The sequence below is a fragment of the Weissella sp. ESL1139 genome (assembly GCF_058506735.1).
Genome location: NZ_CP196375.1, coordinates 1,441,786 through 1,872,505 on the forward strand (window position 1 = coordinate 1,441,786; position 430,720 = coordinate 1,872,505).

Sequence of the window (430,720 nt, forward strand, 5' to 3'; positions counted from 1 at the left end):
ATTAATTTTTATATATTATATGCTAATTTTTATAATTTTTCATCTTTAAAGTGTCATTTTAAGGTTTCTGGATATTAAAAAAGTTGGTAAAACCCTTATAATTAAAAGGTTTTACCAACTTAAAATTTTTTATAAAAAATAGCTTTTTTAAGGTTTAAGCTTCAACAACGTGACGCTCATATGGATCATCTGAGAAACCTTGATCCAAAATAATACGTGCCCATTCCTTAGCTGAATGTAAGCTGTGGTCCTTGTAATTTCCACACTCACGCATAGTTGTTGCTGGTACATCATCCCATTGAATGTCATCGCGAATCTTTTGCAATGCATGGGTAAATGCAACAGCTACTTCAGTTGTTGAGTAGTCTTGCCAACTAATAACGTGGAAACCAGTACGGCAACCGAATGGTGAGATATCAATGATACCATCCAACTCGTCACGTACTAAACTAGCAAACAAGTGCTCCAATGTGTGCACACCGGCTGTTTCAATCGCTGTCTCGTTTGGTTGTGTCAAACGCAAATCATAGTTAACGATTTGACCACCAGCTGGGCCTTTTTGAACCTCAATCTTACGAACGTAAGGTGCCTTGACCTTTGTGTGATCCAATGAAAAACTTTCAACTTCTGCCATGTTAAAACCCTCCTAAATAATTAATTAAATAACTTCCCCGTGACTATTATACTTGACATAAACAAAAACGTCTCGTAATCACAATCGATTACGGGACGTTTGCACGTGGTACCACCCGAGTTTAATAAGTCAAACTTATCCTCTTAGCCGCTATAACGGGCGCTCCCGAATGGCATCCACAATTACTTGTTCATGTCATTTTGACTCCAAGACCATCTTCCAATAACCGTTTTATTAGTTTGCACCAACCACTAACTCTCTAGAAAAATTATTATTGTACTCATCTCTTCAACGTCGATATGGCTATGCTAAATCTAATCTGGCATTGTGTCAACTGTTTAATTAAAAAAATCTCATTAATCTGTTTAATTACCGGTGCCAACGTGTTCCTTGTGGTGTATCTTCCAAGATAATTGATTGATCAGCAAGCACGTCACGAATTTCATCTGAACGGGCGAAATTCTTAACTTTACGAGCTTCATCACGTTCTTTAATTAAGGCATCAATATCAGCATCTAGCAATTCTTCTTGGGCCAAACCATCAACACCAAAGACACCCATTAAATCAGTTAGACTGTCTAAGATAAACTTAGCGGCATCTTGATAAACGTCTTGCGCATTCGCATATTGATTAGCTAAGTCAACTAATCCGTAAATGGCCGTCAATGCATTGGGTGCATTAAAATCATCGTCCATCGCTTCATCAAAGGCTTTAACTTGGGCACGTGCTTGATTGATAATCTCGTTGTCACTACCAGTCAATGCGCCATCTAAACGGAATTGGAGATTACGATAACCGGTACGAATATGGTCAAGATTTTGCTCAGCTTGCTGCATGTTGCTTTCTGAATACGCAATTGAACGACGATATTGTGTTGTTGCCATAAAGAAACGTAAGACCATGGGATCATCAATTTGTTGTAACAAGTCATGCACCGTTACAAAGTTACCCAATGACTTAGACATTTTTTCGTTTTCATCACCAACTGTGACAAAGCCATTATGCAACCACATATTAACGAATTGTTCACCAGTATGAACTTCGCTCTGGGCAATCTCATTTGTGTGATGTGGGAAAGCTAAATCAATCCCACCACCGTGAATATCAAAGTGATTACCTAGGTACTTAGTTGACATCACCGAGCACTCGATATGCCAACCTGGGCGACCCTTACCCCAAGGTGAATCCCAGGCGATGGCACCATCCCCATTTTCACCTTTCCAAACTGCAAAATCCATTGGATCTTCTTTACGGGTCATTTCCTCATCGTTCAAACGGCCGGCCGCATTTGACGTCATCTCTTCTAAATCTTGGTGAGCCAAGGCACCATAGTTTTTAAATTTTTTGGCACGGTAATAAACATCGCCAGCTGATTCATAGGCGTAGCCCTTTTCGATTAAATCAGCGACAAAATCAATAATCTCATCAATATGTTGGGTTGCTCGTGGCCGGACAGTGGCCGGTTTAATATTTAACGCCGCTGTATCTTCATTAAAAGCAGCAATATATTTATCAGCCAGTTCTGGTACGGTAATGCCCTGTTCAGCCGCCGCTTTAATCATCTTGTCATCAACATCGGTGAAGTTTGAAACATAATTAACTTCATAACCACGATATTCAAAATAACGACGAATCGTATCAAAAGCAATCGCAGAACGCGCATTCCCAATATGAATATAGTTATAGACAGTTGGCCCACAGACATACATATTAATTTTACCTTCATGCATCGGATGGAATTCTTCCTTGGCCAGTGTCATCGTATTAAACATTTTCATCATATTTAACGTCCCTTTCTTCGCAAAAGCGGTCATGCTTTAATTTAACTGACAAATTGTCAGCATGTCTGACCTTATTCTATCATATTTTAGGCATTCACTAATGGTGACTATTAGTTTGGACATGCCATTGGAAAGCGTTTACAATTAGATTAACTATAACGCACTCAAATTAGGAGGGTTATCATGTATCAAGCAAACGACAAACGATATGACAACATGATTTATAATCGTGTTGGTAATAGTGGCTTAAAACTATCTGCCTTAGGGCTTGGCCTTTGGCACAACTTTGGTAGTGTTGATTCATTCGCTAACCAACAAGCTATTATTCACCAAGCCTTTGATCTCGGAATTACCTATTTTGATTTAGCCAACAATTACGGCCCTGTCCCCGGTAGTGCCGAAGAAAACTTTGGTCGTATTCTAGCTCACGATATGCATCGTTATCGTGATGAAATGATTATTTCAAGTAAAGCTGGATATGAAATGTGGGATGGCCCTTATGGTAATTGGGGTTCAAAAAAGAGCATCATTGCAAGTGCTGATCAAAGTTTACGTCGTCTCCAATTAGACTACGTCGATATCTTTTATTCACATCGTCCTGACCCCGAAACCCCGATTGAAGAAACTGCTCTAGCATTGGATCAATTAGTTAAAACTGGTAAGGCACTTTATATTGGTATTTCTAATTATTCAGGTACGCAAACACATGCCATGATTAATGTGTTTAACGACTTAAAAACACCATTTATCATTCATCAACCACGTTATAATATGTTCAATCGTCAAATTGAAACGGATTTACTCCCTGTTCTACGTGAAACGGGCAAAGCAGCAGCCGTTTTCAGTCCCTTATCACAGGGTTTGTTAACGGATAAATACTTAAATGGTATTCCAGAAGACTCGCGAGCCGCTAAGAGTAGCAGTCCTTTCTTGCATTCTCAGCAAGTTGAAGCCACGATTAAAACAGTTCAACAGTTAAATGAAGTTGCCAAAAGTCGTCAGCAGACCTTAGCTGAAATGGCACTTGCTTGGGATTTACGGCATCCTGAAATTGCTAGTGTTATTATTGGAGCTAGTCGTCCTGAACAATTAATTGATAACGTGCATGCGCTTGAAAACCTAACTTTTAGTGATGCTGAATTAACCCAGATTGATGAGATATTGCAGCAACAGTCTGTTATTGATTGGCAAGCAAAGTAAAAAAATAGACAGTAAAAGGCGGCTGGAACATAATCGTTCCAGCCGCCTTTTGTTGATTATTGACGTTTTTGTTTGCGCTTATAAACGCGTTCTCAAAAGTTGAACCTTCAATATAACGCTATTGTCGTCAACCATGTCCTTGGCCATAATTGCCACCAACAACGTTACACACCGAATCCAAAGCGTCTTTGATTACGCTCTGATTTTTAACGCCACCACTCATCAAATACAGTAACTGGTTGTTGACGTTTGTGTTCTGACTGAGTGTACAATCTCTCGATTTGTTCAGCATCCTTTTCAGAAACTTCTTTACCTTCCAAATAATCATCAATGGCATCATAAGTGACACCTAGTGCAACTTCATCCGGTAAAGCAGGACGGTCTTCTTCCAAGTCAGCCGTTGGCACCTTTTCATAGAATTCCTTTGGTGCATCTAAGTAAGCCAACAATTGACGACCTTGCCGCTTGTTTAGACGATACAATGGTGTCACGTCGGCAGCACCATCCCCAAACTTGGTGTAAAAGCCAGCCAATGCTTCGGCAGCGTGATCAGTTCCAATCACGACCCCGTGGTTAGCAGCGGCAACCCCGTATTGGGCAATCATACGTTCACGTGCTTTGATATTACCTTTATTAAAGTCTGACACACTAATGCCATTAGCCTTCAATTGGTTCACGATACCGATAACTGAATCTTCGATATGCACAGTAACAGTTTTGTCAGCACCTTGCCACTTAATCGCTGCTAATGCATCTGATTCATCAGCTTGTTCATTATATGGCAACCGCATTGCGATAAATTTGTACTCTTGGTCACCAGTTTCCTCACGTAATTGTTCAACGGCAAACTGAGCCAATTTACCAGCTAGAGCTGAATCTTGACCACCTGAAATTCCTAATACTAACGTTTTTAAGCCAGTTTTCTTTAGATAGTCTTTCAATAATGTAATTGAACGTCGAATTTCAGTTGCTGAATCAACGCTTGGCTGAACACCTAATGTTTGAATAATTTTTTCTTGCAATGGTCGCATAAATGAGCCTCCCTTTTACAAATAGAATACTACTTATCGGCATTAATTTCATCAACATATGCCTGGGTCTTTTTAATAAGATTCATCTTATGATTCCAAGCGTCTTGTGACAAATCAACTGGATATTCTTGTGGATTCATATCACGACGATATTCTGAATATAGTGAATTAATGTGTTGCTTAGCAAAGGCACGAATATCATCCAATGCTGGCAAATCATAGACAAGCTCACCGTTAACAAAAATATCTTGCAATACTGGTCGTGCCGTATAATCAAAGATCCGCTTATTTAGATATGGATAGCTAGGATGGAACATGTATAGTCCTTCTGGTAAGTTGGTTGGATCTTCATCCCATAATGCAATGTAATCACCTTGTGACTTACCATCCGAATTACGTGTAATGCGCCAAACTTGCTTTTGACCTGGCGTTGAAATCTTTTCGGCAGTTCCAGAAATCTTGATAGTATCAGTCATATCACCGTTTTCATCTTCAATCGAAACAACCTTATAAACACCACCTAATGCAGCTTGATCATATGCGGTAATTAATTTTGTACCAATTCCCCAAGTATCTATCTTAGCGCCTTGGAACTTCAAACTCTTAATCGTTGATTCATCCAAATCATTTGAAGCAACAATTGATGCATTAGGGAAGCCTGCTTCATCAAGCATTTTACGAACACCCTTTGAAACATAGGCTAAATCACCTGAATCAATCCGGACACCGATAAAATTAATCTTATCGCCCATTTCTTTAGCAACCCGAATGGCTGCTGGGACACCTGAACGCAATGTATCATAAGTATCCACTAAGAAAACCACATCATGATGCGTTTCAGCATATGCTTTAAAAGCTTCATAATCATTCCGATAAACTTGAACTAAACTATGTGCATGGGTTCCTGAAATTGGAATACCAAATAATTTACCAGCACGCACATTTGAAGTTGCATCAAAGCCCCCGATATAAGCAGCACGCGTTCCCCAAATAGCGGCGTCTAATTCTTGTGCACGACGTGTTCCAAACTCCATTAATGATTGATCACCAACAACCGAACGAATTCTTGATGCTTTTGTTGCAATCAAAGTTTGATAGTTAACAATGTTTAATAATGGGGTTTCAATCAGTTGTGCATCAAAGACGGTTGCTTCAACTTGAATAATTGGTTCATTGTTAAAAACAATATCCCCTTCATGAGGTGCACGAACGGTCCCCTTAAAACGCCAATTTTTTAGATAATCTAAAAATTCTCCATTAAACTCCCCAGTTGAACGTAGATAATCAAGATCACTCTGAGAAAAATGCAAATCACTTAAAAAGTTAACCAATCGTTCCAATCCCGCAAAAACAGCGTAACCATTTTTGAATGGCATCTTACGGAAATACATTTCGTAAACCGCTTTGCGTTCATGAATCCCCTTCATAAAATAAGTTTGCATCATTGATAATTGGTATGCATCTGTGTGTAATGCCAAGCTATCATCTGGATATGCTAAAGCCATAACATTATTCTCCTAATTCTCTTTATTAGTACTATTTTACCACAAAATGTAGGGTGTAAAGTCATCTCTATTAGACCGACTAGTGATATACTGATGAAATGTTCAATAAACAATTTGTAGATAAGGAATGATTATTATGGTAGATCACAATTATCCAATTAAAGAGTCAGTCCGCACGGGGATGTTATTGGCTGCAACAGCCGGATTCATTGATGCGTATACGTTCACCACACATAATTTACGTTTTGCAAGTTTCCAAAGTGGTAATTTACTACAGATTGGTTTAAATTTTGCTGCTGGTAAATGGTCGCATGCTTTCATTTATTTCTGGCCAGTTTTTGCCTTTTTGATTGGCACTAGTTTCAATCAATTATTAAAACATATTGCCCAAAAACGCCAATATTCGCATGCATTTTTATCAGTATTCGTTGAATTATTTGGCTTGATTAGCATTGCAATATTAGAGTTCTGTCAGCTACCAGGAAATCTTATTTTACCGTTGCTTGCTTTTGTCATGGCACTGCAAGCTGATACCTTCAATTTAATTCACGGTATGCCTTATATGACGATTTTAAGTACTGGTAATTTGCGTACTTTTAGTAGTGGGATTACGAATGGCTTAATTTTTCATGACCAGTCGGCATTACATCGTGCTGGACGAGTCGCACCGGTTATTTTAGCCTTCTTTTTATCAGCGATTCTCGCTTATTTTGCAATGCAAATTTTGAACCATGCTGCCCTATTTATTGCACCTGTCATTTTATTAGGTGTCATCATTCTTATGTATCGAGAAAAAAATATGTAATAGTTGTTGACACATTAAGAAAAATACCTTAAAATACGTGATAGTATTTAAGAGAGAAAAACAATTTGATCAGGGAAGTAAATTGATGGCGATTTGTTTAGAGAGACAACATTTGGTGTAAGTTGTTCAAATCACATAAATTGAAAATGGCCTGTGATTGGCATTGGTGAGTAGCAAGTCTATGAACTAATGACGGAATGGTCTACGTTAACAGACACACGAATCGGCATAGCATCATATCGCTCACTGCCCGCTCGTTGCTAAGGTTTTAACTAGTAATAGTTGAAATAAAGTAGAATGGTAACACGAGACTCGTTTCTATCGGATTATTTATATAATCATGATAGGGATGAGTCTTTTTTTATTCTCAACTTAAATACATTAACACTATTAATCAAACATCCTAAAGGAGAAAACTATTATGCATAAGGGATTAAAAATTGGTGCTGTCTTAGCAGTCAGTGCTTTCGCCGCTAGTACAATTGCCCCAGTTACAGCAAACGCTGCTTCAAAGAAGACTGTTACAGTTGGAATTGTTGGTACAAGTGATAAAGAATTGTGGGATAAGATCAACAAGACAACTCAAAAGAAGTATAACTTAACTGTTAAAACTAAGGTATTTACCGACTACAACCAACCTAATAAGGCCGTTGCTGATGGCTCTCTTGACTTGAACGCTTTCCAACACAAGTATTTCTTAGATAATTGGAATGAGTCAAATGGTCATAAAGTTAAGTCAATCGGTAAGACTTTCATCACCCCTATTCGTCTTTATTCAGAAAAGTATAAAGATGTAAAGGACTTCAAGAAAGGTGATAGCATTGCCGTACCAAACGACAGTACTAACGAAGGTCGTGCGCTAACCTTACTACAATCAGCTGGCTTGATTAAATTAGATAAGGGTGTTAAGCTACCTACTCTTAAGGACATTAAATCAAACAAATTGAACCTAAAGCTTAAGGAAGTTGCTGCTGATCAAGGCCCTTCTTCATTGAAGTCAATGGACGGTGCCGTTATTAACACTAATTATGCACAAGAAGCTAAGCTTAAGTTGAGTTCAGCTATTTATGTTGAGCCAATCAACAAGAAGTCAAAGCAATGGATTAACGTTATTGCTGCTCGCAAGAGTGATGCTGACAAGAAGGCTTACAAGCAAGTTGTTAATACTTACCAAAGCAAGCAAATTAAGCAATACCTAAAGGACAAGTGGGGCAAGGCTGAAATTCCAGCATGGAATATTACGTTGAAGTAAGCCAATTAACATGCGTGAGTGGTCATAACCACTCACATACATATCAATAGTAGGAGAAGAGTATGGCTGTTATTTCATTAAAAAATATAAATGTAACTTTCAAACAGAAAAACCGCGAAATTGTCGCGGTTAAAGATGAGTCTATTGAAGTTGAAAAAGGTGATATTTACGGTATCGTGGGCTATTCTGGTGCTGGTAAATCAACTATTGTTCGTACCATTAACCTTTTACAACGCCCAACTAGTGGTTCTGTAACTGTCAATGGTACCGACATGTTGCAATTATCACCAAAAGAATTACGTGAGCAACGTAAAAAGATTGGTATGATTTTCCAACATTTCAATTTGATGAACGAATTAACAATCTTTGGAAACGTTGCACAACCTTTAAAGCATTCAAAATTATCAAAAGCTGAAAAAGCTGACAAGATTAACAAACTACTAGACTTAGTTGGTTTAGCTGATCGTGCTGAGAACTTTCCCAGTCAACTTTCAGGTGGTCAAAAGCAACGTGTTGCGATTGCCCGTGCTTTGGCAAATGATCCTGAAATTTTGATTTCTGACGAGGCAACTTCAGCTCTTGATCCACGTACAACTAACCAAATTTTGTCACTATTAAAGAAGCTTAATCGTGAATTAGGATTAACAATTGTTTTGATCACTCACGAAATGCAAGCAATTAAGGAAACTGCCAATAAGGTTGCCGTTATGGAAGATGGTGCCATCATCGAACGCGGTTCATTGTTAGAAATCTTTACCAACCCACAACAACAGTTAACCAAAGATTTCATCAATACTGCTACCAACTTAGATGAAGCCCTTGTAAAGGTCAATGAGCTTTTGCAAGTACAACCATTAGCAGATGACGAAGAGTTAATTAAAATTAGTTACGTTGGCGCTGACACAGCCCAACCACTACTATCAACCATCTTTGCTGATTTTGGTGTCACAACAAATATTCTATATTCAAATATGGAAATTTTGACGCAAACACCAGTTGGTATTGCTGTTGCTATTTTCAAAGGTAAATCAAGTGCACGTGTGGCTGCTAAAGACAGCTTTACTGATCATGGGGTTACCGTTACAACATTACAAGGAGGTCACAAATAATGATGGGATGGATTCAAGAACATATGCCTAATGCCTATGCCTTGGGCTGGTCAGGTGACTATGGTTGGGGTGTTGCAATCTGGCAAACCTTCTACATGACTTTGGGTGCTGCTATTATTGGTGGTATCATCGGTCTGCTATTCGGAATCGGCTTAGTTTTAACAGCTGATGACGGGATAGCACCTAACCGAACAGTCTTTCAAATTTTAGATAAAATCGTTTCTGTGGGGCGTGCAATTCCCTTCATTATCATGGTGGTTGCCTTCTCACCACTAACGCAATTAATTGTTGGTACAACAATTGGAACAACTGCTGCGCTAGTGCCACTATCATTAGGAGTTTTCCCCTTCTACGCTCGTCAAGTACAGGTTGCCTTACTTGGTGTTGAAAGTGGTAAAGTCGAAGCTGCTCGTTCATTTGGGGCAACAAACTGGGATATCATTTCAGATGTTTACCTACGTGAAGGACGTGCCGAATTGATTCGTGTTTCAACGGTAACCTTAATTAGCTTGGTCGGTTTAACTGCAATGGCCGGAGCTATCGGTGCTGGTGGCCTTGGTACCACTGCTATTGTCACTGGTTACCAACGTTTCCAAAATGACGTTATGTGGACAGCAACAGTTATTATTTTGCTATTCATTGTTATCATTCAATTCATTGGTGATTTGCTTGCTAAGCATGCTCGCCACAATTAAAATAAATCAGGAAATAGAGATTGAGACAAACCATCTCAATCTTTTTTTATGCAACCAAAAAGACCTGACTATTAAGTCAGATCTTACTAATTATTATTCTGCTAAGCCCAAAGCATAGTAGTTTTTACCACGCTTATACGTCTTTTCAACAACTAAGAAATCTCCTACTTGTTGCCTTATACGGACTGTATCTCCCCAATCTAAATCAATTCCGCGATATTGAAATGGCCGACCATTAATGATTATACAATTTGCCTTAAAGTTACTTGGCGTTAAGTGAACTGTCATACCAGTTGCATTAGTATTACGCTTTGTTCCCATTATTACTGCCCCCTATAAAATACTACTTTCAGTATATACTAGGTTTTCTAGTGAGTAAATTACTTTTTTCACATACATTCAACTTATTAGATATTAACAAGCTCAGCAAATTGATTGCATTATCAACTCGCTGAGCTTGTTAAACTAACTATAAAAGTATACAAAAAAACCTCACACGTTACAGGCTCGACATAAATGCCTTTCAACCTAGACTTGGCTATTAGCCATCATCTTAGCGGTTTATACCTTATAACATGAGAGATCTCATTGTGTTTATTAATTAACCAATGAAATTAGTCAACCAATTGCAAGATAACCATTGGAGCAGCGTCACCACGACGTTGAGTAGTCTTTAAGATGCGAGTGTAACCACCGGCACGACCCTCAAAACGAGGTGCAACATCACTAAATAAGTGTTGCAATGCTGTTTCAATTTGAACTTTGTTATCATCAGTTGTTTTTACGTCTGCAATGACGTTACGCAAAAAGGCAGCTGCCTTACGGCGTGATGCTAAATCACCATGCTTACCCAACGTAATCATCTTGTCAGCAGTACGACGAACTTCTTTTGCACGAGCTTCAGTCGTAGTGATTTGACCGTTGATCAATAGATCAGTAGTTAAATCACGCAACATAGCTTTACGTTGCTCACTGTTACGTCCCAACTTACGGTATCCCATGAGTGTATCCTCCTTTTCTTGGTATTCTATCGTTTAATCTAATCTTCCTTGCGGAATCCCAAACCTAATAGCTTAAGCTTGTCTTGGATTTCGTCAAGTGATTTCCGACCGAGGTTACGGACAGACATCATTTGTGTCTCCGTACGCTCAGTTAACTCTTGGACAGAGTTAATCCCGGCCCTTTTGAGACAATTATAAGAGCGAACAGACAAATCCAATTCTTCAATTGGTGTATCTGCGTGCTTAGCAGTTGGCTCTTCTTCCTTGTCTGCCATCACTTGTGCAGTAATTGCGCGTTCAGACATATCAACAAAGGCATTCAAATGATCAGACATAATACGAGCAGCCAAAGAAACAGCTTCTGTAGCTGTCAATGAACCATCAGTCCAAACGTCCAAAGTCAATTTGTCAAAGTCATCACGTTGACCAACACGAGTGTTTTCAACTTGATAGTTGACGCGTTCGATTGGGGTAAAGATTGAATCAATTGCTAGAACGCCAATAGGCATTTCATCATGCAATTCCTTATTCTGGTCCCCTGAAACATAACCACGACCACGAGAAGCAGTCAAAGTCATGTGCAAGGTAGCCCCAGCCGCAACAGTAGCAATGTGAAGATCATTGTTTAAGATTTCCACATCACTGTCACCAGTTATGTCACCGGCCGTCACATCTGCGGGACCGGTTACGTTAACTTCGAGTGTTTTTTCATCATCACTGTCGATGCGCATTGAAACCTTTTTTAGGTTTAAAATGATTTGCGTCACATCTTCAACGACACCTTCGACCGTTGAAAATTCATGCAAAACGCCATCAATCTGTACTGAATTGATTGCCGCACCAGGCAATGAAGACAACAATACACGGCGTAGTGAGTTACCCAAAGTAGTTCCGTAACCACGTTCAAGCGGCTCAACCACAAACTTACCGTAATTGCTATCCTCTTCAACCAGCATAATCTTAGGATTTTCGAATTCAAGCATACTGTTTGTTACCCCTTTCAAAGCATGTTGTGCACTATTTGCAACCGGCAATTAGACACGACGACGCTTTGGTGGACGAGAACCGTTGTGAGGTACTGGCGTAACATCCTTAATAGATGAAACTTCCAAACCTGCAGCGGCTAACGAACGGATAGCTGACTCACGACCTGAACCAGGACCCTTAACAGTTACCTCAACAGTCTTCATGCCATTTTCCATTGCGCCCTTGGCAGCAGCCTCAGCAGCCATTTGCGCAGCAAACGGCGTTGACTTACGACTACCTTTGAAACCAAGTGCACCAGCTGATGACCAAGCAACAGCATTTCCTTGAACGTCGGTGATCATTACGATCGTGTTGTTAAATGTTGCGTGGATGTGTGCTACACCAGACTCAACACTTTTACGTGCACGACGCTTACGATTAGTACGACCTGCCATAATCAAGTTATCTCCTTTCTAGTTAGTTTAAATTACTTCTTCTTACCTGCAATTGCAACAGCTGGGCCCTTACGAGTACGAGCGTTGTTCTTCGTGTGTTGTCCACGAACTGGCAAGCCCTTACGGTGACGGATACCACGGTATGAATTAATTTCTTGTAGTCCCTTAATGCTCATTGAAACTTCACGACGCAAGTCACCTTCTACCTTAATACCATCTACGACGGCACGGATAGCGTCTTCTTGGTCTGGAGTTAAGTCTCGAACACGGACATCCTCAGAAACCTTTGCTTCTGCTAACACTTTTTGTGCAGTAGAGTTACCGATTCCATATACATATGTTAATGCGATCACGATACGCTTATCGCGAGGCAAATCAACACCAGCAATACGAGCCATTACGATTACCTCCTTCTTCTATATAATAAATTATTTGTTAACGCCAGTAAGAATTACTTACCTTGACGTTGCTTGTGCTTTGGGTTTGCAGAGCAAATCACCATTACACGACCATTACGCTTGACAACCTTGCAGCTGTCGCACATACGCTTAACTGATGGACGAACCTTCATGATATTTACCTCCTTGAATATTTTTATGATTAACTTACTTGAACCGGTATGTAATCCGGCCTTTCGTCAAATCATATGGCGACATCTCAACTGTTACACGATCTCCAGGCAAGATACGAATAAAATTCTTACGAATCTTACCAGAAACGTGTGCTAAGATGTCTGCGCCGTTTTCCAGTTCAACGGTAAACATGGCATTGGGCAAAGTTTCCTTTACCACACCAGAAATTTCAATAACATCACTGGCCACGTTGCTGCCTCCTTAGTTGTGACATTGGAGAACGTAACAAGTTATTATAACACGATAAAATTCCCTTGCAAAGGGAAATACATGTTAAACTTAGGCGTTCTTCAAACTATCAAGTAACTTCTTTACATCTGCGAACACGACATCAAGCTCACGTGCGCCATCGATTTTGTTTAAGATACCCTTTTGAGCATAAAACTCAGCGATTGGTTCAGTAAGCTCACCGTTAACATCCAAGCGATTCTTAATCACTTCAGGTGTGTCATCGGCGCGTCCACGGGCCATCATACGATCAACCAAAACTTGTGTATCAGCAGTAAAGTAAAGAACAGCGTCTAATGAGCGTCCTTCTTTACTTAACATGTCTTCTAATGCCTTAGCTTGTTCTAAGTTACGAGGGAAACCATCTAAAATGAATCCTGGCTTCGTATCTTCTTCAGACAAACGCTCAGCAACGATGCCGTTAGTAACTTCGTCTGGGACTAAGTCACCGGCATCCATATAAGACTTTGCTTTCATACCAAGCTCAGTTTCGTTGGCCATTGCCGCACGGAACATATCACCCGTACTGATGTGTGGCAAGTTGTACATCTCAACGATCTTTGCAGCCTGGGTTCCTTTACCAACCCCTGGTAAACCCAACAACATGATATTTAAACTCATTTTGCTTCGACTCCTTCTCGAATAAATCCAACATACTGCCGCTTCATCATCAATCCTTCAAGTTGGCGAATCAGGTCAATTGCCACACCAATGACAATCAAGATTGACGTTCCTGACATTGCAAGGTTACTATCCAACCCAAAGAAGTGTGTTGCTAGAATTGGTGCTAAAGCGACGAATCCTAGGAACAAAGCGCCAACTACTGACAAACGCATCAATAGTCCTGACATCCACTTTTCAGTAGATGGACCAGGCCAGACGCCCACAATATAACTACCTTGCTTTTGTAAGTTCTCTTGAACCTTTTCAGGGTTAACCTGAACAAAGGCGTAGAAGAACGTAAACAAGACAATTAATAATGTATAAACAATACCACCTTGCAACGTTTCAATTGAAAGGTATTGCATAACTGTATTATACCAACTTGCATCAGCAAACTTGCTTGCAAAGGCTTGCAAAATAGTTTGTGGTGTTACCAATAGCGATGACGCAAAAATAACTGGGATAACTCCCGCAATATTAATACGTAGTGGTAGGTAAGAAGAACTTCCTGATCCTACTGAACGACGTGTATATTGCATAGGTACTTTACGGATAGCTTGGTTAAACCAAGTAACAAAACCTATAACGATTACGAAAATCATCATAAGTCCTATGAAGAAAGCCCATCCACGCGCTGGATCGCCACCTTCTAGGACATGTTCCTTGAATAGTCGATACAAACCTGCTGGCAAACGCGCAATTATACCAGCAAAAATCAACATTGAAACACCTTGACCAAGACCACGCTCAGTAATCATTTCACCTAACCAGACTGACAACATTGTTCCAGCCGTTAGAATAAATCCGATTAATAAGTAAGTTTCAACATTCGGTGTTTTAACCAAGTTAACTTGGCTAAGTTGATTAAATCCAGCCGTTATTCCAATAGATTGGACAAAGGCTAGAACAATGGTCAACCAACGAGTGACTTGGTTCAACTTACGCCGACCCACTTCACCTTGTTTTGACCATTCAACAAATCGTGGCACAATATCCATTTGTAGGAGCTGTACCACGATTTGTGCAGTAACGTATGGTGAAACTCCCATTGCAAACAATGAGTAATTTGTTAATCCACCACCGCTAAACATATTCAAAATGCTGCCGAGCCCAGAATTTGCTACCTCTGTTAATGCGGCCGTATTGATTCCCGGCACAGTAATATAGGCACCTAGCCGATAAACGATTAGGATTCCTAAAGTAAAGAATAATTTCTTCCGAATATCTTTTTCTTTAAGCGAATTGAGCACGGTTTTCAGCATTAGATCACCTCAGCTTTACCACCAGCAGCTTCGATTGCTGCGGCTGCTGCTGCTGAGAACTTGTTAGCTTTAATAGTCAATGACTTTTCTAATTGACCATTTCCCAAGATCTTAACGCCGTTCATTTCGTTCTTTACGATACCAGCTTCAACCAACAATGCTGGTGAAACTTCAGTACCGTTGTCAAAACGATTCAACATGTCAAGGTTGACAACAGCATACTCCTTGCGGTTAATGTTCGTGAAACCACGCTTTGGCATACGACGGAACAATGGCATTTGTCCACCTTCGAAACCTTGACGAGTCTTACCACGAGCCTTTTGACCTTTTTGACCACGACCTGCAGTCTTACCATTACCTGATGATTCACCACGTCCAACACGGTTGCGGACGTTACGTGCACCTTCGGCTATTTGGAGTTCATTTAGCTTCATTAGGGTTTTACCTCCTTCAATGCAATCTAATTATTTAGCTCTTACTTAACTACTTCAACAGTAACCAAGTGAGCAATCTTGAACACTGCACCACGCGTTGCTTCATTGTCAGGCAATACGACTGATGATTGCACCTTGTTCAAACCAAGGGCCTTTACAATCGCACGTTGCTTTGGCAAACGGTGGGCAGCACTCTTTACAAGAGTAATTTTAACTTGTTCAGCCATTTTCTGCCTCCTTATTCTGCCAAGTGCTCTAATGAGACCTGACGCAATTCAGCAACTTCTTCAGCGTTCTTCAATGAGTTGATTGCATCAAAAGTTGCACGTACAACGTTGATTGGAGTAGCTGAACCAATTGACTTTGCAGTCACATCAGCAACACCAGCTAGTTCCAAAACGGCACGAGCAGCACCACCAGCTGCCACTCCAGATCCTTCAACGGCGGGCTTCAATAAGATGCGACCACCTGCGTGAACACCCAATGTAGAATGAGGAAGGGTTGTACCAACCATAGGTACACTAATAATATTACGCTTTGCATCTTCAGCAGCCTTACGGATTGCTTCAGGAACTTCTTGCGCTTTACCAGTACCGAAACCAACATGTCCGTCACGGTCACCAACTACTACCAAAGCAGCGAAACGCAAACGGCGTCCACCCTTAACAACCTTGGTAACACGGTTGATGGCTACAACATTTTCTTCAAGCTCACCGAGCTTATTTGCATCGATAAATGCCATGTTTTTCTTTCCTCCTTCCCTTAGAACTTCAAACCAGCTTCGCGAGCTGCTTCGGCCAAAGCTTGTACACGACCATGGTACAAGTATCCACCACGATCAAATACAACAACTTCAACGTTAGCTGCTTTCGCGCGCTCTGCGATTAAAGCACCAACTTTAGCTGCTTGTTCTGTCTTTGGAGCAGTCTCAATTGACTTATCCAATGTTGAGGCACTAGCAAGCGTCACACCCGCTACGTCATCAATTAATTGCGCGTAGATGTTCTTATTAGAACGGTAAACGTTCAAGCGTGGGCGCTCAGCAGTACCAGAAATCTTTCCACGAACGCGAGTGTGTCGGTGTTGACGCACTTTGTTCTTGTCTGACTTCGTAATCATGTTCGTAACCTCTTTTTTTTAATTCGAAAGATATACTCATAAGTAAGATCGTAACGTTGCTTACGATTTTTAAGCACAAAGCTTAAGTTTACTTACCAGTCTTACCTTCCTTACGTGCAACGTATTCATCTTCGTAACGAATACCCTTACCTTTGTATGGTTCAGGTGCGCGTACGGAACGGATTTCAGCAGCGAAATCACCAACATATTGTTTGCTGATTCCGGCAACCTTAACCGTATTTGCGTCAGGAACTTCAACAGTTAATCCTTCACGAGCTTCAAATTCTACTGGGTGAGAATAACCAACGTTCAAAACAAGCTTGTCGCCTTGCTTTGCTGCACGGTATCCAACACCGACTAACTTCAAAGTCTTATCGAAGCCATTTGAAACACCCTCGACCATGTTGTTAACAATGGCGCGAGTAGTTCCGTGAAGTGCCTTCATACGTCCATCATCTGATGGGCGAGTGAATGAAACCTCAGTTCCATCAACAGTCAAATTGATTTCATGAGCAATCTTACGTGATAGCTCACCCTTAGGTCCTTTAACAGTAACAACGTCACCTTCGCGTGATAATTCAACGCCTGCTGGCAATGTTACGGCCTTATTACCAATACGACTCATTGGTTGACACCTCCTTATTTAAATTTTCTTTTTACCAGACGTAAGCCAATACCTCGCCACCAATTTTCTTGGCGCGAGCTTCTTTATCGGTGATAACACCTTCAGAAGTTGAGATGATTGCGATACCCAAACCGTTCAATACCTTAGGTACTTCATCTGACTTAACATATGTACGCAAACCAGGCTTTGAAATACGCTTCAAACCTGTAATTACGCGAGTCTTGTCAGCAGAATACTTAAGGAAAACACGGATGACACCTTGCTTGTCATCTTCAATGTATTCAACGTCACGAACAAAGCCTTCACTCTTTAAGATCTCGGCGATGTCCTTCTTGATCTTTGATGCAGGTACTTCAACTGAGTCGTGGCGAACCATGTTCGCATTACGAATGCGAGTCAAGAAATCTGCAATTGGGTCAGTCATTGACATTGATATTTGCCTCCTATTATTAATTACTGTAAATCAGTGTTGATTACTTTGAGAAAGGCATACCCATTTGAGTAAGCAATTCACGGCCTTCTTCGTCAGAGTTGGCTGTCGTTACAAGAACGATATCCAAACCACGAACGCGGTTAACCTTATCATAATCAATTTCTGGGAAAATAAGTTGCTCACGAACTCCCAATGTGTAGTTTCCACGGCCATCAAAAGCCTTTGGTGAAACTCCACGGAAGTCACGAACACGTGGCAATGAAACGTTGATCAACTTGTCTAAGAAGTCATACATACGTTCACCACGCAAAGTAACCTTTGTACCGATTGCCATACCCTCACGCAAACGGAAGCCAGCGATTGACTTCTTTGCACGAGTGATAACTGGCTTTTGACCAGCAATCAATTCCAATTCAGCAACAGCTTCATCCAAGTTCTTTGAGTTTGAAACAGCGTCACCAACACCCATGTTAAGCACGATCTTTTCGATCTTAGGTGCTTGCATGATTGATGAGTAATCAAACTTCTCAATCAATGAAGGTGTAACTTCATTGACGTACTTTTCCTTCAAGCGATTTGCCATGATAATGATTTCCTCCTTTCACCTAGAAATTTATGCTAAAGTCTTTCCAGACTTCTTTGCAAAACGTACCTTCTTACCATCTTCAACTTTGTAACCAACTTTTGTTGGTTCGTTAGTAGAAGGGTCAAGCAATTGTACGTTTGAAACATGGATTGGAGCTTCAAGCTCAACAATTCCACCTTGTGGGTATTGGTTATTAGGCTTTTGGTGCTTCTTAACCTTATTGACACCTTCAACAACAACACGGTTTTGAGATGCGACAGTCTTTACGATGACGCCTTCCTTACCCTTGTCCTTGCCGGCGATAACCTTAACCTTGTCACCAGTCTTCACAAACATGCGAGGCTTCCTCCTTGATTTAATGATGGTAATTACAATACTTCAGATGCCAATGACACAATACGCATGTAATCATTGTCACGCAATTCACGCGCAACAGGTCCGAAGATACGAGTACCTACAGGACTCTTGTCATCCTTAACGATAACAGCAGCGTTTTCATCGAAGCTGATGTATGAACCATCAGCGCGATGTGTACTAGCGGCAGTACGAACGATAACGGCTTTAACAACGTCACCCTTCTTAACATTTCCACCAGGAATAGCTTGCTTAACAGTTGCGACAATCATGTCACCGATTCCGGCGAACTTACGACCAGATCCACCCAATACCTTGATAGTCAAGATTTCGCGTGCACCTGAGTTATCAGCAACCTTTAAACGACTCTCTTGTTGAATCACGATTTTGTCCTCCTTCCGTTATTGGTATTATTCGAGATTAAACGATTAGATAATAACGGCCTTCTCTACGATTTCTACCAAACGGAAGCGCTTTGTAGCTGATGTTGGACGTGTCTCCATGATACGTACCAAATCACCTGTCTTAGCTTCGTTGTTCTCATCGTGAGCCTTAAACTTTTTCGTGTACTTAACACGTTTACCATAAACTGGGTGGTTCTTGTAAGTGTTAATGGCAACAGTAATTGTTTTATCCATCTTATCTGAAACCACGCGGCCTTGGTAAACCTTACGTGTGTTACGAGCTTCAGTCATAACGAACGGTCTCCTCTCTTAGTCTACTTGTTCAATTCTTGTTGACGAATGACCGTCTTGATACGGGCAATTTGCTTGCGTACTTCTGACAATCGAGCCGTGTTCTCAAGTTGACCAGTAGCTAATTGGAAACGCAAGTTGAATAACTCTTCCTTGTAGCTCTTTTCCTTGGCAACTAGCTCAGCTTGGCTGAGACCCTTGATTTCGTTTTGTTGATCCTTGATCTTCATTATTCACCCTCCACTTGACGAGCCAAGATCTTAGTCTTGACTGGCAACTTGTTAGATGCAAGACGCAAGGCTTCGCGAGCAACGTCTTCAGGAACACCGGCAACTTCGAATAGTACCTTGCCGCGCTTGACAGGTGCTACCCAGCCTTCTGGGGTACCTTTTCCGTTACCCATACGAACACCAACACCCTTTGACGTGTATGACAAGTGTGGGAAAATCTTAATCCATACTTTACCACCACGCTTCATGTAACGCGTCATAGCAATACGAGCAGCCTCGATTTGACGGTTTGTAATCCAGTGTGATTCAGTAGCTTGTAAACCGAAATCTCCAAAAGCTACTGTCTTACCACCTTTAGCCTCACCACGCATCTTACCGCGGTGTGGGCGACGGTACTTTACACGCTTTGGAACTAGCATGTTACTCGCCTCCTTGCTTCTTTACTGACTTTTTCTCTGGCAAAATATCACCACGGTAAATCCAAGTCTTAACTCCGATTTGACCGAATTGTGTAGTTGCCTCATCCCATGAGTAGTCAATGTCTGCACGCAATGTGTGCAATGGCACTGTACCCTCAGTATATTGCTCTACACGAGCCATATCTGCACCATTTAAACGTCCAGAAACTTGCGTCTTGACACCTTTGGCACCAGCACGCATTGCACGTTGGATGGCACTACGCATTGCACGACGGAAAGCCACACGGCGAACCAAGTCTGCTGCAATTTGTGAACCTACCAAGTGGGCGTCCAAATCAGGCTTCTTAATCTCAATGATGTTGATGTGAACACGTTCACCCTTGGCAACGATCTTAGCAAGCTCGTTACGCAATGCATCAACTTCAGAACCACCCTTACCAATAACCATACCTGGCTTAGCAGTGTGGATTGAGATGTTTACGCGGTTAGCAGTACGTTCAATTTCAACACGTGAAATTGAAGCATCAGCCAACTTAGCTTCGATGTACTCACGCAACTTTAAATCTTCATGCAAAGTTGTTGCGAAGTCCTTCTTGTTTGCATACCATTTTGCATCCCAGTCGCGGATGATGCCGATACGCATACCATTTGGGTTAATTTTATGACCCATGACTCAATCCTCCTTACTTTTCTTTTACCACAATTGTAATGTGGCTTGTACGCTTGTTGATTGGTGAAGCTGAACCTTTGGCACGTGGACGGAAACGCTTTAGCGTTGGTCCTTCGTTAGCAAAGGCTTCAGCGACTACCAAATCTTCACGATCTAATGAGAAGTTGTTCTCAGCATTAGCTACTGCTGAGTTCAACACTTTGTATACATCTTCTGAGCTGTGGTTTGGCATGAATTGCAAAATTGCAAATGCCTCTGCCACAGACTTACCACGAACTTGGTCAAGCACTAGGCGGACCTTACGTGGTGCGACACGAACGATCTTGGCCGTGGCGCGTGCTGACGTGATTTGTTCAGCCATTGTATTGTCCTCCTAATTACTTACGCTTAGTTGCTTTGTCATCTGTTGCGTGTCCGCGGAACGTACGCGTAGGAACGAACTCTCCAAGCTTATGACCAACCATGTCTTCTTGTACCAAAACTGGCATGTGCTTACGACCATCGTAAACTGCAAATGTCAATCCGATAAAGCTAGGGAAAATCGTTGAGCGACGTGACCATGTTTTGATGACAGTATGTTTGTCAGAAGCATTAGCTTCTTCGACCTTCTTCAATAATGAAGCGTCAGCAAATGGTCCCTTTTTTAGGCTACGACCCATTTTGAGGTCCTCCTCTCGTTTTTTAAAAACTTATATAGTAGCTGGTACTATTTTACTTGTTCTTGCGGCTACGAACGATAAACTTCGTTGAACGAGCCTTAGCGTTACGAGTCTTCTTACCAGCTGTCTTCTTACCCCATGGTGACAAAGGTGATGGCATTCCAACAGGAGCCTTTCCTTCACCACCTCCATGAGGGTGATCGTTAGGATTCATTACAGATCCACGAACGTGTGGACGTTGACCCTTCCAACGACGGCGACCAGCCTTACCCCAGCTAATCAATGAGTGTTGTTCATTTCCAACAACTCCAACTGTGGCACGGTTAGTAGCCAAGATCATACGAACTTCACCTGATTGTAGGCGAACTAGAACGTACTTTCCTTCTTTACCTAACACTTGAGCTGAAGCTCCGGCTGAACGAACAAGTTGTCCACCATGACCAGGCTTTAATTCAATGTTGTGAATTTGAGTTCCATCAGGAATCTTTGCTAATGGTAGGGCGTTACCCAACTTAATATCAGCATCATCTCCAGATTGAACTGTCATACCAACTTCTAGACCCTTAGGTGCCAAGATATATGACTTAGTACCATCAGTATATTGTAGCAAAGCGATGTTTGCAGTACGGTTTGGATCATATTCGATCGCAACAACCTTAGCTGGTACATCGTCCTTAGTACGCTTGAAGTCGATAATACGATATTGGCGCTTGTGTCCACCACCACGGTGGCGTACAGTCATGTGACCGTATGAGTTACGAGCACCAGTGTTTGACTTTGATTCCAACAAGCTCTTTTCGGGCGTCGTCTTTGTGATTTCAGAAAAATCTGAAGAAGTCATGTTACGACGACCGTTAGAGGTTGGCTTGTACTTTTTGATAGCCACGCTAATTTCCTCCTAATTAGTTTTCGTTGAACAATTGAATGTCCTGTGAAGCGGCAGACAACGTAACAGTTGCCTTCTTACGCTTCTTAGTGTAACCAGAGAAACGTCCTTGACGCTTCAATTTACCACTTACGTTAGCTGTGTTGATCTTTTCAACTTTAACGTCAAAAATTTCTTCAACAGCGCGCTTAATTTGTGGCTTTGTGGCGCGAACATCAACTTCAAACGTGTAACGCTTTTCATCTAAAACGTTCATCGTTTGTTCAGTGATGACCGGGCGCAAAATGATATCGCGTGCGTCCATTATGCCAAAACCTCCTCAACTTGTGCCAAAGCTGATTGAACTACAACCAACTTATCGTTGTTGATTACGTCAAGCACGTTAACACCCTTTGCAGTCATAACAGTCACGTTTTCTAAGTTACGTGCTGCTAGTGCTGCATTAGCATTATCATCGTCCAAGACAACCAACGTCTTTTCATTTACGTTTAAGTTGTTCAAAACTGCCTTGAATTCCTTAGTCTTTGGTGCGTCGAATGACAAACCATCAACAACTACCAATGATGAATCCAAAACCTTTTGTGACAACACTGACTTCAATGCCAAACGGTAAGCCTTCTTAGGCATCTTGTAGGCATATGAACGTGGAGTAGGTCCGAAGACAATTCCACCTCCACGCCATTGTGGTGAACGGATTGAACCTTGACGGGCACGACCCGTACCCTTTTGACGCCAAGGCTTCTTTCCACCACCAGAAACCGCTGAACGGTTCTTAACGGCATGAGTTCCTTGACGCATTGAAGCACGTTGCATCAATACGGCATCCGTAATGACACTGTTGTTTGGTTCTACACCGAATACTGAAGCGTTTAGCTCAATATCTCCGGCATTTGAACCGTCTTGCTTAAACAAAGCAACCTTAGTCATGTTAATTTCCTCCCTTCGTCCTTATTACTTAGCTTTTTTTGAGTACTTAACAGTAACAAGTGACTTGTTGGCACCAGGAACATTACCCTTAACCAAGATCACGTTGTTTTCTACATCAACGCGAACAACTTGCAAGTTTTGTACAGTACGCTTACGGTTACCCATACGTCCAGGCAACTTCTTACCCTTGAAGACGCGGTTAATAATGGCACCCAATGAACCAGGACGACGGTGATAGCGAGAACCGTGAGCCATAGGTCCACGAGCTTGGCCATCCTTCTTAATGTTACCTTGGTAACCATGACCCTTCGTAATTCCAGTAACGTCAACAGCTTCCCCTGCGGCAAAGATATCAACCTTTACTTCATCCCCAACATTGAATTCTCCCTCAGCATCGCGGATTTCACGAATGTAGCGCTTAGGGGTCGTGTTTGCTTTGGCAACGTGACCTTGCTCAGGTTTGTTGCTCAAAACTTGGCGCTTATCTTGGTAACCCAATTGCAAAGCGTTGTAACCATCGTTCTCCAAAGTCTTAACTTGTAGAACGACGTTTGGCGTAGCTTCAACAACCGTTACAGGGATAAGTTCACCAGTCTCAGTGAATACCTGAGTCATGCCGACTTTGCGGCCTAAGATACCCTTAGTAGTCATGACTATCTCCTTTTCAAATAGTAATTATAAATTTTAGTTAGTTAAATGCATAACCAGGCAAGTTTATCGATCTTTAATTAAAGTTATAAGGATTACAACTTAATTTCGATATCAACACCACTTGGCAACTCCAACTTTGACAATGCGTCGACGGTCTTTGCAGTTGGGTTCATGATGTCAATTAAACGCTTGTGAGTACGCAATTCGAATTGCTCACGTGCATCCTTGTGCTTGTGAGGTGAACTCAAAACTGTGTAAACTGTACGTTCTGTTGGCAATGGAATAGGACCTGAAATTTCAGCACCTGTACGCTTTGCTGTTTCAACAATCTTTTCAGCTGATGAATCCAAAATCTTGTGTTCGTATGCCTTTAAGCGGATACGGATCTTTTTGTTTGCCATGATAATTCTCCCTTCGTCCATATTGGAATATGAAACTAACTCCGTGGAAACTACCGACACGCCCCACAAGGCTCCATGGCAATGGGCCTCGTGGCAATGCTGCCGGGTGTGTCGCAACCTCCCACATCATTGCTCGTTAATGCACACTAATACTTGGGATGTCAGAAACACCCTCCGATTAGCGTACTTGAATATAATACAGCAGTTATACTGCATTAGCAAGTGTTTTGTTCACTTTTTTTAAACTAATTTTTGTAAGTTCAATTCATGTGACGCAACGTTTTTCATAATACACAATTTCTTAAAAAAATGCTATTAAAAACTCTTGAAATTTCAAAAATGTTTTTTTGATGAAATTTTGTCTGCTAATTCTATTTTTTTCATATATAATAGAAACTAGTTTAAAAGACGTTATGTCAAAATTGAGTTTTACTATATAGCAGATTTAAGGAATACCAAATTAATGAAACAAACACTTACGCAAATCCACCCAATGTGGGAGAACTTTCCATCAGTTCAAAAGGAACTCCAAGATGTGTTATTGATTATTCAAAATTCATTACAAGCGAATGACAAAGAAGTTGAACAAGCGCTATTGGATATGTTCCGTGCCGGCGGTAAAATGTTACGCCCTGCCTTTGCACTGATTATAGGTGAATTCTACCCACGCAATAATTCAGATTTAAAATACATCGCAGCTGCAGTCGAAATGTTACATACAGCTACGCTAGTACACGATGACATTATCGACGATTCACCTGAACGTCGTCATGCACCAAGCATCCAATCTCGTTTTGGTAAAGACATTGCCGCTTACGCTGGTGATTATTTATTCGCCGCAACGTTTAAGACACTTGCCTTCCATACTAATGATATGAAATTAGTACGCCAAGCCACTTCTTTGTTAGAAGATATTTTAGCCGGAGAATTAACACAACGTACCAACCACTACGATCGTCATATGACTTTAGCTGATTATAAGGAACAAATTGGTGGTAAAACAGCTGCTCTATTCGTCTTATCAGCTCAACTAGGTGCTGCTAACGGTAGCGCACCTGAGTCATTCATGACTTTAGTATCAGAATTCGCCTACAATGTCGGCATGGCTTTCCAGATATTAGATGATATTTTAGATTACCAGTCAAATAATGTCGACTTAGGTAAGCCAACACTTCAAGACGTTCGTGAAGGTGTTTATTCAGCACCATTAATCATCGCTATGCAAGATAATCAAGATATTCAGGCATTGTTAGTTAAAAAGGAACAGATTACTAATGAAGAATCAATTGCATTACGTGACATGGTCGTTGCGAGTGGTGCTGTTGACGAAGCTATCGCATTAGCTAGTGAATATACTGATAATGCTTTAGCAAAACTAAATGAGTTACCTGACGGCGACGCTAAAGATACCCTAATTGCCATCAGTGAATCATTGCTTGAAAGAGCTAACTAAAATTTCTACATTATTATAGTAGGAAAATGATTTTTGAACATAAAAAGAGACACGCATTTTTGAAGTGCGCGTCTCTTTTTTATTACTTTACATATCTAGATAATCAAACTCCAAAGCCGGATCAGCATTCAAAGCCCAATCACCACGTTTACCATGACGATAAGCAATATCAACAGCTGCACCAATCATTGCCGCATTATCACCAGCCAGCTTAATCGGTACTGGTAAGAAGTTAATTGCTGAGCGCTTAGCCATCATATCAGTTAATGCATCACGTAACCCACGGTTGGCAGCAACACCACCAGCCACAATAAATGACTTAACTGGGTAGTTATCCAACGCCCGAGCAGTCTTCGTCACTAATACTTCAATCACTGCTTCTTGGAATGAAGCTGCTAAATCATCGTGATCAACAGTTTCGCCACGTTGATCCGCATTATGCATTAAATTAATGACCGCACTTTTGAGTCCCGAGAATGAGAAATCATAAGCTTCATCATTCAACAAAGCACGTGGTAAATTATATGCTGGCTTACCACGATGCGCCATTTCATCTAGAGTTTTACCAGCTGGATATTTCAATCCCATGGTACGGCCAACTTTATCATAACTTTCGCCGGCAGCATCATCACGCGTATCACCAATAACAACATATTCATATTCCTTGGGCATCAAAACTAATTCTGTATGACCACCTGAAACCATTAAGGCTAGTGCTGGATATTCAATTGGTGCCACAAAGTTAGCGGCACTAATATGACCAGCCAAATGAATCACCGGTACGAGTGGTAAATGATGTGCCCAAGCAATTGTCTTCGCAGCTGTCACCCCAATTAGTAACGCCCCAACAAGTCCTGGTCCTTGGGTAACCCCAACTGCGGTTAAATCAGAATAAGTTAACCCCGCATCCGTCAAAGCAGCATCAGCTAAAATAGTAACTTGCTCAATGTGATGCCGACTCGCAACTTCTGGCACAATACCACCAAAACGTTGGTGGCTTTTAATTTGTGTTGCGGTTTCCAAACTAATAATTTCAACACCATTTTTTACGATGGCGACACTTGTTTCATCAGCGCTTGATTCAAATGCCATGATATAACGTATTTCTGTCATGCTCTACTCCTTTAATTTTATTGGTAATGTCAGCATCATTAGAACAGCATCTTCAACTGGATGATTATAATAAGCTTTCCTGCGTCGATAACTATCAAAACCAAGTCGTTGATATAAATATTGGGCTGCACGATTACTTTCACGTACTTCTAATAACACATTTGTTCCATCAGAAAATTCTGCAAACCATTGCCGCAACAATACTTCACCCAGATGCTGACCTTGATAGGCTTTAACAATCGCCACATTACTAATGTCTAATACATTGTCCAAATACGTACCACCTGCAAAGCCGATTAATTCACCTTGTGCATTAACCATCCCCATATAATGGGTGTATTCATTTGCTAAATCTTGTTCAAACGTCTGTAATTGCCAAGGCGACCCTGCCGGATAGGCATTATCTGCCAATGTTAATAATTGTTGCGCATTAAGTGCGGTTTTATACAAGAAGTTCATGATCAATTTGATTCCCTAAAATTTGTGCCATATCAAAGGCGTCCTCATCATCTTTGCCATAATAGTGCGTCTTACGTCGAATAACCTGAAAACCAATCCGTTCATACAACGCTTTTGCGTGTTCATTTGAAACTCGCACTTCTAACGAAATACGATGAAAATCTAAGTGTTGCGCAATAATCATGATATATAGTAACAAGAAAGTACCAATGCCCTGGTCTTGCCAATCTGGTGCAACAACAATATTGGTAATATGAACTTCATGAATACCTGGTCGAAAAGCCGCCCCAACTAAAGCGACTACCTCACCAGTTACTGGATGCTGCACAACCAAATACAAGCGATCTTGTGTTCGCGCTAATTCTTTAGCAAAAGATTCCTTTGGCCAAATTGGTTTATCAGCGTATACTGTCTCTTCTAAAGCATAGATATCATCCAAATCTGAAACTTGTGCAGGTCGAAACTCGAGCTCTAAATCACCCAAAACCATAATTTGATATGACTGCTGTTTACTTTCAACAGTTGACTGCATTACTCGTTGTAACCATTCATTAAACTTTTTCCACATAGGTGTGTTCACCGTAATCATCAGGATGTGCCTTAGCCCAATCTGATTCTGCTTGTGATAAACGATGATATTGTGGTACGAATTGATGAATATCATCCATATCGGTTAATTGCGTTGCTTCTTTAGCTAGTAATAGGCTATTGGCAGCGTGTGGCAAATTATCACTGGCAAATTTAGCTTGTGGGAATGCCGTCCGTAATTGTTCTTCAAAGCGTTGCCATTCACCAACAAAAATAATGGTTTGATTTTGATCAGTTAATGATGCTTTCAGACCATCAATATTCATATGGTCATCTGCTTTAACTGCAACTAACTTGCCATTTTGCCACTGATATTGTGCAGCATACATATTGTCGTTACGTGCATCCATAATAGGTACGATTAATGCATCAGTATCAGCCACATTGCTAGCTAGCAAAGCTAGACTTGAAATACCCGTTAAGGTAATACCCAAAGTAAATGCTAACGTTTTAGCTGTTGTCACTGCAATTCGTAGGCCTGTATATGAACCAGGTCCTTGGCTAACAATGACATTATCTAAATCTTGGGGTGTCCAATTAGCTTGTTGGACGAGTTCATCAATAAATGGCAATAATTGGGTTGAATGATTACGGCGTACATTAGTTTCACGCTGATCAATTAAATGATCATCTTCAAATAATGCAACACTTAAAGGTTGATTGCTTGTATCAAAAGCAATGGTTTTCATATTACCTGACTCCTTTATTTGTAGAATACTATTACTCATTTTACCGCAAATTTAAAATCACGACATCTTTATTACTTAAAAAAGAAAATTCTGTCAATAAAAAAATCAATATCGTCAGACATGACCAAACAAGTCTAACAATATTGATTTATCTTTATTCTTAATTACCGATCTTCGTAGCCATTTGGATGCTTTTGTAGCCAGTTCCAAGCTGTACCGATAATTTCCTTGACATCATCATACTTTGGTTCCCAACCAAGGACTTCACGCGCCTTAGCTGATGAAGCAACCAATGAATCAGGATCACCGGCACGACGAGGTCCAACTTCAGCTGGAATCTCTTTACCAGTAGCTTCGCGAGCAGCCTCAACCATTTGCTTAACTGAGAAACCGTTCGCTGAACCCAAGTTAAATTGATTTGAGTCATTACCCTTAGCCAAGTAATCCAATGCCAAAACATGGGCATTAGCCAAATCCATAACATGCACATAATCACGCACGTTAAAGCCATCTGGTGTATTGTAATCATCACCAAACATCATAATCTTTTCACGTTGTCCCAATGCAGTTTGTAAAATAATTGGCACCAAATGTGTTTCAGTTGGGTGATCTTCACCAATTGAACCATCAGCCTTAGCACCGGCAACATTAAAGTAACGCAAAGCAACCCACTTCAAACCATAAGCTTGGTCAGCCCACTTCATGATGTGTTCCATTTGAAGCTTTGATTCACCATATGGGTTAATTGGATTTTGTGGTGTCGTTTCCTTAATGGGATTTTCTTTAGCAACACCATAAGTTGCGGCCGTTGATGAGAAGACAATTTGCTTAACATCAAAGTCTAACATAACTTCAAGTAAATTAATCATACCGTAAACGTTATTATCAAAATACTTTAGTGGCTTTTCAACTGATTCTGGCACAATTGAAGATGCCGCAAAGTGCACGACTTGTTCAATATTTTCTTTTTCAAATACTTCGCTCAATGCTGCCTTATCACGAATATCAACCTCGTAGAAAGGCACCCCTTCAGGCACTGATGCGCGATGACCTGTTAATAGGTTATCAACAACTACAACATCACGGTTAGCGGCTAACAAAGTCGCTACCATGTGAGAACCAATATAGCCAGCTCCCCCTAATACTAATACGGACATTTATACTCTCCTTATGTTCTTAATACTTTTAGTTTAGCCTAATTATCAGTTAACGTCCAATCGATTGTTGCTTCTGCTGATAGAACATCCCCCGACATAATACGATGTTTCGTTGTATTACTATCAATTTGTACTTCTGATTTAACGGTATCACCAAACAACACTTCATGTTCATATTTAATATTCATAGCCGTTGGTTCATGGGTTGTCAAAAATTCTAATGGCAACACATCTTCAATCCAATCTGCATACTTTGAATTATTAACGTGGTGATTTGAATCAATATCTAAATAACGAACTTCATATTCTTTTGCATAGTCGACTGGTTGTTCGTCATCAAAACCAGCTACTTCTGGTAACCGCGCAATTTTACGAACATGTTCTGGTTGGTATGCCTCGGCCATATCTTTAGGAATACGAGCTAACTTACGCTTATTCATATCAATCATTGAGAATAAGCCATCCATCACAACCAGATCATTGCCTTGTTCATCAATTAAACGATACTCGCGACGAGCAAAAAATGGGTTGAATTGTTTAGCTGTTGTTGACAAGGTAATTTTTTCACCATCATCAGGACGTCGGTTAATCGTGACAAGTTGCTGTAAAACAATCCAACCAACACCTTTGGCATGCGTATACTCTGGTCCAATTCCCAATTCAATCGCTTGTTGCGTTGAACTAAGAATTGCCAAATTATAAATCATTGGCAAACTTAACTTACCAGTAACATCTGCTTCATAGTAGACCACTTCATGTGGCATATAAAATTCTACAGCCATTATTTATTCTCTCCTTGATATTGTAAATATAATGCTTGGCGATCCAATGACCGTTGCTTAGCAATTTGTTTAATTGCAGCTGTTGGTTTAAGACCATTGTCAACCAAAGCTTGGACAGCTTCAATCGGTGTTAAATCAGCCAATGGATCATCATCAAGTTCCGTTTCTGCTTGATCATTTCCTGCAACTAGGACCACAAATTCCCCACGCACTTCATTTTCCTTTGTCCAAGCAACTAGTTCTGCAACAGTACCACGCAAAAATTCCTCATAACGCTTTGTTAACTCACGCGCCAAAACAACTTGTCGATCGGGTCCAAAGGCCGTTTCAATTGATTTTAACGTTTTGCCCAAACGATGTGGTGCTTCATAAAAAATCATCGTTTCTTGATGATTCTTCAATGTCTCAAGCTCACTAACCTGTTCTTTAGGTTTGCGGGACAAAAAGCCATAAAACATAAATGGTTGTGGCGCTAATCCCGAAGCAATCAATGCCGTAATACCAGCACTGGCACCTGGAATTGGTACAACTGGAATATCTGCTAAAATTGCGGCTTTAACAAGTTCATGACCTGGATCCGAAATTGATGGCATTCCCGCATCAGAAACTTGGGCAATACTCATACCTTCTTGTAAGCGCGTCACTAATTCAGGAATGCGATTTTCCTTATTATGTTCATGAAAAGAAATTTGCTTTGTTTCGATATTAAACTGATTTAACAGCTGTTGCGTATGGCGTGTATCTTCTGCTGCAATTAAATCAACTGCTTGCATGACTTCAATTGAACGGTTTGTCATATCACCAAGATTACCAATTGGCGTTGGTACTAAATATAAGGTTCCCGTTGACTGGGTACCAAAACTTTTCTGTTGTTTCATGATAAACCTGCTAACTTAAATTGACTTGATAATATAGTTGTTTCTAATGTTGTTTGAAAATTAATATTCATTTGTAATTTTTGTGGTGCTGCTAAGACAATCTTAACAACTGCCAATAATGTGTCCACGTCATAGCGTTGGATCAATGGTGACCAATCTTTACCAAAATGGCTTGCCACCACACCGGTTTTAGTAAGCAAAATATCTCGCCATACTTGGGCAAACATCATTAAAATAACTTGGCGACTACTTTGATCACTCGCTAACGGTATAAAAGTAGTTTGCACTTGGGTAAAAGCTTGGTTAGAATTTTCCAGCATCATGGTTGCTAATGTCACAACAGCTTGCGTTGCATCATTAAACCAATTGTCTTCTAACCATGTTTGCGCCACTTCGGTACTATCAGTTAGCGATTGTACTAAGGCAACTTGCTTTGATTGATATCCCATATTCAGCAATGACTGTGCGAATTGTTCTTGACTAATCGTCGAAAAATTGATGACTTGTGTTCGCGAAACAATTGTTGGTAATAATTGCGCCTTATTTTCAGCAATTAAAATGGCCGTCTGACCAGGTGCTGGCTCCTCAATAAACTTGAGCAAACTATTAGCCGCACTGGTCGTCATTGTGTCAGCTCCATCAATAATAAATATTTTTTGCCAGCCTTCAACTGCTGTTTTAGTGAATTCTTCTTTTAAAAAGCGAACTTGATCAACCTTGATACTTTTACCATTTGGCTGAACTTCAATCACATCTGGATGTTCATGATTCGCGATACGTTGACATTGATTACAAGTACCATCAGGTTGGCCATCTGCTGTGACATTTGGACACATTAATCGCATTGCTAACCATTCAGCAACTAAAGTTTGACCACGTCCAACTGGACCTGTAAACAAAAAGGCGTGAGCAAGTTGTTGGCTTGCTGACGCCTTTTCCAGTTGCGCAATCAACTGAGGTTGCAAATCGTTAACACGCGCAATTAATTCTTTGGCGTTCATGAGCACCTCTTAGAAGCGATGAAATTGTTCAACATCTTGAACAAAGACCGTTGCACCACCAACTTGTACTTCCATTGGAGTTGCAGCTGTTGATTCCATAGCGACATCAAGACTAACTGCAGGTGTCATGAATTGCTTACGAGTATGTGATGTATCTTCAATCAAATCCAAAACTTCTTGCACACGATCGTCTTCAATACCAATCATAAAGGTCGTGTTTCCAGAACGAAGAAAGCCACCAGATGTTGCTAAACGGGTTGCCCGAACGTTTGCCTTCACAAATTTACCACCTAACTTATTCGCATCTTTATCTTGTACAATTGCAATAATCATTTTCATAATGTGAAAACCTCCTAGTCCTGGATACCAAGTATTGGTATCAGTGCTGTCCATGTATCTGTAATAACCTTTGCTAAGTCCTGCTCAGCATTAATAATTAAAAAACGTTCTGGATATTGTGCTGCCAATTTATGATAAGCATCAGAAACGCGACGATGAAATGACAAAGTTTCAACGTCCAAGCGATTAACTTCATCTTGACGATGTTCTTGAATGCGTTTTAAGCCCACTTCGGGACGAATATCTAAATAAACTGTCGCTGCTGGCATCACGCCATTAGTTGCAAATTGATTAATTGTCGTGATAGCATCAACACCTAAATCTCGACCGCCACCCTGATAGGCAATAGAACTATCTAAATAGCGATCACTAATGACAACTTTATCAGCCGCTAAAGCTGGTAAAACCGTATCAACTAAATGCTGGCGTCGAGATGCTGCATACAAGAAAGCTTCAGTCCAAGCATCCATACTAGGCAAATTAGGATCTAAAACTAAATCACGAATTGCCTCGGCAACTGGACTGCCAGTCCCCCCTGGTTCCCTGGTTAACACTAGGTCATCTTTGAGTATGGGAGTTAGGCGTTCAACAATTGCTCGTAACACTGATGTTTTTCCTGCGCCTTCAGGACCTTCAAACGTAATAAATGTCCCTGACATGTATTTCACCGCTTCCTAATCATTGTTTATTTTTTATTATACCAACAAAATTAATAACTTCACAACATAATTGAACATAAAATCGCTACGATAAACCATACTTGTGGCAAATAACAGCATTTTTATTTGATTGAAAAAGTGGTCATAAAGAGCTTAGTATCGCACTAAAATCTTTTTGACCACTTTCAAAAATAACTAATATTAAATTCTTATTTAGAATGTGCGACGCGAATAAAAGCAAAGTATTCATATGCAGCTAGCAATAAGAATAGTACCAAGCCAATGTATACTGATGCGTATACTGAAATAACTGATACAATCGTCAAACCAATTGCTGATGTTGTTAAGATCAATGAATACTTTTGTGCCTTAGTCAACTTATCAGTATCTCCTTGGAATGATACTGCCGTTGCCACAGCACCGACCACAATCATAATACCGAAGAAAATGTGTAATCCAATCATTTAACATACCTCCTTTTCTCGCTATTATACATGAAAATTCAGTTTAAAGTTAGTAAAAACACATAATCGTTACCTTATTTTTCAGGATGTACAAAAGCTGTTGACCAGTGGCCTTTCATCCCCCGTTGGCGAGCAGCCCGTAAAACAAAAAAATACTTTTGCTTAGCAAGTGCTGTTTCAGCCTTAATCATTTGTGGCGCAATATCACTGTCGAACATCGCCTCTTCAGATAAACGCGCTTTTTCATAATTATACTTTGTGTGTTCAATTGCTTGATTCAAACGATCATCATATTGTTGTGCATCAAACTTTGGACGTTTACGGTGTAATTTAAACATTATAATTGCGTCCTCCCTTCAACGGCTTTAATTAACGTAATCTGATCAACGTAATCAATATCACTACCGACTGACAAACCAGTTGCTAGACGAGAAACTTTCAACCCAGCTGGCTTTAACAAGCGTGACAGATACATAGCAGTTGCTTCACCTTCAGCATTAGCATTGGTTGCCACAATCACTTCTTGAATCGTGTCATCTTTTTGTAGTCGATTAACCAACCCTTCGATATTAATATCATCTGGTCCCTTACCTTCAAGTGGTGATAAAACACCATGAAGAACGTGGTACAACGCTTTATACTCACCTGTATTTTCAATGGCCATCAAATCTTTTACTTCAGCCACCACTAGTACGGTACTTTGGTCACGACTAGTATCGGAACAAATCGCACATGGATCTGTTTCCGTTAAATTACCACATATCGAACAGAAATGAAGGTCACGTTTAGCCGAAATTAAAGACTGCGCAAAACTCGTCACATCGTCTTCCGGCATATCAATTGTATGAAAAGCTAAACGCGTCGCAGTCTTAATGCCAATACCTGGTAATTTGGTATAACTATCAATTAATTTTGCAATTGGCTCTGGATATTGCATACAACTGCCTTCTTTCTACTGATATCTTAGAACATACCCTTTGGTGCAAATTGTCCCAAACGCTTTTGTTGGTCTTGTTCAATTTGCTTCAAACCATCATTAACTGCTACCAAAACCATATCAGCTAAACCTTCAGCGTCTTCAGGATCAATAATCTCTTCATTAATTTGAAGATCCTTTAATTCACGATCACCATTAAAAGTTGCCAAAACAACATCTGAAGGTGCATGACCAACATAATCCGTCTTTGAAATTGCTGATTGCTCATCTTCCATTTGCTTTTGCATCTTCTTAGCTTGCTTCATCATTTGTTGCATATTTTGTCCACCGAACATAGTATCAATTCCTCATTTCTTTTATTTTAATCATCTTTTTCTTCAATTAAATCTGCATCAAAAATATTTTTGGCTTCGTCAACCAAACTATCATTGGCTTCCTCTGGTTGTTCCGGCATTGGTGCCACTTCTTCAATTGGCGACTGCGCTTCATTGCTGGCTACAGGAGCTTGCCCTTGATGTTGCGTCAATTGGGCAACATACTTAGCGCGTAACTGTTGCCAGCCATCAGTTGTAATAAAGACTAGTTGACGCTCATTGGCGGCTTGTGTTAATTCACGGATTTGTGTCACCATCGTTTGCAACAAATCTTCCTTTTGCATCGCGTTGTGCCGAATAATATCAAAATTAAAAGCAACAACTAGCCCTTTAGCTGACGCTGCGACAGGACGTGATACATTTAACATTGCTTGTTCTGAAACTGGCAACATATTAACCATATCTGCCCAAACAGCATTCACCCGATTCAAATCACCACGAGTTGCTTCAGACAAAACTGTAAATACTGAAGCTTGGTCATCACTCACACGAATATTTACAGTAGTCTGGCGACGTGGTGCTTCCTGTTGTTGGACACCTGGTTCAATAGGCGCCGGTTGTGGTGCCGCTTCATGTGACTCTGCCATCCGTACCTTATGCTCACGGGCTGCTTGTGCTGGCTTATCTTGTATTTGCGACTTTACCGTTGTTGGTGCAACATTCGTTGGCTGCGTTACGACCGGTTGACTTAACTTAACTGTTAGCACCTCTAAATAAATTGCGGGGCGATTAGTATAACGCAATTGCTGCTGCGTATCATTCAAGTGATCAATCATATTATACCAAACTGAAGCTTCTTGCCCTTTAGCTAGTTCGGTAAAAATCTCATCTGGCACAATTGTCACTAATTCCGGTGCTTCCGTATACAACAATAAATCACGCGCATAACTAATCAAATCTTCAACAAATCGATTAGCATCCTTACCTTCATCTAATACTTCAGATAATTTAGCAAGGGCACCCTTCGTATCTCGTTGCACAACTTTTTGAACGTATTCTCCAAGTAATGTTTGTGTAACTGAACCTGTCACTAATAAGGCATTTTCTAGCGTAACATGCCCGTTACCAAAGGATAGCGCTTGATCCAAAATACTCAAAGCATCACGCATCCCACCATCAGCTGCATTTGCGATAACTCGCAAAGCATCTTCATCATAGGTATTGCCACGCTCATTTAAGATATAAACCATCCGATCATAAGCAGCACTGGCATTAATACGTTTAAAGTCAAAACGTTGCGTACGAGAAATAATGGTTGCCGGAATTTTTTGTGGTTCCGTGGTTGCTAAAATAAAAATAACATTAGCAGGTGGTTCCTCAAGTGTCTTTAATAAGGCATTAAAAGCTCCCGTTGACAACATGTGGACCTCGTCAATGATGTAAACCTTATACTTAGCTTGTGTGGGTGCATAAGTGACATCTTCTCTAATCTTTCGGATTTCATCAACCCCATTGTTAGAAGCCGCATCTAATTCAATGACATCCCCCAATGTGCCAGCATCGGCTGCCTGACAAATTTCGCACGTGCCATCAGGTTCACCATCAACAGGATGCAAACAATTAATTGCCTTAGCAAAAATTTTAGCTGCTGAGGTTTTCCCTGTTCCACGTGGACCATTAAATAAATAAGCATGTGTCGTTTGTCCCGTAATAATGGCATTTTTTAATGTTCTGGTCACGACTTCTTGACCAATCATATCGCTAAACTTTTGTGGACGCCATGTCCGGTATAAAGCTTGATATGCCATGTGTGACCCCTTTTCTATCAGTCTTTTACAATTACTGATTCATGTGTAACTTATCATTACCAATAATATCAGAAAAAGCATTCTGATAACAGCTACCATTTAAACAAATAAATAACAGTTTAGATAACAAAAAGAGGCTAGAACACTGTTCTAACCTCTACTCATTTACTTAGGAAGTGAAGCACAATATACGGTCTCCTTAGTGCTGCTGCCTTCCGACCCTGACACAATTCGAAGTGCACACTTGCCTCACCGACATATATTATAGCAAGAACTAGTCGTTTTGGCTAGTATTTTTATTAGCCAATCGGCGAGCTTTTTTCGCTGCTTTCTTTCGTTTACGAACAGCTTTAAAAAATTGTTTTAACAAATCACTGGCTTCATCCGCCCGAATACCAGCATGAACCGTTACTTGATGATTTAATCGGTCATCTGTCAGTAATTCATACATTGACGTCACACCTCCAGCTTTAGAATCATCTGCGCCGTAATAAACATCCGTAATGCGTGTTTGTTGAATCAAACCCGCACACATAATGCACGGCTCTAACGTCACAAACAATTGCGCTCTAGGTAAACGCCATGAGTGTTGTAAACGATTAGCCGCTAAAATTGCTTGATATTCTGCATGTTGACTACCATCTTGCATATGCTCACGCAAATTAAATGCCCGACTAATAATTTGACCATCTTGCACAACAACAGCGCCAATGGGTACTTCACCAATCAAAGCGGCTTTACGTGCTTCACGCAAGGCTTCGCCCATGAAATAGTTAATTTGATTAGTCGTTAGCGTTGCCGACATACGTACTCTCCAAGATGTAATATCCTTTATCCTTAGCGATTGTTTGGACGTTACCAAATAATTTAGCCATCAACTTTTTAGCCGAAGGGGCACCTTGCTTTTTTTGTAAGACAACAGTTAGTGTTCCTTCAGGGACCAAATGATCAACCGCACCCGCAATCATATCTGACACAATTTGTTTACCCGCACGTACTGGCGGATTTGTCAGAATAGCCGCAAATTTACCGGTCACATTCTGATAACGATCTGATTGGACAATAGTAATTTGTTCGTCAACATGATTACGTTGCGCATTACGTTGTACTAGTTCAGCCGCACGACTATTGATTTCAGCCGCAACAAACTCACGATTTGGTAAGACTTTTGCTAAACTAATGGCAACTGGTCCATAACCTGCACCTAAATCAAGAATTTTTCCAACCGGCAATTCCTGATTAAATGCCGTCAACATGGTCCGTGTCCCATAGTCGACCGTTTCGCGTGAAAAGACACCCGCATCCGTCGTAAACGTTAATTTGTGGTCAAATAATTCAAACTGCCACGTTTTTTCATCATGTTCAGTTGTTGGGTTGGCTGTGTAATAATGTTCCGCCATAATTATCCCTTTCTAATTAAAATGCTTATCTAAGAATGCACCAACCTTGGCTTCGTATTTGGCCGGATCGGTCTTATATGAATCCACATGAGCCGCACCAGGTACTAGATACTTTTCTTAATGTTCCGCCATAATTATCCCTTTCTAATTAAAATGCTTATCTAAGAATGCACCAACCTTGGCTTCGTATTTGGCCGGATCGGTCTTATATGAATCCACATGAGCCGCACCAGGTACTAGATACTTTTCTTTTGGTCCATTAGTTGCCTCATAGACTGGTTGCATAAATCTTGTTGGTACGAAGTGATCATCCCCACCATGAATAAACATCATTGGTCGCTTATTATTAGCCAATAACTTTTCGGCATCAGCTTGACCATAACTGTAACCGGCAAAGACCTTTGAATAACCTGAAACAACAGGAATTAACATATTAGACAACCATTTAGGCAAGCCGTACATATTAGCTGCTTCATAATCTAACTCGTCAGCTACTGATGTATAACCTGAATCCTCAATATAAGCTTTAACTTGATGTGGTGGATTCATTCCTGACAACATCATCGTTGTTGCCGCACCCATTGAAGCACCCATCACAGCAATTTGGCTATCTTGGCCATTTTTATGAAGTACCTGCTTAATCCAGCCTTGATAATCCTTAGCATCCAAATAACCAAAGCCGATAAATTTACCTTCTGATTTACCAGCTGCCCGATCATCAGGCATTAAAACATTGTAGCCCATTCGATGGAACATTTCCCCGTACGGTGCCATTGCCTTATGATCGACACCAAAACCGTGAATCACAATCACTGTTTGCTTAGTCTTTTTTTCAGCTGGTAAATAATTACCAACTAATTTTGTACCATCATCTGCTTTTAAATGCCATGTTTGTGTATCAGCAGCTAACCACTTTTCTTGTTGTGGGTACAATGGATTTTTTTTATCAACCAACCCGTTGCCAACAAAGTCCTTCTCTGCTCGTACTTCGGCAACATGAAAGAAATAGCCACCAGCACCTAATATCGCAGCACCAATAACCACGACTAGTGTAATAACGCTTGTCCATACCTTTCGTTTTGTCGTCCATTTTTTACGCTTTTTTAACATAATAATCTCTAAACCTGATTCCTACTAATTTAACTCAAATTATTATAGCATAGCCACTTAATCATTGACTGATTAATAACGCTATTATGGTGCATTTCTAATCTATCTTAATTATGCTAGAATAATTAAAAAACTATGAGATTACGGAGAACATTCATGACCTATTCATTAAACTGGGATTTAGACCCCATTTACACTGGTGGTATTCATTCACCACAATTTGCTGAAAAGCTAACTTTATTGCAGAAACAAATTACTGATTTAAGTGAGCGCGTTGCGCAGTATGACCGTCAAAATGATAGCGACTATTCAGAATTTGCTAAGTTGGTTGCTGACATCCAAGTAATTGATTCTGGACTACAAACAGCTGGTTTGTTTGTGAACGCACTATCAGCTGCCGATTATACCAACCCTGAATACCGTCCTTATCAAAATAAAGTGGCCCAATTAGATGTTGCTTATCAGACACCATTGAATGCCTTTTCTAAATTATTAACGACATTCTCAGATAAGGAATTTGCCGTAGCATTAGCTGAAAAGTCAGTCGCACCAGTTGCCTTTTATTTAACTGAATTACGTCAACAAGCTGACCGTTTGTTAGATGACCAAACAGAATCATTATTGAATAACTTACGTTTAGATGGTTTAAATGCTTGGTCAGAACACTATGACACAATCAGTGCTGGTTTAACCATGACCTATACTGATGAAAACGGGGACCAGCAAACCTTATCAGCTGGTCAAGCTTTAAATCGAATTGATGATTACCCTGACAATGACACACGTGCTGAAATCATGTACCAATATGAAAAAATGTGGGGTAGCGCTGAAAACTTGGCCGCTGATACAATAAACCACTTGGCTGGTGCCCGCTTAACCGAACAAAAAGCCCATGGTTATTCAGATTTTCTTGAGGAACCTTTAGAGTTAAATCGTATGTCACGAGCAACACTTGATACGATGTGGCAAGTTGTTGATGACAATAAAGGCATGTTCAAGGCTTATTTTGATCGCAAGGCAAAATTACTTGGCTTATCAAAAATTGGTTGGCAAGATCAATCAGCACCTATCACAAACTTAGGTGACTACACGCCAAGTACCTTAACTTATGATGAAGCAGCCGCTTTTATCATTAAGAACTTTGGTAAATATTCACCTAAGATGGCTGCTTTTGCTAAAAATGCTTTTGAAAATCAATGGATTGAAGCAGAAAATCGTCAAGGTAAAACGCCTGGTGCTTGGATGGAAAGTGTGCCCGATATTCATGAATCACGTATTATCACAACCTTTACGGGTTCCGTTAATGATTCAGCGACCATTGCTCATGAAGTCGGTCACGGTTTTCACACTTCAACCCTAACTGATTTGCCCGTTTGGCGTGACTCATATGCCATGAACGTTGCTGAAACAGCTTCAACATTTGCTGAAATGTTAATTGCTGATGCCAACGTTCAATCTGCTAAAAGTGATGCCGAAAAGGTTGTGCTTTTAGATGCTAAGATGGATAATCCCGTTGCCATGTTCTTAAACATTCGCGCTCGTTTCTTGTTTGAAAAGAGCTTCTATGAAGAACGTCAAAACGGCTTTGTACCAGCAGCACGTCTTAATGAGTTAATGACTGCTGCGCAAGAAGAAGCCTTTGGCGGTATTTTAGACGAAACTCATCCCCACTTCTGGGCATCAAAATTGCACTTCTATATTGATGATGTGCCATTCTATAACTTCCCTTACACATTTGGTTATTTGTTCAGCCAAGGCATCTATGCATGGGCGCAAACGCAAGATAACTTCGAAGAAGCTTACATTGCCTTGTTACGTGATACAGCTAATATGACCACCGAAGAATTAGCACAAAAACACTTAGGTGTCGATTTAACCAAGCCTGATTTCTGGCAAGCTGGTGCTGATCTAATTAAAAAAGATATTGATGAATTCATTCAACTTTCTAATCAATTCATCTAATTTACAAAATAATAAAAGTCGAATGACAATCGTCAATACTGGTTGTCATTCGACTTTTTTACTATCAACATCGCTCTTGAGCCCCTGCTATATTCGTGTTTTAATATTCATTTAAGTTAATATGTTGTACACTAATCTTCGTAGGGGAATTATATTTTAATAGACTTGCTTGGAAACAAGTCAATAATTATTTAGTACGATAATTTAGTTTTTTAAATCTGAAAGGAAGTGCTCTTAATTTCAAGTCAAGAAAATTCTAGTCCCAAAAAAAATAATCCGTTTTTAAATTACACATCGTATATCATTGCGTTAGGTGGTTTTCTATTCGGATATGATACAGGTGTTATCAACGGAGCGCTAACTTTTATTAGTAAACCAGACCAAATTGGTGCTGAGCCGTCGATCCAAGGATTGATTTCCAGTTCACTAGTTTTAGGCTGTATGTTTGGTGCTCTAGCCGTTACAACTTTAGCGGATAACCTAGGTCGAAAGAAATTACTACAATGGGTGGCAGCAATTTTTACCATCGCTACCATTGCTTGTTCATTATCCATTAACGCTTGGATGTTAATTATTGCTCGATTTATTTTAGGATTATCGGTTGGTTGCGCATCGAGTCTGTCACCTTTATATTTAGACGAAATTTCACCTGATAAACTCGCAACCCAAAACGTTAATAAGAATGCCATTGGTATTGTGCTTGGTCAATTATCAGCCTTTACAGTAAATGCCATTCTTGGATCACTTTGGCCCGATTGGCATCCAATTTGGCGTATTATGATGCTAGCCGCTGCTGTGCCAGCAATTTTCTTATGGATTGCATCTGCTAGAATCCCTAATAGTCCGTTTTGGTACCTTTTGGATCGTCAACGTGACCGCGCCAAAAGACTCTTTAAAAAGTTAGGCTTTCCGAAGCTAGATATCCGTGAAAATATCAGTGATGCTAAAGAGTCACTACGTCAAGGTGATAAAACCGACTGGCATTTGATTTTCTCGTCAAAGTCAGCGTTATACTTACTTGGTGCTGGTTTGACCGTTGGTTTTATACAACAGGCTTCAGGTATTAATACTGTTATGTATTATGGATCAACCATTCTTGAAAAAGTTGGTCTTGGTTCAGGTGCATCACTATACGGTAACGTTTTGATTGGTATTGTTTCATCAATTGCCATCTTTGCCGGTCGTCGCGTGGTTGAGAAAATTTCATCTTACAAACTACTAACTATCGGTTTGATATCAAACGTCTTTAGTCTTGGATTACTAAGTTGGGTGATGGACGCAACACCGTTAGCACCATCTATGAATAACATTTTAGTGTTAGTGATCTTAGCTTACTTCTTGGCTACCCAACAAGGTTTGCTTAGTCCAGTAACTTGGATGTTGTTATCAGAGATGTTCCCACAACAATTAAAGACAACGTTCAATTCAATTAGTACGGCGATGATTTGGTTGACCAACTTTGGTGTCAGCTTGATTTTCCCAGAATTGATTGCTAAATTTGGGACAGCGGGTGTCTTCTTGATCTTTACATTTGCTAACTTAGGCTGCATCTTCTTGGCAGTTCTATTTGCAAATTCACGTTTGGTCAAGCGCGCCGCAGCAAAATTTGAATAAACCAAAAAAAGCTAATCGTGTCTCAACACGCTTAGCTTTTTTTTATTGTATAATAAAGATAAGAATACAAGGGAGGGAATCTATTATGAAACTATATCGATCAAAAAAGCATCGTGTTATTTCAGGTGTTTTAGGTGGTATTGCGGAACGCTTTAACTGGAATGTTAATTTGTTACGCCTTTTGTGGGTATTACTAACCTTTGTGCCATTCCCAAGTGTTATTTTATATGTATTCTTGTGGATGGTATTACCTGAAAGCGAAGACTAAATTTAATGTTGTAATAAAAACAATAAAACGAAAACGAGGTTGGAATACAAATTTCCCAACCTCGTTTTTTAACTAATCAATAATCATTATTTATTTTAAAACCATCTTAGAAGATACACTGGCTAAAATGACAGTTAATCCTAGTGGTAACAATGCAGAATAATCTAGATGACAAACTTCAAATATCATAAACAAAGCCATCAAAGGTGCTTGCTGTGAAGCAGCTAGAAAACCAACTGCTCCAATCACACCAGCTTGCACAAGTGAAGCACCAGGTACCAACATAACATAGGCAAATCCCACTAGTACACCTAGCGCGCCACCAATGGCAATTGACGGCGTTAGCGTACCACCTGCTGCCCCGGCTTTAATGGTAAAGATCGTAACAATAGCTTTTAGTAACGCACCAACTAATAAGAACCCTGCCAGATGCATATCTTCATGCACAAACGCAAATTCTGCTAGTCCACGACCATTTCCCATAATTTGTGGTATAAACATGGCAATAATACCGGTTACCAAGGCAATTAATGGTAATTGCCATAATAATTGTTTAGGCGTTGCACCCTGTTTACCAGCCCATTGAAAACCACGTCGGAAACTGGCACCTAAAATACCCATTAAAATACCAACAACAATAACAAAGGGCAACATCGTCAACGTAAAGTTTTTATCACCAATAAAATAATATGGTACAAACCCCTTGGTAATCGAACCAACTAACATGGCAATGATTGACATCCCCAAACTAACGGCAACGGTCTTCTTATCAATTTTTTTAAGTAAAATTTCAACCGCAAACAACATCCCTGTAATTGGTGCGATGTAAATGCCCGCGAATCCTGCCCCAGCTGCCGCTGCAATCAATAATCGTTTATCGTCACTTGATAAATGAGCTAACCCCAAACGTTGGGCAATTTTCTGCCATTGTTGTGCTAGCATCGCTCCTGCTTCACGGGGTGCCAATTCACGACCAATTGAGCCACCAGTTGCGACATAAAAAATTTGAACCATAACGTGGACCACCGTTGACCAAAACGGCATGTGTTGTCCCTGCAAAGCTTGATTAATACTAATGGTTGCTTTACCGTAACGGCGTAATGCGTACCAAATTAATGCTGCAATAATACCACCCATTGTTACCGACAATAAGCGATTGAAAGGGGTCGCATTCGTTGCAACTGGTACTAAAACGTTTTCTTCAAAGTGTAAAAATAAATGCTCAACAATATCCAGCAATTGTCCTAATAGCAATGAACTAAAACCCACTACTAAACCTAAAACAATCGTTGCAATAAATAATGCTAAATGCTGTCGTTTTGTTTCCGTAACCATCTCTAACTTCCCTATTCTACTTCATAAACTTGTTCATCAATTAAATCAAATGATTGATGATGGGCGGCCAAAATAGGTGTTACTTTTGCGTGTAACCAAAATGCTTTAGAATTCGTCGCTCCTTGGTATTCACCAATCACAATTAACTTTTTATCGGCGTATTTTTCCCGGATAACTTGTAATAAATTCCAATCCAACTGCGAAGTATCTGGCGCCCAACTAATAATAATCACAGCAACTTGGTCAGCGTATTTAGCTAATGCTGCTAAACCATCAAGGTTTTCAACCTCGGTTACTGGTTGCATCAAGGTAATATCAGGTTGATTACGCCATGATTGATTATCAGTTGCAATCACTGTTTGTTGTGGGTTTAGCGCCCGCAATCCAGCTGACAAATACCCATGACCGGCCAGCAATTCTAAGACTGGTTGTCCTGCAATATATTGCGATAAATCTTTAACAAAAGGCGTCGACACATAACCGTACATACTAAAATATTCAATTAAAGCATCACGCAAATGGCGCACAAGAAAATCAATATTTTCTAATGCTTCACTTAATTGTGACCATAAAGCATTTCCCTTTGCAGGTTGCTTTGGAAATTTGGTCACAACATATTTTTGGACATCAGCAATCATGCTATCCGTCACCTCAAGTACCGGTAATTGATCAGCTAAAAAGCCCTGATTAATATCGTTAACGGCTTGCTTAACTTGCATAATTAACTGATTTACTGATGGTATCATTTTAAACGAAGCTTGATACGACAACAGCTCACCAAGATAATCAATCTCAGTGAGCTGTCGACCAGTACCAAAGCGAATTAATTCTGTTTGGTTCATACGGATTCCTTTAGAATAAGTTTTCTTGGTGGTTACCACGGACATCGTCTTCAGCAGTATACGATACAGGATTCAAATAAGAATTAACATATTGGAAAATATCAAAACGTTGCTGATCGGTTAGTGGTTTACCATTAAAATCAATTTCTTTACCTGATAAAAATAGTAATGATAAATCAGTCTTTTCGGACATTGCCCGGCCAACCAAAAAATCCATTGACACATTGAAAAAGTCAGCTAATTTGCGAACTTCAATGTACGATGGTGAACGATCACCACGTTCCCAGTTTCCAATTTGAGCAGCTGTATTTGGCTTTTGACCCGGCTCAAGATGTTTATTCATTTCTTCAGCAAGATTGTCCAATGTGATATTACGACCTTTTCGTAATTCACGTAAGCGTTCAGGAAACATACTCGTGGCTCCATTCCTTAAAAATAGTTTGTTGGGCTTTCACCCTATTCTATATATTTTAACGAACTTTCATCACTTTTTCCACAATTTTTTGTGGAAAAGACTACACTTTATCCACATTATGCACAATTAGTTCTGATAATTCATAACCACAACGTTAACTGTGACCTTTTTTAAAGGCATATTTTCTGCCATTGCTTGGGTTTCTGGTCGGGCACCCCAATGTAGTGGTGTCATGTGTAACAAATCAACATATAATTCATTAGGAATTTCCCACTCATAGGAAATCTCATGTTGCGTTGCCGTTGGATAATTTTCCATAAATCGTTGCACCACTTTATCATTTTGATAAGTATGCTTTGGTGAGTCAACTGGATATAACATTTCACGTAATTCATGCAAGTAGCCAGCAGCTGGTACCACTTTCACTAAAGTACCACCAGGTTTCAAAACCCGCTTGAATTCCTCATAAGCACTTGGCGAAAAGAATTCAACGATGCTATCAAAACTTGCATCCGTAAATGGTAGATTGGCTAAATCAGCAACAGCAAAAAAAGCATCTGTTTCTAATTGCGTCGCTAAATTAACACCCGCTTTCGAAATATCAAAACCAATTGCCGTATCATCTTGCTGACGTAAGTCTAATAATCTTTTTAATGGTGTCCCTTCACCAGTACCAACGTCTAAAATACGTTGTGGTTGATTAGGTAATTCTTCAGCGACAGCTTTGACGATACCATCAAATAAGCCGGCTGACAAAACCTTACGTCGAGAAGCTAACATACTATCATCATATTCGGTATTAACAGCTTTATTTAAAAAATAAAGTGAACCCTTTTTATTCAAATCTAAACGATGTCCGTGGGGACAAACTAAGGTATGATTTTCTAGCTGTGTATAAGGTTCATCGTCCACCAAACAGCGAAACATGCTGATGTTTTGGCCAGCAAACTGGATCCCTTTATCAATTTTTTTCATATTTTCCATCATTTCTACATTGAAAAAGAATCAAAGCTCGCTTTGATAAGCTCGAAATACTTTGATTCTTTCAATTATTATTTATTCAAATCCATCAGTGGTCATTGATGCTTGATACAAGGCAACCACATCATCTACTGAAAGATTGACATAACCACCATTGTTATCCAAATTACCAATGCGCACAGCTTCTTGCGCCATCTCAACAAATTTTTCATCATTGTTGATATCAACACCTGGCAAAGTCATTGGAATACCTAATGATTTAATCCAATCATAGGTTGCTTGGATAGCTTTTTCAGCAACTTCATGATCATCATCACCACTTAAATGCCAAACTTCGCGACCAAAACGTGCAAAGCGTGCTTCGGTTTCAGCTGACAAAGCGCGCTTCATCCACCGTGGTGTTAGAATACCTAACCCAACACCGTGCGTAATATCATAATAAGCTGATAATTCGTGCTCAATTGGATGCACGGTCCAACCGTTAGCCGTTCCTGAACGAGCAATACCGTTCAGAGCCATGGTGGCACCCCACATTAAGTTGGCACGCGCATCATAGTTATCAGGTTCAGCTACAGCAACTGGTGCCCACTTAATAACTGAGCGCATCATCCCTTCAATCAAACCTGAAGTCACATCATTAGCTGTTGCACGATCAAAATATTGTTCAGTCAAATGTGAGAAAACATCAAATGAACCGGCTGCTGTTTGCCATTTTGAAACAGAGTACGTTAATTGTGGATCTAAGAATGAAACTGCTGGTGTATTAGGACCATATGTACCAATTTTAATATTCAAATCAGGATTTGAGATAACTGAACCAGCATTCATCTCTGAACCGGTTGCTGACAAAGTCAAAATATCAACAACTGGTAATTGATTAATCTTTGAACGGCTCTCTGAACCACGATCAACTACCAAATCCCATGCATCACCATCATAAAACTTAGCTGAAGCAATAACTTTAGAAGCATCTAATACTGAACCACCACCAACTGATAAAATCACATCAATATCATTTTCTTTGGCCAACTTTTGACCTTCACGAACTGAAGCAATTTTTGGATTAGGTGCAATTCCTGATAATTCAGTGATTTGCAAATCAGCTAAAGCCTTCATAACACGGTCATAGAGACCCGACTTCTTAATTGAACCACCACCATATGTTAACAACACTTTGTCGCCAAATTGGGCAACAGCGTCATGTAATTCTTCGTCGATGTGATGCTTACCAAAACGAATATCGGTCTTATTTTGAAAACGAAAATCTTCCATACAATCCTCCTACCGTTTTAATCATAATTTCAATGTTTTATATCAATACTTATCTACTTACATCTTAACAAAAAAACATCCTATTGATAACAAATAAATGTCATCAATAGGATGTTAATCATTGTATTACTTTGATAAGTTCATAGCATTTTCAATATCGGCAATTGAAGTTGGAATGTTGTTATCTTCTTCAGAAGAAGTGACGATTGGGTCAGCAACAACCTTGTCTTCAATTTCTTGATATTGCTTCATTCCAGTACCAGCTGGAATTAGCTTACCAATAATAACATTTTCCTTCAAACCAACAAGTGGATCATTCTTACCGCGAATAGCAGCGTCAGTCAAGACACGAGTTGTCTCTTGGAATGATGCAGCTGACAAGAATGAGTTGGTCTCCAATGAGGCCTTAGTAATACCAAGCAAAACAGGACGGCCTGTAGCTGGCAAACCACCATTAACTAGGGTACTCTCGTTAGCATCACGGAATTGTGCGATATCCATTAACGTACCTGGCAATAGGTCAGTTTCACCTGGATCCATGATACGAATCTTACGCAACATTTGACGAGCCATAACTTCGATGTGCTTGTCAGAAATCTCAACACCTTGCATACGGTAAACCTTTTGAACTTCGTCCACAATGTAAGTTTCCGTTGCCAAAGTATCACGAACTTGGATAATTTCCTTAGGATCAGCAGAACCTTCGTTCAACGTCTCACCACGGTGAATGTGATCACCTTCACCCACACGCATACGTGCAGTCATTGGCAATGTGTAAGTACGAGTATCTGTCTCACCTTGGATAGTAACTTCCTTAGTACGATCAGCTGGGTTTTCTTCGATAGATGTTACTTCACCAGTAACTTCAGTGATAATCGCACGACCCTTAGGGTTACGTGCTTCAAAGATTTCTTGCACACGAGGAAGTCCTTGAGTAATATCGTTTCCAGCAACACCACCAGTGTGGAATGTACGCATAGTCAATTGTGTACCTGGCTCACCGATTGATTGTGCGGCAACAGTACCAACAGCTTCACCAACTTCGACAACATCACCAGTAGCCATGTTACGGCCGTAGCAACGAACACAAACTCCGTGTTCAGTGTTGCAAGTAAATGCTGAACGAATTGTAACTGTCGTAATACCAGCTTCATCAATGCGCTTTGCAATATCTTCAGTAATAATTTCATTACGACCGACAATCTTATCACCAGTTTCTGGATCAATGACTGACTTTTGTGCGTAACGACCTAGGATACGTTCGTATAATGTTTCGATAACTTCGTTACCATTCATAATAGCAGTAACGTCCAAACCACGATCACTACCACAGTCTTCTTCACGGATAATGACATCTTGTGCCACATCAACTAGACGACGGGTCATGTAACCTGAATCGGCTGTCTTCAAGGCCGTATCGGTCATTCCTTTACGAGCACCGTGAGTTGAGAAGAACATCTCCAAAACAGATAGTCCCTCACGGAAGTTAGCGATGATAGGTAGCTCCATGATACGTCCGTTAGGGGCGGCCATCAAACCACGCATACCAGCTAGTTGCGTAAAGTTAGAAATGTTACCACGAGCTCCTGAATCAGACATCATGAAGATGTTGTTATCAGGTTCGAAGTGTTCGATTAGCTTATCAGTAATGTCATCTTTAGCCTTATTCCAAATGGCAATAACACGTTCATAACGTTCTGAATCAGTAATCAATCCACGACGGAATTGCTTTGTAACTGTGGCAACTTGCTTGTGGGCATCCTCGATAATTTCTGGTTTTTCCTTCAAGTCAGTAACGTCGGAAACTCCAACCGTCAAACCAGACTTTGTTGATTCATCGTAACCCAAGTCCTTCATACGATCCAACAACAATGATGTTTCTGTAACCTTATAAATCTTGTAAACTTCGGCGATAATATCTGACAAGTAACCCTTCTTGAAAGGTGGCAAGATATTAGTTTCAGCAAAGCGAGCCTTGATATCTTCACCTGGTTCTAAGAAGAAACGGTTGTCGATTTCATGCAAGTTAGCTTCAGTTGGCTCATTCAAGTATGGGAAATCCTTTGGCAAGATATCGTTGAAGAATAGCTTACCAACAGATGTCATCATAATACGTGAACGTTGCTCAGCAGTGAATGGCTTCTCAGCAGGCAATGAAGAAGTTTGGATACCAATACGTGTATGCAAATGTACATACTTGTTTTGGTAAGCCGTACGAACCTCATTAAGATCCTTAAAGATCATACCTTCACCTTCACGACCAGCTTCTTCGGTCGTTAGGTAGTAATTACCGATAACCATGTCCTGTGAAGGTGCAACGATAGGTTGTCCATCCTTAGGTGCCAAAATGTGACCAGCAGCTAACATAAGCAAACGTGCTTCAGCTTGTGCTTCATCTGACAATGGCACGTGGATAGCCATTTGATCCCCATCGAAATCGGCGTTGTAAGCCTCAGTTACCAATGGGTGTAGACGCATAGCTTTACCAGAAACTAGCACTGGCTCAAAGGCTTGAATACCCAAACGGTGCAACGTTGGTGCACGGTTCAATAGAACTGGGTGTTCCTTAATAACATCTTCCAAAACATCCATAACGTCTTCATCACGGCGATCAATCTTACGCTTAGCAGCACGGATGTTGCCAGCCAAATCACGCTTAACCAATTCCTTCATGATGAATGGGCGGAATAACTCCATAGCCATTGGACGTGGCAATCCCATTTGGTTCATCTTCAAGAAAGGACCAACGTCGATAACTGAACGTCCAGAATAATCAACACGCTTACCAAGCAAATTTTGACGGAAACGTCCTTGCTTACCCTTAAGCATGTGTGACAATGACTTCAATGGACGGTTACCTGGACCAGTAACTGGACGGCCACGACGACCATTATCAACCAAAGCATCAGCTGCTTCTTGCAACATACGCTTCTCGTTTTGCACGATAATACCAGGTGCGTTTAGCTCTAGAAGACGCTTCAAACGGTTGTTACGGTTAATAACACGACGATACAAATCGTTCAAATCTGAGGTAGCAAAACGGCCACCTTCAAGTTGAACCATTGGTCGCAAGTCAGGTGGGATAATTGGAATAACATCCATAACCATCCACTCTGGCTTATTTCCAGACTTTACAAAGGCCTCAATGATGTCCAAACGGCGAACCGCACGAACACGCTTTTGACCAGTTGCTTCACGCAATTCAGCCTTTAATTCCGTAACTTCCTCGTCCAAGTCAACTTGTGACAACAAAGTTTGGATAGCTTCAGCACCCATACCAGCTTCAAAGGTATTACCATATTCAGCCTTTAATTCACGGTATTCGCGTTCTGAAAGCAATTGCTTGTAAGTCAATGCAGTATCACCTGGGTTAGTTACCACGTATGAAGCAAAGTAAATAACTTCTTCAAGTGAACGTGGTGACATATCCAAAACCAATCCCATACGTGATGGAATTCCCTTGAAATACCAAATGTGTGATACCGGCGCAGCCAACTCAATGTGACCCATGCGCTCACGACGAACCTTAGCTGAGGTTACCTCAACACCACAACGGTCACAAACAATTCCCTTATAACGGATACGCTTGTACTTACCACAGGCACATTCATAATCTTTTGTAGGTCCAAAGATACGCTCATCAAATAGACCATCTTTTTCAGGTTTAAGTGTACGGTAGTTGATTGTCTCAGGCTTTTTTACTTCACCATAAGACCAGCTGCGAATCTTATCTGGACTGGCCAGACCGATTTGCATACTTTCAAACTTATTGACATCGATCAATTGTTCGACCCCTTTCATAGGTTCTTTATACAATTCCGACCCGTAGTTCTACTAGGTTTGTGCTTAGTATAACGATCATCATAATGCCCTTTACACTAAGCACAAACCTAGCAAAAGCTAGGCCGGCTACACTTTATTTAAATTTTATTTAGCACTGTCGTTTGTGTTAGTGACACTATCTGATGCCTTAGCATTTCCTTCAGCGTTAAATTCTTCAGCTAACTTGTCTGTCTTTTGACCAGCGGTCTCAACGTTCAAGACTGAATCATCTTCATCCATGTCGCGCAATTCAATTTCACGATCATCAGCGTCAAGCACCTTCATATCCAAACCAAGTGCTTGCAATTCTTTAACTAGCACACGGAATGATTCAGGAACACCTGGCTTAGGAATTTGTTCACCCTTAACAATGGCTTCATATGTCTTAACACGACCAACAACGTCGTCAGACTTGTATGTCAAGATTTCTTGCAACGTATGTGCAGCACCATAAGCTTCAAGGGCCCAAACTTCCATTTCTCCGAAACGCTGACCACCGAATTGTGCTTTACCACCAAGTGGTTGTTGCGTAACTAATGAGTAAGGTCCAATTGAACGAGCGTGAATCTTATCATCAACCATGTGAGCTAGCTTCATGTAGTGCATGATACCAACAGACACACGCTTGTCAAAGGCTTCACCAGTACGACCATCATAAAGGATAGTCTTTCCATCGGCTGGCAAACCAGCTTCTTGGATAGCATCCCAAATATCCGTGTCACGAGCACCGTCAAAGACAGGTGATGCAACGTGGATACCTAATTCACGAGCAGCCATACCTAAGTGCAATTCAAGCACTTGACCAATGTTCATACGTGAAGGCACACCCATTGGTGACAACATAATGTCAATTGGGGTTCCATCTGGCATGAATGGCATATCTTCAGAAGGTACGATAACTGAAACAGTACCCTTGTTACCGTGACGTCCGGCCATCTTGTCACCAACTTGAATCTTACGACGTTGGGCAATGTAGACACGAACCATCATGTTAACACCAGGTGACAACTCATCACCGTTTTCACGTGTGAAGATACGTACATCTTGTACGACTCCACCACCACCGTGAGGCACCTTCAATGAAGTATCACGTACTTCACGAGCCTTCTCACCAAAGATGGCATGTAGCAAACGCTCTTCAGCTGATAATTCAGTAACTCCCTTAGGTGTTACCTTACCAACCAAAATATCACCATCTTCTACTTCGGCACCAATACGGATAATACCACGCTCATCCAAGTTCTTTAACTGGTCTTCACCAGTGTTTGGAATTTCGCGAGTAAACTCTTCAGGGCCAAGCTTTGTATCACGAGCCTCTGATTCGTATTCTTCGATGTGAATTGATGTATAAACATCATCACGGATCAAACGCTCATTAATAATGATGGCATCCTCGAAGTTATATCCTTGCCAAGTCATAAAGGCAATCAATGGGTTTTGACCCAAGGCTAATTCACCTTGTTCCATTGAAGGACCATCAGCTAATACTTCATCAGCATCAACCTTGTCACCAACCTTAACAATTGGACGTTGGTTGTAATTCTTACCCGCGTTTGAACGACGGAACTTCATCAAAGTGTACTTATCCAATGAACCATCTTCACGACGAATACGGATTTCACGACCGTCAACATACTCAACGACCCCAGGGTATTGTGAAATAATCGCAACACCGGCATCGTGGGCAGCCTTATACTCAATACCCGTACCAATTAATGGTGCGTGTGGATTAATCAAAGGAACTGCTTGACGCTGCATGTTGGCACCCATCAAAGCACGGTTAGAATCATCGTTTTCCAAGAAAGGAATAGCAGCCGTTGCAACGGCAACAATTTGCTTAGGTGAAACGTCCATGTAATCGACTTGATCAATTGGCACCTCAGTGTTGACATCACTCTTACGAGCCAAAACTGTATCAGTCGCAAATGATCCATCATCATTCAAAACAGAATTTCCTTGTGCAACCACGAAGTTATCCTCTTCGTCAGCTGTCAAGTAGTCGATACGATCAGTAACTTTGTGGGTAGTCCAATCAACACGACGGTATGGTGTTTCAATGAAACCAAACTTGTTAATGTGTCCATAAGTGGCCAATGAATTAATCAAACCAATGTTAGGACCTTCAGGTGTTTCGATTGGGTCCATACGACCATAGTGAGTATAGTGAACGTCTCGAACTTCATATCCGGCACGGTCACGAGTCAAACCACCAGGTCCTAAGGCTGACAAACGACGCTTGTTAGTTAACTCACCCAATGGGTTAGTTTGATCCATGAATTGTGACAATTGTGATGAACCAAAGAATTCCTTAACAGCAGCAACAACTGGACGAATGTTAATCAATTGTTGTGGTGTTACGGTTTCAGGATCTTGAATTGACATACGCTCACGAACAACACGCTCCATACGGCTCAAACCAATACGGAATGTGTTTTGTAGCAATTCACCAACACGACGAATACGACGGTTACCCAAGTGGTCAATGTCGTCAGTCGTACCGATACCTAATGGCAAGTTCAAGAAGTAGTTCATACCAGCGATAATATCAGCTGGCTTAACTGTACGAACCTTTGGATCAAATTGACCATTACCAATAACTGGCAATGTCTTTTCAGGGTCCTCTGGGTTTTCAACTAAGATAGTTTGCAAAACCATTGGTTCAGTCACAACAGCATCATCAGATGGTGTGTATATTGTACGCTTGAAGTCTTCACGATCTAAGTAAGGTGACAAAGCAGACATAACTTGCTTGTCAACAACTGTACCCTTTTCAGCAATAACTTCACCAGTATCTGGATCAGCAAGCGTCTCACCCAATGTCAAGCCCATCAAACGTGCCTTTAATGATAGCTTCTTGTTAATCTTGTAACGACCAACAGGTGCTAGATCATAACGCTTTGGGTCGAAGAAACGAGCTGTCAATAGGGCACGAGCTGAGTCAGCCGTCTTAGGCTCACCAGGACGAAGACGCTCATAGATATCCTTCAATGACTCTTCAACACGTGAATCTTCGATGTCTTTATGAACATCCTTATCCAAAGTTAATGAAATTGAATCATATTGATCCCCTAACATTTCTAGAATTTCTGAATCTGAACCGTAACCCAATGCACGTACCAATTCAGTGATTGGCAACTTACGAGTACGGTCAATACGAACATAGCTAAGACCTTTAGCATCAGTTTCAAATTCTAGCCAAGCACCACGGCTTGGAATGAAAGTCGTACCGTAATTTGGACGACCGTTCTTATCTAATTCTTCGTTATAGTACACACCAGGAGAGCGCACTAATTGTGAAACGATAACACGTTCAGCACCATTAATAATGAATGTTCCTGAAGGTGTCATCAATGGAAAATCACCAAAGAAAACATCTTGTGATTTAATTTCACCAGTTTCTTGATTTGTTAAGCGCAACGTAACGTGCAATGGTGCTGAATAATTAGCATCATGATTACGTGCTTCTTCTACTGTGTACTTAGGCTCCATAAGCTTATAGTCCACAAATTCTAGAGACAACTTTCCTTGGAAGTCTTCAATTGGCAAAATGTCCATAAACATTTCACGCAATCCTTCATCCAAGAACCAGTTGTATGAGTCCGTTTGAACTTCGATCAAGTTAGGCAAATCAAGAACTTCCTTGATTCGAGCATAACTACGACGAACACGGTGTTTACCATACTTTACAAGCGTTCCTACCAAGTTTTCCACCTCGCTTTAAATTGGCCAACTGTGCAACCAGTATATTACAATTTGTTTACAATTTATGCATTTTACCGGTTTTTGAGTGCAAAAAAGACAACAGCATCCCCATCCCTGAAAACGCTCTTGTCGTTGATATGCAGGCTTTCAGGGACAATATTTCCTGTCGGCCGTTGTTTTATACACAATTAAACTATTCTTTAGTATACAAGAAAAAGTAAGCATTAGCAAGAAAAAGACTTCTTGTCAACGCTTACTTTTTTAATCTATTTTGAAACAGCTTCTACATCTTTTTTCAACGGTTTAACGTTAATTGAAATTTCGCCATTTTTAGCACCAATTGTCACTTGATCATTGACACTAATCTTACCTAGCAACAATTGTTCTGAAAGTGCATCTTCAACCTTTGTTTGCAAAGCACGGCGAATTGGACGTGCACCAAATTCAGGATCAAAACCAGCCTTCGCAACAACATCAACGGCAGCTGGTGTCATCTTAACTGTAAAGCCTTGCTCACTGATACGTTGCAAAACTGACTTAGACATTAACTTAACAATTTGATGTAATTCTTCCTTATTCAATGAACGGAAAACAACAATTTCATCAAGACGGTTAATGAATTCTGGACGGAATGTTTCTTTAACCGTCTGCATAATCGTGTCACGCATAGCTTCATAGTTTGATGACTTATCAACAGCACCGAATCCAACTGACTTCTCATCACGTAAACGAGTTGCACCCAAGTTAGAAGTCATAATAATGATAGTGTTTCTAAAGTCGACCTTGCGTCCTTTGGCATCTGTCATGTAACCATCGTCGAAGACTTGTAGCATCAAATTATAAATATCTGGGTGCGCCTTTTCAGCCTCATCCAATAGCACAACTGAATAAGGATTACGGCGAACCTTTTCTGTTAGTTGGCCACCTTCTTCATAACCAACATATCCTGGTGCTGACCCAACTAATCGACTAGCTGAATATGCTTCACGATACTCTGACATATCAACACGAATCATATTATCTTCTGACCCGAACACTGCCTCAGCCAAGGCTTTCGCTAACTCAGTCTTACCAGTTCCAGTAGGACCTAGGAACAAGAATGTTCCAATTGGCCGTTCTGGATCTTTCATTCCTGAACGGGCACGGCGAATTGAACGGGCGATTGCTGATACGGCTTCGTCTTGACCAATCACGCGCTTATGCAAAACCTTTTCTAGGTTAACCAAACGTTCTTGCTCAGTCTTTTCCATCTGCGTCAAAGGCACACCAGTTTGTTCAGAGACAACTTCGGCAATATCATGAACTGACAAAGTCAAATCATAATTTTGATCACCTGATTGTTCAAGTTGCTCATCCAAAATTTTATCAATGTGACGCTTTTGCTTCATTTCCTTTTTACGGAAATCAGCAGCTAATTCAAAGTCAAGTCGTTCAATCGCATCATCTTTTTCTTGACGCAATGTCATTAACTTTTCTTGTTGTTTAGCCATTGGAGTTTCATGACCAATGCGATCAATTCGTACTTTAGCAGCTGCCTCATCCATTAAATCAATTGCTTTATCAGGCAAAAAACGGTCAGTGATATAACGAACTGATAATTTAACCGCCTCAACAATCGCTTCATCAGGAATTGCCACTTGATGATGTTGCTCATAACGTGACTTAAGACCCTTCAAAATAGCAATTGCATCAGCTTGTGTGGGCTCGTCAACGCTAACTTGAGCAAAACGACGTTCTAGAGCCGCGTCAGCTTCGATATACTTTTGATACTCATCTAACGTAGTAGCACCAATTGTTTGTAGTTCACCACGTGCCAAAGCGGGCTTCAAAATATTTGAAGCATCAATGGCACCTTCAGCACCACCAGCTCCAATCAACGTATGCAACTCATCAATAAATAGAATGACTTGCCCATCACGCTGAATTTCATCAATCACTTTCTTCAAACGATCTTCGAATTCACCACGATACTTGGTACCAGCTACCAATGATCCCATATCAAGCATCATCAAACGTTTATGACTCATGTCTGATGACACATCACCAGCAACAATGCGTTGAGCTAATCCTTCAGCAATTGCTGTTTTACCAACACCTGGTTCCCCAATTAGTACTGGATTATTCTTCGTACGACGTGACAAAATTTGAATGACACGCTTAACCTCAGCATCACGGCCAACGACTGGATCCATCTGATTATCACGAGCTAATTGCGTCAAATCACGTGCTAACATATCCAATGTTGGCGTACCTTCTTGGTCTTGTGATTGTTGTGCGCGTTTATTACGACGAGGATCACGTTTCTTAGGTGATTCTTTCACACCAAGTTTACGCAATACCGCACGACGCATTTCACTAGGATTAACATTTAAATTAGCTAAAATACGTGATGAAAAGATTGTCGTATCTGACAATAGTGCTAGTAATAGATGCTCGGTACCTGTTTGCTCTTGATGTAATTGCTTAGCATTTTCATTAGCCAAACGAATAATATCAGATGCTTTAGGTGAATATGGTAGATAAGTACTTTTCGCATTACGTGATAAGGTACCATAACCCGTAAACTGTTCAATCTGGCTTCTAATTTCGTCATCATTCACATCAGATTCTTGCATGACTTTGCTGGCAATGCCTTCTTTTTCAATCGACAAAGCTAGCAACAAATGCTCGGTACCTACTGCTTGATGTTTAAAATTTTTTGCTTGTTCTTGTGCAACGACTAAAACGTTTTTTGCACTTGGTGTATATTGATTATCCATATTAATTACGCTCACTTTCAAACCGTAAACGGTTCAATAATTGTTGCAGCAGTCTTGCTCGTAACCGTCCTTGAATTGTGACATCCCCAACATTAAGTGTCTCTTTTGATAATAATGTCAAAATCAATTCACTTTCATGGAGCGTTAAAATATCTTCACGGCACAAACAGGACATGACTGATGTTGCTGTTCTAAAGCTAACAATCTCCGGGAGTTGCTGTCGTATCTCTTCAATCAAAGCTGGCTCAGATCGCAACGCCATTTTAACAATGCGAATATAACCGCCACCACCTCGTTTTGATTCCACCAAATAACCATTTTCAGTATTAAAGCGTGTCTTAATGACATAGTTAATTTGTGACGGGACGACATTAAAGCGCTGAGCAAGTTCAACACGGCGAATCTCAATTTCATTCGCTTGTTGTAAAATTTGCTTCAAGTATGCCTCGATATTATCAGACATATTTGAATCGGACATAACGCTCACCCCCCTTTGACCAATATTGACATAATTATAAAACGCATTGCAATTCAATGCCACTAAAAGCAAATATTTTTTTATAATTAATGTTTATTGTACGATTTACGCTTTTGTTGACACAAAAACCACCAAGATTTCTCTTGATGGTCTTTAATTAATGCACCTAGAAGGATTCGAACCTTCAACCTTCTGATTCGTAGTCAGACACTCTATCCAGTTGCGCTATAGGTGCATATTCATTTAAATACTTCCAATTGGAAGAAAGCGAACAACGGGATTCGGACCCGCGACCTCCACCATGGCAAGGTGGCGTTCTACCAGCTGAACTATATTCGCATAAGATGCCGACTACTGGATTCGAACCAGCGACCTCTTCATTACTAGTGAAGCGCTCTGCCAGCTGAGCTAAGTCGGCTTCTGTATCGTTAAACGATATGCGGATGACAGGAATCGAACCTGCACGCCCTAGGGGCACTGGAACCTAAATCCAGCGCGTCTGCCAGTTCCGCCACATCCGCAACAGACGTCAGTCGAACATGACATCCGACAACTTTTATAGTATATCTAATTTCCAAACAAGTGTCAACACATTTTTTGAAAAATAAATACTGTCGTAAGTTGCAAATGTACTAGCAGCTCCTTACCACTCGATATATATTACTATCTTTTGTATATTTTTGCAATTGTTTTTTTATTTTTTCAGAGCGTGAGCAAAAGCGGGTTGAACCTGGTGTATAACGTCGTTGGGAGCAATTACGGCCGAAGCAACGCACAGGGACGTGATTGGGACCAATAGCGTTATATCGAAGGTTCAGCTTTTGCGAGCGCGTTTACTCAGAGCGTGAGCAAAGACGTTTTGGATTCGATGTGTAACGGTGTTTGGATGCTTTGCAATCTAACCATACAAAAAAGCCAAGCCGATTAACTGCGACTTAGCTTTATTATCTTTATAGTGTATCTTCTGGCACAATCTTATCTGCACCAAAGTATGGGCGCAAAACTTCAGGAATTGTTACTGTACCGTCTTCATTTTGATAGTTTTCTAGAATAGCAGCTACTGTACGACCAACAGCTAGTCCAGATCCATTCAAAGTGTGGACGAATTGCAACTTACCATTTTCATCACGGTATTGAATACGTGCGCGACGAGCTTGGAAAGCTTCGGTATTTGAAACAGATGAAATTTCACGATAGATGTTTTGTTGTGGCATCCATACTTCCACATCATACGTTTTAGCTGCCGAGAAGCCCATGTCACCAGTTGATAATGTAATAACGTGGTAAGGCAAACCTAGCTTTTGTAGCAAAGTTTCGGCATTAACTGTCATGTCTTCTAATGCTTGGTATGAATCCTCAGGCTTTGTGAATTTAACCATTTCAACCTTATTGAATTGGTGCATACGAATCAAGCCACGCGTATCACGACCAGCTGAACCAGCTTCTTGGCGGAAGGCTGGTGACAAAGCGGTCACACTGTATGGTAGTTTTTCAGCATCAATTACTTCTTCACGGAAGTAGTTTGTCAAAGGTACTTCGGCTGTTGGGATTAATGTCATATCATCATTAGTTCCCACACGGTAAGCATCTTCCATAAACTTTGGATACTGACCAGTTCCATACATTGCCTTATCTTTAACAAGGTATGGTGTAATCATTTCTTTATAGCCTTCTTTTTGGTGCTCATCCAACATAAAGTTGTAAACGGCACGTTCTAGGCGGGCACCTTGACCAACATAGTAAACGAAACGAGCACCTGATACTTTAGCACCACGTTCAAAATCTAAAATGCCCAAGTCTTCACCAATTTCATAGTGGGCTTTAGGTTCGTAATTGAACGTTGGAATTTCACCCCACTTACGTTCTTCACGGTTTGCATCTTCATCAGGTCCAACCGGAATTGTATCATTAGGCAAGTTAGGAAGATGCAAAGAACGATCTTGAATTTGCTCATCTAGTTTAGCAACTTGTTCATCTAATTCTTTGATAGTTGCTGAAACCTTTTGCATTTCAGCAATAACATCACTTGCATCTTCCTTTTGGCGCTTCTTTAGACCAATTTGATCTGATACTGTATTACGACGTGCTTTTAGGTCTTCAGTTTGAACTAATAGTTCACGACGTTTAGCATCATCAGCAACTAAGGCATCAACTTCTTGTGGGTCAACCTCACGTGTAGCCAAGCGCTCCTTCACTTGTTCCGTATCTTGACGGATTACTTTCATATCTAGCATAACAATTCTCCTAATTATTCTTTAAACCCAACTCAGCAATTTTGTCATCAATCAATGTCAAAACTTGTTCAGCAGCTGCTTCATCTGTCACAAAATCATATTTATCACCATCAATGCTCAATTTAGGTGAACGATCATAGGATTCAAACCAAGCAACGTAACGTTCATTTAAACTTTTGTAATAGTTATATAGTGATGGATCATTTTCAATTTGTTCATAATCGCGACCACGTTTCTTAATACGTGCCAACATTGTGTCAAAACTGACATGAATATAAATTAGTAAATCAGGTGTCTTAACAATCGCATCATCAGAAAAATCAACTTGTTCCATAATGTTGTTTAGCAAATCACCGTAAATTTGTACTTCTGTCTGTGTGGCACGATCTAAATCTGCATTCAACTTGAATAGCAACAAATCTTCAAAAATGGAACGGTCAATCACATTTAGCTGACTACCTTGGGCATCTTTAATATTATCCAAACGCTTATTCAAAAAATAATTTTGTAGTAAGAACCCATAACGTTTTGGATCCTCATAAAACAATGGCAAAATCGGATTATCATCAACGGACTCGTATAATGCTTTGCTCCCTAAATGTTGTGCAAGCATGGTTGTTAAACTGGTCTTTCCGGCACCAATAGTTCCCGATAATACGATCATCCTGTTATCCCACTTTCTTTAATCAATATTAAATCTATTTTATCAAATTTTAGGGAGTCTAGCACGTCAAGTTTTGCTTATCAGCGGATAAACGCGAAAAGGAGAATGAAACGCTCTCGTTTCACTCTCCTTTTATGTCTATCTAATTTTTGCCAGTTACGGCGTGAATACGATTGACTGCTCGCATTAAGGCTAATTGGGCACGTGCAACATCATCTGTTTCATTTGCATCCAAATGCTTTTTTGCTCGTTCCTCAGCGGCCTTAGCACGATTAACATCAATATCTTCGGCACGTTCAGCACTATCAGAGACAATGGTTAATTGATTGTCAGAAAACTCAGCAAAACCACCACTAATAGCAATGATTTCTTCAAAGCTTGCTGGCTCATCAACAACTTTCACCTCACTGATATGCATTGCGGCAATAATAGGTGCGTGGTCAGCCATGATTCCTTCTTCACCACCAATTGTATCTAAAACAACCAATGATGCAGTTTCATGATCGAACACGTTACCATCTGGCGTTACCACCTTAACATGTAGGGTGTGTTCACTCATAGCACTACTCCCTCTGTCTACTCAGCCATCTTGGCAGCTTTTTCTGCCACTTGTTCAATGACACCTACGTTACGGAAGGCATCTTCAGGATATTGGTCATAATTACCGGCCAAAATTTCCTTGAAACTACGAACTGTTTCAGAAAGAGAAACATATTCACCAGGAAGACCTGTAAACGTTTCGGCAACTGAGAATGGTTGTGACAAAAAGAATTGAATACGACGAGCACGATTAACAATCGTCTTCTCTTCATCAGACAATTCATCCATTCCCAAAATAGAAATGATATCTTGCAATTCACGATAACGTTGCAAAGTACGTTGTACTTCAGTAGCAACATCATAGTGCTCTTGACCAACAATTTCAGGTGCCAAAGCAGTTGAAGTTGAAGCTAATGGATCAACGGCTGGATAGATACCTTGTTGCGTCAAAGAACGCTCCAAGTTAGTCGTTGCATCCAAGTGCGCGAATGTCGTTGCAGGCGCAGGATCAGTATAGTCATCGGCAGGCACGTAAACGGCTTGAATTGATGTAACTGATCCCTTCTTAGTTGAAGTGATTCGCTCTTGTAGTTGACCCATTTCAGTAGCCAACGTTGGTTGATAACCAACGGCTGATGGAATACGTCCTAGCAAGGCAGAAACCTCTGACCCAGCTTGCGTGAAACGGAAAATGTTATCGATAAACAATAGCACATCCTGTCCATTGACATCACGGAAATGCTCGGCAATTGTCAAACCAGTCAAGGCAACACGCATACGTGCACCAGGAGGCTCGTTCATTTGACCGTAGACCATGGCGGTTTGCTTCAAAACACCTGATCCTTGCATTTCATAGTACATATCATTACCTTCACGGGTACGCTCACCCACACCAGTAAAGACAGAAATACCATTGTGACCTTGTGCGATGTTGTGAATCAATTCTTGAATCAACACCGTCTTACCAACACCGGCACCACCGAATAGACCAATCTTACCACCACGAACATATGGTGCTAATAAGTCAATAACTTTGATACCAGTTTCCAAAATTTCTGTTGACGTTGATAGTTCGTCGTATGCTGGTGCATCACGATGAATTGGATCACGTGGCACATCATCCCCTAGTTCTTTACCACCATCAACTGGTTCTCCTAGGACGTTAAACACACGACCCAACGTATCTTCACCAACAGGTACACTGATTGATTCTTCAGTGTCAGTTGCCGTCATTCCACGTTGCAATCCATCTGTTGAATCCATGGCAATCGTTCGTACGACACCATCACCCAAAGACAAAGAAACCTCAACAGTTAATGTCTTTTGATCACCTTTATCGATAGTCAAAGCATTGTTAACTTCTGGAATCTTTGTTCCCGATGGAAAGGCAACGTCGACAACGGGACCAATGACTTGAACAACTTGTCCGGTATTCATTGTCGTTTCCTTCCTTCGTTTATATTAATTTGATGTAGTACACGCTTAATCCAAAGCTGCCATTCCACCAGTAATTTCTGTAATTTCTGTCGTAATCTGACTCTGACGTGCTCGATTATACTGCAATCCCAAAGAATCAATAATTTCTCCGGCATTATCAGTCGCTGATGACATGGCATTTGAAGATGCGGCATGCTCAGCGGTCTTTGCATCAAGAATGGCACCGTAGACTAAGCTCTCAGCATATTGTGGCAAAATAACTTCTAAAATTTTGTCTGCTGATGGTTCCATTTCATAGTCAGCCGTATAAGTGCTTTCACCCTTCTCCTGAACTTCTTCAGCAGAAATTGGTAGCATTTTTTGTAAACGAACCTCGTTTGAAATACGACTAACGTAATGTTGATAAGCAACAGTTAATTCATCAAACACTTCATTGTCATACATCGTTGTAACGGTCTTTACGATGTCACGAACCTCAGTAAAGGTTGGCACATCGGAAACACCACGATATTCATACGCAACATCAAAGCCGCGTTTCTTAAAGAAATCGGCACCATTACCACCAACGGCTAAAATCGTCACCTGATCAGGTGTTAGTTGACGTTCACTAATCGTTGTCATAACTTCTTTTAACAACGTTGAATTATAACCACCAACTAAACCACGATCAGACGAAATAACCAAAAATCCCACTTTTGAAACACGTCGTTGTTCCAACAATGTTCCGGCTACATGACTAATATGAGCACTTGATAAGTGAGCAACAACATCATGAAGGGCATTTGCATATACATCATATGAACCACCATGGCGTTGAATTTTGCTTAATTTAGCTGTTGAGACCATTTGCATGGCACTTGTAATTTGGCGCGTACTTTTCGTTGAGGCAATGCGGCGTTTAATATCTTGTAAAGAAGCTGCCATTTATGCCCCTCCTTTGCTAATCCTTTGAACCAGCGAATGTTGCTTTGAAGCTCTTAATTGCTTCATCCAATGCATCCGTATCAGGCAAATTGCTTGTATCAACAATTGTCTGAAGCAAATCATTATGTGAAGCACGAACAGAAGCAATCATTTCTGATTCAAAACGTAGAATATCTTCAACTTCAACATCATCCAAGAAGCCATGTGCCAAAGCATAAAGTGATAACACTTGTTCTTCAACTGGCATTGGTTGATGAAGAGGTTGCTTCAATAGTTCAACCGTACGACGACCACGAGCAAGCTTGGCTTGCGTTGCTTCATCCAAATCTGAACCGAATTGGGCGAATGACTCTAGCTCACGATATGAAGCCAAGTCCAAACGTAATGTACCAGCAACCTTCTTCATAGCCTTGATTTGTGCGTCACCACCAACACGAGAAACAGAAGTTCCGGCATCAATGGCAGGACGAACACCAGCGTAGAATTGATCAGAATCCAAGAAGATTTGACCGTCAGTGATTGAAATAACGTTTGTTGGGATATAAGCTGAAACATCACCAGCTTGTGTTTCAATGATTGGCAAAGCAGTCATTGAACCACCACCCAGTTCGTCTGACAACTTAGCAGCACGTTCTAGCAAACGTGAGTGCAAGTAGAAGACGTCACCAGGGTAGGCCTCACGACCAGGTGGACGACGAAGAATTAATGACAGCTCACGGTATGCCGTTGCTTGCTTTGACAAATCGTCATAAACAATCAACACGTGCTTACCGTTGTACATGAATTCCTCACCCATTGCAGCACCGGCATAAGGAGCCAAGTACAACAATGGTGCTGGTTCAGAAGGTCCAGCTGTTACAACAATCGTATAATCCATTGCCCCTAAGCGACGTAACGTTTCAACTTGTGTACGAACAGTTGAAGCTTTTTGTCCAATCGCAACATAGACAACAATCATATTTTGATCTTTTTGATTTAAGATAGTGTCAATCGCAACTGATGTTTTACCAGTTTTACGATCACCAATGATTAACTCACGTTGACCACGACCAATTGGGACCAAAGAATCAATGGCCTTTAGACCCGTTTGTAGTGGTTCAAACACAGACTTACGCTCCATAACACCTGGAGCTTTATATTCGACAGGACGTGTCTTTTCCGTTTCAATTGGGCCCATACCATCAACAGGTTGTCCCAAAGCGTTTACAACACGACCAATCAGCTGCTCACCAACTGGCACTTCCATGATACGTCCAGTACGCTTTACGGTATCACCTTCACTGATACCGTCATACTTACCTAGAACAACAATACCAACATCGTTTGATTCCAAGTTTTGCGCCATACCATAAACACCGTTCTCAAATTCAACCAGTTCACCAGCAAGGGCATTTTCTAACCCTGTTGCACGGGCAACACCGTCACCAATGTAGGTAACGGTTCCCGTTTCTTGAACTGTTAAGTCGTCTTGATAATTGGCTAATTGCTTTTTGATGAGTGAACTGATTTCTTCAGCTTTGATGCTCATTTCAGCAGTTCCTCTTTCTTTATAGTGTGTTTAATCATTAAACACAACATCAATTTCTACTAGAATTCCGATTACTAGCGGATGATACTTCGACGAATAGCAGCTAACTTAGTTGCTAATGATCCATCCAAAATTTGATTACTAGTTTTCACGATAACACCACCAAGAATTGTTTCATCGACAACAGGTGTCAAATTCACTTGATTGGCGTGATAACGCTCAGCTAACTTTGCTTCCAATTTTGATGATTGCTCATCACTCAATGGAATCGCTGTTTTGACTTCGGCATCAATAATACCTGAAGCTTCATTTACCAATTTATTATATTGATTAATAATATCTGGTAAATTTTCAAAACGACGATAATCGAAGGTCATTTGAACCAAATTTTTAACGACTTGGCTCACACCTTCAGTCAACGTGTCTAACATCTCACGCTTAACTTTTTCATCAATCCGCAAAGATAACATCGCTTTCGTCAATTCTGGATTTTGTACCAAAACACTTTTAAGGGCTGTTAATTCTTCAGCCGTTGCGGTGTCTGTACCTTGATCATGGGTTAATTCGAACAAAGCAACGGCATATCGTTTAGCAATCGTTGCTTTATCTAATGCCATTATTTGTCTCCTAACCCTTCGATGTAAGCATCAATAAGTGCTTTTTGATCATCTAACTTTAGTTCTTTTTGGATAATCTTTTGTGCGATCGTTACAGAAAGATCAGCAACTTCGCCCTTAACACCGGCCATCGCTTCAGAACGCTCTTGCGCAATTTGTGCGCTTGCTTGTTCTTTAGTAGCTTTAGCATCAGCTTGAGCGTCAGCAACGATTTGATCACGTTGCTTACCAGCTTCTGTCTTAGCATCTGCAACGATGCCATTAGCTTCAGTACGTGCTGATTGTAGCTGAGTTGAGCGCTTAGCTGCCATTTCTTCGGCTTCTTGACGCGCTTCTTCAGCAGTGTTCAAATCATGAGCGACTTTGTCAGCACGCTTTTCCATCATGTTGACTACTGGACCCCAAGCGAACTTCTTCAGTAGAAGCATCAAAACTAGGAATGCCACTAGCACAAACAACATATTACCCAAAGCCAACCCTTTGCTAGCACCTGCTAGAACAATTTGATTTAACATAATTTAGTTGGCCTCCAAATCTTAATTAGCGTGCAAGCAACATGAATGCAAGCGCAATCGCAATAATTGGGACGGCCTCAACTAGTCCAACACCAATGAACATATTGGTACGTAGCTTACCTTCTAATTCAGGTTGGCGAGCCATACCTGATAGCATACTTGAAATAACAATACTGTTACCAATACCAGCACCGATAGCGGCACCAGCAGCAGTAATTCCAACACCTATGGTTGCAACATCCATTTTTAAAATCCTCCATTAAATATAAACAGTTACTGTAGTTACTCTGTCTTTTCAGAAACATAGACAGTTGTCAAAGTTACGAAGACAAACGCTTGAATGGCCCCGATAAACAGTGAAAAACCTTGCCAAATCATTGTTAGGAAAAAGGCTGGTACAAATGAAATGATACCAGCTGATTGTGCCAATTGCCACAATAGCGATAGCACCATCTCACCAGCAAAGATATTACCGAACAAACGCAATCCTAGAGTCAAAAAACTTGTGAATTGCTCGATTAAATTGATTGGTAGTAATGCACTGAATGGTGATAAATAAACTGTCTTAAAGTATCCTTTGAACCCTAATTTCTCTACACCCAAGAAATGGGCAATTCCAATTGCAATCAATGCCAATGTCATTGTAACCAACGGATTAGCTGTTGGTGAGTTAAGGAATGTATCACTACCAACTTTAACGCTGAAAGCAACTCCTAACTGATTAGACATAAAAATAAACATGAACAATGAAAACGCGAAAAACTTTAAGTTATTCCCAGTTTTATTCGGTAATGATCCGTCAACAATATTGTTTGTAAAATCAATGACCCACTCAAACATATTTTGTTTACTCTTACCAGATGGTTTCAAAACCAACTTACGAGACATCCAAAATGCTAAAAGAAAGACAACGACAACAGATATTGTTGTTGAAATAATTACACTCCAATCAAACGTCAACCCTGCAATAGTAAAGGTTGCGCTCTCCTCCACTGAAATTCACCTCTTTTCTCCTTTATGAAATATAATCAAGCGGTATACAAAATCATACAGAACCGTTTAACTTTTACCACACTATTATTACCCCTTTTCAAAGTCATTTCAATAACTAAGACTTACCTAAAACACCTTACCTTGTCCCATTTTTGCAACTGCTTTTATTAAAGCTTGTTATATCACCTTTCCTACTATTCCAAAATAGAATACATTAGTAAAACCTATCACAAAAAGGAAAGTATTTTAAAAATATTTATTAATAAAAAAAGAGATTGCACCCTTTTGGCGCAATCTCAATTGCATATCATTATTTTTCTGAAGCAGCCTTATCTGGCAAAATTAAATTCAAAACAATCCCTAGAATCGTTGCAATCGCAACACCTGAGAATTGCACGATACCGTTACCATGACCAAGCTGTAGATAAGCATTACCAATTCCAATAACCAAAACTGATGAAGAAATCATCAAATTACGCTTCAAATTAAAATCAATTTTGTTTTCAACAATAATTCGCAAACCAGATGCGGCAATCACCCCAAATAACAAGAATGATACTCCACCAGTAACAGCACCTGGAATGGTTTGAATCAAAGCTGATAGTTTACCAACAAATGAGAATAGCACCGCAAAGATTGCAGCACCAATCAAAACGTAAACTGAATGAACCTTGGTAATTGCCATAACACCAATGTTTTCGCCATATGAAGTTACTGAAGGTCCACCGACAAGACCAGCAAATAATGTGGCAACACCATCACCGGCCAACGTACGGTGCAAACCAGGATCCTGAATGTAATCACGACCCGTCAAATCATCCAAAACCATCAAGTGTCCCAAGTGTTCAGTGATTGTTACCAAAGCAATTGGTGCCATAACCAGAACGGCATCCCAATGGATAATTGGCTTATAGTCAATAAATGGCATATCAAAGTCTGGCAAAGCAAACCAGGCAGCCTTTTCAACAGGTCCTAAGTCAACCAAACCTGCCATAATAGCAACGACATAGCCGACAACAATTCCCAATAAAATCGGAATTAATCCTAGGAAACCTTTCAGATACATATTAAAGAAAATCGTAACAGCTAACGTTAGCATGGCAACTAGGAAAACACGCAAATCATACTTACCATTTAACAAAGTTGCTGACTCAGCAGCTGAACCTGATAGTGATAAACCAATGACCATGATAATTGGACCAACAACAATTGGTGGCAATATTTTTTCAATCCAATTGGTACCAATCATCCCCACCAAAACAGCAACAATCAAGTACACAATTCCAACTGAAATCACACCAGTTGCGACACCTGGATAGCCGGTTGTTTTCATTAAAGCAACCATTGGAATAACGAAAGCAAAACTTGATCCCATGTAAGCTGGAATCTTACGTTTCGTAATTAAAATATGTAGTAACGTTCCAACACCAGAACTAAATAGCGCAATTCCTGGGTTCAGGCCAACGAGCAATGGCACTAAGACCGTTGACCCAAACATTGAGAACATATGCTGTAATGACAGCCCCACCCATTGCCAAAATTTTGGCTTTTCATCTACGTCTAATACAACATCACGTTTTGTTTCCATCATATTATTCCTTTCATCTTTTCATCTTTCAAATTAATTGGCATTAAAAAAGCCGAGGTATGAAAGCACCTCAGCTTGATTTATTTTCTAATATGATAGCTTTATCCATAACGATATTTAATCGAAATGCTACAAGTCAATCTTATTAGCCTCACGGGACCAAGTTAAAGTCAAATTAAACTTTTTTTATTATATATCAGTTAACAAAGTTAGTAAACAGCAATAAATCCGGTTAAACGTTTTAACAAAACGAATTTTTTACAAAATAAAGAGGCCAAGACGAAATTGCCTTGACCTTTATCGATTAGTGCGTACCGAATAAACGGTCACCGGCATCCCCAAGTCCAGGAATGATGTAACCATGTTCATTTAGCTTCTCATCTAAACCAGCTGTGTAAATATCAACATCTGGATGAGCTTTTTGAACAGCCTCAACCCCAACTGGCGCTGAAACCAACGTAATTAACTTAATTTTTGTTGCCCCACGCTTCTTAAGTGCATCAATGGCCATGTTTGCTGAACCACCAGTTGCCAACATTGGATCAACAACCAAAACTTCACGTTGATCAATATCTTCTGGCAACTTCACAAAGTATTCAACCGGTTCCAATGATTCTTCATCACGATACATACCAATATGACCGATACGAGCGGCTGGGATTAACTTCATAATACCGTCAACCATTCCCAAACCTGCACGCAAAATTGGCACGATAGCTAGTTTCTTACCAGCCAATGTCTTTTGTGTGGTTGTTGCAACGGGCGTTTCAACTTCGATATCTTCAACCGGCAAATCACGGGTTACTTCATAAGCCATTAATGAAGCAATCTCATCGACAATTTCACGAAATTCTTTCGTACCAACATTCTTATCACGGATAATTGTTAGTTTGTGTTGAATTAGTGGGTGATCAAAAACCGTTAACTTACTCATTTCAAAGCTCCATTTCTTTTTCTTAATTATATAATTTTTTTAGTTTGCGTGCTCGATTTCTGACAATGGAAAACGACTAGTTAAGTCTACTACTGCTTGTTTAACTTCGGCAAGGTTCGCTTCGTCTTCAGGATTAGCCAAAACTTGCAAAATCAGTTCAGCAACCTGAGTGGCTTCAGTTTCCTTGAACCCACGAGTTGTAATAGCCGGCGTACCAATTCTGATACCTGACGTAATAAATGGACTCCGCGTATCATTTGGAATCGCTTCTTTATTAGTTGTAATATACACCTTATCTAATACATTTTGGGCTTTTTTACCTGAAATACCAGTTGCTGTTAAGTCGAGGTTAAATAAATGATTATCAGTACCATCTGAAATAACGCGTACCAATTCTGATTTTTTGAAAACCTCAACCATGGCTTGGGCATTGGCAACGACTTGACGACCGTATTCCTTAAAGCTTGGTTGCATTGCTTCATAGAAAGCAGCGGCTTTACCAGCAATGACATGTTCTAATGGGCCACCTTGTGTACCAGGGAAAATAGCTGAATTCAAGGCTTTACCTAATTCTGCTTTAGCTAGAATCAAGCCACCACGAGGGCCACGCAAAGTTTTGTGTGTCGTTGACGTCACAACATCTGCGATACCAACTGGTGATGGGTGAACACCAGCAGCAATTAAACCAGCAATGTGCGCCATATCAACCATTAAGTAAGCACCAACTGAGTCTGCAATTTCTCGGAAACGGTCAAAATCAATGAATCGTGAATAAGCCGAAGCACCTGTCACAATCAACTTTGGTTTATATTCTTTTGCCAGTTTAGCAACTTGATCATAATCAATGCGTTCATTTTCGTTTAAACCATACGCATGAAAATGATAAGTCTTACCTGAAAAATTAACCGGTGAGCCATGGGTCAAATGACCACCAGCATCCAAATCAAGTCCTAAGACATGATCTCCGGGTTCTAATAAAGCTGCATAAACAGCCGCATTGGCTTGTGAACCAGAATGTGGTTGCACATTCGCATATTCAGCACCAAACAATTCTTTAGCGCGATCAATTGCCAATTGTTCAACTTAATCAATATACTCAGTCCCACCATAGTATCGTTTACCAGGATAACCCTCAGCATACTTGTTCGTTAAAATACTACCTTGTGCAGCTCGTACACCGGCAGATGCAATGTTCTCTGAAGCAATCAATTCAATATTATGTTCTTGGCGATCAGATTCACGGTCGATAGCAGCCCATAAATCGGGATCAAATTCACGATAATTTGTCATAGGATTGACCTCCTTGTCAGTCAAATCAGATTAATCATTTAATAGTTCACTAATCCAGTGCCCACCAGATGCTTTACCCAAACGATTATTGTAAGCACCATTAGCATCAACTTGTGGCATTGCAGCAACCAAAATGGTTTGCACATCTTTTTTATCATCAAAATAACGTAGACCTGCAAACAACTTGGCAGCAGCCGTCTCATTATTATCACCTAGTGACCAAACAAAATCCATACCAGCTAGTTGATGTTGCACGATTAAATCGTTCGTCATCATTAAACCAACTGGCTCTAGTTGTGCTTGCATCCAAATAATTGCCTGAGTCCAGTCTTCTGGGGCCACCATGTAAACATCTTTATCAGGTGCATAGTGGCGATACTTCATACCAGGTGCTTTAGGCGTTTCATTATCAGCCACATGGTGAACTTCAGAATCAACGGGTGTCTTAATCACCGCTTCAATTTGAGCTGGTGTAATTTTACCAGGACGCAAAACAGCTGGTGTATCAGTTGATAAATCAAGGACCGTTGATTCAACACCAATCTTAGTTGGACCATCATCCAAAATACCCGCAATTTTGCCATGCAAATCATGGTACACATGCGTAGCCAAAGTTGGTGATGGCTTACCTGACGTGTTTGCTGAAGGGCCAACAAGTGGTTTACCACTAGTACGAATCAATTGGCGTGTTGCATCATTATCTGGTAGACGAACAGCCACTGTATCCAAACCACCTGTAACAGTCATTGATAATGCCCCTGGTTTAACTGGCAAAATCATGGTCAATGGACCTGGCCAATAAGCTGACATCAATGCCTTCGCACGTTCATTCACCACGGCAAATTCATCAACTTGTTCTGGATCAGCAACGTGCACAATTAAAGGATTATCTGAAGGACGTCCTTTCGCTGCATACACTTTGCCAACAGCTGTTTCATTAAAAGCATCAGCCCCTAATCCATAAACTGTTTCTGTTGGAAAAGCCACCAATGAACCACGCTTAATGGCTCGCGCCGCCGCGTCCATTTCATCCACCGTCCATATTTTTGTTTCTGTCATTTTTTCTACATCTCCCGCAATACTTTAATCATTCGATCATGACCACTTAAATCTTGGCGCAAAGTTACCTGCACATTTGGCAATGATGAAAACAAATCCACCAAAGCTTCACCTTGTTGATAACCAATCTCAAAATAAGCTGCACCACCAGGCTTCAGGTAATCAAGTAGGTCGATTGCCATTTTTTTATATAATGCTAACCCATCATCATCTGCATATAACGCCAAATCTGGTTCGAACACAACAACTGATTCGTCCATTAATTGTTCTTCGTCACGACTAATATAAGGTGGATTCGCAACAATAATATCAAATGTACCTGTTACATCTGTAAACAAATCACTTGTCAAAAATTGAACATTAGGTGCATATAATGTTGCATTTTCTTTTGCCACTGCCAAAGCGTCTTCAGAAATATCGGAACCTATAATTTGCCAATTAGGATGCTCTGCACCCAGTGTTACCGCAATGGCACCGGAACCAGTACCAATATCCAACACTTGTTGGTTTTCTTGATGACGATGGTCTTTTAAAATCCATTCAACTAATTCTTCAGTTTCTTGACGTGGAATTAGCACACGTCGATCAACATTAAACTCACGACCATAAAAAGCAGCATGTCCTAAAGCATATTGAACTGGTTGACCACCTTTGATTGCGCGGACAGCCACCATAAACCGTAATCGTTTTTCATCCTCTAATACCGTATTAAGATTGTTGGCTAATTGGGCATAATTCCAATCCATCATACCAGTTAGCAAGTAGTCAATTTGTGACATACGCTCTGTTTCATCATGGATATAAGGTTCTAGTTGCCAATCACCCCATTCACGAACTGCTTGAATGGTCCATTGTTCATCAAACATATTTTTATCCTTGCTTTAATGCTTCTAATTTAGCTGTTTGGTCAGCAATTAATAAGGCATCAATCACATCAGATAATTCGCCGTTCATAATCCGGTCTAGTTTATTTAATGACAAACCAATCCGGTGATCAGTCACACGATTTTGCGGATAATTATACGTACGAATACGTTCTGAACGATCACCAGTTCCAACCGCCGTCTTACGTTGTTCAGCATATTCAGCCTCGTTTTGTGAAGCATAATAATCGTAAACACGCGCCTTCAAAATTTCCATTGCCTTGGCACGGTTTTGTTGCTGTGAACGTTGATCTTGCATCGCAACAACAATACCGGTAGGCAAGTGAGTCATACGTACAGCTGATGACGTCTTGTTAATGTGCTGGCCACCGGCACCAGATGAACGATAAACATCAACACGCAAATCTTTATCTTCGATTTCGATATCAACATCTTCATATTCTGGCATAACCCCAACAGTAGCTGTTGACGTGTGCACACGTCCAGCTGATTCTGTCTCGGGCACACGTTGCACACGGTGGGCACCATTTTCAAACTTTAATTTTGAATACACATTATCACCCGTGATCATCAAAACAATTTCTTTATAACCACCGATTTCAGTTTTGTTTTCATCGATGATTTCAACTTGCCAATTTTCTTTTTCAGCATAACGTGAATACATGTCATACAAATCAGCCGCGAACAAAGCACCTTCATCACCACCAGCAGCCCCGTGGATTTCCATGATAATATTCTTATCATCATTAGGATCCTTAGGTAGCAACAAAATCTTTAGTTCTTCTTCAAGTGACTCCTTTTGCGCATGTAATTCTTTTAGCTCTTCTTTTGCTAGCTCTGCTAGCTCTGAATCATTGGCCTCTTCACGCAAAATTTGATCATTTTCATCGATATCATTAACAATCTTCTTATATTGTTTATACTTTTCAACAGTTTCACGTAGGCTACCTTCTTCTTTAGATAACGCTAAGAAACGTTTTGTATCTGCAATCACTTCTGGATCAGAAATCATTTCGCTGACTTCTTCATAACGATCCACAACAGATTGCAATTTTTCAAAAATTTCATCCATAATGTTCTATCCCTTTATTTACCTTATTGATTATTCATTGCTGTACGACGAGCTAACGCCTCTAAATCCGGATGGTTATAATGTTTCCGGCATACGGGCATATATGCTTCGTCACCACCAATTTGAACTTGTTCACCTTCATAAACAGGTTGACCATTTGAAAACCGTAAATTCATGACTGCCTTACGTCCACAAAACGAACAAAGTGTCTTCATTTCTTCAATCTTGTCGGCATAGATAAGTAAGGCTTCTGAGCCAGGAAATAGTTGATTAAACGCATCATTTTTCAAGCCAAAGGTTAACACTGGTATGTCTAATTCATCTACGACCCGCGTTAACTCTAGCACCTGTTCTTTCGTCATAAATTGGGCTTCATCTATTAGCACCGCTGCAATACTATCTTGATTACTAATCAACGCAAACAAATCATCATTTGCTTTAATTGCACGTGCTGAACGTTGCATCCCAATTCTTGAAGCAATCTCACCTGCTCCGGAACGATTGTCCAAGGCACTGGTTAGCAATAGCACATGCCGTTGTTGTACTTCATAATTATGAGCAACTTTTAAAATCTCGATGCTCTTACCACTTGCCATTGCGCCATAGCGAAAAAATAATTGCGCCATTCTTCTCCTGCCTTCCTCATGTAAAGATTACAGTTTACACTCCATTCTAGTATAACAAAATTGTAAATAAAAAAAAGACGGGTGTCCTACTAAACTCCCCGTCTTAATTTATAATGTTGTTCAATAATCTTAGAAAAATTCTGGTGTAATTGTTGCAATTTTAGCTTGCCAATCAACTTCTGGGTACTTGCGGTTCAAAATGATTTGTAACATATGCAAAGCTAAATTACCATTACGGGTTAAAATTGGACCATGGAAATACGTACCATACGCATTTTTGTATACTAATCCTTCACCGCCATCTTCACCGTTGTTACCTTTTCCTTGGATAACTTTTCCCAAAGGACGTTCATCATCCCCCAAGAAAGTACGTCCTTGGTGATTTTCAAAACCATGGTACTCTAAGTTATTAACTTCATCTTTAATCGTCACATTACCTATGAAGCGCCCATCAGGTTGATTCAATGTGTAATGACTCAAGGCACCAATCCCATTAACCTTCGTACCATCAGCCAAAACAAAATATTGACCAATCAATTGAAAGCCACCACATACGCCTAAGAAAGGACCACCGTCTTCAATATAGGCTTTCAAAGCATCAGCCTTCGAAGGTAAATCATCCGCAACAACCATTTGTTCGTAGTCTTGACCGCCACCAAACAACACAAAGTCATAATCATCAGCATTAAAATCATCTGATAACGACACGATATGTTGGTACACATCAACACCGATTTGTTGGGCATAGTAACGCAAGGCAACGATGTTACCAAAGTCACCATAGGTATTCATTAAATCACCATATAAATGTGCGGCATTAATTTCATATTCAGCCATTGATTTAATCCCCCATTCCCGTATTGATGTAGCCTTGTTGCTTTAACGTATCTCGTAACTGTAGCATTGCCGTATAAGTAGCTAAAATATAAACGCGCTTCGTTGGCATACTTTCAATCGCCGTCACAATTTGTTGCAAATCTTTATAAACAGGATGATCACCAAAACCAGCCATTTTCAAACGAACATACAAATCTTTATAACGTTCACCACCGGTAGCCACAGCTTGAATACCAGTATCATGTAACGACTCAAAATTGGCATCCCAAATCCAACTTGTATCAATACCATCGGCATAATTAGCATTTAACAACGCAATCATTGAGAATGGTTGATCATCAGTCTTCATCATATCAATAACCTGATTAGCCCCCACTGGATTCTTAATTAATACAATGGTAACTTCTTTATCTTTTACCTTAACGGCTTCTTGGCGGCCAAAGATTTGGGCATTTGATGAAAAGGCATGTTGAATTTGCTCAGCTGAAACCCCCATAAAGCGACCAACTGCATACGCAGCTAACGCATTATAAATGTTATACATACCACCAATTTCAATTTGATAGGTTTTGCCATCAATATCAAAATTTGATGATATTGGCGTCAATTTATTTAATTTGGTAACGGCATAGTCAAGCACTGGTCGTTTAAAATCATCAGTCGTTGAAAAGTAATCACCTTGATTACCAAACGTCATAAAATGATAACGTAAAATTGAGTTATCAGTTGGTGAAAGCACCCCATCTGTATTATGTGGTGCGCGCATACTACCAGTCGCTGGCAAATGATTGAAACCAAAGTAAACCTTTGGATTTGGTAAATCACCACGCATAAAAATTGGTGAATCAGCATTTGCAATGACTGTCGCTTCAGGGAACAAACGAATTCCCTTCAAAATTTTGTCATACGTTGTATAAATTTCACCATACCGGTCTAATTGATCACGGAAAATATTGGTCAACACAAATGCTTTAGGCTTCAACTGACGTGCCACTGATTCCACATTAGCTTCATCAACTTCAAGCAATGCGATTGGTCGTTGCTGCTTATCTTTGATTTTTGCAGTTAACATGGTTCCCGTAATCCCCTGCATCATATTTGATCCAGAAGGATTAGTAATCACATCACGATATTTTTCACGTAAAACACGTGTCGTTAACGTTGTTGTCAAAGTTTTTCCATTAGTTCCGGTAATTAAAATCACATCATATTTTTCAGCATAATGCGTCATGACGTTGGGATCGATTTTTGTTGCCAATTTACCTGGTAAAGATGTACCACCACGATGTAAAACGCTGTGCAACAATGTGTGGGTACTTTTACCAACAAAAGTTGCTAATCCACTTTTAAGGCTCATGCCATCCTCCTAATCGTGTCAGTTAGTCACGCTTATTTTTTATCTCGTATTTTTATTGCTTATTTAAGTACGTAACAAATTTTACCATTTTCATCAAATAAAAACACCACCGTTAAAAAACGTTGGCGTTTCACGATTACTTTTCAAGTTATAATGACTTAGGTCCCGGCGTACTTGTAATCAAAGTTGCGTGTCCCTTCAAAGTCCATGATTTAACATCGTTTGGCAAAATAAAGCTACCTGCTTTAGCCAGATGATACGTAACACCATCAATAATTAAATCTAATTCACCTTCAACGACGGTTGCTAATGTATAAGGTGCCACAGCCTGCATCGTCGACTTACCTGCAATTTCCCATTTTACAACATTAAAATATGGGGCTGACACTAAATTAGTCATCGTCAAGTCACCAACATTTGACACAATTTGTGTTGGCTTTTCTGGCACAAATGGTACGGTCGTCACATTTTTGGCATCCTCTAAATGTAAATCACGCTTCTCACCTGTTTTGGCATTTACGCGATCAAAATCATAGACACGATATGTTACATCAGAAGATTGTTGTGATTCTAACGTCACAACACCCGCACCTAGCGCATGTAGCGTTCCTGATGGCACATAGAAGAAATCACCCGCTTTAACTGGTACCTTCTGCAACAAATTATCCCAATCACCTGTATCAACTGCATGGTCAAACGCCGCCTTATCTTGTGCAGTATGACCATAATAGATGGTTGCGCCTGGTTTTGCATCTAAGATATACCATGACTCTGTTTTACCCAACTCACCAGCATGTGCTTTAGCATAATTATCATCAGGATGTACTTGTACTGATAAATCTTGATGCGCATCTAAAATTTTCACCAATAGTGGGAAAGGTCGATCAACATCTCGATTAGCAAATAATTCTGGTTCATCATGCCATAATTTAGCAACAGACTTGCCAGCGTATTGACCATTGGTCACTGTGACAACGCCATTGGGATGACCAGAAATCACCCAAGCTTCGCCAGTTGTTTCTGAAGGAATATCTAAATGATACTCATCACGTAGCGCTGTGCCACCCCAAATTTTTTCATGTAACGTTGGTTTTAAAATTAACGGTTCTGTCATTGTATCTCCCTAATATTATTACGCACCTAGTTTCACGTAGATACTAGAAATCCAGCCTTGTTGTGCAACGTGATACCAAGTAACCCGTGCTGTATCGATAACTTTTTCAATCACCTCTACAGCCGTACCGTGCGCAATCTTACCAATTTCACGTCCATATGGTTGTGAATAAACAGTAACACTTGCACCTGGAATATAATCGATTACCCCATTAACTGCGTACGGAATTGGCTGCCACTCCGTTGCTGGTTGCCATTCCATGGCTGGTTGCTGGCTGCGTCCATCATCATTAGTTAACTTCATGGCCTTCATGTCATACTTCACCCATCTTGAATCAGCTAATTGATACCAAAACTCACCAGTTTTAGATGCCATGCGTTCAGATGCTTTAACGACTGTTCCTGGCCATAATTTTTGACCAGTTGCTGTTTGGTCTTGTACGGAAATAACCGGTTGCACTTCAGTAAAAATATGCAAATACTTATTAGTCAACGACTCTGTTTCAGCAACATTTTCACGCTGATAAAAGAAAGTTACTGTAAACATATCTTTTTCTGAAAAAACACCTGTTAGTGTGCCTTCTGATGAAACAAATCGATAACCATCTATATCTTGTGGATCAATCGAAAAACTTTCACCAACATGTCCTTGAATCAATTGAGCACGGACAATCGTGCCTTTTGTATCAATATCTTTAGAATAAACCCACACGGGCATCCCCATTATTTGAAAGTCAGCCATTTGTACCGCCTCCTAATTGTTATTTATTACCTCTATCATACCAATTAAATCACATTTTTTCTTGTTTAATTCGCTTTTTTTAGTGTTTATTTACTAATCATATCACCCGTTATCATGAACAACATTAAATTATTTTCATTTATGTAGTTGACTTTTAATTTTACGACATGTATATTAAATGCATGCGCTAATTAGCGCACCAACTAGCAAGGTTAACACAACAAATTAAAATTAAAAAACTTTCATTTTAATGGTTGCTTTTTAATTAAAGACGTTGTATAGTTAAATCTGTTGAGTCAATAATTATTGCTCTGTAGTTCAGTGGTAGAATAACTCACTGTTAATGAGGAGGTCGCTGGTTCGAACCCAGCCAGAGCAGTTACATAATTAAATCAATTATGTTTATTATCTATTTTAATACAATCATTTTTGCTCTGTAGTTCAGTGGTAGAATAACTCACTGTTAATGAGGAGGTCGCTGGTTCGAACCCAGCCAGAGCAGTAATTATCGAAACGGCTGTTAGTTTACTAATAGCCGTTTTTTATTTGTCTTTAAACAAAAACAGACTGGAACATAAACGTTCCAATCTGTTTAATTATCAGTATGCTGTTTTGTCGCATGCTAGTTTATCGAAGCGCAAGAATTGGATCAAAGTACTTCAAATTAGGATAATCCACATTACCCCCATCCGTTAATGCCAAATCAGGAATTGATGTAATTGGCAAAAATGATAGGTAGAATAATGGATCTGGCAACTGACTACCTAATTCACGAGCGGCTTCCTTTAAAGCAACCTCTTTTGTTGCTAATTCTTCTGGCGTCAAATCAGTGTTAATACCAGCAATTGGCAATTCAAGTAGTGATACAATTTCACCATCTACGACCACAACTTGACCACCACCACACTTAATGAGCGTATTAGCAGCTAGTGCCATATCATCATTATTAACACCAGCAACAACCAAATTATTATCGTCTGGTGCCATTGTTGTTGCAATTGCCCCACGTTTAATTGACCAACCTGAAATGAAACCACGCGCATGATTACCATTAATACCGTAACGTTCAATAACTGAAGCTAGTGCAACATCGTCTTCAACACTAGGCTGAACATCACCAGCAACAACTGGCAAAGTTACATCTAAACGTTTACGAACAAACGGTCCAATACTGTTAATGGTTTGGACCTCTACCTGCGTAACATCCGTATCAACATGATAAGCAAAATCATCCGCAGTCATTGCAGCATGGCGAATAGTATTTTGAATAGCTTCACTACGCTTGGGTGGCAAAAATGCCATTTCAGTTTGACCAGCAAGTGTCACTAATTGCCCCTTACTAATAACTGTTTCAACATTAAAGCTAGTTGGATTATCAACCAATAAGATATCTGCTTGCTTACCCGGTGCGACTGACCCAATTTGATCATCAACATGGTAAGCTTCAGCGCCATTAATTGTTGCCATTTGGATGGCTGTCATTGGACTAACACCTGCTTGAATTGCTAACTGTACCATGTGATCTAAATGACCATTTTCTAAAATATCATTAGCATTCACATCATCAGTACAAAAACTAGTGTGACGCGCAACATTTGCCGTGTTTTCAGTAATTGCCTTAATATTTTCAGCTAAAAACTTAGTTACAGACGATTCACGAATCACCACATGCAATCCCTTGCGAGCCTTTTCTAAGAACTCTTCGTGGCTGTAGCTTTCATGATCAACATGTACGCCACCCATCAAAAATTGATTCAAATCTTTACCAGTAGCCATTGGTGAACAACCAAAAATTGGTTTATGGTACTTTTGCGCAGCTAAAATAGCCTTTAGTGTATCTTCATCTTTTGTCTGAATTGATTCACGAACCGTTTCCCAGACACCATATGTTTGTGGTAATGCTTGATACTTATCATGATCAGCGCCATTAACATTGTAGGCAACTGTTGATTCCGGAATCGTGTAAGGCGTCTTGTATGGCAATCCCCAGAATACTTTCAATGGCAATGATGCCAATTCATCAAATATTTCTGTTAAACCATCTAAGCCCACCACTGAAATGTATTCATCAAGTCCTGACACGATACTTGTCGTGCCGTGTGGTACAACCGCCTGTGAAAAGCGCGTCAAACTCAACTTGCTACACTCAACGTGAATGTGGCCATCAATCAAACCAGGCACGATATACTTGCCAGTTGCATCAATATGCTTTGTTTCACCACCAACATAGTCAGAAACATCTGCATCTACGGCTACAATTTTGCCACGAAAAATAGCAACATCTGCTTGATAATATTCAGCGGTATCAACATTAACCAAAGTACCATTTTCAATTACGGTATCCGCAGGAATCGTTGCCGCGCCAGCATCAATATAATCCTTCAATTCTGATAATTCTGTCATTTTACTCCCTCTAAAACTCCCCTTTAATTATTGTTTTGGCAACACATTCAAAACATATAACAATATTACAAAGACAATTAACATCGACCACATAATACCGTTGACTTCTTTACGACGACCAGCTGCCGTCATCAAAATTGGATAAGTCAAAAATCCAAAAGCAATTCCGTATGAAATATTATAAGTTAAAGGCATCCCAACAACTGTTAAGAATGCTGGCAATGCTAATTCAAACTCATCCCAGTGAATTTCACGCAATGCTGATGCCATCATGACACCAACCACAATCAAAGCTGGTGCGGTCACTTGATCAGTCACAACCGTTAACAATGGTGAGAAAAACAAACTGAACAAGAACAAAATACCTGTTGTCACAGCTGTTAATCCAGTCTTACCACCAATTGAGATTCCCGCAGACGATTCAACATATGCTGAAGTTGGTGTTGTTCCCATGACAGCACCACCCAACATTGAAACAGAATCGGCAACCAGTGCACGACCAATTCGAGGCATTTTGCCATCTTTCATAATACCAGCTTGTTGCGCCAAACCAATCAACGTACCAGCTGTATCAAAAAAGGCAACTAGTAAGAATACTAAGACAACGGCCCACATTTGCGGATCAAGCATCGATGGTAGATGTGTAATACCAACCCCAAAAGTAGGCTTTAAACTAGGCACAGATGAAATAATCTGATCAGGCATGGGAATCAAACCAGTGACCAATCCTAAAATTGCGGTTGCTAAGATTCCAATGAAGATAGCGCCTGGCACACGCTTAGCAATTAAAATTGCAATCACGAATACACCAAAAATGGTCAACCAAGTTGTTGGTACCGTTAATGAACCAATGGCAACTAATGAAGACTTATCATCAACAATTAATCCCCCACCTTGTAAACCAACAAAGGCAATAAAAATACCAATTCCAGCGGCCATTGCATACTTCAAATCTTGTGGAATCGCATCAATTACCTTTTCACGAACTTTCAAGAACGACAAAATCGTAAATAATACTGCCGCCACGAAAACACCAGCCATTGCTTTTTGCCAAGGAATTCCCATCCCCAAAACAACTGAAAACGCAAAAAAGGCATTATCACCTAATCCAGGTGCAATCGCAATCGGATAATTTGCCAAAACGCCCATTAGCACACAACCTAAGATTGCTGATAGTGCGGTTGCTGTAAACACAGCCCCTTTGTTCATACCAGCAGCACCTAAAATGCTTGGATTAACAAATAAAATATAGGCCATCGAAACAAATGTCGTTAATCCAGCTAACACTTCTCGCTTAACTGTCGAGTTTTGTGCTGAAATGTGGAAGGTCTTATCTAAAAAGCCAGTTGGTTGGCTTTTAGATTCCTCAAAATCATTCATGATTACTCTTCTCCTCCTAATGTCATGAAAGTATTCTTAATCAACAAATGAATTATTACATACATTATTAAGCAATTCAATATTAAATGTTCGTTTTTAAAAAAGTTTGCTAATCTAAAACAATATGGTAGAATCACAATATATCGTTACTAAAGAAGCAAAGAGAGGGAATACAGATCATCATGACGGTCACACGTGAATTTACGCAAAATATGCCAAAAGCCGAACTTCATTTACATATTGAAGGAACGTTAGAGCCTGAATTAAAACTAAAATTAGCTGAACGTAATCATATTGACATTGGTCAAAAGACCATCGAAGAAGTCCAAAAAACATATGAATATGATGATTTAGCTTCATTTCTTGGTGTCTATTATCCAGCCATGAATGTTTTACAACATGAACAAGATTTTTATGATCTTGCGTTTAGTTATTTAGAACGCGCTGTTACCAATAATATTCGCCATGTCGAAATCTTCTTTGATCCACAAGCTCACACCAGTCGTGGTGTTGCCTTTGAAGACGTTATCAATGGTTTGCACCGCGCAATCGTTGATGCACGTGCTTTAAACATCGATGCTGATTTAATCATGTGCTTCCTGCGTGACTTTTCTAAAGAGTCAGCTCGTCAAACCCTTGAACAAGCACTACCCTATAAAGACATGTTTATCGGTATCGGCTTAGACTCAGATGAGCATAATAATCCACCGCTAAAATTTGCCCGTCAATTCGAAGATGCAAAAGCGGCTGGTTTACACCTCACAACGCATTGTGATATTGATCAAAAAGATTCAATTGAGCATATCCGCCAAGCCCTTGAAGAAATGGATGTTGAGCGCCTTGATCATGGAACAAACATTGTTGAAGATGATGATTTAGTTGACTTTGTTGTTAATCACCAAATTGGTTTGACATCTTGTCCATTATCAAATACTTACGTTTCACCAAAGATGAAGGGTGAAGAAATCCTATCGCTATTAGACCGTCAAGCAAAGGTATCTATTCATTCAGACGACCCTGCTTACTTTGGTGGTTATATTTCAGATAATTATTACGCACTAGCAGAAACCTATGATTTAACTAAGGAACAAATCGTTACCTTGGCACGCAATGCTTTTGAAACATCTTGGATTAGCGACGAAAAGAAAGCTATTTATATTAAAGAACTAACTGATTATGCAGCTGCTAATTAATTAGCATACAAAAAACGAGGTTTAGAAATTCTAAACCTCGTTTTGTTTTGTCTTTTGAACATAAACGCGTTCTCAAAAGCTGAACCTTCAATATAACGCTATTGACCCCAATCATGACCTACGCGTTGCTCCGGACATAATTGGTCCCAACAACGTTATACACCAGGTTCAAACCGCTTTTGCTCTCGCTCTTCCTTAAACGCGTTCCAAAAGACTGAATCCTCAATGTAACATCATTGGCACTAATCATGTCCGTCGCTGCGCTTTGGCCATAATCAGCACCAATAACGTTACACACCGGATTCAAAACGTCTTTTGTCACGCTCTTTCTTAAACTGCAGTATAACCACCATCAACTAGCAATGTCGTACCGTTAACGAATGATGCATCATCACTTGCTAAGAATGAAACGACCTTACCAATTTCTTCTGGCTTACCTAGACGTCCAGCTGGGTGCAAGGCAACTAGTGCTTCTTTATCAGCACCTTCAATCAATGGTGTATCAATATAACCTGGGGCAACTGCATTAACACGAATGCCTTCAGATGCATAAGTTGCACCCAACGTTTGTGTCAACAACTTCACACCACCCTTGGCAGAAGCATATGCAGTAACACCAACCTTACCTACAAAGCTGTGGATTGATCCCATATTGACAATCGCACCACCGTGTCCTTGCTTACGCATTTGCTCAATTGCATACTTGTCTGACAAGAACACACCGCTCAAATTGATACCAATCGTATCTGACCATTGCTTGTATGACATATCCGTAATGTTACCATCACGTGCAATACCAGCATTGGCTACCATAATATCTAATGAGCCAAAATGACTAACTGCTGTGTCGATAACATTTTTAACCTGATCTTCAACTGTTACATCGGTTTTAACAAACAAAACTTTGCTGTCATCACCCAATGATGCAGCAACTTCAGTACCTTGATCAGAATAATCAGCAATCACAACTTTTGCCCCCTCAGACAAAAGTTCTTTAACAGATGCTAAACCAATTCCTGAAGCACCACCTGTAACAATAGCAACTTTATCGGTAAACTTTCCCATGATATCCCCCTTTTAGTAAGCAACATCTTAATTAACTTTACAAGTACATTATACATCAACATACCTATTCAATGAAATAAAAGCACTTTTTAATAGAAAAAAGACTCAGATATCACTGTTTTAGCCTCTAGATTGTGCACTATATCACTAATCAAAAACCATTTGATTCTTATATAGGTCAGCATAAAAACCATTTTCAGCTAACAAAGTCTCATGATTTCCTTGTTCGATAATATTACCATCCTTTAAGACAACAATCTTGTCTGCATTTAAGATGGTCTTTAAACGGTGGGCAATGACAAAGCTCGTACGACCAGCAATAACATTATCCATCGCTCGTTGAATACGTTCTTCAGTAACCGTATCAACATTAGATGTAGCCTCATCCAAAATCAACAAATCTGGTTGGGTTAAGATTGTTCGAGCAATTGACAATAATTGCTTTTGACCAGTTGAAAAGACTGAATTTTCATCAGAAATTACCGTATCATAACCATTTTCTAATGTCATGATGAAATCATGAATATTAGCTTGCTTTGCGGCATCAATAACTTCTTCATTAGTGGCATCAGTTTTACCGAAAGTGATGTTGTCACGAACCGTACCATCAAACAATACTGATTCTTGTAGCACAATACCGACATGAGCACGCAAAGACTTCAAATCCATATCGCGAACATCAACGCCATCGAACTTAACAGCACCACCAGTAACATCATAGAAACGATTCAACAAATTCATCACGGTTGTTTTACCAGATCCAGTCGGTCCAACTAGTGCGACCATCTCACCTTTTTCAACATCAATATCAATACCATGAATAATCTCACGATCCTCATTGTAACCAAAATGAACATCTTCTAACGCAATATTATTTTGAATACCATTAAACTTAACCCCATTCTCTGGATTAACTTCTTCATCTTGTTTGAAGATGTTATTCAAACGATGCACACCAGTCATTGCTTGTTGCATCATATTATATAGTGACGTAATTTGTGAGATTGGTTGGAAGTATTGTTGTGAAAACGAAACGAATGTCACAATCAATCCCAAACCTGCTGCACGTGAAGAAACATCACCTGATAAGGTTAATGTTGCGCCGAAGAAAATAACAATAGCTAAATTAAATAGTCCAAGTCCTTGCATAACCGGATTCAAAACACTCGACCAAGCTTGCGCATGAATCATAGCATGGCGGACCTTTTCATTATGTTCAACAAACCCAGCAATGGATTCCTCGTGCAAATCATTTGTGATAATAACTTTTTCACCATTGATTTGCTCATTAATATAACCATTTAAATGACCAACTTCAGCTTGTTGCAAATCAACATATTTTTTAGCTTGAATCATAATAACAAAGCCGACAATAATTACAATTGGCGTCGTTGCCATTGTAACCATAGCCATCTTAGGGCTTTCACGGAACATCATCCAGATAACCCCGATGAACATCACAACTTGTTGCAAAATTTGGAACAAAGCATTGTTCATAGCGTTAAAGATGTTATCCAAATCCGACGTAAAGCGTGACAAAATTTCACCGTCTTGGTGATTATCAAAATAGCGTACCGTCATTCGTTGTAGTTTAGCAAACAAACCTGTTCGCATATCATTGACTGATCTTGGTGCCACAATCGCTTGCAATAAAGCATTTAAGAATAGTGCAATCAAAATCATCAAAGTGAATAAACCAAACATCCCTAATGCCTGATGAAAATCACTTAAACTCGCATTATTTTTAGTAGCTGGGTTTAAATAAGTCATCAAATATTTTGATAATTCAGTAATGGAATTTCCCATATAAACAGGTGCTTTAACTTGTGCCCAAGTTGCAAACACTGTCAAAACAAAGATAAAGATCAGCGAAAGTTTAAAACGCTTTAAATAATGAGCAAAGAACACAATTGATTCTTTTAAATTATTCGTCATCGTCTTTTGCCTCCTTTGCCTTTTGTGTTGCGTAAATTTCTTGGTAAACTGGCGAAGTTTGCATCAACTCATCATGTGGACCATATGCAACTAATTCACCTTCATCTAATACCAAAATATTATCAGCATTAATCACTGAAGAAATCTTTTCAGCAATAATAAATTTAGTCGTATCAGGCAAATCTTCATCTAAGGCTTCTTTAACCAACTTTTCTGAACGAGCATCCAAAGCTGAAGTCGAATCGTCCAAAATCAAAATCTTAGGATTACCAATAACTCCACGAGCAATGGATAGACGTTGCTTTTGACCACCAGAATAGTTAGCCGAACGTTCCTCAACCACATGATCAAATTTATCATCATATTGGTTAATAAATTCGGAAGCCTGGGCAATGTCAGCAGCGCGTTGCATTTCAGGTTCCTGGGCATTGCTTAATCCTTGACGGAAATTATCGGCAATTGTTCCTGAGAACAACGTTGCTTTTTGCAAAACAAACGATACAGCCTTACGCAATGAATGTTCATTAACATGCTTTAAGTCAACGCCCCCAACTTTCACTGTTCCTTCACTCGCATCATAGATACGGGCAATCAGCTGTGCTAAGGTCGACTTTCCAGAACCAGTCGCACCAACAATACCAATCATTTCACCTGTATCTGCCTTAAATGAAACATTCTTTAACGTTGGCTTATCATCATCTTGATACGTAAATGATACGTCATCAAATTCAACCGTACCATCTAATGTTTGTTCATCAACATTATCAAATGTAAACTCTGGTTCGGTATCCATAATTGCTTGAATACGACCCATTGAAACAAAGGCACGGGTTGCAAATGAAAGCATCATACCTCCAACAACGATAGCATTCATAATAATCATAATATAATTAGTAAAACCAGTAACTTGTGCTAACAATTCAGGTTGCGCACTAACCATATTACCAACAACATAAATGGCCACAACCATTAGGCCTTGACCAACAAACAAGAATGCTGGATTCACGACCGCGAAAATATAACCAATTTGAACGTTAACATCACGCAATTCATCAGAAACTTTATTAAAACGTGATTCTTCGTTACGTTCTTGATTGAAAGATTTAACAACGCGGACACCTTGTAGGTTTTCCTTAGTTTTGGCATTCACACGATCTAGCAAGCCTTGAATCTTACCAAACCGCTTACCCAAATTGGTAATAACAAAATAAGCAATCAAGCTAACCAAAACAACCATCACAATAATAATCCACCATAATTGTGGAATTGAATTTACGGCTAAAATAAAACCACCGATGAAGAGAATCGGCATACGCAATAATGGTTGCAAAACTAACATCAACACGTTTTGAATTTGGTTAACATCATTTGTTAGACGCACAACTAAGTTTCCAACTGAAAACTTTTCAATATTCGCAAATGAAAAGGTTTGTATCTTACGATAAGCACCTTCACGAACATTAGCAGCAATACTTTGTGAAATTTTGGCCGCATAAACTGTATTAAAAATTCCAGCTATAATCCCAACAGCGGCTAATATCAACAACTGTATTCCAATTTTATTAACTTTACTCATATTGTCATCAGTAATTGCTTGTACAATATTACTCAACAATGTTGGTTGTAGTAACATCGCAAATGACGCCACAGCAACCAACAGCACATTGATGATCAAATCAAGCTTATACTTACCAATATATGGCTTTAACAACTTCATTTGTCCCCTCCATAAACTACATTATTGTTTTACGCTAGTACGCTATTCTATCACTTGTTTTCAGTTTTTAACACATTTTTGTTAATTGTCTTAACAAAAAAATAGTTTAGGCTTTAAAACAAAAAGCAACTGTCTACTTTTTTCATTGCTAGTAGACTAGTTGCTAATAACATAAGCGCTTATTTAGTATCAAAATACCTATGCTTCCACTAATTTAAACTTTGTCCATGGTTTAATAAAATCTAACAAAAACAACTCGTTTTGATTAATATGACCAATCTTATTCTTTCTTGCTTCTTGGTGTGGTTCTAATACAATTTGTAATTCGTTTTTATAGACACCAAAATCATCATTACCTACAATGATGTCACCACGCTCGAAGGTTGTTTCGTTATCATGCTGACTATTTTCAACATCACGATAGGTTACCCGTGGCATTGTTGACCGCACAACCTGACTATTAATATCACCACGACGGAAATGCTGTGGCTCCAAGGCAATCGTCTTTTCAATCGGATTCACGTCAGCCACAAAATTAACATGCAAATTCAATTGGTAACGACTAACAGCACTTAATGCCGCTAATTCAGCTTCACTTGCATAAGCATTACCAATAATGACATCATCAATTAATCCTGAACTAAATAAATGCTGTGCTTGCACATCAATTGGCAAGGTACGATCAGTCTCTAATGTTGGTAAACCATCATTAACATTCCAAGGCCCCATGTTACCAACCTGACTAGCAACAAAAGCAGCTAAATGAATATTATATTTTTTAAACCGTTCACTACAAGCAACAAAATAATCATAAGGCAACCCTGTACCAACTTGTGGGTAGAAATTATGGCAACCGTAAATAAATGGTTCATTAGCTTGATGACTAATAATGTTATTTAAATAATCAACATTATTGCTGGCATTCAATTCAATAATTAGATTGTATGGATTGTATGACAACATTGCCTCAGTTTCCCCATCAAATGATTGATCCAAACGAATACCTGCAACATGTAATTCATTAAAGAATGATAAATCATCATACGAAATATGCAATTGATCAAAAATTCGTGGCGCAACATCAATAATGGTTTCGTAGCCTAATTCATTGCCATAGTCCACAATCCGTTGATATTTTTTCTTCGTTTCTTCGGCGGATCCCGTTACTTCCAGCATACTCATAAAAATACGTGTGAACCCATATTGATGACCCAATTTCAAATAAGCTTTATCTTGTTCAAAATCACTATGATCAGGATAAATTGATAGCCCTAATTGTCTCTTTGTCATACTGCCTCCTTTACAAAAAGGGGGATGAGACATTTATGCCTCATCCCCCTCACGCTGTCTAAACGTGTGGCAAAACCCTGAATCCGCAATAACATTCTTTTACTAGATTCAAAATAGCTTTGTCGCACTCGTGTTTACATCAAAGCTTCCGCAGCTGCCAAAACCTTGTCACCCTTCATCATACCGTAATCCATCATGTTAATGACATCTACTGGTACACCGGCTGCATCAGCCTTGCTTGATACTTCTTTCTTCATATAACTTACTTGAGGTCCAAGTAAAAGAACATCTGGCTTTACTGATGATGACAATTCATTATCAATATCGGCTGTTGACTTAGCAAAAATCTCATAGTCTTTACCAGCCGCTTTTGCAGCTTCTTGCATTTTTGAAACTAACAATGATGTTGACATTCCTGCCGCACAAGCTAACATAATTTTCTTATCTGCCATGATATAATTCCTCTTTTTATTACTGACTAAACTCTTTATAGTTCATATTATAGCAATGAAAGCATTGCATTGTAAACGCTTCCATATGTCTGATTTACTATTTTAAGCAGCTGCCTGCTCAGCTTCTTCTTTTTCAGCCTTCAAACGATCACGGTCAATTGCTCGGAAGAATACGTAGTAAATAGCACCATCAAGAACGATGTTAATAATTTGCATTACCGCACCAGATATATGACCTGTTGCTAGATAACCTGAAATAATTGGTGGCGTCGTCCAAGGCACCATGACTCCCATCGTCTTAGCAACCAAGCCTGTAGACATTGCGAAGTAAGTCGTAATAACGTTAGCCATTGGTGCTAAGATAAATGGCAAAATCATACGATAATTCATAACAATTGGCATTCCGAAGATAATTGGTTCGTTAACGTTGAACAAAGCAGGTCCAACAACCAACTTACCTAAGGTCTTAAGTTCCTTACTCTTAGCTATAAAGGCAATCATAAAGGCCAAACCTAATGTGGCACCAGAACCACCCATGTGAATGAAGTTATCATAGAATTGTTGCGTAACAATGTTTGGAATCTCTTTACCTGCTTGAACAGCAGCAGCGTTTTGTGACATTGCGCCTAACCAGATAGGCATCATCACACCACTAACCGTATTTGAACCATGGATTCCGAAGAACCATAGCAAGCAGATAATCAATTCAACAACAATCGCACCTGGCAATGAGTTATTCAAATGACTCAATGGCTCTTGCAGTAAGAAATTAATAATATTTGGAATACTCTCCAAAGGTGTTGCTTCAACAATCATACGGATAACCCATACAACGATCAAAGCCAAAGCACCTGGGAACAATGAAGCAAATGAATTACTTACAGCAGGTGGCACACTTGATGGCATCTTAATAGTTAGATTCTTATGAACTAACCAAACATACAAATCAGTAACAAATAGTCCAACCAAAATAGCAATGAACAATCCTGATGAATCTAATTGTTGCAATGGTACCCACATGTTACCGGCTTTATCAGTTTTTAGTGGGATTGTTAAAAGAAAGGCACCAATTGAAACAATCATTGAAGAAAAAGCTTCAACTTGATAACTTTTCGCTAAATTATACGATATACCCGCAACGGCAACTAGTCCCATGATATGGAACGAGGCATTAGTTGGATATTGCACAACATTGGCCCAATTAGAACCAAATGTGTGACTCATGAAATCTTGATAGCCTTGAACTGGGAACTGCGCGATAATCATAAAGACAGATCCAATGATAATCATTGGTACCGCAGCAGTCATTCCATCACGCAAAGCTACTAAATGACGCGATCCAGAAAGTTTCTGGAAGAATGGGATAATCTTCTCATTCAATACGCTACTTGAACTTGCCATAACATTTTCCTTCTTATATTATTATTATATTTTTCAATCAACGACTAACCTAAATCGGCTCCGTTAGATTCAATAACACGTTGATACCACTTAAATGAATCCTTGTAATAACGTTTTCCAGTTCCTTGACCCATGTCATCCAAATCGACATAAATGAAACCATAACGCTTCAACATTTCACCAGTTGAAGCAGAAACAACATCAATACCTGACCATGGTAGGTAACCATATAGTGGAATACCATCTAACACGACCGCTTGCTCCATCGCTTTAATATGATTTTGGAAATATGAAATACGATAATCGTCGTGAACCTCATGTTCATCAGTCAATTCATCATAAGCACCAAAACCATTCTCAACGATAAACATTGGCTTGTCCCAACGATCCCACATCCAGTTCATAGCCCAACGAATACCAACTGGATCAATTTGCCATCCCCAATCAGACTTCTGCAAATATGGGTTATCCCCATGATTCTCAGCTTCGTTGTATTCTAACCATTCATCGCCGGTATAAGATACTGTCCATGACATGTAATAAGAAAAGGCAACGTAATCAACTGTATTTTCAGCAAGAATTTGTTCATCTTCAGCTGTTATATCAATGTTAAAATGCTTATGATCCCAGAAGTTACGTAACCAGTTAGGATAATAACCATTTGCATGAACATCACCCCAGTAATAACGGGTTTGCATTGCGCGTTGGGCCATCAAAATATCTTCAGGCTTTGAAGTTGCTGGATAAACTGGGTTCATTGACAACATGCAACCAACTTGGATATCAGCATTTAATTCTTTAGCAATCTCATGGGCATGCTTCGTTACCAATGCTGATGCAACTAATTCATAATGTGAAGCTTGATACATCAACTCTTGAGCTTTATCTTCAGGGTAATCCTTCAAACCTGAATTTTGTAGCATTGGATGCGGATCCATCCAAGCAGTTTGGTTCGTAATTTCGTTAAATGTCATCCAATACTTAACACGATCACCATAACGACGAATCACTGTATCAGCAAACTTTACGAAGAAATCAATCACCTTACGATTACTAAAGCCCCCATATTCGATTACCAAATGATAAGGAATCTCAAAATGGCTTAAAGTGATGACTGGTTCAATATCGTTTGCTAGCATTTCATCAATCATGCGATCATAGAAAGCTAAACCTGCTTCATTTGGTTCGTCCTCATCACCATTTGGGAAAATACGTGTCCAAGCAATTGATGTTCGGAAAGCTTTTAGACCAAGCTCTTTCATCATCTTAAAATCTTGCGGATACGTGTGATAAAAATCAATTCCACGGTGATTTGGATAATTACCATCTTTTTCAACTGTATCGGTTACTTTACGTGGTGTATCTTTATTACCGGCCAACATCACGTCAGCAATTGAAACACCTTTACCATCAACATCCCAGGCACCTTCTAATTGGTGTGCTGCAACTGCTGATCCCCATAAGAAACCATCTGGCATCTTATAACCATTACTCATACTATTTAGTCCCCCTCTAATTCAACAACGCGTTTCATCAAAGCAATTAATTCTGTAGCTAAATCCTTAAAAGTAATCGCATTCATCAAATGATCTTGACCATGTACCATGTACAAATCAATTTTAGTATGTTCACCCTGTGCTTCTTTGGTTAACATATCGGTTTGAACATCATGCGCTTCCTTCAATTCTTGACTTGCCGCCTTTAACGCTTCATCGGCTTCATCAAACTTACCCTCTTTTGCTAATTGAATGGCTTGAAATGCTTGACCCTTGGCGTTTCCACCATGCATAATCAATCCCATTACAACTTCCATATGTGCATCATCCATTTTTAACACCCCAACTTTTTTATAAATCAACTCCGTGTGACGCAATAACTTGCTTGTACCAAGCGAATGAATCTTTGCGAATTCGCTTACCAGATCCTTCACCCATATCATCTAGATCAACATAGATGTAACCATAACGCTTACTCATCTCACCGGTTCCAGCTGATACGATATCAATTGGTCCCCATGATAAGTAACCAATTACTGGGATACCATCTTTAACAACTGCCTTTTCAACCTCAGCAATGTGAGCTTTCAAATAATCAATACGATATTGATCGTGAATTTTACCATCAACAACATCGTCATAAGCACCAAAACCATTTTCAACAATCATAATTGGCAATCCTGGATATTGATCGTTTAATTCATTCAATGTATAACGCAAACCTTGTGGATCAATTGCCCATCCCCAATCAGAAAGTTCAACCTCCGGATTGGCAACGACTCGATAACCTTGTACATCTTCAAAATCAGTGTCGTCTTCCGACTTAGCTTCGACAACATTTGAGTTATAGTAAGAAACTGCTAAGTAATCAACGGTTCCTTTACACAAATTTTCACGATCAGCTTCAGTAATATCAGGTCGGAAACCTGTACGCTTTGTAAATGCCTCAAACTCAGCTGGATATTCACCACGAATATGGACATCTGAGAAAAAGTCATGCAATTGTCGCGCTTTTTGTGTCGCTAACATATCAGCTGGCTTAGGTGACGCTGGATATAGCGGTGCGACATTCAACATACCACCAATAACATAATCTGGATTAATCGCATGACCGATTTGAACAGCCTTTGCACTAGCAACCAATTCATAATGGGCTGCTTGAACCATTGCGGCCAACTTTTCAGTTGCTGTCGTTCCCTGTTCAAACTTTAATCCTGAATTTGTCCAAATCATGAATTCGCTCATCATGTCAGCATCTAGATTAGCTTGATTAGAAATTTCATTATGTGTCATCCAGTACTTAACTTTACCGTTATAACGAGTGAACACAGTGGTTGCATACTTAACAAAACAATCGATTACTTTACGGTTTGACCAACCACCATATTCTTTAACTAAGTGGTAAGGCATTTCAAAATGATTCAAGGTTACAACTGGTTCAATACCCAATCGATTCATTTCATCGAACAAGTCATCATAAAACTTCAAGCCAGCTTCATTTGGTTCTTCATCATCACCATTTGGGAAAATACGTGTCCAAGCGATTGAAGTTCGGAAAGCTTTAAATCCCATTTCAGCCATCAAAGCTAAGTCTTCTTTATAAGTATCGTAAAAATAAATACCATGATGATTTGGATAATTCTTGCCTGCAATGACACCATCAGTAATTTGACGTGGCTTATTGTTTGCCCCTGCGGTCAAGATGTCCGCAATTGAAACACCTTTACCATCTCGATCCCAAGCACCTTCAGCCTGGTGAGCGGCAATCGCACCACCCCACAAAAAGTTATCATTTAGTTGTAATCCCATGTTAGCCTCCACTATCAAAGATTGACATTTTTGAATTCCTTTAACTGTACATGTACAATATAACAGTACACGTACAGTTTTGCAAGCGTTTTCATCTTTTTGTTTATAACATTACTTATTTAATGTTAAATGTTATCATGTATCATATAATGGGTGGAGTGGGGTAAAAGGAGTCTAGACATTATGCTCAAATATCAACAAATTGCAGCACAATTATTTAAATATATTAAAAGTGAACAATTAGGCCAAGGCGCAGCATTACCTAGCCTTAATGATTTAACTGGCATGTATGGTGCTAGTAAAACAACTGTATTAAAGGCCTTAGATGAATTAGAACGTGAAGGTTTGATCTATCAAGTTCAAGGTAGTGGTACTTTCGTGCGCAACATTCCTGGTGACGATTTGATAAATTTCAATATTAGTCATGGTTGGACTAATGATTTTACAAACAATAAGTTGGAAAATTCCGATGTGTCGGTACAGAAAATAATGCCTTCTAAAGATATTGCCCATCAACTACATTGTTCTGTTGACACACCTGTCTTTAAGGTACAACGATTAAAACACCATCAAAGCAAAATCTTATGTTTTGAAACTTCATATTATAACTCTGAAATGGTACCTTTCTTGGATAAGGAAATTGCTCAAAAATCAATTTTCCATCACATATCAGATACATATCAAATTAACGTTGGTTTTTCAGATAAGTACTTTAGTGTACGACCATTAACAGCTTTGGAAAGTGAAAAATTGGCTTTACCAGAAAGTAGTTTCGGCCTATCTGTACATGAAACTTTCTACACTGTTGCTGGACAAGTATTTGATTATTCGGAGATTATCTATCACTACCAAAACGCAAGGTTTTATATTTAAGTAATAGCACAAAACACCCCGTCACTAACGCTCTACAAGAGGCTAATGACGGGGTGTTTATTTTTAAACATGACTTATTTCGTATTTTTCAAAGCGAGCTGCTTGAATTGGTGTTAACGTAACAGTCATGATTGTACCCGTTTCGTCATAATCTAATTCATGCACACTTGCTTGTTCATTTAGTTCATTAACAAGTTGTCCTTCACTAAATGGAATGTGGAGCTTAGTTGTGACATAGTCTGCAAAAATATGTTCTTTAACCACATCTACTAACAAATCTTGTGACTTTTCATCCATTGCTGATAGTATCAACGTATCACCAGTTCGATCTGGATAAGTCTGACCATCAATTTGATCTGCTTTATTATAAACAGTAATCATTGGAATATCGCCAACACCAATTTCTTTTAGTGTTTGCGCTGTTGTTGTCATCATTTCTTGATAATGCGGATCGGCATAATCAACCACTTGAATCAACAAATCAGCATCGGCTGCTTCAGCTAAGGTTGCTCTAAAGGCAGCTACCAAGCCGTGTGGTAGCTTCGAAACAAATCCAACTGTATCTGATAGTAAGAAATTAGACTTATCAGGTAATTGAATTTTACGAATTGATGTTTCTAGAGTTGCAAACAACATATCAGCTTGGAAAACCGTTTTTTCTTTATTATCACCAAAGCGCTTCACTAACCCATTCATAAAGGTTGATTTACCAGCATTTGTGTACCCTACCAAAGCAACATTGCGAATGCTCTGCTTAGCACGATAAGCGCGTCGCGTTTCATCATCAGCTTCAATATTGGCTAACTCAGTTTCCATCAAAGAAATTTGATGTTGAATATGACGACGATTCATTTCTAACTTTGTTTCACCAGCACCACGACTTGTAAAACTACCACCGCCACCACCAGTTTGTTGGTCAAGACGAATATTCATTGATGTTCGCAATCGTGGTAACTGATACTTTAATTGCGCAATTGCCACCTGTAACTTGGCAACTTTAGTTTGGGCTCGTGACGCAAAAATATCTAAAATTAGTGCTGTACGATCCATAATATCCGCATCGGTACCAGTTTCTAAATTACGAATTTGTGATGGTGATAGCTCATCATTAGTGACTACCATATCAGCTTCATAATAGGCCAATGCTTCTTTCAATTCAGTTACTTTACCCTTACCAAAGTAAGTTGCTGGATTTGGTTTTTCTAATTTTTGAACAATTTGACCGACAACAACCATATTATTCGCTGCTGCCAAGTTGGCTAACTCAGTCATTTCATAGTCAAAATTGTCATTTTGTTGATCCAAACCAGCTAAAATAACTTGACGTTGTGCCTGTTGTTCATTTTCTATCATATTATTTACCACTTTGTTGTTGTATCATTGTAAGTTTTCAACTTCATACCATCATCAGATACTTCCCAAATTGTAATTGAACCATTTTCTGGTTTTTCTTCAGCTTGCTCATGAGAAGCATACTTAGCAACTAAGTTACGAATTAACGTACCGTGTGAGACGACCAAAATATTTTGACCATCACGGGTGTTGCGACGTAATAATTCCATTCCTTTATCAACGCGAGCCCAAAATGTTTGCGCATCTTCTGCATCCCCAGTTGGATCTGCAGCATGCATCGCATCCATCACTTCATCTTGACTCAAATTAGCCATCAAATCATTATATGTGCTCAAATCAGTCAGATTATTTTTTTCGGCAACTAATTCGGAACTTTTTTGACTTGGTAATCCTTCAAAGAAGCCAAAGAATTGCTCACGAAATTGTTGTAGTTGTTCAGGTTCTTTTAAATCACCACTTTGCTTATTACGTGACAAAACAAATTCTGCCGTTTGAATAGCACGTTGCAAATCAGATGAGTAAGCGGCATCAAAGCGAATGTTTTGCAAACGATCACCTGCTGCATAACCATCTGAAATTCCTTTATCGGTTAATGGTGCATTACTCCATCCTTGCATACGTCCATAATGATTAAAAATTGTTTGACCATGTCGTACAAAATATAAATTAAATGACATTCTTTGCTCCTCTTTGTTGTTAGTCTGTTATATACAATTGTACCATTAAGTGCCTTATTACTCATTAAGTCTACTACTCGGATTTGTGACATGGTAAAACTTATTATTAATCAAATATTCATATTGACAACAATAGCCTTTCCATGTATAGTTAATTATTGTTGTTAATATACACATGATGATATTGGCCCAATGGTCAAGTGGTTAAGACGTCGCGTTCTCAGCGCGGAATCCAGGGTTCGACTCCCTGTTGGGCTATTTATTACAATAGCTTTTGCTAATTATCATCATGGCCCAATGGTCAAGTGGTCAAGACGTCGCGTTCTCAGCGCGGAATCCAGGGTTCGACTCCCTGTTGGGCTATACTTAGAGATCAGTAATGATTACACGTGAACGCATCACCTGCTAAAGGTGGTGCGTTTTTGTATCGCATAATTTGCTTTTTTATCATAACTCCTTTACTATGAAAGCGTTACCAAAACAAATTAAGGAGCCAACACTATGCCGATAAAACTGATTGCCTTAGATATTGACGACACGCTATTAAACTCACAAAAAAAGATATTGCCTAGTACAAAAACTGCCATACAAAAAGCTTTAGCTGCTGGCATCAAGGTTGTTTTATGTTCTGGACGACCTTTACCAGGCGTACAACCATTTTTAGATGAGCTTGATATTAAAGGGGATGACCAGTATGTAATTACTTATAATGGTAGCGTAATTATCTCCGTCACTGGTCAAGTTATGTCTAGTCTCAATTTAACAAAAGACACTTATCAACAAATTGATCAATTCGCAAATGATAATCACCTGCAGTATAACGTACTGGATGCTGATGGCCACATTTATACCAGCAATACCGATGTCAGTCGCATTACGGTCATTCAAGCGATGGAAAATGATACTGGCTTATTTATCCGTAAACCAGATGAATTGGATGACACAACAACCATTGTAAAAGGTATTTTTGTTGGTGAAGTTGCGGACTTGGATCACTTTGAGCCAGCCGTTGAAGCTGAATTCGGTCAAACCCAATACGTCGTACGTGCTGCCGATAATTTCCTTGAAATTATGAACGCTGCTGCTAACAAAGGGGCTGCCTTAAAACAATTAACCCAAAGTCTAGCAATCAAACTAGAAGAAGTTATGGTCTTTGGTGACGAAAAAAACGATATTCCAATGTTTGACTTCGCTGGAATTGCCGTAGCAATGGGCAATGGTAGTAATATTGCTAAAAGCCATGCAAATTATATTACCGATTCAAATGATAATGACGGTATCGCCAATGCTTTAACTAAATTTTTATAATAAAGATTAAAAAGGCTGGGACCAATGTCCCAGCCTTCCGCTTTTGTTCTCGCTCTGTTCTAAACGCGTTCTCAAAGACTGGATTCTCAATGTAGCGATATTTGCCGCTTCACGGTCTAACGACCACAAACCGTCAAAGCATCGTTACACACCGAATCCAACCCGTCTTTGCTCTCGCTCTGTTTTAAAAACTAATACTAAACAATGATCTAATACCTGCATAGGCCATGAATGCGACAACAACCCAGCCGGTATACAACAACCAACGTGGATGGCGATATGTCTCACCCATAATCTTTTTACGTGTCGAAGCAAGTAATAGAATTGCTAAAGCAATTGGTAAAATAAGTCCGTTTAATGCACCAGCAACGACCAAAACATTTGCTGGATTACCAACAAAATAGAATACGGCTGCTGATACAGCGATAAACAACACAATCAACCATGAACGCCACTTGCTGTGACCTTCAGTCTTTTGGTTGTAGTCCAAGAAAGAAACTGACGTAAATGTTGAACCCAAGGTTGACGTCATACCGGCTGCTAGTAGTAGCAAACCGAAGAACTTATAACCAAAATTACCGGCAGCTGTTTTAAAAATTGTTGCGGCTGGGTTAGCAGGATCCAACTTAACACCAGTTACAACAACCGCCAAACCGGCCAAGAATAGCATGACACGAATGACCGAAGCAACACCAATTCCAGTTAATGCGCCAGCGTTAACATACTTGATATTTTTACTACCAGTTACCCCACCTTCAAGTAATCGATGACCACCTGAAAATGAAATATAACCACCAACCGTTCCTCCAACAATTGTTACAATCGAATAAAAATCAATTGAAGTTGGCGCAAACGTATGGGTAACTGCACTTTGAACAGGAACAGTTGTCACTGCCAAAATGTAAACCAAAATCGCAATCTTAACAACTGCTAAAAGTTGCACGGTACGATCAACTACCGCCATGGCATTGCGAACCAAGAATAAGATAATTGCACAGGCCGCAGCAATCAAAGCACCATTTTCAGGAGAAATACCAAATAACACATTGAGTCCTAATCCTGCACCACCAATATTACCGATATTAAATACAAAACCACCAAAAACAATTAATCCTGTTAACACGTACCCTAATCCAGGTACCACTTCATTAACTAATACTTGAGCGTGCTTGCCAGAAACGATAATTATGCGCCAAATATTTAATTGCACAATCACGTCAACCAGAATACAAGCCAAAATGGCAAAACCAAAATCGGCTCCCATTTTACCAGTAAAGTTTGCTGTCTGTGTTAAAAAACCAGGTCCGACAGCAGCCATAGCCATCATGAAGGCGGCTCCCATTGCAACACTTAATGGAGATCTTTGCTTAATTTCCGAATTCTTTTCTTTCATAATAGCTATCTTCCTTTAACTATAAGATTTTATTTTAAATAGCACGCACTTCAATGCCTTCATCATCAAGTGCTTGATGAATTTTCTTAACAAAAGCAACTGCTTTAACACCATCCCCATGCACACAAACTGTGTCAGGTATAATGTCAATTATTGAACCGTCATGGGCTTCAATTGTATGTTCTTTAATCATTTGAATCACCCGGGCAACGGCCACATCTTCGTCAGTGATGACTGCATCCGGCTTACTACGTGCCATGAGTGAGCCATCCGGTTCATAATTTCGATCGGCAAAAACTTCTTGCGCATAAGGCAAGCCGATATCCTTAGCGGCGTGAATTAATTCACTGTTTGCTAATCCAATTAAAATTAACTCCGGATCAACTGCGTAAATACCTTTACAAATTGCAAGCGCCAAATCGTAATCTTTAGCAGCCATATTATATAAAGCACCGTGTGGTTTAACATGATGCAATTTATGCTTGGGGCTAAACGCTTGTAATGCCCCAACTTGATAACGCACTTCTGCTTCAGCAGTTTGTGGACTAATTTTCATCTGTCGACGTCCAAATCCTGCTAAATCACGCAATCCAGGATGAGCACCTAATGCCACATAATTTTCACTAGCCAACCCAACTGTCTTTTCCATCACTTCAGGGTCACCAGCGTGAAAACCACAGGCAATATTGGCTGAACTGATATAAGGTAAAACTTCTTCATCTAATCCTAACTTGTATCGGCCGAAACTCTCACCTAAATCGCAATTTAAATCAATTTGTACCATACAATAACCCCTTCCTATAAGATATCTGCCAATTGATTATCTTTTATATCCGTTACTAACATATGACCAGGTGCGTGCGTTATAACAAATTCTGGTTTACTCTCCATCACGACCTGTTGCGGTGTCACACCACAAGCCCAAAATACAGGTACTTCACCCGGATGAATATCAACTGCTTCACCAAAATCAGGATGTGCTAAGTCAGTAATACCAATCGTTTCCGGATGTCCAATTTGCAACGGCGTGCCATGAACTTGTGGCAAACGTTCAGTAATTGTAACTGCTTTAACTACCTGTGCTTCTGGAATTGGTCGCATGCTGACAACATAGTCACCATGGAATTGACCTGCTGATTTTGCTTCAATATTCGTTCGATACATTGGTACATTACGATGCATGGTAATATGACGCATTTCAATACCCGCTTCGATTAATGCGGCTTCAAATGAAAAACTGCAACCAATTAAAAATGATACTAAGTCATCACGCCATAAATCAGTCACATCGTTTGGTGAACTAACTAATTCACCATTTTTATAGACACGATATTCAGAAAAGTCCTTTGCTAAGTCAACATCATGAGCAAAAGTTTGTAGTTGCCGTGACCCCGCATCAGAAACTTCTAAAATAGGACATGGCTTTGGATTCCGTTGCGCAAACAACAAGAAATCATAGGCTTGCGCTTTAGGTAAAATCACTAAATTAGCTTGCGTATAACCGGGACAAAGACCACTTGTCTGATCAGTAAATTCCCCTGAGCGTGTTAAATGTCGTAGTTCTACGGGTGTTATTTTCTTATCCATCATGCTTGCCTCCCTTCAACCAAACGTTCAATAAATTCAATATCAAAATTATTAGTCAAATAAGCCTGACTATTTAACAACTGATACAAGAAATCAAGATTTGTTCCAACACCATCAATAACGGTTTCGGCAATAGCAACTTGCATCTTTTGTACAGCAATCTCACGTGTTGGCCCATACGTAATCACTTTTGCCAACAAAGCATCATAATTAGCTGGTACTTGGTAGCTGTTATACAAAGCAGTGTCTACTCTCACACCATTACCACCAGGCAAATGAAGATGGGCTACTTTACCAGGTGTTGTTGCGGTAATACGACATTCTAAAGCCACACCATTTATATCAATATCGGCTTGAGAAAATGACAATGTTTCACCAGCAGCAATCTTCAACTGTTCAACCACTAAATCAGTTCCCGTAATTAATTCCGTAATCGGATGTTCAACCTGAATACGGGTATTCATTTCCATGAAGTAAAACTGACCGGGACCAGCATACAAAAACTCAATTGTACCGGCACCCAAATAATTTAATGACTGGGCTGCTCGCCGTGCTGTTTCTAACATATCCTGACGTGTCTGATCATCAATCGCACTCGGCGCTTCTTCCATTACTTTCTGATGATACTGCTGCAATGAACAATCACGTTCACCAAGGGAAACAGTATTCCCATACGAATCTGCTAAAATCTGAACTTCAATATGCCGTGGCCGTACAATCAATTTTTCAAGATACATCTCCGGATTACCAAAGGCTTTTTCCGCTTCACTTTTGGCAAGTGGAAATTCATGATGCAACTGGTCTTCATCATGAACCATACGCATCCCTTTACCACCACCCCCGGCTGCTGCTTTCAACATAATGGGATAACCAACTTTATCAGCTTCTATTAATGCGGTGTCTAAATCAGTAAAACCTTCATGACTTCCTGGAATGACTGGCACATCGGCCGCCTGCATGGCTTCACGTGCCCGAGCTTTGTCACCTAATAATGCAATTGTTTCAGAGTGCGGACCAATAAAGGTAATGTCATGGTCTTCACATAACTTAGCAAAATCTGCATTTTCAGATAAAAAACCATATCCAGGGTGAATGGCATCAGCTTCCGTCATCAAAGCTGCCTGAATAATACTTTCTTGGTTTAAATAACTATCTTGCGGATTAGCAGCACCAATACAAATAGATTGATCTGCCATGGCCACGTGCATTGCATTTGCATCAACTGTTGAATAAATCGCCACCGTCTGCAATCCTTGTTCACGACAAGCTCTGATAATGCGAACTGCAATTTCACCACGATTTGCAATTAGTACTTTTTGCATTTGATCACTTTCCTTATCTATTCGATTTCAAACAATGGTTGATTATACTCAACATTTTCCTCATTAGCTGCTAAGACTTTGGTAATCTTACCTGACTGATCTGCCTTAACATCATGCATCATCTTCATTGCTTCAATGACACCAATTGTTTGGCCCTTCTGCACTTCATCACCAACTTTGACAAATGGATCCTCATCAGGACTTGATGCGGTATAAAAAATACCAACCATCTGTGCATTAATGGTTTTAGCTGTGTCACCTGCTTGATTGGCATCAGCAACTGGCGCTACAGATTCTTCTTGTGCAACCGGTGATTTCAACACGTTTAGCTTACGTTTCAAACGATAGTGTGTATCATCATTTTCGTAATCAAACTCAGTTATCTGATTTTTCTTCATCAATTTCATGATTGTTTCAATTTCTTTTAAATCCATCGGTTATATCCCCCTAATCTTGGAAAAGATTGCTTAAACGTTGTGCTGTTTGCCGTGCTGGCTGATCATTCATCGCCAAAAATTGTGCCTTGGCTTTGTTTAACTGCTCATTTTTCTCATGCAACAATTGTTGACTACGTGATAAATCAATTAATACAAACTTTAATTGCTGACCTGGCATTAATTGCACCATTTTACTTAAATCAATACTTGAAATCACCGCCATTACCGGATAACCCCCGGTTGTTTGTCGGTCCGCCAACAAAACAATTGGCTGACCACTTCTTGGCACTTGCACGCCTCCCAAAACAGTTGCTTCAGACAACATTTCCGGTAAATTATCAACATTAATCGCGTCACCAGCTAGGCGAATTCCCATCCGATCAGAATCTTTACTGACCGCATACACTTGATTAAAAAATTGCTCCTTAGCTGTTTCATCAAATTGATCGAATTCAGGTCCTTTGGTAACTCTAATCGTGACAACCGATTCATCTATATCATTTGAGAAATCCGCCTGACGTTGCGTTAAATTGGCAACTAACGGCACTGGATTTTCGATTTGAACATAGTCACCACCTTGCAACGCCCGACCTTTAAAACCGCCTAAGTCGTATTTCAAACTTGTAGCATAACTGGCCATCACGGCGGGTACTTTAATACCACCAGCTACTGCCAAATAACCGTAGCGACCTTTCGTAATTGGCCCAATCGTCAACGTGTCACCCTTATTTACACTGAGCGCTTGATTGATAGCGACTGGTTGCTTATTTATTACTGCATTAACATTAGCCCCAGCCATTGCAATAACTGTGGGACTAGTAAACGTTATTGTTGGTCCCAAAACGCTATACTCAATAACCGGAGTTTGTGCGTCATTATCAATCAAAATATTTGCTAAAGTAGCGGCTGCGGAATCCATCACGCCTGATGGTGAGAAACCGTTCGCTAACCCACTTGTGCGACCAAAATCTTGCACAGTTGTTAGCAAACCACCTTCGATAATTCGCATTCCCATTACTTCGTCTCCTCTTCTACCGTAATTTGATAACGTCCCTCATCCACAAGCCGTTGAATTTGTTGAAATTCAGCAACAGGAATTGGATCAAAGTGAATATAATCTCCTGCTTGGTAATAGAATGGATTTTCATTTTCAGGTTGAAATAGTTTAAGCGGTGTTTGACCAATAATCTGCCAACCACCTGGTGATGCAATCGGATAAATACCAGTTTGCTGGCCAGCAATTCCAACTGCACCAGGATTAATGGCTAAACGTGGCGTGGCCAATCTAGGGGTAGCTATTTTTTCATCCAAGCCACCCAAATAAACAAAACCAGGTAAGAAACCGAGCATATAAATTAAATAATCTGGTTTGGTATGCCGATCAACAATTTCTTGCGCTGATAAGCCACTATTGACTTCAATATTTGCCATATCAGGACCAAACAAAGCATCATAACAAACTGGAATATGAATTATTTTCTTGGTTTGTTCACCCACTTCATTCACTTGACTGGCATCATCTTTTACCAACTTAACAAGTTCCTCAAATGTTAGTTGTTCTGGATCATAAAAAATCGTTAACGTTCGAAATGCAGGCACCAACGCTGTAATACCAGCAATATCTTGGGAAGCCAATTTCTTTTGTAACAACCGAATAAATTGATTGATTTGAGGATCAACACGATTAGCAAATGTCACATTAATTGCTGTGTCACCTGCTGAAAAAATTGAAAAATCATTCATGATTTTGCCTTCCTTAAATTAAAAATTAATTGCAATATTTTTCACTATTCCGTCATATTTTTATTTAATAAAAAAACAAACGAACCCGTTTGTTTTCCACTTCAGTATTTAAAATTGTCTTTCACGAACACTAATTTCCCCGTTTGATTAATTATCAACCGTATTCTTAATATTGTAAAGCTATTTACTGTTGTCGTTTTGAAACACAAAACCTGACATCTATTACTTTTATACGACAAAAATAATAGAAAATTAATAATTATGAGAGATTCTTCACTATTGATACTATTTTTTATTGAAATAAAAAAACTTGAGACAATCAAATCCCAAGTTTTCCCTATTAATTCATCACTATTTTAAAGTTTAAAATCATCCGTCATCGTTAACATGATTGGTGCATGATCTTGACGTGCACCGGTATCAACAACTGACATATCTGCTAATTGATTGACCAAACGATTTGATGCCAAATAATAATCGATGCGCCATCCTGAGTTATTGACTTTAGATGTCTTTGAAATTTGAGCCCACCATGTATACACATCCGCTTGATCAGGATACAAGTAACGGAATGTATCAGTAAACCCAGCATTTAACAAGGCACTAAAGTGTTCACGTTCTTCATCAGTAAACCCAGCATTTTTGTGATTAGACTTCGGATTTTTCAAATCAATTTCTTGATGGGCAACATTAAAGTCACCAGAGAAAATGACTGGCTTCTGACTATCTAATTGCTGAATGTATTTACGGTATGCATCGTCCCAACTTTGACGATCAGCCAAACGGGCTAAACCACTACCCGAATTAGGTGTATAAACCGTTGAAACATAGGCATTTTCAAATTCAAGCGTAATAATACGGCCTTCAATATCCATATCACCGGGCGCACCAATTTCAGGCATGTCAACATTAATCGGTTCATGACGGGTTAACATCATTGTCCCTGAATAGCCTGAGCGGCCAGTACTCATTCTTAGATAGCGATAATATTCCGGGAATAATTCATCAAGCGCGGTTGCTTGCTTTTTAGTTAAACCCGTTGGCTTTAATTTAGTTTCTTGAATTGCTAAAACATCTGGTTGCATGGCCGCAATATTCTGTAATACTTGCCAGGTCATTTCACCACGTGCTGATTTATGTTCAACAGCTGCATTAATACTATCAATATTCCATGATACAAACTTCATTTTGCCACCGTTCCTCTTTAAATTATCATTGCGTTTATTATAACAAAAAACAGCATCAGACTACGTGTAACTTTCGTCCGATGCCGTTCAAATATTTATTTAAAATTGGTCTTCTAGTAATTGTTTAATTTCACTTAAGCGTGGTTGTCGTGGATTACCAGGCGTTGTTTGATCATTATAAACCAAATCCATCAAACCTGATAACTCGCGATCAAAGTCTTCCTTCTTAACGCCATTACCAGATAACGTCAAATCCACATCCAACTTAGCAGCGAGGTCTTTAATTTTGTTAATTAAAGCGGTTACCAATTCAGCATCATCACGACCCGTTAAGCCAATATGACGTGCAATATCAGCATAATCCTTTTGGGCTGTATACGTCTCATAACGTGGAAACGGCGTGCGTTTAACATTACCAGTGACACCATTAAATTTAATCACATGAGTCATGGCAATTGAGATTGCTAACCCGTGTGGTAGACCGAAAGCTCCACCGGTTTTATGCGCAATCGCGTGATTCAATCCTAAGAAAGCATTTCCGAATGACATACCAGCCAATGTTGAGGCATAGTGCATCTTGCTACGAGCTAACTTACCTTCTTTTGTTGGCTTTTTGGCATCATAATGATATGAATCTTCTAAGTAATCAAAAATCAACTTAATTGCTTGCAATGCCCATGGACGTGTAAATTCTGATGACATAACAGAAACATATGATTCTAACGCATGTGATAAGGCGTCCATCCCAGAATAAGCAACTGTACGGGCTGGTACAGTGTAAACAAATTCAGGGTCCACAATTGCCACTTGTGGTGTCAATTCATAGTCAGCTAGTGGATACTTAACGTGCGTTTCATCATCAGTAATAACCGCAAATGGTGTGACTTCTGATCCAGTTCCTGAAGTTGTTGGAATTGCCACCATTTGAGTTAAGCGTTGGTGTTCAAATTTAACAATACGTTTACGAATATCCATAAACTTTTGCGCTAATTCTTGGAATAAGTTCTTAAGACCAGCATCGTCATATAAAATACCAGGCTTAGTGGCTGAATACTCATACAAGAAACGGGCAATTTTACCAGCATCTAAGGCTGATCCGCCACCTAGCAAGACCACTGTATCTGGCTTAAAGTCTGCCATTTGACGCGCAATATCAATTGCCTGTGAAATGGTTGGATCTGGACTAACGGAACCGTAGAATGATGTCTTAACTTGTTCTTCACGTAGTGCAAATTGATCCAATACTTTATCAACGAAACCAAGTTTAACCATTCCGGGATCGGCAACAATAAAGGCACGATCAACATCTGGTAATTCCTGCAAGTAGGTAATTGCATTAGCCTCGTAGTAAATATCCTTTGGCAAGCGAACCCATTGTGGACGATTACGACGACGAGCGACTGTTTTAACGTTTAACAAATCATACGTAGATAGATTATGCGACAATGAATTCTTCCCCCAAGTACCAGTTCCTAACGTTAGCGATGGTCGTAAAGCATCGGTATAAATATCACCAACACCACCAATTGAATCAGGTTGATTAACCAAAATTCGTGATGCTTCTACGCGATCTGCATATTCTTTTACAAATGGATCGTCTTGTGCCCCAATTTGAATAGCTGCATTATGACCAGCCCCCTGGTAGTTCAATAATGCCCGCACAATATCAATTGCTTCGTCACGGTCCTTAGCTTTATAAATTGATAGCAATGGACTTAACTTTTCTGATGACAATGGTTCGCCAATATGCTTTTTATCCAGCTCAAATAACAAGACATCTTTGTCTGCCGGTAACTTCAAACCTGCTTGTTCAGCAATCCAGCGACCTGAACGACCTGCAACTGGGCCCGTAACACCGTAGCCATCAGCAGTTGGCTTAAATACAAAATCAGAAATCTTTTGATAATCTTGCTTTGGTGTTAAGTAAGCGCCTTGTTCTTGTAATTTTTGTACCATTTCATCATAGATTGATGCATCAATAACAACAGAATTTTCAGATGCACAAATCATACCGTTATCAAAACGCTTTGATAATAATAAGTCAGATACAGCTCGATCGACATTAGCTGTCTTATCAACATAAACTGCACCGTTTCCAGCACCAACCCCCATTGATGGATTACCAGAACGTAAAGCGGCATTGACCATTGATGGCCCACCGGTTGCTAATATTGATGCAATCTTAGGATTCTTAATTAAAGTATCAGTGGCGTCGATTGATGGTGTTTCAATCCATTGAATGAAATTCTTAGGTGCACCAGCTGCAACTGCGGCATCATAAACGATTTTTGCAGCGTGAACTGATGATTTTTGTGCTTGGGGATGGAATGCAAATACAATCGTATTACGCGTTTTTGCTGTTAGCATTGCCTTAAAAATTGTCGTTGACGTTGGATTAGTCGTTGGCACAATTCCTGCTAGAATACCAAGTGGTGCAACCAATTCGACTTTCCCATTTACCTTATCTTCAGAAATAACGCCAACTGTTTTATCATTTTTTATTGCATTATAAACTGATTCTGAAGCAAAACGGTTTTTAGTATCTTTATCTTCAATTACGCCACGTCCAGTTTCATCATATGCTTCATGAGCTAATAATAACGCATTCTCTGAACCGGCTAAAGCCATGGCTGCAACAATCTTATCAACTTGTTCTTGTGTATAGGTTTCAAATTTTTGCAAAGCAATTGCTGCTTGATCGACTAATTTGTTAGTCATTTCTTCTGCTGCTGCATAATGGGCTGCTTTTTCATCTGATGTTAACGCTTTTTTTTGCTTAATCATAGTAGTCATTATATCCGCCTCTCAAATTGTGCTAATTTAATTAGTTTGCTCATTACTGAACAATCTAATTATAGCAAATAAGCGAATGCCGTCAAGCACTTAAACGCCGTTTTATTGGCGTTTATAGCTGTTATATTATGTTTTCACAAACATTTTCATAATAACAAAAATAAATATTGTTAATTAATTAACAATATAAGCGCTTACAATTTTTAGTCATGATGACCTTGTGAAGAAACAAAAAAAGCTAAATTTCCTAAAAAGTTTTCAGAAAATTCAGCTTTTTATCTAAATAATTTATTTTATGCTAATCAGCTGGTGTTAACTTTGCTTTTCCTAACAAAACTGAACTAATCACAACTGATAACGAACTGAACGCCATTGCCAACCCAGCAATTTCTGGACTTAAAATAAAGCCAAGACCATAAAATACACCGGCAGCAACTGGAATACCTAAGACATTATAGACAAACGCCCAGAATAAATTCAACTTAATCCGGTTAAATGTCTTTTGACTTAAGGCAATTGCCAGATCAACATCACGGAGATCATTTTTAACTAACACAATACCTCCAGCATCAATGGCAATATCGGTACCAGCTCCCATGGCAATACCAACATCAGCTGTTGTTAATGCGGGCGCATCGTTAATACCATCCCCAACAAAGGCAACCGTATGATCCTTTTGTAATTCTTGAATCTTATCAGCCTTTTCAGCTGGTAACACATCAGCAACTACTTCATCAATTCCAACTTCATCAGCAATCGCTTTGGCCACGTGTTCATTATCACCCGTTAACATCACTGTTCTAAGACCACGCTTCTTTAAATCTTTCATGGCCACTGCGGATGTTTCTTTAGGGGTATCTTGGATTGCAATTAATCCAATAATTTTATCTTGCAAACCAACTAAGACAACCGTCTTGGCTTCATCTTGTAGTTGGCGCATCGTTTGCTTCAAACTATCATCAATTGCATAATCTGCTAACAAACGTTCATTACCAACAAAGGCTTGTTGACCATCAACAGTTGCTTGCACACCTTTACCAGACAATGCTTGAAAGTCTGCAATTTCATTTGTTTGCAAATTTTCTTGTTGTGCTTTAGCCATAATCGCTTCAGCCAACGGATGTTCTGATGAAGCTTCCATACTTGCTGCAACGGTTAAGACTTGTTTTTGATCACCAATTACATCAGTGACTTGTGGTTGACCAACCGTAATCGTACCAGTTTTATCAAATACAACCGTATCGATGTCGTTTACCCGTTCAAGAACCTCACCATTTTTGATTAAGATTCCCATCTTAGCACCACGACCAGTTCCCACCATCAAAGCGGTTGGCGTGGCTAATCCTAGCGCACAAGGGCAGGCAATCACAACGACTGACACCGCAAAGATTAGCGAGTTAGCTACATCATGACCAATAAATACATACCAAACCAAGAAGGTCAACTCTGCAATAATCAACACAACGGGTACAAAAATATCAGATACACGATCAGTCAGCTGTTGAATTGGCGCATGACTTGATTGGGCTTTTTTAACCAAAGTCACAATCTGAGCCAACATTGTGTCATCACCAACTTTGTTTGCTTTGAATACAAATGTTCCCGTTGTATTCATCGTTGATCCAATAACATCATCACCAACTTGTTTTGAGACCGGCATACTTTCACCAGTCACCATCGCTTCATTGACGGTTGATGTACCCTCAACAATTTCACCATCAACGGCAATTTTTTGTCCAGGACGCACCCGAATTAAATCACCTTCAACAATTTCATCCAAAGGAAGCCGCACAAATTCACCATCACGCTGAACTTCAGCATCTTTAGCCTGTAGATCCATCAATTTCTCAATTGATGAAGAGGTATTATCACGCATTCGTTCTTCTAATACTTGTCCTAACAAGACAAATGTAATCACAAAGGCGGCACTTTCAAAAAAGACAGCCTTACCAGTAAACATCGCATAAATACTATAGATATATGCTGTTCCAGTTCCAACAGCAATTAAGGTATCCATATTTGAATGATGCTTTTGAAATGATGCCCAAGCACTTGATAAAAATGGTCGTGCTGATATTAACATCACAATTGTGGTTAAAATCAACATCGTCACTTTTCCACCAGGTAACATCCAACCAGTGAAAGGCATTAAAATCATTTCAATTAACATCGGTAAGGACAAAACTAACGAAACCCAAAACCGTGTTGTAATTTTCATAAAATCACCTACTTTATGACAACTTTACCGTGGAACATGTCCATACCACAGCTAAAATCATACTCGCCAGCCTTGTTGGTATCAATTGTCACTGTTTTAGGTTCATCAATTGGTAATGATTCTTCAAAACCAAGCTCCTTTGAATGTACAACGTCCAAACATCCTTGTGGACTTGTACGAGTAAACGTCACTTCGGCTGGTACCCCTTTTTGTAAATTAACGACATTAGGTTCGTAACCACCGGCAACATTAACATTAACTTTTTGTACTTCACTCATTGTATAACTCCTCCTTATCGATGATGCTATTTAATAATGACCTTACCATGGAACATGTCCATACCACATGCCCAACCAAATTCACCAGCTTTACTGGTATCAATCTTAACTGTTTCCGTTTCATTTTGTGGTAAAGCTTGATTAATTCCAAAATCTGGAAAGACAACGTGGTCCAAACAACTTGATGGATCAGTTCGCTTAAAATGTAATTCAGCTGGTACACCTTGCTTTAAAACGACCTGCTCAGGTGAATAACCACCCTTTACTAATACATCAACATCTTGCTTTTCATTTTTAATTTCAGCATTTTGGGTCTCAGCCTCATGTTTACCAAAGAACCACCAAACAATAAAACCAATGACTGCAAGACCAATGATTAACACAATAATTCTTGCCATAATTATTTTCCCCCTAACTAATCATTCGGGACAATCGGCACAAGCAAACGGTCCAATACAATCACATGCAACCGTATCTGGTGCTGTGCTCACCTTTTCCTTTAAGACATGCTGTAAATTTTCAATATCTGCTTTACTTAATGTCATATTAGTAATCAGCTCAGCTAATGTTTGTCCTTTTTTCATACTACATAAACGATCAAATACTTCAGTTGTCATTTGAATCATGGCATCATTTTCAGCAATTAACGGACTGTAGATAAACCGGCGACCATCTTTACGTGTTGCCAACATATCTTTTTGGACCAACCGACGTAACAATGTTTTAATCGTTGATTCAGACCAATCCTTTTTTTCTTTAATAGCTGCGATAATCTCACTGCTCGTTGCGGTTTGCATTGTCCAAACCACACGCATAATCTGCCATTCAGCATTCGACATATCACTTGCTTGCATCATAGCATCACTTCCTTCGTTTACATTTGTAACTATGTTAAGTATAGTTCATTACGTTTACGTTTGTCAACGAATCAGCATGGCAAAAAAATAGACCAGCTATAAGCTGATCTATCTAAGCATGCAATTTATTTTATAATGGTTGTCCTTCAACCTTTTCATCATCTTTTCTCAAGGCAAACATTGCATAGATACCGGCAATCAAAACAATTCCTGAAATTACCAAGAAAGTCTTGCTGTAACCAATTTGGTCGTGTAATGCACCCAATGGCGTTGAAAAAATAATTTGCCCAACTTGGGCTGCAATTTGGAAGCCGACCATATAAATAGTTGATGAAACACGCGTATTAAAGTGCAAAGTAAAGTAACGGAAAATTGCTAGTGAGAAGAAAGCTGTTTCTGGTGCATGCAAAAGTTTAATAAATGAAACACCAAGTGGGTTTTGAACCAATCCACAACCACCAATACGGATAACCATGATGGCAATACCAATAAATAGTGTTTTGCGAACTCCAAACTTTCTCATAACAAATGGCGCTGCACCCATCATAAGTGATTCCAAAAAGACTTCAATAGAATTTAATACACCATAAGCTTGCGTACCAGCTGAACTAGAATTGAAAAACTTCGTGAAAAATTCCGGGAACATTTGTTGATCAAAGACTGTATAGAAAGTCCAACTTAAAACGATAAAAATAATAATCTTCCATAAGTCAGCAATCTTGAAAACCGAAAAAATTTCTTTCAATGAAGGTGATGTTTTTTCATTCAAATTTTCCTGTTTGTTCTCATACTTAGCAATGACTTCCGGACTAGTTGGCTTGGCAAAAGCTAACACTAATAACAAAATTAAGCCAAGTGCCGAAGCAATCCAGAATAGTAGATATGGATTGATACTAAACAAATATCCGGCAAGCAATGCTGAAATCGCATAACCAAATGAACCCCAAGCACGAGCTTGGCCATATTCGAAACTATAACGACGGCTCATACGTTCAATGAATGCTTCAAATGTTGGTGAAGCTGAAAGAAATGCTGCTGATAAGTAAATTGATCCCAATATGGCACCCACAAAGAAATAACCCTTTAATAAAGGTGCATAAATAAACTGGAAGAATGGGCCAAGAAAAATTTGTAGAACAGCACAGAACATTAGTAAAGTTTTCTTGGCACCCAGCTTATCTTGTAGGGTACCATATGCCAACATTAACACCATTGTCACTGTAGAATTAAATGAATAAATTGTTCCAACTTGTGAACCACTAAAATGCAAGTCATTCGTCAACCAAATTTGAAAGAATGACCACCAAATGCTCCACGCTGTGAAAAATAAAAAAATTATCAATGAATTTTGCAAATAAAAGGGATTCTTAAAAGTACTTTCATTTTTTGTATTCATTTCTGAAACATCTCCTAAGTCTATTGATTATGAATATGCTGCCATATTCGTGCTAGTTTTTGATTCGTTATTGTATTCATCGCAAGTTTTTTCCTCGTTATATTAACGTTTGAAAAACAACCATCGTCAATAAAAACCTCCGTAAAAACCAATTAGTTAAGCGCTTACAATGAGAGTGTAAACCTTTTCATTTTATAAGTCAACCGGTTGACATATACGGTTAACATTCCTTAGTACAGCAAAAAAATACCCCATAATTGCTAGATTGTACGTCTAACAATTATGGGGCACTTCAAATGTACCAGTCTCTTAGGACTAATAATTTATTTTTATCAACGTGTTAACATGGACAGCCTATTCACAATAAACAGTGTTAGCTTACCAAATCATTGTTCGTTCAGCTGGTTCACGGTACATACCGTCGCCAGGCTTCACATCGAATGTTTCATAGAATTCATCAAAGTTTGACACAATAACATTAGTACGCGCCTTGTTTGGTGCATGCACATCCACAGCTGCGAAGAATTTCATTAATTCTGGACGAGCCTTCATACGCCAAATGGTTGCCCAGTTTTCAAAGAATTCTTTAGCCGAGAATGCTTCTTCACGCTTAGCAGCAGCTAATGCAGCAGCCAAACCACCCAAATCAGCCACGTTTTCAGATACTGTCAACTTACCATTAACCTTGGCACCATAAGAATCCAAACCATCGAATTGATCAATAACCTTTTGAGTACGTTCCTTGAAGGCAGCAAAGTCTTCATCAGTCCACCAATTATTCAAACTGCCGTGCTCATCAAATGATGCACCATTAGTATCAAAAGCGTGTGAAATTTCGTGGGCAATCACAGCCCCAATACCACCATAATTAGCTGAATCTGACTGTGACAAGCTATAGAATGGTGCCTGCAAAATGGCAGCTGGGAAAACAATTTGATTTTGTTGTGGATCATAATATGCATTCACCATATGAGCTGGCATGTGCCACTCATCACGGTCAACTGCTTGATGCCACTTAGCCCATTCACGAGCAATTCCTTGACGAGCAAACTTTTGTGTTGCTTCAAGAAGCGTTGCCCCATCATCAACAACTTTGTCTGCATAGTAATCGGGTAACTTTTCTGGATAACCAATATGTGGCTTAATCGCATTCAACTTAACAACTGCCTTATCACGCGTTGCTTGTTGTAGCCAAGTTGTATTTTGAATACGCTCTTTGTACACATCAATCATCGTGGCCACTTTTGCCTCAACGTCGGCTTTCGCATCAGGTGAAAAGTTTTTGTGTGCATACCACAAACCTAGCGCTTGATTAAATGGTCCCTCAGCTAGATAGTAAGCTGATTTTTGTTGACTCTTAGCTTCCGGTGTTCCAGATAAGGCACGACCATAGGCACCGCCTAGTACACGAACATCATCAGATAGATAGCCAGTATATGCATTTGCAATATCAATAATCAAAGTTGCTTTTAATAATGGCCAAGCTTCTTCTGAGAAGAATTGATCAGCAGCATGCCAGAAACGCTCTTCTGGTACTACAACCATATCTGGTTCTTCACCAATCATAGCTGTCACAACCTCATTTAATGGCAACTCTGGTGCTAGGGCAACAAAGTCAGACCACTTATATGGTTTATACAACTTAACATATTCTGAAGCTTCCTCTTGACTTAGGACAACCTTGGCAATCCGAGCATCAAATTCAAGCGCCTTATCCAACAAATCCTTTATTTCAGCATCACTAAAACCAAACTTTGGCAACAAAGCTTCTTGAGATTCACGCCAAGTCTTTAACAAATCAGCGCCCTGAGGATGACCGGGCTCATAGTAAGTTGTATCAGGCAAAATAGTACTCAAAGCATCAGCCCAAAGTACATAAGTTTGTGCATCTTTAAAATCTGGTGCAACACCTAATGGCAAAGCATTTGGTAAACCAGCTTTCTCCAAAGAAACAATATCATTAGCAAAGTCTGCAAATGAATCATAATTTTGGTAACGCTGAATTAAAGGCTTAACTGGTTCTGTTCCCAATTTATTACGAGTTTCCCAATCAGCTGCTAAGCGGTGGTACTTAACAAAGTTTGCTAATACGCTATCAATTGGTACATCTTCACCAGCCAACCACTTATCAGTTGTTTTTAACATTAACTCTTCAATTTCATCAGCTAAATCAATAAAGCCACCTGTTCGTGATTTATCATTTGGGATAACGGCTTGCGCAACCCAATCTTCATTAATTGCTTCATAAAAATCATCTTGTTGACGTGTTCCCATTGTTTCACCTCAATTTCATTTTTCTTATAAGCTACGATACCACATTTTGGATTCGGTGTGTAACGTTGTTAACGACAACAAAAAAGCTGGAACACTCATTCCAGCTAGTTATATTATTAATTTTCTTCTTGCCAAGCATTAATTTGCTTAATCATATCTGCCTTTAATTGCTTATTTGAATCAGCGGTTACTTGCTTAACAACATCATTTTTCAGCTTGTCTTGACCCTTTTTATCATCAACAAACTTCTTATCTTCCTTCACTTTAGCCGTAACCTGCTTATTAATTTCATCACGGACTTTATCAGCTACTTTAGCCTCATTGTCTTGTGACATTTTTTGTAAATCATCAACCTTATCGGCTGGTACAACATACCAACCCTTAGGTAACGTCAACTTATAAGTGGTTTCACCCTTTTCAAGAGTATCTTGACCTAGCAACAAGAAACGGCGCCATGTTGAGTTAGCTTGATACGTCATCACGGTTGTTTTTAACGTTGGCTTTTTACCATTAATCACCGTTGTTTCGGCTTGTTGAGTTAAAGTCTGATAAGTTTTATTATTCGTCTTATATGTATAACGTAAACGACCTTGGGTACCTTCTTCAGTTGTAACCAAATTTAACCCATTCACTTTAACAGCTGGTTTAATTTGTTGGGTTTTAGTCAAAGGTACTTCCGCCATCAAAAAATGATCACTTTGGGCACGACTAACACCAATTCCCATAAATACAACTAACAAAAGACCTGTAACAATTGGTACCCATCGAACTTGATGATGCACCACCCCTTGAATTGCCGCATAAGCTAACAAGACAATTCCTAATACCAACAAGACAATCATGATTTTTCTCCTTCAAAAGCATATTCACCCTTTTAGATTATACCAAAAAAAGCCTACAATCACCAAAAATTAGTGATTGTAGGCTTTCATTATTAATTCAGACTAATCTGTTTAGTTGATTACTTCTTTAAAGCAGTCCACTTCCAGTCAGTAAACTCTTCGATATCATGTCCCTCGTTACGAGTAACTTCGAAGTGCTTTGCCAAGATAGCATCCATCTTGTTCTCAAAGGCTTCTGCTTCATCAGCAGCAATAACACCCTTGTCAGCCAAGATTTGTGCAGCTTCCTTAGCTTGGTGGAAACGATCCAATTCTGAATATACACGCATATCGTAAGTAGTTGTGATATCACCATCTTCACGGTAACCATGAACGTGAGCACCTAAGTGTTGACGCTCGTAGAAGATTGCTTCAATCAAATCTTCGAAGCCGTGGAATGCAAACATAACTGGTGTTCCTGACTCACCGAACAATGCACTGAACTTTTCGTCAGACAATGCACGCTCGTGGTTCATCTTACCATTCTTGTTTAGCAAACGGTGCAATTCAACAACGTTTACGTAACGCATCTTAACAGCTGGAAATGCTTCGTTGATCAAGTGCAAAGCAGCAAGTGCTTCGATAGTTGGCTCTACACCGGCTGAAGCAAAGACGATATCAGCATCTTCACCTTCGGCAACAGTTGAAGCCCAATCGATAGCCTTGATACCTTCATTTGCCAATTCATCAGCTTCTTCAACTGAGAACCATTGTTGACGTGGTTGCTTTGAAGCAACAATGTGGTTAACCTTGTGACGTTCAGTAAATGCACGACCAAAGACAGCCAACAAAGTGTTACCATCAGCTGGCAAGTATTGACGAATAAAGTCAAGCTTCTTTTCAGCCAAGTGAGTCAACATACCTGGATCTTGGTGAGTGTAACCGTTGTGGTCTTGTTGGAAAGCAGTTGAAGTTGAAATCAAGTTCAATGATGGGTAATCATTACGCCATGGTTGTTCTGAAGCATGACGCAACCACTTGAAGTGTTGTGTAATCATTGAATCAACTACACGTAGGAATGATTCGTATGATGCGAATACACCAACACGACCAGACAATGTGTAAGCTTCTAGCCAACCTTCAGCTTGGTGCTCTGATAATTGAGCATCCAAAATACGACCTTCATGAGCTTCGTGTTGGTCATTAGGTTCCTTAACTTGTTCCATCCATTGACGGTTAGTAATATCGAACATACCCCACAAACGATTTGACATCGTCTCGTCAGGTCCGAAGATACGGAATGAAGTTGGATTCAACTTTGAAACTGCAGCAAAGTAGTTTGACAAGACGTTCATGTCCATGTTCTTGCTACCATCTGCTAATTCAGTTCCACGGTTTTCAGGCGTAATATCGTTAGCAAATTCCTTCCAATCTGGCAAAGCCAAATCAGTAGGAGCATCACCGCGACGACGACCACCATTAGCAACTGGGTTAGCTGCCATACGCTTGTCGCCCTTTGGTGCCATATCAGCAATTTCTGCCTTCAATGAACCATCAACATTAAACAATTCTGCTGGCTTGTATGAATTCAACCATTCTTCGAATTCAGGCAATGACTCCAACTTGTTTTGTGCCAAAGGAAGTGGTACTTGGTGGGCACGGAATGAGTTTTCAATTGGTTCACCTGCAGCGTTGTGAGTAGGACCACCCCAACCCTTTGGCAAGCGAGCAATGATAACTGGCCATGCAGCAACTTCACCATCAGTGTAACGGCCATCTTCACGAGCAGCCTTTTGAATGTCTTTGATATCTGTAATAGCTTGATCAAAGACCTTTGCAGCTAATTCGTGGTATGCCATATAGTCATGAATATCATCGTTTTCAATGAAACGTGGTGAGTATCCCAAACCTTCAAAGAACTTAGTAATCTCTTCATCGCTCATACGTGAGAAGATAGTAGGATTTGAAATCTTAAATCCGTTCAAGTCCAAGATTGGCAAAACAGCACCGTCGTTCTTAGGATTGATGAACTTGATTGAGTGCCATGCAGTCATTGCAGGACCAGTTTCAACTTCACCATCACCTACAACAGTGAAGGCAATTTGGTCAGGATTATCCAAAATAGCACCAGTTGCGTGAGATAGTGAGTAACCTAACTCACCACCTTCGTGCAATGAACCTGGTGTTTGTGCAGTCATGTGTGATCCAATTCCACCAGGGAATGAGAATCGCTTAAACAAACGTGCCATACCTTCAACATCTTGAGTAATTTCAGGATAGCTTTCAGTGTAAGTACCGTCCAAGTATGAGTTAGTAACCATAACTTGACCACCGTGACCAGGTCCACCAATGTAGAACATGTTCAAATCAAACTTGTTGATCAAACGGTTAGCATGTGCGTACAAGAAGGTCTGTCCTGAGATAGTTCCCCAGTGACCAATTGGCTTAACTTTAACATCATCCGCTTGGATTGGTGTATCAGTTACTGAAAACAATGGGTTGCTCTTCAAAAAGATCATACCTGCAGAAAGGTAGTTGGTAGCACGCCACCAAGCATCTACCTTTTCAAGATATGCTTTTGAATCAAAATCTACTGCCATTTTGATTAAATCTCCTTTTATTTTTGAGAAAGGTTAGATCACAGAAGTTATCTTCTGGATTACAATTCTTATAATACCAGATTTCGAACCTAGGTACAATAAAAAACTCTCAATTGGACCGTTCCAATTGAGAGACAATTTTTACTATTCGCCATCCAAACTAACAAAGCTGTTATAACGCATATATTCATAATGTACGCGCATTTGTCCAACTTCGAATGGAGTCCCATCATCTAGGAAAAATATTCCTGACATCACACCCACTGGTTCATTAGCCTTTAAATTCAAACGTTCCTGATCATCAACTTGTGATGGTTCAGCAGTTATTGTCATAAACGATTTCGTAACGGCTTTATTAATCGTTTGTTCAGCATATTGAAACATTGAATGTGTCATATCTTCTGCTGTTAATGCTGGTAATAAACTAACGGGTATAACGGCATTCTCAATCATGAAAGCTTCATTTTGCAACGTACGCAAACGCTTGATACGGTAGACTTCATCCCCTTGGTTCAAAAAGAGTGCTTCACGATCCTCATCTGTCGCAACTTCCTTTTCAAATTCCAAGAGTTTAATCGCTGGTGTCTCGCCATTAAAACGAAAGGCATCTGATACACCTAAATTATGACCAACTGCATGAAACATTCCTTGATTCTTTAAATATAATGGATTAACGAAAGTTCCTGAACCACGTTTTTTAAAAATGATACCTTGTTGTACCAAAACATTTAAAGCACGTTTAATCGAACTACGTGAAACGCCATATGAAGTTGCTAAAGAACGCTCATCTGGTAACTTTAAATCGGGAAATTCTTGGGCATTAATGCGCTGATTTAAGTCATTCAGCACCTTCATATATAGGACTTCTTTGGCCATGTTTAACCTCCTGTTGATTACAAGATACTATAATAACATAAAAGTGGTCCAACCAAAACTGGCCGACCACTTTGTTTCATATTAATTTAAAAATCTTTTTGTTGCCATTCTGCCTCAAATTGGTGAACAAAATCATGCATGATTTTGTCACGCTTTGCCCCAATACGTTTACCTTCATTTGTATTTAAATAATCTTTTAGCAAAAACAATTTCTCATAAAAATGATTAATAACGGTTGCATCGACACCGTTACGATAATCAGCCTTCGTCGTCATATCACGTGGTGGTATAGCTGGATCGTATAATGTATCGCCATGTGCGACACCAAACTGAATTGCCCGCGCAATCGAAATTGCTCCAATCGCATCTAGACGATCTGCATCTTGTACTATTTGACCAGCCAAAGATAATTGAACTGGCTTACCATAACGTTGCTTACTCCATGACATATTATCAATAATCTGGAAAATTCCCGTTTGTTGTGAATCCGATATACCAATGTCAGTCAACATTTGAACAACTTGCCGCTTCGCTTTAGCAACATCATCAAATAACTTATCGTCATATGTATCATGCAAAATAGCTGCCGCTTGTGCAATAAAAGCATCTGCCGTTGGCTCTGTTTGCAAAATATGCTTCGTCATATTTAAAACACGTTCAATATGGGTCATGTCATGACCGCTGGCATCATCTTGCAAAACTTTTTGGGTAAATGCTGTAATTTCTGATAACTGCTTTTGTTCTTGATCTGTCATTGCAACCCTCTCTTATGTTTATCTGACGAATAATCTCGTTATCAACATGATAACAAAACTAATTCCTAAATTGATTAACCAAACAAGACTTAACCAATAACCTACTTCTTCCCAAATGAGCCATGGATCACTAATGATTAACCCGGTTACCAAGCCAATCACAACTAATAACAACGCATAAAGCCAAATACCTTGCCACACATTTTGCCAATCAGCCCGACTGATATTCATTGCCAAATTTAAATTAATAATTAAATAAAGCCATAAAATAACATGCCAAGTCGGCACACTTGTAAAAATTTGCCAATGTAGCGTTTGTATTTCAAAGAGTTGCGGCCATAACCATTCTGTTAATAACCCCGTTAATAGCGAAATCACAATCGTTGGCGCCAAGCCAATCAAAAAATTTCCTAACCGTTGGTACGGATTATTGGCTTGCCAAGAATGACTGACGTATCCCATGCGCTTTGATTCTTCAGCTTTCAAGGGATTAGTTAATAGCACAACTTTATCAATACGATGACCAAATAGCATGGCCATTAAGGCATGCGCAAGTTCATGCACAATGGTTCCCAACCAGCTAAACCAAAACGGTGCTCGTTGACCAAAGCGCGACATCAAATTTTGTTCGGCCTTAGTTGTCAAAACAGAAAGTAAATAACTGGCCACCACGGGCATCACTAAAAAAATCAGTAAAATTAGCTCAATTGAATGAGCAATCATCATGCCCAACATGATTTAATCATCCGAACGAATTGCAGCAAACTGGCCATGTACAAAATCAGCTAAAGCCTCAGCATCAATGCGAATTGAGCGACCTACTTCACCTGCTGATACCGTAATGGTTCCCGCCTCTTTGGCACTTTCATCAAAGTAAATTGGGAATTTCTTCGTTTGCCAAATACCAACTGGATTATTAGCACCGTGAATATAACCCGTTGTCTTTTGCAAATTCTTCGTTGGAATCATATCCACCCGTTTGTTACCTGACACTGCCGCCAGTTTCTTTTCATTTAAATGTGTATCCACCGGCACAATTCCAATAACCGGTCCAGTAACATTACCTTCTAAAGCTAATGTTTTATAAATATCATGATCAGTTAAACCATATGCATCCAATTCGGCTTGATTCCGTTGCATACCACCAGAAAAAACAATGGTTTCATATGGAATACCCGCTTTATCTAAAATTTGTTCAACTAAAATCTTTTTAATACGCGTTTTCTTTGCCATATCTATCTCCTCCATTATCTGTCCCTTTTAATATACGCCATTGTTGAATTATAGCCAATATATTAAAAAAGATTGAGATAAGTGTATCTCAATCTTCATTAGATTTTATCATTTTTTTGAAAATCTCTTTTTGAAAAAGTTAAACGAGTCAACAAAAGCAGCTGCCAACACACTGACAATAAATGACTCTTCTGTTGTTTCCCAAAGTTGCTTGCAAAACTCCTTAAACTTCTTCATAGTCCCATCTCCTTAAACCTGAATTAGATACTGTTAAGTTATCAAAAGCCATGAATAACTGTCAAACTTCTGGCATATAATTGCATAAAAAAAGCCAGGACGTAAGCGTCCCGACTTCTATTACTTAATTCATAGCATAAACAAGGTTTCGCTCATTTATCCCAATGTTTTATCAGATTTACGTAACTTTTTTTCGAATAGGTTCAACAAACGGCTAATTCCGAATGTCAAAATAAAGTAGATAACAGCTGTGATAATCAATGGAACAAATGGCTTAAATGACGCCCCTTGCACAACAGATGTTTGGAATGTCAATTCACCAACACCGATAACTGAAACAACTGAACCTTCTTTGATAACCGTCACAAACTCATTACCCAATGCAGGAAGAATGTTTTTAATCGCTTGTGGCAAAACCATGTAGCGCATCGTTTGATTCTTGGTAAATCCTAATGAACGTGCAGCTTCAGTTTGACCAGTTGGCACTGCTTGAATTCCTGAACGGATAATTTCAGCAACATATGCAGCAGAGTTCAAGAACATGGCAATCGCACCTGCCAAGAAACTTGAAACATTTAACCCAATGGCCTGCGTTCCAAAGTAAACAATGAATACTTGAATCAACAATGGCACACCACGAACTGCTTCAATGTATGCAGATGCAAGCCACTTGAAGATTTTAACTGATGAAAGCTTCATCAAAGCAAATAGAATACCAAGGATAATTCCAAAGAAGACACCAATAACGGCTAGTCCAATCGTGTAACCAGTTCCCTTAATAAAGTAAGGTGAGTACTTTTGGAAGAATGATTCCTTTTTGTTCATTTGCTTAATAGCTCGATCTTGCATGGCCTTTAATGGTGCACCAATAATTTTATCATCTAAAATCTTGTTAACCTTAGCTTGTAGGACGGTAGCATTCTTATTCATAACAACTGAAGAACCGTTACTAATACCTGGTAACTTAGCTGGTGAAACAGCAAACTGATCACTCTGCTCTAAGTAACTCTTAGCCGTTGTACTTGCAACCACAACACCATCAACCTTCTTTTGTGATAGTTGGGTTACTTCGTCAGTAATCTTTTTTAGTGAAACTACTTTTTTATTCGTAATTTCATGAGCCAAATCATCTTGCTTAGAAGAAACTTGAGCAGCTAACTTAGCATTCTTAATCTTATCTAACGTTGACCACTTATCTTTATTTTGCTTTAACGTAAGCACAACGTTTTTATCGATAAAGTAAGGCTTTGAAAAATTAACTTCTTTAGCACGTTCTGGTGTTTCTGTCATACCAGCAACAACCATATCAACCTTACCAGTCTTAACAGCACCAAGTAAGGCATCGAAACTCATTTCTTGAATCTCAGTCTTAACGCCTAATTCTTTACCAAGTTTGCGTGCAACTTCAATATCAAACCCAACAATTTTATCCTTACCATTTTCCGTTGTGTGGAATTCATATGGGGCATAATCAGCCGAAGTTCCAACAACTAACTTACCAGATTTCTTAATCCGCTCTAATGTTGGATCTGTCTCAGCGGCATTTGCTGATGAAATATCAAAAATACCCAAACCACTACTCAATACTAACCCAATGGTCATGACCAGCATGACAATTTTTTTCATCCATTTTTTCATAAATAAAATGCCTTTCCTACAACATCTTGGCTAAGAAGTTTTGTGCACGCTCTGAATTTGAGTTTTCAAAGAAGGTGGTTGGATTATCATAAACATCCATTTCACCATCACTCATAAACCAAATTTTTGAAGCAACTTCTCGCGCAAAGCCCATTTCGTGAGTTACAACTAACATCGTCATACCTTCTTGTGCAAGTTCACGCATTGTTTTCAAAACCTCACCAACCATTTCAGGATCAAGTGCTGAAGTAGGTTCATCAAATAGCATAATCTTAGGATTCATTGCCAAAGCACGTGCAATGGCGACACGTTGTTGTTGACCACCAGATAGTGATGCTGGATAAACATCCGCTTTATCTTCAACCCCAACTTTAGTTAAAAACTTTTGTGCAATTTTAACTGCCTCACCATCAGGAAGTCCCTTAACCTTAACTAATGCGATTTTGACATTATCCAAAACTGTCATATTAGGGAATAAGTTAAAACTTTGGAACACCATCCCCAAATCTTGACGAATTTTATCTAATTGTGCCTCATTAGCTTGTGTAATATCTTGACCATCAAAAATTACTGAACCTGATGTTGGATGTTCCAACATATTCAACTCACGCAATAGAGTTGATTTTCCTGTTCCTGATGGGCCCAAAATTGCAATCACATCGCCTTCTTCAACATCAGCATTAATTGATTCTAATACTGTGTTTTTACCATATTCCTTATGTAAATCTTTTATCGTTAAAATCGCCATATTTCTACTCCCATTCATTACTGCCTCATAAATATTAACAGTAACTGAAATTTTATGCAATAAAAAGTGCTAAATTTGCTTAAAAAAGCTTTTTTATTCATTTGTTATGAATATATTCACTTAGTTAAGCTGAATAATATAAATGTCACTCACAACCTTTGTTGATGTATAAATATTAGCATTTAACGTAATTTTATGCAACAAAAACTTAAAAATAATTGAATTTAGTTAAAAATATACAAAAACACTGGATATATACATTTTAAAATGCATTTATCCAGTGTTTTTTGTGATTATGCTACTTTGTCAGCCATCTCAAAAATTGTCTTTTTGTTAATAGTTGCAAGTTGTGCTAAGTAAGGCGTTCCTAATTGAATTGGATCACCTTTAACGTTCATTAAGAACTTTACAGCTGATAGTTTGACCATTGCTTGATAAACCGCATCCCGATCAATCATAATATCAGGATTTTTAACCTTAATCATGGTGATGTGACTGGCCGTATTGGGCTCCTTGCCTGCAACAGTAAATGACAATTCCAGTACTTGATTCATTAATTTTCCTCCTTATTAATTAGCTTTCGCAGCTACAAATCCATGTTCTTGAGTATCAACTGTAATAATCTTCTCAATTGATGTTTCAGCACCAAGTTGACGGAAGATTTGTGCTAATTCCGTTAACTCATCCACAGTTGTCCCCTTTTTGACATAAAACTGACGATTAATACTTGCACCTTCTGGGGTCTTACCAAAAATCTTTGCCTTTACAATATTTGCAGCAGTTTGCTTCTTTTCTACCATATTTAATCTCCTTTAAATTTAATCGAATGGCCATTCGAAACATCAACATATCAGCTGACACTTATACTAACGATTTGAGGAAGGTAAAATGTCGCACAAAAAAAGTTGAGACAACATATCTCAACTCTTTCGTTTATTATCTAGTGATGTGGGTACTGACGACCACGTTCATAAACTTGTTCAGGTTCCTGACTAATACGGGTGAAAGTATTTAAGTTATCAATTGCTAACATCTCATCAATTGTCAAAGAAAAGTCATAGATATCAGCATTTTCAACAACCCGCTCAGGATGAACTGACTTTGGAATAATACTTGTTCCATTAGCCAAATGCCAACGTAGCACAACTTGAGCTGGTGATTTACCGTATTTCTTAGCAATATCAACAATTACAGGTTCAGCCAACACAGAGCCACGACCAAGAGGCGCCCATGCTTGCGTCACAATATTATTTTCTCGTAAGAAACCACGTAATTCTGGTTGTACCAAATGTGGATGATTTTCAATTTGATTAACAACCGGCATTTCATTGGCTTGTGTTGCCAAATATTGTAAATGAATCATCCCAAAGTTTGAAGTTCCCAATGATTTAACGATACCTTCAGCTTGCAATCGTTCAAAAGCGCGCCAAGTTTCAAAAAAGTGTTCATGCAATGGCCAATGAACCATCAATAAGTCAATATAATCAGTTTGTAAATCTTTCAATGATTGTTCCACTGAAGCGAGTGTTGCATCATAACCCTGATTACTCTCAGCAACTTTAGTCGTTACAAAATAATCTTCACGTGGCATACCTAAATTACGCAACGCAACACCGACTTCAGCTTCATTTTTGTACATCTGTGCCGTATCAAATAACCGATAACCTGTTTTCCAAGCTGTTTTCACAACTTCGGTTAAGTTATCCTGATCCGTTACTTTATACAACCCCAATCCTTGTTGTGGCATTTGATAGCCATCTGCTAACTGAAGTTTTGTTGTAATGTCCATGTGTTACTTATACCCCTTTATGAAAATTTATCCTATATTTTATTAATTATCTCAATGATATATCATACCAGATAACATAAAAAGTCAGTAATAATATGCATTTTTTGTGTCATATTATTACCGACAATTTGTATGAGGTATTTTTTTATTTTAAATGAAAGTTTTTTGCTTAGAAGTTTTAATTTATGAGCTTATTTAATGTCAACGTAAGTCAAACCAAACAACTTTGCCAAGTCTGTCAATTGTTCTGCATCAAGATCAAATGATAGAACTGTGTGGTGACCACCACCAACAGTCATCCAACCAACTGAACCTTCACGCAAACCTTGCTTTGGTGTCCAAAGTTGCTTTGCAACAGGCAATAATGGCATTTCCTTTTCAGGCTTGTTACCAATAACATCATATGACATTAGCTTAAATTCATCACCATAGTCAGCTAAGGTAGCATCAATGGCATCTCCTTGCATACCAGTAAATACCAAACGTGCTGGATCTTCCTTATCACCAATATCTAGTGGGTGTACTTCAACACGTGGCTTATCTGAGGCAATTGTTGGATCCACTTCAAGCATGTGCGAGCCCAAGATAGCTTCGTGACCCTTACGCAAGTCAAGTGTGTAATCTTCCATAAATACTGTGTGCTTGTTGTGAGACATAATCTTCATCAAACGTAGCAAAGCAGCAGTCTTCCAATCACCTTCACCAGCAAAACCATATCCTTCAGCCATCAACATTTGTGTTGCCAAACCTGGTAATTGCTCAAGTCCATACAAATCTTCGAAGTTATCAGTGAAGGCTGTGTAACCACGATCATCCATAAAGCGCTTCAAACCAAAGTACTCACGGATTTGGTACTTAACATTGTGCTCAAACTTTTCAGGTGAATTATCACCAACAACGAAATCATACTCTTTTTGCAATTCTTCGTACTTAGCATCGATGTCTTCGTCACTAACCGCATTAACCTCAGCAACTAAATCACCCATTGCCCAATAGTCAACACGCCATCCAAACTTGATTTGTGCTTCAATCTTATCACCATCAGTAACAGCAACATTACGCATCTTGTCAGCAAAAGCTGCAACCTTAATGTTAAATGATTCGTTGTATGCAACAGCAACGTCCATCCACTTACCAATTTGTGCTTGTACTTCTGGATCAGCCCAGTGTCCATAAATAATCTTGTTATTTAGACGGAGGCGAGCATTGATAAAGGCATACTCGCGATCACCGTGGGCTGATTGATTAGTATTCATGTAATCAAAGTTAATGTCATCATATGGCAACTCTTCTAGATATTGCGTAGCAAAGTGTAGCAAAGGCTTTTGCAATAATTGCGTACCACGAATCCAGTTCTTGGCTGGTGAGAATGTGTGCATCCAAGTAATAACACCAGCAACAGAATCATCATAATTTGCTTCCTTCATTGCTTCAGCAATATTCTCTGAGGTTGTAGCAACTAATTTGAATTCAATTGGGTATGGCAACTTACCTGATGCATTTAACTTATTAACAATGTCCTTTGCATTAGCCTCAACCTTATCTAGGACTTCTGGACCATATAAGAATTGTGAACCTGTGATAAACCAAAACTTGTAATTCTCTGTGTTATTCATCTTTCTATTTCCCCCCGAAATATATAACTAAAACTAAACTAGTGCTTCTTCTGACCGTAATAAGCATTAGCCCCATGCTTACGCAAATAATGCTTATCCAACAATGCTTGTGACACATGAATACTATGTGGATTTAACATCAAAGTATGGTAAGCCATCTTAGCTGATTCTTCCAAAACCACGGCATTATAGACAGCATTGTCAGCTGACGTTCCCCATGTAAATGGTCCATGATCTTGTGCCAACACTGCTGGCACAGCCATTGGATCAATACCACGCTTTTCAAAAGTTTCAACGATGACGTTACCTGTCTCCAACTCATATTCACCCTTAATTTCCTCATCAGTCATTTGACGAGCAACAGGGACATCCCCATAGAATGTATCCGCATGGGTCGTTCCAGCAGCTGGTAAATCAATACCAGCTTGGGCAAATGAAACGGCCCATGGTGAATGCGTATGCACAATCCCACCAATATCTGGGAAATTATTGTATAGCACCCGATGCGTTTCTGTATCACTTGATGGATTTAGATCACCTTCAACAATCTTACCGTCAAGATCAACAACTACCATATCTTCTGGTTTTAACTCATCATATGGCACACCAGAAGGTTTGATAACAAAGAGGCCACTTTCACGGTCAATTTCTGAAACATTTCCCCAAGTAAATTTAATCAAGCCATGCTTAGGTAGCGCCATGTTAGCATCATAAACACGTTGCTTAACATCTTCTAACATATGAATTAATCCTCCTCAATTGGCATTTGATCAATAGCTGCTTGCTCAATTGGCAAACCAGCCTTGTACCGTGCCATAAACTTCTCAAAGCCGGCCACATCTTCAGGATCAGGCTCAATAGTCGTGCTTTCTTGTGATTGGAAAACATCATTATCTAGATAATCAGCTAATGATTGATCTGGTTTACGGTTAACCACATATTGTGACAAAACGGCCATTCCCCAAGGGCCACCTTCACCAGCATTCTTCATTAATGTCACTGGTGTGTTCATCACACCGGCTAACATTTTTTGAGCAACAACTGGTGTCGTGAAGATACCACCTTGTGCAATAACTGAATCCATGGCGACTTTTTCTTTAGCCAAAACATCCAAACCAATCTTCATAGCACCAAAAGCACTGTAAACATGCATTCGCATCAAGTTTGCCAAAGTAAACTTAGCATTTGGTGTCCGGACAAACATTGGTCGACCTTCAGCCATACCAGTGATATTTTCTCCTGAGTGGTAACCATAACTTAGCAACCCACCTGCATCAGGATCAGACTTCAACACACTATTGAATAATGCACTAAAGATTTCATCACCAGTAACTGTTGCACCAACTTCAGCAGCGAATTCTGTAAAGACACGTGCCCAAGAATTAATCTCAGATGTACTGTTATTGATATGAACCATGGCAACTGCTGAACCATCTGGTGTTGTCACCATATCAATGTTTTCATTAACTTGTGACAACTCCTTTTCCAAAACAACCATGGCAAAGGCTGAAGTTCCAGCAGAAACATTTGCGGTACGCTTTTTAACTGAATTAGTTGACACCATACCAGTACCGGCATCTCCTTCAGGCGCAGCGGCAACTGCCCCGGCTTGCAAAGTACCAGATGAATCTAATAGTTTTGCACCGGCCGCAGTCAACTTACCAGCTTCTTCACCAGCTAGTTTAACTGTTGGCAAAATTGTACGTAGTTCCCACAAATATTGTTGGACAGTCTTTAATGAACTAAATTGATCAATCATGGCTTGGTTATAATCATTCTTTTCAGAATCGATTGGGAACATTCCTGACGCGTCCCCGATTCCAATAACCTTTTCACCAGTCAAACGCCAGTGAACATATCCAGCCAACGTTGTTAAGAAGCTAATTTCTTTCACGTGTGTTTCTTGATTCAAAATTGCTTGATACAAATGTGCGATACTCCAACGTTGTGGAATATTGAAATTAAATAACTTAGTTAGCTCACTTGCTGCTTGACCTGTAATTGCATTACGCCAAGTACGGAATGGTACTAACAATTCATCATCTTTGTTAAAAGCTAGATATCCGTGCATCATAGCGGCAATTCCAAATGATGCTAGTTGTGTCACTTCGACACCATATTTATCTTTAACAATTTCCGTTAGATTTTTGTACGCACTTTGTAAACCTGTCCAGACATCTTCTAATGAATATGTCCAGACACCATCTTCAAGTTTGTTCTCCCAATTATGACTACCAACTGCAATGACTGATGAATCAGTCGCAACCAGCACTGCCTTAATACGAGTAGATCCAAACTCAACCCCCAAGGCTGTTTTACCAGCCAAAATTTGTTTTTGAATTTGTTCTTTATTCATTACTTTATTCCCCTCAAATGAGAATCATTTGTTTCTGTAACCGTTTACAGTCATTATAATAAAACATTTGTGCGGACAAATCAAGGCATAAACTCAAAATTTGTATGTACAAAAAATACAACCTGCTGAAATTAGCCGTATATTAATGTTTATAAGCCTTTTTTATCTGCTTATTTTTTTGCTATAATTAACTGCATACTTAGGAAACGGGGCGACATTATGGATACGAAATATGACATTGTCAAAAAAGGGCTTCGCAATGATATTATTTCTGGTAAATTTGCGATTGGTGATAAATTACCCACAGAAGCAAATTTAACCGAACAATACAATGTAAGCCGCTATACGGTTCGACGAGCAACTGCGGGACTAGAACAAGAACATTACCTATATCGTATTCAAGGTGATGGTATGTATGTTAATGACTGGAAAAAGGTTCCTGCTGTAAAAACTGAAAATAAAGTCATTGGTGTAATTACCACTCACTTAGCAGACTATATTTTCCCGGAAATTATTAGTGGTATTGATCAAGTTGTTTCCGACGCTGGTTACGCTTTATTTATTAGTAATACACACAATACGTTTGATCGTGAACGACGTAGTCTGTTACGTATCATTGAAAGTGGTGTAAGTGGATTAATTATTGAACCAACAATGTCTGCATTACCTAATCCTAATAAAGATTTATATGAACAAATAAAGAAAATAGGTATTCCAACGGTCTTTATTAACTCAACTTATGCTGATTTAAATTTTAATTATCTTGGTGTTAATGATATTGAAGCAGAAAAGCAATTAGTAGAACATTTAATTTTACAAGGTCATAAACGAATCCTAGGTGTTTTCAAAGTTGATGACATCCAGGGCGCCAATCGTATGCAAGGCTTTTACAAAGCATTTCAAGCACAGCCTGACTATGCCTTAGATAGTAATCTCATCATGTATCAATCAAATGATGAAGAAAATACCACTTTACTTTTGAATAAAATTGAAACCTACTTAGAACAACCCAATCGTCCAACAGCCTTAGCGCTTTATCATGATTCATTAGCGATTCAAACTATTGATTTAGTCAAATCACTTGGCCTTCGTATCCCTGAAGATATTGCCATTGTAGGATTTGATGATTATAGCCTAGCAAGTTATATGACTCCCAGTTTAACGACAAATCGTCATCCTAAACGTAAAATGGGCCATGATGCTGCACAGATATTACTTGACGTTATTAATGGCGAACCAGGTCATAATATTGTTTATGAACCAGATATCGTTATTCGCCATTCTTCAGTAGTCAATCCTCCAGACGAGGAAACAGAATAAACAAAAAAGGATGTGGTTAATTATGGACCACATCCTTTTTATATACTTATTCATTTACTTCTGTTTCATCAGGTACACTCTTTAAGCCCCTTAACTTTTTCACCATTCTACGCCAAGCTGGAATTAAGAATAACAATGATCCTAACCAAGCTAACGGATTAGCTAAACTAACTCCGAAGAAACCAAACCACTTTACCAATGAAAAAGCGGTAATCGTACGCATAATCATTTCACCCATACCGGCTAATGTCGGCGTTCGAACATCTCCAAGTCCTTGCAGTGTATAACGTAGCACAAACAAGGTACTTAAAATAAAGTACAATGGCCCATTTGCCCAGAAGTACTCTTGTGCCAAGCTCATAACTTCATGTTGTCCAGCTCCGACAAACAAGCTAACTAATTGACGACCAAAAATAACCTCAATAGCACCTAATACGAAACTAATACTAATTGAAATTGTTAAGGCCTTCTTAACACCTTCAAGAATTCGATCGTATTTACCAGCACCAAAGTTTTGAGCGGTATATGTTGCCATGGCAACACCAATTGCCATCATCAACTGCGTACTAATTTGGTCAACCTTTGAAGCTGCTGTATTGGCAGCTACGGCGTTAGTACCCAATGTATTCACAGCTGTTGCTAATGTTACCGCTCCAATCGCGATAATTGATTGTTGGAAGCCCATTGGCACCCCTGCCAAAAAGTGTTTTTTCAAATCGCCTTTTGGTAATTTAAAATCCGACCACGTTAAACGCAACGTATCAGTAAATTTAGTAATATGCCAATATGAGATAACGACTGTTACGAATTGTGCAAAGACAGTTGCGGTTGAAGCTCCTTCAACACCCCAACCAAACTTAACAATCAGCAATAGCTCAAGTGAGACGTTAACAATCATTCCAATAATCAAGTAATACAATGGCGCTTTACTATCTCCAACGGCACGTAAAGCGTTGGAAATAACGTTATAGCCCATCGTCATAATCGTACCCGCTAAAATAATACTAATGAAGATTTTTGATTCTTTATAGATATCTGATGGGATTTGCATCAAATTCAATAATGGATCCAAAAATACTAAACTCACAACAGTTAGAATAACGGACATAATTAAGGCTGCAACGATACTCGTTGCAAAAGATTCTCGAATACCACGGACATTTTGCGCACCAAATCTTTGCGCTGTGATAATCGACATTCCAGAACTAAATCCTTGGACGAAACCCATTACCAAGAACTGTATACTTCCTGTTGCACCAACCGCAGCCAATGAATTAACACCTAACGTTTGACCAACAATCAGTGTGTCGGAAATGTTGTACAGTTGCTGCACTAAGTTTCCCATCATTAGGGGGATGGCAAACATCAGGATGACTTTTGTGGGTTTTCCACTGGTTAGATCATTCATGTTCACTACTCCTTACCTATTTAGTTTTATTTGCAATAAATAAAAGTATAGAATAGCTTTCGTTCTTTTGTCTATTAATAAAGCTCTTAATTATCACTAACTTTATTTTTTATCAAAAAAGGACTCGATATGCATAAAACATACCGAGTTCTTTTAAATATTTTTATTTTGTACCTTTTTCGGCACCAATCTTTTCAATTTCCTCAAGTGAACGACCACGTGTTTCTGGTACGCGGAATAGTACGAACACAACAGCTGCCAAACAAATGACACCGAAGATAGCAAAGACCACTTCTTGTGACATTGAAGCTGTCATGATTGGGAAGACCAAAGCAACTGCGAATGATCCAACCCAGTTCATTGATGATGCCAAACCTGATGCACGACCACGAATTGCTAATGGGAAAATCTCACCAACTAATACCCATGTTAATGGGGCCCATGTAAAGGCATAGAAAGCAACGAAGATGCATAGGAATACAACAATCATCATTGGATTAGTATCCATAAATGAATTAATTACTGCTGGCAAGATGAATGAAAGACCCATCACAGTACCACCTAGAATCAATAAGTGACGACGGTTAAACTTCTCAGCGATAGCCATGTAGAACAATGCACCAACAACCAAGATAACACCGTTAACAACGGGCCATAGCAAGGCATCAGCAGCAGCTTGACCAGTAGCCTTTTCAACAATCAATGGGATGTAGTAGAAGATAGCATTAGCACCCATAAATTGTTGGAAGAATGCGACAACAACACCGGCAATAACTAGATAACGATAACGGCCGTCTAACAATGAACCCCAAGTTGTTGTCTTGGCAGCTTGTTGTTCGATCTTAGCAGTTTCACTAATATCAGTCATTTCAGCGTCAATTTCTTCTGGCTTACGAATCCATGACAACACTTGACGTGCTTCATCATTCTTACCTGCTTTAATTAAGAAACGTGGTGACTCAGGCAAACGTAACACTCCCAAGAACAAAATCAAGGCAGGTACGGCAGCCAAAGCTAGCATCAAACGCCATGCAATATGTTCTGGCAATCCTTTAAGAATGAAATCAACAACGTATGAAATCAACATACCTGAAACAATCATCAATTGATTGATTCCTGATAAACTACCACGCTTTTCAGCTGGTGACATCTCTGACATATAAGCTGGTACCAACGCTGACGCTGCACCAACCGCAATTCCTAATACCACACGCGTGAAAATTAAATAACCAACAGCATTATGTGGTGAAATTCCTGCTAGAAGAGCACCAATCATAAATAGCACCGCTGAATATAACACCATCTTACGACGTCCCAAACGATCAGATAACTGACCAGCAATAGCACCTCCAAACACAGCACCTAACATCAACGATGATGTAATCCAACCTGTAACACCACCACCTGACAAATTCCAGTCACTTTGTAAGAATGGCAATGCACCAGTCATAACACCAATATCGTATCCGAATAAGATACCCCCAAAGGCTCCAAAGAAGTAAATAAATTTACTAGAAATTTTCTTCTCAGACATGAATTATTCCCTCCAACACCATGTATTTCGTACATGACAATAATTACTTACTGAAAACAATTACGCATCCCCCACCACACGATTCACCATTAACTTAGGCGAAACGATATGAAAACTTGTAATCGCTTTCATCAACAATTGTTATTATACATGTTGTACGGACAAATTAAAAGTCTTTTGTATTTAAAATACAAATTAACAGACAAATATAAAATCAATAACGCATGAATTTCCTTGATTTTTAGGCATTTTTTCTTAATTTGTTTTTTATTTCCATACAAAAAAGCCAACCGATAAATTCAACATTTATCAGTTGGCTTTTACTATAATTTAATTTTTAATTACAACACGATGTTCTTAGCAGCTAATTGCTTTTGAACTTCTGGGTGCGCCATAAATTCATCATATGTTGTTTCAGCACGATCAATTGAACCTTGATCTGATACAACAATCACGTGATCAGCAATCGTTTGTGCAAAAGTGTGGTCATGTGACGTGAAAATTAAACCACCTTGGAACTTAATCAAGCCGTCGTTCAATGACGTAATTGACTCCAAGTCCAAATGGTTAGTAGGGTCATCCAAAATCAAAACGTTGGCCTTTGTAAGCATCAACTTTGATAGCATGACACGGACTTTTTCTCCTCCAGAAAGAACATCCAAAGTCTTCTCAGCATCTTCACCCTTGAACAACATACGTCCTAACAAACCACGCAAGAATGTATTGTCACTTTCTTCCTTTGATGCGAAATCACGCAGATAATCTAAGATAGGACGATCTGGATTAGGGAAATTAGTGGCCATATCTTTAGCAAGGTAGTCTTGTGTCGTTGTAACACCCCAAGTAACTGTACCTAAGTCAGGCTTTACCTTACCAGCAATGATATCCAACATCATTGTTGCGGCCACATCGTTTTCGGCCATGATTAGGGCCTTTTCATTAGGATTAACAGTGAAAGTGATATTATCTAAAATCTTTTCACCATCGACACTCTTTGACACACCTTCAACACGTAGCATATCATTACCCATTTCACGTTGTGTTTCAAAATTAATGTATGGGTACTTACGTGATGATGGTTGAATATCATCTAACGTAATCTTTTCCAATTGCTTCTTACGAGAAGTTGCTTGCTTTGACTTAGAAGCATTAGCTGAGAAACGGGCAATAAAGTCTTGCAATTCTTTAATTTGCTCTTCCTTCTTCGCATTAGCTTGTGATTGCAAACGTTGGGCTAGTTCAGATGATTGCTTCCAGAAATCATAGTTACCAACGAATAACTTAATCTTACCGAAATCAACATCCAAGATCATAGTTGCCACGGCATTCAAGAAGTGACGGTCGTGGGAAACAACCAAAACTGTATTTTGGTAATCTGCCAAGAAATCTTCCAACCAAGCAATCGTCTTCGTATCCAAACCATTGGTTGGCTCATCCAAAATCAAAATATCAGGGTTACCAAATAATGCTTGAGCAAGCAAAACTTTAACCTTCGTTACTTCGGGCAAGTCTGACATCATGGTTTGGTGTTGTTCTTCCGGAATACCAATGCTTTGTAGTAATTGACTAGCCTCCGTTTCAGCAGTCCAACCATCTAACTCTTCAAAACGAGCTGATAATTCACCAACCCGAATACCATCTTCATCAGTAAAGGGATCGTGCATATAGATGTCATCCATTTCAGTTTTGACATCATATAATTCCTTATGACCTTGCATAACCGTATCCATGACTGAATATTGATCAAAAGCAAAGTGGTCTTGTACCAATGATGACATACGCTCATTTGGATCCATTGAGACAGTTCCAGTTGTAGGTTGTAGTTTACCTTCTAAAACCTTTAAAAAGGTTGATTTTCCGGCACCATTGGCACCAATAATTCCGTATGTATTACCCGGCGTAAACTTCAAATTAACGTCGTCATACAATTTTTTACCAGTGAATGACACTGATACGTTTGAAACTGTTAGCATATTTTATTTTTTCTCCTACAGAATAGTCTTTTATTTCTTTATTTCATTCACTTGTTGCGTACAAGCATACCATAAACAACTTTATCAAATGCCCTATTTATACGCAAGCAGAATACCTTATTGATGCGCATTTTATCGCTACTTTTTTTGCGCTAAACTCACAAAATATATCGCTGCTTCGATTAGTGCAATAAAGAATGATACTGGTAAGTCTAGCCAGAATGACATGACTAATGCTAGCCAAACCCCGAATACGGCAAAAAGAATTGATAAACCAATAATCTGCCAAACCGTTCGTCCCCAACGCATAGCTGAACTAGCTGGTAAAATCATCAAAATAAAGATTAAGAGTGAACCAACTACTTGTGCTGATACAGCAACCGTGACAGCCATTAACCCTAAAAACAACACTTCAATTAATTGAATGTTTTTCAAGCTAAAGCTAGCCGTTGAATAATCAAACGCAAAATGGCGCAATGGTCTAAACATTATTAAGGTCACTAAAATAACTAAAATAGCTAAAATAACGACTTCAATCACGTCAGCTTTATTAATACTAAAAATAGAACCAAATAAAATACCTGTTGCTGCGGTGGCATTTTTATCTGACAGCGATAGAAAGGCAATTCCAAGTCCAATTGCCACTGCACTAACAGCTGAAATCAAAGATTCAGAACGTTGCTCCTTAATTCCTAAACTACCAACACTCATTGAAGCAACCACCGAAAAGAGCAACATCCCCACTAGTGGCGACCAGCTCATGAACAACGCAAACGAAGCCCCTGCAAACCCAATTTCACTTAGAGTATGGGCCAAGAAAGACATCCGCCGCGCAACAATGAATGGGCCGATTAAACCACTCATAATCGCAATTAACGTCCCTGCCACAAAGGCATGTTGCATAAAAGGAAAACTAAACATTAATTTGGCCTCCTCGTTTTAACTTTGTCACATCTAAATTACGAATCGTATCATATTCACTACCATTAGGTGATAGTAGCAAATATTCATCTGCATATCGTTGCATAATATCAATATCATGACTAACCATGATGGTGGTTAATTGATATTGTTGTTGGTACTCACGCACAACGTTCATTAGCGTATATTTAGCCACATTATCTAAGTTCGCTGTTGCTTCATCTAACACTAAAATATCCGGGTTTTGAACTAGCGCCTGCGCCAAATAAGCGCGTTGACGCTCACCACCTGACGCCTTATCAATCCGTTGATCTGCAATATCTGTTAAATCAGTAATCGCCAGAACATTTGCAAGTTGTTGTTTTTCAACTTTAGATAACCATGGTCGCATGCCTTGGTCAAAAGTTAACGCAACAAAATCTCGAATACGTAATGCAAAGGCCTGCATATCCGGCCGATATTGTGGCACATATGCAACCTTATAATCCCGGTCATCCCCTGACCACACAAATTGCCCAGTTGTTAACGGCAACTTACCTAACATAGCTCTAACCAGAGTTGTCTTACCAACTCCATTATCACCAATCAAAGCTAAATTATGACCTTGGTTCAATTGAAAATTAACTTGCCGATAAAGCCAGCGATCATCAAATTTAATACCAATATCTTTACCTTCTAAAATAATCATTCTTGTAACGCCTCATCTAATGCCTTTAATTGCTTAATTTGCCAGTTAATATATGTTGTATGAGCTGGTTTTGTTTCACGTGCTGCCACAACTGGAACATGATGTTTCTTAGCATATGCTATACCTTGCGTTGCTAATTTCCCCGTTGCTTGTGGGTTTTCAATGACCGCTGCAATTTCACCTCGATTAATGAGTTGCTGCCATTCTCGCACATCGCTTGGCGTTGGATCATCACCTTCTTCAATTGCTTGCGCGAACTTTTTGTCCTGCATATTCGCACCAAGCGCCAACAAAGTATTATCAAACACTGGTTCAGTCGCTAATAATTTTTTACCCGATAATCGTTGTTGCACCTTTTGTTGCCATTTCACTAGTCGTTGAGCTTTATCTTGATAAGCTTGGGCATTTTTTTCAAAATAGGCTTTTTTATTTGGCATTAACTGACCATATGTTTTTGCTAATTGTTCTGGTAGTCGTGTTGTGACATCCGTCTTATACCAAAAATGTTCGTTGCCGCCACTTTTACCATCTTGATAGTCATAAAGTTTAGCTAAATTAATATGCTTAGCTGTATTATTCTGTTTAGCAAAATTGACACTCCAATTATCGAAACCACCACCATTAGAAATAATGACGTCAGCTTGGTCAAATTGTTTTGCAACACTAGCAGTTGGTTCATATTCATGTGGGTCCATTTCAGGTTTATCAATAACACTCGTCACTTTACCAGCATTACCTAAAACAGCTGTCGCCATTTCACCGTAACTATCTAAACTTGCCACGACTGAAATTTGCTTATCACCAGTTGTAACCGAAGTTTGGTTCTTACGTTGCCAAGCTTGATAAAAAATAATACTTAACAAGACAATGACAATCAATATCGGAATCCAGATCAAAATGTTCTTTTTTGACTTCATTCATTTTCTCCAATTAAACGTGTCTCTAGGTCTGACAAAAATTTACTAATAACTTGTTGTTCCTCTGCTGAAAATTCATTTAATAATTCTTCGTACTCAGTCAGTGTTTCACGATGTCGTTGTGTGTGCGCTGATGCCATTGCTATCCCTATTGTGGTTAATGACCAGCGACTAACTCGTCGATCCTTTTCATCAGGAATGACATTAACCATTGGTTCATCACGACTGTATAAACTCTTCATAGCTTTCGTAACCGCAGCGCCTGATACTTGTAGTGCCCGTGACAATTCAGAATTTGTCTGTGGACCATTTTGTGCCAACAACATTAATAAATGTCCTTGGGTTGTTGTAATATCTGTTTTATTCGTACCAATTAAAACCTCACGTTGATTTTCAGAAGATAATTTTAAATGATTTAAAAAATTATCAATTTGTGCTGCATATGGTGAATTCGCCATCACTTCCAACCTCCTTAACTGGTTAATTAACCAGTTAATAATATCACGTACTATTTGTTAGTGCAAGCTCCTAAACAGAGAGCGAGAACAAAAGCGGGTTGAACCTGATATATAACGTTGTTGGGACTAATTGTGGCCGGAGCAACGCGCAGGACATGATTGGCCCCAATGATGTTATATGGAAGGTTCAGCATTTGTGAACGTGTTTATACCAGAGCGAGAACAAAGACGCTTTGGATTCGGTGTGTAACGGTGTTTGAACGTTTTGCGGTCATCAGACCGTGAAGCGGGCAAATCCGTTACATTAAGAATCCAGTCTTTGTGAACGTGTTTATACCAGAGCGAGAACAAAGACGCTTTGGATTCGGTGTGTAACGGTGTTTGGACGTTTTGCGGTCGTCAGACCGTGAAGCGGGCAAATCCGTTACATTGAGAATCCAGTCTTTGTGAACGCGTTTATACTATAAAAATTACAGGCTTGTAATTCAAACTTTTTTAGCTAAAAAGAGATTGGAACATTTTCTTTTGTCCCAACCTCTAATCATAAATCTATTTACTTATCGTTATCTTTATAATAATCAGCCATTGTCTTAGCAATCAAACTTGCATATTGTTGTGATCCACTGGCGTTAGGATGTACATTATCATCACCTAACCAATCGCTATGATCCTTAACAAGTGTTGCCCAATCAACAATGTGTAGATTCTTATATTTATCAGTTTGTTCTGTTAAGAATGCATTGTTCTTTTCGACCCAATCACGATCAGCATAACTGTTAATCCAGAAGACTTGGCGATTCTTACCAACAATGTCCATAATCTTTTTGAAGTCATTCTCACCAATCGTACCATTAGTTCCAATTGAAATGATAACATTTTGCGTTAACAAACCTTGACTATCATAAGAACTTAAAATATCTGGAATTGAATATGCTTGACGACCTACTGTTGCATTAGCCACTGTATTTGGCATCAATTCTTGCAAATCAGGTGCCACATCAACCATCACTGAATCACCAACAGCTGTCACGCGTTGGTTACGCAAAGACGCAAATTGATCCGCTGTTAAACCATACTTGCTCATCACATCGCGTTCTTTTTGTGATAAGGAATTAGGATCAATCTTTTCAGGCTTAGCATCTTTCTTGCTATCGTCTTTTTTCGCTTTCTTAGCTTGTTCAACGGCCTTTTTGTTAGCTTGGCTAATCTGGTCTTTATTAGTATCTAATCGCTTCTCTAACGTATTCTTAGGCTTTGCATGTGCCGTTTCTTTAGCAGATACTGCATAGCCAGTCCCAACTGTCAAAAGCAACGCTACTACTGCAGTGATTTGTAGCTTTCGCTGGGTCAAGAATGCCTTGTACCAAGGCTTGCTCGTCTTCATATGACGGAACACATTTTCAACGTAACGATAACTCAATTCTGCCAATACTAACACGATGATAATCTTGACGATGTCCATCCAGAAAGTATTAGAATGCTTAACTAAGCGATCGAAAAAGACAAAGACTGGTAATTGATATAGATAAATACTATATGAACGTTTACCAAGATAATTAAAAATACGATTATCCAAAATATGACTTAAATATGATGCCGGATGCGCTGTAATCGCAATTAAACTTGTAATAATTGCTGTTGCTACAAACATCAAGCCCATATAAGTAGCGCGCCATTCACCGTCCAAAAAGAAGAACGTAACAATCGTAAGGATTAGTGCAATGGTTCCCAGTGTATCCAAGTTTCGTTTAACACGTGGTGACAGCACGAGTTTCATGCGTTGTGATGGCCATCCAAATGCTAAAGCTGCTCCAAATAACACAGCGAATATGCGTGTATCTGAACCATAGTAAGCACGGTTAATATTCATTGGGTCATACAAAACTCCCAATAAAATAGCCGAAATTGCAGCTAAACCGATTAATGAAAAGCCAATTGAGATACGTCGAATTCGAAGTCCCAACAAAATCATCACAATAATTGGCCATATCAAATAAAATTGTCCTTCAATAGATAGTGACCATAAATGGGTAAATGGTGATGAGCCACCCCATGAATCAAAGTAAGAATCACCATTCTTTGTCGCCCAAATATTATAAAGGTAGACCATGTTGCTACCAATAATAGCTCTTAAATTGTAAAGTAAATCACGTGCAAAAAACGCAATATAACTTGCCGTTGCAAACAACATGATTACAAGGGCTGGATACAAACGTTTAATACGTCGTTTGTAAAAGCCCCATACATCAATACGACCATTACGATCATATTCTTGAATTAATAAATCTGTGATTAAATAACCTGATAAAACGAAGAACAATGGTACACCCATCCATCCACCAGGTAATGCATTTGGCCATAAATGAAATACGATGACTCCAATCACAGCAATTGCTCTAAGCCCATCAAATCCCTTAATATAACGTGGCTTACTTGTGACATCTTGGCTCATTTTTTTCTCTTCCTAAACACTCTTAAAATTAAATAAAACTAACTTTCCCAAATTACTGTTTGTCATCTTCGCTGTAAAATTTTACAACTCATCATTTTCATCAAAACGCATCTTTGGGCGACTATATGAATCGCCATTGCGAACTGCTAGATAAAATTCGGCCATAGTTGCTTGATAATACGGTACAACATAGATTCCTGCGACACCATATGTAAAGGCAACTAAGATCCACCATAGGATAAAGCTAAATTGTAACCAAAATAGTTGTAGTCGATAACCGCGCATCATATTTTCTGATTTTTTTAAATATGACGTAATTGAAGAAACTTCACGACCAGCCCGAACATCCTCAGCATACAGTAACGGCGCCTGTGAATATGAATAAGCCTTAATAATACCAGGTATGATAAATAAAAATGTCCATAGTACCGTGAACACAAATCGAACACCTAACAAAACAACGACGTCAATCAATGTTTTCGAGTTTAAAAACTTGATACTATCTTTAAATGGGTTTTCAGGCGTCTTTTTACTACGATGCCATTGCACAAATCCCCAAGTTACACCTAATGTAATAATTCCTAACAACACTTCAGACAAAATACTAGTTGTCAGTACTTCCATTCCCAAAGAGAATGATGTTGCCGTTAAATCATGGACATTTTCAGGATCAATTGTCTGAGCTGGCTCATTATTATCATGGATAGTTGAGATAACCTGCCATATGATTAAAACGATTGTCAGCTTAACTGCTGTACTAAAATTTTCGCCACTAACATATGTTTTTGCTTTAGTTTTTAAATCATAATTAGTAAACATAAATTACCTTTCAATTGGATTAAGTTCTTTCAAGTTTAACACATCTCTTCTTCTGATTATTTGATGAGAATGGTAAACATTTTTTCAATAGCATATCTATTAATTATACGATTAAATTTGGAATTTTCCTAATGAAGAAACTAATAAAAATTAAAATAAAAGAGCCAACAAGTACCAAGACTCATTGACTCTTCGTTTAACTGGGATAGCTGGATTCGAACCAGCGAATACACGGTACCAAAAACCGATGCCTTACCACTTGGCCATATCCCAATGATTAAATGGGGGCTATAGGATTCGAACCTATGAACCCGAAGGAATGGATTTACAGTCCACCGCGTTTGACCGGACTTCGCTAAACCCCCATATCTGTCTCATAGGCATCTCTGCCCCGACAACTCTTATATCATACCAATTAGAAATATAGATTGCAAGTACTTTTTTGAATTTTTTTATCCAGAAAGTAAAAATGAGGTTAAGACAGCCATGCCTCAACCCCGTTAACTATTTATAAACGTGTTCAAAAAATCTGAATAATCAATGTAACGTCAAATCCAAATCGTCTTTGTTCACACTCTCTACTTTACACCAGCCATTAAACGCTTAATACGTGGTACTAAGAATACCAATAGCACTCCTAATGCAACAGAAGCAATTCCGAACCATGAGAAGTAAGCAACTTCGTTATCTGATGAATACAAAGTTACTAATTGTGCATTCAATGCTGATCCAGCTGAAGATGCTAAGAACCACATTGACATCATTTGTGACATAAATGCCTTTGGTGCCAATTTAGTGGTAACTGACAAACCAACTGGTGAAATCAACATCTCACCAATAATAACTAGAGCCCATGAGCCAACTAGCCATAATGGTGATACGTGACCCTCGGTACCGAATAACGTACCTGGCAAAGCCATCAACAAGAATGACGCACCTGCAAACATCAACCCAATTGAAAACTTCATTGGTGAAGATGGTTGGTTCTTACGCCACTTAGCCCATAGCCAAGCAAAGAATGGCGTATAAAGCATGATGAACAATGGATTCAATGATTGGAACCATGATGCTGGGAACCATGACGTGTCGACGCGTTCAGCAGCAAATGTTGCCAAAACAATTGATCCTTGTTCCTCAATTGCCCAGAATAGGACAGCAGCTAAGAACAATGGAATATATGAAAAGACACGTGAACGCTCTTCTTTCGTTACCTTAGCTGATGTTGTCATCAATATAAAGTATGATATTGGCAACAAAACTGCGACAATTGTCAACAAATTAATGTAATTTTGAAGACTGTTCCAGCCCATCAAATTCATCAAAATAACAACTAAGATAAAGAAAATAATACCCAAAATTGTCTTGATAATTAATGGCTTAACTTCTTCTTCTTGCAAAGGATCAGGTGCGTAATTTGAATCTTCATGAAGATGCTTACCACCGAAATGATATTGAACCAATCCGAAGAACATTCCAATAGCTGCTAGTGAGAAACCAGCGTGGAACCCTACGTTTTCTTGTGTCCATCCAACTAACAATGGCGAAATAAATGAACCTAAATTAATACCGAACACAAAAATTGAGAAACCTGAATCACGTGATGCTTCATTATCATCATATAGTGATCCAACCATTGAAGAAACATTAGGCTTTAGCAATCCAGTTCCAAGTACGATTAATATCATTGAAATGAACATTGCTGTTGCACCAAATGGTAATGCTAGTGCAATATGTCCAAACATAATCAACACACCACCCCAGAATACCGTCCGGCGTTGACCTAAAATACGATCAGCGATAAATCCACCAACAACACCTGATAAGTAAACCATTGATGCATAAATGGCCATAATAGATGCAGCCGTAGCCTTAGTGATGTTTAAGTCACCAGAGCTAATTAAATGCCACATATAGTAAAGCAATATGGCTTTCATACCATAATAACTGAAACGTTCCCACATTTCGGTCATAAACAAAGTTTTTAGACCGTATGGTTGTCCCAGAAACTTCTTTTCCGTTTTCATGAGAAAAACTCCTATTCACATACTACATTTCTACTCTAGACGTTTTAGACGTCACGGGTTAAATTTTACTAGTAATTATAACGTTCGACAAGGATAATTATCATTTTTCATTAACATACCCACACTTTTGTTATAATCACATTATGGGATTGTGTGAAAAGGGGTAACGTTATGACTAAAATCATCGTATCAAGTGATAATCATTTTGATGTGAACAAACAGGACATTTCGCAAGCATTGTTTGAACAAGCATCAACTTTGCGAGATCTTCAACCTGATTATTATTTAATTGCAGGTGACTTATTCAACGATTTTGAAAAATCATTGCATTATGTTCATCAATTACAAAACGCTTTAGGGATCAAAACTAAAGTGTTGTTTATTGCGGGCAATCATGATATGGGCCGCAATATTTCTTTTAACGAATTAGAAACGCCTTTAGATCCTCTTTACTTACACAATCAATATTTAGACATCCCCCAGACGAATTGGCGTATTATCGGTCACAATGGTTGGTACGATTACAGTTTCACCCCCGACATCGATGATGCATCAGTCGCTCGTTTTCGGTCTGGTTTCTACTATGATCGAATTATCGACCAACCAATGAGTGATCATGAACGGATGGCACTTGGCCTTGCACAAATGCAGCAATTATTAGATCAAGCAGTTCATGACCGTAAACAAGTGTTATTCTTCACTCATTTTGCACCTATTAATGATGAGATATACTATCCTGATGCAACTTCACGCTGGGCTATTATCAATGGTGTGCTTGGTTCCAAAAAAACTGGTGCCCTACTTGCTAAATATCCAAACGTCAAACATGTTTTTTATGGTCACGTTCATATCACAGTACCCCCACGTCGCAAAAATGACTTAATTTACTATAACGCGAGCGTTGGCTACAATCGTCATAACTTAAAAGAATGGACGGCCGACACGTTTTATCAAAGTTGGTTAAATAAAATTGTTCAAATAGTGTTGACAAGTGAATAAGAATTCTGTATAGTATATATTCGTTGAGGTGATACAGAGTATTGCTTAAATATATATGGGGGTTTAGCGAAGTCCGGTCAAACGCGGTGGACTGTAAATCCATTCCTTCGGGTTCATAGGTTCGAATCCTATAGCCCCCATTTAATCATTGGGATATGGCCAAGTGGTAAGGCATCGGTTTTTGGTACCGTGTATTCGCTGGTTCGAATCCAGCTATCCCAGCTAAATAAAGAGTCAATGAGCATTTATGCTTGTTGGCTTTTTTATTGCAATTAATCTTATACAAAAACGCCACGATAGTTGCATTTCATCAGCTGCCGTGGCGTTTTATATAAAATTTAGTTATTATTCTGTTGGCTCGTTATCAAATTGCGCTGGCATTTTTGATGCTTTAACAATCGTGATAATAGCAATAAATGTCCCTACCATCAAAATGGCTGACATTCCCAAATCATTAGTGAATTGCGACATTGAAACCATTGATCCGGCTAAAATATTACCAACTGGTCGAGTAGCTGAAAAGGCCCCTGAATACGCCCCTATCTTCTTTGGATTCATCATATCAGCACGCATCGTTTGACTTGATGGTACGTTGATAATCTCACCCAATGTGAAGACAAACGCTACAATAACCAGTGGCCAAAAGTCATGCAATAGGAAAGCGATGGCAAAGCCAAGACCCTGTAATAATGTTCCTAGCGCAAAACTATTCCGCAACGGCCACCGATTCGTAAAACGATTAATGTAATTCATAACCAAAACAATTAAAATCGTATTAATTATCAACATAAACGATAACATTCGTTGGCCATAAAAGTGGATACCCATAAATGTATAATCATTAAATGACTTCGTTAGATGAGCTGCTAAATAGAAATCAGGTTGTGAATAGATGACCACTGAAAAAATTGAGCCAAACATAAATAGCAAATAACGTTTATCTGACAACACTTGACCATATGATTTAACAGCGCTCCAAACAGATGAACTAGATTGGATATGGTCCATATCCAACGTTTCAGCCATTCCAAATTTAATAATCATGGCGTTGATGATCCCAACAATGACTGATCCCAATAATAGCTCAAATAAATAATCACGGAAGAACCAACCACCAATAGCAGCACCAATCATAACACCAATATTAATTACCCAGTAAATCAAGGCATACACAAATTTTCGATTCTGAATGGTTGAAGCATCAATCATCATGGCCTGTTCAGCTGGATCAGCAAAGGACGAACCAACGGATGCTAGTAAGAAGCCCAAAAATGTCACATATGGATTCACATACCATGGCGAATTCATTAGCATTGCCAAGCCATAACCAATAATGATTAATGCTGAACCCGTCAGCATTGTGCGTTTACGTCCCCAGACATCAGATAGGTGACCACCGTATAGCCCAGCGATGAATCCACCGACTGACACGACCATTAATAGCAAACCTGAGACAAACGCCCCGAAATATTGCACATAATAAATTGTCATATTAGGGCCAATCGAACTACCCAGTAGAACCGTCAGAAAAACTGTTAACGTCCTTAACTTTAAGTTACGATTAAGCGCCATAAATTCTTGCATCTCTTTACACCTCCAATACCTAAAAAATCAAATTGTTTCTATACTAACACAACCAATTATCAAATGTCCCAATTTATATATGATAAATATTATTTATTAGTGTTCATAATTGTATAATTTAGTTTTATAGTCTAGATGTGATATAATACCCTTTATCTTAAAGAATAAATCGAAGGTGATTATCGTGATTGAAAATAACGTGCAAAAAAACAATTTTGAAGATATTGTCTTCCCACACTGGGATGACTTACCAAAATTCGATCTTTATATGGACCAAGTCATTGAATATGTTAATACCGTTCTAACACCGCTTGAATTGCCTGAAATAACTTCAACGATGATTAACAACTACGTTAAGAAAAAGATGATCCTAGCACCTGTTAAAAAGCGTTATCAAACGCTACAAGTTGCTGATATTTTAATCATTTCATTATTCAAATCAATCTTCTCATTAGATCAAATCCGAGCTGCCATTGATCAAATAACAGCTAATGATTATCCTAAGAACGCTTTTAATTCTTTTGTTGATACATTGTCAGGTTATTTCAAAAATCCAACTAATATACCTAGTGAAGAATCATCAATTGAAGCGCAATTAATGCAAACAGCTGCTAGCTTACTTTTCCATAAATTAGAAGCAGAAAAGTTGTTAGCAACTTTACAAAAAGAGCACCCAATTAAAGAAGTGCCGACAACGAAATAATAAAAAGACAAACACTCGTTAAAACCTAACGAACGTTTGTCTTTTTTAATTACTATATTTTTGATTTTTTAAAAATATACTTTTTTAACCAATCAACTAACACACCATATAAGGCCATCGCAATGCAAATCCAAAAAGCACCTAGCGTTACACCACTTAGCACGTCAGTTAAATGATGAGCGCTGAAATAGATTCTTGAAAAGAGTACGCTAAACCAAAATAGTATAACCACTGTATACAACGTAATTTTTACCCAAAACTTTTTTAACATTGGAATAAAAATTAGGACTAGTGCTAAACAGACTAATGTCACACTAACAGCATGCCCACTTGGAAATGAAAAACCATCATCAATAGCTAAATGACCTTGTGGACGTGGCCGTTCAATAACATCTTTCATCATGATACCTAACAATCCACCTGTTCCAACAACTGCTAAATACCACAAGGACAATATTTGATACCGTCTTACAAACAAAATAATGGCAATAATGAATGTCAGAATGACCATTGTTTTTGCATCACCATAGGTTGCACTAAACGTCATCCAACTATTGAATAAACCATGTGCGTAATCCATTTTAGGTAAGCCAAACGAAGTCTGAATCCACTGTGTAACACTATTATCAAAATTATTTATCATCGTACTATTGGAAATAACCATCGTACTCATAATAAGAAATAAAACCAAGCATATTGTCGCCCATATTAACTGGCTACCTTTTAACTCTATTTTGCTATTTGTCATTACTGCTAAACCCTTCTAGTTGATAATCAGGCTTCATCTTCTGGCATAAGTGGCAAGTTAATAATAAAGCTTGTCATTTCATCATTCGATTCTGCTCTGACACGACCACCATGTGCTTCAACAACACCATCGACAATGGCTAACCCTAGGCCAGTACCACCAGTTTTCACATTACGTGAGCTTTCAACACGATAAAAACGATCAAATAATCGCTCTAATGATTCATCTGGAATTTTAGCACCGTTATTCGTTACTCGCACTTCTACTTCATTATCTTCATTAAGCACACGAGCAGTTAATCGGATAAAGGTTGCACCATCCCCATATTTTAACGCATTATTAATTAAATTCATAAAAACTCGGGCAAGACGATCGGGGTCACCCATCATTTCAATGACAGATGGCTTGGCAACTACAGAAATAACCACATTTTTCTGTGCGGCTTCTAACTCGTAATTTACGGCTAGCTGTTGCAACATGGCAGCCAAGTCTAATGGTGCCCAATGTAGCTTAAAATCAACTTGACGAACTTGCGTATAGTCAAACAAATCTTCAACTAATGACTTCATTTGTCCTGATTTATCATAAGCCGTTTTAGCATATTTCATCACATCATCATGACTTAGCTTACCCTGTGTATCATCATTAATAATCAGTCCCAAATATCCTAAGATTGAGGTTAAAGGCGTCCTTAAATCATGCGATACATTTGTAACCATCTCATCTTTAGAACGCTCAATCGCATGTTCTTCAATAATTGCTTGTTGTGCGGCTTCATAAACACTATTAATGTTGTGAACTAATGGTCGTAACCGACGTCCCCAACTTTTAGTGGCCAAGCCCGGGCTTTTTGTATCACCAACTTGTGGTACTAAATTATGAACTGCTTCAATTAAATTCATTAATTTAATTTGTTGATAGAAATACCACAATAACAACAACCAAATAATGAACAATATTAATCCTACTAAACTAACAAATCCAGGTGATTGATTAGTAATCGTTCCTAATTCTTGCCATATATTGTGTCGTTGCCAGCTTGAACTGAACATTAAAATAATGCCAATTCCCATGCATACAAAAAGCAGGGCAGAAACCGCTGCTTTGACTATGAATTTAAGCCAACTCAGTACTCTTAGTTTCATCCCCACTGCCTTTCTTAATTAAAGTACTTCAATTTTGTAGCCGACGCCCCAAACTGTTTGAACAACTTGATTGCCACCAGTAGCAACTTCAAGCTTATCACGCAGATGTGACACGTGTACCATGACGGTCTTGGCTGACACAACAGATTCCTGTTGCCAGACACGTTCAAAAATATCGTCGGCACTAAATACCCGATTAGGATGTGATGCTAGCAAATACAAGATACCAAATTCAAGCGCTGTTAAATTAATATCCACACCATCAGCTGTTTTAACCTCATGACTATCTTTATTAATCGTCAATGGGCCAACATCTAGTACTTCGGGTGTTGTTTGTGCCAAACCATTCTGGGCACGACGCAACAAAGCGCGTACGCGTGCCATCACCTCAAGCGGATTGAATGGTTTTGTTACATAATCATCAGCTCCAGTAATCAGACCTTGAATTTTATCCATAGCCCCCGATTTAGCTGACAACAACAAAATTGGTACCGGATTATCCTTACGAACTTCCTTCAAGACTTCCGTTCCACTCATTTCAGGCATCATGATGTCTAAAATAATTAAACCAATATCTGGTGTTGTCCGGATTCTGGTCATAGCTTCTTTACCATCACTTGCAATCACTGGCTCGTAACCTTCATTTTTTATGTAGATTTCTAGTAATTCTGCAATTTCTTGGTCATCGTCCACAATCAAAATTTTCATCAATCTACCCCCACTGTTTCTTTTGACTAGCGCTTACTTCTTAGTACGAGCTTGTGTTGTATTTGTTCCTAAGAAACCACCTTGAATACCAGTCTTTGATCGCCAGTAACGGAAACCAAAGAAAGCAACAACAGCGATAACAAGATAAACCCAACCTGGAAGTAGTGGATTGATAATTGGTGGCAAGTAGGCAAATCCTAGGTATGCCAAGAACCAAATAAGGAAGGCAACAACTGATACGACAATCTTTTTCCAAATTGATACACGCTTACCGTCACGACGTGGTGCAATGATTAGTGTAACCCCTGCGAAGAAAAGTCCTCCCATAATCGAAGTTAGCACTAATGATGTAATTCCGGCAGCACCACCAGATTGTTGCATTGATTCAGTATTACGGCTAAATAGTAGCGTCAAACCAAACATGAAACTAAACATCATAAAGAATGCAATCGCATTGTCAATCGCTAATGGCCAAAAACCATAGCTAGCGTATCCACGTGATTCTTCTTTTTCTTCTGCGGTTGTCTTGAGACCCATTGCTTCAGCTGGCGTATTGTACAACTGACGCGCTGTTTGTCCCGTTTTTTGTGCTGTTAATAGCCGAGCGCCAACTTCAGTAATCAATTGCGCTTTTGACTCATCGCCATCAGCTAAAATAACCATTTGACGAATAAATTCTTGATTTCGCTTGCTCAAACCAGATGTTGCTAATTCTTCAACTGTTGGTAATTGTGGCTTCGGCGTTTGTTTTTGTTCTTTAGACTCTGTCATAATCCCCCCAATTAAACATTGAACAAGAATTCGATAATATCGCCATCTTGTACAACATATTCTTTTCCTTCTGAACGGCGACGTCCGGCTTCTTTAATTGCTTTCATTGATGCATATTTATCAAGGTCTTCGAATGAAACCGTCTCGGCACGAATGAAACCACGCTCAAAGTCAGAGTGAATAACACCAGCAACTTGAGGTGCCTTCATACCAGCACGGAAAGTCCAGGCACGTGTTTCCTTACCACCAGCGGTGAAGAATGTGCGTAAGTCAAGCATATGATAAGCAGCACGAATTAGACGATTTAATCCAGGCTCTGTAATACCTTGTAACTCCATAAACTCAGCCTTGTCATCATCGTCCATTTCAGCAATCTCTTCTTCAGCTCGGGCAGAAATACCAATAACACCAGCATTTTCACCATCAGCATATTGCTTAATTTGTTGATAATATTCAGAAGCTTCAGGATCAGCCATGTCATCTTCAGAAACGTTTGCAACATACAATACCGGCTTTGATGTTAACAAAAACAAATCATGGATAATCTTTTGTTCATCTTCGTCCCAGTCAATTGAACGGGCTGGCTTACCAGCTTCCAATGCTGGCTTTAGTTGTTCTAACACAGCTAATTCAGCAATGGCATCTTTATCTTTAGCTGAATGTGCAGTCTTCTCAACGCGTTTGAAACGCTTATCGATTGATTCCAAATCAGCCAAAACCAATTCTGTATTAATTGTTTCAATATCATCTAGCGGATCAATTTTACCTGAAACGTGAGTGATATCATCGTCGTCAAAGGCACGAACAACATGCACAATGGCATTAACTTGGCGAATGTTCTCTAAGAACTTATTCCCTAAGCCCTCACCTTGTGATGCACCTTTAACAATTCCAGCAATATCTGTAAATTCAAAAGTTGTTGGCACAACTTTATCAGCTGGGATAAGTTCTTGGATACGATCTAAACGATCATCTGGTACTTCAACCATTCCCACATTGGGTTCAATCGTAGCAAATGGGTAGTTTGCCATTTCTGCACCCGCTTTAGTAATTGCGTTAAATAGAGTTGATTTACCAACATTTGGTAAGCCAACGATTCCTGCTGTAAGAGCCATTATATTTACCTATCTCTCTTCTTATAATTCCTGTGCACTTTTTAATACACGTTTAAATCTTTTATCAAATTCATGACGAGTCATCACAACTTGACGCTGACAACCTTGACAAACAATTTTCATATCAGCACCAACTCGCATAATTTGCCATTCGTTAACCCCACACGCATGTGGCTTTTTCATTTCAACAACATCATGTAAGTTATACATCGCTGACCCCTTTATTCATCATCAAAATCGATACCTAATGTTTCAAAAATACGATTTAAATCTTCATCTGATAAATACGTAATTTCGATTTTACCAGCACCTTTACGGTTACGCGTCATGTGTACCTTCGTACCAAACTTGTCTTCCAAAGCAGCCGTTGAAGCTTTGATATATGGTGACAAACTCGGTTGAACTTTTTCTGGTGTCGACTGTTCATTCAATTTGTTAACTAATTGTTCAAGTTGACGTACGGTCATCCCTTCTGAAACAGCTCGCTTAGCAACTGGGGTAATCCGACGTTTATTACGCAAGCCCAATAACGTACGTGCTTGTCCCATAGATAACTTACCTTCATTTAACAAGTCCTTCACTTCATCAGGTAAGTTCAACAAACGCAAGAAATTGGCAACCGCCGAACGTGCTTTACCAAGACGTTGTGCAACTTGCGCTTGTGTTAGGTTAAGACCATCCATCATATCTTGGTATGCTTGTGCTTCTTCCAAAGGTGTTAAATCTTCACGCTGCAAATTTTCCAACACAGCTGCTTGCAACATTTGATCATCATCTAATTTACGGACAATTGCTGGCACAGTCTTTAACTCAGCTAACTGTGAAGCACGCCAACGTCGTTCACCAGCCAACAACTCATATTGCGTGTTGTCCTTAGGATTATGACGAACAATTACTGGTTGCAAAACACCATTTTGTTTAATTGAGTCGGCTAATTCTTGCAATTTGCTTTCATCAAAAACGCGTCGTGGTTGAAATGGATTAGCAACAATTTTCTCAATCTCAATTTCACGAACTTCATCACCACTATTAACGGTCTCATCTAATCCTTGATCAGCAAATAATGCACCAAGGCCACCGCCTTTTGCACCGAGACCCCCTAAACCTGTTTTCTTAGATTTCGCCATGAGCTTTGAGGACCTCCTTTGCTAAGTCTGTATATACCTCAGCCCCCTTTGAGCGAGGATCATAATCGATGATTGCCATACCACGAGATGGCGCTTCAGATAGACGGACATTACGTGGAATAACCGTATCGTATACTTCAGTATTGAAGTAATCGCGCACATTATCAACAACATCAGCTGATAAATTAGTTCGTGGATCAACCATGGTCATCAAGACCCCTTCAATTTCCAAATCAGGATTGAAATGACGCTTAACCAACTTCATATTGTTCATAAGTTGACCTAAGCCTTCTAAGGCATAGTACTCAGCCTGAACAGGGATTAGAATTGAATCCGCTGCTGAAAAAGTATTGATGGTCACAAGTCCTAATGAAGGTGGATTGTCGATTAAAATATAATCATATTTCTCACGAACATCACCTAATGCATTTTTCAATCGCAATTCACGCGCCATGACTGGTGCTAATTCTAGCTCTGCCCCAGCCAAACGAATCGTTGCCGGTACAATATCAACACCATCGTGTGATGTTGGTAAAACAACATCTAATAGTGGTACATCATTAATTAGTACGTCATAAATATCACGTTCAATATTAGATTTATGTACACCCATTCCTGAAGTCGCATTACCTTGCGCATCAGTATCAATAATTAATACTTTTTTACCCAAAGTTGCTAGTGACGCAGCTAAATTAACTGTAGTCGTTGTTTTACCAACCCCACCTTTTTGATTTGCTAACGCAATAATGTGTCCCATCATTTTCTCCTTCCTATAGTGGTTTACGTGCTGGATCTCCTGGTTTTCGTGGATAACGTTTTGGCGTTGCCGCAACTTTTTCAATCACGATAACCGTTCTAGGGTCACCGTTTGGCAAATCAACCGAAATACTCTCGCCAATTTTACCGCCCAGTTTCGTAATTGCACCCTTTGCTTCATCCAATTCTTCGCTCGCTGCGCTACCTTTCATTGCAAGTAACACGCCACCGACTTTAACCAAAGGCAGAGTTAATTCACCCAACACATTTAGCCGAGCCAGTGCCCGAGCAGTTGTTACATCAAATTGTTCACGGTTAGGTGCTTTCTTCTGACCAAATTCTTCTGCACGTGCATGAATGACAGTCACATCTTCAAGTCCTAATTCATTAACTAAATCTTGTAAAAACTTTATCCGTTTATTTAATGCATCAATAATTGTAATTTTCAATTGTGGAAACGCGATTTTTAATGGTAATGAAGGAAAACCAGCGCCAGCCCCGACATCAACCATGTTAAGTTGCTCACTTTGAAGCTTAGGATATGCCCATGCCAAAGTTAACGAATCGTAAAAATGCTTTAAATACACTTCATCACGGTCCGTAATAGCCGTTAAATTCATGTGTTCATTAACTGCTACTAGTCGATCATAGTAAGTCTGGTATTGCGCCAATTGTTTATCATTTAAAATAACGTTTTTTTCGCGTAATGCCGCCGCAAATTCCTCAGGATTCATTATCATTCTCCAAACTGATTCCAATACTAAAAGAATACCGCAAAATGCCTATCTATTCAATAGTCTGACCGAGCTGAATCTTTTTACAAAAGTTAAAATGTTTCACGTGGAACATCAATCTAAATGGCTGCTATTTTTGTCATAAACCATGTATTGAATGCATCCACATCAACTGATGTTGCCACGCTGATATTCGGATTACCATCATCAGTTGCAACCGTTGCACCATTGGCAGGGCCTTCAGTAATGACTTCAATGGCATAATCTTTAAATTCAAAAGATTCTGGTTGTGATAAATAAAACAACGTATTAACATCATGCATTGGTTTAGCTCCCGCCTCATCATCTGCATAGTGAGCAAATAGTGTTTGTAGCATTTTGCCCGTATGATTCAACGTACCAAGTTTGTTAATATTTCCCTTACTTAATAACGCTTTCATGGTCACATTTAAACCAATCATTTTAATTGGTAAACCGGACTCAAATAATATTTTGGCTGCATGCGGATCCGTATAAACATTAAATTCAGCCACACTGGTCATGTTTCCGCCACCTAACGCACCACCCATTAAAACAACCTGTTTAATCTTGGGTAAGACTTCTGGATACATACGAATCAACAATGCAATATTTGTAAATGCCCCGGTTGCAACTAAAGTCACTGGTTCTTGAGTTGCTATCAAAACATTACGCATCGCATTGACAGCATGCTCAGATAAAACCGTTGTTTGTACGGGCGGGAATTCCCACCCTGCCATACCAGATTCACCGTGAATCGCTGCTGCATCAACATACGATTTAATTAATGGCTTTGTTGCACCTGCTGCAACAGGTACATTTTTTTCTTGGTTAAAAAATTCTACTAAATGCAAAGCGTTTGTGGTTGTTTTATCAACCGAAACATTACCTGCAACAGTGGTTAACAATTGCACTTCAAATTCTGGATCTGTTAAAGCAATCGACAATGCTGCAGCATCATCAATACCTGGATCCATATCCAATAATATTTTTTGCGTCATCGGTAAACCTCATCCCTTTTTTGGTACTCTGATAGTATCACATGCAAGCGCCCAAATGTGCGCAACTTATTTTAATCGTCGCCAAATTTTTTCTTGTATTTTAGGTTGTGGATCATTCGCAATGTCAGCCACTGATTGCCATTGTCCTTTACGTAATGTTTGCACCTCAACTTCAGCTGTTAAAATCGTAACCGTCCACTTTAAATGCGTGTAAACATGTGTAACAGGACGACCACCAACACGTTGTAAATCAGCCGTAACGCCATAGTCTTTGGCCAATCTTTTTTCAGTCGCTTGAATCATTTCGTATTCAGTCCAGTTAGCATCCGTATCGGCGACAAAATCAGTTAACGCATACAAAGGCATCATCCAAAAATTGCCGAGCAATCCATCAGCTGGTCGTTGTTCCCACAAATAACCGGCCGGTGACTTAACTGCAATAGCATAATACGACACAGGCTTTGGTTTAGGAGCTTTTGATTTTACAGGATATAGCGCTTCTGTTCCATCTAAATAGGCAGCATTATAAACTTTAACTGGTGAATGTTCACTGTCATAATTTTTGGCACTCATATAAGATGAACCCAAATCCATAATGGCTTGGTTAAAATCACCTGGTCGAGTCTGGTCAATTATCTTTTCACCAAGTTCAAAGAAAATTTTACGTGTTTTAGGTTGGGCAATATCAGCATCAATTTCAAATAGTCGGGCATAAACACGAAACGCATTACCATCAATAGCTGGCACTGGTTCGTTAAACGAAATACTAGCAATCGCTGCTGCAGTATAAGGACCAATACCAGTTAATTTTTGCAAGGTTGTCATATTATCAGGCCACTTACCATCATAATCATTAATAATCTGTTGCGCAGCTTTCTGCATATTCCGCACACGCGAATAATACCCTAAACCTTCCCAGGTTTTTAACAAAGTCTGCTCCGGTGCAGCTGCTAAATCAGCAATAGTTGGGAAAGTCTGCATAAAACGTTCAAAATACGGGATAACAGTTTGAACTTGGGTTTGTTGCAACATAATTTCAGATACCCAAATATGGTATGGTTCTCTATCTTGTCGCCATGGTAAATCCGAGCGTCCTTCTTGGTCATACCAAGTCAATAATGTTTTTTGAAAAGACTTTATTTTGTCATCGTCCCACATTTCAATCATGATCTTGCCACCTTTTTAAAAGTTATCTAATTAGTGTAACATTTTATGCTTTCATATTTGCCTAAACCTCAATTAATGAGCGATAATATATATGACGGTGAGTAACGATTATATAAAGAAAGAGGCAATAATCATTATGGCAGATCAAACTGCACTTAAAAAATTAGCGGGCTACCGTGCAGCTGAATTAGTGGAAGATGGTATGGTAGTTGGTATTGGTTCGGGTTCAACCATAGCCTACGTGGTAGAAGCACTTGGAAAACGTGTCGCTGAAGAAGGGCTTAAAATCAAAGGGGTGCCCACTTCTGATAAGACACGTCGAACAGCTGCTAGATTAGGCATTCCAATGCATAATGTTGATGACGTTGATCACATCGATTTAACAATTGATGGGGCTGATCAAATCGATAAAAATTTTGCTGCAATTAAAGGTGGCGGAGCTGCGCTTCTTTGGGAAAAGATTGTCGCAGTTAATTCAAAGCGTAATGTTTGGGTTGTTGATGATTCTAAGATTTCAGAGAATCTAACACATTATTTACCTGTAGAAATTATTCCATACGGTGCTGACCAACTATTTAAGCGCTTAGAACAAAAAGGATACAAACCTAGTTGGCGTTTAGATCAAAATGGTAATCCTGTCCGTACAGATTCTGCTAATTACTTAATTGATTTACATTTTGATAAGATGCCTGATCCATTTGTGCTAGGTCGTGAACTAACCAGCATGGTCGGTGTCGTCGAACACGGACTATTCTTAAATGTTGTTGACCAAGTAATTGTGGGTCGTCAAGATGAGACTGTTGAGGTGTTTGATTCACACCCCTTACCCTTAATTTAAGAGCGTAAGCAAAGACGTTTTGGATTCGGTGTATAACGGTGTTTGGACGTTTTGCGGTCGTCAGGCCGTAAAGCGGGCAAATCCGTTACATTAAGAATCCAGTCTTTGGGAACGCGTTTATACCAGAGCGAGAGCAAAGACGCTTTGGATTCGGTGTGTAACAGTGTTTGGACGTTTTGCGGTCGTCAGGCCGTAAAGCGGGCAAATCCGTTACATTGAGAATCCAGTCTTTGTGAACGCGTTTATACTAGAGCGAGAACAAAAGCGGGTTGAACCTGGGGTATAACGTTGTTGGGACCAATCATAGCCGGAGCAACGTGCAGGATATGATTGGGGCCAATGACGTTATATTGAAGGTTCAGCTTTTGTGAACGCGTTTATGGAAAGCATGTTATTAATTTAGTTAACAAAAAAGCTTAACAACTGATGTTAATCATCAATTGTTAAGCTTTTTCTATTACACACTCTCGCTTATTGCACATTCTTTTGTGTCTTCGGAATGACAATCTTAAAAATAGTACCATGTGGTTGATTATCTACAATGTCAATTGTCCCACGATGACCTTGTGCTACCCATTTAGCAATCGATAGTCCTAAGCCATGACCACCAGTTGAACGTGAACGGGCTTTATCAATACGATAAAAACGGTCAAACAAATGCTTCTTATCTTCATCAGAAACACCTGGACCAGTATCGGCCACCATGATATTAACATTATTACCAACAAACTTTGCTTCAATCATAACACTAGCACCTTCACCAGCATACTTTTGAGCATTGTCAGTTAAAATAACCAATAATTGGCGCAAACGTTGTGCATCCCCCACAATTGGCATCGTTTCAGGAATCTCAACCGATAACGTTTGATTTTTATCAGAAGCATTATATGCATAAATATCACCAACTTCACGAATTGTTGCTGATAAATCCATTTCTTCAAACGCAAACATTGGAATATCTGCATCCGCTTGTGATAACGTCAATAAATCTCCTGTCAAATTGTTTAAATGGCGCACTTCAGTAAGCGCGTTGGCCACATTTTCAACTTGATCCATGACAGTATCATTGGGATGCTCCAACATTCGTTCCAGGTTATTTTGAATGACTGTCATCGGTGTCTTAAACTCATGCGCAGCATCAGCCACGAAAGTACGCTGTTGATTCCAGGAACGCATAATCGGCCGCATATTAGCCCGAGTCAAAGCCATTCCCATTAGTAATAGCACTAATTCAGAAAGAACATAAATCCACAACAAGCGCGTTTGATATGAATCAACTAACTCATGTTCTGCCGTAACATCAACATAAGCTAACTCACCATCACGCCGGTTAAAAAAGTACCAACTACCACGATATTTACGTAGATAAACTTTATTTTCTTTTGGTAAATTTAGCGACTTAAACGAATCAACATAATCCGTAATTTGTGCCGTTTCAGTCTGCACAATGGGCCGATCGAAACGATTTGATTGCACATCAAAAGCACGTTCTACACGATGTTCAGCGCCACCATACATCACATTTCGAAACTGATTAATCGAGAATGTACCAATTAGCACGAACACAAATGTAAAACCCATCACCATTAAAATTGTCATCTTGACTTGCTGTGGCAACGAAGCGCGGATCTTTTGCAGCCACTTCACAAGTCGTTTATAACAAGATTGCTTTGCTGCTTTGTTTTTAGTCATTAATCTTCATTAGTATTAGTAGCGCTTAAGGTATAACCCACGTTACGTAATGTTTTAATATTTACTTGCGCATCCGCCTGACGCAAATTCTTTCTTAGATTAGACATATAAACTTCCACAACAGTCAAAGAAGTATCTGAGTCAAAGCCCCATAGACGATCAAAAATTTGATCCTTCGTTACAATTTGACCAACGTGTTGTACTAAGTAAACTAGCAAACCAAATTCACGACCTTGCAAACTAATTTCCTTGTCACCTACTAGCACCTTGTGTTGATCAACAAAAATTTGAATATTACCAACTTCTAAGGCACCATCTTGGCCAAGTACACCAGTATGACGAAGCAACGTCTTCAAACGCGCTAGCAACTCTTCCTTATAGAAAGGCTTCGTAACATATTCGTCAGCACCTAAGTCAAATCCTTGCATTTTATCACTAATTTCAGTTTTAGCCGTTAGCATTAAAATTGGTAGATTAGGGAACATTTCCTTCGCTTTTTTAAGAATTGTAAATCCGTCTTGGCCTGGCAACATCACATCCAAAATAACGGCATCATAAACGCCTGACTCAATTTCAAACCAGCCTTCATCACCATCGTGAACTTGCACAACTTCACCTAAGTCGGAAATTGTTTCTTTGACTGTGTCATTTAATGCGTAATCATCTTCAATAATTAATAATTTAATTGTATTTTCAACCATAACTAACCACCCTCTTGCGTTTCTTTACTGTGACTATAGGCGCTGAACCTTAAAAACTACCTATTTTCCACTTATTTAAACCTTAAATATTTAAGGTTAGCTAATTTCATTATAAAGGTGTCGTCTAATATTTGCTTGTTTTGTGTTTATTCAGTTATTAATTATCAATAATTGCATCAAAAAAGTCTGAGACGTTACTGCCTCAGACTCAAAAATTTTATTTATTTCGCTTACCACTAATGTAACTTACCAAACCAATGACAATCCAGATTCCCAAAATAATATATTCATATGGCCATACCAATGAAACTGAAGTACCTGGAATAACAGTTGCCAAAGCAATAAATATAGCAATCACACCACCAATAACCGGTAATGACAAATGCTTATTGCGGAAACCACCTTCTAAGTCAGGATACTTCTTACGAATTGACAATAGATTGAATGAATTAATTCCCCAAGCCAAAGCGGTTAAGAAACCACCAATATCTAGGAAGTAAGTCAAAGCACCTTTCCCAAGCCAACCAAGTGCTAATACAAGTACCAAAGTGACAACAATTGCTCGACTTGGCGTACCATACTTTGGGTGAACCTTAGCAAAGTAACTTGGCAAAATCTTCAATTCAGCTAATGAATAGATCAAACGTGGTGCTGCTGAGAATAGTGCTAAGAAACTTGTTCCTAATCCTAGGAAGGCAATAACAAAGGCTGCTGTTCCCAGCACTGGGAAACCGGCTGCCTTAAAGGCGTCAACTGTTCCCATTCCCATCGTTGCCGTGCTTTTCCATGGATGTACCCAGGCTGATGCCAACAATACCATTAGGTAGTATGCAGCGGCAATCATAATAGCAACAACAACAATCTTTCCAATCTTACGAGCCGGTGTCTTAACTTCTTCAGCCATAACACCGATTGATTCCCAACCGGTTAGGAAAGTCATTGCTGGCAAAATGAAACGGAAAATTTCCGGTATCTTCGTTTGATGATCATAAAATGCTGGCCAGAAATTACTTGGCTTCCCATGACCAAATCCAACAACGATTAATATGATACCAATAACGACTAACATTATAAACAACATAATTTGAACATTACTGGTCAAATTAGCGCCACGATAATTAATTGCAAAGATAAATAATGTAATTAACACACCGATAATTAATTCTGAATAATGGACCTTTACGCCAGCGAAAGAATACGCTGGCCCAGTGGCAATTTTAGGAATAATTTCGGCTAGCAACATACTCGATGCTGTCACATAAAATGCCAAAGCACTTAGATAGGATCCAAGCAGTGCCCAACCAGCAAACAACCCACCTTTTTTACCAAAAGCTTTATATCCATAAACAACTTCACCACCAGCTTTAGGGTAAATTGTTGATAATTCAGCGAATGATAAAGAAACTAAAATCGCTAAAACTGATGCCGCTAATAATCCAAATATTTCACCACCAGCTCCATACTGATGGAAAAACTGACTATTTGTATAAATCCAACTACTTCCAATTACTCCCCCGGAACCTAAAGCAATAATTCCGAAGGTACTAATACTAGGTTTAAGCCCATTTTGTTGTGCCATAACACACAAACCTTCCTTTCCCTCATGTACCCAAGTTAATACTTTATATACTTAAAATACATACTACATATCTCCAACTTATTAGAGACTATTTTACCAAAAATTTGGTTTTTCGGGCGAATCTTTAATTAAATTCCAAATTATCTTAATTTATTCACTAAAAAAAGAAGATAACTGCTATATAGCAATCATCTTCATACTCATAAACTTATTCATTAATTAGCGCGTCGCACCACTGCTTCGATATCCATCGCATGCATGGCTTGCAAGTACTCAGTCGCACTAACATCTGGTGTGCTTGCCAACAAGTGGAATATACCGCCAGAGTTTTCAGACAACAATTGCTTGTCTATCATACCATTACGCATGTAAAAATCATAACGACGTAACCGTTGTGATTCGTTATCAGCTTGCTTACCAGTTTCTTCAGCTTCTAAGATTATGCCGCCGGCATATCGATTTTGCAAAATTGACAAAGCACGACCACCATAACCCTTGCTTTGAATCGTTGCATCAATCGCGAAGAATAGTACAAAAGCTTTATCAACCCCGATTTCACAAAGATAGACAATGCCAACAACTTGATCATCATCTGTAATGACTTGCATCTTGATAGCATCTTTTTGTGCCACCAAATCAAGCAACTCATTAAAAGGTCGCTGCTCATATGGCGGAAACGCTTCATTATAAATACGTTCCCAATCTTTTTGTGTATTTGGCGTAACATCAATGATTTCCATTACTAACACCTCATTTTCAAATTTGTTGTTACGATTATAACATGAACGCAAATTAAACTCATGTTTATTAACATAGTGTGAGTAAACCGTTTTGAATCCGGTGGGTAACATAATTTAGACGGTTTATGGTTGGCAATAAAAAAGCACCAAGCTCGTCACTTGGTGCTCCCTGATTACACTTATTATTAACAATCTGCATAATCAGATTAGTAGTTACCTACTAATATACAGAACGTATCGCCCTTGTTTCCTTTTACAAGGGCGATACGTTTCGTTGATTGTTTGAATCTGCCAAAACGTATCACCCCCTTTCCTAGATTACTGACTATTATAATCGTTCGTCTAAAAATTTCAAGAATTCTACTTAATTTCTTTAGCCTTTGCCATAAAATCCACTAATTTATGACGTTGCACTTTACCACTGGCCGTTCGTGGGAATTGATCCAATTCATAAAAACTTGCTGGCACTTTATAATGAGCCAACATTTCACGACCAAAACTACGTAAAGTTTGATATGAAAGTGATTTTCCTTCTTTGAACGTGATAAAAGCAATTGGCACAGCACCCCATTTTTCATCAGGGACACCAACCACGGCCATATCAGCAATTTCGTCAAGCTTAGCATAAATTGATTCAATTTCATCAGGGAACACATTTTCACCACCAGAAGAAATCATATCGCCTTCACGACCGTCAATGTACAGGAACCCTTCATCATCTAACCAACCCATATCACCAGTATCAAACCAGCCGTCTTCAAATGATGCTTGATACTTTTCAGGTTGATTCAAATATCCAACTGCTAAAGTTGGTGACTTTAATTGAATGCGACCATGTTGTTTGTCATCCGGATGAGCAATGCGGATTGAAACTGGAAACAAAGGTTGTCCAGCTGATCCAATTTTACGTGGTGCATTAGCGGCATCTAAAGCAATAACTTGTGAAGCCGTTTCGGTCATGCCGTATGATTGTACAACTTCAATACCAGCTGTTGCGGCCTTTTTCAACGTTGTCAAATCAGTAGGACCACCACCTAGCAACATTGTACGGAAATTTTCATGATATTGTTGACCCGCAGGCAATGCATCTAACAAACGATGTAACATCATCGGTACGACTGAAATTGTCGTGACTTCACCAGCTAATAGAATGGCATTAATTTGAGCAACATCAAATTTTTCAACTAAATAGACACCCATTCCGTAAATCAATGAGCGCATCATAATTGATAAACCACTGATATGGAAAATTGGTACCACCGCTAGCCAGACATCGTTTGGCGTGATGCCTAAGTTCAAAGCTGACCCAACGGCTGAATAAAAATGATTACCGAACGTCTGCATAACTCCCTTAGGATTACCAGTCGTTCCTGATGTATACATAATTGATGTTACTGTATCTAAGTTAAACTCAGAAACTGGCGTTACCAGCTTTGTGACTGGTGTTTGCATGACCGTTGTAAAATCAAGCTGTTGTGCCACTTCTAACAATGCATCAAAACCATCATCTTGCACAACTAGATTAACGTCTGCATCCTTCAGTTGAAAATTAATTTCACGCGCTGACAAACGGCGATTAATGAGAACAACTGTTTTGCCCAATTGTTGGACAGCCAAAATCATTAAATATCCTTTTAAATTATTAGGCGTAATGATTGCAACTCTGTCAGCATGTTGGGCATATGCGGCCACTTGTGATGCTAACTTCAAAACCGCATCTTTCATTTGCGCAAAAGTTAAGGTCGTTTCTTGATATTGTACAGCTAAACGATTTGGTGTTAACTGTGCCCGTTTTATAAGCCAATTATCCATATTCATTCCTTTTTATTAGTTGATATCTCTGTTTAACAATAAAAAACTCGATAACTGACAATTAACGGTCATATATCGAGTTTCATGATTTACTTTATGGGAACTTGGGATACTTTGAAAAATCAGGTTGACGCTTCTCTAAGAATGCGTTCTTACCTTCTTTTCCTTCGTCAGTTGTATAGTACAACATCGTTGCATCCCCAGCAAATTGTTGCAAACCAGCCAAGCCATCAGTATCAGCATTCATTGCGGCCTTGATAAAGCGCAAAGCTGTTGGTGACTTTTGTAGAATAATATTTGCCCATTCAATAGTTGCATCTTCAACTTCAGCCAATGGTACAACACGATTAATCCAGTTCATATCGAAAGCTTCTTGAGCTGTATAGAACTTGTTTAAGAACCATACTTCTTTAGCACGCTTATGACCGATAACACGGGCAAGATAACCTGAACCATATCCAGCATCGAACGAACCAACTTTTGGTCCAGTTTGACCAAACATGGCATTATCTGCAGCAATGGTTAAATCACAAACTAGTTGCAAAATATTACCACCACCAACTGACCAACCTTTAACCATTGCAATAATTGGCTTTGGGATGATACGCATCAAATGTTGTAGGTCCAATACATTTAGACGGGCAATGTTGTCACGTCCAACATAACCACCATTACCACGAACGGATTGATCACCACCTGATGAAAAGGCCTTATCTCCCTCACCAGTCAAGATGATTACACCAATTGAGGCGTCATCACGCGCGATTGAAAAGGCATCAATCATTTCTTGCACCATGTCAGGTGTGAAGGCGTTATGGTGGCGTGGATTATTCATTGTTATTTTTGCAATTGCATCAGCACGCTCAAAGAAAATTTCTGAATATTCTTTAACTGTTGACCATTCTACTGTCATATTTATCTGTCACTTCCTATTTTTAACTTTTATTCTGTAAGCACTATTAGTAGTATAATCTTTTCTATTATTTTTTCCAAATTAATATTAAAATGATGTTTAACATAAAATGCTTTTTAAGTGAGGTCTTATTATGAATGCTCTAGAATTTTTAAATGTTCAAACCGATACTGTTTCTACTGAAAAAACCATTATTCGCATGCCGATTTCTGATAACATCAAGCAGCCATATGGTATTGTTCATGGTGGCATCAATGCTTTCCTAGCTGAAACAGCCGCCAGTTTAGGTGCACAAGCAAGTCTAACTGACACTAATAAGGTACCAGTCGGCGTTGATATTCAAACCCATCATCTAGCGTCTGCTAAACAAGGCACGCTTCTTACCATCGCAAAACCTATAAAGTTAGGACGCCGGATTCAAACTTGGCAAGTAGATATTTTTATCGAAGAAACTAGTAAACAAACCGCCACAGCTACGCTCACAATTTTGATTACCGATAAACCTTAATCATGTAGCAATATTACTAACATGTTTTTTGATAGCGGTTGTCCATGTCCATCAAGTTGCATAATCTGCTTTATTATTGGTATATCCGTAATTGTCGTCACATTATTATTCATTTCATAACTCACATGCCGCCAACCACAATTAATCAAATGATCAGCCAGATGCTGCATTGCCAATAAACACATCGGCTTCACTTGCCCATACAAATAATCTGAAATTTGTTGCACTTGGCATGCTGCACTTTGCTGATCAATACCAGTTTGTGGCATGACAATCGTCATCGTAACAAAATCAAAAATATATAGCCAACCTTTACCAACTAACCGACGTTCCCAATTGCGGAACGTTTTTTCTTTATGCAGAATTGCTAGACCATTCTTTTGTACTAATTGCCAGTTAGCATTTTGTTTTTGCAATGTTTTCAATAATAATTTCCCATGCATCGGTGAAACTATATTAGTAAGTATGACAACCTTAATATCTTGTTGTGTAATTACCGTTGTAATTCCAAACCAATCCAACTGTAAATTATGCTCATTTCCGCCATCAACGACTGCCAGTTTCATCCAGTTATCCTCATTTCACGCTGTATCTTATTAGTTTAGCTAATAATTAAATGCACAACAATGATTGCAGTAACTGATTTTTTGTACAAATTTTTAAAAAATGGCAATAAAAAGAGAGCGAGAACAAAGACGCTTTGGATTCAGTGTGTACCGGGGTTTGAACGTTTTGCGGTCGTCAGACCGTGAAGCGGGCAAATCCGTTACCGTTACATTAAGAATCCAGTCTTTGTGAACGCGTTTAAGCTATAAAAATTATAAGCATATAGTTCAAACAATTTTATCAAAAAAGCGAAACATAATACTTACGTCCCAACCACTTCAACTTACATATCATCTAACCGGCCCCATTTAGGTCGATCAGTTTCTTTCGCTTCATCTGGTTCCTCATCTACTTCATTATCAATAACTGGTGCATGTTCTTCAGCTAAAATACCAGTCAACACCTTGTGTAGTGCCACAATTTCATCATGGGTAAGTGTTAACCCTTTACCCATTTTACTGTTGTCTGGTGACCATGAACGTAAATCAAACTTAGGTTTATTTTCACCCCATTGTACAAAGTTTAGTTGTAGTTCCCAACCACTTTTACTAGTTGATAGTGAACCAAATTTTTCTAAAATATCATATGATAGCTTTGCCATATATACCTCCTACAATGTGTTAATTAGACAAATCCAATATCATGAGCAGTTTGTGTTTGAATCATATCGGTGATGGTTTGAGGATCACGTGTTTGATCTAGTACCCACATCAATTTCGCAACTACTGCTTCTGTATTCATATCACCAACTGTAACGCCACCAGCATCAGCAACTCGTTTACCAACTTCATACAAATTGATATCTTGGCCTTCTTCCAAAATCTGGGTCGTAATAATCACAGGAATATCGGCTGCAATTAATTTTTCAATACCCGGAATCAAATTACGTCGTTGGAATGGCAAACCACCATTACCAAAACTTTCAATAATAACGCCATGTGTATGATCAACTAAGTAATCAAAAATGTCGACTGACAATCCTGGAAATGCCTTTAAAACGAAAATATTTGAATCCAATGACGTATGCGGCTGCAATAATTGTTCTTCGGGCTCTGGCTCATACAATGAAACCATCTCACCTGCATTGACACTTGCTAAATAAGGGTAATTAATACTTTCGAAAGCATCATAACTCTTCGTTTTAGTTTTAACTGCACGTGTCCCCATCATAACTAAGCCATTAAATACCAAATAAACTCCTGCTAAATGTGTTTGACTAGCAAAAGTTACCGCATCATCAAGATTACGAATGGCATCCGTCTGTAATTCACCCAAAGGAATTTGTGACCCAGTTAGGACAACTGGTTTATTAATACCATATAGTAAATACGACAACGCAGCTGCAGTATATCCCATCGTATCAGTACCATGCGTTATAACAAACCCATCGAATTCATCTTGTCGTTCTAAAATACGACCAGCAATAATTAACCAATCCTCTGGCTGCATATTAGTTGAGTCTTTACCCATAATATTTTCAACGGCCATTTGAACATTCTCATGTGGCTCGACATAAGTCATCAATTCATCAGCTGTTAAACCAGGGGCTAGCCCTTGCGCAGTTTTAGTGGATGCAATTGTACCACCCGTTGTTAAAACCAATAATTTTTTCATCGGCTTTTCTCCCATTTATCTATACATATCGTAGTCTTATTATCGCATATTTAGTTTTTTCAGTCACAAAAAGAGAGCGAGAACAAAAGCGGGTTGAACCTGGCGTATAACGTTGTTGGGACCAATTATGGCCGGAGCAACACGCAAGACATGATTGGGGCCAATGACGTTATATTGAAGGTTCAGCTTTTGTGAACGCGTTTATACCAGAGCGAAAACAAAGACGCTTTGGATTCGGTGTGTAACGGTGTTTGGACGTTTTGCGGTCGTCAGACCGTGAAGCGGGCAAATTCGTTACATTGAGAATCCAGTCTTTGTGAACGCGTTTATACCAGAGCGAGAACAAAGACGCTTTGGATTCGGTGTGTAACGGTGTTTGGACGTTTTGCGGTCGTCAGACCGTGAAGCGGGCAAATTCGTTACATTGAGAATCCAGTCTTTGTGAACGCGTTTATGCTGTAAAAATTACAGGCTTATAATTCAAATAATTTTAGCAAGAAAAGGCTGGAACAAATACTTGTTCCAACCTTCATTTTATACAAATTGATCAAGTAAAGTTAACTATGCTGGCTGCCATAAATCACATAGACAATTGTACCGACAAACAACCATCCTACCATCAATAAAATAGCCGCTTGATTCAATGAAAATAACAAGCCTAACGATGCCAACACCGTCATGATTGGCAATATTGGCACCCATGGCATTTTATAGCCTGTATGCTTAATATCTGTTCGTTTGCGTAATTGTAAAACAGCTAATCCAGCGACAATAAACGCAATCAAAGTACCAGCAGATACTAAATTGGCTAACATCCCCACCGGGAAAATAGCACCTAGCATTACTGCAATAATTGTTATCCAAATAACAGCAGTTTTTGGCAAGCCATTCGCATTAACAGTTGCTAAAGAACGTGGTAACAAGCCATCTCGACCAAATGAATAAACTAAACGTGAACCACCAATCAACAATGCAACTAATCCAGAGAACATACCAACTAGTGCGACTAATGACAATAAATTCGCCGTTAGTAGATGGCCTGATTCTCGTAACGCCCACGCAGCTGGTTCAGCATTATCACGGAACTGTTCATACGGGTACATACCAGTTAAAACTGCTGCAACACCCACAAATAACAATGTTGCAATGACCAATGTGCCCACAATCGCTTGCGGCATAGTTTTTTGTGGATTTTTAACTTCAGCTGCATTAGCGGCAATCGTATCAAAACCAATATATGCAAAGAAAATCTGTGTGGCACCTGCCATCAGACCGGTTAACCCACCAAAATGTGTACCTGCTTCATGTTGTGGAATAAATGGTACCCAATTTTTCACTTGAATAACAGTTGCTCCGACCACAATAAACAGTAAAATAACGGCAATTTTACTAATAACTAACCAATTTTCAACGCGGGCAATGTTACGCATTCCCCGACAAGCTAAAAATCCAACCAATAAAATTGCCAATGCACCAAACAGATCAAACACAGTCCCATTTTTTAAATTAAAAGATGCTTGCATGAACATTGGCAATTCAAAGCCAATACCATGCAAAAATCCTTGGAAATATGATGACCATGCCGACGCTACTAAAGCTAATGCAATTAAATACTCTGCCAAAATTGCCCAGCCTGCTAACCATCCAACAAACTCACCAAAAATCACATTGGCCCACGAATAAACTGAACCAGCAAAAGGCATGGCTGATGCTAATTCAGCATAGGCTAACGCTGCCAAGCCGGCAATTAAAGCTGCAATAATAAACGATAGTACAACTGCAGGTCCCGCATATTCAGCTGCAACAATCCCTGGCATCGTAAAAACTCCGGCCCCAATGACGGTTCCAATCCCCATGGCAATCATTTCACGCCTACCCAGCACAGCTTTTAATTTGCCATCTTCATCTGCATAATGATTAGGACTTTCTCGCCGACACATTTTTTGCCATAATGATAATTTACGCATAAGTTACCTCTTAATAAAAGTTTATTTGTCATTAATTCATTGATTGCATATCACTTTTAAAAGTCTCTCATAATGCGTTATTAATCGCTGGCTAAATTATTATTATTTGATTAATAAATCCGTCAATTTTCTAATTTATCTGAAATAAGGCTTGTTTTTAGCGAACAATAATGCTATTCTTCTAATTATTAATTACAGCACGGAGGTCATCATTATGTTTAATGTTCGAGTAAAGCAAAATAATTCAATAACGACCACCACCTCAACCACCATTTTGGCTGGTTGGGATATTTAATGTGCTGTTAATAAAATGATTATTAACAACCCGTCCAATCAGCTCGACACCCCTTTTTGCGGTGCAGGTTAATTGGACGGGTTTTTTGTATACTTTTACAAAACAAGGAGAAGATTGTATGAAAGAGCAACAAGGCGAAAAGCCGTTAGAATTGAAACGTTCCTTAAGTAGTGGTCAAATGCAAATGATCGCACTGGGTGGTACCATTGGTGTCGGTCTATTCATGGGTTCAACCTCAACCATTCAATGGACGGGACCTTCAGTACTACTAGCTTATGCGTTCGTGGGAATTTTATTGTACTTAGTGATGCGTGCTTTAGGTGAAATGATTTACATTAATCCAACCACTGGATCATTCGCTGACTATGCTTCAAATTATATTCATCCACTAGCTGGTTTCTTAACAAAATGGAGTAACGTCTTCCAATATATTGTTGTTGGTATTAGTGAAGTTATTGCTGTTAGTACGTATTTAAATTATTGGTGGCCTAATTTACCTGGTTGGGTGTCGGGCGTTGTCGTTATCTTCACGTTAGCTTTTGCTAACCTAGCTTCAGCTAAAGCCTACGGTACAATGGAATTTTATTTTGCCATGATTAAAATTATCACGATTATCTTGATGATTGTTCTTGGTTTTATGGTTATCTTTTTAGGACTAGGAAATCATTGGCATGCCATTGGTCTTTCTAATCTATGGACCCACGGCGGTTTCTTCACAGGTGGTTTTAAAGGATTTATCTTCGCACTTTCAATCGTAGTTGGTTCATACCAAGGAATCGAAGTGTTAGGTATCACAGCCGGTGAAGCTGAACATCCTAAAGAAGCGATTGTTTCATCCGTACGTTCAATTGTTTGGCGTATTTTGATTTTCTATATTGGTGCTATTTTTGTTATCGTCACAATCTACCCATGGAACCAATTGGACGCCGTCGGATCACCTTTCGTTGAAACATTTTCAAAGGTCGGTATTGCAGGTGCTGCTGGTATTATTAATTTCGTTGTCTTAACAGCTGCTATGTCAGGTGCTAATTCAGGAATCTATAGTTCAAGTCGTATGCTTTACAAACTATCAAAAGATGGTCAAACGTCAAAAATTTTCTCTAAAATTTCGACACATCAAGTGCCCTACGTTGCCATCTTAGCAATTTCAGGCGGTATCTTACTTGGTCTTATTCTAAATACTGTTTTCTCAGCTTATAGTAAATCAACTGCAGACTTATTTGTTTTAGTTTATAGTTCAAGTGTGTTGCCAGGAATGGTTCCTTGGTTTGTTATTTTGCTTTCTGAATTACGTTTTAGAGCTTCTAACAAAGCATTGATGAAGGAACATCCATTTAAGATGCCTCTTTATCCATTCACAAATTATTTCTCATTGTTATCATTAGTCATTATTGTGATATTCATGTTCATCAATCCCGATACGCGCATTTCAGTTAGTATCGGTGCTGGTTTCTTGGTTTTGTTATCAATTATTTATTTCTTTCAAAACCGTAAAGCCAATAAAGCATAAATAATACAAACAACCCGCTGAGGTTACCAAATTAGTTTGGTAATCCCAACGGGTTGTTTTTTATATGATGTCTTAATGTCGTTTGCCAATCTGGGATGTGATTCCTTTTTCAGCCATTAAGTCTTCAATTTTATCGACCATCGCTATCACTTCAGTGTCGCCAATTCGTTGTCGAGCCCGACTAAGCGTTGATGAACTAAAAGGACGTTCATAAACATAGCCTGGCTGACCAACAAAATATTGTAAATATGGATTTTCTTTAATTTGCTCTAACGTTTCTTCATCAGTTAAGTCTAAAAGTTGTTGAATCATTAATGCGCCAAATACTAAGCGAAATGACAATGGTTTTGGACCACGTGTACTCGTAAAGACCATCGCATATTGTTTTTCTAAATCATGCCATGGAATATTATCTGCACGTACAACCCACCGATTGTCTCGGTTAATTGGTAACCCAGTTGGTTGATTAAAATCATCAAACGACATTTGTTCATAATTTGTCACATGATATTTTCCCATCCTGTTACACTCCCTGCTTATTTATACTTATATACATATTATCGCATACTTTTCATCATTCAGTTAGACCGACTACCGCTTTTATATTTAATAATAAATTAATGCTGTTGATGTTGATAATAGTAATAAACAGGAATTCCGATAGCGACAAATACAAATGAAATTAAGACCATTGATAGACTAGCAACGAATGTATTAATCAAAACAAATAATGCACCACCAATCGCAATAAATGGTACTACTGGATACAATGGTACTCTAAACATTGTTGTATCAGGTTGTAAACCATGTTTTTGATCCTTTGATCGTAAGATAAAGACACCACAGAAAGTTGCTAAATAAAATAGCCAGATAACAAAAACAGCCATATCTGATAACCAATCGGCTCCCGAAATAACAATCAAAACCATGGCTAATCCAGCTGTTGTCCATAATGCTGCCACTGGTTCCTTTGAGCGATTAATCTTTTTTAAATACTTTGGCAACACACCTTCTTCGGCCATTGCATATACCATACGTGGGAAAGCTAACATCTTACCATTGAGCGTTCCAGCCATTGAAACTAATATACCAATAGCTAATAACTTACCACCTAATTGACCAAATGCTTGTTTCGCAACTGTATATGGCACTTCACTACCTAATGAGACAATCTGATTTGCTGGCAGTGCTTGATAAATACCATAAGTCACACCAACGTAGGCCAAAATAACAATAAATAGTCCCCAGATAATTGCTCGTGGTAAGTTACGCTTTGGATTCTTAATTTCACCGCCTAAATTGGCAAGGGTTGCCCAACCATCATAAGCAAATAATGTGGCTAAAATAGCCAATCCAAAATTACCACCATGATTTGCTGAAACATGCGCAACTGTCTGTCCTAATGCGTCAGCTTTTCCGAAAAATATTCCAAAAATAACTAATGCGGCAATTGGAATTAATTTAATACTCGTCGTTGCAACTTGAAAACCGCCGGCAATGCGGTTATCAAATGAATTCATAGCTGTAATCACAATCAAGGTCACGATACCAATAACCGGTACCCATTTCATTGGTATCCCAAAGAAATCAGCAAATAATTGTGAAAAATAAGCTGCTACTGAAGCAATAATTGCAGGTGCATAAATCGCTACTTGCGTCCAACCAGTCAAGAAACCAATGAAATTACCATATAATTTCTTCATATAAATATAAATGCCACCAGTTTCTGGAATTCTCGACCCAACTTCTGACAAGGTTAAACCACCTGCCAAGGTGATAATACCACCTAAAAACCATGCTGCTAATCCAGCGCTGGTACTACCAGCTGTTTCCAAAACTTGACCTTGCTTAAAGAAAATTCCTGAGCCAATCACAGTTCCTACTACTACCGAAATCCCCGTCCACGCGCCCATCGAACGCCTTAACTCATTTTTATCTGTTGCCATAATACTTCTCCTCTATTTCCAAACAAAAAAGCCACTCAACTTAGGTAATAACAGCAAATTCTGCATTACCTAAATTGAATGGCTTTACTAGCGATAATTAATTAATCACCTCAAAACACTCAACTGTTTGGTAACACAGTTGAGTCAGAGGACGTCATCATATTCAGTTTCAAATTGTTATTAAACATTATAAACATCCTCTCTTTCCTTCGTCGGTGGTTTTGACAACTATTAAATTACCATAGTACTTAATATTTGACAACTACTTTTTAACTTATTTTTCATTTTCTCTCATAAAATGCTCATTGACTACTTGATAATGCCATTCAGATGCAAAATAAGTTAAACTAAGAACATACAAACGAGTATGTTAGGAGATATTATTATGAAAGCTATTCAACTTAATCAATATGGCCCAGTTACTGGTCTTGAAGCAATTACAACTGAAACACCAAAGTTATTGAAAAAACAAGTTCTTGTTAAAAATCATGCTGTGGCCATCGATCCTTACGATGTAAAATTCATTGCCGGCCAAATGGGTACTACTGAAGAATTACCCTTAATTCCTGGTTCGAGTGTGGTTGGTGAAGTAATTGCCATTGGTGATGATGTCACTGATTTTAAAGTTGGTGATCGCATTGCTGCTACACGTCATCAAAAGACCTATGCCCAATTAGTACCAGTTGGTCAATCAGCTGCTACCAAAGTACCAGCAACAATCGATGATGCACACGCTGTTGCCGCTGTTATTGGTGCGGCAACGGGTTACGAAATGATTCATCGTGACTTAGCTGTACAACCTGGTCAAAAAGTTCTTATTCAAGGTGGTGCCGGCGCAGTAGGTTCCGTCGCAGCCCAAGCTGCCATCAATATTGGCGCTGATGTTTATGCAACTGCTAAACCAGCTGATTTTGACTATTTGCAATCATTTGGTGACATTACGCCAGTTGATTATCACACCGCTTACGAAAATGAATTATCAGATTTTGATGCCGTCTTAGACACAATTGGTGGGGATGTGACAATTCAATCAGCTAAAATCTTAAAGTCTGGTGGTTTGTTACGTAGTCTAGTTGGTTTGGACGATGTGGCAATGGCTGACTTTGATATCGATGCTGCAAGTACATTCTCAGATGGTAAACGTCCCAACTTAGAAGCACTATTTGCAGATATGGCAGCTGGTAAAATAGCCGTCCGGATTGGCGAGACTTTGCCATTTACGCTTGATAACTTACGTCAAGTTCACGAACAAGCACGTGACCATTCATTACAAGGAAAAACTATTTTAACGCTACCTGAATTTTAAATCAGGATAATGTGATACAATAATGCCATCATTAAGCAAGGAGTTTATTCAAAAATGTTATTTACTGAACGTGATTACTACGAAGATGTTGTTAAAATGCTCGCTGAACGTGGTGTTAGCTTAGATGCCATCGCTGATTTGACGGTAGATGGTCAAAAAGACCACATTCCAGATATGACCCATGATGAAGCGCTTGATTCTATCAAACATGTTCTTCATAAAACTGAAGTACAAGACGCTGTGATGACTGGTCTAGCCATTGACGATATTGCTGAAGCAAACTTGTTGCCAACGCCTTTACAAACGCGGATTAAACAAGATCATGCCACTTATGGTATTGATGAGCAACTAGTCATGTCAATTCTAGGTGTTTACGGTACGATTTCATGGACCAACTTTGGTTATTTGGATCGTACAAAGCCAGGAATTGTTGGTAAATTAAATGATGAACAACATGATGGTGGCCGTGTAAATACTTTTATTGATGACATTGTTGCTGCAATTGCTGCCGCTGCTGAGGCCCGAATTGCTCACGATTAACAATAAATAATGTCCAGAAAGTCAATGGAGGTTGTGACAATGTATTATACAAATACGGTACCATCCCCACTTGGCGATATCATTTTGCTCAGTGATGAAGCCTATTTACTTGGATTATGGTTTAGTGATCAAAAATATTTTGGTGCCCAGTATAATCTTGATGCTGCACGCCAACAAAATTGTCATCCGTTGACCTTAGCCAAAAACTGGTTAACTGATTATTTTGATGGCAAAAATCCGTGTGTTGATGATGTACCACTAAATCCAGAGGTAACACCATTCAGGAAGCAAGTTTTAACCGTGCTACAAACAATTAACTATGGTGACACGGTGACATACAAGGATCTTTCTGATTTAATTCAGCCAAACACAATCCATAAAGTTAACAAATCACGGGCAATTGGTAATGCTGTCGGGCATAATCCCATTGCTTTACTAATTCCGTGTCATCGGGTTGTTGGTAGTGATGGTGCCTTAACTGGCTATGCAGGCGGCCTTGCCCGCAAAAAAAAGTTGTTAGCATTAGAACAGCACAATTAATTTCATAGCATACAAAAAACTCGTAAAATTGGCACAAAAGTCAATTTTACGAGTTTTATTATGTTTTAAAATAAAATTTTTATTCTAAATGATTGCTTTATTCTTCTGAACCAAGTCCATACTTTGCAACCAATGCAGCTAAGGCACCACCAACCAAAGGTCCAATCAAGTATGCACCAATGTGTGTCAAAGCAGTAGCTGAACCAAACATTGCAAAGAAGATAGCAGGTCCAAATGAACGTGCTGGGTTCAATGAAGCACCAGTAACTGAAACACCAACAACGATCAATGCAGCCAATGTAAGACCAATGATCATTGGGGCAGCAACTGCAGATGCTGAAGCCTTCTTAGATGTAACCATCAAGATAACTAGGACAAACAAGAATGTCAAAATGCACTCGATAGTCGTTGCACCCATAAATGAAACGGGAGCAGTGTAATCAGTTTGACCAAAACCAACTTGCTTAATCATTGTGGCGTTTGCTCCAACACCCTTCATGATAGCCCAAACAACAGCTGAACCAGCGATACCACCGATAAGTTGTGAAATCACGTAACCAACAAATTGGCTCCATGAAATACGACCGTTCATAGCAGCACCCAAAGATACGGCTGGGTTAAAGTGTCCACCTGAAATTGGACCAAATGCATAAGCACCAGCTGCTAAAGCGATACCGAATGCCAAGGCAACAGGAAGTGGACCTGTTTGTAGGCCGACCAATACGACAGTACCAGTACCTACGGCGACTAACATCAACGTTCCAAAGAACTCCGCTAGATATTTACGCATATTACTTTCCATAATTGATAATTGCTCCTTAAAAAAATTACTTCGCTTACACAACGAAATTATAAACTATCTATATACTATATAACACTATTGCACTTAAAATCAGCTTTATTAACTAATCTTTAAATTTAACGGCCAATAATCTTCAATGCATCTTCGTCCAAAGTGTACCATGTATTGGTAGCATTGGCCTCAAATTGTTGAATAAAATCAGGACCATCTTCCTTAGGTTCAGCTGCACCAACAACTTCATTATCCATACCATAAATTTCTAGGCTACTAAAGTTTTCGTCCCAGCGAACAGTATAATAGTTACCGTCCATTTTCTCATCAACAATTGCTTGGAAGCCGGCTTTTAAAGTTTCTTTAATAACATCTTCTTCTGATACAGTAAAACCACGACCAGCCATCAAAGCGACGCGATCACGAACTTCTTGCATGTCTTCTGGAATCTTATCAGTGTTCACAGTTTCTTTCTCCCTTTTTCTTATTTTATGTTTAAAAAATTATCGTACTAGAAACATTTTAACAGCCAGTTGCGATATAATAAACACTGAACGTCATAATTAATAACCAATATAAAAAATTTACAAGGAGGTTGCTTTTCATGATTGAATCAGTCACCGCACAAGAAATGCAACGATTTAGTCACTACACCACTGATGAAATTGGTGTCCATCCCCTAGTCCTTATGGAACGAGCAGCCATGTCTGTGATAGACGTGCTTGGGGCTGGTACTTTTGATTTAACCAATGTCTTAGTTATTGCTGGTTTAGGTAATAATGGAGGTGACGGTATCGCCATTGCTCGTATGTTGACCCAAAAAGGGGTTAATGTAGACTTGCTATTACTAGGTGATGAACATCGTGCGACAGCTAACACAGCCAAGCAATTAGAAATTGCTCGTAATTATGGCATTGAACCACACAATCGTGTCCGCGATTTCCGCCATTACACAGTAATTGTAGATGCCTTATTTGGTGCCGGTCTATCAAAGCCAGTTCCTGTAAAGCTCGGTGACATGATTAAACGTGTTAACTCAGCAAATATTCCCGTTGTCTCAGTTGACATTCCTTCAGGACTTCATGCAACAACCGGTAGTATTTTAGGTTCAGCAATTCGTGCGACAGCAACTGTCACTTTTGCTTATCCTAAAAAAGGTCTCTTACAAAAAGAAGGCCTAAAACGTTCTGGTAATATCTATGTTAAAGACATTGGGATTTATTCACCAGACGAATTATCAGATTTTAAGAAAGAGAGCAGCAACCCATGAAAATTGTTCTAGTTGGTGCCGGACCACGTAATCTAACTTTATTAGAACGCCTTATGTCTTATGCTAAAGGAACCATCGAACCAGTTGAAATAACACTATATGATAGTTTTCCAATTGGTGGTCGCGTTTGGAATCCGGACCAAGACCCAACCTTTTTGATGAATACTGTGACACGTCAATTAACGTTATTTCCAGATCCATCAGTACCAAACCATGCCGCAACGGCAACTTATGGTCCTAATTTCTATGAGTGGGCCGTAACGTATGGTAAAGAATATATCAAACGCCGTAACTTCATTAATGAAGATTATTTCCTTGATGAAATTGCGCGTATCAATCCAAATCGCTTTACTTCACGTGCCCTTTTCGGTGCATATGGTCAATGGTTTTATGAACGTCTAGGTTCACAAGTACCTGGTAACGTCATTTTGTCTTATGAACGTAAACAAGTCACAGATGTTAATCAACAAGATGAACAATATCTTGTGACCTTAGACGATGGTAATTCGTTTGTTGCCGATAAAGTTATCTTAGCCACTGGTATGACTGATAGTAGCTTATCACCTGAACAACAAGCGTTCGCGGATGCAGCTGAAGTAAATAAACGTATGCTATATGTTCAACCAACTCATCCTGCTGAAGCACCATTGGATGAAATTCCTGCTCGCCAAAAAGTTGTTCTTCGCGGCTTAGGTTTGAGCTTTTTTGATTATCTTGCTAAATTAACCGTTGGTCGTGGTGGCCGTTTCGCGCGTGATAACAATAGCGTTTTGTACTACCTACCTTCTGGTCAAGAACCACATATTATTGCTGGTTCACGTCATGGCCTACCATTACATGCTCGTGGTATTAATCAAAAAACCAATGCTGGTTATAAGCCAACCTTCTTTACCAGCAAAAACTTAGATAAGTTGGCAGCTGAAAACAATGGTGAGCTTTCATATGATGCCTTTTTCAACTTACTTAGAAAAGAATTGGAATACAAGCATTATAAGAATACCATCAACGATTTTGGAATCACTTGGCCATTTAATGCTGATCATTTTATGGATGCTTTGGCTGAAAGTGACGACTTAAACGCGACTGCCCGTCAATTTGGTGTTGCTGAAGAGTATATTATGGATTGGCAACGTATCCTTGATCCCGTGGCTGATGTGCCTGAAGAAGTTGAGTATAGTGATTTCATGATGAATTACTTAACATGGGATATCAATGATGCTTACAAGGGAAATAACGACGCTCCTTATGCTGGTGCGTTTGATATGCTGCGTGATATCCGTTCGGTCATTCGTCATTACCTAGATGCTGGTTATCTTAATGGGGATGAATATGAAAAGTTCTTAAATCATTTCAATTCATTCAATACATTAATTTCAGTTGGTCCACCAATTTTGCGAATTGAGCAAATGCGGGCACTAATTGAAGCTGGTTTACTAACGGTTGCTGGTCCTGGTTTGCATGTTAACATCCAAGATACGCATTTCGTTGCCACTGATAGTCGAGAAAATCGCTGGGTTGTTAATAACTTAGTCGAAGCCCGCTTATCACCTGTTTCATTAAAGTACACAACGAATCCATTGATGGCTAACTTGCGTGATCATGGACTACTCAGCGAAGCAACTTATACACGTTCAGATGGTTCAACTTATTCTGTCGGTGGAACTCGTATGAATAAGGAAACGCTGACCGTTATTGATACTAACGACGAAGAAGTACCAGGTCTCTTCATTTGGGGTGTCCCAACAGAAGGCTGGTCATGGTTTACCACCTTCTCACCTCGTCCCGATATTGCTGATAAGAATTTAAGCGATGCTGAAAACATTGCGCATACAATTTTTAGTTAAATAAAAAGAGGACGCCATAGATGATATTTAAAATATCATCTATGGTGTCCTTTATTTTTTCGTGTTTGTTTATTGCACAACACCTTGATCTTGGTGCTTTAAATTGTAGATAAACGCAATCACCATGCAAACAACTGCTAGTAAGAAAATGTTTCGTAAACCAGTATGGTAAATATTATGCATTATCGGTACTAATTTATTAGGTAACTCACTCACTGTATGCGGATTAATCATTTTATTGAACATATCAACATTCAAGTGTGCCTCTGGATGGGTGGTAATGCCATGTTGCAATGAACGATTCATCACGATTCCAAAGATTGAAACGAAAATACTTTGTGATAAACTACGAACCAATGTATTAAATGACGTTGCCATACCAATATGTTGGCGTGGTACCACACTTTGTGAAATGATAGTTGAACCAGTCACCGTAATACCGAAACCGATACCCAAGAATACACCAACAATCAAGAATACAAAGAACGGTACGTTGGTTGGTAAAAAGGCAACAACCGTACCACCAACAACTAACAAGCCCATACTAGTCATCAAAATCTTTTGTGGGGTCATTCGAGACAACATTTTACCCGCAAAGAATGATCCGACAATCCAGAATATTGAACTAGGCGTTGTGGCAAACCCAGCCAACGTTGCTGGCAAACCTAGAATTCCTTGAGTCCATGAAGGTACATACACATCAAAGGCAATCAAGAATATCGACATCATACCAACCGCAAAATTCTGAATAGCAAATGTTGGATTTTTAAACAAGTCCAATAAAATAATTGGGTCAGCAGCGCGTTTCTCTTGGCGAATAAACAAAATTAAGCCGATAACCGCCATCGCGAAGACAACCGTAACTGCAACTGCATTAATATGTTTTTTGTTGATTAATTCAACACCGTATAAGATACCTGAAATCGTGACTGATAACCAAACAATTCCCCATACGTCTAAGCGACTTTGAACAACTTGCTTATCTTCCTTCAAGAAAATCATAATAAGCACCATTGATAATAGCCCAAATGGTAAATTAATAAAGAATACCCAGCGCCAGCTTAAATTATCAACGATTAAACCACCTAATAATGGTGCAACAACTGAGGCAATTCCCCAGGCTGAATTATTAATTCCCATTATTTGAGCACGCTTTTCTGGTGGGAAAATATCAGCAATAATCGTATTCGATATTGGTAATACCGCTCCAGCACCAACACCTTGAATGGCACGCCAAATAATCAATTGTGGCATACTACCTGAAAAACCACTCAAAATTGATCCAGCTAAGAATAAAACTAGCCCCGTGATAAATATAGGTTTACGACCAATATTATCAGCTAATTTTCCATAAATTGGCGTTGTCAAAGTACTCGTCATCAAAAAGATTGAAAAAACCCAATTCATGATTGAGATACCATGCAACTCACCAACAATTGTTGGCATCGCTGTTGAAACAATGGTTCCCTCTATTGCACTTAAGAAAGTTGCAATAAACAAAGCGAACGTCACCATTCCTTTATTTGTTCTTCCCTTTTCCAAAACTCATGCTCCTATTTCATAAATTCCATTAACAATCAATATTAGCACAATGCCAATATTTCCTACAAGCACATCTCATTAAGTTTCGAAATATTTGCAAATTTAGGCAAAAAAAGAGTTGGAACATAAAATTCCAACCCTTCGGTGCTAAAGTCATTTGAATTATAAGCCTGTCATTTTTATAGTGTAAACGCGCTTTTATCTCGCTCTCTACTTATTCATTCTAGAGTGACGAATACCATACGTTAAATACAAAACCAAGCCAACGATAAACCAGATAGCAGCAGCAATTAGGGTTTCTGCATGCAATTGGGTAATCAAGAAAGCTGATAACAATGCTGAAACAATTGGCATCACTGGATAACCAGGCATTTTGTAACCATCATGCTTCACATCTGTTCGATGACGTAATGGAATAATTCCCAATGAAACAACCACGAAGGCTAACAACGTTCCCACGTTAACCAAGTCAACTAACTTATCCAATGGTACCAAACCACTGAAGAGGGCAATGACAATCGTTGCGACTGCTAATGCTCGATTAGGATTACCATGCTTGTTCACCTTACCCATACCACCTGGCAATAGTCCATCACGGCCTACTGCATAAATCAAACGTGATGCGGCATAAGTCATGGTGTACATCATCGTAGCCATTCCAATCAACGCTCCGATAGTAATAATTAATGATGCCCAATTTTGACCAACTTGTTGTAGCGCGTAAGCTGCCGGATCAGCCACATTCAACTTTGAATAGTGCACCATTCCAGTTAGGACCAAGCCCATCAAGCCATACAATACCGCTGCGACAATTAACGTACCAATAATACCAATTGGCATATTACGCTTTGGATTCTTCACTTCGGCTGCTGATGATGACAATGCATCGAATCCTAAGAAAGCGAAGAAAACCATTGATGTTCCAGTAATCACACCTTGCCAACCAAACGCACCGTTAACACGTTCAGGAATTAGAGGGTGATAATTACTGCTCTTTACGAAGAAGAAACCTATCACGATAAACGCAATGATGATGACCAACTTCAATACAACCATTGCATTTTCAACACGCTTTGATTGACGCATACCACCATGTAGCAATAAACCAATCAATAACACAATAACGACCGCAACAATATTGATATACGTACCATGCGCTGGATCATATGCACCTGACAATGCCGTTGGAATTTTAAAGAATGGCGACATTAGATTAGCAAAATAAGCTGACCAACCGGTTGAAACAGCTGAAACACTCAACATGTACTCTAAAATTAATGCCCAACCAAGCACCCAGCCAACAACTTCACCAAAGACCACATTACCGTATGAATAAGCTGAACCGGCAACTGGCATGGCCGTTGACATTTCTGAATATGCCATTGCAACTAAACTAGAAACCAATGCTGCTAAAATAAAACTAAAAATAATTGCTGGACCAGTTGTCGTTGCTGCAACCGTTCCTGGTAAAACGAAAATTCCTGATCCAATCACCGCACCAATTCCTAGCGCCATTAGATCTTTTGCATTCAATGTTTTCTCAAAATTCTCATCACTACTAATATAAGTATCTAATGATTCCTTTTGGAACATTCTCCGCCATACTCCCATAGGTCCTCCCTTTATGTAGACGATAACTAAACCACATGCCATGACCACAAAAAAACACGTACAAGATAACTAATCAGTATCCAATACGTGTCTATGCAGAATATGCATATCAGGCTAACCCTTTGATTTCACACATTTGGATACTTTACCGTCACCCAAATGTTCAGCGCAAATAACTTCACGCATAATTCGGACGACTAACCGAAATACGTAAAGTAACTAAACGCTTGTGTTACTGACAAATGATTTTGCATATCTACATTTCCTTTTCTTTTATTTTACTTTGTTTAGGATAAGCCTATTCTAGCCCAAAGTCAAACGTTTTATGAAAAAAATCTAATAGAAAATTAATCTACTAATAATTGGTAACCTAATCGATCACCAAATTCAAATGGCACCATGCCTCTATATGTAAAAGCTGTCTTGCTAATGACATTTTGCATAATAATATTCTCTGGAAAAGTATCAATGCGAATGTCACGATAACCACGTGCCCGAGCTAGGTTAACTAAATCACGCGTCAAAGTCTTACCAATGCCTTTACCGCGAATGTGTGAATTAATCGTAACACGATGAATAGCCACATATTCAGGTTCTTCACCTGCCCAATCACCTTGTAAAATTTCATATTCTTCTTCAGGTCCAGGAACTAATGATCCATAGCCAGCGACTTGACCATCATAGATCAAAACAATTCCCCACCCGTTTTCAATATCTTTTTTGAACATTTCCTCATTAGGGGCACCTGCACCTTGCCATTGTGAAGCACCTTGTTCACCTAAATATGCAACGCCATCTTGGAATGCAGACCAAATTTCTGGAAAATCAGTCATTTGAGCTGGTCTAGTGTACATTAACATAATCATATCCTCCGCATTGTCATTATTAATAAATAATAATAGTACGTTTCTTATTTAATCCCTACTAATCTAATAAATAGCAGAACATTATATTAACAAATCCAGTCCCAAAACCCAATACTTTTTAAATAAGAATTTATCTAATTTTTCCTGAGGAACTATCCAAATTGGCATTTTTTAAATTAAGCCCACGCTTGTTTCATTGCAAGGAAGATGGCTAACGTCGCTTTTGAATCAGGTAAAGCACGATGTTTTTGATCGCTCAAATCGACCTGATAAAGTTCAGCTAAATCCTTAAGTGATATATCTTGCGGATTACCACTAATTGCCCCATATATCTGTTGCGTATCGTATAACTTGCCACGCGTATCCCATTTGCCTAGATTATTATGCTGTAACCCCTCTTTAATTAGTTGAGCATCCCCATCAACAATAGCATGGCCAACGACCGCATAATCACCAATAAACCGCATAAAACGACTAAGTGCACGTTCTTCAGAAATACCATGACGGATCATATCCAACGTAATCCAACCATCTTTACCGCCCATCGCTTTACTAATATATTTAAACGACTTCATGGCACTACCCACTGGTGGATTATTCACAATGACTGAAAATTTTTCAATACTTTTATTATCGGTTATCTTAATTGCCCCAATTTCGATAATTTGATTACTACCATTCATTTCCAAATCAAAGACAACGTAATTTTTTAAATCAGTAAATAACATGTTTTGATTCCTTCCCCCTACTAAATTAAATATTACTTGCTAATAATCTGTTGCAAAAATATTTATTATGAATCCATTGTATCAAGATTATCGCTAATACAATAACTTTCAACTTGTGTAAATAAAAAATCTACTAATAGTGTATTTTGGACGTCTTTGCGGACGTTCGCGTCTTTAATATAACGATTGTGGCTCCGATTAATAGTACTACGCGTGATTTTCCCATGTATCATCAATTGACAAGTAGTCGAAATTATTGCTTTATATAAATTATTATTTAGTATTGATTCGGCTTAACAAGGTTACTTATGAATATAAACGTAAAAATAGACCCTCATTTCTATAGTTTAGAGATGAGAGTCATTTTAGAAAGCTTTTCGAGGGGAGTTTTTTAATTATCGCCCCTTGAATTAATTATTTTTAAGATTTAGTACTTCATGGAAACTTGCTGAAGAATTACTTATTTAACTGAACCCCGTAAGTTTCGGAAATTACTCCAACTTACGGGGTTCAGTTCAAGTGCCTTTTTTTTACCTGCTGATATTTGTTATGCTGCAGTATCAGTTAATTTTTTCATGTTACTATCATCCCAGAATAATAATAACCTAGAAATTAAAAAATATCTATGCATATTATAGAATTGAAATATTAAGTAGAGCGATATTCAATGACCCCCACATTATATTGATTCCTGGTCCATATAAATTAATTTGTAAAGTCCATAAATATTCACTAATGGATATTAAAAATAAAATAAACAGCCAAAATTTGCTTGAGCTTAATAATGCAAGTATATATCTCATATAAAGCGCTCCTTTAATGTTAAAATAATAGTCTCATATATAAATAGCATTTATAACAATCGAATATCAGTTTACACATATAATCTTTTATAAGTATATCATTTAGTGGATAATTTGTTGGTGTTTCAGCAAATTCGTAAAAATTTTTCGAAACTTTAATAACATAAAAATTAAATTCATGTTTTATGAAGAAGGTTAGCTGCATTTATTTCTTGCCAGAAAGTAAAGCCTAGTTTAATGAAAAAGAAACCAGTCAAGTCTATACATCAGTCCATACTTCCACTAAGTGAAAAACAAGCTTATAAAGAAGAGATAATTACTTGCCTAATAGTTAAAAAAGTTGGAACAAAATAAAATGTCCCAACCTGTGTTTATTAAAATTGTTTAGAGTTTAACGCATCAACAAGTAAATCAAACCAAGGGCAACAACAACTTGGAAGATGATGGTAACCAAACCATAACCCATGAACTTAACACCTGATGACTTGATAGTTGACCACTTTAGATTCAAACCAATTCCAGCCAAGTTAACAACGCCGAAGAAGCTCGTAACTTGTTGTGCTGAACTAGTTAATACATGTGGTAATGAAACAACTGAATTAATCAACATAAAGATGATAAATACAATCACAAACCATGGAATACTAAACTTTGATTTTGTAGCTGCACCAGTAGTTGCTGATTGATTTGATAATTTCGTAGCATGTTGTGCCATAAAAATAACAACGACTGAAAGCATAATCACACGCAACATCTTGAAAATTGGGGCATATGTTACAACACTACCACCAACCAATGATGCTGTACCAGAAACTTGACCAACTGATTGTACAGTACCACCGATTAGGGCACTGACCATCATATTATCTGGTAAGATAGCTGGGCCAATAACTGGCAAAACAAATAGCAATACAACTCCGGCTAATGAAACTGTTGCAACAGTTGTCCGTCGTTGATCATCAGTAGCCCCAACAGCTGGCGCAACTGATGCAATCGCACTCGAACCACACACAGCGTTTCCAGCACCCATCATCATTGCAGATTGTGGTGATACCTTAAAGACACGACCACCAATCCACATAACGAACATAATCGTCAACGTCATTTGTAGCAAAATAAAGATAACACCACCCCAACCAAGTGATTCCATATTTTGCAACGTTACATTTAACCCTAAGCAAGCGATACCAATCTCAATTGGATACTTTTCTGCCCATTTAACACCAGCACCCCAGCGTTGATTAGCAAATACTGTATTTCCTAAAACAATTCCCGCTAGCATGGCTAATGCCTCAGCACCCAATGTTGGCAATAGTGGTGACAACAGTTTTGCAACTAAAGCTAATGCAAAAGTTAGCAAAATTCCTGCTACCATATTCTTCTTAATTTTCATACAAACTCCTTCAAACATTTAACACTAAAACAAATTTATTATACACCTTAATTTTTGAAATACTTCATAAAAAAACTGATAAATTCTCGGGTTTTATGCACTTTTTACAAGTTAGTATCTTGAAAATTATACAAAATATCGATAATATGGATAAGGTTTAGAAGGAAAATTTTGTACATAAAAAATACATATTTCATTATGAAAGGAATTTAAAAATGGTCGAAACAAAATCAGCTTATTGGCAAAAAGTTGTCGATGATGCCCAAAAACACCCTGCCGTTCCCGGTCTTGAAAAAATCCCATTTTTCACCATGGCACCAATGGAAGCTGTTACTGATTCGGTTTTCCGTCGTGTTGTCGCTAAAGCTGGAGGTCCTGACGTATACTTTACTGAGTTTACTAACGCACGTAGTATTACGCATCCAAAAGCAAAATTCACAGTACAAGGTCGTCTATACGTTGCAGAATCAGAACAAATGCCCGTTGCGCAACTATGGGGTAACCGCCCAGAAGATTTCGAAGCAGCTAGTTATGATTTAAAAGAACGTGGTTACAAAGCACTCGACCTGAACATGGGTTGCCCTGCCGCAACCGTTGTTAAAAACGGTGGTGGTTCTGATTTAATTCGTCATTTTGACGATGCTAAAAATGTTATTGCGGCTGCTAAAGCGGCTGGCTTAGCCGTTTCTGTTAAAACGCGTCTTGGTTTCAACCAACTCGATACAATGGAAGAATGGATTCCATTCTTGTTAAAGCAAGACATTCCACTATTAACCGTACATATGCGTACTCGTAAAGAGATGTCTAAAGTACCTGCTCACTATGAGTACATTGATCGTTTGATTGCATTACGTGACGAAATTGCTCCTAATACATTGTTACAAATTAATGGTGATATCAAGGATCGTGAAGATGGTCTTGAATTAGTTCGTCAACACCCTGGTATTGATGGCATTATGATTGGTCGTGGTATTTTTGAAAATCCATTTGCCTTTGAAATTGCACCTCGTGAGCACACACTTGATGAAACATTAACATTATTACGTATGCAACTTGATCTTTATGATCAATTCACTGCTGAATTTGGTCCCATGCATTTCCAAAAGCTAAAGCGTTTCTTTAAAATCTACGTGCGTCATTTTTCATACGCCTCAGATTTACGCGTCGCTTTAATGGACACAACCAATACAACGCAAGTCCGTGAATTGCTTGATAAATTCGATGAGCAATGGGCTGCTCAAAAAGCTTCTGATACCATTGCGATTACAAATAAATAATTAACATAAAAAAGCAACTTCCGATAAAAATCAGAAGTTGCTCTTTTTGTAACTAATTTTTACTTAGTTGGTTCAAAAATCAAATGCTCGTTAACAAAGGCATTCAATCCTAACTCACTCAACTCACGTCCATAACCAGAATTCTTTACACCACCGAATGGCAATTCAGGTAATGAAGCCCATCCAGAGTTAATGAATGACATTCCAGTCTCAATTTGAGCTGCAACACGTTGTGCGTGTTCGATGTCACTTGAGAAGACTGTGTTACCTAGACCATAACTTGAGTCATTAGCCAAAGCAATTGCTTCTTCTTCTGAGTTAACCTTGTAAACTGAGGCAACTGGACCGAACATCTCTTGGTTGTATACTGGGTTATCCTTTGTAATATCAGTTAAGATAGTTGGCTCAAAGAAGAATCCATCCCCACCAACTGGATCTTGACGGTAAACTAATGTAGCACCACCATCAATAGCTGATTGTACTTGCTTTTGTAGCTTTTCTTGGGCACCCTTTGATGACAATGGTGCAACATCAGTAGCTGGATCCATTGGATCACCTAACTTAGCCTTTGAGAAGCCTTCCTTTAGGATATCAATGAACTCGTCATACTTGTCAGCCATCACAATGAAACGCTTTGATGACGTGCAGACTTGTCCTGCATTGTACAAACGAGCACCTGGTGCAACTGCCTTCACTTCATCCCAGTCAGCATCGTCCAAAATGATAAAGGCATCATTACCACCTAGTTCCAAGGTTGACTTCTTTAGTGCGTCACCAGCTTCTTTGGCAACGGCAGCACCACCACGTTCAGAACCAGTCAAGCAAACACCGGCAACACGTGGATCATGGATAGCCTTTGAAACCAAGTCATAATCAATAAACAAGTTGGTCAATGCTCCCTTTGGCGCACCAGCTTCCAAAGCGATATCAGCAAACAATTGTGCTGATTGGGCACAGATTGATGCGTGCTTTAAAATCATTGGATTTCCAACAATAAAGTTTGGTGCAAATACACGAACTACTTGATATAGTGGGAAATTCCATGGCTCAACAGCCACGATAATTCCTGTAGATTGCTTGATGTAGTGTGCCTTTCCAGCAGGTGTTTCTAATGGCGTATCAGCCATGAATTCTTCACCCTTCTTAGCATAGTAAGAAACAATGTTTGCACACAAGTCAACTTCACCTTCAGCTTCAGTCAGCAACTTACCCATATCGTAAGTCATTGCTTTTGCTAATTCTTCCTTGTGTTCAAGGATTGCATCAGCAATCTTTGCCAAAATGTCAGCACGTTCTTTAACTGATGTTTGACGCCATGACTTATATAGTTCATGACCAGTTGCTAAAGCTTGCTCTAAATCTTCTGCGGTTGCGTTTTCAAATTCCTTTAATACTTCTCCTGTATATGGATACGTCGTTTTATATGCCATATTTTCCCCCTAACATAAATAACAAACACTTACTACGCAAACTATTATAACGCCAAAAGCAAGAAACCGCTTACATTTTTTACTAAAATAAAAATGTTCTCCTAGATTTTATACTAGAAAGAACATTAAATCGTTATTCTACCGCCGTTTTGGCCGCTTATTACGACTAGAAACTTTTTGGACTGCACCATTTGGTTCCTGCCCTGATAGACGCTTTGCTTCTCTTGGCACTTCGTCTACTGGGTTCAAGGTTGTTTCAAACAAACCTTCAAGCCATGCAATCAAAATTTGGCCAATTATTAAAATGGTTCCAATCAAATTAATATAAACAATTAGTACCAACAATGATCCTAATGACTGGTAAAAACCAGCATTCTTAACTGTAAATTGCGCATACCATCCAAATGAATAGTTGACCAGAATAAACAAAACAACTTCAATTCCTGAACCAATAATTAATGGTTTCAATGCAATTCTTTTTGCTGGCATTGTTGCATTCAATAAACCAATAATGATCCACATACCAATTAAGGTAATCAACCAACGTTGTTGGGTAATAATTTCAAGCCATCGGACACCTGGTATCGCTGCAATAATAGCTGGTAGCATTGCACTAATAATCATAACTAATGCAGCTGCAATGATAATAACCAATAGCCACAAAAAACTAAATACACGCGTCAGCATACCGCTAACTTTTTCAGGCACATCATAAATAGCATTAAATGACTTACGAATAATTGCTAAAACTGAACTAGCGGCCCAAAGAGTTGTCACAATTGAGAATGATAGAATTCCAACCCCACCTTTTAATACTGATTTTATAATCGGTGTTAAAACGGAAGTCACGTTGCTAGGTAAGTGTTCTGCTAATAATTTGATTAGCTCATTAGCGTTGATTCCTGCCAAACCAGCAACAGCACCAACACTCATTAGGATTGGTACTAGCGATAGCAAAGTATAATATGCAATTGTTGGGCCAATCATTTTAAGATTGCCACGTTGAAAATACGTTTTAAGTTGTTCGATTTGAAATTTCTTTGTCAAACGGTGAACATCCACAAGTACTTGTCTCATGTTGCCTCCTGAATAATTAAATTTATATCCAGTATGGCAATATTTAATATAGATAGCAAATATTAAAGCGCATTTTTTGACAGATTAATGCCACTTTTAGGATTTTTTAAAGACAATTATCCCTATCAGGAACAAAACATTGTGAATCATCAATTTTCTAATAATTTCTTTAAGTGTTTTTTTCTGCGAACTGATAAAGGACACCATATTTGATTATTTGAATCAAAATAAACCTTACTTTCTTCTATATCAATATAGGTTATCGCTAGTGGATTTATAATAAAACCTTTGTGACACCGAAAAAGCGTCGAATATTTTTTCTCAATATTTAATAATGAATCATTAATTTCAATAACTAAATTTTTGGCATGTATCTTCACACGGTTAACACGATTAGGGGTAGAGGCAATATACATAATTTCTGCTAATGGGATATCATAATAACAATTACGCAATTTATATACAAAACGATCCGTATTGTTTCTCATTTGCACAACCGTGCGCTTCAAGGCAATTGTAATATCAGCACGAATTGCTGCTTCAACTTCATTTTGATTTTGTTTCTTTGAAATACAATCTAATGCTGCCAAACGTTTTTTGACTGTAATAATACTTATTTCCTGAAACTCTGTGAAAAACACGATATTTGCTAAAGGTAAACAATTTCGAATGTGCTCACCGAACTCTATCCCCGTTAACCCATCTTGCTGTAATTCACTATCCAAGAAAAATAAAACATTCTGTGGTTGCACAACTGCAACGTAGTTTTTGACTGCTTTCATTTCATTCGTTGCTAATTTAACGGTCGTATGTAGATTTTCAAATGTTGTATATCGTGTGATAAAATCAGTGAACCATGCTAATTGCGCTTGATTCTTTTCCAATATTATTATGTCTAACATCTTCCCTCCTCCACCATTTCAAGTCAGTTTAATCAATACTCTATTTTGCCTTATCACTCTTTATTTGTCTGTCAAAACTTCAGCTGTTCATAGTATTCAAACACAAAATATGACCGTCACAATTACTTATCTATGCAATTTATCATATAGTCTTGACCTGATATCAGTGACTATTCATATCTACTATTCCACTGCTGCCTGTTGGTATTAACGAATCGTGTTTTTCTGATACAGCATATGCAAACAAATTAGTGTTTTAAATTTCAAATTAGACCCTATCTCTACATTTTAAAGTCCACCACCACTTTTTTAACCAAATAATTTAACCGTTAAGTTTTAACGATTAAACGTTTATTCAAAGCGTGATCAAAAGCGGGTTGAACCCGGTGTATAACGTTGTTGGGACCAATTATGGTCGGAGCAACGCGCAGGACATGATTGGAGCCAATGCCGTTATATTGAAGGTTCAACTTTTGAGAGCGCGTCTATTCAGAGCGTAAGCAAAGATTCTAGTCCAAACAAAAAAGCTTGAGACAACACATCTCAAGCTTTATAAAAATGTTTCACATGAAACATTTTAGTTTGTTTTGGGTTTGTTTTCTTTCACATAATTCCTAAAACTACCAATAGCTGACACTAAGTCGAACCCTGGCAAAATAATAATGTACACCCACAATGAAAATGAATCTGTTGGACGAAAAATTAAATACCACAAAATATCAATCATTAATTGCATGAACAATTGTTGTGGTGTTGCATGAAAAAATGTTTTACCAAAAGCACCTAACATTCGTTAACCTCAGTTTATAGCCATTTTTGCAAAAAATCGGCTTTCATTTCTGTGTATTCTGGTGTCATGTAAGCACCAGGACCATGACCAGTACCTTCAACAACATGAATTTCAGCACGATCATCACTAACAAACTTACGCGCTGCATCAATCATGTTAACTGTTTGTTGATAAGGTACAATCACATCATTCGTACCAACAAAGGCTAAGATTGGTGGCATCGCTGTACTGAAATAAGTAGCTGGATTGTATTCTTTGACCTTGTCAGGTACATCCTTTGGTGCGCGCTTACCAAACATTTGTCCCTCAAATGATTCTGCCGTTCCAGTTTCAGAGTAGTTTGGCACAACACCACTTTCTTTAAATTGTGGTACAAACTTATCAAACTCATATGGTCCATAAAGCGCAATGATTGCACTTACTTTTTCTGATTGGTCAGCATTTTCACCAAAGTCACGATTTGACATTTCACCGATTGAAGCTGTCACACCAGATAACAAAGCTAAATGAGCACCTGATGATTCGCCCATCAAAGCAATACGTTCTGGATCTAACTGATATTCAGTCACATGTGCGCGAATAAAACGAATAGCTGCTTTTACTTCATAAATTTGAGTTGGAAATGGTGCGTCTTGAATCCAAGTATATGAGATACTTACCACTGCATAACCTTTATCTAACAAGCGTAATGCTGGATCAAGCTTATGTGAACTTTTATCACCAAATACTAAACCACCGCCAAATACATCAACAATTACTGGAAATGGTCCTTGACCCTCATTTGGCAAATAAATATCCAAATCGTGACGTTCTCCCGTCATATAAGGCACATCTTGCCATTGTTGTTTAATATAATCTGTTTTTGCATACGTCCGTGTATAAGGACGTTCAATAAATTTTTCTGCCATCTTATTAAGCCTCCTATCATTCATTCACCTAAACAAAAAGGATAGTTGCTAAACAACCACCCTTTCATAATACACTATTTTTTAGTTTTAATTCGTAAACTTATAACAATCATTATTACAAACCATGCTATTGCTAACACAGTCGTTGGCATCGTATCTCGTGTAAATAGCAAAATCAAGAAGATACCAATTAAGAATGCAATCGTTAAGTAATCAGTATATGGTGCACCAGGCATCTTAAATAATTGCTTACCATTCTTAAAGTCATCTGACTTACGATATTTAACGTGTGCATATACTAACAAAGCATACATCACAACAAACGCTGCTGAAGCAACTGAAGTAACTAAATCAAACGCATTAGCTGGAAAGAAGAAGTTCAACACAACCGCTGCTGCAATCAACAATGCTGAAACGTTAATCGCATTTTTAGGTACATACCGTTTGCTTAGCTTACCAACGTATCCCTTACCATTTGATAATGAGAACAACATGCGGCCTGTCGTAAAGATAGCACTGTTCAATGATGAAGCGGCCGCCGTCAAAACAACGAAGTTAATAATTCCAGCAGCACCAGTGATACCAATTCCGGCAAAGACTTGCACGAATGGTGATTGACCAGCACTATAATTTGTCCATGGTTGAATACACATAATAGCAATAAGTGCACCAATATAGAAAATTAAAATACGTACAATAATTGAATTAATTGCTTTTGGAATATTCTTATAAGGATCTTGCGCTTCAGCTGCGGTCATCCCCACAAATTCAATTCCTAAGAAAGCAAAGAAGACCATCTGGAACGCTGACAACAAATGACTACCACCATCAGCAACAAATCCATGTTGCCATAAGTTACTAATTGTTGTCACTCCCGAAGAAGTCTTGGTGTGCATAATCATCATAATCACACCAGTAGCAATCATAGCTAGGATCGCAATGATTTTAATCATTGAAAACCAAAACTCTGTCTCACCAAAAGCTGCAACAGCAATAATATTAATACAATATAGCGCAGCCAAGAAAATTAATTCCCATATCCAAGTTGGTATATTGGGGAACCAGAACTTCATATAAGTCCCGACGGCCGTTAATTCAGCCATGGCAATGGTTATCCAACCAATCCAATACGTCCACCCAATAATAAATCCAGCCTTCGGACCAACATATTTTTCAATGAATCCAACGAATGTTGCTCGATTAGGATCAGTTAATAATAATTCTCCTAAAGCGCGCATCATCCAGAACATAAATATTCCAACAATTGCGTAAACAAATAATATGGCTGGTCCAGCTGCGCTAATTGACCGGCCTGCCCCCAAGAACAATCCTGTTCCGATTGTTCCTCCTAGAGCAATCATCTCAACATGACGCCCTGATAGACCTCGTTCTAGTTTCTGCGGGGAACCTTTTTGTTGTGACATTTTCACACTCCCTTTTCATAACTACATAATGTTTACGATATTAAAAAAGCATATTACCTAGTATATAAGAATTTTTAGAAATTTCAAAATTTCATCAGATATTTTTAATTTATGACTTAACTAACGTAAGAAAATAAAAAACTGGGACGTTTATGCCCCAGTATCAATTTATTTAATAATTAGGTCCTGGAAAATCAGCCGGTGTTTGTGCTTGCAATCGTTGCAATAACCGCCGAAGAATGCCTTTTTCAAGCATCGCTGCCCACATACCTTCAAGATGCCGTTCGCCATGTATAACTACCGAGGTTACTGCCCTTAGCTCACGAAAATCCTCACTAGTACGTGCAATCATATCAACTTTATCTTCTGGTAGTTGATCCAAATCTTTTTGATGTAACGTCCGATCAAAATTTTGATCATAATAATCAGACCATTCAAACGCCTGCGCTAAAGCAACCATTTGCTCATCATAAACCGGATGTGTTGTCATGTGCTCACCAGTAACCCAAGGGATTTCTTGACCTTCTGCATCAGCTAAAAAGTCATCCCACTTTTTAAAATCAAATGGATGTTGTTTTCTCACTTTTTAATTCCTCCAGTTACTACTATTTTTATGAAGTACCATAGGTTATCATAACACTTATTTAAAGTTAGTTAATGCAATTCTGGAAAAATTTTATTGATTGCAACTGGCTCGGTTATCGTTTCAATGTGATCACCTAATTGCAATACGACTTGTGTTCGGTCATATTTAATAACACGCACACCAGCAATAATCGCATCTCGTATCAAGACATTTAATGGCATTGTGCCAAAGAACTCTTCAAACAACGATGCTTCATTTTCTTTGAAATAAGCTGCCCGTTCATTACCTAATTTAGTTGCCCACGTTTGCATAGCTTCAGCGGTTGGTGCATTGGCAACCATTTTTGCGGCTGGTGTTTTACTTGGCGCCAAAACACGATCCGCAATTAAAGATAATCCATCATTAAAACGCATGCCAAAATGATCCGCTAATTGCGAAATATCCTGCATAATTTTAAGAGCATCTTGCTTATTAGGTAACTGCTCCATAGGCTGTTGTAATGAAATATTATTCGACATCTCATCATTACCTTGTAACACGTCATCAGATAAATCATCATCATTGATTACAAAATAAATAAGTAATAAATGAATCAAATTTAATTCATTTTCAGAAATTCCCGCAATATCAAATGGATTTGTATCCAATAAACGAATTTCTAGATAGTCGACCGTATTATCATCGGCTGTTTTTTTGAAACGAACAGGTCCGTAAATTTCATGTTCTGAAAATAGCTTTCCTTGCGCTAATAATGTTTGAACTTGTTGCTTATAGTGCTCATAATCACCCACATAAGCTAACTTCTCACCACTATCATTCACAAAACCATACTGACTTGTGCGTAATGACCGTACCGGTTGTACCAATTGTGGCGTTCTAGAATCTGTATCATTTAAATTAAATGGCGTTGCACCAAATAAGTAATTAAATAACCATTGATGTGCGACAATTTGACGAGCTAAATGAAAATAAACACGATCTTTAAACACACTAAAATCTTCAGCACCGCTAGCAGTGAATAAATGCTCTAACAAACTGTCGGGTAATGAATAATTTAAATGCAGTCCCGTCATAATTTCATGAGTTGACCCATATTTGTGCATTAACCAATCACGATAATCCTGTACCCAAGTTCGTTCAAACGTTGCATCTAACCACTCCAAATCATCTTTCTTTAATTGTGGTGGCATACTGAGTGGCCAAATCGCTTCGTCGTCCGTCATGTGATGACGTAAAATCCACTCTAATTGCAGCAACCGATCACGGGCCTCTTCAAAAGATCCAACCGCCTCTGTAACCAATTCAGCTTGTGTTTCACTATAATCCGTCTGTAAATAAGGATGCATCTGACGTGAACCAAATTTGTTTGAATGTTTAATTCTACTTAAGCGGCCATCTTTTGTTACACGATGGGCTTCTAGCTCAATTCCAAATTTACCACCACTTAATTCTTTATATAAATTATTGTCTACTATGATTTGTCCTAAATTTAAATTATCTACCATAATAATTTCCCTCATTAAAATCAATAATTAAGTAACAAGGCTGGGACGTTTACGCCCCAGCCTTGCCGTTTCATACTATAATACTATGCTTTTGAATCATTATTAACTTGCGTTGCTGATTCGGAAGTGGTTTTTTGTATATGCCAAAGTTCCCAGGCATAAACAACAACCGTTCTAACAATTGCATAAAATGGTACTGCCAATATCATACCGGCGATACCAGCAATATTACCAGCTGCTAGTAACAACACGATAATCGTCAATGGATGGACATGCAATGATGCTCCCATAACTCTTGGATAAATTAGATTACTATCAACTTGTTGCACAATTAAGACCACCAAGCAAACCCAAATGGCTTGTAGCGGTGAATCGGTAATGGCCACAAACAATGCTGGGACCAAACCAATATATGGTCCCACGTATGGAATAATATTCGTTACGCCGGCGAATACACCTAATAGTAAGGCATACTTTTGACCGATAATAAAATAACCAACTGTTGTAAAGAAACCAACAAAAAGCATCTCCAAAGCTTGACCACTAATGTATTGCGCAACTGTTCGATTCAAACGACCTAAAATATCATTTACACGCGATTGCTGTGTACTAGGCAAAACACGTTGAATAAATGGTGACAACTTATGACCATCATTCAACATATAAATCGTCATAACCGGTACCGTGATCGCTGTAACTGTGATATTAGTTAACTTACCAATAATTGAACTAATACTAGTTGCCATCCCCGCAATAACAGTTTGACCAAACTTTTGTATCTCAGCCTGAATTTTATCGAAATCTAATTTGATGCCATATTCTTTATCAATATTAACTTTGCTAATATCATTAACCAATCCTTGAATCGTATCAACAAAACCAGGGATGTTCCGAATCAAACCGGTAATTTGTTCAACTAAAGTTGGCAATAACATTAAAATCAAGGCGATTATAATACCAACGAGTAATAGCATCACTATCGTAATCGACCAACCACGACTGACGTGTTTTACTTTTCCCAACGGAATCTTTTGCAAAAACCCAACCAATGGATTTAAAACATAAAACAAGAAACCTGAAATAATCAAAGGCACAAAAACTGCCCCAATGAATTGACCAATCGGTTCTATAATAAACTGTAATTTGGTAACAATTAAAATTAATGCGGCAATCGCTAATAATTCAAGCGTCCAAAAAAGAGCTTTTGACCTTTTTAAATAGGCAAACATCGCACCCTCACTTTCATTTTCCCCTAATTATAACAGATTATTGTCCACTCACAATTTTATCGTCTTAACAAATATCGTACATTTATTTGTGAATAGTGTAACAATATAATTAAATTAAACTGAACTATCGTCAAAAAGTTATACACAAGTTTTCCACAGGGTGTCGGTGCACAAAAAAACTGATGCAATTATTTTATGCATCAGTTTTATTAAAATTCTAATTAAAAATCAAAGCCAAAATTAGACCAATTGCTAAAGTAATTGAAATAACAACCGCGTTTTTAATTGCAAATGGGAAATTGGGTTTAATTGGGTTCGCTTGAAATGCACGAACGTTTTTCATCACAATTGGCAATGACAATAAAGCAATTAGTGACAACCAAGGTAAAATACCAACCAAAACAGCAATGATTAGCATCACGTACCCAGCAATGTATACCCAACCGAATGCCTTAACGGCATGTTCTTTTCCTAAGTACCAAACTAATGTATGACGACCTTCAGCAACATCTTCATCATAATCACCAATATTATTAGCGAACATAATGTCACCAATGGCAAACCATGCAATTGCTGAAGCAATAATCGCATGCCATACTAATTGGCCATTAAATGTTGGGGCGATATTCACATACGTTGCACTCAAAAAGATCAAATAACCCATCGTCAACCCTGAAGCCAACTCACCAAAAGGCGTGCGTGATAGGGGCAATGGTGTACCGGCATACCAATAAACCACGATAAAGCCAATTACACCCATGATAAATAGTGGCCAACCTGTTTGGAAGGCTAACCACAAACCACCAACAGCAGCAATCAAAGCTAATACACCCAGCGTCAACCATGATTGGCGTTGTGAAATACCGCCGTTACCAACAATATTATTAACACCATTTTTCCATTCTTCACTGGTTGCTGATTTAAAATCTTGAATATTATTCCAAACATTTGCAACCATTTGCAATGAAAATACGACAACTGCAAATAAAATTGCATATCCCACATTAAATTCTTCATATGTAATGGCAGCATATAAATTACCCAATATTAAGGGTAATGCACTTGCGACTAGTGATTGTACTTCAACAAACTTCAACCACGTTTTAATAGTCATCTCTCCAAACCTCCTAAAAACTCTCAACAACTCAGCTTACATTAAAAAAACCAGTCGCGCAATGTATCATTGCCAACTGGTCGATTAATATTTACATTTATAGTGCTCGAAAATGCTTAAGGTCTTCATTAACTGCAATATCACTGCTATTAACTGAATCAATTCGTGCATATGGCGATGGCGAAACGCTTATTTTAGCAATAAAATCAGCTAAAACATTGTCTTCAGCTTGCGCAGCAATATGTACTGATCCATCGCTCTCATTCCAAACAACGCCCAAAACACCTAGCTCATCCGCCAGCATCTTGGTTGTATAGCGAAAGCCAACTCCTTGCACACGGCCTCGAACGATAATCTTTTTAGCGACTAACATAAAAATCACCCCTAACGACATTTAACAGTTTCAAAGTCAAATTACTCTAAAACTATTATACCGTTATTTATGGTTTTTTCGTCAAATCAGAACCAAAGTACTTCTCCGATAAGTCAGCAATTGTACCATCTTGACGCAATTCTTTTTGGGCCTTAGTAATTTTCTTGGCCAAAGCCTTATTATCTTTATTCAACATTGGTGATGCTGAAGTATTATCCAACACCTTAGTTGTCTTAGCCTTTAACTTTGTTTCAGGATGCTTCTTTTTGTAAACACCCCATGAATCTTCTGAATTCAACGTAACGTCAGCTTTACCTGAGTTAACTAAGTCAATTGCTTCGGCGAAACCAGGAACTGACACAATATTTGTACCAGCTTTCTTGGCAGCTTGACCAAAGTTTGAAGATGCTGATTGTGCTGACTTCTTACCCTTCAAATCTGATGCCTTTTTAATATCAGAATCCGGTTTTGTGATCATAACGGTCTTCGTATAGATATAAGGTGAAGCAAACACGAACTTCTTTTCACGTTCTTTGTTCTTTCCCATATTGTTGTAAACAACATCGTACTTATTTGATTGTAAACCAGCAACTAATGAATCAAATTTTGTTTGGGTAAATTCTGGCTTCAAGTCTAACTTTTTGGCAACTGCCTTTGATAAATCAACTTCAAATCCAATTAATTTACCATCTTTATCACGATATGAATAAGGTGAGTACGTTCCTTCTAACCCAATGGTTAGCTTTCCTTTTGTATGTAAATTCTTTTGATAAGCTGGTACTGATTTAGCTGAAACATTTGGCACAACGGCTGAAATACCTGTTCCCGCAACGGTCAAAGTAACGGCGGCAACGGCAGCAATTTTTGTATATTTATTCATTTTCCTATTTCCTTAACTGATGTTCAATTTGCTATTTTCATAATGCTATCCATCATTAATTTAACATCGCATCCCCAAATTCATAAGCATTACCCCGACCTCTCTTAATTACTGACGCAAATATTACGCTGTTCACTTATAATTTGTCAACTAATTTCAACAACATTAAAATTCTACTTGCAATTAATTAGTAATACTCATAGAATAAACATGGACAAAATAAAATTAGTAATCAAAAGGAGTATGCCATGTTTCACAACTCATCAAATAATTATGTTGCTTGTGAAAGCCTAACGCATTTTTTGCGGTAGGTTATCTTGGTATGCGCCAATTTAATAATCGTAAAAAAATGTGTTAGGCATCTTATTAGCAAGTTGTTTAGCACTTTTTTTGTGTTTTCTTTTTGAAAGGATGACTCATGTTTCATTTCATTGCAACTTATGCACCACAATTAATTGTTGCTGGTATCAAATATACGATTCCATTAGCATTAATTTCATTCGTGATTGCCATTGTAATCGCTGCTATTGTCGCCGTCTTACGTGCTTATGTACCACACGCAACTGGTATCGGTAAACTCGGTTGGCGTATTTTAAAATTTATTCTTTGGTTCTATGTTTGGATTTTCCGTTCAACCCCAATGCTTGTGCAATTATTCGTTGTTTTCTACGGTTTACCAAAATTAGGAATTAGTTGGTTATCGCCATCAGGTTGGTCAGCTGCTGTAATGGTCTTGTCGCTAAATACCGGCGCATATGCTTCTGAAGCTATTCGTGCTTCAATCACATCAATTCCGGATACGCAACGTGAAGCTGCGGCTGCTTTGGGTATGACTGATCGACAAATTTTCATGCGCATTATCTTGCCACAAGCAACACGTATTTCAATTCCAACTTTAGCTAATTCTTTCATTTCGCTAGTTAAAGATACCTCATTGGCTTCAGTTGTTACCATCGTTGAAATGTTCTACTTGTCACAACAATTGGCTGCCGTTAACTTTGAGCCATTGCAAATGTATCTATTAGTTGCATTAATCTATGCATTATTTGTCAGCATCTTGTCATTCCCACAACGTTATATCCAACGCTGGGCTGATCGTTTCGTGAAAGAACAGAGGTAAAAAATTATGCTTAAACTAGAACATATTGATAAACGCTATACTGAACATCATGCGCTACAAGATATTAATGTGACCTTTAACCCTCACGAAACAACTGTCATTGTTGGTCCGTCAGGTTCAGGTAAATCAACCTTGTTGCGCTCACTAAATTTGTTGGAGCATCCTGATAGTGGTCTGTACACAATTGATGATCGTACAATTAATTTGAGTGAACCCGTCACGACTGATACCTTGCTATGGGTCCGTCGGAAAACGGGGATGGTTTTCCAACAACCACGTATGTTTGATCACTTAACTATTATGGGTAATATGATTGAAGCACCTGTACATGTGCTAAAACAATCTAAAGCGGAAGCTACTAAACATGCCCATGAATTATTAAAAGCGGTTGATTTAGATAACACCGCTAACCGTTACCCTTATCAACTTTCTGGTGGACAAACGCAACGTGTTGCGATTGCACGTGCCATGGCGATGGCGCCAGATTACTTGTTACTAGACGAACCAACATCTGCCTTAGATCCGGAGCTAGAAGCACAAGTACTGCGCGTGCTAAACGACTTGGCCAATGATAATCAATCAATGATTATTGTGACTCACAATATGGATTTCGCACGTCACGCTGCTGATCGCATGTTGTTCTTGGAAGATGGAAAAATTAATTTCGATGGTACTCCAGATGACTTCTTTAATCATCCAACCGAGCGTATCAACCATTTCTTAAATGCCTTTAAGTTCGACCAAGATGAAAATTAAAGCGCGAACAAAGACGCTTTGGATTCGGTGTGTAACGGTGTTTGGACGTTTTGCGGTCGTCAGACCGTGAAGCGGGCAAATTCATTACATTGAGAATCCAGTCTTTGTGAACGCGTTTAGAGTGCGAACAAAAGCGGGTTGAACCTTATAACCCCAACCAATCAAACAATCAAAAAGGACTGAAACATATGATTAATTTCATACGTTCCAGTCCTTTTTATGTCTATTTTTGCTCATCAGCTTCCGCCGTTAAATCTTGTGTAATAACGGGTAGAATCTCTTGCCACGTTGATTCAAAAATCGTTTTAAACAAACTATCATCCCAACGTCCTGCAAAAAATGGATGGTAAAAATACGTAAATGTTTGCATAACCGTTTGGCCACGCTGATGGCGAAATGTATCCCAGGCCATAATTTTTTCAACTGCTGCTGCAAATTCCTTAAGTCTTGGCTCAAGTAAGTGATCATGTTTACCTAATTCAAACTTATAGAAAGACAACATTTCAGGTGATTTAGCAAAGCTTGCTTGTCGCTGTGTTGAAAGTAGCCATAACCAATCGTGTAGTGTTTTAACTCGATCCTGTTCGAGTGCCCGTTCACTAGCTGCTAAAATTGGTGCATCAACGTGTGACAACCAATCTTCATCCATTTCTTGAAATAAAGCATCACGATTAGCAAAATGTTTATACAACGCAGCAGGCGTAATCTCTAATTTTCGCGCGACATCGGCTAAACGTGCTTTTTCATAGCCTTTTTCTATCAACACGGCTTGCGTTGCTTCAAAAATTGCCTCTTTTGTAACTTTTGACATTTTATTTCCTCTCTCACATATTATCTTTAATATTATACTCAACTATCCGTCAGAAAAAAACTATCTAGTTTTAGTTTATAAAATTTCTTTGTTATACTAGAAAGTGAATTATCAGCTAAAATTAACTGAAATATATTTAATAAGAGGTGTAAGTATATGACCATTTCATCATTAACCGATACATTTACTTTAGCTAACGGTGTTAAAATCCCCGTTGTGGGCTTTGGTACTTGGCAAACACCAGATGGCGACGTTGCTTATCAAAGTGTTTTGGATGCACTAAAAGCTGGTTACCGTCACATTGATACGGCTGCCGCATATGGTAACGAGGCCTCTGTCGGTCGTGCCATCAAAGATTCAGGCATTCCTCGTGAAGAATTATTCGTAACATCAAAATTATGGAATGACAGCCACAGTTATGAAGCTGCTAAAATGGCTTTAAACAAATCATTAGAGTTACTTGGTTTAGATTATTTGGATTTGTACCTAATTCACTGGCCAAATCCTCTAATCAACCGTCGTGATTGGGACAAGGCCAACACTGAAGCTTGGCGTTATATGGAAGATGCTTACAAAGACGGTAAAATCCGTGCAATTGGTATTTCAAACTTCCAAATTGAACACGTCGAAGCTTTGCTAAAGACGGCTACGATTACACCAATGGTTAACCAATTATTCGTTAACCCCTCTGATTTGGAGTCAGACATTGTTGCCTACAATAATGAACACAACATTCTAACAGAAGCTTATTCACCATTAGGAACTGGTTCTTTGCTAGATGTACCTGAAATTGGTGAAATTGCTGAAAAGCATGACAAGTCATCAGCTCAAATCTTGATTCGTTGGTCACTACAACATGGGTTCTTGCCACTACCAAAATCAACACACAATGAGCGTATTATCCAAAACGCTGAAGTTTTTGATTTTGAACTAACTGACGAAGAAATGAATGCCTTAAATCAACTTGAAGGCGTTGCAGGGATGCACGAAGAAGCTTCACAAACTGAATTTTAATCTGATAGATTATGACAAACAAAAGGTCGAAGAAAAATTCTCCGACCTTTTTCTTATGCGCTTTTAACAAAGAGTATACAAATTTATGTATATTTATGCATTTTCCTCTAATTCAGCAACCACTTCTTCATAACGATCATGGATCATTTTTGCTGATGCATCTAACTTTTCTTGTTCGTCGCTTGGTAGGTTTAACTTAACGTAGTCGATTACACCCTCACGACCAACAATGACTGGATATGATACATAAACATCATACTCAGAACGGTAATTTGAAACTGGTAGTTCTTCATGACTATCAGTCAAAATAGCTTTCGTTAAACGACTAGCTGCGGTTGCAACACCATAACTCGTAAATTGCTTACCACTAAACACAGTGAATCCACCCATACGGATAGCTTCTTCTAAATCTGATAGTGGCAAGTCGTAATCCGTGATTGGTTGATCCTTAACCGTAACCGTTGACCAAGCTGTAAATTGTGAATTACCATGCTCACCAACATTATAACCACGCACTGACTTTGGATGAACATGTAATGCTTCACCAACTGCACGGTGTAAACGAGCCGTATCTAACAACGTTCCCGTTCCAATAACACGTTCTTTAGGGAATCCGGTGAAGTGTTGATACATCGTGGTGATAACATCCACTGGATTTGTAATCACAACCAAAATACCCTTAAATCCTGAAGCTACTAACTTTTCTGAAATACCTTTAATTTGATCTTTGGTAAACTTTAGTTCGACAAAGCGATCCTTTGCCGTACCTTGTAACGCAATTTTACCAACCGAAGAAACTACAACATCTGCATCAGCTAAAGCATGCCAGTCATTGACGACATAATTAGCATTATATTCTAAATTGGCTTTGGCATCTTCAAAATCCAATGCTTCAGCCTTAGCCTTAGCTTCATCACTATCAATAAAAACAAATTCATCAACTGCGCCTTGTGCTGATAAATTATGTGCAACAGCAGCACCAACGTGCCCCAAACCAATGATTCCTACTTTACGTGTCATAGCGTTCCCCCACTAACTTTAATTGTTTAGTAATTTGCTAAAAATGCACCAATCCGCTTTACTGCTTCCTTCAAATTATCCATTGAAGCAGCGTAGCTAATTCTGATATAACCTTCACCACCAACATTGAAAATTGATCCTGGAATAACGGCAACTTTACCGCGCTTAGCTAAATCAAGACCGAAAGCATAATCGTCTTGATCAACATTGGCTGGCAACTTTGCGAATACATAGAATGCACCATTAGGTTGTGGAATTTCAAAGCCTAATTTCCGTAGTGCTGGTACTAAGTAATCACGACGTTCGCGGTAAGCTTCACGCATCGCCTTAGAATCTAACTTTCCTTGGGCTGAGCTCAAAGCTTCAGTAGCCGCTGCCATAGCTGGATTTGACGCTGTCGTAACCGTAAATTGGTGAAGCGTTGCGGCTGGTGCCAACAAATCCTTTGGTCCTACCATAAAGCCAATTCGGTAACCAGTCATGGCGTGAGACTTTGATACACCATTCAAAATAATTGTTTGTTCAGGTAAGAACTTCGCAATTGAAGTATGTGGTGCACCATATGTCAATTCAGCATAAATCTCATCAGCAATAATGGTTATATTAGTGTCCTTCAAAACTTCAGCCAAAGCAGCTAATTGTTCTGCAGAATACGTTACCCCAGTCGGATTAGCTGGGTAGTTCAACAAAATTGTGGTTAACTCATCCCCATACTTATCAATGGCTGCTTGCAATTGCTCAGGTGTTAACACAAAATCAGTATCTGACGTATCAACATACACGACTTCACCACCAGCTAACTCAATCGTTGGATCATACATTGAAAAGTTAGGTGCAGGCAATAATACTTTGTCACCCTCGTTTACAAAAGCCGTTAAAGTATCATAAATTGCTTCAGTTGCTCCCAATGTCACCACGATTTCAGAATTAGGATCATACGATAAACCATAACGGTCTAACATAAATTTATGAATAGCCTCACGTAAAGCAAGACTTCCAGTGGAAGGTGAATAATGTGACTCATCACGCATAATACTGTCAACGGCAGCCTTCTTCACGTGCTCAGGCACTGGAAAGTCTGGCTCACCTAATGTTAATTTAACAATATCCTCGACACCACTAGTTTGATCATCAAATGCTCTGATTGCATTTGGTTGGATTGCTGCAACTCGTTTGTTAACTCCCATAATCTTTTCCCCTACATCTTCTAAATTTTACGTCCAGGATTTAAAATTCCCAGTGGATCGAATACTTGTTTAATCTGTTTTTGCAATATTCGGACACCCGAATCTAATTGTTTTGGTACCCACGCGTTCTTCAAACTACCAATACCATGTTCAGCACTAACTGTTCCCGCAACATCGATGACAAATGCTAATAGTTCATCGATAAATGCTTGGGTATTTTCTGGTAACTCACCATCTTTATCTTCCAAAATAATATCTGGATGCAAATTACCATCCCCCGCATGGCCTAGCAACAATAGACGTTGTTCATATTTATCAGCTAGCTCTTCAGCTTTATCAGCAACAATGGCCAACTTACCTAATGGCACCGCCACATCCTCAACGATTAAGCGTCCATATTGCGCTCCAGCGGCGAAAATATCTTGACGAATCTTAATAATTTCAGCCGTTCGTTGTGGGTCATCGGTGACATCAATTTTCGTTGCCCCTTGCTCATGCAAAATTTGCTCGACCTTTTCTAGAGCGTCACTAACTGCAACATCAATTTGGAAAACCAATAACGCTTGCTCACCATGACTGCCTAAATGGCTGTGTTCGTACTCGTCTAATGATTCAATTGAAACACGGTTCAATATTTCTAACATTGATGGTTTGACACCGCTCGCTTGCACGGCTTGTACAGCTTGCATCAACTCATGAATCGTTGGGAAAGTTGCCAAACCTGTAATCGGCTCACCTAATGCGATGGGTAGTAACCGCACCGTTGCTTCCACCACAATGCCTAGTGTGCCTTCTGAACCAATCATCAAATCGGTTAAATCATAACCCGTATTATTTTTAAATGTCGCACCACCTAAGGTAACCAACTCACCATTAGCTAAAACGACTTTTAATCCTAATACTGATTGCTTGGTTGTACCATATTTTAATGATGACATCCCACCAGCATTCGTAGCGATGTTACCTCCAATTGAACTAATCGGCTTTGAACCTGGATCTGGTGCGTAAAAGTAACCAACCTTACGTGCCTCAATATCTAAGTCACCGTTAATAACACCTGGTTCAACAATTGCGACTTGATTCTCTGGTTGAATCGCTAAAATGTGATTCATGCGTGATAGATTTAAAATCAAACTGCCCGTCAACCCAGCTGCACTATTCACAATTGAGGTTTTTGCACCTTGAGGCACTACTGCAATTTGGTTAGCAGCAGCAAACTTAACCGTTGCTTGTACATCTTCAATAGACGTTGCGAATACCACTGCATCAGGAATAATCGTTGTTGTAATTTCTTGTGTATATTCATTTGCACCATATTGTGCTCTTGTCTGTTCGTCTAATGCAACTTCACCATCTGGCAATTGCAAAGACGTAAAATCTGTCGTTGTCATATTGCTCCTTTAAAAAACGTCCCGTCGTTCCTTCCTATTTGGAACGACGGGACGATTGAAATCGCGGTACCACCCGTTTTTCAATTCACATTACTGCAAATTGCTTGTTAAGTATCAAATACTTATATGCTATATCGCGCATACCGGAAATCACTCATTTTATAACTCATAATTTCAATCACTCCTGGGCCAAACTTCATTTGCTGAACCGATTGTCTCACACCATCCACAACTCGCTTTGCGTGTTCATCACAAACTACTTACCCATTCACCGTGTTTACTCATTTCATGGTAAAGCGCCAATTATGAAAAGTCAATCATAAAATTAAAAAAATCTCATTTACTTCACATAATACCAGAGCGTGAACAAAGACGCTTTGGATTCGGTGTGTAACGATGTTTGGAGGCTTTGCGGTCTTTAGACCGTGAAGTGTCCAAATTTCGTTACATTGAGAATCCAGTCTTTGTGAGCGCGTTTAAATAGAGCGTGAACAAAAGCGGGTTGGACCTGGTGTATAACACCCCACAACAAAAGGCTGAGAAACAATCGTATCCCAGCCCTTCATTTAAACTATGAAAATGGGTACCAGAACCGGCTACCCGTTGTTTTAATCAATACAAGTTCAACTAGCACTAATAACACAATACCAGCTAAGAAGTACCAATCCTGCTTTTTGTATTTTTGCTCATAATACCAACTACGCTTTTTTTCTTTTCCAAAACGTCGCAAGTCCATTGAACGACTGACTTCATCAATTTTAGATAGTGACGAGAAGACCAACGGCATCATAATCCCAAAAGCACCTTTAATACGTTGCTTCCAGGGCGCATGTGAGGACATATCATAACCACGCGCTTGCTGAGCATGACTAATCATCCTAAATTCTTGTTGGATACTAGGAATATATCTTAGTGTTAACGCAACAGCATAAGCAATTCGGTATGACACACCAATTTTATTCAATCCAGCTGCAAATTCACTCGGATTAGTCGTTAGTAAGAATATCAAAGCTAACGGTAAACTGAAAAAGTACTTTGCTAGCACAATAAATTCATAAAATAATTGTTCTAAAGTTAATGCATAGCCACCTGAACCAAGTATGACCGTTTTACTATGGAATAAATCAGTACCATATTGTGGTGCAAAGACATAAATTAATAGTAAATTCATTGCTGCAAACACGGCCACAAACTTAACAATTGTTGAAACATTCCGCCAATGAATCCCAGCTACTTTTAAACCTAGGACTGCAACAACCATTAATAAAATCAAATAGCGAACATCAAAACTCAACATTCCACTAATCGTCAAAAGCAAAAAGATTAGTAGTTTCGTCCCACCACTTAATTGATGGATGATAGACGTTCCTGGTTGATAACCAAATATATTATTCATCATCTATCCTTTCCCAATCAATGCCGTCAATCCGGCTGGATTACTCAAATTATATTGTTGTGCTAGTTCATGCACCGTTGTGATATGCAAATCTGCTTGATCAACCAAAGCTTGGTCATTTAGCAGTTTTGCGGGTGTTGTATCAGCCAATAGTTGGCCATCAACCAAAACCAACGCTCTATCGGCTGCTGACAACATCAATGGCATGTCATGCGTGATAATCATAACGGTCGTATTAAGTTCTTGATTTAAATTTTGAACAAAGTGCATGATTGCCTGTGCATTCGCATAATCTTGACCAGCAGTTGGTTCGTCCAAAATCAAAACACTTGGTTCTAATATCAAGACTGAAATAATCGTTAGGCGCTTCTTTTGACCATAACTCAAGACCGTTACTGGCCATTCACGCATACCGTATAATCCAGCTAGTTTCAACAACTGATGTGCACGTGGTTTAATTTCTTCTTCCGATAAGCCACGCAAACGTAAGCCACTGGCAACTTCGTCATAAATAATCGATTGGGTAATCATTTCATTTGGATTTTGTGACACATAACCAATGTGGTCAGCACGCTCTTTGATTGACAAATTAGCCAAATCACCCACGTCTTTTAACAGAATGCTACCAGCACTTGGTTGCATAAAGCCGGCAATTAATTTACTCAAAGTCGACTTACCAGAACCATTTTTACCTACTAAAGCGACCAATTCGCCTTCGTACAAAGTAACATTGACGCCATCAAATAGGCCTTTATCACCATACTTAAACGTTAAATTATCCGTCGTCAAAATTGCTGGCGCGACTTTGTTGTTAGTTTCAGTCACACCTTTGTTTTCAGTAGACAACGTCTGTAATTTTGTTAAAACATCTGGTCCAGATACTTGTGCTGGTTCAGTAATATGTGATAATCCTTCAAAAGATACACCAGCTAATTTCAATAACTGCAAGTAACCAGGCATAGCTAAACCGTATTGTTCAAGTGTTTCTGACTTTAAAATTTGTTCAGGTGAACCATCAAAGGTGACCATCCCCTTATCCAGTACTACAACGCGATCTAAACGATGCTGCAACACATCCTCCAACCGATGTTCAATCATAATCACCGTCAAATGATATTCTGCTTGCAACTTATCTAACAGTGATAACATCCGATGACCGCTCGCTGGATCTAAACTGGCTAATGGCTCATCAAACAGCAAAATAGGACTATCATCAATCAAAACGCCAGCCATGGCCACGCGTTGCTTCTGACCACCTGATAATTCTTGTGGTGCTGCTTTTAATAACTCACCTAGATCTAAAATTTGTGCCCATTCTTTTACTTTAGCCAATAATTTATCATTAGTCATGTTGTCATTTTCCAGGGCAAAAGCAATATCTTCGGCAACAGTTAAGCCAACAAATTGTGTGTCGGTATCTTGCAAGACCGTTCCGATATCAAATGAACGCTCAAAAATAGAAAGGTCTTTAATATTATGACCATTGATACTAATATCACCGGTTATTTCACCAGGATAAGCGTGTGGAATTAGGCCATTAAGTAATTGACCTAAGGTGGTTTTACCGGAACCTGATGGGCCAGAAAGTAGCACACGCTCGCCTGGTTCAATTGCTGAATTAATATGATGCAAAGTCGGTTCTGATTGCGAATCATATTTAAATGTTACATCTTTCATTTCGATTGCTGATGTCATGAAACAACTACCTCAATTATTTTTATATGTATAGGTAGGATTATAGCTCCCACCTGTTATGATTAATCTTTTTCTTTTAATGAACCTTGCTTAACTTGCGTCTTGCTATAAGCTACAATCAATAAGGTTCCTAAAACACCAACTGAAACAAAGTTAATACCTGTTGATACGAAACCTTGCAAGAAAACCTTGTTAGCTGGTTCACTATAGACCAAAACATCACCTAATGGGGCGATAACACTCCAAGCAATAAAATTAGCAATTAATTGCCACACGTTAAACGCAACAATTTTCTTAGTACTTAGGTCGCCATTAATCAAATTCATCTTCTTAACAGCCCAACCTAGAATAATACCAAATAATGCATCTGCAATGACCCATGTCCACCAAACTGATCCATAAGAAATCGCATCATTCAATGCATGACCAATAAAAGCGACTAGTCCACCAACGATTGGCCCAAAAATAGCTGCTAGCAAAGATAACCATGCCTCAGCAACATTAATTTGTGTATTAGGAATACCTGTTGGAATAGCTACGAATTTAAATAAAATTAAAAATACGGCAGCCCCAATGCCAGTTGCCACGACAGATCTTGTTGATAGCCCTTTACGTTGTTTCATTTTCTTCTCCTTAAAACACCATACATACACCATACATAAATGCAAAAAACGATAATACTATATTATGCTAGTACCACCGTTTATTCTATCATTAATTTTTATTTTGACAGCTAACATACTCATATAATAGCATTATCGTCAATTTTTTTATTTTTTCGTAAACTTTACAATACCTTCCCAACGTGCTGTTTGTGGGAACATATCAATTGATTGAATATAATCAACTCGATAAACCTTTGATAAATCAACCAAATCACGTGCTAATGTTGAAGCATTACATGATACGTAGACAAATTTTTCTGGCTTCGTGGCTAGAATTGTTTGTCGCAACGCACTATCCAAACCAGTACGTGGTGGATCAACTACGAGTGCATCGGCAACCCAACCTTCGCTAGCCCATTGTGGAATCAACTCTTCTGCTGCACCAACATAATAGGTGGCATTAGTTACCCCATTATCAATAACATTTTCAGTCGCGTCATCAATTGATTCAGGAATTGTATCCATGCCACGTACTTCACCAGCATGATCTGCTAATGAAATACCAATGGTACCAACTCCTGAATAAGCATCGATTAATTTATCAGCCTTCGTCAAATCCAGTGCTTTAATCGTTTCTTGATATAGACGTTGTGTTTGCCGTGGATTTAATTGCAAAAAGGCGCGTGGTGATAACTTGAACGTTTTACCATTAATTTCTTCAGTGATGTAATCTTCACCCCAAATTTGACGAGTATCATCACCCCAAATCAATGATGAATCACCACGATTAATATTTTGGTGAATTGAAACCACTTCTGGTAGTTCCTGATTAATTCGGGCAATTAATTCATCTGCTTCCGGCAATGAACGACCGTTTGTGACAATGGTTAGTTGTACATCCCCAGTTGATTCTGAGACACGAGCAATCAACGTTTTAATTGACCCACGATTACGACGCTCATCATAAATTGATACATGTAAATCAGCCAAAATATCACGAACTTTCCGCACAACTTTGAGCGTTGCTGGATGTTGCGTCGTCATAACAGGCAAATCAACTAGCTTATGTGAATGACGTTTGTACATACCAACAGCTAATTTGCCATTGACCTCACGAACTGGGAACTGTGCTTTATTACGATAACCAGTTGGATTATCCATACCAATCGTTGGCAACAACTTATAATGCGCATACCCAGCCGGACGATACTTTTGCAAAGCTTGGCGAATAACATCTTGCTTGTACTTTAACTGTCCTTCATATGACAAGTGTTCAAGCTCAACACCACCTACTTCTTGGTTATCAACCGGCTTTACACGATCCTTAGATTTTTGCTTAAACTTAAGCACCCGTGCTTCAATAAATTTATTCGTATAATTAGTTACTTCAACTTCAACAACTTCTCCCGGCAAAGCACCTTGGATAAACGTAATCTTCCGTTTATAGTAACCAATCCCTTCACCGTTAATACCTAGTCGCTTAATAGTAATCAATAATTGATCACCGATTTCAACTTTAACTGGCGCATGATTTTGTTTTTTTGTTCCACGTGAAACATTATCTTCTTTCTGATTCTGATAATGTTTTGTTTGTTTATTTACCATATTTCGTTCTACAATAGCTCTTTCTTTTTAATTATAATGCGTGATGAATATCTTGGAAGCTCTGCTCAATTTTATATAAAGCATTTGCATTCTCTACTAAATTATCCGCAAATTCTTCAGCTCGGTCAATATCAGTTTTATAACGTAACTCGTGTTCTAAACTAGCCCACATATCCATTCCAATTGTTCTGATTTGGATTTCTACCGGAATCGACTCCACGTCATGAGCTTTAAACACTGGTACTTTAACAACTAAATGAAGACTACGATAACCACTTTCTTTAGGATTCTCAATATAATCCTTGCGCTTAATCACTTCAACATCATCTTGTTGTGATAATAACTTTTCAACCGTATAAATATCATCAATATAGTTGGTAATCACACGTAGCCCAGCAATATCAAAAATATTATTTTTAATACTGGTAACATCTGGTGACAAGCCCTTCTTCTTTAACTTGCCAACCAAGCTTTGCGGATCTTTCATACGACCATCAATATGGTGAATTGGATTATGATTATAGTTAACTTCAAATTCAGCATCAAGATTTTCAAGTTTCGTTGAAATTTCATGTTGCGCTGATTCATAAACCTGATACATTTGTGCGATTTGCGTCAATTGATTAGCAACCCAATCAAATTCACTATCAGTCCCAATGAGTTGTCTAATTTTCTTAACACTCATGGTGTTTCTTTTAGAATTCATCTTTTCAATATTCCTTACTTTTTAACTTTACCCTACATATTTTACATTTTATAATGCTTAAATTTTTTATGCCAGTCATCACGATAACATAAAAAGCCGAAATTCAGTACAGGATTGTACTAAATTTCGACTAAGCTAAACATCTTATTTTGTTGGTACTGCTGAAACCTTAATGTCACCGTCAACAATTTGATCTTTGGCATTATCAACAGCCTTCTTGGTATCGTCATCCAAGTTCTTCGTGACAATACCTACACCACCTTCTTTTAGACCATAGTATACAGTCTTACCACCTGGGAACTTGTCATTTTGTGCTTGCTTCGTAATCAATTGCACACCACGACCGATACCCGTCAATGATGAAGTTAGCGTCAAATTATCTTTCTTACCATCTTTGGTCTTGTAATTTCCCATATTCGTTTGATCAAGGTCAACACCAATTACCCAAACTTTATCCTTTGAGCCAGCAGGTAATGTTGCACTTTGGTCCTTAGCAGCTTGGAAAACACCATTCCCGACACCACCAGCAGCTTGGAAGATAACGTGCTCACCTTCAGCAATTTTAGCTTTGGCGATAGTTTGTCCTTTAGCTGGGTCTGAGAAAGTACCCGCAAATGTTGCATCAACCTTAATACTTGGATCAACAGATTTCACACCGGCTTGATAGCCAGCAAGGAATGACTCAATCACTGAGTTACGCATACCACCAATAAAGCCAACTGTCTTATCACCGACTGCTTGGGCTTTCTTAGCTGCCGCAACACCAACTAGGTATGATGATTGTTCAGAGTGGAACTTAACAGAAGCAACGTTCTTGTACTTTTTATCTGCTTGTTCGTCAACCAATACAAACTTTGTCTTTGGTTGTTTATCAGCAACTGTTTCAACAGAATCTTTGAACGTGTTCCCAATTGCTGCTACCAAATTATACTTAGCTGTTGCAGCTTGCGTTAATTGTGTATCGTAATCAGCTACAGACTTAGGTTGGAAGTAATTATAACCATCCTTACCCTTAGTCAAATCGTTGGCTTTTCCCCATTTTTGAAGACCTTGCCATGCGCTTTGATTAAAGCCCTTATCATTAACACCATTTGTGTCTGATACCATTGCTGCTGTAAATTGATCTTTACTGTTTGTCTTATCACCGTTCATTGATGCAATACCAATACCAGCAAGTGCTACTACTACAACACCACCAATGACCATTGTCCGACGTGAAACCATTTTTTAATACCTCCAAGTATTAAGCCCTCAACCCAACCACTCATTTAAGAGTTCAATTTATAATAATTTAATTACTATAGCGGTCTTAAACTGAGAATGCAAGGCTAAATTTTTCATCACTATAAAATCTATTCAGATAGTTTTATTAATGATAAATTCATTAAAACAAATGAGTTTAATATGTGAATATTTTTTAAGCATTTATCTAAAATTATTGTTAACCAACCCCGAACATTAATATAAATATCATTGAAAATTATCATAGATTACGTATAATGGAATTATCAATTAAATGGAGGATATCATGGCCAACACAGATACACACGATAGTATTCTTGTATTGGACTTTGGTTCACAATATAACCAATTAATTTCACGTCGTATTCGTGAATTAGGCGTTTATTCTGAGCTAAAGCCACACACTATCACTGCTGCTGAAATCAAAGAACTTCAACCTAAAGGCTTAATCTTTTCAGGTGGTCCTAATTCAGTTTACGATGATGGTGCATTTTCTGTTGATCCAGAAATTTTTAATCTAAACATCCCCATTTTAGGTGTTTGCTATGGTATGCAACTAATGGCACATATGTTGCCTGGTGGTAAAGTCTTACCTGCCAACAATACATCTGAATATGGTGAAACTGAGATTGAAGTGACGGATTCAAACAGCATCTTATTTGCAGAGACACCCGAAACACAAACTGTTTTGATGTCACACGGTGATTACGTTGGAGCTGTTCCTGAAGGATTTACTGCAGTAGCAACTTCTGATAGTACACCAATTGCCGCTATGGAAAACGTAGAACGTCAACTATATGGTGTTCAATTCCATACAGAGGTTCGTCATACCGTTTATGGTATGAAAATTTTGGAAAACTTCATTGATAATGCTGTTCACGCAAATCGTGATTGGTCAATGGATGATTTCATCGACGAACAAATTGCAAAGATTCGTGAAACTGTTGGCGACAAGCGCGTCTTACTAGGACTTTCAGGTGGTGTTGATTCATCAGTTGTTGGTGTCCTACTACACAAAGCTATCGGTACACAATTAACATCAATCTTTGTTGACCACGGTCTACTACGTAAAAACGAAGCTAATGAAGTCATGGCCGCTCTTGGTGGCAAGTTCGGTCTAAACATCATCAAGGTTGATGCCCAAGATCGTTTCTTAAACAAATTAGCTGGTGTTACTGACCCTGAACAGAAGCGTAAAATCATTGGTAACGAATTTATTCGTGTCTTTGACGAAGAAGCCATGAAGTTGGATGGTATCGACTTCCTAGCACAAGGAACATTGTATACTGACGTTATCGAATCAGGTACTGACACTGCTCAAACTATCAAGTCACACCACAACGTTGGTGGTTTACCAGATGACATTCAATTCCAATTAATCGAACCACTAAACAAGTTGTTCAAGGATGAAGTTCGCTCACTTGGTGAGAAACTTGGTATGCCACATGACCTGGTTTGGCGTCAACCATTCCCAGGTCCAGGACTTGGTATTCGTGTCCTTGGTGAAATCACAAAAGATAAGCTAGAAATCGTACGCGAATCTGATGCTATTTTACGTGATGAAATCGCTAAGCAAGGTTTGGATAGCGAAGTATGGCAATACTTTACCGTCCTACCTGGTATTCGTTCAGTTGGTGTTATGGGGGATGAGCGTACTTACGATTACACCATTGCTATTCGTGCCATTACGTCTGTTGATGGCATGACAGCTGACTTTGCTAAGTTACCATGGGATGTCTTAGAAGAGATTTCTCGTCGTATCGTAAATGAGACCGCCCACGTTAACCGCGTAGTCTATGATATTACAGCTAAGCCACCTGCAACTGTTGAGTGGGAATAAGCTTAGATTATTCTTACTTTAAAAATCAAAAGTCGTTAGCAAATTTTGCTAGCGACTTTTTTGTGTATAATCACTAACTTATAAGGTTAATCTTAATTTGGTATACTATACTTTAATATGTTTCAATAAATGTACCGTTTTTTGGTACAGAAAGGTAACACTGATGAAACTCTTTAAAGGACTCATCCTAATTGTAGTTGCTATTATTGGTTATAACTGGCTGACAACGCCTGCTATTAGCCAACAAATTAATACACAATTAAGTGCTTTAACAACTAACTTACAAAATCTTTCAACAGAGATTCCTTTTTTAACAAAAACAGAATCTAAAACTCAACCAGATAAAAAAACTGCTAACAATAATGGTATTGAATCAATCGTTAGTGGTAAAAAGTTATCAAACGTTTATACCTACAAATTTAAAGATGACGTTCCCGAGCAGACAAGATCAATCTTTTTACAAGCAATGGACGTCTATAATGCAACTGGTATCGTTCATATTACTGCTGAAGAACAAGACGACTCAAAGAATACAATTACACTTGGTGTTTATAACAAACCTTCTAAGAATACTAATAATTTAGAAGAATTAGGTATTGGTGGCCCTAAAGTTTATTCGCAAACTGGCTTAGTCAATATTGACTACAATCATGGTAAAGCTACTTTAAATACTGCTTACCCACCTCGTCTATCCGCCGCGATTCATGAGGTTGGCCATGCACTTGGTCTTGATCACAGTGAAGACAAAGCTTCCGTCATGTATCCAGTTGATCAAGGTGTCACCGCCCTTTCTCAGCAAGATATTAATAATTTAAAGCAGATTTATCCGGAGGATTAGCATAACGTGAACAAAGACGGGTTGAATTCGATGTATAACGTTGTTTGGACGCTTTGCGGTCGTCAGACCGTGAAGTGAGCAAATTTCGTTACATTGAGAATCTAGACTTTGTAAGCAAAAGCACTCTATACAAATATGCCCATTTGAAAGGCAGTAAATTATCATCATTTGATAACTTACTGCCTTTTTTGCAATTATTAAGCTTTATAAAATTAACTAATGTTTCACGTGAAACAAGAATTAATCTGCGTAATAATGCACGACATCATATAACGCTTGCGCACTCCCCAGTTCCTTCTCATCATAGTACAACTTAAACCGGTTATCTTTTACATACATCGTCACAATTTCCTTATGTTTATCTACTGAATAATCAGGTAGTGTAAAACTTAACCATTGTTTGTGCAAACCAAAAATATCTTGTGCAATTTTACTCTGTAAATCTGGATCAGTGACAAAAAGTGACAATTTTTCAAATAAATTTTTCTCAACTAACTTCATCTCATCCATATCAGCTTGGGTTAATCGTAAATGCTTCTTATTAATTTGATCCTGATTAAATTCCGGTTCATTTGATAACGTATTATCGTCTTCATATGCTGAAAATTTTTCTCTGGCTGTCATTTCTGTATCTCCTTGATAACATCTTAATGTGTTATTATTTCAATTTGTCATTTCACAATAATCCAATGATAAAGGGTAATGTATCGTTAAGGTAAACTAAATATTTTAAATATAGAAAAAAATAGGCTTTTATTCACAAAAGCCCATAATAAAAAGCTTATACATGATGATTCATCAAATATAAGCCAATATCTTATTAATTATTTAATCAATTGCTTGCCCACGAGTTTCTTTACCCAAGAGTAGTACAACCACAATAGCAATAATTAACGCGATACTAAACACGCTAAAAATGTTTGCAAATGACAAACCATGACCAATAAAGAAACCGATTGATAGCGGACCAAGGATACCACCTAAACGACCAAATCCTTCAGCTGCGCCATTCGCTGTTGCACGAATACTTGCTGGGTACAATTCTGGTGTGTAAGCATACATGGCACCCCATGCACCTAAATTGAAGAACGACAATAACATGCCGGAAATCATAATCATCGTCAAACTAGTCGAGAAACCGAAGACAGCCGCGAAAATAGCTGTTCCAGCTAAAAACGTTGCAATAACCGGCTTACGACCCCATTTTTCAACCAACCATGCTGACGTAAAGTAACCTGGTAATTGTGCCAAAGTCATGATGACCACATAACCAAAGCTGTTAACCGTACTGAAGCCTTTACCAACTAAGACACTTGGTAACCACAAGAAAATACCATAATAAGAAAACATAATCATAAACCAAGCAACCCATAACATAATGGTTTGATTACGAAATTGTTTATGAAATAGCTTTGATAACTTCGTACCAACTGATTCCCGCGGTGTATTTGCCGTTTGATTTTTAACCCTATCATTTGGTAAATGACGACGTAAGATAAATACGTAAAATGCGGTTAATGCAGAAATAATTAAAGTAATTCGCCATCCGAAACTTGGCATCACAAAATATGCTAACAAACTAGCAATTAACCAGCCGACAGCCCAAAAACTTTCAAGCAAAACGATTGTCCGACCACGCTTTTCTTTTTCGACATGCTCAGAGACTAGTGTCGTAGCAACTGGTAATTCACCACCTAAACCAACACCTACGAAAAAGCGCAATAGAATAAAACCAACAAAGCCCATCGTAAACGCTGACAAACCAGTTGCGATAGAAAAAATCAACAAGGTCATCATCAACATATTTTTACGACCTTTTTGATCAGCTAACGCACCAAACGTAATCGCGCCAACAGCCAATCCAATCGAATTAACTGAGCCGACCCAGCCAACCTGTAATGAGGATAAATCCCATTCTTTTTGGATTGCCACCAATATAAATGACAATAACCCAACATCCATCGCATCAAATAACCAAGCTAAACCTGTAACAGTTAACAACTTATTCAATTTATTCATGACATTTCATACTACTAATTTTTTAATTAGTTACTCCTATCTAGGTGTCTTTACACCCTTACAATGACTATTATCATAGTTCGTTAGGGGGTGTCTTGTCAACCCAAATTAAGCTTCGTACAAAATATTCAATTCACGTAATGCATTTTTAGCGTCTTGCAAGGCTGTTGCATCTTCATACTCAACACGATGCATATGCAACCCATTTGTTAACACTGATAATGGTTCGCCACCTTCTTTATTCAAATGATAAACAAATTGTTTAACATCTGTAATAGTTTGAATCGCTAATTCACCTTTTAATAAACCATATACTGGATGATCCACTTGCACATCCGCAACTGTGACACCAGCATTAACTAATGCCGTCAGCTCATCTTCAATTTGATCAGCACCATGTTGTACAACAAGTATCGTACTATGCCGTTGCTTAGCCTGATAACGATAACCCTGTGGTGTTGCAATAATTTGCTCACCACGTGCTCGTAACAAGGCAATATCTCCCACTATTGTCTGTCGTGACACTGCTAACTGTTTAGCAAATTGATTAGCACTGATGACTGTATCTGGATTACTTAACGCCGCCTTAATCGTTTCTTGTCGTTGAATTCCCGTCATGCACTATCACCCCTTTAATTTTTCTCTTACTTATAAATATAACCCGAACAACCACATATGGAAATATATGCGAAATACTTTCATATCATATTTTAAAAATTAATATCCAAACAGCTTATTTAAAATGATAGAATGATTAAAAATAAATGAATTAACAAGGGGAGTCTATTATGGCAATTATCAATGGTTATGAATTAAGTGAACAGGAGCGTCCTTTGAATGTTATTAACTTACCCGCATTAGAAAAAGCCGCCCAAGAAATTTTACCTAAAGCTAGTTTTGGCTTTGTCCGTGGTGGTTCTGAAGATGAATCAACGTTACGTGAAAACACCTTAGCCTTTGACCATGTCAAAATTTTGCCACGTGTTCTATCTAATATTACTAATCCCGACACTAGTACCAGTATTTTTGGCCTAAAATTAGCAAATCCAATCGCCATGGCACCTGCCGCTGCTCAAGGGGTTGTCCATATGCAAGGAGAAGTTGCTACGGCTGCTGGCATGGCGGAAGCCGGTTCGTTAATGACCCAAAGTACATACTCCTCAAAGCGCATCGCTGAAGCAATGGCAGCTGGCAATGGCGCACCACAATTTTTCCAATTATATTTAAGCCAAAATCATGAATTAAACAAGTTTCTCTTAGATAAAGCTGCTGAAGCTGGTTGTAAAGCAATTGTTGTAACAACTGATATCACAGCTGAAGGTTACCGTGAAACGGATATTGTTAATGACTTTCATTTCCCGGTCCCCATGGCTAACCTAGAAGATTTCCAGCCTGGCTTAGGTCAATCAGGTACTGGCGTTGGTGAAGGCAAAGATGTTTTCGATAATGAAGCCCATCAAATCGGCGTGGCCGATATGAAACGTGTCATTGATTACACGCCACTTCCTGTAATTATTAAAGGTATTCAAGCACCTGAAGACGCCCTACTGGCAATTCAAGCTGGTGCACAAGGTATTTGGGTATCTAACCATGGTGGCCGCCAATTAAATGGTGGTCCAGCCTCATTTGACGTTCTACACGATGTCGCACAAGTCGTTAATCATCGTGTGCCAATTATCTTTGATAGCGGCGTGCGTCGTGGTTCACATGTCTTTAAAGCATTAGCTGCTGGTGCTGATTTAGTCGCCTTAGCTCGTCCAATTATTTATGGTTTAGCCCTGGGTGGTGCACAGGGGGTCACGTCGGTTGTTAACCAATTAAACGATGAATTACGCATCACAATGCAGTTGGCTGGTACTAAAACAATTACTGATGTCCAACAAACACAGTTATATAAATAAAAAATGTTGGGGTTTAGACAAAACTATCTAAATCCCAACATTTTTACGCTTCTAATAATGACAAATCAGTATAACGAATAATCTCGTTTTCATCATCATCAGTTGAATATTCATCGATATTGTAATTAAATTCTTTAAGCATCTGAACTACTTCATCAGGCTTTTTGATTGAAATGGTTAACTTTGGCCCCAAATCAGACGTCGTAAAAATACCTTCTTCAGATTTTTTAAAGAAGATTTTCCCCTTAAGCGGTAAAACCGTCATCATGGTTGCTATTGATATGCGCGGTGTTAATGTCATTATAATCATCCTTTCCCCAAAAGCAGTTTATCTACTAGAATTACTTACCTTTATTATACCAGACAATTAAGCGCTTACATAATGTAAATTAACCCCAAATTTTCTTTGCTGTTTCAATGACGAAACGCAACTTAGCCCATTGCTCATCTTGAGTCAATTTATTTCCTTCTTCAGTGGAAGCGAAACCACACTGTGTCGACAAAGCTAAGTTATCCAATGGCACAATTTTAGCGGCTTCATTAACACGCGCAATGATGGCATCTTGATCTTCAATTTCAGGTCGCTTAGAAGTAACCAAACCTAATACAATACGCTTGTTAGTATCACCAGCCCAGATTTCACCCAATGAGTCAAATGAACCTGAACGTGCATCATCAAATTCCAAAAAAATACCATTATAATTTAGTTGACCTAAGTATGGAGCAACATCGTCATAACCACCAGCGAACAAATAAGTTGATTGGAAGTTACCACGACAAATGTGAGTTGTAATCGTCAAATCATCTGGCAAGTCAGCCAAAGCATCATTAATCACTTTAACGCTATTTTCAGCCAATTTAACGTACTTAGCATGTTCTTCAGGATCTGACTCAGTATCATGCAACTTGCTAATCAAAAATGCCCAAGTCGTATCGTCCAATTGTACATAACGTGCCCCTAAATCATAGAAATGTTGAATCGTTTGATGATAAGCAACTGATAAATCAGTCAAATATTCATCAAATGTATCATAATACTTTGACCAGTTATCACTACGATTATCACGGAACAACATCGTTGGTGAAGGAATCGTTTGCTTTGGTACAACGCCATCTGGTGTAATTGATGCCAAGAATTCATAGCTATCAAAGAAAGGATGATTTGGGTTGTATGCAATCTTACCGACTAATTCAACATTATCAGTTCTCGTTTTACCACCCTTAAATTTATAACTTTCATGATAGTCATAGTTTTCAACACCTTCTAGACCCCACAAAAAGTCTAAATGCCACCAAGAACGGTTGAATTCACCATCTGTGATATCCTTCAAGCCCAACTTAATTTGTTCATCGACAATCTTCTTTGTTTCTTCATGTTGAACAGTCGTTAATTGTTCTTGTGAAATTTCACCATCTTCAAATTTTTGACGTGCATCTTTCAATGCATCAGTTCTTAAAAAGCTACCAACAATGTCATATCGATTTGGAAACTTTATCTTATTTGCTGTTGCGACCATATTTTTATCCCCCTAAAGATTTGAGTTTAAACAAAAAAATATCCGACTCAAAAACATCATTGTTTTTGGGCCGAATATTCGCGTTACCATCCCTATTTACATTATAGTCAAGCTATAATGCCTCGTTGGCGTCTTAACGGTGCCATCCGTTCAAGATGCGTTAACACCTTGAAAATAATCTGAGTTCATCTTCACGCCACCGTTTCTTGCCTACTTTCACCAACAAGGCTCTCTGTTAAGAACATAATAACGCTACTCTTCTCTTCATCATTCTAATTACTTTTTAATTTACAAAAATTCTAACACTCATAATTTTAATATGCAAGCTGCTACTTACAAAATATAATCCCACTAACACGCTATCGCAAAAATTCTAATAAATCATAATTTCAGATTGATTTATTAGGCTTTATTATGAATTTTAGTAACGAAATAGACACTTTTTTGATACATATTAGTAACATAATATTGAGGCTTGTTGTACACTATGTGTATACAAAGGAGGTACACATAATGAAACGACAACTATTTAGTAAAGCTTCATTGGTATCTGCCTTAGTAGGTGGTGCTGTTCTTAGTGGACTAGCTATCACAACAACACCTGTTTCTGCAGATACGACTGCATCATCTCAGACAACAAGTACTCAGCAGGATACTCGAACAGGTTATGTCTATTCGCCAAATATTTCAACCGCTAATGGTGGTTATAATTGGTTAGAAAATGGACAACCTTATACCGGTGTCCGCTACTATGCCGGTTCCTATTACTGGTTTGAAAACGGTGTTCGCCAGAACAATCAGTGGGAGCATGCATATGGCTTAACCTATTACGTTGATAATAATGGACGTGCTGTTCAAGGCTATCAATGGATTAGTGGTCAAGCCTACGATTTCGGATCAAACAATACCTATTACTTACGTAACTCAGTCCCTAACGGTTACTTAAACATTGAAGGTGTCGGTCATCGTTGGATTGAAAACGGTAAATTATATACCGGTTTCCGTAACCACGACAACGGCTTTTACTACTACGAAGGTGGTATCTTACAGACCAACCGTTGGATATCAGCCTATGGTAAAACTTACTACGTAGAAAATGACGGCCGCGCTGTCCAAGGTTACCATTATATCGACGGTCATATGTATTACTTCAGTAAGGATAATACGTATTATCTAAGGTATCAGTTACCTGACGAATAAAATTTAACAACTCAAAATATGTCAGACAAATAGCATGACATCAAGTGTTCAATCCGTTGTTCTCATCTGTGCGTTGACATTATAAAACCGGGACACCTCAATTATGGTAGTCCCGGTTCTTTTGGTTACTTATTTATTTGCAGCTGCCTTCATCATTTCCCAGTATTCAATTGCTAAGTGCCATTGATGACCACTTGTAATTTCCTTAGGTGCATTAGGTGGCAACAATACTGCTAATTTCATATCAATACCATTCTCAATTGGCTTATATTGATGGTATGGAATATTATGCATTTCAGTACCATCCACAAAATTGGTGATCCAGCTGAAACTATTGGATAATCTGGATCACGCTCAATTTGAGTTTGAATATCATTATCTACTTTAACAATCATATCTGTTGGTTAACCATACATACCGAAGGTTTCCATACCTTCTAAACCATCTGGACATGGACTAATGAAAAAGTGTTCTGGGTTCATAATCGCTGAAGATTTAGCAGATTCTTCAACTAGCTTTTCAGGATTGCTTGTTGAATCATTCATCATAGCTGGATTAATACCTGTCACAATCATATCTGTATGACATTCTTGCATTTTATCACTAACTTTTAGTGGTTCTTTATAAATCTCCTTCATCTCAGAGACACTATATTGATTACGTGTATCAATATTTAACTGCAAAGCTTTTTCTAATGACAATGCATCAATATCTTGCTGTGTTAAAGCATAGCCATTGTCCGCAACATTAGCACCTAATGATTTCATTTCATGTAACACATGCTTAGCACGTTCATATTCAATTGCTTGTAACTGATCATAATAAACTTGGTGTCCATTTATAAAACATTTAATTTCAAAATCATTCATTTCTGTATCTCCGATTATCTATCCGAGAGTTATCTTGCTTGACTACAATGCTAGAATAAAGCAAAAATTCACGAGTAACAATATGCATTTTTGTGCAAATAGTATATTATTGAACCAATAGTTCATTAAGAAGAAATTTCATGTCAAATAAAACTGATCTTCATGTCATTAAAACCCAACGAGAAATTAAAAAGGTTATCGTCCAAGAGTATAAGCTAATCATTCAAAATAGTTCTACACTCAATATAGAAAATCCATCAAGTATTGTGCACCTTTTAGCAGCTATCACTTTAGAATATTTCAATGAATACATTGAGCATATTCAACAACCCAATCCCAAAGCAATTAGTGACCAACTAGCCGAACTTACGAAAACTATAGATTATCTATACTTAAATAAAATTTAATACAAAAAAGGTTCGTAAACTAAATGAAGTTTACGAACCCTTTTTCATATATTTTACTTATGTGTCAACAATTTGTGGTCTGCGAATTCTAAATACGTACCATCTACTAATTCCCACACATTATGAGTTGGATTTGATCCTGGTACCATCAAAGCATACGTTTTCTTATATCCTTCTTCTTTCAAACCAGGGTGCTTTTCCTCATTATATAAATCTTCATGACTCTTTTGGTAATCTTCTTCAGTATCGTACTCATCAATAAAGATCCATTCTTCTTCATCAGTACCTTCAATTTTGCGACAGAAGTTTCTCGTCTTTGAATAATAAATTGCTTCAGGATGGTTAGCTTGCCATGCCAAACCATTTTCATCATCCAAATTAGGCCCATGTACTGCTATTTCAAGGAACTTGTCATGATCTTTTTGCTTAATGCGCCATGTTGCTGTTTCTATAATTGCCATTGTTAATCTCCTTTATTTCCGTAGGTATTCGATTAATATATTTTCAATTTGAGTAGTTTCAATCTATCATCAATTCTTAGGTGAAAGACCCTTAACCAAAAATTCGCTAGCTTCATCACTAATTTGTTCAACATTGTCTGGAGTTTTTCCAGTTAAAATCATTGGGATGACATAGCCAGATAATGTACCCACAATATATTTAGCAATCCGGTCAAAATCCCACGATACCAATTCACCCTTATTTTCAAAATATTTAAAAGTCTGCTTTAATTCTGTATTAGAAAAAATCAAAAACTCATTTTGTATGCCTTGTTGAATACTAGGATTAACTAAAATTTCTCTAGCAATAATGCGTAATTGTGGCAAATTATTAATGAAAAATTGCAAACGTTCCCTAATCATTTGGTACAAAAACCCTTTCAAAGTACCTGCATTGCCATCGTAAGGTTCATCAGAAATCTCATTAGCTATTTGGGGAATCACTTGTGATATGACTGGTTTAATAATTGCATGCAACAAGGCATCCTTAGTCTTAAACTTTTTATAAACTGTCCCCTCGGCAACCTCTGCCATACTTGCAATATCGCTCGTGTTAGTATTTTCGAATCCTTTAGTAGAAAATAGAACCAAACTAGCTTTTAAAATTGATTTTTGTTTTTCAGAAATATTTAAATCATTCAAACTTTCTGAAAATAACGATAATATCGTATCTTTGATTTTTCCAGCCTCTTTTCTAAGATTTTTTCTAAAATGATACTACTCAAATCGAAAAGTGAGCCATCACTCACTAGATACATAATAACATGAATAAGCTTCTAGTCAAACATTTAATTTTTACCTTATTAATAAAAAAGACTAGAACTATTATGTTCCAGTCTCTAATTATAAAAATAGTTATGCCTATTCAGTTGCAGTTGACGTACTTATTTCTTCCTTATTCAAAATTAAGTTCAAAATAACAGCAACAATAGCAGCTACCGTAATAGGTGAGCCAAGTAAGTATTGGATCATTTGTGGTGCATCATTCAAAACCTTGTCTGGCAAGAATACCAAGGCCAATGTCATCACAATTGGTACCCCGATAATGTAACCCTTATTACCAGTCATGTTTAAATCACCGATAACATTCAAACCACTCAACATAATAATGACAACAATCACTGCGAAGACACCACCGATAACAGCTGATGGAATAGCTGCTAGCAATGCTGACAACTTACCAAAGAATCCTAATATAATAAACCAGATACCTGCAGCAACAAACACACGGCGACTTGCAACACCAGTAATAGACACAACACCAGCATTGGTTGAATAACCGGTCATTGGCGTACTACCAAGTAATGCTGAAACTAAACAACTTAGACCTTCACCGATAATTCCGTTATTCCATTGCTTCTTGCTGATATCCTCTTTGGTAACAGCGCTCATCGCAAACCATGTACCAGTCGTTTCAGTCGTCAAAACCATGAAGATAATAATAAAGGTAATGATGGCTGAAAAATCAAAACTAATGCCATAATGCAATGCTGTAAATTTAGGGAAGCTGAACCAATCAGCACTCATAACACTTGACCAATCCATCAATCCCATAATGTTTGCGGCAATAGTTCCAACTGCTAGTGCAATAACAATCGATCCAATTTTAAAAATTTTCCGTAGCTTTGGCACGTGCGTTCCAATCGTAATCGAAACCAATAAAGCAACCATCGTAATGACTGCCAATTCGATATTGTCATAGATATTACCACTTGCTTCAAAAATATTGTCATTCAATGCTGAAGGTATCAAAGATAACCCAACACAAGTGATAATTGTTCCCCCGACTATTGAAGGAACCAACGTATTCACGATTTTCTGATAAAAACCGGTAAACCCTAACAAAATCAATAGAATTGAAGCAACAATCGTTGAACCAATAACGGTAGCCATACCACCATTTGCGGCACCATTTGCCATAAAGACACCAACAATTGCCCCAATTGGCACATATGATGGTCCTTGCGACATCGGAATCTTCATAAACAATGAAGTTTGTAATATCGTTCCAATTCCACAAGCTAAGAAAGCAACTTGTAAAAAACCACTCGTTTGAGCAGCACTCAATGACAACAATCCTGCAATAATTAGCGGTGGCACATACACATCCATTGCTAAGACGTGCTGCAATCCCAAAAGGCCTGCTTCTGCCATTGGCACTTTATCGTTAGCACCAATTAATAACCCGCTTTTCTCTTCAGCCATGAACTCTCTTCTCCCTTTTAGTTCATCTATGTTTCACGTGAAACATTTTACTTAACAAAAACACCCTGCGTCATCACATGGTCAATCTCTGATGCTGTTGTTTGATACATCAATTTTTCAAACGTAGCTTCAGCTTCTTGGTGACCAAAAGTCGGATACTTTGTATGCACAACTTGTAAATCTGCCGCATAGCCTTCTTTTACTTGTCCCGTCGTCAAATTAAGACTACGTGCACCACCAACTGTTGCCATATAAAAGGCGTTCTTAGCAGTAATAGCAGCATCCCCAACACCACGATCTTCAGGTGCTAATTGACTATCAACACCCTCATCAAGCATCCGCGCTGACATAATTGATTGGCGAATATTTTGATAAACACTAGGATCAAAGCCACCAGAAATATCAGTACCCATGCCGACTTTAACGTCTTTATCTAAAATTTTCTTAGCAGGCATCACAGCATTGCCAAAGTACACATTCGAAATTGGACAATGCGCAATGCCTACGCCATAATCTTTAAAACGATCTAAATCTTCATCATTTAGCATCGTGCCATGTGCCATCACTGACTTATTTGTTAGTAAACCAAATGAATCAAGTACATCGGCATCACGTTTACCGTGTGTTTCTAGTGCGTAACCATTTTCCCAATCACTTTCACTACAATGTGATTGAATTGGCAAATCATATTTAGCAGCTAATTTTCCTAATCCTACCAACACTTCATCTGTACAAGAAGGCAAGAAACGCGGTGTGATTACTGGTGTTACCGGAATTGATTGGTCTTTATTTAATTTTTCAACTTCGTGAATGAAAGCTTCTGTCTCAGCCAATGCTGTTTCAGCGGACTCATCACGATAATACTCAGGTGTTTGTTCTGGATTATCCATCACAACCTTGCCGACGAAGCCGCGTTGATGATGATTTAAACAAGCCTTAGCTAATTCAACATTTCCCGTATTATCTACTGAGCCAAAGTACAAAGCGGTTGTTGTCCCATTTGCTAATAGCGTATCAACCAAATTGTCATAAACTAAATGCGCATAATCAGCATCTTTGAATTTTGCTTCCAATGGGAAAGTATATTGGTCAAGCCATTCATACAATGGTCGATCTAATGCTAGACCAGCATTCGGCCACTGTGGTGCATGTACGTGTAAATCAATAAATCCTGGTAAGATTGCTTGATCTTCGGATAATTCAACTAAATTTCCTGCTTCCGTTGCATCGTGAATAATGTTTTCATAAGTATCATTATCTTCTGATACAATTTTTACAATTTTTCCTGTTTCATCAATACATATCAAACTATCATGCTGATAAGTTACTTGATTTTTATCAACGGCAGTATAATAACTACCCTTTAACACCGTTTTATAGATAATAGTCACCCCAAAAATTTATAATAATTTTTCAATAATCAAAATTATAACAAACATTATCCGACTTTTCACTAATAATGAGCATCAACAGCTAACTTTTTATAATATTAAAACATATAATGTTCGTGTTATTCGATTAATAGTAACCCTTGTGTTGATTTACAGGTTACTAACTCCTATAATAAGGCTGTGTTAAATTTTAAGAATTGGATGTTAAAACACTATGACAAATCAACGCACGAAACGCTTAACGTTAGCCGCTATGATGACAGCAACACTTATTGTTCTAGGACTATTCCCTGGTATTCCCTTGGGTTTTATTCCCGTACCCATTGTTCTACAAAATCTTGGTATTTTCCTAACGATTGAATTATTAGGAACCAAAGACAGTTTTCTAGCAATTGGTCTATTTCTACTATTAGCACTCGTTGGCATCCCCGTATTATCTGGTGGTCGCGGTGGTTTTGCTGTATTTCTTGGTCCAACTGGTGGGTACTTATTAGGTTGGTTGCTTGTACCTTTCGTATTAGGACCAATTTTAAAAATATTAAACCAACACCACCAACTTTCATGGTGGCTAGAGCTAACCACTATCATTATCGCTGGTGTCCTATTTGTTGATATCATTGGTTCAATTTGGTTAGTTATGCAATCACATATGGCATTAACAACTGCGTTACTTTCTAACCTAGTATTCCTACCAGGTGATATGATTAAAGCAGCCTTATCAGTTTTCTTAGCAAGACGATTAAGAAAACTTCCAATGTTACAAGACATAATTTAAAAAGGAGTCCATTGTGTCAACAACAAAGCAAAAAGTATTATTTGAATTACTCGATCATAAAGGTACATGGTTATCTGGCGATGATTTAGCCACAGATTTAAACATTAGTCGTGAAAGTATTTGGAAAGCAATTAATGCCCTAAAAAAGAAGGGTCACACGATTGAAAGCCGCAAAAATGTTGGTTATCAATATATTGCGAGCCCCTTTTTAGACCAGGATATCGTTCGTTATTATATTGATGAGGATACCATTGATGCTATGTTTATTGAACAAACGGTCACTTCCACTCAACATCTAGCCAAACAATATTTAACAACTCATCAGATCCATCAACCGGTTTTCTTTGCAGCTGAATCACAATCTGAAGGTTATGGTCGTCGGGGACGTGCCTTCTATTCACCTGCCACAAGTGGGCTTTATTTCACAATTGTGTTACCCAATACGACTGACATGTGGCATGAAGTTGGCCTATTGACCACAAATATGGCTGTTATTATCGCTCAAACATTGGAAGCATTCTTTCCCAACGAAAAAATTGATCTAAAGTGGGTCAACGACCTCTTCATTAATAACAAAAAGGTCGGTGGCATCATTACCGAAGCGAATATTGAACTTGAATCTAACGATATCTCTGCTTTCATTATGGGTGTCGGTTTGAATTTAACCACCCAAGATTTTCCAGATAATTTATCTGAAACCGCTCAAGGTATTAATAGTACCGCAACTATTGATCGTAATTTACTACTAGCCACTCTCATCAAAAATATTGTGAACACATACTATCACGGTGATTTGCCAAGTTTGCTGGCAGAATATCGGCGTCGTTCCAATGTTATTGGTAAACAAGTGACGTTAAAGCTTGGTAGTAAAACAATTACCGGTATTGCCAAACAAATTGCAAACGACGGTGGTCTAATCATTGAAGATGAAAATGGCTTAACGAAGTCATTTACCAGTGGTGAAGTTATTAAAACGAATATTCAAATGTAAACAAAAGCGGTTGGGACATAAAAATGTTCCAACCGCTTTTGTTCTCGCTCTTCTTAAACGCGTTCTCAAAAGCTGAACCTTCAATATAACGTCACTGGCCCCAATCATGTCCTGCGCGTTGCTCCGGCCATAATTGGTCCCAACAACGTTATACGCCAGGTTCAAACCACTTTTGTTCTCGCTCTTCTCTAAACGCGTTCTCAAAGACTGGATTCTCAATGTAACGGATTTGCCCGCTTCACGGCCTGACGACCGCAAAACGTCCAAACTCCGTTACACTCCGAATCCAAAACGTCTTTGTTCTCGCTCTTCTTGTTAATCTTCTTTCATTTGGCGAATAAAACGTTCTGTAATCTCTTTAGGACGAGTAATTGCGCCACCAACCACGACACCAGCAACGCCCATGTCTTGAATTTTCTTTGCTTCTGCTGGCGTATGAATCTTACCTTCTGCGATAACGTCAATCCCTTCATCAACTAATCTCTTAATAAATTCATAGTTTGGTCCATCAATGACTTCACTATCATTTGTATAACCAGCTAAAGTTGTCCCCACAAAATCAACTCCGGCCTTCCAAGCATTTTGACCATCTGCAAACGTCGCCGTATCAGCCATTAATAATTGATCAGGATATTTAGCACGAATTTGACTAATGAATTCGCTAATTGTTAAACCATCATGACGAGGTCGCAATGTTGCGTCAAATGCAATCACGTCTGGCTTTACAACCATTAATTCGTTAACTTCACGCATGGTTGCTGTAATATAGGGTTCTTCGGGTGCATAATCGCGTTTTATGATACCAATAACAGGCAAATCCACACGCGCTTTAATTTCTTGAATATCACGCACCGAATTGGCTCTAATTCCAACCGCACCACCTTGCTGTGCAGCTAACGCTAATAGAGGCATGACACCGCCTTGTTCAGTATATAATGGCTCTCCTGGCAAGGCTTGGCATGAAACGATGAGTCCCCCAGCGATTTTTTTCATAAACGTTTGTTTGTCCATCATTAATCCCCCATTTATATGTTCATGATAAACATTTTAACACGAAAAAAGAGGCTAGAACGTCATCGTTCTAACCTCATTACTTACTTAATTAATCAGCTAATTTAGCTAACTCATCAATTTTGTCATAGAATGCATCCGCATCAACACTTGTCACAAAGGTAATTTCACGACCTTCATCTGTTTGATATGTGCGACCTTCTGATGCACCAGTTGTAATAACATCTGTCTTAACTTGAGTTGATTCAACCAATTCTGGGTATCGACTTGCAAGGGTCGTCAATACATCCCATAAGTAATAAATTGAATTAGCTTCAAATGAATGTACTAGAGAATAACCTTGTCCAATCAAGTCTAAAGCACGGTGTTGACGTTGTGTAGCCCAACGCGTACGTAGTTCTGTCGTCAATGGCACTTGATCCGTACTATCCAAACCAACCATGACAATCTTAATATCTGAATCCCAAACACGCTTAACTGCTTCAGCATCCCAGTATGCATTCCATTCCATCGTGTCATCAGCACCTGGTGCTGCAACATTACCTTTACTATTCAAAGCGCCACCCATCCAGTGCAAACTTTCAATATTTTCAGTAATACTTGGATCAACTTCAAGTGCGCGTGCCAAATCTGATAGCGGTCCCGTCATAACAACCGTGACCTTTTCTGATGAAGCCTTGATTTTATCAATCATGTCTAAATGCCCTGGTTTTTCAGCAACTGGCGTCTTGGGAGCACCATGCTCATTTAACATTGGGAAATCATCAAATGAAAATGAGCTCAAACGCCATGCATCAGGAAATTGATGGGCTGCGCGTGAATTTGACTTAGCAATGTCAGCTGGTTTACGACCTTCAGTACCAAATTCATCAACAATCTTACGTGATGCTGAAACAGAGGGCTCAACATAACCATCAGCATCGGTAACACCAACACCCAACAAGTTAACATCTGGCATTTGTAGCAACAACAATAATGAAACTAAATCATCAACATTCCCGTCATGATTGAAATATACATTCTTCATCAAAAAGCTCCCCACTCATTTCTAGTTATTTTGCTTAAAGATTACGGAAATTATCAACAATCGTCAAGTCAAATTTTTAGAAAGTTCATTTTATTTTAATTAACCACAAAATATTTCATGCGAATATGTTAAGATTGGAAATTGGGAGTTATCTAGCTGGAATTCGATGACTCAAAGGAGAATGTTATCATGCAACAACCAGAATTAATTATTAAACACACCAATGAACTAACACCATCCGAATTGCTAACTATTATGCAAGAACGGACAAAGGTTTTTGTCGTTGAACAAGCATGTGCTTATCAAGAAGTTGATCAAGATGATTTCGATGCCTATCATGTTTATTTAAAATTAAATAACGACTTGATTGCATATACCCGGATTATTGCTGATGACAATCCTGATTACATTCGATTTGGCCGTGTATTAGTACCAATAGCTTACCGTAAGAATAACTATGGTCGCCAAATTGTAACTGATACTATTGCTGAAATCCAGCACCGTTATCCAAATAAGAATATTAAAATCGGTGCGCAAAATTATCTACGTCAATTCTATGAATCATTTGGATTTACGGCTGTTTCCGATGTTTATTTAGAAGATGACATCCCCCATATTGATATGATTTTAAATGGAGGTCATTAGTCGTGCAGTACTTAGTTATATTTGGAGCACTTTGCTCAGCTTTCTTTGGATCATTTTATTTAATTCAAACCATTCAAGGAAAAGTTCAACCAAATAAAGTAACCTGGCTACTTTGGGCTATCTCGCCCCTAATTTCAGTTGTTGCAACAATTAGCGATACCGGCTTAAATTGGGCTATCTTACCTGTTTTTATGGCTGGTTTTATGCCCTTACTCGTATTTATTGCATCAATGTTTAACCGCTCAGCTTATTGGAAACTAACACCACTTGATTACTTATGTGGTGTCGTTGCAATATTTGCGTTAATCATCTGGTACGTCACCAGCAATCCAATCCTAGCTATTATCTTTTCAATTATTAGTGATGCAATTGCAGCCGTACCAACGTTACGTAAATCTTGGTTTTATCCGAATTCAGAAGCGCCCATTTACTATATGGGTGGTATCATTTCATCAACCAGCGGTATCATTGCTGCGACAACACACTGGTCTTTCAGTAATGTAGCCTTTACAATCTATCTGTTATTGTTAGACGCTTCTTTGGTGGCAATTATCCTACATCGTCGCCAAACACTAGCTAACAATCATATGACAGCTTAGCGTAATATTTAATTTAATAAATAAAAAATGACATGTCATGCCAAGTAATTAACTGGGCATCGCATGTCATTTTTACATTTAATATTAAATTTTTTTATTATGAAATAGGATCATAAGCAGCATCACTTGAGCCATCACTACCAGATGGTAATGTGAAATCACCACCACCTGGTTCAACTGAAGTTCCACCATAGCCAGGTGCAGAAAGTGCAGTGCTTGGTGTTTCAGCTGCCTCTACCTGATTAGTCTGCAAGATTGCAGGAACTGTCGACACAATACCTGCTGTTGCTCCGATTAATAATAGGTTACGAACGCTTTTAATTGCTTTTTCCATTATTATTCCTCCTCAACATGTCTCTTAACTACCAACGTTGATTACTACTATATACCCTTACTATTAGTAAGTCAAATTTCTGTTTTGGAAGTTTTTGAATAACTAGCTATTTAGACTAACTTCAATAGCGTCTCAATCAATTTTTGATTATTCGCTAACATATTTTCATATTCTTCAACTTTAACATCACCAGAATCTTTAACACATTCAGCTAAGCGTTCCTCAACCAACGGTTTTAATGCTTCACCTTTTTCCGTCAAATTCACCACTAATTGACGTTTATCTGCCGCTGGACGAACTCGCGTTAACCAGCCATTTTCTTCTAACCGTTTCAACAAGGGTGTCAAAGTATTACTTGCTAAATGAAGTCTTTGTCCTAACTCACGCAAATTAAGTGGATTTTCTTCCCAAAGCGCTAACAAAACTAAATATTGCGGATAAGTTAAATGAAACTCATCCAACGCTTTTTGATAGAATTTTGCAAAAAGACGATTAGCATTATAGATTGAGAAGCATAGTTGGTTCGCTAAGTCGATCTCATGTTCTGCCATAGTTAACCGCCTCCTTTCATGAATATAATCTCGTCACTCAGAATTTAAGCGTACACGACTTTTCATTTAATATACCATGAAACAACCAGCATTCAAATTATGAATAACTTGTTCATACAAAAAGAGTCTGCGGTGTAAACGCCACAGACTCCAAACCATCTTTACTCACGTTCTACTTATCCCATAGCGCCATTAGGATTTAACATCGACAAAGCAGAATATGTCACGTCTGGAAAACCAAAAATCATTTGTTCCAAATCAGCATTAGTTAGTCCTTTATCAACGACAAAGGTCAAAATATTAATCAATGAAGCAGCCTGACTACCATAAATCACAGCACCAACAACCTTGGCTGTTTCCTTTTCAAAAATGATTGTCATTTCAGCGTCGTCATCATGCTTAGAATCAAAGCTCTTACCATATGGCATTGGTTTAACATCATATTTATCAGCTTGTGCTTGCGCCTGTTCTGGTGTCACCCCGATTTGAGCAATACGTGGTAAAGTATAGGCGATAAATGGCACAACAGGATAATCAATTGGTTGATCATCTTTTCCTAAGATTTGACTAGCAATATAGTTTGATTCAAATGTTGCTGTTGGTGTTAACTTAGGAATTTGCTTATCGATAACATCCCCACTAGCATAAACGTTCTTCAAACTAGTGCGTAGATGATCATCAACAGAAACACCACCCTTAGTATAGGCAATGCCAACTTCATCCAAACCTAATCCTTGCGTATTAGCTTGGCGACCAGTTGCACCAAAAACATAATCTGTAACAAGCTGCAAACCTGATTCTGTTGTAACCGTATAACCATCAGCTGTTTTTTGTACGCCATTGACTGCTTCGTTAAAGTGGAAATTAACACCTTCAGCTTCAAGCTTAGCAACTAATTTATTAACATATTTTTGATCATATTGGGCCAAAGCACGATCAGAAAATTCTACGACTTCAATTTTGGCACCTGTTTTAACTACCATTGATGCAAATTCTAATGAAATCAAACCAGCACCGATGAAGACAATTGATTCGGGCAAATGTGGAATAGATAAGAAATCTTTGCTGTCATGAATATATTCTTTTCCGTCTACAGGCAAAACAGAATCGTGAGCACCTGTTGCCAAAACAATGTTAGTAGCTGTAATTTGCTTGTCACCCGTATCAACAGTATGGGCATCAGTCAACTTACCATGACCCTCATACACATCAATCCCCATCTTGGGGAAAGTTTGGGCCATTGTGTCAGGAATGCGATCAATCCAAGCATGTTTATACGCCATCAAATCTTCCCAGTTTAACTTTGGTGCCGTATCAAGACCAAATCCTTGATAGTTTTGACTATCTTGAATGACTTCAAAAGGTCCGTCCAAAAGTAACTTTGCATCACAACCATAATTAGGGCAAGTACCACCTAATTTATCTTCTTCAACAAAAGCGACTTTCTTTCCAGCTTGTAGTAACTTAAATGCACTATGAAAAGCCGCATGTCCACTACCTATAAATACAACATCGTAATCAAAATCAGCCATAAAATCCTCCTTTGAAATAACAAGGTTAACAATTTAAAAACGTGTTTAGTTCCTAAATTATCTTAATCAATCGTACACGATTGATTATAACACTTATGTTTTATTTGTATAATTTTTTGCGGTTAAAAAATTACATAAAAAACCGATCACAATCCTGTTGGACCATGGTCGGGTAGTGAAATTTATTTATTATTCGTCCCAAACTTCTTGGGCAGTTTCGACAACCAAACGAATCTTATCCCATTCTTGTTGCTCAGTTAACTTGTTTCCTTCTTCAGTTGAAGCAAAACCACACTGAGTACTTAATGACAAGTTCTCCAATGGTACAAATTCTGAAGCTTCCTTAATACGCTCTACTAGAGTTTCTTTAGACTCTAGTTCAGGTTTCTTACTTGTTACCAAGCCAAGTACAACCTGCTTACCAGCTGGTACTTCAGCCAATGGTGCAAAATCACCAGAACGATCATCGTCAAATTCTAGATAGAAAGCATCGACCTTTTCTTGAGCTAATAAGTGGCTGGCAACAGGTGCATAACCACCTTTAGCTGCCCAAGTTGAGTGATAGTTACCACGGCAAACGTGAGTGCTGATACGCAAATCTTCTGGCAAATCAGTAATTGCAGCATTGTTTAACTTCAAATAAATATCTTGCAAATCATTTAAATCAAAATCACCATTTGTCATATCCGACCAAAAGTCATGATCAACAACCATTCCCCAGGTACAATCATCAATTTTTACATCACGGCAACCTTCATCGTACAAAGCTAAAATCAAATCATGGTATGCCTGACCAATGTCAGCAATCAAATCTTCCTGATTATCATAATATTTATTCACGGCTGCGACATTTTCTTCACCACGTACTAATTCTGCATAGAATTGAGCAGGCGCTGGAATACTCTGGCGTGGAGTAACGTCATCTTCATCAGCTACTAAGTCACGCAAAAACTTGAATGCTTTCACATCATGGTGTTCAGGATCAAAGGCAATTTTACCAACTACTTGTGCAGAATCAGCTCGTGTCTCTTCATCATGGAATAAATAACCATGTTCTGGGACAGTATGCTTTATTCCAGAAAAGCCCCAAAATGTATCTAAATGCCAATAACTACGGCGGAATTCACCATCAGTTACAACCTTTAAACCAGCATCAATTTCTTTAGCGACCAAATCACGAATTGCTTCATCTTCAACTGCCGTCAACTGTTCATGACTAATTTTATTTGCTGCATAATCTTCACGTGCTTGCTTTAGTTCACTTGGTCGTAGGAAACTTCCCACAATATCATAATGTAATTTTGTTGCTGTTTGACTAACCATTGCCATTTCTCCTTTTCTATACAAAAAACGTCCCTAGAAAACAACTCTCGTTATCTTCTAGGGACGTGTCATTAACAATACAATTTACACGCGGTACCACCCACTTTTAGCACTATCTTTACAGACAGTACTCTCATCAGGTACACAATCCTTGCTATACCTTTCCACGTTAACGGGCAGAACCGCGACCGACTCATTTTCCAACTTGCCGTCCGTTTGCACTCCAAGACCATCTTCACCACGATTCACTTGTCATTTCACAGCTACCATGACTCTCTGTAAAGCTCTTATCATTGATTACTCATCTTTTCTTAGCAAATACTTATTAAGTTGTCATTAATACTAATCTATACGCTTAAAATTGTCAACAATTAAATGAAAATACCCCATTTTTTGCCCATTTGTGTAAGCGATTACCAATGCGCAATCGCCTAATATATATTAAAATTACTATAGTGAAATTAAACACAATATGGAGGTTTATCATGAAAATAGCAATTGCCGGTAGCGGTGCAATGGGAAGTCGTTTTGGCTACATGCTCCAACAATCAGGTAATGATGTTACCTTATTGGATTTATGGCCTGAACACATTAACAAGATTAATAAGAACGGGCTTGCCGTTGAAACAAATGGCAAGAAAAACTTTGTCAAAATAAAGGCTGCCTTCCCTGAGGATGTCTACGATAACTTTGATCTTATTTTACTATTCACTAAAGCAATGCAATTAAAGGATATGCTCCAGAGAATCTCACATTTGTTAAGTGATGATACCGCTATCCTATGCTTATCAAATGGTATCGGTAACATGGAAACCATCGAACAAGTAGCACCTAACCTAGATTTATTAGTCGGCACAACATTATGGACTAGTGAACTAGTTGGGCCAGGTTCTGTCGTATTAAATGGTTCAGGTTATATTGAATTACAAGCTGTTAAAAATGTTTCACATGAAACATTTGATCAAATCATTGAAACGCTAAATCAGGCTGGTTTAAATGCTCGTCAAAGTGACAATGTTTTGCTTTCTATTTGGAAAAAAGCTTGTTTAAACAGTGCCATAAATACGTTATGCACGATTCTAGATTGTAAAGTTATGGATATCGGTAACAGTGAACACGCTAATAATATTGTTAAAGAAATTGTTAGTGAATTCACAGTCGTGGCAGCAGCAAAAGATATTCCATTAACTAATGAACTAGCCTTAGATACAATTAATGCTTCATTAGCCCCTGATCAAGCTGGTGATCATTATCCATCAATGCACCAAGATATTGCTTCTGGTCGCCCAACCGAAATTGATTATTTGAATGGCGCTATTGCTCGCATGGGGGAAGAATTTAATATCCCTACGCCAGTAAATACACTGTTAACTAAATTAATCCATGCTAAGGAAGAAATGTAAACACAAGGAGTGATAGATATTGATAAAACATAAAATTATCTTTTCAACTGTCATTGTATTTATCATTGTTTTGGGTGTATTTTTTACTCTAATTTTCAGTTTTGACCATCGTGTCGTTTCTAGTGCAGAAAAAACACTGAATACTGAATTAGAACACAAAGATTATGCGACACTCAAAAAACAATCTAGTAACCAACGTACTTTTAATGTTCTAAAATCACAAAAGGAAATCAAAATTCATTCAGATACTGATAATCAGGGATCAGGCAATCTTGCATATTATCCAGTAAAAATTAATAATATAGGTTATTTTGGACTATCAGCGAAATTCAATAATATCGCATTTCCAAATCCTAAAATAAAAGAAATTGTTTGGTATCAGAAGGATTAATAGAAGCTAATATTGGCTATACCGCATAAAAATTTAAAGCCTAGATCTAACGTCATCGGCTTTGATGGTATTTATGTCCGTCAATTAGCTGAACAGCCACTAACGACTGTTCAACAACCTCTTCAAAAGATTGCTCAACATATGGTACAACTATTATTAGACGAATTGTCTGGTAAAACAGTACAATCAGTCTATATTGTGCCCAAACTATTAATTGGAAAAACGATTAAATAAACGGAGGTTCGATTATGAAAATTAACGTTACTTTAGATGAAAATCAAATGCTTCCTGACAAGTATGGCAAGTTTGCTGATGATAAGTACCGTCTTGATGGTAAACCTGTTGTGAATTTTCCCGTTCAAGTCAGTGAAGTTCCTGCCGGTACAGAATCATTAGCTGTCACTTTCGTTGACTATGACTCTGTCCCCGTTGCTGGTTTTGTGTGGATTCACTGGTTAGCTGCTAATCTACCAGTTAGTGATATTCCAGAAGATTTAGTTCATTCAGACGTGCAATATGTACCAGGTACCAATTCAACTTACTCAGAATATCGTTTAGATAATCCTGATTTAACACAAAGTTATGTTGGACCAACCCCACCTGATAAAACACACGATTATACTCTTCGTGTGTATGCGTTAGATACCGAATTAGATTTAGATAAAGGTTACTTCTTGAATGACTTCCGTCGTGCGATCAATGGCCATGTTATTGAAACAGCTTCAGTAGATTTGCCTGCACGTAGTCACTAATGTTTCACATGGAACAATTTAATTTTTAACAATAAAGACTGAGGCGTCAGCATGCGTTTCAGTCTTTATTTATGGTACGCTAATAGTTATCAAGGGGGATGACGATTATGAACTTAGACGAAAAATTTGCCTATATGGCAACTGGAAAAACTTATAACGACTTAGACCCATTACTTGTTCGAGCACGCAAACAATCAACACTTTTAACGAATGAAATTAACGCTGAAACTGACCCTGCTAAAAAAGAGCAATTAATTCGCAACCTATTTGGTAGCGCTGGTGTTGAACCTGACCTTAATCCTAATTTCCGCTGTGAATTCGGCCGCAACATTCACGTTGGTGATCATTTCTATGCTAACTATGATTCTGTGATTCTTGACGGTGCTCGTGTTACCATTGGTGACCGTGTTTTATTCGGCCCAAAAGTCGGCCTATATACAAGTAATCACTCATTCGATGCCCGTGAACGTGAAATTGGTGGCTGCATTTGTAAGCCAATCACGATTGGAAACCGCTGCTGGCTAGCAGCCAATGTTACCGTGCTACCCGGTGTTACTATTGGTGACGATGTAATTATCGGTGCTGGTAGTGTCGTAACCCATGACATTCCAAGTAATGTTATTGCAGTTGGTAATCCTTGCCATGTACTACGTGAAATCACTGAAGATGATAAAACTGGCTTTGCAGGCCAAGACTTTGTCTAAATAAACAGTAAAAAGGTAGGAATGCTTAAATTCCTACCTTTTTCATACATTATTTAATTTTTGCTAACCATGTATCAACGTCTTCTGCAACAGCATTTTTGCGATCACCTTTAATGGTCAATAGTGTACCACCGCTAGCTTCCTCACCACCTTGAATAGAAAAGCCTTCAAGTACACGTGCAGGTGCGACACCTGAAATAATCTGATCAAATGTTGAACCTTCTCCATGACCACCATTTGAATTAAATGGTACAACTGTCTTACCTGTAAAATCATATTGATTAATAAACGATACAATTGCTTGTGGCAAGGCCATATTCCAAGTTGGTGTCCCAATGAAAATATGATCATAAGTTTCAAAATCAGGAATATCATTCTTTAATTCAGGTAATGTATGATCTTTTTGTTCTTGCTTATTTTGTGCAAATTGTTGATCAAAATCAGTTGGCTGACTTTCTACAGTCTCTAACTGTACAAGCTCACCACCCACCTTTTCCTGAATAAGTTCAGCAATTGCTTTTGTGTTCCCCGTACGTGAATAATAAACAATTAATGTCTTAGCTGCAGTCATTTTATAACCCCCTATATGTTATAAATTTTACTTACTCCTACATCAATAATTTTACTATAATACAAACCCATTATCACAAAAAAAGAATCCAACGATTAAAATCATTGGATTCCAAATATTTTTAAATTTTAAAGACCATACAACACTAATAGTACAGCTGCCATAACGAAGTTCAAGACCATGAATAACTTTAAGAAAGTTGCTGATGAATCTGGTTCAATTTGCCGGTAAACACGATAACCAATTAAGTTCGCCATTGAAGCAATCATTGTTCCTAATCCACCAATGTTGGTACCTAAGAATAATTCATGCGCATGATTCGTAAATGTTGAAATCAAAATGGTTGCTGGTACGTTTGAGATAAATTGACTCAAAGCAAAACTACCAAACAATACATGAGATGGTGTATCAAACAACGAACTAATTAAATCTTGTACGATATGTATGTTTGCAAGATTGTTAGTTGCAACAAAGAAGAAGAAGAACGTTGTCAACAAACCATAATCGACCATTTTATAAATTTTATGATTATAAATGAAAAATACAACCAACATAATTGGCACCACAATGTTAAATGGTAACCAACCGAAAATGGTTACAATTAAAATCAATCCTGTGATGACTAAGAATGTTAATGAACGTTTTTCAACTTTTTCAGCAGGTGCCAAATCAATTGATAGCGGGGTTGCTTTAATAAATCTCGTAATAATAAACATTAAAAGCAACGATACGATTGTTAGTGACGTTGACCACTGAAAGAATTCGCTAACGCTCACACCATAATGCCCAAATAAGAACAAGTTCTGCGACTTTCCAAATGGGAACAAGATGGCTCCCGAATTAGCAGCCATAATAATAAGCGTTGACCCAATAATTTTTAATTGCTTGGATAATTCCGATGCCAGTCGTAAGTAAATTGGCATCAACGTTAAGATGGCAATATCATTTGAGAGTAGCATTGCACCAAAGAATGAAAGGAATGTCACACTCGTCATTAATGCGCGTGCATGATGACTACGGCTAACCAGCCAAACCGAAACTGCGTGCAAAACACCTGCATTTTCTAACAAGCTAACCCAAATCATCATGGTCATTAAACTAAATATAGTATGCCAATTGACTGCACCAAAGTCTGGTGTCACAAAAAAAGACGATATTACTGCCAATAGCATACTGACAGTAAACATAACGTCACTTTTGAGGTACTTAAAGATCCGGTTAATCATGCATTCTCTTCTCTTCCTCAATTGCTTTACCTTTGGCATTAGCTAATCGAATAATTTCATATGATTTTGCTGCCATTAGCGATGTCATCCCCGCTGATAAGGTCATGACTGGTGCTAATAAAACAGCAAGTTTTCCAGTTGTTATTGTTATATTTTGATGATGCTTTTTAAAAATCATGACTGTTCTCCTTAAAACTGATCCTAAAAAATAAAAAGACACAAGTATATTATCGAAAAATACATCATAATTCGCAATAGATTTCTTGTAACATAACTTCTATATCAATTCGTTACGTTTTCGTAAAAATCTAAGTCTACAATACTATAAGTTGACGAAGGTTCGCTATATATCGAACTTTACCAATCATAAATTTCACATTTGTTAATAAATAACTTGTAACAATCTTTACAATAAATTTATGATTTATTTATGTCTCATCATTATATACACACAGTTGTGACATAAATTTTACAAGCGCTTTCAACATATAATTATTCATTTTATATGTTTTAATTATTCAATATGTTGAGTAAATAAATATCATTATTCTCTAATTTGGTATTATTTCATAAATTTGTTACAATAATGGCTATTACCTGAAGGAGGTATTATGAAGTCAAATAAAACAAAAAAGATTGGCTTATTTCAACTTGTCATGCTGACCCTTGGATCATTAATTGGTTCAGGATGGTTATTTGGATCATGGGAGGCTACCCGCGTCGCAGGTCCAGCAGCAATTATTTCTTGGGTGATTGGTGGTGTCGTTATCGCATCAATTGCCTACAACTATATTGAATTAGGAACAATGTTTCCCGAAGCTGGTGGTATGAGTCGCTATGCACAGTACTCACACGGACCTCTACTAGGTTTTATTTCTTCTTGGTCTAACTGGGTATCGCTAATTGCTTTAATTCCGATTGAAGCAGTTGCCGCCGTTCAATATATGAGTTCATGGCCGTGGTCATGGGCCAATTGGACTGGCCAATTCTTCAGTAATGGTGAAATTACCACACCTGGACTATTCTTAGTCTTTGGTTTCATGTTGGTATTTACCCTTATCAATTTCTGGTCAGTTACCTTATTAACAAAGTTCACTAATTTTATTTCTATTTTCAAAATAGGTATTCCGGCCATTACGGTTATCATGTTGACACTTTCAAGTTTTCACCCTGGTAACTACGGTCATTCAATGCATGAGTTCATGCCTTATGGTTCTGCTCCGATCTTTTCAGCAACTGCAACGGCTGGTATTATTTTCTCATTTAATGCCTTCCAAACAGTTATTAATATGGGAAGCGAAATCAAAAACACGAAAAAGAACATCAGTCGTGGAATTTTCTTATCATTACTAATCAGTGGTGTTATTTACGTACTAATCCAAAGCGCCTTTATTACCGCCATTGATCCTAGTACATTAGCAAAACATGGTTGGAATGGTATTAACTTCAGTTCACCATTTGCTGATTTAGCAATTCTATTGGGGATTCATTGGTTATCTGTCTTGCTATACTTAGATGCCTTTATTTCACCCGTTGGTACTGGTGTATCGTTTGCTGCTTCATCCGGTCGTGTGCTATACGCTATGGAAAGCAACAAGCACATGCCAAAATACTTAGGTAAATTAAGTGGTAAATTCCAAATGCCACACGCAGCGATGATTACTAACTTTGTTATTAGTATGATAATGGTTTCGGTATTCCGTTCATGGTCAACACTCGCAACCGTTATCTGTGCATCGACTTTGATTGCGTACTTAACAGGTCCAGTAACAGCAGTTGCCTTTAGACGTTTAGGGGCAGACTTCAAGCGTCCCGTTAAATTACGTTTCTTATCAATTATGGCACCCATAGCTTTCGTATTAGCTTCACTAGCGATTTATTGGTCAATGTGGCCAACGACCGTGGAAGTTATTATTGTTATCATGCTGGGATTACCAATTTATTTCTATTATGAATATAAAGCAAAGCACAATGATACCTTTAAAGCTCTTAAATCAGCGCTATGGTTAATTGTTTATCTTGTCTTTATTTCAATCATTTCATTTGCTGGTAGTCATGAATTTAACGGAATTGGTTGGATTCATTATCCATGGGATTTCGTCGTTATTATTGTCGTCTCATTAATCTTTTATTACTGGGGTGTCAAAAGTGCGAAAGTCTTCCCTGATTTATATCAAGCAAAACAGTTAAACGATACAGTTAAAGAATAGGTTATAAAAAAGCAACTACTTCAAAACGACATGAAGTAGTTGCTTTTTTAAATTAATTTACTTATCCCTTGTGTCACAAAAGTATCAATAAAAGTTTCAATATCCTGTTGTGTAAAACGATTATCACTGCTCCACAAGCTAATTAATCCCAAAATTGCTGAGCTGACATAATTTGCTAATAACTCTTGCTGTTTGTCAGAATGCCGTCCGGTATTATTGCTAAATTTAGCAACTGTCGCCATCCCCTCATCCAACAAAAAATCCTTAAACTTCAGGTAAAAATGGTTATCACCTAAACGATTTAATAAGGTATCAATCATCTCTAAATTATCAGAAATTGTATCTAACAACGGTGTAATAATCGTTGGTACCAGTTGAATTTCATTTACTGAATTAACTTGTTTTAACAGTTGTTCGTGTTCAATATAGAATTTACTCAAAATGCTTTCTTCGCAGTCTTCAATTAAAGCTTCTTTATTTTCAAAGTAACGATAAAATGAGCCTCGATCAATTTGGGCTTTTTTGGTAATATCAGAAACTCTGACTTCTGTTGCCGGCATTTCTTGTAAAATTTCAATAAATGCACGCACAATCTTCTGCTTTGTATGCGCTGTCCGATCAATTTGTTTCAAAATAATCTCCTCTATACAACACATTATTCATATCTGTTGTACTCTTTTGTTTGCTTACATACTATAATACAACATGTTGTTGTATAAATTATAGGATAAGGGAGTAAATATTTATGTGGAAAGTCATTTCTAGTAAAATGTTTTGGCTTTATGCAGTTGCCGTTTTTGCAGTATTAGCAATTTTTTCATTTGCACAAATCGGCGCTCGTAATTCAGTAGAGCTAAAGCAATTACCAATTGCTGTTGTCAACAACTCTGGCGACAAGCAAAGTAAAGCAATTATTGATAAACTTGAAGACAAGTTTGATGATGATGACGCCCAACTTAAGTTGATCAACGTCAAAAATAACAATAAACTACAAAATGGTTTGGATGATAAGAAGTACTACGGTGCTTTGGTCATTGATAAAAACTTTGATAAGAACTTGGCAGGTCAACAAAATTACCTTAAAGGTTTGGTTATCCAAGCTAAGACAAAGGACTTACCAAAGGAAGCAATCGCTGGTAATCCACAGTTAAAAGCTCAAACTGAGGCTGCTGCTGGACTAACTAAGGAATTGCCATATCAAGCTAATGTTAAAATCATTACTAATCAAGGTATGAATGCAACTGCATCTTCTGCTGTTACAGCTGCTTTGCCTAAAATGATTGATGGTCTAAGCTCAGGTGTTTCACAAAAGCTACAAGGTGCCTTGTCAGAAAACAAAGTTACTTTGTCACCTGAACAATGGCAAACAATTAACCAACCAATTACCTCTACAACCAAGGTTATGAACAAGATTCCTAATAAGAGTGTTAGTGGTATGGCACCATTGTTGATGATTGTTCTTAGTTGGATGGGTGCCTTAATTGGTGCAATCCTACTATGGCGTGAACATAAAAAACATGCTGATCAAAGTAATGGCCGTTTCACTGCTGGCCTAGTTACCAGCCAAGTCGTAACAGGTGTTGTGCTATCAGCTATTGTCAGCTTAACGATTTACTTCTTTGCTCACACATGCTTCGATGTTCCGGTTCCAGATGCTGGTAGTTTCTTACTAACAGTTGGCTTTGGCGTCTTCATTTTCTATCTAATTCAAACATTTATTTTAGATTGGCTAGGCTTTGCCGGTGCACCAATTGTTGTTATTATCATGTTGCTATCAATGGGTGTGCTAACATATCCAAAGGAAATGCTAACACCATTATTCGCAAATGGTATCTACAGCTGGACACCACTACGCTTCCCATTAGATATGATTACGAATAATCTATATATCTCTGGTACACCAGCTTCAAATATGACTGATATTATCGTCTTGTCATGCATTGGTGTTGGTTCAATAATTTTTATGTATCTATCAATGTTAAAGAAGCCTAAGGCTAAAAAATAAAATATAACGACAAAAAGGAAAGTTCCACGTGGAACTTTCCTTTTTAGTTGCCAATTAATTTTAATAACCAATCAGCACCATACAACATAGCCATACTATAAATAAAAATAGACAACGGCTTACCAAGTACAATGATTAGCGTAAATTCACGCCACGTCATTTTCGTCAAACTCGTCAGCAATACCAACGCATCATCAGGCGCAACTGGTGAAAAGATCAATAAAGCAAACGTCCAATGCCACCCTTTTGAATCAAGTCGATCCATATACTTATTAAGTGTATCTTCACTCACAAATATATCGATGACCCGGCGACCATAGCGCCGACCCAACCAAAACAAAATCATTGATCCTAGTACAATACCGACATAATTATAAACAAAGCCTAACCATGGACCAAACATAACAACTCCAGCGGCTAATGAAACACCACCAGGCAAGATTGGAATAACGACTTGCACAATCTGAACAAACACGAATAAAATTGGTGCCCAAATACCATATTTTTTCAGTAATTTAATTAAAGTATCCGTATCATTAAACGCCCCAATATGGTAAAGATGGACAATCAACCAGCCAAGCAGTACCAACATGATAACCGATAATATTTTAAATAATAATCGTATATAGCGTGTCTTCATGTTATCCTCCAAGACTAACGCCAAATTAATTTTGACAATTTATGTATAAGTAGCCTAGCTGTCTTCATTTAACGTAACCTTAATTGTTAAATGAGACAGCCTACTCAAATAGTCATTTTAGCGAAAGTTATACAAAAACGCTATATGTTTTAGTTAATCACTATCATACAAATAAAAAAACTGCTCATATCTAAACGATATAAACAGTTCATAATTATTTATATAACAATATTACTAAATTGGCTTTTTACCATTAACTAAGCGCTCTGACTTTGGTGGTGATTTTTTCAATACCCACAAATTACGGAAAGCAAAGAAGGTAGCAATTAAACCAATGATATAGAACCAAGGAATGTTACTCATACTGAAGTAAGCACTAACTGATGCCTTAATTACTTTATTAGAAACATATCCTATTGAAAAAATTACGGTCATCAAGCTGTGCCAAATTGTGCAGAACAATTTGTTGTTATTATCAAGAGCGTGAGCAAAAGTGGGTTGAATCCGGTATTTATTTGAAATTTGCCCTGAATTAAGAGATAATGAAAGCGTTATCAATACGTTGAAATTAAAAGGAGAACGTTATGAGTAAAGTCTATTTATCTGCACAATTACCTGATTTAGCTATGCAGGAATTAACTGATGCTGGCTTTGATGTTTCTGTTTATGAAGGTGAAGAATTAATTGATCATGCGACATTACTAGAGAATGTGAAAGACATTGATTTCTTGATCACACCATTATCAACAAAAGTGGATCGTGAAATCATCGATGCAGCGCCAAAGTTAAAATTAATTGCTAACTTCGGAGCTGGCTTTAACAACATTGATACCGCCTATGCTAAAGAAAAGGGTATCTCGGTTACTAACACACCAAAGGTTTCAACAAATGCGGTAGCGGAAGTTGCCATTGGGTTAATCTTGTCACTTAGCCACCGGATTGTTGAAGGTAATCAAAAAATGCGCCGCGAAGGTTTCCCTGGTTGGGCACCACTATACTTCTTAGGTCATGAAATTGCCGGTAAAACGCTAGGAATTGTTGGTCTAGGTAACATTGGTAGTGATGTTGCCCGCAAGGCAAATGCTTTAGGTATGCATGTCCAATACTACAAGCGTACCCCCCTTTCAGATCCTGAAGAGCGTTCAATGAAGGTGACTTACCAACCACTTGAATCATTAATTGAGACAAGTGATTTTATCGTTATCTGTGCCCCTCAAACTGATGAAAATTATCATCAATTTGATGCGACAGCCTTTAAAGCAATGAAATCAACTGCCGCAATTATCAATGTTGGTCGTGGTCCAATCATTGATGAAGATGCACTATTAGCTGCCCTTAATGATCATGACATTGCCGGTGCTGCCCTTGACGTTTACGAAAACGAGCCTGAAGTTAACGATGGCTTCAAGCTTCTTAAGAACGTCATTTTGACGCCACACGTTGGTAATGCTACGGTCGAAGCTCGTGATGCTATGGCTAAAATCGTAGCTGACAACGTTAAGTTAGTTGATGATGGTGCTAGCGCTAAATTTATTGTTAATCCATAAATAAAGTTTTTTAAGCATAAGGGGATGGGGGATGATGACATCGTTCAGTACGAAGACTTATTGAAAGTCATTAACAAGAATCGGATTCGTAAATTTGCACATAATGTTGGTGATGCTAGTTCAATGAAGTTCACTAGAAAAGTTGGCCTTATCCCGGTAATTATCTTTTTTGCTGTATGGTTATATGTATTAGGAATTGGGATGCCTGAACAATTCCAATATTCTAAAAGCGAAGATTTACACTTTATATCGTTATCTGTTGCTAAAAGTATTTCACAAATTGGTCATTATACTGTTCCAATTACTCGGGTCATCCTACCAATTACAGTTATTTTGATTATCATACTAGTTCTTCCTAAAAAGAACTTGTTCCATCAATTGGCTTTTGGTTCTTATACGGTATCTTGGTTTACAATCACAACAATTATTATGCTTATCCCGATGCCTTTTGGTATGACTTTAGGTGCTTTTGGTAGTTGGGGACTAACTGCTCAAATTTTAGCAGGCTTATACCTGATGATTACAAGTATCGCAACCTTTGCTAGCCAAATAAAAGCTGACTTACATGGTGAAGACCACTATATTATTCATGGTCGCCATAAATTTGGCGTCGTGGTAACCATAATGGTGCTAACCTTAATTAATCAATATATTTTTAAGTTTGGCAATCCAACTGATCAGGGAAACATTTTTAGCTTAATCTATGGCTGGGGAGCTCTACTTTGGTTTGCGATTATGATATTTATCATTTATATCATGTTTGACCAACTTTTCTATAGTTACTTTTTGCTAAAATATGATGAACGTTTCCGCCAAGATTTGCACTATACCGACCCTGAATGGTATGGTCCTCGCAAAGCCAAGCGTATTCAAAAAAGGAAAGAACGTCGCACTAACAAATAAGCCTTTTCGTTAGCGAATATTTACGACAACTGATATATTATAATTATTGATGAGACTATTCCATTTATAAAATCTCTTCATTAAAATTGAATATTTACAACAGGAAGTACCTAAATATCGTCCAGAATTTAGGTGCTTTTTGTTTTGGCCTTTGAAAGTAAAAAATTTTCCTTTAAAACAGGCACAAACCATGTATAATGAGATTAAAATAAAATGAGAAAAATTAAGGAGTTTCATATGCCACGTAGTCTTGCTAAATTATTTCAAACACCTCAAAAGAATATCATGTCTGAGATTGGTAAAAATGCTGCCTTAATGAGCGATGTTTTAAACCTATCAATTGGTGATCCAGATATGGTCACACCAGCACCAATCCTTGAAGCTGCTAAAGATTCTTTGACAGCTGGCAATACCCACTACACTGCTAGTGATGGTGATCCAGCTTATCTACAAGCTGTCATTGATTTCTACCAAGACAAGTTTGGGATGACGTATCAAAAAGAAAATGTCCGCGCAACTGTGGGTGCCAGTCATGCAACTTTCTTAGCTTTTGGTGCCATTATTAACCCCGGTGATGAAGTCATTATCTTTGAGCCTTATTTCGCACCCTACAAGGTTCAAGTTGAAGCCAATGGTGGTAAAGCAGTTATTGTCAGCTGTTCCGTTGAAAACAACTTCCAACCTACCAAAGAAGCGATTACAGCAGCTATCACAGACAAAACCAAGGCTATCTTAGTTAATACGCCTAACAACCCGACTGGGGCCGTCTACGATCAATCAACCTTACAAACATTAGCTGATTTAGCAAAAGAACATGATTTCTATCTAATCGCTGATGAAGTCTACTGGCCATTTGTTTACGGTGACAACAGCTTTTTGCCACTAGAAAAATTGGCACCAGAACATACCTTAGTAACTGGTTCATTATCAAAGATTTTCGCCATGACTGGTTTCCGAATTGGTTATCTTGCCGGTCCTGCTGATGTCGTTGCCGCTGCAGGTTTACTAAACGAAGGGGTTGATTTCTCAGCGCCTAGTATTTCGCAAGCCGCTGGTACCTATGGTTTGCAACATCTTGATGAAATCACACCTGCATTAGTAAGCGAATTTGGTACCCGTTTGAATTATGTGGCCGATGAATTAAATAAATTATCTTGGGTAAAAATTATGCCAGTTGCTGGTAGTCTTTATCTCTTTGCGGATATTTCGGCAACTGGTATGGATGATGTTACGTTCAGTAACTATCTATTAGAACATGCCAGTGTATTGGTCATCCCCGGACAAGCATTTGGGGATGCCGGTAAGGGCTATATTCGAATTGCCGTTACCCAAGACATGCCAACTCTTGAAAAGGCTGTAGCAGCTTTCTCAAGCCTAACATTTTAGTACCTAAAGAAAGGGCTCCTATGACAAAAATTTTAATGTACAACATTATGGATGATGAACAAACCGTCGTTGATGAGTGGTTAAAAAGTCATCCCGACGTACAAATTGATACGAATAAAGTAACGTTAAATCCCGACACCGTTGATTTGGCTGAGGGTTATGATGGTATTTCGACTGAACAAGATAATTTAGTTGATGACCCAGCTGTTTATGAAAAATTACATGCTTTCGGTATCAAACAAATCACCTTACGAATTACTGGTTACGATACAATTGACCTTGATTTGGCAACTAAAAATGAACTAAAAGTAACCAACGTACCCGCTTATTCACCACGTTCTGTTTCTGAAATGGTCCTAGCGCAAACGATGTTATTGCTCCGCCATTTAAACATTGCGCAACGCCGTGAACATACTGGTGATTTTACTTGGGAAGGTCTACAAGCTCGTGAAATCCATGACTTAACAGTCGGCATCATTGGTGCTGGTAAAATCGGTAGTGAAGTTGCTCGTATTTTCAAAGCCCTTGGCGCAAACGTCATTGCCGCTGACCCAATTCACCGTCCTGAATTAAATAGTGTTTTGACCTATGTCGATCATGAAACAGTGTTCAAAACAGCCGATGTCATCACAACGCACACGCCCTTGTTAGACAGTACTTATCACTTATTTGATGAATCAGTCTTCGAGCAAATGAAACCAAGCGCTATCTTCATTAACGCGTCTCGTGGTGGGGTTGTTGATACACCAGCGCTAATTAATGCGCTACAGAAACATACGATTACAGCAGCTGGTTTAGATACCATTGAAGGTGAAGCCGATATCTTCAGTAATGATTTTTCTGAAACTGGTTATGACAACGATTACCTTAGAACGATTTTGGCATTGCCTAATGCGATTATCACACCACATATTGGTTTTTACACTGATAATGCAATTCGAAATATGGTTGAGATTTCACTACATGATGTCTTAACAATCATTGCTGGTGATACCAGTGAGCACGAATTAAACTAAACCTTTCATAAATCACAAAAAAGCCATAGAACTCATACCGAATTCTATGGTTTTCTTTATGTGCATTTCACAAATTATTTGATTAAAGTGGCAAGTCCTTCTTTTGGAAGACAACTGCTGAAGCTGCATACAATACAACTGCAACACCACCTAATGCTAGTAACGGTATACCGAAATCACCATTACTCAAAATCTCATCCGTCTTGTACAAAGTTGTTAGTGAGAAGTACTTCAAATTCTCCAAACTATCACTTTGCTCGATAACCAAACTAATCAAGAAGAATGCGAATGGCAAACCTGCTCCAAGAATCATCGCATGGTTTGAACGGTTGAATAATGTACTTGCGAAGAATGAGATACTACCCATTGCTAAAATCAACAAGCATGCACCAACGTTCAACCAAGCAAATGTTCCAATATCGAATTCTAATGACTTATCAGACTGCAAAGCAGCATTTACTTGTGATGAGTCAATTAATACCTTTAACTGATCCTCAGGTACCTTAGTAGCCTTCGCAGCAGCTGACATGGCTTTATCATCCTTCAACAAGCTCATGTTGTCTTCAATGTTGCTCTCTGACACATCTAAGGCTTTAGCACCTGCGGTTTGAGCAGTTGACATGATAATTGATGGACTGGCTGGCAAATTCTTTTCCATTTCTTTTTGCTTAGCAGCGCTGTCATCCTTAATTTGATCATTAATTGAATTACGATAATCACTAACACTTTGACCCGTAACCTTAGCACCTTCACTCAACGCATCATTATCATTCATCATCAACTTTGGATTCTTCGTTAATTCTTTTTGTGTGATTTCAATAGCTGACTTACTCTTATCAGAATCTTCGAACTTATCCTTACGATTTGCCGTCAACTTCTCAGCAGCAGCATCGTAACTATCACGTAAAATAGCTTGATCAAGATATTGCTTGTAAGCTTCCTTATCCATACCACGTGCTTCAGCACCAGCTTGTAAGGCATACTTATCATCCTTAATCATGTACAAATGATTACGAACGTAACTTGGCTTACGATCCATGGCATCAGCAGCTGACTCAACGTCTTCAGTCATTGGCTCACCCATAATATTATGGTGCGCTACTTCAGAAACACCTAAACCAACACCAAATAAAATACCAAACATCAAAATGATTGAACCAATCATGTACGTCATCTTAGTAAAGATAACGGTACTACGCTTAGTAGGCGTTGATAACGTGTAGGCCATTGAACCACTATCAACTTCGTTAACCACCAAATTATTAGCAGAAAAGATAATATAAACTAATCCTAATAGAATGGCAATCATCTTATAGAAAGTTTCTAATGTTCCTAGAATTGAATCAAATCCTGATAAGACACTACCAAAAGCAGTACCTTCCGCAGCGTTTGATAATGCGGCAAAGTCTTCAGGATCGAATTGTACAATAAAGACACTCAATAGCGCACATGCAACAAGCGTAATTACAAGCCAAAGTGTTCCATTTGAACGCACACTCTGTTTAAAAATTGCTTTACTAAACATTATGCCTCCTCCTTAAATGTTTGGTTGAAATAATCTTCAAAGGTTTGCTTAATTTCTTTAAAGAAAGCGACGCGATGATGTTGTAAATCATTCATCAATTTGTTGATGTTTTTATCATTAATTTGCACCGTGACTTGATGTTTATCATCTTTCACTTCTGCCAAATCATAACCTAAACTGCTGAAGTGTTGAAAGTTTTCATCATCTTGAAAACCAATTTTGAAAAGCTTGTTTGGATTATAACGGATGTTATCCATATCAATAACATCGATAATCTTACCGTCTTTAATCATGGCAACCCGATCACAAGTTTCTTCCATTTCCTTAAAAATGTGACTCGACATGAAAACCGTTTTACCTTGTGCTTTTTGTTCTTCAACCAAATCAATGAAAGTATCACGCATCAAAGGATCTAGCCCAGTAGTTGGCTCATCCATAATCAAAATGTCTGAATCTGCGGCAAATGCTGCAGCAAGGGCGGTCTTTTGCTTCATCCCCTTACTCATACTCTTAATATTGGCCGTTGCATCAAGTTGCAATTCATCACAAATTTCTTGGCAACGTTCCCAACTACCATGCCCCAACATTTCAAGTTGACGTTTTAAGAAAACTTCACCACTATCGTTACCGGGAAAGTTAATTTCACCGGGTACATAGGCAACTTTTTGCTTAATTTGGGCACTTTTCTTAGTGGCATCTAGACCATCAATGGTCGCATTACCACTATCTGGCTTGATAAATCCCATCAAGTTACGAATGGTGGTTGTCTTACCAGCACCGTTAATACCAGCAAATCCAAAAACTTCGCCTTCTTCAACTGATAAATCGATATCAAAAATACCACGGCCTTTACCATAATCCTTAGTTAGATTATTAATTTCAATCATTGCCATGCTCTAGTTCCTCCTGTCCTGCTTCGACACTCAGCTTACGATCATAGAAGTTCATGAAGTAATCTTCCAAAGTGAATTTAATTTCTGAAATAAAGTGGAGGTCATACTGACTAAGTTCAGCAAATAATTGATGAATATGTTCATCTTGTATTCGCAACTTAACCTGATCTTGTTTTGGACGCTTTGCTGAAATATCTAATTGCGTTTGGCCAATAAAACGTTGGTACGTATCATTATCAGCAAATTCAACCTTGAACTCTTTGTTTTTATTTTTACGTAGCTTGTCTGCAACAATGGTTGAAACAATTTCGCCGTTTTTAATAATCGCAATCCGATCACAAGTTGCATCGACCTCGTTAAAAATGTGACTTGAAAGCAAAATCGTCTTACCAGCATCTTTTTCAGCCAAAACGAAATCGATAAAACGTTCTTGCATCAATGGATCTAAACCACTGGTTGGCTCATCTAAAATTAGAATTTCAGGATCATGCATAAATGCGGTCACAACCGCTAACTTACGCTTAGTTCCTAAACTCATTCGCTTAATCAAACCTGATGGATCCAACTCAAACATATCTAATAGATAGTTTGTTTTGCTCATATCAGTAATGCCACGTTCTTTAGCCATGAAATCAATGAATTGTGTCCCAGTCATCCCCGAAGGAAAAGCTAATTCACCTGGTAGATAACCAACTTGACGTTTGATGGCCGCTGCATTTTTCCAACTATCTTTACCATCAACCTTAATATCACCTTCTTGTGCTTTAGAAAAACCCATGATATGACGAATTGCCGTTGTTTTACCAGCCCCATTAGGTCCTAGAAAACCAAAAACTTCGCCTTTGTTGACAGAAAAGGATACATCAAAAATCCCACGATGATGACCATAATCTTTTGTCACATGATTAATATCAATAACTGCCATCCGTTTCTCCTAACTATTTAATGTACAAACGATAATTTATTTACATATGTTCAATAACAGATTATAATATTATCGAACTAAATTACAACGTACATTTTAGCAATAAATGGCAAATAAGTAACATATATAGCATTTATGTTCACCAAAATATGATAAGGAGTACCCATTATGGATAAAAGTTTAGATTTACGTGTCCAAAAAACGTATTCAGCGCTAATAAATGCCTTTTTTGAATTATTAGAAGAAAAAAATATGGATCAGTTGACCGTTAATGAAATTTGCAAACGAGCTAATGTACGCCGGCCGACCTTTTACAAACATTTTTCAGACAAGTATGCCTTTATCCAATTTGTGGCTTATCAAACACAACAACAATTATTACAAGAAGTCGAAACCAATAATGATATTGAAAATCCCTTTGATTTTTTCCTAGCTTGCTTTGAAAAGATTCTTGATTTGCTTGAACAATATCAAAATATCTTGTTTCATTTAGCTAGCGATATACCTAGAGATATGCCTAATAATTTTTCTTTCGAGATGATTGATGAGTATTTGCAACCAGAAATAGAAAAAAGACTACTGGCTTTTGGTGAATCAGATGCTATCTTATCTAAAGATCCTGATTTTACTTGCCAAATTCTTTTAGGTATTTTCCGTCAAATTGGCCTTTGGTGGTTAAAGAACAAAGACCATATTTCAAAAAAAGAAGCGCGTAATAAGATGGCACAAGTATTGGATCTATTATTCCCTGCAACATAGAAAAATTTAATTCGTGATAAAAACACATCATTTGGTTTTGCTTCACCAATGTATTTCACAAAGTTTTTAGATAAATAGTTCCGATATAATGACATAAAAAATAGAGCAGGTAAGAAAGTTTGGATTTCTTACCTGCTCTTTAATTTAATCAAAACTATTAATCAGTGTTTCACGTGGAACACTCAACCATTTGTCTGCAGTATAAAGACAAATAGAATAAATAGTATACCTAAAGCATACATGATTGGATGTACTTTCTTAGCACGTCCAGTAACAACCATCAACAATGGATAAACAATAAATCCAAGAGCAATACCATCAGAAATTGAATATGACAATGGCATACCAAGAATTGTTAAGAATGATGCGGCTGCAATTGGGAAATCATCCCAATTGATAGCCTTAAAGTTGCTTGCCATTAACACACCAACAATAATCATCGCAGCTGCCGTCACGTTAGATGTAACAACAACCAACAATGGTGAAAAGAACAATGCCAACAACAAGAATATTCCAGTAAATACTGAAGTTAATCCTGTACGACCACCCATTGCAATACCAGTTGATGATTCAACGAAAGCAGTGGTTGGTGATGTACCTAGGATTGAACCACCCAACATACCAATGGCATCGGCCATCAAAGCCTTACCAGCACGTGGCAACTCATTGTTAACCAAGAAACCACCTGAACGAGCGATTCCAATTAATGAACCGGCCGTATCAAAGAAGGCAACTAACAAGAATGTTAGAATGACCGGCACCATCTGCCAGGTGAACACATCATCTAGACTGAAAAGTGCTTGACCAAAGGTTGGTGACAAACTTGGAATACCAGAAACCAACGATGATGGCAATGGAATTAATCCAAATACCAAACCAAGAATTGATGTTACAACCATTCCAATAAAGATTGCACCAGGAATTTTACGGGCGTACAAGGCAAAAGTAATTAACACACCAGCGATTGTTAGCAAGACTTTCGGATCACTCCAATCACCCCAACCAATAATCGTTGATTTATTAGCAGAAATAATACCACCATCAACCATTCCAATCATGGCGATAAACAAACCAATACCACCGGCAATGGCTGCTTTCAGGTCAGCTGGAATCGCATTAATGATAATCTCACGAATTTTAAAAACCGTTAATAGCCAGAAAATCACACCAGCAACAAAGACACCAGCTAAGGCAGTTTGCCACTTGATTCCCATACCAACAACCACACTGTAGGCAAAGAAGGCATTAATACCAACACCAGGTGCAATGGCAAATGGATACTTGGCAACAGCACCCATAAAGATCGTTGCAATGGCACCAATTAGTCCAGTAGCTACAAAGACGGCATTCTTGTCCATACCGGCAGCACCAAGGACTGAAGGGTTAACGAATAAAATATAAGCCATTGAAAGGAACGTTGTTAATCCAGCAAGAAATTCTGTCTTAACATTTGTTCCAGATTCAGATAGCTTGAAGTAACGTTCAAACATGAAACTAGACCCCTTAATAAATAATTCAATTTTTAAACAACTTTCCTATTGTATTACATGCCACTTTTAAAAATCAAAGCATACCTTAATTTTTTCACAAAAAAAGCGTTTATTGCGGTTAAAATCCGAACTTTTTCACTAATTTCCCGAACGTTAACCTGTTTTCACATATTTCCCCTATTTTTTGCAAATCCCTTCCGTCACTTTTCACAAAGTTTGTTAGAATGAAAAAGGAGTTTATTTTATTAAGAGGTATTTTATGTATAACAATCATGGTCACTTAAGGAAATTATCTCCAGCTGAACTTTGTATTTATTTTCTGGCTGGGTTAATTTTTAATGCTTTTGGAAATGGAATCACTGTCGCAACAAACATGGGGTCAGCCCCTTGGACAGCGTCAGCAGCAAATTTAGCGAATGTTACTGGTATTTCAATTAGTATTTTCTTACTAATTTATGGAGTTATCGCAACAATCGTCACTTGCATCCTTCAAAAAGCGTTTGATTGGCCACATATCTTTGGTAATCTATTATTTTTGGTTGCCTTCAGTAGTGTTATCGGCCTCGTTTCAACGCAGTTTTCTTCATTGAGTCATTTATCAATTTCATGGCGCATTGTTATTGATTTCTTGGGAATTATTTTCATTGCCATGGGTGTTTCAATCACCCAACGTTTGCAATTTATTTTGCATCCTATGGACGACTTAACGAACTTAACACGTTTTATGTTCTTCAAAGGTAATGCCGCTATTTCACAAACTTTCAATTTCTCATTTCCAATGATTATTTCACTAATTGTTTGGTTGGCTTCTGATGAATTGGTTGCCTTAAATATTGGTACCCTATTCTCATTCTTCTTCCAAGGATTATTCGTTGGTTATTCTGATCGGTTTGTGTTTAGTCATTTAGATCACAAATTTACAAATATGACAGTTAGTCATTAAAAAAGAGCGAGAACAAAGACACTTTGGATTCGGTGTGTAATGATGCTTTGACGATTTGCAGTCGTTAGACCGTAAAGTGAGAATCCAGTCTTTGTGAACGCGTTTACGCTCACAATATAAAACAATTAATAAAAACAAAACGAGGTCGGGACTCAAACTTCCCGACCTCGTTTTATTTTATTTCGCTTCATTATGATAACGTAACAAGTACCACATGAGTGCTAGCATACCTAAATCAATTAAAACATCAGTCATCAAATTATCAGGCAACCATGATAAACCATATCCCATGATAAAAATCATCAAGATTAGGCCAAAAACTTTGATACGTTGTTGCCACTTATCGCTTACAAAGCCCATTAACCAGTTATTCGTAATCACAGCCAAGTTCACAAATAAGTACAATGCAATTAGAATATCAAACGTTACTGCAACACCATTTAAAGTAATGTGGGTTAAAGCTTCTACGATTAAGTCATGGTATGACGAATTCACCAACCACTCTAATCCTAAAAAGACAATGCCAGTTACAAAAATAGCAAAAATATTAACAATAAAGCGTCCCAGTAAATTCCATATAACTAATTGATCAATGCGCGCTGGTAATAAAACGTATTTTGATTTATTCCAAGACTTAGCTGATGAGACAAACATTCGCACTAGTAAGACTGCCATTACGGTAACAGCCACTAAACCTTCATAGACCACCAAACGATCTTTGAACATTGTCACATTATCATCATTAATCATTAGTGCATTATGTGGCACAAAGGGTATTAGTTGCCAAACAAGGACAATCCCGGCAACCACAGCTCCAATACCTAGAAGAAAGACCGTATGATTCAAAGAATCTTTTGAAAAGATTTTAAAGAGTCGGGTATTCGATAACATTATTCACGCCCCCCATCATCTTCAATATAAAGTTGTGTATAGTATTGTTCCAATGACAAGCCCTCTTCTTGGCGAATTTGCTCAACTGACTTATAGCTTAACAAACGGCCATCCTTTAGAATAATGGCATCGTCAACTAAACCTTCAATCTCTTGAATATAATGCGTTGAAATAAGGACAGTTGCTTCTTCTGGTAACCAATTTAGCAAAGATTGCATAATCTTCTTACGTGCCAGTACATCAACGCCACCAAATGGCTCATCAAGTAAATAAACATCGGTATCTCGTGAAATTGTTAAAGCAATCAATAATTTTTCAATCGTTCCAGTTGATAACTTCGCAATGCGCTTATTACGATCAATGCGCATAAATTTAATGAGTTCGTCCATGCGTGCTTCATTAAAATCTGGATAACCTAGTTTAAAATACGCAACAATATCACTAACACGGTCATAATTATTAGCCCATTCTAGTGTTGAAACATATGATAATTTTGCTTTAATTTTGGCGCCCATCACCCCATCAATCATAATGTCAGAATGTGGATTAGGTTCAATTAAGCCAGAAATCAAGCGCATCAAAGTTGTTTTACCAACCCCGTTTTCACCTAACAACGCTACTGTACGATGCGTCGGAATCGTAAAGCTCAAGCCTCGTAGGATAACATGACGGCTTTTCGTATAATGTAAATTATTAACCTGTAACATTATGCCTCCCGTTGTTTTTCTTCTTCATATGTGGCAATTGCATCAGCTACCAATTCAGGTATTTCATCAATTTGCGCAACATGCGCGACATTATCGACATATCTTTTTGTCATATCTATTTTTTTGTCTAATCGAATTTTATTAATTTTAGCTGGGTCTTCAGTAACAAAATTACCTTGCCCACGTTTTGTGATAATCAAGCCATTTTCCACTAACTGATTAATTGCATTTTGTACAGTTCGTGTACTAACAATTAAATTAACGGATAACTCACGTACACCAGGAATTTTATGCCCAGTCTCATACGTTCCTTCCATAATTTGTTGTTCTAGCCAAATCGCAACTTGTAAATAAATCGGTTGATTCGAACTAAATTCCATATTGGCCCCTTTCAGTGTTGCACTGTTATACTACACTGAAACATTAGAAATTGTCAATTAAACAAACTTAGCCAAAATACGTTATGATGTAAGATAGTCGAATTACAAATAAGGAGTCGTATTTAACATGAAAACTTATGCCATTGTGGGTAATCAATATGAAGGTCTCTACACACAACCATGGTCACAAGTCCAAGCTTATACACGGACAAAACCAGCCCCAAAATTTAAGGGTTTTGCTACAAAAGCCGAAGCACAAAGTTGGTTTAACAAGCAAGTTGCCGCTCAAAATGATACTTCTCGCCAATACACGACCGCATATAATGGTGAATTTAAGGCTAATCCCAACCAATATTACATTTTCACAGACGGTGGCAGTCGTAATACCGGTAATGTTGCTGGCGGCCATGTCAAAGACACTGATAAAGCTGGTTGGGCCATTGCCATCTATCATGGTTCTAATCTAAACGATCCTGTCTTTACCGACAGTGGCGCTTATTTTGGTCGTACGAACAACGAAATGGAAATTCTAGCGTTCATCAACGCGTTATTACAAACTGCTAAAGTAACAACACCAGTCACGATTGTCAGTGACTCAAAATATGTCTTAGATAGTGCCACTAATTGGATGTACAACTGGGCCGACAACAATTGGCGTAAAAGCACTGGTGAAATTGCTAATCTAGCAGCTTGGCAACAGATTTATGACTTAATTCAACCATTAGCATCACGCTTATCATTTATTTGGGTTAAAGGTCATGCGACTAGTCATGGTAATATCACAGTGGATCAATTATTAAATGACGCCATGGATAATTTATAATTATAATATGCTATTGTGAATTTTGTCACTAAAAATATTGCTAATGTTTTATGTTTGTGTTCTATATAGGGGAACAAAATATTAACGCCTTTAAATAGTTGTCCGTTTATCCTAAAAATCAATCACGTATATCGTGCATATTTATACATTTATATACACTAAAAAGCCAACCTTGATTTAATATCAAAGTTGGCTTTTTTAGTGTAGCTATTAAAGTAGGGTATCAACAGTTTTCAACACACCATCATGATTATTATCATCAAGTGATAATGGGTATAGTTCCTTTAATGTTTCATCACCATTGACCATTGCAAACGGCTTGGCTGCCGCTGCTAGCATTTCAGCATCATTCAAACCATCACCAAAAGCAGCGAGATTTTCATTTAATTTAAAACCATAGTGACTTGCCAATGCCTGCAAACCGTTAGCTTTATTAATGTTTGGCGCCACAATATCCACTGATCCATAACCAGAAGTCGTCACGTGACCACGACTACCTAATGTTAATCGCGCTGAATCAATAAACTCTTGCGTTTTACTTTCTTCATACGTAATCGTGACCTTCAAAATTGGTTCATGAATTTCTGAAACAGCATCAATCATTTGCATATTCGGATAGTACTTAGCCATCATAGCTTTATGCTTCAAATTAATACGTGCTTGTGACTTTAACATGTAAGTCTGCTTCATTCCAGTAAAGACAGCACCGTGTAGGGGTTGGAAAGGCATTCCGTCCACAACCGCCATAATATCGGCAACATCTTGCACATGAAGACCAACCATTTGAATGATTTCGCCATCTGCCGTCCGAACAACAGCGCCATTATCGGCAACTAAATCATACCGACCTGCAAACGCTGAAAATATCGGATCAACCGCTTCGACATCACGACCACTCGCAATCACGAAGTGTCCATCTTGCATCAACAGTTTATCTAAAACTGCTTTAAAGTGCGTTTTCTGATAATGTTTTTTGTCATTAAAAAACGTACTATCTAAGTCTGATGCAATCATTTTTATTTCTGACATGCTTTAAACTCCCATCATTTTACCTAATAGTTTACGCAATTTCTTTCATTTTAGCCAATAATTACTTCCTCAGTTGGATATTGATAACTGCGTGGCTTATCACGAATATTCATAACTGAGAACATAACTGTGTACAAACCAACACGACCAACAAACATAACAATCATAATGACAATTTTACCAAAGCTTGTTAAATCAGGTGTTAATCCCAAAGAAAAGCCAGTCGTTGAAAAGGCGGAGATGACCTCAAAAACAATGTATTCCATACCTTGTCCTTTAGGAATTTTCTCAGTCAACGTCAATAATAATGAAACCAACGCAACGAAGGCAACTGAAATAACCGCAAGCATCATTGCTTTAATCACAATTTTCTGACTGAAACGGCGACCACCGAAATTAACTTGTTCTTGACCACGCAAGGCTGCCATTGATTGCATCCACAAAATTCCCATGGTTGTCGTTTTAATACCGCCTGACGTTGAACCCGGCGTTCCACCCACAAACATTAAGAAGGTAATAATCATAATCCCAGCTGCCGACAAACTAGATAATGGCACAACCTCTAAACCAGCTGTTCGTGGTGCAACTGCCAAAAATAGTGTATCCACAATACGGTGTCCTAAAGAAGTTGATGTCATTAGTGGTGACAACACTTTTTCAGTTAATAGAAATAGTACAAAACTAACACCAATCAACCAACCAGATACGTGTAGTGCGACCTTCGTGTGCAAACTTACGCGGCGTTGCTTATAGAATAACAACAAGTCTCGCCAAACTAGGAATCCGAGTGATCCGGCAGTAATTAACAGCATCCAAATAATCAAAATGTACGGATCATTCTGCAAAAAAGTCACTGGCTTATCAAAGAACGTGAAGCCCGCATTCCCAAATGACGAAATCGAGGAAGCAATACTTAAATAGATACCTCTGCCAAATCCAAAACGTGGGATAAAGTCAGGTAACATCAGAACTGTTCCGATGATTTGGATAATTGCTGACAGCGAGAAAACATATGATAACACGCTCTTAACGTCAGCTAAATTCCGTAAATTTAGGGCTTGTTGCGCCATTAAACGCGCTTTTAAGTCCAAACGCTGTCCAGTAATCGCAAATAACAATACCGCAAAGGTCATAAAACCTAAGGCACCAATTTCAATCATGATTAATAGAACGATTTGGCCAAACAAGGACCATGTTGTTGCAGTGTTAACAACGGTCAGCCCCGTAATGGCCGTTGCTGAAACAGCTGTAAATAGGGCATTCATAAAATTAACATGTACACCGGTTTGCTGTGATATCGGCATCCTTAATATCAAAGCACCACCAAATATAATCACCAAAAAGCCCAGCGTTAGTATTTGAGGGGGCGTTAACTTACTAAATATCTTTTTCATAATTAAGTATCTCCCAACATGTTTATATTATACAGGAGGAGCGCTAAAGTTTTTCACAGAATTTTGTGGACAACTAGGGGAAAAGTCCACGTATTCCACCGCTTTCTGTGGATAACTTGTGAATAACTTCTGATTTTTCCCAAGAAAACCCCTTTAAATCAACAAGTACATCAATGTGGATAAACCGTTTAAAACTCAAATTTCTAGCAAAAGCTTGTTAAATTAGGGTTTTAGCTTAAAATTAGGTTAAACCTTATTGTTATTCATATTTTTGCGGTAAATTTAAGCAAATTTTAGAAAATAATACGGTTTTAAATCGTTTTACTTGAAATATTTATGCTAATTATACCGGATTAAACGTTTAAAAGTGAATGATTATCTTTTAAGAGCGTGATATATTTTGTAAAAATATCATAATTATGGTTTTAGGACTGTTAATAACTTTTTTAACAACTTCCTTTTATTGATCATTTTAACCATAATACAGCGTTTACAAAGGCTGTTATAATAACTTTTTTAAAGTTATCCACAGGAGTAACCCACAACTGTGTATAAATCATTATAATTGTTAACGTAATCCGTTTAAAGGTCTGATATAATAGTCTTTGTAGCATTTTTCAGCTATGTTATTAACTTGTGTATAACCATATTTATAATCTAAATTTCACAACTTATCCACATAAAAATAATATTTTATAACAACCAATCATTTTTTATAGAAAGGTACATATATCATGAACATTAAAATTATCGGTGTTGGTAAATTAAAAGAGAAATATCTCAAGGACGGTATCGCAGAATATACCAAGCGATTGCATAAATTTGCAAAAGTTTCGATTGTTGAAGTACCTGACGAAAAAGCGCCTGAGCAACTTTCACAAGCTCAGATGGATCAAGTCATGAGTAAAGAAGGCGAACGTATTTTAAGCAAGATAAAAGATAAAGAATATGTCTTTGCCTTAGCAATCAAAGGAACTGAGCGTTCTAGTGAAGAACTAGCCGCTGAAATTGATCATTTAACAGTGCAAGGAAAGTCTGATTTAACATTTGTAATTGGTGGTTCTTTAGGATTAGCACCAGAGGTCTTAAAGCGAGCTAACACCCAAATCAGCTTTGGGCGCTTCACGCTACCACACCAATTAATGCGTTTAGTCTTAACTGAACAAATTTATCGAAGCTTCATGATCAATGCCCATACGCCTTATCATAAATAGCAACAATAATCCCCAAAGCACATCGTTTTAAAAAGCGACGTGCTTTTTATTAGGAACTTTTTTCTAGACCAATTCCAAATATTTTAAACTTTTTTCAAATTTGCTCTTGAATTTCGGACATTATCATAGTAAGGTATATCAGGTAGGAAAAATGTAAGCGTTTGCATTTTTATTTTTTTATTTTAAGGGGTTTATTATGAGTGAGTATATTGCTAGTACACGCGAAGGAAAGATTGACTTCGTAAATACCAACGATTTAGAAGAAGCTGCTAAGGAGACCATTCCTACAGGCGGATATGGTTACATCCAAAGTGGTGCCGGTGATTTAATTACCTATAAGAGTAATATCACTGCATTTGATAAGAAGGTTATCACGCCAGGTGTTCTACGTGACGTTGAAAATCCTGATACGCAAGTTGATTTCCAAGATATGCATCTAACAGCGCCAATTATTATGGCACCTGTTGCTGCTCACGGATTAGCACACGTAGATGGTGAAAAGTACACTGCTAAAGGTGTTGCTAACTTCGGTTCTATCTTTACAGCATCTTCATTTGCTTCAACAACATTAGAAGCTATTCGTGAAGCTGGTGGTCAAGATGCTAACCAATGGTTCCAATTCTATATGAGTAAGGATAACGCCATTAACGATCAAATCATTGCTACTGCTGAACGTAATGGTTCTAAGGCAATTGTTTTGACAGCTGATGCAACTTTGGGTGGTAATCGTGAAGCTGATAAGCGTAATCACTTCACATTCCCATTGCCAATGCCAATTGTGGCAGCTTACCAATCTGGTGTTGGCCAGACAATGGACGCTGTTTACAAGTCAGCTAAGCAAAAGTTGGCACCACGTGATGTTGAATACATTGCCAGCCACACAGATATCCCAGTTTATGTAAAGGGTGTTCAAAGTGCTGAAGATGTTTACCGTTCATTAGAATCTGGTGCTCGTGGTATTTGGGTAACTAATCACGGTGGTCGCCAATTAGATGGTGGACCTTCTGCCTTCCAATCACTAGAAACAGTTGTTGATGCCGTTAACGGTCGTGCACCAGTTGTCTTCGACAGTGGGGTTCGTCGTGGTCAACACGTCTTTAAGGCGCTTGCTACAGGTGCTGATCTTGTCGCAATTGGTCGTCCAGCCATTTATGGTTTGTCATTAGGTGGTGCTACTGGTGTTGAGCAGGTCTTTAACTTCTTCAAGGATGAACTTGAACTTGTTATGCAACTTGCTGGAACACAAACTATTGATGATGTTCGTAAGTTTACTTTGAAAGATTCTTGGTAAACCATCAAATAGTGAAAGGAGTAAATACTAATGGATGCTAATATTTCAGAGCCAGAGACGGAACAATTTCCCGAATTTGACACATCAACACCGGTTGACTCAGCTGCGGTAGAAACACCAGCTGAAAAGTCACCATTATTTCAAAAAATCGATGCTGCTTTGATGAACAAAGTTACTTTATTCAAAAGTAGCTATGCCCGTTATGCCGCTAGAGCCATGTTGGCAACGCTTTTCTTGACACTAGGAACAGCCGCTGCCTTCGGTACTGCACTACAAGCTGAAAAGCTTTTACCAGGTTCAGGTAAATTTACTTTCGCTTTCATGTTTAGTTGGTCATTGGTTATGATTATCTTCATGGGCGCTGAACTTGGAACTTCAAATATGTTATTCGTCACAGTGGGCGTTTACCGTAAGAAGATCAACGTTTCAACTGCAGCCAAGGTTCTTGGTACAACGCTTTTGTTCAACCTAATCGGTGGTATCTTGTTTGCTTACATGATTTCATTGACGGGACCATTCCAAGACTTGTCAGCTCACAATTACCTATTTGATGGTATTGCTGCTAAGTTGGATAAGTCATCTATTCAAATTTTTGTTGAAGCTATCTTCGCTAACATCATTGTTAACACAGCTTTCATCATTAATTTGCGTATGAAGGATGACGCTGGAAAAGTTATGGCAATTATTTTCGTCATCTTTATCTTCGCTTTCTTAGGTTACGAACACGTTATCGCTAACTTCCCAGCTTTCTCACTTGCATTCTTTGCATCAAACGGTACGATTGCTGGTATGACTGTTGGTAGTGTCTTGCATAATTTGTTCTTCGCTTTGATTGGTAACTACGTTGGTGGTGCCTTAATCATCGGTATGACATATGCTTGGATGAACAAGACTAAGACAAACTATGTTGATTAATAAATAAAATAAATGATAAACCGTATCACCGGATTGGTGGTACGGTTTTTTGTGTACGTGTACGTGTACGTGTACGTGTACGTGTACGTGTACGTGTACGACTAGATGATAATGCAAACCTTATATAAAAATGATGTTTTTACGTACAAAAACAAAGTAACTACTTTAAGTAAAATACGAACAATTATATAAATAAACAAAATATACTTAATATTAAAAATGCTCATAATCGAACATAATAGACCTTTTTAAATTAATTTTTTTAAGATTATAACGTTACTAATCGCTATTATAAATAGTATTTAATACCGTTAACTAAAAATAGCGAAATACCGAACTTTATTTACGGGTATATTTTTTAATGTTAAGTTATTAGTGAAATTTAAAGATGAGGTGAATGAGTCGTGCATTTTACAAAAGTTATTCAAGGTAGTTATTATTCTGCTGTATCCGAAACCGAAGTTGGTTTCTACGATAACAGCTTAATTTGTTTAAACACTGACGGACAAATTGAAAAAATATACCATCCTGATGATGGTAATTTTCAAGACGTTTTAGAACAGGCTAAGGACGATAATACTTTATGGACTTTAGCTGATGATCAATACCTACTACCTGGTTTTATTGACACCCATGTACATGCACCACAATGGCCAAATATCAGCCAAGCTTTAAATAGCTTCGATGATGATTGGTTCCTTAAATATACATGCCCATTAGAAGCAAAATTTGCTGACGCTGAATTTGCTCATAAAGTTTACGATAATCTCGTAAAAACTTTAATTGATAACGGTACAACAACCGTCTTATACTTCGGATCACTCGACAACGCTGGTAACGTTGAACTTGTTAAATCCTGCCAAAAGTTTCATCAACGTGGCTTGATTGGTAAAGTCGTTATGGATAATCCCGATGAATGCCCTGATTATTATCATGATGAATCTACCGAAAGTGCTTTAGCTGATACCGAAGATTTCATTAAAACTGTTGATAAAATGAACGTTGGTCAACAATTAAAAATGCAAGCTGTTATCACACCACGTTATTTAACATCATGTACCTTAGAAGGTATGCGTGGATTAGGTCAACTTGCTAAGAAATATAATCTATTGATTCAATCACATTGTAGTGAAAACGACACTGAAGATGCTTATGCATTAGACAACTATAATAAACGAGATGCTGTCATGTTAGACGAAACTGGTTTATTAACAGACAAAGCAGTTATGGCCCACGGCACACTATTAAATGACGATGACTTAGATTTATTCCAAAAACTTGGCACAGCCATTGTACATTGCCCAGTTTCTAATGGGTTCCACGGCAATGCTGTTTTACCAGTTAAAAAGGCTCTAGCTAAGGATATTAACGTTGGTTTAGGAACTGATATCTGTGGTGGCTACGAACCAAGTATTTATCAAACACTTCGTCAAGCAGCTATCGCTTCAGCAATGCTTAGTGATGGTGTTGATAATCACATTGAAACTGAGAAACGTGGTGCTGGTGAATCTCGTATCACTGCTGATACAGCCTTTTATCTTGCAACTGCCGGTGGGGCAAAATCATTACATCTAAATACTGGTGTCATTGAAGAAGGTTCCTTCGCTGATTTACAAGTTGTTCATTCAAAGTACCCAGAATTTGTTGAACAAACTCCTTATACTCGTTTTGAAAAATTAATGTATGAAACAACACCAAATGAAATTGATGTTGTCTTAACACAAGGACTTGTAGCTAAAGGGGAGATCAAGTAATGGCGGAAAATAAAAAAGCAGATGGCCTAATCTTAGGCCCTGACGACACATTACCAACATCTGAAGCAACTGTCTTAGGTCTACAACACGTTCTTGCCATGGATGCTTATGTTGGACCATTACTAATTGCCGGCATGTTAGCCTTAAGCGCAAACCAAACTTCCGCCTTATTGCAAGCTGCTTTCTTAGCTTGTGGTTTCGGAACAATTATTCAAACGGCTATCTTCATGAAAATGCCATTGTCACAGGGACCTTCTTTCGTTCCTGCCAGTGCAATCGTTGGAATTTATTTTGCTAATGGTGGTAGTAATGGTGGGATGTCCGTTGTGCTAACTTCTTGTTTGATTGGTGCATTATTCTTGATTTTGCTTGGTATGACTGGTTGGTATGAAAAGATTATTAGCCATCTCTTACCACCAGTAGTTGGTGGAACCATCATCACTTGTGTTGGGTTAGGCAATTTACCCAATATGCTAAATAGTAATATTTTCCATGCTGCTGGCAACGATTTTGAAAATGTTGCTTTAGCCGGTATTACCGTTGGAACATTGTTAGTCGTTGTCACAATTGGAACTTATGTTGCCAAAATTCATCGTTTCTTAAAAATATCAGCCATCATTATCACAATGATCGTTGGTGTGATTGCTTCAGTATTCATGGGACGCATGGACTGGAGTGGTCTATCATCAGCTGCTTGGTTCAGTTTTCCAAAGTTTACCATGTTCCATTATGGTTTTAGTTTCAACTTATCAGCTACTATTACATTTATCATTATTTATATGGTATTAACAGCTGAAACAACTGGTACTTGGTTTGCAATGAGTGCAGTTACTGGTAAGAAAATCGTGGGTAAGCAATGGAGTCACGGTATGATTGGTGAAGGAATTAGCTGTTTAGTATCTGTATTACTTGGTAGCATCCCCATGACTGGTTATTCAACCAACGCTGGAATCGTATCAATTACGGGAGTTGCAAGTCGTAAGGTCTTCATTGCTGCTGGTTGCTGGTTTATCGGTTTCGGATTCTTCAGTAAATTAGCTGCGCTACTAGCCGCTATTCCTGAACCCGTTATTGGTGGTGTTGGTGCTGTTGTTTTGGTCATTATTATGTTAAATGGTCTAAACACAATCGGTGATTTAAAAACATCTGGTAATCAAAGCTACATCATTGGTATTCCAATTGCCATTACGATGGCGCTAGCTTTGTTACCTGATAAAATTAAAGAAGCTGCCCCACAAATGTTGCAATACTTAATTGGATCGCCAATTGCTGTCGCTGCAATTACTGCAATCATTTTGAATCTAATCTTAAATCGTCAATCTAAAACATCTGAAACAGAAGTTGCTTAATAATTAGAAAGAGAACCGTGTCATTCGAAAGAGGGCACGGTTCTTCTTTTGTGTACGTGTACGTGTACGTGTACGTGTACGTCTGTATGATAAACCCAGAACAAATTTTTCAATCCGCCCTTTACTTACATTTAGTAAGTGTTATACTAGTCATTGTTCATTAGTTGAACGAGAAAATAACGATTAAAACAAACGAACGATTTTATATCGCTATGTTTAATATGAAAAGAGGTAGTTATTCATGGCAAATATGACAGCAGGACAAGCATTAGCCAAAGTTTTAGAGAAGTGGGACGTTGATCATGTTTACGGTATTACTGCCGACTCAATTAACAATATGGTTGATGGTTTATACCAAGAACGCAATAACATTAAATATATTCAAGTACGTCATGAAGAAATCGGGGCTTTGGCTGCATCAGCTGACTCAAAGTTAACTGGTACAATTGGAGTTGCTTTTGGATCAGCTGGTCCTGGTTCAGTTCATCTATTAAATGGTTTGTATGATGCAAAAATGGACCACGCGCCCGTTTTGGCATTAGTAGGTCAATCAGCCACTGGTGTAATGAATACGAACTTTTTCCAAGAAATGAATCAAGATCCAATCTTCGCTGACGTCGCAACTTTCCATAAGCAAGTCGTTAGCGCTGACCAAATTCCTAAAGTAGTGGATGAAGCTATTCGTTCAGCATATGCAACTCGTTCAGTTTCAGTCGTTATCTTGCCAGATGATTTATCAGGACAAGAAATTGACTACACTGACATGCAAACAAAGCCTTTGAAACAAAACCAATTAGATTTGGCAATCTCAGATGATGACGTTACCCAAGTTGCATCAGCAATTAAATCAGCTAAACGCCCAATCATGTGGTTAGGACAAGGAGCTCGTGGTGCTCGTGAAGCAGCTGTGGCTGTTGCAGAAAAATTCGGTATGCCAGTCTTATCAACCGCACCAGCAACCGATGTCTTCCCAACTAATCATCCTTATTACATGGGAGCTCAGGGTCGCCTAGGTACTAAATCAGCTTTTGAAGTGAGCCAAGCAAGTGATTTGATTCTATTTGTAGGTACCAACTATCCATTTGCTCGTTATATACCACAAGACAAAACATTTATTCAGGTCAACAACAATCTTGCTGATTTAGGTAAGCAATTTGATACCAGTATCACTGTTTTGGCAGATGCACATCGTTTCTTAGATGAGTTAGCAAAGACCAATTACCAAGCCGAAACAACACCATTCCTAGAGGCTGCTAAAAAAGACCGTGCTTTATGGTTAACTTGGTTAGATAAGTTAGCACAAGACGACAAAGTTGGTTTGCGTGCTGAAGGTGTCCTAAAGACCATTGCTGATAATGCAACTGATGATGCTGTCTTTGGTCTTGATGTTGGTAATAACACTGAATGGTCTATCCGCCAATTACCATTCAATAAGCAACAAAAGTTCACCATGTCTGCTTGGTACGGTACAATGGGCTTCGGTCTACCTGCCGGCCTTGCTGGTAAACTAAGCTTCCCTGACAGCCAAGTTTGGTCAATCTCAGGGGATGGTGGTTATGCAATGGTCATGCCTGATCTATTAACTGAGGTGAAATATAATTTGCCAGTTATTAATGTTGTTTTGGAAAACCGTTCATTTGGTTTCATCGCGCATGAAAAGATTCAAGCCAACCAAGCACCTTATGGTATCGATTTACTAGGTGCTAACTGGGGTGAAATCGCTAATAATATGGGTGCAATTGGCTTTACCGTTACCAATCTTGCAGAACTACATGATGCGATGACTCAAATCAATGAGCTACAAGCAAATGGCAATACCAAGCCAATCTTACTTGATGCTAAGATTCAAGACATTGACCCAATCGATACAAGCTTTATCCCACTAGAAACTAGTGTATTTGGTGATGAAATGGTCCAAAATTATCGTGACACTTATGATGCTTCAGCTGAAGATTTGCCAGCATTTAGCGATATTTTGAATGAATTTCTAGATTAACTTTCGAATTTATTGCCACATAAATAAAAACAAAAAATAAGCCACTCCGTAATTGTTAGACCTAATAGTCTAATAGTTTACGGAGTGGCTTTTTGTGTACGTGTACGTGTACGTGTACGTGTACGTGTACGTGTACGTCTGTATGATAAGACAGGGGCTATGTTAGTCAATAATTAGTCTTCTGCAAATAAATCATCATCTATTACTACAATTGTCTTTTCACGAACACCCATCTGATTTTCATATAACAAATCTATTAACTCATCACCATTAATTAGTGTAATCAAGTTAGCTCCTTGACGAGATCTTTCAATGGCATCTTTGGTATAAACTGATGTTGTCACAAAAATACCACGGTCAGCATTATGTCCACTGGTACTTCCAGCAAAATTACTAATATCTGGTCCAGTTACTTGGCCTTTATTAAATCGTTTTGTCTGCAAAACAACTTTATAAGTCAATAATTCTGGCGTTCTTAAATAACCAATACCATCAATGCCACTATCACCTGATTTAGGTGTTTGTTCCATTTTAATACCTATTTTACGCATCAAACTAACAATTAATTCTTCAAATTTATAAGGATTCATACGTTGCAATTTATCTAATAATTTTTCACGCCATACTTCACCTTCGTCAATATCTGTCACATAATCTTCACTCGTTATATCATTAGTTTCCTCAACAAGCGCTTCTTCTTTTGTAGAAAGTTCTTTTTTCTGTTTCTTTTTTGCTTTTGCTTCTTCCCAAATAGGTATAGATTTTGAATAAACATCATCCCAAATATCAAATGTTTCTAAGTTTATCTTGCGACCTTTTTCAGTCAATTCCCAAACACCGCGGCTAGGAGAATCTAATAAACCTGCGCGTTTTAAATTAGACATCGCAAATTGTTGATGAAGATTCAAAACATTGTATCCGGAATTTCCAGTCTCATCTCGATCTTCTTGTGTGTAATATTCATATTCACTCGCACGATCTTTAACTAATTTTGCTTTAGTTGGCCCACCAAATTCTTTTAAAGCTTGAATAATAGCCACGACTGAAATCTTTTCAATTTGAGACGAAGACGAATTACTATTAAATTGTGATAACCACGAACCTGGCATACCTACATTTTCAGGATTTATATGTCTATCTATACCAAATTTATGTGTCCAAAAATGCCCATGTTTATCATTATTTCCCATCACTGTACTCCATTAATTTAACGATTTATTTTGCACGTTCCCCATTATTAACAACTGATATATTTAAATATCTCAAAATTTCATGAATCTACAAGTAATTATACTCGCGATAATCTATTTAGTTGCTTTTTAATACAAATTTTCTAATTATAACAGTACCTTATGAATTACATCATAAGGAAAAATTTTTAGGAGGTGACATCATGTCACAAAGTAACACAATGCTTTTCCATGAGTACTACCACCAATGGATGACGCTTTATAAGGAAGGAGCCGTTCGACCAGTTACGTATGCCAAATACAAACAAACTTACAAACAGTTACGCAAATTAGTACCTAAATTACGATTATGTGATTTAACTCGCCAAATTTATCAAGAACTACTCAATCAATATGCTGAAACACATGAAAAACAAACCGTTTTAGATTTTCATCATCAAGTAAAATCAGGTATTTTAGATGCACTAGAAGAAGGGCTCTTAACAGTTGATCCAACTCGTAAAATTGTTATCAAAGGAACCATAACGCAAAATCATAAAATTAAATATCTAAATCAACAACAACTGACTAAACTATTAGCGCAATTAGATTTAGGGGATGAACTTTCCCTAGATTACTTCTTTTTACTTATTGCAAAAACAGGTTTACGTTTTAGCGAAGCACTCGGGGTTACACCAAATGACTTTGATTTATCTCGTTTAACATTATCAGTTAATAAAACCTGGGATTATAAGTCAGTAAAGGGGGGGTTCACACCTACTAAAAACACTGCTTCAGTTCGAAAAGTTCCTATTGATTGGCAAGTTGCCATGCAATTTGCACAACTTATTAAGGATTTACCTAAAACACAGCCAATTTTTGTAGTTCCCGGCAAAAAATTCTACAACGAAACCGCTAATGACAAATTATCACGTTACTGTAGAAAGGCGGGTATCCCTGAAATTAGCATCCACGGTTTGCGACATACACACGCCTCATTATTGCTTTACGCTGGTGTTTCAATCGGATCTGTCGCACAACGGCTTGGTCACTCAAATATGAACACAACGCAACGAACTTACTTACACGTTATTCAAGAATTAGAAAATGCTGACACCGACAAAATCATGCGCTACTTAACCACGTTAATGTAATTGCATGTAAAAAGTATTTATGAAGGCCATGTGGTTTTACACTTAACATGGCCTTTTATGCGATAATAACGCTTATATTAGGGGGGATCGCAGCGTAAAGGTAGTGTTTGTAGTTGATCACTACTTTGGGGGTGGGCGCTGGTTGACAGTAATTAGTTGATCAAGTGATCTAAAGAAATGACCTATTTTTTCTTGTTCTGTTTTAACAGGAACCTTTATTTCAATACTTTCAATGTCAGAAGCATTATATGAAGGTAAAGCTCCAATTTGGGCATATTTAGGTAAATTAATTGTTTCAAAAATTGTTTTACCAAACTCTATATTCCAACTGTCATTAAAAATATAAGCCATAGTATTATTGTCAATTAAAAAAGGATGATTAACCATACGCTTTCGATTAAGCATGATTGCAGCCCCTACTTTTGCAAAGATAACAGCTGGTACTGTATTAATTGGTTTCCACCTTTTTCGTAAAAGTTGTTCATTATTAACATAATTATTTGATCTTACCATTTCAATTTCGTTTCCAGTATTATTCATATCTGAAATCTTGTAAAATGGAATACCTTTATTCCCACCTTGTTCAACATCAGGAAATCCAACGCCCGATTGTGCTTGCCCCAACTCTTTTAACTGACGCTTTTCCCAAGTAAAAACAACAAAGATATTTCTTCAAAATGCATTAGTTTGGGAAAAGCGTAAATTTGACCAAATGATGTCGGTGAATAGTGGTAAGGACTATAAACACTTAGAAAAAGGAAACATTCCGGTTTATGGTACAGGTGGCTATATGCTAAGTGTTAATGCTGCCTTATCTCATGATGATGGTATAGGTATTGGAAGAAAGGGGACTATTAACAAACCATATGTTCTTTATGCTCCATATTGGACAGTGGATACACTATTCTATGCAGTACCCAATAAAGGCTACGATTTAAATTTTGTCTTTAAGCTGTTTCAACTAATAAATTGGGAAAAGTATGATGAATCAACAGGTGTACCTTCATTATCTAAAAAGACAATTAACCAGATCCAACAACTAGCTCCCAAACTTAATGAGCAAGTAAAAATAGGTAATCTTTTTTCCCTACTCGATAACCTCATAACTGTCAACCGGTATCATGGCCTTTTATCTACCCGCTAACTCAAAAAAGAAAATACGCTGTAAAAAAGGCTATCAAGATGCCCTGATAGCCTACACTCGCAAGATATTATAAATACATTTTTATATATTCATCTTTTCATAATTTATAAAGATAAGTTTTAAAATAACTACATATAATTAATATTATTAAACAAACATCTGTTGTAACAATGCTTTTTTCTTTTTTTGTAATAAATCTACTTTACGTTGGTTGACAGTTATTAATGAATCTATACATTCTAAAATTCGTGCAATTTTTTTCTGCTCTAATTTCTCAGGGAGTGGTATCGGCATTTGTATAAAGTCTTTATCTTTAATTGCAAAACGATCTGCTCTTGCACCCGTATCACCATTTAGCTTCATAAAACGATGCCACTTTGTACTTTCAAAATATTTTTCTAAATAAAGTTCATCAATATTATATGTTCGAAAAATGTAATATAGCGGAGACATCACGCCAGAACGTCCTAATCTATTTCTCTTAATAGGGCCAACTGGTGCGTAATTCGAAATACGTGGATTGTAAACAAAATCACCATTATGAACTACATAATATGTATTCAAATTTTTTTCATTAGAAATACTTTTATCAAAATAATCTTGTTGACTGACAATTCCATACTCAGCAGAGTTGGTAAATGTTTCAGAAAATAAATTTTCTGAGTTTTTCTCAATTACCTTATTTGAAACATCACCCAACCGACGCTTTTCCCAAACGTCAGTATATCCTTTGAATCTTAATTCAGGAATGATAGAACCATTTTTCGGAAATAATTTTTGCAAATAAGCTGATTTTTTCTTTCTCAGCAAATCTACTTTACGCTGGTTGACAGTAATCAGACTATCTAAGCTTAAAAAGAATTTTCCAATGTTAGTTTGTTCATGCTTTAAAGGTATAGGAACTTCAATATCCATCAATTTATTTTTAGAAATATTAAATCGAGAAATTCCTTGAGCAAGCAATATAATATCTTTTCTAACTTGTGGTGATCGAAGCATATATGCAAAATAATTTAAATCAAATTTTACTTTCAGGCGATAACCAAACGAAAAACTATTTAAGTAGATGTTTGGAATATCATATTTCCAAACACTTGACATTCCAACTTCTTGAGGTGTTTCTGATGACGTTGTAAAAAATATATCACCTTTTCTGACCTGATGTTGCTTATCATCAATTTCGATATTATCTGTCCCTGAAATAGACGCAATAGCGTTTTGATAAACATTCATGTATGTTATAAACTTCGCATCACCGTGACCAAAATCTTCTTTTTTCTTACCTGACAAACTTGTAAAAGTATCACCAATATCACCCAACCGACGCTTTTCCCAATCGTCCGTAAATCCCTTAAATCTTAGCTTTGGTTGCATCCCCATTATTCTTCACCCGTTTCTACTAGTTCTGCGACCATTGCGTCAAATTCAGCCGTCAATTTTTCAATTTCAGCATCCGTTTCAGCAAGCTCTTTATTTACAGCATCCAAATCAATTGGTTCTTCTTCTTCAAACGTATCGACATAGCGGGGAATGTTCAAATTAAAGTCATTCTCCACAATCTCATCACGAGTTGCAACGTGTGCATATTTGTCAACATCAACACGGTTATCATAAGTTGAAACAATCTTTTCTAATTGCACATCCGTCAAATTATTCTGGTTTTTACCTTTTTCAAATTCTGATGAAGCATCGATAAAGAAAATATCTTGATTAGTACGGTTCTTCTTAAATACCAACACAGTAGTTGGGATAGAGGTACCAAAGAACAAATTAGCTGGTAAACCAATTACAGCATCCAACACATTATCCTGTTCAATCATATAACGACGGATAACACCTTCAGCAGCGCCACGGAACAAAACACCATGTGGCAAAACAACAGCCATTGTACCTTCACTATTCAAGTGTGATAGCATGTGTTGCACAAAGGCAAAGTCAGCCTTAGATTTTGGTGCCGTTTTACCGTACTTACGGAAGCGTTCATCATCTAGTTTGCCTTCCGTATTCCACTTAGCAGAATAGGGTGGGTTGGCGACGACAGCATCGAATTGTTGACCAGCAAAATGATCATCTTCCAAAGTATCACCTTGTTGTACACTAAATTGATTATAACTAACACCATGCATTAATAGATTCATACGACCCAAATTATATGTCGTACGGTTTAATTCTTGTCCATAATAATTACCAACTGTCGTGTAATCACCAATACGAAGCAACAATGAACCAGAACCCATCGTTGGGTCATAGACACTTTGTAATTTATCGTGACCTTTAGCAACAATTTGGGCCAATAACTTTGAAACTTGTTGTGGTGTATAGAACTCACCAGCTTTTTTACCGGCATTGGCAGCAAATTGACCAATTAGATATTCATAGGCATCCCCAAGCACATCAATTTGAACTTCATCTTGACCCATGTTTAAGTCAGCTAAATTCAAAAGTACTTTTTGCATCAATGCGCTACGCTCAGCAACCGTATTACCCAAACGTGTCGAATTCAAATCCATATCATCAAACAAACCACGAAAATCTTCTTCAGAACTCTCACCAATTGTTGATGTTTGTACAGCATTAACAGCAGTTTGTAGCTTTTCAACATCAAAACTACCAGCTTGCGCATCAGCTACTAATGTCTCAAACAAGTATTCAGGTGCAATAAAGAAGCCCATAGCATTAGTAATATCATTGACTAAATCTTCACGGATTTCATCATCAGCATACGCTTCTGCAAATGTAATATCATCGTTGCGCAACAAACCTTTTACATACTCAGAAACGCCATCAGATAAAAATCGATAAAAGATTAATCCTAAAATATAATTTCTAAATTCACTGGCATCCATATTACCCCGCAAATCATTGGCAATTGCCCATAATTTACGTTGTAACTCAGCTTGTTGGGTTGCTTGAACTGTATGTGTATCTGACATAATTTTCTCTTTCTATAAATATTAAACTAATGTAAATCGTTTAATCGTTTCATTAATAAAATTCTTAATTCGCTTTTTTACTTTAATTTTTGCCTTAAAACCATAACCAGCGCTATTCAAATTCGTATTCATTTCACTTGCATCAGCTTGACCATAAAATTCTGTATCATCAATTTGTTTCTTGATGACATCTACTGGCAAATTAACATCCTCAGCAAAATCATTAACAGCTAATTCTCGACGATTTGCTAAGTATGCATTCAATGAATCACCGACACTATCACCTTGTTGCAGAGTAGGCACCATTTCGTCCAAAAAGGCAGCAATTAAATCAGCCTTTGACTTTAGATCATCAGTTGCCGCTTTGGTTAGCAGGTTCTTAATCTTTTTCACATCAGCTAGGCGACTGTCATCATCATCTAAGTTAATAGCCTTAATCAAATTAACAATGTATTGCACATCGATACGGTCTGTTGATAACAAATCAATTTGAAAATCAATATCATCCAAAATAGAAGTTTTCTCTTTTGGCGAAACGTCTACAAGTTGACGGTGAGCTTCCTGATACTTACCTTGGAATGATTCCAAATCTTGTTTACTAAAATCTGGTACATCGTCCCATTTAAAGTCGTCATATACACGAATCTGATTATGCGTCCGCATGACATCACGAAAAGCTAATACGAATTTACGTAAAGCTTCATCACCTTGATTGTATAGGGTATCAACATCTTGCGGTTGTGGTACTACCTTATGCAAGGCGTTAATATTACCATTAAATTCTTTTAGTAGTTCATCATACTTTTTAACATAGAAAGCTGATTCATCACCGGCAGAAAATAGGGTAATTGCAGCATCTGTCGCTGCCTTTAAATTACGATAGTTAACAATTGATCCAAATGATTTAGTATCTTTTTCAACACGATTCGTTCGTGAATATGCTTGGATTAGCCCATGCCATTCTAATTTTTTATCGTTATACAAAACTGATAAACGGGGTGAATCAAATCCTGTTAAAAACATCCCGACAACGATTAAAATATCAATGTTACTGTCACGATTGCGTGTATCATGACTCTTCATACGCTTAGAAATATCATTAAAGTAACCCTTAAAGTCTTCGGTACTAAAATTAGTCTGATAAGTCTGATTATAATCATCAATTACACGATCTAAACCATGCCGCGATGTATCATTTTGCTCACCTTGTCGTTCTTCATTAGTATCTTCATTTGCTGTCCAAGTAAAGACAGTCGTAACCTTTAAATCACTACCGCTAGCCTTAATTTTTTGTTGGAATAAGTCATAATAGCGTAGTGCAATTGTGGTATTGGGTACTGCAAAAAGCGCGTTATATGTGCGGTTTTTTGTTTTATTATCATGATTTAACATGATATGCTCAACAATGCCATTTAACCGTTCATCATTATTCAACACTTCTTGTTTATCTATACCAGCTACTTGTTCATCAGTAATACCATCTTTGCCTTGAATGGTACCCATTTGCTCAACATTAAAGCCAAGGACATTGTGGTCACGAATAGCATCTTTAATTAAGTAACGATGCAATTCTTCATCATACAAAGACTCGGTTGTTCGCTTATCTGGTCCAATATTCTGACTAAAAATAGGGGTACCAGTAAAACCAAAGTGTTGTGAATTAGTAAACCACTGATTAACATTCTTGCGCATTTCACCAAATTGACTACGGTGTGCTTCATCTTCCATAAAAATGACACGTTTATCGTGATAACCAGTCAATAAGCTTTTATATTTAGGATTTTTAACAGCACTATTCATCTTTTGAATCGTTGTGACAATTAGTGGATTATCATGCGACTGTAACTGTCTAACCAAATTGCCTGTATCTGTCGTTGTGTCCAATGCATTTTCGCCTGGAATTGATGACATATACGAATTAAAGTTCTTCGAGGTTTGAACATCCAAATCATTACGATCAATCATAAAGATAACTTTTTCAGCATCCGTATCACGCGCTAGTAATTGACTAGCTTTAAACGACGTAATCGTCTTTCCTGATCCGGTTGTATGCCACACAAAGCCGTTCTTATCAGGATGTTCTTGCGCTTGTTTCATAATCGCCTCAACTGCATAAATTTGGTACGGACGCATAATAATCATCCGTTCCTTAGCCGAATCAAAAATCGTATATTTAGCAATCAAACTATGCAACCGTTCTTTAGTAAAGAATGAGGCAGAAAAAGCATCAAGTTCATTTAGCCAATTGTTTTCTCTATCAGTCCAATAGAACATGAAATTAGCATTTAAATCACCATCGCCATTCGCAAAATAACGTGTTTCGCCACCATTAGAAATAACAAATAGCTGCACGAACCTAAACAATCCTTGCTGCATACTCTCACTTTTATAGCGGATTACTTGATTAAAAGCCTTCCTAAAATCAACATCACGACGCTTCAATTCAATTTGTACAAGGGGTAATCCATTAATAAGTACCGTCACATCATAACGGTTTTCATGTGTCCCATTAATTGTAATTTGATGGGCAACTTCATAACGATTGTTATCTACATGTAAGCCATCAAAAATTGTTAAATAAACCACTTCATCATTATCACGTTGAATACTAATTTTCCCCATTGGATTAGCATCTGAACCACGTAATTGTCGTGCAATTTGATAATGACTTTTGGCCCCAACTAATTCATTTAGTGCGCGTTTAAATTCAGAATCTGTTAACGGCTCATGATTTAAGTTATTGATGTTTTGTTCATTTAAAATTTGTCGAAAATGAGCTAATAAACTAGTTTCATCTGGTAGAACCACGGTTTTATAACCAAGGCCATTGAAACGACTCATTAGTTTATTTTCTAAATTTTGCTCTGACTCATAATCGTTCATAACGTTACCCCTCAAAAATGTGTAAACTCCTGTATTCAGTTTACTATATTTTCACAGCGTAAACCCTATTATTTGAAAATTTTCTACAAAATAACTTCACAAAAACAAAATCCCAACCAATAAAAAAACCTAGCCATCGCAATGACTAAGCTTTCTATCATACATTTCAATTTTCCATTGCTTCAACCTGATTCAACTTATCCTCATCAGCAGCGATCATAATCGCTGTTGTGGTATCACCAACCACGTTCAAAACGGTGCGGAAGATACCTGAGAACCAGTCAATACCAGCAAATAAAGCAATGCTTTCTAGTGGTAATCCTAGTGTTGGCACAATGATTGTCAACGCAACGATACCACCACCTGGTACCGCAACTGTTCCTAAACAAGCAACAATTGCTAATAGGACAATTTTTAACATCATCATAAACGAAAGGGATAGCCCATAAAATTGGGTCATCGTCACGCAGGCTAGTGCGAGGTACATGGCTAAACCGTTACTGTTTAGTGCCATCCCCAACGGTAACACCAGCTCGCTAATTTCTTTATTAACGCCCAGCCGTTCTTGTGCATCGTTCATTTCTACTGGTAATGACGCTGCTGAAGAAGTTGTGGTCATTGCAATTAATAAAATATTCGCGAACCCATGCATAACCGTGCGCAAAGACATGTGCGCTCGTATCATAATCATGCCAAATAATCCGATTAAAAATAAAAGAGTACCGATGCCGAATAATCCCAAGAATTTTACTAGGGGTAGTAAAACTTGTAAACCATTCTCGGCTGTAACAGCCGCCATTAAAGCGCCGATACCAAGTGGTGCGATACGTAACACAATTTGAATAACACCAATTAATAATTGATTTATTTGGTGCAAACCATTCAATATGCCATCATACTGTTGCTTATTGTTCGCTTTGCTCAATACGAAACCAAACAATAGCGCAAAAATAATTACCTGAATCACGTTACCTTTTGCGAGTGATTCAAAAATATTAACTGGGAAAAAGCCCAAAATCATATCGGTTGAAGAAGCTTTGTTTTTAGTGATTTCATCAGTCAGAGACGGGTCAAGCGTTAGATGCAAGCCAACACCAGGATGGAACCACCAACCTAGTAACAAACCGACTAAAGCCGCAAGCAACGTGGTGATTGTAAACCAAGCCACAATTTTAAAACCTAACCGACCTAAGCGTTTAATCGGTAACTTACCAATTGCTGCCGTGACCGTACAAAATACTAAAGGAATTACAGCCATTTGAATTAAGCGGAGAAAAATATTCCCAACAATTTTGATACCGGCAATCTTAGTACCAAAAACTGCGCCTAATATCAGACCAACCACCATACCAATAATAATTTGCGTTGTTAGATTCAATTTTGCCTTCATCTGCTTCACCATGTTTCATTTACTTGTTGCGATAAACTAGCTGCTAATACGTTAACACCCGTGTTCAAATCCGCTGGTTCGGTATATTCAGCCGGTGCATGACTAATACCTGCTTCACTCGGCACAAAAATCATCGTGGTTGGCACAACCGCGCTCATAATCTGGCTATCATGACCAGCACCTGAGAATAATGCTTGATAAGGAACATGCATCTCACTGACCAAATTCATATTGTGGGACAATAGGTCGGTAGATAGTGCAGTTGCTGGTACATGTAGGGTTGGCGTGATTGTTGCTGCTTGACATTGCTCAATACAAGCCATCATTTTAGTCACAAACTGGTCTAATTGTTCATCGGTATTTGCCCGACAATCAATCGTAAAAGTACAAGTTCCAGCCACAACATTACTAGTATTCGGCGTGACATGAATCTCACCAATCGTAAACGTCAAACCATCTGCTATTTCATCTGCCAATGCATAAAGTTGCGTCATTAACTTACTTGCCATGGCAACGGCATCTTGGCGCTGAGCCATCGGTGTCGTGCCAGCATGATTTGCCTGTCCATGTACGGTCACATCATATCGATTTTGGGCGACAATGCCTGTCACGAGACCGATTGTTTTATGACTTTGCGCAAGTCTGGGACCTTGTTCAATGTGTAATTCGGTAAAAGTTGCAGGTAGGTCAACCGACTGCTTTTGTACATTGGGTAGGCTTTGTAACTGGTTAACGGCTACTACTCTTGCATCATCAAATGAAATGCCTTGATCATCAAGTAATGTTGTTGTCTGCGTTGTACCTGTATAGTATTTTGAACCCGTAAAGGCCGCTGGAAAACAGCTGCCTTCTTCTTCACTAAATGAAATCAAGCGAACTGGTCTTTTGGGTATGTGGCCTTGTTGATACAACTGCTGGATTGCACAAAAGCCACCTAAAACACCATATAACCCGTCATAACGACCACCATGTCGCACGGTATCCATATGCGAACCAGTCGCGATAGGTTTTACATCTAGCTGTCCGGGAAAATCTAAATAAACATTGCCATAATCATCAACCGTTGCAGTAGCACCAGCTTGTTGACCAAGTTGGATTAACGATTGTTGATTGACCAACCAGGCTTTGTTATAAACCAACCTGTTTTGATCAGGTTCCTGCGTAAATTGTTGTATTAAATCTAATACTTGCACCATTTGAATAACCCGATTTACTTGCTGACACCTGAGACAGGAGATGAAGCAGCTGCTTTTTTATCTAACACACGTCCAGGGTGGGCTAGGTAACCTTTACGACCAGCTTCAACAGCCAACTTAAAGGCTTCAGACATCAATGGAATATCCTCAGCCGTTGCCATGGCCGTATTAGCCATCACGGCAGCAGCACCCATTTCCATTGCTTCAGCAGCTTGACTAGGACGGCCAATACCGGCATCGACAATAATTGGTAAATCAATTTCATCAATCAAAATTTGAATCAAATCCTTCGTCGTCAAACCTTTATTCGTACCAATTGGGGCACCCAAAGGCATGATGGCAGCAGCACCCGCTTCAACCATCTTGCGTGCTGCATTCAAATCAGGAAGCATGTAAGGTAGTACGATAAATCCTTCATCAGCCAATACCTTAGTTGCTTTGATTGTTTCTTCATTGTCTGGTAGTAAGTATTTTTTATCAGGCACAACTTCAAGCTTAATAAAATCACTGCCACTTAATTCACGCGCAATCCGGGCAGTACGAATAGCTTCTTCAGCATTTGTACTACCTGAAGTGTTCGGCAAAATCGTTACATCATCTGGAATGTAGTTAAGAATGTTTTCTTCACTAGTATTCGTACGACGAAGAGCCATCGTAATAATTTGCGCACCCGCATGGTGAATGGCTGAATCAATTAATTCATATGAATATTTACCAGATCCCAAAATGAATCGTGAACCAAAATGGTGGCCGCCAAGAATCAAATCATCATTATTTTCCATCATTATTAATAATCTCCTATTCTGATAAGACAGGCTGGTCTGTTAACAAACGTAAAATGGCATTAGCTTCATGACCTGCACAAACCATCACACGTGGTGCCATCAATCCTTCAGCACCAACACTTGAACCATCCCCACAAATATAAACATTCGCTAATTGTTGCTTCGTCTGCATCCCGTTTGTCACATGCAAACCGGCCATACCATTACCCATAACCAATGGCTTATCGGGATACAACTCCGTTACCCAATCCAATAACATCGCTTTAGCCATCGGATTATCAAAGGCCTCGCAGACAATATCACAATCACCAAATAACTCACCGATATTACCAGGCGTTACCTTGGTTTGGATTGTATCAATTTCGATAAATGGATTAAATTCCAATAGATTCTGCTTAAGTGCAGCCACTTTAGGCAACCCAATTTGACTCACTTTATATTGCTGCCGGTTTAAATTACTCATTTCAATCGTGTCAAAATCAATAATTGTCAAATGACCAACACCACTCCGTGCTAGCGCGATGGCAATATTTGAACCTAAGCCACCAGCACCGGCAATCGTAACCCGGGCATTTTGTAATTTCTCTGTAGTCCCAGCGACATTACGTTCTTTCATCCCCATAAAGAAATCTTCAACGTCGACGCCTTGAAACTTTGGTATCATTTTCTGTTCCTTTCTTCTAACCACCACCAACAAATGAAATCAATTCAACATGATCATTTTCAGCTAAAGTTTTCGTTGCTAATTCTGGGCGATGAATGATTTCACCGTTCAATTCCACAACAACGTTTTGTGTCATATCTGTTTTTATTGCGACTAGATCAGCTAGCGTTTTGCCAACCATATTATCTAGCGCCTTACCATTAACATTAATCATTAAAAAAGCCCTCCTTTCCGATACGAAAGAAGGGCTTTGACACACAGTCAAATATCGCACTTCCTTCGATCGCATTACCGACATCAGGTTCATGGGTAAATCTCAGCCTTACGGCACCCCAGACGATGATTATTAGATTTAGTTTTTGCCAATTGCTTTATGCAATCCGAATAAAATAAAAAGGGTAGTCTCTTTGTATACCCAAAAAGACTACCCATCAATTTCTATAAAATGGACTGTATCTTCCTGCGCAGGTTCTAACCAAATCAGGTTCCGTGGGTATATTCTCAGCCAAATTGGCACCCCAGATACGTTAATTTACTTAACTACTTAACAGTAGCACGTTTTTCTGATAAAAACAAACATTTTGTGTAAGCGATTTCACTTAAATCTAAGCTGGTTTAACCTTTTGTTCCAAATTACCCATCCACCAACCTAACCATGTTCCTAATGCTAGCAAGACGATTGAAAATAGGTAATGCCACATTGTAAAGTCACTATAATCAACCGGCACAATCATAACCGTTGAAGCCATCACGATACCGAAGATAATATGAAATAGCTTTGCATATGCTACTTTAAAAATATACGCCATCACTTTAGAACAAAGTAGGACAACGACTAATAAACCAACAATTAATGGTAGCAAAACTGATAAATCACCCGTTTTAATCCCATCACTCATTCCTTTATATAAGCCCAAGTAAATCAAAAAATTCGATGGACTCAATCCAGGTACTAGCAATCCCAAACCGATTAACGCACCAGCTAAAATCCACGCACCAATACTAGGTTCAATGGTTGAGAAAAGAGGTTGACCAAACCATAAAAATACAAGCATTAAAATACCGGCCAAAATCATCAAACCAATATCAGTTAACGATCGACCATGTTTTCCAGCTTCGTACCACAATGTCGGAATAGTTCCTAAAATAGCACCAATGAAAAACCAGCGTGCCACACTTTCAATTTCACCCAACATGAAACTGATAACAAAAGATAGTAGAAAAATGCCAATTACGGCACCGATTCCCACTGGTAAAAAGAATTTAACGTTAGCTTTAAAATTTTTAAATGGATTCGCCATGAACAAAATCAATCGTTCATATAATCCAAAGACAGCGGCTAAAGCCCCGCCACTAATACCCGGTAAAATAAAGCCTGATCCAATTAATGCGCCCTTAACAGCACGGAAGATAGTATCTCCTGGTCGTTTTTGCATTCACGAACTCCTCGTTTCATTTATCGTTCAATTAGTATTCTCATTATTATACCGAATCAAAGCTTATAATAGGTTAAAAAAGTGCTATTTATTAACTTATTTTTTTATGTGTTTTTGCTATAATTAAATACAAAATAAATACCGATAAGGGGGAAAGCTTTATGTCATTAACTTATACACGTTTAGCAAAACCAACTGACGTGGACGCTATTTTCCATATTATTCAACAAGCAGTCGCCTATTTAGGTAGCCAAAATTCACCACAATGGCAAGGAAGCGCTGAACCACAACGCGATGAATTTGTACATGATATTGAACAAGGCATTGTCTATGTTTTAATTCATAATCATGTTGTCGCTGGTGTCGGTAAATTAGTCCCCGGTCCTGAACAAGCTTATGAGGATATTGACGGTTCTTGGTTAGGCAATGAAAGTCAATATATGACCTTGCATCGTATCGCCATTGATGCTGATGTGCGTGGGCAAGGATTAGCGCATCATTTAATTCATGATTTAGTGTTGCTTTCATTAGATCACGGTTATCGTGACATCCGAATTGATACCCATGAAATTAACCAGGGGATGCAGAAAACCGTCAAAAAAGCCGGCTTTGAATATCGTGGTCATGTCTTAATGCCAGTCCCAAATGGGGATCGTTTAGCCTTTCAACTATTGTTGACAGATTAATGTTTTCAGCGTGTGACAGCAACCCAAATCTGGTGCGTAATGTCGACGAAACGTTACGTTAACCTGCTGTTAACATTTGTTTTATAGAACCGGTCACCTGTTCTAGGCTATAATGTCATCAGTAGAAAAGTTGAGACGGTAGCTATTTCCAGTAAGAAGGAGGTGGTGTTTATGGTGTAAAAACTATACCTAACCCAAATCCTAATGAGAGGAGTAGTCATAAAGGTGTCTTTTTTTGAGATTCTACACCTAATGATTGGTTTTGGTACGCTTATCGTGACCTTAATCTCATTAGTTGTTGAATTGATAAAATTAAGCCAAAAAAAATAACCGTCTTAGCTTAGGCAGAGCTAACGGTTATTTAAACATAATCTGCTATCGTTTTAAACGATTCTACTAAAGAAGTCTTGTGCAAACAAGGCTTCTTTTATTTATAAGCATATTATAACATTTTTAGAGGATAGCGCTACTGTTTGGTGTGGGCTATTTGGTTTCTCCCCATTAAAAAAAGGCCAAAACAATTTTTGTTTCAGTCTCATGTAATCTTTTAATTATTCGTTTCTTTGCGTTTTGACCATAAACTATAACCACCAACAAGGATAATAAAGAATACAATCGTCAAAATAACTGACCAGCGCGTTGATGGATCAACAGTCAAAATAACCAAGACACCTACAAAGAATAAAATAGTGGCATAACTTGTCATCGGGAACCATGGCATTTTATATGGATTCATTTTTGAACTAGTCGTTTGCTTGTATTTAATATGTGCAACCATAATCAAAATCCAAACAAAAATAAAACTCATGGTTGCGATACTAGTAATCATGGTGAAAATTTTTGAAGGGAAGAAGTAGTTCAACAAAACAACCACCAAGAAAACAACGGCTGACGCCAACATTCCTGTCACCGGCACCATGTTTTTTGATACCTTCGCCAAAGAATGAGGCGCTTGTTTATTTTTAGCCAACACATACAACGTACGTGACGTTGAAAAAATTGCTGAATTGGCTGCTGATAATGCTGCTGTTAACACCACAAAGTTAATCAACGTGGCCGCAAATTTAATACCCATTCCCGCAAACACCTGCACAAATGGTGATTGCGTCGTATCGATTTGATTCCATGGATAAACTGACATAATAATACCGATTGCACCCACGTAAAACAATCCAATTCTAATTGGTACTGAATTAATCGCTTTCGGCAAGTCACGTTCTGGCTTTTCAGTTTCACCAGCTGTTAAGCCAACCATTTCAATACCCGTAAAAGCAAAGATAACCATTGGAAAGGCCATGATAAAGCCATTCCAACCAGTCGCGAAGAAGCCACCATGTGAAACCAAATTTGAAAAACTGGCTGTATTACCTTCACTATGGAAGCCCGTTAAAATCAAACAAATTCCGACTACAATTAAAGCAATAATCGCAAATACTTTAATAGAAGCAAACCATGATTCTAACTCACCGAACCATTTCACATTAATTAAATTAAACGTTACCAACACGATAATCACAATTAATGGTGTCACCCATTGTGGTAGGCTTGGGAACCAATAACGTAAATAAATACCACTTGCTGTTAAGTCCGCCATTGCTAAACTTGACCAACTTAACCAGTACGCCCAGCCAATCGCAAACTCCCATTTATTACCCAAATAAATTCGGACAAAATCAATAAATGAGCGCACCTTTGTATTCGATAAAAGTAACTCACCAACAGCCCGCATCATCAAATAGGCAAATAAACCGGTAATGGCATACGCCAAAATCAGAGCTGGACCAGCAGCTTTAATTGCTGAACCAGATCCTAAAAAGAGACCCGTTCCAATCGCACCACCGATGGCAATCATCTGGACATGGCGCGCCTTAAGACCACGTGATAATTCACGTTCCGCATCGTTACTCATAATATATACCTCGTTGCATGAGGATAAAAAAATGTCCCCATGCCAAATTAAATTTGACATAGGGACGTTTGATAACGCGGTTCCACCCTAATTCTTAGTCAATGACTAAGCCACTTAATTACAGGTAATTTTAATCTCTCCAAAAGCGCCATTACTAGTTCACCATCATTTGCTTTCATCAACTACAAACTTTCTATTGTCCGGTGTGTCACTAGCAACCTCTTTCTTCATTGAGATTGGAATTAGTAGGTTAAATATAAAATGTTTTATTTTATTAGTCAAGCAAAATTTTAAAATGCGCTATTTAACTTTAGCAACTAGTGATTCAAAGTGTTTGACATCTTTAGTTTCGCCAACAACAGTTAACACATCCCCAACTTGAATCACTTCATTTGGTTCCGGTGTAATCACCACTCGATCTTCAGAACGAATCGAAATAATCGTTAAGCCGTAATTTTTACGAATATCTAATTCATCAATTTCTTTATTTGCGAAACGCAAATTAGCGATTTTAATTTCACCCAATGAGTGTTTATCACCTAAATCAATAAAATTAAGTAGGTTAGGAGTCATCAATTGTTCAGCCAAACGTGATGCCATTTCACTTTCTGGTCGGACAACTTGATCAGCACCAACTTTGTCTAACACACGCGCGTGTAGATTATTTTCAGCTTTAGCGACAACATGACGCACACCTAAATCTTTCAATAAAATAGTTGTCAAAATTGAAGCTTGTTGATTATGACCAATGGCAACAACCACATGATCAAAACTTGATAAATCCAAATCACGTAGCGCATCTTCATCCTGTGCATCCGCAATTACTGCATGGGTCGCAATATCCATGTAGCTTTCAACCAAATTTGGATCTTTATCAATAACCAAAACTTCTTGATTAGCATCAATTAATGACTCTAAAAGTGAGCTACCAAAACGACCTAAACCAACAATTGCATAAGTTTGTTTCATATCCTTACCTCTTAATTTTTCTTCTATTTATTTTATCACTTATTGCAATAATATTATGTTAATAACTGTTGCTTGATAAACCTAAAAATAAGCTTTAAAATAGGGGTTATGTTCAATTGTGAACATTCTTTGAATTTTTAAAGAATTCCTACAATTCGGACAGAAAAAACACATTTCGAAGGGATTAAGGAACTATTATGAGTACTTTTTCACGAACTGCAACCTTGTTTTCTGCAGTTGCTCTGGGAAGTATGCTAACAACTACAACAGTATCTAGTATTAATACTGTCGTAGATGCTGCTGAAACAACCCAAACAGCTTCTCAAAGGCAAGATTATAAGTTGCAGATTCTTCAAGGAGATAAGGATGCAACATCAACAGCATCACAATTCTACTTGAATACTATTTCACTAGAAAAGCTAGCTAATGGTGATTACTATGCTTATCTAACATCACACACTCCTGTTAACTTAGGAGATGAACCAATTTCTAGTAACGATTCTCAACATCATGTAACTAAGATGGGAAAGACCGAAAAGAATGGTTACAACGAAACTGTCTACCGCATGACTTTGAAGGCTGACGAATTAGCAAGTGGACAACCTATTAAAACACAAATCCACGTGAACATTCCGATGATGAGTTATGTACATGACTACACCATTCGTTTAGCTGTCCAAGGATTTAAGCCAGCTCCAGCTGAAAGCTCAAGTGCTGCTAGTTCATCAGTTGCACCAAGTTCAAGCAGTGCTGCTAGCACAACTTCTCAAGCACCATCAAGCAGTGTTGCGCAAAGTTCAGCTAGCTCATCAACTTCATCAGTTGCTTCATCGAAGGAGAGCCAACCAACTAGTGTTGCACCATCAACATCTAAATCATCATCAGTTAGCAGCTCACAAAAAGCTACTAGTGATACCACAGTTTCAACTGTTGATAAGTCAAAAACTGGTGACAGTAAAGTAGCTGATGATAGCAATAAGAAAGCCGTTGCTGGTAAAGAAGTTAAATTAACTGCTGACCAGGGGATGGACAAATTCTTAAAGCCAACAGCTCGTATCAACGTTAAAGGTGACAAGACTGACGTAACACTAAGTCTAAGCAGCGACCAAATGGCTGGTATGATTCCATACATTATCTTAGATGGTCAAAAGAAGTCAGTTACTGGTCAAGATACAACCTTTACAATTCCAACTAAGGATTTGCAGGCTAATAAAGACGGCCAAGTGACCTTAAAGTCTACAACTCATGTTGACGCTCTTGGTCATGTCGCAGACTATCCATCTAATCTAACATTTAACGTTGGTAACTTAACCGCAAAGCAAGACATATTTAAGACTGGTAACTATCAAATCAATGTTAGCCCAGACAACCACATGGACAAATTCTTCGCACCAAAGTTCAACGTTAAGATTGGTGATCAAACTAGTGTTGTAACGGTCACATATGGTGTTCCTAGCTTGATGTCGATGATTCCAAGTGTCACTTTTGATGGTCAAACCAAGGACACGAATGGTAAAACATCAGTTGATTTTACTATTCCAACTAAGGACTTGACACCAAATAAAGATGGCAAGGTTACTATTGCATCAAACACTAGTGTACCTATGAGTCCACACAAGAGTTATGATTCAAACATTACCTTTGATATGAACCAAGCACTTAAACAGCCAGCTAGTTCATCGTCAGATACATCAACTAAACCTGATAAAGACATCTTGCAAGACGGCACTTATTCAATTAATTATAATGTCTACAAAACAGGTACAACTGATGATTCAACGATGGCTAACTATATGACTGAGTCAGCTAAAGTTAGCGTGAAAGATGGTCAGGCAACCATTGATTTCCCAACTAAGAATGACGCGATGTCGATGATGAAGAAATTCTCTGTCAACGGCGTCAAAGCTCAAGCTAAAGGGGATTCATGGGTTGTTACGTTACCAGCTAAAGATCTAGCTAAGACAATGAAGTCTGAAATAACTATCTTTGTTGAAGCAATCAACTTTACTGAAACGCCTTCTGCTGATATTTCCTTTGACATGAAGAGTGCCAAAAAGATTGGCGATGGTAGTTCAGAAAGTTCTTCTTCAAGTCAAGCAAGTTCTTCATCTGCAACTAAGCCTAGTCAAAGTTCTTCTAGCGCTGCCTCTGAATCAAAGCCAACACCAGCTAAGCCTGATATTCAAAAAGATGGTAAGTATGCTATTAACTACAAGGTCTACAAGTCAGGTACCACTGAAGATTCTGTAATGGCTAATTACATGACTGATTCAGCTAAGGTTACAGTCAAGGATGGAAAGGCAACTATCGACTTTGCAACTAAGAGTAATGCCATGTCAATGATGAAGCAATTCTCCGTTAATGGTACTGATGCCAAAGCCAAGGGTGATTCATGGGTTGTTACGTTACCAGCTAAAGACCTAGCTAAGACGCTAAAAGCTAACATGACAATCTTTGTTGAAGCAATTAACTTCACTGAAACGCCTTCTGCTGATATTTCATTTGATATGAAGAGTATCAAGGATATTAGTAATGACGGTGCTGGATCTTCATCATCAAGTGAAGCAAGTTCTTCTAGCGCTGCTTCTGAATCAAAGCCTAGCCAAAGTTCTTCTAGTGCTGCTTCTGAATCAAAGCCTAACCAGAGTTCTTCTAGTGCTTCATCTGAATCAAAGCCTAACCAGAGTTCTTCTAGTGCTGCTTCTGAATCAAAGCCTAGCCAGAGTTCTTCTAGCGCTGCTTCTGAATCAAAGCCTAGCCAGAGTTCTTCTAGCGCTGCTTCTGAATCAAAGCCTAGTCAAAGTTCTTCTAGTGCTTCATCTGAATCAAAGCCTAGTCAAACAAGCTCTTCTAGTGTTACAACTCCAAGCAACCCAACACCAGCTAAGCCTGATATTCAAAAAGACGGTAAATATGCTATTAACTACAAGGTCTACAAGTCAGGTACCACTGAAGATTCTGTAATGGCTAATTACATGACTGATTCAGCTAAGGTTACAGTCAAGGATGGCAAAGCAACTATCGACTTTGCAACCAAGAATAAAGCCATGTCAATGATGAAGCAATTCTCAGTTAATGGTGTTGATGCCAAGGTCAAGGGTGATTCATGGGTTGTTACGTTACCAGCTAAAGACTTAATGAAGACGCTAAAAGCTGACATGACAATTTATGTTGCACAAATGGGCTTCACTGAAAAGCCATCTGCTGATATTTCATTTGATATGAAGAGTATCAAGGATATTAGTAATGACGGTGCTGGATCTTCATCATCAAGTGAAGCAAGTTCTTCTAGCGCTGCCTCTGAATCTAAGCCTAGCCAGAGTTCTTCTAGTGCTGCTTCTGAATCTAAGCCTAGCCAAAGTTCTTCTAACGCTGCTTCTGAATCAAAGCCTAGTCAAAGTTCTTCTAGTGCTTCATCTGAATCAAAGCCTAGTCAAACAAGCTCTTCTAGTGTTACAACTCCAAGCAACCCAACACCAGCTAAGCCTGATATTCAAAAAGACGGTAAATATTCAATTAATTACAAAGTCTACCAAACAGGTACCACTGAAGAATCAGTAATGGCTAACTACATGACTGATTCAGCTAAGGTTACGGTCAAGGATGGCAAGGCAACTATCGACTTTGCAACCAAGAATAAAGCCATGTCAATGATGCAGAAATTCTCAGTTAATGGTGTTGATGCCAAGGTCAAAGGCGATTCATGGGTTGTTACATTACCAGCTAAAGACTTAATGAAGACGCTAAAAGCTGACATGACAATTTATGTTGCACAAATGGGCTTCACTGAAAAGCCATCTGCTGATATCTCATTTGACATGAAGAGTATCAAGGATATTAGTAATGACAGTGCTGGATCTTCATCATCAAGTGAAGCAAGTTCTTCTAGCGCTGCTTCTGAGTCAAAACCTAGCCAGAGTTCTTCCAGCGCTGCTTCTGAGTCTAAGACTGATGAGCCAAGCAAACCTAATGACAACAACACTAAGCCTGGTAAGCTAACTGACCGCTTTGAAAACGGTACTTACAATGTTAACTACCATGTTTACAAGTCTGGTACAAAGACTAACTCAGCTATGGCTAATTACATGACTGATTCAGCCAAAGTTACCATAAAGGATGGTAAGGCAACCATCAACTTTGCAACTAAGAATGATGCCATGTCAATGATGAAGCAATTTTCTGTCAACGGTGTCAAAGCTCAAGCTAAAGGGGATTCTTGGATTGTTACTTTACCAGCTAAAGATTTAGTTAAGACCGTAAAGTCTGAAATGTCTATTTTTGTTGAGGCAATCAACTTTACTGAAAATCCTACGGCTGATATCGTCTTTGACATTGCTAAGAGTAATTCATCAAAGCCTAGTGATAATAGTACTAAGCCTGATGAGCCAAGCAAGCCTAGTGATAATAGCACTGATCCTGATGAGCCAAGCAAGCCTAATGACAACAACACTAAGCCTGATGCTTATTCTGAAAATAAAAAGCTAAGCCTTTCTGAGAATGGTATTTACAGTATCAATTACCGTGTTTACAAGACAGGTACGCACACAACTTCAACAATGCAACAATATATGACGGCTTCAGCAAATATTTTGGTTAAAAATAAGCAAGCTACAATTAAATTTGCAACACAAAAAGATGCAATGTCATTAATGAAGACTTTCTCTGTTAATGGCGTTACTGCTCATAAAAATGGCAATGCTTGGCAAGTAACATTACCAGTATCTTCACTTCGTCAAACATTAAAAGCACATATGACAATCTTTGTGCCATCAATCAATTTCACGGAGCATCCAGATGCTGACATTATCTTTGACTTAAGTAGCCTTAAGAAGTCTAATGCTAATAATAGTTCTTTTATACCAACTAAAGCAGACAATAATGCAGCATCTGGTACCAATGAAGTATCTGCATTGCCAACTGGTTACCAAAATGCCATTAAAAATACTGTTATGCATCAATTGACGATTTTGCAAGGAAATAGCAACAGCACATCAGTTGCTGCACAATACTTCCTACCTACTATTCAATTGCGTCACAACAAGAATGGTTCATACACAGGATTTATTACCACGCATACACCAACGATGATGGGCAACAGTCCAATTACATTTTTGGACGGTCGTCACCAAGTTAAGCGTATGAGTACTGTTAAGACTGGTAATTACTATCAAACTACTTATCAGATGCAATTCTCAGCAAATGAAATTAAGTCACCAATTGCAACACAAATTCACGTTAAATTTACGTCTCCACTTCCATACGATCATGTTTACACAATTCGTTTGGTAATTGGACGTACTTTGAATAGTGCTAGTGAAGCAACACAACCAGCAACTGGTTTGCCAAGCATGTCTGATTCAATGATGACAAGCCCAGTTGGTGCTGATGTTTCACGTGGAACATTTAACACTGGATTTGATTCTGGTTTCACAGGCAACACATCAACAATGCCTTTGGCTAATCCAAATACTGATAACCAAAAGCCTAATACCGATAAAAAGGCTGATAAGAAATCAACCAATGATACACAAGTTACTAAAAACGCTAGTGCCGATTCACAAAAAGGCGATACAACGAAACGTAACATTTTGATTGTTGCCGGTGGTGTTATAGCTGCAGCATTAGGTTATGTTGTAGTTGCTCTTTTGACAAATTTCATTAAGATGAGGTAGGCAAATGCTTAATAATAAATATCTTCGTGCTTTGGTTGGTTTATGTACGCTGGTACTTTGCATGTTTGGTATGCAAACGGCAGTACATGCGGAGTCTTATACAGTGCCATTACAAGTACTTGAAAATGGTACTTCTAATACTTCTTATGCCGCTGCATACTTTGCGCATTCCGCAACGGTAACGCCAAATGGTAATAATTCTTATACCGTAACTTCAACTGTTACAACTGGTAAGGATTTGGGTAATTATCCTGTGCAAGTGCTAAATATTGATGGTGCGGGTGCTAATGTTTCTCGTAGTGAATCTGGTAATTCACAAACCATTACGTACAGCTTTACCACATCAAATCTATCTGCACGTCACAATGCAGCAATTAAAGTTGATGTGAACAGCATTAATTACCATCACAACTATATTGTTGGTTTGATGTTAGATGCTTCTAAAGTGCCAGCACAAAAAGATGCTGCTAGTTCATCTAGCCAGTCTCAAAACCAATCAAGCCAAGCTAGTCAACAAAGCAATACTGCAAACAGCAGCTCTTCAGAAACAAATACTGTAAGCAGTTCAAGCGCATCAGTTGCTAGTCAAGCTTCACAAAGTTCTGAAACTGCAGCTAGTGACCAAGATAATGAAGCATCATCTTCTAAGAAGACAACTTCACAAAAGAAAAATAAAACGCAAGTTTCTGAAGAAAGTCATAAAGATCAAAACAAGCAACTTCCAGTTGCCGCTATTCTAGGTGGTGGGTTGGCATTAGGTGTCATTCTTGGTCTTGTCTTCAATCTAAAGAAGAAGTAATCGAACATGCGCAAACAACAAAAATTACTAATAAGTTTATTAGTAATTCTACTAATTATTAGTGCTGGTTGGATCTGGTTGATGATGCGTCCTAGTCAAGAATCAACAACCAATAAGCGCCTTGTTGCGACGACCAATGCACAAGTTCAAATTTTCAATAAGTTAGATGTACCATTAGTTGGTGTTGCAACGCCTGGTAACAAGCAGAAATTGCCAAAACAGTATCGTGATTTACCACAAGTTGGTAATCACGTTGCACCAAATCTTGAAAAGATTGGTGAACTAAAACCTGATTTAGTTTATCTTGATGCGGCTATTGCCGATGACTATCAACAAAAGTTAGATAGTGACAATATTAAGCATCAACAATTGAACTTTAATAAGTTATCTGATTTGCAAAATGCTGTTACTAAACTTGGTAATACTTACGATAAGGAATCTGCTGCTAAGAAGTTAAATGCTAGTTTGGATGTCCCAACACAACATCCTGAGACCAAGAAAAAAGTTTTGTTGTTGATGGGGATGCCAGGTGGTTCTTTCCTAGTTGGTACTAAAGATAGTTATGTTGGTGATTTAATTAATCGTGCTGGTGGACAAGTTGTTGGCTCAGGTTCAAGTCCATTCGTCACAATGAACGCTGAAGAAATTGCACAAACCAAGCCTGATGTCATTATTACAATGGCGCATGCTATGCCAAAGAGTGTATTTAAGAACTTTGATAGTTTATTTAAACAAGCTAGTTGGCAAAGTGTACCTGCAGTTCAACAAGATCATGTCTATCGTGCTAATGAACCAACATTTAGTATGACTGCTAATTTAAATGCACCTGATGCATACAAACAAATTCGAACTTGGTTGAAAAAATAGGAGGGGATAATGCACAAATATTATCGTTTCGTATTAGCCGGGTTAGTTTTGATCAGTATGGTAATTGCGTTACTTGTTGGTAGTACAACCATTCATCTAACTGATGTATTACACGGTCAACATGATGCATGGCAACTAATCATCAATTATCGATTACCTCGTATTCTCGTTGCAGTCATCGGTGGTGCCTTAATTGGTGTAAGTGGCCTGCTACTACAAGTCGTATTACGCAACCATTTAGTTGATACTTCAATTTTGGGAATTATGAACGGGAGCCAATTTCTATTGATGGCTGTGCTAGTTATCATCCCCAGCGTATTGAACTTTAACGTTCTCGTGGGTGGTATCACTGGTATTGTCTTAACGATTATTTGGTTCTTAGTTCTACCCAAGCACCAAGCACCGTTACGGCTGATTCTACTTGGTATTGCAACTGCCATGACTTTCCAAGCTTTAACAAATATTGCAAGTGAAGGTTTGGGTGTACCATTACCATCTTTGAGTACGGTTAGCTGGTCACAAGTTATGCAACTGGTTATTATGACGATTTTAGGCTGCTTATTCATCATTATGATTTGGCCAAGTCTTAAATTTTTTGCTTTACCATCACGCCAAGTAAAACTACTTGGTGTCGCTGAACAAAAAACAATTTGGTTCGTCTTATTAGCTGTCGGTCTCTGGACTGGTGCTCTAACAAGTTTGATTGGTATCATCTTTTTCCTAGGTGCTATCTTGCCAGAAATTGCCCGCTTTATGAGCCCTAAGCATACCAGCCAACATTTAATTTGGCCGACTGCCTTATGGGGAAGCATTCTACTGCTAAACGCTGACACAATTGCCCGGACGATTTTAGCGCCAAAAGAATTACCAACGAGTGCCATTTTATTGGTCATTAGTGGTCCATTATTCGCCTTGATGTTAATCAAAGGAGGTTATCATGCTCGACATTAAACAACTGTCATTCAGTCGTGGTAGCCATCAATTATTCTCTGATATATCAACACAATTACCTGATCATCAAATTACTGCTTTGATTGGTCCCAATGGTGTTGGTAAATCAACGTTAATCCAGTTATTAACGGGTGAATTATTACCGACAAGTGGTGTAATAAGTGACCGTCCAAAGCGCATTGCTGTGCTTTCACAACAAAATCAGTTATTTGAACCATTAACAGTTCGTGAACTACTAACATTGGCTAATCCGACATTAGATCAAGAAGTGATTAAAACGCTTCAGCTGACAGCGATTCTTGATTCAGAAATGAACGAGTTATCTGGTGGTCAACAACAATTAGCTTGGTTAGGGTTCGTCTTGCAACAACAACCTGAGTTATTGATTTTAGATGAACCAACGACATTTTTAGATTTACACTTCCAAGAACTATTTCTAAAAACACTCCAGCAATTGCAGCAAAAACGCCAAACAACTGTCTTAATGGTGTTACATGATTTAAATCAAGCATTCCGTTATAGCCAACATATTTGGTTATTACGACCCGCAGGTGACTTAATTAGCGCCCCTGCAACGCAACTACAGTCTCAAGTTGATTTACTTTCAGATGCCTTTAAGACACCGTTACAACTTATTCAAACAGCTGATCAAGTTATCTTGCAGCCGAAATAAAAAAACAGCCCCGAGTAACCATTATTTGGTTGCCCGGGGCTGTTTTGTGTTATTTAACAATATTTTGTAAATACTGATGACTAGCAATCATTTCGCGACAATTTAGTTGATCAGCCAAGTTAATTTCATAAATGGTGGTCGCTTTTGCATTTAATTCTGGCACGACACGTGACCAGTCAATTAATCCAGTCCCAACAGTTAAACTGTCATGCTTCTGTCCCATAGAATCAACCAAATGATAGTGCTTAATTTGCGATTTAAGGTGTTTCAAACTCGCTACTAAGGCATCATTATCACCATGCACAGAAATGAACGTATGACTCACGTCACAAGCTAAGGGAAGGGCGGCATCGATAATACGCTGTTCAAATTCGGCATCCCCATAACCATAAACAGGAGAAATGCCGTTTTCAAATACGACATGATCTGGCGCAATATCCGTAAATCGGGCCATTCTTGCAAAAACAACTTCCTGTGCCTGTTCTACCGAAGACCAGTGCCTTAAAATTTTAGGCATAATTCTTTTATAGGCACCATGCACTAAAGCTTGTCCATCAACATCAGCCGCCAATTTAATAATTTTTTCAGAACTTTGTATGATAAAGTCATGTAACGCTGGATTAACTGCTTCATTCGTAAACAATTCACAACGCTGACCATGCCATTTCATTGGATGGTGAAAAACAATATGCGGTACATAGTCACTCACATAGGCAACCATTTGTATAAAATGTTGCCAACCTGCTTCTGTAAAATCGGAATCTTCCAAATGAAATTCAAATACATCTGGATGATATTGTAATCGATCATCAATTTGGGCTTTATTTGTACTAGCTTTTAATCCTAATTGCATCGTATCACCACCCCCTTTTAGCATATAGTATACGCCGTTTAAAAATTAAAACGAAACATTGTTATAAAAAGAGCAGGTAAGAAAGAATTTTCTTATCTGCTCTTTAATTAGTCACTATTCAAAATATGATTTCCAAGCCGTATTGATGTTATTACGTTTTGTTTCATTACCCCAGAATGGGACTTTAACAACACCTAAGACTTTATCATCGTCAACAAATCCCCAATAACGAGAATCGTTTGAAACGCTTCGATGATCACCTAGCACGAAGTACTTACCAGCAGGAACCTTGATTGTTTTATCGCCTTCCCAGCCTTGTCGATCACCCAATTGTGCTAATGAATTCCAGTTACCAACATCATTAACACCATTAGTTGCTGCTTGTTCATTTTCTGAAATATAGTCTTGCTTAATCGTCTTACCATTGACCTTGATTACACCATCGTGGGCACTCACAGTATCACCAGGCATTCCGATAATTCGCTTAACATAGTCCTTACTTTCCGTTGCAGTAGGGTCTTCACCATGTGCATCAAAGACAATCACGCTGCCTCGATGCATCTTTGCTGTCTCAAATTTATCAGTCCTAAAAACAAAAACACGTTCATTACTCGTTAGATTAGGTTCCATGGATGAGCCATCAACTCGCACCATCGTAAACCAATAGGCCCTTATCCCAAAGGCAATTAGTAATCCTACTAGGATTGGAATCACCCAAGACATTATTTCACGAAATGTTTTCATGGGTACGCTCCTTTAATTAATATCGATGCTTAATTTTAACATAATTCATACAATAGCGATTATAAATTAAAAATAGGTTAAGAACATAGTGTGACCAAAGCCGCTTTGAATCCGGTGTGTAACGTGGTTTGGCCGGTTTGCAGGCGTAGACCATGAAACGGGCAAATTGCGTTACATTGAGGATTCAGGTTTTGGGAGCACGTTTAGACATAGTGTGACCAAAACCGCTTTGAATCCAAAGTATAACATCATTTAAAACAAAAAAAGATTGGGACAAGTATCCCAATCTCTTTTGTATTCATATTAACGCTTGTGATTACGTACAGCTTTACGAATTGCACGTTTCTTAGCACGTTCAGCTTCTTTCTTAGCTTCACGTTCACGTCGAATTTCAAATGGATTTTGAATCGTCCAAGTTTGTGCCACTTGGAACGCATTTGAAACCACCCAGTATAGTGATAGGGCAGATGGTACGGAAATCGCAAAGAAGAAAATCATAATTGGCATGATGTATGTCATTGATGTTGTCATACCATTTTTTTCAGGTTGACCCATCATTACCAAGTATGAAGAAGCAAACGTAAACAAAGCTGCCAAAATTGGCAAGATAAAGTATGGATCACGTTCTCCTAGTTGTACCCAGAAGAAAGTACCAGTTTCCAATACTTTTGTCGTACGAATTGCTGTATACAAAGCAATCAAGATTGGCATTTGCACTAGAAGTGGAATAAAGCTAGCAAATGGGTTAACACCAGCATCTTTATACAACTTCTTTTGCTCTACTTGCATCGCTTGCATTGTTTCAGTATCACGACTTGAATATTTTTCTTGTAACTTCTTTAATTCAGGTCCAATTTCTTGCATCTTTCGCATTGATCCCGTTTGATAAACCATCAAAGGTAGAATCAATAAACGAATTAACACGGTAAAGACGATAATTCCAAAACCGTAATTATCACCAAACCAAGCTGATACTCCTAAAATAGAACGTGAGAAATTAGCAATGATAATACCACGCCAAAATCCATCTCCGGATACATGGCCATCGTACATCACGGCCGCTACAATCATAATGAGTAATGCGACTAGGGCCGTAATTGCCGAACGCATGGTAAACATTTTTTTAGCAGTCTGCATTCGTTTTCTCCATATATTATGTAATTTTTATTCAGTTTCTTCATCAACAAATACATTTGCTAATTTAAAAACATGCTCTAAATTCTTTTTGATGATCGCCATGTCTTGATCATGTGCTGATGGTCGCGCAATAACTAAGATATCAAGATCCGAACGCATTTTAGGTTTAAACTCCAAAACACTTTGCCGAATTCGACGCTTTACCCACACACGCTCATGACCACGCAAACCCACTTTTTTAGAAATTGAAATTCCTAACCGGAAGTGGGTTGGTTGTTCACGCGTCATTGTGTAAACAATAAACATTTTATTTGCGACCGAGTGATGCTGCTCAAAAACTAGTTGAAAATCAGCTTCCTTTTTAACACGGTAACTCTTACGCATTTGTTTTTGCTCCAAACTTTTTCACGACAAAAGAAAACGCATGAATCAGCCACAATAGCCGACTCATGCGCGATTATTATCAGTAGTCCTAATAAAAGGCCTGACCTAATTAGGCTGACAATACCTTGCGGCCCTTTTGGCGGCGACGTGCTAGCACCTTACGACCATTGCTAGTGCTCATGCGCTTACGGAAACCATGAACGCGTTCGCGGTGACGCTTCTTAGGTTGGTATGTACGCTTCATATGAATACACCTCCCATTCGTAGTTAGATTTGGCCTGCGGTTGGCGAGGCCAAACCACAATTCGTATTCAATTGTACCATTACCCCCTAATCAAAGCAAGAAAATTCATAAGTTTTAAAAGCTTTAATCTTTTCAATTTTCTCATTAAAATACTTTCCTTAAAAAAAATTAAAATTTATAAACTCGGATCAAAACAAAAAGTTTTCCAAAATCTAACAGAGCGTTATGTTGATAAAATTTAAAAAGTAACGGAGCGTTATTTGAGTTTTCCCCAAAATCCACAGTTTATCCACATGTTCCACACATTTGGAAAACTATTCCTGTTTTACCCTGTGGATATGTGCATAACTCTCTTAAACATTATTATAGCAAGTCTAGGTTGTTAACAACTCCTTGTAAATTTCTCATTTTTCCCCCAAGTTATCCACACTTTCCAGAATTACCCTTAAAATTTGTTTCACATCCGGTTGATAACTCATATTTAGATTTCCACAGCATGTTAATATCTCAATTCGTTATCTAAAATGGGGCAAAACGTTGATATTATGGGTATATTCCTTGTGGAAAACTAGTTCACATGCTGATAAAATGAATTTTGATGAATTGTGCTACTTATGAAAATAAGCTCAGCAAACGTCCTGTGGAAAACCCACGAAAAGATATTATAATCCTTAAAGGAGGTAACCAAATGGATCCCGTCCAACTTTGGAATGCCATCAAAGATGAGCTACGCAATACAATTTCGCAAGGCTTTTCCTTCGCCAATTACGTTGAAACATTAACACCACTACAATTAGTAGAAAATGAAAACAACACCGCTACGTTGCAACTAACAACTTCATATGAACAAGTTGCTTCTGAATGGTTAGATACCAATAGTTCTTATTCGCAAGCTTTCATGCAAGCAGCGATGACAGCGACTCTAAAACTAACTGGTAAGCCAACATTTATTCTTCCTTCTGTAACATATATGGCACCAAGAGCAACCAACCTATTTGATTTACCTGATGAACAACCAAGTAGTGAAAGTCCTCAGAGTAATGCCAGTATCGCATCAGAATTCGTTACGCAATCGATTTTAAATCCTGAATTTCGTTTCGAAACTTTTGTCTCATCAGATGAAAACCGTGAAGCTTATGCGGTTGCTCAAGCTGTTGCTGATAATCCTGGAACCCAATGGAATCCTCTATTAATTTATGGTGGTGTTGGTTTAGGAAAAACTCATTTAATGCAAGCAATTGGTAACAAAGTCTTAGAACGTTCACCTAATGCTAATGTTAAATTTATTACCACTGAAGATTTCATTAACGATTTCACTGAAGCACTTCGCCGAGGTCAAAAAGAAACCGAAGCTTTTAAACGCGAATACCGCTCAGCTGATCTACTAATGGTAGACGATGTGCAATTCCTTGCTGGTAAAGAAAAAATTCAAGAGGAATTCTTCAACACATTTAATGCAATTACCCGTGAAAATCACCAAATTGTTTTAACTTCTGATAAGTTGCCAAAAGAAATTCCAGGATTAGAAATGCGTTTAGTTACTCGTTTCGGTCAGGGTTATTCGGCAAACATTACCAAGCCTGATTTACCAACACGTGTTGCCATTCTTCGTAACAAATCTGATCTTGAAAACCTCAGCATTCCTAACGACGTCATTGATGAAATTGCTGCTGCAGTTGATACTAACGTCCGTGATTTGGAAGGGGTTTTCAATCAAGTTGTTGGTAAAATGCGTTTTTCAAATGTTCCCGTAACAGTTGATACTGCGCGAACAATTTTAGAAACCATGAACTTTAAACGCCAGCGTGCTATTACAATTCCACTTATCCAAGAAGCCGTCGCTAACTTTTTCAACGTGACAGTTTCAGATCTAAATGGAAAGAAACGTAACAAAGAAATTGTTGTACCTCGCCAAATTGCAATGTATATTGCCCGCGAGCTAACACAAGATTCCTTACCACAAATTGGCCGCGCTTTCGGTGGTAAAGATCACACAACTGTCATGCATTCAACTGAAAAAATTGAAAACGCGATTGAAAATGATAGTATTTTAGCTGAACAAGTCCAAAACATTCGTGAAGAATTGAGCAATGGGTAGTAAAAGGGCTTGTGAATAATTAATTAAACAACACAAAGTTATCCACAGGCTTATGTACATGGACCAATTCTTGGTATATTGGTATACCCAAGGGTTTTCCACAGTATACACACCCCTTATTATTATTATTATCTTTTTATTATTTAAATAAGTCATTACGCACTTCATAATTATGGTTTTGCGCATTAAGGAGATCTAATGGAATTTACAATTAATCGAGCTGCTTTTATCAAAGCAATGAATAACGTTAACCGTGCTATTTCATCAAGAACATCAATGCCTATTTTGCAAGGCATTAAATTGGTTCTTGATGAATCAGGTCTACTCTTAACTGGATCAAATACGGATATCTCAATTGAAATCTTAATTCCAGTAAATGATGACGAAGCACAACTACAAATTGCTGAACAGGGTGCTATTGTTTTACCAGCAAGTTTCTTTTCAAATATTATTAAGCGACTACCTGGAGAAACATTTAATTTAAATAATGCATCTGGTTTACAAACAAAAATTAAATCAGAGAATGCAGAATTTGATATTAATGGACAAGATGCTATTAATTACCCACATTTGCCAGAAATTGAAGTTAGAAATGATCTAACGTTATCAGCAAAGACCCTTAATGAAATTATTGGTCAAACCGTAATTGCGGTTTCAAAACAATTAAGTCAACCAATTTTGACTGGTGTTCATTTCATTTTGGTTAGTGGAAACTTAACTGCTGTTGCAACTGATCGTCACCGTTTGGCACAACGTTCAGTCGCTTTTGATGATTCAGATGTTAATGCAGATATTATTGTCCCAGGTACATCTTTGACTCAATTGCAAGCAATGCTAGATGAAGTTGAAAATGTTGATGTTCGTGTTGCAGAAAACCAAGTTATTTTCCAATTAGGCGAAAATACAACATTCTACTCACGTCTATTAGAAGGAAATTATCCTGATGCATCACGTTTAATTCCAACTGAAAAGCGCACAACACTAACAATTAATGCACATGATTTGTTACAAACAATCGAACGTGCTGCATTGCTTAGTCATGAAGGGCGTTCAAACGTTATTCAATTTACAATTACGAGTGAGAAATCATTAATTTCATCAAATTCTCCTGAAATTGGACGAGTTGAAGAACAAATTTTCGCTGCTGAAACCGCTGGTGATGATTTAACAATTTCATTCAACCCTGATTACATGCGCGAAGCACTTCGTTCATTTGGCGATGAACAAATTCAAATTGGATTTAAGACCGCTTTGGATCCATTTACATTGGTACCCACAAATAATGAAACCAATTTTATTCAATTAATTACGCCAGTTCGTACTTACTAAAGCTATTAAAAAGCCGAAAAATGCTATTTTACGTCGAAACAGCATTTTTCGGCTTTTTTATTTAAACGTAAGGAAACAACCTGAGAGGGCTTATAGTGCCTGATTGAGATTGTAGAAAGTTAAAAAAAAGCGTATAATAAACCACATATGGATACGTGTAAATATCGTTAAAAATAACGATAGAAAGGACATAATATTGGCAACAGAAGTGCAAATTCAGGCCCCATTTATTACATTAGGGCAATTACTAAAAGAAGAGAGTGTCATTGCAACTGGTGGTCAGGCAAAGTGGTATTTACGTGAAAATACTGTCTTGATAAATGAAGAGCCTGATGATCGTCGTGGTCGTAAGTTATATCCAGGAGACATCATTGCAGTCCCATCTGGAGAACGTTTTGTTATTAATGGGACAGGTGCTAGTGCAAACTAATGGAATTATTGTCGTTAGAACTAAACAATTTTCGAAATTATGACTCATTAGATGTCACCTTTTCGTCTGGTGTAAATGTCTTTTTAGGACCAAATGCACAGGGTAAGACCAATTTATTGGAAGCCATTTATGTTTTAGCTTTAACGCGCTCACATCGTACGTCATCTGATAAAGAATTAATCGGCTGGCAAGCCAAAGAAGCGCATGTTGCTGGTACAGTAGCACGACAATATAGCAATGTACCGTTGTCATTAAAACTGACCAGCAAAGGTAAAAAAGCACGTATAAATCATTTAGATCAAGCCAAATTAGCAAATTATATTGGTCAATTAAATGTCATTTTATTTGCACCTGAAGATTTAGATTTAGTTAAAGGGTCGCCAACTGTTAGACGGCAATTTATTGATCGTGAATTTAGTCAAATGAGTGCGAAATATCTATATATTGCAAATCAGTATAAAAGCGTTTTAAAACAACGAAATCGGTATTTAAAACAATTACAAAGTAAACAAGTAAAAGATCAAATTTATTTAGATGTTTTAACCGAGCAGCTTGTTAATTTTGGTAGTGAATTGATTATGCGTCGTCAAATTTTGATTAAAAAATTAAATGATGCCGCACAACCAGTGCAAGCAGCAATTACCCAAAATAATGAGCAATTGCAAATTCATTATGTTTCACAGCTTAATGAAAGCAATCTACAAGATTTAGAAGCGATAAAATCAGAAATGTTGACGCGATTTGAGCAACTGCGTGAACGTGAAATCATCATGGGAACGACTATGTTAGGTCCGCATCGTGATGATTTAAATTTTGAAGTTAATGATCATGATGTTGCTAGTTTTGGTTCGCAAGGTCAGCAACGAACCACGGCATTAGCAATTAAGTTAGCCGAAATTGATTTGATGAAGGAAGAAACTGGTGAATATCCAATTTTGCTATTGGATGATGTTCTTTCTGAGTTAGATAGTGATCGACAAACGCACCTGTTAGCAGCTATGCAAGATAAGGTGCAAACATTTATTACAACCCCATCATTAAGTGATGTGGCTCGGCAATTGATTCATGAACCGAAAGTTTTTCAGGTTAATTCGGGACATTTGTTAGAAGCCGAAAATGGTTTAGAGGATAGTACTAGTGAAGATAACTAGTTGTTAAGTTTAAGGAGGGAAGCATGGCTGAAGAAGATGTAACACAAATGCATACACAAGCAGATGCCTATGATGCTAGTCAAATTCAAGTTTTGGAAGGATTAGAAGCAGTCCGTAAGCGTCCCGGTATGTATATTGGTACAACATCAAGTCAAGGATTACACCATCTAGTATGGGAAATTGTCGATAATGGTATTGATGAGGCCTTGGCAGGTTTTGCAAATCATATTACTGTCACAATTGAAAAAGATAATTCAATTACGGTAATTGATAACGGCCGTGGAATCCCAATTGATATTCAAGCAAAAACAGGTAAGTCAGCGCTTGAAACGGTCTTTACGATTTTACACGCTGGTGGAAAATTTGGCGGTGGCGGTTATAAAGTTTCTGGAGGACTTCACGGTGTGGGGGCTTCAGTTGTTAACGCGCTATCAACTAATTTGGATGTATTAGTTGTTCGTGATGGCAAGGGTTATGCCATGGACTTTGAACGTGGACGTGTTAAGACAAACATGCACGAAGTTTCAGTGGAAGATGCCCCTGTTTCACGTGGAACAATTGTTCACTTTGCACCTGATCCAGATATTTTCCGTGAAACAATCGTTTTTGATTACAAGACATTGATGAACCGTGTTCGTGAGTTGGCTTTCTTGAACAAAGGACTTCGCATTTCAATTACTGATATGCGTCCTGAAGAGCCAATTGTGGAATCATTCCATTACGAAGGTGGTATCAAGGAATATGTTAACTTCTTAAACAAAAACAAAGACGTTATTTTCGAAGATCCAATTTATGTTGAAGGTATGGAAAATGACATTGATGTTGAAGTCTCATTACAATACACTGATGACTTCCACAGTAATTTATTGTCATTTACAAATAACATTCACACGTATGAAGGTGGAACGCACGAAACCGGTTTCAAGTCAGCATTAACTCGTGTAATTAATGATTATGCCCGTCGCAACAAGATTCTTAAGGACAATGATGATCCACTTTCTGGGGATGACGTTCGTGAAGGTTTGACAGCAATTGTTTCGGTAAAGCACCCAGATCCACAATTTGAAGGTCAAACAAAGACCAAATTGGGTAACTCTGATGCACGTACAGCTGTTGACCGTATGTTTTCTGATACATTTGCTCGGTTCATGATGGAAAATCCTACCACAGCTAAGCAAATTGTTGAAAAGGGTATTTTGGCCGGTAAAGCCCGTATGGCTGCCAAGCGTGCACGTGAAGCAACGCGTAAGAAGTCTGGTCTAGAAATTGCTAACCTACCTGGTAAATTAGCTGATAACACCTCAAAGGACCCTGAAATTTCAGAGTTGTTTATTGTCGAGGGTGATTCAGCCGGTGGTTCTGCAAAGCAGGGTCGTGAGCGTCTAACGCAAGCTATTTTGCCAATTCGTGGAAAAATTTTGAACGTTGAAAAAGCATCAATGGAAAAGATTTTAGCCAATGACGAAATCCGTTCATTGTTTACAGCAATGGGAACTGGTTTTGGTGACGAATTTGATGTTACCAAAGCTAAGTACCACAAACTAATTATTATGACCGATGCCGATGTCGACGGTGCGCACATTCGTACATTGTTGTTAACGTTAATTTATCGTTACATGCGTCCATTATTGGAAGCAGGCTACATTTACATTGCACAGCCACCGCTATATCAAGTACGTCAAGGTAAGTTTGTTAAATATCTAGATGCTGATGAAGAATTAGAAGCATTGTTGCCAACGTTACCAGCATCACCGAAACCTGTTATTCAACGGTATAAGGGACTTGGTGAAATGGACGCTAGCCAATTATGGGAAACAACGATGGATCCTTCAGTACGCCGTTTGTTGCGTGTTGAAATGGATGATGCGGTTGAAGCAGATCAAATCTTCTCAATGCTTATGGGTGACAAGGTAGAACCTCGTCGTAAGTTTATTGAAGATAATGCACAATATGCAGAACTAGACGTTTAAGCTCATAGTCGGAACAGTTAAAGTAAAAGAAAGGAAAGCAAATGGCTGAAGAAGAACAAAAAAACAGCCGCATTAAGCCCGCTAAACTTGGCGAGCAAATGCGAACATCTTTCTTGGATTATGCCATGTCAGTTATTGTGGCACGTGCGTTACCTGATGTACGCGATGGTTTGAAACCCGTACATCGTCGTATTTTATACGGCATGAATGAATTAGGGGTGACTCCTGATAAGCAACATAAAAAGTCAGCTCGTATTGTTGGGGATGTTATGGGAAAGTATCACCCCCACGGAGACTCAGCTATTTATGATTCAATGGTTCGTATGGCGCAAGACTTTTCATACCGTTACATGCTAGTTGACGGTCACGGAAACTTCGGATCAGTCGATGGTGATCCAGCTGCCGCTATGCGTTATACTGAAGCACGTTTGAGTAAGATTTCTACTGAAATGTTGCGTGATATCAATAAAGATACGATTGATTTCCAAGACAATTATGATGGTACTGATCGTGAGCCAGTTGTTTTGCCAGCCCGTTTTCCTAATTTGGTTGTAAATGGTGCCAACGGTATCGCTGTTGGAATGGCAACAAATATTCCACCTCATAATTTGGGTGAAGTTATTTCAGGTATTCACATGTTGATGAAGAATCCTGATATCACAACTGCTGAATTGATGGAAGCAATTCCGGGTCCTGACTTCCCAACTGGTGCCATTGTGATGGGTAAGTCTGGAATTCGTAAGGCTTACGAAACTGGTCGTGGTGTTGTAACAGTCCGTGCTAAGACAGAAATTGAAACTGAAAAGTCTGGTAAAGAAATTATCGTTGTGACGGAATTGCCTTATACGGTTAACAAGGCCAAGTTAATTGAGCGTATTGCTGAATTAGGTCGTGATAAGCGTATTGAAGGAATTACTGGTGTTAATGATGAATCCGATCAGGAAGGTACGCGAATCGCAATTGAGATTCGTCGTGATGTCTCAGCTTCAGTTGTCCTAAATAATTTGTACAAGAATACCTTGATGCAAACTGGGTTCAGCTTCAATATGTTGGCTGTTAAAGATGGTCGACCAGAATTATTGAGCTTGAAGGATATGTTAGTCGCATATCTTGCTCATCAAGAACAAGTTGTTCGTCGTCGTACTGAATTTGATTTGCGTAAAGCACAGGCTCGTGCACACATCTTAGAAGGATTGCGAATTGCGCTAGATCATATTGATGCAATTATTACGATTATTCGTCAATCACAAACATCAGAAATCGCTAAGCAAAAGTTGATGGCTGATTATGCGTTGTCAGATAAGCAATCACAAGCTATCTTGGATATGCGTTTGGTTCGTTTAACTGGTTTGGAACGCGACAAGATTGAAAAAGAGTATCAAGGATTGTTGTCATCAATTGCTGACTACAAGGATATTTTGGCAAAGCCAGAACGTATCGATGAAATCATTTATACAGAATTGCTTGAAGTGCAAGATAAGTATGGAGATGCTCGTCGTACTGAGTTACAAATCGGTGATGTGACAAGCATTGAAGATGAAGACTTGATCGAAGAAGAAGATATCATTGTGACGTTAACACACGCTGGTTATATTAAGCGTATGCCACAAGCTGATTTCCGCGCTCAAAACCGTGGTGGTCGTGGTATTCAAGGTATGGGTGTTAACAATGATGACTTTATCGATGAACTAATTGGGACATCAACCCATGATACGTTGTTGTTCTTTACGAATTCAGGTAAGGTCTACAAGATGAAGGGCTATGAGATTCCTGAGTACGGTCGTACTGCTAAAGGAATTCCGGTCGTTAATTTGTTAGGTATCGAGAGTGGTGAGAGCATTCAAGCTGTTATTAACGTGCGTGGGGATGCTGCCGAAAGTGAAGACTACCTATTCTTTACGACACGTCAAGGTGTTGTAAAGCGTACCCCAGTTAATGAATTTGGTAATATTCGTACTCACGGTTTGAAAGCCATTAATCTTCACGATGGTGATGAATTAATTAATGTGCTAATCACTGATGGTACGCAAAATATCATTATTGGTACGCATGGTGGTTATGCTGTTTCATTTAACAGTTCAGTTGTTCGTTCAATGGGTCGTTCAGCTGCCGGTGTTCGTGGTATCACATTACGCCCAGATGATTATGTTGTTGGTGCGCAAGTGTTAGTTGAAAATGGCCATGTTTTGGTTATTACTGAAAATGGTTATGGTAAGCAAACACCAGTTGATCAATATCCAATTAAGGGCCGTGGTGGTAAAGGTATTAAGACTGCCCAAGTCACTGAAAAGAATGGTCCACTAGCTGGTTTGAAGGTTGTTGATGGTAGCGAAGATATCATGTTGACCACTAATAAAGGGGTTATGATTCGTTTCACTGCTGATTCAATTTCTGAAACTGGTCGTGCGACTCAAGGTGTTCGCGTTATTCGGCTTGACGAAGGTTCAGCAGTATCAACATTCGCTAAGGTTGAACACGTTGACCCTGAAGAAGTAGTCACTGAAGAAGTAGTCACTGAAGAAGTAGTCACTGAAGAAGCTACCGAAGAAACATCATCTGATTTGTCAGATGCCCCAGCTGATGGTGAACAACCAGCTGAAGTATCTGAGTTGCTACAACGTGCCGAAGATGATGAGGATAAGTAAATAATAATAAATGGTTTGCTATAAGCCATTTTTAGTAAAGGGTGATCAATGGTTGACGTTGGTTGCCCTTTTTTGTGTTTAGTAAATGATTTTGTTGATGTTGAAGTAACAGATTATTCTTAAAGAAGAAAGTGAAAATTATGAATAAAATGCCGACGCCTAAAATTAGTGAAATTTTGAGAGAAGAGTTTATGGAACCTTTGAATATTTCAGACTGTACATTGACGAAACATATTAATGTACCAACTGCTGTGATACAAGATATTTTATATAATCGTCGCGATATTACTGTTGATATATCAGTTAGATTAGGCATATTCTTTGGTGTTTCGGATCGTTATTTTTGGAATCTACAAAGTGATATAGACATTCGTATTCTTGAATAAGAATTCAAAGATAATGGGCCATTTTTCAAGAGAAATGTATAACGTCTCTCTATTCAATAAGCAAATTATTTTACAGCAATAATTTTAATTTGTTACTCTAAATATATAAATAGAATTAAACAATTATTTAAAAGGATTTGATATTATGAAAAAAAGTTCTTGGTTTAGACTAATATCAGTAATTATATTATTAACACTATTATTAGTTGTTTATTTTTTGAATATTCCACATGGTGATGCTATTAGTACAGGTCTGGTTCTAATAGGTATATGTGTACCTTTTGTAGCTTCTCATATTGACAAAAAAGACAAAAATCAAGAAGAACAATAAATTTCAAGTTATAAGATAAATTAAGCCCCATAAGTTGAAGCAAAGGCTAAAACTTATGGGGTTTTACTGTGGAATAAAAAATAAATGCGTTATTTTTGACAGCGCTTACATTTTTGTGATATTTTTAAGGCGTACTTTACAGAAAGGGGTAATATACAGTAATGAAAGCAGCAAGAATTTACGGTAAAGAGGACATTCGAATTGAAGACGTTGACATTCCAGAACCTAAAGATGATCAGGTTCAAGTTAAGGTCAAGTTCGTAGGAATCTGTGGTAGTGATATTCACATGTATTCAGAGGGGCTATCACTGCCATATGAGGAGAATCCTTTGACTGGTCAGACCGTTCCGATTACTGAAGGACATGAGTTCTCTGGTCAAGTTGTTAAAGTTGGTCAGAACGTTCACGATGTTAAAGTTGGTGATCGGATTGCAGTTGAACCAATCTTAGCTTGTGGACATTGTCGTAACTGTATGAAGGGCTTGTACAACTATTGTTTGCACGCTGTTGGTCCTGATGGCAGTGGTAACTTTATTGGTGTTTCAGGTGATGGGGGAATGGCTGAATATGCTAATGTTCAAGCTCAATTCGCTCACAAGATTCCAGATGAAATGGGCTTTGATTTAGGTGCATTGGTTGAACCAACGGCTGTTGCCTACGAAGGTATCAAGCGTAGTGGTTTGATTGAAGGCCAAACGGTTGCAGTAATGGGGGCTGGACCAATTGGTTTATGTACAGCTGTTTTGGCTAAAATTGCTGGGGCAACAAAAGTGTATATTTCAGATGTTTCTGACGTTCGTCTGGAAAAGGCAAAGGAAATTGGAATCGAAAACACTTTGAACCCAACGAAGGTTGATGTTGCTGAAGAAATTCATAAAGATTTGCCAGATGGTGTTGATATTTCATTTGAATGCGCTGGTGTGCAAGCAACATTTGATACAGCAACTCAAGTTACAACCGCTACTGGTCTAATTCAAGTTGATGCGCTATTTGGTAAGCCAATTGAGCTTGATATTAACAATGCGATTATGAAGGGACATAATATCCATACAACATTAGGTTATGAAAACTCATTCGCAACCGTTATTAATATTATCAATAGTAATCAAGAAGTCTTCCAGCAGATGATTACAAAGAAGATTCCATTGGATGATACTATTGAAGGAATCAAGTCATTGCAAAGTGATAAGTCACAAGTCAAAGTGATGATATCACCAGAATTGTAATACTCAAAATCAAAGTTAAATAGTTTAATTTTTAGGCAGAAAATTGTTGATAACGATTTTCTGCCTATTTTATTGCAACAATTTTGGATTTATATATTTTTAGTGAAATTTTTTCAAAACAAAATGGATATCATTTAACACATGTTAAATAAGATGTCATAATAGGAAATATAAGCATAGTCAAAGGGGGAATTAGAGTTGTCATATATTAAAATTTCAAATTACTCGAAAATATTTGGCCATGGTGAACAAGAAGTTCGTGCTAATGATGATATCTCTTTTGAGGTAGAAAAAGGCGAATTGCTGGTCATTGTTGGGGCTTCTGGTTCAGGTAAGTCGACATTACTGAATACGCTAGGGGGAATGGCTTCGGCTACCGAAGGGAAAGTAGAGATTAATGGTAAAAATATTACTGAATATTCAGAAAAACAATTAACTACTTATCGACGCAATTCAATTGGCTTTGTTTTCCAATTTTATAATCTGATTCCTAATTTAACGACGTTGGAAAATGTTGAAATAGCATCTGAAATTTCACCGGATGCTCTTGATCCAGCGGAAACTCTAGACAAAGTTGGTTTGAGTAAGCGTAAGGATAATTTTCCAGCTCAACTTTCAGGTGGTGAACAGCAACGTGCCTCGATTGCGCGGGCAATTGCTAAAAATCCAGAACTTTTGTTATGTGATGAGCCAACTGGTGCATTGGACTACAAAACAGGAAAAACTATCTTACAACTCTTGCAGGATTTTAGTCATCAAGATAATAAGACCGTTATAATTGTCACGCATAATGCGGCGATTAAAGATATGGCTGATCATGTGATTGAACTATTTGATGGTCAAGTTCATGAAAATTATCATAATGAGCATCCTAAAGCAGTTTCTGAAATTGAATGGTAGGTGAAATTCGTTGCATAAAACTCTAAGGAAAAATATATTACGCGAATTCAAATCATCGTTACCCCGTTTTATTTCAATTATGATTTTGTTAGCCCTGGGGACTTTCGTGCTGATTGGGTTGAAAACAACGGGAAATGATATGCGCATCACTGGGAATGCTTACTTTCAACAACACAAGATGGCTGATGCCCAAGTCACTAGTGCTGTTGGATTTAACCATGATGATCGTCAGTATATTAATCAAATGGCACATGTTAAGCAAGTTGAATATAGTACGTATCAAGATGCTTTGATGGCAGGTTCACAGAAAACAATTCGATTAAACGAGAATACTTCTAAGCTTTCAGTTTATAAAACAGTTAAAGGACATTTGCCACATAAGTCGAATGAAATTGCTTTAAGCAAATATGAAAAAGGTCATTATAAAATTGGTCAAAAAATAAAGTTTACTGGGAATGATAATGATCAAAAAGTTGCGGGACTTAAGCATCAACAATATAAAATTGTTGGTTTTGTGACGTCTAGTGATTATTTGGAAAAGAATAATTTAGGAATTTCCAATATTGGTAAAGGTCAGATTGAAACTTTTGGAGTGTTGAATAAGTCTGGTTTTAGTAATCAAACTTCAAATGTTGCTAAAATAGCTTATGATAATTTACCAGGAACAAGTTATTCAAATAAGTTTGAGAAAAAGTTGAATCAAAACGTTGATGCAGCAGCGCCAGGTTTGGCGAAGCGAGCTGATAAACGGCAATCAGAGATTAAGCAAGAAAAACAATCTCAGCTTAATGATGCAAGAAGTAAGTTAGAACAACAAAAAAACAGCCTAAAGGAAAGACAATCTCAGTTAGATCAAGCAAAAACACAATTAGATGTTAGTGCAGCAACAGATTTGACTGATGCACAAAAAAACCAACTTAATGAAAAACAAAAAGAGTGGCAACAAAATGTGCAGCTGCTAAAAACTAATCAACAAAAATTAGCTAAAGCAGAAAATAAATTGAATCAGCAAGCTAAGGCTATTGAAAACATAAGCAATTTAACCTATCAATTACAAACCCGTAATGATTATAATCAAGGCTATAACCAATTTGGAGAAGATGCTAAACGTGTTGATGTTTTATCAAATACTTTTCCTTTAATTTTCTTTGCGGTCGCGATTTTGGTTACGATAACAACCATGTCACGCATGGCAGAAGAAAAGCGAACTGATATTGGTTTAATGCGAGCGGTCGGCTATACAAAATTTGATGCCATGAAGTTGTTCTTAATTTACGGTACCAGTGCTGCTGTGTTAGGAACGATTATTGGTAGCATTTTTGGAACATGGCTATTGCCCAATAAAATCTATGACGCTTATGTTGCTAATTTAGCAGTACCAACTCTACAAACGCCACCATCGGGATTGTGGATTTCAATTAGTTTAATCGTCAGTTTACTATGTACAGTCGTACCGGCAATTTATGTCGTATGGCATTCGTTGCAAGAACAGCCGGCTAATTTGCTAGTTGAAAAAGCGCCTAAAGCAGGTACAAAGATTTTATTGGAAAAGGTTTCTTTTATTTGGAAACGACTATCCTTCAATCAAAAGGTGACTTGCCGTAATTTGTTTAGATACAAAGGCCGGATGTTTATGACTATTTTGGGTATTTTTGGTTGTACAGCATTGTTAATCACTGGTTTTGGTATGCGTGATTCGCTTAATGGGATTATTGATAATCAATATCAAAAAATAACCCATTATGATGTTATGGGTGTTTATAATCCTAATGCAGATCAAAAAGCAAAGAACCAGTATCAAAAGCAAGTTGATAATATGGCTAATGTTAAAAAGCAAGATACTGTTTATTATGAAAATGTGACAACGCGCCCTAAGGGATTGATTAATAATCAACAGATTTCGCTAATTGTGCCACAGCATAAAGAACAGTTTAATAACTTTATTACTTTGCGCAATCCTGATAGTCATCAGCAATTAAAACTCAAAAGTAATGGTGCAGTGATTACAGAAAAACTTGCTAAATTGGGCCATTATCAAGTGGGTGATCATTTGAAAATAAAGGATGATGCTGGGCAAGTTCATCGTATAAGAATTGGTGCTATTAGTGAAATGTACGTTGGTCATAATATTGTGCTGGATAGTACTTATTATCATAAGGTCTTTGGCAAAAAGGTTGCCTATAATGCCAAAATCTTAAATCTGAAAGATCGTTCTGCTGATAATATTGATAAAGTTTCGCGTAAATTAAATAGTCAAGATGCTGCTGTGACAGCAGTTCAATCAAATCAGGCCAGGACAATTGTTAATGACATTTTAGGTGGTCTGAATAATATTGTGTTGATCATTGTGATTGCTTCATCAATGTTGTCATTCGTTGTGTTGTTCACGTTGACTAATATTAATGTTTCGGAAAGAACCCGTGAGTTATCAACGTTAAGGGTACTTGGTTTTTATCAACGTGAAGCAGTTATGTATATTTATCGTGAAACCATTATTTTAACCATTGTGGGTATCCTGTTTGGCTTTGGTGGTGGTTACTATTTGCATCACTTTATTATGGAAACACTACCACCTGATAATGCCTTAGCTGATTTGACGATCCGTTGGTCAAACTTAGGTATCTCAACTGCATTGACATTAATCTTTTCATTGATTGTTATGCTTATCATGGTGCGGAAAATACGTAATATTGATATGTTGGGTGCTTTGAATTCAGCCGATTAATATTGATGTCATTTAAAAAATAACTGGTCAGAAAATTCGGTGCAATCCGAATTTTTCTGGCCAGTTTTTTGATTTTAAGGAAGTTTCTTGGTGTGGCGAATTAAGAGACCTAAAGCGGCACCTACTATAAAGATAATGAGTAAAAACAAATTATCGTATGAAAAAATAGAATCATTAAATCTGAAACTAAAAGTAACTAAGATGATGATAAATATAAAAACATCAACCAAAAGTTCATGCCACCAAATAAGTTCAGGTCCCTTTTTTAGTGGCTTATATTTGTTTAGTAACGTCATTAAAATAAAGCCAAGCGAAAATATAATAATAAGCAACCACCATAAGTGTTTGGTAAAAAATATGCCTACCAGAAAACACGCAACAGTAATTAGGCCTATTAAATTTCCACGATCTTGCTTTGTCATAATCGAGAGCCCCCTCTCTATATGGTTATCTTAACAAAAATTACTCACTTATGCAGAGTTGACAGGTTGAAATAATGAGTATACAATTCACGTTGTATTAGAAAAAGATTAAAAAGCAATGAAGAGATGAGTAGGCTAGTGACGTTTCTAGAGAGTTTGCGGTTGGTGTAAGCAAATAAGGGAGCTAACTGAAGAATGGTCTTGGAGCAAAAGATGTGTGAGCGCAAGCAAGCCATCAGTGGTTAACTACCAATATCGAGTTGATGCCAAGTACAATTAATGGCATACTAAGCTGGCTTTTGACCAGAAATTAAGGTGGTACCGCGGATGAAACGCCCTTGAGAATTTATTTCTTGAGGGCGTTTTTTAGTCCAATGCATTTTAATCGAAAATATAATGACATGATATGAGTCGGAAAGTAATGACAAAAGCTGTTTACAGAAAAACGATGATTGATGAGAATCGTAACAGTGATTGTTGATGAAAAATGGCCGATGATCAACTAGGGTGAGCGAGTTCGTAAGCGCTAGACGGTTTGTCTCCGTTACAGGACAAACCCAAATTGGGTGATGAGGTTTGTTAGAGCAATCAACAAACGAATCAGAATGGTAACGTGAGGTCCTCACTTCTGTTTTTACAGGAGGAGGACTTTTTATTTTGAACAAAAAAAGGAGCATTAACATGGGAAAGACCGCAATTATTACTGGCGCAGGACAAGGAATTGGTGAAGCAACCGCATATCATTTGGCAAAAGACGGTTTTAATGTTGCCGTCGCTGATATTAATGAGCAGACTGTAACACAAGTGGCCGAGAATTTAACAGAACAAGGATTTACGGCAAAAGCCTACATCATTGATGTTGCCGACCGTGATGCTGTTTTTCAATTAGTAGCAGATGCCGTGGCAGATTTGGGTGAGTTAGCTGTTTTTGTTAACAACGCGGGGGTTGCCTTTATTGATTCAGTCATTGATTCAGACCCAGACCAAATTTCACGGTTATTCGATGTGAATTTAAAAGGAACGTATTGGGGTATCCAAGCTGCTGCAACAAGATTCAAGGCGCAAGGTCATGGTGGCCGGATTATCAACGCTGCTTCATTAGCAAGTGTGGAAGCATCTGCCTTACAAAGTGCTTATTCAGCGTCAAAGTTTGGTATTCGTGGTCTCACGCAATCAGCTGCTAAGGAATTGGCTGCTGATCAAATTACCGTTAATTCATATAGTCCCGGTATTGTTCGCACACCTTTGCGTGACAGCATTGATGCCAAAACGGCTGCTATTAAGGGCTTGTCAGTTCCAGAACAACAAGCCAACTGTTTAACAGAAATTGGCTTAGGACGTGAAGGTACCCCAGATGATGTTGCCGAAGTAATTGCCTGGTTCGCATCACCACATGCTGCTTATATTACTGGTCAAACCTTATTGGTTGATGGTGGTATGCACTTTAGCTAATAGCAATGATATAAAAAGATGCAGGAGGATTGGCGATGGCAACAGATGAAGTTGCAATTGATTTGCAAGACATAAATGTCACGTTTCAACGGAATAATGAGGCATTAACGGCCCTTGATAATGTCTCACTGCAGGTAAAGCAGGGTAGTATTTATGGCATTATTGGCTATTCAGGTGCTGGTAAAAGTACGTTAGTGCGTATCATTAACTTGTTGCAACGTCCAGATACAGGGGACGTTAATATTCTAGGACAAAATCTATTAACGTTGTCAGATAAAAAGTTACGTGCCGTGCGTAAGAAGGTGGGGATGATTTTTCAGCATTTTAATTTATTGCGTTCACGCACGATTTTGAATAATGTTGAATATCCTTTACTCAGTCAAAAAATATCACGTAAGCAACGGCATGAGCAGGCGCTTGAATTATTGAAATTAGTTGGGTTAGAAGATTATCAACATGCCTATCCCGAAGAATTGTCAGGTGGTCAAAAGCAACGTGTAGCGATTGCTCGCGCATTGGCTAATAACCCTGATATTTTAATTAGTGATGAGGCAACAAGTGCCTTAGATCCACAAACCACGGCGGATATTTTGCAGTTATTGAAGCACGTTAATGAAAAATTAGGAGTCACAATTGTTTTGATTACGCATGAAATGCAAGTGATTAAGTCAATTTGTCAAGAAGTGGCAGTGATGGAAGATGGACGCATTATTGAACAAGGTGGCGTTGGTGATCTATTTACGAATCCGCAACAACCATTAACGCAGAAGTTTGTGGAGTCTGCTGCAAATGTGAATGAAATGCGCCAGCAAATTGCCGATGATCATTTGGTTGAAAAACTGCAACCTGATGAACATTTACTATATTTACGTTTCTCTAGTGAAGTCACTAGTGAAGCCATCATTTCATCTTTGGCGATTAAATATGGTGCCCAAGCAAGTATTTTATTTGCGAATGTGCAAAAAGTTGCCCATTTGTCATTAGGGTACATGTTAATTGTGTTAACTAATGAAAATCAGCATTTTACAGAAATCGTCAATTATTTATCAGACGTTGGTGTCAAAGTAACTGATTTTTCTACCGGAGAGGAGCATGTCTATGTTAGCTAATTGGTTTCCAAATGTGGCATCAATTTGGCCACAATTTGTGCAGGCAACTTGGGAAACACTTTATATGACATTTTGGTCAGCGCTTATCGCCGGTGTCTTGGGACTAGCAACGGGTATCTTTCTTGTTGTGACACAGCCCGGTGGGATTGATGCTGATCCGCCATTTTATAATTTTTTGGATAAGTTAGTAAATATTCTACGATCAGTACCATTTATTATTTTATTGGCGGTAATGGCGCCCGTGACCAAATATATTGTTGGTACGACTGTTGGTACACCGGCAGCGTTAGTGCCATTGATTGTCGGAATTTTCCCGTTTTATGCACGGCAAGTTCAAAATGCTTTATTGAGTATTGAACCATCTGTTATTGAAGCAGCTCAAGCAATGGGTTCTAGCAAAACTGAAATTATATATCGGGTTTATTTACGTGAGTGTTTACCAGATATTATTCGTGTTTCCATTGTGACGATTATTAGCTTGCTTGGATTAACCACAATGGCTGGTGCAATTGGTTCAGGTGGTTTAGGCGATATTGCCATTAGTGTTGGTTATGCCCGTTTTGAAAATGACGTCACGATTGCTGCATTATTAGTCATCTTAGTGATGGTATTTTTTGTCCAAATTCTTGGTGATTGGTTAGCAAAAAAGTTTGAACGTTTTTAATATCAGCACCATTAATTGATAGGAGGTTTGGCTGTGAAAATAAAAAATTGGCTGATATTTGGCAGTAGTTTAGTCGTTTTGGTTGCTGTTGCTATGGGCTTGCACACGTATAACGGCTATAAAATAGCGCATGCACCAGAACAAATAACTATTGGTTCGATGGGGAGTGACTATGAAGTCTGGCAATATATTGCAAAAAGTAAAGCGGCTGACAAACTGAATTTGAAGTTGACCGTTAAGCAGATTAATGATGGTGTGCAACTAAATAATGCGACTGCTGAACATAATGTGAACGTGAACGCTTTTCAGTCTGATGCCTATCTAAAGTCTTATAATCATGAAAATCCTAAAAATAAATTACAGAATCTTGGGACGACTTATTTAGAACCAATGGGGATTTATTCAGATAAATATAAATCAATTAAGGACATCCCCACTGGCGCAACAATCGCAATTGCTGATAATCCAGCAAACACCTCGCGCGGTTTACTGTTATTGCAATCGGCTGGGTTGATTACGTTAAAGAAGGGCTTTGATTCACTTGGTAATACTGATGATATTGTTGCCAACCCGCGTCATTTAAAGTTTAAAAAGATTGATGATACAACGGGATCACGTATTTTAAATAGTGTTGGCGCTGCTTTGATTTCTAATACAGTCGCTTTGGAAGGTAACTTAAATGTTCTGAAAGATTCGTTATATCATGAAAAAGTTGATCGTAGTACACGACAGAATGTGAATGTCTTAGCGGCAGCTGGTGATATTAGTGATAAAGATAAGAAAACGTATAAAAAGTTAGTTAAGCTATATCATGATGAAGCAATTCAAAAACACATTAAAGATAAATATGAAGGAACCAAGGTACCAGTTGATAAACCATTGAGTTATTTGAAATAATGATCTAATTTGAAAGCGTGCATGAATAAAGCTATCTATGTTACAATAATGTAACAAACTAAATTATATTTGTATCACTTGCGGGAGTAGCGGCGCACATGCGTGGGAAACTGACTAACTAGATTTGTTATCTAGCGGCCAACCTTAAATAGCAAGACGCAAAGAATATTTTCCTTAAAGGGGTGTACAAATATGAATAGATCAAGTAGTGAATCAGACGACGGCCCGTTATCAAACAAGTCAGATTTTTATAATCAAGACTTATCGCAAGTTGTTGATGATTTACAGTCAAATTACCCAGCAGGGCTTCAACCAGATGAAATTGATGAAAGATTGCGCACACATGGGTATAACGAAGTTACGTTGAAATCTGTTCCGAAATGGTTGATTTTTTTACGTCAGTTTAACAGCGTTATTATCTACATTTTAATTGTGGCAGCGGTTTTAACCTTATTGATGGGACATTATTCTGATGCTGTCGTTATCGGATTAGTTGTTATTGTGAATGCCGTCATTGGTTATGTTCAAGAGGTAAACGCCAGTAATGCGTTAGATAAAATTAAAAATATGTTGTCTGTCGAGTCGACTGTTATCCGAAATGGCGAGCGATTTGATGTGCCAGCGCGTGAATTAGTGCCAGGTGATTTGGTTTATCTAGAAGCAGGTGATAATGTGCCTGCTGATTTGCGAATCCTAGATGTTGATAACTTGCGTATTCAGGAATCTTCTTTAACCGGAGAATCTGATTCAGTGTTAAAAAACGAAGCGCCACTGGCGGGGAAAGTGCCATTAGCCGAAAGAGTTAATATGGCCTATTCTTCGACATCGGTTACAAATGGTAGTGCAACTGGAATTGTTGTGGCAACTGGAATTAATACCCAAATTGGTAAAATTTCACAAAGTGTTGCTGATGTTTCTGGTAAAAAATCAAAGCTGACGAGAGAATTAGATCGCATAGGAAGTGGTATTTCTTGGGCGATTGTCATTGTCGCCATATTGGTATTTATTCTAGGTTGGTTGTTAGATATTTATGAATTACCAACATTAGTGATGGCAATCATTGCGATGATTGTTGGATCAGTTCCCGAAGGATTACCTGCGGCGACCTCAATCATTTTGGCAACTGGTGTCCAAAAACTAACTAAAAAAGATGCAATTGTGAAAACCCTACCGGCTGCTGAGACCTTAGGGGCGGTAGATATTATTGCTTCTGATAAGACCGGAACCTTAACGAAAAATGAAATGACGATTCAAGACATTGTGATTGGTAAAAAGCATTATAAGGTTACCGGAACTGGTTATAAGCCGGCAGGTGAAATTTTATTTGATGGTACGCCTGTAGATATCACAAAAGATGATGAGCTAGCCAGGTTTTTAACGATGGGACATCAAGCTAACGATACTTTCTTAACCGAAGAAGATGGTGTTTGGAATATCAATGGTGAACCTACTGATGCGTCATTTTTATCAGCTTATTATAAAGCGTTTGGTCAGAATGAACCGGAATTAAACGAGATTGATCGTATTCCATTTGATTCTGATTATCGTTACATGGCACGTTTAGCAGAAAATCCACAGCACGAACGGTTTATCGCTATTAAGGGATCACCGGACAAATTATTTGATTTGGCTGCCGGCGATGAAAACTTTGATCGTCAGTATTGGTCTGATTTGTCGACAAAATTTGCTCAATCAGGAAAACGTGTGATTGCCGTTGGTTATATTGATGTTGAACAAAATGTGGCCGAAGTGACCCATGATACGTTGGCAGCATATGGTATAAACTTTCTTGGATTGGCGGCCATTATTGACCCACCACGTCCAGAAGTCATTGATGCGATTGCTGATATGCGCCAGGCTGGTATTCATGTCAAAATGATTACCGGTGATAGTCCAGATACTGCGAAAGCCATTGGACAGCAACTGGGATTGGCTGAAAATATTCAGGCGATTACTGGATCAGAAGTGGAAAACTTATCTGATGAAGAGTTAGCAGAAGTTGTGATTGATTATGACGTCTTCGCGCGAACAACTCCACAAGATAAATTACGTATCATAACAGCTTATCAAGCGAATAACTTAGTGACCGCAATGACTGGGGATGGTGTTAATGATGCGCCAGCCTTGAAACGTGCCGATATTGGTGTTGCGATGGGAATTAAGGGAACCGATGTTGCCAAAGACTCTGCGGACATGGTCTTAGCCAATGATGATTTTTCAACGATTAAAATCGCGATTGAACAAGGAAGACGGTTATATGACAATATTCGTAAAACCATTTTGTACTTGTTACCAACGAGTTTCGCTGAAGGATTGATTGTTGTTTTAACTATTTTATTCCAGCAAGAAATGCCGATGACGGCCATTCAATTGTTGTGGGTTAATATGGTGTCAGCCTTAACCCTACAATTGGCATTCATTTCTGAACCTGCTGAACCGGGTATTATGAATCGGCCGCCACGTAAAACAAGCGAGAAACTAATGAACCGTTATGATGTTTTTCAAATGGTTTACGTTAGTGTGATTATTGCTGCTGGTGCGTTAGTTGTATTTGAGTGGTTTGATAATTTAGTTGGTTTTTCAGTCGCAAGTACGATGGCTGTTAATACGATTATCTTCGGTAAGATTTTCTATCTATTTAATATCAGAACAGAAGATTTGGCATTAAGTAAATCATTTTGGACAAATCCAATGGCGTTCGGAGCGATTGGACTGATGATTATTTTACAAATCATATTTACGTATGTACCGTTTATGAACGATATCTTCTCAACAGGACCTTTGTCACTGTTTGATTGGTTTATTGTTATTGTAGTTGGTATCATCGTTTTGATTATTACTGAGTTAGATAAGTATCGTCGTACTAGGAAGAAGTCTGTCAGTAACAGTTTAGAAGTTTAATAGATAAAAAGATAAAGTCGCTAAAAAGCGGTTTGAACTGACCCCCGTAAGCTTTGGAAATTACTCCACTTACGGGGGTTATTTTCAGCATTTTCATCTAAAATTTTGCCTGTTTCTTTATTAAATTTTTTGTTGCAATATATCGATACCTTATAATATAAAGGATTTCAGATGTTTTATTACTAAACAATGAGCTCATTGTTTTACAATAACCAATTTCATTTGTTACGGTAAAATTATTAGAGTTGTTGTCAGAATTATGGTTGGTACATATATAAATTCTCTTGTTGGTAGTAATGGTGTTCGGGTAGATTTTAACTTCTACACTTAAACTGTAAGTGGATTGAGGGGGGCAATAATGTCAAACAAAATTAAGTTGGTAGTAATAATAGGAATAACAGTTGCTATAGTCCAATATATATATACAATTTTTATAACACCAATAATTACTTCCAATCAACTTAATGCACTAATCAATATGTTGATTCTTGTATTAACTATCATATTAATTTATATAATTTTTAAGAAAACAAATAAAGATAGATAAAAACGTAAAGGTGCTTTTTAGCACCTTTACGTTTTTTGTTATCTATTCAATTTCGGGAAATTTTGAAGTTTGATAAATTTCATCAAGGATTTTGTAGTCGGTTAATAAGTCGAAGTGGTCGTGATGTAGACTATTCCACAGTAAAATACTGGTGACTTTACCGATATACCAAAAGATTTTTTCATCAGCTTGCGAATTAACAATCGATCTGAGAAAGCAATTTTGAACGATAATATTAAAATCATGATCATGTTGTTGATAAATAACGACTTCTTCTAAGGATGCTGTAATTAAATCGTGTAAACTTTTGAATGGATGCTGATCAAAATCATCAAAATTAACGAGTTGATTTTGAATTTCGTAATTAATGTAGTGATTTAATAAGTCAAATTTATCAGTAAAGTGGTGGTAAACTGTATTGCGGTGCACAATTGATTGATTGGCAATCATTTTAATACTGATATCTGAAAATTGCTGGGTTAATAATAATTGTTTAAACCCGGCAAAGATAATTTTTTCCATGCGTTGTTGACTTAAATGACTCATGTATTAGACTCCTAAAGTTAGAAAAATGTGCACTTTACATTTATTGTACATGGACATATTCTGTGAAATCAACTAAATTAAAAGGTATTACTATGTATAGGTTAGGAGAGGAATATGAAAAATAGTTTGGCCAAGTTTGGAAAATGGGCTTATAACAATAAGTTTAAAGTACTTCTATCTTGGGTTGTCATATTAGTCGTTTTCATTGGTGGTCTAGTCACCATGGGTTCGCATTTCGATACAAACTTGAAAATTTCAGGGGTACCTTCCACTGATGTTCAAAGTGTGTTGAAAAAAGAATTCAAACAATCGGTTGATGCCGGAACCATGAATATTGTCGTTCAAAACAAAGATGATGGCAGTATTAAAAAGAATAACGACAAACAAAAAGTTAATGCGGCAGTTGATAAGATCAAGTCTGAACACAAGGGTAGCATCAAAAGTATAACGAGTCCTTACGATGCCCAAACAATTAGTTCAGATAATACAACTGGTATTATCAGCATAACCTTTAAGAAAGACGCTAATAACGTTTCTAAGAGTATCGTTAATGATATTGAAAAGATTGCTGATAATAAGATGAAGGGTCAACAACTTAAGGTGGCCTATTCTGGAACGGTTACGCAAGATTATGATATTGGTGGTACCTCTGAGGTAATTGGTATTATTATTGCCTTTATTTTGTTATTGGTACTATTCAGATCATTTGTAACGGCTGGTTTGCCAATCATTACTGCTTTAGTTGGACTAATTAGTGGTTTAGTATTGGTTATGTTAGGAACAAATGTTTTCTCAATTGCCAGTGTTGCACAAACACTATCAATTATGATTAGTTTGGCTGTTGGTATTGATTATGCTTTGTTCATCTTGCACCGCTTTATTGGTGAGTTAAGAACAAGTCGTCAAAATGAATTAAATAATACAGGTCACAGTGTTCCAGCTGACGAAGCTATGGGTATTACCTTAGCTAGTGCTGGAAGTTCAGTACTATTTGCTGGTGTGACAGTTGTTATTGCGCTAGTTGGTTTGTCATTGGTTAACATTGACTTCCTAACACAAATGGGAATTGCAGCTGCCGTTGGTGTTGTCTTTGCAGTATTGTCAGCAATGACTTTGCTACCAGCATTGATTTCATTGTTGCATAAGTTTGTTAAGCCTTCTGATAAGTCTGTTAAAGAAAAGAAGCAGAAAAAAGATGGCTTTATGACAAAAAGTATTGTTAACCACCCAATTATTGTTGTGATTATCAGTGTTATTGTCTTAGCCGGATTTATGGTACCTGCAACACACATGCGTTTGGGAATGCCATTTGATGGTGCTTTGCCTAAGGATAGTACGCAAAGACAAGCATATGATATGACCGCTGATAAATTTGGGGATGGTTACAATGCTACCTTGGTAGGTGTTGTTAAGCTTGATACATCTAATTCAGATGCTCAAAATAACAAGATTCTAAAAAAGGCAACTAATCATATCTCAAATATGGATCATGTGAAGATGTTGGTACCAGTAATTGATAAAGCTGCTGTTGCTAAGATGAAGTCACCTGAAATGCAACAAAAGTTGAAGGATGAGGGTAAGCAATACGTGCAAGCCCAAGTTATGGACTTTATGAAGTCTAATCCAACAGCTAGTCAAGAAGAGCAACAAGCTGCTACCCAAAAGGCAACGCAAGCATATCAAGCTAAGGTTGAAAAGGAAGCTAAGAAGGCCGCTATATCAGATGTACCTGCCGAGATTAGTAAAGATAAGAAGTATGCCATGGTTATTGTGATGCCAACAACTAGCAGCGCTTCAGCTAAGACTGAAACATTAGCTAAGAAGATTAATAGTTACTCAGATACGTTGCAAAAGAACGATAATACCAAGATTACTTTGACGGGTACTAATGCGGTTAACATTGATATTTCTGAGAAGTTGAATAATGCTATTCCTATGTTTATGGGAATTGTTATGTTATTGGCATTCGTACTATTAATGTTTATGTTTAAGTCATTTATCATTCCATTAATGGCAATTATTGGCTTCGGTCTATCATTGGTTGCTTCATTAGGTTTGACGACATTAATCATGCAAGATGGTATGTTTAATATCAGTGAAAAAGCCCCAATATTGGCATTCTTGCCAGTTATTATGATTGGAATTGTCTTCGGATTAGCAATGGATTACGAAGTCTTCATGGTATCTCGAATTAGAGAAACTTATATTACGACGGGTGATAATACACGCGCAGTGAAGACCGGTTTGCAAGAAAGTGGTCCGGTTATTATTACCGCCGCACTAATTATGATTGCGGTCTTTGGTAGTTTCGCGGTAGTTGATGATCCAACTATTAAGGCTGTTGGTATTTCATTAGCTAGTGGAATATTCTTTGATGCGTTCTTTGTACGTCTAATTATTATTCCAGCTACAATTAAGTTATTCGGTAAGTCTAACTGGTATTTCCCAGGTGCTAATTACCATAATCGTTTTAAAGAGTAAGCTTATAACTAAAAAATAAGGCTTGAGACATGTTTGAGGTGTATACCTCAGATTGTCTCAAGCCTTTTTGTTTTTTAATTTTAAATAACTATAATGTGGTTGTTTTTCTCGTGATAAATAGATATTCCCATAACATTGGCAAGTTGATTTTTTCTAAACCAATAGTTAAACCATAAAAATCAACAATCCAACCGAAAATGAAGGATAGTAATAATTGGGCAAGTACTTGCCACTTTAATTGACGTAATAATAGTAGCTCGATTGAAACTAAACAAATGAAGATAATGGTGGTGGCTTGGCCTAAAGTTAAGGGTGGAAATAACGATAGGACTTGTGGTACGGAACTAGGGCACTGACACCTAAGTGACCACAAGCAAATAAAACAGTACCTAGTGCTAAAATATTTAAGCCAATAACATATATAATAAAACGCCAGGATTGTGATTCTTGAATCTTTTTCAAAAAATTTCTCCTTTAAAAATAATATACAATTAGCATAATATTTCTATTTTTACACTTTCGATTTGTTTTAACAATTAAACTTTTAGTAAGTTAATTTAAATTTTTTAATTTTGTTGTTATAATTAGCTTAATAAGGGCATATGCAGGCGAAACCCGTATCAAATTGCCGGTGACACTTTTGTGTAGAAAGAGGTGTATTATGCGTATTAATGTTTTACAACACACACCGAATGAAGGCCCCGGCAGTATTCGTGAGTGGGCTGAATATCATCATCATGAATTATTTGTATATCATCCATACCAATTTAATGGGGTGCTACCAAAAGCATCAGAGACTGATATGTTGGTTATTCTGGGCGGACCAATGAGTCCAAATGATGATTTACCATGGATTGTGCAAGAGCGTAAACTTATTAGTGAACTTTTGACAGCTAATAAGCCAATTTTCGGCGCATGTTATGGTGCACAGCAAATAGCAAAAACGTTGGGATATTCAGTCTGCCAGTCGCCAGTTAAAGAAGTCGGATGGGCGCCAGTCTATCGTCAAACGGATACCATCCCAGGTTTACCTGAGAAATTGCAAGCATTGCATTGGCATCAAGACATGTTTGAAGTTCCGACAGAAGCAGAATTGTTATTTTCTAGCGATGCCCTTAAAAATCAAGGATTTGTCATGAATCATCGAGTTGTTGGCTTACAATTTCATTTTGAACCGCAAGCGAATGATGTTCGTGAAATGGTTGTTAATGATTTTCCATACGTTGAAGGTTCAATTTTTGGTCAAACGGCAAATGATATTTTAAATGAGGCAGTACCTAGCGAAAATAAGCAAGTCATGTTTAAAATTTTAGATTACATAACTGAAAGCAAATAATAACTTTTCTGTTTAGCTATTAATTAGCAGTATAATAGTATGTTAGATAGATATGTTATGGGGGGATAATTATTAATGGAAAAAAATCGTGTACCCGCTGAAGCAGTTCGGAATGCGTTAATACATTTTATTAAGAAACGTAATATTTCTATTCCGATAATTCTAGAATCTGTAGATATTTCAAGATCACGTTTATATGATTATTTAAAAGGTAATGGTCGTGTGAGTGCGACAACTTTTGTAAATTTGTTAACAACAATTGATGTTTCATACGATGAGTTGTTGTTGCACATTTATTTAACGCAACCAGAATTGGTTGATGATACTATCAAAGAATTAGGCTTGGATATTCAATCATATACAAAAACGCCTAATGAGGATATGGTTTATCAAGTTTTGGCGTTATTTGAAGAGACACATAATACACGCCTATTGTTAAATGTTGTCCGTGCGATTAATTCACAAGTGATTGATTTTGGCCAAAGATATCGGTTGGTTGAAATTGCACGTCCAGCTATCGTCAAATTCTTGAAAAAGCGTGAATTGTACTCATCAACTGATATGTTGTTGTTTGCGAATATCATTCGCCATGTGCCATATGACAACGTTAAGAAAATGGTTGGAGAAATGACGGCGCAAGTGGAAAAGCTAGCTTCGCTTGAAGGCTATGGCCTAGTCGAAATGGATCACTTTGCACCAGCTGCTGTATGGAATGTTGGGTTGTTAAATTTCCAGATGTTGTTGTTAGCATTAGAAAATGGTGACCAAGAGAACGTTGAAAAGACGATTAAATACATCGAAGAAAGCACGTTCCCTGATTATGGTAGTTACTTTACATTTGTTAAGAAATTAACTGAAGTGTTGAAACTAACTTTGGCTGATAAAGAAGATGAAGCGAAAGAGTTATGGCAGGAAACTGTTAAAGCTCTAACATTTATGGTTGATGATCGTTTCTGGCCAACGTTTACGTACTTATCACAACAATCATACGAAGAGTTTATTAAACCAATTATTGATTATCGTAATGTGATTAATGCTGAATAAAGAGAGCGAGACAAAAGTTGTTTTGAATCCGATGTGTAACGGAGTCTGGACGATTTGCGGTCGCCAGACCGTGAAGCAGGCAAATCCGTTACATTGAGAATCCAGTCTTTGTGAACGCGTTTACGCTATGACAATTATAGATTGATAATTCAAACAAATTTAGTAAAAAAGGTTGAGACTTGTTTGTCTCAACCTTTTTAGTGCGTAATTACTAAAATTTCAAAACCATATGGCGATGATCGATATTAGCCTCTTGGAAAACAGGACCTTCGGCAATGAAGCCAAGTTTTTCATAAAAGCCAATTGCTGGCACCTGAGCACCTAAATCGAGGCTTTTGATATTGGCTTGTTGGGCGTCTAAAATGATCTGTTTGAGTAACTTGCCAGCATAGCCTTTACCACGTTCGTCCGCCAATGTAGCGACACGTTGCACATGCCAATTGGTGTGTGCTTCGTTTTCGGCAATGCGGGCGGTTGTGACTGGTTTATCATCTAAGAAACCAACATAATGGGTTGTTTGGTTATCTAGATTATCTAGTTCAATTTCAATAGGCACATTTTGTTCAGCAATAAATACTTGCTTACGAATACTAACAGCAGCATCACTGATGGCACTGATTCCTGGTGCATGTTTAATGTTCAAATTTGTTTCGGTCATATTATTCCCCTTGGTGAGTATTTTTTAATTATTTTACCGCAATCAAATCATTTTAGAAAAGAAGTAAGGTGTCATAAAACAATTTGCGATATAATTGTAAGAATATTGATCTTAAAAATTAGAGAGACATGTTTTAGAAAGAAGAGAAAAAACTACTATGACGCATAAGAGTCGTTTTTCTTGGGTTAATACACGGTTTGGCTTTGTCATCTTACTTGTTGTATTAGTTTGGGCAAAAACACAATTAGCAAATATAATGGATTTTCATCTGTATTCAGGAGCTTCCATTATTCAAATAATTACGATGTTGATAAATCCAATCCCAATTGCGGCGTTACTAATTGGAATTGCTTTTTATTTTAAAAAGTCCAAATTATTTTATCCAGTTGCAATCATTATGTACATTATCTGTACGTTAATGATTCATCTAAACGTGGTCTATTATCGTGAATTTACAGATTTTATGTCAGTAGCAACTATGTTGGGGTATAACAAGGTCAACCAAGGCTTGGGAGCTTCTGGGTTTGCCTTAACCAACATTCATGATTTGTTTTATTGGCTAGATATTGTTGTTTTCATTATCTTATTTATCTTTAAGAAGATGCGGTTTGATAAGGAAGCAACTTCTAAATTTATGGGCTTTTCTGTGACAACCTTTGCTGCTTTTGGTTTTATGACCACTTTAGTATTAGGTGAAGCGGATCGTCCACAACTAATTACGCGTCAATTCGATAGTAAAATGTTGGTTAAGTATTTAGGAATTGATGCTTATACGGTATTGGATGGTATTAAAACACATGGTGTAACGGAGATGCGTAAGTCAGCCAAGAAATCAGATATTGATAATGTGCTAGATTATGTCAATAAAAATTATACTGATGCTAATGCGAAATATGCGGGTGTCGCAAAGGGTAAGAATGTCTTTGTGATTCACTTGGAGTCGTTCCAACAATTTTCACTTGATTTGAAGGTGAATGATCAAGCTGTGACCCCTCATCTAAATGATATTTATCATTCTGATTCAACGATTGCGTTTGATAATTTCTTCCATCAAGTTGGTCAAGGTAAGACATCTGATGCTGAGAATATGTTGGAGACGTCAACGTTTGGACTACCACAAGGTTCGTTGTTTGCAACGCAGGGTAACAATCAAACCTTTGAAGCGATGCCTTCAATTTTGAAGCAAAATGGTGGCTATTCATCAGCTGTTTTTCACGGTAACAATGCTAGTTTCTGGAATCGTAATAATGTTTATAAGAATATGGGTTATCAATATTTCTTTGATGCTAGTTATTATGATACATCTGGTGATAAAGCCATGGGATATGGTCTAAAAGATAAGTTGTTGTTCTATGATTCAATTCCGTACTTAGAAAAGATGCAACAACCATTCTATGCAAAGTATATTACGGTAACGAATCATTTCCCATATAATTTGGATGATGAAGATAAAGACCCTAATTTCACAACGACCGATACGGATTCAGATGTTGTGAACGGCTACTTTGAAACAAATCATTATCTTGATCAATCAATTGGCGAGTTCTATGACTACCTAAAGAAATCTGGCTTATATGACAATTCAATTGTCGTTTTGTATGGTGACCATTATGGTATTTCAAATTCAGAAAACAAAGAATTGGCAAGTATGCTAGGTAAAGACCCAAGTGATTGGAATGATTATGATAATGCGCAATTACAACGTGTGCCATTTATGATTAATATTCCTGGCTGGCATGGTGGTGGTATTAATCATACCTATGGTGGTGAAATTGACGTGATGCCAACTTTGCTACATTTGTTGGGCGTTGATTCTAAAAAGTATGTCCAACTCGGTCAAGATTTGTTAAGTACAAACCGTAAGCAAGTGGTTGCGTTCCGTGATAAAGATTTCGTGACGCCAGAATACACTTATACAAACCATGATTTGTACGATAATAAGACGGGTGAGATAGTTGAGCATCCTTCGAAGAAGCTACAAGCTAAGATTGATGAGTACAAAAAAGAAGTTCGTGAGAAGCTGAAGATGTCCGATGATATCAATCAGAAAGATCTACTACGTTTCTATAAGCCAAAAGGTTACAAGCATGTTGATGCTTCTAAGTACAATTATTCAAATGGTTTGGCTAAATTGAAGACCTTAGATGAGCAGCGTGGTAACGCTTCGACGTCACTATGGCATAAGCGCGGTGATAAAAAGTCACAGTCTTTGTATGAAACAGATGCACCAGAAAAAGATAAGCCAAAGTCAGATACATCACGTATTCAACAGGTTAACCCAGACGGTGGGGATGATACTGATGGTGGTAACGATACACCAAATCCATAATATAGTTGACAAATTTGTTAAATGACCTGACAATTGATAAGATTATGATTGATTGAAGGAGAGAGATTATGGCATTTTCAGGAGAGCATGCGTTACGTATGAAGGCCCTGGAATCAGAGTTATTTCAATTTCGAATTGGTGAATTAGCAACCATGACAGGTGTTTCAACCCGTCAATTACGTTACTGGGAAAGTAAAGGGATTATTGATTCATTAAATCGTGAAGGTGAGCAAGATGCTCGTATCTATAATTACCAAACTTATGTAACGGTTGCAGCAATAAAAAGTTTCTTAGATGAAGGTTATGCTTTGAAGGGCGCTGTTAAAAAAACGATGGAATATCAGGGCAATTGGCGTGCAATGCATGATGTCATTCGTAAGAGTGTACAAGGGGTTGTCTTGTTAGATGGTTTATTAACAGTTGATTTGGGCTTTTTTGATGAGGATGAAACGCAACGTTTGTATGCGCGCGTTGATGATAATGATAAAGTAAAATACATCGTGCGACCTTGGCAAGATGAAACGGATCATGACGAGTAGCATATGACAAAGTCTCATAGTTATTAACTAGTTTGTTGGTTAATAACTATGAGATTTTTTGTTAAGAATTAAAAAAGTAACCAATAACTGTTAAACTAATAAAAGACAGAATAAAGAGGAAAAAAGCATGGCAGATTGGCAACAGTTTTATAAACGTTCTTGGTCAGAAAGATTGGCTATTCTGACTAATAATCAAAATTTAACAAGTGAAGAACAAGCTTTAATCCAAGCAAATGCTAGTACGATTGGTGATCAGCAAGTTGAAAATTATATTTATAATTTTGGTGTGCCAACAGGTTTGTTGCTACAATTACCAGTTGATGGTCGCGAAGTAGTTGTACCGATGACGACAGAAGAGCCCAGTGTTATTGCTGCTGCAAATAACGGTGCTCGGATGATGCGCCAGGGTTTGGGCGTACAGACTAAATTCCCAAAGCATTTAATGCGTGGTCAAATTATATTAGTTGAAGTGCAGGACATAACAGCTTTGACGACTTATGTACAAGAACATGAAACGCAACTTTTACAGTGGGCAAATGATGCGCATCCGTCAATGGCTGCCCGTGGTGGTGGTGCTAAGCAAATAACGATGGAGACATTAGACGATACAACGATTGCTGTGAATGTTTTAGTTGATACCAAAGAAGCCATGGGTGCCAATACAGTTAATACAATGGCTGAGGCAGTGGCGTCTAAACTACGGCAGCACGGTTATCAGGTTTTGATGGCAATTTTGTCAAACTATGGCACGGAATCGCTAGTTGAAGCCACTGTTGCCATTCCGGTGACAGCATTAGCTACGAAACAAGGATTGTCTGGTCAAGAAGTGGCGACCAAGATTGCCTTGGCTAGTCATATTGAAACGTTGTCACCACATCGTGCGGTTACAGCTAATAAAGGTATTCTAAATGGTATTGAAGCCGTTGTTTTGGCAAGCGGTAATGATACACGTGCCGTTAATGCTGCCTTGCATGCTTATGCTGCGCACAAGGGTCAATATCAAGGGCTCATTACATGGCAAGTTGTTGGGGATGAGCTGGTTGGTAAAACGACGCTACCATTATCTATCGGCGTTGTCGGTGGTTCGATTGGTATTGTGCCAGCTGTGAAGTTAAATCATCATATTATGGGAAATCCAACGGCTAAGCAATTAGCTAGCATTATTGCAGCTACCGGTTTGGCACAGAATTTGGCGGCACTACGGGCGTTGGTCTCAACAGGAATTCAGGCTGGTCATATGGCCTTGCAAGCAAAGTCATTGGCTATCCAGGTCGGTGCGCAACCAAATGAAGTTGATGAATTAGTTGCCCAATTAAATGCAGGCAATAAGATTAATGCAACAGTCGCCACAGAATTATTAAAGCAAATGCGTTTAGATATGGATAAATAAAGATAGGAAATTAAGATGAAATTTACAAATGACACGCTGAAGTTATTAGATCAAGTTAATGAAATATATCCTGGTTCGGTTATTTTACGAGGTAATGATACAGCGACAGGTATTGTTAGTTATGATCAAGTTTCAACAGAAATGCTAGGGACTCGTTTAATGGTTGAAGTCACTGATGCAACAGCACCCGATTTTTTGGCTACGACTGAATTATTAACGATGCTTTTGACGTTAAATGGCTATCCACAAGTTTATTTCCAATTAAAAGATGACGACATTGATTTGACTGATCAATTAATGGTGATGTCAACGCACTTGTACCAACCAGCTTTACGAGCAATTATTTATCGTGAACAAGCTGCACATGGTATGTTGACTGATAACGTCGTTAAGGGGATGGTTGCTGGTGTACAAAAGACTTTAACTAAGGAAGATGGCCAAGACGTTAATGAAAATGCTTTGCGCGTCTTGACGTTGTTAGACTTACAAGTATTCTTGCATAATGTCCCACAAGATACGGCAGCCATTAAAGAAACAATGGTAGAGTCATATCCAAGCACATGGCAAGCAGCCCAAGATATTTTTGATGCAATGCGAATTGATGATATTAAAGATCCGTTTACTGTGCATCGTGCAGCAGTTACTGCTTTTAAAATGTTTGATGAGAAAATGGCAATGTGGCAATTGCCTGCAATCCACGCTGATGAGTTTGCGACATTGACACCAGTATTATCGGAGCATCAATTACGGTTACCATTGGCACAAGTGTTTGATATTAAGCATTTAACCATGCAAGATCGTAATACTAAACAAGAAGCTTACGCCGGTTTGTTAAAGTCGTCTGGTCAAAATAGTTTTGTCTTGTCAGTACCAGAGAAGGATACCGCGAACTTTTTCAAGGAACTTTACCAAACACCGGTTAAAGAAGTGTTGATTAAATTAGGTCAACCATTTGCAATACGTTAAGGAGGAAATCATGACATTAGTAACGCCAGCTATTCAACAATTGTTTGATGATGCAAAAAATATCGTTTTTTTGACTGGAGCAGGTGTCTCAACTGTTTCAGGTATTCCAGATTATCGATCAAAAGGAGGTATATATGATGGTATGTCATTACCACCAGAATATCTTTTAAGTACAGAAGCATTAAATGAAGCGCCAGATAAGATGTATCAATTTATGAAGGACAATATGTACTTCCCAGATGCTGAGCCTAATATTATTCATCAAAAAATGGCTGAGCTAACCAAAGAAAAACGTGCACGCATCATTACACAAAATGTGGATGGTTTACATTTAAAGGCTGGCGCGATTAACGTTATTGAATTCCACGGTTCACTATATAATATTTATGCAACGACTGATGGTAAGCCAAGTGATGTGGCATCATACTTGCAATCACAATATCGTGAAGATGGTGCCTTGCTTCGGCCAGCAATTACTTTATATGGTGAGATTCCTTTCCGCGTGGATGAAGCAGCCCAATGGATGACTCAAGCGGATCTAGTCGTTATCGTCGGTACAAGTTTTGTTGTTTATCCATTTGCTGGGTTATTACAATATGCACGCCCTTCAGCTAATATCTTGGCGGTTAATTTAGAAGAAATTCCAGCACCGGCTCAGGTACAGCAAGTTGTTGGGGATGCTAGTGAGTTTTTCAAAGAGTTAAATGTATAAAAGAGGCGTGTTAGCAACAACACGATAGTGAAGATTGGGACAGTTAAGTCTCGGTCTTTTTTTATTATGTGGTCAATTCTTTTTAATAGAATGTTCGTAAAAAAATTATCATAATAAGTAGTTGACGAACGTTAAGATTATTGTTATTATTAATAAGTTGGCTAGTGAGCCAGCGATATTACAAGGTTTAATCAAAAACAAAATCAATTAATTTATAATTAAAATAAATTAGTTGTTGACATTGTTCCGATTAATGTGTAATATAGATTAAGTTGTCAGCGAGACAACGTAGACCATTGAAAACTGAATATCGTTTCGATAGAACAAATGTGTAGGGTCATCAAGTAATTTGCTTGATACAAAACATTTGCGAAGTCAATTCGCTAGTAAATTCGTTTAACTTCTGTTGAACAACACAAATATTGAGTTATACTCAAGCTTTTTAAAATGAGAGTTTGATCCTGGCTCAGGATGAACGCTGGCGGCGTGCCTAATACATGCAAGTCGAACGCTTTGTGCAAATTGATATGATGAGCTTGCTCTGATTTGATTTTTGATTTCAAAGAGTGGCGAACGGGTGAGTAACACGTGGGTAACCTACCTCTTAGCAGGGGATAACATTTGGAAACAAGTGCTAATACCGTATAATACCAACGACCGCATGGTTGTTGGTTGAAAGATGGTTCTGCTATCACTAAGAGATGGACCCGCGGTGCATTAGCTAGTTGGTAAGGTAATGGCTTACCAAGGCGATGATGCGTAGCCGAGTTGAGAGACTGATCGGCCACAATGGGACTGAGACACGGCCCATACTCCTACGGGAGGCAGCAGTAGGGAATCTTCCACAATGGGCGCAAGCCTGATGGAGCAACGCCGCGTGTGTGATGAAGGGTTTCGGCTCGTAAAACACTGTTATAAGAGAAGAACGGCACTGAGAGTAACTGTTCAGTGTGTGACGGTATCTTACCAGAAAGGAACGGCTAAATACGTGCCAGCAGCCGCGGTAATACGTATGTTCCAAGCGTTATCCGGATTTATTGGGCGTAAAGCGAGCGCAGACGGTTATTTAAGTCTGAAGTGAAAGCCCTCAGCTCAACTGAGGAGTTGCTTTGGAAACTGGATAACTTGAGTGCAGTAGAGGAAAGTGGAACTCCATGTGTAGCGGTGAAATGCGTAGATATATGGAAGAACACCAGTGGCGAAGGCGGCTTTCTGGACTGTAACTGACGTTGAGGCTCGAAAGTGTGGGTAGCAAACAGGATTAGATACCCTGGTAGTCCACACCGTAAACGATGAGTGCTAGATGTTCGAGGGTTTCCGCCCTTGAGTGTCGCAGCTAACGCATTAAGCACTCCGCCTGGGGAGTACGACCGCAAGGTTGAAACTCAAAGGAATTGACGGGGACCCGCACAAGCGGTGGAGCATGTGGTTTAATTCGAAGCAACGCGAAGAACCTTACCAGGTCTTGACATCCCTTGCAAACATTAGAAATAGTGTGTTCCCTTCGGGGACAAGGTGACAGGTGGTGCATGGTTGTCGTCAGCTCGTGTCGTGAGATGTTGGGTTAAGTCCCGCAACGAGCGCAACCCTTATTATTAGTTGCCAGCATTCAGTTGGGCACTCTAGTGAGACTGCCGGTGACAAACCGGAGGAAGGTGGGGATGACGCCAAATCATCATGCCCCTTATGACCTGGGCTACACACGTGCTACAATGGCATATACAACGAGCCGCTAACCCGCGAGGGTACGCTAATCTCTTAAAGTATGTCTCAGTTCGGATTGTAGGCTGCAACTCGCCTACATGAAGTCGGAATCGCTAGTAATCGCGGATCAGCACGCCGCGGTGAATACGTTCCCGGGTCTTGTACACACCGCCCGTCACACCATGAGAGTTTGTAACACCCAAAGCCGGTGGGGTAACCTTTTAGGAGCCAGCCGTCTAAGGTGGGACAGATGATTAGGGTGAAGTCGTAACAAGGTAGCCGTAGGAGAACCTGCGGCTGGATCACCTCCTTTCTAAGGAAAATCGGAACCTACACATTCTATACGAAACGATATTTAGTTTTGAGTGGTTTACACTCAATGAAAAGACAGAGAGTCGAATCTCTGGGACTGTAGCTCAGCTGGTTTAGAGCGCACCCCTGATAAGGGTGAGGTCGGAGGTTCGAGTCCTCTCAGTCCCATGAAATGGGGAATTAGCTCAGCTGGGAGAGCGCCTGCTTTGCAAGCAGGAGGTCATCGGTTCGATCCCGATATTCTCCATAACAACCTACGGGTTGTTTATTAGTTCTTTGAAAACTGAATCATAATTGTAAATTTTTAAATTCATTTATATTGATAGTATCAATAAAATTGAGCCGAAAAAATACACCGCGTAATTTTTTGAGTTTTTTAAATAAGTTTAAAATCGCTTGTGACCATTGAGTCACAATACTCAAACGAAATCATCAACGAAAGTTGATCGGTTAAGTTATTAAGGGCGCATGGTGAATGCCTTGGCACTAGAAGCCGATGAAGGACGGGACTAACACCGATATGCCTCGGGGAGCTGTAAGTAAGCTTTGATCCGGGGATTTCCGAATGGGGGAACCCAGCTTGTTATGCAAGTTATCGTTTAGTCAATACATAGCTAAACGAAGGTAGACGTTGTGAACTGAAACATCTCATTAGCAACAGGAGCAGAAAGAAAAATCGATTCCGTCAGTAGCGGCGAGCGAACGCGGAGTAGCCCAAACCAGAGTGCTTGCACTCTGGGGTTGTAGGACTACCGTTGTGGAGTTACAAATTTGTTTATTAACAGAATCAGTTGGGAAACTGAGCGAGACAGGGTGATAGCCCCGTATGTGAAAGTAAGCAAACTCCCGTGTAGGATCCTGAGTACGGCCGGACACGTGAAATCCGGTCGGAAACTGCGAGGACCATCTCGTAAGGCTAAATACTCTCTAGTGACCGATAGTGAACCAGTACCGTGAGGGAAAGGTGAAAAGCACCCCGGAAGGGGAGTGAAAAAGTTCCTGAAACCATGTGCCTACAACAAGTTAGAGTCCGTTAATGGGTGATAGCGTGCCTTTTGTAGAATGAACCGGCGAGTTACGATACCATGCGAGGTTAAGGTGGAAAGACCGGAGCCGTAGCGAAAGCGAGTCTGAAATGGGCGCTTAAGTATGTTGTTGTAGACCCGAAACCAGGTGACCTACCCATGTCCAGGGTGAAGGTGTGGTAAAACGCACTGGAGGCCCGAACCCATACATGTTGAAAAATGTTGGGATGAGGTGTGGGTAGCGGTGAAATTCCAATCGAACTTGGAGATAGCTGGTTCTCTCCGAAATAGCTTTAGGGCTAGCCTCGGAAGATAGCGTGTTGGAGGTAGAGCACTGTTTTGATGCGGGGCCCATCTCGGGTTACTAAATTAAGATAAACTCCGAATGCCAATCACGTATGTCCGGGAGTCAGACAGTGAGTGATAAGATCCATTGTCGAAAGGGGAACAGCCCAGATCGTCAGTTAAGGTCCCTAAGTGTGTGTTAAGTGGAAAAGGATGTGAAGTTGCATAGACAACTAGGATGTTGGCTCAGAAGCAGCCACCATTTAAAGAGTGCGTAATAGCTCACTAGTCGAGTGATTCTGCGCCGAAAATGTACCGGGGCTAAACACACCACCGAAACTACGGGTGCCACGTAAGTGGCGCGATAGGAGAGCGTTCTAAGGGCAGTGAAGTCAGACCGTGAGGACTGGTGGAGCGCTTAGAAGTGAGAATGCCGGTATGAGTAGCGAAAGACAGGTGAGAATCCTGTCCACCGTATGACTAAGGTTTCCTGGGGAAGGCTCGTCCTCCCAGGGTTAGTCGGGACCTAAGGCGAGGCCGAAAGGCGTAGTCGATGGCTAACAGGTTGAGATTCCTGTACCAGGTGAACATGTTTGAACAATGGAGGGACGCAGAAGGCTAACAGATCCCAGCGATTGGAAATGCTGGGTCAAGCAATAAGTCTTGAGGTGAGTTAAATGCTTGCTTCTTATAGGACAAGTTGTGATGAGGACCGAAATAAAGTAGGGAAGTCTGTGATGTCACGCTGCCGAGAAAAGCTTCTAGTTAGTGTTTACCTGCCCGTACCGCAAACCGACACAGGTAGTCGAGGAGAGCATCCTAAGGTGAGCGAGTGAACTCTCGTTAAGGAACTCGGCAAAATGACCCCGTAACTTCGGGAGAAGGGGTGCTCAGCGCAAGCTGAGCCGCAGTGAATAGGCCCAGGCGACTGTTTATCAAAAACACAGGTTTCTGCAAAATCGTAAGATGACGTATAGGGGCTGACGCCTGCCCGGTGCTGGAAGGTTAAAAGGAGTGCTTAGCTTCGGCGAAGGTACGAATTGAAGCCCCAGTAAACGGCGGCCGTAACTATAACGGTCCTAAGGTAGCGAAATTCCTTGTCGGGTAAGTTCCGACCCGCACGAAAGGCGTAACGATCTGGGCGCTGTCTCAACGAGAGACTCGGTGAAATTTAAAGACCCGTGAAGATGCGGGTTACCCGCGACAGGACGGAAAGACCCCATGGAGCTTTACTGTAGCTTGATATTGAGTGTTTGTGCAGCTTGTACAGCATAGGTAGGAGCCGTAGAAATCGGGACGCTAGTTTCGATGGAGGCACACGTGGGATACTACCCTCGTTGTATGAACACTCTAACTCACACCACTAAGCGTGGTGGAAGACAGTGTCTGGCAGGCAGTTTGACTGGGGCGGTCGCCTCCCAAAGAGTAACGGAGGCGCCCAAAGGTTCCCTCAGAATGGTTGGAAATCATTCGCAGAGTGTAAAGGCACAAGGGAGCTTGACTGTGAGACTTACCAGTCGAGCAGGTACGAAAGTAGGGCTTAGTGATCCGGTGGTTCCGCATGGAAGGGCCATCGCTCAACGGACAAAAGCTACCCTGGGGATAACAGGCTTATCTCCCCCAAGAGTCCACATCGACGGGGAGGTTTGGCACCTCGATGTCGGCTCATCGCATCCTGGGGCTGTAGTCGGTCCCAAGGGTTGGGCTGTTCGCCCATTAAAGCGGTACGCGAGCTGGGTTCAGAACGTCGTGAGACAGTTCGGTCCCTATCCGTCGCGGGCGTAGGAAATTTGAGAGGAGCTGCCCTTAGTACGAGAGGACCGGGGTGGACGTACCACTGGTGTATCAGTTGTTCCGCCAGGAGCATCGCTGAGTAGCTATGTACGGATGAGATAAACGCTGAAAGCATCTAAGTGTGAAACTCGCCTCGAGATGAGATTTCCCATTCAGTAATGAAGTAAGACCCCTTATAGATGATAAGGTAGATAGGCTAGAAGTGGTAGTACGGTGACGTATGGAGCGGACTAGTACTAATGGTTCGAGGACTTAACCAAGTAGCAAGTGGTGTAAGGCAAGAAAATTTAATTATGATTCAGTTTTGAGAGAACTAAGTTCGCTCAATAAATACGTGTCGTGATGATGGCACTGAGGTCACACCTGTTCCCATACCGAACACAGCAGTTAAGCTCAGTAGCGCCAAAAGTAGTTGGAGGATCGCCTCCTGCGAGGATAGGACGTCGCGATGCAATTGAAGAAAGACTCACAGTAAAATGTGAGTCTTTTTTGTGCATCCATGATGTTGTTATTTAGATAACAATGAGTTAAATATACAAGTAATGATTTGAAAAGTATTTAAAAAGATATTAATAAATAGAAATTTAAATAATAAAGACAGCAATTCGCAAAGGTTATTTTAAGTAAGTGAATTTATCATAGTCCTCATCTTACATGAATTTAAGGAGGACTTTGTATGGTTAAATGGATACAAACCAATAAGATTAGTATGTGGATATTAACAGTCATTCGATTATATGTTGGTTACATATGGTTCACAAGTGGTTGGGGTAAAATTATTTCTGGTAATTTTTCATCAGAAGCCATGGTTCAACAAGCAATTAAGCAACCTGTTACTGGTGCAACTGGTGAACCAGCATATGACTGGTATACAAAATTTTTAGAAAATATCGTACAGCCTAATTTAGGACTATTCGATTTTATGGTGCAATACGGTGAGCTATTAATTGGGATTGGCTTAATTCTTGGAACATTCACGTCGTTAGCTGCATTCTTCGGACTAGGATTAAACTTTACTTATCTACTTGCTGGTATGATTTCAACAAATCCGATTTTGATTATATTGCAAGTTATTATATTAGTATCAGGATTTAATGCTGGTAAAATTGGTGGTGATCGTTGGGTTATACCATTTGTACGTGAAAAAGTACCATTTATGAGTCATAGTAAATAAAGATATAAGCATAATATATGAGTCTTTAATAATGGTTGAGATAATTAATTTTGTCTCAACCATTTTTAATTGATGTTTAGCAATAATTGTTTCCTTTAATGCCTAATGATTAATTTAAGGATTACCTGACAGTGAGGTTTAATTTTTGCTATAATAAATTCACAGACATTAAATTAATGTAGTTAAAAATAACATCTTACTCATTCGTAAGGTGGGAGGTAAAAAATAAGAATGACAGAAGAGAAAAAGAGTTTCTATATTACGACACCAATTTATTATCCATCAGGTAAGTTGCACATTGGTAACACATACACAACTGTGTTAGCCGATGCAACAGCTCGTTATCACCGCCTATTAAATGAAGATGTTTACTTCTTAACAGGTACTGATGAGCATGGACTAAAAATTGAACAAAAAGCCGAAAAGCTAAACGTCTCACCAAAAGAATATGTTGATAAGATGGCTGCAGAGATTAAGCAATTGTGGGCTGATTTGGGTATCAGTAATGATGGCTTTATTCGTACGACTGACGAGTACCACGAAAAAGCAGTTCAGAAAATTTTCCAAAAGTTTTTGGATCAAGGTGATATCTATAAAGGTCAATATGAAGGTTGGTATTCAGTTGATGATGAAGAGTACTTCACTGAATCACAACTAGCCGAAGTTTATCGTGATGATGACGGTAACGTTATTGGTGGTAAAGCACCTTCAGGACACGAAGTAGAACTTGTTAAAGAGGAATCATATTTCTTCAAGATGAGTAAGTATGCTGATTGGCTACTTGATTACTACAAGTCACATCCTAAATTTATTCAACCAGCAACACGTATGAATGAAATGATTAAGAATTTCATCGAACCTGGTCTTGAAGACTTAGCTGTAACACGTACAGCTTTCAAGTGGGGTGTGCCAGTTGCTTCAGATCCAGAACATGTTATTTACGTATGGATTGATGCGTTGTCAAACTATATTACTAAGTTAGGCTACATGTCAGATGATACAACAATGTTTGACAAGTATTGGCCTGCTAACGTTCATTTAGTTGGTAAGGAAATTGTCCGTTTCCACACAATTTATTGGCCAATTATGTTGCACGCATTAGGAATTGCATTGCCTGAAACAATTATCGGTCACGGTTGGTTAACAATGCGTGATGGTAAAATGTCAAAGTCAAAGGGAAATGTTGTTTATCCAGATACTTTGGCTAATCGTTATGGTATTGATGCAGTGCGTTACTATTTGCTACGTGCAATGCCATTTGGTAATGATGGTATTTTCACACCAGAAGATTTCGTTTCAAAACTAAATTATGACTTGGCAAATGATTTAGGTAACCTATTAAACCGTACTGTTGCCATGATTAATAAGTATGAGTCAGGTATTATTCCTGAGTTGCATACTGGATTAACTAAGTTTGATCAAGATCTTGTTGAAACAGCACAAACAACAATTGCTGATTACAATGAAAATATGCAAGCTTTGCGTACGGCAGATGCTTTGGGTAATATTTGGCAATTAATTTCACGTGCCAACAAGTACATTGATGAAACAACACCATGGACTTTGGCTAAAGATGAAAGTAAGGCAGAAGTGTTGTCATCAGTGATGGCACATTTGGCTGCAGCATTACGTGTTGTTGCAACTTTGCTACAACCATTCTTGACTAAAGCACCAGCAGAAATCTTCAAGCAATTAGGCTTAGCTGAATCAAACGTACAAATTGCTGGTTTGAAGTTTGAGGATCTACCAACAGGTGGTCACGTTGTTGCTAAAGGACAACCAATCTTCCCACGTGTTGATGTTGAGGCTGAAGTGGCTTATATTCGTGATAACATGACGGGTCAAGGTGGTAAGCAAACTCGTTCAATGAGCAAGCCAACTGCACCAAAGACCATCAATACTAAAGACGAAATCGTTTTTGATGATTTTGAAAAAGTAGAATTACGTGTTGCTGAAATTAAAGAGGTATCTGAAGTTGAGAAATCTAATAAATTATTACGTTTCAAACTAGATGATGGCTCAGCAGATGGTCGTACAATCTTATCAGGTATTAAGAAATTCTATCCTGATTACACGGCACTAGTAGGTAAGAAAGTTGCTTACGTCGCTAATTTGAAACCTCGTAAGATGATGGGTGAAATGTCTGAAGGTATGCTACTTTCAGCTGAAAAGGATGGCAAGGTAACCTTGTCAATTTTGCCAGATGAAATTGAAGCAGGTTCAGAATTGGGCTAATCATTCATCAATAATACGATTAAAGGATTGGGATGATTATCCCAATCCTTTATTTTTACTAAAATAAAAATGGGAGAGTATGGATGGAAACTTTTTATGCACTGGCTTATGTCTGCATAACCATTGTGCTTGCTAATTTTTTGACGCAAGCTTTTCCTAAAATACCGCAGGCTTTGTGGCAAATTTTAGGTGGTATTTTATTGGCTGTTTTGCCAGTTGTTAATCATTATGTGATCATGCTCGATCCAGAATGGTTTATGATGCTGGTTATTGCACCATTACTATTTTATGAAGGACAAAATACGCAAGCCAGGCTGATTTCTGAACATTTTAAATCAATTATTGAACTGGCAGGTATCTTAGCCGTCTTAACAGTTGTCGTACTAATGATCTTTGGTCATTTAGCCGTTGGCTGGGAGCTGCCATTTGCGTTAGCATTAGCCGCAATTGTAACGCCGACTGATGCCACGGCCTTAGAATCAGTCACGAACGGCTTGGATATGCCAAAAGATATTAAACGTTCGTTGAGCTTTGAGTCATTATTCAATGATGCTACCGGTTTGGTTATTTTAGAGTTAGCAGTTCTTTGGATGAACACGGGTACCTTTTCATTTGTGCACGGCTTTAGTGAATTTCTAATTGTTGCGTTAGGTGGTGTTCTAGTTGGGCTAATTGCCGGCTTTGTATTTATTTATGTTCGTCAGCATTTGTTGCGAGCAGAATTTGACGATACGGTTGCGCACGTTTTGATATATTTCTTAGCACCAATTTTTGTGTTTGGTCTTGCCGAACATGCATTAGGTGTATCAGGAATTATTGCCGTTGTTGTGATGGGGGTTATGTCAAATGTTGAGCGTGAACATACGCAATTTATGGATTCAAGATTAAATCATTTAACATCACAATTAACAGACATTGTTTCACAAATACTTAATGGTTTAGTGTTTGTGTTACTGGGAACTTCATTGGTGCGAGTTGCCAAAGTATATATTTTGCAACCAGTTAGAACATGGTTGTCATTAATTGGTGTTGGTGTTGCCCTGTACTTAGTGATGACACTGTTCCGTTACTTGGTTATTCGTTATAGCGATCGTTTTGGTAATAAGTCATATTCTAAACGTGATGGTGTTGTCTTTGCGATTGGTGGTGTCCACGGTGCCGTGACAATGTCGATGGCTTTTTCATTACCAATGACGTTAAGTAATGGGGCTGCTTTCACCGAACGTGATGCCTTGTTGCTAGTTGCTTCAACTGTGATTATTTTGAGTTTGTTAGTGCCCGTAACAATGTTGCCAATGATGTTGAAACGGTCTGCGCCAGCTTATGATGCAGGTACTTACCACCAACAACACACACAAATGGTAAATGCTGCGATTACTTATGTCAGTCGTTCAGAAGTATCACAAGGTACCAAAACAGTTGTGATGCAACAATTACAAGATCAGTTGGGTTATGGTAATGAACAATTAAATGAAATGAGTCGTAAAAAAGCTTACCGTACGTTGTATCAGGTCGCTGATAAAGCCATGGCGAAGGCAATTGATGAAAATCGCGTGTCAGACGAAGCATTGCAACTTTATAATCGTATGCAATCTATGCAAAATGGTTATGGTAAATTAGGTAAGCAACGTATTCGTATTTGGCAACGAATTATCTCGCGTATTTTCAAACGTCGCATCGTTAAATATCGTCAAAATCATCAAACTAGACATGAAGCCGTCAATGAAGTTATCACGATTATGAATGAAGCGATGACAAAGTATATGGCGCAGTTGTCTCAAGAAGATACTGATCCAAGAGATATGATTGCGCTTAGAAGGGCGTATTCACAACAACAAGCGATTTTGCAGAATCAACAGACTAACTCTGAAGATGAACAACAAACGTTCTTAGAAGCGTTACAAGTAGAGTTGGATTATATCGAAGATCAACGTGCCCAAGGTGATACGGATGCTGGATTGCTAAAAGAATTGTATGATGAAGTTATTAATTCACAAGCAGTTTTGTTGGCCAATTTTGATGAATAATAAAAGAATGTATGGCATAGGGAGTGAGTATTATGTTGGAATTCGCAACCAATATAAAAAGGACCCAATCTATTTACTAAATTTAAAGTTGAATAACATGGTTTGTTTAGGCGGTAAATTGTCGAATTTCTTTCGATGATTTACCGTTTAATTTTATTTGGATGTGTTGATATTAGTCAATCTTTGGCTTTTCCGTAATCATTTGCTAAAATAAAATAGACTGACAATTTAAGAAAAAACAAATTATAAAAAATAAGTGATTGAGGAGTACAGAATGGCAATTTATAAATCTGGGCAGCATCAAGCTAATGGTTATGATACGCACACACATTTAAATGACGATTCATTTTGGCATGATATACCAGCTTACTATGGTCGAGCAACTGAATTTCAAATTGATGAAATGAACATTGTAGGTTATGATAGTCAATCTAATGAGCGTGCCATCCAGTTAGCGCATGAATATGCTGGTATGCACGCTATTATTGGTTGGCAACCAGAAGATATTTTGGAAATGGATGATGGAAAGTTAGCTGTTTTCCGTGAACAATTAAAAGATGATGCCGTTGTTGGCGTTGGTGAAACTGGTTTAGATTATTATTGGGATGAAAATCCAGCTGCTGAAACGCAACAAAAAGCATTCGCCCAACAATTAGCATTAGCACGCGAATTTAAATTGCCTGTTACGGTGCACACTCGTAGTGCAATGACTGATACCTATCATCTATTGCACGAAGCTCACGTTGAAGAGTTTGGTGGTGTTATGCATTCATTTACAGGTACACCTGAAGAAGCTAAGCAGTTTCTTGATATGGGGATGTATATTTCATTTTCAGGTATTGCCACATTTAAGAATGCAAAAGATGTGCAAGAAACGGTGAAATCAATTCCATTTGATCGACTATTAGTGGAAACTGATGCACCATATTTGGCACCAACACCAATGCGTGGTAAGCCTAACGAACCAATGTATGTTCACTATACGATTCAATTTATTGCAGAATTATTGGGCAAGACTTATGATGAGATAGCTGAAATTACAACGAATAATGCTCACAAACTATGGGGCACACAAACACCTAATGAAGATTAAAGAAGTCATTGTCGTTGAAGGGCGTGCCGATACTGAGGCGTTACGACACGCTGTTGACGCCGACACAATTGAAACCAATGGATCAGCACTTAGTGATCAAACCATTGCGACGATTAAACGGGCTGCTGCTAGTCGTGGCGTCATCGTATTTACTGATCCCGATTTTAATGGTGAACGGTTAAGAAAGATGATTAGTGATGTGGTGCCCGATGCAAAGCATGCTTTTTTAACAAAGGATGAAGCTGGTCGGTTGATTAAGCACCATAGTTTAGGCATCGAATATGCAACGCCAGCAACATTACAAGCAGCATTACAAAATGTGTATACGGTAGCTGAAAAAGCAACGATGTCAGATGTGACGATGCGAGATTTACGACATTTGGGATTAGTTGCTGGCCCCAATGCTGCAAAACGACGAGAATATGTCGCTGAAAAGTTGGGCTTGGGTTATGTAAATGGTAAACAGTTGATGCATCGATTGGTCATGTTTGATATTACCAAGCAGAATTTATTAACTGTTTTAGATGAATTAGATGAGGAAAAAGAATGACAGATGTCCCAGATATTGCGACGCCATTGCGTACGCAAGCAATCATGAATAGCTTTGGCATTAATACAAGAAAATCTTTAGGTCAAAACTTTTTGACTGACATTAATATTTTGAAAAATATTGTTTCAGCTGGGGATGTACAAGCTACAGATAATGTGATTGAAATTGGCCCTGGTATTGGGGCTTTGACAGAACAATTAGCGCGTTCAGCTAAAGAAGTGGTTGCCTATGAAATTGATGATCGTTTGATACCAGTTTTGGATCATACAATGGCACCATATGATAACGTGACGATTGTTAATCAAGATATTTTGAAAGTAGATTTAGCGACTGAAATTAAAGAACGCTTCAGTAAACCTGATGCACCATTGAAATTGGTTGCTAATCTACCATATTACATCACGACGCCAATTTTGATGCAGGTATTACAGTCAGATGTTAAGTTTGATAATATTGTCGTGATGATGCAAAAGGAAGTTGCTAACCGTCTATCTGCTGAGGTTGGGACGAAAGACTATGGTTCATTAACCTTAGCTGTGCAATATCGTATGAATGCATCATTGGCCTTTACAGTGTCAAGAACGGCATTTGTGCCAAATCCTAATGTTGATTCAGCAATTATTTCATTAACACCACGGGAACCATTGCAGGTATTACCACATAATGAGCAACAGTTGTTTAACCTATTTAAAGTTGGGTTTACAATGCGTCGTAAGACATTGTGGAATAATTTGATAACTGCATTTGGTAAGGATGATGCAATGAAGGAAAAATTAACGGCAGCTTTGGCAGCTGTTGATATTGATCCACGCATTCGTGCTGAAAAATTGTCGTTAGAACAGTTTATTGATTTACATAATGCATTAGTAAAATATAGTGTGTACACTAAGTAACACAATTTGCTATAATTAAATTTACAATTAATTTTGAAAGAAGGTACATCATGGATTCCGGTCCGTCTATTATCACTAATTTGGTGATTATCATTGTTATTTTGTTGCTAGCTGTTTTGTTTACTTTGACTGAGTATTCTTTAGTTAAAGTCCGTCCTAGTTCATTGCGTGCATTGCAAGAAGCACGTGATAAACCGTCGGCTAAAATTGACCATGCTTTAAACATGTTGAATCATTTATCAGAATATCTATCAACAGCACAAGTAGGTATCACGTTAACCTCATTGATTTTAGGTTGGTTAGGTGAGGATTTCATTGCATCATTAATTATTGATGCTGAGATCTTCCCGCCTGCGATTGCCCATAGTTTGGCTTCAGTTTTAGCTATTTTAATCTTTACATTTATTCACGCGGTCTTTACCGATTTGGTTCCTAAGAATATTGCGATTGATAAGCCAGTACAAATGCTATTAGCGATTGTGCGTCCGGTAATGTTCTTCCATGTGATTTTATTCCCATTAATTTGGTTATTTGATCGTGCAGCTGCATTGTTCACGAAGTTGCTAGGATTTAGTGCGCATCCTGATGAAGATATTTATTCAGAGTCTGAAATTCTATCTTTGTCACAAGATGCTGCTAAAGCCGGTGAGCTTGATGAAGAAGATGTGACCTTTATGGCCCGTGCCTTTGCGATGAATGATAAGGAAGCCATTGATATTATGATTGACCGTACCCAATTGACGGTTATCAATGTGACAGAGACAATCTCAGATGCATTAAACTTGTATCTAGAAGAGAAGTTTTCGCGTATACCAGTTGTGGCTGATAATGATAAGGATAAGATACTTGGATATGTCTTCTCTTATGACCTAGTGCGTCAAGGACGAATTAGTCCGAATGCATCGGTGCGAACGGTATTACGTAATTTGCCAGTGGTTTCTGAAACCCAACCAATTGCGGAAGTCTTGAAAGAGATGATTGATCATCGTGCACCGATTGTTGTGGTTAAGGACGAATTCGGTGGTACATCAGGTATTGTTACTGATAAGGATATTTACGAAGAGCTATTCGGTTCAGTTCGTGATGAAATTGACGATGTTGCTGATGACCTAGCTGAAAAGATGGGCTCAGATGATGATGGTAATATGCACTATAAGGTTTCTGGTAAGATGACCTTATACGATTTTGAGCGTTTCTTTAAAGCAACAATTCCTTCATTCGAAAAATCAGAGAAGGTTACTTTAACTGGTTATGTTTTGGATGAACATCCAGATTTCCATGTTGGTCAAGCCATTCAAATAGCTAATTTTGAAATTACAGCGCTTGATTTCAAGGATGCTTACATTGAAGAATTCGAGGTTGTTGCATTACCACCAGAAAGTATTGAAACACCGGAAGAAATTGATGAAAAGCAAGATAATAAGCACGATTCTAAACATGAGAATAAACATTGATTTGATAAGTAATTAAGTCAAAAAATGTTATCGCAAAGTCAAATTTTGGCTTTGCGATTTTTTATTAGGTTAAACACTAAAAAAATAACTAAAAAATTGTTATAATTAGCGTAAGCGTTTACAACGCCTTTAAATTATATATATAAAAGGAGATTTATCATGGAAGCCCTTGTTTTAGATGATATTAAAAAATTAGTTGTAAAAGATGTTGATCGTCCAAAAATTGCATCAAATGAAGTGTTGATTCACACTGCTTATGCTGGTATTTGTGGAACTGATCACGGATTATACGCTGGATTGCCAGGTTCAACCGATGCCGTGCCACCTATTGTATTAGGACACGAGAATTCTGGTGTTGTTGCTGAAATTGGTGAAGATGTTATGAATATCAAGGTTGGGGATCGTGTAACTGTTGACCCTAACATCTATTGTGGTCAATGCAAGTTCTGTCGTACTGGTCGCCCAGAACTATGTGAAAACTTATCTGCCATTGGTGTAACGCGTGATGGTGGTTTCGAAGAATACTTTACGGCGCCTGCATCAGTTGTTTACCAAGTACCAGATGATGTGTCATTGAAGTCAGCATCAGTTACTGAGCCTATTTCATGTGCTGTCCATGGTATCAAGTTATTGAAGTTATCTCCATATCAAAAGGCGTTAGTCATTGGGGACGGCTTTATGGGTGAGTTATTCGTGCAATTGTTGCAAGCTTATGGTGTACATCAAGTTGACTTAGCCGGTATTGTTGATGAAAAGTTAACCATGAATCGCGAACAATTTGGTGTTAAAAATACGTTTAATACCCAAAAGGGCGACGTTGTTCCTGAAGAAGAATATGATGTTGTTGTTGAAGCTGTTGGTATGCCACAAACACAAGAAGAAGCAATCAGTGCAGCTGCGCGTGGTGCGCAAGTTTTGATGTTTGGTGTTGGTGGACCAGATGCAACGTTCGAAATGAATACGTATGACATCTTCCAAAAGCAATTAACAATCCAAGGATCATTTATTAATCCAAATAGTTTTGAAGATTCATTGGCATTATTGTCATCAGGTAAGTTAAATGTTGAACCATTAATGTCACACGAATTAGACTATCAAACGGTTGATGATTTTGTTAACGGTAAATTAGGCGTGGTTTCTAAGGCCGTTGTCAAAGTTGGTGGTGAAGAAGCATAATAGCCAACTAATACTTGGTTTTAACAGTAACAAAGCGCTAATTCATTAAAAGCGGCAAGCACACATTATAAAATTTGATATAATATGAATAATTGACGGTATTATATTTGAAAGTAGGAAATGAATTTGAGTGAAGGAAGATTAATCATATCAATCATTGTGATTATCTTGGTATTAATGTTTGCTGCGCTGTGTGTGTCTGCCGAGTTTGCTTTAGTTAAAGTTAGACGAAGTGCATTGGTAGAAATGCAGGAAGCACGTGAAAAACCATCACGTAAAATAGCAAAGACAATCCACATGGTTGATAATTTAAATGAATATTTATCAACAACGCAGGTCGGTATTACACTTACTGGTTTGTTACTAGGTTGGATGGGTGAAGAGACAATTGCTCATTTGTTGCTAGCTGGTGGTGTGTTAGAAGAGATGACCGGACCTAGTTCGGCTGCAATTGCATCTATTATCGCGTTAGTTTTGCTAACTTATATTGAAGTTGTTTTGACAGAGTTGGTTCCTAAAAATGTTTCAATCGAGTTCCCGGTTAAGGTAGCGTTGTTTGTTTCTGGACCACTACGTCTATGCCACGTATTATTCTATCCATTTGTTTGGTTGCTTAATGCGTCAGCAACGGGTTTTACGCACTTAATCGGTGTTAAAACAGCATCTGAGGATAGTGAAGTTTATTCAGAAGCAGAAATCTTGAGCTTATCACGTAATGCTGCGCGTTCGGGTCAACTACAAAATGAAGACTATGTTTTCATGGAACGTGCCTTTGAGATGAATGATAAAGTGGCCAATGATATTATGATTGATCGTACGCAATTATTTGTGGTTGATGTACGCAGTACTATTGATGATGCTTTGCATGCGTACTTTGAAACTAAGCACTCACGTTTTCCAGTGGTTGCTGATGGCGATAAAGATAAGATTTTAGGTTATGTCTTTAATTACGATATTATGCGCCAAGCAGAAGCTGATCGTACTGTACCTGTTCGTAAGATTATTCGTAATATGCCAACAGTTCCTGAAAATATGCCAATTCAAGACGTTTTGAAGTTGATGATATCAAAGCGGACACCAATGATTGTCGTCAAAGATGAGTATGGTGGTACATCAGGTATCGTAACTGATAAAGATATTTACGAAGAGTTATTTGGTTCAGTACGTGATGAAGTGGATTGGGTTGTTGATGACTTAGTTGAAAAATTGGGTTCTGATGATCAACAACAAATGCACTATAAAGTTTCTGGAAAAATGACGGTTTATGATTTTGAACGGTATTTTAAGACTGATATCAAAGAATTTGATAAATCAGATATGGTAACTTTGACTGGTTTCATTCTTGAGCAATTCCCAGATATCAAAGAAGGTAGTACGGTCGAACTATCAGAGTTTGGCATTACGCCCCTTGATTTTAAGGATGCTTACATTAATGAATTTGAAGTTGTCCGTCTAGCTAAACCAAGGGTTGCAGCAGACGAGGAGTAAAAAATAAAGCGCTAGTTGTAATGACAATATCATTACAACTAGCGCTTTATTAATTTGACAGAAAATTAATTGAAATCAATTTCAATATTTTCTGTTAACACATCGGTGTAACTATATGAAGCACGATCAAATTCGTGTCCATCTTGTTCTAAATCAAGGACGAAAACTGAACGGAAGGTATTTCGTACGATAGCTTGGTGTTCAATGGTGCGGTGACGACTCTCATGGGTAGTCAAAGTGACTTGTTCACCAATGTGTTCATCTAATTGTTGCTTAATTTCTGCTAATGCTGCAGGCATAAGAACTCCTCTCATGGGGCACCCCCATAGCCAGCGACAAATGAAATCGCTGCGTGAATGTTGCCTATATAAAGACAAACTAAAGTTGTTTTGATTATAGCATAAATAAATTTTTTAATCAAATGTACATAACATTGCGATTATGGTAAAAATTATTTGTTGATAAAATATCAAGTCTTTTATTTAATGGTTATCCTTGCTAATATTAAGAACAATAAGTACAAATGGAGAGAGTGTATGAAGAAAGTAAATGATGAACGGATTACTTGGGCAAAATATTTTATGCTACAAGCAATCATGTTGGCAGCGCGAAGTACCTGTACACGGCTACATGTTGGGGCGGTTGTTGTAAAAGATGGTCGTATTATTGCTAGTGGTTATAATGGATCAGTTTCTGGCACACCGCATTGTACTGAAGTAGGGGATTTAATTGTTGATGGTCACTGTATTCGAGCTGTGCATGCGGAACAAAATGCATTAATGCAGTTAGCAAAGATGGGAATTAGTGCCGATGGTGCTGAAGTGTTTGTGACCGACTTCCCCTGTGCGCACTGCACAAAACTATTATTACAAGCCGGCATTAAAAAGATTAATTATTTACGTAATTATCATAATGATGATTTTGTGTCGGAATTGTTAACGGCGAAGAATGTCACGATTGAGCAAATCAAAGTTGATGAAAGTGATTTACAAAAGATTGATTTCCAATCGTATTTACAAAAAGATTAATAGAGGGATTAATGATGAGTAAAAATGAACAAGGTTATTTAGATTTAGCACAGGATATCTTAGATAATGGTTCGGTAAAAGGTGATCGTACTGGTACAGGGACTAAGTCAGTTTTTGGACGGCAACTACGTTTTGATATGAGTGAGGGCTTTCCATTATTAACAACGAAACGGGTACCATTTGGTCTAATTAAAAGTGAGTTGTTGTGGTTTTTGCGTGGTGATACAAATATTCGCTTCTTATTAGAACATAAAAATCACATTTGGGATGAATGGGCTTTTAAAAATTGGGTTGAGTCATCAGATTATGATGGTCCTGATATGACTGATTTTGGTCGTCGTTCATTAATTGATAATGATTTTAAAGCACAATATGATGAACAACATGCACGGTTTGTTGATCTAATTTTAAACGATGATGAGTTTGCGAAAAAATATGGCGAATTAGGGGATGTCTACGGTGCACAATGGCGTCATTGGCGTCGTGTGCAAGGTGGTTTCATTGATCAAATTCATGATGTGATTGAACAGATTAAACACAATCCAGATTCACGTCGTTTGATTGTAACGGCCTGGAATCCAGAGGATGTGCCAACGCAAGCATTGCCACCTTGCCATACGCTTTTCCAATTTTATGTGGTTGATGGTAAATTGAGTTTACAACTTTACCAACGTTCAGCTGATGTCTTTTTGGGTGTGCCATTTAATATTGCCTCATATTCATTATTGCTTCATATGGTGGCCGCTCAAACTGGCTTAGAACCAGGTGAATTTGTGCATACTTTTGGTGATACCCATATTTATTTGAACCATATTGACCAAGTAACGGAACAATTACAACGTGATATGAAGCCACTGCCTACGATTAGTTTGAATCCTGATGTTAAAGATATTGCTGACTACACAATGGCTGATATCAAATTAAATGATTATGATCCTCACCCAAGTATTAAAGCACCGGTTGCTGTTTAAATCCGGTGTGTCATGAAGCTTGACCAGTTTCAGTTTCATTATGAAACGGTTGTTAAGAACGAATTTTATATTATATAATTAAAAATTATGGTAATATGTAAAGGTTGCTATAAGTTTTTTCAAAGGAACTTTTTATAGACTGACTAAGTAAAATTTCGAAAATATAAAATCAATTTTTAACAGTTAAGAGAGGAGATGCTCATGAGTAATGAGCCGCAAACTCGACAAGAGCGACGGCAAGCTGAAGAAGCTTTAAAAAAGCAACAGCAGCAAGCTCGTCGTAAACGTGAAGGTGGGCCACGTGATTACAATGAAACAAAAGGACATAAACCACGTCGGCGTAAATTGCTTGGCGCCGTTTTGTTTGTCATTGCAATTATTGTTTTGATTACGGGTATCATGTTTGGTGTCGCCTATAACAAAACAAAAAATGCAATTGATGGTTCATATACTGAAACCGGATTAACCAAAGAACGTAATGTTTCAAATGTTATTAAAAAAGGTAAGCCATTTTCAGTTTTGTTGTTAGGAACTGATACAGGTGAATTGAATCGTAAGTATAAGGGTCGTACTGATTCGTTGATGGTTGTGACAGTTAATCCTAAAAAGGAAAAGGTAACTATCATGTCATTGCCACGTGATTCAGTTATCGCACCGGTGGGTTATGAGAAGGAATTCCCACAAAAGTTGAACTCAGCTTATGAATACGGTTCTGCTAAGACGACTATTCAGACAATTCAAAAATGGTTAAATGTACCAATTGATTATTATGCCCTAGTTAATATGGGTGGTTTGGAAAAGGTCATTAATCAAATGGATGGTGTGAAAGTTAAGTCACCACTAACCTTTAGTTATAATCCATATACTGCTCATAATAGTGGTGATTATATCTATAGTTTTAAGAAGGGTTCATCAAAGTACACCTATACTGAACGTGGTAAGACGAAGACTTACAATAAGATGGATGGAAAGGCTGCATTAGCATTTTCACGTATGCGTTATGATGATCCACAAGGTGATTATGGACGTCAGCAACGTCAACGAATGGTATTGCAAGCCATTGTGGATGAAGCCAAAGACAATCCAACGAAATTGGTTAATGAGAAGTTCTTGAATACAATTTCTGATTCAACGCAAACCGACTTGACCTTTGGTGATATGTTGTCAGTTGCTGCGCGTTATACGAGTGCAGCTAAAAACATTAAGCAAGATCATGCACAAGGAACGGAAATTGGCCTAACGTCAGGATCATCTGAGTTAATTCCAGCAAAAGAAAAGCAACGTGTGACGAACGTTTTGCGTAAGTCATTAGGTTTGAAGCATAAGAAGACCGGTACGATGTACGGTGGTAAAGTTTCTGATGCGACATTGTCAATTAATGGTTTACCTGGTAATGAAAGTGTTGCGTCAACAACTAACCAAGAAGTAGATAGCACATATGGTACACCAGCTAATGGTAGTACGTATGGTGCAGATGGTACTGGAGCTGATACTTATTATGGTGGTGGCGCTGGTTACTAATTATTTTTAAATAAATCAAAAAGATTGCGATATTTTTTCGCAATCTTTTTTTGTGCCATTCAATAATGCTCTAATTGTTTCTATTTTAAAACGCTTTCATGAGTAATTGTATTTTTAAAGTAATCAAATTTTATTAAACTATTGCAGTTTTTATAAGTGCATTTTCCTAAACACGAACATTAAATGAATAAATTATGTCTTTTAAAACGTTTAACGTACACTCTGTGAACAATTAAACATATTGACGTTTTAAATGTTCACTGTTATTATTTAAGTAACCTTTAAGCATGCGTATACAGAACGATTGTGTACATGATAAAAATTTAAGGAGTACAAGGGTAATGTTCAAAAAAGTTGTAGCGGGAGCCACTGTCGCAATGTTGGCCACGACGATTGTTTCAGCTGTTCCAGCAGTAACCGCAGATGCAGCATCAAAGAAAGTTGATTTGAAGGAATTAAACGTACAATTCGTACCATCATCTCAAGCAGATACAATTCAAGCAAAGGCTAAGCCATTGGAAAAGCTCCTAAAGAAGCAATTAGGTATTCCAGTGCACGTTACAATTTCAACTGATTACAATACAGTTGTTGAGGCAATGGGATCAGGTAAGGTCGATATGGGATTCTTGCCACCTGACCCTTATGTACAAGCACACAAGCAATACGGTGCAAAAGTTATTCTACAATCACAACGTTATGGTATTAACGATAAGAAGAACGATGGATCAGATACTGATAAGTTAGTCGATTACTACCGTGCTTTGGTATTGGTTAAGAAAGACTCAGGTATCAAGAATGCTAAGGATTTGAAGGGTAAGAAGATTGCTGTTCAAAACCCAACTTCTGATGCCGGATACATCTTCCCTGTTGTTGACTTAAACAAGAAGGGTATGAATGTTACTAAGAATTCTAAGTTAGTGACAGTTAAGGGTCATGATCAAGGTGTTATGTCAGTATTGAATGGTGATACTGATGCAGCCTTCATCTTTGACGATGCTCGTAATCTAGTTAAGAAGGATAATCCAGATGTATTCAAGGACACACGTGTTCTAGAGTACACGGCTAAGATTCCTAACGATACAATTACCCTACGTAAGGGCATCTCAAAGGCTGATGCAAAGACTATCCAAAAGGCTATGTTGAAGGTCTCAAAGACTGATAAGGGTAAGAAGGTCTTGAATGACGTTTATAGCTGGGCTGGCGTAAGCAAGTCAAAGGATTCAAACTTTGATACTGTTCGTAAGTACCAAAACAAGGTAGAAGATATTAAGTAATAATAAATAAATTAATAAGCATCTTCTTGAAGTGAGACTTGGGCATTTGTGTGCCTCAAGGCTCACTTTAGTACATATAAGAAATATATATAGTGATATAAGATAGGATGGGAAAAGTATGGCTAGTGGTTTAGGCACCATCAAAATTAATGATGTATCAAAAGTTTATCCAAATGGAACAGTTGGATTGGATCACATTAATCTTGATATCAAATCAGGTGAATTCGTCGTAATTGTTGGTTTATCTGGTGCTGGAAAGAGTACATTATTGCGTGCAATTAATCGTCTTCATGATGTTAGTGAAGGTGAGATTTTGTTAGATGATGTTGATATTACAAAATCAAAAGGGAAAGCATTGCGTGAACAACGACGTAATATTGCAATGATTTTCCAAAACTTTAACTTGGTTAAGCGCGCAACAGTTGCTCGTAACGTGTTAGCAGGTCGTGTTGGTTATTATTCAACATTTAGAAGTACTTTTGGTCTTTTCTCTAAAGAAGATAAAGAGAAGGCTGCTGCTAATCTAGACCGTGTGAATATGTTGGATAAGTACTATACACGTGCTGATGAGTTGTCTGGTGGACAACAACAACGTGTTGCGATTGCTCGTTCAATGATGCAATCACCAAATGTTGTTTTGGCCGATGAGCCCATTGCATCACTTGATCCAAAAACAACCAAAATGGTTATGGATGATTTGCAACATCTAAATGATATGGGTATGACGGTTGTTGTTAATTTGCACAGTGTGGAACTAGCAATGGCATATGGTACGCGAATCGTTGGCTTACGTGGTGGTAAATTGGTTTATGATAAGCCAATTGATCAAGTGAACGAAGATGATTTTGATGAGATTTATGCTGAAAGTGAAAATGAGGAGTAGGATATGAACGCAACTTTACCTGAACGCCAATTCAGTGAAAAGTGGCATGTTAAGGGCAGCTTGGCTGTTCTCCTATTTGTCTTAATTTTTATTGGATCTGGTTACAATACTGGTGTGACAGCGACTTTTAGTTGGGACCAATTCTGGGACCTCTTAATTCGTATGATGCACCCTGATTGGTCATTTATTTCAACGATTATTAAACCAATTGCTGAAACAATTCAAATGGCCTTAGTTGGAACCTTATTAGGAACAATTATTGCGATTCCATTTAGTTTATTGGCTGCTCGTAATATTGTTAAGAACACTTATCTACGTGGTATTGTCCGTTTCTTCTTAAATCTAGTACGTGCTTTACCTGATTTGCTACTAGCCGCTGTGTTTGTTGCCATTGTTGGTATTGGCCCAATGGCCGGTGTTGGTGCTTTGACCGTGTTTAGTTTTGGAATGATTTCTAAACTATTCTATGAAGCAATCGAAACAATTGACGAAGGACCAATTGAAGCCTTAACTTCAGTTGGTGCGAATGGTATGCAAAGAATTGTTTTTGCGGTTATCCCACAAGTTATGAACCAATTTTTGAGTTTCTTCTTGTATACATTAGAAATCAACGTCCGTGCTTCAACAGTCTTAGGTTACTTGGGAGCTGGTGGTGTTGGACTATACTTGGATCAAACTTTGTCACTATTCCGTTATGATCGTACAGCAATTGTTATCTTAGCAATTCTAGTGGTCGTAATTGTTGTTGACGGTATTTCTAATCGACTACGGGAGGCGTTGGCATAATGCAAAAAATTCAACGAAATCCGTGGCAAAAATATGGTCCATGGATCATAGCAGTAGTTGTGGTATTAATTTTTGTCTGGGCATTTTCAGGAATCCCACTATCATCAGTTAAACCACAAGCCGCACAAGTTACAAAATCAATTATTGATGGTCTATTCCATCCCGACTGGTCATACGTATATACTGGCGACGGTGAAGACTTAGTTAGTGCCTTAATTGAAACGCTAGCTATCGCATTCTTAGGTACGTTTATTTCAGCCATCCTAACTTTGCCATTTGCGTTCTTGGCCGCTCGTACAAAGAAGGGTTTCTTTACGCCACGTTCAACGTTGGGTAAATTAATTTTGACAATTATTCGTGTCTTCCCTGAAATTGTATTGGCAATTATGTTCATTAAGGCCGTTGGACCTGGTGCTTATGCCGGTGTCTTGGCAGTATCAATTCATTCAATTGGTATGCTTGGAAAGCTATTCTCAGAAGCTATTGAGAATATTGATCGTGGTCCTAATGAAGCCATTATCGCTGCTGGTGGTTCAGCATTAGACGGATTGACTTTGGCAACCTTCCCAGCAGTTATGCCTGAATTTATGAACTATACGTTGTATCGTTTCGAAATTGCGGTACGTTCAGCTTCAATTCTAGGAATTGTTGGTGCCGGTGGTATTGGTGCGCCATTAATCTTTGCGCTACAAACCCGTCAATGGCCAAAAGTTGGTATTATCCTACTAGGAATTATCGTGATGGTTACAGTCATTGATTTCCTATCTGGTCAATTGCGTAAGCGTTTAGTTTAATTAATGTTAAATATTAACCAAAAGGGCTAGCCTTTTGAAATATACGAAAAGGGTCGAAGTCTTCCGATAGTTGGAACTGACTTCGACTTTTTATCGTTAAGCATAAAACAAAATGTTATAAGGAGAATAACAAATGCAAGTTTCAATTCTATCAACATCAGACGTTCATGGTTACATCCGTGCTGACGATTTTCGGCGACCACTGTTAAATAATCAATTAGGGCTAACAAGAGCTGCAACGGTGATTGCTGACCAACAAAAGCAGGTTCATGATGCAGGGGATGTTGTCATCACCATTGAAAATGGGGACTTTATTCAAGGTTCACCTTTGACTAATTACATCCAAAAAGTTGTACCCGACCAAACTGATATGTATCAGAAGTTGGCTGATGCAATTTCATATGATGTGCGTATTTTAGGAAATCACGAGTTTAATTTTGGCCGTGAATACATTGAAACTGTGTTTGCAAATACTGATAATTTATTGAACGCCAATATTTTGGATGAACAAACGCAACAGCCATTTGTTGGTAAGCCATATCAAATTTTTGAACGCAAAGGTGTCAAGATTGGTGTGATTGGTTTAACGACACAATTTATCCCACATTGGGAGCAGCCATCACATATTAAGGGCTTGGTTTTTAATGATCCAGTGGACACTGCTGAACAATATATTGCACAACTACGTCCACAAGTTGATGTGCTGGTATTAGCTTACCATGGTGGTTTTGCTGAAGACTTGCAAACGGGTGAACCACTAGAAGCTTTAACATCTGAAAACCAAGGTTATCAGTTATTGCAATTAGATGGTGTGGATGCTTTGGTAACAGGGCATCAACATCGTGAAATTGCTGAGGTTGTTAATGGTGTGCCAACGACCCAACCAGGTTATCGTGGTGATTATGTTGGCTTAATGACTTTGACTTTGGATGATAATCAAAAACGTATTGCAGCCACAGCGGAAATCTTACCAACTGGTGAAGTACCAGAACGCGCTGATATTGTTGATATGATTGATCCATTACAAAAGCAAGTGAATGACTGGTTAGATACACCAGTTGGTCATGTTGGTGATAATATGCAAATTACCGACCATTTTGCAGCGCGTTTGCACAATCATCCATTCATCGAACTAGTTAATCAGGTGCAAATGGATGCCACACAGACACAAATTTCAAATACAGCATTGTTCAATAATGAAGTGCGTGGCTTAGAAGACGCCGTTACCCAACGTGATATTATGACCAATTACATTTTCCCTAATACATTAGTTGTGGAAGCATTAACAGGTCAAGACATTAAGGATGCGTTAGAAGTAAATGCCTGTTACTTTAAGTTAGATGATAATGGGAAAGTGACACTTAATCCATTATTTACGATGCCAAAGGTGCAACACTATAATTATGATATTTGGAGTGGTATTGACTATACGTTTGATTTAACTAAGCCAATGGGTGAACGTGTTGTGGCGATTGAAAAAGATGGTCAACCACTTGATTTAACAAAGACTTATGAAGTTACAATGAATAATTATCGTGCCGGTGGTGCTGGGAACTTCCCAATGTTTTCAATGGACAAAGCTGTCCGTGAAGTGCAACGCGAGACAGCTGATTTAATTGGTGAATATATTATGGATCATCCACAAATTCATATTGCACAACCAACAAATTTGACGATTATCAGTAAGTAGGGCTGACAGTCATTGTGATATGACAATAAGTGAAAAGTTTAAGAGGTTGGGACAAAAGAAAATGTTCCAACTTTTTTAGTATAAACGCGTTCACAAAGACTGGATTCTCAATGTAACGAATTTGCCCGCTTCACGGTCTGATGACCGCAAAACGTCCAAACACCGTTACACACCGAATCCAAAGCGTCTTTGTTCTCGCTCTGGCATAAACGCGTTCACAAAGACTGGATTCTCAATGTAACGAATTTGCCCGCTTCACGGTCTGACGACCGCAAAACGTCCAAACACCGTTACACACCGAATCCAAAGCGTCTTTGTTCTCGCTCTGGCATAAACGCGTTCACAAAAGCTGAACCTTCAATATAACATCATTGGCCCCAATCATCTCCTGCGCGTTGCTCCGGCAATGATTGTTCCCAACAACGTTATACCCCAGGTTCAACCCGCTTTTGTTCTCACTCTCGTTTTTTATTTAGGTATCCATTAAACTGCCTATTAAGGTATGATAGTAAATGATTATGGAGGTAATGCAATGGTTAACGATTTAGATCATATCATTGATGTATGTGGCATGATTGCCAGAATCTTGCTAGAAAGTGGTGCTGAAACTACGCGTGTTGAGTCAACCATTGATTACGTTGGTGTGGCAGCAGCTGTTGATTTAAATTGTCACGCAACAATGACCGCTATTTTTATTAGTACAGCTAATGGGTCAAAGACACATTTAGTGAAACCCAATGTTTCGTCATTTAATTTACAAAAGGTAGATGATATTAATACAGTGTCGCGGCAATTTACCGCCCATGAAATTAGTTTTGCAGAATTGGAACAAAAAGTACGGGCAATCGACGAGAAAGTCATTGATTTTACGTGGCCACAAAAGATTATTAGTGCCGGTTTGGTATCTGTTGCACCGATGTTATTATTCAAAGCAACTTGGGATGATTTATTTTTAGCATTTTTTGTTGGTATTTTAGGATATTTAGCTTTGAAGTGGGGCGATAAGCATGCGTCAGCACCTTATTTTGGTGCCATTCTTGGTGGGCTAGTTATCAGTCTATTAGCAACCGTGCTACAAAAAGTGGGTCTGGCAGACAGTTCAGCAAATATTATCATTAGTGCTTTGATGCCATTAGTGCCAGGGGTGCCAATCACAAATTCGCTACGTGAAATTATTGATCGTGATATTATTTCTGGTTTAGTACGTGGAATTGATGCCGTGATGATTGCTGGTTGTATTGGAATTGGTGCAATTATGGGGAGTTTTATTGTCCACTTACTAACGGGAGGCATTTAAATGACACTATTAGTAGGATTTATTTTTAGTTTTTTATCAACGATAGGCTTTGGTGTGATTACCAATGTGCCAAGACGAGTATTGTTATATGCTGGTGTAACCGGCGCATGTGCTTGGACGGTTTATTTGTTAGTAACACCATTAACAAATAACTTGATTTTGCCTAATTTTCTAGCAGCCTTGGTTATTGGTTTATTAGGGAGTATGTCAGCAATTTTGGTAAAAGCCCCTGTTAATATGATTTACGTTCCCAGTCTGGTTTCTTTGGTGCCAGGTGTTATCATCTATGCAAGTTTGAAAGAATTTACTTTGGGCAACTATGTCAATGCAGGTCGTAACTTGATTAAAACGTTGGCAATTGCTTTAGCCATTGATATCGGCTTTGCTATTGCTGAGTCAGTGTTTAGACGAGTGCGCAAGTTCATTATTCAAAATAAAACAAGAGATTAGGACGCGTTACTCCAATCTCTTGTTTTTATTTGTAAATATTATAATTCATCATGATCGTCATCATCAGAGGTGACGTCTTTACGCTGGCCATTGGCTGATTCATCAAATTCATATTTCGTGTGATGTGACTGAATAGGTTCTGGCATAATAAAAACAGCAGCGATATATAAGAAGACAAATGGGAAGAAACCAGTGAAAATTGTTGCTGCGACAAACAACAAACGAACTAGTGCAGCGTCTAAGTTAAAGTATTCTGATAAACCACCTAGTACACCACTTAGGACACGATCATCTGATTTAGTTAACTTTTTCTTTGCCATGATAAAACCTACTTTCTATTTATTTGTTGAAAAATAAAACGCTTTACAGATAAGTGTTTATTTTCTATACTTATATTATATTATACGTCTTATAGTATTGTAAAGGAAGATAAATTATGGCAATGCAATTATCAAGTGATTTAATGGATGGATTGGTATTAGCGTTACTATCTAAAGAAGATTTATATGGTTATTCATTAACAAAACAAGTACAAGAACGGTTTTCGGTTTCTGAATCAACGATGTATCCAGTGTTGCGTCGTTTAAAAAAGCGTGATTGGGTGACAACATATGATGAGCCTTTTGAAGGACGCAATCGAAGATATTATAAAATATCAGATTTAGGTTATCGTGAATTAGAACGGATTAAAGATGAATGGCGTTATTTCAGCAGTAAAGTTAATGAAGTAATCCTAGCAGGAGATACTAATGGAGAATAGTATTTATTTTGCTCAAGTTAAAAATTATTTAACGCAGTTAACTGCAGATGAGCAAGAAGATGTTATCCAGTTTTACCAAGAATATGCTGCCGATGCGCAATTGTCAGGTGATCGTCTAATTTCAAAATTAGGGACGCCAAAACAATTGGCACAACGCATTTTGGTTGATTATTCTTTGCGTCTTGATGATGAACAAGATACAACCAGTAAAACTGGTGATCGCAAAGAACGTCAAAACTGGGTTAAACAAGAATTAAGTTTGATTGGTACGGTCTTAGAAGGCTTGCTATCATCAATTGTTTGGGTACCTGCAATGGTACTTATTTTGGTGTGCTTATTTGCCACAATCGCCGTTGCCGTTGTTTTTATTGTGGTATTAATTTACTATCTATTAACGGGTCTTTTCCAAATTGTCGGTGGTATCGCAGTCTTGCCGAATAATTGGGCAACCGGGTTGTACCAAGGTGGTATTGGACTAATTATTGTTGGTATTCAGTTTGTAGTCTGGCCAATCGGCGGTAAATGTATTCGCACTGCCTTTCAATTATTAATGCGGTTTGTTAAATATGTTGGTCATAAGTTTTCACATAAAAATGGTGAGGTGACACGTCATGCATAAATCATTTCGATATGTTCTAACGGGATTCATCATTATTGCTTTTGGTGTCATTATTATGCTAATCGGTTTAGCACATGGTGGTCAAAATAAATTAGGGTGGCATCAAGGTCATTTTGATGTCTCACAAATAAAATCAGTCAAGCATCAGGTGAAAACTGTTGATAAAATGGATTTGGAAACTGCCAATGTGCCTGTGACATTTGAAACAGGCAACCAAAAAAAGGTTGTCGTTGAAGGACGCATTACGAATCCTAACTTCTTACATATTACACGTAAGCATAAACAGTTAAAGGTACGTTATGTGCCAACACAGGAAAAAGGGTACGAAGTTGGTTTTGGGAGGCGTGAGCCTGAAAAACTAGTCATCCGTGTGCCAAAGGATATGCAACTAGGTGAATATCGCCAATCAGCAATGTATGGAGATATGACCCTCAAAAACCTAAATGCAAAACATGTGATTTTAACAGCAACTAATGCTGATCTTAATTTACAGCATGCTAACATGAAAAATTTATCAACATCAGCACATGATTCTTTGATTACATTGGCAGATATTGCGTCAGAACAAACAACAGTTAATGTTAATAGTAGTCGCTTAAGGGGCCAAGATACCCAATTAGGGCGTTTAATGCTGTCAGCTGATGAAAGTACCACTAATCTGCAACGCGCAACCGTAGATACTAGTGCAGTGCAAGTAACTAAAGGCGATTTGAAATTATCTGATAGTCAACTGCATGGCCAAAATATGATGACTATTATCGATGGTTCATTAAAAGCTAAAGAATTACCTGATGTTAACCTACAAATGCAGACAACCTCAGGTAAAATAAAAGTTGCTGGTGAAAATTATGGTAATAATTACACCAACGATTTAACAACTGATAATCAACTGAATGTTGATGTTTCGGATGGCAATATTAATATTAAATAATATAAAAAGCACTAGCAATGTGGGGTTGCTAGTGCTTTTTAATGTTATTTGACTGCACGTCGTCATAACATTAACTATAAGCGAAATAATAAGGCGCGTTTATAGCTATATTTTAAGGAGTAGGTTGTAGGTTAGTTAGGCCTACATACTAAGTTGCTAAACTTAGCGTTATGAGTCTATTGTACATATAGTGTTAGGAATATACTTTTTCTAACAACTATTAATATAGCGCAAAAGTTCCAAAAATACAACACTTTTTTCATTTTTTTCCGGAATTTCGGAAAAGTAGTTTAATCATATACCAGGTACTAGCGCGATCACTAGCATGGGCGGGATATAATTCTTGTAGGATAGCCGTGATAATTGTGCCAATTAATGAGGCTAAAGCAATGAAATTAATCCAAAGTAATAAGATGATAGCCGAGCTTAATGCTTGATAAAATGAAAAAGCACGAGCGGCCAAATCAACATACCAACCAAATGCCTTGGCAAGCCAAATAATTAAGGTAATTTGTATAATGGTTCCGACTAAGTTCCAGATGAAACGTGGTTTTTTGATTGGTAAGAAAGTATTCAATAATAGTGCACCGATAAACAAACCAATGCTAACAATTGGCCGCTTAGCCGATTCAATTTCCTGCATAATTTGGGTACTAAGAGGTAATGCTTCTAAGACATTTGTACCCACTGATGCAATAATTAACAAAGAGCCCACAATAATTAAAATAATCATTAACCAAAACATTGAGATAAAACGATTAAAAATAGCAACGTTACCAGGATTACTATTGTAAATACCGTTTTGGGCCACACGAATGGCTGAAACAACGCGTGATAGTGACCATAATGTTAAAAGAATGGAAATAGACAAAACACCAACACCATTTTGACTAAGAACTGATCGAATAATGGGTTCTAAATAGTTAAAAACTGATTCAGGAACCGCCGTTTGTGCATAATTTAAAGCAGTATCAATAGTTAGCCCTAAATAAGGTAAAATAGTACTTAAAATAACAATTCCTGGAAATATTGATAGCAAACCAAAATATGCAATCGATGAACTAGCGGTGATAATATCAACACGGGAAACGACATCAATGGTTGCTGACACCACTCGATTATGTATAAGACTTTTGAAAAAATGTTTCACGATGTATATTCTCCTGATAGAATTAACAGTAACTATCTAATTCTATCAAATATTGAATGATAGCGTGTAATTATTTACTTAACTAGCATTATTGAAATTAAAAGGGATATAAATATGAAAAAGAAGAAGCTTTCGCGTGTTAAATTTTGGCTCACTGTGTTAATCGGGTATGTCGTCATTTTTGCAATCGGTTTTGCAATACCAATTGTGTATGACGCAGTGTCTAATAAAGATTCTCAAGATACAGCTATAGCTAGCTCATCATCAAGCAGTAGTGAACCTGAAAGTAGTAGCTCATCATCAAAACCTAAAAAAGAAGCTACTAGCAAAAAGACTCAGGAACATAAAAAATCGACTAGCACAGCTAAGAAGGTCGTCGTTGAGGCTGGTGAAACAGCTTACGCAATCGCAAATAAATATGGTTTAACCGTGGATGAGTTACAAGAATTGAATGATGATATTGACTTGGATAACTTACAAGAAGGTCAAAAAATCGCAATTGCGGAATGATTTTAAACAATATCATAATTTATTTTAATTTGTAATCAAAATGTTACTTACGCTAACTCTCTAAATGTGCTTAAATAAAAATCAGGCACTTTTTTAAGTTTATAGGAGGAGTTATGCAGAAAGAGAAAGTCTCGTCAAAAGTTATCTGGTCTATTGTTGCAGTTGCAATTTTAGGATTCTCAGGTATTTTGACTGAAACGTCAATGAATGTGACGTTTCCAGAATTAATTGAACAATTTAATCAACCAATGGGAACGGTTCAGTGGTTAACAACAGCTTACTTACTAGTTGTTGCCTTAATGATGCTAACATCAGCTCATTTTAATACCATTTGGAGTAAGCGTCGTACATATATGACGGGGTTGATTGCTTTTATTATCGGTGATGTTATCGCTATGGTTGCACCAAGTTTTTGGATTTTATTGATTGGTCGTTTAATTATGGCCATTGGAACTGGAATTGCAATTCCGTTAGTTTTTAATATCATTCTTACCAGTGTACCCATGTCACAAATTGGTAAGTATATGGGATTTGGAACTTTGATTATTTCATTAGCTCCCGCATTGGGTCCTGTATACGGAGGTGTTGTTTCTTATGCATTAAGTTGGCGTGAAATTTTTGCCATCATTGTACCAGTTGCGATTATTTCTTTGTTAATCGGCTGGTTTAATCTTGATACAACAACACCCAAGACTGAAAGCAAGTTTGCTTTTGGCCAATTTATTTTGATTGGTGCATCATTGACAGCGGCTTTGTTGGGACTTGGTCAATTAGAATCAGGTAAAATTACGGTCACAATTGTTAGTTTGTTTGTCATTGCGATTGTTGCAATGATTGCCTTCATTATGGTTGCTAAGAAAGCTGATCATCAATTGATTGATTTAAGTATTTTCCGCAGTAAAGCGTTTGTGATGGCTTTGTTGATTTATTCAACATCACAAGCTATTAATTTGGCAGTTAACTTTGCCTTGCCACAATATACACAATTAACATTAGGCTCAACAACTATGGTGGCTGGTCTAATTTTGATGCCAGGTTCATTACTGGGCTCAGCATTTGCTCCTGTTTATGGTTCAATGTATGATCATATGGGTGCTAGCAAACCATTGACCATTGGAACTTTTGCTTTCTTGGCCGTTATGATTGTCTTCTCATTTATGGCACCAAGCATTATGACCATTGGTTTGACAGTGATTTATGCTTTGTTCACTTTGGCACGAAACTTGACCTTTAGTGTTGGAATGACTGCCGGTGTTGCGGAGGTAAATCCACAACAAACCGGTGATGTTAATGCGGTATTTAATACGGCACAACAATTCGTTGGTGCTGTTGGAACGACAGTTGCTGCATTGTTTATTCAAACAACTGGTACAAGCAAGGCAGCTATTGCTTCACAAACAGCAGATGGTTTTGGTAACTTAATTGTCTTCAGTACAGTTATTGTTGCTATCAGTATTATTTGGTTGCTTATCTTTATGAAGACTAAGACAGCTAAGTAATTCAAACAATTTTAGCAAGAAACGGTTGGAACATTTTATTTTGTTCCAACCGTTTTTATTTTACCCAATATCAAAATGTCTCAAAGAATAACGCAACAGTGAACGTAAGCGTGTACACTACGCAGGATTATCGCTATAATTAAGAGGACTTAAAGAGATAGATAATGAATGATTAAAGATATATGGAGAAAAATCATGACAAAGAAAATTACGGTGTTGGGGTCAACCAATATTGATCGTGTCGTATCAGTACCTCGGTTTGCTCAGAGTGGTGAAACGCTACATACAGATAATCATTTAACAAATGCCATGGGTGGCAAAGGGTTGAACCAAGGAGTTGCCGTTGCCCGTTCTGGCGTAAAAACGAACATGATCACCAAAGTTGGTCGCGAATTTGATATTTCTGAAAATATGAACGTGGAAAATTTGCTAACTAACCACGTGATGTTTTCTGAAACGGCAGAAACAGGGCAAGCATATATCACGGTTTCTGAAGAAACTGGTGATAATATGATTTATATTTACGGTGGCGCAAATGCTGATTTAACTACTGAGGATGTGCAACAACATCGTGACGCTATTATTGAATCTGATTTTGTAATTGCGCAATTAGAAACATCAATTGAATCAGTGATTACAGCTTTTAAAATCGCGCATGAAAATGGGGTTAAGACGATTTTAAATCCAGCACCAATGCCTGAAGCCGGCGGTCTACCAGAAGAATTGCTAGAGTTAACTGACGTGATTGCTCCTAATGAACATGAAACGTACTTATTGACGACGGTAGAGATTACTGACCATGAATCATTGATGCGTAATGCAGTGTACTATTTCCAGCGAGGCATCGACACTGTCATTATTACGCTCGGATCGAAGGGTGCTTTTTATATGAAAGACAATGGTGAAACAAAATTAGTGCCTATTTTTGAAACGAAAACAGTTGATACAACAGCTGCTGGTGATACATTTATTGGAGCAATGGTAACACGATTGAACAAAGACTTAGATAATTTAGAGGAAGCAATGGTTTATGCATCAGCAGCCTCTTCCGTAGCTGTTTCACGTCCAGGGGCACAACCAAGTATCCCATTGGAAAATGAAGTGCTAGCGATTCTAGCAGCACATGGTGATTTGGAGTGAAATAGCTTTGGGTAAATTAAAGAGCAAGTAAGAGATTTGAATTTTTCTTACTTGCTCTTTTTTAGTACATATGAAAAGTTAATTCTTCTGCCGTATAGGGATGGCCCTTTCGAATACCACTCATTGCTTCGTTCGGTATATGATAACCTAACAACTGCATTGTTTTGACGGCAAATTCACGTTGTGCAAAACCAAGTGCCGTTAGAATGTTATGCTTTTTATCATAAAAAATCGACTTTCTAGCAATATTTTCACAAAGTTCGTTACGTAGCGAACACCAATCTAAAAAATAATACTTAAATTAAAGTTAAATTAGAAAACCACTTGACTAGGTAAAACAATTCATTATAGTATTAGAAAATTATGATAGGTTTAAGGAAATAATGATAACTAGCAAAAGGACGAGGTGAGTATAGTGGCTGAAGGGAAATCATTACTAGCGTTAAATGATGTATCAACGTCCTTTAAGATCGATGGTGCTTATTATGACGCGATTTCGCATATTAATTTAACAGTAAAAAAGGATGAAATTTTAGCGATTGTTGGTGAATCAGGGTGTGGTAAAAGTACATTAGCCACAACTATCATGGGGCTTCATGATATGAAAACCACTAAAGTTGGTGGTCAGGTTATATTTGAAGATGAGAATTTATTAGAATTAAATGAGGAAGGCATGAACGATGTTCGTGGTGCCAAAATCGGCATGATTTTTCAGGATCCTTTGTCAGCTTTAAATCCATTGAAGCGTATTGCTGATCAAATTCGTGAAGTCCTTGATTACCATACTAAGATGTCGACAAAAGAAAAGAATGACCGTGTGCTTGAGCTATTAGATCAAGTCGGCATTGTTAATCCAGAGCGAACAGCACGGCAGTTTCCACATGAATTATCAGGTGGTATGCGTCAACGTGTGATTATTGCTATTGCAATTGCCTGCAAACCAGACATTATTATCGCTGATGAACCAACAACAGCATTGGACGTGACGATTCAAGCACAAATTTTGGATGTGTTACACGGCATTCAAGCTGAAAACCATGCCGGCATTATTTTGATTACCCACGATTTGGGGGTTGTTGCTGAGACTGCTGATGAAGTCGCTGTTATGTACGCTGGTGAAATTGTTGAGCAAGGGACAACCTTACAAGTATTTGATAATCCGCAGCATCCATATACGAGATCATTATTACGTTCAATGCCTCAAGGAGATGCGGACGTTGAAAATGATGATTTGTACGTCATTGAAGGTAGTGTTCCTTCTTTAGAAAAGATGCCACAGACTGGCGATCGTTTTGCACCACGTATTCCATGGATTCCAGCTGAGTATCATGAGGAAAACCCAACGATGCATGTGGTTGAACCAGGACACGAAGTTCGTTGTACTTGTTACCAGCATTTTTATTTTAAGACCTTAGAGGAGATGAATGTATGAGTTTAATTGAGATTAAAGATTTGAAAGTTCATTATCCGATTCGGTCAGGCTTTTTTAACCGCATTACTGATCAGGTTAAAGCTGTTGATGGTATTAACTTTAATATTGAAGCAGGTGAAACATATGGTTTAGTTGGTGAATCAGGTTCTGGCAAATCAACAACGGGTAAAGCAGTGGTTGGTTTAGAAAACGTGACAGCAGGGTCAATCAAATACAAAGGTGTTGATATTACTGATCATAATGCACGTCACAATATTAAGTACAATCAAAATGTTCAGATGATTTTTCAGGATTCGTTATCGAGTTTAAATCCAAGAAAACGTGTGTTAGATATTATCGCTGAACCGTTACGAAATTTTCAGCATTTATCAAGTGAAGATGAAAAGATTCGTGTACTACAACTACTTGAAACAGTTGGTTTGAATCCTGAATCATTGTATAAATATCCACACCAATTTTCTGGTGGTCAACGACAAAGAATTGGAATTGCACGAGCAGTTGCAACTAATCCTGAATTAATCGTTGCGGATGAACCAGTATCAGCTTTGGACTTATCCGTTCAAGCTCAGGTTTTAAATTTTATGAAAAAAATCCAACGAGATTTTGGTATTTCATATTTATTTATTTCCCATGATTTGGGTGTTGTCAGGCATATGTGTCAAAACATCGCCATTATGAATAAAGGTCGTTTGGTTGAAGTTGGTACGCGTGAAGATATTTATGAAAATCCACTCCACATTTATACAAAACGTTTATTAGCAGCAATTCCGGAAGTGGATGTAGTGAAGCGTCAGGAACGTCACCAACAGCGTAAAGAAATCGAACGCGTGTATCAAGAAGAATCTAGTCAATATTATGATGACGAAGGATTACCTTATCCATTAGTTCAAGTGTCGCCAACTCATTTTGTTGCTCTGCCAAAAGAGCAATTAATTGATCAATTAAAGTAAGGGGAGGGAGTAGTTAATGTGGAAAACAATTCTACGACGAGTCTTAATTATGATTCCAGAAGTCATTTTGCTAAGTATTCTAGTTTTTCTTTTAGCGAAAGCGATGCCTGGTGATCCCTTTACCGGATCGATTAATCCTCGTTCAAGTGCGACACAAATTGAGCATTTAAAACAAGTTAACGGGCTATATGATCCATGGTATCAACAGTATTGGAATTGGGTTGTTCATCTGTTCCAGGGTGATTTAGGACAAAGTTATCAGTATCATGAGCCAGTAACAAATTTGATTGGTGAACGTGCCGTTAATACTTTGTGGTTGTCAGCATTTACTATGATTTTGACTTACATAATAGCGTTACCGCTAGGGCTATATGCTGGTAAGCATGAAGGGAAATTGCCCGATACCGTTATCCGAATTTATACATACGTGACGTACTGTATTCCATTTTTCGTTATTTTAGTAATTGGTTTGTGGATATTTGGGTATGTTTTGAATTGGTTCCCGACAACCGGGTCTGTATCACCAACATCTAGTGGTGTCGGCATGATTGGTTCACGTTTCTTCCATGTTTTGTTACCTGGGTTATTAGGAGCATTGTTTGGAACTGTGAATATTGTGCAGTATATGCGTTCGGAAGTTATTGATGCCAAACATTCAGATTATGTGCGAACAGCACGTTCAAAGGGTGTACCAGGTAAAGATATTTATAAGCACCATATTTTTAGAAATTCGTTATTACCAATTGCCGCATTTGGTGGTTATTCAATTACAGGACTTTTAAATGGTTCAATCTTTACCGAAACTATCTTTTCATATCCAGGTATGGGAATGTTGTTTATCGATTCAATTAGTTATCGTGATTATACCGTTATTACAGCGCTAGTTTTGCTATTTGGAATTTTAAATTTGTTGGGTACATTGCTATCTGACATTATTCTAAGCATTGTTGATCCGCGAATTCGTATTAATTAAGAAAGGGGCGTAAAAATGGCAGCAAATACAAACTTGGCTGAAATGTCGCCTAAAGAATTAGAGAATTTAGCGGCACAAGCAAAACAAGAAGCAGCACCGTCAGCAACCAAAATTTTGTGGCGTGAGTTTAAAGCTGATCGACCAGCCTTAATTTCTTTAATTATCGTGGTTGGGTTTATATTATTTGTGATGATTGCACCGTTATTTATTGATAGCGAGAAAATGATGACAACTAATATTTTGGCCTACTTAACACCACCTCTACAGGACAATTTCTTGTTAGGGGCTGATGCGAATGGTCGTTCTATTGCGATGCAACTGATTGTTGGTTCGAGAAACTCAATTGGGATTGCCATTGGCTTAACCATTATTTCTTCAGCAGTTGGAATTGCTTGGGGATTAATTTCTGGTTATTTCGGTGGTTACATTGATTGGGGGATGCAACGAATTTATGATTTTATGATGATGCTTCCAATGACGATGATGATTATCGTGTTGGTAACCATAATTGATGATTATAATGCAGTTACGTTGACATTAATCTTTTCATTATTTTATTGGATGGGAACTTCACGACTTATCCGTTCGCGAACGTTGGCCGAAACGAAAAAAGATTACGTTTCAGCATCAATTACATCTGGTACCAAGTCATGGAAAATTATCTTCCGTGAAATCATGCCTAATATTTCGTCATTGATTATTGTTGATACAACCCTTTCATTCGCTGAGAATATTGGGGTTGAAACAGGACTATCATATTTGGGCTTTGGGCTACCATCGAATACGCCATCATTAGGAACGTTAATTGCGAATGCGAACGATCCTAATAATATTACTCAGTATTGGTGGACATGGTTACCAGCTGCAATTGAAATTATTATTTTATGTCTTGCAATTAGTTATATCGGCCAAGTTGTTAGTCGAGCAGCTAATGCATCACAACGACGTTCAACTAAGTAATCAATACAAAATAAATTTTAGGGTGGTGGTGCAATTATAAAAAGACCGTTATCACAGATTGTTTCATATTAGGGAATAGTTTCATGAGTAAAAGAAATGAGGAAAGTGTATGAAAAAGGCAAGCAAAAAATGGGCAGTTTCATCGGCAGCAGTATTGACGGCAGTTTCTCTAGCTGCAGTCAGCGTGGGTAGTACAGATAGTGCGTCAGCAGCCGAAACTAAGCGTGCAAAACTTTCAGATACGTACAAAAACAATGCTAAAGAAGACACCAAAGCTAATAATAACAGTACATTGAAGGTCGCTGAACCAAATGATTCACCCTTCAAAGGAATTTCTGAATCAATTTTAGCTGATAATCAGGAAGACCAAAATGTCTTCAGTCCTGGTGGTGGTGGTAGCTTGTTTAATGTCGATAAGAATTTTAAGATTATTGATGGTGGGTTAGCTAATCAGAAGCTAGATCGTGATAATAATACAGTGACAATTACAATTCGTGATAATGCAAAATGGTCTGATGGTGAGCCAGTTGTGGCGCGTGATGTTGAATATGCCTACGAGATTATTGCTAGTCCGAAGTCAACATCTTCACAATATTCAAGTGATTTTGAGCGTATTGAAGGAATGGCTGATTTCCACAAGGGCAAGGCTGATAAAATTTCAGGAATTACCTATCCTGATGGTGAAGATGGTAAGACAGTTGTCATTAAATACAATGCGCTTTCACCAAGTATGAAGTATTCAGGTAACTCATTTATTTGGGGAAGTGTTGCACCTTATCACCACTATAAGGATATTGCCATTGATAAATTAGCCGGTTCTGATGCTGTGCGTAAAGATCCGGTCTTTATTGGCCCATATAAGTTGGATAAAGTTGTTGAAGGTGAGTCAACATCATGGTCGCCAAATAAATATTATTGGGGTGATGCACCTAAGATTAAGCACATTACCATTAATGTTGTTTCAACTAATAGTATTGATAAAGCCATTCAAACTAGTAAATATGATTTCACTTCACCAAGTGGTGTCATGCGTGGTACCAGTTATAAGAACTTGAAGAATTTGAAGAACTATAAGATTGTTGGGCAACCTGATTTAGGTTATAACTACTTTGGCTTCAACTTGGGTGAATATGATCCTGATAAGCAAGTTAATATGATGGATCCTAAGGCTAAAATGGGTAATAAGAAATTACGTCAGGCAATGATGTATGCCATTGATGAAGACGCCATTAATGAGAAGTTTGGTAACGGTGTTAGGTGGCGTGCTAAGACTTTGATTCCACCAATCTTTGAAAAGTATAGTGATAAGTCAGCCAAGGGATTCCCATACAGTCCTAAGAAGGCTAATAAGTTACTAGATGATGCTGGTTATAAGAAGGATGGTAAGTGGCGTACCCAACCAAATGGTAAGAAACTTGTGATTAAGTTTGGTGCTATGAAGGGTACTTCAACTAGTCATGCAACGTATGAAGATTACTTGCAACGTTGGCGTAAAGTTGGTTTGAACGTTAAGATGGCAACTGGTAAGGAAATGGAAATGAACAGTTTCTATGATACGCTACAAAAGCCTAAGCAAAAGAAGATTGATATCTTCGCAGCTGCTTGGAGTGTGTCATCTGAACCAACACCAACGCAATTGTATGGTGAAGATGCGCCATTCAACATGGGCCACTTTGTCACAAAAAAGAATACGCAATTGATAAATGATATGAATAATGACAAGGCATGGGATGATTCATATCGTACTGATAAGTTTAAAGAGTGGCAAAAGTATATGAATGATCAAGCGGCATATGTTGCTAGTGATAATAGTTATCAATGGGGACCAGTTAATAAGCGTGTGAAGGGCTTTGATATTGCACCTGATAATAACAATTTCTGGAATAATTTGTCATTGACGTCATCAAAGTTAAAGTAATTTATTAACTTAATTGGGTGAATAAAAAGGCAGATGATAACCGGGCATTTACGGATGAAACAACTGAAAAAGATAACGCTAATTTGAGTGAAAAAGTGTTAAACATGGATTTTGGAGTTGGATTATTCTTGGTAACACGGAATCCTGTATCAGCTGCTACAGAAACTGATCAGAAAACCACGGTGAATAGTTCTTTTAATTATAATTCTGATGAAGGAAAGAAATTATATAGTCAAGAAGATAGTTCGACTTTGAATAATGAGCCAGCATTTATAACTAGAGGAATTAAAAAGTCTGTAGTAACCGCACCTTTACGCTATGGTGGCCTTGCAATGGGTAAAATAATTAATACAAGATTATCAACAGAAGATGGAGATAGTATCTTAGCTTGTGTCTTATCATATTCGGAACATTATCATGATAAAATAATTGAATTAATAGCTAGTTAAAATAAGCGTAAGATGGTTTCTATTTTTATAGATTATCTTACGCTTATTTTTGTTTTACTATGTTAATTGTACAAAATTAAAAATTTTGTAGTTGTTTAGAAACATATTCTATGAGTATTTTTAAAAGATTAGGTGGGTTAGTGTTTTGTGTTGTCATTTGTGGCATCAGTAGTAACGAGGTAATCATTAAGACTTTGGTTTTATTAGCGTGTCAATCATCAAATAGTTCATGGTAATCATGCGTAAAATCAATATTCATAGTAAGACTCCTTTCAATTTGGCAAATTACTTTGTCAATTAGCCAAAGTCGATATTATCTAAAATATGGCTTCAGTGCTTGCTTGGTCGAGACCAAGATAAGCTAAGGTCATGGCTTCACTACTATGGTTTAAAAGATGCATGCCTAAGCCAATATTGTAATTTGATGGGATATAGACCCGGTAAGCACCCGTTTTACGCATGGTATGGGTGCCCAAGTAATTCATATTCAGTAAAGTCCCCCACTTTATGCATGATCTTATAGAATTTTTTTTCAGTGATATGTTGATCAGGATGTTGGGTTGAGGAAATTAACCAGACAGTCGTTAGATTTTGTTGGGTTAGCCACTGTTGGTATTGGTTTAAGTCATGCTGAAGCGGTTTTAAATAAAGGGTGTTGGCTTTACCGGTCTTTTTATCATGAATAAAAGCCGTTTGTTTCATCGTCCCATCAAGATTAAAAACGTCTTGTTGTTTGAGGCGCATAACATCACTGACTCGTAGTAGGGTGGCTTTACCCACTTGAAAAATCGTGTAATTACGGCGACCGGCTTTGAAACTATCTAATAGGGTCTTTTGGACGTCTTTGAGGACGTTCGTGTCTTTAATGGGGAGGACAATTTGTTGCACCATGAGAAACTTCTTTTTGACGTACGTGATAACGTACGTTATACTTGTAGTAAGAGAAAGCTAAGAAAAGAGGCGATTGTTATGGAGATGATCACACCAACTAAAGCAAGAGATAACCTATTTTCGTTGATTAAAGAAACTAATCGTGACTCAGCGCCTGTATTTATTTCGGGTGCCGAGACTAGTAAGAGTGCGGTATTAATTGGTAAGAAAGATTATGATGCTTTGCAAGAGACATTGGCATTGTTTATGAATGGTCAAATGCCGACGGCTTTTAGTCGTGAAAATGATGAGTCAGTTGATTTAGAGAATATGATTGCCGAGATAGATAATGAGTGAGTGGCGTATCAAGATAAAGAAATCAGCAAAGAGTGATTTGAAAAAAGTCCTAAAAGGTCCGTTACGTTCATCTTTTGAAGCTATCGTTACCGTATTACAAACGGATCCTTATTTAGCGATTCAGTCGTTTGAGAAGTTGACACCACCAGCTGCTGGATATTATTCACGTCGAATTAATGGTCAGCACCGGGTAGTTTATAAAATTGATAATGAAAGCAAAATAGTCGAAATTTATTCTTGTTGGGCCCATTATGAAAGTGGCTCACTAGAGATGAAAGGGAAGTCATCAGCCCGCCGAAATTGAGTAGCTATTAAATATAATAGCATAAAAATAACCCCCATTAACGCGATTATCGTTAATGGGGGTTATTTTAGTAACTTTTTCGAGGGGCGATTTCTACATTATAGACCCTTATAATTATTCTTTAACTTAAAATTTGGGTGATTTTATGTTTGAATTGAAATAATTAGAATTCAGTAATATAACATCGTTTATAGTTTATAAATTTTACAAATCTCGTTCCACTTGCACCTAACATAGCCTATTTATGGTTTTGTGTCTTAATTTATACGGATAGGTCTTCAAAAGGTCATATATTAATCAGTTAATTATTGTTTTTTAGTAAGAATTCTATTATACCAAGTTTGTCCCATTGAATTTTGTTACCATTATTTGAGATAAACAATTTTTTTATATCAGGATCAACATTTCTTTCAGTTACTATCCAGAGTTTTGAGATAGGAAGCCACCATTTGGATTGAGAAATTGTTGCCCAGTATTTAGTGGGGTTTAAATTACCATTTATTATATTACTATTTGCTATATTAATAATTTCTGATTCAATGCGTTTATTCGTTTTCTGGCTATATTTTTTCAGCAGAACTGTTAAAACTAATACACTAATGTCTGTTTTGGCTTTCTTTTTTTTGTACGCAGTAAATGTTTTAGAGGTTTCATTTGATGTACCTGCTTTACCTAAGGCATAGAAGTACCATATTTCTAAATCTGTATCAGAAAAGCTGTCTTCAATATAATCTAATTCTGCAAAGAGAGTACTCCAAATTTTATGTTTAACAGTTGGTATTGCAGTAGAAATAATTGCAGAAATAACTTTGTAAATATGCATGGCTAGTACAGGTTTGACATATGTTACTTTTATTAAAAAAAGCATTAAGGATGTCACGACTTTATTATCCTTAAATTTTATGTTTTTGTTTTTTAATTGATTTTCAATTATTGATAAGATAGCTTTTGCAGTAGGTATATCGCTTTCTACAAGTAGATTAATAATAGTTTCTCTTAGGGTGGTGTAATTTTCAAATGAAAACTGTTCTATATGTCCGTTTGTAAGAGTTTTTATTATAGGATAACGTTCTAGATGCGCTTGTTTTTGTATTTCAAAACCTTTATAGATTTGAAATTTACTGTCATTAAAAGACAATTCATATTGTCTGAATAGTTTTATTAAATGGTGTTTTATTAATTCCAAATCAGAATTTCTTTTGGAAAAAAAACGATAGTCATCAACATAACGAGTAAAGTTAATATCTAAATTCAATTTGTTGATTAATTCAAGTATTTTTTGATCCAATGATAATTGGAACAATTCTGCAGATATTTTGGAGGAGATTGGCCCCTGTATTATCCCTTTTGTATGAGCATCATTTATTTTTTGATTGTACTCATCCAACCAAAGTAGATACTTTTTAAACGTTTTAGACTTAGTAATCTTAATTTTAGACAATAAATGCGTATATATATTTTCGAAAAATTTACTTAAATCCATTTGCAAAACATATGGGTATGTTGATTCTATCTTAAAACGTTGTAGTTTGCTTTCTTTAAAAAACTTGTTTGTTCCATCGTATCCTATAAAACCAACAGCTATATCCTTTTCAACTGTCTCTTCTTCATACAGCATAGATGAAAAAAGTCCATCTCGACCAATTATGGGGGATTCGGAATGACTTGTTTTGCCATTTAAACGTTCTTCAGTAGAGTACAATTTACTGAGTGTTGAATTTGCAATAATGAGGCTGTTATATGTAAACATCAATGAATGCTTTATATTTGGTATCGCCATTGGTCTCCAAGAATCATTCATTTTTATTGTAAAAAACTTAATTGATTCAGCAGCCCAGTTTTCTCCATAAATATATTCTGGAGGCTTAATTCCTTTATAAAGGTTTTCAATTAAATTGGTTGATGAATCTATCGTAAAAAGTGTTGGTTTGGGATTATCCCGTAATTCTTTAATTAATTTTTTAGAAGAATATTCAGTAATCAAATTATTAAGCAGTGGAGGTAATTGCGTAGCAAACATACCATTCAATAGAGTATATGGATCAGAATTTAGTTCAAATAAATGAGTATCCACTAATTTCACATCCTAACATTGTTAAATTTTATTCTTATCTAAAATGCCACCAGGCATTTTTGGGCTTTAAATCATTGGCTTTGTTCAAAGCTGGGTTGGTGTGCTTACTTTGTTTAGAAGTAATAGCATTAAATTTTTTAAATTTCCTTTTAGTTATTAATTGCAATTATTGTGATTGATCCAATAGTTTTTTGCATTAATTTTATTGTACATCTTGCAACTTTCCTTGTGAAAGTCATTTGCGTCTTTATTTTCCGGTTTCCAGGTACAAGAATAACTGTTAACAGGTGTACCACGTTATTTCCTATATTTTTTCTGTCCCTTGAGTAAATATAACTTACGTTGATGAAGAGTGATAGTGTTATCAACTTCTTATAAAAATAGTCCCTAATTAACTAATGTTATTTATAGGAGATCTGTTTTGGTAATTTGTAAAGATGGATAGTGTGTTAACTCTGTTAATTGCGTATCTGTCGGACAACTGTATAGCATATAATAGTCGTCTTTATTTTTATGCTGATTGAGTTTTTCGAAGGTGGCTTTAGCAGTATTAACATTAGTTGTGATAAATACAACGGATACGACGCCTATTTTTTCATCATTTTCAGGGATAACTTCACCTTTTAAAATTAGTTTCAATTCTTTGTTATCCGTTAAAGCCATATCGATGTAGTCTTGGTCATGCATATGGTTTGCCTCCTATACGTTTTTAATAATAATACTTTTAATAGATTTATCCCTAGATGGCGTTGATAGCGGTCCCAATAATCCATGCAATCGCAACAATAATCCAACCACCGTGGATTAAAAAGTCCCAAATGTTTGTTTTAGATTTAGGACTATTTGTAATGATAATGCTATCTTTTAAATTACTATTTTAAAAATATATTATTCAATAATTATAAAATATCTGTTAATAATATCTGATAAAAACTAATCAATTAATTGCTAGTCCCTTTCTTTCATTTCAAAAATTAAACAATCGATTACTTTCTTTAAATTTAAGCCACTTTCACGATGATTGAATTTATCCATAAAGATAACTTTTATGTTATTATTATTAATTAATTTTAACGGTAAAAATTGCTGATATGGACATTGGCTATCACTTGTTCCCTGAATAAAAGTAATATTTTTCGTATATCCACAGTCATTAGATAAATAATCTGGCGCATTCTTATCCATATATTCTATTAACCACTTTGATTCTGTTGAAAATAGACGTTGATATTCTAAACTAATAAAACCACTAATAATAATTGTTTTACACTGTATACTGCCTGAAATCAGACTTGCTAAATATCCACCATAACTGTCACCAACTATAAACTGTAATTTTACATCTTGAAATTTAGTATTTATTTCCATTAAAATTGCTTCATAATCCAATTTGCCACCATGGCCCATAACCGTGCTATAATTCAGTACTGCAATACTAAATCCGTTGTCATACATAGCTTGTAAGTAAGGATCATCCGTAATTTGAAGTATTTTAAAAAAGGGCCCTCCATGTAAATAGATAACAATACAGTCAGGATTATCTTGATAAAAATATTTAATATCCACTCTTTTACCTCATTTTATCTATTCTGTGCGCCAATATTATTGTTTTGAAAAACAAACATTTATGAATTTTCTGTAACTACTGCTAATACTGATTGATAAACTATCAGAAATATAATCACTATTAATTCACTATTTCTCTTTAAAAATTTTATGCTCAGTTAATACGAAATTGAAATCATTATAAAAATCAATTGCACTATTATAATTATGATTAATTGTCTTAGTAAGGAGGTCTTCAAATAAACATATCTCCGTAAAATCATTAATACTATGTTGTGTACTTTTTAAAATGTTTTTTTGATATTTAGTTGGCGATAAAAGATAAAACAAAATTTTCCCTAAACTAAAAATATCTTGTGAATAATCAATTATTGAATAATCGTGATCATAAAACCCTGTTGTTCCAATCTTTTCTGCAGCATAGAATTCTTCAGGATATTGTGACATTTCAAAATCAATTATATGTACCTGATTTTTCGAATTTACAAGTATATTATTCATAGATATATCATTAATCACCACATTATATTTTTGATGAATAATTGTCACTTTTTTTAGTAAATCTAAAAATATCATCATCCTTTGATTAAATCCAATATTAGAAACAACTATTGTTCCTAATTTTACTCCATCCATATTTTCTGTAACCACGCATAAAGACTCATTAATCCAAAAAATATCTAATGCTTTAGGAACAAAATCATCATTCATTTTACTTAACACGAAAAATTCATTTATTTTTCGGTTCACACTATCAATATTATTATTTGATATGGCTCCAAAAGGTACACTTTCTTTTAAAATATTTATATTTTTAGAATTTAAATTTAATATTTTGTATACTCCGTTGTTTCCAGATTTTTGTAATATTTTTAAAATTACATATTTATTAGGTAACTGATTATACTTATGAAATGTCAATTTCTTATAAAAAACATCCTCATTTTTTCTTTTATCAATATTATCTGAGCTAGACTTAAATTCTCCATAACGATAATAAACAATTTCCGAGTTCAAAAATGACTTATCTGAAGGTATTCTAATTGATCGATCAAATTTAAATATCAACTCTAAATTAATCAATAAAGATAACAATTCTTTCTCAGTTTTAGGGTATATTGTTATAAATTTACCAACTTGAGATAATCCAAAAAAGCCAATATTTTGTTTATTAAGTTTGTCAACACTTGCTGTTACCTTAAATAATAAATCTTTATTATTCGAATAATATTTTAAAAACTTATTCAGAATTAATTCAGCATTATCTTTCGTAGCAGATATATGTATTTTAAATCCATAATTTGGTAAGAAGTCCCATTCTTTTGAATCATAATTCGAGAACCAGTAATGAGCATCCTTATTTTTGGAAGACAAATCATAATTTAGGAGAAGTTTTTCTAAACTATCTACCATATAAATTCCGCTCCTTGTTTTTCTTGCAGACACAAAAGTGCAATCATATATATTTTTAATAATTCTGACGTTGGAAATTCTTCATTATTAAATATTTGACTTAATTTTGATACTGAATACCTATGATCATACGTACAATTAGCTGATAAAGTAATAAATTTAGAAAATGTCTCAGACGTCTTAAAATCTAATCCTCTTACCTTGAATTCAGCAATAAACTTATTTAAAGAATCTTCTACTATTGAATTTACATCTCTTTCAAACATGCTGTACACCTTTCTAAATTTTGTATTAGTTAATAAAAAAACTTGGATATATATCCAAGTTTTTCTTTATTATCCTACATCAATTTGCATGTTTAAGCCCCCCTTTTATACATGAGTAAGTTCACCATGATGTCCCCCTGATAAAGCACCTACAGCAAGAGACTTTTCAATTCCTAAATTATCTAATGATGTAATATCACGTGACAACATGGCATTGCGTTGCTCTTCAGATAAATTATATTTATCGATTACCTTCTTAGGATTTTCTAAAAAGTCAGAAATAACAGATACATTCGATTGTAATTCATAAATTAATGATTCAAAATTTTTCATATCAAAATTCTCCTTATTTTATTAAGAAAGGTAATCAATCTATCTAATCCTTTCTTTATAATTAGAATTATATAACTATTTTCTAATTATAACAACATTTTTATTAGAATTTTTTAATAAAAATGCGATAACGTTAATATTAAATTTCAAAATATAAGCCCTTAAAAATTTCATCGTATGGATTCTAACACTCAACACTACGTATAAGCTTGTCAAAATTTAAGAGATAATCAAATTGCTTTTCGTTCTGTGCATCAATTGTATGCGAAACAACAACCAAAGTACCATCTGTACTTTTTTGCCAATTAAAAATTGTTTCCCAAAAAATGGTACTTGTTTCGGGATCTAAGTTAGCCGTAGGTTCGTCAAAAACCAACATCTTTTTGTTACTTAATAAGCCACGTAATAACAAGACCCGCCTGTTTTCTCCCGACGATAATGAATTAACTTTTTCAGATTCTAAAATATCTTCTGGTAAAAACGTCTTTACTAATTCTTGCTGTTCGTCCGTTATCTTTTTATCAAAAAGAATATTTTCTAATACTGACATATTAAATAATGAATTATCAGCTAAAATATAGGCAATATCAGAAAAAACATCTACATTATCATCAATCTTTTCATCATCATAATATATATTACCTTTTATACTAGTAGTTAAACCAAGAATTGCTTTTAAAAAGACTGATTTACCAATACCACTTTTACCTTTAATTAAATAACTATTGTTACTAGCAATAGTTATATCTGGATAAAGCAATTTTTTCTTATCCAACTCAATTACTAAATTACTAGTTTGAATTTTATTTTTAAATTGAACTACTTTTTTAGTGGGGCTATTATTAACAATGCTATTACTAATTTCTTCTCTTATATCTTTTGTACTATTAATCGAATTAATATTACGCGAAATTGATAGAACAGGTAAACTAAGTTGATCAATTAATCCTAACAGAGTAACAGCTGTTCCAATAGTAATACGATTGTTAGCAATTAAGAAGGCAGATATTATAAGGGCTACAAAACTTGAAAAATAAGAAACTAATGAATAAATAGTATTTAAAGTTAATTGATAATTTTGTGCATTAATCCCTGAATTTTGTTCCACTTTTAAACCCTTTTGAAATTTTGAACGCAAGAAATCCGAGATATTAAATATTTGTATATATTGAAAATTTTGAATAATATTTTCAAAATTAGATAGATTAACACCCATTGCATCTAAGTATTTCTTCTTTTTTTCAGCAATCTTTCTTTTAAATAGTTTCGTTACAATTAAAGGCAAAACCATTAATAATATGATCACAAGTCCTGCTAAATAACTAATATAAAAAATGGATAATGTAACAAAAATAACCCGTAAAATAAGATAAAAATTGCTATACCAAGCCATATAATAAGGATATTCTAAATTAGCGATCGCATTATTTATAACTTGCGTTGAATTACTAACTGTTTCTTCTGAAAGTTTTTTATTACGATTAAATACATTATTTGCTATACCTTGTTTTAATTGATAAATTGTTTTTCGCGTTAATTTATTTTCAAATAACCACTCTAAGTAATAGAAAAAAACTTCTATTAACATTAATCCACCATATAGTAAACTAAATTGAATAGCTAAGTGCTTATTTAAATTTAAGGCTGATTGAATTAAATCACCCTTAATAAACTGAATGACTGTAGCTGCTAGCGTTGAAATAACCAGAATAACAATTAGTTTCCCAATTTTCCCATTCTTAATTCCAAAAACTAAATTATGTTTCATACACGCATATTCTCATTTCTTTTTAATAAAATATAAATCTAATTATCATAATAGTCAAATTATTAATAATAATAAATAAGTTTCCTTATTCGTATCAGGACAATATTTGTTACTTTTTATAAGACTAAATAGACTTTGATGAATAATTTATTCACCCTAGTAACGGCCACAAATCTTTAAATAACATATAAACTAATTTGAAATACTTAAAAACACTCATAAAATACGGTTCGGCACATAAAAGGATGAATCTTATATTACGAATCAATGCTAAACAACAATTTATACAAATCGATTATTCTTCTAATTACGCACGTGAGACATGATTCACAATTATTCTATTTGTAACATGTCTTGCCTGTAAATTTAAAACAATTGTTTAATCTAACAAAATCTTATCGTATACTTTTTGACTACTACTTAAGCGATGATATATCGGAAAGTTATACTTGGTACTACTAATCGGGGTAACAATTGTTATATTACTTGTCTGCGACACCAAATCATGACTTAAAGCAATATCTGGTCGCTTTTTCATCATTCTCGTGGATGACTTTGTTTTTAAAGATTAGTTTCAATTATTTGTTATCAGTTAAAGCTATATTAATATAATCTTGGTATCTGACTATATGGATGCTAAAAAGTGATAATTGTGTATTACACAACAACAGTTGGTCATATGCGGCAAGTTTTAAGAAAAGCAGGCATTAGCCTATATTTAGAACAAGATTCAAAGCAAAATGGCGTAAGAATGTTACAAGATTTAGAAATTATGAAAGGTAACACGCAATTGCCAATTTATATCGTCAAGTCCATGATGGTAAGTTAATAATTAATTGCAGAACTCAGTATTAAAAATACTGAGTTCTTTTTTAAATTCTAAAATTAAGTTAATGTTAATTTTAATAGGATAAAACCTACACATTTCGTTAATATTAGGTTAAACTTAATTTGTTGATTGATAAATTTATTAGCGCTAATAGTTCATGCAATCACTTAATTTTAAAATTATGATTAAAGGAGACCATATAAATGGATGAGCAAGTTAAGAAAACACAAGTGTGGTTAAACAAAACCTATAAAAATGTTAAAGGTTATGAAAAGGTTAAAGAAAATGGTCAGACTGGATGGCCAACGATTTATGCTTTACGTGAAGGCTTACAACATGAGGTGGGGATTAGCCCAGTTGCCTCAGGGTTTGGTGAGACCACTGAAAAAGCAGTTAGTAAGGTTATGAGTAAACTTAAAAACGGTTATTTAGGTAATTTAGTGAAATTAATTCAAGGAGCTTTCTGGGCAAAAGGGATTTCACCTGGTGCACTTGATGGTAAATATACCAAGGCGACAACTAATGCCATTGAGACTTTGCAACGTCAAGCGGGTGTCACGGTAGATGGTAAGATGACAACGCAACTAATGAAAGCTTTGTTTGATATGAGTGCCTTTGGTCTCGTATTGGGCGGTACTGAACAAGTACGAGGTATGCAACAATATTTGAATGGCCATTATCATAAATATTTTGGGATTTTACCGTGTGATGGTATTTATCAACGTGATACGAATACAGCCTTAATTTATGCCCTACAAGTTGAAATTGGCTTATCAGGTAGTGCCAATGGTGTTTATGGTCCTGGTACGATTAAAGCAACCCCAACGTTAAAAGTGGGTGCTTCAGGTGCTATTGTTAAGTTAATTCAGTATGGTTTGATGGTTAATGGTTATTATACTGGGGCAATTGATGGGCAATTTACAGCTACTATGGGTGATCGTATTGTGGCATTCCGTAAATTCATGAATTTGCCTCCTTATACGAGTACCGCTGACTTAACGGTTATTAAAGGTTTGCTAACAAGTAATGGGAATGTTAATCGTGATGCATCAGCTATGGATACGTCTAAGCAATTATCAGCGACTGATATAACTTATTTAAAGTCCCAAGGCTATACGATGATTGGGCGTTATTTGACAGGTTCTGTTGGTATTGGGGCAACGCAAAGAAATAAATACTTAACGCGTACAGAGTTGCATAATTTGATAGCAGCAGGGATTAATGTATTTCCGATTTACCAAGATGGTGGTGGCGTAATTGATTATTTTACAGCAGCTCAGGGTTATAAAGACGCTAATTTAGCTAGTCAAGCAGCTCGTTCACTGGGAATTCCTAGTGGCGCAACGATTTATTTTGCTGCTGATTTAGATGTTGAAGACGGAAATATTGATGGCACGATTATTCCTTATACGAAAGCGGTAGCTGCTCAATTGTCTGGCTATAAAGTCGGTATTTACGGGACCCGTAATGTTTGTTCGCGAGCAGCGGCAGCAGGTTATGCAACAAGCGCCTTTGTGGCTGATATGTCGACGGGTTTTTCTGGTAACTTAGGTTTTCCGATGCCCAAGGTTTGGGCCTTTGATCAATTTGTTGAATTTAGTCTAGGGGGAATTCCGATTGATAACTTGGGATTGTCTGGTCGTGATAGAGGTATAACAAGTGTTTCTAAGAGCATTACAGCACAGGAAGCGCTAAAAAGAGTATTAAAGAATGTAAATATTACTTTAGATGGTCCAGCAGTAACTGTCATCAAAAAAACAGCACTAAAAATCACAGCACAAGCAACTAGTACTGTTAATTCATCGGATGGGAACCATGCTATTCAAATAACAAATGGTCATTTAGAGTCAGCTAGTTTAAATAAAGTATTGAAGACATTTGGTATTAATTTACCAACTGGGGCAGTTGATAATATGTTGGATTTGTCGCTATCGGCCACAGGTATTAACATTTCAGGAGATGTTATGGACGGTGAGTTACGAATTTTGACATTCAGTACAGATGGTAAAAATTTATCCCTTGAATTAGTAGTGAAATCACTTAAAGATGAAGTATTGGATGCAGAGTTTGGTATTAAATTTAATGCGACTATTGACGTAAATAATTTAACTGATAAATTAAAAACGATGTATGCTGCAGTTCATAGTAGCGTTGAAAAAGTGGCCACAAGTTTTCAAATAGACCTATCTCCTAAAACAGTAATGCTAATTGCTACGTTTATTGTGGTGTTGTTTTTCATTACAATAATCCCAACAATTGCGTAACAATTAATGACTAAATATCACTGCCAATATAGCAGTAAATAAACTTAAAAAACCAAACCTGCTTATAAGTGGATTTAATCTAGAAATATTGGCAGACGTTTCATAAAAATATCTTTTTTCACTTTGTGAGAACAGCGAAGGTTTGTCTTGGGCAGCATACTGATAAAGTACCTGCCTTTTATTAAGTATAGATATAATTAATCTATAAAATATAAAAATTAATATAAGTAAACCAATATTAATTAGCCACATATAGTGAACAGGGACAACTAATGAATATTTCATTAAAATAAAAACTATTATAATGCTTAAGAATGCATAAATTAAAAGCCTATATGTTGAATGCTGTTGTTTAGGATATTGTTTACTTAACTTTTTTCGTAATCTTTTTTTATTAGGTTTTGATATTTTTAGACTATTCAATCTTTTATTATGATTAATTTGATTTAATGATAACTTAACTATTAAGATAAAAAGACTAATACAAGCAACTCCTATGAAGATAAGTGCAAATAAGTTGGTCATAGATGAATATATCCTTTCTAATAGTTCCTTTACCCTAAGATAATGAAGGTTCAGTGCAAGTGGCTTTTTTACTTATTTATACGTTTATTATGATCTTTTAAGTGGAGTATATATGAATTAATTGTTTTATGAAATGAGTAGCTGTGGTAAACTGAAATCATCAATTAAATACGTATGCAAAAAAAAGCCCCAAGAATTGGCGTTCTTGGAGATTGCTTTTTATAAGAAGTACCTTGTCGGGATTGGCGTCCCACTTGGTGTGACTTGATGTGCGCAATCACATCAAGATTTATACTTTACAGTATAACATATCTGTTCGAATAGTAAATAAATGGACATGATATTTTGATGAAAAGTATACAGGAAAAATCCTGGCAAAGACGATAACATCGGACTTTGTGAATCTTGATGAGAGGCTACAAAGTCTTTTTCTTTTGCCGGGGAATTAGTGTTAACCGATATCAAACCAGCGTAGAACTCACGCAGCTAAAAAGAAGCCTAGGTGGAGACTAGGACGGCAAGGGAAGCGCCTTGCTGTGTGCACCATGGACAGCAAAAACAGTGAAATGGTGAAGCAATGCTAATTAGTCCAGGATTGGGTAGCTAGTTAGGGTTCGATTATGGGTTGCGCGGTAATGAAGACATAAAGCCTGCGGAGAAGCTGGTTCAGTAATGAATCGAAGTCGGTAGTCCCCATGTTATGTAAAGGGTTAAACAATTACCTATATATGCTAAAAGGTGTAACACAATGGTACGCACCTTTTTCAGCTTTTTGTTTACTGGTAATTGTATATAAAAAATAATGAAATAAATTTTAGAACGCTATTGTAAGCGCTTCCGAAAAGAACTATACTAATCTTGTATAAAAGATTATACAAATTTTAAGGTATTAACCGAGGGGGTTTATCATGAGTAAAAAAGTTGCTGTAGTTACAGGATCAGCTGGTGGTTTAGGTAAGGGAATCGCAGAACGTCTATTGAAAGACGGATTCAGTGTAATGATTCATGATATTAATGAGGAAGCTTTGTCTAAGACTGAAAGTGAGCTTAAGTCTCTAGGTGACGTTGCTAGCTTTACTGGTGATGTTTCTAAAAAAGAAGACCAAGAAGCTTTGGTTGCCGCAGCTGTTGAAAAGTTTGGTCAATTAAATGTCTTTATCAATAACGCAGGTGTTGAAGCTGTAACACCATTCTTAGATATTGATGCAAAGGAATTGGAGCGCACATTTAAGATTAATGTTTTCGGAACTGTTTATGGAACACAAGCAGCTGCAGAGCAGTTCATTAAGCAAGGTACGCCTGGTAAGATCATCAATGCATGTTCAATCGCGGGTCATGAAGCTTATGAAATGTTGGGTACTTACTCAGCATCTAAGCATGCGGTTAAGGCCTTCACACATGATGCTGCTAAGGAACTAGCTTCTAAGCACATCACAGTAAATGCTTACTGCCCAGGTATTGCTAAGACTAAGATGTGGGATCGAATCGATGCTGAAATGGTTAAGGCAGATCCATCATTGAAGCCTGGTGAGCCATTTGAGCAATTCTCTAGTCAAATTGCATTGGGCCGTTACGAGACACCAACAGATGTTGCTAACTTGGTGCACTTCTTGGCTTCTGAAGATTCAGACTACATTACTGGTCAAGCTATCTTGGTTGATGGTGGATTAGTTTATAACTAAACCTAACGTCTGAAAGATAATAATATTAAAAATTCCGACTCAATTAAAAATAGTATGATAATTATGAAATTGTGTAATTGAGATCGTGAAAATAGCTCGCAAATTCGATGCGTTAATAACATCGGGTTTGCGAGCCTTTTTGTGTATTAATAAGTTATTAAAAGTATCGTTATCAGAATTCAAAATGTTTACCTAAAATAGCTAAGTCTAGATAGTTGTCATCAATTTCTGCTACTTGGGGTAATAAGCCCCATTCTTGAAACCCCAGTTTTTCGAACAGTTTTATGCTGGGAATGTTTTGTTTAAAAATAAACGCAACAACATTCTTGAAAGCACGTTGTTTTAATTGTGAGATGACAAATTCAAGTGCCTGGGTTCCGATATGATGCCCACGGGCAGCCGTATCCAGATAAATACTAACTTCAGCTGTTTCATGATAAGCGGCGCGTCCATAAAACGATTCTAAGCTAATCCAGCCAATGACATTATTATCATCTAAAATAGACCAAATTGGGTACTTGGCAGTTGCTTGCGCTAACCATGGTTCGCGGTCCGCAACGGTAATCGGTGTTAGGTCAGCAGTAATGTTACGTTGCTTAATGGCTTGATTATAAATGCTGACGATTTTAGGTAAATCAGTAGTTTGGGCAAATTCAAAATGAATGGGCATAACAACCTCCGAAAATAGTGATTATTTGTTAAGATTAGTATAATACGAAGTAATAAGGATATTATGTTTTATCGTAATAAAACTTACATGAATGGGGGACTTTGCATGATTAAACAAATCTTTTTAGATATGGATGGGACATTATTAGATAACAGCGGTGTTGTGACACCAGAAACGATTGCAACCATTAAAGCAGCTAAAATACCAGTGGCATTAGTTTCGGCACGCGCACCACAAGAAATGACCCAGGCTATTACCCAATTAGATTTACAAGCACCACAAGTTGCTTTTAATGGGGGCTTGATTTATCAAGTAGAAGCAGGTGTGATGCACGCATTAAAAGCCAACACCATTGCGGCTGATATGAGTGAAAGGTTGGTTAATTGGTTATTGAAACATTATTCATATCTTAGTGTTAGTTACCATACGCAAGCTGATTGGGTAGTTGATGATGCGCAGTCGCCAGAAGTCTTACATGAAATATCATTTACAGGTCTATCACCACGAACGATGCAAAGTGATCATATCAAGTTCGATGCTGGTGAAGGCATTTTTAAAATTATGATTATCGATCTTAGTGGTACGCATCTCGATGATGTGCAAGCAGCGATTGAAGCATTACCGATAGCCGGGTTGAACGTGTTGCAATCAGATAAGGAGCACTTAGAGATTACAAGTGATGTTGCTGAAAAGGCATACGGTGTTGCTTACATTGTCCAAGAAGAAGGCTTGTTGCAAGATGAAACGGCAGCTTTTGGGGATGGTCAAAATGATTTATCAATGTTTGATGAAGTCGGTACGGCAATTGCAATGGCTAATGCACCTGAAAATGTACGTGAAGCTGGTGACTATGTGACAAAGAGCAACCAAGAAAATGGCGTTGCATATGGGATTGAGACGTTTTTGATGAATTGATTATTTTGCAGTGTTCATTTTAGTAGTCTCGATAAATTTAATTGCGATGCATGTCTATTAAATGTTAAACGTTTTTGTAATCAATAAAGTAGGTGGTAATATGACGCTTGTTTCAACACAAAGTAATTTTAGAGCTCACATTAAAGGTTATTTAGATTTAGTGAATGATGCTGATGAAATGATATATGTGGCACGAGCTAATAATCGAACAGTTGCAGTAATGTCGCAAGAAAAATTAGATTGGATAGAACGTGCTTTGCGAGCTAAAGAAGATTCATTAGAATACGCAATTTCACATGACCGACTTATTAAACGACGTGTATTGCCAGATGATGAAATAACAGAATCAAATGATGAGTATTGGAGACAGTTTGAAAAACAAAACATATCTTGAACTGCCCTGTAAATTTTAAAAATGAAGTCATAAAAATACCCCGAAAGTTAAATTTTTTACTTTAACTTTTGGGGCTCATTTTTTAAATTTTGTTGTTACTCACTTTTTCAAATTAAATAATTTTAATTGTGTCTTTGGTACGAATAATAAAAGGCCGACCAGAGCAATTTCTACAACAAGTCCAATGACAATTTGCGTCTGGTTAATCATATTTAAGATGGCATAAATATCTAAGTATGAGAAAAAATCAACAATAAAATGTGCTAGGATTGGCCAGGTAAGTGATCGGGTTCTTAAATATAAGGCAGAGAGGACTAAACTTATACCGAATGCAAAAATAACTTCCCAAATCACAGGGGCAAATGGTTGGCCATTGAGTAGGTTAGTAAGATGATTTAGGCTAAATAGAAAGCTGACGATTAATATTGCTTTAATCGCCCGCGTTTCTGGACGACCTTTAAAAATAGATAAAAATTTAGGTAACAAGAGGCCTCTAAATTGATATTCCTCCACGATGGCAGAACCGAATGTAAAAATAAGATTAATTAGTTGGAAATGTTGCAAATCTGATTGCCAATCATCAAGACTAACAAACTGAATAATTGCATAAATGATAATAATCAAAATCGGTAATAGTAGCGTTGATAGACGATTCGATGTATTAAAATAATAGACTTTTTGCTTAAGCCAAAATTTGTTTAATACGAAAACAAATAGTATCGCCAATATGAAACGTAGAATTACGGATATAATCATAGGTAAATTAAAAATTTTGATTACAGAAATAGTGGCTAACATGGAGATAATAGCTGATAAACTAGAAATAAACCAGAATAGGGTTGTTAGAAAAAATTCTTTTTTGTTAGCGAGCATCTATATGGGGCTCCTTTCTATTTATTTTGAATTCACTTAAACAAAAACGCGTCAGGACTTAGCCTGACGCGTTAATCGTTCCTTGAATGGAAAATATCAAAATTAATTTAACTGAAAATATTTAGTCTTAGTCCCTGTTATATTATTAATTTAAATGTCTGATGTTATATCATCGTCATTGTCGGATGATGAATTTGCTCCTGCGTCATCGAATTGTGCCGAGTAGTAATCGAAAGCTTTTTCTTGAATGATGTCGGTTAACTCTGTTTCTGACTTAACCAGTTTCTTAGCTGGCATCTTCACCTTTAGTTTGTCGTTACGTTTTGTAGTAGTCTTAAAGGTAAAGCGAGCTAATTGACCGTCTTCTTTACCTGAGAAGTTCATCTTAAGTAATTGCCCCTTATTACCAACTGTAATGTTAAACTTCAACTTATTAACATCATTAATGGATGACTTATATTTGTTCCAATCTGATTTTGGAATGTCTTTTCCTGATTTAGTATTCGCAGCCTTGTTCATTAAACGTTTCATATCGCTTTTGTTTAAGTTAACTCGGTAACCATCAGATACTTTTTCAAATTTACTGCCATCTAAATCATCGAACCAGGCAGTTAATTTATTACCATCTGATTTAACGTTAGGTGTTTTTACATCACCATATGAAGATGTATCAGATGCATCTAACCAATACTTGTTAAGTGAATTAGTTAAACTCGACATATCGCCAAGTCCCTCGGCTTTTAACGAGTCCGTTAAAAAGGCAGCTGATAAATAAGCGTTATTTTTGTCAGCCTTAATATGCATCTTCTGTGACTTTTTATTTTCACTAACGTTCATGGTTAAATCCATGTTGTTTTTATTGTCAGCATCGATTTTTACATTACCGTTAATACGCGCTGCAGACATATCATCACCACTAACTTTTACCCGGAAGTCAGCAACATTGTCTTTACTGTCTGACATTTTTGTTAGTGTGTTGTCAAATTGTCGCTTAGGTGTATGCAGAACAGCATAAGTTCCACCACCAGCTATGGCAATCACAATAACTGTTGTCGTACCAATTACAATCCCTTTATTCATGAAATTACCCCCTTATGACAACTCTCTCCTAAAATAGAGTATTATATTTCGGAAAAATATAATATTCTAATAAAAATTATAACAAAAATAGGAAATGAGCTCTAGAAAGATGCCTTTATTTACAAATACAAATTATCTTTTAGGAAATATCATATATATAATGGTGTTATTATATTCAATAACAGAAATTTTAAATCTATTGTGTAGACAACAATTCTAAATAGGGAGTCGGGTTATGACGTTTTATACATATCAATACTTGTTGGATCATCAAACACAATATCCATACATTCGATTAGCCATCATTGTGATTTTGGCCATCGCCTTTATTGCCTTATTAATCCGATACTTTTCGAATAAAGGTGATATTAAATACAAAGATTTGGCCGTTATTGTCGGAACTGTAATAATTTTGCTAGTGGCAATTCAATTTAATGATTACACTAATTTTAAAACAAGCAGTCAACAGAGTGGTCAGGAAGTTTCTTTGGTTAAGGACGTTGCTAAAAAGCTCGACGTGAAGCCACAAAAATTGCAGGTAAACAGTTTACAAGCAGGCAATGGGGATGTTTTAATTCGGAGTCCTAAAGCCGATTATCGGGTTATTTTTAATAATGATAATTCCGAATACGTATTGGAAAAAATAAATTTGGATGACAAGACCACTAAAGTAGAAGGGAAATAAAAGATGTTTTCATATACAGATGTGTTTTTGAAACTAATTATTGGTTTCGTTTTTATTACATTGTTGATTAAGTTTAGTGGTAAAGGTAGTTTGGCACCAACATCACCGTTAGATCAATTACAAAATTATGTTTTAGGTGGCATTATTGGTGGTATTTTATATAATCAAGCCATTTCAATTGCCCAGTATGTGGTGGTACTAGCTATTTGGGCTTTGTTGATGCTAACCACGCGTTACTTAAAAACCCACAATCGTGTTGTGGGTAAATTTATTGATGGTGAGCCAATGACGATTATTTATAATGGTGAGTTATTGGTTAAGAATTGTCTGCAAGCTAATTTATCAGCTAAAGAAATTGATTTTAAATTGCGTTCTGCTGGCGTTTTAGACATTACAACAGTGCAACGAGCTATCTTAGAACAAAATGGTAGTATGACCATTTTAGGTAAATCTGATGAAGATGTACGGTTCCCAGTTATTATTGACGGCAATGTTGATATGGACGTGCTAAAAGTCATGAACAAAGATGAAGAATGGTTACAAAATGAACTAGCAACCCAGGGTGTTGATGACATCAAAGAAGTGTATATGGCGCGTTACCGTAATCATAAATGGGAAATTGCAACTTACTAGTGTAGTATAAATAAAAGGTCCGGTTTCAACTTATTTGTTGAAACCGGACCTTTTCAATATAGATATGTGTTTTCTAATTTGAAAAACTAAACTAATAGCATGATAATCACGACAGCAAATGGGAAAATAAAGATACTTTCCGTTAAAATACGTGTTGAAAAATCAACATCCATCTTGTTTTGCTCAGCTAGCATTGGCAAAACTGTTAACATTGGTGTGACTGATTGGACTAACAATGTCTTCATTAATAAGTGAGGCAATGTGAATAGGCCAAGTGCCTGATTAATCCAGAGCACGAGCGCCATCATCAATGGCGTTACAACAAACTTACCAATTTGGGCCACAATATCAGTTTTTTGTACTTTCAAATGTGATAGTTGGGTTTTGGCAAGTTGTAGACCAATGAAAATTAGTGACAGTGGTGTCACAATATTTGAGACATAATTTAATGCCTGATACAAAAATCCGTTTACAGGTAACTTAATATTGATAAAGAAGAAAAGAATACCGATGACGAATCCCCACATAGGTGGTGTTAATAAATTAATGAAACGGCGCCATGCAGGTAATTGCGTCTTTTTAGCTGCATCAGGACCATCTTTGTAGATAAACTTTACCCCAATAGCCCATGTTGTAATGGTATTAGCGACAAAGTAGGCTAAAAAGTAAGGTAAACTTTTGCTACCGAATAGCGCTAAGTTCAAAGGTAATCCAACGAATAGGGTGTTAGCATTAACAAAGCCGTTTACGAAGATACTATGACGATCTTTGTTTAAATGAAGTAAATGACTAGCTGGAAATGCTATCAAAAAGCACAGCATAATTGCAATTAGGGATAACACAAAACCAATTAGTAAAATATCAAAATTTTCTTTGTTTATGTATTTTTGTGATGAAATAAATACCGATACAGGAAGGGCAACATTAACCACAACAGTTGATAAGTCATTGATGAAATTTGAACTAACTGCTTTGGATTTCCCAATTATAATTCCAATAATGATAATAGTAATAATGATAAAAACACTATTTAATGAAATAAGAAACGTGGGTAACATATCAATCATAACTCCTATAAATATTTGATGCTTAACAGCAAACATATATATCTTACGCTAATGTGTCTACAAATGCGATAATCATTGTAACTTGCTATAATAAGCTTAATAATTTTAATTTTTAAATTGGGGGCATTAGGGATGGAAATTTGGGAAAAGTTATACGAAAAAGCAAAAGTGTTATATGATCCAAAAGATGTGACACCATTTATCTATGCACATAATGTTGTTTGTGCTATGGAAGCAGAAAATGGTGAAATCTATACAGGATTTTGTGTTGAAAGTTGTTCAGGTGTTTGCAACTTGTGTGCCGAAAGAGTGGCTGCACTAAATATGTATGTTAATAGTGGTCAAACACATATTAAGCGCTTAATGGCGTTCCGTGATGCTGCACCAAATGGTGGTGGTAGTGGTATGCCATGTGGCGCTTGCCAAGATTTCTTGTTGCAATTAGATGAAAAGAATCAAGAAACAGAAATTATGATGGACTACGAGAAAGAGCAGACAGTTACTTTGGCCGAGTTAATGCCTAATTGGTGGGGTAAAGAACGTTATGTCACGGAAAATGATTAACAGAGAAATAAAAAGCAGATAGGATTTTTCTTACCTGCTTTTAAATTTGACTAAGATTTTTTATAGAAAAATAGAACAACTAATATTACATATAGACCACTACCAATTAAAACTTCCAAGATTAAATTAGTTGCATTAAAAGTTAGCTTGTTATTGATAAGCAAGATTGCATAATACATTACAGCGGCGGCTATTAAGAAGGGTAGACTCCCTAAAAATATTTGTTTCATATTGAAATATGATTTTAGTATATAGAGTTGAAACAGAGTTACAGATAATTCAGCAATAATAGTTGCATGCACAACGCCAATTCCATGAAAGAGCTTAATGCATGGATAATTTAATAGTAAATTAATGCAGGCACCAACTATTACAGAATAGAAATAAGGTTTTATTTTTTTAGTTGGTATTAAATATTGGACACCGATAATGTTGCTCCAACTAACTAGAATAATCAGAAATGATTCTAATTCAATATAACTCGATATACCATTAAATTTATTGGAGAAGAACCACAATGAAAAGTCCTTTGATAAAGCTAGTGTTCCTGCAACTAATGGGAAACATATGAAGTTAGTGATTGTAAAACTTTGTAGCATTAACTTCTTTAATGCTTCAGTTTGTTTTGCCGCATATAATGCACTTATTTTAGGGATAAAAACGGCACCAGAAGCAGTAATAAATGTTATTAAAATTTTGATTAAACGATCAGCGTTTTCAAAGTAAGCAACAGTGGATATATTATCAAATAGCCCTAAACAAGTCTTATTAACAGAAGCGTATAAAGTAATAATCAATTCTGGTAATAATAAAATAGTTGCGGATTTAATGTGTTTTTTAAATCTTAAACAAGTCTTGGTTGGTTTTGCTATTTCACTGTGTAAATTGATATAAAAAGCTAAATTACTAATCAAAGTAGAAAAAGATAGTATATAAATGTACAATAATAAATCTGATTGATCATTAATGAAGCTAAAGATGCTAAGCGCTGTTACAGTACGCATAATAAAATTGCGAATTGTAATGAGTTTAAAATTTTCGGTACCCTGATAATACCAAGTGATATCTAAAGCAACAGCAATAATCTGAATAGATTAAAGTAGTAAGGAAGATATGTCGGCTGTGCTAATAATAAAAAGACTACGAAAATTATAAAAATAGCAACTGAGACACTCATTCGGAAAAAATAAAGTTCCCAAAATATTTGTGTCCGTAATAATTTGTTTTGTGTAGTAGTGGCGATAAGTTGACAATCATATGTTGCACCAATCGTTGCAACTAAGATAAAATATTGGGTATTCGTTGCAGTATAAGAGTGGATACCAAGTTCATGTGGCCCTAAAATTCGAGCGACATAAGGCATGGTTAATAGTGGAATAAATAAGTTAAATATTTGATATAAAATGTTCCAAAGATAGTTACGCACTAAAGATGTCATGTGATTTAACCAAGCTTATATTAGAAATTATCTGTGTCAAAAATATAGCATGATTTATTTGGGAACTGGTTAAAATTAATTGAACGTATCAAAATTACAATTAATCGTTATTTTTTTGGAAAAGCCAGTTTTAATACGTAGTGGTAAGGTAGTTAATAACATTAACAAAATTGCTAATTTTCTCATTTTATATATAATTTGTGTTACGATTACCAGAAAATAGTGCAGTGTAAAAGGTTTCGTGTTATTATAATTAAATTAGAAACTAAGGATAGGAGTTGGCTAAATGTTAGCGACTTTGGTTAAGTCTCGGGACCTATTAACAACGCTAAGCGAAAATGCGACTCTTAAAGATGCATTAGACATCTTTGATGAGACTAATTTTCGTGCTATTCCAATTTTGGATGAGAGCGGTCAATTGTTCCGTGGCGCAATATATAAACTGCATATTTATCAGCACCTTATTCAAGGTGGTGATTTAGATGCTCCGGTTACAAGTTACATGCGTAACATGACCAAGTTTGTGCGAATTGAATCAACTTTTTATGAAGCATTTTTTACCTTAAAAGATTTACCATTTATTTCAGTTCTTGATCAAGATAATCATTTTATTGGAATTTTGACGCATGCACGTATTATGAGGCTATTGGCAGATTCTTGGACGACTGATGGTGGACGTTATAGTTTAACATTAGTATCAGAAGGCGAGCGTGGTACCTTAGAGAAGGCAACACATATTATTTCTCGATATACGACAATTTCGTCTGCAATGACTTTAGATCCAGATAAAAATCCACGTACAACACGTCTTTTATTCACACTACCGCGCACAGTTAGTGAAGGATCATTATCAAAAATCATTAAGATACTATCTCGTAAAGGCTATCATTTAGAGTCTTTGGAAGATTTATCGCAATCATCATACATGTGATGAATAAAATGACTAGGGTACTTCAAAACTCTGGTCGTTTTTTGTATTTTGGGGGTAAGTGGTTTTTGTTTATACTCATAACGCGCTTACAGAGACTGGATTCTTAATGTAATGAATTTGCTCGCGCAATAGTATTAGAGGTTATAAAATATGTTAATTGATATGCATAGTCATAGTGATGGGAATCCGTTATTTATTCAGACACAGCAGGAAAACGATGTTGCTAGCATTTTAAATGCAACGACAACGCATGAATTTTATTTTAATCAAAAGTATGCTGGTCCAAATCAATTGTTGAGCTACGGGATTCATCCTTGGAAATCACAATGTGGAAAGATTAATGAGGAACTGCTAACCAAAGCAGCAGTTATTGGTGAAATCGGCTTGGATACAGAATGGACGGATGTGCCATTAGATGTACAAAGGCTGGTATTTCACCAACAATTACAATTTGCAGACGAACATCATAAACCCGTGATTTTACATACAAAGGGTTGTGAGAAAGAAATTTTAGATACTTTGGATGCGTATCCTGATTTAGTTGTGTTAGTGCATTGGTATTCAGCAGCTGAATTACAAGCAGAATACATTCAGCGAGCTCATAGTTATTTTTCTGTGGGTCCTGATGTGCTGACTGATTCGGTTGTACAAGATTTTGCTCAAAAAATACCCGCCGATAGGTTGTTTATCGAATCGGATGGGTTAGAGAGTTTTTCATGGGTATTAAATCGGTTAGTTGCTATGAATGAATATAGTGCAATTTTAGAAATGGTCTATGATAAAGTTGCACAATTAAGGCATTTAACACCTGAACAATTAAAACAGCAATTGGAAGCAAACTGGCAAACATTACTGAATATTATTTATAAATAATGCATAAAAAATCCTCTGTGATAGTATAAAAAGCTATTGCAGAGGATTTTTTGTTCACACTACTCTAGTCAAACGCAATTAAATCATGTGGCGCCATAAAACGGCTACGCATCAAGATGTTAGCGAGTTCATCTGGTGATTCGGGATGACTTTTATCGATCCAATGACGGACGATATTTAGAATACTGTTAATGGCGATTTCTTTTGTGTAATCAATGGGAATGTCATTTGAAAAATGGCCATGATTTTTAGCTAATTGCGTGGTAAATAATTGATCAACAACGTCTTTAATTTGTGAGAAAAATTGTGAATCACCATTAGCGGAAAACAAAGCATGCATCGTTTCACGTTCGCTATCAACATATTCCAGTGCTTGACTGAAGACGCGATAGGTTGCACCAGAACGGTCGGCATTTGAAGCGTTACTAAGTGGTTCCTTTAAATTATCTTTTAGAGAATCCGTGATGTTGATGATGAGTTCTGCTTCAATTTTTGATAGTAACTCATATTTGTCAGTATAGTGCACGTAAAATGTACCACGACTGACACCCGCATTACGCGTGATGTCTGAAACAGTAATGTTACTAAAGCCCTTTGTTTCAATTAGCTTGATAAAAGCATCTTTAATTTTTTGTTGTGTATTTGCATTGCGCTCAGCTTGTTTCATAAATCATACCTCGTTTATTGAACAGCATGTTCAAAATTGTATATTGTACTGCTCCCCTTTTAGTCTTAATATAAGTCACAGAGAAAAAATATTCAACAAGTTGTTCAATATTTGTTTTAGAAGGAGAAGAAGCAATGTTGAAATCAGAGTGGCAATGGCTTAAAGCTCATAAATTTTATATGTTAGTTATTTTTGTATTATTTTTTGTACCTGCAATTTATGCTGTCACTTTTTTAGGATCGCTGTGGAATCCATACGGTGAGGTTAGCAAATTGCCTGTAGCGGTTGTTAATCGAGATAAGGCAGTTAACTATAATGGCAAACAGTTAAATATCGGCCATGATTTAAAGGCTGAATTACGTAAATCAGGTGCGATGAATTTTAAGTTTCCATCAGCAAATGAAGCACAAAAAGGTTTGGATAGTGGTAAGTATTATACGGTTATCACAATTCCCAAGAATTTTTCACAAAATGCGACTACCTTATTAGATAAGCAACCAGAGCAAATGAAGCTAAAGTACACAACCAGTTCGGGTCATAGCTTTATTGCTGGCAAGTTATCTGAAACAGGGGCTGAAAAAATTGGTAACCAAATTTCTAGCAAAGTTACCAAAATCTATACGAAGACGCTATTCAAAGAAATGAAGGCGGCTGGTAAAGGCATGGATGATGCTGGTGCTGCCAATAAAAAATTGGCCGATGGTGCGAACACATTAAAAGATGGTAGCGACCAAGTGACGAATAACTTAAATAAACTAGCCACTAGTTCACTAACCTTCCAAGATGGTGCGAATACCTTATCACAAGGAATTGGACAATATACGGCTGCTGTTAGTCAAGCAGATACAGGTAGTCAGCAATTGAACAATGGTTTGCAGCAAATGAATCAGCAAGCACCGACGTTGATTAACGGGATTGGTCAACTACAACAAGGTACGCAACAATATACGGCCGCTGTTGGTCAAGCAGCGCAAGGTAGCCAAACATTATCAACTGGTTTGAATCAATTAAATCAACAAGTGCCTGCTTTGCAAACAGGTGTAATGAAGTTAAATAATGGCTTAGCACAATTGAATAAACAAATGACTGATAATGATGTCAAAGGTAATTTGGCAAAGGTTCAAAAGGAATTGACGTCATTATCTAGTGTTGTTGATGATACTAAGGAAGTTTTACCTGATAATCAAACAATTAATAGTCAATTTGATACTCTGCAATCAGATTTAAAAGCACTTGTTGCTGCCAATAAAGCTGATCAAGGGACATTGACCAATAATATTAATGCAGCAATGCAAGATGCTGGTATTGATTTGTCAGCAGAACAAAAAGCAAAATTTGTGCAATCATTGGCAAGTAAACAAAGCGATACCCAAACGGCTAAAGTGTTGGCAACGATGACGCAACACGCAACAGCATTGCAAGGTAATGTTAATCAATTAGAACAAGTAGCCCAAAAGCACCAAAGCACACTAACAACCTTAAATAAAGATTTGCAAAACACTGATTTGCATACCATTAATAATCAATTGGCATCAATGCAGCAGTTACCAGGGGCAGTGGCTGAGCTATCAGCTGGTTCGCAACAATTAAATGATAAGTTGCCAACTATGCAAAGTGCCATTGGTCAATTGGCCAAAGGTGGCCAAAGTTTGAATTCGGGACTCCAAACTTTGCAAGGCAAATCAGGTACTTTGAATAGTAGTGTGGCAACTTTGCAGTCTGGGGCACAAACCTTAAGCGGCGGCGTTGGCCAACTTGCACATGGTGCCTCACAGTTGAATGGTGGTTTACAGACATTATCTGGTATGAGCGGTCAATTAAACAGTGGTGCTAAGCAATTAAATGACGGTGCTGGTCAAATTAGTAATGGGTCTGGTCAGTTGGCGAACGCTGCCCAACAAATGGGACCTGCTTTGACACAGATGAATGCAGGTAATCAAACATTAGCTGACAAATTAACAGATGCTGGTAAGCAAGCCGGTCAGTTGAAGAGTAACAAGGGCACGTTAACGCAAATGGCAACGCCAGCGAAGTTAGATCATACCGAAAAAGATAAGGTACCTAATAATGGAACGGGTATGATTCCATACATGTTCTCAGTGGGGATGTTTGTTGGTATGATGGCATTAAACTTGATGCTTGATATGGTGACGCCACGCACCAAGGTATCATCATTAGCGGCTTGGTTTGGTTCAAAGATGTTGATTCTCTTCAGCATTGCCACAATGGCAGCAGTTGTCCTATATGCACTTAGCGATTGGATACTCGGTATGGATCCAGTTCATCCAGGTCAAACATTCTTGGTTATGTTACTAACGAGTTATATGGATGCTGCTTTGGTAACTGCCATTTACATGTGGTTCGGTCGTGCCGGTGCCTTTGTATCAATGGTCTTATTGGTTCTACAGTTAAGTGTTGCTGCTGGAACATATCCTATTGAATTATCAAATAAGTTCTATGAATGGTTGCATCCATTAGTACCAATGACTTATTCCGTAAATGGCTTACGTGAATCAATTATGATTGGTGGTTCGATAGATAGTGCGTTGACGGTAATAGTCAGTGTGATGATTGTATCAATCATTGCAATGTTTATTTACTTTGTTATCCGAAAGCATAGTTTTAAAACATTTGATGATCCAGTTATTGAAAACTAAATTTCATTAAGAAGCTGAAACAAATAGATGTTTCAGTTTCTTTTTTGTTATAGAATATAATAATGAATCAATAAAACAGTTAAGCGAAAGAATAAAAGAGGAAGCGTTATAGATGGAAGTTAATATATGGGTTTGGATCGGCTTTTTTGCGTTCGTTATTGCCATGTTAGTATTGGATTTAACCGTATTTAATAAAAAAGGCGAAGTACCCACTTTTAAAAAGTCGTTGTTGCAGACAGCTGGCTGGATTCTCTTAGCATTTATATTTGCTATTGGTATCTGGTTTTTCGCCGGTAGCGGTCATGCAGTTGACTTCGTTACAGGTTATTTATTAGAAGAATCATTAAGTATGGATAACTTATTTATCTTTATTTTGGTCTTTGGGTTCTTCGGCATTGAAGCGCGTTATCAACATCGAGTTTTGTTCTGGGGTGTGTTCGGTGCAATCGTTATGCGTGTGCTATTTATTTTAGGTGGGGCCGCGTTGTTACATAAGTTTGAATGGTTGATGTATCTATTTGGTATTTTCCTAGTTTATACAGGTATTAAAATGCTGTTCAATAAGGAAGAAGATCAAAACTTGGATGATAGTAAAATTATCCAAGGGCTACGTAAAATCTTGCCGGTAAAAGATGATGTTAGCAAGCCTCATTTTATCGTTAAAGAAAATGGTAAGCATTTTGTAACCCCATTTTTAATCGCTTTGATTTTCATTGAAGTGTCTGATATTTTGTTTGCGGTTGATTCAATTCCTGCTGTGCTAGCAGTTACGCAAGATACATTTATTGTGGTAACATCGAATATCTTTGCGGTCTTAGGTTTACGTTCGCTATTCTTTGCATTGTCAAAGCTATTGCCAATGTTCCGTTATATTAAGTATGCGTTAGCCATCATTTTGGCATTCATTGGTGCTAAGATGTTGATTAACGAAGGTGGTAAGATGTTTGATTGGCAATTTGAAATTTCAAATGTTGTCTCATTGATTGTAATTGTTAGCCTGTTGGTCATTGCGATTTTGGCATCAATTGCTAAGACGCGTTGGGAAGATGAGCATCCTAAATCAAATTAAAAGTCTGCCCTGATAGTTATATGCTACCAGGGCTTTTATTACGCCTGTTTTAAGCCAACCGTTTTAAATTTGTAAAAACGTTAGGCTATTCAAAGAAATAAAATTGGGTTAAACTTTATATTAATTAAGTAAATAAGATACATGGGTGGGGACGATAACGTTTCGACCCATTTCGTGCGTTAATCGCATTTAAAAAGTGAGGCAAAAATAATGAAGATGATTGTTGGATTGGGAAACATTGGTAAAGAATATGATAAAACACGTCATAATATTGGTTTTATGACGGTTGATGCATTGGCTGATAAGTACCAAGCAACTTTTAAACAAGATGGTCAGCGCCATGCGTTTGTTGCTGATATGCGTATCAACAATGAAAAAGTGTTATTGGTGAAACCAACAACGTATATGAATGATTCAGGGGATGCAGTCCGTCCTTTAGTTGACTACTACAAATTGGATTTAGCTGATTTGTTAGTCGTGCAAGATGATATGGATATGGACTTGGGTCGCTTGCGTTTACGTCAGAAGGGCTCAGCTGGTGGTCATAATGGTATTAAGAGTATTGTGAGCCAATTAGGCACACAAAAATTTAATCGTTTGAAATTTGGCATTGGGCATCCAGCCCATGTTCACCATGCGGTAGTGGACTACGTTTTGGGTCATTTTGGTAAAGATGAACAACCTGATTTATTGGCTGGATTAGATAAAGCCGTTGAAATATTTGAAGGATTTGCAGCCGGCGAAGAAATGCCAATGCTAATGAATAAGTTTAATTAAAGGAAGAAATCGACGTTATGGAATTAACGGAATTTTTACAACAAGATAAGGACTTACAACAATTAGCCAGTGGGTTAACACAAGGAGGCCGTCATTTAATGACCGGTATTTCCGGAACGGCTCGCACGGTTTATTTAGCTGCGTTACAAAAGAAGACACAGCAACCAATGGTAATTGTTTCTGATAGTCAATTTCATGCTGATCAATTGACCGAAGATTTGCAGGCGCTCCTTGGTGATGAACATGTGTTAGCTTTTCCAGCTGAAGAAAGTTTAGCAGCGGAATTATCAGTAACATCATTAGATACGCGATTGGCTCGTGTTAAAGCAATGCAGTTGTTGTTGACAGATCCACAAGCTGTGGTGGTGACAGGTATTGCAGGTGCGCAACGGTACTTGCCCGCAGTAGATGAATTCAAACAAGCACAAATCACAGTAGATTTTGCTCATGAATATGATTTGCAGCAGTTACAGACACAATTGCATCAGATGGGTTATCACCGCAATACGACGGTTGAACAACCAGGTGAATTTGCAATTCGTGGGTCAATTGTGGATATTTATCCATTGGATATGAGTAATCCAGTGCGGTTAGACTTCTTTGATACTGAATTAGATGCAATGCGCTCGTTTGATGCTGAAACGCAACGTAGTATTGATAATTTGGATAGTCTAACCATTTTACCAGCAACGGACTTGGTACTTACGGCAGAACAACGTGATGCTGCTAAAACGCAGTTAGAGTTGATGATGACGAAGTACCGTGATAGGTTGGATGGTGCTGAGAAACGTCATTTAACTGAAGCGATATCACCACTATTAACGACATTAGCGGACGGCCAATTATTGCCAGAAATTCGTGCTTATTTGCATGTTTTGTATCCAGACGCAGTTAGCTTGTTTGACTATCTACCTGAAAATGGGGTGGCGGTATTTGACGATTATCCACGTGCTTTAGAAAATGCTGCGCAAATGCAATTGGACAATACGAATTGGTGGTCTGATAAATTAGAGAAAAGACAAGTTTTGCCAATGGACGATTTCGGTTGGTCATTGGCTGATCAAGCACGTGATGTTAAACAAACGAGCTTAATTTTGTCCCCATTGCAACGTGGAATTGGTCAGTTACGACAAACCAGTTTAACGAATGTCACTGTACGACCAACCCAGCAATTCTTTGGGCAGATGCCATTGCTAAAGGGCGAGGTTGAACGTTGGCAAAAGCAAAATATGACGATTGTTTTTCTAACTAATTCTAATGAACGGCAAGAAAAGTTGCTACAAACATTGGATGATTTTGGAATCAAAGTAAATCAAGTGGCAGCGGACCAGATTACTGGTGGTCGGACGCAATTGACGACACTACCATTAAGTGCTGGTTTTGAATTGCCAATGCAAAAATTGGTTGTACTAACTGAAAAAGAATTGTTCCAACAGGTTCGTAAGCGTGCGCCAAAACGACAAACTTTGTCGAATGCGGAACGTATTAAAAGTTATAACGAACTAAATCCGGGTGATTATGTTGTGCATGTTAATCACGGTATTGGAATTTATGAAGGGATGCAGACGATTGAAAATCGTGGTGTGAAGCAAGACTACATTACGATTGCCTATCAAAAAGATGCAAAACTGTTTATTCCAGTTACCCAATTGGACATGGTGCAAAAGTACGTTGGCGCGGCTGAAAAGCCACCTAAAATTAATAAGATGGGTGGTACTGAATGGCAACGGGCAAAAGCTAAGGTTGCCAAAAAGGTCGAAGATATTGCCGATGACCTATTGGCATTATATGCTGAGCGTGAAATCAAAAAAGGATACGCATTTGCGCCTGACGATGAAGCGATGCATAACTTTGAGGAGGCTTTTCCATATCCTGAAACACCTGACCAAGTCCGTTCGATTAAGGAAATTAAAGCGGACATGGAGAAAACGCGTCCCATGGATCGTTTACTAGTTGGGGATGTTGGTTTTGGAAAAACTGAAGTTGCCATGCGTGCTGCGTTTAAAGCAGCCCATGAGGGTAAACAAGTGGCTATGTTGGTGCCAACGACAATTTTGGTGCAACAACATTATGAATCATTCATTAATCGTTTTGATGGCACTGACTTAAGGATTGCTAGTTTGTCACGTTTTCAAACGGCTAAGCAAAAGAAAGAAATCAAAGCTGGGTTAAAGAATCATACCATTGATATTGTCATTGGAACCCATAGTTTGTTGGCTAAAGATATTGAATTTGGTGACCTAGGTCTCTTAATTATTGATGAAGAGCAACGTTTTGGTGTCAAACACAAGGAACGTCTTAAGAGTTTGCAAACGAATGTCGATACGTTGACATTAACGGCCACACCGATTCCACGTACGTTGAATATGGCAATGGTAGGTGTTCGTGATCTATCAGTAATTGAGACACCACCAGCTAATCGTTATCCCATCCAAACTTATGTGATGGAACAAAACGGTCGGGTAATTACAAATGCGGTTGAGCGTGAAATGGCTCGTGGTGGGCAAACATTTTATTTGCATAATCGCGTTGCTGATATCGAAAAGGTTGCCGGTATGATTCAAAGTTTGGTACCTGACGCCCAAGTTGCCTATATTCACGGTCAAATGACCGAAGCCCAGATGGAAGGTATTCTGATGGACTTTATCAATGGTGAATACGATGTGTTGGTAACAACGACGATTATTGAAACAGGTGTTGATATTCCAAATGCTAATACGTTATTTGTTGAAAATGCGGATCATATGGGATTATCACAACTATATCAATTACGTGGTCGTGTCGGTCGTTCACACAATGTGGCCTATGCTTACTTTACATATCCAGGCACACGTTCATTGAATGAAGAAAGCGAAAAGCGTTTAACCGCAATTCGTGATTTTACAGAACTTGGTTCTGGATTCAAAATTGCGATGCGTGATTTGTCAATTCGTGGTGCTGGTGATTTGCTAGGGCAATCACAACACGGCTTTATTAACACTGTTGGTTATGACTTGTATACGCAAATGTTGCAAGAAGCGGTTGAAGCTAAGCAGGGTAAGCAAGTGAAGCATGTTGATTCCGAATTGGATCTCCAAGTTGAAGCTTACTTACCATCTGATTATGTTGCAGATGGACCACAAAAAATTGATTTGTATCAACGTATTCGTAAAGCAACGAAAGCAGAGCAATTTGCTGAAATTACTGATGATTTGGTTGACCGGTTTGGTGATATTCCAGCAGCAGCGCAACGCTTGTTGGTTGTGTCGCAACTAAAAGCTTTAGCTGATCGCGTGGGGATTACGCAAATTAAGCGAACAACTGTGCAACCAAATGTGGTGACAATTCATTTTGCTAAAGAAACTGATGTGACCCTTGATCAAGTAAAACAAGCAAGTTCCTTGACGAAAACGCGTGGGCAAATTAAAGTAAATGAACCTATTGTATTTACGATGTCAATTCAGCCAAACCAAACAGATGATGATTGGTTACAGAATTTAATGCAGTTTTTGCAAGCATTAATGCCTCAAAAGGATTAAACTCATGAATAAAAGTGGTCAAAATTTAATGGCGGGCGCAGGTATTTTAACCTTAGCAGGAATTATTGCAAAGGTTTTGAGCGCAGTCTATCGGATTCCATTTCAAAATTTAGTTGGTAATACAGGTTTTTATGTGTATCAACAAGTTTATCCAATCTATGGGATTGGTGTGGTTTTAGCCTTAAGTGGTTGGCCAGTATTTATTTCAAAAATTATTACCGAACAAACAGATGATGAACATCGGCAATTAGCAGCCAGACGCTTGTTTTGGTTATTGTTATTGATTAGTTGTGGTTTATTTATATTAGTTTATGGTGGCGCGCCAATCTTAGCTATGGGAATGGGTGGCAATTTAAAGTTAATTCCGGTCATTAAAGCAGTCGCATGGATGTTTTGGCTAATGCCATTTTTGGCAGTTGGCCGAGGATACGCACAAGGTCAATTAGATATGATGCCAACAGCGGTTTCGCAAATTATTGAACAAATTGTGCGCGTTGGCGTCATTATTGTTATTGCTTGGTATGGTGTACATGCCGATTGGTCAATTTATAAAATTGGAACTTGGGCTATGGCTGCCGCTGCATTTGCCGCATTAGCTGCCACAAGTTATATGATTAGAACGGTTAAGTCGGTTTGGGAATTACCAATTACTTCCCGTGTTAAAAAGGACAAGTCGCTAAGTTGGCATAAGATTTTACGACGACTTTGGACAGAAGGTAATCTACTAGCCATGTTGGCCGGTTTGTTAGTTTTGCTACAATTAGTCGACTCATTTTCAACAAAAGGTTTACTAGAAATTCATGGCCTCAGTGAACATGCGGCGGAATACGCTAAAGGTGTATACGATCGTGGTCAACCGTTGGTGCAATTGGGGATGGTGTTAGCGACAGCGGTTAGTACGTCATTGCTACCAGTATTACGACAGCATGTAGTTCATCATGAGCAGCACGTATTTGTCGATAATTTTCAAATGATGTTTCGTTTATCATTAATTTTATCGGGTGTGGCAACGTGTGGCTTAATGGCTGTGATGCCAGTTGTAAACCAAGTATTATTTAGTACCCGCGAAGGTAATGCTGCTTTAATCATATTTGTTTTAACGGTCATTCCAGCTACGTTAATTTTAATTGCCACTAGTGTTTTGCAAAGTTTAAATGACACACATGGTCTTAGTGGCCTGATTTTTTTAACAATGTTGGTTAAATATGGGCTAAATATTTGGCTAGTACCAAAATATGGTATTGTTGGTGCGTCTTTGGCAACCATGTTGTCATTATTGCCAATGCTATATATTGTTTTAAGACGATTGCCGAAAACATTGTGGACACAATGGCATAGCCCTAAGTGGTGGTACAAATTTGTAGCGATTTTGTTAGGTGTAACCATTAGTGCAGGTGGTTGGTGTAAAATTAGTGATATGGTGATTGGCACTTCACGATTTGCAAGTTTAATAACGCTGATTGTTGCGGTAATTGTTGGTATAATAGTATTTGTTATTATGACTTGGCAATTACGATTATTATCAATCGCTGAATGGTACGCATTGCCTAAAGGAACAAGAATATATGACTTTTTGGAAGGAAAACATAAATAATGCGCTTAGATAAGTATTTAAAAGTATCACGTTTGATTAAACGACGTTCTGTCGCAAAAGATATTTCTGATCAAGGACGTATCGATATTAATGGTAAAACTGCAAAATCATCTAGTGATGTGAAGAGCGGTGATGAATTGACGATTCGTTTTGGAAATAAAACGACAACGATTGCCATTGAGCGAATTGTTGAAACAACTAAAAAAGATGAAGCAGAACACATGTATCGGATTGTTTCAGAAACTTATGCCCAAGATTTTAGTGGCAATGGCGATTAAGTAACATTCTGTTATATTTGTATACAAAATCGTTAAGAAAGATTAATGACTATTAAGAATTTTAATGTTTAGCGGTATAGTTAGGGTGCTTAGGGGTTCCTTTGACGATATTTTGGAGGCTGTAATATGCGGAAAGTAAAGAAACAATCAAATATTCAGCCGTTAAATAACGCAGGTAAGAACCATATTCGTTATCAAGAGGGGCAAAAAAGATATAATCGGTTCATTCATATGCGCCGTAGAATTATTGCCTTGATTGCGATTGCTGCCGTTGCTGTTTTTGCAATGATAAATGTGTATAGTCAACATAATAAATACACAACAGCAGCCGCTGGCTTACACGAAACGAATAAAGCATTAACAAATGCTAAGCAAACACATAAAGATTTGAAACAAGAAGTTAAAGATCTGCATGATGATAATTACTTACAGAAGTTAATTCGCGAAAAGTATATGTACACAAAAGATGATGAAGTTGTGTTTAACATAAAATAGTATCAATAGAGAGTGGCTGGTGCATGAACTGTTCCGGTCACTACTTTTTTATGTTTTTGTGAACCAATAGTAAAAATAATCAATTAGTAATGAGGTGTTCAGCATGAAACCAAAAGTTTTACGTGCTAATTTAATACGGGAGATTCGCGAACAACAATTATTTACAAATAAAGACCATGTGTTGGTAGCTGTGTCTGGTGGCCAAGACTCATTACGGTTATTACGTTGGTTAACTGAAGGTGATTTGCCTCAAGATATTCAGCCAAAAGTGAGTGCCATCTATATTAACCATCAGTTACGAGCCGATGCGCAAGCAGAAGAAGATTTTGTACAAACTGTATTTGCGAATACGTCTAATTTGGCAACGGCTACGATTAAAAAATTGCAGTGGTCACAGACGCCAACTGTTTCGGTGGAAGAACAGGCGCGTGATAAACGATATCAAGTGATGTTTGCAGTTGCCAAAGAGGTTGGCGCAAATATGATTGTGACAGCTCATCATCGTAATGACCAAGTTGAAACCATTTTGTATAAGTTAGCACGGGGTAGTCGTTTGGAACAGTTAACGGGGATGCCGGCTAAACAGACATTGTCTAATCAATTACAGTTAGTACGACCGTTTTTGGGTTTGTCAAAGTTAGAATTGCAAGATTTGGTTAAGGAACCTGTAAAAGAATGGATTGATGATTACACCAATGATGATCAACAGTATGCACGTAATCGATTGCGACGTGCAGTCATTCCCGATTTGCAACATATCAACCAACAAGCAATGCAACATATTATAGAATTTTCGGAGCAATTAAAAGCGGTACAAGCATTAGCAATGCCGCAAATTGATCGTTATGTTGAAGCTTTAGAACAAGGTTGTTTGGATTGGCAACTGCCTACTGAACAGTTAGTGTTGGTGTTGCAAAAGTGGTTACAAAATCATCAAGTATTGGATGTTAAGGATCGTCAATTAGAACAAGCGGTTCAGTTGATGAAAAATAAAAATGTGGCAACTGGTCGTGTACAATTGCAAGGTGATATGCGACTTGTACGAGATAACAAGAAATTACAGTTGTTAAAAGGATAAAAGTTTTGCTTATGTACTAAACATTTAGCGCTAAACATGTTATTCTTAAAGTTATGTAACAGTAGGGGAATCAAGATTTAGGAGATTAACAAAACATGAACCAATCGGACATGAATAATGATATCGAACGGGTATTGTATAGCGAAGCAGAAATTGCTAAAGCTGCAAAACGAGTTGGTGAGCAATTAGCTGCTGACTATGAAGGTCGGACACCAATTATTCTATCAGTACTTAAGGGTGCTGTTTTGTGGACGGTTGATGTTATGAGACATATGCAATATGCAGAGGTCGAATTCATTGACGTTTCTAGTTATAATGGTGGTATATCTTCATCAGGAAATGTGGATTTGGTGACAGATTTGCAAACTGATATTAACGGTCGTGATATTATTATCATGGAAGACATTGTTGATACTGGAAGATCATTAAAGTTTATGGTTGAGTTACTTAAAAACCGCGGTGCAAAATCAGTGAGAACTGCTAGTTTATTGGATAAAAAAGATGGTCGTGTTGTGGAAGCAACCGTTGACTATGTTGGATTTGATGTACCAAAAGCTTTTGTGGTGGGATATGGACTTGATTACAAGCAACTATATCGTAACCTACCATATGTAGGCGTTTTGAAACGTGAAGTTTATGATCCAGAACATGCTGATATTGTTGATACGGTAGATATCACACCGAATCATTAAACTAGTACATAATACGAGGTAGTAACTGCTATTACTGCCTATAGGAGGAATTGATGAAAAACCAACGAAACGGTAATTTTGTCCGAAATAGTTTGTTTTACGTAATTGTAGTCCTCGGTATTATGGGGTTGATTTATTGGGTAGCCGGGCCCACACAGACCTCGAATACGAAGACTATCTCTACGTCAACATTTATGACGGAATTACGTGACAAGAAGATTGATAAAGTCACGATTCAACCTGGCGATGGTGTTTATGACATTAAGGGTGAATACAAAAAAGCTCAATCAGATAAAAAGTCTAACAATGACTCATTCACGTCGCTACTAGGTGGTGATTCAAAGAAGGCAACTTCTTTTGAAACTAAGGTAGTTGGTAGTGATAACTTTATCGCGACTGTTCAAAACGCTGCTGATAAAACAAAGACTAACGTCACGACTAAGCCACAACCTTCAAACTTCTGGGGAACGCTTGCAGTTACGATGTTGCCATTGCTTTTGATGATTGGTCTATTCTACCTAATGATGGGTGGTATGAACCAAGGTGGTCAAGGTGGCCGTGGTAATATGATGGGTATGGGTAAGTCAAAGGCGAAAGCCGCTGACCCTGCCGAAAATAAGAAGCGCTTCGCTGATGTGGCTGGTGCTGAAGAAGAGAAACAAGAACTTGTCGAAGTTGTTGAATTCTTGAAAGATCCAAAGAAGTTCTTGAAGTTAGGTGCCCGTATTCCATCTGGTGTGCTACTAGAGGGACCTCCCGGAACAGGTAAAACTTTGCTAGCTAAGGCAGTTGCTGGTGAAGCTGGTGTGCCATTCTTCTCAATTTCTGGATCTGACTTCGTTGAAATGTTCGTTGGTGTTGGAGCAAGTCGTGTCCGTGATTTGTTTGAGAATGCTAAAAAGTCAGCCCCTTCAATCATCTTTATCGATGAGATTGATGCGGTTGGACGTCAACGTGGAAACGGTATGGGCGGAGGTCACGATGAACGTGAACAAACGCTGAACCAAATGTTGGTTGAAATGGATGGATTCGAAGGTAACGAGGGTGTTATCGTTATGGCGGCTACTAACCGTTCTGACGTTTTGGATCCTGCTTTGCTTCGTCCTGGTCGTTTTGACCGAAAGATTCTAGTTGGACAACCTGACGTTAAGGGTCGTGAAGCTATCTTGAAGGTTCACGCTAAGAATAAGCCTTTGGACTCAAGTGTTGATCTAAAGGAAATTGCTAAGCAAACACCTGGTTTTGTGGGTGCTGATTTGGAAAACTTGCTAAACGAAGCAGCTTTGCTAGCAGCGCGTCAAAATAACAATACAATTACCGCTAAGGACTTGGATGAAGCCGAAGATCGCGTGATTGCCGGACCAGCTAAGAAGGATCGTGTTATTTCAGCTAAGGAACGTAACACTGTTGCGTACCACGAGGCTGGACACGCGATTGTTGGTCTTGTACTTAATGAAGCTCGTGTTGTTCACAAGGTTACAATTGTGCCACGTGGACGCGCTGGCGGATATGCAATTATGTTGCCACGTGAAGATCAAATGTTAATGAACAAGACCGATGCAATGGATCAAGTTGCTGGTTTGATGGGTGGTCGTGCCGCCGAAGTCTTAATATTTAATCAACAATCTTCAGGAGCTTCAAACGACTTCGAGCAGGCTACTGGACTTGCGCGTGCGATGGTAACGCAATATGGTATGTCTGAGAAGTTAGGTATGGTACAGTTGGAAAAGAATAATGGCCCACAATATGGTCAACCATTATACTCAGATACAACTTCACGCCTAATTGATGAAGAAGTTCGTCATATTACAACGCAAGGTTATGAAACAGCATGTGACATTATCTTACGTTATAAGGACCGTCATGAAGCTATTGCGCAAGCTTTGCTAGAGTATGAGACATTGGATGAGAAGCAAATTTTGAGCCTATTCAATACTGGTAAGATGCCAGAATCTGATACTGGTAATAAATCTACTGATGATACACCTATGTCATACGAAGAAGCTAAGCAAGCTGCAAATGATAAGTTGACAGAAGATGAGGATGACAAAGATACACCTTCATCAGAAACATTAACACCAGATGAACCATCAGATGGTGATGATGATAATAATCAAGCTTAATATTTGATAAATAAAGAATTGGAGGATTAATTTCCTTCAATTCTTTTTTGTACACTCTGTGTTACACTTGATAACGGAAAACAAAACGAAAAGGAAATAAATATGGTAGATAAATTAGTACGTGCAACCACTAAAGATGGTAAGTTCCGTGCGCTTGCAATTGAAGCAACTGACATGATTAAAGAAGTTTCAACTTTTCATGATGCTTCACAATTAGGAACGACGATTTTAGGACGAGCACTAATTGGAACATTAATGTTGTCAAATGCTGTTCTTAAAGGTGACGAACGTTTAGCAGTAAGCATCGATGGCCAAGGACCAGCAGGTAAAATTGTTGTTGAGTCATCAGCCCAAGGTGAGGTTCGCGGTTATGTCACGAATCCACAAGTAGATTTGCCCTTAACGGCGAAAGGTCAGCCTGACGTTGCATCAGCGGTTGGTGTTAATGGCTTTTTATCAGTGACAAAGGATTTTGGAACTGAAGAACCTTTTACAGGACAAGTAGCCTTGGCAACTGGAGAAATTGGTGATGATTTAACTTACTACATGGCTAAGTCTGAACAAATCCCTTCAGCTGTTGCAGTTTCAGTTCTGGTTGATCCAGATGGTACAGTTGTAACTGCTGGTGGATTTATGATTTCAACACTACCTGATGCAACTGACGAAGATATTGATGTATTAGAAAATCGGCTTGCTAATTTCCCAGCAATTTCAACACAAATGATGGAAGGTTATACAGCAGCTGATTTATTAAATAACTTATTTGGTGAAGAAGAAGTGCAACTTTTGTCAACGACAGAAGTTGGGTTGTATCCAGAAATTGCTAAGCATGATTATGCAAGGATGTTGGCAACTTTGCCATTGTCAGAATTACAAGCAATGTTGGACGAAGACCATGGTCTTGAAATCGTGGATCGTTTCACTGGCAAAGTGATTAATTTTGATGAGACTGAGTTGCAAGTAATTATTGCTAACAAAGATGCAAATGGTTTATAAAAATGTGCTATTCAGGCTTGCAAAATTTATAGAAAATTGGCAAACTTATAAATATGTATGGTGTTAAACCAAATCACGAATTAAAGGAAAATGAGGCAGGAATAAAAAATGGCTGATCAACAAGCGTCATTAAATGACCAAATGATCAAGCGTCGTGAAAAAATGGATGAGCTACGCGAAGCTGGCATCGATCCATTTGGTCACCGTTTTGATCGAACACATATGGCATCAGAATTACATGATTTGTATGATGATGTTTCAGGTGAAGATTTAGAAGCACAAGCAAATGAAGTCGTCATTGCTGGACGTATGATGACAAAGCGTCGTTCAGGAAAGATCAGCTTTGCTGATATTAAAGATCGTTCTGGACGTATTCAAGTGTTTGTTCAAAAGCCAGTTGTTGGTGAAGAAGCATATGAGTGGTTTAAGAAGTCTGACCTAGGTGATTGGTTAGGCTTTAAAGGAACGATGATGAAGACACGTGCTGGTGAATTATCTTTGAATGTGACAGAGATTACTCATCTATCAAAGGCGCTACGTCCATTACCTGATAAATTCCACGGTTTGACTGATGTTGAGACGAAGTATCGTCAACGTTATTTGGACTTGATTGCAAATGATGATTCATTTGAGCGTTTCCAAAAGCGTTCAAAGATTATCTCAGCTATTCGTGCTTACATGGATGGTGACGGCTTTACTGAGGTGGAGACACCTATGCTACAAAATGCAGCTGGTGGTGCAGCCGCTCGTCCATTTATTACACATCACAATGCTTTAAATATTGATTTGTATATGCGTATTGCACTTGAACTACACTTGAAGCGTTTGATTGTTGGTGGTATGGAACGTGTTTATGAAATTGGCCGTGTGTTCAGAAATGAAGGAATGGATCCAAAGCACAACCCTGAGTTTACTGTTATGGAATCTTACGCTGCATTCTGGAACTTAGGCGATGTTATGACCGAAACTGAAAACATCTTCAAGGCAGCTGCTAAGGTTGTTGCGGATGATTTGAAAATTACCTATCAAGGGGTCGACGTCAACTTGTCAAAGCCATTTGCGCGTAAGCATATGGTTGATTTGATTAAGGAAAAGACCGGTGTTGATTTCTGGCAAGACTATACACTTGAACAAGCTCGTGCCATTGCTGATGAAAAGGGTGTTAAGTATGAACAATACTGGGGTGTTGGTCATATTATCAACGAATTCTTCGAAGACTTTGTTGAAGATACGCTAGTTGACCCAACCTTTGTTTATGGTCATCCAGTTGAAGTATCACCATTGGCGAAGAAGTCAGATGATGATGCACGATTTGCTCAACGTTTTGAATTGTTTATTTCTGGTGGTGAGTATGCAAATGCCTTCACTGAATTAAATGATCCGATTGATCAACGTGCACGTTTTGAAGCACAAGCAGCTGAACGTGATGCTGGTAATGATGAAGCTGAAGGTATCGATGAAGACTTTATCGAAGCGCTTGAATATGGTATGCCACCAACTGGTGGACTAGGCATCGGTATTGATCGTTTGGTTATGTTATTAACTGATGCTGATTCAATCCGTGATGTTTTGTTGTTCCCAACAATGCGTTAATTGAATATGTAGATAGAGAGCGAGACAAAAGTCGTTTTGAGGCCGGTGTGTAACGTGATTTGCGCTATTTTTGGCCGTAGCAAAGCGTGAAGGCCAGGAATAGTGTAAATTGCGTTACATTGAGGCTTCAGACTTTTGGAACGCGTTTATGCTATAAAAATTATAGGCTTATAAATCAAATAATTTTAGCAAAAAGAGGTTGGAACATTTTCTTTTGTCCCAACCTCTTTTTAGTATATACAATCGGGCTTAGTTTAGCTCTTCAATTTTTAATACGATAAAAAACTAATTGGGGGTTGCATTATGCTCTGGATAGTCGTATTATATAAAAGTTGTCTTTTGAAAAGGGATTTAGAAAATCAATTCAAAAAACTTCAAACGATATCTAAATTATTGTATTGACATTTATAAATGCATACTGTAATATAGATTAAGTTGTGTCAGACAAATAATGTTTGATTTTAGATTAAAAAATTAGTTGTTGACATTCACCTATTTTGATGATAAACTAATTAAGTTGTCATTAGGACAACGTAGACCATTGAAAACTGAATATCGTTTCGATAGAACAAATGTGTAGGGTCATCAAGTAATTTACTTGATACAAAACATTTGCGAAGTCAATTCGCTAGTAAATTCGTTTAACTTCTGTTAAACAACACAAATATTGAGTTATACTCAAGCTTTTTAAAATGAGAGTTTGATCCTGGCTCAGGATGAACGCTGGCGGCGTGCCTAATACATGCAAGTCGAACGCTTTGTGCAAATTGATATGATGAGCTTGCTCTGATTTGATTTTTGATTTCAAAGAGTGGCGAACGGGTGAGTAACACGTGGGTAACCTACCTCTTAGCAGGGGATAACATTTGGAAACAAGTGCTAATACCGTATAATACCAACAACCGCATGGTTGTTGGTTGAAAGATGGTTCTGCTATCACTAAGAGATGGACCCGCGGTGCATTAGCTAGTTGGTAAGGTAATGGCTTACCAAGGCGATGATGCGTAGCCGAGTTGAGAGACTGATCGGCCACAATGGGACTGAGACACGGCCCATACTCCTACGGGAGGCAGCAGTAGGGAATCTTCCACAATGGGCGCAAGCCTGATGGAGCAACGCCGCGTGTGTGATGAAGGGTTTCGGCTCGTAAAACACTGTTATAAGAGAAGAACGACACTGAGAGTAACTGTTCAGTGTGTGACGGTATCTTACCAGAAAGGAACGGCTAAATACGTGCCAGCAGCCGCGGTAATACGTATGTTCCAAGCGTTATCCGGATTTATTGGGCGTAAAGCGAGCGCAGACGGTTATTTAAGTCTGAAGTGAAAGCCCTCAGCTCAACTGAGGAGTTGCTTTGGAAACTGGATAACTTGAGTGCAGTAGAGGAAAGTGGAACTCCATGTGTAGCGGTGAAATGCGTAGATATATGGAAGAACACCAGTGGCGAAGGCGGCTTTCTGGACTGTAACTGACGTTGAGGCTCGAAAGTGTGGGTAGCAAACAGGATTAGATACCCTGGTAGTCCACACCGTAAACGATGAGTGCTAGATGTTCGAGGGTTTCCGCCCTTGAGTGTCGCAGCTAACGCATTAAGCACTCCGCCTGGGGAGTACGACCGCAAGGTTGAAACTCAAAGGAATTGACGGGGACCCGCACAAGCGGTGGAGCATGTGGTTTAATTCGAAGCAACGCGAAGAACCTTACCAGGTCTTGACATCCCTTGCAAACACTAGAAATAGTGTGTTCCCTTCGGGGACAAGGTGACAGGTGGTGGTCATGGTTGTCGTCAGCTCGTGTCGTGAGATGTTGGGTTAAGTCCCGCAACGAGCGCAACCCTTATTATTAGTTGCCAGCATTTAGTTGGGCACTCTAGTGAGACTGCCGGTGACAAACCGGAGGAAGGTGGGGATGACGCCAAATCATCATGCCCCTTATGACCTGGGCTACACACGTGCTACAATGGCATATACAACGAGCCGCTAACCCGCGAGGGTACGCTAATCTCTTAAAGTATGTCTCAGTTCGGATTGTAGGCTGCAACTCGCCTACATGAAGTCGGAATCGCTAGTAATCGCGGATCAGCACGCCGCGGTGAATACGTTCCCGGGTCTTGTACACACCGCCCGTCACACCATGAGAGTTTGTAACACCCAAAGCCGGTGGGGTAACCTTTTAGGAGCCAGCCGTCTAAGGTGGGACAGATGATTAGGGTGAAGTCGTAACAAGGTAGCCGTAGGAGAACCTGCGGCTGGATCACCTCCTTTCTAAGGAAAATCGAAACCTACACATTCTATACGAAACGATATTTAGTTTTGAGTGGTTTACACTCAATGAAAAAGACAGAGAGTCGAATCTCTGGGACTGTAGCTCAGCTGGTTTAGAGCGCACCCCTGATAAGGGTGAGGTCGGAGGTTCGAGTCCTCTCAGTCTCATGAAATGGGGAATTAGCTCAGCTGGGAGAGCGCCTGCTTTGCAAGCAGGAGGTCATCGGTTCGATCCCGATATTCTCCATAACAACCTACGGGTTGTTTATTAGTTCTTTGAAAACTGAATCATAATTGTAAATTTTTAAATTCATTTATATTGATAGTATCAATAAAATTGAGCCGAAAAAATACACCGCGTAATTTTTTGAGTTTTTTAAATAAGTTTAAAATCGCTTGTGACCATTGAGTCACAATACTCAAACGAAATCATCAACGAAAGTTGATCGGTTAAGTTATTAAGGGCGCATGGTGAATGCCTTGGCACTAGAAGCCGATGAAGGACGGGACTAACACCGATATGCCTCGGGGAGCTGTAAGTAAGCTTTGATCCGGGGATTTCCGAATGGGGGAACCCAGCTTGTTATGCAAGTTATCGTTTAGTCAATACATAGCTAAACGAAGGTAGACGTTGTGAACTGAAACATCTCATTAGCAACAGGAGCAGAAAGAAAAATCGATTCCGTCAGTAGCGGCGAGCGAACGCGGAGCAGCCCAAACCAGAGTGCTTGCACTCTGGGGTTGTAGGACTACCGTTGTGGAGTTACAAATTTGTTTATTAACAGAATCAGTTGGGAAACTGAGCGAGACAGGGTGATAGCCCCGTATGTGAAAGTAAGCAAACTCCCGTGTAGGATCCTGAGTACGGCCAGACACGTGAAATCCGGTCGGAAACTGCGAGGACCATCTCGTAAGGCTAAATACTCTCTAGTGACCGATAGTGAACCAGTACCGTGAGGGAAAGGTGAAAAGCACCCCGGAAGGGGAGTGAAAGAGTTCCTGAAACCATGTGCCTACAACAAGTTAGAGCCCGTTAATGGGTGATAGCGTGCCTTTTGTAGAATGAACCGGCGAGTTACGATACCATGCGAGGTTAAGGTGGAAAGACCGGAGCCGTAGCGAAAGCGAGTCTGAAATGGGCGCTTAAGTATGTTGTTGTAGACCCGAAACCAGGTGACCTACCCATGTCCAGGGTGAAGGTGTGGTAAAACGCACTGGAGGCCCGAACCCGTACATGTTGAAAAATGTTGGGATGAGGTGTGGGTAGCGGTGAAATTCCAATCGAACTTGGAGATAGCTGGTTCTCTCCGAAATAGCTTTAGGGCTAGCCTCGGAAGATAGCGTGTTGGAGGTAGAGCACTGTTTTGATGCGGGGCCCATCTCGGGTTACTAAATTAAGATAAACTCCGAATGCCAATCACGTATGTCCGGGAGTCAGACAGTGAGTGATAAGATCCATTGTCGAAAGGGGAACAGCCCAGATCGTCAGTTAAGGTCCCTAAGTGTGTGTTAAGTGGAAAAGGATGTGAAGTTGCATAGACAACTAGGATGTTGGCTCAGAAGCAGCCACCATTTAAAGAGTGCGTAATAGCTCACTAGTCGAGTGATTCTGCGCCGAAAATGTACCGGGGCTAAACACACCACCGAAACTACGGGTGCCACGTAAGTGGCGCGATAGGAGAGCGTTCTAAGGGCAGTGAAGTCAGACCGTGAGGACTGGTGGAGCGCTTAGAAGTGAGAATGCCGGTATGAGTAGCGAAAGACAGGTGAGAATCCTGTCCACCGTATGACTAAGGTTTCCTGGGGAAGGCTCGTCCTCCCAGGGTTAGTCGGGACCTAAGGCGAGGCCGAAAGGCGTAGTCGATGGCTAACAGGTTGAGATTCCTGTACCAGGTGAACATGTTTGAACAATGGAGGGACGCAGAAGGCTAACAGATCCCAGCGATTGGAAATGCTGGGTCAAGCAATAAGTCTTGAGGTGAGTTAAATGCTTGCTTCTTATAGGACAAGTTGTGATGAGGACCGAAATAAAGTAGGGAAGTCTGTGATGTCGCGCTGCCGAGAAAAGCTTCTAGTTAGTGTTTACCTGCCCGTACCGCAAACCGACACAGGTAGTCGAGGAGAGCATCCTAAGGTGAGCGAGTGAACTCTCGTTAAGGAACTCGGCAAAATGACCCCGTAACTTCGGGAGAAGGGGTGCTCAGCGCAAGCTGAGCCGCAGTGAATAGGCCCAGGCGACTGTTTATCAAAAACACAGGTTTCTGCAAAATCGTAAGATGACGTATAGGGGCTGACGCCTGCCCGGTGCTGGAAGGTTAAAAGGAGTGCTTAGCTTCGGCGAAGGTACGAATTGAAGCCCCAGTAAACGGCGGCCGTAACTATAACGGTCCTAAGGTAGCGAAATTCCTTGTCGGGTAAGTTCCGACCCGCACGAAAGGCGTAACGATCTGGGCGCTGTCTCAACGAGAGACTCGGTGAAATTTAAAGACCCGTGAAGATGCGGGTTACCCGCGACAGGACGGAAAGACCCCATGGAGCTTTACTGTAGCTTGATATTGAGTGTTTGTGCAGCTTGTACAGCATAGGTAGGAGCCGTAGAAATCGGGACGCTAGTTTCGATGGAGGCACACGTGGGATACTACCCTCGTTGTATGAACACTCTAACTCACACCACTAAGCGTGGTGGAAGACAGTGTCTGGCAGGCAGTTTGACTGGGGCGGTCGCCTCCCAAAGAGTAACGGAGGCGCCCAAAGGTTCCCTCAGAATGGTTGGAAATCATTCGCAGAGTGTAAAGGCACAAGGGAGCTTGACTGTGAGACTTACCAGTCGAGCAGGTACGAAAGTAGGGCTTAGTGATCCGGTGGTTCCGCATGGAAGGGCCATCGCTCAACGGACAAAAGCTACCCTGGGGATAACAGGCTTATCTCCCCCAAGAGTCCACATCGACGGGGAGGTTTGGCACCTCGATGTCGGCTCATCGCATCCTGGGGCTGTAGTCGGTCCCAAGGGTTGGGCTGTTCGCCCATTAAAGCGGTACGCGAGCTGGGTTCAGAACGTCGTGAGACAGTTCGGTCCCTATCCGTCGCGGGCGTAGGAAATTTGAGAGGAGCTGCCCTTAGTACGAGAGGACCGGGGTGGACGTACCACTGGTGTATCAGTTGTTCCGCCAGGAGCATCGCTGAGTAGCTATGTACGGATGAGATAAACGCTGAAAGCATCTAAGTGTGAAACTCGCCTCGAGATGAGATTTCCCATTCAGTAATGAAGTAAGACCCCTTATAGATGATAAGGTAGATAGGCTAGAAGTGGCAGTACGGTGACGTATGGAGCGGACTAGTACTAATGGTTCGAGGACTTAACCAAGTAGCAAGTGGTGTAAGGCAAGAAAATTTAATTATGATTCAGTTTTGAGAGAACTAAGTTCACTCAATAAATACGTGTCGTGATGATGGCACTGAGGTCACACCTGTTCCCATACCGAACACAGCAGTTAAGCTCAGTAGCGCCAAAAGTAGTTGGAGGATCGCCTCCTGCGAGGATAGGACGTCGCGATGCA

General features: G+C 38.2%; 403 protein-coding genes, 16 tRNA genes, 6 rRNA genes, 1 other RNA gene, 2 pseudogenes, 2 riboswitches and 3 other annotated features. Of the genes and pseudogenes, 160 read left to right on the top strand and 268 right to left on the bottom strand.

Features of this window, described 5'->3' with window-relative positions:
- Positions 1–154: 154 nt before the first annotated feature.
- Together ACSYSF_RS07065 and cysS are read right to left on the bottom strand one after the other, a co-directional pair.
- Positions 155–634, bottom strand: a complete 480-nt coding sequence (locus ACSYSF_RS07065; RefSeq protein ID WP_489867326.1) for an S-ribosylhomocysteine lyase — start codon at positions 632–634, stop codon at positions 155–157.
- Between the two features lie 88 nt (positions 635–722).
- Positions 723–935 (bottom strand) — a binding site (T-box leader).
- Between the two features lie 68 nt (positions 936–1,003).
- A complete protein-coding gene (cysS, locus tag ACSYSF_RS07070) occupies positions 1,004–2,416 on the bottom strand; it encodes a cysteine--tRNA ligase (protein WP_489867327.1) in 1,413 nt (470 codons plus the stop codon).
- Between the two features lie 183 nt (positions 2,417–2,599).
- Between cysS and ACSYSF_RS07075 the strand changes: the two genes are divergently transcribed.
- Entirely contained in the window at positions 2,600–3,616 is a 1,017-nt protein-coding gene (locus ACSYSF_RS07075; RefSeq protein WP_489867328.1) for an aldo/keto reductase, read from the top strand.
- Between the two features lie 206 nt (positions 3,617–3,822).
- Here ACSYSF_RS07075 and nadE read toward each other — a convergent pair whose 3' ends face one another.
- Positions 3,823–4,647 (bottom strand): NAD(+) synthase, encoded by an 825-nt coding sequence (gene nadE, locus ACSYSF_RS07080; RefSeq protein WP_489867329.1) that lies wholly within the window; start codon positions 4,645–4,647, stop codon positions 3,823–3,825.
- 29 nt (positions 4,648–4,676) lie between these two features.
- On the bottom strand, positions 4,677–6,152 hold the full coding sequence (locus tag ACSYSF_RS07085) for a nicotinate phosphoribosyltransferase (RefSeq protein WP_489867330.1): 1,476 nt from the start codon (positions 6,150–6,152) through the stop codon (positions 4,677–4,679).
- Between the two features lie 136 nt (positions 6,153–6,288).
- Here ACSYSF_RS07085 and ACSYSF_RS07090 point away from each other — a divergent pair, with 136 nt between their 5' ends.
- The 4 genes from ACSYSF_RS07090 to ACSYSF_RS07105 all read left to right on the top strand — a co-directional run bounded on the left by ACSYSF_RS07090 (position 6,289) and on the right by ACSYSF_RS07105 (position 10,013).
- On the top strand, positions 6,289–6,957 hold the full coding sequence (locus ACSYSF_RS07090) for a YoaK family protein (protein WP_489867331.1): 669 nt from the start codon (positions 6,289–6,291) through the stop codon (positions 6,955–6,957).
- Between the two features lie 56 nt (positions 6,958–7,013).
- Positions 7,014–7,280 (top strand) — a binding site (T-box leader).
- A 98-nt stretch (positions 7,281–7,378) separates the two neighbouring features.
- Positions 7,379–8,209, top strand: a complete 831-nt coding sequence (locus ACSYSF_RS07095) for a MetQ/NlpA family ABC transporter substrate-binding protein (RefSeq protein ID WP_489867332.1) — start codon at positions 7,379–7,381, stop codon at positions 8,207–8,209.
- A gap of 62 nt (positions 8,210–8,271) precedes the next feature.
- The gene (locus tag ACSYSF_RS07100) at positions 8,272–9,318 is read left to right on the top strand and encodes a methionine ABC transporter ATP-binding protein (RefSeq protein ID WP_489867333.1); all 1,047 of its coding nucleotides are present in this window, start codon (positions 8,272–8,274) and stop codon (positions 9,316–9,318) included.
- Complete coding sequence (locus ACSYSF_RS07105; RefSeq protein ID WP_489867334.1) at positions 9,318–10,013, top strand: methionine ABC transporter permease; 696 nt, start codon at positions 9,318–9,320, stop codon at positions 10,011–10,013. Before ACSYSF_RS07100 ends, ACSYSF_RS07105 begins: the two co-directional genes overlap by 1 nt.
- A gap of 93 nt (positions 10,014–10,106) precedes the next feature.
- Here ACSYSF_RS07105 and ACSYSF_RS07110 read toward each other — a convergent pair whose 3' ends face one another.
- The 29 genes from ACSYSF_RS07110 to rpsJ all read right to left on the bottom strand — a co-directional run bounded on the left by ACSYSF_RS07110 (position 10,107) and on the right by rpsJ (position 24,309).
- Complete coding sequence (locus ACSYSF_RS07110; protein ID WP_489867335.1) at positions 10,107–10,334, bottom strand: hypothetical protein; 228 nt, start codon at positions 10,332–10,334, stop codon at positions 10,107–10,109.
- A 293-nt stretch (positions 10,335–10,627) separates the two neighbouring features.
- The gene (gene rplQ, locus ACSYSF_RS07115) at positions 10,628–11,014 is read right to left on the bottom strand and encodes a 50S ribosomal protein L17 (protein ID WP_489867336.1); all 387 of its coding nucleotides are present in this window, start codon (positions 11,012–11,014) and stop codon (positions 10,628–10,630) included.
- 38 nt (positions 11,015–11,052) lie between these two features.
- Entirely contained in the window at positions 11,053–11,997 is a 945-nt protein-coding gene (locus ACSYSF_RS07120) for a DNA-directed RNA polymerase subunit alpha (protein WP_489867337.1), read from the bottom strand.
- A 51-nt stretch (positions 11,998–12,048) separates the two neighbouring features.
- A complete protein-coding gene (gene rpsK, locus ACSYSF_RS07125) occupies positions 12,049–12,435 on the bottom strand; it encodes a 30S ribosomal protein S11 (RefSeq protein ID WP_489867338.1) in 387 nt (128 codons plus the stop codon).
- Between the two features lie 32 nt (positions 12,436–12,467).
- Complete coding sequence (gene rpsM / locus ACSYSF_RS07130; protein ID WP_489867339.1) at positions 12,468–12,833, bottom strand: 30S ribosomal protein S13; 366 nt, start codon at positions 12,831–12,833, stop codon at positions 12,468–12,470.
- Positions 12,834–12,886: 53 nt separating this feature from the next.
- Entirely contained in the window at positions 12,887–13,006 is a 120-nt protein-coding gene (gene rpmJ, locus ACSYSF_RS07135) for a 50S ribosomal protein L36 (protein WP_040760535.1), read from the bottom strand.
- A gap of 34 nt (positions 13,007–13,040) precedes the next feature.
- Positions 13,041–13,256: a translation initiation factor IF-1 gene (gene infA, locus ACSYSF_RS07140; protein ID WP_002827967.1), complete on the bottom strand. Its 216-nt coding sequence runs from the start codon at positions 13,254–13,256 to the stop codon at positions 13,041–13,043.
- A gap of 90 nt (positions 13,257–13,346) precedes the next feature.
- A complete protein-coding gene (locus ACSYSF_RS07145; protein ID WP_489867340.1) occupies positions 13,347–13,916 on the bottom strand; it encodes an adenylate kinase in 570 nt (189 codons plus the stop codon).
- Positions 13,913–15,220, bottom strand: a complete 1,308-nt coding sequence (gene secY, locus ACSYSF_RS07150) for a preprotein translocase subunit SecY (RefSeq protein ID WP_489867341.1) — start codon at positions 15,218–15,220, stop codon at positions 13,913–13,915. Before secY ends, ACSYSF_RS07145 begins: the two co-directional genes overlap by 4 nt.
- Complete coding sequence (gene rplO, locus ACSYSF_RS07155) at positions 15,220–15,654, bottom strand: 50S ribosomal protein L15 (protein ID WP_489867342.1); 435 nt, start codon at positions 15,652–15,654, stop codon at positions 15,220–15,222. The genes secY and rplO overlap by 1 nt, the downstream gene beginning before the upstream one ends.
- A 41-nt stretch (positions 15,655–15,695) precedes the next feature.
- Positions 15,696–15,881 (bottom strand): 50S ribosomal protein L30, encoded by a 186-nt coding sequence (gene rpmD / locus ACSYSF_RS07160; protein ID WP_489867343.1) that lies wholly within the window; start codon positions 15,879–15,881, stop codon positions 15,696–15,698.
- 11 nt (positions 15,882–15,892) lie between these two features.
- On the bottom strand, positions 15,893–16,396 hold the full coding sequence (gene rpsE, locus ACSYSF_RS07165; RefSeq protein ID WP_489867344.1) for a 30S ribosomal protein S5: 504 nt from the start codon (positions 16,394–16,396) through the stop codon (positions 15,893–15,895).
- A gap of 20 nt (positions 16,397–16,416) precedes the next feature.
- The gene (gene rplR, locus ACSYSF_RS07170; RefSeq protein ID WP_002827974.1) at positions 16,417–16,773 is read right to left on the bottom strand and encodes a 50S ribosomal protein L18; all 357 of its coding nucleotides are present in this window, start codon (positions 16,771–16,773) and stop codon (positions 16,417–16,419) included.
- Between the two features lie 88 nt (positions 16,774–16,861).
- Positions 16,862–17,398, bottom strand: a complete 537-nt coding sequence (gene rplF / locus ACSYSF_RS07175; protein ID WP_489867345.1) for a 50S ribosomal protein L6 — start codon at positions 17,396–17,398, stop codon at positions 16,862–16,864.
- 31 nt (positions 17,399–17,429) lie between these two features.
- A complete protein-coding gene (gene rpsH, locus ACSYSF_RS07180) occupies positions 17,430–17,828 on the bottom strand; it encodes a 30S ribosomal protein S8 (RefSeq protein WP_489867346.1) in 399 nt (132 codons plus the stop codon).
- Positions 17,829–17,871: 43 nt separating this feature from the next.
- Complete coding sequence (rplE, locus tag ACSYSF_RS07185; RefSeq protein WP_489867347.1) at positions 17,872–18,414, bottom strand: 50S ribosomal protein L5; 543 nt, start codon at positions 18,412–18,414, stop codon at positions 17,872–17,874.
- 30 nt (positions 18,415–18,444) lie between these two features.
- The gene (gene rplX / locus ACSYSF_RS07190; RefSeq protein ID WP_489867348.1) at positions 18,445–18,753 is read right to left on the bottom strand and encodes a 50S ribosomal protein L24; all 309 of its coding nucleotides are present in this window, start codon (positions 18,751–18,753) and stop codon (positions 18,445–18,447) included.
- Positions 18,754–18,785: 32 nt separating this feature from the next.
- Complete coding sequence (gene rplN, locus ACSYSF_RS07195) at positions 18,786–19,154, bottom strand: 50S ribosomal protein L14 (protein ID WP_489867349.1); 369 nt, start codon at positions 19,152–19,154, stop codon at positions 18,786–18,788.
- Positions 19,155–19,199: 45 nt separating this feature from the next.
- A complete protein-coding gene (gene rpsQ, locus ACSYSF_RS07200) occupies positions 19,200–19,466 on the bottom strand; it encodes a 30S ribosomal protein S17 (protein ID WP_002827980.1) in 267 nt (88 codons plus the stop codon).
- Positions 19,467–19,489: 23 nt separating this feature from the next.
- Positions 19,490–19,696 (bottom strand): 50S ribosomal protein L29, encoded by a 207-nt coding sequence (gene rpmC / locus ACSYSF_RS07205; protein WP_002827981.1) that lies wholly within the window; start codon positions 19,694–19,696, stop codon positions 19,490–19,492.
- Positions 19,696–20,115 (bottom strand): 50S ribosomal protein L16, encoded by a 420-nt coding sequence (rplP, locus tag ACSYSF_RS07210; RefSeq protein ID WP_489867350.1) that lies wholly within the window; start codon positions 20,113–20,115, stop codon positions 19,696–19,698. Before rplP ends, rpmC begins: the two co-directional genes overlap by 1 nt.
- A 1-nt stretch (position 20,116) precedes the next feature.
- Positions 20,117–20,785, bottom strand: a complete 669-nt coding sequence (gene rpsC / locus ACSYSF_RS07215) for a 30S ribosomal protein S3 (RefSeq protein WP_489867351.1) — start codon at positions 20,783–20,785, stop codon at positions 20,117–20,119.
- A 13-nt stretch (positions 20,786–20,798) separates the two neighbouring features.
- Positions 20,799–21,146 carry a 50S ribosomal protein L22 gene (rplV, locus tag ACSYSF_RS07220; RefSeq protein ID WP_092462965.1) on the bottom strand — a complete coding sequence of 116 codons (348 nt, stop codon included), beginning with the start codon at positions 21,144–21,146 and terminating at the stop codon, positions 20,799–20,801.
- Between the two features lie 16 nt (positions 21,147–21,162).
- The gene (gene rpsS, locus ACSYSF_RS07225; protein WP_489867352.1) at positions 21,163–21,444 is read right to left on the bottom strand and encodes a 30S ribosomal protein S19; all 282 of its coding nucleotides are present in this window, start codon (positions 21,442–21,444) and stop codon (positions 21,163–21,165) included.
- 52 nt (positions 21,445–21,496) lie between these two features.
- Positions 21,497–22,330 carry a 50S ribosomal protein L2 gene (gene rplB / locus ACSYSF_RS07230; RefSeq protein ID WP_489867353.1) on the bottom strand — a complete coding sequence of 278 codons (834 nt, stop codon included), beginning with the start codon at positions 22,328–22,330 and terminating at the stop codon, positions 21,497–21,499.
- A 16-nt stretch (positions 22,331–22,346) separates the two neighbouring features.
- On the bottom strand, positions 22,347–22,634 hold the full coding sequence (rplW, locus tag ACSYSF_RS07235; protein ID WP_489867354.1) for a 50S ribosomal protein L23: 288 nt from the start codon (positions 22,632–22,634) through the stop codon (positions 22,347–22,349).
- Positions 22,634–23,257 (bottom strand): 50S ribosomal protein L4, encoded by a 624-nt coding sequence (gene rplD / locus ACSYSF_RS07240; RefSeq protein WP_489867355.1) that lies wholly within the window; start codon positions 23,255–23,257, stop codon positions 22,634–22,636. Before rplD ends, rplW begins: the two co-directional genes overlap by 1 nt.
- Before the next feature lie 24 nt (positions 23,258–23,281).
- On the bottom strand, positions 23,282–23,908 hold the full coding sequence (gene rplC, locus ACSYSF_RS07245) for a 50S ribosomal protein L3 (protein ID WP_075270322.1): 627 nt from the start codon (positions 23,906–23,908) through the stop codon (positions 23,282–23,284).
- 92 nt (positions 23,909–24,000) lie between these two features.
- Entirely contained in the window at positions 24,001–24,309 is a 309-nt protein-coding gene (gene rpsJ, locus ACSYSF_RS07250; RefSeq protein ID WP_115471028.1) for a 30S ribosomal protein S10, read from the bottom strand.
- Positions 24,310–24,772: 463 nt separating this feature from the next.
- Between rpsJ and ACSYSF_RS07255 the strand changes: the two genes are divergently transcribed.
- The gene (locus ACSYSF_RS07255; RefSeq protein ID WP_489867356.1) at positions 24,773–25,762 is read left to right on the top strand and encodes a polyprenyl synthetase family protein; all 990 of its coding nucleotides are present in this window, start codon (positions 24,773–24,775) and stop codon (positions 25,760–25,762) included.
- Between the two features lie 87 nt (positions 25,763–25,849).
- On the opposite strand, the gene tsaD is transcribed toward ACSYSF_RS07255, so the two are convergent.
- From tsaD to ACSYSF_RS07350, 19 genes are all read right to left on the bottom strand, one after another.
- Positions 25,850–26,875, bottom strand: a complete 1,026-nt coding sequence (tsaD, locus tag ACSYSF_RS07260) for a tRNA (adenosine(37)-N6)-threonylcarbamoyltransferase complex transferase subunit TsaD (protein ID WP_489867357.1) — start codon at positions 26,873–26,875, stop codon at positions 25,850–25,852.
- A 3-nt stretch (positions 26,876–26,878) separates the two neighbouring features.
- Positions 26,879–27,334 carry a ribosomal protein S18-alanine N-acetyltransferase gene (gene rimI / locus ACSYSF_RS07265; protein WP_489867358.1) on the bottom strand — a complete coding sequence of 152 codons (456 nt, stop codon included), beginning with the start codon at positions 27,332–27,334 and terminating at the stop codon, positions 26,879–26,881.
- On the bottom strand, positions 27,318–27,902 hold the full coding sequence (gene rimI, locus ACSYSF_RS07270) for a ribosomal protein S18-alanine N-acetyltransferase (protein ID WP_489867359.1): 585 nt from the start codon (positions 27,900–27,902) through the stop codon (positions 27,318–27,320). Before rimI (ACSYSF_RS07270) ends, rimI (ACSYSF_RS07265) begins: the two co-directional genes overlap by 17 nt.
- On the bottom strand, positions 27,886–28,611 hold the full coding sequence (tsaB, locus tag ACSYSF_RS07275; RefSeq protein WP_489867510.1) for a tRNA (adenosine(37)-N6)-threonylcarbamoyltransferase complex dimerization subunit type 1 TsaB: 726 nt from the start codon (positions 28,609–28,611) through the stop codon (positions 27,886–27,888). The genes rimI (ACSYSF_RS07270) and tsaB overlap by 17 nt, the downstream gene beginning before the upstream one ends.
- Before the next feature lie 164 nt (positions 28,612–28,775).
- Complete coding sequence (galE, locus tag ACSYSF_RS07280) at positions 28,776–29,768, bottom strand: UDP-glucose 4-epimerase GalE (protein ID WP_489867360.1); 993 nt, start codon at positions 29,766–29,768, stop codon at positions 28,776–28,778.
- 38 nt (positions 29,769–29,806) lie between these two features.
- A complete protein-coding gene (locus tag ACSYSF_RS07285) occupies positions 29,807–30,550 on the bottom strand; it encodes an acyl-[acyl-carrier-protein] thioesterase (protein WP_489867361.1) in 744 nt (247 codons plus the stop codon).
- The gene (gene rsmI, locus ACSYSF_RS07290; protein ID WP_489867362.1) at positions 30,550–31,428 is read right to left on the bottom strand and encodes a 16S rRNA (cytidine(1402)-2'-O)-methyltransferase; all 879 of its coding nucleotides are present in this window, start codon (positions 31,426–31,428) and stop codon (positions 30,550–30,552) included. Before rsmI ends, ACSYSF_RS07285 begins: the two co-directional genes overlap by 1 nt.
- Positions 31,425–32,429, bottom strand: coding sequence for a DNA polymerase III subunit delta' (holB, locus tag ACSYSF_RS07295; RefSeq protein ID WP_489867363.1), 1,005 nt, complete (start codon positions 32,427–32,429; stop codon positions 31,425–31,427). Before holB ends, rsmI begins: the two co-directional genes overlap by 4 nt.
- A 9-nt stretch (positions 32,430–32,438) precedes the next feature.
- The gene (gene darA / locus ACSYSF_RS07300; RefSeq protein ID WP_489867364.1) at positions 32,439–32,768 is read right to left on the bottom strand and encodes a cyclic di-AMP receptor DarA; all 330 of its coding nucleotides are present in this window, start codon (positions 32,766–32,768) and stop codon (positions 32,439–32,441) included.
- Between the two features lie 14 nt (positions 32,769–32,782).
- Complete coding sequence (tmk, locus tag ACSYSF_RS07305) at positions 32,783–33,427, bottom strand: dTMP kinase (protein ID WP_489867365.1); 645 nt, start codon at positions 33,425–33,427, stop codon at positions 32,783–32,785.
- Positions 33,428–33,636: 209 nt separating this feature from the next.
- Complete coding sequence (locus ACSYSF_RS07310) at positions 33,637–33,891, bottom strand: hypothetical protein (RefSeq protein WP_489867366.1); 255 nt, start codon at positions 33,889–33,891, stop codon at positions 33,637–33,639.
- A 74-nt stretch (positions 33,892–33,965) separates the two neighbouring features.
- Positions 33,966–34,229 (bottom strand): YaaL family protein, encoded by a 264-nt coding sequence (locus ACSYSF_RS07315; protein WP_489867367.1) that lies wholly within the window; start codon positions 34,227–34,229, stop codon positions 33,966–33,968.
- A complete protein-coding gene (gene recR, locus ACSYSF_RS07320) occupies positions 34,229–34,828 on the bottom strand; it encodes a recombination mediator RecR (RefSeq protein WP_489867368.1) in 600 nt (199 codons plus the stop codon). The genes ACSYSF_RS07315 and recR overlap by 1 nt, the downstream gene beginning before the upstream one ends.
- A 26-nt stretch (positions 34,829–34,854) precedes the next feature.
- Entirely contained in the window at positions 34,855–35,163 is a 309-nt protein-coding gene (locus ACSYSF_RS07325) for a YbaB/EbfC family nucleoid-associated protein (RefSeq protein WP_489867369.1), read from the bottom strand.
- A 26-nt stretch (positions 35,164–35,189) separates the two neighbouring features.
- On the bottom strand, positions 35,190–36,950 hold the full coding sequence (gene dnaX / locus ACSYSF_RS07330) for a DNA polymerase III subunit gamma/tau (RefSeq protein ID WP_489867370.1): 1,761 nt from the start codon (positions 36,948–36,950) through the stop codon (positions 35,190–35,192).
- A 163-nt stretch (positions 36,951–37,113) separates the two neighbouring features.
- Positions 37,114–37,211: signal recognition particle sRNA small type (ffs, locus tag ACSYSF_RS07335), an RNA gene on the bottom strand.
- A 13-nt stretch (positions 37,212–37,224) separates the two neighbouring features.
- The gene (locus ACSYSF_RS07340) at positions 37,225–37,755 is read right to left on the bottom strand and encodes a nucleoside deaminase (protein ID WP_489867371.1); all 531 of its coding nucleotides are present in this window, start codon (positions 37,753–37,755) and stop codon (positions 37,225–37,227) included.
- Entirely contained in the window at positions 37,733–38,350 is a 618-nt protein-coding gene (locus ACSYSF_RS07345) for a class I SAM-dependent methyltransferase (protein ID WP_489867372.1), read from the bottom strand. The genes ACSYSF_RS07340 and ACSYSF_RS07345 overlap by 23 nt, the downstream gene beginning before the upstream one ends.
- A 144-nt stretch (positions 38,351–38,494) precedes the next feature.
- Complete coding sequence (locus ACSYSF_RS07350) at positions 38,495–39,460, bottom strand: alpha/beta hydrolase (RefSeq protein ID WP_489867373.1); 966 nt, start codon at positions 39,458–39,460, stop codon at positions 38,495–38,497.
- A 156-nt stretch (positions 39,461–39,616) separates the two neighbouring features.
- Here ACSYSF_RS07350 and ACSYSF_RS07355 point away from each other — a divergent pair, with 156 nt between their 5' ends.
- The 3 genes from ACSYSF_RS07355 (at position 39,617) to ACSYSF_RS07365 (ending at position 43,304) form a co-directional block, all read left to right on the top strand.
- Entirely contained in the window at positions 39,617–41,422 is a 1,806-nt protein-coding gene (locus ACSYSF_RS07355) for a M3 family oligoendopeptidase (protein WP_489867374.1), read from the top strand.
- A 228-nt stretch (positions 41,423–41,650) separates the two neighbouring features.
- The gene (locus ACSYSF_RS07360) at positions 41,651–43,036 is read left to right on the top strand and encodes a sugar porter family MFS transporter (RefSeq protein ID WP_489867375.1); all 1,386 of its coding nucleotides are present in this window, start codon (positions 41,651–41,653) and stop codon (positions 43,034–43,036) included.
- Between the two features lie 85 nt (positions 43,037–43,121).
- Positions 43,122–43,304, top strand: coding sequence for a PspC domain-containing protein (locus ACSYSF_RS07365; protein WP_489867376.1), 183 nt, complete (start codon positions 43,122–43,124; stop codon positions 43,302–43,304).
- A gap of 90 nt (positions 43,305–43,394) precedes the next feature.
- On the opposite strand, the gene ACSYSF_RS07370 is transcribed toward ACSYSF_RS07365, so the two are convergent.
- The 34 genes and pseudogenes from ACSYSF_RS07370 to ACSYSF_RS07535 all read right to left on the bottom strand — a co-directional run bounded on the left by ACSYSF_RS07370 (position 43,395) and on the right by ACSYSF_RS07535 (position 79,864).
- A complete protein-coding gene (locus ACSYSF_RS07370; RefSeq protein WP_489867377.1) occupies positions 43,395–44,639 on the bottom strand; it encodes a chloride channel protein in 1,245 nt (414 codons plus the stop codon).
- Between the two features lie 11 nt (positions 44,640–44,650).
- Complete coding sequence (locus ACSYSF_RS07375) at positions 44,651–45,481, bottom strand: SAM-dependent methyltransferase (protein ID WP_489867378.1); 831 nt, start codon at positions 45,479–45,481, stop codon at positions 44,651–44,653.
- A gap of 10 nt (positions 45,482–45,491) precedes the next feature.
- A complete protein-coding gene (locus tag ACSYSF_RS07380; RefSeq protein ID WP_489867379.1) occupies positions 45,492–45,893 on the bottom strand; it encodes a helix-turn-helix domain-containing protein in 402 nt (133 codons plus the stop codon).
- Between the two features lie 129 nt (positions 45,894–46,022).
- A complete protein-coding gene (locus ACSYSF_RS07385) occupies positions 46,023–46,871 on the bottom strand; it encodes a methyltransferase domain-containing protein (protein WP_489867380.1) in 849 nt (282 codons plus the stop codon).
- Positions 46,872–46,952: 81 nt separating this feature from the next.
- Positions 46,953–48,149: an iron-containing alcohol dehydrogenase gene (locus tag ACSYSF_RS07390; RefSeq protein WP_489867381.1), complete on the bottom strand. Its 1,197-nt coding sequence runs from the start codon at positions 48,147–48,149 to the stop codon at positions 46,953–46,955.
- A gap of 126 nt (positions 48,150–48,275) precedes the next feature.
- The gene (gene rpoC, locus ACSYSF_RS07395) at positions 48,276–51,932 is read right to left on the bottom strand and encodes a DNA-directed RNA polymerase subunit beta' (protein ID WP_491737228.1); all 3,657 of its coding nucleotides are present in this window, start codon (positions 51,930–51,932) and stop codon (positions 48,276–48,278) included.
- Between the two features lie 144 nt (positions 51,933–52,076).
- The gene (gene rpoB, locus ACSYSF_RS07400; protein WP_489867383.1) at positions 52,077–55,682 is read right to left on the bottom strand and encodes a DNA-directed RNA polymerase subunit beta; all 3,606 of its coding nucleotides are present in this window, start codon (positions 55,680–55,682) and stop codon (positions 52,077–52,079) included.
- A gap of 257 nt (positions 55,683–55,939) precedes the next feature.
- The gene (locus ACSYSF_RS07405; RefSeq protein ID WP_489867384.1) at positions 55,940–58,432 is read right to left on the bottom strand and encodes an ATP-dependent Clp protease ATP-binding subunit; all 2,493 of its coding nucleotides are present in this window, start codon (positions 58,430–58,432) and stop codon (positions 55,940–55,942) included.
- Between the two features lies 1 nt (position 58,433).
- Positions 58,434–58,910, bottom strand: a complete 477-nt coding sequence (locus ACSYSF_RS07410; RefSeq protein WP_489867385.1) for a CtsR family transcriptional regulator — start codon at positions 58,908–58,910, stop codon at positions 58,434–58,436.
- A 161-nt stretch (positions 58,911–59,071) separates the two neighbouring features.
- A tRNA-Arg gene (locus ACSYSF_RS07415) sits at positions 59,072–59,145 on the bottom strand.
- Positions 59,146–59,176: 31 nt separating this feature from the next.
- A tRNA-Gly gene (locus tag ACSYSF_RS07420) sits at positions 59,177–59,249 on the bottom strand.
- Positions 59,250–59,255: 6 nt separating this feature from the next.
- Positions 59,256–59,328, bottom strand: a tRNA-Thr gene (locus tag ACSYSF_RS07425).
- 20 nt (positions 59,329–59,348) lie between these two features.
- Positions 59,349–59,431 (bottom strand) — tRNA-Leu (locus ACSYSF_RS07430).
- Between the two features lie 429 nt (positions 59,432–59,860).
- Complete coding sequence (gene serS, locus ACSYSF_RS07435; protein ID WP_489867386.1) at positions 59,861–61,144, bottom strand: serine--tRNA ligase; 1,284 nt, start codon at positions 61,142–61,144, stop codon at positions 59,861–59,863.
- A gap of 10 nt (positions 61,145–61,154) precedes the next feature.
- Positions 61,155–61,808 (bottom strand): deoxynucleoside kinase, encoded by a 654-nt coding sequence (locus ACSYSF_RS07440; protein ID WP_489867387.1) that lies wholly within the window; start codon positions 61,806–61,808, stop codon positions 61,155–61,157.
- 142 nt (positions 61,809–61,950) lie between these two features.
- Positions 61,951–62,367: a F0F1 ATP synthase subunit epsilon gene (locus ACSYSF_RS07445; RefSeq protein ID WP_489867388.1), complete on the bottom strand. Its 417-nt coding sequence runs from the start codon at positions 62,365–62,367 to the stop codon at positions 61,951–61,953.
- 17 nt (positions 62,368–62,384) lie between these two features.
- Positions 62,385–63,785 (bottom strand): F0F1 ATP synthase subunit beta, encoded by a 1,401-nt coding sequence (atpD, locus tag ACSYSF_RS07450; RefSeq protein ID WP_489867389.1) that lies wholly within the window; start codon positions 63,783–63,785, stop codon positions 62,385–62,387.
- 45 nt (positions 63,786–63,830) lie between these two features.
- Positions 63,831–64,709, bottom strand: coding sequence for a F0F1 ATP synthase subunit gamma (locus ACSYSF_RS07455; protein WP_489867390.1), 879 nt, complete (start codon positions 64,707–64,709; stop codon positions 63,831–63,833).
- 16 nt (positions 64,710–64,725) lie between these two features.
- On the bottom strand, positions 64,726–66,237 hold the full coding sequence (atpA, locus tag ACSYSF_RS07460) for a F0F1 ATP synthase subunit alpha (RefSeq protein ID WP_489867391.1): 1,512 nt from the start codon (positions 66,235–66,237) through the stop codon (positions 64,726–64,728).
- Between the two features lie 74 nt (positions 66,238–66,311).
- A complete protein-coding gene (gene atpH / locus ACSYSF_RS07465; protein ID WP_489867392.1) occupies positions 66,312–66,854 on the bottom strand; it encodes an ATP synthase F1 subunit delta in 543 nt (180 codons plus the stop codon).
- Positions 66,854–67,369 (bottom strand): F0F1 ATP synthase subunit B, encoded by a 516-nt coding sequence (gene atpF / locus ACSYSF_RS07470; protein WP_489867393.1) that lies wholly within the window; start codon positions 67,367–67,369, stop codon positions 66,854–66,856. The genes atpH and atpF overlap by 1 nt, the downstream gene beginning before the upstream one ends.
- Positions 67,370–67,394: 25 nt before the next feature.
- Positions 67,395–67,613, bottom strand: coding sequence for a F0F1 ATP synthase subunit C (atpE, locus tag ACSYSF_RS07475; RefSeq protein ID WP_075270361.1), 219 nt, complete (start codon positions 67,611–67,613; stop codon positions 67,395–67,397).
- A 38-nt stretch (positions 67,614–67,651) separates the two neighbouring features.
- A complete protein-coding gene (atpB, locus tag ACSYSF_RS07480) occupies positions 67,652–68,362 on the bottom strand; it encodes a F0F1 ATP synthase subunit A (RefSeq protein ID WP_489867394.1) in 711 nt (236 codons plus the stop codon).
- A 310-nt stretch (positions 68,363–68,672) separates the two neighbouring features.
- Positions 68,673–69,950 (bottom strand): uracil-xanthine permease family protein, encoded by a 1,278-nt coding sequence (locus ACSYSF_RS07485; RefSeq protein WP_489867511.1) that lies wholly within the window; start codon positions 69,948–69,950, stop codon positions 68,673–68,675.
- Positions 69,951–70,254: 304 nt separating this feature from the next.
- Positions 70,255–70,884, bottom strand: coding sequence for a uracil phosphoribosyltransferase (gene upp / locus ACSYSF_RS07490; protein WP_489867395.1), 630 nt, complete (start codon positions 70,882–70,884; stop codon positions 70,255–70,257).
- A 39-nt stretch (positions 70,885–70,923) separates the two neighbouring features.
- Positions 70,924–72,174: pseudogene (gene glyA, locus ACSYSF_RS07495) on the bottom strand (serine hydroxymethyltransferase).
- 30 nt (positions 72,175–72,204) lie between these two features.
- Positions 72,205–73,233: an L-threonylcarbamoyladenylate synthase gene (locus ACSYSF_RS07500; protein ID WP_489867397.1), complete on the bottom strand. Its 1,029-nt coding sequence runs from the start codon at positions 73,231–73,233 to the stop codon at positions 72,205–72,207.
- Between the two features lie 5 nt (positions 73,234–73,238).
- A complete protein-coding gene (gene prmC, locus ACSYSF_RS07505; RefSeq protein WP_489867398.1) occupies positions 73,239–74,099 on the bottom strand; it encodes a peptide chain release factor N(5)-glutamine methyltransferase in 861 nt (286 codons plus the stop codon).
- Positions 74,100–74,103: 4 nt separating this feature from the next.
- Complete coding sequence (gene prfA, locus ACSYSF_RS07510) at positions 74,104–75,189, bottom strand: peptide chain release factor 1 (RefSeq protein ID WP_489867399.1); 1,086 nt, start codon at positions 75,187–75,189, stop codon at positions 74,104–74,106.
- 23 nt (positions 75,190–75,212) lie between these two features.
- Complete coding sequence (locus ACSYSF_RS07515; RefSeq protein ID WP_489867400.1) at positions 75,213–75,815, bottom strand: thymidine kinase; 603 nt, start codon at positions 75,813–75,815, stop codon at positions 75,213–75,215.
- A 129-nt stretch (positions 75,816–75,944) separates the two neighbouring features.
- Positions 75,945–76,652 carry a type 1 glutamine amidotransferase gene (locus tag ACSYSF_RS07520; RefSeq protein ID WP_489867401.1) on the bottom strand — a complete coding sequence of 236 codons (708 nt, stop codon included), beginning with the start codon at positions 76,650–76,652 and terminating at the stop codon, positions 75,945–75,947.
- Positions 76,653–76,656: 4 nt separating this feature from the next.
- Complete coding sequence (locus ACSYSF_RS07525; RefSeq protein ID WP_489867402.1) at positions 76,657–78,009, bottom strand: DUF1727 domain-containing protein; 1,353 nt, start codon at positions 78,007–78,009, stop codon at positions 76,657–76,659.
- 148 nt (positions 78,010–78,157) lie between these two features.
- Positions 78,158–79,123 (bottom strand): mannose-6-phosphate isomerase, class I, encoded by a 966-nt coding sequence (gene manA / locus ACSYSF_RS07530; RefSeq protein WP_489867403.1) that lies wholly within the window; start codon positions 79,121–79,123, stop codon positions 78,158–78,160.
- Positions 79,124–79,141: 18 nt separating this feature from the next.
- Positions 79,142–79,864, bottom strand: a complete 723-nt coding sequence (locus tag ACSYSF_RS07535; protein ID WP_489867404.1) for a MucBP domain-containing protein — start codon at positions 79,862–79,864, stop codon at positions 79,142–79,144.
- A 307-nt stretch (positions 79,865–80,171) separates the two neighbouring features.
- On the opposite strand from ACSYSF_RS07535, the gene ACSYSF_RS07540 reads away from it, so the two are divergent.
- Positions 80,172–80,243: transfer RNA gene (locus tag ACSYSF_RS07540), tRNA-Asn, on the top strand.
- Between the two features lie 51 nt (positions 80,244–80,294).
- A tRNA-Asn gene (locus tag ACSYSF_RS07545) sits at positions 80,295–80,366 on the top strand.
- A gap of 125 nt (positions 80,367–80,491) precedes the next feature.
- Here the strand turns inward: ACSYSF_RS07545 and ACSYSF_RS07550 are convergent.
- Together ACSYSF_RS07550 and ACSYSF_RS07555 are read right to left on the bottom strand one after the other, a co-directional pair.
- A complete protein-coding gene (locus ACSYSF_RS07550) occupies positions 80,492–82,267 on the bottom strand; it encodes an adenine deaminase C-terminal domain-containing protein (protein ID WP_489867405.1) in 1,776 nt (591 codons plus the stop codon).
- A gap of 27 nt (positions 82,268–82,294) precedes the next feature.
- A complete protein-coding gene (locus tag ACSYSF_RS07555; RefSeq protein ID WP_489867406.1) occupies positions 82,295–83,647 on the bottom strand; it encodes an NCS2 family permease in 1,353 nt (450 codons plus the stop codon).
- Between the two features lie 182 nt (positions 83,648–83,829).
- Here ACSYSF_RS07555 and add point away from each other — a divergent pair, with 182 nt between their 5' ends.
- Positions 83,830–84,840: an adenosine deaminase gene (gene add, locus ACSYSF_RS07560; protein WP_489867407.1), complete on the top strand. Its 1,011-nt coding sequence runs from the start codon at positions 83,830–83,832 to the stop codon at positions 84,838–84,840.
- A 330-nt stretch (positions 84,841–85,170) separates the two neighbouring features.
- On the opposite strand, the gene ACSYSF_RS07565 is transcribed toward add, so the two are convergent.
- From ACSYSF_RS07565 to ACSYSF_RS07605, 9 genes are all read right to left on the bottom strand, one after another.
- On the bottom strand, positions 85,171–85,905 hold the full coding sequence (locus ACSYSF_RS07565) for an SDR family NAD(P)-dependent oxidoreductase (RefSeq protein WP_489867408.1): 735 nt from the start codon (positions 85,903–85,905) through the stop codon (positions 85,171–85,173).
- A gap of 147 nt (positions 85,906–86,052) precedes the next feature.
- On the bottom strand, positions 86,053–87,840 hold the full coding sequence (locus ACSYSF_RS07570) for an ABC transporter ATP-binding protein (RefSeq protein ID WP_489867409.1): 1,788 nt from the start codon (positions 87,838–87,840) through the stop codon (positions 86,053–86,055).
- Positions 87,830–89,557 carry an ABC transporter ATP-binding protein gene (locus tag ACSYSF_RS07575; RefSeq protein ID WP_489867410.1) on the bottom strand — a complete coding sequence of 576 codons (1,728 nt, stop codon included), beginning with the start codon at positions 89,555–89,557 and terminating at the stop codon, positions 87,830–87,832. The genes ACSYSF_RS07570 and ACSYSF_RS07575 overlap by 11 nt, the downstream gene beginning before the upstream one ends.
- Before the next feature lie 198 nt (positions 89,558–89,755).
- Complete coding sequence (locus tag ACSYSF_RS07580) at positions 89,756–90,847, bottom strand: DUF871 domain-containing protein (RefSeq protein WP_489867411.1); 1,092 nt, start codon at positions 90,845–90,847, stop codon at positions 89,756–89,758.
- Positions 90,848–90,981: 134 nt separating this feature from the next.
- Positions 90,982–91,299 carry a PTS sugar transporter subunit IIB gene (locus ACSYSF_RS07585; protein WP_489867412.1) on the bottom strand — a complete coding sequence of 106 codons (318 nt, stop codon included), beginning with the start codon at positions 91,297–91,299 and terminating at the stop codon, positions 90,982–90,984.
- Positions 91,300–91,401: 102 nt separating this feature from the next.
- Positions 91,402–92,700, bottom strand: coding sequence for a PTS cellobiose transporter subunit IIC (gene celB, locus ACSYSF_RS07590; RefSeq protein WP_489867413.1), 1,299 nt, complete (start codon positions 92,698–92,700; stop codon positions 91,402–91,404).
- A gap of 44 nt (positions 92,701–92,744) precedes the next feature.
- On the bottom strand, positions 92,745–94,196 hold the full coding sequence (locus ACSYSF_RS07595) for a 6-phospho-beta-glucosidase (protein WP_489867414.1): 1,452 nt from the start codon (positions 94,194–94,196) through the stop codon (positions 92,745–92,747).
- A 5-nt stretch (positions 94,197–94,201) separates the two neighbouring features.
- Positions 94,202–94,528: a PTS lactose/cellobiose transporter subunit IIA gene (locus ACSYSF_RS07600; RefSeq protein ID WP_489867415.1), complete on the bottom strand. Its 327-nt coding sequence runs from the start codon at positions 94,526–94,528 to the stop codon at positions 94,202–94,204.
- A gap of 19 nt (positions 94,529–94,547) precedes the next feature.
- Positions 94,548–96,005, bottom strand: coding sequence for a 6-phospho-beta-glucosidase (locus tag ACSYSF_RS07605; protein ID WP_489867416.1), 1,458 nt, complete (start codon positions 96,003–96,005; stop codon positions 94,548–94,550).
- A 183-nt stretch (positions 96,006–96,188) separates the two neighbouring features.
- Here ACSYSF_RS07605 and ACSYSF_RS07610 point away from each other — a divergent pair, with 183 nt between their 5' ends.
- A complete protein-coding gene (locus ACSYSF_RS07610) occupies positions 96,189–96,878 on the top strand; it encodes a GntR family transcriptional regulator (RefSeq protein ID WP_489867417.1) in 690 nt (229 codons plus the stop codon).
- 63 nt (positions 96,879–96,941) lie between these two features.
- Here ACSYSF_RS07610 and hflX read toward each other — a convergent pair whose 3' ends face one another.
- A complete protein-coding gene (gene hflX, locus ACSYSF_RS07615; RefSeq protein WP_489867418.1) occupies positions 96,942–98,231 on the bottom strand; it encodes a GTPase HflX in 1,290 nt (429 codons plus the stop codon).
- Positions 98,232–98,236: 5 nt separating this feature from the next.
- The gene (locus ACSYSF_RS07620; protein WP_489867419.1) at positions 98,237–98,908 is read right to left on the bottom strand and encodes a histidine phosphatase family protein; all 672 of its coding nucleotides are present in this window, start codon (positions 98,906–98,908) and stop codon (positions 98,237–98,239) included.
- Positions 98,909–99,094: 186 nt separating this feature from the next.
- On the opposite strand from ACSYSF_RS07620, the gene ACSYSF_RS07625 reads away from it, so the two are divergent.
- The 3 genes from ACSYSF_RS07625 to ACSYSF_RS07635 all read left to right on the top strand — a co-directional run bounded on the left by ACSYSF_RS07625 (position 99,095) and on the right by ACSYSF_RS07635 (position 100,216).
- Positions 99,095–99,166 (top strand) — tRNA-Glu (locus ACSYSF_RS07625).
- Positions 99,167–99,199: 33 nt separating this feature from the next.
- A tRNA-Glu gene (locus tag ACSYSF_RS07630) sits at positions 99,200–99,271 on the top strand.
- Between the two features lie 138 nt (positions 99,272–99,409).
- Positions 99,410–100,216, top strand: coding sequence for a Cof-type HAD-IIB family hydrolase (locus ACSYSF_RS07635; RefSeq protein ID WP_489867420.1), 807 nt, complete (start codon positions 99,410–99,412; stop codon positions 100,214–100,216).
- Between the two features lie 184 nt (positions 100,217–100,400).
- On the opposite strand, the gene ACSYSF_RS07640 is transcribed toward ACSYSF_RS07635, so the two are convergent.
- The 30 genes from ACSYSF_RS07640 to ACSYSF_RS07785 all read right to left on the bottom strand — a co-directional run bounded on the left by ACSYSF_RS07640 (position 100,401) and on the right by ACSYSF_RS07785 (position 132,370).
- On the bottom strand, positions 100,401–101,609 hold the full coding sequence (locus ACSYSF_RS07640; RefSeq protein WP_489867421.1) for an NRAMP family divalent metal transporter: 1,209 nt from the start codon (positions 101,607–101,609) through the stop codon (positions 100,401–100,403).
- A 34-nt stretch (positions 101,610–101,643) separates the two neighbouring features.
- On the bottom strand, positions 101,644–102,393 hold the full coding sequence (locus tag ACSYSF_RS07645; RefSeq protein WP_489867422.1) for a LamB/YcsF family protein: 750 nt from the start codon (positions 102,391–102,393) through the stop codon (positions 101,644–101,646).
- Positions 102,394–102,407: 14 nt separating this feature from the next.
- Positions 102,408–103,196 carry a putative hydro-lyase gene (locus tag ACSYSF_RS07650; RefSeq protein WP_489867512.1) on the bottom strand — a complete coding sequence of 263 codons (789 nt, stop codon included), beginning with the start codon at positions 103,194–103,196 and terminating at the stop codon, positions 102,408–102,410.
- A complete protein-coding gene (locus ACSYSF_RS07655; protein ID WP_489867423.1) occupies positions 103,196–104,518 on the bottom strand; it encodes an acetyl-CoA carboxylase biotin carboxylase subunit in 1,323 nt (440 codons plus the stop codon). The genes ACSYSF_RS07650 and ACSYSF_RS07655 overlap by 1 nt, the downstream gene beginning before the upstream one ends.
- A 17-nt stretch (positions 104,519–104,535) precedes the next feature.
- Entirely contained in the window at positions 104,536–104,952 is a 417-nt protein-coding gene (locus ACSYSF_RS07660; RefSeq protein ID WP_489867424.1) for an acetyl-CoA carboxylase biotin carboxyl carrier protein, read from the bottom strand.
- A gap of 13 nt (positions 104,953–104,965) precedes the next feature.
- Positions 104,966–105,970, bottom strand: a complete 1,005-nt coding sequence (locus ACSYSF_RS07665) for a 5-oxoprolinase subunit C family protein (RefSeq protein ID WP_489867425.1) — start codon at positions 105,968–105,970, stop codon at positions 104,966–104,968.
- Complete coding sequence (gene pxpB / locus ACSYSF_RS07670) at positions 105,970–106,698, bottom strand: 5-oxoprolinase subunit PxpB (RefSeq protein WP_489867426.1); 729 nt, start codon at positions 106,696–106,698, stop codon at positions 105,970–105,972. Before pxpB ends, ACSYSF_RS07665 begins: the two co-directional genes overlap by 1 nt.
- A 356-nt stretch (positions 106,699–107,054) precedes the next feature.
- Positions 107,055–107,885, bottom strand: coding sequence for an exodeoxyribonuclease III (locus ACSYSF_RS07675; protein WP_489867427.1), 831 nt, complete (start codon positions 107,883–107,885; stop codon positions 107,055–107,057).
- A 99-nt stretch (positions 107,886–107,984) separates the two neighbouring features.
- Positions 107,985–110,678: a bifunctional acetaldehyde-CoA/alcohol dehydrogenase gene (gene adhE / locus ACSYSF_RS07680; protein WP_489867428.1), complete on the bottom strand. Its 2,694-nt coding sequence runs from the start codon at positions 110,676–110,678 to the stop codon at positions 107,985–107,987.
- 298 nt (positions 110,679–110,976) lie between these two features.
- The gene (locus ACSYSF_RS07685; RefSeq protein WP_489867429.1) at positions 110,977–112,896 is read right to left on the bottom strand and encodes a copper-translocating P-type ATPase; all 1,920 of its coding nucleotides are present in this window, start codon (positions 112,894–112,896) and stop codon (positions 110,977–110,979) included.
- A gap of 8 nt (positions 112,897–112,904) precedes the next feature.
- On the bottom strand, positions 112,905–113,174 hold the full coding sequence (locus ACSYSF_RS07690) for a cupredoxin domain-containing protein (RefSeq protein ID WP_489867430.1): 270 nt from the start codon (positions 113,172–113,174) through the stop codon (positions 112,905–112,907).
- Positions 113,175–113,200: 26 nt separating this feature from the next.
- Complete coding sequence (locus ACSYSF_RS07695) at positions 113,201–113,572, bottom strand: cupredoxin domain-containing protein (RefSeq protein WP_489867431.1); 372 nt, start codon at positions 113,570–113,572, stop codon at positions 113,201–113,203.
- A 21-nt stretch (positions 113,573–113,593) separates the two neighbouring features.
- Positions 113,594–114,031 carry a CopY/TcrY family copper transport repressor gene (locus ACSYSF_RS07700; protein WP_489867432.1) on the bottom strand — a complete coding sequence of 146 codons (438 nt, stop codon included), beginning with the start codon at positions 114,029–114,031 and terminating at the stop codon, positions 113,594–113,596.
- Positions 114,032–114,161: 130 nt separating this feature from the next.
- A complete protein-coding gene (locus ACSYSF_RS07705) occupies positions 114,162–115,427 on the bottom strand; it encodes an oligosaccharide MFS transporter (protein WP_489867433.1) in 1,266 nt (421 codons plus the stop codon).
- A 378-nt stretch (positions 115,428–115,805) separates the two neighbouring features.
- The gene (locus tag ACSYSF_RS07710; protein ID WP_489867434.1) at positions 115,806–117,701 is read right to left on the bottom strand and encodes a M13-type metalloendopeptidase; all 1,896 of its coding nucleotides are present in this window, start codon (positions 117,699–117,701) and stop codon (positions 115,806–115,808) included.
- 116 nt (positions 117,702–117,817) lie between these two features.
- Positions 117,818–118,543: a DUF4811 domain-containing protein gene (locus tag ACSYSF_RS07715; RefSeq protein WP_489867435.1), complete on the bottom strand. Its 726-nt coding sequence runs from the start codon at positions 118,541–118,543 to the stop codon at positions 117,818–117,820.
- Positions 118,544–118,662: 119 nt separating this feature from the next.
- A complete protein-coding gene (locus ACSYSF_RS07720; protein WP_489867436.1) occupies positions 118,663–121,122 on the bottom strand; it encodes a phosphoketolase family protein in 2,460 nt (819 codons plus the stop codon).
- Positions 121,123–121,266: 144 nt separating this feature from the next.
- On the bottom strand, positions 121,267–121,998 hold the full coding sequence (locus tag ACSYSF_RS07725) for a GntR family transcriptional regulator (protein ID WP_489867437.1): 732 nt from the start codon (positions 121,996–121,998) through the stop codon (positions 121,267–121,269).
- An 86-nt stretch (positions 121,999–122,084) separates the two neighbouring features.
- Complete coding sequence (locus tag ACSYSF_RS07730; RefSeq protein WP_489867438.1) at positions 122,085–122,753, bottom strand: HD domain-containing protein; 669 nt, start codon at positions 122,751–122,753, stop codon at positions 122,085–122,087.
- An 18-nt stretch (positions 122,754–122,771) separates the two neighbouring features.
- Positions 122,772–123,488 carry a hypothetical protein gene (locus tag ACSYSF_RS07735; protein ID WP_489867439.1) on the bottom strand — a complete coding sequence of 239 codons (717 nt, stop codon included), beginning with the start codon at positions 123,486–123,488 and terminating at the stop codon, positions 122,772–122,774.
- Positions 123,489–123,491: 3 nt separating this feature from the next.
- Positions 123,492–123,986 (bottom strand): aminoacyl-tRNA deacylase, encoded by a 495-nt coding sequence (locus tag ACSYSF_RS07740; protein WP_489867440.1) that lies wholly within the window; start codon positions 123,984–123,986, stop codon positions 123,492–123,494.
- Between the two features lie 108 nt (positions 123,987–124,094).
- Complete coding sequence (locus ACSYSF_RS07745; protein ID WP_489867441.1) at positions 124,095–124,223, bottom strand: hypothetical protein; 129 nt, start codon at positions 124,221–124,223, stop codon at positions 124,095–124,097.
- Positions 124,224–124,379: 156 nt separating this feature from the next.
- Positions 124,380–125,861 (bottom strand): ABC transporter substrate-binding protein/permease, encoded by a 1,482-nt coding sequence (locus tag ACSYSF_RS07750; protein WP_489867442.1) that lies wholly within the window; start codon positions 125,859–125,861, stop codon positions 124,380–124,382.
- A gap of 16 nt (positions 125,862–125,877) precedes the next feature.
- On the bottom strand, positions 125,878–126,609 hold the full coding sequence (locus tag ACSYSF_RS07755; protein ID WP_489867443.1) for an amino acid ABC transporter ATP-binding protein: 732 nt from the start codon (positions 126,607–126,609) through the stop codon (positions 125,878–125,880).
- Between the two features lie 293 nt (positions 126,610–126,902).
- The gene (locus ACSYSF_RS07760; RefSeq protein WP_489867444.1) at positions 126,903–127,163 is read right to left on the bottom strand and encodes a hypothetical protein; all 261 of its coding nucleotides are present in this window, start codon (positions 127,161–127,163) and stop codon (positions 126,903–126,905) included.
- Between the two features lie 15 nt (positions 127,164–127,178).
- Positions 127,179–127,409, bottom strand: a complete 231-nt coding sequence (locus ACSYSF_RS07765) for a hypothetical protein (protein WP_489867445.1) — start codon at positions 127,407–127,409, stop codon at positions 127,179–127,181.
- A 140-nt stretch (positions 127,410–127,549) separates the two neighbouring features.
- A complete protein-coding gene (locus tag ACSYSF_RS07770; RefSeq protein WP_489867446.1) occupies positions 127,550–128,398 on the bottom strand; it encodes an aldo/keto reductase in 849 nt (282 codons plus the stop codon).
- A 191-nt stretch (positions 128,399–128,589) separates the two neighbouring features.
- The gene (araA, locus tag ACSYSF_RS07775; protein ID WP_489867447.1) at positions 128,590–130,014 is read right to left on the bottom strand and encodes an L-arabinose isomerase; all 1,425 of its coding nucleotides are present in this window, start codon (positions 130,012–130,014) and stop codon (positions 128,590–128,592) included.
- Positions 130,015–130,052: 38 nt separating this feature from the next.
- Positions 130,053–130,754 carry an L-ribulose-5-phosphate 4-epimerase gene (locus tag ACSYSF_RS07780; RefSeq protein ID WP_489867448.1) on the bottom strand — a complete coding sequence of 234 codons (702 nt, stop codon included), beginning with the start codon at positions 130,752–130,754 and terminating at the stop codon, positions 130,053–130,055.
- A gap of 5 nt (positions 130,755–130,759) precedes the next feature.
- Entirely contained in the window at positions 130,760–132,370 is a 1,611-nt protein-coding gene (locus tag ACSYSF_RS07785; RefSeq protein ID WP_489867449.1) for a xylulokinase, read from the bottom strand.
- A 219-nt stretch (positions 132,371–132,589) separates the two neighbouring features.
- Here ACSYSF_RS07785 and ACSYSF_RS07790 point away from each other — a divergent pair, with 219 nt between their 5' ends.
- Complete coding sequence (locus ACSYSF_RS07790) at positions 132,590–133,690, top strand: GntR family transcriptional regulator (RefSeq protein ID WP_489867450.1); 1,101 nt, start codon at positions 132,590–132,592, stop codon at positions 133,688–133,690.
- Between the two features lie 46 nt (positions 133,691–133,736).
- Here the strand turns inward: ACSYSF_RS07790 and ACSYSF_RS07795 are convergent, their stop codons facing one another.
- From ACSYSF_RS07795 to ACSYSF_RS07850, 12 genes are all read right to left on the bottom strand, one after another.
- The gene (locus tag ACSYSF_RS07795) at positions 133,737–135,098 is read right to left on the bottom strand and encodes an MATE family efflux transporter (protein ID WP_489867451.1); all 1,362 of its coding nucleotides are present in this window, start codon (positions 135,096–135,098) and stop codon (positions 133,737–133,739) included.
- 163 nt (positions 135,099–135,261) lie between these two features.
- A complete protein-coding gene (locus ACSYSF_RS07800; RefSeq protein ID WP_489867452.1) occupies positions 135,262–136,632 on the bottom strand; it encodes a sugar porter family MFS transporter in 1,371 nt (456 codons plus the stop codon).
- 341 nt (positions 136,633–136,973) lie between these two features.
- Complete coding sequence (locus ACSYSF_RS07805; RefSeq protein WP_489867453.1) at positions 136,974–138,605, bottom strand: ABC-F family ATP-binding cassette domain-containing protein; 1,632 nt, start codon at positions 138,603–138,605, stop codon at positions 136,974–136,976.
- Positions 138,606–138,743: 138 nt separating this feature from the next.
- The gene (locus tag ACSYSF_RS07810) at positions 138,744–139,526 is read right to left on the bottom strand and encodes a metal ABC transporter permease (protein WP_489867454.1); all 783 of its coding nucleotides are present in this window, start codon (positions 139,524–139,526) and stop codon (positions 138,744–138,746) included.
- Positions 139,519–140,214 (bottom strand): metal ABC transporter ATP-binding protein, encoded by a 696-nt coding sequence (locus ACSYSF_RS07815; protein WP_489867455.1) that lies wholly within the window; start codon positions 140,212–140,214, stop codon positions 139,519–139,521. Before ACSYSF_RS07815 ends, ACSYSF_RS07810 begins: the two co-directional genes overlap by 8 nt.
- On the bottom strand, positions 140,211–141,131 hold the full coding sequence (locus ACSYSF_RS07820) for a metal ABC transporter solute-binding protein, Zn/Mn family (RefSeq protein ID WP_489867456.1): 921 nt from the start codon (positions 141,129–141,131) through the stop codon (positions 140,211–140,213). Before ACSYSF_RS07820 ends, ACSYSF_RS07815 begins: the two co-directional genes overlap by 4 nt.
- Positions 141,128–141,589, bottom strand: coding sequence for a MarR family transcriptional regulator (locus tag ACSYSF_RS07825; RefSeq protein ID WP_489867457.1), 462 nt, complete (start codon positions 141,587–141,589; stop codon positions 141,128–141,130). The genes ACSYSF_RS07820 and ACSYSF_RS07825 overlap by 4 nt, the downstream gene beginning before the upstream one ends.
- A 553-nt stretch (positions 141,590–142,142) precedes the next feature.
- Positions 142,143–144,041, bottom strand: a complete 1,899-nt coding sequence (locus tag ACSYSF_RS07830) for an acyltransferase family protein (protein ID WP_489867458.1) — start codon at positions 144,039–144,041, stop codon at positions 142,143–142,145.
- 81 nt (positions 144,042–144,122) lie between these two features.
- Positions 144,123–144,860, bottom strand: a complete 738-nt coding sequence (locus tag ACSYSF_RS07835) for a DUF975 family protein (RefSeq protein ID WP_489867459.1) — start codon at positions 144,858–144,860, stop codon at positions 144,123–144,125.
- Positions 144,861–145,060: 200 nt separating this feature from the next.
- Positions 145,061–145,133: transfer RNA gene (locus ACSYSF_RS07840), tRNA-Gln, on the bottom strand.
- Between the two features lie 9 nt (positions 145,134–145,142).
- Positions 145,143–145,225: transfer RNA gene (locus ACSYSF_RS07845), tRNA-Tyr, on the bottom strand.
- Positions 145,226–145,438: 213 nt separating this feature from the next.
- Positions 145,439–146,884 (bottom strand): peptide MFS transporter, encoded by a 1,446-nt coding sequence (locus ACSYSF_RS07850; RefSeq protein WP_489867460.1) that lies wholly within the window; start codon positions 146,882–146,884, stop codon positions 145,439–145,441.
- A gap of 171 nt (positions 146,885–147,055) precedes the next feature.
- On the opposite strand from ACSYSF_RS07850, the gene ACSYSF_RS07855 reads away from it, so the two are divergent.
- The 3 genes from ACSYSF_RS07855 (at position 147,056) to ACSYSF_RS07865 (ending at position 148,105) form a co-directional block, all read left to right on the top strand.
- Positions 147,056–147,883, top strand: coding sequence for a metallophosphoesterase (locus tag ACSYSF_RS07855; RefSeq protein WP_489867461.1), 828 nt, complete (start codon positions 147,056–147,058; stop codon positions 147,881–147,883).
- A 57-nt stretch (positions 147,884–147,940) separates the two neighbouring features.
- A tRNA-Tyr gene (locus tag ACSYSF_RS07860) sits at positions 147,941–148,023 on the top strand.
- 9 nt (positions 148,024–148,032) lie between these two features.
- Positions 148,033–148,105, top strand: a tRNA-Gln gene (locus tag ACSYSF_RS07865).
- A 123-nt stretch (positions 148,106–148,228) separates the two neighbouring features.
- Here ACSYSF_RS07865 and ACSYSF_RS07870 read toward each other — a convergent pair.
- The gene (locus ACSYSF_RS07870) at positions 148,229–149,467 is read right to left on the bottom strand and encodes an MDR family MFS transporter (protein WP_489867462.1); all 1,239 of its coding nucleotides are present in this window, start codon (positions 149,465–149,467) and stop codon (positions 148,229–148,231) included.
- Positions 149,468–149,651: 184 nt separating this feature from the next.
- Here ACSYSF_RS07870 and ACSYSF_RS07875 point away from each other — a divergent pair, with 184 nt between their 5' ends.
- On the top strand, positions 149,652–150,170 hold the full coding sequence (locus ACSYSF_RS07875) for a DUF1836 domain-containing protein (RefSeq protein ID WP_489867463.1): 519 nt from the start codon (positions 149,652–149,654) through the stop codon (positions 150,168–150,170).
- Between the two features lie 52 nt (positions 150,171–150,222).
- On the opposite strand, the gene ACSYSF_RS07880 is transcribed toward ACSYSF_RS07875, so the two are convergent.
- From ACSYSF_RS07880 to mutY, 11 genes are all read right to left on the bottom strand, one after another.
- Positions 150,223–150,861 carry a phosphatase PAP2 family protein gene (locus ACSYSF_RS07880; protein WP_491737229.1) on the bottom strand — a complete coding sequence of 213 codons (639 nt, stop codon included), beginning with the start codon at positions 150,859–150,861 and terminating at the stop codon, positions 150,223–150,225.
- Between the two features lie 83 nt (positions 150,862–150,944).
- Positions 150,945–151,970: a sensor histidine kinase gene (locus tag ACSYSF_RS07885; protein ID WP_491737230.1), complete on the bottom strand. Its 1,026-nt coding sequence runs from the start codon at positions 151,968–151,970 to the stop codon at positions 150,945–150,947.
- Positions 151,971–152,081: 111 nt separating this feature from the next.
- Complete coding sequence (locus tag ACSYSF_RS07890; RefSeq protein WP_489867466.1) at positions 152,082–152,771, bottom strand: response regulator; 690 nt, start codon at positions 152,769–152,771, stop codon at positions 152,082–152,084.
- A gap of 33 nt (positions 152,772–152,804) precedes the next feature.
- Complete coding sequence (locus tag ACSYSF_RS07895; RefSeq protein WP_489867467.1) at positions 152,805–153,542, bottom strand: DUF1129 domain-containing protein; 738 nt, start codon at positions 153,540–153,542, stop codon at positions 152,805–152,807.
- An 11-nt stretch (positions 153,543–153,553) separates the two neighbouring features.
- On the bottom strand, positions 153,554–154,657 hold the full coding sequence (gene ychF / locus ACSYSF_RS07900) for a redox-regulated ATPase YchF (RefSeq protein WP_489867468.1): 1,104 nt from the start codon (positions 154,655–154,657) through the stop codon (positions 153,554–153,556).
- A gap of 21 nt (positions 154,658–154,678) precedes the next feature.
- Positions 154,679–154,867: a DUF951 domain-containing protein gene (locus tag ACSYSF_RS07905; protein ID WP_489867469.1), complete on the bottom strand. Its 189-nt coding sequence runs from the start codon at positions 154,865–154,867 to the stop codon at positions 154,679–154,681.
- Positions 154,868–154,878: 11 nt separating this feature from the next.
- Positions 154,879–155,784, bottom strand: coding sequence for a ParB/RepB/Spo0J family partition protein (locus ACSYSF_RS07910; protein ID WP_489867470.1), 906 nt, complete (start codon positions 155,782–155,784; stop codon positions 154,879–154,881).
- The gene (locus tag ACSYSF_RS07915; RefSeq protein ID WP_489867513.1) at positions 155,771–156,541 is read right to left on the bottom strand and encodes a ParA family protein; all 771 of its coding nucleotides are present in this window, start codon (positions 156,539–156,541) and stop codon (positions 155,771–155,773) included. The genes ACSYSF_RS07910 and ACSYSF_RS07915 overlap by 14 nt, the downstream gene beginning before the upstream one ends.
- Before the next feature lie 13 nt (positions 156,542–156,554).
- Positions 156,555–157,274, bottom strand: a complete 720-nt coding sequence (gene rsmG, locus ACSYSF_RS07920; protein WP_489867471.1) for a 16S rRNA (guanine(527)-N(7))-methyltransferase RsmG — start codon at positions 157,272–157,274, stop codon at positions 156,555–156,557.
- Positions 157,275–157,393: 119 nt separating this feature from the next.
- Entirely contained in the window at positions 157,394–158,293 is a 900-nt protein-coding gene (rihC, locus tag ACSYSF_RS07925; RefSeq protein ID WP_489867472.1) for a ribonucleoside hydrolase RihC, read from the bottom strand.
- 66 nt (positions 158,294–158,359) lie between these two features.
- Positions 158,360–159,460 carry an A/G-specific adenine glycosylase gene (gene mutY, locus ACSYSF_RS07930; protein ID WP_489867473.1) on the bottom strand — a complete coding sequence of 367 codons (1,101 nt, stop codon included), beginning with the start codon at positions 159,458–159,460 and terminating at the stop codon, positions 158,360–158,362.
- 136 nt (positions 159,461–159,596) lie between these two features.
- Here mutY and rpiA point away from each other — a divergent pair, with 136 nt between their 5' ends.
- Entirely contained in the window at positions 159,597–160,298 is a 702-nt protein-coding gene (gene rpiA / locus ACSYSF_RS07935; RefSeq protein ID WP_489867474.1) for a ribose 5-phosphate isomerase A, read from the top strand.
- A 471-nt stretch (positions 160,299–160,769) separates the two neighbouring features.
- Here rpiA and ACSYSF_RS07940 read toward each other — a convergent pair whose 3' ends face one another.
- From ACSYSF_RS07940 to menB, 6 genes are all read right to left on the bottom strand, one after another.
- The gene (locus ACSYSF_RS07940) at positions 160,770–161,990 is read right to left on the bottom strand and encodes a sensor histidine kinase (RefSeq protein ID WP_489867475.1); all 1,221 of its coding nucleotides are present in this window, start codon (positions 161,988–161,990) and stop codon (positions 160,770–160,772) included.
- The gene (locus ACSYSF_RS07945; protein ID WP_489867476.1) at positions 161,990–162,691 is read right to left on the bottom strand and encodes a response regulator transcription factor; all 702 of its coding nucleotides are present in this window, start codon (positions 162,689–162,691) and stop codon (positions 161,990–161,992) included. Before ACSYSF_RS07945 ends, ACSYSF_RS07940 begins: the two co-directional genes overlap by 1 nt.
- A gap of 217 nt (positions 162,692–162,908) precedes the next feature.
- Positions 162,909–164,270, bottom strand: a complete 1,362-nt coding sequence (locus ACSYSF_RS07950; protein ID WP_489867477.1) for an APC family permease — start codon at positions 164,268–164,270, stop codon at positions 162,909–162,911.
- A 215-nt stretch (positions 164,271–164,485) separates the two neighbouring features.
- Positions 164,486–165,010, bottom strand: a complete 525-nt coding sequence (locus ACSYSF_RS07955; protein WP_489867478.1) for a GNAT family N-acetyltransferase — start codon at positions 165,008–165,010, stop codon at positions 164,486–164,488.
- Positions 165,011–165,370: 360 nt separating this feature from the next.
- Positions 165,371–166,822 (bottom strand): o-succinylbenzoate--CoA ligase, encoded by a 1,452-nt coding sequence (locus ACSYSF_RS07960; protein ID WP_489867514.1) that lies wholly within the window; start codon positions 166,820–166,822, stop codon positions 165,371–165,373.
- A gap of 94 nt (positions 166,823–166,916) precedes the next feature.
- Entirely contained in the window at positions 166,917–167,735 is an 819-nt protein-coding gene (gene menB, locus ACSYSF_RS07965) for a 1,4-dihydroxy-2-naphthoyl-CoA synthase (RefSeq protein WP_489867479.1), read from the bottom strand.
- 133 nt (positions 167,736–167,868) lie between these two features.
- Between menB and ACSYSF_RS07970 the strand changes: the two genes are divergently transcribed.
- Positions 167,869–168,243, top strand: coding sequence for a PaaI family thioesterase (locus ACSYSF_RS07970; protein ID WP_489867480.1), 375 nt, complete (start codon positions 167,869–167,871; stop codon positions 168,241–168,243).
- On the opposite strand, the gene ACSYSF_RS07975 is transcribed toward ACSYSF_RS07970, so the two are convergent.
- From ACSYSF_RS07975 to ACSYSF_RS07990, 4 genes are all read right to left on the bottom strand, one after another.
- Positions 168,240–168,809 carry a hypothetical protein gene (locus ACSYSF_RS07975; RefSeq protein ID WP_489867481.1) on the bottom strand — a complete coding sequence of 190 codons (570 nt, stop codon included), beginning with the start codon at positions 168,807–168,809 and terminating at the stop codon, positions 168,240–168,242. The two genes, ACSYSF_RS07970 and ACSYSF_RS07975, sit on opposite strands and share 4 nt — an antisense overlap.
- A 323-nt stretch (positions 168,810–169,132) precedes the next feature.
- Complete coding sequence (locus tag ACSYSF_RS07980) at positions 169,133–169,450, bottom strand: YdbC family protein (protein WP_489867482.1); 318 nt, start codon at positions 169,448–169,450, stop codon at positions 169,133–169,135.
- Between the two features lie 23 nt (positions 169,451–169,473).
- Entirely contained in the window at positions 169,474–170,463 is a 990-nt protein-coding gene (locus tag ACSYSF_RS07985) for an asparaginase (RefSeq protein WP_489867483.1), read from the bottom strand.
- 557 nt (positions 170,464–171,020) lie between these two features.
- Positions 171,021–172,430, bottom strand: coding sequence for an APC family permease (locus tag ACSYSF_RS07990; RefSeq protein ID WP_489867484.1), 1,410 nt, complete (start codon positions 172,428–172,430; stop codon positions 171,021–171,023).
- Positions 172,431–172,843: 413 nt separating this feature from the next.
- Between ACSYSF_RS07990 and ACSYSF_RS07995 the strand changes: the two genes are divergently transcribed.
- Positions 172,844–174,235 carry an amino acid permease gene (locus tag ACSYSF_RS07995; RefSeq protein ID WP_489867485.1) on the top strand — a complete coding sequence of 464 codons (1,392 nt, stop codon included), beginning with the start codon at positions 172,844–172,846 and terminating at the stop codon, positions 174,233–174,235.
- A gap of 72 nt (positions 174,236–174,307) precedes the next feature.
- On the opposite strand, the gene ACSYSF_RS08000 is transcribed toward ACSYSF_RS07995, so the two are convergent.
- Together ACSYSF_RS08000 and ACSYSF_RS08005 are read right to left on the bottom strand one after the other, a co-directional pair.
- Positions 174,308–174,754, bottom strand: a complete 447-nt coding sequence (locus ACSYSF_RS08000; protein WP_489867486.1) for a transposase — start codon at positions 174,752–174,754, stop codon at positions 174,308–174,310.
- Positions 174,755–174,852: 98 nt separating this feature from the next.
- Positions 174,853–176,181, bottom strand: coding sequence for an APC family permease (locus ACSYSF_RS08005; protein ID WP_489867487.1), 1,329 nt, complete (start codon positions 176,179–176,181; stop codon positions 174,853–174,855).
- Between the two features lie 385 nt (positions 176,182–176,566).
- On the opposite strand from ACSYSF_RS08005, the gene ACSYSF_RS08010 reads away from it, so the two are divergent.
- The 3 genes from ACSYSF_RS08010 to ACSYSF_RS08020 are packed head-to-tail and all read left to right on the top strand — an operon-like array spanning position 176,567 to position 178,567.
- Positions 176,567–177,487 carry an NADP-dependent oxidoreductase gene (locus ACSYSF_RS08010; protein WP_489867488.1) on the top strand — a complete coding sequence of 307 codons (921 nt, stop codon included), beginning with the start codon at positions 176,567–176,569 and terminating at the stop codon, positions 177,485–177,487.
- A gap of 54 nt (positions 177,488–177,541) precedes the next feature.
- On the top strand, positions 177,542–178,027 hold the full coding sequence (locus ACSYSF_RS08015; RefSeq protein ID WP_489867489.1) for a phosphatidylglycerophosphatase A family protein: 486 nt from the start codon (positions 177,542–177,544) through the stop codon (positions 178,025–178,027).
- Positions 178,028–178,066: 39 nt separating this feature from the next.
- Complete coding sequence (locus ACSYSF_RS08020) at positions 178,067–178,567, top strand: methylated-DNA--[protein]-cysteine S-methyltransferase (protein WP_489867490.1); 501 nt, start codon at positions 178,067–178,069, stop codon at positions 178,565–178,567.
- Positions 178,568–178,664: 97 nt separating this feature from the next.
- Here the strand turns inward: ACSYSF_RS08020 and ACSYSF_RS08025 are convergent, their stop codons facing one another.
- On the bottom strand, positions 178,665–179,369 hold the full coding sequence (locus ACSYSF_RS08025) for an MIP/aquaporin family protein (RefSeq protein ID WP_489867491.1): 705 nt from the start codon (positions 179,367–179,369) through the stop codon (positions 178,665–178,667).
- Positions 179,370–179,485: 116 nt separating this feature from the next.
- Positions 179,486–179,824: a hypothetical protein gene (locus tag ACSYSF_RS08030; protein WP_489867492.1), complete on the bottom strand. Its 339-nt coding sequence runs from the start codon at positions 179,822–179,824 to the stop codon at positions 179,486–179,488.
- A gap of 143 nt (positions 179,825–179,967) precedes the next feature.
- Here ACSYSF_RS08030 and ACSYSF_RS08035 point away from each other — a divergent pair, with 143 nt between their 5' ends.
- Positions 179,968–180,630: an NAD(P)H-hydrate epimerase gene (locus ACSYSF_RS08035; protein WP_489867515.1), complete on the top strand. Its 663-nt coding sequence runs from the start codon at positions 179,968–179,970 to the stop codon at positions 180,628–180,630.
- Positions 180,627–182,474, top strand: a complete 1,848-nt coding sequence (locus tag ACSYSF_RS08040; protein ID WP_489867493.1) for an FAD/NAD(P)-binding protein — start codon at positions 180,627–180,629, stop codon at positions 182,472–182,474. Before ACSYSF_RS08035 ends, ACSYSF_RS08040 begins: the two co-directional genes overlap by 4 nt.
- Positions 182,475–182,543: 69 nt before the next feature.
- On the opposite strand, the gene ACSYSF_RS08045 is transcribed toward ACSYSF_RS08040, so the two are convergent.
- The 5 genes from ACSYSF_RS08045 to ACSYSF_RS08065 all read right to left on the bottom strand — a co-directional run bounded on the left by ACSYSF_RS08045 (position 182,544) and on the right by ACSYSF_RS08065 (position 189,417).
- On the bottom strand, positions 182,544–184,016 hold the full coding sequence (locus tag ACSYSF_RS08045) for an MDR family MFS transporter (protein WP_489867494.1): 1,473 nt from the start codon (positions 184,014–184,016) through the stop codon (positions 182,544–182,546).
- Positions 184,017–184,226: 210 nt separating this feature from the next.
- Positions 184,227–185,627 (bottom strand): APC family permease, encoded by a 1,401-nt coding sequence (locus ACSYSF_RS08050; RefSeq protein ID WP_489867495.1) that lies wholly within the window; start codon positions 185,625–185,627, stop codon positions 184,227–184,229.
- Positions 185,628–185,974: 347 nt separating this feature from the next.
- On the bottom strand, positions 185,975–186,487 hold the full coding sequence (locus tag ACSYSF_RS08055; RefSeq protein WP_489867496.1) for a GNAT family N-acetyltransferase: 513 nt from the start codon (positions 186,485–186,487) through the stop codon (positions 185,975–185,977).
- A 182-nt stretch (positions 186,488–186,669) separates the two neighbouring features.
- Positions 186,670–187,221 (bottom strand): 3'-5' exonuclease, encoded by a 552-nt coding sequence (locus tag ACSYSF_RS08060; protein ID WP_489867497.1) that lies wholly within the window; start codon positions 187,219–187,221, stop codon positions 186,670–186,672.
- 1,194 nt (positions 187,222–188,415) lie between these two features.
- Complete coding sequence (locus tag ACSYSF_RS08065; RefSeq protein ID WP_489867498.1) at positions 188,416–189,417, bottom strand: YeiH family protein; 1,002 nt, start codon at positions 189,415–189,417, stop codon at positions 188,416–188,418.
- Between the two features lie 215 nt (positions 189,418–189,632).
- Between ACSYSF_RS08065 and ACSYSF_RS08070 the strand changes: the two genes are divergently transcribed.
- Entirely contained in the window at positions 189,633–190,694 is a 1,062-nt protein-coding gene (locus ACSYSF_RS08070; RefSeq protein ID WP_489867499.1) for a tRNA dihydrouridine synthase, read from the top strand.
- A gap of 59 nt (positions 190,695–190,753) precedes the next feature.
- Here the strand turns inward: ACSYSF_RS08070 and ACSYSF_RS08075 are convergent, their stop codons facing one another.
- From ACSYSF_RS08075 to ACSYSF_RS08130, 12 genes are all read right to left on the bottom strand, one after another.
- The gene (locus ACSYSF_RS08075; RefSeq protein ID WP_489867500.1) at positions 190,754–192,124 is read right to left on the bottom strand and encodes an NAD-dependent succinate-semialdehyde dehydrogenase; all 1,371 of its coding nucleotides are present in this window, start codon (positions 192,122–192,124) and stop codon (positions 190,754–190,756) included.
- A 138-nt stretch (positions 192,125–192,262) separates the two neighbouring features.
- Positions 192,263–193,201, bottom strand: a complete 939-nt coding sequence (locus ACSYSF_RS08080; protein WP_489867501.1) for a YihY/virulence factor BrkB family protein — start codon at positions 193,199–193,201, stop codon at positions 192,263–192,265.
- 149 nt (positions 193,202–193,350) lie between these two features.
- Entirely contained in the window at positions 193,351–194,103 is a 753-nt protein-coding gene (locus ACSYSF_RS08085; RefSeq protein ID WP_489867502.1) for a LytR/AlgR family response regulator transcription factor, read from the bottom strand.
- 577 nt (positions 194,104–194,680) lie between these two features.
- A complete protein-coding gene (locus ACSYSF_RS08090) occupies positions 194,681–194,893 on the bottom strand; it encodes a hypothetical protein (protein ID WP_489867517.1) in 213 nt (70 codons plus the stop codon).
- A gap of 14 nt (positions 194,894–194,907) precedes the next feature.
- Entirely contained in the window at positions 194,908–195,801 is an 894-nt protein-coding gene (locus ACSYSF_RS08095) for an alpha/beta hydrolase fold domain-containing protein (RefSeq protein WP_489867518.1), read from the bottom strand.
- 74 nt (positions 195,802–195,875) lie between these two features.
- On the bottom strand, positions 195,876–197,225 hold the full coding sequence (locus ACSYSF_RS08100; protein ID WP_489867519.1) for an amino acid permease: 1,350 nt from the start codon (positions 197,223–197,225) through the stop codon (positions 195,876–195,878).
- 172 nt (positions 197,226–197,397) lie between these two features.
- On the bottom strand, positions 197,398–197,808 hold the full coding sequence (locus tag ACSYSF_RS08105; RefSeq protein ID WP_489867520.1) for a DUF6508 domain-containing protein: 411 nt from the start codon (positions 197,806–197,808) through the stop codon (positions 197,398–197,400).
- 71 nt (positions 197,809–197,879) lie between these two features.
- Positions 197,880–199,316 carry a glutamate--cysteine ligase gene (locus ACSYSF_RS08110; RefSeq protein ID WP_489867521.1) on the bottom strand — a complete coding sequence of 479 codons (1,437 nt, stop codon included), beginning with the start codon at positions 199,314–199,316 and terminating at the stop codon, positions 197,880–197,882.
- An 83-nt stretch (positions 199,317–199,399) separates the two neighbouring features.
- Positions 199,400–200,545, bottom strand: a complete 1,146-nt coding sequence (locus ACSYSF_RS08115; RefSeq protein ID WP_489867522.1) for an AI-2E family transporter — start codon at positions 200,543–200,545, stop codon at positions 199,400–199,402.
- Positions 200,546–200,762: 217 nt separating this feature from the next.
- Positions 200,763–201,659 carry a prenyltransferase gene (locus ACSYSF_RS08120; protein WP_489867523.1) on the bottom strand — a complete coding sequence of 299 codons (897 nt, stop codon included), beginning with the start codon at positions 201,657–201,659 and terminating at the stop codon, positions 200,763–200,765.
- A gap of 97 nt (positions 201,660–201,756) precedes the next feature.
- Positions 201,757–202,032: an acylphosphatase gene (locus ACSYSF_RS08125; protein WP_489867524.1), complete on the bottom strand. Its 276-nt coding sequence runs from the start codon at positions 202,030–202,032 to the stop codon at positions 201,757–201,759.
- A 67-nt stretch (positions 202,033–202,099) separates the two neighbouring features.
- Positions 202,100–202,912, bottom strand: a complete 813-nt coding sequence (locus ACSYSF_RS08130; RefSeq protein WP_489867525.1) for a transporter substrate-binding domain-containing protein — start codon at positions 202,910–202,912, stop codon at positions 202,100–202,102.
- Between the two features lie 418 nt (positions 202,913–203,330).
- On the opposite strand from ACSYSF_RS08130, the gene ACSYSF_RS08135 reads away from it, so the two are divergent.
- Both ACSYSF_RS08135 and ACSYSF_RS08140 read left to right on the top strand, forming a co-directional pair.
- Complete coding sequence (locus ACSYSF_RS08135; protein ID WP_489867526.1) at positions 203,331–204,032, top strand: amino acid ABC transporter permease; 702 nt, start codon at positions 203,331–203,333, stop codon at positions 204,030–204,032.
- 6 nt (positions 204,033–204,038) lie between these two features.
- A complete protein-coding gene (locus tag ACSYSF_RS08140; protein ID WP_489867527.1) occupies positions 204,039–204,788 on the top strand; it encodes an amino acid ABC transporter ATP-binding protein in 750 nt (249 codons plus the stop codon).
- Between the two features lie 223 nt (positions 204,789–205,011).
- On the opposite strand, the gene ACSYSF_RS08145 is transcribed toward ACSYSF_RS08140, so the two are convergent.
- A complete protein-coding gene (locus ACSYSF_RS08145; protein ID WP_489867528.1) occupies positions 205,012–205,599 on the bottom strand; it encodes a TetR/AcrR family transcriptional regulator in 588 nt (195 codons plus the stop codon).
- Between the two features lie 156 nt (positions 205,600–205,755).
- On the opposite strand from ACSYSF_RS08145, the gene ACSYSF_RS08150 reads away from it, so the two are divergent.
- On the top strand, positions 205,756–206,613 hold the full coding sequence (locus ACSYSF_RS08150) for an aldo/keto reductase (protein ID WP_489867529.1): 858 nt from the start codon (positions 205,756–205,758) through the stop codon (positions 206,611–206,613).
- Positions 206,614–206,706: 93 nt separating this feature from the next.
- Here ACSYSF_RS08150 and ACSYSF_RS08155 read toward each other — a convergent pair whose 3' ends face one another.
- The 9 genes from ACSYSF_RS08155 to ACSYSF_RS08195 form a co-directional block, all read right to left on the bottom strand.
- Positions 206,707–207,633, bottom strand: coding sequence for an L-lactate dehydrogenase (locus ACSYSF_RS08155; RefSeq protein ID WP_489867530.1), 927 nt, complete (start codon positions 207,631–207,633; stop codon positions 206,707–206,709).
- A gap of 26 nt (positions 207,634–207,659) precedes the next feature.
- The gene (locus tag ACSYSF_RS08160) at positions 207,660–208,820 is read right to left on the bottom strand and encodes an aminotransferase class I/II-fold pyridoxal phosphate-dependent enzyme (RefSeq protein ID WP_489867531.1); all 1,161 of its coding nucleotides are present in this window, start codon (positions 208,818–208,820) and stop codon (positions 207,660–207,662) included.
- Between the two features lie 20 nt (positions 208,821–208,840).
- Entirely contained in the window at positions 208,841–210,211 is a 1,371-nt protein-coding gene (locus tag ACSYSF_RS08165) for an FAD-binding oxidoreductase (RefSeq protein WP_489867532.1), read from the bottom strand.
- A gap of 44 nt (positions 210,212–210,255) precedes the next feature.
- Positions 210,256–210,492, bottom strand: a binding site (T-box leader).
- Between the two features lie 290 nt (positions 210,493–210,782).
- Positions 210,783–211,607, bottom strand: coding sequence for an energy-coupling factor transporter transmembrane component T family protein (locus ACSYSF_RS08170; RefSeq protein ID WP_489868262.1), 825 nt, complete (start codon positions 211,605–211,607; stop codon positions 210,783–210,785).
- A gap of 3 nt (positions 211,608–211,610) precedes the next feature.
- The gene (locus tag ACSYSF_RS08175; RefSeq protein WP_489867533.1) at positions 211,611–213,302 is read right to left on the bottom strand and encodes an energy-coupling factor transporter ATPase; all 1,692 of its coding nucleotides are present in this window, start codon (positions 213,300–213,302) and stop codon (positions 211,611–211,613) included.
- Positions 213,303–213,364: 62 nt separating this feature from the next.
- Positions 213,365–213,925, bottom strand: a complete 561-nt coding sequence (locus ACSYSF_RS08180) for an ECF-type riboflavin transporter substrate-binding protein (RefSeq protein ID WP_489867534.1) — start codon at positions 213,923–213,925, stop codon at positions 213,365–213,367.
- A 147-nt stretch (positions 213,926–214,072) separates the two neighbouring features.
- A complete protein-coding gene (rlmD, locus tag ACSYSF_RS08185) occupies positions 214,073–215,512 on the bottom strand; it encodes a 23S rRNA (uracil(1939)-C(5))-methyltransferase RlmD (protein ID WP_489867535.1) in 1,440 nt (479 codons plus the stop codon).
- Between the two features lie 31 nt (positions 215,513–215,543).
- Positions 215,544–216,218: a GTP pyrophosphokinase gene (locus tag ACSYSF_RS08190; RefSeq protein WP_489867536.1), complete on the bottom strand. Its 675-nt coding sequence runs from the start codon at positions 216,216–216,218 to the stop codon at positions 215,544–215,546.
- Positions 216,219–216,362: 144 nt separating this feature from the next.
- Entirely contained in the window at positions 216,363–217,442 is a 1,080-nt protein-coding gene (locus ACSYSF_RS08195; RefSeq protein WP_489867537.1) for a BMP family lipoprotein, read from the bottom strand.
- A 304-nt stretch (positions 217,443–217,746) separates the two neighbouring features.
- Between ACSYSF_RS08195 and guaA the strand changes: the two genes are divergently transcribed.
- Positions 217,747–219,300: a glutamine-hydrolyzing GMP synthase gene (guaA, locus tag ACSYSF_RS08200; protein WP_489867538.1), complete on the top strand. Its 1,554-nt coding sequence runs from the start codon at positions 217,747–217,749 to the stop codon at positions 219,298–219,300.
- Positions 219,301–219,463: 163 nt separating this feature from the next.
- Positions 219,464–220,138, top strand: coding sequence for a matrixin family metalloprotease (locus tag ACSYSF_RS08205; RefSeq protein WP_489867539.1), 675 nt, complete (start codon positions 219,464–219,466; stop codon positions 220,136–220,138).
- A gap of 240 nt (positions 220,139–220,378) precedes the next feature.
- Here ACSYSF_RS08205 and ACSYSF_RS08210 read toward each other — a convergent pair whose 3' ends face one another.
- The 3 genes from ACSYSF_RS08210 to ACSYSF_RS08220 form a co-directional block, all read right to left on the bottom strand.
- Positions 220,379–220,762: a TipAS antibiotic-recognition domain-containing protein gene (locus ACSYSF_RS08210; protein WP_489867540.1), complete on the bottom strand. Its 384-nt coding sequence runs from the start codon at positions 220,760–220,762 to the stop codon at positions 220,379–220,381.
- A 204-nt stretch (positions 220,763–220,966) separates the two neighbouring features.
- Positions 220,967–222,157: an MFS transporter gene (locus ACSYSF_RS08215; RefSeq protein ID WP_489867541.1), complete on the bottom strand. Its 1,191-nt coding sequence runs from the start codon at positions 222,155–222,157 to the stop codon at positions 220,967–220,969.
- A 108-nt stretch (positions 222,158–222,265) separates the two neighbouring features.
- Entirely contained in the window at positions 222,266–222,775 is a 510-nt protein-coding gene (locus tag ACSYSF_RS08220; protein ID WP_489867542.1) for a 3H domain-containing protein, read from the bottom strand.
- Between the two features lie 170 nt (positions 222,776–222,945).
- Between ACSYSF_RS08220 and ACSYSF_RS08225 the strand changes: the two genes are divergently transcribed.
- A complete protein-coding gene (locus ACSYSF_RS08225) occupies positions 222,946–224,058 on the top strand; it encodes an alpha-hydroxy-acid oxidizing protein (RefSeq protein ID WP_489867543.1) in 1,113 nt (370 codons plus the stop codon).
- Positions 224,059–224,101: 43 nt separating this feature from the next.
- Here the strand turns inward: ACSYSF_RS08225 and ACSYSF_RS08230 are convergent, their stop codons facing one another.
- Both ACSYSF_RS08230 and ACSYSF_RS08235 read right to left on the bottom strand, forming a co-directional pair.
- Positions 224,102–224,359 (bottom strand): hypothetical protein, encoded by a 258-nt coding sequence (locus ACSYSF_RS08230; protein ID WP_489867544.1) that lies wholly within the window; start codon positions 224,357–224,359, stop codon positions 224,102–224,104.
- Between the two features lie 88 nt (positions 224,360–224,447).
- Positions 224,448–225,575 (bottom strand): vitamin B12 independent methionine synthase, encoded by a 1,128-nt coding sequence (locus tag ACSYSF_RS08235; protein WP_489867545.1) that lies wholly within the window; start codon positions 225,573–225,575, stop codon positions 224,448–224,450.
- Positions 225,576–226,088: 513 nt separating this feature from the next.
- On the opposite strand from ACSYSF_RS08235, the gene ACSYSF_RS08240 reads away from it, so the two are divergent.
- Entirely contained in the window at positions 226,089–226,775 is a 687-nt protein-coding gene (locus tag ACSYSF_RS08240) for a 1,4-beta-N-acetylmuramidase (protein ID WP_489867546.1), read from the top strand.
- A gap of 129 nt (positions 226,776–226,904) precedes the next feature.
- Here ACSYSF_RS08240 and ACSYSF_RS08245 read toward each other — a convergent pair whose 3' ends face one another.
- Both ACSYSF_RS08245 and ACSYSF_RS08250 read right to left on the bottom strand, forming a co-directional pair.
- A complete protein-coding gene (locus ACSYSF_RS08245) occupies positions 226,905–227,069 on the bottom strand; it encodes a hypothetical protein (RefSeq protein ID WP_489867547.1) in 165 nt (54 codons plus the stop codon).
- 110 nt (positions 227,070–227,179) lie between these two features.
- Positions 227,180–227,644, bottom strand: coding sequence for a hypothetical protein (locus ACSYSF_RS08250; protein WP_489867548.1), 465 nt, complete (start codon positions 227,642–227,644; stop codon positions 227,180–227,182).
- A gap of 140 nt (positions 227,645–227,784) precedes the next feature.
- On the opposite strand from ACSYSF_RS08250, the gene ACSYSF_RS08255 reads away from it, so the two are divergent.
- Positions 227,785–228,051 (top strand): hypothetical protein, encoded by a 267-nt coding sequence (locus ACSYSF_RS08255; protein WP_489867549.1) that lies wholly within the window; start codon positions 227,785–227,787, stop codon positions 228,049–228,051.
- A gap of 53 nt (positions 228,052–228,104) precedes the next feature.
- Here the strand turns inward: ACSYSF_RS08255 and ACSYSF_RS08260 are convergent, their stop codons facing one another.
- The 4 genes from ACSYSF_RS08260 to ACSYSF_RS08275 form a co-directional block, all read right to left on the bottom strand.
- A complete protein-coding gene (locus ACSYSF_RS08260; protein ID WP_489867550.1) occupies positions 228,105–228,512 on the bottom strand; it encodes a hypothetical protein in 408 nt (135 codons plus the stop codon).
- A 69-nt stretch (positions 228,513–228,581) separates the two neighbouring features.
- Positions 228,582–229,193 (bottom strand): TetR/AcrR family transcriptional regulator, encoded by a 612-nt coding sequence (locus tag ACSYSF_RS08265; protein WP_489867551.1) that lies wholly within the window; start codon positions 229,191–229,193, stop codon positions 228,582–228,584.
- Positions 229,194–229,412: 219 nt separating this feature from the next.
- Positions 229,413–230,756: a uracil-xanthine permease family protein gene (locus ACSYSF_RS08270; RefSeq protein WP_489867552.1), complete on the bottom strand. Its 1,344-nt coding sequence runs from the start codon at positions 230,754–230,756 to the stop codon at positions 229,413–229,415.
- Positions 230,757–230,803: 47 nt separating this feature from the next.
- On the bottom strand, positions 230,804–232,147 hold the full coding sequence (locus ACSYSF_RS08275; RefSeq protein WP_489867553.1) for an amidohydrolase family protein: 1,344 nt from the start codon (positions 232,145–232,147) through the stop codon (positions 230,804–230,806).
- A gap of 214 nt (positions 232,148–232,361) precedes the next feature.
- Here ACSYSF_RS08275 and ACSYSF_RS08280 point away from each other — a divergent pair, with 214 nt between their 5' ends.
- Positions 232,362–232,922 (top strand): biotin transporter BioY, encoded by a 561-nt coding sequence (locus ACSYSF_RS08280; RefSeq protein ID WP_489867554.1) that lies wholly within the window; start codon positions 232,362–232,364, stop codon positions 232,920–232,922.
- A gap of 13 nt (positions 232,923–232,935) precedes the next feature.
- Positions 232,936–233,913 carry a biotin--[acetyl-CoA-carboxylase] ligase gene (locus tag ACSYSF_RS08285; RefSeq protein WP_489867555.1) on the top strand — a complete coding sequence of 326 codons (978 nt, stop codon included), beginning with the start codon at positions 232,936–232,938 and terminating at the stop codon, positions 233,911–233,913.
- Between the two features lie 315 nt (positions 233,914–234,228).
- Here ACSYSF_RS08285 and ACSYSF_RS08290 read toward each other — a convergent pair whose 3' ends face one another.
- Together ACSYSF_RS08290 and ACSYSF_RS08295 are read right to left on the bottom strand one after the other, a co-directional pair.
- A complete protein-coding gene (locus ACSYSF_RS08290; protein ID WP_489868263.1) occupies positions 234,229–234,924 on the bottom strand; it encodes an N-acetylmannosamine-6-phosphate 2-epimerase in 696 nt (231 codons plus the stop codon).
- 91 nt (positions 234,925–235,015) lie between these two features.
- The gene (locus ACSYSF_RS08295) at positions 235,016–235,951 is read right to left on the bottom strand and encodes a nucleoside hydrolase (protein WP_489867556.1); all 936 of its coding nucleotides are present in this window, start codon (positions 235,949–235,951) and stop codon (positions 235,016–235,018) included.
- Positions 235,952–236,140: 189 nt separating this feature from the next.
- On the opposite strand from ACSYSF_RS08295, the gene ACSYSF_RS08300 reads away from it, so the two are divergent.
- A complete protein-coding gene (locus ACSYSF_RS08300; RefSeq protein WP_489867557.1) occupies positions 236,141–236,596 on the top strand; it encodes a GNAT family N-acetyltransferase in 456 nt (151 codons plus the stop codon).
- Between the two features lie 2 nt (positions 236,597–236,598).
- Positions 236,599–237,195: a hypothetical protein gene (locus ACSYSF_RS08305; RefSeq protein WP_489867558.1), complete on the top strand. Its 597-nt coding sequence runs from the start codon at positions 236,599–236,601 to the stop codon at positions 237,193–237,195.
- 97 nt (positions 237,196–237,292) lie between these two features.
- Here ACSYSF_RS08305 and ACSYSF_RS08310 read toward each other — a convergent pair whose 3' ends face one another.
- From ACSYSF_RS08310 to ACSYSF_RS08325, 4 genes are all read right to left on the bottom strand, one after another.
- Entirely contained in the window at positions 237,293–237,529 is a 237-nt protein-coding gene (locus tag ACSYSF_RS08310) for a hypothetical protein (protein ID WP_489867559.1), read from the bottom strand.
- Positions 237,530–237,639: 110 nt separating this feature from the next.
- Complete coding sequence (locus ACSYSF_RS08315) at positions 237,640–238,080, bottom strand: MarR family winged helix-turn-helix transcriptional regulator (RefSeq protein WP_489867560.1); 441 nt, start codon at positions 238,078–238,080, stop codon at positions 237,640–237,642.
- A gap of 176 nt (positions 238,081–238,256) precedes the next feature.
- On the bottom strand, positions 238,257–239,612 hold the full coding sequence (locus ACSYSF_RS08320) for a dihydrolipoyl dehydrogenase family protein (RefSeq protein WP_489867561.1): 1,356 nt from the start codon (positions 239,610–239,612) through the stop codon (positions 238,257–238,259).
- 189 nt (positions 239,613–239,801) lie between these two features.
- On the bottom strand, positions 239,802–240,935 hold the full coding sequence (locus ACSYSF_RS08325; protein WP_489867562.1) for a 5-methyltetrahydropteroyltriglutamate--homocysteine S-methyltransferase: 1,134 nt from the start codon (positions 240,933–240,935) through the stop codon (positions 239,802–239,804).
- A 485-nt stretch (positions 240,936–241,420) separates the two neighbouring features.
- Between ACSYSF_RS08325 and ACSYSF_RS08330 the strand changes: the two genes are divergently transcribed.
- From ACSYSF_RS08330 to ACSYSF_RS08350, 5 genes are all read left to right on the top strand, one after another.
- A complete protein-coding gene (locus ACSYSF_RS08330; protein ID WP_489867563.1) occupies positions 241,421–242,338 on the top strand; it encodes an oxidoreductase in 918 nt (305 codons plus the stop codon).
- 19 nt (positions 242,339–242,357) lie between these two features.
- Entirely contained in the window at positions 242,358–242,729 is a 372-nt protein-coding gene (locus ACSYSF_RS08335) for a hypothetical protein (RefSeq protein WP_489867564.1), read from the top strand.
- Between the two features lie 12 nt (positions 242,730–242,741).
- The gene (locus tag ACSYSF_RS08340) at positions 242,742–242,963 is read left to right on the top strand and encodes a substrate-binding domain-containing protein (protein WP_489867565.1); all 222 of its coding nucleotides are present in this window, start codon (positions 242,742–242,744) and stop codon (positions 242,961–242,963) included.
- Positions 242,964–242,977: 14 nt separating this feature from the next.
- Positions 242,978–243,481, top strand: a complete 504-nt coding sequence (locus ACSYSF_RS08345) for a YbhB/YbcL family Raf kinase inhibitor-like protein (protein ID WP_489867566.1) — start codon at positions 242,978–242,980, stop codon at positions 243,479–243,481.
- A gap of 107 nt (positions 243,482–243,588) precedes the next feature.
- A complete protein-coding gene (locus ACSYSF_RS08350; protein WP_489867567.1) occupies positions 243,589–244,185 on the top strand; it encodes a sugar O-acetyltransferase in 597 nt (198 codons plus the stop codon).
- Between the two features lie 49 nt (positions 244,186–244,234).
- Here ACSYSF_RS08350 and ACSYSF_RS08355 read toward each other — a convergent pair whose 3' ends face one another.
- The 3 genes from ACSYSF_RS08355 to ACSYSF_RS08365 form a co-directional block, all read right to left on the bottom strand.
- Positions 244,235–244,756, bottom strand: a complete 522-nt coding sequence (locus ACSYSF_RS08355) for a flavodoxin (RefSeq protein ID WP_489867568.1) — start codon at positions 244,754–244,756, stop codon at positions 244,235–244,237.
- A gap of 128 nt (positions 244,757–244,884) precedes the next feature.
- Positions 244,885–245,982: an SLC13 family permease gene (locus ACSYSF_RS08360; RefSeq protein WP_489867569.1), complete on the bottom strand. Its 1,098-nt coding sequence runs from the start codon at positions 245,980–245,982 to the stop codon at positions 244,885–244,887.
- Entirely contained in the window at positions 245,975–246,160 is a 186-nt protein-coding gene (locus ACSYSF_RS08365; RefSeq protein WP_489867570.1) for a hypothetical protein, read from the bottom strand. Before ACSYSF_RS08365 ends, ACSYSF_RS08360 begins: the two co-directional genes overlap by 8 nt.
- Positions 246,161–246,593: 433 nt before the next feature.
- Between ACSYSF_RS08365 and ACSYSF_RS08370 the strand changes: the two genes are divergently transcribed.
- A complete protein-coding gene (locus tag ACSYSF_RS08370) occupies positions 246,594–248,192 on the top strand; it encodes an APC family permease (RefSeq protein ID WP_489867571.1) in 1,599 nt (532 codons plus the stop codon).
- Between the two features lie 47 nt (positions 248,193–248,239).
- On the opposite strand, the gene ACSYSF_RS08375 is transcribed toward ACSYSF_RS08370, so the two are convergent.
- Positions 248,240–248,824: a TetR/AcrR family transcriptional regulator gene (locus ACSYSF_RS08375; RefSeq protein WP_489867572.1), complete on the bottom strand. Its 585-nt coding sequence runs from the start codon at positions 248,822–248,824 to the stop codon at positions 248,240–248,242.
- A gap of 113 nt (positions 248,825–248,937) precedes the next feature.
- On the opposite strand from ACSYSF_RS08375, the gene ACSYSF_RS08380 reads away from it, so the two are divergent.
- Positions 248,938–250,197, top strand: a complete 1,260-nt coding sequence (locus tag ACSYSF_RS08380) for a YhgE/Pip domain-containing protein (protein ID WP_489867573.1) — start codon at positions 248,938–248,940, stop codon at positions 250,195–250,197.
- A 43-nt stretch (positions 250,198–250,240) separates the two neighbouring features.
- Here ACSYSF_RS08380 and ACSYSF_RS08385 read toward each other — a convergent pair whose 3' ends face one another.
- The gene (locus tag ACSYSF_RS08385; protein WP_489867574.1) at positions 250,241–250,837 is read right to left on the bottom strand and encodes a TVP38/TMEM64 family protein; all 597 of its coding nucleotides are present in this window, start codon (positions 250,835–250,837) and stop codon (positions 250,241–250,243) included.
- 234 nt (positions 250,838–251,071) lie between these two features.
- Positions 251,072–251,272 carry a hypothetical protein gene (locus ACSYSF_RS08390; RefSeq protein ID WP_489867575.1) on the bottom strand — a complete coding sequence of 67 codons (201 nt, stop codon included), beginning with the start codon at positions 251,270–251,272 and terminating at the stop codon, positions 251,072–251,074.
- Positions 251,273–251,421: 149 nt separating this feature from the next.
- Here ACSYSF_RS08390 and ACSYSF_RS08395 point away from each other — a divergent pair, with 149 nt between their 5' ends.
- The 4 genes from ACSYSF_RS08395 to ACSYSF_RS08410 all read left to right on the top strand — a co-directional run bounded on the left by ACSYSF_RS08395 (position 251,422) and on the right by ACSYSF_RS08410 (position 255,689).
- Positions 251,422–252,384 carry a 2-hydroxyacid dehydrogenase family protein gene (locus ACSYSF_RS08395; protein ID WP_489867576.1) on the top strand — a complete coding sequence of 321 codons (963 nt, stop codon included), beginning with the start codon at positions 251,422–251,424 and terminating at the stop codon, positions 252,382–252,384.
- A 24-nt stretch (positions 252,385–252,408) separates the two neighbouring features.
- A complete protein-coding gene (locus ACSYSF_RS08400) occupies positions 252,409–253,287 on the top strand; it encodes a hypothetical protein (protein ID WP_489867577.1) in 879 nt (292 codons plus the stop codon).
- A 237-nt stretch (positions 253,288–253,524) separates the two neighbouring features.
- The gene (locus ACSYSF_RS08405) at positions 253,525–254,673 is read left to right on the top strand and encodes a pyridoxal phosphate-dependent aminotransferase (RefSeq protein ID WP_489867578.1); all 1,149 of its coding nucleotides are present in this window, start codon (positions 253,525–253,527) and stop codon (positions 254,671–254,673) included.
- Between the two features lie 20 nt (positions 254,674–254,693).
- On the top strand, positions 254,694–255,689 hold the full coding sequence (locus ACSYSF_RS08410; protein ID WP_489867579.1) for a D-2-hydroxyacid dehydrogenase: 996 nt from the start codon (positions 254,694–254,696) through the stop codon (positions 255,687–255,689).
- A gap of 82 nt (positions 255,690–255,771) precedes the next feature.
- Here ACSYSF_RS08410 and ACSYSF_RS08415 read toward each other — a convergent pair whose 3' ends face one another.
- From ACSYSF_RS08415 to ACSYSF_RS08425, 3 genes are read right to left on the bottom strand one after another with little or no spacing between them, the layout of a single operon-like run.
- Positions 255,772–257,214 (bottom strand): ABC transporter permease subunit, encoded by a 1,443-nt coding sequence (locus tag ACSYSF_RS08415; protein WP_489867580.1) that lies wholly within the window; start codon positions 257,212–257,214, stop codon positions 255,772–255,774.
- A complete protein-coding gene (locus ACSYSF_RS08420) occupies positions 257,214–258,107 on the bottom strand; it encodes an ABC transporter ATP-binding protein (RefSeq protein ID WP_489867581.1) in 894 nt (297 codons plus the stop codon). Before ACSYSF_RS08420 ends, ACSYSF_RS08415 begins: the two co-directional genes overlap by 1 nt.
- Positions 258,094–259,032 (bottom strand): ABC transporter ATP-binding protein, encoded by a 939-nt coding sequence (locus tag ACSYSF_RS08425; RefSeq protein ID WP_489867582.1) that lies wholly within the window; start codon positions 259,030–259,032, stop codon positions 258,094–258,096. The genes ACSYSF_RS08420 and ACSYSF_RS08425 overlap by 14 nt, the downstream gene beginning before the upstream one ends.
- Before the next feature lie 168 nt (positions 259,033–259,200).
- Between ACSYSF_RS08425 and ACSYSF_RS08430 the strand changes: the two genes are divergently transcribed.
- Positions 259,201–259,791, top strand: coding sequence for a TetR/AcrR family transcriptional regulator (locus tag ACSYSF_RS08430; protein WP_489867583.1), 591 nt, complete (start codon positions 259,201–259,203; stop codon positions 259,789–259,791).
- 182 nt (positions 259,792–259,973) lie between these two features.
- Here the strand turns inward: ACSYSF_RS08430 and ACSYSF_RS08435 are convergent, their stop codons facing one another.
- Positions 259,974–261,281 (bottom strand): NCS2 family permease, encoded by a 1,308-nt coding sequence (locus ACSYSF_RS08435; RefSeq protein ID WP_489867584.1) that lies wholly within the window; start codon positions 261,279–261,281, stop codon positions 259,974–259,976.
- Positions 261,282–261,540: 259 nt separating this feature from the next.
- Here ACSYSF_RS08435 and ACSYSF_RS08440 point away from each other — a divergent pair, with 259 nt between their 5' ends.
- Positions 261,541–262,224 carry a DUF6198 family protein gene (locus ACSYSF_RS08440; protein WP_489867585.1) on the top strand — a complete coding sequence of 228 codons (684 nt, stop codon included), beginning with the start codon at positions 261,541–261,543 and terminating at the stop codon, positions 262,222–262,224.
- A gap of 177 nt (positions 262,225–262,401) precedes the next feature.
- Here the strand turns inward: ACSYSF_RS08440 and ACSYSF_RS08445 are convergent, their stop codons facing one another.
- From ACSYSF_RS08445 to ACSYSF_RS08455, 3 genes are read right to left on the bottom strand one after another with little or no spacing between them, the layout of a single operon-like run.
- Positions 262,402–263,115: a hypothetical protein gene (locus ACSYSF_RS08445; RefSeq protein WP_489867586.1), complete on the bottom strand. Its 714-nt coding sequence runs from the start codon at positions 263,113–263,115 to the stop codon at positions 262,402–262,404.
- Positions 263,115–263,822, bottom strand: a complete 708-nt coding sequence (locus ACSYSF_RS08450; protein WP_489867587.1) for an ATP-binding cassette domain-containing protein — start codon at positions 263,820–263,822, stop codon at positions 263,115–263,117. Before ACSYSF_RS08450 ends, ACSYSF_RS08445 begins: the two co-directional genes overlap by 1 nt.
- A complete protein-coding gene (locus ACSYSF_RS08455) occupies positions 263,822–264,202 on the bottom strand; it encodes a GntR family transcriptional regulator (protein ID WP_489867588.1) in 381 nt (126 codons plus the stop codon). The genes ACSYSF_RS08450 and ACSYSF_RS08455 overlap by 1 nt, the downstream gene beginning before the upstream one ends.
- A gap of 127 nt (positions 264,203–264,329) precedes the next feature.
- On the opposite strand from ACSYSF_RS08455, the gene ACSYSF_RS08460 reads away from it, so the two are divergent.
- The gene (locus ACSYSF_RS08460; protein ID WP_489867589.1) at positions 264,330–265,025 is read left to right on the top strand and encodes a ribonuclease H1 domain-containing protein; all 696 of its coding nucleotides are present in this window, start codon (positions 264,330–264,332) and stop codon (positions 265,023–265,025) included.
- A 210-nt stretch (positions 265,026–265,235) separates the two neighbouring features.
- Here ACSYSF_RS08460 and ACSYSF_RS08465 read toward each other — a convergent pair whose 3' ends face one another.
- Both ACSYSF_RS08465 and ACSYSF_RS08470 read right to left on the bottom strand, forming a co-directional pair.
- The gene (locus ACSYSF_RS08465) at positions 265,236–266,054 is read right to left on the bottom strand and encodes a Cof-type HAD-IIB family hydrolase (protein WP_489867590.1); all 819 of its coding nucleotides are present in this window, start codon (positions 266,052–266,054) and stop codon (positions 265,236–265,238) included.
- Between the two features lie 50 nt (positions 266,055–266,104).
- A complete protein-coding gene (locus ACSYSF_RS08470; protein ID WP_489867591.1) occupies positions 266,105–267,448 on the bottom strand; it encodes a TrkH family potassium uptake protein in 1,344 nt (447 codons plus the stop codon).
- A gap of 734 nt (positions 267,449–268,182) precedes the next feature.
- Here ACSYSF_RS08470 and rlmH point away from each other — a divergent pair.
- The 6 genes from rlmH to ACSYSF_RS08500 all read left to right on the top strand — a co-directional run bounded on the left by rlmH (position 268,183) and on the right by ACSYSF_RS08500 (position 275,967).
- Positions 268,183–268,662, top strand: a complete 480-nt coding sequence (gene rlmH, locus ACSYSF_RS08475; protein WP_489867592.1) for a 23S rRNA (pseudouridine(1915)-N(3))-methyltransferase RlmH — start codon at positions 268,183–268,185, stop codon at positions 268,660–268,662.
- A 196-nt stretch (positions 268,663–268,858) separates the two neighbouring features.
- Positions 268,859–269,953 carry an alpha-hydroxy-acid oxidizing protein gene (locus tag ACSYSF_RS08480; protein ID WP_489867593.1) on the top strand — a complete coding sequence of 365 codons (1,095 nt, stop codon included), beginning with the start codon at positions 268,859–268,861 and terminating at the stop codon, positions 269,951–269,953.
- A 30-nt stretch (positions 269,954–269,983) separates the two neighbouring features.
- A complete protein-coding gene (locus ACSYSF_RS08485) occupies positions 269,984–270,868 on the top strand; it encodes a formate/nitrite transporter family protein (protein ID WP_489867594.1) in 885 nt (294 codons plus the stop codon).
- 404 nt (positions 270,869–271,272) lie between these two features.
- Entirely contained in the window at positions 271,273–272,622 is a 1,350-nt protein-coding gene (locus tag ACSYSF_RS08490) for an amidohydrolase family protein (RefSeq protein ID WP_489867595.1), read from the top strand.
- Positions 272,622–273,971, top strand: coding sequence for a uracil-xanthine permease family protein (locus ACSYSF_RS08495; RefSeq protein WP_489867596.1), 1,350 nt, complete (start codon positions 272,622–272,624; stop codon positions 273,969–273,971). The genes ACSYSF_RS08490 and ACSYSF_RS08495 overlap by 1 nt, the downstream gene beginning before the upstream one ends.
- Positions 273,972–274,212: 241 nt before the next feature.
- Entirely contained in the window at positions 274,213–275,967 is a 1,755-nt protein-coding gene (locus tag ACSYSF_RS08500; RefSeq protein WP_489867597.1) for a thiamine pyrophosphate-binding protein, read from the top strand.
- A gap of 173 nt (positions 275,968–276,140) precedes the next feature.
- Here the strand turns inward: ACSYSF_RS08500 and ACSYSF_RS08505 are convergent, their stop codons facing one another.
- On the bottom strand, positions 276,141–277,157 hold the full coding sequence (locus tag ACSYSF_RS08505; RefSeq protein ID WP_489867598.1) for a restriction endonuclease: 1,017 nt from the start codon (positions 277,155–277,157) through the stop codon (positions 276,141–276,143).
- A gap of 203 nt (positions 277,158–277,360) precedes the next feature.
- On the opposite strand from ACSYSF_RS08505, the gene ACSYSF_RS08510 reads away from it, so the two are divergent.
- Positions 277,361–278,290 carry a site-specific integrase gene (locus ACSYSF_RS08510; RefSeq protein WP_489867599.1) on the top strand — a complete coding sequence of 310 codons (930 nt, stop codon included), beginning with the start codon at positions 277,361–277,363 and terminating at the stop codon, positions 278,288–278,290.
- 120 nt (positions 278,291–278,410) lie between these two features.
- On the opposite strand, the gene ACSYSF_RS08515 is transcribed toward ACSYSF_RS08510, so the two are convergent.
- Complete coding sequence (locus ACSYSF_RS08515) at positions 278,411–278,956, bottom strand: restriction endonuclease subunit S (RefSeq protein ID WP_489868264.1); 546 nt, start codon at positions 278,954–278,956, stop codon at positions 278,411–278,413.
- On the opposite strand from ACSYSF_RS08515, the gene ACSYSF_RS08520 reads away from it, so the two are divergent.
- Positions 278,955–279,434 (top strand): restriction endonuclease subunit S, encoded by a 480-nt coding sequence (locus ACSYSF_RS08520; protein WP_489868265.1) that lies wholly within the window; start codon positions 278,955–278,957, stop codon positions 279,432–279,434. The two genes, ACSYSF_RS08515 and ACSYSF_RS08520, sit on opposite strands and share 2 nt — an antisense overlap.
- Before the next feature lie 147 nt (positions 279,435–279,581).
- Here ACSYSF_RS08520 and ACSYSF_RS08525 read toward each other — a convergent pair whose 3' ends face one another.
- From ACSYSF_RS08525 to ACSYSF_RS08565, 9 genes are all read right to left on the bottom strand, one after another.
- Positions 279,582–280,814 (bottom strand): restriction endonuclease subunit S, encoded by a 1,233-nt coding sequence (locus ACSYSF_RS08525; RefSeq protein WP_489867600.1) that lies wholly within the window; start codon positions 280,812–280,814, stop codon positions 279,582–279,584.
- Positions 280,814–282,367, bottom strand: coding sequence for a type I restriction-modification system subunit M (locus tag ACSYSF_RS08530; protein WP_489867601.1), 1,554 nt, complete (start codon positions 282,365–282,367; stop codon positions 280,814–280,816). Before ACSYSF_RS08530 ends, ACSYSF_RS08525 begins: the two co-directional genes overlap by 1 nt.
- Positions 282,368–282,388: 21 nt before the next feature.
- Complete coding sequence (locus tag ACSYSF_RS08535; protein WP_489867602.1) at positions 282,389–285,250, bottom strand: type I restriction endonuclease subunit R; 2,862 nt, start codon at positions 285,248–285,250, stop codon at positions 282,389–282,391.
- Positions 285,251–285,416: 166 nt separating this feature from the next.
- Positions 285,417–286,640 carry a dicarboxylate/amino acid:cation symporter gene (locus tag ACSYSF_RS08540; protein ID WP_489867603.1) on the bottom strand — a complete coding sequence of 408 codons (1,224 nt, stop codon included), beginning with the start codon at positions 286,638–286,640 and terminating at the stop codon, positions 285,417–285,419.
- 5 nt (positions 286,641–286,645) lie between these two features.
- The gene (locus tag ACSYSF_RS08545) at positions 286,646–287,836 is read right to left on the bottom strand and encodes a hydantoinase/carbamoylase family amidase (RefSeq protein WP_489867604.1); all 1,191 of its coding nucleotides are present in this window, start codon (positions 287,834–287,836) and stop codon (positions 286,646–286,648) included.
- Positions 287,837–287,850: 14 nt separating this feature from the next.
- Positions 287,851–288,621: a thiazole synthase gene (locus tag ACSYSF_RS08550; RefSeq protein ID WP_489867605.1), complete on the bottom strand. Its 771-nt coding sequence runs from the start codon at positions 288,619–288,621 to the stop codon at positions 287,851–287,853.
- Positions 288,622–288,634: 13 nt separating this feature from the next.
- Positions 288,635–289,285, bottom strand: coding sequence for a sulfur carrier protein ThiS adenylyltransferase ThiF (gene thiF, locus ACSYSF_RS08555; protein WP_489867606.1), 651 nt, complete (start codon positions 289,283–289,285; stop codon positions 288,635–288,637).
- A gap of 16 nt (positions 289,286–289,301) precedes the next feature.
- A complete protein-coding gene (thiS, locus tag ACSYSF_RS08560; RefSeq protein WP_489867607.1) occupies positions 289,302–289,499 on the bottom strand; it encodes a sulfur carrier protein ThiS in 198 nt (65 codons plus the stop codon).
- A 42-nt stretch (positions 289,500–289,541) separates the two neighbouring features.
- Positions 289,542–289,630: riboswitch (TPP riboswitch) on the bottom strand.
- A gap of 95 nt (positions 289,631–289,725) precedes the next feature.
- Positions 289,726–289,816, bottom strand: a riboswitch (TPP riboswitch).
- Between the two features lie 74 nt (positions 289,817–289,890).
- Complete coding sequence (locus tag ACSYSF_RS08565) at positions 289,891–290,721, bottom strand: DUF368 domain-containing protein (RefSeq protein WP_489867608.1); 831 nt, start codon at positions 290,719–290,721, stop codon at positions 289,891–289,893.
- 161 nt (positions 290,722–290,882) lie between these two features.
- Here ACSYSF_RS08565 and ACSYSF_RS08570 point away from each other — a divergent pair, with 161 nt between their 5' ends.
- Entirely contained in the window at positions 290,883–291,407 is a 525-nt protein-coding gene (locus ACSYSF_RS08570; protein WP_489867609.1) for a GNAT family N-acetyltransferase, read from the top strand.
- A 204-nt stretch (positions 291,408–291,611) separates the two neighbouring features.
- A complete protein-coding gene (locus ACSYSF_RS08575) occupies positions 291,612–291,737 on the top strand; it encodes a putative holin-like toxin (RefSeq protein WP_489867610.1) in 126 nt (41 codons plus the stop codon).
- A 217-nt stretch (positions 291,738–291,954) separates the two neighbouring features.
- On the opposite strand, the gene ACSYSF_RS08580 is transcribed toward ACSYSF_RS08575, so the two are convergent.
- Together ACSYSF_RS08580 and ACSYSF_RS08585 are read right to left on the bottom strand one after the other, a co-directional pair.
- Positions 291,955–293,316, bottom strand: a complete 1,362-nt coding sequence (locus tag ACSYSF_RS08580; protein ID WP_489867611.1) for an amino acid permease — start codon at positions 293,314–293,316, stop codon at positions 291,955–291,957.
- 300 nt (positions 293,317–293,616) lie between these two features.
- Positions 293,617–294,285, bottom strand: a complete 669-nt coding sequence (locus tag ACSYSF_RS08585) for a potassium channel family protein (RefSeq protein WP_489867612.1) — start codon at positions 294,283–294,285, stop codon at positions 293,617–293,619.
- A gap of 197 nt (positions 294,286–294,482) precedes the next feature.
- Here ACSYSF_RS08585 and ACSYSF_RS08590 point away from each other — a divergent pair, with 197 nt between their 5' ends.
- From ACSYSF_RS08590 to ACSYSF_RS08610, 5 genes are read left to right on the top strand one after another with little or no spacing between them, the layout of a single operon-like run.
- Positions 294,483–299,957: an NEAT domain-containing protein gene (locus ACSYSF_RS08590; protein ID WP_489867613.1), complete on the top strand. Its 5,475-nt coding sequence runs from the start codon at positions 294,483–294,485 to the stop codon at positions 299,955–299,957.
- A gap of 4 nt (positions 299,958–299,961) precedes the next feature.
- Entirely contained in the window at positions 299,962–300,756 is a 795-nt protein-coding gene (locus ACSYSF_RS08595; RefSeq protein ID WP_489867614.1) for an NEAT domain-containing protein, read from the top strand.
- A gap of 6 nt (positions 300,757–300,762) precedes the next feature.
- Positions 300,763–301,623: an ABC transporter substrate-binding protein gene (locus tag ACSYSF_RS08600; protein WP_489867615.1), complete on the top strand. Its 861-nt coding sequence runs from the start codon at positions 300,763–300,765 to the stop codon at positions 301,621–301,623.
- Positions 301,624–301,632: 9 nt separating this feature from the next.
- A complete protein-coding gene (locus ACSYSF_RS08605; protein ID WP_489867616.1) occupies positions 301,633–302,574 on the top strand; it encodes a FecCD family ABC transporter permease in 942 nt (313 codons plus the stop codon).
- Complete coding sequence (locus ACSYSF_RS08610) at positions 302,561–303,247, top strand: ABC transporter ATP-binding protein (protein ID WP_489867617.1); 687 nt, start codon at positions 302,561–302,563, stop codon at positions 303,245–303,247. Before ACSYSF_RS08605 ends, ACSYSF_RS08610 begins: the two co-directional genes overlap by 14 nt.
- A 49-nt stretch (positions 303,248–303,296) precedes the next feature.
- Here the strand turns inward: ACSYSF_RS08610 and ACSYSF_RS08615 are convergent, their stop codons facing one another.
- From ACSYSF_RS08615 to rpmH, 5 genes are all read right to left on the bottom strand, one after another.
- Entirely contained in the window at positions 303,297–304,100 is an 804-nt protein-coding gene (locus ACSYSF_RS08615; RefSeq protein WP_489867618.1) for a TIM barrel protein, read from the bottom strand.
- Between the two features lie 114 nt (positions 304,101–304,214).
- Positions 304,215–304,844: a signal peptidase I gene (gene lepB, locus ACSYSF_RS08620; protein ID WP_489867619.1), complete on the bottom strand. Its 630-nt coding sequence runs from the start codon at positions 304,842–304,844 to the stop codon at positions 304,215–304,217.
- A gap of 303 nt (positions 304,845–305,147) precedes the next feature.
- Positions 305,148–305,981, bottom strand: coding sequence for a YidC/Oxa1 family membrane protein insertase (locus tag ACSYSF_RS08625; protein ID WP_489867620.1), 834 nt, complete (start codon positions 305,979–305,981; stop codon positions 305,148–305,150).
- A gap of 27 nt (positions 305,982–306,008) precedes the next feature.
- On the bottom strand, positions 306,009–306,365 hold the full coding sequence (gene rnpA / locus ACSYSF_RS08630) for a ribonuclease P protein component (RefSeq protein WP_489867621.1): 357 nt from the start codon (positions 306,363–306,365) through the stop codon (positions 306,009–306,011).
- Between the two features lie 109 nt (positions 306,366–306,474).
- Positions 306,475–306,609 carry a 50S ribosomal protein L34 gene (rpmH, locus tag ACSYSF_RS08635; protein WP_002828338.1) on the bottom strand — a complete coding sequence of 45 codons (135 nt, stop codon included), beginning with the start codon at positions 306,607–306,609 and terminating at the stop codon, positions 306,475–306,477.
- Positions 306,610–307,297: 688 nt separating this feature from the next.
- Here rpmH and dnaA point away from each other — a divergent pair.
- From dnaA to ACSYSF_RS08690, 11 genes are all read left to right on the top strand, one after another.
- Complete coding sequence (dnaA, locus tag ACSYSF_RS08640; RefSeq protein WP_489867622.1) at positions 307,298–308,707, top strand: chromosomal replication initiator protein DnaA; 1,410 nt, start codon at positions 307,298–307,300, stop codon at positions 308,705–308,707.
- Between the two features lie 198 nt (positions 308,708–308,905).
- Complete coding sequence (gene dnaN / locus ACSYSF_RS08645; RefSeq protein WP_489867623.1) at positions 308,906–310,036, top strand: DNA polymerase III subunit beta; 1,131 nt, start codon at positions 308,906–308,908, stop codon at positions 310,034–310,036.
- A gap of 196 nt (positions 310,037–310,232) precedes the next feature.
- Positions 310,233–310,466, top strand: coding sequence for a S4 domain-containing protein YaaA (gene yaaA / locus ACSYSF_RS08650; RefSeq protein ID WP_489867624.1), 234 nt, complete (start codon positions 310,233–310,235; stop codon positions 310,464–310,466).
- Positions 310,466–311,617 carry a DNA replication/repair protein RecF gene (gene recF, locus ACSYSF_RS08655; RefSeq protein ID WP_489867625.1) on the top strand — a complete coding sequence of 384 codons (1,152 nt, stop codon included), beginning with the start codon at positions 310,466–310,468 and terminating at the stop codon, positions 311,615–311,617. The genes yaaA and recF overlap by 1 nt, the downstream gene beginning before the upstream one ends.
- 23 nt (positions 311,618–311,640) lie before the next feature.
- Positions 311,641–313,587, top strand: a complete 1,947-nt coding sequence (gene gyrB, locus ACSYSF_RS08660; protein WP_489867626.1) for a DNA topoisomerase (ATP-hydrolyzing) subunit B — start codon at positions 311,641–311,643, stop codon at positions 313,585–313,587.
- Positions 313,588–313,628: 41 nt separating this feature from the next.
- Positions 313,629–316,232, top strand: a complete 2,604-nt coding sequence (gyrA, locus tag ACSYSF_RS08665) for a DNA gyrase subunit A (protein WP_489867627.1) — start codon at positions 313,629–313,631, stop codon at positions 316,230–316,232.
- A 140-nt stretch (positions 316,233–316,372) separates the two neighbouring features.
- Positions 316,373–316,618: a HigA family addiction module antitoxin gene (locus tag ACSYSF_RS08670; RefSeq protein ID WP_489867628.1), complete on the top strand. Its 246-nt coding sequence runs from the start codon at positions 316,373–316,375 to the stop codon at positions 316,616–316,618.
- Between the two features lie 145 nt (positions 316,619–316,763).
- Positions 316,764–316,949 carry a hypothetical protein gene (locus ACSYSF_RS08675; RefSeq protein ID WP_491737231.1) on the top strand — a complete coding sequence of 62 codons (186 nt, stop codon included), beginning with the start codon at positions 316,764–316,766 and terminating at the stop codon, positions 316,947–316,949.
- Positions 316,950–317,110: 161 nt separating this feature from the next.
- Positions 317,111–318,175 carry a 2,3-butanediol dehydrogenase gene (locus ACSYSF_RS08680; RefSeq protein ID WP_489867629.1) on the top strand — a complete coding sequence of 355 codons (1,065 nt, stop codon included), beginning with the start codon at positions 317,111–317,113 and terminating at the stop codon, positions 318,173–318,175.
- Positions 318,176–318,373: 198 nt separating this feature from the next.
- On the top strand, positions 318,374–319,075 hold the full coding sequence (locus tag ACSYSF_RS08685; RefSeq protein WP_489867630.1) for an ABC transporter ATP-binding protein: 702 nt from the start codon (positions 318,374–318,376) through the stop codon (positions 319,073–319,075).
- Positions 319,076–319,181: 106 nt separating this feature from the next.
- The gene (locus ACSYSF_RS08690) at positions 319,182–321,800 is read left to right on the top strand and encodes an ABC transporter permease (protein WP_489867631.1); all 2,619 of its coding nucleotides are present in this window, start codon (positions 319,182–319,184) and stop codon (positions 321,798–321,800) included.
- A gap of 74 nt (positions 321,801–321,874) precedes the next feature.
- Here ACSYSF_RS08690 and ACSYSF_RS08695 read toward each other — a convergent pair whose 3' ends face one another.
- Positions 321,875–322,222 carry a hypothetical protein gene (locus ACSYSF_RS08695; protein WP_489867632.1) on the bottom strand — a complete coding sequence of 116 codons (348 nt, stop codon included), beginning with the start codon at positions 322,220–322,222 and terminating at the stop codon, positions 321,875–321,877.
- A 681-nt stretch (positions 322,223–322,903) separates the two neighbouring features.
- Here ACSYSF_RS08695 and ACSYSF_RS08700 point away from each other — a divergent pair.
- The 5 genes from ACSYSF_RS08700 (at position 322,904) to ACSYSF_RS08720 (ending at position 329,245) form a co-directional block, all read left to right on the top strand.
- The gene (locus tag ACSYSF_RS08700) at positions 322,904–323,674 is read left to right on the top strand and encodes an acetoin reductase (RefSeq protein ID WP_489867633.1); all 771 of its coding nucleotides are present in this window, start codon (positions 322,904–322,906) and stop codon (positions 323,672–323,674) included.
- A 35-nt stretch (positions 323,675–323,709) separates the two neighbouring features.
- Positions 323,710–324,783 (top strand): methionine ABC transporter ATP-binding protein, encoded by a 1,074-nt coding sequence (locus tag ACSYSF_RS08705; RefSeq protein ID WP_489867634.1) that lies wholly within the window; start codon positions 323,710–323,712, stop codon positions 324,781–324,783.
- Complete coding sequence (locus ACSYSF_RS08710) at positions 324,773–325,447, top strand: methionine ABC transporter permease (RefSeq protein ID WP_489867635.1); 675 nt, start codon at positions 324,773–324,775, stop codon at positions 325,445–325,447. Before ACSYSF_RS08705 ends, ACSYSF_RS08710 begins: the two co-directional genes overlap by 11 nt.
- 33 nt (positions 325,448–325,480) lie before the next feature.
- On the top strand, positions 325,481–326,344 hold the full coding sequence (locus ACSYSF_RS08715) for a MetQ/NlpA family ABC transporter substrate-binding protein (protein ID WP_489867636.1): 864 nt from the start codon (positions 325,481–325,483) through the stop codon (positions 326,342–326,344).
- A gap of 192 nt (positions 326,345–326,536) precedes the next feature.
- The gene (locus ACSYSF_RS08720; RefSeq protein ID WP_489867637.1) at positions 326,537–329,245 is read left to right on the top strand and encodes an HAD-IC family P-type ATPase; all 2,709 of its coding nucleotides are present in this window, start codon (positions 326,537–326,539) and stop codon (positions 329,243–329,245) included.
- A 589-nt stretch (positions 329,246–329,834) separates the two neighbouring features.
- Here the strand turns inward: ACSYSF_RS08720 and ACSYSF_RS08725 are convergent.
- Positions 329,835–330,338, bottom strand: coding sequence for a TetR/AcrR family transcriptional regulator (locus ACSYSF_RS08725; RefSeq protein WP_489867638.1), 504 nt, complete (start codon positions 330,336–330,338; stop codon positions 329,835–329,837).
- Between the two features lie 114 nt (positions 330,339–330,452).
- Here ACSYSF_RS08725 and ACSYSF_RS08730 point away from each other — a divergent pair, with 114 nt between their 5' ends.
- Positions 330,453–332,819: an MMPL family transporter gene (locus tag ACSYSF_RS08730; RefSeq protein ID WP_489867639.1), complete on the top strand. Its 2,367-nt coding sequence runs from the start codon at positions 330,453–330,455 to the stop codon at positions 332,817–332,819.
- Between the two features lie 88 nt (positions 332,820–332,907).
- Here ACSYSF_RS08730 and ACSYSF_RS08735 read toward each other — a convergent pair whose 3' ends face one another.
- Positions 332,908–333,192, bottom strand: a complete 285-nt coding sequence (locus ACSYSF_RS08735; protein WP_489867640.1) for a DUF6198 family protein — start codon at positions 333,190–333,192, stop codon at positions 332,908–332,910.
- A gap of 288 nt (positions 333,193–333,480) precedes the next feature.
- Here ACSYSF_RS08735 and ACSYSF_RS08740 point away from each other — a divergent pair, with 288 nt between their 5' ends.
- Together ACSYSF_RS08740 and ACSYSF_RS08745 are read left to right on the top strand one after the other, a co-directional pair.
- The gene (locus tag ACSYSF_RS08740; protein WP_489867641.1) at positions 333,481–334,155 is read left to right on the top strand and encodes a type 1 glutamine amidotransferase; all 675 of its coding nucleotides are present in this window, start codon (positions 333,481–333,483) and stop codon (positions 334,153–334,155) included.
- Between the two features lie 75 nt (positions 334,156–334,230).
- Complete coding sequence (locus tag ACSYSF_RS08745) at positions 334,231–335,199, top strand: XRE family transcriptional regulator (RefSeq protein WP_489867642.1); 969 nt, start codon at positions 334,231–334,233, stop codon at positions 335,197–335,199.
- A 211-nt stretch (positions 335,200–335,410) separates the two neighbouring features.
- Here ACSYSF_RS08745 and ACSYSF_RS08750 read toward each other — a convergent pair whose 3' ends face one another.
- On the bottom strand, positions 335,411–335,857 hold the full coding sequence (locus ACSYSF_RS08750; protein ID WP_489867643.1) for a GNAT family N-acetyltransferase: 447 nt from the start codon (positions 335,855–335,857) through the stop codon (positions 335,411–335,413).
- A 157-nt stretch (positions 335,858–336,014) separates the two neighbouring features.
- Here ACSYSF_RS08750 and ACSYSF_RS08755 point away from each other — a divergent pair, with 157 nt between their 5' ends.
- From ACSYSF_RS08755 to ACSYSF_RS08845, 19 genes are all read left to right on the top strand, one after another.
- Positions 336,015–338,186 (top strand): LTA synthase family protein, encoded by a 2,172-nt coding sequence (locus ACSYSF_RS08755; protein ID WP_489867644.1) that lies wholly within the window; start codon positions 336,015–336,017, stop codon positions 338,184–338,186.
- 68 nt (positions 338,187–338,254) lie between these two features.
- Positions 338,255–338,725 carry a MerR family transcriptional regulator gene (locus tag ACSYSF_RS08760; RefSeq protein ID WP_489867645.1) on the top strand — a complete coding sequence of 157 codons (471 nt, stop codon included), beginning with the start codon at positions 338,255–338,257 and terminating at the stop codon, positions 338,723–338,725.
- Positions 338,726–338,852: 127 nt separating this feature from the next.
- A complete protein-coding gene (locus tag ACSYSF_RS08765; RefSeq protein ID WP_489867646.1) occupies positions 338,853–340,115 on the top strand; it encodes a hydroxymethylglutaryl-CoA reductase, degradative in 1,263 nt (420 codons plus the stop codon).
- Positions 340,116–340,130: 15 nt separating this feature from the next.
- Complete coding sequence (locus tag ACSYSF_RS08770) at positions 340,131–341,081, top strand: RNA-binding protein (protein ID WP_489867647.1); 951 nt, start codon at positions 340,131–340,133, stop codon at positions 341,079–341,081.
- Between the two features lie 10 nt (positions 341,082–341,091).
- Positions 341,092–341,793 (top strand): NAD-dependent protein deacylase, encoded by a 702-nt coding sequence (locus tag ACSYSF_RS08775; RefSeq protein ID WP_489867648.1) that lies wholly within the window; start codon positions 341,092–341,094, stop codon positions 341,791–341,793.
- 443 nt (positions 341,794–342,236) lie between these two features.
- A 16S ribosomal RNA gene (locus ACSYSF_RS08780) occupies positions 342,237–343,810 on the top strand.
- 92 nt (positions 343,811–343,902) lie between these two features.
- Positions 343,903–343,977 (top strand) — tRNA-Ile (locus ACSYSF_RS08785).
- 6 nt (positions 343,978–343,983) lie between these two features.
- A tRNA-Ala gene (locus tag ACSYSF_RS08790) sits at positions 343,984–344,056 on the top strand.
- A 201-nt stretch (positions 344,057–344,257) separates the two neighbouring features.
- Positions 344,258–347,173, top strand: a 23S ribosomal RNA gene (locus tag ACSYSF_RS08795).
- Positions 347,174–347,248: 75 nt separating this feature from the next.
- Positions 347,249–347,365, top strand: a 5S ribosomal RNA gene (gene rrf / locus ACSYSF_RS08800).
- Together the 16S, 23S and 5S rRNA genes with 2 tRNA genes alongside form the textbook arrangement of a ribosomal RNA operon.
- A gap of 224 nt (positions 347,366–347,589) precedes the next feature.
- The gene (locus ACSYSF_RS08805; protein ID WP_489867649.1) at positions 347,590–348,087 is read left to right on the top strand and encodes a DoxX family membrane protein; all 498 of its coding nucleotides are present in this window, start codon (positions 347,590–347,592) and stop codon (positions 348,085–348,087) included.
- Between the two features lie 231 nt (positions 348,088–348,318).
- On the top strand, positions 348,319–350,322 hold the full coding sequence (metG, locus tag ACSYSF_RS08810) for a methionine--tRNA ligase (protein WP_489867650.1): 2,004 nt from the start codon (positions 348,319–348,321) through the stop codon (positions 350,320–350,322).
- Between the two features lie 83 nt (positions 350,323–350,405).
- A complete protein-coding gene (locus ACSYSF_RS08815) occupies positions 350,406–352,349 on the top strand; it encodes a cation:proton antiporter (protein ID WP_489867651.1) in 1,944 nt (647 codons plus the stop codon).
- A gap of 274 nt (positions 352,350–352,623) precedes the next feature.
- Positions 352,624–353,442, top strand: coding sequence for a TatD family hydrolase (locus tag ACSYSF_RS08820; RefSeq protein ID WP_489867652.1), 819 nt, complete (start codon positions 352,624–352,626; stop codon positions 353,440–353,442).
- The gene (rnmV, locus tag ACSYSF_RS08825) at positions 353,432–353,992 is read left to right on the top strand and encodes a ribonuclease M5 (RefSeq protein ID WP_489867653.1); all 561 of its coding nucleotides are present in this window, start codon (positions 353,432–353,434) and stop codon (positions 353,990–353,992) included. Before ACSYSF_RS08820 ends, rnmV begins: the two co-directional genes overlap by 11 nt.
- Entirely contained in the window at positions 353,989–354,885 is an 897-nt protein-coding gene (gene rsmA / locus ACSYSF_RS08830) for a 16S rRNA (adenine(1518)-N(6)/adenine(1519)-N(6))-dimethyltransferase RsmA (protein WP_489867654.1), read from the top strand. Before rnmV ends, rsmA begins: the two co-directional genes overlap by 4 nt.
- A gap of 50 nt (positions 354,886–354,935) precedes the next feature.
- Positions 354,936–356,339: a hemolysin family protein gene (locus tag ACSYSF_RS08835; protein WP_489867655.1), complete on the top strand. Its 1,404-nt coding sequence runs from the start codon at positions 354,936–354,938 to the stop codon at positions 356,337–356,339.
- A 159-nt stretch (positions 356,340–356,498) separates the two neighbouring features.
- Positions 356,499–357,515 (top strand): zinc-dependent alcohol dehydrogenase family protein, encoded by a 1,017-nt coding sequence (locus ACSYSF_RS08840; protein ID WP_489867656.1) that lies wholly within the window; start codon positions 356,499–356,501, stop codon positions 357,513–357,515.
- Between the two features lie 126 nt (positions 357,516–357,641).
- Positions 357,642–359,003, top strand: a complete 1,362-nt coding sequence (locus tag ACSYSF_RS08845) for a hemolysin family protein (RefSeq protein WP_489867657.1) — start codon at positions 357,642–357,644, stop codon at positions 359,001–359,003.
- Between the two features lie 65 nt (positions 359,004–359,068).
- Here ACSYSF_RS08845 and ACSYSF_RS08850 read toward each other — a convergent pair whose 3' ends face one another.
- Entirely contained in the window at positions 359,069–359,302 is a 234-nt protein-coding gene (locus ACSYSF_RS08850) for a Veg family protein (RefSeq protein ID WP_489868266.1), read from the bottom strand.
- Positions 359,303–359,539: 237 nt separating this feature from the next.
- Here ACSYSF_RS08850 and ACSYSF_RS08855 point away from each other — a divergent pair, with 237 nt between their 5' ends.
- From ACSYSF_RS08855 to ACSYSF_RS08900, 10 genes are all read left to right on the top strand, one after another.
- Positions 359,540–360,031 (top strand): deaminase, encoded by a 492-nt coding sequence (locus ACSYSF_RS08855; RefSeq protein ID WP_489867658.1) that lies wholly within the window; start codon positions 359,540–359,542, stop codon positions 360,029–360,031.
- A 14-nt stretch (positions 360,032–360,045) separates the two neighbouring features.
- Positions 360,046–361,002 carry a thymidylate synthase gene (locus ACSYSF_RS08860; RefSeq protein WP_489868267.1) on the top strand — a complete coding sequence of 319 codons (957 nt, stop codon included), beginning with the start codon at positions 360,046–360,048 and terminating at the stop codon, positions 361,000–361,002.
- A 201-nt stretch (positions 361,003–361,203) separates the two neighbouring features.
- Positions 361,204–362,523: an LCP family protein gene (locus tag ACSYSF_RS08865; protein WP_489867659.1), complete on the top strand. Its 1,320-nt coding sequence runs from the start codon at positions 361,204–361,206 to the stop codon at positions 362,521–362,523.
- Between the two features lie 341 nt (positions 362,524–362,864).
- The gene (locus tag ACSYSF_RS08870) at positions 362,865–363,797 is read left to right on the top strand and encodes a phosphate/phosphite/phosphonate ABC transporter substrate-binding protein (RefSeq protein ID WP_489867660.1); all 933 of its coding nucleotides are present in this window, start codon (positions 362,865–362,867) and stop codon (positions 363,795–363,797) included.
- 118 nt (positions 363,798–363,915) lie between these two features.
- The gene (phnC, locus tag ACSYSF_RS08875) at positions 363,916–364,680 is read left to right on the top strand and encodes a phosphonate ABC transporter ATP-binding protein (RefSeq protein WP_489867661.1); all 765 of its coding nucleotides are present in this window, start codon (positions 363,916–363,918) and stop codon (positions 364,678–364,680) included.
- Positions 364,681–364,683: 3 nt separating this feature from the next.
- Positions 364,684–365,466, top strand: a complete 783-nt coding sequence (gene phnE, locus ACSYSF_RS08880; RefSeq protein WP_489867662.1) for a phosphonate ABC transporter, permease protein PhnE — start codon at positions 364,684–364,686, stop codon at positions 365,464–365,466.
- Positions 365,466–366,260: a phosphonate ABC transporter, permease protein PhnE gene (gene phnE, locus ACSYSF_RS08885; protein ID WP_489867663.1), complete on the top strand. Its 795-nt coding sequence runs from the start codon at positions 365,466–365,468 to the stop codon at positions 366,258–366,260. Before phnE (ACSYSF_RS08880) ends, phnE (ACSYSF_RS08885) begins: the two co-directional genes overlap by 1 nt.
- A 133-nt stretch (positions 366,261–366,393) precedes the next feature.
- A complete protein-coding gene (locus ACSYSF_RS08890; protein ID WP_489867664.1) occupies positions 366,394–367,950 on the top strand; it encodes a bifunctional metallophosphatase/5'-nucleotidase in 1,557 nt (518 codons plus the stop codon).
- Between the two features lie 532 nt (positions 367,951–368,482).
- The gene (locus ACSYSF_RS08895; RefSeq protein WP_489867665.1) at positions 368,483–369,247 is read left to right on the top strand and encodes a threonine/serine exporter family protein; all 765 of its coding nucleotides are present in this window, start codon (positions 368,483–368,485) and stop codon (positions 369,245–369,247) included.
- Complete coding sequence (locus tag ACSYSF_RS08900) at positions 369,248–369,697, top strand: threonine/serine exporter family protein (protein WP_489867666.1); 450 nt, start codon at positions 369,248–369,250, stop codon at positions 369,695–369,697. It abuts the gene before it with no gap.
- Positions 369,698–369,735: 38 nt separating this feature from the next.
- Here ACSYSF_RS08900 and ACSYSF_RS08905 read toward each other — a convergent pair whose 3' ends face one another.
- Positions 369,736–370,017 (bottom strand): PspC domain-containing protein, encoded by a 282-nt coding sequence (locus ACSYSF_RS08905; protein ID WP_489867667.1) that lies wholly within the window; start codon positions 370,015–370,017, stop codon positions 369,736–369,738.
- 116 nt (positions 370,018–370,133) lie between these two features.
- Here ACSYSF_RS08905 and ACSYSF_RS08910 point away from each other — a divergent pair, with 116 nt between their 5' ends.
- The 3 genes from ACSYSF_RS08910 to ACSYSF_RS08920 are packed head-to-tail and all read left to right on the top strand — an operon-like array spanning position 370,134 to position 372,007.
- Positions 370,134–370,457, top strand: a complete 324-nt coding sequence (locus tag ACSYSF_RS08910) for a PadR family transcriptional regulator (RefSeq protein ID WP_489867668.1) — start codon at positions 370,134–370,136, stop codon at positions 370,455–370,457.
- Positions 370,447–371,076: a DUF1700 domain-containing protein gene (locus ACSYSF_RS08915; RefSeq protein WP_489867669.1), complete on the top strand. Its 630-nt coding sequence runs from the start codon at positions 370,447–370,449 to the stop codon at positions 371,074–371,076. The genes ACSYSF_RS08910 and ACSYSF_RS08915 overlap by 11 nt, the downstream gene beginning before the upstream one ends.
- On the top strand, positions 371,069–372,007 hold the full coding sequence (locus tag ACSYSF_RS08920; protein WP_489867670.1) for a DUF4097 family beta strand repeat-containing protein: 939 nt from the start codon (positions 371,069–371,071) through the stop codon (positions 372,005–372,007). The genes ACSYSF_RS08915 and ACSYSF_RS08920 overlap by 8 nt, the downstream gene beginning before the upstream one ends.
- Positions 372,008–372,266: 259 nt before the next feature.
- Here the strand turns inward: ACSYSF_RS08920 and ACSYSF_RS08925 are convergent, their stop codons facing one another.
- Positions 372,267–373,157 (bottom strand): YihY/virulence factor BrkB family protein, encoded by an 891-nt coding sequence (locus tag ACSYSF_RS08925; protein ID WP_489867671.1) that lies wholly within the window; start codon positions 373,155–373,157, stop codon positions 372,267–372,269.
- 114 nt (positions 373,158–373,271) lie between these two features.
- Between ACSYSF_RS08925 and ACSYSF_RS08930 the strand changes: the two genes are divergently transcribed.
- From ACSYSF_RS08930 to ACSYSF_RS08970, 9 genes are all read left to right on the top strand, one after another.
- Positions 373,272–373,667, top strand: coding sequence for a LysM peptidoglycan-binding domain-containing protein (locus ACSYSF_RS08930; RefSeq protein ID WP_489867672.1), 396 nt, complete (start codon positions 373,272–373,274; stop codon positions 373,665–373,667).
- Positions 373,668–373,780: 113 nt separating this feature from the next.
- Positions 373,781–375,166, top strand: coding sequence for an MFS transporter (locus ACSYSF_RS08935; RefSeq protein WP_489867673.1), 1,386 nt, complete (start codon positions 373,781–373,783; stop codon positions 375,164–375,166).
- 195 nt (positions 375,167–375,361) lie between these two features.
- On the top strand, positions 375,362–376,306 hold the full coding sequence (gene rbsK, locus ACSYSF_RS08940; protein ID WP_489867674.1) for a ribokinase: 945 nt from the start codon (positions 375,362–375,364) through the stop codon (positions 376,304–376,306).
- Between the two features lie 415 nt (positions 376,307–376,721).
- Positions 376,722–377,738, top strand: a complete 1,017-nt coding sequence (locus ACSYSF_RS08945; RefSeq protein ID WP_489867675.1) for an ABC transporter ATP-binding protein — start codon at positions 376,722–376,724, stop codon at positions 377,736–377,738.
- Complete coding sequence (locus tag ACSYSF_RS08950) at positions 377,735–378,688, top strand: ABC transporter ATP-binding protein (protein WP_489867676.1); 954 nt, start codon at positions 377,735–377,737, stop codon at positions 378,686–378,688. Before ACSYSF_RS08945 ends, ACSYSF_RS08950 begins: the two co-directional genes overlap by 4 nt.
- Before the next feature lie 16 nt (positions 378,689–378,704).
- On the top strand, positions 378,705–379,661 hold the full coding sequence (locus ACSYSF_RS08955) for an ABC transporter permease (protein ID WP_489867677.1): 957 nt from the start codon (positions 378,705–378,707) through the stop codon (positions 379,659–379,661).
- A gap of 15 nt (positions 379,662–379,676) precedes the next feature.
- Positions 379,677–380,621 carry an ABC transporter permease gene (locus ACSYSF_RS08960; protein WP_489867678.1) on the top strand — a complete coding sequence of 315 codons (945 nt, stop codon included), beginning with the start codon at positions 379,677–379,679 and terminating at the stop codon, positions 380,619–380,621.
- A gap of 109 nt (positions 380,622–380,730) precedes the next feature.
- Positions 380,731–382,539 carry an oligopeptide ABC transporter substrate-binding protein gene (locus ACSYSF_RS08965; RefSeq protein WP_489867679.1) on the top strand — a complete coding sequence of 603 codons (1,809 nt, stop codon included), beginning with the start codon at positions 380,731–380,733 and terminating at the stop codon, positions 382,537–382,539.
- Positions 382,540–382,556: 17 nt separating this feature from the next.
- Positions 382,557–382,988 (top strand): hypothetical protein, encoded by a 432-nt coding sequence (locus tag ACSYSF_RS08970; RefSeq protein WP_489867680.1) that lies wholly within the window; start codon positions 382,557–382,559, stop codon positions 382,986–382,988.
- 297 nt (positions 382,989–383,285) lie between these two features.
- On the opposite strand, the pseudogene ACSYSF_RS08975 reads toward ACSYSF_RS08970, so the two are convergent.
- Positions 383,286–383,879, bottom strand: a pseudogene (locus ACSYSF_RS08975) (site-specific integrase).
- A 78-nt stretch (positions 383,880–383,957) separates the two neighbouring features.
- On the opposite strand from ACSYSF_RS08975, the gene ACSYSF_RS08980 reads away from it, so the two are divergent.
- Positions 383,958–384,215, top strand: a complete 258-nt coding sequence (locus ACSYSF_RS08980) for a type II toxin-antitoxin system Phd/YefM family antitoxin (RefSeq protein WP_489867681.1) — start codon at positions 383,958–383,960, stop codon at positions 384,213–384,215.
- A complete protein-coding gene (locus ACSYSF_RS08985) occupies positions 384,208–384,519 on the top strand; it encodes a Txe/YoeB family addiction module toxin (RefSeq protein ID WP_489867682.1) in 312 nt (103 codons plus the stop codon). Before ACSYSF_RS08980 ends, ACSYSF_RS08985 begins: the two co-directional genes overlap by 8 nt.
- A gap of 301 nt (positions 384,520–384,820) precedes the next feature.
- Here the strand turns inward: ACSYSF_RS08985 and ACSYSF_RS08990 are convergent, their stop codons facing one another.
- From ACSYSF_RS08990 to ACSYSF_RS09025, 8 genes are all read right to left on the bottom strand, one after another.
- Positions 384,821–386,593, bottom strand: a complete 1,773-nt coding sequence (locus ACSYSF_RS08990; RefSeq protein WP_491737232.1) for an RNA-directed DNA polymerase — start codon at positions 386,591–386,593, stop codon at positions 384,821–384,823.
- 405 nt (positions 386,594–386,998) lie between these two features.
- A complete protein-coding gene (locus ACSYSF_RS08995; protein ID WP_489867684.1) occupies positions 386,999–387,280 on the bottom strand; it encodes a hypothetical protein in 282 nt (93 codons plus the stop codon).
- A 261-nt stretch (positions 387,281–387,541) separates the two neighbouring features.
- The gene (locus ACSYSF_RS09000) at positions 387,542–388,159 is read right to left on the bottom strand and encodes an alpha/beta hydrolase family protein (protein WP_489867685.1); all 618 of its coding nucleotides are present in this window, start codon (positions 388,157–388,159) and stop codon (positions 387,542–387,544) included.
- Between the two features lie 129 nt (positions 388,160–388,288).
- The gene (locus ACSYSF_RS09005; protein WP_489867686.1) at positions 388,289–389,572 is read right to left on the bottom strand and encodes a class III lanthionine synthetase LanKC N-terminal domain-containing protein; all 1,284 of its coding nucleotides are present in this window, start codon (positions 389,570–389,572) and stop codon (positions 388,289–388,291) included.
- Positions 389,566–389,838: a hypothetical protein gene (locus tag ACSYSF_RS09010; RefSeq protein ID WP_489867687.1), complete on the bottom strand. Its 273-nt coding sequence runs from the start codon at positions 389,836–389,838 to the stop codon at positions 389,566–389,568. The genes ACSYSF_RS09005 and ACSYSF_RS09010 overlap by 7 nt, the downstream gene beginning before the upstream one ends.
- Positions 389,839–389,943: 105 nt before the next feature.
- Positions 389,944–390,171 carry a hypothetical protein gene (locus tag ACSYSF_RS09015; protein ID WP_489867688.1) on the bottom strand — a complete coding sequence of 76 codons (228 nt, stop codon included), beginning with the start codon at positions 390,169–390,171 and terminating at the stop codon, positions 389,944–389,946.
- A gap of 184 nt (positions 390,172–390,355) precedes the next feature.
- Positions 390,356–391,939: an ATP-binding cassette domain-containing protein gene (locus ACSYSF_RS09020; RefSeq protein ID WP_489867689.1), complete on the bottom strand. Its 1,584-nt coding sequence runs from the start codon at positions 391,937–391,939 to the stop codon at positions 390,356–390,358.
- A gap of 379 nt (positions 391,940–392,318) precedes the next feature.
- Positions 392,319–392,480 carry a hypothetical protein gene (locus ACSYSF_RS09025; RefSeq protein WP_489867690.1) on the bottom strand — a complete coding sequence of 54 codons (162 nt, stop codon included), beginning with the start codon at positions 392,478–392,480 and terminating at the stop codon, positions 392,319–392,321.
- Positions 392,481–392,582: 102 nt separating this feature from the next.
- Here ACSYSF_RS09025 and ACSYSF_RS09030 point away from each other — a divergent pair, with 102 nt between their 5' ends.
- Together ACSYSF_RS09030 and ACSYSF_RS09035 are read left to right on the top strand one after the other, a co-directional pair.
- The gene (locus ACSYSF_RS09030; protein ID WP_489867691.1) at positions 392,583–392,768 is read left to right on the top strand and encodes a hypothetical protein; all 186 of its coding nucleotides are present in this window, start codon (positions 392,583–392,585) and stop codon (positions 392,766–392,768) included.
- Between the two features lie 203 nt (positions 392,769–392,971).
- Complete coding sequence (locus ACSYSF_RS09035) at positions 392,972–395,032, top strand: glycoside hydrolase domain-containing protein (protein WP_489867692.1); 2,061 nt, start codon at positions 392,972–392,974, stop codon at positions 395,030–395,032.
- Positions 395,033–395,035: 3 nt separating this feature from the next.
- On the opposite strand, the gene ACSYSF_RS09040 is transcribed toward ACSYSF_RS09035, so the two are convergent.
- Complete coding sequence (locus ACSYSF_RS09040; protein WP_489867693.1) at positions 395,036–395,557, bottom strand: hypothetical protein; 522 nt, start codon at positions 395,555–395,557, stop codon at positions 395,036–395,038.
- A gap of 908 nt (positions 395,558–396,465) precedes the next feature.
- Between ACSYSF_RS09040 and ACSYSF_RS09045 the strand changes: the two genes are divergently transcribed.
- A complete protein-coding gene (locus ACSYSF_RS09045; protein WP_489867694.1) occupies positions 396,466–397,239 on the top strand; it encodes an acetoin reductase in 774 nt (257 codons plus the stop codon).
- 172 nt (positions 397,240–397,411) lie between these two features.
- Here ACSYSF_RS09045 and ACSYSF_RS09050 read toward each other — a convergent pair whose 3' ends face one another.
- Positions 397,412–397,909, bottom strand: a complete 498-nt coding sequence (locus ACSYSF_RS09050; RefSeq protein WP_489867695.1) for a GNAT family N-acetyltransferase — start codon at positions 397,907–397,909, stop codon at positions 397,412–397,414.
- Positions 397,910–398,014: 105 nt separating this feature from the next.
- On the opposite strand from ACSYSF_RS09050, the gene ACSYSF_RS09055 reads away from it, so the two are divergent.
- Positions 398,015–398,824 carry an HAD family hydrolase gene (locus tag ACSYSF_RS09055; protein ID WP_489867696.1) on the top strand — a complete coding sequence of 270 codons (810 nt, stop codon included), beginning with the start codon at positions 398,015–398,017 and terminating at the stop codon, positions 398,822–398,824.
- A gap of 100 nt (positions 398,825–398,924) precedes the next feature.
- Complete coding sequence (locus ACSYSF_RS09060) at positions 398,925–399,218, top strand: type II toxin-antitoxin system Phd/YefM family antitoxin (RefSeq protein ID WP_489868268.1); 294 nt, start codon at positions 398,925–398,927, stop codon at positions 399,216–399,218.
- 99 nt (positions 399,219–399,317) lie between these two features.
- Here the strand turns inward: ACSYSF_RS09060 and ACSYSF_RS09065 are convergent, their stop codons facing one another.
- Positions 399,318–400,091, bottom strand: coding sequence for a CPBP family intramembrane glutamic endopeptidase (locus ACSYSF_RS09065; protein WP_489867697.1), 774 nt, complete (start codon positions 400,089–400,091; stop codon positions 399,318–399,320).
- 150 nt (positions 400,092–400,241) lie between these two features.
- Complete coding sequence (locus tag ACSYSF_RS09070) at positions 400,242–401,171, bottom strand: hypothetical protein (RefSeq protein WP_489867698.1); 930 nt, start codon at positions 401,169–401,171, stop codon at positions 400,242–400,244.
- A gap of 235 nt (positions 401,172–401,406) precedes the next feature.
- Here ACSYSF_RS09070 and ACSYSF_RS09075 point away from each other — a divergent pair, with 235 nt between their 5' ends.
- Both ACSYSF_RS09075 and ACSYSF_RS09080 read left to right on the top strand, forming a co-directional pair.
- The gene (locus ACSYSF_RS09075) at positions 401,407–401,856 is read left to right on the top strand and encodes a DUF3290 domain-containing protein (RefSeq protein ID WP_489867699.1); all 450 of its coding nucleotides are present in this window, start codon (positions 401,407–401,409) and stop codon (positions 401,854–401,856) included.
- 3 nt (positions 401,857–401,859) lie between these two features.
- Positions 401,860–402,489: a DUF421 domain-containing protein gene (locus ACSYSF_RS09080; RefSeq protein WP_489867700.1), complete on the top strand. Its 630-nt coding sequence runs from the start codon at positions 401,860–401,862 to the stop codon at positions 402,487–402,489.
- A gap of 86 nt (positions 402,490–402,575) precedes the next feature.
- Here the strand turns inward: ACSYSF_RS09080 and ACSYSF_RS09085 are convergent, their stop codons facing one another.
- Positions 402,576–403,547 (bottom strand): AEC family transporter, encoded by a 972-nt coding sequence (locus ACSYSF_RS09085; RefSeq protein ID WP_489867701.1) that lies wholly within the window; start codon positions 403,545–403,547, stop codon positions 402,576–402,578.
- Positions 403,548–403,688: 141 nt separating this feature from the next.
- On the opposite strand from ACSYSF_RS09085, the gene ACSYSF_RS09090 reads away from it, so the two are divergent.
- Positions 403,689–404,120 (top strand): cytidine deaminase family protein, encoded by a 432-nt coding sequence (locus ACSYSF_RS09090; RefSeq protein ID WP_489867702.1) that lies wholly within the window; start codon positions 403,689–403,691, stop codon positions 404,118–404,120.
- 50 nt (positions 404,121–404,170) lie between these two features.
- Here the strand turns inward: ACSYSF_RS09090 and ACSYSF_RS09095 are convergent, their stop codons facing one another.
- Both ACSYSF_RS09095 and ACSYSF_RS09100 read right to left on the bottom strand, forming a co-directional pair.
- Positions 404,171–405,211 (bottom strand): oligosaccharide flippase family protein, encoded by a 1,041-nt coding sequence (locus tag ACSYSF_RS09095; protein ID WP_489868269.1) that lies wholly within the window; start codon positions 405,209–405,211, stop codon positions 404,171–404,173.
- Positions 405,187–405,558 (bottom strand): oligosaccharide flippase family protein, encoded by a 372-nt coding sequence (locus ACSYSF_RS09100; protein WP_489867703.1) that lies wholly within the window; start codon positions 405,556–405,558, stop codon positions 405,187–405,189. Before ACSYSF_RS09100 ends, ACSYSF_RS09095 begins: the two co-directional genes overlap by 25 nt.
- Positions 405,559–405,844: 286 nt before the next feature.
- Between ACSYSF_RS09100 and cbpA the strand changes: the two genes are divergently transcribed.
- Together cbpA and ACSYSF_RS09110 are read left to right on the top strand one after the other, a co-directional pair.
- Positions 405,845–406,489, top strand: coding sequence for a cyclic di-AMP binding protein CbpA (cbpA, locus tag ACSYSF_RS09105; protein WP_489867704.1), 645 nt, complete (start codon positions 405,845–405,847; stop codon positions 406,487–406,489).
- A gap of 150 nt (positions 406,490–406,639) precedes the next feature.
- Positions 406,640–407,362, top strand: coding sequence for a TatD family hydrolase (locus ACSYSF_RS09110; RefSeq protein WP_489867705.1), 723 nt, complete (start codon positions 406,640–406,642; stop codon positions 407,360–407,362).
- Between the two features lie 64 nt (positions 407,363–407,426).
- On the opposite strand, the gene ACSYSF_RS09115 is transcribed toward ACSYSF_RS09110, so the two are convergent.
- Complete coding sequence (locus ACSYSF_RS09115; RefSeq protein WP_489867706.1) at positions 407,427–408,029, bottom strand: TetR/AcrR family transcriptional regulator; 603 nt, start codon at positions 408,027–408,029, stop codon at positions 407,427–407,429.
- 134 nt (positions 408,030–408,163) lie between these two features.
- Between ACSYSF_RS09115 and ACSYSF_RS09120 the strand changes: the two genes are divergently transcribed.
- From ACSYSF_RS09120 to rrf (ACSYSF_RS09200), 17 genes are all read left to right on the top strand, one after another.
- Positions 408,164–410,686, top strand: a complete 2,523-nt coding sequence (locus ACSYSF_RS09120) for a YhgE/Pip family protein (RefSeq protein WP_489867707.1) — start codon at positions 408,164–408,166, stop codon at positions 410,684–410,686.
- 112 nt (positions 410,687–410,798) lie between these two features.
- The gene (locus ACSYSF_RS09125) at positions 410,799–411,755 is read left to right on the top strand and encodes a TerC family protein (protein WP_489867708.1); all 957 of its coding nucleotides are present in this window, start codon (positions 410,799–410,801) and stop codon (positions 411,753–411,755) included.
- 210 nt (positions 411,756–411,965) lie between these two features.
- Positions 411,966–412,532, top strand: a complete 567-nt coding sequence (pth, locus tag ACSYSF_RS09130; RefSeq protein ID WP_489867709.1) for an aminoacyl-tRNA hydrolase — start codon at positions 411,966–411,968, stop codon at positions 412,530–412,532.
- Positions 412,533–412,549: 17 nt separating this feature from the next.
- A complete protein-coding gene (mfd, locus tag ACSYSF_RS09135; RefSeq protein WP_489867710.1) occupies positions 412,550–416,050 on the top strand; it encodes a transcription-repair coupling factor in 3,501 nt (1,166 codons plus the stop codon).
- Between the two features lie 4 nt (positions 416,051–416,054).
- Positions 416,055–417,644 (top strand): polysaccharide biosynthesis protein, encoded by a 1,590-nt coding sequence (locus ACSYSF_RS09140; RefSeq protein WP_489867711.1) that lies wholly within the window; start codon positions 416,055–416,057, stop codon positions 417,642–417,644.
- Positions 417,644–417,922 carry an RNA-binding S4 domain-containing protein gene (locus ACSYSF_RS09145; RefSeq protein ID WP_489867712.1) on the top strand — a complete coding sequence of 93 codons (279 nt, stop codon included), beginning with the start codon at positions 417,644–417,646 and terminating at the stop codon, positions 417,920–417,922. Before ACSYSF_RS09140 ends, ACSYSF_RS09145 begins: the two co-directional genes overlap by 1 nt.
- Positions 417,923–418,048: 126 nt before the next feature.
- Positions 418,049–418,417, top strand: a complete 369-nt coding sequence (locus ACSYSF_RS09150) for an FtsB family cell division protein (RefSeq protein ID WP_489867713.1) — start codon at positions 418,049–418,051, stop codon at positions 418,415–418,417.
- Positions 418,418–418,520: 103 nt separating this feature from the next.
- A complete protein-coding gene (gene tilS, locus ACSYSF_RS09155; protein ID WP_489867714.1) occupies positions 418,521–419,495 on the top strand; it encodes a tRNA lysidine(34) synthetase TilS in 975 nt (324 codons plus the stop codon).
- A gap of 95 nt (positions 419,496–419,590) precedes the next feature.
- Positions 419,591–420,187, top strand: coding sequence for a hypoxanthine phosphoribosyltransferase (hpt, locus tag ACSYSF_RS09160; protein ID WP_489867715.1), 597 nt, complete (start codon positions 419,591–419,593; stop codon positions 420,185–420,187).
- Positions 420,188–420,240: 53 nt separating this feature from the next.
- The gene (ftsH, locus tag ACSYSF_RS09165; protein WP_489867716.1) at positions 420,241–422,310 is read left to right on the top strand and encodes an ATP-dependent zinc metalloprotease FtsH; all 2,070 of its coding nucleotides are present in this window, start codon (positions 420,241–420,243) and stop codon (positions 422,308–422,310) included.
- A 102-nt stretch (positions 422,311–422,412) separates the two neighbouring features.
- Positions 422,413–423,306 carry an Hsp33 family molecular chaperone HslO gene (gene hslO / locus ACSYSF_RS09170; protein WP_489867717.1) on the top strand — a complete coding sequence of 298 codons (894 nt, stop codon included), beginning with the start codon at positions 422,413–422,415 and terminating at the stop codon, positions 423,304–423,306.
- A gap of 108 nt (positions 423,307–423,414) precedes the next feature.
- Positions 423,415–424,899 carry a lysine--tRNA ligase gene (gene lysS, locus ACSYSF_RS09175; protein WP_489867718.1) on the top strand — a complete coding sequence of 495 codons (1,485 nt, stop codon included), beginning with the start codon at positions 423,415–423,417 and terminating at the stop codon, positions 424,897–424,899.
- A gap of 688 nt (positions 424,900–425,587) precedes the next feature.
- Positions 425,588–427,163: ribosomal RNA gene (locus ACSYSF_RS09180) — 16S ribosomal RNA — on the top strand.
- A 93-nt stretch (positions 427,164–427,256) separates the two neighbouring features.
- Positions 427,257–427,331 (top strand) — tRNA-Ile (locus ACSYSF_RS09185).
- A gap of 6 nt (positions 427,332–427,337) precedes the next feature.
- Positions 427,338–427,410, top strand: a tRNA-Ala gene (locus tag ACSYSF_RS09190).
- Positions 427,411–427,611: 201 nt separating this feature from the next.
- Positions 427,612–430,527 (top strand): 23S ribosomal RNA (locus tag ACSYSF_RS09195).
- A 75-nt stretch (positions 430,528–430,602) separates the two neighbouring features.
- Positions 430,603–430,719: ribosomal RNA gene (gene rrf, locus ACSYSF_RS09200) — 5S ribosomal RNA — on the top strand.
- Position 430,720: the final 1 nt, after the last annotated feature.

Bases quoted from the DNA above. Each gene is read 5' to 3' on its own strand.
- ACSYSF_RS07065 (WP_489867326.1), bottom strand. From the start codon at position 634: ATGGCAGAAGTTGAAAGTTTTTCATTGGATCACACAAAGGTCAAGGCA.
- cysS (WP_489867327.1), bottom strand. From the start codon at position 2,416: ATGATGAAAATGTTTAATACGATGACACTGGCCAAGGAAGAATTCCAT.
- ACSYSF_RS07075 (WP_489867328.1), top strand. From the start codon at position 2,600: ATGTATCAAGCAAACGACAAACGATATGACAACATGATTTATAATCGT.
- nadE (WP_489867329.1), bottom strand. From the start codon at position 4,647: ATGCGACCATTGCAAGAAAAAATTATTCAAACATTAGGTGTTCAGCCA.
- ACSYSF_RS07085 (WP_489867330.1), bottom strand. From the start codon at position 6,152: ATGGCTTTAGCATATCCAGATGATAGCTTGGCATTACACACAGATGCA.
- ACSYSF_RS07090 (WP_489867331.1), top strand. From the start codon at position 6,289: ATGGTAGATCACAATTATCCAATTAAAGAGTCAGTCCGCACGGGGATG.
- ACSYSF_RS07095 (WP_489867332.1), top strand. From the start codon at position 7,379: ATGCATAAGGGATTAAAAATTGGTGCTGTCTTAGCAGTCAGTGCTTTC.
- ACSYSF_RS07100 (WP_489867333.1), top strand. From the start codon at position 8,272: ATGGCTGTTATTTCATTAAAAAATATAAATGTAACTTTCAAACAGAAA.
- ACSYSF_RS07105 (WP_489867334.1), top strand. From the start codon at position 9,318: ATGATGGGATGGATTCAAGAACATATGCCTAATGCCTATGCCTTGGGC.
- ACSYSF_RS07110 (WP_489867335.1), bottom strand. From the start codon at position 10,334: ATGGGAACAAAGCGTAATACTAATGCAACTGGTATGACAGTTCACTTA.
- rplQ (WP_489867336.1), bottom strand. From the start codon at position 11,014: ATGGGATACCGTAAGTTGGGACGTAACAGTGAGCAACGTAAAGCTATG.
- ACSYSF_RS07120 (WP_489867337.1), bottom strand. From the start codon at position 11,997: ATGCTTGAATTCGAAAATCCTAAGATTATGCTGGTTGAAGAGGATAGC.
- rpsK (WP_489867338.1), bottom strand. From the start codon at position 12,435: ATGGCAGGTCGTACTAATCGTAAGCGTCGTGCACGTAAAAGTGTTGAG.
- rpsM (WP_489867339.1), bottom strand. From the start codon at position 12,833: ATGGCTCGTATTGCTGGTGTTGATTTGCCTCGCGATAAGCGTATCGTG.
- rpmJ (WP_040760535.1), bottom strand. From the start codon at position 13,006: ATGAAGGTTCGTCCATCAGTTAAGCGTATGTGCGACAGCTGCAAGGTT.
- ACSYSF_RS07145 (WP_489867340.1), bottom strand. From the start codon at position 13,916: ATGAGTTTAAATATCATGTTGTTGGGTTTACCAGGGGTTGGTAAAGGA.
- secY (WP_489867341.1), bottom strand. From the start codon at position 15,220: ATGCTGAAAACCGTGCTCAATTCGCTTAAAGAAAAAGATATTCGGAAG.
- rplO (WP_489867342.1), bottom strand. From the start codon at position 15,654: ATGAAGCTAAATGAACTCCAAATAGCCGAAGGTGCACGTAACGTCCGC.
- rpmD (WP_489867343.1), bottom strand. From the start codon at position 15,881: ATGGCTGAACAAGTTAAAATTACTCTTGTAAAGAGTGCTGCCCACCGT.
- rpsE (WP_489867344.1), bottom strand. From the start codon at position 16,396: ATGGCATTTATCGATGCAAATAAGCTCGGTGAGCTTGAAGAAAATGTT.
- rplR (WP_002827974.1), bottom strand. From the start codon at position 16,773: ATGATTACGAAGTCAGACAAGAACAAAGTGCGTCAACACCGACACACT.
- rplF (WP_489867345.1), bottom strand. From the start codon at position 17,398: ATGAGTCGTATTGGTAATAAGGCCGTAACATTGCCAGCAGGCGTTGAA.
- rpsH (WP_489867346.1), bottom strand. From the start codon at position 17,828: ATGTCAATGACTGACCCAATTGCAGATTTCTTGACTCGCATTCGTAAT.
- rplE (WP_489867347.1), bottom strand. From the start codon at position 18,414: ATGGCAAATCGCTTGAAGGAAAAGTACGTCAATGAAGTTACACCTTCA.
- rplX (WP_489867348.1), bottom strand. From the start codon at position 18,753: ATGTTTGTGAAGACTGGTGACAAGGTTAAGGTTATCGCCGGCAAGGAC.
- rpsQ (WP_002827980.1), bottom strand. From the start codon at position 19,466: ATGACTGAAGCTCGTAACACACGTAAGGTTTACCAAGGCCGCGTGGTT.
- rpmC (WP_002827981.1), bottom strand. From the start codon at position 19,696: ATGAAGATCAAGGATCAACAAAACGAAATCAAGGGTCTCAGCCAAGCT.
- rplP (WP_489867350.1), bottom strand. From the start codon at position 20,115: ATGCTAGTTCCAAAGCGTGTAAAGTACCGTCGCCCACACCGCGGTAAG.
- rpsC (WP_489867351.1), bottom strand. From the start codon at position 20,785: ATGGGTCATAAAATTAACCCAAATGGTATGCGTATCGGCATCATCCGC.
- rplV (WP_092462965.1), bottom strand. From the start codon at position 21,146: ATGGCTGAACAAATCACGTCAGCACGCGCCACGGCCAAGATCGTTCGT.
- rpsS (WP_489867352.1), bottom strand. From the start codon at position 21,444: ATGGGTCGTAGCCTAAAAAAGGGACCATTTGCTGACGCTTCATTATTG.
- rplW (WP_489867354.1), bottom strand. From the start codon at position 22,634: ATGGACGCACGCGATATCATTTTGCGCCCGGTCATCACTGAACAAACG.
- rplD (WP_489867355.1), bottom strand. From the start codon at position 23,257: ATGACTAAGGTTGCTTTGTTTAAGCAAGACGGTTCAAATGCCGGAGAT.
- rplC (WP_075270322.1), bottom strand. From the start codon at position 23,908: ATGACTACTAAGGGTATCTTAGGCCGCAAAGTCGGCATGACTCAGGTA.
- rpsJ (WP_115471028.1), bottom strand. From the start codon at position 24,309: ATGGCAAACAAAAAGATCCGTATCCGCTTAAAGGCATACGAACACAAG.
- ACSYSF_RS07255 (WP_489867356.1), top strand. From the start codon at position 24,773: ATGAAACAAACACTTACGCAAATCCACCCAATGTGGGAGAACTTTCCA.
- tsaD (WP_489867357.1), bottom strand. From the start codon at position 26,875: ATGACAGAAATACGTTATATCATGGCATTTGAATCAAGCGCTGATGAA.
- rimI (WP_489867358.1), bottom strand. From the start codon at position 27,334: ATGAACTTCTTGTATAAAACCGCACTTAATGCGCAACAATTATTAACA.
- rimI (WP_489867359.1), bottom strand. From the start codon at position 27,902: ATGTGGAAAAAGTTTAATGAATGGTTACAACGAGTAATGCAGTCAACT.
- tsaB (WP_489867510.1), bottom strand. From the start codon at position 28,611: ATGAAAACCATTGCTTTTGATACAAGCAATCAACCTTTAAGTGTTGCA.
- galE (WP_489867360.1), bottom strand. From the start codon at position 29,768: ATGTCCGTATTAGTATTAGGGGGAGCTGGCTATATTGGTTCTCACATG.
- ACSYSF_RS07285 (WP_489867361.1), bottom strand. From the start codon at position 30,550: ATGGCTGTAGAATTTTATATGCCACATGAAGTGGTCTACTATGAAGCA.
- rsmI (WP_489867362.1), bottom strand. From the start codon at position 31,428: ATGAAACAACAGAAAAGTTTTGGTACCCAGTCAACGGGAACCTTATAT.
- holB (WP_489867363.1), bottom strand. From the start codon at position 32,429: ATGAACGCCAAAGAATTAATTGCGCGTGTTAACGATTTGCAACCTCAG.
- darA (WP_489867364.1), bottom strand. From the start codon at position 32,768: ATGAAAATGATTATTGCAATTGTACAAGATAAAGATGCGAATAAGTTA.
- tmk (WP_489867365.1), bottom strand. From the start codon at position 33,427: ATGTCAGGGACATTTATTACGTTTGAAGGTCCTGAAGGCGCAGGAAAA.
- ACSYSF_RS07310 (WP_489867366.1), bottom strand. From the start codon at position 33,891: ATGATTGGATTACACATTTTCTTCGGTATTATGATTGTGGTCGGTGCT.
- ACSYSF_RS07315 (WP_489867367.1), bottom strand. From the start codon at position 34,229: ATGTTTAAATTACACCGTAAACGTCCAAAGTTTGATGCACAACAATAT.
- recR (WP_489867368.1), bottom strand. From the start codon at position 34,828: ATGCAATATCCAGAGCCAATTGCAAAATTAATTGATAGTTATACCAAA.
- ACSYSF_RS07325 (WP_489867369.1), bottom strand. From the start codon at position 35,163: ATGTTCGGTGGACAAAATATGCAACAAATGATGAAGCAAGCTAAGAAG.
- dnaX (WP_489867370.1), bottom strand. From the start codon at position 36,950: ATGGCATATCAAGCTTTATACCGGACATGGCGTCCACAAAAGTTTAGC.
- ACSYSF_RS07340 (WP_489867371.1), bottom strand. From the start codon at position 37,755: ATGTCGGCAACGCTAACGACTAATCAAATTAACTATTTCATGGGCGAA.
- ACSYSF_RS07345 (WP_489867372.1), bottom strand. From the start codon at position 38,350: ATGGCGGAACATTATTACACAGCCAACCCAACAACTGAACATGATGAA.
- ACSYSF_RS07350 (WP_489867373.1), bottom strand. From the start codon at position 39,460: ATGTTAAAAAAGCGTAAAAAATGGACGACAAAACGAAAGGTATGGACA.
- ACSYSF_RS07355 (WP_489867374.1), top strand. From the start codon at position 39,617: ATGACCTATTCATTAAACTGGGATTTAGACCCCATTTACACTGGTGGT.
- ACSYSF_RS07365 (WP_489867376.1), top strand. From the start codon at position 43,122: ATGAAACTATATCGATCAAAAAAGCATCGTGTTATTTCAGGTGTTTTA.
- ACSYSF_RS07370 (WP_489867377.1), bottom strand. From the start codon at position 44,639: ATGGTTACGGAAACAAAACGACAGCATTTAGCATTATTTATTGCAACG.
- ACSYSF_RS07375 (WP_489867378.1), bottom strand. From the start codon at position 45,481: ATGAACCAAACAGAATTAATTCGCTTTGGTACTGGTCGACAGCTCACT.
- ACSYSF_RS07380 (WP_489867379.1), bottom strand. From the start codon at position 45,893: ATGTTTCCTGAACGCTTACGTGAATTACGAAAAGGTCGTAATATCACA.
- ACSYSF_RS07385 (WP_489867380.1), bottom strand. From the start codon at position 46,871: ATGAAAAAAATTGATAAAGGGATCCAGTTTGCTGGCCAAAACATCAGC.
- ACSYSF_RS07390 (WP_489867381.1), bottom strand. From the start codon at position 48,149: ATGGAAGATTTTCGTTTTCAAAATAAGACCGATATTCGTTTTGGTAAG.
- ACSYSF_RS07405 (WP_489867384.1), bottom strand. From the start codon at position 58,432: ATGGATAATCAATATACACCAAGTGCAAAAAACGTTTTAGTCGTTGCA.
- ACSYSF_RS07410 (WP_489867385.1), bottom strand. From the start codon at position 58,910: ATGTCCGATTCAAATATGTCTGATAATATCGAGGCATACTTGAAGCAA.
- serS (WP_489867386.1), bottom strand. From the start codon at position 61,144: ATGCTAGATATGAAAGTAATCCGTCAAGATACGGAACAAGTGAAGGAG.
- ACSYSF_RS07440 (WP_489867387.1), bottom strand. From the start codon at position 61,808: ATGATCGTATTATCGGGAACTATTGGTGCCGGAAAGACCAGTTTAACA.
- ACSYSF_RS07445 (WP_489867388.1), bottom strand. From the start codon at position 62,367: ATGAGTGAACACACCCTACATGTTAAGGTGGTAACGCCAGATGGTAAC.
- atpD (WP_489867389.1), bottom strand. From the start codon at position 63,785: ATGAATACCGGACAAGTTGTTCAAGTCATTGGTCCCGTTGTCGACGTT.
- ACSYSF_RS07455 (WP_489867390.1), bottom strand. From the start codon at position 64,709: ATGGCAGCTTCTTTACAAGATATTAAACGCCGCATTGCCTCAACGAAA.
- atpA (WP_489867391.1), bottom strand. From the start codon at position 66,237: ATGAGCATCAAAGCTGAAGAAATCAGTTCACTCATCAAAAAGCAATTA.
- atpH (WP_489867392.1), bottom strand. From the start codon at position 66,854: ATGGCATTAGATAAAGCAACGATTGCTAAACGATATGCCGTTGCTTTG.
- atpF (WP_489867393.1), bottom strand. From the start codon at position 67,369: ATGTTAAATCAAATTGTTCTAGCAGGTGCTAGCAAAGGGTTGGCTTTG.
- atpE (WP_075270361.1), bottom strand. From the start codon at position 67,613: ATGGATGTTGCAACCATAGGTGTTGGAATTACTGCTGCTGGTGCCGCT.
- ACSYSF_RS07485 (WP_489867511.1), bottom strand. From the start codon at position 69,950: ATGGAAACAAAACGTGATGTTGTATTAGACGTAGATGAAAAGCCAAAA.
- upp (WP_489867395.1), bottom strand. From the start codon at position 70,884: ATGAGTAAGTTAACGGTTTTTGATCACCCACTAATTCAACACAAACTA.
- ACSYSF_RS07500 (WP_489867397.1), bottom strand. From the start codon at position 73,233: ATGACAGAAACAAAAATATGGACGGTGGATGAAATGGACGCGGCGGCG.
- prmC (WP_489867398.1), bottom strand. From the start codon at position 74,099: ATGTTTGATGAACAATGGACCATTCAAGCAGTTCGTGAATGGGGTGAT.
- prfA (WP_489867399.1), bottom strand. From the start codon at position 75,189: ATGGATGAAATTTTTGAAAAATTGCAATCTGTTGTGGATCGTTATGAA.
- ACSYSF_RS07515 (WP_489867400.1), bottom strand. From the start codon at position 75,815: ATGGCGCAATTATTTTTTCGCTATGGCGCAATGGCAAGTGGTAAGAGC.
- ACSYSF_RS07520 (WP_489867401.1), bottom strand. From the start codon at position 76,652: ATGGCTGAATATGAAATTAATGCCGCACATTTATATGGTGATTTAATG.
- ACSYSF_RS07525 (WP_489867402.1), bottom strand. From the start codon at position 78,009: ATGAGCCTTAAAAGTGGATTAGCAACTTTTGTTGGTAAAAGTACCCAC.
- manA (WP_489867403.1), bottom strand. From the start codon at position 79,123: ATGACAGAACCGTTAATTTTAAAACCAACGTTACATGAAAAAATTTGG.
- ACSYSF_RS07535 (WP_489867404.1), bottom strand. From the start codon at position 79,864: ATGGCTGACTTTCAAATAATGGGGATGCCCGTGTGGGTTTATTCTAAA.
- ACSYSF_RS07550 (WP_489867405.1), bottom strand. From the start codon at position 82,267: ATGACAGAATTATCAGAATTGAAGGATTATATTGATGCTGGCGCGGCA.
- ACSYSF_RS07555 (WP_489867406.1), bottom strand. From the start codon at position 83,647: ATGAATGATTTTGAGGAATCTAAAAGCCAACCAACTGGCTTTTTAGAT.
- add (WP_489867407.1), top strand. From the start codon at position 83,830: ATGACGGTCACACGTGAATTTACGCAAAATATGCCAAAAGCCGAACTT.
- ACSYSF_RS07565 (WP_489867408.1), bottom strand. From the start codon at position 85,905: ATGGGAAAGTTTACCGATAAAGTTGCTATTGTTACAGGTGGTGCTTCA.
- ACSYSF_RS07570 (WP_489867409.1), bottom strand. From the start codon at position 87,840: ATGACGAATAATTTAAAAGAATCAATTGTGTTCTTTGCTCATTATTTA.
- ACSYSF_RS07575 (WP_489867410.1), bottom strand. From the start codon at position 89,557: ATGAAGTTGTTAAAGCCATATATTGGTAAGTATAAGCTTGATTTGATC.
- ACSYSF_RS07580 (WP_489867411.1), bottom strand. From the start codon at position 90,847: ATGACAAAGAGACAATTAGGGCTATCAATTTATCCTGATCATAGTGAT.
- ACSYSF_RS07585 (WP_489867412.1), bottom strand. From the start codon at position 91,299: ATGGCAGATAAGAAAATTATGTTAGCTTGTGCGGCAGGAATGTCAACA.
- celB (WP_489867413.1), bottom strand. From the start codon at position 92,700: ATGGCAAGTTCAAGTAGCGTATTGAATGAGAAGATTATCCCATTCTTC.
- ACSYSF_RS07595 (WP_489867414.1), bottom strand. From the start codon at position 94,196: ATGAGTAATGGTTATAAGATGCCAGATGGTTTCTTATGGGGATCAGCA.
- ACSYSF_RS07600 (WP_489867415.1), bottom strand. From the start codon at position 94,528: ATGGATGATGCACATATGGAAGTTGTAATGGGATTGATTATGCATGGT.
- ACSYSF_RS07605 (WP_489867416.1), bottom strand. From the start codon at position 96,005: ATGGGATTACAACTAAATGATAACTTTTTGTGGGGTGGTGCGATTGCC.
- ACSYSF_RS07610 (WP_489867417.1), top strand. From the start codon at position 96,189: ATGCTCAAATATCAACAAATTGCAGCACAATTATTTAAATATATTAAA.
- hflX (WP_489867418.1), bottom strand. From the start codon at position 98,231: ATGATAGAAAATGAACAACAGGCACAACGTCAAGTTATTTTAGCTGGT.
- ACSYSF_RS07620 (WP_489867419.1), bottom strand. From the start codon at position 98,908: ATGTCATTTAATTTATATTTTGTACGACATGGTCAAACAATTTTTAAT.
- ACSYSF_RS07635 (WP_489867420.1), top strand. From the start codon at position 99,410: ATGCCGATAAAACTGATTGCCTTAGATATTGACGACACGCTATTAAAC.
- ACSYSF_RS07640 (WP_489867421.1), bottom strand. From the start codon at position 101,609: ATGAAAGAAAAGAATTCGGAAATTAAGCAAAGATCTCCATTAAGTGTT.
- ACSYSF_RS07645 (WP_489867422.1), bottom strand. From the start codon at position 102,393: ATGGTACAAATTGATTTAAATTGCGATTTAGGTGAGAGTTTCGGCCGA.
- ACSYSF_RS07650 (WP_489867512.1), bottom strand. From the start codon at position 103,196: ATGGATAAGAAAATAACACCCGTAGAACTACGACATTTAACACGCTCA.
- ACSYSF_RS07655 (WP_489867423.1), bottom strand. From the start codon at position 104,518: ATGCAAAAAGTACTAATTGCAAATCGTGGTGAAATTGCAGTTCGCATT.
- ACSYSF_RS07660 (WP_489867424.1), bottom strand. From the start codon at position 104,952: ATGGATTTAAAAGAAATTGAAACAATCATGAAATTGATGAAGAAAAAT.
- ACSYSF_RS07665 (WP_489867425.1), bottom strand. From the start codon at position 105,970: ATGGGAATGCGAATTATCGAAGGTGGTTTGCTAACAACTGTGCAAGAT.
- pxpB (WP_489867426.1), bottom strand. From the start codon at position 106,698: ATGAATGATTTTTCAATTTTTTCAGCAGGTGACACAGCAATTAATGTG.
- ACSYSF_RS07675 (WP_489867427.1), bottom strand. From the start codon at position 107,885: ATGAAGTTTGTATCATGGAATATTGATAGTATTAATGCAGCTGTTGAA.
- adhE (WP_489867428.1), bottom strand. From the start codon at position 110,678: ATGACTACTATGATTAAGCAAAAAAAAGCGTTAACATCAGATGAAAAA.
- ACSYSF_RS07685 (WP_489867429.1), bottom strand. From the start codon at position 112,896: ATGAAAATTACAACACGGTTTTGGGTTTCGTTAGTTTTGTCCTTACCG.
- ACSYSF_RS07690 (WP_489867430.1), bottom strand. From the start codon at position 113,174: ATGAGTGAAGTACAAAAAGTTAATGTTAATGTTGCCGGTGGTTACGAA.
- ACSYSF_RS07695 (WP_489867431.1), bottom strand. From the start codon at position 113,572: ATGGCAAGAATTATTGTGTTAATCATTGGTCTTGCAGTCATTGGTTTT.
- ACSYSF_RS07700 (WP_489867432.1), bottom strand. From the start codon at position 114,031: ATGATGCAAGCAAGTGATATGTCGAATGCTGAATGGCAGATTATGCGT.
- ACSYSF_RS07705 (WP_489867433.1), bottom strand. From the start codon at position 115,427: ATGAATACAAAAAATGAAAGTACTTTTAAGAATCCCTTTTATTTGCAA.
- ACSYSF_RS07710 (WP_489867434.1), bottom strand. From the start codon at position 117,701: ATGGGAACACGTCAACAAGATGATTTTTATGAAGCAATTAATGAAGAT.
- ACSYSF_RS07715 (WP_489867435.1), bottom strand. From the start codon at position 118,543: ATGATTGTCTTGTTGGTATTAGGAATTGTCTTGTTAGCTTATGCGGCA.
- ACSYSF_RS07720 (WP_489867436.1), bottom strand. From the start codon at position 121,122: ATGGCAGTAGATTTTGATTCAAAAGCATATCTTGAAAAGGTAGATGCT.
- ACSYSF_RS07725 (WP_489867437.1), bottom strand. From the start codon at position 121,998: ATGGCCAAAGAAGTCCTATATATGAAGGTGCTGAATGACTTAAATCAG.
- ACSYSF_RS07730 (WP_489867438.1), bottom strand. From the start codon at position 122,753: ATGACAGATCAAGAACAAAAGCAGTTATCAGAAATTACAGCATTTACC.
- ACSYSF_RS07735 (WP_489867439.1), bottom strand. From the start codon at position 123,488: ATGTTGGGCATGATGATTGCTCATTCAATTGAGCTAATTTTACTGATT.
- ACSYSF_RS07740 (WP_489867440.1), bottom strand. From the start codon at position 123,986: ATGGCAAAGAAAACGCGTATTAAAAAGATTTTAGTTGAACAAATTTTA.
- ACSYSF_RS07745 (WP_489867441.1), bottom strand. From the start codon at position 124,223: ATGAAGAAGTTTAAGGAGTTTTGCAAGCAACTTTGGGAAACAACAGAA.
- ACSYSF_RS07750 (WP_489867442.1), bottom strand. From the start codon at position 125,861: ATGAAAAAATGGATGAAAAAAATTGTCATGCTGGTCATGACCATTGGG.
- ACSYSF_RS07755 (WP_489867443.1), bottom strand. From the start codon at position 126,609: ATGGCGATTTTAACGATAAAAGATTTACATAAGGAATATGGTAAAAAC.
- ACSYSF_RS07760 (WP_489867444.1), bottom strand. From the start codon at position 127,163: ATGAATCAAGTACTGGAATTGTCATTTACTGTTGCAGGCAAGGAGCCC.
- ACSYSF_RS07765 (WP_489867445.1), bottom strand. From the start codon at position 127,409: ATGGTAGAAAAGAAGCAAACTGCTGCAAATATTGTAAAGGCAAAGATT.
- ACSYSF_RS07770 (WP_489867446.1), bottom strand. From the start codon at position 128,398: ATGGACATTACAACAAAACTTCAGTTAGCAGATGGCTATCAAATGCCA.
- araA (WP_489867447.1), bottom strand. From the start codon at position 130,014: ATGAATAACACAGAGAATTACAAGTTTTGGTTTATCACAGGTTCACAA.
- ACSYSF_RS07780 (WP_489867448.1), bottom strand. From the start codon at position 130,754: ATGTTAGAAGATGTTAAGCAACGTGTTTATGATGCTAACATGGCGCTA.
- ACSYSF_RS07785 (WP_489867449.1), bottom strand. From the start codon at position 132,370: ATGAATAAAGAACAAATTCAAAAACAAATTTTGGCTGGTAAAACAGCC.
- ACSYSF_RS07790 (WP_489867450.1), top strand. From the start codon at position 132,590: ATGGATACGAAATATGACATTGTCAAAAAAGGGCTTCGCAATGATATT.
- ACSYSF_RS07795 (WP_489867451.1), bottom strand. From the start codon at position 135,098: ATGAATGATCTAACCAGTGGAAAACCCACAAAAGTCATCCTGATGTTT.
- ACSYSF_RS07800 (WP_489867452.1), bottom strand. From the start codon at position 136,632: ATGTCTGAGAAGAAAATTTCTAGTAAATTTATTTACTTCTTTGGAGCC.
- ACSYSF_RS07805 (WP_489867453.1), bottom strand. From the start codon at position 138,605: ATGCTAACAGTTTCAAACGTATCAGTGTCATTCACTGGTAAAAAATTG.
- ACSYSF_RS07810 (WP_489867454.1), bottom strand. From the start codon at position 139,526: ATGTTTAGTTTTCCTTTTATGCAACATGCCTTTGTGGCAGGGACGTTA.
- ACSYSF_RS07815 (WP_489867455.1), bottom strand. From the start codon at position 140,214: ATGATTATTTTAGAAGGTAAAGATATTGGTATTAAATTTGATGATCGC.
- ACSYSF_RS07820 (WP_489867456.1), bottom strand. From the start codon at position 141,131: ATGAAGTCAAAAAAGAACATTTTGATCTGGATTCCGATATTGATTGTC.
- ACSYSF_RS07825 (WP_489867457.1), bottom strand. From the start codon at position 141,589: ATGGCGAATTCACCATATGCAGCACAAATTGATAATTTTTTAAATCAT.
- ACSYSF_RS07830 (WP_489867458.1), bottom strand. From the start codon at position 144,041: ATGAGCCAAGATGTCACAAGTAAGCCACGTTATATTAAGGGATTTGAT.
- ACSYSF_RS07835 (WP_489867459.1), bottom strand. From the start codon at position 144,860: ATGTTTACTAATTATGATTTAAAAACTAAAGCAAAAACATATGTTAGT.
- ACSYSF_RS07850 (WP_489867460.1), bottom strand. From the start codon at position 146,884: ATGAAAACGGAAAAGAAGTTTCTGGGACAACCATACGGTCTAAAAACT.
- ACSYSF_RS07855 (WP_489867461.1), top strand. From the start codon at position 147,056: ATGACTAAAATCATCGTATCAAGTGATAATCATTTTGATGTGAACAAA.
- ACSYSF_RS07870 (WP_489867462.1), bottom strand. From the start codon at position 149,467: ATGCAAGAATTTATGGCGCTTAATCGTAACTTAAAGTTAAGGACGTTA.
- ACSYSF_RS07885 (WP_491737230.1), bottom strand. From the start codon at position 151,970: ATGTTCAGTTCAAGCTGGCAACGACACAATATATGGCAAGAATTAGGA.
- ACSYSF_RS07890 (WP_489867466.1), bottom strand. From the start codon at position 152,771: ATGAAAATTTTGATTGTGGACGATGACCAAGAAATTGCAGAATTACTA.
- ACSYSF_RS07895 (WP_489867467.1), bottom strand. From the start codon at position 153,542: ATGACAGAGTCTAAAGAACAAAAACAAACGCCGAAGCCACAATTACCA.
- ychF (WP_489867468.1), bottom strand. From the start codon at position 154,657: ATGGCTCTTACAGCAGGAATCGTTGGCTTACCAAATGTTGGTAAATCA.
- ACSYSF_RS07905 (WP_489867469.1), bottom strand. From the start codon at position 154,867: ATGTATAACTTACATGATGTTGTTGAAATGAAAAAGCCACATGCGTGT.
- ACSYSF_RS07910 (WP_489867470.1), bottom strand. From the start codon at position 155,784: ATGGCGAAATCTAAGAAAACAGGTTTAGGGGGTCTCGGTGCAAAAGGC.
- ACSYSF_RS07915 (WP_489867513.1), bottom strand. From the start codon at position 156,541: ATGGGACACATTATTGCGTTAGCAAATCAAAAAGGTGGGGTTGGTAAA.
- rsmG (WP_489867471.1), bottom strand. From the start codon at position 157,274: ATGAATCCTGAGGAATTTGCGGCGGCATTACGCGAAAAAAACGTTATT.
- rihC (WP_489867472.1), bottom strand. From the start codon at position 158,293: ATGACGCAAAAAATATTATTGGATATGGATCCAGGTATTGATGATGCT.
- mutY (WP_489867473.1), bottom strand. From the start codon at position 159,460: ATGATTGAAATGTGGGACGATGACAAAATAAAGTCTTTTCAAAAAACA.
- rpiA (WP_489867474.1), top strand. From the start codon at position 159,597: ATGGCAGATCAAACTGCACTTAAAAAATTAGCGGGCTACCGTGCAGCT.
- ACSYSF_RS07940 (WP_489867475.1), bottom strand. From the start codon at position 161,990: ATGACTAAAAACAAAGCAGCAAAGCAATCTTGTTATAAACGACTTGTG.
- ACSYSF_RS07945 (WP_489867476.1), bottom strand. From the start codon at position 162,691: ATGGTTGAAAATACAATTAAATTATTAATTATTGAAGATGATTACGCA.
- ACSYSF_RS07950 (WP_489867477.1), bottom strand. From the start codon at position 164,270: ATGGCACAACAAAATGGGCTTAAACCTAGTATTAGTACCTTCGGAATT.
- ACSYSF_RS07955 (WP_489867478.1), bottom strand. From the start codon at position 165,010: ATGGAAATCATTGATGTTACGCCAAATACACAAAAAGATTGGGAACGT.
- ACSYSF_RS07960 (WP_489867514.1), bottom strand. From the start codon at position 166,822: ATGGATAATTGGCTTATAAAACGGGCACAGTTAACACCAAATCGTTTA.
- menB (WP_489867479.1), bottom strand. From the start codon at position 167,735: ATGACAGTAGAATGGTCAACAGTTAAAGAATATTCAGAAATTTTCTTT.
- ACSYSF_RS07970 (WP_489867480.1), top strand. From the start codon at position 167,869: ATGAATGCTCTAGAATTTTTAAATGTTCAAACCGATACTGTTTCTACT.
- ACSYSF_RS07975 (WP_489867481.1), bottom strand. From the start codon at position 168,809: ATGAAACTGGCAGTCGTTGATGGCGGAAATGAGCATAATTTACAGTTG.
- ACSYSF_RS07980 (WP_489867482.1), bottom strand. From the start codon at position 169,450: ATGGCAAAGCTATCATATGATATTTTAGAAAAATTTGGTTCACTATCA.
- ACSYSF_RS07985 (WP_489867483.1), bottom strand. From the start codon at position 170,463: ATGAAAAAATTATTGGTTTTAACAACGGGTGGTACAATTGCATCCACT.
- ACSYSF_RS07990 (WP_489867484.1), bottom strand. From the start codon at position 172,430: ATGCGTAAATTATCATTATGGCAAAAAATGTGTCGGCGAGAAAGTCCT.
- ACSYSF_RS07995 (WP_489867485.1), top strand. From the start codon at position 172,844: ATGAAAGAGCAACAAGGCGAAAAGCCGTTAGAATTGAAACGTTCCTTA.
- ACSYSF_RS08000 (WP_489867486.1), bottom strand. From the start codon at position 174,754: ATGGGAAAATATCATGTGACAAATTATGAACAAATGTCGTTTGATGAT.
- ACSYSF_RS08005 (WP_489867487.1), bottom strand. From the start codon at position 176,181: ATGGCAACAGATAAAAATGAGTTAAGGCGTTCGATGGGCGCGTGGACG.
- ACSYSF_RS08010 (WP_489867488.1), top strand. From the start codon at position 176,567: ATGAAAGCTATTCAACTTAATCAATATGGCCCAGTTACTGGTCTTGAA.
- ACSYSF_RS08015 (WP_489867489.1), top strand. From the start codon at position 177,542: ATGTTATTTACTGAACGTGATTACTACGAAGATGTTGTTAAAATGCTC.
- ACSYSF_RS08020 (WP_489867490.1), top strand. From the start codon at position 178,067: ATGTATTATACAAATACGGTACCATCCCCACTTGGCGATATCATTTTG.
- ACSYSF_RS08025 (WP_489867491.1), bottom strand. From the start codon at position 179,369: ATGGAAAGTAATATGCGTAAATATCTAGCGGAGTTCTTTGGAACGTTG.
- ACSYSF_RS08040 (WP_489867493.1), top strand. From the start codon at position 180,627: ATGAAAATTGTTCTAGTTGGTGCCGGACCACGTAATCTAACTTTATTA.
- ACSYSF_RS08050 (WP_489867495.1), bottom strand. From the start codon at position 185,627: ATGGGAGTATGGCGGAGAATGTTCCAAAAGGAATCATTAGATACTTAT.
- ACSYSF_RS08055 (WP_489867496.1), bottom strand. From the start codon at position 186,487: ATGTTAATGTACACTAGACCAGCTCAAATGACTGATTTTCCAGAAATT.
- ACSYSF_RS08060 (WP_489867497.1), bottom strand. From the start codon at position 187,221: ATGTTATTTACTGATTTAAAAAATTACGTTGTCTTTGATTTGGAAATG.
- ACSYSF_RS08065 (WP_489867498.1), bottom strand. From the start codon at position 189,417: ATGAAAATTAAGAAGAATATGGTAGCAGGAATTTTGCTAACTTTTGCA.
- ACSYSF_RS08070 (WP_489867499.1), top strand. From the start codon at position 189,633: ATGGTCGAAACAAAATCAGCTTATTGGCAAAAAGTTGTCGATGATGCC.
- ACSYSF_RS08075 (WP_489867500.1), bottom strand. From the start codon at position 192,124: ATGGCATATAAAACGACGTATCCATATACAGGAGAAGTATTAAAGGAA.
- ACSYSF_RS08080 (WP_489867501.1), bottom strand. From the start codon at position 193,201: ATGAGACAAGTACTTGTGGATGTTCACCGTTTGACAAAGAAATTTCAA.
- ACSYSF_RS08085 (WP_489867502.1), bottom strand. From the start codon at position 194,103: ATGTTAGACATAATAATATTGGAAAAGAATCAAGCGCAATTAGCATGG.
- ACSYSF_RS08090 (WP_489867517.1), bottom strand. From the start codon at position 194,893: ATGTTAGGTGCTTTTGGTAAAACATTTTTTCATGCAACACCACAACAA.
- ACSYSF_RS08095 (WP_489867518.1), bottom strand. From the start codon at position 195,801: ATGGCAGAAAAATTTATTGAACGTCCTTATACACGGACGTATGCAAAA.
- ACSYSF_RS08100 (WP_489867519.1), bottom strand. From the start codon at position 197,225: ATGTCACAACAAAAAGGTTCCCCGCAGAAACTAGAACGAGGTCTATCA.
- ACSYSF_RS08110 (WP_489867521.1), bottom strand. From the start codon at position 199,316: ATGGTAGATAATTTAAATTTAGGACAAATCATAGTAGACAATAATTTA.
- ACSYSF_RS08115 (WP_489867522.1), bottom strand. From the start codon at position 200,545: ATGTTTGCCTATTTAAAAAGGTCAAAAGCTCTTTTTTGGACGCTTGAA.
- ACSYSF_RS08120 (WP_489867523.1), bottom strand. From the start codon at position 201,659: ATGACTATTAAAACGTGGTTGAAGTTTGTTGAAGTACAATCACTAGTC.
- ACSYSF_RS08125 (WP_489867524.1), bottom strand. From the start codon at position 202,032: ATGTTAGTCGCTAAAAAGATTATCGTTCGAGGCCGTGTGCAAGGAGTT.
- ACSYSF_RS08130 (WP_489867525.1), bottom strand. From the start codon at position 202,912: ATGAATAAATATACAAAAATTGCTGCCGTTGCCGCCGTTACTTTGACC.
- ACSYSF_RS08135 (WP_489867526.1), top strand. From the start codon at position 203,331: ATGTTTCATTTCATTGCAACTTATGCACCACAATTAATTGTTGCTGGT.
- ACSYSF_RS08140 (WP_489867527.1), top strand. From the start codon at position 204,039: ATGCTTAAACTAGAACATATTGATAAACGCTATACTGAACATCATGCG.
- ACSYSF_RS08145 (WP_489867528.1), bottom strand. From the start codon at position 205,599: ATGTCAAAAGTTACAAAAGAGGCAATTTTTGAAGCAACGCAAGCCGTG.
- ACSYSF_RS08150 (WP_489867529.1), top strand. From the start codon at position 205,756: ATGACCATTTCATCATTAACCGATACATTTACTTTAGCTAACGGTGTT.
- ACSYSF_RS08155 (WP_489867530.1), bottom strand. From the start codon at position 207,633: ATGACACGTAAAGTAGGAATCATTGGTTTGGGGCACGTTGGTGCTGCT.
- ACSYSF_RS08160 (WP_489867531.1), bottom strand. From the start codon at position 208,820: ATGGGAGTTAACAAACGAGTTGCAGCAATCCAACCAAATGCAATCAGA.
- ACSYSF_RS08165 (WP_489867532.1), bottom strand. From the start codon at position 210,211: ATGACAACGACAGATTTTACGTCTTTGCAATTGCCAGATGGTGAAGTT.
- ACSYSF_RS08170 (WP_489868262.1), bottom strand. From the start codon at position 211,607: ATGAATAATATATTTGGTTATCAACCAGGAACGTCTATCATCCATCAA.
- ACSYSF_RS08175 (WP_489867533.1), bottom strand. From the start codon at position 213,302: ATGACATCAGCAATCGAAATGAAAGATGTAACATTTAAATATGATTCG.
- ACSYSF_RS08180 (WP_489867534.1), bottom strand. From the start codon at position 213,925: ATGAAACAACGTAAAGGGCTATCAACAAGATCTGTCGTGGCAACTGGC.
- rlmD (WP_489867535.1), bottom strand. From the start codon at position 215,512: ATGGTAAATAAACAAACAAAACATTATCAGAATCAGAAAGAAGATAAT.
- ACSYSF_RS08190 (WP_489867536.1), bottom strand. From the start codon at position 216,218: ATGAATTCTAAAAGAAACACCATGAGTGTTAAGAAAATTAGACAACTC.
- ACSYSF_RS08195 (WP_489867537.1), bottom strand. From the start codon at position 217,442: ATGGTTTCACGTCGGACAATGGTCATTGGTGGTGTTGTAGTAGTAGCA.
- guaA (WP_489867538.1), top strand. From the start codon at position 217,747: ATGGCCAACACAGATACACACGATAGTATTCTTGTATTGGACTTTGGT.
- ACSYSF_RS08205 (WP_489867539.1), top strand. From the start codon at position 219,464: ATGAAACTCTTTAAAGGACTCATCCTAATTGTAGTTGCTATTATTGGT.
- ACSYSF_RS08210 (WP_489867540.1), bottom strand. From the start codon at position 220,762: ATGACAGCCAGAGAAAAATTTTCAGCATATGAAGACGATAATACGTTA.
- ACSYSF_RS08215 (WP_489867541.1), bottom strand. From the start codon at position 222,157: ATGAATAAATTGAATAAGTTGTTAACTGTTACAGGTTTAGCTTGGTTA.
- ACSYSF_RS08220 (WP_489867542.1), bottom strand. From the start codon at position 222,775: ATGACGGGAATTCAACGACAAGAAACGATTAAGGCGGCGTTAAGTAAT.
- ACSYSF_RS08225 (WP_489867543.1), top strand. From the start codon at position 222,946: ATGGCAATTATCAATGGTTATGAATTAAGTGAACAGGAGCGTCCTTTG.
- ACSYSF_RS08230 (WP_489867544.1), bottom strand. From the start codon at position 224,359: ATGACATTAACACCGCGCATATCAATAGCAACCATGATGACGGTTTTA.
- ACSYSF_RS08235 (WP_489867545.1), bottom strand. From the start codon at position 225,575: ATGGTCGCAACAGCAAATAAGATAAAGTTTCCAAATCGATATGACATT.
- ACSYSF_RS08240 (WP_489867546.1), top strand. From the start codon at position 226,089: ATGAAACGACAACTATTTAGTAAAGCTTCATTGGTATCTGCCTTAGTA.
- ACSYSF_RS08245 (WP_489867547.1), bottom strand. From the start codon at position 227,069: ATGCATAATATTCCATACCATCAATATAAGCCAATTGAGAATGGTATT.
- ACSYSF_RS08250 (WP_489867548.1), bottom strand. From the start codon at position 227,644: ATGAATGATTTTGAAATTAAATGTTTTATAAATGGACACCAAGTTTAT.
- ACSYSF_RS08255 (WP_489867549.1), top strand. From the start codon at position 227,785: ATGTCAAATAAAACTGATCTTCATGTCATTAAAACCCAACGAGAAATT.
- ACSYSF_RS08260 (WP_489867550.1), bottom strand. From the start codon at position 228,512: ATGGCAATTATAGAAACAGCAACATGGCGCATTAAGCAAAAAGATCAT.
- ACSYSF_RS08270 (WP_489867552.1), bottom strand. From the start codon at position 230,756: ATGGCTGAAGAGAAAAGCGGGTTATTAATTGGTGCTAACGATAAAGTG.
- ACSYSF_RS08280 (WP_489867554.1), top strand. From the start codon at position 232,362: ATGACAAATCAACGCACGAAACGCTTAACGTTAGCCGCTATGATGACA.
- ACSYSF_RS08290 (WP_489868263.1), bottom strand. From the start codon at position 234,924: ATGGACAAACAAACGTTTATGAAAAAAATCGCTGGGGGACTCATCGTT.
- ACSYSF_RS08295 (WP_489867556.1), bottom strand. From the start codon at position 235,951: ATGAAGAATGTATATTTCAATCATGACGGGAATGTTGATGATTTAGTT.
- ACSYSF_RS08300 (WP_489867557.1), top strand. From the start codon at position 236,141: ATGCAACAACCAGAATTAATTATTAAACACACCAATGAACTAACACCA.
- ACSYSF_RS08310 (WP_489867559.1), bottom strand. From the start codon at position 237,529: ATGGAAAAAGCAATTAAAAGCGTTCGTAACCTATTATTAATCGGAGCA.
- ACSYSF_RS08315 (WP_489867560.1), bottom strand. From the start codon at position 238,080: ATGGCAGAACATGAGATCGACTTAGCGAACCAACTATGCTTCTCAATC.
- ACSYSF_RS08320 (WP_489867561.1), bottom strand. From the start codon at position 239,612: ATGGCTGATTTTGATTACGATGTTGTATTTATAGGTAGTGGACATGCG.
- ACSYSF_RS08325 (WP_489867562.1), bottom strand. From the start codon at position 240,935: ATGGTTAGTCAAACAGCAACAAAATTACATTATGATATTGTGGGAAGT.
- ACSYSF_RS08330 (WP_489867563.1), top strand. From the start codon at position 241,421: ATGAAAATAGCAATTGCCGGTAGCGGTGCAATGGGAAGTCGTTTTGGC.
- ACSYSF_RS08345 (WP_489867566.1), top strand. From the start codon at position 242,978: ATGAAAATTAACGTTACTTTAGATGAAAATCAAATGCTTCCTGACAAG.
- ACSYSF_RS08350 (WP_489867567.1), top strand. From the start codon at position 243,589: ATGAACTTAGACGAAAAATTTGCCTATATGGCAACTGGAAAAACTTAT.
- ACSYSF_RS08355 (WP_489867568.1), bottom strand. From the start codon at position 244,756: ATGACTGCAGCTAAGACATTAATTGTTTATTATTCACGTACGGGGAAC.
- ACSYSF_RS08360 (WP_489867569.1), bottom strand. From the start codon at position 245,982: ATGATTAACCGGATCTTTAAGTACCTCAAAAGTGACGTTATGTTTACT.
- ACSYSF_RS08365 (WP_489867570.1), bottom strand. From the start codon at position 246,160: ATGATTTTTAAAAAGCATCATCAAAATATAACAATAACAACTGGAAAA.
- ACSYSF_RS08370 (WP_489867571.1), top strand. From the start codon at position 246,594: ATGAAGTCAAATAAAACAAAAAAGATTGGCTTATTTCAACTTGTCATG.
- ACSYSF_RS08380 (WP_489867573.1), top strand. From the start codon at position 248,938: ATGTGGAAAGTCATTTCTAGTAAAATGTTTTGGCTTTATGCAGTTGCC.
- ACSYSF_RS08385 (WP_489867574.1), bottom strand. From the start codon at position 250,837: ATGAAGACACGCTATATACGATTATTATTTAAAATATTATCGGTTATC.
- ACSYSF_RS08390 (WP_489867575.1), bottom strand. From the start codon at position 251,272: ATGACCGTAATTTTTTCAATAGGATATGTTTCTAATAAAGTAATTAAG.
- ACSYSF_RS08395 (WP_489867576.1), top strand. From the start codon at position 251,422: ATGAGTAAAGTCTATTTATCTGCACAATTACCTGATTTAGCTATGCAG.
- ACSYSF_RS08400 (WP_489867577.1), top strand. From the start codon at position 252,409: ATGGGGGATGATGACATCGTTCAGTACGAAGACTTATTGAAAGTCATT.
- ACSYSF_RS08405 (WP_489867578.1), top strand. From the start codon at position 253,525: ATGCCACGTAGTCTTGCTAAATTATTTCAAACACCTCAAAAGAATATC.
- ACSYSF_RS08410 (WP_489867579.1), top strand. From the start codon at position 254,694: ATGACAAAAATTTTAATGTACAACATTATGGATGATGAACAAACCGTC.
- ACSYSF_RS08415 (WP_489867580.1), bottom strand. From the start codon at position 257,214: ATGTTTAGTAAAGCAATTTTTAAACAGAGTGTGCGTTCAAATGGAACA.
- ACSYSF_RS08420 (WP_489867581.1), bottom strand. From the start codon at position 258,107: ATGGCAATGATTGAAATTAATAATCTAACTAAGGATTATGGTAAAGGC.
- ACSYSF_RS08425 (WP_489867582.1), bottom strand. From the start codon at position 259,032: ATGGCAGTTATTGATATTAATCATGTGACAAAAGATTATGGTCATCAT.
- ACSYSF_RS08430 (WP_489867583.1), top strand. From the start codon at position 259,201: ATGGATAAAAGTTTAGATTTACGTGTCCAAAAAACGTATTCAGCGCTA.
- ACSYSF_RS08435 (WP_489867584.1), bottom strand. From the start codon at position 261,281: ATGTTTGAACGTTACTTCAAGCTATCTGAATCTGGAACAAATGTTAAG.
- ACSYSF_RS08440 (WP_489867585.1), top strand. From the start codon at position 261,541: ATGTATAACAATCATGGTCACTTAAGGAAATTATCTCCAGCTGAACTT.
- ACSYSF_RS08445 (WP_489867586.1), bottom strand. From the start codon at position 263,115: ATGTTATCGAATACCCGACTCTTTAAAATCTTTTCAAAAGATTCTTTG.
- ACSYSF_RS08450 (WP_489867587.1), bottom strand. From the start codon at position 263,822: ATGTTACAGGTTAATAATTTACATTATACGAAAAGCCGTCATGTTATC.
- ACSYSF_RS08455 (WP_489867588.1), bottom strand. From the start codon at position 264,202: ATGGAATTTAGTTCGAATCAACCGATTTATTTACAAGTTGCGATTTGG.
- ACSYSF_RS08460 (WP_489867589.1), top strand. From the start codon at position 264,330: ATGAAAACTTATGCCATTGTGGGTAATCAATATGAAGGTCTCTACACA.
- ACSYSF_RS08465 (WP_489867590.1), bottom strand. From the start codon at position 266,054: ATGTCAGAAATAAAAATGATTGCATCAGACTTAGATAGTACGTTTTTT.
- ACSYSF_RS08470 (WP_489867591.1), bottom strand. From the start codon at position 267,448: ATGAAAAAGATATTTAGTAAGTTAACGCCCCCTCAAATACTAACGCTG.
- rlmH (WP_489867592.1), top strand. From the start codon at position 268,183: ATGAACATTAAAATTATCGGTGTTGGTAAATTAAAAGAGAAATATCTC.
- ACSYSF_RS08480 (WP_489867593.1), top strand. From the start codon at position 268,859: ATGAGTGAGTATATTGCTAGTACACGCGAAGGAAAGATTGACTTCGTA.
- ACSYSF_RS08485 (WP_489867594.1), top strand. From the start codon at position 269,984: ATGGATGCTAATATTTCAGAGCCAGAGACGGAACAATTTCCCGAATTT.
- ACSYSF_RS08495 (WP_489867596.1), top strand. From the start codon at position 272,622: ATGGCGGAAAATAAAAAAGCAGATGGCCTAATCTTAGGCCCTGACGAC.
- ACSYSF_RS08500 (WP_489867597.1), top strand. From the start codon at position 274,213: ATGGCAAATATGACAGCAGGACAAGCATTAGCCAAAGTTTTAGAGAAG.
- ACSYSF_RS08505 (WP_489867598.1), bottom strand. From the start codon at position 277,157: ATGGGAAATAATGATAAACATGGGCATTTTTGGACACATAAATTTGGT.
- ACSYSF_RS08510 (WP_489867599.1), top strand. From the start codon at position 277,361: ATGTCACAAAGTAACACAATGCTTTTCCATGAGTACTACCACCAATGG.
- ACSYSF_RS08525 (WP_489867600.1), bottom strand. From the start codon at position 280,814: ATGGGGATGCAACCAAAGCTAAGATTTAAGGGATTTACGGACGATTGG.
- ACSYSF_RS08530 (WP_489867601.1), bottom strand. From the start codon at position 282,367: ATGTCAGATACACATACAGTTCAAGCAACCCAACAAGCTGAGTTACAA.
- ACSYSF_RS08535 (WP_489867602.1), bottom strand. From the start codon at position 285,250: ATGAACGATTATGAGTCAGAGCAAAATTTAGAAAATAAACTAATGAGT.
- ACSYSF_RS08540 (WP_489867603.1), bottom strand. From the start codon at position 286,640: ATGAAGGCAAAATTGAATCTAACAACGCAAATTATTATTGGTATGGTG.
- ACSYSF_RS08545 (WP_489867604.1), bottom strand. From the start codon at position 287,836: ATGGTGCAAGTATTAGATTTAATACAACAATTTACGCAGGAACCTGAT.
- ACSYSF_RS08550 (WP_489867605.1), bottom strand. From the start codon at position 288,621: ATGATGGAAAATAATGATGATTTGATTCTTGGCGGCCACCATTTTGGT.
- thiF (WP_489867606.1), bottom strand. From the start codon at position 289,285: ATGATACCAAAGTTTCAAGGCGTCGACGTTGAAGATTTCTTTATGGGG.
- thiS (WP_489867607.1), bottom strand. From the start codon at position 289,499: ATGATTAATGTTAATGGTAAGGCGCTAGATAATATGGTTGGCAAAACG.
- ACSYSF_RS08565 (WP_489867608.1), bottom strand. From the start codon at position 290,721: ATGCAAAAACGACCAGGAGATACTATCTTCCGTGCTGTTAAGGGCGCA.
- ACSYSF_RS08570 (WP_489867609.1), top strand. From the start codon at position 290,883: ATGTCATTAACTTATACACGTTTAGCAAAACCAACTGACGTGGACGCT.
- ACSYSF_RS08575 (WP_489867610.1), top strand. From the start codon at position 291,612: ATGAGAGGAGTAGTCATAAAGGTGTCTTTTTTTGAGATTCTACACCTA.
- ACSYSF_RS08580 (WP_489867611.1), bottom strand. From the start codon at position 293,316: ATGAGTAACGATGCGGAACGTGAATTATCACGTGGTCTTAAGGCGCGC.
- ACSYSF_RS08585 (WP_489867612.1), bottom strand. From the start codon at position 294,285: ATGAAACAAACTTATGCAATTGTTGGTTTAGGTCGTTTTGGTAGCTCA.
- ACSYSF_RS08590 (WP_489867613.1), top strand. From the start codon at position 294,483: ATGAGTACTTTTTCACGAACTGCAACCTTGTTTTCTGCAGTTGCTCTG.
- ACSYSF_RS08595 (WP_489867614.1), top strand. From the start codon at position 299,962: ATGCTTAATAATAAATATCTTCGTGCTTTGGTTGGTTTATGTACGCTG.
- ACSYSF_RS08600 (WP_489867615.1), top strand. From the start codon at position 300,763: ATGCGCAAACAACAAAAATTACTAATAAGTTTATTAGTAATTCTACTA.
- ACSYSF_RS08605 (WP_489867616.1), top strand. From the start codon at position 301,633: ATGCACAAATATTATCGTTTCGTATTAGCCGGGTTAGTTTTGATCAGT.
- ACSYSF_RS08610 (WP_489867617.1), top strand. From the start codon at position 302,561: ATGCTCGACATTAAACAACTGTCATTCAGTCGTGGTAGCCATCAATTA.
- ACSYSF_RS08615 (WP_489867618.1), bottom strand. From the start codon at position 304,100: ATGCAATTAGGATTAAAAGCTAGTACAAATAAAGCCCAAATTGATGAT.
- lepB (WP_489867619.1), bottom strand. From the start codon at position 304,844: ATGAAAACATTTCGTGAAATAATGTCTTGGGTGATTCCAATCCTAGTA.
- ACSYSF_RS08625 (WP_489867620.1), bottom strand. From the start codon at position 305,981: ATGCAGACTGCTAAAAAAATGTTTACCATGCGTTCGGCAATTACGGCC.
- rnpA (WP_489867621.1), bottom strand. From the start codon at position 306,365: ATGCGTAAGAGTTACCGTGTTAAAAAGGAAGCTGATTTTCAACTAGTT.
- rpmH (WP_002828338.1), bottom strand. From the start codon at position 306,609: ATGAAGCGTACATACCAACCTAAGAAGCGTCACCGCGAACGCGTTCAT.
- dnaA (WP_489867622.1), top strand. From the start codon at position 307,298: ATGGATCCCGTCCAACTTTGGAATGCCATCAAAGATGAGCTACGCAAT.
- dnaN (WP_489867623.1), top strand. From the start codon at position 308,906: ATGGAATTTACAATTAATCGAGCTGCTTTTATCAAAGCAATGAATAAC.
- recF (WP_489867625.1), top strand. From the start codon at position 310,466: ATGGAATTATTGTCGTTAGAACTAAACAATTTTCGAAATTATGACTCA.
- gyrB (WP_489867626.1), top strand. From the start codon at position 311,641: ATGGCTGAAGAAGATGTAACACAAATGCATACACAAGCAGATGCCTAT.
- gyrA (WP_489867627.1), top strand. From the start codon at position 313,629: ATGGCTGAAGAAGAACAAAAAAACAGCCGCATTAAGCCCGCTAAACTT.
- ACSYSF_RS08670 (WP_489867628.1), top strand. From the start codon at position 316,373: ATGAATAAAATGCCGACGCCTAAAATTAGTGAAATTTTGAGAGAAGAG.
- ACSYSF_RS08675 (WP_491737231.1), top strand. From the start codon at position 316,764: ATGAAAAAAAGTTCTTGGTTTAGACTAATATCAGTAATTATATTATTA.
- ACSYSF_RS08680 (WP_489867629.1), top strand. From the start codon at position 317,111: ATGAAAGCAGCAAGAATTTACGGTAAAGAGGACATTCGAATTGAAGAC.
- ACSYSF_RS08695 (WP_489867632.1), bottom strand. From the start codon at position 322,222: ATGACAAAGCAAGATCGTGGAAATTTAATAGGCCTAATTACTGTTGCG.
- ACSYSF_RS08700 (WP_489867633.1), top strand. From the start codon at position 322,904: ATGGGAAAGACCGCAATTATTACTGGCGCAGGACAAGGAATTGGTGAA.
- ACSYSF_RS08705 (WP_489867634.1), top strand. From the start codon at position 323,710: ATGGCAACAGATGAAGTTGCAATTGATTTGCAAGACATAAATGTCACG.
- ACSYSF_RS08710 (WP_489867635.1), top strand. From the start codon at position 324,773: ATGTTAGCTAATTGGTTTCCAAATGTGGCATCAATTTGGCCACAATTT.
- ACSYSF_RS08720 (WP_489867637.1), top strand. From the start codon at position 326,537: ATGAATAGATCAAGTAGTGAATCAGACGACGGCCCGTTATCAAACAAG.
- ACSYSF_RS08725 (WP_489867638.1), bottom strand. From the start codon at position 330,338: ATGAGTCATTTAAGTCAACAACGCATGGAAAAAATTATCTTTGCCGGG.
- ACSYSF_RS08730 (WP_489867639.1), top strand. From the start codon at position 330,453: ATGAAAAATAGTTTGGCCAAGTTTGGAAAATGGGCTTATAACAATAAG.
- ACSYSF_RS08740 (WP_489867641.1), top strand. From the start codon at position 333,481: ATGCGTATTAATGTTTTACAACACACACCGAATGAAGGCCCCGGCAGT.
- ACSYSF_RS08745 (WP_489867642.1), top strand. From the start codon at position 334,231: ATGGAAAAAAATCGTGTACCCGCTGAAGCAGTTCGGAATGCGTTAATA.
- ACSYSF_RS08750 (WP_489867643.1), bottom strand. From the start codon at position 335,857: ATGACCGAAACAAATTTGAACATTAAACATGCACCAGGAATCAGTGCC.
- ACSYSF_RS08755 (WP_489867644.1), top strand. From the start codon at position 336,015: ATGACGCATAAGAGTCGTTTTTCTTGGGTTAATACACGGTTTGGCTTT.
- ACSYSF_RS08760 (WP_489867645.1), top strand. From the start codon at position 338,255: ATGGCATTTTCAGGAGAGCATGCGTTACGTATGAAGGCCCTGGAATCA.
- ACSYSF_RS08765 (WP_489867646.1), top strand. From the start codon at position 338,853: ATGGCAGATTGGCAACAGTTTTATAAACGTTCTTGGTCAGAAAGATTG.
- ACSYSF_RS08770 (WP_489867647.1), top strand. From the start codon at position 340,131: ATGAAATTTACAAATGACACGCTGAAGTTATTAGATCAAGTTAATGAA.
- ACSYSF_RS08775 (WP_489867648.1), top strand. From the start codon at position 341,092: ATGACATTAGTAACGCCAGCTATTCAACAATTGTTTGATGATGCAAAA.
- ACSYSF_RS08805 (WP_489867649.1), top strand. From the start codon at position 347,590: ATGGTTAAATGGATACAAACCAATAAGATTAGTATGTGGATATTAACA.
- metG (WP_489867650.1), top strand. From the start codon at position 348,319: ATGACAGAAGAGAAAAAGAGTTTCTATATTACGACACCAATTTATTAT.
- ACSYSF_RS08815 (WP_489867651.1), top strand. From the start codon at position 350,406: ATGGAAACTTTTTATGCACTGGCTTATGTCTGCATAACCATTGTGCTT.
- ACSYSF_RS08820 (WP_489867652.1), top strand. From the start codon at position 352,624: ATGGCAATTTATAAATCTGGGCAGCATCAAGCTAATGGTTATGATACG.
- rnmV (WP_489867653.1), top strand. From the start codon at position 353,432: ATGAAGATTAAAGAAGTCATTGTCGTTGAAGGGCGTGCCGATACTGAG.
- rsmA (WP_489867654.1), top strand. From the start codon at position 353,989: ATGACAGATGTCCCAGATATTGCGACGCCATTGCGTACGCAAGCAATC.
- ACSYSF_RS08835 (WP_489867655.1), top strand. From the start codon at position 354,936: ATGGATTCCGGTCCGTCTATTATCACTAATTTGGTGATTATCATTGTT.
- ACSYSF_RS08840 (WP_489867656.1), top strand. From the start codon at position 356,499: ATGGAAGCCCTTGTTTTAGATGATATTAAAAAATTAGTTGTAAAAGAT.
- ACSYSF_RS08850 (WP_489868266.1), bottom strand. From the start codon at position 359,302: ATGCCTGCAGCATTAGCAGAAATTAAGCAACAATTAGATGAACACATT.
- ACSYSF_RS08855 (WP_489867658.1), top strand. From the start codon at position 359,540: ATGAAGAAAGTAAATGATGAACGGATTACTTGGGCAAAATATTTTATG.
- ACSYSF_RS08860 (WP_489868267.1), top strand. From the start codon at position 360,046: ATGAGTAAAAATGAACAAGGTTATTTAGATTTAGCACAGGATATCTTA.
- ACSYSF_RS08865 (WP_489867659.1), top strand. From the start codon at position 361,204: ATGAGTAATGAGCCGCAAACTCGACAAGAGCGACGGCAAGCTGAAGAA.
- ACSYSF_RS08870 (WP_489867660.1), top strand. From the start codon at position 362,865: ATGTTCAAAAAAGTTGTAGCGGGAGCCACTGTCGCAATGTTGGCCACG.
- phnC (WP_489867661.1), top strand. From the start codon at position 363,916: ATGGCTAGTGGTTTAGGCACCATCAAAATTAATGATGTATCAAAAGTT.
- phnE (WP_489867662.1), top strand. From the start codon at position 364,684: ATGAACGCAACTTTACCTGAACGCCAATTCAGTGAAAAGTGGCATGTT.
- phnE (WP_489867663.1), top strand. From the start codon at position 365,466: ATGCAAAAAATTCAACGAAATCCGTGGCAAAAATATGGTCCATGGATC.
- ACSYSF_RS08890 (WP_489867664.1), top strand. From the start codon at position 366,394: ATGCAAGTTTCAATTCTATCAACATCAGACGTTCATGGTTACATCCGT.
- ACSYSF_RS08895 (WP_489867665.1), top strand. From the start codon at position 368,483: ATGGTTAACGATTTAGATCATATCATTGATGTATGTGGCATGATTGCC.
- ACSYSF_RS08900 (WP_489867666.1), top strand. From the start codon at position 369,248: ATGACACTATTAGTAGGATTTATTTTTAGTTTTTTATCAACGATAGGC.
- ACSYSF_RS08905 (WP_489867667.1), bottom strand. From the start codon at position 370,017: ATGGCAAAGAAAAAGTTAACTAAATCAGATGATCGTGTCCTAAGTGGT.
- ACSYSF_RS08910 (WP_489867668.1), top strand. From the start codon at position 370,134: ATGGCAATGCAATTATCAAGTGATTTAATGGATGGATTGGTATTAGCG.
- ACSYSF_RS08915 (WP_489867669.1), top strand. From the start codon at position 370,447: ATGGAGAATAGTATTTATTTTGCTCAAGTTAAAAATTATTTAACGCAG.
- ACSYSF_RS08920 (WP_489867670.1), top strand. From the start codon at position 371,069: ATGCATAAATCATTTCGATATGTTCTAACGGGATTCATCATTATTGCT.
- ACSYSF_RS08930 (WP_489867672.1), top strand. From the start codon at position 373,272: ATGAAAAAGAAGAAGCTTTCGCGTGTTAAATTTTGGCTCACTGTGTTA.
- ACSYSF_RS08935 (WP_489867673.1), top strand. From the start codon at position 373,781: ATGCAGAAAGAGAAAGTCTCGTCAAAAGTTATCTGGTCTATTGTTGCA.
- rbsK (WP_489867674.1), top strand. From the start codon at position 375,362: ATGACAAAGAAAATTACGGTGTTGGGGTCAACCAATATTGATCGTGTC.
- ACSYSF_RS08950 (WP_489867676.1), top strand. From the start codon at position 377,735: ATGAGTTTAATTGAGATTAAAGATTTGAAAGTTCATTATCCGATTCGG.
- ACSYSF_RS08955 (WP_489867677.1), top strand. From the start codon at position 378,705: ATGTGGAAAACAATTCTACGACGAGTCTTAATTATGATTCCAGAAGTC.
- ACSYSF_RS08960 (WP_489867678.1), top strand. From the start codon at position 379,677: ATGGCAGCAAATACAAACTTGGCTGAAATGTCGCCTAAAGAATTAGAG.
- ACSYSF_RS08965 (WP_489867679.1), top strand. From the start codon at position 380,731: ATGAAAAAGGCAAGCAAAAAATGGGCAGTTTCATCGGCAGCAGTATTG.
- ACSYSF_RS08980 (WP_489867681.1), top strand. From the start codon at position 383,958: ATGGAGATGATCACACCAACTAAAGCAAGAGATAACCTATTTTCGTTG.
- ACSYSF_RS08985 (WP_489867682.1), top strand. From the start codon at position 384,208: ATGAGTGAGTGGCGTATCAAGATAAAGAAATCAGCAAAGAGTGATTTG.
- ACSYSF_RS08995 (WP_489867684.1), bottom strand. From the start codon at position 387,280: ATGCATGACCAAGACTACATCGATATGGCTTTAACGGATAACAAAGAA.
- ACSYSF_RS09005 (WP_489867686.1), bottom strand. From the start codon at position 389,572: ATGGTAGATAGTTTAGAAAAACTTCTCCTAAATTATGATTTGTCTTCC.
- ACSYSF_RS09010 (WP_489867687.1), bottom strand. From the start codon at position 389,838: ATGTTTGAAAGAGATGTAAATTCAATAGTAGAAGATTCTTTAAATAAG.
- ACSYSF_RS09015 (WP_489867688.1), bottom strand. From the start codon at position 390,171: ATGAAAAATTTTGAATCATTAATTTATGAATTACAATCGAATGTATCT.
- ACSYSF_RS09020 (WP_489867689.1), bottom strand. From the start codon at position 391,939: ATGAAACATAATTTAGTTTTTGGAATTAAGAATGGGAAAATTGGGAAA.
- ACSYSF_RS09025 (WP_489867690.1), bottom strand. From the start codon at position 392,480: ATGATGAAAAAGCGACCAGATATTGCTTTAAGTCATGATTTGGTGTCG.
- ACSYSF_RS09035 (WP_489867692.1), top strand. From the start codon at position 392,972: ATGGATGAGCAAGTTAAGAAAACACAAGTGTGGTTAAACAAAACCTAT.
- ACSYSF_RS09040 (WP_489867693.1), bottom strand. From the start codon at position 395,557: ATGACCAACTTATTTGCACTTATCTTCATAGGAGTTGCTTGTATTAGT.
- ACSYSF_RS09045 (WP_489867694.1), top strand. From the start codon at position 396,466: ATGAGTAAAAAAGTTGCTGTAGTTACAGGATCAGCTGGTGGTTTAGGT.
- ACSYSF_RS09050 (WP_489867695.1), bottom strand. From the start codon at position 397,909: ATGCCCATTCATTTTGAATTTGCCCAAACTACTGATTTACCTAAAATC.
- ACSYSF_RS09055 (WP_489867696.1), top strand. From the start codon at position 398,015: ATGATTAAACAAATCTTTTTAGATATGGATGGGACATTATTAGATAAC.
- ACSYSF_RS09060 (WP_489868268.1), top strand. From the start codon at position 398,925: ATGACGCTTGTTTCAACACAAAGTAATTTTAGAGCTCACATTAAAGGT.
- ACSYSF_RS09065 (WP_489867697.1), bottom strand. From the start codon at position 400,091: ATGCTCGCTAACAAAAAAGAATTTTTTCTAACAACCCTATTCTGGTTT.
- ACSYSF_RS09070 (WP_489867698.1), bottom strand. From the start codon at position 401,171: ATGAATAAAGGGATTGTAATTGGTACGACAACAGTTATTGTGATTGCC.
- ACSYSF_RS09075 (WP_489867699.1), top strand. From the start codon at position 401,407: ATGACGTTTTATACATATCAATACTTGTTGGATCATCAAACACAATAT.
- ACSYSF_RS09080 (WP_489867700.1), top strand. From the start codon at position 401,860: ATGTTTTCATATACAGATGTGTTTTTGAAACTAATTATTGGTTTCGTT.
- ACSYSF_RS09085 (WP_489867701.1), bottom strand. From the start codon at position 403,547: ATGTTACCCACGTTTCTTATTTCATTAAATAGTGTTTTTATCATTATT.
- ACSYSF_RS09090 (WP_489867702.1), top strand. From the start codon at position 403,689: ATGGAAATTTGGGAAAAGTTATACGAAAAAGCAAAAGTGTTATATGAT.
- ACSYSF_RS09100 (WP_489867703.1), bottom strand. From the start codon at position 405,558: ATGACATCTTTAGTGCGTAACTATCTTTGGAACATTTTATATCAAATA.
- cbpA (WP_489867704.1), top strand. From the start codon at position 405,845: ATGTTAGCGACTTTGGTTAAGTCTCGGGACCTATTAACAACGCTAAGC.
- ACSYSF_RS09110 (WP_489867705.1), top strand. From the start codon at position 406,640: ATGTTAATTGATATGCATAGTCATAGTGATGGGAATCCGTTATTTATT.
- ACSYSF_RS09115 (WP_489867706.1), bottom strand. From the start codon at position 408,029: ATGAAACAAGCTGAGCGCAATGCAAATACACAACAAAAAATTAAAGAT.
- ACSYSF_RS09120 (WP_489867707.1), top strand. From the start codon at position 408,164: ATGTTGAAATCAGAGTGGCAATGGCTTAAAGCTCATAAATTTTATATG.
- ACSYSF_RS09125 (WP_489867708.1), top strand. From the start codon at position 410,799: ATGGAAGTTAATATATGGGTTTGGATCGGCTTTTTTGCGTTCGTTATT.
- pth (WP_489867709.1), top strand. From the start codon at position 411,966: ATGAAGATGATTGTTGGATTGGGAAACATTGGTAAAGAATATGATAAA.
- mfd (WP_489867710.1), top strand. From the start codon at position 412,550: ATGGAATTAACGGAATTTTTACAACAAGATAAGGACTTACAACAATTA.
- ACSYSF_RS09140 (WP_489867711.1), top strand. From the start codon at position 416,055: ATGAATAAAAGTGGTCAAAATTTAATGGCGGGCGCAGGTATTTTAACC.
- ACSYSF_RS09145 (WP_489867712.1), top strand. From the start codon at position 417,644: ATGCGCTTAGATAAGTATTTAAAAGTATCACGTTTGATTAAACGACGT.
- ACSYSF_RS09150 (WP_489867713.1), top strand. From the start codon at position 418,049: ATGCGGAAAGTAAAGAAACAATCAAATATTCAGCCGTTAAATAACGCA.
- tilS (WP_489867714.1), top strand. From the start codon at position 418,521: ATGAAACCAAAAGTTTTACGTGCTAATTTAATACGGGAGATTCGCGAA.
- hpt (WP_489867715.1), top strand. From the start codon at position 419,591: ATGAACCAATCGGACATGAATAATGATATCGAACGGGTATTGTATAGC.
- ftsH (WP_489867716.1), top strand. From the start codon at position 420,241: ATGAAAAACCAACGAAACGGTAATTTTGTCCGAAATAGTTTGTTTTAC.
- hslO (WP_489867717.1), top strand. From the start codon at position 422,413: ATGGTAGATAAATTAGTACGTGCAACCACTAAAGATGGTAAGTTCCGT.
- lysS (WP_489867718.1), top strand. From the start codon at position 423,415: ATGGCTGATCAACAAGCGTCATTAAATGACCAAATGATCAAGCGTCGT.